The sequence below is a fragment of the Methylobacter marinus A45 genome (assembly GCF_000383855.1).
In the GTDB taxonomy this organism is placed as follows: domain Bacteria; phylum Pseudomonadota; class Gammaproteobacteria; order Methylococcales; family Methylomonadaceae; genus Methylobacter; species Methylobacter marinus.
Genome location: NZ_KB912877.1, coordinates 1,751,285 through 2,212,657, shown reverse-complemented (window position 1 = coordinate 2,212,657; position 461,373 = coordinate 1,751,285). Strand labels below are relative to the sequence as shown.

At 53.5% G+C, this 461,373-nt stretch carries 424 protein-coding genes, 1 tRNA gene and 2 pseudogenes; 174 read left to right on the top strand and 253 right to left on the bottom strand.

Annotation, left to right across the window (positions count from 1 at the left end; translation table 11 throughout):
- Positions 1–362 precede the first annotated feature (362 nt).
- The 4 genes from rfaD to msbA form a co-directional block, all read right to left on the bottom strand.
- A complete protein-coding gene (gene rfaD / locus METMA_RS0110220; protein WP_020158999.1) occupies positions 363–1,337 on the bottom strand; it encodes an ADP-glyceromanno-heptose 6-epimerase in 975 nt (324 codons plus the stop codon).
- Entirely contained in the window at positions 1,334–2,758 is a 1,425-nt protein-coding gene (gene hldE, locus METMA_RS0110215; RefSeq protein ID WP_020158998.1) for a bifunctional D-glycero-beta-D-manno-heptose-7-phosphate kinase/D-glycero-beta-D-manno-heptose 1-phosphate adenylyltransferase HldE, read from the bottom strand. Before hldE ends, rfaD begins: the two co-directional genes overlap by 4 nt.
- A complete protein-coding gene (locus tag METMA_RS0110210; protein ID WP_027147212.1) occupies positions 2,739–3,314 on the bottom strand; it encodes a D-sedoheptulose-7-phosphate isomerase in 576 nt (191 codons plus the stop codon). Before METMA_RS0110210 ends, hldE begins: the two co-directional genes overlap by 20 nt.
- 75 nt (positions 3,315–3,389) lie before the next feature.
- Positions 3,390–5,150 carry a lipid A export permease/ATP-binding protein MsbA gene (msbA, locus tag METMA_RS0110205; RefSeq protein WP_020158996.1) on the bottom strand — a complete coding sequence of 587 codons (1,761 nt, stop codon included), beginning with the start codon at positions 5,148–5,150 and terminating at the stop codon, positions 3,390–3,392.
- Between the two features lie 211 nt (positions 5,151–5,361).
- On the opposite strand from msbA, the gene rfaQ reads away from it, so the two are divergent.
- Genes rfaQ through METMA_RS0110185 form a run of 4 tightly spaced genes read left to right on the top strand, consistent with a single transcriptional unit; the run spans position 5,362 to position 9,232 of the window.
- On the top strand, positions 5,362–6,444 hold the full coding sequence (gene rfaQ, locus METMA_RS0110200) for a putative lipopolysaccharide heptosyltransferase III (RefSeq protein ID WP_027147211.1): 1,083 nt from the start codon (positions 5,362–5,364) through the stop codon (positions 6,442–6,444).
- A 27-nt stretch (positions 6,445–6,471) separates the two neighbouring features.
- Positions 6,472–7,680, top strand: coding sequence for an O-antigen ligase family protein (locus METMA_RS0110195; RefSeq protein WP_020158994.1), 1,209 nt, complete (start codon positions 6,472–6,474; stop codon positions 7,678–7,680).
- Positions 7,668–8,420, top strand: coding sequence for a glycosyltransferase family 2 protein (locus METMA_RS0110190; protein WP_036295834.1), 753 nt, complete (start codon positions 7,668–7,670; stop codon positions 8,418–8,420). Before METMA_RS0110195 ends, METMA_RS0110190 begins: the two co-directional genes overlap by 13 nt.
- Positions 8,417–9,232 (top strand): glycosyltransferase family 2 protein, encoded by an 816-nt coding sequence (locus tag METMA_RS0110185; protein WP_020158992.1) that lies wholly within the window; start codon positions 8,417–8,419, stop codon positions 9,230–9,232. Before METMA_RS0110190 ends, METMA_RS0110185 begins: the two co-directional genes overlap by 4 nt.
- A 43-nt stretch (positions 9,233–9,275) precedes the next feature.
- On the opposite strand, the gene METMA_RS0110180 is transcribed toward METMA_RS0110185, so the two are convergent.
- From METMA_RS0110180 to METMA_RS0110165, 4 genes are all read right to left on the bottom strand, one after another.
- Positions 9,276–10,061 (bottom strand): hypothetical protein, encoded by a 786-nt coding sequence (locus METMA_RS0110180; RefSeq protein WP_027147210.1) that lies wholly within the window; start codon positions 10,059–10,061, stop codon positions 9,276–9,278.
- A gap of 55 nt (positions 10,062–10,116) precedes the next feature.
- Entirely contained in the window at positions 10,117–10,542 is a 426-nt protein-coding gene (locus METMA_RS0110175) for a YqaA family protein (RefSeq protein ID WP_020158990.1), read from the bottom strand.
- 64 nt (positions 10,543–10,606) lie between these two features.
- On the bottom strand, positions 10,607–11,509 hold the full coding sequence (locus METMA_RS0110170; protein WP_020158989.1) for a cupredoxin domain-containing protein: 903 nt from the start codon (positions 11,507–11,509) through the stop codon (positions 10,607–10,609).
- 371 nt (positions 11,510–11,880) lie between these two features.
- The gene (locus tag METMA_RS0110165; protein ID WP_027147209.1) at positions 11,881–12,471 is read right to left on the bottom strand and encodes a hypothetical protein; all 591 of its coding nucleotides are present in this window, start codon (positions 12,469–12,471) and stop codon (positions 11,881–11,883) included.
- A gap of 285 nt (positions 12,472–12,756) precedes the next feature.
- Here METMA_RS0110165 and pgi point away from each other — a divergent pair, with 285 nt between their 5' ends.
- Positions 12,757–14,388 (top strand): glucose-6-phosphate isomerase, encoded by a 1,632-nt coding sequence (gene pgi, locus METMA_RS0110160; protein WP_020158987.1) that lies wholly within the window; start codon positions 12,757–12,759, stop codon positions 14,386–14,388.
- Between the two features lie 132 nt (positions 14,389–14,520).
- Positions 14,521–15,963 carry a membrane-bound lytic murein transglycosylase MltF gene (gene mltF, locus METMA_RS0110155; RefSeq protein WP_020158986.1) on the top strand — a complete coding sequence of 481 codons (1,443 nt, stop codon included), beginning with the start codon at positions 14,521–14,523 and terminating at the stop codon, positions 15,961–15,963.
- 170 nt (positions 15,964–16,133) lie between these two features.
- Here mltF and tadA read toward each other — a convergent pair whose 3' ends face one another.
- The 4 genes from tadA to METMA_RS0110130 form a co-directional block, all read right to left on the bottom strand.
- Entirely contained in the window at positions 16,134–16,592 is a 459-nt protein-coding gene (tadA, locus tag METMA_RS0110150; protein ID WP_020158985.1) for a tRNA adenosine(34) deaminase TadA, read from the bottom strand.
- Positions 16,583–18,172 (bottom strand): glutamine-hydrolyzing GMP synthase, encoded by a 1,590-nt coding sequence (gene guaA / locus METMA_RS0110145; RefSeq protein WP_020158984.1) that lies wholly within the window; start codon positions 18,170–18,172, stop codon positions 16,583–16,585. The genes tadA and guaA overlap by 10 nt, the downstream gene beginning before the upstream one ends.
- An 83-nt stretch (positions 18,173–18,255) precedes the next feature.
- A complete protein-coding gene (gene guaB, locus METMA_RS0110140; RefSeq protein WP_020158983.1) occupies positions 18,256–19,722 on the bottom strand; it encodes an IMP dehydrogenase in 1,467 nt (488 codons plus the stop codon).
- A gap of 358 nt (positions 19,723–20,080) precedes the next feature.
- Entirely contained in the window at positions 20,081–20,866 is a 786-nt protein-coding gene (locus tag METMA_RS0110130) for a sulfite exporter TauE/SafE family protein (protein WP_020158981.1), read from the bottom strand.
- Between the two features lie 90 nt (positions 20,867–20,956).
- Between METMA_RS0110130 and METMA_RS0110125 the strand changes: the two genes are divergently transcribed.
- Positions 20,957–22,183 carry a multifunctional CCA addition/repair protein gene (locus METMA_RS0110125; RefSeq protein ID WP_020158980.1) on the top strand — a complete coding sequence of 409 codons (1,227 nt, stop codon included), beginning with the start codon at positions 20,957–20,959 and terminating at the stop codon, positions 22,181–22,183.
- Between the two features lie 47 nt (positions 22,184–22,230).
- Positions 22,231–22,713 carry a YajQ family cyclic di-GMP-binding protein gene (locus METMA_RS0110120; protein WP_020158979.1) on the top strand — a complete coding sequence of 161 codons (483 nt, stop codon included), beginning with the start codon at positions 22,231–22,233 and terminating at the stop codon, positions 22,711–22,713.
- 11 nt (positions 22,714–22,724) lie between these two features.
- On the opposite strand, the gene METMA_RS0110115 is transcribed toward METMA_RS0110120, so the two are convergent.
- The 11 genes from METMA_RS0110115 to rpsU all read right to left on the bottom strand — a co-directional run bounded on the left by METMA_RS0110115 (position 22,725) and on the right by rpsU (position 33,682).
- A complete protein-coding gene (locus METMA_RS0110115) occupies positions 22,725–23,627 on the bottom strand; it encodes a CPBP family intramembrane glutamic endopeptidase (protein WP_020158978.1) in 903 nt (300 codons plus the stop codon).
- On the bottom strand, positions 23,624–24,361 hold the full coding sequence (locus tag METMA_RS0110110) for a 16S rRNA (uracil(1498)-N(3))-methyltransferase (protein ID WP_020158977.1): 738 nt from the start codon (positions 24,359–24,361) through the stop codon (positions 23,624–23,626). Before METMA_RS0110110 ends, METMA_RS0110115 begins: the two co-directional genes overlap by 4 nt.
- A gap of 2 nt (positions 24,362–24,363) precedes the next feature.
- Positions 24,364–25,713 (bottom strand): adenosylmethionine--8-amino-7-oxononanoate transaminase, encoded by a 1,350-nt coding sequence (locus METMA_RS0110105; protein WP_020158976.1) that lies wholly within the window; start codon positions 25,711–25,713, stop codon positions 24,364–24,366.
- Between the two features lie 21 nt (positions 25,714–25,734).
- Complete coding sequence (gene metF, locus METMA_RS0110100) at positions 25,735–26,595, bottom strand: methylenetetrahydrofolate reductase [NAD(P)H] (RefSeq protein WP_020158975.1); 861 nt, start codon at positions 26,593–26,595, stop codon at positions 25,735–25,737.
- Positions 26,596–26,694: 99 nt separating this feature from the next.
- Positions 26,695–27,987: an adenosylhomocysteinase gene (gene ahcY, locus METMA_RS0110095; protein ID WP_020158974.1), complete on the bottom strand. Its 1,293-nt coding sequence runs from the start codon at positions 27,985–27,987 to the stop codon at positions 26,695–26,697.
- Positions 27,988–28,011: 24 nt separating this feature from the next.
- On the bottom strand, positions 28,012–29,172 hold the full coding sequence (metK, locus tag METMA_RS0110090; protein ID WP_020158973.1) for a methionine adenosyltransferase: 1,161 nt from the start codon (positions 29,170–29,172) through the stop codon (positions 28,012–28,014).
- Positions 29,173–29,240: 68 nt separating this feature from the next.
- A tRNA-Ile gene (locus METMA_RS0110085) sits at positions 29,241–29,317 on the bottom strand.
- Between the two features lie 12 nt (positions 29,318–29,329).
- Positions 29,330–31,135, bottom strand: coding sequence for an RNA polymerase sigma factor RpoD (gene rpoD / locus METMA_RS0110080; protein ID WP_020158972.1), 1,806 nt, complete (start codon positions 31,133–31,135; stop codon positions 29,330–29,332).
- A gap of 89 nt (positions 31,136–31,224) precedes the next feature.
- Positions 31,225–32,952, bottom strand: coding sequence for a DNA primase (gene dnaG, locus METMA_RS0110075; RefSeq protein ID WP_020158971.1), 1,728 nt, complete (start codon positions 32,950–32,952; stop codon positions 31,225–31,227).
- Positions 32,953–32,983: 31 nt separating this feature from the next.
- Positions 32,984–33,433 carry a GatB/YqeY domain-containing protein gene (locus tag METMA_RS0110070; RefSeq protein ID WP_020158970.1) on the bottom strand — a complete coding sequence of 150 codons (450 nt, stop codon included), beginning with the start codon at positions 33,431–33,433 and terminating at the stop codon, positions 32,984–32,986.
- 15 nt (positions 33,434–33,448) lie between these two features.
- Positions 33,449–33,682, bottom strand: a complete 234-nt coding sequence (gene rpsU, locus METMA_RS0110065; protein WP_027147207.1) for a 30S ribosomal protein S21 — start codon at positions 33,680–33,682, stop codon at positions 33,449–33,451.
- Positions 33,683–33,788: 106 nt separating this feature from the next.
- Here rpsU and tsaD point away from each other — a divergent pair, with 106 nt between their 5' ends.
- Positions 33,789–34,799, top strand: coding sequence for a tRNA (adenosine(37)-N6)-threonylcarbamoyltransferase complex transferase subunit TsaD (gene tsaD, locus METMA_RS0110060; RefSeq protein WP_020158968.1), 1,011 nt, complete (start codon positions 33,789–33,791; stop codon positions 34,797–34,799).
- Here tsaD and plsY read toward each other — a convergent pair.
- On the bottom strand, positions 34,788–35,372 hold the full coding sequence (plsY, locus tag METMA_RS0110055; RefSeq protein WP_020158967.1) for a glycerol-3-phosphate 1-O-acyltransferase PlsY: 585 nt from the start codon (positions 35,370–35,372) through the stop codon (positions 34,788–34,790). The genes tsaD and plsY overlap by 12 nt on opposite strands.
- Before the next feature lie 92 nt (positions 35,373–35,464).
- On the opposite strand from plsY, the gene folB reads away from it, so the two are divergent.
- Complete coding sequence (folB, locus tag METMA_RS0110050; protein ID WP_020158966.1) at positions 35,465–35,818, top strand: dihydroneopterin aldolase; 354 nt, start codon at positions 35,465–35,467, stop codon at positions 35,816–35,818.
- Between the two features lie 3 nt (positions 35,819–35,821).
- On the top strand, positions 35,822–36,322 hold the full coding sequence (folK, locus tag METMA_RS0110045) for a 2-amino-4-hydroxy-6-hydroxymethyldihydropteridine diphosphokinase (RefSeq protein ID WP_020158965.1): 501 nt from the start codon (positions 35,822–35,824) through the stop codon (positions 36,320–36,322).
- Here the strand turns inward: folK and METMA_RS0110040 are convergent.
- On the bottom strand, positions 36,311–37,042 hold the full coding sequence (locus tag METMA_RS0110040; RefSeq protein ID WP_020158964.1) for a pteridine reductase: 732 nt from the start codon (positions 37,040–37,042) through the stop codon (positions 36,311–36,313). The two genes, folK and METMA_RS0110040, sit on opposite strands and share 12 nt — an antisense overlap.
- 21 nt (positions 37,043–37,063) lie before the next feature.
- On the opposite strand from METMA_RS0110040, the gene METMA_RS0110035 reads away from it, so the two are divergent.
- A complete protein-coding gene (locus tag METMA_RS0110035) occupies positions 37,064–37,669 on the top strand; it encodes a GDSL-type esterase/lipase family protein (RefSeq protein WP_020158963.1) in 606 nt (201 codons plus the stop codon).
- 18 nt (positions 37,670–37,687) lie between these two features.
- Here the strand turns inward: METMA_RS0110035 and tatC are convergent, their stop codons facing one another.
- The 46 genes from tatC to METMA_RS0109810 all read right to left on the bottom strand — a co-directional run bounded on the left by tatC (position 37,688) and on the right by METMA_RS0109810 (position 90,527).
- Positions 37,688–38,506, bottom strand: a complete 819-nt coding sequence (tatC, locus tag METMA_RS0110030) for a twin-arginine translocase subunit TatC (protein WP_020158962.1) — start codon at positions 38,504–38,506, stop codon at positions 37,688–37,690.
- A complete protein-coding gene (gene tatB / locus METMA_RS0110025; RefSeq protein ID WP_027147205.1) occupies positions 38,493–38,819 on the bottom strand; it encodes a Sec-independent protein translocase protein TatB in 327 nt (108 codons plus the stop codon). The genes tatC and tatB overlap by 14 nt, the downstream gene beginning before the upstream one ends.
- Before the next feature lie 7 nt (positions 38,820–38,826).
- Entirely contained in the window at positions 38,827–39,042 is a 216-nt protein-coding gene (tatA, locus tag METMA_RS0110020; RefSeq protein WP_020158960.1) for a twin-arginine translocase TatA/TatE family subunit, read from the bottom strand.
- A 46-nt stretch (positions 39,043–39,088) separates the two neighbouring features.
- Positions 39,089–39,406 carry a phosphoribosyl-ATP diphosphatase gene (locus tag METMA_RS0110015; protein WP_020158959.1) on the bottom strand — a complete coding sequence of 106 codons (318 nt, stop codon included), beginning with the start codon at positions 39,404–39,406 and terminating at the stop codon, positions 39,089–39,091.
- Positions 39,403–39,795 (bottom strand): phosphoribosyl-AMP cyclohydrolase, encoded by a 393-nt coding sequence (gene hisI, locus METMA_RS0110010; protein WP_020158958.1) that lies wholly within the window; start codon positions 39,793–39,795, stop codon positions 39,403–39,405. Before hisI ends, METMA_RS0110015 begins: the two co-directional genes overlap by 4 nt.
- Positions 39,792–40,568 (bottom strand): imidazole glycerol phosphate synthase subunit HisF, encoded by a 777-nt coding sequence (hisF, locus tag METMA_RS0110005; RefSeq protein ID WP_020158957.1) that lies wholly within the window; start codon positions 40,566–40,568, stop codon positions 39,792–39,794. Before hisF ends, hisI begins: the two co-directional genes overlap by 4 nt.
- Before the next feature lie 8 nt (positions 40,569–40,576).
- The gene (gene hisA / locus METMA_RS0110000) at positions 40,577–41,308 is read right to left on the bottom strand and encodes a 1-(5-phosphoribosyl)-5-[(5-phosphoribosylamino)methylideneamino]imidazole-4-carboxamide isomerase (protein ID WP_027147204.1); all 732 of its coding nucleotides are present in this window, start codon (positions 41,306–41,308) and stop codon (positions 40,577–40,579) included.
- A 24-nt stretch (positions 41,309–41,332) separates the two neighbouring features.
- Complete coding sequence (hisH, locus tag METMA_RS0109995) at positions 41,333–41,974, bottom strand: imidazole glycerol phosphate synthase subunit HisH (RefSeq protein WP_027147203.1); 642 nt, start codon at positions 41,972–41,974, stop codon at positions 41,333–41,335.
- 36 nt (positions 41,975–42,010) lie between these two features.
- On the bottom strand, positions 42,011–42,604 hold the full coding sequence (gene hisB, locus METMA_RS0109990) for an imidazoleglycerol-phosphate dehydratase HisB (RefSeq protein WP_020158954.1): 594 nt from the start codon (positions 42,602–42,604) through the stop codon (positions 42,011–42,013).
- Positions 42,605–42,883: 279 nt separating this feature from the next.
- Entirely contained in the window at positions 42,884–43,027 is a 144-nt protein-coding gene (locus METMA_RS26950) for a hypothetical protein (protein WP_020158953.1), read from the bottom strand.
- 6 nt (positions 43,028–43,033) lie between these two features.
- Positions 43,034–44,845 (bottom strand): translational GTPase TypA, encoded by a 1,812-nt coding sequence (gene typA / locus METMA_RS0109980; protein ID WP_020158952.1) that lies wholly within the window; start codon positions 44,843–44,845, stop codon positions 43,034–43,036.
- Positions 44,846–45,008: 163 nt separating this feature from the next.
- A complete protein-coding gene (locus METMA_RS0109975; protein WP_020158951.1) occupies positions 45,009–45,401 on the bottom strand; it encodes a rhodanese-like domain-containing protein in 393 nt (130 codons plus the stop codon).
- 15 nt (positions 45,402–45,416) lie between these two features.
- Complete coding sequence (locus METMA_RS0109970) at positions 45,417–45,995, bottom strand: class I SAM-dependent methyltransferase (RefSeq protein ID WP_020158950.1); 579 nt, start codon at positions 45,993–45,995, stop codon at positions 45,417–45,419.
- The gene (locus METMA_RS0109965; protein ID WP_020158949.1) at positions 45,995–46,903 is read right to left on the bottom strand and encodes a LysR family transcriptional regulator; all 909 of its coding nucleotides are present in this window, start codon (positions 46,901–46,903) and stop codon (positions 45,995–45,997) included. Before METMA_RS0109965 ends, METMA_RS0109970 begins: the two co-directional genes overlap by 1 nt.
- A gap of 896 nt (positions 46,904–47,799) precedes the next feature.
- A complete protein-coding gene (locus METMA_RS24430) occupies positions 47,800–49,692 on the bottom strand; it encodes a polysaccharide biosynthesis protein (protein ID WP_020158948.1) in 1,893 nt (630 codons plus the stop codon).
- 68 nt (positions 49,693–49,760) lie between these two features.
- On the bottom strand, positions 49,761–50,759 hold the full coding sequence (locus tag METMA_RS0109955; protein WP_020158947.1) for an MraY family glycosyltransferase: 999 nt from the start codon (positions 50,757–50,759) through the stop codon (positions 49,761–49,763).
- Positions 50,760–50,768: 9 nt separating this feature from the next.
- Positions 50,769–51,719 carry a UDP-glucose 4-epimerase family protein gene (locus METMA_RS0109950; protein ID WP_020158946.1) on the bottom strand — a complete coding sequence of 317 codons (951 nt, stop codon included), beginning with the start codon at positions 51,717–51,719 and terminating at the stop codon, positions 50,769–50,771.
- Positions 51,716–52,867, bottom strand: coding sequence for a glycosyltransferase family 4 protein (locus METMA_RS0109945; RefSeq protein ID WP_027147201.1), 1,152 nt, complete (start codon positions 52,865–52,867; stop codon positions 51,716–51,718). The genes METMA_RS0109950 and METMA_RS0109945 overlap by 4 nt, the downstream gene beginning before the upstream one ends.
- Before the next feature lie 91 nt (positions 52,868–52,958).
- Positions 52,959–53,873, bottom strand: coding sequence for a glycosyltransferase family 2 protein (locus METMA_RS24425; protein ID WP_020158944.1), 915 nt, complete (start codon positions 53,871–53,873; stop codon positions 52,959–52,961).
- A gap of 33 nt (positions 53,874–53,906) precedes the next feature.
- Entirely contained in the window at positions 53,907–55,448 is a 1,542-nt protein-coding gene (locus METMA_RS27495; protein WP_020158943.1) for a glycosyltransferase, read from the bottom strand.
- 118 nt (positions 55,449–55,566) lie between these two features.
- Entirely contained in the window at positions 55,567–56,832 is a 1,266-nt protein-coding gene (locus METMA_RS0109925) for a lipid II flippase MurJ (protein ID WP_020158942.1), read from the bottom strand.
- 217 nt (positions 56,833–57,049) lie between these two features.
- Positions 57,050–58,201: a glycosyltransferase gene (locus tag METMA_RS0109920; protein WP_027147200.1), complete on the bottom strand. Its 1,152-nt coding sequence runs from the start codon at positions 58,199–58,201 to the stop codon at positions 57,050–57,052.
- Between the two features lie 542 nt (positions 58,202–58,743).
- On the bottom strand, positions 58,744–59,907 hold the full coding sequence (locus METMA_RS27810; protein WP_027147199.1) for a glycosyltransferase family 4 protein: 1,164 nt from the start codon (positions 59,905–59,907) through the stop codon (positions 58,744–58,746).
- Positions 59,907–60,755 (bottom strand): GDP-mannose 4,6-dehydratase, encoded by an 849-nt coding sequence (locus METMA_RS0109910; RefSeq protein WP_020158938.1) that lies wholly within the window; start codon positions 60,753–60,755, stop codon positions 59,907–59,909. The genes METMA_RS27810 and METMA_RS0109910 overlap by 1 nt, the downstream gene beginning before the upstream one ends.
- Entirely contained in the window at positions 60,752–61,831 is a 1,080-nt protein-coding gene (gene gmd / locus METMA_RS0109905) for a GDP-mannose 4,6-dehydratase (protein WP_020158937.1), read from the bottom strand. The genes METMA_RS0109910 and gmd overlap by 4 nt, the downstream gene beginning before the upstream one ends.
- A gap of 139 nt (positions 61,832–61,970) precedes the next feature.
- A complete protein-coding gene (locus METMA_RS28200; protein WP_408605831.1) occupies positions 61,971–62,096 on the bottom strand; it encodes a hypothetical protein in 126 nt (41 codons plus the stop codon).
- 249 nt (positions 62,097–62,345) lie between these two features.
- A complete protein-coding gene (locus METMA_RS0109900) occupies positions 62,346–64,055 on the bottom strand; it encodes a Wzt carbohydrate-binding domain-containing protein (protein WP_040590498.1) in 1,710 nt (569 codons plus the stop codon).
- A gap of 586 nt (positions 64,056–64,641) precedes the next feature.
- A complete protein-coding gene (locus METMA_RS24410) occupies positions 64,642–66,300 on the bottom strand; it encodes a glycosyltransferase (protein ID WP_020158935.1) in 1,659 nt (552 codons plus the stop codon).
- Positions 66,301–66,507: 207 nt separating this feature from the next.
- Complete coding sequence (locus tag METMA_RS0109890) at positions 66,508–68,157, bottom strand: alginate O-acetyltransferase AlgX-related protein (protein WP_020158934.1); 1,650 nt, start codon at positions 68,155–68,157, stop codon at positions 66,508–66,510.
- Between the two features lie 13 nt (positions 68,158–68,170).
- Positions 68,171–69,589 carry an MBOAT family O-acyltransferase gene (locus METMA_RS0109885; protein WP_020158933.1) on the bottom strand — a complete coding sequence of 473 codons (1,419 nt, stop codon included), beginning with the start codon at positions 69,587–69,589 and terminating at the stop codon, positions 68,171–68,173.
- Positions 69,590–69,965: 376 nt separating this feature from the next.
- Complete coding sequence (locus tag METMA_RS0109880; RefSeq protein ID WP_027147198.1) at positions 69,966–73,040, bottom strand: glycosyltransferase; 3,075 nt, start codon at positions 73,038–73,040, stop codon at positions 69,966–69,968.
- 428 nt (positions 73,041–73,468) lie between these two features.
- Complete coding sequence (locus tag METMA_RS26405; RefSeq protein ID WP_036251846.1) at positions 73,469–73,714, bottom strand: hypothetical protein; 246 nt, start codon at positions 73,712–73,714, stop codon at positions 73,469–73,471.
- A complete protein-coding gene (locus tag METMA_RS0109875; RefSeq protein WP_040591051.1) occupies positions 73,671–74,819 on the bottom strand; it encodes an IS701 family transposase in 1,149 nt (382 codons plus the stop codon). The genes METMA_RS26405 and METMA_RS0109875 overlap by 44 nt, the downstream gene beginning before the upstream one ends.
- A 184-nt stretch (positions 74,820–75,003) precedes the next feature.
- Positions 75,004–76,782 carry a methyltransferase domain-containing protein gene (locus tag METMA_RS25770; protein ID WP_020158931.1) on the bottom strand — a complete coding sequence of 593 codons (1,779 nt, stop codon included), beginning with the start codon at positions 76,780–76,782 and terminating at the stop codon, positions 75,004–75,006.
- Positions 76,779–78,014: an ABC transporter ATP-binding protein gene (locus tag METMA_RS0109865; RefSeq protein WP_020158930.1), complete on the bottom strand. Its 1,236-nt coding sequence runs from the start codon at positions 78,012–78,014 to the stop codon at positions 76,779–76,781. The genes METMA_RS25770 and METMA_RS0109865 overlap by 4 nt, the downstream gene beginning before the upstream one ends.
- Positions 78,011–78,805 (bottom strand): ABC transporter permease, encoded by a 795-nt coding sequence (locus tag METMA_RS0109860; RefSeq protein WP_020158929.1) that lies wholly within the window; start codon positions 78,803–78,805, stop codon positions 78,011–78,013. The genes METMA_RS0109865 and METMA_RS0109860 overlap by 4 nt, the downstream gene beginning before the upstream one ends.
- Complete coding sequence (locus tag METMA_RS0109855; RefSeq protein ID WP_020158928.1) at positions 78,805–80,172, bottom strand: phosphohexomutase domain-containing protein; 1,368 nt, start codon at positions 80,170–80,172, stop codon at positions 78,805–78,807. The genes METMA_RS0109860 and METMA_RS0109855 overlap by 1 nt, the downstream gene beginning before the upstream one ends.
- Complete coding sequence (locus METMA_RS0109850; protein WP_020158927.1) at positions 80,169–81,605, bottom strand: mannose-1-phosphate guanylyltransferase/mannose-6-phosphate isomerase; 1,437 nt, start codon at positions 81,603–81,605, stop codon at positions 80,169–80,171. The genes METMA_RS0109855 and METMA_RS0109850 overlap by 4 nt, the downstream gene beginning before the upstream one ends.
- 527 nt (positions 81,606–82,132) lie before the next feature.
- Positions 82,133–82,999, bottom strand: coding sequence for a glucose-1-phosphate thymidylyltransferase RfbA (gene rfbA, locus METMA_RS0109845; protein ID WP_020158926.1), 867 nt, complete (start codon positions 82,997–82,999; stop codon positions 82,133–82,135).
- A 51-nt stretch (positions 83,000–83,050) separates the two neighbouring features.
- The gene (rfbB, locus tag METMA_RS0109840; protein WP_020158925.1) at positions 83,051–84,115 is read right to left on the bottom strand and encodes a dTDP-glucose 4,6-dehydratase; all 1,065 of its coding nucleotides are present in this window, start codon (positions 84,113–84,115) and stop codon (positions 83,051–83,053) included.
- A 321-nt stretch (positions 84,116–84,436) separates the two neighbouring features.
- Positions 84,437–85,324 carry a dTDP-4-dehydrorhamnose reductase gene (rfbD, locus tag METMA_RS0109835; protein WP_020158924.1) on the bottom strand — a complete coding sequence of 296 codons (888 nt, stop codon included), beginning with the start codon at positions 85,322–85,324 and terminating at the stop codon, positions 84,437–84,439.
- Positions 85,321–85,866 (bottom strand): dTDP-4-dehydrorhamnose 3,5-epimerase, encoded by a 546-nt coding sequence (gene rfbC, locus METMA_RS0109830; RefSeq protein WP_020158923.1) that lies wholly within the window; start codon positions 85,864–85,866, stop codon positions 85,321–85,323. Before rfbC ends, rfbD begins: the two co-directional genes overlap by 4 nt.
- A 361-nt stretch (positions 85,867–86,227) precedes the next feature.
- On the bottom strand, positions 86,228–87,190 hold the full coding sequence (locus METMA_RS0109825) for a DHH family phosphoesterase (protein WP_020158922.1): 963 nt from the start codon (positions 87,188–87,190) through the stop codon (positions 86,228–86,230).
- A complete protein-coding gene (cysC, locus tag METMA_RS0109820) occupies positions 87,187–87,783 on the bottom strand; it encodes an adenylyl-sulfate kinase (protein WP_020158921.1) in 597 nt (198 codons plus the stop codon). The genes METMA_RS0109825 and cysC overlap by 4 nt, the downstream gene beginning before the upstream one ends.
- Before the next feature lie 988 nt (positions 87,784–88,771).
- Positions 88,772–89,077: a ComEA family DNA-binding protein gene (locus tag METMA_RS0109815; RefSeq protein WP_020158920.1), complete on the bottom strand. Its 306-nt coding sequence runs from the start codon at positions 89,075–89,077 to the stop codon at positions 88,772–88,774.
- Positions 89,078–89,207: 130 nt separating this feature from the next.
- Complete coding sequence (locus METMA_RS0109810; protein ID WP_020158919.1) at positions 89,208–90,527, bottom strand: UDP-glucose dehydrogenase family protein; 1,320 nt, start codon at positions 90,525–90,527, stop codon at positions 89,208–89,210.
- Positions 90,528–90,890: 363 nt separating this feature from the next.
- Here METMA_RS0109810 and METMA_RS0109805 point away from each other — a divergent pair, with 363 nt between their 5' ends.
- The 4 genes from METMA_RS0109805 (at position 90,891) to METMA_RS0109790 (ending at position 98,697) form a co-directional block, all read left to right on the top strand.
- Complete coding sequence (locus tag METMA_RS0109805; RefSeq protein WP_020158918.1) at positions 90,891–92,999, top strand: RelA/SpoT family protein; 2,109 nt, start codon at positions 90,891–90,893, stop codon at positions 92,997–92,999.
- A gap of 65 nt (positions 93,000–93,064) precedes the next feature.
- Entirely contained in the window at positions 93,065–95,776 is a 2,712-nt protein-coding gene (gene polA, locus METMA_RS0109800) for a DNA polymerase I (protein ID WP_020158917.1), read from the top strand.
- Positions 95,777–96,957: 1,181 nt separating this feature from the next.
- Positions 96,958–97,806 (top strand): HDOD domain-containing protein, encoded by an 849-nt coding sequence (locus tag METMA_RS0109795; RefSeq protein ID WP_020158916.1) that lies wholly within the window; start codon positions 96,958–96,960, stop codon positions 97,804–97,806.
- Positions 97,807–97,815: 9 nt separating this feature from the next.
- Positions 97,816–98,697 carry an MBL fold metallo-hydrolase gene (locus METMA_RS0109790; RefSeq protein ID WP_020158915.1) on the top strand — a complete coding sequence of 294 codons (882 nt, stop codon included), beginning with the start codon at positions 97,816–97,818 and terminating at the stop codon, positions 98,695–98,697.
- Here the strand turns inward: METMA_RS0109790 and yihA are convergent.
- Positions 98,670–99,302 (bottom strand): ribosome biogenesis GTP-binding protein YihA/YsxC, encoded by a 633-nt coding sequence (gene yihA, locus METMA_RS0109785; RefSeq protein WP_020158914.1) that lies wholly within the window; start codon positions 99,300–99,302, stop codon positions 98,670–98,672. The genes METMA_RS0109790 and yihA overlap by 28 nt on opposite strands.
- A gap of 109 nt (positions 99,303–99,411) precedes the next feature.
- On the opposite strand from yihA, the gene METMA_RS0109780 reads away from it, so the two are divergent.
- From METMA_RS0109780 to METMA_RS0109745, 7 genes are all read left to right on the top strand, one after another.
- A complete protein-coding gene (locus tag METMA_RS0109780) occupies positions 99,412–100,092 on the top strand; it encodes a c-type cytochrome (protein ID WP_020158913.1) in 681 nt (226 codons plus the stop codon).
- 223 nt (positions 100,093–100,315) lie between these two features.
- Entirely contained in the window at positions 100,316–102,289 is a 1,974-nt protein-coding gene (locus METMA_RS0109775; protein WP_027147194.1) for a cytochrome c biogenesis protein ResB, read from the top strand.
- Positions 102,290–102,330: 41 nt separating this feature from the next.
- Positions 102,331–103,500 (top strand): c-type cytochrome biogenesis protein CcsB, encoded by a 1,170-nt coding sequence (ccsB, locus tag METMA_RS0109770; protein WP_020158911.1) that lies wholly within the window; start codon positions 102,331–102,333, stop codon positions 103,498–103,500.
- 3 nt (positions 103,501–103,503) lie between these two features.
- Positions 103,504–104,130 carry a thiol:disulfide interchange protein DsbA/DsbL gene (locus tag METMA_RS0109765; protein WP_020158910.1) on the top strand — a complete coding sequence of 209 codons (627 nt, stop codon included), beginning with the start codon at positions 103,504–103,506 and terminating at the stop codon, positions 104,128–104,130.
- Between the two features lie 614 nt (positions 104,131–104,744).
- Positions 104,745–105,116, top strand: a complete 372-nt coding sequence (locus tag METMA_RS0109755; RefSeq protein ID WP_020158908.1) for a cupin domain-containing protein — start codon at positions 104,745–104,747, stop codon at positions 105,114–105,116.
- Positions 105,117–105,200: 84 nt separating this feature from the next.
- Complete coding sequence (locus METMA_RS24400; RefSeq protein ID WP_020158907.1) at positions 105,201–105,905, top strand: YdcF family protein; 705 nt, start codon at positions 105,201–105,203, stop codon at positions 105,903–105,905.
- Between the two features lie 536 nt (positions 105,906–106,441).
- Entirely contained in the window at positions 106,442–107,401 is a 960-nt protein-coding gene (locus METMA_RS0109745; protein ID WP_020158906.1) for an IS110 family RNA-guided transposase, read from the top strand.
- A gap of 141 nt (positions 107,402–107,542) precedes the next feature.
- Here METMA_RS0109745 and METMA_RS0109740 read toward each other — a convergent pair whose 3' ends face one another.
- On the bottom strand, positions 107,543–109,477 hold the full coding sequence (locus tag METMA_RS0109740) for a sulfatase-like hydrolase/transferase (protein ID WP_156830482.1): 1,935 nt from the start codon (positions 109,475–109,477) through the stop codon (positions 107,543–107,545).
- Positions 109,478–110,415: 938 nt separating this feature from the next.
- On the opposite strand from METMA_RS0109740, the gene METMA_RS0109735 reads away from it, so the two are divergent.
- From METMA_RS0109735 to creC, 4 genes are all read left to right on the top strand, one after another.
- Positions 110,416–111,594 carry a M20 metallopeptidase family protein gene (locus tag METMA_RS0109735; RefSeq protein ID WP_020158904.1) on the top strand — a complete coding sequence of 393 codons (1,179 nt, stop codon included), beginning with the start codon at positions 110,416–110,418 and terminating at the stop codon, positions 111,592–111,594.
- On the top strand, positions 111,575–112,732 hold the full coding sequence (locus tag METMA_RS0109730; protein WP_020158903.1) for a carboxylate-amine ligase: 1,158 nt from the start codon (positions 111,575–111,577) through the stop codon (positions 112,730–112,732). Before METMA_RS0109735 ends, METMA_RS0109730 begins: the two co-directional genes overlap by 20 nt.
- 218 nt (positions 112,733–112,950) lie before the next feature.
- Entirely contained in the window at positions 112,951–113,643 is a 693-nt protein-coding gene (gene creB / locus METMA_RS0109725) for a two-component system response regulator CreB (RefSeq protein ID WP_020158902.1), read from the top strand.
- Positions 113,640–115,085 carry a two-component system sensor histidine kinase CreC gene (gene creC, locus METMA_RS0109720; protein ID WP_020158901.1) on the top strand — a complete coding sequence of 482 codons (1,446 nt, stop codon included), beginning with the start codon at positions 113,640–113,642 and terminating at the stop codon, positions 115,083–115,085. Before creB ends, creC begins: the two co-directional genes overlap by 4 nt.
- Before the next feature lie 488 nt (positions 115,086–115,573).
- On the opposite strand, the gene METMA_RS0109715 is transcribed toward creC, so the two are convergent.
- From METMA_RS0109715 to METMA_RS26945, 6 genes are all read right to left on the bottom strand, one after another.
- Entirely contained in the window at positions 115,574–116,665 is a 1,092-nt protein-coding gene (locus METMA_RS0109715; protein WP_020158900.1) for a Gfo/Idh/MocA family protein, read from the bottom strand.
- Positions 116,666–116,857: 192 nt separating this feature from the next.
- Positions 116,858–117,514: a nitroreductase family protein gene (locus METMA_RS0109710; RefSeq protein WP_027147192.1), complete on the bottom strand. Its 657-nt coding sequence runs from the start codon at positions 117,512–117,514 to the stop codon at positions 116,858–116,860.
- Between the two features lie 360 nt (positions 117,515–117,874).
- Complete coding sequence (locus METMA_RS0109705; protein ID WP_020158898.1) at positions 117,875–118,597, bottom strand: hypothetical protein; 723 nt, start codon at positions 118,595–118,597, stop codon at positions 117,875–117,877.
- 216 nt (positions 118,598–118,813) lie between these two features.
- Complete coding sequence (locus tag METMA_RS0109700; protein WP_020158897.1) at positions 118,814–119,875, bottom strand: WD40 repeat domain-containing protein; 1,062 nt, start codon at positions 119,873–119,875, stop codon at positions 118,814–118,816.
- A gap of 10 nt (positions 119,876–119,885) precedes the next feature.
- Positions 119,886–120,716, bottom strand: a complete 831-nt coding sequence (locus tag METMA_RS25765; protein WP_020158896.1) for a hypothetical protein — start codon at positions 120,714–120,716, stop codon at positions 119,886–119,888.
- Between the two features lie 8 nt (positions 120,717–120,724).
- The gene (locus METMA_RS26945) at positions 120,725–121,039 is read right to left on the bottom strand and encodes a hypothetical protein (protein ID WP_156830481.1); all 315 of its coding nucleotides are present in this window, start codon (positions 121,037–121,039) and stop codon (positions 120,725–120,727) included.
- A 780-nt stretch (positions 121,040–121,819) separates the two neighbouring features.
- On the opposite strand from METMA_RS26945, the gene METMA_RS0109685 reads away from it, so the two are divergent.
- The 3 genes from METMA_RS0109685 to ahr are packed head-to-tail and all read left to right on the top strand — an operon-like array spanning position 121,820 to position 125,697.
- Positions 121,820–123,811 carry a VIT domain-containing protein gene (locus tag METMA_RS0109685; RefSeq protein WP_020158894.1) on the top strand — a complete coding sequence of 664 codons (1,992 nt, stop codon included), beginning with the start codon at positions 121,820–121,822 and terminating at the stop codon, positions 123,809–123,811.
- Positions 123,804–124,664, top strand: coding sequence for an exosortase K (xrtK, locus tag METMA_RS0109680; RefSeq protein ID WP_020158893.1), 861 nt, complete (start codon positions 123,804–123,806; stop codon positions 124,662–124,664). The genes METMA_RS0109685 and xrtK overlap by 8 nt, the downstream gene beginning before the upstream one ends.
- A 16-nt stretch (positions 124,665–124,680) precedes the next feature.
- Entirely contained in the window at positions 124,681–125,697 is a 1,017-nt protein-coding gene (gene ahr / locus METMA_RS0109675; protein WP_020158892.1) for an NADPH-dependent aldehyde reductase Ahr, read from the top strand.
- 91 nt (positions 125,698–125,788) lie between these two features.
- Here the strand turns inward: ahr and METMA_RS0109670 are convergent, their stop codons facing one another.
- Positions 125,789–127,036 (bottom strand): lipase/acyltransferase domain-containing protein, encoded by a 1,248-nt coding sequence (locus METMA_RS0109670; protein ID WP_040590488.1) that lies wholly within the window; start codon positions 127,034–127,036, stop codon positions 125,789–125,791.
- A 325-nt stretch (positions 127,037–127,361) separates the two neighbouring features.
- On the bottom strand, positions 127,362–127,877 hold the full coding sequence (locus METMA_RS24390) for a GNAT family N-acetyltransferase (RefSeq protein WP_269634177.1): 516 nt from the start codon (positions 127,875–127,877) through the stop codon (positions 127,362–127,364).
- A gap of 350 nt (positions 127,878–128,227) precedes the next feature.
- On the opposite strand from METMA_RS24390, the gene METMA_RS0109655 reads away from it, so the two are divergent.
- Positions 128,228–128,701: a VOC family protein gene (locus METMA_RS0109655; protein ID WP_020158888.1), complete on the top strand. Its 474-nt coding sequence runs from the start codon at positions 128,228–128,230 to the stop codon at positions 128,699–128,701.
- A gap of 275 nt (positions 128,702–128,976) precedes the next feature.
- A complete protein-coding gene (locus METMA_RS0109650; protein WP_051114338.1) occupies positions 128,977–130,434 on the top strand; it encodes an HDOD domain-containing protein in 1,458 nt (485 codons plus the stop codon).
- Between the two features lie 146 nt (positions 130,435–130,580).
- Here METMA_RS0109650 and METMA_RS26400 read toward each other — a convergent pair.
- The 3 genes and pseudogenes from METMA_RS26400 to METMA_RS0109630 form a co-directional block, all read right to left on the bottom strand.
- Positions 130,581–131,031, bottom strand: a pseudogene (locus METMA_RS26400) (Tn3 family transposase); the annotation flags it as partial.
- Between the two features lie 538 nt (positions 131,032–131,569).
- Positions 131,570–132,064, bottom strand: a complete 495-nt coding sequence (locus METMA_RS26395) for a MerR family transcriptional regulator (protein ID WP_084254112.1) — start codon at positions 132,062–132,064, stop codon at positions 131,570–131,572.
- Between the two features lie 310 nt (positions 132,065–132,374).
- A complete protein-coding gene (locus METMA_RS0109630; protein ID WP_020158883.1) occupies positions 132,375–133,232 on the bottom strand; it encodes a 3-methyl-2-oxobutanoate hydroxymethyltransferase in 858 nt (285 codons plus the stop codon).
- 192 nt (positions 133,233–133,424) lie between these two features.
- Between METMA_RS0109630 and METMA_RS0109625 the strand changes: the two genes are divergently transcribed.
- The 3 genes from METMA_RS0109625 (at position 133,425) to METMA_RS0109615 (ending at position 135,806) form a co-directional block, all read left to right on the top strand.
- The gene (locus tag METMA_RS0109625; protein ID WP_020158882.1) at positions 133,425–134,345 is read left to right on the top strand and encodes a methylenetetrahydrofolate reductase; all 921 of its coding nucleotides are present in this window, start codon (positions 133,425–133,427) and stop codon (positions 134,343–134,345) included.
- A gap of 139 nt (positions 134,346–134,484) precedes the next feature.
- Positions 134,485–134,730, top strand: coding sequence for a nitrate/nitrite transporter NrtS (nrtS, locus tag METMA_RS28195; protein WP_020158881.1), 246 nt, complete (start codon positions 134,485–134,487; stop codon positions 134,728–134,730).
- A gap of 5 nt (positions 134,731–134,735) precedes the next feature.
- Positions 134,736–135,806, top strand: a complete 1,071-nt coding sequence (locus METMA_RS0109615) for a cobalamin-independent methionine synthase II family protein (RefSeq protein ID WP_020158880.1) — start codon at positions 134,736–134,738, stop codon at positions 135,804–135,806.
- Between the two features lie 263 nt (positions 135,807–136,069).
- Here the strand turns inward: METMA_RS0109615 and METMA_RS0109610 are convergent, their stop codons facing one another.
- Positions 136,070–136,885 carry a class I SAM-dependent methyltransferase gene (locus METMA_RS0109610; protein WP_020158879.1) on the bottom strand — a complete coding sequence of 272 codons (816 nt, stop codon included), beginning with the start codon at positions 136,883–136,885 and terminating at the stop codon, positions 136,070–136,072.
- 611 nt (positions 136,886–137,496) lie between these two features.
- Here METMA_RS0109610 and METMA_RS0109605 point away from each other — a divergent pair.
- The 4 genes from METMA_RS0109605 (at position 137,497) to METMA_RS0109590 (ending at position 141,764) form a co-directional block, all read left to right on the top strand.
- Positions 137,497–138,093 carry a hypothetical protein gene (locus tag METMA_RS0109605; protein WP_020158878.1) on the top strand — a complete coding sequence of 199 codons (597 nt, stop codon included), beginning with the start codon at positions 137,497–137,499 and terminating at the stop codon, positions 138,091–138,093.
- Positions 138,094–138,473: 380 nt separating this feature from the next.
- The gene (locus METMA_RS0109600; protein WP_020158877.1) at positions 138,474–140,141 is read left to right on the top strand and encodes a multiheme c-type cytochrome; all 1,668 of its coding nucleotides are present in this window, start codon (positions 138,474–138,476) and stop codon (positions 140,139–140,141) included.
- A complete protein-coding gene (gene haoB, locus METMA_RS0109595; RefSeq protein ID WP_020158876.1) occupies positions 140,141–141,133 on the top strand; it encodes a hydroxylamine oxidation protein HaoB in 993 nt (330 codons plus the stop codon). Before METMA_RS0109600 ends, haoB begins: the two co-directional genes overlap by 1 nt.
- 274 nt (positions 141,134–141,407) lie before the next feature.
- Entirely contained in the window at positions 141,408–141,764 is a 357-nt protein-coding gene (locus METMA_RS0109590) for a hypothetical protein (protein ID WP_020158875.1), read from the top strand.
- A gap of 197 nt (positions 141,765–141,961) precedes the next feature.
- On the opposite strand, the gene METMA_RS0109585 is transcribed toward METMA_RS0109590, so the two are convergent.
- The 4 genes from METMA_RS0109585 to METMA_RS24370 form a co-directional block, all read right to left on the bottom strand.
- A complete protein-coding gene (locus tag METMA_RS0109585) occupies positions 141,962–142,408 on the bottom strand; it encodes a hypothetical protein (RefSeq protein ID WP_156830480.1) in 447 nt (148 codons plus the stop codon).
- A gap of 53 nt (positions 142,409–142,461) precedes the next feature.
- Positions 142,462–144,747, bottom strand: coding sequence for an RHS repeat domain-containing protein (locus tag METMA_RS24380; protein ID WP_020158873.1), 2,286 nt, complete (start codon positions 144,745–144,747; stop codon positions 142,462–142,464).
- A gap of 12 nt (positions 144,748–144,759) precedes the next feature.
- Positions 144,760–145,572: an RHS repeat protein gene (locus tag METMA_RS24375; protein WP_020158872.1), complete on the bottom strand. Its 813-nt coding sequence runs from the start codon at positions 145,570–145,572 to the stop codon at positions 144,760–144,762.
- 317 nt (positions 145,573–145,889) lie between these two features.
- The gene (locus METMA_RS24370; protein WP_040590486.1) at positions 145,890–146,753 is read right to left on the bottom strand and encodes an IS5 family transposase; all 864 of its coding nucleotides are present in this window, start codon (positions 146,751–146,753) and stop codon (positions 145,890–145,892) included.
- A gap of 482 nt (positions 146,754–147,235) precedes the next feature.
- Between METMA_RS24370 and METMA_RS0109565 the strand changes: the two genes are divergently transcribed.
- The gene (locus METMA_RS0109565; RefSeq protein WP_020158869.1) at positions 147,236–148,213 is read left to right on the top strand and encodes a DUF2156 domain-containing protein; all 978 of its coding nucleotides are present in this window, start codon (positions 147,236–147,238) and stop codon (positions 148,211–148,213) included.
- Here the strand turns inward: METMA_RS0109565 and METMA_RS0109560 are convergent.
- From METMA_RS0109560 to sodC, 4 genes are all read right to left on the bottom strand, one after another.
- Positions 148,170–149,135 (bottom strand): alpha/beta hydrolase, encoded by a 966-nt coding sequence (locus tag METMA_RS0109560; protein ID WP_020158868.1) that lies wholly within the window; start codon positions 149,133–149,135, stop codon positions 148,170–148,172. The genes METMA_RS0109565 and METMA_RS0109560 overlap by 44 nt on opposite strands.
- 236 nt (positions 149,136–149,371) lie before the next feature.
- Complete coding sequence (locus tag METMA_RS0109555; RefSeq protein ID WP_020158867.1) at positions 149,372–150,190, bottom strand: class I SAM-dependent methyltransferase; 819 nt, start codon at positions 150,188–150,190, stop codon at positions 149,372–149,374.
- 120 nt (positions 150,191–150,310) lie between these two features.
- The gene (locus METMA_RS0109550; RefSeq protein ID WP_198014490.1) at positions 150,311–151,480 is read right to left on the bottom strand and encodes an acyl-CoA dehydrogenase family protein; all 1,170 of its coding nucleotides are present in this window, start codon (positions 151,478–151,480) and stop codon (positions 150,311–150,313) included.
- A 478-nt stretch (positions 151,481–151,958) separates the two neighbouring features.
- A complete protein-coding gene (gene sodC / locus METMA_RS0109545) occupies positions 151,959–152,483 on the bottom strand; it encodes a superoxide dismutase family protein (RefSeq protein ID WP_020158865.1) in 525 nt (174 codons plus the stop codon).
- A gap of 207 nt (positions 152,484–152,690) precedes the next feature.
- Between sodC and METMA_RS0109540 the strand changes: the two genes are divergently transcribed.
- Positions 152,691–153,392, top strand: a complete 702-nt coding sequence (locus tag METMA_RS0109540) for a class I SAM-dependent methyltransferase (RefSeq protein WP_040590484.1) — start codon at positions 152,691–152,693, stop codon at positions 153,390–153,392.
- Positions 153,393–153,419: 27 nt separating this feature from the next.
- Here METMA_RS0109540 and METMA_RS0109535 read toward each other — a convergent pair whose 3' ends face one another.
- From METMA_RS0109535 to METMA_RS0109500, 8 genes are all read right to left on the bottom strand, one after another.
- Complete coding sequence (locus METMA_RS0109535; RefSeq protein WP_027147189.1) at positions 153,420–153,782, bottom strand: hypothetical protein; 363 nt, start codon at positions 153,780–153,782, stop codon at positions 153,420–153,422.
- Between the two features lie 5 nt (positions 153,783–153,787).
- On the bottom strand, positions 153,788–155,020 hold the full coding sequence (locus tag METMA_RS0109530) for a beta-ketoacyl-ACP synthase (RefSeq protein WP_020158861.1): 1,233 nt from the start codon (positions 155,018–155,020) through the stop codon (positions 153,788–153,790).
- A complete protein-coding gene (gene fabG, locus METMA_RS0109525; RefSeq protein WP_020158860.1) occupies positions 155,020–155,745 on the bottom strand; it encodes a 3-oxoacyl-ACP reductase FabG in 726 nt (241 codons plus the stop codon). The genes METMA_RS0109530 and fabG overlap by 1 nt, the downstream gene beginning before the upstream one ends.
- A 58-nt stretch (positions 155,746–155,803) precedes the next feature.
- Positions 155,804–156,175: a GxxExxY protein gene (locus METMA_RS0109520; protein WP_020158859.1), complete on the bottom strand. Its 372-nt coding sequence runs from the start codon at positions 156,173–156,175 to the stop codon at positions 155,804–155,806.
- A 64-nt stretch (positions 156,176–156,239) separates the two neighbouring features.
- Positions 156,240–156,671, bottom strand: coding sequence for an ApeP family dehydratase (locus METMA_RS0109515; protein ID WP_020158858.1), 432 nt, complete (start codon positions 156,669–156,671; stop codon positions 156,240–156,242).
- A gap of 199 nt (positions 156,672–156,870) precedes the next feature.
- Positions 156,871–158,049: a beta-ketoacyl-[acyl-carrier-protein] synthase family protein gene (locus METMA_RS0109510; RefSeq protein ID WP_020158857.1), complete on the bottom strand. Its 1,179-nt coding sequence runs from the start codon at positions 158,047–158,049 to the stop codon at positions 156,871–156,873.
- The gene (locus METMA_RS0109505; protein ID WP_020158856.1) at positions 158,030–158,623 is read right to left on the bottom strand and encodes a DUF3261 domain-containing protein; all 594 of its coding nucleotides are present in this window, start codon (positions 158,621–158,623) and stop codon (positions 158,030–158,032) included. The genes METMA_RS0109510 and METMA_RS0109505 overlap by 20 nt, the downstream gene beginning before the upstream one ends.
- Positions 158,620–159,909, bottom strand: coding sequence for an NAD(P)/FAD-dependent oxidoreductase (locus METMA_RS0109500; RefSeq protein ID WP_156830479.1), 1,290 nt, complete (start codon positions 159,907–159,909; stop codon positions 158,620–158,622). Before METMA_RS0109500 ends, METMA_RS0109505 begins: the two co-directional genes overlap by 4 nt.
- Before the next feature lie 68 nt (positions 159,910–159,977).
- Between METMA_RS0109500 and rlmA the strand changes: the two genes are divergently transcribed.
- Positions 159,978–160,838, top strand: a complete 861-nt coding sequence (rlmA, locus tag METMA_RS0109495) for a 23S rRNA (guanine(745)-N(1))-methyltransferase (protein ID WP_232216340.1) — start codon at positions 159,978–159,980, stop codon at positions 160,836–160,838.
- 87 nt (positions 160,839–160,925) lie between these two features.
- A complete protein-coding gene (locus METMA_RS0109490) occupies positions 160,926–161,723 on the top strand; it encodes a sulfite exporter TauE/SafE family protein (RefSeq protein WP_020158853.1) in 798 nt (265 codons plus the stop codon).
- A gap of 516 nt (positions 161,724–162,239) precedes the next feature.
- Here the strand turns inward: METMA_RS0109490 and METMA_RS0109485 are convergent.
- From METMA_RS0109485 to METMA_RS0109455, 7 genes are all read right to left on the bottom strand, one after another.
- Positions 162,240–162,518 (bottom strand): cupin domain-containing protein, encoded by a 279-nt coding sequence (locus METMA_RS0109485; RefSeq protein ID WP_020158852.1) that lies wholly within the window; start codon positions 162,516–162,518, stop codon positions 162,240–162,242.
- Positions 162,519–162,655: 137 nt separating this feature from the next.
- Positions 162,656–164,989, bottom strand: a complete 2,334-nt coding sequence (locus METMA_RS0109480) for an MMPL family transporter (protein ID WP_020158851.1) — start codon at positions 164,987–164,989, stop codon at positions 162,656–162,658.
- On the bottom strand, positions 164,955–165,539 hold the full coding sequence (locus tag METMA_RS0109475) for a LolA family protein (protein ID WP_020158850.1): 585 nt from the start codon (positions 165,537–165,539) through the stop codon (positions 164,955–164,957). Before METMA_RS0109475 ends, METMA_RS0109480 begins: the two co-directional genes overlap by 35 nt.
- Positions 165,536–165,958, bottom strand: coding sequence for an acyl-CoA thioesterase (locus METMA_RS0109470; RefSeq protein WP_020158849.1), 423 nt, complete (start codon positions 165,956–165,958; stop codon positions 165,536–165,538). The genes METMA_RS0109475 and METMA_RS0109470 overlap by 4 nt, the downstream gene beginning before the upstream one ends.
- 236 nt (positions 165,959–166,194) lie before the next feature.
- Positions 166,195–166,473 (bottom strand): hypothetical protein, encoded by a 279-nt coding sequence (locus METMA_RS0109465; RefSeq protein ID WP_020158848.1) that lies wholly within the window; start codon positions 166,471–166,473, stop codon positions 166,195–166,197.
- 86 nt (positions 166,474–166,559) lie between these two features.
- Positions 166,560–167,567, bottom strand: coding sequence for a hypothetical protein (locus METMA_RS0109460; protein ID WP_020158847.1), 1,008 nt, complete (start codon positions 167,565–167,567; stop codon positions 166,560–166,562).
- 3 nt (positions 167,568–167,570) lie between these two features.
- Positions 167,571–169,127, bottom strand: a complete 1,557-nt coding sequence (locus METMA_RS0109455; RefSeq protein ID WP_020158846.1) for an MBOAT family O-acyltransferase — start codon at positions 169,125–169,127, stop codon at positions 167,571–167,573.
- Here METMA_RS0109455 and METMA_RS27480 point away from each other — a divergent pair.
- The 5 genes from METMA_RS27480 (at position 169,096) to METMA_RS0109425 (ending at position 174,891) form a co-directional block, all read left to right on the top strand.
- A complete protein-coding gene (locus METMA_RS27480; RefSeq protein WP_198014732.1) occupies positions 169,096–169,242 on the top strand; it encodes a hypothetical protein in 147 nt (48 codons plus the stop codon). The two genes, METMA_RS0109455 and METMA_RS27480, sit on opposite strands and share 32 nt — an antisense overlap.
- Positions 169,243–169,420: 178 nt before the next feature.
- Entirely contained in the window at positions 169,421–171,961 is a 2,541-nt protein-coding gene (locus METMA_RS0109445; RefSeq protein ID WP_020158844.1) for a PAS domain S-box protein, read from the top strand.
- Positions 171,962–172,304: 343 nt separating this feature from the next.
- Complete coding sequence (locus tag METMA_RS0109440; RefSeq protein ID WP_020158843.1) at positions 172,305–173,066, top strand: hypothetical protein; 762 nt, start codon at positions 172,305–172,307, stop codon at positions 173,064–173,066.
- 835 nt (positions 173,067–173,901) lie between these two features.
- Entirely contained in the window at positions 173,902–174,132 is a 231-nt protein-coding gene (locus METMA_RS0109430) for a hypothetical protein (protein WP_036253230.1), read from the top strand.
- A gap of 228 nt (positions 174,133–174,360) precedes the next feature.
- Positions 174,361–174,891, top strand: a complete 531-nt coding sequence (locus tag METMA_RS0109425; RefSeq protein WP_020158840.1) for a hypothetical protein — start codon at positions 174,361–174,363, stop codon at positions 174,889–174,891.
- Between the two features lie 58 nt (positions 174,892–174,949).
- Here METMA_RS0109425 and METMA_RS0109420 read toward each other — a convergent pair whose 3' ends face one another.
- On the bottom strand, positions 174,950–176,356 hold the full coding sequence (locus tag METMA_RS0109420; protein WP_020158839.1) for an aminotransferase-like domain-containing protein: 1,407 nt from the start codon (positions 176,354–176,356) through the stop codon (positions 174,950–174,952).
- Positions 176,357–176,358: 2 nt separating this feature from the next.
- Between METMA_RS0109420 and METMA_RS0109415 the strand changes: the two genes are divergently transcribed.
- From METMA_RS0109415 to METMA_RS0109405, 3 genes are read left to right on the top strand one after another with little or no spacing between them, the layout of a single operon-like run.
- Positions 176,359–176,628 carry a hypothetical protein gene (locus METMA_RS0109415; RefSeq protein WP_156830478.1) on the top strand — a complete coding sequence of 90 codons (270 nt, stop codon included), beginning with the start codon at positions 176,359–176,361 and terminating at the stop codon, positions 176,626–176,628.
- Between the two features lie 50 nt (positions 176,629–176,678).
- Positions 176,679–177,560, top strand: a complete 882-nt coding sequence (ilvE, locus tag METMA_RS0109410) for a branched-chain-amino-acid transaminase (RefSeq protein ID WP_040590483.1) — start codon at positions 176,679–176,681, stop codon at positions 177,558–177,560.
- Entirely contained in the window at positions 177,557–177,781 is a 225-nt protein-coding gene (locus METMA_RS0109405) for a DinB family protein (protein WP_020158836.1), read from the top strand. The genes ilvE and METMA_RS0109405 overlap by 4 nt, the downstream gene beginning before the upstream one ends.
- 101 nt (positions 177,782–177,882) lie before the next feature.
- On the opposite strand, the gene METMA_RS0109400 is transcribed toward METMA_RS0109405, so the two are convergent.
- The 18 genes from METMA_RS0109400 to METMA_RS24355 all read right to left on the bottom strand — a co-directional run bounded on the left by METMA_RS0109400 (position 177,883) and on the right by METMA_RS24355 (position 191,321).
- Positions 177,883–178,122: a CCDC90 family protein gene (locus METMA_RS0109400; protein WP_020158835.1), complete on the bottom strand. Its 240-nt coding sequence runs from the start codon at positions 178,120–178,122 to the stop codon at positions 177,883–177,885.
- A gap of 191 nt (positions 178,123–178,313) precedes the next feature.
- Positions 178,314–179,858, bottom strand: coding sequence for an HAL/PAL/TAL family ammonia-lyase (locus tag METMA_RS0109395; RefSeq protein WP_020158834.1), 1,545 nt, complete (start codon positions 179,856–179,858; stop codon positions 178,314–178,316).
- 127 nt (positions 179,859–179,985) lie between these two features.
- Positions 179,986–180,897, bottom strand: a complete 912-nt coding sequence (locus METMA_RS0109390; RefSeq protein WP_020158833.1) for an LpxL/LpxP family acyltransferase — start codon at positions 180,895–180,897, stop codon at positions 179,986–179,988.
- Positions 180,894–181,628 (bottom strand): glycosyltransferase family 2 protein, encoded by a 735-nt coding sequence (locus tag METMA_RS0109385; protein ID WP_020158832.1) that lies wholly within the window; start codon positions 181,626–181,628, stop codon positions 180,894–180,896. The genes METMA_RS0109390 and METMA_RS0109385 overlap by 4 nt, the downstream gene beginning before the upstream one ends.
- A 77-nt stretch (positions 181,629–181,705) precedes the next feature.
- Entirely contained in the window at positions 181,706–182,098 is a 393-nt protein-coding gene (locus METMA_RS0109380) for a PIN domain-containing protein (protein WP_020158831.1), read from the bottom strand.
- A complete protein-coding gene (locus METMA_RS0109375; protein WP_020158830.1) occupies positions 182,076–182,294 on the bottom strand; it encodes a DUF2281 domain-containing protein in 219 nt (72 codons plus the stop codon). Before METMA_RS0109375 ends, METMA_RS0109380 begins: the two co-directional genes overlap by 23 nt.
- Before the next feature lie 52 nt (positions 182,295–182,346).
- Positions 182,347–183,414, bottom strand: coding sequence for an ApeI family dehydratase (locus tag METMA_RS27805; RefSeq protein WP_020158829.1), 1,068 nt, complete (start codon positions 183,412–183,414; stop codon positions 182,347–182,349).
- Positions 183,357–184,043 carry an AMP-binding protein gene (locus METMA_RS27800; protein ID WP_020158828.1) on the bottom strand — a complete coding sequence of 229 codons (687 nt, stop codon included), beginning with the start codon at positions 184,041–184,043 and terminating at the stop codon, positions 183,357–183,359. The genes METMA_RS27805 and METMA_RS27800 overlap by 58 nt, the downstream gene beginning before the upstream one ends.
- Positions 184,033–184,581: a COG4648 family protein gene (locus tag METMA_RS0109365; RefSeq protein WP_020158827.1), complete on the bottom strand. Its 549-nt coding sequence runs from the start codon at positions 184,579–184,581 to the stop codon at positions 184,033–184,035. Before METMA_RS0109365 ends, METMA_RS27800 begins: the two co-directional genes overlap by 11 nt.
- Positions 184,581–184,829 (bottom strand): acyl carrier protein, encoded by a 249-nt coding sequence (locus METMA_RS0109360; protein ID WP_020158826.1) that lies wholly within the window; start codon positions 184,827–184,829, stop codon positions 184,581–184,583. Before METMA_RS0109360 ends, METMA_RS0109365 begins: the two co-directional genes overlap by 1 nt.
- A 7-nt stretch (positions 184,830–184,836) precedes the next feature.
- Positions 184,837–185,085 (bottom strand): phosphopantetheine-binding protein, encoded by a 249-nt coding sequence (locus METMA_RS0109355; RefSeq protein WP_020158825.1) that lies wholly within the window; start codon positions 185,083–185,085, stop codon positions 184,837–184,839.
- A complete protein-coding gene (locus METMA_RS0109350) occupies positions 185,075–185,857 on the bottom strand; it encodes a lysophospholipid acyltransferase family protein (protein WP_020158824.1) in 783 nt (260 codons plus the stop codon). Before METMA_RS0109350 ends, METMA_RS0109355 begins: the two co-directional genes overlap by 11 nt.
- Positions 185,854–186,585, bottom strand: coding sequence for a beta-ketoacyl synthase chain length factor (locus METMA_RS24360; protein ID WP_020158823.1), 732 nt, complete (start codon positions 186,583–186,585; stop codon positions 185,854–185,856). The genes METMA_RS0109350 and METMA_RS24360 overlap by 4 nt, the downstream gene beginning before the upstream one ends.
- Before the next feature lie 114 nt (positions 186,586–186,699).
- The gene (trpC, locus tag METMA_RS0109340; RefSeq protein WP_027147188.1) at positions 186,700–187,500 is read right to left on the bottom strand and encodes an indole-3-glycerol phosphate synthase TrpC; all 801 of its coding nucleotides are present in this window, start codon (positions 187,498–187,500) and stop codon (positions 186,700–186,702) included.
- Between the two features lie 5 nt (positions 187,501–187,505).
- Positions 187,506–188,528 carry an anthranilate phosphoribosyltransferase gene (trpD, locus tag METMA_RS0109335; RefSeq protein ID WP_020158821.1) on the bottom strand — a complete coding sequence of 341 codons (1,023 nt, stop codon included), beginning with the start codon at positions 188,526–188,528 and terminating at the stop codon, positions 187,506–187,508.
- A 20-nt stretch (positions 188,529–188,548) separates the two neighbouring features.
- Positions 188,549–189,139 (bottom strand): anthranilate synthase component II, encoded by a 591-nt coding sequence (locus METMA_RS0109330; RefSeq protein WP_020158820.1) that lies wholly within the window; start codon positions 189,137–189,139, stop codon positions 188,549–188,551.
- On the bottom strand, positions 189,136–190,623 hold the full coding sequence (gene trpE / locus METMA_RS0109325) for an anthranilate synthase component I (protein ID WP_027147187.1): 1,488 nt from the start codon (positions 190,621–190,623) through the stop codon (positions 189,136–189,138). The genes METMA_RS0109330 and trpE overlap by 4 nt, the downstream gene beginning before the upstream one ends.
- An 11-nt stretch (positions 190,624–190,634) precedes the next feature.
- Positions 190,635–191,321 (bottom strand): phosphoglycolate phosphatase, encoded by a 687-nt coding sequence (locus METMA_RS24355; protein WP_040591109.1) that lies wholly within the window; start codon positions 191,319–191,321, stop codon positions 190,635–190,637.
- Between the two features lie 149 nt (positions 191,322–191,470).
- Here METMA_RS24355 and METMA_RS0109315 point away from each other — a divergent pair, with 149 nt between their 5' ends.
- Complete coding sequence (locus METMA_RS0109315) at positions 191,471–192,343, top strand: fumarylacetoacetate hydrolase family protein (RefSeq protein WP_020158817.1); 873 nt, start codon at positions 191,471–191,473, stop codon at positions 192,341–192,343.
- Between the two features lie 43 nt (positions 192,344–192,386).
- Here the strand turns inward: METMA_RS0109315 and METMA_RS24350 are convergent, their stop codons facing one another.
- The gene (locus METMA_RS24350) at positions 192,387–193,826 is read right to left on the bottom strand and encodes an ATP-binding protein (RefSeq protein WP_020158816.1); all 1,440 of its coding nucleotides are present in this window, start codon (positions 193,824–193,826) and stop codon (positions 192,387–192,389) included.
- Entirely contained in the window at positions 193,826–194,491 is a 666-nt protein-coding gene (locus METMA_RS0109305; protein ID WP_020158815.1) for a response regulator, read from the bottom strand. Before METMA_RS0109305 ends, METMA_RS24350 begins: the two co-directional genes overlap by 1 nt.
- A 357-nt stretch (positions 194,492–194,848) precedes the next feature.
- Between METMA_RS0109305 and hemW the strand changes: the two genes are divergently transcribed.
- The 3 genes from hemW (at position 194,849) to METMA_RS0109290 (ending at position 198,983) form a co-directional block, all read left to right on the top strand.
- Positions 194,849–195,991 (top strand): radical SAM family heme chaperone HemW, encoded by a 1,143-nt coding sequence (gene hemW / locus METMA_RS0109300; protein WP_156830477.1) that lies wholly within the window; start codon positions 194,849–194,851, stop codon positions 195,989–195,991.
- 248 nt (positions 195,992–196,239) lie between these two features.
- Positions 196,240–196,875 carry an orotate phosphoribosyltransferase gene (pyrE, locus tag METMA_RS0109295; RefSeq protein WP_020158813.1) on the top strand — a complete coding sequence of 212 codons (636 nt, stop codon included), beginning with the start codon at positions 196,240–196,242 and terminating at the stop codon, positions 196,873–196,875.
- Positions 196,876–197,036: 161 nt separating this feature from the next.
- Positions 197,037–198,983 (top strand): dynamin family protein, encoded by a 1,947-nt coding sequence (locus METMA_RS0109290; RefSeq protein WP_020158812.1) that lies wholly within the window; start codon positions 197,037–197,039, stop codon positions 198,981–198,983.
- Positions 198,984–199,052: 69 nt separating this feature from the next.
- Here METMA_RS0109290 and trmB read toward each other — a convergent pair whose 3' ends face one another.
- Genes trmB through aroG form a run of 3 tightly spaced genes read right to left on the bottom strand, consistent with a single transcriptional unit; the run spans position 199,053 to position 201,858 of the window.
- Positions 199,053–199,742 carry a tRNA (guanosine(46)-N7)-methyltransferase TrmB gene (trmB, locus tag METMA_RS0109285; protein WP_020158811.1) on the bottom strand — a complete coding sequence of 230 codons (690 nt, stop codon included), beginning with the start codon at positions 199,740–199,742 and terminating at the stop codon, positions 199,053–199,055.
- 51 nt (positions 199,743–199,793) lie between these two features.
- Entirely contained in the window at positions 199,794–200,771 is a 978-nt protein-coding gene (gene thiS, locus METMA_RS0109280; protein WP_020158810.1) for a sulfur carrier protein ThiS, read from the bottom strand.
- A 16-nt stretch (positions 200,772–200,787) separates the two neighbouring features.
- Positions 200,788–201,858: a 3-deoxy-7-phosphoheptulonate synthase AroG gene (gene aroG, locus METMA_RS0109275; RefSeq protein ID WP_020158809.1), complete on the bottom strand. Its 1,071-nt coding sequence runs from the start codon at positions 201,856–201,858 to the stop codon at positions 200,788–200,790.
- Between the two features lie 400 nt (positions 201,859–202,258).
- Between aroG and METMA_RS0109270 the strand changes: the two genes are divergently transcribed.
- The 5 genes from METMA_RS0109270 to METMA_RS0109250 are packed head-to-tail and all read left to right on the top strand — an operon-like array spanning position 202,259 to position 205,969.
- On the top strand, positions 202,259–203,005 hold the full coding sequence (locus METMA_RS0109270; RefSeq protein WP_036296125.1) for a DUF3450 domain-containing protein: 747 nt from the start codon (positions 202,259–202,261) through the stop codon (positions 203,003–203,005).
- A complete protein-coding gene (locus tag METMA_RS0109265) occupies positions 203,002–204,327 on the top strand; it encodes a MotA/TolQ/ExbB proton channel family protein (protein ID WP_020158807.1) in 1,326 nt (441 codons plus the stop codon). Before METMA_RS0109270 ends, METMA_RS0109265 begins: the two co-directional genes overlap by 4 nt.
- Positions 204,327–204,851 (top strand): MotA/TolQ/ExbB proton channel family protein, encoded by a 525-nt coding sequence (locus tag METMA_RS0109260; protein WP_020158806.1) that lies wholly within the window; start codon positions 204,327–204,329, stop codon positions 204,849–204,851. The genes METMA_RS0109265 and METMA_RS0109260 overlap by 1 nt, the downstream gene beginning before the upstream one ends.
- Before the next feature lie 9 nt (positions 204,852–204,860).
- Positions 204,861–205,268 carry an ExbD/TolR family protein gene (locus METMA_RS0109255; RefSeq protein ID WP_020158805.1) on the top strand — a complete coding sequence of 136 codons (408 nt, stop codon included), beginning with the start codon at positions 204,861–204,863 and terminating at the stop codon, positions 205,266–205,268.
- A gap of 2 nt (positions 205,269–205,270) precedes the next feature.
- On the top strand, positions 205,271–205,969 hold the full coding sequence (locus tag METMA_RS0109250) for an energy transducer TonB (protein WP_020158804.1): 699 nt from the start codon (positions 205,271–205,273) through the stop codon (positions 205,967–205,969).
- A 140-nt stretch (positions 205,970–206,109) separates the two neighbouring features.
- Here the strand turns inward: METMA_RS0109250 and METMA_RS0109245 are convergent, their stop codons facing one another.
- On the bottom strand, positions 206,110–206,622 hold the full coding sequence (locus METMA_RS0109245; RefSeq protein WP_027147185.1) for a hypothetical protein: 513 nt from the start codon (positions 206,620–206,622) through the stop codon (positions 206,110–206,112).
- 273 nt (positions 206,623–206,895) lie between these two features.
- On the opposite strand from METMA_RS0109245, the gene METMA_RS0109240 reads away from it, so the two are divergent.
- The gene (locus METMA_RS0109240; protein WP_027147184.1) at positions 206,896–207,498 is read left to right on the top strand and encodes a peroxiredoxin; all 603 of its coding nucleotides are present in this window, start codon (positions 206,896–206,898) and stop codon (positions 207,496–207,498) included.
- A gap of 64 nt (positions 207,499–207,562) precedes the next feature.
- On the opposite strand, the gene METMA_RS0109235 is transcribed toward METMA_RS0109240, so the two are convergent.
- Positions 207,563–207,853: a hypothetical protein gene (locus METMA_RS0109235; RefSeq protein WP_020158801.1), complete on the bottom strand. Its 291-nt coding sequence runs from the start codon at positions 207,851–207,853 to the stop codon at positions 207,563–207,565.
- Between the two features lie 142 nt (positions 207,854–207,995).
- Between METMA_RS0109235 and METMA_RS0109230 the strand changes: the two genes are divergently transcribed.
- Genes METMA_RS0109230 through METMA_RS0109220 form a run of 3 tightly spaced genes read left to right on the top strand, consistent with a single transcriptional unit; the run spans position 207,996 to position 211,429 of the window.
- Positions 207,996–210,104, top strand: coding sequence for an AsmA family protein (locus METMA_RS0109230; protein WP_020158800.1), 2,109 nt, complete (start codon positions 207,996–207,998; stop codon positions 210,102–210,104).
- A gap of 1 nt (position 210,105) precedes the next feature.
- Complete coding sequence (mutY, locus tag METMA_RS0109225) at positions 210,106–211,164, top strand: A/G-specific adenine glycosylase (RefSeq protein WP_020158799.1); 1,059 nt, start codon at positions 210,106–210,108, stop codon at positions 211,162–211,164.
- Positions 211,157–211,429 carry an oxidative damage protection protein gene (locus METMA_RS0109220; protein WP_027147183.1) on the top strand — a complete coding sequence of 91 codons (273 nt, stop codon included), beginning with the start codon at positions 211,157–211,159 and terminating at the stop codon, positions 211,427–211,429. Before mutY ends, METMA_RS0109220 begins: the two co-directional genes overlap by 8 nt.
- Before the next feature lie 71 nt (positions 211,430–211,500).
- On the opposite strand, the gene rho is transcribed toward METMA_RS0109220, so the two are convergent.
- Together rho and trxA are read right to left on the bottom strand one after the other, a co-directional pair.
- Positions 211,501–212,757: a transcription termination factor Rho gene (rho, locus tag METMA_RS0109215; protein ID WP_020158797.1), complete on the bottom strand. Its 1,257-nt coding sequence runs from the start codon at positions 212,755–212,757 to the stop codon at positions 211,501–211,503.
- A 184-nt stretch (positions 212,758–212,941) separates the two neighbouring features.
- On the bottom strand, positions 212,942–213,268 hold the full coding sequence (gene trxA / locus METMA_RS0109210; RefSeq protein ID WP_027147182.1) for a thioredoxin TrxA: 327 nt from the start codon (positions 213,266–213,268) through the stop codon (positions 212,942–212,944).
- Between the two features lie 99 nt (positions 213,269–213,367).
- On the opposite strand from trxA, the gene rhlB reads away from it, so the two are divergent.
- On the top strand, positions 213,368–214,651 hold the full coding sequence (gene rhlB, locus METMA_RS0109205; protein ID WP_020158795.1) for an ATP-dependent RNA helicase RhlB: 1,284 nt from the start codon (positions 213,368–213,370) through the stop codon (positions 214,649–214,651).
- Here the strand turns inward: rhlB and yrfG are convergent.
- A complete protein-coding gene (gene yrfG, locus METMA_RS0109200; RefSeq protein ID WP_020158794.1) occupies positions 214,614–215,270 on the bottom strand; it encodes a GMP/IMP nucleotidase in 657 nt (218 codons plus the stop codon). The genes rhlB and yrfG overlap by 38 nt on opposite strands.
- 48 nt (positions 215,271–215,318) lie before the next feature.
- Here yrfG and nudE point away from each other — a divergent pair, with 48 nt between their 5' ends.
- On the top strand, positions 215,319–215,867 hold the full coding sequence (gene nudE / locus METMA_RS0109195; RefSeq protein WP_020158793.1) for an ADP compounds hydrolase NudE: 549 nt from the start codon (positions 215,319–215,321) through the stop codon (positions 215,865–215,867).
- On the opposite strand, the gene METMA_RS0109190 is transcribed toward nudE, so the two are convergent.
- The 6 genes from METMA_RS0109190 to METMA_RS0109165 form a co-directional block, all read right to left on the bottom strand.
- Entirely contained in the window at positions 215,868–217,526 is a 1,659-nt protein-coding gene (locus METMA_RS0109190; RefSeq protein WP_020158792.1) for a BatD family protein, read from the bottom strand.
- 94 nt (positions 217,527–217,620) lie between these two features.
- Complete coding sequence (locus tag METMA_RS24345) at positions 217,621–219,435, bottom strand: vWA domain-containing protein (RefSeq protein ID WP_020158791.1); 1,815 nt, start codon at positions 219,433–219,435, stop codon at positions 217,621–217,623.
- Positions 219,432–220,412: a vWA domain-containing protein gene (locus METMA_RS0109180; protein WP_020158790.1), complete on the bottom strand. Its 981-nt coding sequence runs from the start codon at positions 220,410–220,412 to the stop codon at positions 219,432–219,434. The genes METMA_RS24345 and METMA_RS0109180 overlap by 4 nt, the downstream gene beginning before the upstream one ends.
- Positions 220,399–220,878, bottom strand: a complete 480-nt coding sequence (locus METMA_RS0109175) for a DUF4381 domain-containing protein (RefSeq protein WP_027147180.1) — start codon at positions 220,876–220,878, stop codon at positions 220,399–220,401. Before METMA_RS0109175 ends, METMA_RS0109180 begins: the two co-directional genes overlap by 14 nt.
- Positions 220,878–221,804: a DUF58 domain-containing protein gene (locus METMA_RS0109170; RefSeq protein ID WP_020158788.1), complete on the bottom strand. Its 927-nt coding sequence runs from the start codon at positions 221,802–221,804 to the stop codon at positions 220,878–220,880. The genes METMA_RS0109175 and METMA_RS0109170 overlap by 1 nt, the downstream gene beginning before the upstream one ends.
- Positions 221,804–222,796 carry an AAA family ATPase gene (locus tag METMA_RS0109165; protein WP_027147179.1) on the bottom strand — a complete coding sequence of 331 codons (993 nt, stop codon included), beginning with the start codon at positions 222,794–222,796 and terminating at the stop codon, positions 221,804–221,806. The genes METMA_RS0109170 and METMA_RS0109165 overlap by 1 nt, the downstream gene beginning before the upstream one ends.
- A 396-nt stretch (positions 222,797–223,192) precedes the next feature.
- Between METMA_RS0109165 and METMA_RS0109160 the strand changes: the two genes are divergently transcribed.
- From METMA_RS0109160 to METMA_RS0109135, 6 genes are all read left to right on the top strand, one after another.
- Entirely contained in the window at positions 223,193–224,533 is a 1,341-nt protein-coding gene (locus METMA_RS0109160; protein WP_020158786.1) for a POT family MFS transporter, read from the top strand.
- 53 nt (positions 224,534–224,586) lie between these two features.
- On the top strand, positions 224,587–225,162 hold the full coding sequence (locus tag METMA_RS0109155; protein WP_020158785.1) for a DUF4124 domain-containing protein: 576 nt from the start codon (positions 224,587–224,589) through the stop codon (positions 225,160–225,162).
- Between the two features lie 7 nt (positions 225,163–225,169).
- On the top strand, positions 225,170–226,000 hold the full coding sequence (locus METMA_RS0109150; RefSeq protein ID WP_020158784.1) for an SDR family oxidoreductase: 831 nt from the start codon (positions 225,170–225,172) through the stop codon (positions 225,998–226,000).
- Between the two features lie 3 nt (positions 226,001–226,003).
- On the top strand, positions 226,004–226,195 hold the full coding sequence (locus METMA_RS0109145) for a CPXCG motif-containing cysteine-rich protein (RefSeq protein ID WP_020158783.1): 192 nt from the start codon (positions 226,004–226,006) through the stop codon (positions 226,193–226,195).
- 154 nt (positions 226,196–226,349) lie between these two features.
- Positions 226,350–226,733 carry a hypothetical protein gene (locus METMA_RS0109140; RefSeq protein ID WP_020158782.1) on the top strand — a complete coding sequence of 128 codons (384 nt, stop codon included), beginning with the start codon at positions 226,350–226,352 and terminating at the stop codon, positions 226,731–226,733.
- Positions 226,734–226,974: 241 nt separating this feature from the next.
- The gene (locus METMA_RS0109135) at positions 226,975–227,358 is read left to right on the top strand and encodes a hypothetical protein (protein ID WP_020158781.1); all 384 of its coding nucleotides are present in this window, start codon (positions 226,975–226,977) and stop codon (positions 227,356–227,358) included.
- A gap of 483 nt (positions 227,359–227,841) precedes the next feature.
- Here METMA_RS0109135 and METMA_RS24340 read toward each other — a convergent pair whose 3' ends face one another.
- The 9 genes from METMA_RS24340 to rpmH all read right to left on the bottom strand — a co-directional run bounded on the left by METMA_RS24340 (position 227,842) and on the right by rpmH (position 234,668).
- Positions 227,842–229,254, bottom strand: a complete 1,413-nt coding sequence (locus METMA_RS24340; RefSeq protein WP_198014488.1) for an ATP-binding protein — start codon at positions 229,252–229,254, stop codon at positions 227,842–227,844.
- A gap of 247 nt (positions 229,255–229,501) precedes the next feature.
- Positions 229,502–229,687, bottom strand: a complete 186-nt coding sequence (locus METMA_RS27475) for an AlbA family DNA-binding domain-containing protein (RefSeq protein WP_020158778.1) — start codon at positions 229,685–229,687, stop codon at positions 229,502–229,504.
- Complete coding sequence (locus METMA_RS24335; RefSeq protein WP_020158777.1) at positions 229,684–230,193, bottom strand: restriction endonuclease subunit S; 510 nt, start codon at positions 230,191–230,193, stop codon at positions 229,684–229,686. The genes METMA_RS27475 and METMA_RS24335 overlap by 4 nt, the downstream gene beginning before the upstream one ends.
- 152 nt (positions 230,194–230,345) lie before the next feature.
- The gene (locus METMA_RS0109115) at positions 230,346–230,516 is read right to left on the bottom strand and encodes a hypothetical protein (protein WP_156830476.1); all 171 of its coding nucleotides are present in this window, start codon (positions 230,514–230,516) and stop codon (positions 230,346–230,348) included.
- Between the two features lie 367 nt (positions 230,517–230,883).
- A complete protein-coding gene (gene mnmE, locus METMA_RS0109105; protein ID WP_027147178.1) occupies positions 230,884–232,233 on the bottom strand; it encodes a tRNA uridine-5-carboxymethylaminomethyl(34) synthesis GTPase MnmE in 1,350 nt (449 codons plus the stop codon).
- Between the two features lie 9 nt (positions 232,234–232,242).
- Positions 232,243–233,943 (bottom strand): membrane protein insertase YidC, encoded by a 1,701-nt coding sequence (gene yidC / locus METMA_RS0109100; RefSeq protein ID WP_027147177.1) that lies wholly within the window; start codon positions 233,941–233,943, stop codon positions 232,243–232,245.
- On the bottom strand, positions 233,936–234,172 hold the full coding sequence (yidD, locus tag METMA_RS26380; RefSeq protein ID WP_084254106.1) for a membrane protein insertion efficiency factor YidD: 237 nt from the start codon (positions 234,170–234,172) through the stop codon (positions 233,936–233,938). Before yidD ends, yidC begins: the two co-directional genes overlap by 8 nt.
- Positions 234,154–234,522, bottom strand: a complete 369-nt coding sequence (rnpA, locus tag METMA_RS26375) for a ribonuclease P protein component (RefSeq protein ID WP_020158772.1) — start codon at positions 234,520–234,522, stop codon at positions 234,154–234,156. Before rnpA ends, yidD begins: the two co-directional genes overlap by 19 nt.
- Before the next feature lie 11 nt (positions 234,523–234,533).
- Positions 234,534–234,668, bottom strand: a complete 135-nt coding sequence (gene rpmH / locus METMA_RS26370) for a 50S ribosomal protein L34 (RefSeq protein ID WP_081917941.1) — start codon at positions 234,666–234,668, stop codon at positions 234,534–234,536.
- Between the two features lie 171 nt (positions 234,669–234,839).
- Between rpmH and dnaA the strand changes: the two genes are divergently transcribed.
- The 7 genes from dnaA (at position 234,840) to METMA_RS28035 (ending at position 243,076) form a co-directional block, all read left to right on the top strand.
- Entirely contained in the window at positions 234,840–236,156 is a 1,317-nt protein-coding gene (gene dnaA, locus METMA_RS0109090; RefSeq protein WP_020158771.1) for a chromosomal replication initiator protein DnaA, read from the top strand.
- Between the two features lie 183 nt (positions 236,157–236,339).
- Positions 236,340–237,458 (top strand): DNA polymerase III subunit beta, encoded by a 1,119-nt coding sequence (dnaN, locus tag METMA_RS0109085; protein ID WP_027147176.1) that lies wholly within the window; start codon positions 236,340–236,342, stop codon positions 237,456–237,458.
- A gap of 8 nt (positions 237,459–237,466) precedes the next feature.
- Complete coding sequence (gene recF, locus METMA_RS0109080) at positions 237,467–238,543, top strand: DNA replication/repair protein RecF (RefSeq protein ID WP_020158769.1); 1,077 nt, start codon at positions 237,467–237,469, stop codon at positions 238,541–238,543.
- Between the two features lie 46 nt (positions 238,544–238,589).
- Entirely contained in the window at positions 238,590–241,004 is a 2,415-nt protein-coding gene (gene gyrB, locus METMA_RS0109075) for a DNA topoisomerase (ATP-hydrolyzing) subunit B (RefSeq protein WP_020158768.1), read from the top strand.
- 2 nt (positions 241,005–241,006) lie between these two features.
- The gene (gene lgt / locus METMA_RS0109070; protein WP_020158767.1) at positions 241,007–241,789 is read left to right on the top strand and encodes a prolipoprotein diacylglyceryl transferase; all 783 of its coding nucleotides are present in this window, start codon (positions 241,007–241,009) and stop codon (positions 241,787–241,789) included.
- Positions 241,786–242,619, top strand: coding sequence for a thymidylate synthase (thyA, locus tag METMA_RS0109065; RefSeq protein WP_020158766.1), 834 nt, complete (start codon positions 241,786–241,788; stop codon positions 242,617–242,619). Before lgt ends, thyA begins: the two co-directional genes overlap by 4 nt.
- 328 nt (positions 242,620–242,947) lie before the next feature.
- Positions 242,948–243,076, top strand: a complete 129-nt coding sequence (locus METMA_RS28035; RefSeq protein ID WP_020158765.1) for a hypothetical protein — start codon at positions 242,948–242,950, stop codon at positions 243,074–243,076.
- A 200-nt stretch (positions 243,077–243,276) separates the two neighbouring features.
- On the opposite strand, the gene METMA_RS0109055 is transcribed toward METMA_RS28035, so the two are convergent.
- Positions 243,277–244,293 (bottom strand): asparaginase, encoded by a 1,017-nt coding sequence (locus tag METMA_RS0109055; protein ID WP_020158764.1) that lies wholly within the window; start codon positions 244,291–244,293, stop codon positions 243,277–243,279.
- Positions 244,294–244,355: 62 nt separating this feature from the next.
- Here METMA_RS0109055 and METMA_RS0109050 point away from each other — a divergent pair, with 62 nt between their 5' ends.
- Together METMA_RS0109050 and METMA_RS0109045 are read left to right on the top strand one after the other, a co-directional pair.
- The gene (locus METMA_RS0109050; protein ID WP_020158763.1) at positions 244,356–244,847 is read left to right on the top strand and encodes a dihydrofolate reductase; all 492 of its coding nucleotides are present in this window, start codon (positions 244,356–244,358) and stop codon (positions 244,845–244,847) included.
- A 93-nt stretch (positions 244,848–244,940) separates the two neighbouring features.
- A complete protein-coding gene (locus METMA_RS0109045) occupies positions 244,941–246,638 on the top strand; it encodes a multicopper oxidase family protein (RefSeq protein WP_020158762.1) in 1,698 nt (565 codons plus the stop codon).
- A 95-nt stretch (positions 246,639–246,733) separates the two neighbouring features.
- Here METMA_RS0109045 and METMA_RS24330 read toward each other — a convergent pair whose 3' ends face one another.
- Both METMA_RS24330 and apaG read right to left on the bottom strand, forming a co-directional pair.
- Positions 246,734–247,573 carry a symmetrical bis(5'-nucleosyl)-tetraphosphatase gene (locus METMA_RS24330; protein WP_040590477.1) on the bottom strand — a complete coding sequence of 280 codons (840 nt, stop codon included), beginning with the start codon at positions 247,571–247,573 and terminating at the stop codon, positions 246,734–246,736.
- Positions 247,574–247,577: 4 nt separating this feature from the next.
- Positions 247,578–247,955 carry a Co2+/Mg2+ efflux protein ApaG gene (apaG, locus tag METMA_RS0109025; protein ID WP_020158758.1) on the bottom strand — a complete coding sequence of 126 codons (378 nt, stop codon included), beginning with the start codon at positions 247,953–247,955 and terminating at the stop codon, positions 247,578–247,580.
- Positions 247,956–248,027: 72 nt separating this feature from the next.
- Here apaG and METMA_RS0109020 point away from each other — a divergent pair, with 72 nt between their 5' ends.
- The 8 genes from METMA_RS0109020 to METMA_RS0108980 all read left to right on the top strand — a co-directional run bounded on the left by METMA_RS0109020 (position 248,028) and on the right by METMA_RS0108980 (position 257,247).
- The gene (locus tag METMA_RS0109020) at positions 248,028–248,540 is read left to right on the top strand and encodes an ankyrin repeat domain-containing protein (protein ID WP_020158757.1); all 513 of its coding nucleotides are present in this window, start codon (positions 248,028–248,030) and stop codon (positions 248,538–248,540) included.
- Positions 248,541–248,570: 30 nt separating this feature from the next.
- A complete protein-coding gene (gene mpl, locus METMA_RS0109015) occupies positions 248,571–249,923 on the top strand; it encodes a UDP-N-acetylmuramate:L-alanyl-gamma-D-glutamyl-meso-diaminopimelate ligase (protein WP_027147175.1) in 1,353 nt (450 codons plus the stop codon).
- Between the two features lie 95 nt (positions 249,924–250,018).
- Entirely contained in the window at positions 250,019–254,038 is a 4,020-nt protein-coding gene (locus tag METMA_RS0109010) for a hypothetical protein (protein ID WP_040590474.1), read from the top strand.
- 157 nt (positions 254,039–254,195) lie between these two features.
- Complete coding sequence (locus METMA_RS0109005) at positions 254,196–254,723, top strand: REP-associated tyrosine transposase (protein ID WP_020158754.1); 528 nt, start codon at positions 254,196–254,198, stop codon at positions 254,721–254,723.
- Between the two features lie 64 nt (positions 254,724–254,787).
- Positions 254,788–255,291, top strand: a complete 504-nt coding sequence (locus tag METMA_RS0109000; protein ID WP_156830475.1) for a hypothetical protein — start codon at positions 254,788–254,790, stop codon at positions 255,289–255,291.
- A complete protein-coding gene (locus tag METMA_RS28190) occupies positions 255,219–255,569 on the top strand; it encodes an autotransporter outer membrane beta-barrel domain-containing protein (protein ID WP_084254187.1) in 351 nt (116 codons plus the stop codon). Before METMA_RS0109000 ends, METMA_RS28190 begins: the two co-directional genes overlap by 73 nt.
- Positions 255,457–255,951 (top strand): autotransporter outer membrane beta-barrel domain-containing protein, encoded by a 495-nt coding sequence (locus tag METMA_RS26360; protein WP_156830474.1) that lies wholly within the window; start codon positions 255,457–255,459, stop codon positions 255,949–255,951. Before METMA_RS28190 ends, METMA_RS26360 begins: the two co-directional genes overlap by 113 nt.
- A gap of 573 nt (positions 255,952–256,524) precedes the next feature.
- Positions 256,525–257,247, top strand: coding sequence for a tRNA1(Val) (adenine(37)-N6)-methyltransferase (locus METMA_RS0108980; protein WP_020158749.1), 723 nt, complete (start codon positions 256,525–256,527; stop codon positions 257,245–257,247).
- Between the two features lie 60 nt (positions 257,248–257,307).
- On the opposite strand, the gene METMA_RS0108975 is transcribed toward METMA_RS0108980, so the two are convergent.
- The 3 genes from METMA_RS0108975 to METMA_RS0108965 all read right to left on the bottom strand — a co-directional run bounded on the left by METMA_RS0108975 (position 257,308) and on the right by METMA_RS0108965 (position 260,994).
- Positions 257,308–257,733 carry a hypothetical protein gene (locus tag METMA_RS0108975; protein ID WP_020158748.1) on the bottom strand — a complete coding sequence of 142 codons (426 nt, stop codon included), beginning with the start codon at positions 257,731–257,733 and terminating at the stop codon, positions 257,308–257,310.
- Between the two features lie 91 nt (positions 257,734–257,824).
- Complete coding sequence (locus METMA_RS0108970) at positions 257,825–260,308, bottom strand: ABC transporter permease (protein ID WP_020158747.1); 2,484 nt, start codon at positions 260,306–260,308, stop codon at positions 257,825–257,827.
- The gene (locus METMA_RS0108965; RefSeq protein WP_027147173.1) at positions 260,305–260,994 is read right to left on the bottom strand and encodes an ABC transporter ATP-binding protein; all 690 of its coding nucleotides are present in this window, start codon (positions 260,992–260,994) and stop codon (positions 260,305–260,307) included. Before METMA_RS0108965 ends, METMA_RS0108970 begins: the two co-directional genes overlap by 4 nt.
- 52 nt (positions 260,995–261,046) lie before the next feature.
- Here METMA_RS0108965 and METMA_RS0108960 point away from each other — a divergent pair, with 52 nt between their 5' ends.
- Together METMA_RS0108960 and METMA_RS0108955 are read left to right on the top strand one after the other, a co-directional pair.
- Positions 261,047–261,598: an arylesterase gene (locus tag METMA_RS0108960; RefSeq protein ID WP_020158745.1), complete on the top strand. Its 552-nt coding sequence runs from the start codon at positions 261,047–261,049 to the stop codon at positions 261,596–261,598.
- Positions 261,599–261,794: 196 nt separating this feature from the next.
- Complete coding sequence (locus METMA_RS0108955; protein ID WP_020158744.1) at positions 261,795–262,220, top strand: GlcG/HbpS family heme-binding protein; 426 nt, start codon at positions 261,795–261,797, stop codon at positions 262,218–262,220.
- Between the two features lie 138 nt (positions 262,221–262,358).
- Here the strand turns inward: METMA_RS0108955 and METMA_RS0108950 are convergent, their stop codons facing one another.
- Positions 262,359–262,565 (bottom strand): hypothetical protein, encoded by a 207-nt coding sequence (locus METMA_RS0108950; protein ID WP_232216338.1) that lies wholly within the window; start codon positions 262,563–262,565, stop codon positions 262,359–262,361.
- Positions 262,566–262,886: 321 nt separating this feature from the next.
- On the opposite strand from METMA_RS0108950, the gene METMA_RS0108945 reads away from it, so the two are divergent.
- Together METMA_RS0108945 and METMA_RS0108940 are read left to right on the top strand one after the other, a co-directional pair.
- Positions 262,887–263,807 (top strand): SPFH domain-containing protein, encoded by a 921-nt coding sequence (locus tag METMA_RS0108945; protein ID WP_020158742.1) that lies wholly within the window; start codon positions 262,887–262,889, stop codon positions 263,805–263,807.
- A 10-nt stretch (positions 263,808–263,817) separates the two neighbouring features.
- Positions 263,818–264,261, top strand: coding sequence for an NfeD family protein (locus METMA_RS0108940; protein WP_020158741.1), 444 nt, complete (start codon positions 263,818–263,820; stop codon positions 264,259–264,261).
- A gap of 560 nt (positions 264,262–264,821) precedes the next feature.
- Here the strand turns inward: METMA_RS0108940 and METMA_RS0108935 are convergent.
- Genes METMA_RS0108935 through METMA_RS0108925 form a run of 3 tightly spaced genes read right to left on the bottom strand, consistent with a single transcriptional unit; the run spans position 264,822 to position 268,629 of the window.
- Positions 264,822–266,810, bottom strand: coding sequence for a transglutaminase TgpA family protein (locus METMA_RS0108935; RefSeq protein ID WP_027147171.1), 1,989 nt, complete (start codon positions 266,808–266,810; stop codon positions 264,822–264,824).
- Positions 266,783–267,727, bottom strand: a complete 945-nt coding sequence (locus METMA_RS0108930) for a DUF58 domain-containing protein (RefSeq protein WP_020158739.1) — start codon at positions 267,725–267,727, stop codon at positions 266,783–266,785. Before METMA_RS0108930 ends, METMA_RS0108935 begins: the two co-directional genes overlap by 28 nt.
- Positions 267,724–268,629 (bottom strand): AAA family ATPase, encoded by a 906-nt coding sequence (locus METMA_RS0108925; RefSeq protein ID WP_020158738.1) that lies wholly within the window; start codon positions 268,627–268,629, stop codon positions 267,724–267,726. The genes METMA_RS0108930 and METMA_RS0108925 overlap by 4 nt, the downstream gene beginning before the upstream one ends.
- A gap of 128 nt (positions 268,630–268,757) precedes the next feature.
- On the opposite strand from METMA_RS0108925, the gene METMA_RS0108920 reads away from it, so the two are divergent.
- The gene (locus METMA_RS0108920) at positions 268,758–269,096 is read left to right on the top strand and encodes a TraR/DksA family transcriptional regulator (RefSeq protein WP_020158737.1); all 339 of its coding nucleotides are present in this window, start codon (positions 268,758–268,760) and stop codon (positions 269,094–269,096) included.
- A 14-nt stretch (positions 269,097–269,110) separates the two neighbouring features.
- Here the strand turns inward: METMA_RS0108920 and METMA_RS0108915 are convergent, their stop codons facing one another.
- A complete protein-coding gene (locus METMA_RS0108915) occupies positions 269,111–269,320 on the bottom strand; it encodes a DUF7230 family protein (RefSeq protein ID WP_020158736.1) in 210 nt (69 codons plus the stop codon).
- A gap of 82 nt (positions 269,321–269,402) precedes the next feature.
- Here METMA_RS0108915 and mnmG point away from each other — a divergent pair, with 82 nt between their 5' ends.
- The 23 genes from mnmG to METMA_RS0108805 all read left to right on the top strand — a co-directional run bounded on the left by mnmG (position 269,403) and on the right by METMA_RS0108805 (position 303,839).
- Positions 269,403–271,274: a tRNA uridine-5-carboxymethylaminomethyl(34) synthesis enzyme MnmG gene (gene mnmG, locus METMA_RS0108910; RefSeq protein WP_020158735.1), complete on the top strand. Its 1,872-nt coding sequence runs from the start codon at positions 269,403–269,405 to the stop codon at positions 271,272–271,274.
- Positions 271,274–271,909, top strand: a complete 636-nt coding sequence (gene rsmG / locus METMA_RS0108905) for a 16S rRNA (guanine(527)-N(7))-methyltransferase RsmG (RefSeq protein WP_020158734.1) — start codon at positions 271,274–271,276, stop codon at positions 271,907–271,909. The genes mnmG and rsmG overlap by 1 nt, the downstream gene beginning before the upstream one ends.
- A 2-nt stretch (positions 271,910–271,911) precedes the next feature.
- On the top strand, positions 271,912–272,685 hold the full coding sequence (locus tag METMA_RS0108900) for a ParA family protein (RefSeq protein ID WP_020158733.1): 774 nt from the start codon (positions 271,912–271,914) through the stop codon (positions 272,683–272,685).
- Complete coding sequence (locus METMA_RS0108895) at positions 272,682–273,071, top strand: hypothetical protein (RefSeq protein ID WP_020158732.1); 390 nt, start codon at positions 272,682–272,684, stop codon at positions 273,069–273,071. Before METMA_RS0108900 ends, METMA_RS0108895 begins: the two co-directional genes overlap by 4 nt.
- Positions 273,072–273,298: 227 nt before the next feature.
- The gene (locus tag METMA_RS0108890; protein WP_020158731.1) at positions 273,299–274,144 is read left to right on the top strand and encodes a ParB/RepB/Spo0J family partition protein; all 846 of its coding nucleotides are present in this window, start codon (positions 273,299–273,301) and stop codon (positions 274,142–274,144) included.
- Between the two features lie 119 nt (positions 274,145–274,263).
- Positions 274,264–274,623, top strand: a complete 360-nt coding sequence (locus METMA_RS0108885) for an ATP synthase subunit I (RefSeq protein ID WP_020158730.1) — start codon at positions 274,264–274,266, stop codon at positions 274,621–274,623.
- A gap of 34 nt (positions 274,624–274,657) precedes the next feature.
- Positions 274,658–275,434: a F0F1 ATP synthase subunit A gene (atpB, locus tag METMA_RS0108880; protein ID WP_020158729.1), complete on the top strand. Its 777-nt coding sequence runs from the start codon at positions 274,658–274,660 to the stop codon at positions 275,432–275,434.
- Positions 275,435–275,476: 42 nt separating this feature from the next.
- The gene (gene atpE / locus METMA_RS0108875) at positions 275,477–275,764 is read left to right on the top strand and encodes a F0F1 ATP synthase subunit C (RefSeq protein WP_020158728.1); all 288 of its coding nucleotides are present in this window, start codon (positions 275,477–275,479) and stop codon (positions 275,762–275,764) included.
- Positions 275,765–275,805: 41 nt separating this feature from the next.
- Positions 275,806–276,279, top strand: coding sequence for a F0F1 ATP synthase subunit B (locus METMA_RS0108870; protein ID WP_020158727.1), 474 nt, complete (start codon positions 275,806–275,808; stop codon positions 276,277–276,279).
- A gap of 5 nt (positions 276,280–276,284) precedes the next feature.
- Complete coding sequence (locus METMA_RS0108865) at positions 276,285–276,815, top strand: F0F1 ATP synthase subunit delta (protein ID WP_020158726.1); 531 nt, start codon at positions 276,285–276,287, stop codon at positions 276,813–276,815.
- Between the two features lie 21 nt (positions 276,816–276,836).
- The gene (gene atpA, locus METMA_RS0108860; RefSeq protein ID WP_027147170.1) at positions 276,837–278,378 is read left to right on the top strand and encodes a F0F1 ATP synthase subunit alpha; all 1,542 of its coding nucleotides are present in this window, start codon (positions 276,837–276,839) and stop codon (positions 278,376–278,378) included.
- A 12-nt stretch (positions 278,379–278,390) separates the two neighbouring features.
- Positions 278,391–279,254, top strand: a complete 864-nt coding sequence (gene atpG / locus METMA_RS0108855) for a F0F1 ATP synthase subunit gamma (protein WP_027147169.1) — start codon at positions 278,391–278,393, stop codon at positions 279,252–279,254.
- A 48-nt stretch (positions 279,255–279,302) separates the two neighbouring features.
- Positions 279,303–280,682 carry a F0F1 ATP synthase subunit beta gene (atpD, locus tag METMA_RS0108850; protein ID WP_020158723.1) on the top strand — a complete coding sequence of 460 codons (1,380 nt, stop codon included), beginning with the start codon at positions 279,303–279,305 and terminating at the stop codon, positions 280,680–280,682.
- A 74-nt stretch (positions 280,683–280,756) separates the two neighbouring features.
- The gene (locus METMA_RS0108845) at positions 280,757–281,179 is read left to right on the top strand and encodes a F0F1 ATP synthase subunit epsilon (RefSeq protein ID WP_020158722.1); all 423 of its coding nucleotides are present in this window, start codon (positions 280,757–280,759) and stop codon (positions 281,177–281,179) included.
- 1,196 nt (positions 281,180–282,375) lie between these two features.
- Entirely contained in the window at positions 282,376–283,842 is a 1,467-nt protein-coding gene (glmU, locus tag METMA_RS0108840) for a bifunctional UDP-N-acetylglucosamine diphosphorylase/glucosamine-1-phosphate N-acetyltransferase GlmU (RefSeq protein ID WP_084254186.1), read from the top strand.
- A 1-nt stretch (position 283,843) separates the two neighbouring features.
- Positions 283,844–285,673: a glutamine--fructose-6-phosphate transaminase (isomerizing) gene (glmS, locus tag METMA_RS0108835; protein WP_027147168.1), complete on the top strand. Its 1,830-nt coding sequence runs from the start codon at positions 283,844–283,846 to the stop codon at positions 285,671–285,673.
- 268 nt (positions 285,674–285,941) lie between these two features.
- Complete coding sequence (locus METMA_RS24325) at positions 285,942–286,679, top strand: HIRAN domain-containing protein (RefSeq protein WP_040590469.1); 738 nt, start codon at positions 285,942–285,944, stop codon at positions 286,677–286,679.
- 767 nt (positions 286,680–287,446) lie between these two features.
- Positions 287,447–289,213 carry a hypothetical protein gene (locus METMA_RS0108830; RefSeq protein ID WP_020158719.1) on the top strand — a complete coding sequence of 589 codons (1,767 nt, stop codon included), beginning with the start codon at positions 287,447–287,449 and terminating at the stop codon, positions 289,211–289,213.
- Positions 289,210–290,742, top strand: a complete 1,533-nt coding sequence (locus METMA_RS0108825; RefSeq protein ID WP_020158718.1) for a hypothetical protein — start codon at positions 289,210–289,212, stop codon at positions 290,740–290,742. Before METMA_RS0108830 ends, METMA_RS0108825 begins: the two co-directional genes overlap by 4 nt.
- Positions 290,739–296,105, top strand: a complete 5,367-nt coding sequence (locus tag METMA_RS0108820) for an FtsK/SpoIIIE domain-containing protein (RefSeq protein ID WP_020158717.1) — start codon at positions 290,739–290,741, stop codon at positions 296,103–296,105. The genes METMA_RS0108825 and METMA_RS0108820 overlap by 4 nt, the downstream gene beginning before the upstream one ends.
- A 306-nt stretch (positions 296,106–296,411) precedes the next feature.
- Complete coding sequence (locus METMA_RS0108815) at positions 296,412–298,772, top strand: sensor histidine kinase (protein ID WP_020158716.1); 2,361 nt, start codon at positions 296,412–296,414, stop codon at positions 298,770–298,772.
- Positions 298,769–300,805, top strand: a complete 2,037-nt coding sequence (locus METMA_RS0108810; protein ID WP_020158715.1) for a hypothetical protein — start codon at positions 298,769–298,771, stop codon at positions 300,803–300,805. Before METMA_RS0108815 ends, METMA_RS0108810 begins: the two co-directional genes overlap by 4 nt.
- Before the next feature lie 106 nt (positions 300,806–300,911).
- Positions 300,912–303,839, top strand: a complete 2,928-nt coding sequence (locus METMA_RS0108805) for an AAA family ATPase (RefSeq protein WP_020158714.1) — start codon at positions 300,912–300,914, stop codon at positions 303,837–303,839.
- A gap of 56 nt (positions 303,840–303,895) precedes the next feature.
- Here METMA_RS0108805 and METMA_RS0108800 read toward each other — a convergent pair whose 3' ends face one another.
- From METMA_RS0108800 to METMA_RS0108790, 3 genes are read right to left on the bottom strand one after another with little or no spacing between them, the layout of a single operon-like run.
- Positions 303,896–304,732, bottom strand: a complete 837-nt coding sequence (locus METMA_RS0108800) for a phosphoadenosine phosphosulfate reductase family protein (protein WP_020158713.1) — start codon at positions 304,730–304,732, stop codon at positions 303,896–303,898.
- A gap of 3 nt (positions 304,733–304,735) precedes the next feature.
- Positions 304,736–308,131, bottom strand: coding sequence for a hypothetical protein (locus METMA_RS0108795; RefSeq protein WP_020158712.1), 3,396 nt, complete (start codon positions 308,129–308,131; stop codon positions 304,736–304,738).
- Entirely contained in the window at positions 308,131–309,081 is a 951-nt protein-coding gene (locus METMA_RS0108790; RefSeq protein ID WP_020158711.1) for a DUF4007 family protein, read from the bottom strand. The genes METMA_RS0108795 and METMA_RS0108790 overlap by 1 nt, the downstream gene beginning before the upstream one ends.
- Before the next feature lie 149 nt (positions 309,082–309,230).
- Here METMA_RS0108790 and METMA_RS0108785 point away from each other — a divergent pair, with 149 nt between their 5' ends.
- The 4 genes from METMA_RS0108785 to METMA_RS0108770 all read left to right on the top strand — a co-directional run bounded on the left by METMA_RS0108785 (position 309,231) and on the right by METMA_RS0108770 (position 312,900).
- Positions 309,231–310,412, top strand: a complete 1,182-nt coding sequence (locus METMA_RS0108785; protein ID WP_027147165.1) for a cysteine desulfurase family protein — start codon at positions 309,231–309,233, stop codon at positions 310,410–310,412.
- A gap of 991 nt (positions 310,413–311,403) precedes the next feature.
- A complete protein-coding gene (locus tag METMA_RS0108775) occupies positions 311,404–311,991 on the top strand; it encodes a Uma2 family endonuclease (RefSeq protein WP_020158708.1) in 588 nt (195 codons plus the stop codon).
- Positions 311,992–312,448: 457 nt separating this feature from the next.
- The gene (locus tag METMA_RS26355; protein ID WP_081918031.1) at positions 312,449–312,661 is read left to right on the top strand and encodes a hypothetical protein; all 213 of its coding nucleotides are present in this window, start codon (positions 312,449–312,451) and stop codon (positions 312,659–312,661) included.
- A 5-nt stretch (positions 312,662–312,666) separates the two neighbouring features.
- The gene (locus METMA_RS0108770; RefSeq protein WP_084254104.1) at positions 312,667–312,900 is read left to right on the top strand and encodes a hypothetical protein; all 234 of its coding nucleotides are present in this window, start codon (positions 312,667–312,669) and stop codon (positions 312,898–312,900) included.
- A gap of 604 nt (positions 312,901–313,504) precedes the next feature.
- On the opposite strand, the gene METMA_RS27470 is transcribed toward METMA_RS0108770, so the two are convergent.
- From METMA_RS27470 to METMA_RS0108735, 6 genes are all read right to left on the bottom strand, one after another.
- Positions 313,505–313,681 (bottom strand): hypothetical protein, encoded by a 177-nt coding sequence (locus METMA_RS27470; protein ID WP_020158706.1) that lies wholly within the window; start codon positions 313,679–313,681, stop codon positions 313,505–313,507.
- Positions 313,678–314,859 (bottom strand): PepSY-associated TM helix domain-containing protein, encoded by a 1,182-nt coding sequence (locus METMA_RS0108760; protein ID WP_020158705.1) that lies wholly within the window; start codon positions 314,857–314,859, stop codon positions 313,678–313,680. Before METMA_RS0108760 ends, METMA_RS27470 begins: the two co-directional genes overlap by 4 nt.
- Before the next feature lie 90 nt (positions 314,860–314,949).
- On the bottom strand, positions 314,950–317,364 hold the full coding sequence (locus METMA_RS0108750; protein WP_020158704.1) for a GNAT family N-acetyltransferase: 2,415 nt from the start codon (positions 317,362–317,364) through the stop codon (positions 314,950–314,952).
- Between the two features lie 45 nt (positions 317,365–317,409).
- Entirely contained in the window at positions 317,410–318,573 is a 1,164-nt protein-coding gene (locus tag METMA_RS0108745) for an MFS transporter (RefSeq protein WP_198014486.1), read from the bottom strand.
- Between the two features lie 14 nt (positions 318,574–318,587).
- Positions 318,588–319,913: a lysine N(6)-hydroxylase/L-ornithine N(5)-oxygenase family protein gene (locus METMA_RS0108740; protein ID WP_020158702.1), complete on the bottom strand. Its 1,326-nt coding sequence runs from the start codon at positions 319,911–319,913 to the stop codon at positions 318,588–318,590.
- Complete coding sequence (locus METMA_RS0108735; protein ID WP_020158701.1) at positions 319,906–321,513, bottom strand: pyridoxal phosphate-dependent decarboxylase family protein; 1,608 nt, start codon at positions 321,511–321,513, stop codon at positions 319,906–319,908. The genes METMA_RS0108740 and METMA_RS0108735 overlap by 8 nt, the downstream gene beginning before the upstream one ends.
- Positions 321,514–321,545: 32 nt before the next feature.
- On the opposite strand from METMA_RS0108735, the gene METMA_RS28030 reads away from it, so the two are divergent.
- Positions 321,546–321,674 carry a hypothetical protein gene (locus METMA_RS28030; protein WP_020158700.1) on the top strand — a complete coding sequence of 43 codons (129 nt, stop codon included), beginning with the start codon at positions 321,546–321,548 and terminating at the stop codon, positions 321,672–321,674.
- Between the two features lie 125 nt (positions 321,675–321,799).
- On the opposite strand, the gene METMA_RS0108725 is transcribed toward METMA_RS28030, so the two are convergent.
- The 14 genes from METMA_RS0108725 to amrS form a co-directional block, all read right to left on the bottom strand.
- Positions 321,800–323,983, bottom strand: coding sequence for a TonB-dependent siderophore receptor (locus METMA_RS0108725; RefSeq protein WP_020158699.1), 2,184 nt, complete (start codon positions 323,981–323,983; stop codon positions 321,800–321,802).
- Positions 323,984–324,121: 138 nt separating this feature from the next.
- Complete coding sequence (locus tag METMA_RS0108720; RefSeq protein WP_020158698.1) at positions 324,122–324,550, bottom strand: ExbD/TolR family protein; 429 nt, start codon at positions 324,548–324,550, stop codon at positions 324,122–324,124.
- A complete protein-coding gene (locus METMA_RS0108715) occupies positions 324,550–325,284 on the bottom strand; it encodes a MotA/TolQ/ExbB proton channel family protein (RefSeq protein WP_020158697.1) in 735 nt (244 codons plus the stop codon). The genes METMA_RS0108720 and METMA_RS0108715 overlap by 1 nt, the downstream gene beginning before the upstream one ends.
- A gap of 4 nt (positions 325,285–325,288) precedes the next feature.
- A complete protein-coding gene (locus METMA_RS0108710) occupies positions 325,289–326,164 on the bottom strand; it encodes an energy transducer TonB (protein ID WP_020158696.1) in 876 nt (291 codons plus the stop codon).
- 90 nt (positions 326,165–326,254) lie between these two features.
- Positions 326,255–326,446 carry a hemin uptake protein HemP gene (gene hemP, locus METMA_RS0108705; RefSeq protein WP_020158695.1) on the bottom strand — a complete coding sequence of 64 codons (192 nt, stop codon included), beginning with the start codon at positions 326,444–326,446 and terminating at the stop codon, positions 326,255–326,257.
- A 14-nt stretch (positions 326,447–326,460) separates the two neighbouring features.
- Positions 326,461–326,727, bottom strand: coding sequence for a hypothetical protein (locus tag METMA_RS0108700; protein ID WP_020158694.1), 267 nt, complete (start codon positions 326,725–326,727; stop codon positions 326,461–326,463).
- A gap of 1,632 nt (positions 326,728–328,359) precedes the next feature.
- Complete coding sequence (locus METMA_RS0108695) at positions 328,360–329,610, bottom strand: tetratricopeptide repeat protein (RefSeq protein ID WP_020158693.1); 1,251 nt, start codon at positions 329,608–329,610, stop codon at positions 328,360–328,362.
- On the bottom strand, positions 329,607–330,329 hold the full coding sequence (locus METMA_RS0108690) for an energy transducer TonB (RefSeq protein WP_020158692.1): 723 nt from the start codon (positions 330,327–330,329) through the stop codon (positions 329,607–329,609). Before METMA_RS0108690 ends, METMA_RS0108695 begins: the two co-directional genes overlap by 4 nt.
- Positions 330,326–330,733 carry an ExbD/TolR family protein gene (locus METMA_RS0108685; protein WP_020158691.1) on the bottom strand — a complete coding sequence of 136 codons (408 nt, stop codon included), beginning with the start codon at positions 330,731–330,733 and terminating at the stop codon, positions 330,326–330,328. Before METMA_RS0108685 ends, METMA_RS0108690 begins: the two co-directional genes overlap by 4 nt.
- A gap of 10 nt (positions 330,734–330,743) precedes the next feature.
- On the bottom strand, positions 330,744–331,250 hold the full coding sequence (locus METMA_RS0108680) for a MotA/TolQ/ExbB proton channel family protein (RefSeq protein ID WP_020158690.1): 507 nt from the start codon (positions 331,248–331,250) through the stop codon (positions 330,744–330,746).
- A gap of 2 nt (positions 331,251–331,252) precedes the next feature.
- Positions 331,253–332,593 carry a MotA/TolQ/ExbB proton channel family protein gene (locus METMA_RS0108675; protein WP_020158689.1) on the bottom strand — a complete coding sequence of 447 codons (1,341 nt, stop codon included), beginning with the start codon at positions 332,591–332,593 and terminating at the stop codon, positions 331,253–331,255.
- A complete protein-coding gene (locus METMA_RS0108670; RefSeq protein ID WP_232216337.1) occupies positions 332,590–333,369 on the bottom strand; it encodes a DUF3450 domain-containing protein in 780 nt (259 codons plus the stop codon). The genes METMA_RS0108675 and METMA_RS0108670 overlap by 4 nt, the downstream gene beginning before the upstream one ends.
- A 6-nt stretch (positions 333,370–333,375) precedes the next feature.
- Positions 333,376–335,448: a TonB-dependent receptor plug domain-containing protein gene (locus METMA_RS0108665; RefSeq protein ID WP_020158687.1), complete on the bottom strand. Its 2,073-nt coding sequence runs from the start codon at positions 335,446–335,448 to the stop codon at positions 333,376–333,378.
- Positions 335,449–336,760: 1,312 nt separating this feature from the next.
- Entirely contained in the window at positions 336,761–337,852 is a 1,092-nt protein-coding gene (gene amrS, locus METMA_RS0108655) for an AmmeMemoRadiSam system radical SAM enzyme (protein WP_020158685.1), read from the bottom strand.
- Between the two features lie 166 nt (positions 337,853–338,018).
- Between amrS and amrB the strand changes: the two genes are divergently transcribed.
- Positions 338,019–338,798, top strand: coding sequence for an AmmeMemoRadiSam system protein B (amrB, locus tag METMA_RS0108650; RefSeq protein WP_020158684.1), 780 nt, complete (start codon positions 338,019–338,021; stop codon positions 338,796–338,798).
- Positions 338,785–339,342, top strand: a complete 558-nt coding sequence (gene amrA / locus METMA_RS0108645; RefSeq protein ID WP_020158683.1) for an AmmeMemoRadiSam system protein A — start codon at positions 338,785–338,787, stop codon at positions 339,340–339,342. Before amrB ends, amrA begins: the two co-directional genes overlap by 14 nt.
- A gap of 1 nt (position 339,343) precedes the next feature.
- Here amrA and METMA_RS0108640 read toward each other — a convergent pair whose 3' ends face one another.
- The 6 genes from METMA_RS0108640 to METMA_RS0108610 form a co-directional block, all read right to left on the bottom strand.
- Entirely contained in the window at positions 339,344–340,258 is a 915-nt protein-coding gene (locus tag METMA_RS0108640; protein ID WP_020158682.1) for a DMT family transporter, read from the bottom strand.
- Entirely contained in the window at positions 340,255–341,346 is a 1,092-nt protein-coding gene (locus METMA_RS0108635; protein ID WP_020158681.1) for a phosphotransferase enzyme family protein, read from the bottom strand. Before METMA_RS0108635 ends, METMA_RS0108640 begins: the two co-directional genes overlap by 4 nt.
- A 73-nt stretch (positions 341,347–341,419) precedes the next feature.
- A complete protein-coding gene (locus METMA_RS0108630; protein ID WP_020158680.1) occupies positions 341,420–342,025 on the bottom strand; it encodes a hypothetical protein in 606 nt (201 codons plus the stop codon).
- A 276-nt stretch (positions 342,026–342,301) separates the two neighbouring features.
- The gene (gene rdgB, locus METMA_RS0108620) at positions 342,302–342,913 is read right to left on the bottom strand and encodes an RdgB/HAM1 family non-canonical purine NTP pyrophosphatase (RefSeq protein WP_020158678.1); all 612 of its coding nucleotides are present in this window, start codon (positions 342,911–342,913) and stop codon (positions 342,302–342,304) included.
- The gene (gene rph / locus METMA_RS0108615; protein WP_020158677.1) at positions 342,910–343,632 is read right to left on the bottom strand and encodes a ribonuclease PH; all 723 of its coding nucleotides are present in this window, start codon (positions 343,630–343,632) and stop codon (positions 342,910–342,912) included. Before rph ends, rdgB begins: the two co-directional genes overlap by 4 nt.
- An 84-nt stretch (positions 343,633–343,716) precedes the next feature.
- Positions 343,717–344,619, bottom strand: coding sequence for a serine/threonine protein kinase (locus METMA_RS0108610; RefSeq protein WP_020158676.1), 903 nt, complete (start codon positions 344,617–344,619; stop codon positions 343,717–343,719).
- 47 nt (positions 344,620–344,666) lie between these two features.
- Here METMA_RS0108610 and METMA_RS0108605 point away from each other — a divergent pair, with 47 nt between their 5' ends.
- From METMA_RS0108605 to METMA_RS28025, 6 genes are all read left to right on the top strand, one after another.
- On the top strand, positions 344,667–345,533 hold the full coding sequence (locus METMA_RS0108605) for a YicC/YloC family endoribonuclease (RefSeq protein ID WP_020158675.1): 867 nt from the start codon (positions 344,667–344,669) through the stop codon (positions 345,531–345,533).
- A gap of 62 nt (positions 345,534–345,595) precedes the next feature.
- Positions 345,596–346,213, top strand: coding sequence for a guanylate kinase (gene gmk, locus METMA_RS0108600; protein ID WP_020158674.1), 618 nt, complete (start codon positions 345,596–345,598; stop codon positions 346,211–346,213).
- A gap of 414 nt (positions 346,214–346,627) precedes the next feature.
- Positions 346,628–347,632: a dihydroxyacetone kinase subunit DhaK gene (locus METMA_RS0108595; protein WP_027147159.1), complete on the top strand. Its 1,005-nt coding sequence runs from the start codon at positions 346,628–346,630 to the stop codon at positions 347,630–347,632.
- 4 nt (positions 347,633–347,636) lie between these two features.
- A complete protein-coding gene (gene dhaL / locus METMA_RS0108590; RefSeq protein WP_020158672.1) occupies positions 347,637–348,287 on the top strand; it encodes a dihydroxyacetone kinase subunit DhaL in 651 nt (216 codons plus the stop codon).
- A 567-nt stretch (positions 348,288–348,854) separates the two neighbouring features.
- Positions 348,855–349,166 carry a transporter substrate-binding domain-containing protein gene (locus tag METMA_RS28185; protein ID WP_027147157.1) on the top strand — a complete coding sequence of 104 codons (312 nt, stop codon included), beginning with the start codon at positions 348,855–348,857 and terminating at the stop codon, positions 349,164–349,166.
- A gap of 347 nt (positions 349,167–349,513) precedes the next feature.
- Positions 349,514–350,668 carry a sensor histidine kinase gene (locus METMA_RS28025; RefSeq protein WP_269634174.1) on the top strand — a complete coding sequence of 385 codons (1,155 nt, stop codon included), beginning with the start codon at positions 349,514–349,516 and terminating at the stop codon, positions 350,666–350,668.
- Between the two features lie 513 nt (positions 350,669–351,181).
- On the opposite strand, the gene METMA_RS0108570 is transcribed toward METMA_RS28025, so the two are convergent.
- From METMA_RS0108570 to METMA_RS0108535, 8 genes are all read right to left on the bottom strand, one after another.
- Complete coding sequence (locus METMA_RS0108570) at positions 351,182–352,399, bottom strand: cytochrome-c peroxidase (RefSeq protein WP_020158670.1); 1,218 nt, start codon at positions 352,397–352,399, stop codon at positions 351,182–351,184.
- Positions 352,400–352,708: 309 nt separating this feature from the next.
- A complete protein-coding gene (locus METMA_RS24305) occupies positions 352,709–352,993 on the bottom strand; it encodes a hypothetical protein (protein ID WP_020158669.1) in 285 nt (94 codons plus the stop codon).
- Between the two features lie 691 nt (positions 352,994–353,684).
- Positions 353,685–354,104, bottom strand: coding sequence for an RNA recognition motif domain-containing protein (locus METMA_RS0108560; protein WP_020158668.1), 420 nt, complete (start codon positions 354,102–354,104; stop codon positions 353,685–353,687).
- 191 nt (positions 354,105–354,295) lie between these two features.
- Positions 354,296–354,604 carry a DUF3240 family protein gene (locus METMA_RS0108555; RefSeq protein ID WP_020158667.1) on the bottom strand — a complete coding sequence of 103 codons (309 nt, stop codon included), beginning with the start codon at positions 354,602–354,604 and terminating at the stop codon, positions 354,296–354,298.
- Positions 354,601–357,696 carry an efflux RND transporter permease subunit gene (locus METMA_RS0108550; protein WP_020158666.1) on the bottom strand — a complete coding sequence of 1,032 codons (3,096 nt, stop codon included), beginning with the start codon at positions 357,694–357,696 and terminating at the stop codon, positions 354,601–354,603. The genes METMA_RS0108555 and METMA_RS0108550 overlap by 4 nt, the downstream gene beginning before the upstream one ends.
- Positions 357,696–358,787 carry an efflux RND transporter periplasmic adaptor subunit gene (locus METMA_RS0108545; RefSeq protein ID WP_020158665.1) on the bottom strand — a complete coding sequence of 364 codons (1,092 nt, stop codon included), beginning with the start codon at positions 358,785–358,787 and terminating at the stop codon, positions 357,696–357,698. The genes METMA_RS0108550 and METMA_RS0108545 overlap by 1 nt, the downstream gene beginning before the upstream one ends.
- Positions 358,784–360,031 carry a TolC family protein gene (locus METMA_RS0108540; protein ID WP_020158664.1) on the bottom strand — a complete coding sequence of 416 codons (1,248 nt, stop codon included), beginning with the start codon at positions 360,029–360,031 and terminating at the stop codon, positions 358,784–358,786. The genes METMA_RS0108545 and METMA_RS0108540 overlap by 4 nt, the downstream gene beginning before the upstream one ends.
- A gap of 89 nt (positions 360,032–360,120) precedes the next feature.
- Positions 360,121–360,519, bottom strand: a complete 399-nt coding sequence (locus METMA_RS0108535) for a hypothetical protein (RefSeq protein ID WP_020158663.1) — start codon at positions 360,517–360,519, stop codon at positions 360,121–360,123.
- 99 nt (positions 360,520–360,618) lie between these two features.
- Between METMA_RS0108535 and METMA_RS0108530 the strand changes: the two genes are divergently transcribed.
- Positions 360,619–361,557, top strand: coding sequence for a Tim44 domain-containing protein (locus METMA_RS0108530; RefSeq protein WP_027147155.1), 939 nt, complete (start codon positions 360,619–360,621; stop codon positions 361,555–361,557).
- 174 nt (positions 361,558–361,731) lie between these two features.
- Here METMA_RS0108530 and METMA_RS0108525 read toward each other — a convergent pair whose 3' ends face one another.
- From METMA_RS0108525 to METMA_RS0108495, 6 genes are all read right to left on the bottom strand, one after another.
- Positions 361,732–362,268 carry an REP-associated tyrosine transposase gene (locus tag METMA_RS0108525; protein ID WP_027147154.1) on the bottom strand — a complete coding sequence of 179 codons (537 nt, stop codon included), beginning with the start codon at positions 362,266–362,268 and terminating at the stop codon, positions 361,732–361,734.
- A gap of 610 nt (positions 362,269–362,878) precedes the next feature.
- A complete protein-coding gene (locus METMA_RS0108520; RefSeq protein WP_036247658.1) occupies positions 362,879–363,346 on the bottom strand; it encodes an SRPBCC family protein in 468 nt (155 codons plus the stop codon).
- A gap of 474 nt (positions 363,347–363,820) precedes the next feature.
- Positions 363,821–364,387, bottom strand: coding sequence for a histidine phosphatase family protein (locus METMA_RS24300; RefSeq protein ID WP_020158658.1), 567 nt, complete (start codon positions 364,385–364,387; stop codon positions 363,821–363,823).
- Positions 364,388–364,462: 75 nt separating this feature from the next.
- Positions 364,463–364,777 carry a hypothetical protein gene (locus tag METMA_RS0108505; RefSeq protein ID WP_020158657.1) on the bottom strand — a complete coding sequence of 105 codons (315 nt, stop codon included), beginning with the start codon at positions 364,775–364,777 and terminating at the stop codon, positions 364,463–364,465.
- A 63-nt stretch (positions 364,778–364,840) separates the two neighbouring features.
- The gene (locus METMA_RS26345; RefSeq protein WP_084254103.1) at positions 364,841–365,206 is read right to left on the bottom strand and encodes a hypothetical protein; all 366 of its coding nucleotides are present in this window, start codon (positions 365,204–365,206) and stop codon (positions 364,841–364,843) included.
- Between the two features lie 92 nt (positions 365,207–365,298).
- Positions 365,299–365,664 (bottom strand): hypothetical protein, encoded by a 366-nt coding sequence (locus METMA_RS0108495; protein ID WP_020158655.1) that lies wholly within the window; start codon positions 365,662–365,664, stop codon positions 365,299–365,301.
- Between the two features lie 189 nt (positions 365,665–365,853).
- On the opposite strand from METMA_RS0108495, the gene METMA_RS0108490 reads away from it, so the two are divergent.
- The 3 genes and pseudogenes from METMA_RS0108490 to METMA_RS24295 form a co-directional block, all read left to right on the top strand.
- The gene (locus tag METMA_RS0108490) at positions 365,854–366,594 is read left to right on the top strand and encodes a tyrosine-type recombinase/integrase (RefSeq protein ID WP_020158654.1); all 741 of its coding nucleotides are present in this window, start codon (positions 365,854–365,856) and stop codon (positions 366,592–366,594) included.
- 9 nt (positions 366,595–366,603) lie between these two features.
- Positions 366,604–366,783, top strand: coding sequence for a hypothetical protein (locus tag METMA_RS0108485; RefSeq protein WP_020158653.1), 180 nt, complete (start codon positions 366,604–366,606; stop codon positions 366,781–366,783).
- Positions 366,780–367,809: pseudogene (locus METMA_RS24295) on the top strand (IS91 family transposase); the annotation flags it as partial. The gene METMA_RS0108485 and the pseudogene METMA_RS24295, both read left to right, overlap by 4 nt.
- 429 nt (positions 367,810–368,238) lie before the next feature.
- Here METMA_RS24295 and METMA_RS27465 read toward each other — a convergent pair.
- The 7 genes from METMA_RS27465 to METMA_RS0108440 all read right to left on the bottom strand — a co-directional run bounded on the left by METMA_RS27465 (position 368,239) and on the right by METMA_RS0108440 (position 376,511).
- The gene (locus METMA_RS27465; protein ID WP_198014484.1) at positions 368,239–368,412 is read right to left on the bottom strand and encodes a hypothetical protein; all 174 of its coding nucleotides are present in this window, start codon (positions 368,410–368,412) and stop codon (positions 368,239–368,241) included.
- Between the two features lie 125 nt (positions 368,413–368,537).
- Positions 368,538–369,473, bottom strand: a complete 936-nt coding sequence (locus tag METMA_RS0108465) for a TIGR03899 family protein (RefSeq protein WP_020158649.1) — start codon at positions 369,471–369,473, stop codon at positions 368,538–368,540.
- Between the two features lie 1,059 nt (positions 369,474–370,532).
- Positions 370,533–370,757, bottom strand: a complete 225-nt coding sequence (locus METMA_RS0108460) for a formate dehydrogenase subunit delta (RefSeq protein ID WP_036247570.1) — start codon at positions 370,755–370,757, stop codon at positions 370,533–370,535.
- Between the two features lie 2 nt (positions 370,758–370,759).
- Positions 370,760–371,611 (bottom strand): formate dehydrogenase accessory sulfurtransferase FdhD, encoded by an 852-nt coding sequence (fdhD, locus tag METMA_RS0108455; RefSeq protein WP_020158647.1) that lies wholly within the window; start codon positions 371,609–371,611, stop codon positions 370,760–370,762.
- Between the two features lie 13 nt (positions 371,612–371,624).
- Positions 371,625–374,465 carry a formate dehydrogenase subunit alpha gene (gene fdhF, locus METMA_RS0108450; protein ID WP_020158646.1) on the bottom strand — a complete coding sequence of 947 codons (2,841 nt, stop codon included), beginning with the start codon at positions 374,463–374,465 and terminating at the stop codon, positions 371,625–371,627.
- A gap of 19 nt (positions 374,466–374,484) precedes the next feature.
- On the bottom strand, positions 374,485–376,038 hold the full coding sequence (locus tag METMA_RS0108445; RefSeq protein WP_020158645.1) for a formate dehydrogenase beta subunit: 1,554 nt from the start codon (positions 376,036–376,038) through the stop codon (positions 374,485–374,487).
- Positions 376,035–376,511 (bottom strand): formate dehydrogenase subunit gamma, encoded by a 477-nt coding sequence (locus METMA_RS0108440; RefSeq protein ID WP_027147152.1) that lies wholly within the window; start codon positions 376,509–376,511, stop codon positions 376,035–376,037. Before METMA_RS0108440 ends, METMA_RS0108445 begins: the two co-directional genes overlap by 4 nt.
- Before the next feature lie 620 nt (positions 376,512–377,131).
- On the opposite strand from METMA_RS0108440, the gene METMA_RS0108435 reads away from it, so the two are divergent.
- From METMA_RS0108435 to METMA_RS26340, 3 genes are all read left to right on the top strand, one after another.
- Complete coding sequence (locus METMA_RS0108435) at positions 377,132–378,007, top strand: helix-turn-helix transcriptional regulator (protein ID WP_036247652.1); 876 nt, start codon at positions 377,132–377,134, stop codon at positions 378,005–378,007.
- Between the two features lie 85 nt (positions 378,008–378,092).
- Positions 378,093–378,641 carry a DUF2058 domain-containing protein gene (locus METMA_RS0108430; RefSeq protein WP_020158642.1) on the top strand — a complete coding sequence of 183 codons (549 nt, stop codon included), beginning with the start codon at positions 378,093–378,095 and terminating at the stop codon, positions 378,639–378,641.
- 95 nt (positions 378,642–378,736) lie between these two features.
- Positions 378,737–378,877 (top strand): helix-turn-helix domain-containing protein, encoded by a 141-nt coding sequence (locus METMA_RS26340; RefSeq protein ID WP_020158641.1) that lies wholly within the window; start codon positions 378,737–378,739, stop codon positions 378,875–378,877.
- 29 nt (positions 378,878–378,906) lie between these two features.
- On the opposite strand, the gene norR is transcribed toward METMA_RS26340, so the two are convergent.
- Positions 378,907–380,457 carry a nitric oxide reductase transcriptional regulator NorR gene (gene norR, locus METMA_RS0108420; RefSeq protein ID WP_020158640.1) on the bottom strand — a complete coding sequence of 517 codons (1,551 nt, stop codon included), beginning with the start codon at positions 380,455–380,457 and terminating at the stop codon, positions 378,907–378,909.
- 167 nt (positions 380,458–380,624) lie between these two features.
- Here norR and hcp point away from each other — a divergent pair, with 167 nt between their 5' ends.
- Both hcp and mmoC read left to right on the top strand, forming a co-directional pair.
- Complete coding sequence (gene hcp / locus METMA_RS0108415) at positions 380,625–382,295, top strand: hydroxylamine reductase (protein WP_020158639.1); 1,671 nt, start codon at positions 380,625–380,627, stop codon at positions 382,293–382,295.
- Positions 382,296–382,361: 66 nt separating this feature from the next.
- The gene (gene mmoC / locus METMA_RS0108410) at positions 382,362–383,396 is read left to right on the top strand and encodes an aromatic/alkene monooxygenase hydroxylase FAD-binding subunit MmoC (protein ID WP_020158638.1); all 1,035 of its coding nucleotides are present in this window, start codon (positions 382,362–382,364) and stop codon (positions 383,394–383,396) included.
- 403 nt (positions 383,397–383,799) lie between these two features.
- On the opposite strand, the gene METMA_RS24290 is transcribed toward mmoC, so the two are convergent.
- The 6 genes from METMA_RS24290 to METMA_RS0108375 all read right to left on the bottom strand — a co-directional run bounded on the left by METMA_RS24290 (position 383,800) and on the right by METMA_RS0108375 (position 387,923).
- Positions 383,800–384,771 (bottom strand): alpha/beta hydrolase, encoded by a 972-nt coding sequence (locus METMA_RS24290; protein ID WP_020158637.1) that lies wholly within the window; start codon positions 384,769–384,771, stop codon positions 383,800–383,802.
- 68 nt (positions 384,772–384,839) lie between these two features.
- Positions 384,840–385,262: a GNAT family N-acetyltransferase gene (locus tag METMA_RS0108400; RefSeq protein WP_020158636.1), complete on the bottom strand. Its 423-nt coding sequence runs from the start codon at positions 385,260–385,262 to the stop codon at positions 384,840–384,842.
- A gap of 3 nt (positions 385,263–385,265) precedes the next feature.
- Positions 385,266–385,823 (bottom strand): GNAT family N-acetyltransferase, encoded by a 558-nt coding sequence (locus METMA_RS0108395; RefSeq protein WP_020158635.1) that lies wholly within the window; start codon positions 385,821–385,823, stop codon positions 385,266–385,268.
- Positions 385,824–386,024: 201 nt separating this feature from the next.
- A complete protein-coding gene (locus METMA_RS26940) occupies positions 386,025–386,192 on the bottom strand; it encodes a hypothetical protein (protein ID WP_020158634.1) in 168 nt (55 codons plus the stop codon).
- Positions 386,173–386,853, bottom strand: coding sequence for a hypothetical protein (locus METMA_RS0108385; protein ID WP_020158633.1), 681 nt, complete (start codon positions 386,851–386,853; stop codon positions 386,173–386,175). Before METMA_RS0108385 ends, METMA_RS26940 begins: the two co-directional genes overlap by 20 nt.
- Before the next feature lie 221 nt (positions 386,854–387,074).
- Complete coding sequence (locus METMA_RS0108375; RefSeq protein WP_027147150.1) at positions 387,075–387,923, bottom strand: LysR family transcriptional regulator; 849 nt, start codon at positions 387,921–387,923, stop codon at positions 387,075–387,077.
- 276 nt (positions 387,924–388,199) lie between these two features.
- Here METMA_RS0108375 and METMA_RS0108370 point away from each other — a divergent pair, with 276 nt between their 5' ends.
- From METMA_RS0108370 to METMA_RS24285, 4 genes are all read left to right on the top strand, one after another.
- A complete protein-coding gene (locus METMA_RS0108370) occupies positions 388,200–389,795 on the top strand; it encodes an MFS transporter (RefSeq protein WP_027147149.1) in 1,596 nt (531 codons plus the stop codon).
- Positions 389,792–391,336 (top strand): efflux transporter outer membrane subunit, encoded by a 1,545-nt coding sequence (locus tag METMA_RS0108365; protein ID WP_020158629.1) that lies wholly within the window; start codon positions 389,792–389,794, stop codon positions 391,334–391,336. Before METMA_RS0108370 ends, METMA_RS0108365 begins: the two co-directional genes overlap by 4 nt.
- Before the next feature lie 123 nt (positions 391,337–391,459).
- Positions 391,460–392,686, top strand: a complete 1,227-nt coding sequence (locus METMA_RS0108360) for an HlyD family secretion protein (RefSeq protein ID WP_027147148.1) — start codon at positions 391,460–391,462, stop codon at positions 392,684–392,686.
- A gap of 78 nt (positions 392,687–392,764) precedes the next feature.
- Positions 392,765–393,184: a hypothetical protein gene (locus tag METMA_RS24285; protein WP_020158627.1), complete on the top strand. Its 420-nt coding sequence runs from the start codon at positions 392,765–392,767 to the stop codon at positions 393,182–393,184.
- Positions 393,185–393,253: 69 nt separating this feature from the next.
- Here the strand turns inward: METMA_RS24285 and METMA_RS0108350 are convergent, their stop codons facing one another.
- Positions 393,254–393,709: an Rrf2 family transcriptional regulator gene (locus METMA_RS0108350; RefSeq protein WP_020158626.1), complete on the bottom strand. Its 456-nt coding sequence runs from the start codon at positions 393,707–393,709 to the stop codon at positions 393,254–393,256.
- Between the two features lie 197 nt (positions 393,710–393,906).
- Between METMA_RS0108350 and METMA_RS0108345 the strand changes: the two genes are divergently transcribed.
- From METMA_RS0108345 to METMA_RS0108335, 3 genes are all read left to right on the top strand, one after another.
- Positions 393,907–394,281: a group I truncated hemoglobin gene (locus tag METMA_RS0108345; RefSeq protein ID WP_020158625.1), complete on the top strand. Its 375-nt coding sequence runs from the start codon at positions 393,907–393,909 to the stop codon at positions 394,279–394,281.
- A 29-nt stretch (positions 394,282–394,310) separates the two neighbouring features.
- Positions 394,311–395,291: a 2Fe-2S iron-sulfur cluster-binding protein gene (locus METMA_RS0108340; RefSeq protein ID WP_020158624.1), complete on the top strand. Its 981-nt coding sequence runs from the start codon at positions 394,311–394,313 to the stop codon at positions 395,289–395,291.
- A gap of 97 nt (positions 395,292–395,388) precedes the next feature.
- Positions 395,389–396,180 carry an MOSC domain-containing protein gene (locus METMA_RS0108335; RefSeq protein WP_020158623.1) on the top strand — a complete coding sequence of 264 codons (792 nt, stop codon included), beginning with the start codon at positions 395,389–395,391 and terminating at the stop codon, positions 396,178–396,180.
- Positions 396,181–396,490: 310 nt separating this feature from the next.
- Here the strand turns inward: METMA_RS0108335 and METMA_RS0108325 are convergent, their stop codons facing one another.
- Complete coding sequence (locus tag METMA_RS0108325; RefSeq protein ID WP_020158621.1) at positions 396,491–396,958, bottom strand: MarR family winged helix-turn-helix transcriptional regulator; 468 nt, start codon at positions 396,956–396,958, stop codon at positions 396,491–396,493.
- A gap of 438 nt (positions 396,959–397,396) precedes the next feature.
- Here METMA_RS0108325 and METMA_RS0108315 point away from each other — a divergent pair, with 438 nt between their 5' ends.
- Positions 397,397–397,786, top strand: a complete 390-nt coding sequence (locus METMA_RS0108315; RefSeq protein WP_020158619.1) for a hypothetical protein — start codon at positions 397,397–397,399, stop codon at positions 397,784–397,786.
- 67 nt (positions 397,787–397,853) lie between these two features.
- Here the strand turns inward: METMA_RS0108315 and METMA_RS0108310 are convergent, their stop codons facing one another.
- Positions 397,854–398,096 carry a DUF6868 family protein gene (locus METMA_RS0108310; RefSeq protein ID WP_020158618.1) on the bottom strand — a complete coding sequence of 81 codons (243 nt, stop codon included), beginning with the start codon at positions 398,094–398,096 and terminating at the stop codon, positions 397,854–397,856.
- A gap of 1,065 nt (positions 398,097–399,161) precedes the next feature.
- On the opposite strand from METMA_RS0108310, the gene METMA_RS0108300 reads away from it, so the two are divergent.
- The 5 genes from METMA_RS0108300 (at position 399,162) to METMA_RS0108280 (ending at position 403,357) form a co-directional block, all read left to right on the top strand.
- Positions 399,162–400,118, top strand: a complete 957-nt coding sequence (locus tag METMA_RS0108300; RefSeq protein WP_020158616.1) for a hypothetical protein — start codon at positions 399,162–399,164, stop codon at positions 400,116–400,118.
- A 5-nt stretch (positions 400,119–400,123) separates the two neighbouring features.
- A complete protein-coding gene (locus tag METMA_RS0108295; protein ID WP_027147147.1) occupies positions 400,124–401,218 on the top strand; it encodes a flavin monoamine oxidase family protein in 1,095 nt (364 codons plus the stop codon).
- Between the two features lie 13 nt (positions 401,219–401,231).
- Positions 401,232–401,696, top strand: a complete 465-nt coding sequence (locus METMA_RS0108290; protein WP_232216336.1) for an amine oxidase — start codon at positions 401,232–401,234, stop codon at positions 401,694–401,696.
- A gap of 347 nt (positions 401,697–402,043) precedes the next feature.
- Positions 402,044–402,598 carry a flavodoxin gene (locus METMA_RS0108285; protein ID WP_020158615.1) on the top strand — a complete coding sequence of 185 codons (555 nt, stop codon included), beginning with the start codon at positions 402,044–402,046 and terminating at the stop codon, positions 402,596–402,598.
- Positions 402,599–403,357, top strand: a complete 759-nt coding sequence (locus METMA_RS0108280; protein WP_020158614.1) for a 4Fe4S-binding leucine-rich repeat protein — start codon at positions 402,599–402,601, stop codon at positions 403,355–403,357.
- A gap of 87 nt (positions 403,358–403,444) precedes the next feature.
- Here METMA_RS0108280 and METMA_RS0108275 read toward each other — a convergent pair whose 3' ends face one another.
- Positions 403,445–404,302, bottom strand: coding sequence for an NAD(P)-dependent oxidoreductase (locus tag METMA_RS0108275; RefSeq protein ID WP_020158613.1), 858 nt, complete (start codon positions 404,300–404,302; stop codon positions 403,445–403,447).
- An 844-nt stretch (positions 404,303–405,146) separates the two neighbouring features.
- Here METMA_RS0108275 and METMA_RS0108265 point away from each other — a divergent pair.
- Positions 405,147–405,785 (top strand): MlaC/ttg2D family ABC transporter substrate-binding protein, encoded by a 639-nt coding sequence (locus tag METMA_RS0108265; protein WP_020158611.1) that lies wholly within the window; start codon positions 405,147–405,149, stop codon positions 405,783–405,785.
- Positions 405,786–405,835: 50 nt separating this feature from the next.
- Here the strand turns inward: METMA_RS0108265 and METMA_RS0108260 are convergent, their stop codons facing one another.
- From METMA_RS0108260 to METMA_RS0108185, 16 genes are all read right to left on the bottom strand, one after another.
- Positions 405,836–407,035 carry an ABC transporter permease gene (locus tag METMA_RS0108260; RefSeq protein ID WP_020158610.1) on the bottom strand — a complete coding sequence of 400 codons (1,200 nt, stop codon included), beginning with the start codon at positions 407,033–407,035 and terminating at the stop codon, positions 405,836–405,838.
- 2 nt (positions 407,036–407,037) lie between these two features.
- On the bottom strand, positions 407,038–408,243 hold the full coding sequence (locus METMA_RS0108255; protein WP_020158609.1) for an ABC transporter permease: 1,206 nt from the start codon (positions 408,241–408,243) through the stop codon (positions 407,038–407,040).
- A gap of 149 nt (positions 408,244–408,392) precedes the next feature.
- Complete coding sequence (locus METMA_RS0108250) at positions 408,393–409,499, bottom strand: lytic murein transglycosylase (protein ID WP_020158608.1); 1,107 nt, start codon at positions 409,497–409,499, stop codon at positions 408,393–408,395.
- A 123-nt stretch (positions 409,500–409,622) separates the two neighbouring features.
- Positions 409,623–410,120, bottom strand: coding sequence for a bifunctional adenosylcobinamide kinase/adenosylcobinamide-phosphate guanylyltransferase (locus METMA_RS0108245; protein ID WP_020158607.1), 498 nt, complete (start codon positions 410,118–410,120; stop codon positions 409,623–409,625).
- Entirely contained in the window at positions 410,117–411,013 is an 897-nt protein-coding gene (gene cbiB / locus METMA_RS0108240; RefSeq protein ID WP_020158606.1) for an adenosylcobinamide-phosphate synthase CbiB, read from the bottom strand. Before cbiB ends, METMA_RS0108245 begins: the two co-directional genes overlap by 4 nt.
- A 66-nt stretch (positions 411,014–411,079) precedes the next feature.
- Positions 411,080–412,477 (bottom strand): cobyric acid synthase, encoded by a 1,398-nt coding sequence (locus METMA_RS0108235; protein ID WP_027147144.1) that lies wholly within the window; start codon positions 412,475–412,477, stop codon positions 411,080–411,082.
- A 96-nt stretch (positions 412,478–412,573) separates the two neighbouring features.
- The gene (locus METMA_RS0108230) at positions 412,574–413,728 is read right to left on the bottom strand and encodes an aminotransferase class I/II-fold pyridoxal phosphate-dependent enzyme (protein WP_020158604.1); all 1,155 of its coding nucleotides are present in this window, start codon (positions 413,726–413,728) and stop codon (positions 412,574–412,576) included.
- 268 nt (positions 413,729–413,996) lie between these two features.
- On the bottom strand, positions 413,997–414,560 hold the full coding sequence (gene cobC, locus METMA_RS0108225; RefSeq protein ID WP_020158603.1) for an alpha-ribazole phosphatase: 564 nt from the start codon (positions 414,558–414,560) through the stop codon (positions 413,997–413,999).
- Positions 414,545–415,291, bottom strand: a complete 747-nt coding sequence (gene cobS, locus METMA_RS0108220; protein WP_020158602.1) for an adenosylcobinamide-GDP ribazoletransferase — start codon at positions 415,289–415,291, stop codon at positions 414,545–414,547. Before cobS ends, cobC begins: the two co-directional genes overlap by 16 nt.
- Positions 415,292–415,300: 9 nt before the next feature.
- A complete protein-coding gene (locus tag METMA_RS0108215; protein ID WP_020158601.1) occupies positions 415,301–415,747 on the bottom strand; it encodes a type II toxin-antitoxin system VapC family toxin in 447 nt (148 codons plus the stop codon).
- Complete coding sequence (locus METMA_RS0108210) at positions 415,744–415,983, bottom strand: hypothetical protein (RefSeq protein ID WP_020158600.1); 240 nt, start codon at positions 415,981–415,983, stop codon at positions 415,744–415,746. The genes METMA_RS0108215 and METMA_RS0108210 overlap by 4 nt, the downstream gene beginning before the upstream one ends.
- Positions 415,984–416,111: 128 nt before the next feature.
- Positions 416,112–417,146 (bottom strand): nicotinate-nucleotide--dimethylbenzimidazole phosphoribosyltransferase, encoded by a 1,035-nt coding sequence (gene cobT / locus METMA_RS0108205; protein WP_020158599.1) that lies wholly within the window; start codon positions 417,144–417,146, stop codon positions 416,112–416,114.
- Complete coding sequence (gene bluB / locus METMA_RS0108200) at positions 417,137–417,790, bottom strand: 5,6-dimethylbenzimidazole synthase (RefSeq protein WP_020158598.1); 654 nt, start codon at positions 417,788–417,790, stop codon at positions 417,137–417,139. Before bluB ends, cobT begins: the two co-directional genes overlap by 10 nt.
- A 133-nt stretch (positions 417,791–417,923) precedes the next feature.
- A complete protein-coding gene (locus tag METMA_RS0108195) occupies positions 417,924–418,937 on the bottom strand; it encodes an NAD(P)/FAD-dependent oxidoreductase (protein ID WP_020158597.1) in 1,014 nt (337 codons plus the stop codon).
- Between the two features lie 23 nt (positions 418,938–418,960).
- On the bottom strand, positions 418,961–419,131 hold the full coding sequence (locus METMA_RS0108190; protein ID WP_020158596.1) for a rubredoxin: 171 nt from the start codon (positions 419,129–419,131) through the stop codon (positions 418,961–418,963).
- Positions 419,132–419,198: 67 nt separating this feature from the next.
- Positions 419,199–420,332 (bottom strand): GNAT family N-acetyltransferase, encoded by a 1,134-nt coding sequence (locus tag METMA_RS0108185; RefSeq protein WP_020158595.1) that lies wholly within the window; start codon positions 420,330–420,332, stop codon positions 419,199–419,201.
- Between the two features lie 149 nt (positions 420,333–420,481).
- Between METMA_RS0108185 and METMA_RS0108180 the strand changes: the two genes are divergently transcribed.
- Positions 420,482–421,090 carry a DUF938 domain-containing protein gene (locus METMA_RS0108180; protein ID WP_027147143.1) on the top strand — a complete coding sequence of 203 codons (609 nt, stop codon included), beginning with the start codon at positions 420,482–420,484 and terminating at the stop codon, positions 421,088–421,090.
- Positions 421,091–421,094: 4 nt separating this feature from the next.
- On the opposite strand, the gene METMA_RS0108175 is transcribed toward METMA_RS0108180, so the two are convergent.
- Together METMA_RS0108175 and METMA_RS0108170 are read right to left on the bottom strand one after the other, a co-directional pair.
- A complete protein-coding gene (locus tag METMA_RS0108175) occupies positions 421,095–422,318 on the bottom strand; it encodes an HD domain-containing phosphohydrolase (protein ID WP_027147142.1) in 1,224 nt (407 codons plus the stop codon).
- Positions 422,319–422,408: 90 nt separating this feature from the next.
- Entirely contained in the window at positions 422,409–423,284 is an 876-nt protein-coding gene (locus METMA_RS0108170) for a DMT family transporter (protein ID WP_020158592.1), read from the bottom strand.
- A 52-nt stretch (positions 423,285–423,336) separates the two neighbouring features.
- Here METMA_RS0108170 and METMA_RS0108165 point away from each other — a divergent pair, with 52 nt between their 5' ends.
- Positions 423,337–423,567: a hypothetical protein gene (locus tag METMA_RS0108165; RefSeq protein WP_020158591.1), complete on the top strand. Its 231-nt coding sequence runs from the start codon at positions 423,337–423,339 to the stop codon at positions 423,565–423,567.
- A 3-nt stretch (positions 423,568–423,570) separates the two neighbouring features.
- Entirely contained in the window at positions 423,571–424,212 is a 642-nt protein-coding gene (locus METMA_RS0108160) for a class I SAM-dependent methyltransferase (protein ID WP_020158590.1), read from the top strand.
- Between the two features lie 365 nt (positions 424,213–424,577).
- Here METMA_RS0108160 and METMA_RS0108155 read toward each other — a convergent pair whose 3' ends face one another.
- The 7 genes from METMA_RS0108155 to METMA_RS0108125 all read right to left on the bottom strand — a co-directional run bounded on the left by METMA_RS0108155 (position 424,578) and on the right by METMA_RS0108125 (position 433,393).
- A complete protein-coding gene (locus METMA_RS0108155; RefSeq protein ID WP_020158589.1) occupies positions 424,578–425,447 on the bottom strand; it encodes a universal stress protein in 870 nt (289 codons plus the stop codon).
- Entirely contained in the window at positions 425,447–426,940 is a 1,494-nt protein-coding gene (locus METMA_RS0108150; RefSeq protein ID WP_020158588.1) for a SulP family inorganic anion transporter, read from the bottom strand. The genes METMA_RS0108155 and METMA_RS0108150 overlap by 1 nt, the downstream gene beginning before the upstream one ends.
- Positions 426,941–427,083: 143 nt before the next feature.
- Positions 427,084–427,626 (bottom strand): hypothetical protein, encoded by a 543-nt coding sequence (locus tag METMA_RS0108145; RefSeq protein WP_156830473.1) that lies wholly within the window; start codon positions 427,624–427,626, stop codon positions 427,084–427,086.
- A gap of 477 nt (positions 427,627–428,103) precedes the next feature.
- A complete protein-coding gene (locus METMA_RS0108140; RefSeq protein WP_020158586.1) occupies positions 428,104–430,719 on the bottom strand; it encodes an MMPL family transporter in 2,616 nt (871 codons plus the stop codon).
- 5 nt (positions 430,720–430,724) lie between these two features.
- Entirely contained in the window at positions 430,725–431,162 is a 438-nt protein-coding gene (locus tag METMA_RS0108135; RefSeq protein ID WP_020158585.1) for a MarR family winged helix-turn-helix transcriptional regulator, read from the bottom strand.
- Between the two features lie 205 nt (positions 431,163–431,367).
- Positions 431,368–432,735 (bottom strand): TrkH family potassium uptake protein, encoded by a 1,368-nt coding sequence (locus METMA_RS0108130; RefSeq protein ID WP_020158584.1) that lies wholly within the window; start codon positions 432,733–432,735, stop codon positions 431,368–431,370.
- Positions 432,736–432,739: 4 nt separating this feature from the next.
- Positions 432,740–433,393 carry a potassium channel family protein gene (locus METMA_RS0108125; protein ID WP_020158583.1) on the bottom strand — a complete coding sequence of 218 codons (654 nt, stop codon included), beginning with the start codon at positions 433,391–433,393 and terminating at the stop codon, positions 432,740–432,742.
- Positions 433,394–433,590: 197 nt separating this feature from the next.
- Between METMA_RS0108125 and METMA_RS0108120 the strand changes: the two genes are divergently transcribed.
- The 6 genes from METMA_RS0108120 to METMA_RS0108095 all read left to right on the top strand — a co-directional run bounded on the left by METMA_RS0108120 (position 433,591) and on the right by METMA_RS0108095 (position 439,725).
- Positions 433,591–433,770, top strand: coding sequence for a YezD family protein (locus METMA_RS0108120; RefSeq protein ID WP_020158582.1), 180 nt, complete (start codon positions 433,591–433,593; stop codon positions 433,768–433,770).
- Between the two features lie 101 nt (positions 433,771–433,871).
- Positions 433,872–435,344: an alginate export family protein gene (locus METMA_RS0108115; protein ID WP_020158581.1), complete on the top strand. Its 1,473-nt coding sequence runs from the start codon at positions 433,872–433,874 to the stop codon at positions 435,342–435,344.
- 190 nt (positions 435,345–435,534) lie between these two features.
- On the top strand, positions 435,535–436,539 hold the full coding sequence (locus METMA_RS0108110) for a sulfate ABC transporter substrate-binding protein (protein ID WP_020158580.1): 1,005 nt from the start codon (positions 435,535–435,537) through the stop codon (positions 436,537–436,539).
- Between the two features lie 360 nt (positions 436,540–436,899).
- The gene (cysT, locus tag METMA_RS0108105; RefSeq protein WP_027147140.1) at positions 436,900–437,727 is read left to right on the top strand and encodes a sulfate ABC transporter permease subunit CysT; all 828 of its coding nucleotides are present in this window, start codon (positions 436,900–436,902) and stop codon (positions 437,725–437,727) included.
- A 12-nt stretch (positions 437,728–437,739) separates the two neighbouring features.
- The gene (cysW, locus tag METMA_RS0108100; RefSeq protein ID WP_020158578.1) at positions 437,740–438,603 is read left to right on the top strand and encodes a sulfate ABC transporter permease subunit CysW; all 864 of its coding nucleotides are present in this window, start codon (positions 437,740–437,742) and stop codon (positions 438,601–438,603) included.
- Positions 438,604–438,708: 105 nt separating this feature from the next.
- The gene (locus METMA_RS0108095) at positions 438,709–439,725 is read left to right on the top strand and encodes a sulfate/molybdate ABC transporter ATP-binding protein (protein WP_020158577.1); all 1,017 of its coding nucleotides are present in this window, start codon (positions 438,709–438,711) and stop codon (positions 439,723–439,725) included.
- A gap of 228 nt (positions 439,726–439,953) precedes the next feature.
- Here the strand turns inward: METMA_RS0108095 and METMA_RS0108090 are convergent, their stop codons facing one another.
- The gene (locus METMA_RS0108090) at positions 439,954–440,388 is read right to left on the bottom strand and encodes a hypothetical protein (protein ID WP_020158576.1); all 435 of its coding nucleotides are present in this window, start codon (positions 440,386–440,388) and stop codon (positions 439,954–439,956) included.
- Between the two features lie 424 nt (positions 440,389–440,812).
- Between METMA_RS0108090 and METMA_RS0108085 the strand changes: the two genes are divergently transcribed.
- From METMA_RS0108085 to METMA_RS0108045, 9 genes are all read left to right on the top strand, one after another.
- Complete coding sequence (locus METMA_RS0108085; RefSeq protein WP_020158575.1) at positions 440,813–441,151, top strand: DUF2956 domain-containing protein; 339 nt, start codon at positions 440,813–440,815, stop codon at positions 441,149–441,151.
- Between the two features lie 125 nt (positions 441,152–441,276).
- Positions 441,277–441,726, top strand: a complete 450-nt coding sequence (locus METMA_RS0108080) for an SRPBCC domain-containing protein (RefSeq protein WP_020158574.1) — start codon at positions 441,277–441,279, stop codon at positions 441,724–441,726.
- Positions 441,727–442,263: 537 nt separating this feature from the next.
- Positions 442,264–442,731, top strand: a complete 468-nt coding sequence (locus tag METMA_RS0108075) for a YsnF/AvaK domain-containing protein (protein WP_020158573.1) — start codon at positions 442,264–442,266, stop codon at positions 442,729–442,731.
- 39 nt (positions 442,732–442,770) lie between these two features.
- On the top strand, positions 442,771–443,601 hold the full coding sequence (locus METMA_RS0108070) for a YsnF/AvaK domain-containing protein (RefSeq protein WP_020158572.1): 831 nt from the start codon (positions 442,771–442,773) through the stop codon (positions 443,599–443,601).
- 177 nt (positions 443,602–443,778) lie between these two features.
- Positions 443,779–445,467 carry a hypothetical protein gene (locus METMA_RS0108065; RefSeq protein WP_020158571.1) on the top strand — a complete coding sequence of 563 codons (1,689 nt, stop codon included), beginning with the start codon at positions 443,779–443,781 and terminating at the stop codon, positions 445,465–445,467.
- 307 nt (positions 445,468–445,774) lie between these two features.
- Entirely contained in the window at positions 445,775–446,548 is a 774-nt protein-coding gene (locus METMA_RS0108060) for a symmetrical bis(5'-nucleosyl)-tetraphosphatase (protein WP_020158570.1), read from the top strand.
- Between the two features lie 632 nt (positions 446,549–447,180).
- The gene (locus tag METMA_RS0108055) at positions 447,181–450,378 is read left to right on the top strand and encodes an efflux RND transporter permease subunit (RefSeq protein ID WP_020158569.1); all 3,198 of its coding nucleotides are present in this window, start codon (positions 447,181–447,183) and stop codon (positions 450,376–450,378) included.
- The gene (locus tag METMA_RS0108050; protein ID WP_020158568.1) at positions 450,375–451,466 is read left to right on the top strand and encodes an efflux RND transporter periplasmic adaptor subunit; all 1,092 of its coding nucleotides are present in this window, start codon (positions 450,375–450,377) and stop codon (positions 451,464–451,466) included. Before METMA_RS0108055 ends, METMA_RS0108050 begins: the two co-directional genes overlap by 4 nt.
- Positions 451,467–451,630: 164 nt before the next feature.
- The gene (locus METMA_RS0108045; protein WP_020158567.1) at positions 451,631–452,194 is read left to right on the top strand and encodes a transposase; all 564 of its coding nucleotides are present in this window, start codon (positions 451,631–451,633) and stop codon (positions 452,192–452,194) included.
- 134 nt (positions 452,195–452,328) lie between these two features.
- On the opposite strand, the gene METMA_RS0108040 is transcribed toward METMA_RS0108045, so the two are convergent.
- Positions 452,329–455,028 (bottom strand): cation-transporting P-type ATPase, encoded by a 2,700-nt coding sequence (locus METMA_RS0108040; RefSeq protein ID WP_020158566.1) that lies wholly within the window; start codon positions 455,026–455,028, stop codon positions 452,329–452,331.
- A 332-nt stretch (positions 455,029–455,360) separates the two neighbouring features.
- Here METMA_RS0108040 and METMA_RS0108030 point away from each other — a divergent pair, with 332 nt between their 5' ends.
- Positions 455,361–456,839 (top strand): efflux transporter outer membrane subunit, encoded by a 1,479-nt coding sequence (locus METMA_RS0108030; protein ID WP_020158564.1) that lies wholly within the window; start codon positions 455,361–455,363, stop codon positions 456,837–456,839.
- Positions 456,840–457,077: 238 nt separating this feature from the next.
- Entirely contained in the window at positions 457,078–457,617 is a 540-nt protein-coding gene (locus METMA_RS0108025; RefSeq protein WP_020158563.1) for a hypothetical protein, read from the top strand.
- 324 nt (positions 457,618–457,941) lie between these two features.
- Here the strand turns inward: METMA_RS0108025 and METMA_RS0108020 are convergent, their stop codons facing one another.
- Both METMA_RS0108020 and METMA_RS0108015 read right to left on the bottom strand, forming a co-directional pair.
- Entirely contained in the window at positions 457,942–458,724 is a 783-nt protein-coding gene (locus METMA_RS0108020) for a class II glutamine amidotransferase (protein WP_020158562.1), read from the bottom strand.
- 102 nt (positions 458,725–458,826) lie between these two features.
- The gene (locus tag METMA_RS0108015; RefSeq protein ID WP_040591086.1) at positions 458,827–459,717 is read right to left on the bottom strand and encodes an EAL domain-containing protein; all 891 of its coding nucleotides are present in this window, start codon (positions 459,715–459,717) and stop codon (positions 458,827–458,829) included.
- Between the two features lie 266 nt (positions 459,718–459,983).
- Between METMA_RS0108015 and METMA_RS0108010 the strand changes: the two genes are divergently transcribed.
- Complete coding sequence (locus METMA_RS0108010) at positions 459,984–460,883, top strand: LysR substrate-binding domain-containing protein (protein ID WP_020158560.1); 900 nt, start codon at positions 459,984–459,986, stop codon at positions 460,881–460,883.
- Positions 460,884–461,373: the final 490 nt, after the last annotated feature.

The following is a 461,373-nucleotide window of genomic DNA, read 5'->3' as shown; positions in this document are numbered from 1 at the left end:
TTAACGTAAATATTGAATCGACGTGTTTGTTCTTGCTCGATTATTTATTACAACTAAAATAATCATCACAAGCACCCACACAAATTATTTTGATCTGACTTTTAAAGAGCGTGGAGCTTAAAGCCCCGCTGAGTCCGACTATTATACAGAGTCAAAACCCGTTGTCAACCCCTTGTTGCTTTTATTTTTCATCCCGAAAAACCGGAGCCAATCGCTCAACCCCGAAGAGCCGACCATTATAACCGATCCGCTCTGCTTGTCAACCTCAGTGTCAACTTTTTTTCTGTCCCTGAACCCCTTCCGGACAACCTGCCGCCGAAAGAAGGGCATATTCTACCGATCTTTTTTTAATCGTCAAGCAATTATTTTTGTTCCGGCCAATATTTATTAGCTGCTGAATTTAACCAGTTCAAATATCGGGTAACGCCTTCCTTAACCCCCATAAACGCCTTGCTATATCCAGCCTGTCTTAAACCGGAAATATCCGCCTGCGTATAACTCTGATAAGCGCCTTTTAAATGCTCGGGAAAAGGAATGTATTCGATGCTCCCCTCCTTATGCCATTCGATGACCGATCGCGCGACGGTATTAAATGTCTCCGCTTGCCCGGTCCCGACATTATAAATGCCGTGCCGGTCCGGATGATCCAGGAACCACAAATTAACATCGACCACATCATCAACATGAACAAAGTCTCGCTTTTGCTCGCCATCTGCCAGACCGTTACAACCTGAAAACAGCTTAGCCCGCTTTTGCTCTATAACCTGGCGGTTAAAGTGAAATGCGGTGCTGCTCATTGAGCCTTTGTGTTGCTCTCTCGGACCATAGACGTTGAAATAGCGAAACCCGACAATCGGGCTCTTCGTATTGGGCAGTAACTGCCGAACATATTGGTCGAATTGAAATTTTGAATAGGCATACATATTGATCGGATGCTCGCATTTACGATCGACACGAAAACCATGTTCGCCATTACCGTAAACCGAGGCCGATGATGCATACATAAAAGCCGCATTTTTGGCGATGCACCAGTGCAACAGGCGTTTTGAATAATCGTAATTATTCATCATGACGAACTGACCATTCCACTCCGTGGTCGCGGAACAAGCCCCCTGATGAAAAACCGCCTTAATGTCGTTTAAAAAAGTTGGCGACTCTATTTTTTCTATGAATTGCGCCTTGTCCATGTAATCGGCAATATCCAGATCAGCAATGTTATGCATTTTTCGGCCGTTAACCAGATGATCGACCAGCAATATATTGCTCTCTCCGCGTTCGTTTAACGCACGAACAATATTACTGCCAATAAACCCCGCGCCACCGGTAACAACAATCATTCCTCCCCCCTCGCTTTCTTAATCATGGCCGTTGTCGATTGACCGTCAACAAATTGTAAAATCCTCACTTCGCCTCCCGCTTTTATAACGCAATCCCCTCCGGCAACCTCTTCGGGACGATAATCTCCACCTTTAACGATGACATCAGGTAATAGTTTGCAATACAAGCGCTCTGGCGTTTCCTCTTCGAACGACACGACCCAGTCCACGCAGGCCAAGGCCGCAAGAACCATCATGCGCTCTTGCAAACGATTAATCGGACGCGTATCGCCTTTAAGCTGCCTGACCGACGCATCCGAATTAACCGCGACAATCAATCGATCACCCAAAGCCTTGGCCTGCTCCAAATAAGTAACGTGACCGGCATGCAGTAGATCAAAACAGCCGTTAGTCATAATGATCCGTTCATCATTGGCTTTTGCTCTGGCAATAATCCGAGCTAATTCCTCTTCCGAAACAACACCGTATTGCGAATCGCGTTCGCCATGCATGGCCCGCATTAATTCCAATAGGGAGACAGTCGAGGTTCCCAGCTTGCCAACGACAATACCACCAGCCAGATTGGCCAGATACATTGCATCATGCAGCGTTTTACCAATCGCCACGGCCAAAGCCATCACCGCAATGACCGTATCGCCCGCCCCGGTTACGTCGAACACGTCCTTGGCTTGAGCCGGAAGGGAATGTACATGCGCATCCTGTATCAGCGTCATGCCGGCCTCGCCGCGCGTCAACAACAGCGTGCCGATTTGATGTCGTTTCAACAACGACCGGCCACTTTCAATCAAGCCGTTCTCGTCGGCGCATACGCCGACTACGGCCTGCAATTCGGACAGATTTGGCGTTATGACATCGGCTTGTGCATAGCGCTCATAATCAACGCCTTTAGGATCGACCAGAACCTTGACGCCTGCCTGCCTGGCTTGTGCTATGTATTCCGGCACATGCGTCAAGGTGCCTTTGCCGTAATCGGAGAAAACAACCGCATCGCTTCCGGGCAGATGCCGCGCGAGCCGTGTTAATAAAGCTTCTTTATTAACATTCAAAGGCGTTTCTTCGAAATCCAGCCGAATCAGTTGTTGATGCTGCGCCATGATCCGCAGTTTACAGATACTGCGAATGCTAGGCTCGACCACAAAATCACAGGCGACGCTTTCCGCTTCCAGCAATTTACGCAGAATCCCGCCCTCGACATCATCGCCAATGACGCCCAGCAATGTAACTCGGCCGCCTAACCTGGCGATATTCAGTGCGACATTACCCGCCCCGCCAATACGATCTTCGATATTTTTTACCCGAACCACCGGCACGGGCGCTTCAGGCGAAATCCGGCTCGCCTGTCCCGACCAATAGCGGTCCAGCATGACATCGCCCATGACAATAATATGAGCCTGACCGAATTCAGGCGCTGCTGCCAACATTTACTGCCTCCTCAATCACACCGCACCACCAGTGGCCTATCAATATATGCGCCTCCTGAATTCTTGCCGTCACAGTCGAGGGTACCCTAATCGAGAGCGTAGCCTGCCTGCACAATTCGCCGCCTTCGCCGCCCGTTAAACCAATAACCGCCATGCCTTTGGATTCAGCAACTTCAACCGCTTTCAGAATATTTTTGCTGCGCCCCGATGTGGAAATGGCCACCAAGCAGTCTTTTTCGCTAGCGAGGGCTTCCACCTGACGTGAAAAAACCGTTTCGAACTCAAAATCATTGGCATGCGCTGTTAAAATGGAAGTGTCCGTCGTTAAAGCAATAGCCGCCAGCGCCCGTCGTTTTTTTTCGTATCTGACCACCAGTTCCGCCGCAATATGCTGGCAATCAGCGGCGCTGCCGCCATTACCGCATAATAAAACCTTTCCGCCTTTCTTTAGCGTATTGATCAACAGCGCTCCAGCCTCCTCTATCTCCTTGGAACAATCGGCTAAACGCGTCATCATTTCTCTGTGCTCTTCAAGCTCAGAAATAAATGCTTTCAAAATAATTTCCTCATAGCCTTAAAAGGCTTTTCCGCATCACTAAAAATAGTGTTTTTACTTAAAAATTCAGCATGATCAATCGGCAATCGCTTTATCCCGGATATTCCTGTGCTGCATTTGATGCAGCCGGGCATAAGCGCCGTTTTTCTCGATGAGTTCTCTATGAGTCCCCTTTTCCACAATCCGGCCATGATCGATAACCAAAATCAGATCAGCGCTTTCTATCGTTGATAGTCTGTGAGCGATCACCAGCGTTGTCCTGTTGCTCATGACTTTTTGCAAGGCCGCCTGTATATAGCGCTCCGATTCGGTATCCAATGCCGAAGTAGCCTCATCCAATATCAGAACTGGCGCATCTTTCAATAGCGCCCTTGCCAAGGCTAATCGTTGCCTTTGCCCACCCGACAATTTAACGCCGTTTTCGCCTATCTCGGTATCAAGGCCCGACTCCAGTTTACTGACGAACTCCATCGCGTAAGCATCGGTTGCAGCGGCAATAATATCGTTTCTATCGGTATCTGCCAGCGTGCCGTAGGCGATATTATTGGCTATCGTATCATTGAATAAAGTGACTTGCTGGTTAACGAGCGCCAGCTGTTTTCTTAAATTCGTTAATTCATAAGTATTAATTTCAACGCCATCGAGCAATATATCGCCTGTTTTATGCATATAAAAACGGGAAATCAGATTAGCCAATGTGCTTTTGCCGCCGCCGGAAGCTCCAACCAATGCGATAGTCTGTCCCGGTTCGGCCTTGAAGCTGATGTTCCTTAATGCCAACTCGTTGGCGCCAGGATATTGAAAAGATACGTTTTTGAATTCCAACAAGCCCTTGCATCGATCGATTTGATAAGTGCCGTCATTTTGCTCTGCCGGCTCATCCAAAACCTCGAACAAGGATTCGGCCGCCGCAATACCTTTTTGGATGTCGCCGTTGATCTCGGTTAACTGCCTGACGGGTCGAGGCAATAAAAATGCCGCCGTCAAATAGCCTACAAACTCCCCCGTACTCGATTGCTTCATGAAAAACAATGCCATATACATTAAAAGCGATAAGGCTATGGCAATAATGAATTGTATGATCGGATTGTGCACTGCTTGCGTCGTGGCGAGCTTTAACGATTGCCGCCGATTATTCAAGCTGCTTTCCCGGAACCGCCGGCGCTCATAGTCCTCGCCGCCATAGCTGCGCACGATTCGATGGCCGCCTACCAGTTCCGAAGTAATATGGGTTATATCGCCTATCGATTGCTGAATTTTCTTGCTGATGGTACGCAACCGCCTGCTGACATAACTGACTAGCAAGGCAATAACCGGTGTTATGGCGACAAAAACCATCGATAACATCCAGTTTGAGTAGAACAAATAGCCCAGCAGACCAACTGCGGTTAAGCCTTCTCTAACAAAGGTACGTATTGCATCGGTAGTGGCCTTGGTAACCTCGCCCACATTATTGGTGACCCTTGCAATCATATAACCGCTATTATTTGCGTCAAAATAAGCGGTAGGCAGGCATACGTAATGGTCAAAGATTTCGCACCTCAACGCGTGCACGACATTACAGGAGACTTTAGCCAGAAAATAATTGCCTAAATAAGCGCCCACTCCTCGCACGATGATCAAACCGCTGAAGAATAACGGCAAGTAATACATTCCCTCGCGCGCTTCAGTTTGCAACGTATCGATAATATGTTTGATCAATGCCGCAAATAACGGCTGAGTAGCTGAATAAATCAGAAAACCTAGAATACTGATGAAAAAAAGGCCTCGATGTGGTTTTACATAGCTTAATAACCGCTTATATATTTGAATGCTTGCTTCAGATTCTTTTTTCATACCCTGTTAAAATTCATATATTCATATGCCGCGACAGTACTTAATGACGTCTAAATGAGCGAAATATTACCATCCTTATTAAAAAGACCGTAATGACCTTTTATCTGATGACCTTATCAACCCGGTTTCATCTGGCGCCAACGCTATACACATTCCGTGACAAGACTGTAAAATATAGTGGAATTACCAAAAGGTTCAAATCCACCGCCGAATGAAAAAAAAACCACCGTTAGCACCTCCCGCCAGAATATTGGTCATTGCCCTACGTCATTTGGGTGATGTTTTACTGACCACGCCATTGATCCACTCGCTACGGGAGGCATACCCCCAGGCTCAAATTGATGTATTGGTTTACAGTAATACGGCCGCCATGATGGAGGGCAATCCGGATATCGCTCGAATAATAACCACACCTTTACGTCCGTCACGCGCAGATTACCGAAGCCTGATTTCGATACTATTCAGAAAATATAACCTGGCCGTCATTACGCAAACAGGAGACCGTCCATTTATCTATGGTTTTCTAGCCGCCCCCGTGCGTGTTGCAGTAGTGCCGAAAAAAGATCAAAAAGGTGGATGGAAACGCAATTTTATTCAATATTGGACTGAATTCGATGATGAAAATACCCACACCGTGCTGCAATTATTGAAACTGGCAGATCTCTTAGGCATCCCCAGAGCTCATGCGTTGGTCCCTCCGTGCCCGGCCGATAATCAAATACCGCTCTTGCCAGCCAATCATTCAGCCTATGCCGTCATTCATGCCTATCCAATGTGGCATTATAAACGCTGGACCATCGATGGCTGGGTTGAAATAGCACAATTTCTCCAGGAGACAGGCTTAAAGGTTATTTTGTCGGGCGGCCCGGCGCCGGAAGAAATTGACTATGTAGAGCGCATCTACCAACGATTATCGGTAGAGGTCACAAATCTGGCAGGCAAAACCACGGTTTCTCAACTTTCCTACATTATCAGCAAGGCAAAATTATACATCGGCCCCGACACGGGCATAACCCATTTGGCCGCCGCTACGGCAACGCCTGTGATCGCGCTTTATGGGCCTACGAATCCGGTTAAATGGGCACCCTGGCCCATCAATTACAGCAATGACGCAAATCCTTTTCAGAAACTGGGCAACCAACAGGTGAATAATGTCTATTTAATTCAGGGCGTGGCAGATTGCGTGCCTTGCCATCAGGAAGGTTGTGACCGAAATCGACAAAGCCGTAGCGCTTGTCTGGAAAATATCAGTCCTGAAACTGTTAAGAAAGACATTCTGAAGGTCTTAAATTAGAGCCATTCCAACTTTAACAAGCGACTCATGCCCTTTAAAAAACTGTTTTTTAAATCCCAGCCTTTAATCATTGATATCGGTGGCTATCTTGCCATTTTATTGATATTGACCCTGCCTTTTTCTACCGCTTTAACGGTTGTGCTTTCAATTGCATTAGCCTTTTTATGGGTAAGCTCGGCGCAATTTATGACTCTACCGATGTTCATAAAGCAGAATCCGGTAATCTTATTTGCTGTATTACTATTTCTTTATCTGGCTTTAGGCGTTATCTACAGCACGGCCGCCCCCGTAAATGCCTTTTCCACACTCAGCAAATATCGTGAACTCTTGCTACTGGCCATCTTGCCGCCATTTTTTCAATCTGAATTTATCAGACATTGGGCATGGAATGCCTTCATTATTGCCTCTATTGTGACGCTGCTGGGCTCTTATGCTATTCATTTCGGCATGATCGATTATATGCAGCCGGAAGACCCCTCTATCAAGAACCGAATCACTCACAGCCTTTTAATCGCTTTTTTTGCTTTTTTCTGCATGCATAAGTCTTTGCAAGAGGGCAAATACGGCAAGCTCTATATCGCTTTATTGGTTCTATGCATTCACAATTTGTTCTTCCTCGTGTCCGGCCGCACCGGTCAATTGATCTTTCTGCTATTAATGCTGCTTTTTTATATCCAGCGGTTCAGCGCAAAAAAGGCGGTATTGCTTATTACCGCTACGTTTGCACTACTTTTCCTGTTTATCACCTGTTCCGATAGAGCAAACCGCATCAATGAAGGCTTTTCGCAAACCCAAAACTATTTGCATTCCGAAACCGGTGAAACGAACACATCCATGGGGCAAAGATTGACTTTCTGGAAACACTCACTGGCGCTCATCGCCGAAAAACCCTGGCTGGGCCATGGAACCGGCAGTTATCCGGTCGAATATAGCAGAGTGGCTGCAAAGGCCGACATTGCATCCAACAATCCTCACAATGAATATTTGATGATTACCGTACAAATCGGCATACTCGGCCTGTTATTATTTTTAGCTTTTTTGTTCAGCCAATACCAATGCTCGCTAAAACTGCTCAATGAATACCAGTGGTTCGCTCAGGGCGTATTGGTTGCGCTTGCCATCAACAGTCTTTTTAACTCCACAATTCTCGACTTCACCGAAGGGCACTGGTTTAGCGCCATTATAGCCTTATGCTTTTCAACGCTGCCATTCAAGACAAAACCATGCTCAGCGTAGTTATTATCACTAAAAATGAATCCGCGCATATTGCCCGTTGCCTAGAGTCTGTCGCGTGGGCGGATGAAATTATTGTTCTGGATTCAGGCAGTGAAGACAACACGGTCGCCATCTGCCGCCGCTATACCGATAAGGTTTTTGAAACCGACTGGCCCGGATTCGGCATACAAAAACAGCGCGCCGTCGATAAAGCAACTCAACCATGGATTTTATCCATAGACGCCGACGAGCAAGTAACGCCTGAACTGAGAAAAAAGCTTGAACAAGCCATGAGCCACACCCACATAGCCGGCTTTGAGATACCCCGCCTTTCGAGCTATTGCGGCAGACAGATCAGGCACGGCGGATGGTGGCCTGATCATGTCCTGCGCCTATTTCAACGCGAGCGCGGACGTTTTACCGAAGACCTGGTCCACGAGCGCATCATTGTCGACGGCACTGTTCAGCGCTTAACAACGCCTCTGCTTCATGAAGCTTTTGTCGATCCGAATGAAGTTCTGCATAAAATCAACAGTTATTCATCACTGGGTGCTGAAAAATTGTACTTGGCCGGAAAAAGAACCACTCTACTACAAGCAATAGTTAAAGGATTCTGGACATTTTTTCGCACTTACTGTTTGAAAGCCGCTTTTCTGGATGGAGAGCAAGGGCTCATGCTCGCGATATCCAATGCCGAAGGGACTTATTATAAATATCTGAAACTGCTGGATATGCACCGGGGCAAGGAGCCGAAGGCATGAGTCTGATTTCCGTCATTATCACAACCTATAACTGGCCAGAAGCACTGGCGGCCAGTTTACAAAGCCTTTTAAGCCAGGAAGACAGAAATTTCGAAATTCTTGTCGCGGACGATGGGTCAACTGATGCGACTGCGAAATTAATAACAAATCGTTACGCCGGCAGTTCAATACCGATACAACACATCCGTCATGACGACCAGGGCTTTAGAGCCGGCACAATCCGGAATAAAGCAGTGGCTCGCAGTCAAGGCGATTACCTGATTTTTATCGACGGGGATTGCATAGTTTTCCCGGACTTTATCAAGACTCATCGCCGTCTGGCCGCTAAAGACCACTTTGTCCCTGGAAACCGCATACTCTTGACTGAAAGCTTTACCCGGGAAGTCCTGAATGAGAATATTTCTCTATATAATCAATCAATAACTTATTTTATTTCGCAGTGGCTCACAAACAAGATAAATAGAATCACTCCACTGATACGCTTGCCCTTGGGACGGCTACGGCTAACTCAGCCAAGCCGCTGGCAAAAAGCGATGACTTGTAACCTGGCCATCTGGAAAAATGACTTTGTCGAGGTTAACGGCTTCGATGAACTTTTTGAAGGTTGGGGCTATGAAGATTCTGATTTGGTGATTCGTCTGATACATAACGGCATTAAGCGTAAGGAAGGCCGCTTTGCCATACCTGTTTTGCACCTATGGCACCGACAAAACGACCAAAGCCGGCATGATCAAAACTTCCAACGACTGATGGGACGCTTGCATGAACAGAATTTTATTCGGGCAAGGAAAGGGTTGGATCAATATCTTTGATCCAGCCCTCTTTTATTGCTGCTTCGCTATCAAATTACCCGAACTACTCATTACCAGCGCCTTGATAGGCATTATCACGCGATTTATCGGATTTGATGCGTAATTTGACATTTTTTAAAACTCTTAACAGCGGTGCCGCGCCTCCCATCGCCACCGCATCCACAAGGCAATACCAGGCGGCAACGCCGCTAGGTGGATTGCCTTGCGGCAGATTCAATACCGGATCGATAGCCGCCCAGGTCCAAGTTCCGACTGCCGTACCTATAAGTTCAAGCCAAGTGGTAATAAAGAAGGCAGAAAGGTAAACCATGGGCGAGCGGCCCTTAAAAAGATAGATCAGAAAAACGCAAAATAGCAAAGCGCCTACATAATCACCTTGCTCCGCATAACCGCTGATTCCCCAGGCAGACCAAGCACCGCACACAAGCACTACAAATAGGGCGATTTTTCGGGCATATCTTAAAAACAGTCCTGAACGCCCCAATGCCACGGCCGTTAAATAAACCATGCCATGACCGGGCGGCACATAAGCCGGCACATTTTCAAAACGATAGGTATAGCCTCCCATAAAAGGGGAAGCAAAATGTTCCCCTATCGTGGCAAAAATGATGGCAATAATTACCTGCGTTCTGACTTCTTTATTTTCTCCGAGCAATAAGCCGGTTAAAAAAACCCAGCCACAGACACCCAGCGCATTTTGTTTCTCCAACGTGGCATCCGCATCAGTCATCAAACAGACCGCCACGCAAAAAAAAGTAAAAGCCGCTATAAAATAATCCCGCTTTCTGTGCACATAAGGCCCCTCAACGGGGGGGAAATGACGTAACATCGTTTACCTCATCGAATATGAAATCTGACCTCATCATAGATTTTCTGGCATAGCCTTATATAAACATCCAGGCAATTACGGCGTACCTGGCAAATTTACCTGATAAAATGATTAAACAAGCTGGCAATACGGGAAGCTTCAACCAACCGCCAGCAAAACATAACGCATCGCCCACTAGTGGCAGCCATGAAAAAAACAAGGCCCAGACGCCTTTTCTTTTCACTAACTCAAGCGCTTTTTGCTTCTTCTCCGGCAGCAATGCCGCAATAGGAAATTTATTAGCGGCCAAGACACCTAAACCCCACGTTGTCATGGCTCCCAGCGTATTGCCTATAGTAGCAATAATTAACAATTGCTCAACCTGATAATCGCCGGCCGTTACCATATAAGCCAGAAGAGCTTCAGACCCGCCTGGAGCAATTGTCGATGATATAAAGGCACTGATAAACAATCCCCATATTCCAACCAACGCCTCTTCCACTTATTTTTCTCCCAAAAAAAAACCCCTGTAGCAAAAAGCACAGGGGTTTTTATAATGCCGGAATTTAGCTTCCGGGCAGTGTCTTGTTCTTGCTGGAAACGACCAGCTTAACCACATCAGACAGCAATTTTACAACTAGCTCGATAATCGATCTTAGTAAATCAAAGATATAAGTTACTATTTCCGATGCACTCATACCTTTAAACTTGCGAGCCAGAAACGGCGCCAGAAGCAAGCCGATTGCCAAACCGATCACGGTCATTCCCGAAATCATCGATCCGTCTTCTTGTTCCTGTGCGGCTGCAGGCGCACCACTCGGCAGCGCTGCCGGAGCCTGAACATTCGTATTACCCGCAACAGCAGCGGTTGTCACCGGCGGAATGCCTGAATAATCATCTTGTATGACGTAATCCGTCACACCGGGAATACTAGGTAGATCCCCATCACCCTTACCCACCTTCAACTGCGCTTTCATGCCTTTTTCCATATGCTGGGCAATGTCACAATGCACCAGATAGGTTTTATCGCCGGGCGGAAGAATCAATGTACCGGAAATTTTAGCGGGCCCCGTTACTTCCAGATGAAACATACCTTTATTATACAAATACTTAGGCAAGCCATGCATCATCCATTGGTGACGAATATTATCATCATTGACAAAATGAACTGTCAATTTCGTGCAGGGTTTAAAATTAAATTCCTGAGTATCAAACGCGAACATTCTTCCCGGGAACTTCTCGGCATATTTATGGCCGGCATGAACAGTAATTTCCCGGGTCTCGGATATCTTATCGCAACCACCAGGCAACGTATCGGCATTTTGCCCCATCACCATGCCGCCGCCCATATCCATTAAATGGCCATCACCGTGACTCATGAGCGAATTATGCTCTTCATATTCTTCCGCAGCCATAACGGGTACGGAAAAAAGAAAGCTTATCATCGCAACTGATAACAACTTCATCATTAGTAAGTTTCCTCTTTTATTTGGAACAATCAACGATTATGTTTCCTATGGAAAAAACCATAAAAAACTGATCAGAAATTTTTTGAATGCAACTCCCTTGCCCAAAAACTTCCAGATACTATTTCTAGGATAGCCTCGATTTAGATTCAACATAAACTGTTGTATCTATATCCAATTAAGACTTAAGCGGCACATCAAAATCTTGCCGAGTTGGCATTTTTGCATTCAAAAAACTGATCCGCACATTAACTTTGTTGATTCCGTCTTTGGCTAAATTCACTATCACTATGCATAAATAACATCAACATTGTAATGAGATTACCAGGACGTCAAGGAAGTTCCAGTACTGTAAGACTTAATGCTATCGATAATTAGCTTTTGATTTTAGCAACTAACCCATCGATTGTACGCTTGAAGCCCGCGTTTGACAGATACAAAACATATAAACCAGCAAATGCAAAAAATGCATATAAAAGTATACTGCTGCTGCTCACTTGTTGGCCTTTGCCAGCCACGAAGCCCATATGCGCATCCAATCTTTCGCCTTGGTCCGGCACCAGCGTAATATGAATCAGATACTTGCCTACTTCCGGCACACCATTAGGTAAAGTTAAAACCACTGTGCCTGATTTATGTTTTTTAGCTTCCTCAAAGAATACCCGAGTACCTTCAGGTTCTTTGGTCACTTCGAATTCAACCGCCATGCTTCTGTATCTGACGTCCTGATAATCGAATACAAGCTGGGTTAATGTATCGGTATTTGGAATGTTGCCGCAGAAATCCTCAGCCGGAAACGCCTTAGGTTGATAAGCGGTATAGTGAAGCCAGTGGCCCGGCTCCAGTTCAAATTTACATTGGTCGGTATCAGTACCGGCCGCGCCACCGTGCGCCCACAGCGAAGCAGAAAAAAACAACCCCAGGAGCCCTAGGAAAATCTTCTTTAATATTAGTGCTCTATTCATATTACCTTCCAGTTTTGATAAATAAATAATTTATTATTATTAGGAAAAATGTAATCGCCCCTATTTACATAGCTTGAGCCCATAAAACCTGTATTTGCTCTATACTTGGCTCATAGCAACTTGCAACTCTAGCATATCGCCCTAGACAAATAAAGGAATTGATGGAAAGTCAGACTCTATAAAAGTATAATACAAACAATTGATAACACCCTTAAGTGCTATTGTCATCATTAGGGTCCTTTTCTTAAAATTTATACTAATTTTATTCAGCCGGAACTCATCAAAATGTCATCTCTGACCACATCAGACGCCTGGAAAGCCATACAAAATCATTATCATCAGATCCACAAGCATTCAATGCGCGACAGCTTTGAAGGTGACAGCAATCGTTTCAACAAGTTCTCCCTGACATTTAACGATATCCTTTTTGATTATTCCAAAAACAGGATAAACGATCAGACCCTGCCTTTACTTATAGAGCTTGCCAGACATGCAGGGCTCGAATCAAAAATCCAGTCCATGTTTTCAGGGGCTATCATCAATAACACCGAGCATAGAGCCGTTTTGCATACCGCCTTGCGTAACCGAAGCAATCAACCGGTTTATGTGGACGGACAAGACGTAATGCCTCAAATCAACAAGGTTCTCGCTAAAATGCGCACCTTCTGCGACAGCGTTCGCTCAGGCAAATGGCAAGGTTATACCGGCAAGGCTATCACTGATATCGTCAACATTGGCATCGGAGGCTCTGATTTAGGCCCGAAAATGGCTTCAACAGCACTGACGCCTTATGCTACAGATGCCTTAAAAGTGCACTTTGTTTCCAACGTGGACCAGGCTGACCTTATTGAAACATTAAAGTCCTTATCCCCTGAAACAACCTTGTTCCTGGTCGCGTCAAAGAAATTCAATACGCATGAAACCATGACCAATGCGAAATCCGCGAGAAACTGGTTGCTGGCCAGCGCTAAAGATCAAAAAGCGATTGCCAAGCACTTTGTCGCCATTTCAACCGATGTCGACAGGATTGCCGAGTTCGGGATAGATGCCAACAATATGTTCGAATTCTGGGACTGGGTCGGCGGACGTTATTCACTCTGGTCAAGCATAGGCCTATCCATTGCATTATATGTAGGCATGGATAATTTCGAGCAATTGCTGCAAGGCGCTTATGAGGTTGACCAACACTTCCGCAATACGCCTTTTGAAAAAAACATCCCGGTCATCATGGGCTTGCTGGGCATTTGGTATAACAACTTCTTTAATGCCGAATCGCATGCTATTTTGCCTTACGATCAGTCCATGCGCTATTTAGCCGATTACTTTCAGCAAGGCGATATGGAAAGTAACGGCAAAAGCATCGATATGAACGGTGAAAAAGTTGATTACAGCACGGGACAGATTATTTGGGGCCAACCTGGTACCAATGGCCAGCATGCTTTTTATCAGCTTATACATCAGGGCACCAAACTCATCCCGTGCGACTTTCTGGCACCTGCGCAAAGTCACTATCACCTGCCTGAACATCATGATATTTTGATTTCAAATTTCCTGGCGCAACCGGAAGCATTGATGAAAGGCAAATCAGCCGAGGAAGTCAAACGAGAACTGACGCCTACCGAACGGATCGATCCGGTACTAGTCGCTTCAAAAGTATTCGATGGCAATAAGCCGTCCAACGCGTTTTTATTCAAGAAACTGACGCCCAAAACATTAGGCTCACTGATTGCCTTGTATGAACACAAAATTTTCGTTCAAGGCGTGATCTGGAACATCAATTCATTTGACCAGATGGGCGTTGAGCTCGGAAAAGTACTGGCTCAAGCCATACTTCCCGAGCTTCAGAATGATGAAACCATCACAAGCCACGATTGCTCCACCAATGCACTGATCAATGCTTACAAACAATTGCGATAACATGACTCTTCCCAGTTCCGGGCGACAACAAGCGTTCGAATAGTTTTTTTTCCAATGCAATTTGTTAGTAATTCCTTTTTTAGTGATAGAGATGCAATTTCGATTATGTGAAATCAAGAAAATGCCTGAGTTTTGATTCAAATAACCCGACTAATTATTGGTTTCATTTTTGCGGTTTTGCTGACCACTTGCGATACCCGTTTTCTGACGCAAACCAAACTGGAACGAATCAAACGTAACGGAACCCTTCATGTTCTGACCCGGATTGATCCAACGACTTATTATCAAAGCCCTGAAGGTTTTACCGGACTGGAATATGACTTGGTGACGCTGTTCGCCAATCATCTTGGCGTTAAAGCTGAATTCAATGTTCCCGCGACCTTCAACGATATTTTGACCCGGATTTCCAAAGGTGAAGCTGACATTGCCGCCGCCGGGCTTACCATTACAAAACAGCGCCAACAAAAAATGCGCTTTGCGCCAGCCTATCATGAAGTCACTGAACAATTGATTTACCGGTCCGGCAATCGTCGGCCACATGACATCAACAGCTTGACCCGCGGCATTCTCGAAGTCGTTAAGGGCACCAGTCACGTTGACACCCTCATCTCACTGCAACAGGAAAACCCAGACCTGACCTGGAATATCAATGACGAATTGAATACCGGCAGCTTACTGTATCTGGTCAATGAAGGCCTCATCGACTACACCCTTGCCGACTCAAATCAAGCGCTTCTGATCCGCCGCTTTTACCCTAAACTCAACATTGCCTTCGATGTTAGCGAACCTCGCCAGCTTGCATGGGCCTTAAACTCATCGAATGACACCAGCCTATACGACGAAGTAGTTCGTTTTTTCAACCGCATCAAAGAAGATAAAACACTGGACCAACTGATTGAAAAGCATTATGGCCACACCAGTCGCTTAAGCTACGTGGGAAACTGCAAATTCCGCGAACATAAAAAAAGCAGGCTGCCAACCTATCTGCACCATTTTCATGCTGCCGCGGAAACATACAATATAGACTGGCGATTACTGGCCGCCATTGGTTATCAGGAATCGCACTGGCTGAGCCAGGCTGTCTCACCTACCGGCGTCCAGGGCATCATGATGCTAACGCATGATACAGCAGCGCAACTAGGGGTTAGCGATCGCACGGATCCAGCCCAAAGCATTGACGGCGGCGCACGTTATTTTCAGCAAAGACTCCGGATAATATCGGACCGGATTCCTGAACCGGATCGCACATGGTTTGCTTTGGCATCGTACAATGTTGGCATTGGCCATCTTGAGGACGCCAGGCTATTAACTAAAAAACAGGGAGGCAATCCTGACAAATGGATGGACGTAAAACAGCGACTACCTTTACTCGCGCAAAAAAAATGGCATAAACAAACCAAATATGGCTATGCCCGAGGCAAGGAACCGGTTCAATATGTGGAAAATATTCGCAGTTACTACGATTTATTGGTCTGGCTGACAGAAGAAAATCAGATAAAGAAGAATGCCATGGCTATAAAGGTGACCACCCCATTCAAAAACGCGGCGTTGGATATTGACGCGCCAGCCCTTTAGGAACGGGAATGAAACAAGATCCGCGTGAGGCAGGATTTCTGTTCCTATTCAACGACTGCATGGACAGGAAATGATCCCGGCATTTCTCTGCATTCACCCCATCCATGGGGCTCATGCATAAGAGGGACGGAAAGACAACTCAGTTGCGAGGCTTATAAAATTCACGTCCCTTAGCGTCTAACGCGAAAAAAATCCTTTAGCAGCGACCCGCACTCTTCCGCCAGTACGCCACCCTCCCAATCAACCCTATGATTCAAAAAGTCTGCATCGGCCAGACTCAAGGCATTGCAGACCGCCCCCCGCTTGGGATCGAATGCGCCAAAAACCAGACGCTTGATGCGTGCATAACTGATCGCCCCCATACACATCACGCAAGGCTCCAACGTTACGTATAACGTAGCATCACAAAGCCGATAATTTTCCAGCGCGATACCAGCCTTGCGCATGGCCACGATCTCGGCATGCCCCGTTGGATCATGAGTGGCGATCGGCATATTCCAGCCTTCGGCAATACACCGATCACCCTGAACGATGACAGCACCGATCGGCACTTCACCCTGTTGCTCGGCGCGCTGGGCCAGCCTGACGGCATAGCGCATCCACGCCTCATCCGCTGCCGCTATTCCCATTCAATGGTTGCGGGTGGCTTGCCGGATATGTCATAAGCCACACGCGAGATACCCGGCACTTCATTAATGATGCGGCGCGAAATCAGGTCGAGAAATTCATAAGGCAAATGCGCCCAGCGCGCCGTCATGAAATCAATCGTTTCAACGGCGCGCAAAGCAATGACGTAATCATAACGGCGGCCATCCCCCATAACGCCTACCGATTTGACCGGCAGGAATACGGCAAAGGCCTGACTGACTTTGTCATAGAGATCATGGCGGTACAGTTCTTCAATGAAAATTGCATCGGCCTGACGCAGCAAATCGGCATACTGTTTTTTAACTTCGCCTAAAATCCTGACGCCCAAACCGGGCCCCGGGAACGGATGACGGAATACCATTTCCGAAGGCAGCCCCAACTCCAGCCCCAGCTTTCTGACCTCATCCTTGAACAGTTCCCGCAATGGCTCAACCAGCTTCAAGGTCATATTCTCAGGCAATCCGCCGACATTGTGATGGGATTTTATCAAGTGCGCTTTACCGCTTTTCGATCCCGCCGACTCGATCACATCCGGATAAATCGTGCCTTGCGCCAACCATTTTGCATCGGTCAACTTCGCCGCTTCTTCATCGAAGATTTCAATGAACAAATTACCGATGATCTTGCGTTTCTGCTCAGGGTCACTAACACCGTTCAAGGCATCCAGATAGCGTTGCTCCGCATTGACCCGGATGACTTTAACGCCCATGTGCTCGGCAAATGTTGCCATGACCTGATCACCTTCATGCAAACGCAGCAATCCGGTATCGACAAAAACGCAGGTTAACTGATCGCCTATGGCTTTATGCAGCAACGCCGCCACGACAGAAGAATCAACGCCGCCGGACAATCCTAGAATGACTTGATCGCTACCGACCGTTGCACGCACGGACTGAATACCGTCTCCTATAATATTGCTGGCTGTCCATAGTGCCTCGCAACCGCAAATATCCAAGACAAAACGGGACAGAATGCGCCCCCCTTGCTTCGTGTGAGTGACTTCCGGATGGAACTGCAGACCGTAAAACGCCTTTTCTTCATTGGCAATACCGGCAATGGGTGCGCCGTCCGAACTGGCAATCAGAACGAATCCGTCCGGCAAGGCAACAACACGGTCGCCATGACTCATCCAGACATCCAGCAGCCCGTAGCCTTCTTCGGAAAGGTGATCTTCTATGCCGGCCAGCAACTTGGAATGACCTCGCGCCCTGATTTGCGCATAGCCGAATTCCCTGTGATCCGAAGACTCGACCCTGCCGCCCAACTGCTCAGTCATCGTCTGCAAACCATAACAAATTCCCAGTACCGGAATGCCCAGTTCAAACACGACTTGCGGCGCTCTTGGCGTATCGCCGCTGGTCACGGTTTCAGGGCCGCCTGATAAAATAATGCCATTCGGCCCGAACCGCTTAACATCTTCCGCACTGCATTCACAGGAATAAATTTCACAGTAAACGCCGATTTCGCGAATTCGCCGCGCGATTAACTGGGTATATTGCGACCCGAAATCTAAAATAAGGATTTTGTGCGAATGGATATTCGCGGACTGTTGCTGATTCACGCTAAAACTCGATGGTTATGTTCTTTTTAAAAAACAAGGGGCTCCTGAGAGCCCCACCAGTGTATTATTTATTTTGCCAATATTTAATCAAGGCGGTAATTGGGCGCTTCCTTGGTAATTGTCACGTCATGCACATGACTTTCCCGCATGCCGGCACTGGTCACACGCACAAACTGCGCCCTTTCATGCATGATGGCGATAGTTTGGCTACCCGTGTAGCCCATGCTGGCCCGCACGCCGCCCAATAGTTGGTGAATAACAGCAAGCATGCTGCCTTTATACGGCACCCGGCCTTCAATGCCTTCCGGCACCAGTTTTTCAACCAGTTCGGTTTCTTCCTGAAAATAGCGATCACTCGATCCTTGCTGTTGCGACATCGCCCCCAGAGAGCCCATGCCACGATAGGATTTATAAGATCGCCCCTGAAATAACTCAATCTCTCCCGGCGCTTCTTCGGTGCCGGCAAATAAGCCGCCCAGCATCACCGCATGCGCACCTGCCGCCAGCGCTTTAGCGACATCACCGGAGTAACGGATACCGCCATCGGCAATCAAAGGCACACCAGTGCCTTTCAAGGCATCGGCCACATTACTGACGGCTGTAATTTGTGGTACCCCGACACCGGCAATAATGCGGGTAGTACAAATAGAACCCGGCCCAATACCGACCTTGACACCATCGGCGCCGGCTTCAACCAAGGCGCGAGCCGCTTCCGCCGTGGCGATATTACCGCCGATCACCTGAACACCGGGATAATTTTGTTTGACCCAGCGAACCCTGTCCAAAACGCCTTGTGAATGACCATGCGCCGTATCGACAATAATGACATCGACGCCAGCCGCCACCAGCGCAGCCACTCGCTCTTCCGTACCATGCCCGGTACCGACCGCGGCACCGACTCGCAATCTCTCCTGTTCGTCTTTGCAGGCTTGCGGATAATCCTTGGCTTTCTGAATATCTTTTACCGTAATCATGCCGCGCAAATGAAACAAATCATTCACGACCAGCACTTTTTCAATGCGGTATTCATGCAGCAACGCAATGGCCTCTTTACGGTCGGCGTTTTCATTGACCGTGATCAAGCGTTCTTTAGGCGTCATGACTTTAGCGACGGGCTCATCAAAACGCGTTTCAAAGCGCAAATCACGACTCGTTACAATACCGACCAATTCATCGCCATTGACTACCGGCACACCGGAAATATTTTTAGCCCGTGTTAACTTAATTACATCCCGAATACTGGTGTCAGGCGAAACGGTAATCGGATTTTTGATGACCCCGCTCTCGTACTTTTTAACGCTACTCACTTCCTGCGCTTGCTGCTCGGCCGTCATATTCTTATGAATGATGCCTATGCCGCCTTCCTGTGCGATGGCAATCGCAAGCCGCGCCTCTGTCACGGTATCCATAGCCGCTGCAACCAGAGGAATATTCAGCGCAATGCCGCGTGTCAATTGCGTTTTCATTTCTACATCTCGTGGCAGCACAGTCGAGTGCGCGGGCACTAATAAAACGTCATCAAACGTGAGCGCTTCCTGAATAATTTGCATAAACCACACCTAAAAGCCTTAAATTAACACGCCACTATAGCACTAACTGACACTAATCGCCATATTTTAATTTAATTTCTTGACATATACCGGTAAAAGTGTAGGTTCGATCCGGGTTTATTTTATTCACTGCGGTCAAGAAACTCAGGGGGCATCAACCCGCTCCGGTTTTCTGATTTATGTCGCGCAATCCCATGGTCTCTACTTCCCGCCGACATGGAATTCTTCTGCTTCAGCAATGATTTATTGCGCACCAACTCTATATGCATCCGGTTCGCGGCATAAGCGTAAACAAAGACGGGAAACACCATGGAGATGAATAGAGCGGGCAGGCTCTCCATTCTGATACTATAAACATTCAATACCAAATTAACTTGGCCGCCATTAAAAAAATCAAAATCGAAAAGTAGCGCCTTAATTTCTGGGCTGGCAACTGATGAGTCAGCTTGGCGCCAAGCGGGGCCGTAAAAAAACTGCCCAGACTGATGCCCAAAAAAGCCGGCAAATAAACATAGCCCAAGCTCCATTCCGGCAACTGCGATTGATCCCAACCCAATACCGCATAACTGACTGTACCCGCCACCGCTATCGGCAAACCACAGGCACTTGAAATTGCAACCGCATTACGCATCGCGTACCGACAACGCACCAAATATGGCACGGTAAGCGTCCCTCCACCGATTCCCACTATGGCTGACATCAATCCAATCAGGCTTGCCACACTTAAATCCAGCGCTTTAGATTCCTTGACCGCTCCAGGCGCGGGCTTGATCTGAAAAGCCATTTGTACGCCGACATACAGTAAGAACAGAATAAAGATAAAGCGCAACATATCGGCATCCATATGATCGGCGACTATAGCGCCGAAGGCCGCCCCTATCATAATTCCGGGCACCAGCCTGAACACTTTTCCCCACACCACGGACCCTAGACGATGATGCGCCAGTACAGAAGCTGTTGAAGTCACGATGATCGTCGCCAATGAAGTTGCCACCGACATAATCATAATCAGCTCAGCAGGGATACCCTGTGCCGTAAATAACAAAACCAGGACCGGCACAATAACCAGCCCGCCGCCGATACCGAAAAGCCCGGCCAAGACCCCCGAGACCATACCCAAAATCACGCTCAACAAAAAAAACATCATTTTCCTCTGTAAATAACCGCCGACCGCACTGTGACTATTGATTATGCTATTCTAAGTCCAACATTAATAGAGCGCTTGTGTAACTTAATGAAAACGTTTCTGGTAGGCGGTGCTGTACGCGATAAATTACTCAATTATCCTGTCAAGGAAAAGGATTGGGTCGTCATCGGCGAAACGCCTGATTCAATGATAAAGAAAGGGTTTCGTCCGGTAGGCAAGGATTTTCCGGTATTTCTGCATCCGCAAAGCGGTGAAGAATACGCACTGGCCAGAACCGAAAGAAAAACCGCGCCCGGTTATAAAGGCTTTGCCGTGCATGCTTCTCCCGACGTCAGTCTGGAACAGGACTTGATGCGTCGCGACCTGACTATCAATGCGATCGCCATGACACCACAAGGCGAAATCATCGACCCCTATGGCGGCAAAAATGATATTGAGAACAGGATATTCCGCCACGTCTCTCCAGCCTTCGCCGAAGACCCTGTCCGCATACTGCGCGTAGCCCGCTTTGCGGCTCGATACAGTCATCTCGGATTCACGCTGGCTATGGAAACCCGAACGCTGATGCAGCACATGGTAGCCGCCGGCGAAGTCGACCATCTCGTGCCTGAACGCGTATGGGCAGAATTATTCAAGGCTCTTAACGAAAAGTCGCCGTCCGCATTTTTTTATACGCTGAAAGACTGCTCCGCACTGGAAAAGATTTTTCCCGAAATCAACGACCTGTTCGGTGTTCCGCAGCCTGAGAAGTATCACCCTGAAATCGACACCGGCGTGCATGTGATGCTCTGCCTGGAACAGGCCGCGGCATTATCGTCGAGCCCTGAAGTCAGATTTGCGGCCTTAATGCATGACCTCGGCAAAGCCCTGTCGCCCAAGGAACATTGGCCACACCATTATGGTCATGAAAAAAACGGCTTACCGATTCTGGAACGGCTATGCTCCCGATTGCGCGTACCCAACGCTTTCAAATCATTGGCCATGCTGGTGATGCGCCATCACACGCACTGCCATCGGGCTTTTGAGTTACGCGCCTCGACCCTGACGGACATGCTGACGGCATTGGGCGCTTTTAAACCGTCCAATAATACGCTGGATTATTTTTTGCTTGCTTGCGCAGCCGATGCCAAGGGCAGAATCAATCATGAGAATAACCCTTACCCTCAGGCGGACTATATAAAAGGAGCCGCCAAGGCAGCGGCATCGGTGGACACTTCGGCAATTTTGAAGAGCGATCTCCAAGGCGCACAAATCGGCGAGGCCATCCGGCGCCTGAGGATTAAAGCGGTCGCCGAATTTATGGCGGTTGAATAATGAACTCAATCGAATTATAGTAAAAACTTTTTCGACTTAAGATAACCATGCCTTCCTTTGACATCGTTTCCGAATTTGATAAACACGAAGTTAGAAATGCCGTTGATCAGGCCAACAAAGAAATCGCTACCCGCTTTGACTTCAAAGGCACTGATTCAAGCTTCGAATTGAATGATGACAAACTGACCATGCTTTCTGAATCCACGTTTCAGTTACAGCAAATGTTCAGTATCGTCTGTTCCAGGCTGACCAGACGCGGCATCGACATTGCCTGCATGGACGTTGCCGATCCCAAACCCAGCGGCAAGGGCATGCGCCAGGAGATCACCCTAAAACAGGGGCTGGACACGGTATTAGCGAAGAAGATCGTTAAGCTGATCAAGGACAAAAAACTGAAGGTGCAGGCGGCCATCCAGGGCGATCAGGTCCGGGTAACCGGCAAGAAAAGGGATGACCTGCAGGACGTGATCAAGATGATCAAGGATGAGAAAATCGATATGCCGCTACAGTTCATCAACTTCAGGGATTAGGAACGTGAATTTTATAATTCCCGTTCCTTAATGAATGCGGGTTTGTTAATTCGCCGATAAAGAATAAATCCAATGATCGCCAAACTGAGCCAACCGGTCACTAAAGGCCCGATCACGCCGTCATAACTGCTGACCAGATAAAGATAGTCCGAGCTGAAATTGGTATTGAACACGCTCTTGCTCATCTTTATCTGCCAGACCCAGCAGGTATGACAACCAATACACAGACCCAGGCTGGCTTTGATCCGTGTTCTAAGGATACCCAAAAAAATACCCACCATGATCAGAGCCCAGAACGCTGGCAGAATCTCCGGATTCAACAGATTGGCGAACGCCTCGCCAAGCAGTTCAAAACCGCTCAATATGGTCAGCTCCTGGTACGGAATATTGGTGCTGGCATCTAGAAAATGTAGCACCGCATAATATGTCGCACTGATGATAATGGCAGCGGTGACAGACAGTTTACGCTGCAGTCCCGTCAACAGTATGCCGCGAAACAAAGGCTCTTCAATCCAGGAAATAATCAGCGCCAGCAACAATGTCAGCGTCATTTTTTTTGCCAGCAGCGCGGCTGTCCATACTTGACTCTGATCGACCACATTGACATCGAGCACATAAAGCACAATGAAAACCGGCAATAAAGTAATAAAACCAAGACCGAAGCCCTGCAGCAATTGCTTAAAAAAAACAGCTTTTCCTGCAAAACCGATATCTTCTTTTTTTAATTTGAGGTAGGTCATGAGCGGAAAAATGCTCAGCACCAGAAAGAACTGTGTCGATTTGCTGATTATTTTTCTTAACGGAAACTGATCGCCAATACCCAGCATGATGAAATAACCAGCGAGGCAGGCTATAAAAATAGCTCCCAGCAAGACCAGCAGAGGCACGAGAGCGTAATAAACAGATTTGATCATTTGAAACTACCGAAATCGCCCCACAGCATCTGCACGGCTGACAATGCGGCCAAGGAAGCCGTTTCCGTTCGTAATATCCTGCCGCCTAACCGAACCGGGGTAAAGCCCGCCGCTTTTGCCTGCTCCCGTTCCTGGTCAGAAAATCCGCCTTCGGGACCGGACAGTAACGTGACTTTCATACCTTCCGGCTTTAGATCGGCTAAAGACGCTTCGGCATACGGGTCCAGAAAAACTTTCAAGCCATCCTGCCTGTCAAGCCAATCCGAAAACGGCTCGATCTCGGCCAGTACAGGCAATAGCGTCCTGCCGCTTTGCTCGGCCGCATGCTGGACTATTTTTCGCCAGTGTTGCAGGCGTTGCTGTTTTTTGTCGCCTTTAAATTGCACGACACAGCGCTCGGTCACCAGCGGCGTCATGGCATTAACGCCGAGCTCAACGGCCTTCTGTACCGACAGATCCATTCTGTCGCCGCGCGAAATGCCTAAACCGAGCGTTACCGTCAACAGCGACTCGGCATTGCGGTCCAGCCATTGCTGCACGTCGACCCGCACCTGTTTGCGGCTGACCTCGGCCAGCGAACACAGATAGTCGCCACCGCTGCCGTCAAACAAAATGATTTGCAAATCTTTCTTAAGCCGCAATACCGTTCTGACATAATGCGCACTGTCCTCATCGAGCAGGATTTGCCGGCCTTCAGCCAGACTGACTGGCACATATAACCGTGAAATACGCATGCTTAATCCCGCACAGCCTGTTGCATGCCGGCCCAGGCCACATCAGCAATCAACGACAGTTCGGCCTCGGTAACCACATACGGCGGCATAAAATAAATGACATTGCCCAGCGGCCTTAACAGGACGCCTTTAGACAGCGCATACTGATAAATCCGCAAACCCCGACGCTCCTGCCAGGGATACGGCTCCCGCGTCTGCTTGTTTTTGACCAGCTCAATAGCCAATATCATGCCGGTCTGCCTGACTTCCGCCACATGCGGATGCTCGCTAAAGCGCGCCGCCACCCTGGCCATCGCCTCGGCCAGTTTTTTATTCTTCTCTATGATGTTTTGCCGCTGGAAAATTTCTATGGTTGCCAGGCCGGCCCTGCAGGCCAAGGCATTGCCCGTATAACTGTGCGAATGCAGAAAGGCGGTCAATTTTTGATAATCATCATAAAAAGCCTGATAGACCTGATGGGTCGTCAACACGGCCGATAAAGGCAGATAGCCACCGGTCAAGCCCTTGGACAAACAGATAAAATCAGGCGTGATTGCGGCCTGTTCACAGGCGAACAGCGAACCCGTCCGGCCAAAGCCGACCGCTATTTCATCGGCAATCAAATGTACATTATATTTATCGCAGGCCTCGCGCAGCAGTTTCAGATAGACGGCATCGTACATACGCATATTGCCGGCGCACTGCACCAAAGGCTCGACAATGACGGCACAGGCGGTATCGGCATGCTGTTCCAGCGCCGCTTCCATAACGGCAAACCGGCGTGTGCAATAATCAGCCCAGGACTCCCCCATTTCCCGATAATAGCAATCAGGCCCCGGCACTGTAACGACGTCCATCAGCAACGGCCCGTACGTGTCCTTATAGAGGGCCACATTGCCGACCGCCAAAGCGCCCAGGGTTTCGCCGTGATAGCTGTTTTCCAGCGTGATGAATTTCGTTTTTTGAGTCTGACCGATGTTGCGCCAATAGTGGAAGCTCATTTTAAGCGCGACCTCTATGGCTGAGGAGCCGTTGTCGGCATAGAAACAGCGGCTGAGCCCCTGTGGCGTGATTTCGACCAGTTTCTCCGCCAGGCTGACGGCGGCTTCATGCGTGAAGCCAGCAAGGATCACATGTTCCAGCGTATCAAGCTGCTCTTTTATCGCGGCATTGATGACAGGGTTGGCATGCCCGAATAAATTGACCCACCAGGAACTGATCGCATCCAGATACCGGTTGCCGTCAAAATCCTCCAGCCAGACGCCGCTGCCTTTCTTTATCGGGACAACCGGAAACGCTTCATGATCCTTCATTTGTGTGCACGGATGCCACAAAACCGATAAATCACGATCGGAAAATGCCCGGTTAGTCATAGAGCTGCACAAGTAAAGGCTTTATTTGGCCTGAGGTCCGATATGCAAATTGTCGCAAATGGCCAATGTCGGCGTCGACTGGTTCATGGTATAAAAATGCAATCCCGGCGCGCCGCTATCAAGCAAGCGCTGGCAAAGCCCTGTCACCACGTCAATGCCGAAAGCCTGTATGGCCTTGCGATCATCGCCAAAACATTCCAGCCGCTTTCTCATCCAGCGAGGAATGTCGGCGCCGCACATTTCTGAAAACCTGAACAGTTGCGAATAATTGGTAATCGGCATGATGCCGGGTACGATAGGAATATCGATACCGTTTTTCTCGCACCGGTCAATGAAATAAAAATACGCTTCGGCATTATAAAAATACTGCGTAATAGCCGCGTTCGCGCCGGCCTCGACCTTACGCTTGAAATTGTTGAAATCCTGATCGCTGTTCACAGCCTGCGGATGCACTTCCGGATAGGCGGCGACATGAATCTGAAAGTGATCGCCGGTTTCCTGGCGGATAAATTCCACTAATTCATTGGCATACCGGAATTCACCGACCGACATCATGCCGGAAGGCAGATCGCCTCTTAAAGCTACGATTTTCGATACGCCATGAGCCTGATATTTTCTCAGAATCTCGCGGATATTGTCTTTAGTCGATGCCACACAGGATAAGTGCGGCGCCGCGGCAATCCCTTTGGCCTGAATTTCTATGACTGATTCGAAGGTTTTTTCGCGCGTCGAGCCACCGGCGCCGAAGGTGACCGAAAAGAAGTCTGGATTGAGTTTGGCCAGTTTGCTATGCACCACTTGTAGATTGGCGGCGCCTTCTTCCGATTTTGGCGGGTAGAACTCGAAACTGAACAGTTGCGGATATTTTTTCTGTGATTGCATTTTTATTGGCATGAGGGAAATGTAAAAACCTGCTTCGGATGTTTCGGCACTCGCGATAGCCGAACGGGTTTATCAAGGCTGACAAACCCGTTCATTCAATCAGTAACGGTAATGATCGGCTTTATAAGGGCCATCAACCGGAACGCTGATATATCGAGCCTGCTCATCGGTCAAACGGGTCAGTTTAACACCCAGTTGTTTCAGGTGCGCTGCCGCCACTTTCTCATCGAGCTTCTTGGGCAAAATATAGACCTTATTCTCATACTGGTCTGAATTTTTCCACAGTTCGATTTGTGCCAGCACCTGATTACAGAAAGAATTGGACATAACAAAGCTCGGATGGCCCGTTCCACAGCCCAGGTTTACCAGTCGCCCTTCCGCCAGCACAATCAGGCGTTTTCCGTCAGGGAAAATGACATGATCAACCTGTGGTTTAATGTTTTCCCACGTATACTGGCGTAACGATGCAATGTCAATCTCGGAGTCGAAATGGCCGATATTGCATACGATAGCCTGATTCTTCATCGCAGCCATGTGACTATGGGTAATCACATTGACGTTACCGGTTGCGGTCACAAAAATGCTGGCAACAGGCGCCGCCTCTTCCATAGTGACGACGCGGTAGCCTTCCATTGCGGCCTGCAAGGCACAAATCGGATCAATTTCAGTCACCCAGACCGTCGCGCCCAAGCCGCGCAGCGATTGCGCGCAACCTTTGCCGACATCACCGTAACCGCAAACTACGGCAATCTTGCCAGCCACCATGACATCGGTAGCGCGCTTAATGCCATCGACCAATGATTCACGGCAACCGTACAGGTTGTCGAATTTTGATTTAGTCACTGAGTCATTGACATTGAACGCCGGCACTCTTAACGTACCCTTGGCCACCATTTCATAAAGCCGCAATACACCGGTTGTCGTCTCTTCCGAAATGCCTTTAACACCCGACATTAATTCCGGATATTTCTCATGCATCATGAGGGTCAAATCGCCGCCATCATCCAAAATCATATTCGGACGCCAGCCGTCAGGGCCTTCGATAGTCTGGGCAATACACCATTCAGCCTCGGCTTCCGTTTCCCCTTTCCAGGCGAAAACAGGGATGCCCGACACAGCCATTGCCGCTGCCGCGTGATCCTGGGTGGAAAAAATATTGCATGAAGACCAGCGCACCTCCGCGCCTAATGTCGTCAAGGTTTCGATCAATACCGCCGTTTGAATGGTCATATGCAGACAACCGGCAATACGCGCGCCTTTTAGCGGTTGCTCCAGACCATATTCCTCCCGTAATGCCATCAATCCCGGCATTTCCGTTTCAGCGATGCTAATCTCTTTACGCCCCCATTCTGCCAAAGCGATATCGGCAACCTTATAATCCGGTGAACTCATTGTTTTCTACCTATATTTAAAGAGTTAAAGGCCGGACGCTGCTTTCAATGCGTCCACTTTATCGGTTTTTTCCCAGGTAAAATTATCTTCCTTGCGCCCGAAATGCCCATAAGTTGCGGTCTGTTGATAAATAGGCCGCATCAAATCAAGTTGTGCAATCAAACCTTTAGGTCTCAGATCGAAATTATCGCGGATAATCTGCACCAGCCTGTCTTCGCTGATTTTACCGGTACCGAATGTTTCAACACTGATAGAGGTCGGCTCGGCAACGCCAATCGCATAAGACACCTGAATTTCACAACGCTCGGCCAATTCAGCCGCGACGATGTTTTTTGCCACATACCGGCACATATAAGCCGCGGAACGGTCAACTTTCGAAGGATCCTTGCCCGAGAACGCACCTCCGCCGTGTCTTGCCATGCCGCCATAGGTATCGACGATAATTTTGCGTCCTGTCAGTCCGCAATCACCGACGGGGCCGCCGATGATGAACTGCCCGGTTGGATTGATAAAATATTTTGTGCCTTTATGCAGCCATTCGTTGGGCAAGGTAGGCAGGATGATTTCATCCATCACGGCCTCATGCAGCTGCTTGGCGCCGATTTCCGGCGAATGCTGAGTCGACAGTACAACCGCCTCTATCGCAACCGGCTTATTATTTTCATAACGAAATGTAACCTGGCTTTTTGCATCAGGACGCAGCCAAGGCAAGGTTTTATTTTTACGGATTTCGGCCTGACGCTTGACCAGCAGATGCGCATAGGTGATCGGCGCCGGCATCAGCACATCGGTTTCATTGCTGGCATAACCGAACATCAAGCCCTGATCGCCCGCACCCTGCTCATGATCTTCGGCCTCATCAACGCCCATCGCGATATCGGGTGATTGTTTGCCGATCGCATTCAGTACCGCGCAACTTTGACCGTCAAAGCCGATATCGCCGTGATCATAGCCGATTTCACAAACCACTTTACGCACCAACTCTTCAGTATCGACCCAGGCATTCGTGGTAATTTCACCGGCCAGAATGACCATGCCGGTTTTTACCAATGTTTCACAAGCGACCCGCGATTTAGGATCCTGTGCTAATAATGCATCCAATACCGCATCCGAAATTTGATCCGCAACCTTATCCGGATGACCTTCTGAAACTGATTCTGATGTAAAAATGAAGTTATTGCTCACGATTGCTGCCTTCTAAAAATATAATACCCAGATATACAAAAGGCTGCCGAAGCAGCCTTTTTTATTTGTGGTGGGCCCTGTAGGACTTGAACCTACGACCTGCCGATTATGAGTCGGACGCTCTAACCAACTGAGCTAAGGGCCCTCTAACTGTTACCTATTCGCCATCCAGAAAACATCTTAATTGCTCTGATCTTGACGGATGCCTGAGCTTTCTCAATGCTTTGGCTTCAATTTGACGAATTCTTTCACGCGTCACATCAAACTGCTTACCGACTTCTTCCAGCGTATGATCGGTATTCATATTAATACCAAACCGCATGCGCAGAACCTTGGCTTCTCTTGCGGTCAATCCCGCCAGCACATTTTGTGTCGATTCACGCAAGCCCGCAATCGTAGCTGACTCAACCGGGGACAATACTTTAGCATCTTCTATGAAATCCCCCAAATGAGAATCTTCATCATCCCCTATCGGCGTTTCCATGGAAATAGGCTCTTTCGCTATTTTCAATACCTTACGAACTTTGTCTTCGGGCATTTCCATGCGTTCGGCCAACTCTTCCGGCGTCGCTTCGCGCCCCATTTCCTGCAGAATCTGTCTGGAAATACGATTTAATTTGTTGATCGTTTCGATCATGTGCACCGGAATACGGATCGTTCTGGCCTGGTCCGCAATGGAACGGGTAATTGCCTGCCTGATCCACCAGGTTGCATACGTTGAAAACTTGTAACCGCGACGGTATTCAAATTTATCAACCGCTTTCATTAAGCCGATATTCCCTTCCTGAATCAGATCCAGGAACTGCAAACCGCGATTAGTATATTTTTTAGCAATCGAAATAACCAGCCTTAAATTCGCTTCGATCATTTCTTTTTTCGCGCGTCTGGCTTTGGCCTCGCCGATAGACATGCGTCGGTTAATATCCTTCAGTCCATTAATGGTCAGCCCGTATTCGGACTCAATATCCGATAATACCTTTTGTGCCTTCCTTAAATCCTTTTCATGTTCTTTCAGAGCCGCCGCATACTTGTTATCGTCGCTCAATAACCGGTCAAACCACTCCGGATTCACTTCACTCTCGGTAAATAAGGAGATGAATTCCTTGCGCGGCATCTTTGCATGCCTGACACAAATCTCCATAATCACCTTTTCCTGTTCGCGGACAGTTGCAACGCCGCCAGGAATAATCGCCGTCAATTTTTTCAAATATTGCGGCGTCCACTTGAATTCCATGAATAAATCAGCCAAAGCCTCAAAGGCCTTTTCTGTTTTATCGCTTGAATAGCCATATTTTTTGATTGCCGCCGAAGCTGTTTTCAGTTGTTTCCGAAGCTCTTCTACTTTTTCCCTGACTTCTTCATAATCAAGCCCTTTCGCTTCGTCTTCAACCGCCGTTTCATCATCATCATTTGCGGATGCCGTACTGACTAAAGGTTCAGGTTCGCTTAAGTCAACAAAACCCGAGATCAAATCAGCCAACCTGACCCCGCCTTCTTCACCGGAAATGGCATCGAATGACTGCAAAAAATGCTCAACAACGACGCAGGACCTGGCAATAGCCTTGACGACCTGCTGCTGCCCATCCTCAATCCGCTTGGCGATTTTCAATTCATCGTCACGCGTCAATAGTTCAACCGAACCCATCTCGCGCATATACATGCGCACAGGATCCGTTGTTCTGCCAAACTCACTGTCGACAGACGCTAAAGCCGCGACTTCCTCCGCATCCTCATCGTCGGTAGTAACCGCCGCGGAATCGGTAATCAGGGAATCTTCATCCGGCGCAACTTCGTAAACCTGAATCCCCATATCATTGATCATGCCGATGATATCTTCAATCTGTTCCGGATCAACAATATCGCTAGGCAGGTGATCATTAACCTCGGCATACGTCAGATATCCCTGCGTTTTGCCTTTGGCTATCAATTGTTTAAGTTGGGATTGCTGCTGTTCTTGATTCATATTTACTCACTGAATGCTCGGTTCAGCACGACTTCGCTGAACCGGAAATTGTACTATAAACTTTGCTGTTTTGCAGCAAATTCATCAAATTATTTATTTGCCAACATTTTCCGCAACATCTCTTTTTCCTGCGAATCCAATCCCTTAGTTTTCTCTTTAGCCAGCAACCTTTCCAGGCCTGCCGACCGGGCCTGATCAAGCAATCGATCCAACGCATCACAAAACTCCGCCTCCACCCCTTCATCAGGAACCAGCAGATCCAAAAAGGCCAATGCCTTGACCGGCTTTTCTTCGGCAGCGCCTCGATAAGACTCCACCAAAACAGCGGTATTCGCCGGTTTTTTATCAAGAATCACGCTCAGTACATTCTTAAATAAATCAATCCCGGGGAACTCCAGTCCGCGCCAATCGATCTCCCTCTGCTCAATTACTTCAGCCAATCCCGGATTCTGAATCAGTAAAGCGATTGCCATACGAGCCGACGACAGCCGACCGCGATCCTGACGCTTATTACCCTCCCGCTTCGGTCTAAGTGTAGTCGCATTCGTCAAAACATCCAGCGTCGCCAAGCCCGACAACTGCTTAAGCCGCGCGAACATCATTTCCCGAAACACCCCCTCCGGCAGCTTCTCCAGATACGGTTTAGCCTTGCCGACCAATTGTGCCCGCCCCTCCATTTCGGATAAATTCGACTCTTCGGTTAAATGCCCGAAAAAATAATCCGATAAAGTCGCGGACGACTGTACACGCTCTGAAAACTTATCAACCCCTTCCATACGGACCAGCGAATCCGGATCCTGGTTCTGCGGCAACAACATAATGCGTATCAACCGCCCATCCCTTAAACAGGCAAAAGCCGGCTCCATAGCCCGCCAGGCCGCCTGCCGCCCCGCCTTATCGCCATCGAAACAAAATATCAGCTCCGAAGAGAATCGAAACAGCAAATCAAGATGCGCTTGCGATGTCGCCGTCCCCAGTGTAGCCACGGCATAATTAATCCCGAACTGAGCCAAGGCGATTACATCCATATAACCCTCGACAATCAAAATCTTCTGTGGTTTCGGATTCTTTTGCAGAAGTTCATACAGACCGTAAACCTCCCTGCCTTTATGAAATAGGGATGTTTCAGGAGAATTCAAGTACTTGGGCAAAGAATCGTCAAGCACCCGCCCACCAAATCCGATAATACGGGCACGCCTGTCCCGAATGGGAAACATAACCCGACCGCGAAATCGATCATAAACCTTCCCGGCTTCATTACTGACCGACAGCCCCGCTTCCAACAGCAGCTTCTGACTAAATCGACCACCCAGGGCCTGCCATTCATCAGGCGCATAACCGAGCATAAAATCATGGGCGACCTGACCGCTAACCCCTCTTGCCCTCAAATAATCAACCGCCTTTTTTCCGTCGGCATTAACCCGCAACTGATCGACATAAAAAGCAGCCACCTGCTCCATAAGCTGATACAGCCCGCTCAAATCATCTTTCTTTTGCCCGGACGGATAAACGACAGACTCCCGAGGCACATCGACACCGGCAAAGGTTGCCAAGTCCTCAACTGCTTCGACAAAATTAAGATGATTAAAATCCATCAAAAAACTGATGGCATTTCCGCTGGCTCCGCAACCGAAGCAATAAAAGAATTGCTTATTTTGGTTTACGGAAAAACTGGGGGTTTTTTCAGTGTGAAAGGGACAGCGGGCGACATAATTGCTACCCGTTTTTTTTAGAGGAACGTGCGAATCGATTAAATCGACAATATCAACCCGCACTAGAAGTTCATCAATAAACTCGCGAGGAATTCTACCGGACATAATTTACCCGGACAAAATTGCCACAAGAAAACTATCCTGCCAAGACAGCTTTGATTTTTGCGCCGACGATCGCCATATCAGCACGACCTTGCATTTTTGCCTTAAGTAAACCCATGACCTTGCCCATGTCTTTAATTGATGCCGCGCCAGATTCAGCCACCGCATCTTTAATCATGGCGTCAATTTCGGCCTCGCTAAGGGGCTGAGGCAGAAAATCCTGAATCACCAAAATTTCAGCCTCTTCAATCTCGACCAGATCATTTCGACCCGCATCAGCATACTGCCGGATAGATTCACGGCGCTGCTTCAACATCTTATCGAGAACCTGGATAACACGATCATTATCCAGCTCAATCCGCTCATCGACCTCAACCTGCTTGATTGCGGCCAGTATCAAACGAATCACTGCCAATCTAGCTTTGTTGCCGCCTTTCATGGAGGCTTTCATATCATCCTTGATACGATCTAATATCAAATCCATCTCATCAACCCTGCTTTACAACTGAGGACGTCCGCGACGCAGGTTTTTCAACGCATACCGTTCACGCGCCAGTTTTTTCAGGTGACGCTTAACGGCAGCAGCGCCTTTACGTTTACGCTCCGCGGTTGGTTTTTCATAAAACTCGCGACGACGCACTTCTGACAAGACGCCCGCTTTTTCACAAGCACGCTTGAAGCGACGAATCGCGATATCGAAAGGTTCGTTTTCTTTAACTTTAACTGACGGCATATAATGATCCAAATATGATAGTATCTAAAAATTGAAGGCCTTACGACCCACCAAATAAACAGAACCCTAAATTATACCTTTACTTTAAATTATTTTCAAAAACTCAATGTACGTTTTAGGCATAGAAACATCATGCGACGAGACCGGCGTCGCCATTTATCACGCCGAACACGGGCTGTGCACTGATTTATTGTACAGCCAGATCGAGATGCACAGCGAGTATGGCGGCGTCGTCCCGGAACTGGCTTCGCGCGATCACATACGCAAATTAGTCCCGCTCATCAAGCAAGCCCTGCAAGAAAGCGGATTAACCCGCAAGGATATCAATGGCATCGCCTACACCGCGGGCCCGGGACTTATGGGCGCCCTGCTGGTCGGTGCCGCGACAGCCCGCAGCCTGGCCTGGTCGTGGCGGATTCCCGCCATTGCCGTTCATCACATGGAAGGACACCTGCTCGCCCCGATGCTGGAAGAAAAGCCGCCGGCATTTCCTTTTGTAGCCTTATTGATTTCCGGCGGGCACACACTACTGGTGCAAGTCGAGGGCATCGGCCATTACCGATTACTGGGCGAATCACTCGACGACGCGGCCGGCGAGGCGTTTGATAAAACAGCAAAGATGCTGGGCCTCGGCTACCCGGGCGGCCCCAAACTGTCCAAACTTGCCGAACGCGGCCGCCCCGTCCTTCATTTCCCGCGCCCGATGACCGACAGACCGGGATTGGACTTCAGTTTCAGCGGCCTGAAGACCTACACCATGAATGCATTCAATGCTTCGTCACAAACCGACCAGGCCAAAGCCGATATCGCCATGGCCTTTCAATCTGCCGTTGCCGACACACTCAGCATCAAATGCAAGCGCGCATTGCAGCAAACCGGACTGAAAAGACTGGTCGTCGCTGGCGGCGTCAGCGCCAACAAGCACATCCGAGCCAGCCTGACCGAAATGACCGCCCGCGAAAATGCGGAGATCTATTTCCCCAGGCCGGCATTCTGCACCGACAATGGCGCCATGATCGCTTACGCCGGCTGTCAGCGCCTAATGGCCGGCCAGCAGCAGGCGCTTGAAATTTTTGCCCGCCCTCGCTGGCCAATCAGCGAGTTATCAGGTCTTTAATTTGCCTTCTTCACCAGATAACAAGCGTTGAATATTGCTTTCATGCCGCCATAACAAAAACACCGTCATGACCGCCGAAGCGATGACTATCTTTACATCCCCGACAATAAACCAGGCAAAAACCGGGGACAAAATCGAGGCTATCAAGGCCGATAAAGAAGATATTTTGCCCAACTTGTAAATCAGAATCCATGTACCCATGAATGAGAAACCCAGCGCCCAGGAAAATCCCAGCAATACACCGACGGATGTGGCAACCCCCTTACCGCCTTTAAACCCGAAAAAAGCCGGATAAAGGTGTCCCAAAAACGCGGCCAGCCCGACAACTGCCAGCAATTCCGAGGGCAATTCAAATGATTTCGCTATATACACCGGGATCAAGCCCTTTAGTAAATCACCTAGCAATGTAATACCCGCCGCTTTTTTTCCACCGATGCGCATGACGTTAGTGGCGCCCGGATTGCCCGAACCTTGTTCACGGGGGTCCGGTAACCCCATCAAGCGACAAATAATAATTGCACTGGAAATCGAACCTATCAAATAGGCAGCCGGAATAAACAACCATTCAAACATTCTATACCTTTCATCATTCAGAACTTGTAAGCCAGGGCTAATTCCCCGATACTTAGCCAATTTTAAAGCGCACATCATAACCGGAAATCATCATGGACATCATATTTTTAGGCGGCCTCGAAATTCAGACTATCATTGGCATTTATGATTGGGAAAGAGAAATCAAACAAACCGTGGTTCTTAACATTGAAATGGCTTATGACATTAAAAAAGCCGCCGAAACCGATGACATCCAATACACGCTTGATTACAAAACAGTTTCCAAACGCATTATTTCTTTCGTTGAAGAAAGCCGGTTTTTTTTGGTCGAAAAACTGATTGAAGAAATTGCCGCCATCATTCGCAACGAATTCAATGTGCCCTGGGTGAAAATCACGCTGAACAAGAAAGGCGCCATCAGCGGTGCCAGTGATGTAGGCATCATAATCGAACGAGGAGAGAAATAAACCATGCCGCGCGGCTATATCAGTATCGGCAGTAACATAGACAGGGATAAAAACATTCCTGCCAGCCTACGGGTGCTTGAACAATGCTTTGGCGAACTGACCGTCTCGAGCATTTATGAAACCGAGCCAGTCGGATTTTCAGGCGACCCTTTCTACAATCTGGTCGTGGGTTTTGATTCTGACCTGGATGCGAAAGAGGTTGCCCGGCAGCTCAGACAAATCGAACTCGACCATGGACGCGCCCGAAACTGCCAAAAATTTACCGCCCGGACCCTGGACCTGGACCTGATCCTCTACGGCGATCTCGTTTGCTGCGATGAACAGCTACAGATACCGCGCGATGAAATTGAGCGCTATGCCTTTGTCCTTGAGCCCCTAGCGGAAATTGCACCGACCCTGAAGCACCCCGTCAGCCATATAAGCTATGCCGAACTATGGGATAAATTTGACAAAACAAACCTCAAGCAAAAACGCGTCACGCCGTCCTGGACGCTAGCAAAATAAGGTTCGCCCCCCGTCCACGGTAAGGATTTGTCCGGTCATATAATCGGCATCCTTAATCAAAAACAGCACTGCCTTGGCAATATCGAGCGCTTCGCCATGACGCTTTAAAGCCACGCGCTGCACAATCTCGGCTTTGGCCTGTTCGGACAACCCGTGCTCGGGCCATAATATGGCACCTGGAGACACCGCGTTCACTCTGACGTCCGGACCCAATTCCTTGGCCAAAACACGGGTCATGGCGGCCAGCCCGGCCTTGGCAATGCTATAGACGGGATAGCCTTTCAGGCCGCGTTCTGCGTGAATGTCGACAATATTGACAATGCAGCCGTTATGATCGGCTAACGTGTCGGACAATAGTTTTGCCAGAAAAAAAGGCGCTTTTAAATTACTGCCCAACAACTCATCCCACTGTTGCTCGGTGACTTCACCGACTGCGGCAGGATAAAATGCTGACGCATTATTGACCAACACATCGATGCCCCCCCAGGCCTGAGCCGCCTCTCTGGCAACCATTTCCAATGCCTGCATGTTCAATAAGTCGGCCTGAATCATTGTTACCGAACCAGGGCGTTTTTGGTTTAGCTCATTGCAAAGCTGCAGCGCAGCTTCTTGCGATGATCTATAATGTAAAACAATATTATTGCCTTTGCTGTGCAGCAATCTGGCACAGGTGGCACCTATGCGTTTAGCCGCGCCGGTAATCAAAATATTTTTTTGCATCTTCACTATCCATCCTGCTTTATGAGAAAACAGTTATTATCTTTAATCTTCCTCGCGCTTACAGCCTGCAGCGAGCCATCCAGAACCCTGACCAAGTTGCCCGATGACGCCGTCATCCTGGCTTTTGGGGATAGCCTGACCTACGGCACAGGCGCATCCAGGCTCAGCGACTATCCCAATATTCTTGCCGAACTGACCTCGCTTGAAGTGATCAATGAAGGCATACCGGGGGAAATTAGCGAAGAGGGACTGGAGAGACTGCCCGCCCTGCTTGATGAATACCAGCCGAAGCTGCTGATCCTGATACATGGCGGCAATGACTTGTTACGAAAAATTCCGTCCGAACAAATCGCCGCCAATCTGAATAAAATGATTGAAGAGGCTGCCAGCCGCCATATAGAAGTCGTTATGCTGGGCGTCCCGCAGCCTAACCTTCTAACATTGACCAGTGCGGACTTATACCAGCGTATTGCAGAAGACCGGAATATCCCTGTCGACCTCAATACCCTGCCCGATATTCTGGGCGACAATAGCCTGAAATCCGATATGGTTCATCCCAATGACGCAGGCTATCAGCTTATGGCCGGCAATATCTTTAAATTATTGCAGGAAACCGGAGCGCTATAAAATCGTCCAAGCGGGTTCTTACTCGTCTTCCTGCTTTTCGATCGCATCCAGCCTGGCTTCGATTTCCGCATCATCCAGGTACTCGTAAGCCGCCTCATCCAGTTTGGGCACGAATAAGCGTGAAAACAGCAGACCCAGCTCAAACAACATCCACATCGGCACGGCCAGCAAGGTTTGCGAAATCGCATCAGGGGGCGTTAACAGCATGCCGATGATAAATGCACCAACAACGACATAAGGTCGTTTTTCAGCCAGACTTTTCGGTGTGGTCAGTCCGGTCCAGACCATGACGATAGTAAATATCGGCACTTCAAAACAAACACCGAACGCAAAGAAAATGGTTAAAACGAAATCCAGATACTTGGTAATGTCAGTCATAACCGCGACGCCGGCTGGCGCTGCCGCAGTCAGGAATTGAAACATTAAAGGGAAAACGACGAAATAAGCAAAGGCTACGCCCAGGTAAAACAGAAACGTGCTGGCAATCAGCAACGGCAAAATCATGCGCCGTTCGCGCTTATATAACCCTGGCGCAACAAAGGCCCAGAACTGATAAAGTATAAAAGGGACGGAAATAAACACCGCCAGGATGAGCGCCAGCTTGAACGGCGTAAAGAAGGGCGAGGCGACATCAATAGCAACCATCGAGCTATTGGCCGGCATATACCGCATCAAAGGACCGGCCAGAAGAGTATAAAGCTCATTGGCATAGAAAGCCAAGCCCCCGAAAACGACCAGCACAAACAAAACCACACGCAACAGGCGACTGCGCAATTCAATCAAATGACTGATAAAAGGCTGCTCTACCGCATCTTCTTTGAAATCATTCTGACTCATGCGGCCGTTTAACCTGTTTTGCGTTTACTTGTTGCGCTTGTTCAAGCGAGGACTTTACCGAATTGGCCGCATCGGACGCATCGTCAAGCATCCGCTGAATTTCTTTGAGCTCTGCCTGCTCTTTAAATACTTGGCGTATTTCCTCGGCTTGCAGTTCTTCTTTGATCTCTGCCTTAACGGAAGCAATCATATGCCGTGTCTTACCGATCCAAAAGCCCGCAATCCGCGCGGCCTTTGGCAAGCGTTCCGGCCCAATCACCAGCAAGGCGACCAGCCCCACCATGCAAAGCTCCGAAAACCCGATATCAAACATGGTCTAATCAGACTTTTTCGTTTTTCTTGTTAATGACTTCACCGTCAATGGTTTTGCCATCCTCGTCGGCGGTATTTTTTTCGTCCTCGCCTTCTTTTACCGCGGAACGAAAGCTCTTGATGGCGCCGCCCAGATCAGATCCCAGATTGCGCAGACGCTTGGTGCCAAAAACAATAATGACGATGACCAATACGATTAACAGTTGCGTGACGCTTATGCCCATTTCTAACTCCAAATGGCCGAATCAAGGTCGGCTCTATATGATTTGCTTATTTATTGCGCCGGGCTTTTTCTTCAAGGCCGGACAAGCCAAAGCGCCGCTGCAGCTCCTGCAACACATCATCCGGTCCCAGTCCTTGATCAGCCAATAAGACCATGCAATGAAACCAAAGATCGGCCGTTTCATAAACAATCTGCTTCTTATCGCCGTCTTTGGCCGCAATAACTGTTTCCGTGGCTTCTTCGCCGATTTTCTTCAATATCGTGTCCAGCCCTTTCGCGTAAAGACTGGCCACATAAGATTTGTCAGCCGACTCCAGCTTGCGCTGCTCCAGAATTTGCGCCAATTGTTGTAATACGTCGCTCATTGCTTCCCATAAATAGCTTCAGGATCTTTTAACACCGGCTCAACAGGCTGCCATTGCCCATTAACCAGACTCCGGTAAAAACAGCTTTCGCGGCCGGTATGACAAGCAATACCGCCTTCCTGTTCAATTTTGATCAGGATAACATCCTCATCACAATCAAGAAACAGGCCGGTCACTCTCTGTCTGTGCCCGGATTCTTCACCCTTGCGCCACAGCTTATTGCGCGATCTCGACCAGTAAACGGCATAGCCTTCCCGGACCGTCAAAGCCAGCGATTCGCGGTTCATCCAGGCGAACATCAAGATTTTTCCCGTATCCGCCTGCTGCGCAATCACCGGCACTAAACCCTCTTCGGTCCAGCGTATCTCGTCAAGCCAGGAAGCACTCATGTTAAACGCACCTCTATGCCGCGTGCCGCCATATGCTCTTTCGCCTGCTGGATACTGTATTCGGCGAAATGAAAGATGCTGGCCGCTAAAACCGCATCGGCTTTGCCTTCAATAACGCCGTCGGCCAGATGGTCGAGATTGCCTACGCCGCCCGAAGCGATAACCGGCACGGGCACCGCCTCACTGATTGCGCGGGTTAACAATAAATCAAAACCTTCCCTTGTGCCGTCACGATCCATGCTGGTTAGCAGAATCTCGCCCGCGCCGTAGGCCACCATTTTTTTCGCCCATTCAACGGCATCAATGCCGGTCGCCTTACGCCCGCCATGGGTAAAGATTTCCCAGCGATTGTCTTCGCCGGCTTGACTGACTTTCTTCGCGTCAATGGCGACCACGATGCATTGGGATCCGAAGCGTTCCGCGGCTTCGCGCACAAACTCGGGGTTAAAAACCGCCGCACTGTTAATACCCACTTTATCGGCGCCGGCATTGAGCATGCGCCGGATATCGTCCAGGGTTCTGATGCCGCCGCCCACGGTCAACGGAATGAAGACTTCGCTGGCGACCTGCTCAACCACGTGCACAATGGTGTCGCGATCATGATGAGTCGCGGTAATATCCAGAAAGGTGATTTCGTCAGCACCTTCACGGTCATAGCGCCTTGCGATTTCAACCGGATCGCCGGCATCGCGGATATCGACAAATTTTACACCTTTAACGACGCGGCCATTGTCGACATCGAGACAGGGAATAATACGTTTAGCTAAACTCATGATTTTCTTTAAAATGACTCGGCCAGCTTTTCCGCTTCGGCAAAATCCAATGTCCCTTCGTAAATGGCCCGCCCGGTAATGGCGCCCATAATGCCATCGCTGGCCACAGCACCCAGGGCCCGGATATCATCCATATTGGTGATGCCTCCGGAAGCGATGACCGGAATACGAACCGCGCGCGCCAGTCTCGCCGTGGCCTCGACATTGACGCCGGACATCATGCCATCCCTGGAAATATCGGTATAAATGATCGCTTCGACCCCGTCTTCCTCGAAATGCTGCGCCAGATCGATCACATCATGCCGCGACAGTTTGGACCAGCCATCCACGGCAACCTTGCCGTCCTTGGCATCCAGTCCGACAATGATATGGCCGGGAAATTCAATCGCCACATCCCTGACGAAGTGCGGTTCACTGACAGCCTTGGTGCCGATAATAACGTATTGAACCCCGGCATCGAGATAACCCTGTATCGTCTCTTCATCACGGATACCGCCGCCAATCTGCACGGGTACATCCGGATAAGCGGCGGCAATGGCGTGGATGACGTCGGCATTTTTGGGCTTACCCGCAAAGGCGCCGTCCAGATCGACCAAATGAATTCTTTTGGCGCCGGCGGCTACCCACTTGCCGGCAACGGCTACCGGATCATCCGAAAATACCGTGTCGTCTTCCATGCGTCCCTGTCGCAACCGAACACATTTCCCTTCTTTTAAATCAATAGCTGGTATTAGCAACATACACGTAAAACCTCAATGATAAATTTAAACCTGTCCATTCCACTGCAAAAAGTTTCTCAGCAGTTGCAAACCAGCCATTTGACTTTTTTCAGGGTGAAATTGTACGGCAAAGACATTATCCCGCGCCAAGGCGCAAGCAAACGGATCGGGATATTCCGCAGTCGCCGCAATGACGGATGCATCATCGGGGCGCGCGTAATAACTGTGCACAAAATAAAACCGGCTGTCCTGGACAATACCCTGCCATAACGGATGAGGCGTGAAATGAACCCGGTTCCAGCCCATGTGAGGAATTTTCAGGCTATTGCCCGCTTTATCTTTTAACGATTCGGGAAAGTGCACGACATGGCCCGGAAATACATTCAGGCATTGGGTATTGCCGTTTTCCTCGCTGTCAGTCAATAAAGCCTGCATGCCCAGGCAAATGCCCAATAAAGGCCTGGTTTCGGCAACGCTTTTTATAACAGAGGACAAACCTGATCGGTTCAGCGCCTGCATGCAATCGCGTATGGCGCCGACACCGGGAAAAACCACCCGATCAGCGCGCAAGATCGCATCGGCATCGGACACTATCCGCACATCCACTTGCGGTGCAGCATGCTGCAGGGCTTTTGCAATCGAATGCAGATTGCCCATTCCATAATCAATAACGGCAACAGAAGACATAAAACACAAGAGTAAAGGTTAAGAGCGGGTTCGAAACTAAAGACTGCCTTTGGTTGAAGGCATCATACCGGCCATTCTCGGATCGGCGGTAATAGCCATGCGTATCGCCCGCCCCATGGCTTTGAAGATCGTCTCCGCAATATGATGGGAATTAGCGCCTTTCAAATTATCAATGTGGAGCGTGACGCCCGCATGGTTGACAAATCCCTGAAAAAACTCGCGGAACAAATCCACATCAAAACTGCCGATCATCGCCTTCGGAAATTTTACTTCATAAAATAAACCGGGACGCCCGGAAAAATCAATCACTACCCTGGATAATGCCTCATCCAGAGGCACATAGGCATGCCCATAACGGTAAATCCCTGTCTTGTCCCCCATTGCTTCGGCAAAGGCCTGCCCTAAGGTAATCCCGATATCCTCCACCGTATGGTGATCATCAATTTCCAAGTCACCCTTGGCATCGATCTCCATATCAATCAAACCATGCCTGGCGATTTGATCCAGCATATGCTCAAGAAAGGGAACGCCCGTTACAAACGAGGCTTTCCCCGAACCATCCAGGTTAATTGCAATATTAATTTGAGTTTCAAGCGTATTCCGCTCTACTTCGGCAATGCGTTGATTCATGTTTTCAAGGTCTGAATTGATGTCTTGGCATTTTACTATGAATTAACGGATTTCGCAGTGATTGTTAACTCATGTCCGTACAGATCAAATTTCCTGTTTTTTTTTAAGATACAAGACTGAAGCCGCCTTTTATCAGGCAATATTGCCTTGTAATCCTTTACCTACATCAATTTCCGCTTCAGCCGGCTTTTTTTCTTGGAACTTTTTGAGAGAATAGACACATCGCCAAACAGGAAACGGATTTCAAGGATTATTCAACAGGACGTTGCCATGGACGGATCAAGCCAACCAAGCTGGCGATTTTAGCCCCAGCGCACTTTGTGCCCTGGGGTTTTTTATGCAAAATTCAAAGCCATGCGGATCCGCAATTTTTAAATAGCGGCCAGCCAATACAAGCGGCCGGGCAGCCGCTTGTATTTCCATTATTACTTAGCCTTTTGAAGCGCGTTTACGCTCATTTTCAGTCAAGAGCTTTTTGCGCAAGCGGATCGATTTCGGCGTAACCTCTACCAGTTCATCCTCGCCAATAAACTCCAGCGCCTGCTCTAGCGTCATCTTCTGAATGGCTGTTAATACCAGGTTTTCGTCCGTACCGGCAGCGCGAATATTCGTCAATTGCTTGGCCTTGGTCGGGTTGACAACCAGATCATTGGCGCGCGAGTGTATGCCCACCAACATGCCTTCATAGACTTCATCGGCATGAACTAAAAACAATTCACCACGCTCCTGCAAGGCAAATAAAGCATAGGCCAATGCCTTGCCCTGCACCATGGAAACCATCACGCCCCGTTTGCGTGTACCCAACTCGCCTTTTTTCACCGGGCCGTAATGATCGAACACATGATACAACAGGCCGGAACCTGATGTGGCGGTCATAAATTCGGTTTGAAAACCGATCAGTCCGCGCGATGGGATCATATACTCCAGGCGAATCCGACCTTTGCCGTCAGGCACCATATTCAGCAAGTCGCCTTTGCGCTCGCCCATTTTTTCCATGATCGCGCCTTGATGGGTTTCCTCCACCTCGATCGTGACCATCTCGAAAGGCTCGCATTTTTCGCCATCGATTTCCTTAATGATCACTTCCGGCCGGGAAACACCCAATTCAAAGCCTTCGCGACGCATATTTTCAATCAGAACCGATAAATGCAACTCGCCGCGACCGGATACCTTGAATTTATCAGGATCGGGCGTATCTTCGACCCTCAGCGCCACATTGTGCTGCAGTTCCTTTTCCAGGCGGTCGCGAATCTGCCGCGAGGTCACGAACTTGCCTTCCTTGCCGGCGAAAGGTGAATTATTGACCTGAAAAGTCATGGTCACTGTCGGTTCATCGACCGTTAACGGCGGCAATATTTCCACCGCGTCCGGATGACAGATCGTGTCGGATATCTCCAGTTTTTCAATACCGGTAAAGGCGATAATGTCGCCGGCACGCGCTTCAGGCACTTCAACACGGTCCAGGCCGTGAAAACCGAAAACCTGCAGCATTCGCCCCCTGCGCTCAACGCCTTCCCGGTTAATGATCACCAGCGGCGTATTCGGCTTAATTGTGCCGCGTTGAATACGGCCGATACCGATCACGCCGACATAGGTGTTGTAATCGAGCGTAGTCACCTGCATCTGGAACGGCCCGTCCAGATCAACGGCCGGCGGACTGACTTGTTCAACAATTGTCTCGAACAACGGCGTCATATCGCCGCCTGTAACCGATGTATCAAGACCGGCATAACCGTTTAATGCCGATGCGTAAACGATAGGAAAATCCAGCTGCTCATCGGTCGCGCCAAGGCGATCGAACAGATCGAACGTCTGGTCAACCACCCAATCAGGGCGCGCACCCGGCCGGTCGATCTTGTTGATGACCACAATCGGCTTCAGGCCCAAGGCGAAAGCTTTTTGCGTAACGAACCGTGTCTGCGGCATCGGCCCGTCTACGGCATCAACCAATAACAAGACCGAATCGACCATCGACAGAACTCGCTCGACTTCACCGCCAAAATCGGCATGGCCCGGCGTATCGACGATATTGATGTGATAGCCGTTCCAGTCCAGCGCGGTATTCTTGGCCAGAATCGTGATACCCCGCTCTTTTTCAAGATCATTAGAGTCCATAATCCGCTCTGAAACCTTGGCATGCGCGGCAAAGGTGCCTGATTGTTGTAGCAGCTTGTCAACCAGGGTCGTTTTACCGTGGTCTACGTGAGCAATGATGGCAATGTTTCTTAATTTCTGGATCACTTTTAAATATACTCTAATGTTTAAATGAACGGACGCGCGGAATCGAGCGTGCTCCGGTTAAAAAATCGGGCAAGGAAAAAGATGGCTGTCACCATCATAACGAAAAGTTTATGGGGATGTTGGACACGCCCGTCTTGGTCCAACCTAAATAAGGAAATGGAGATTAACTTTGCTCCCAGGGCAAGCCATGAAAGCGCCAACCGCCCAGGTTACCGCGATGCTTGTTTTCATCCAAAGCGCCTTCGAAACCGTCAACAATATTGACTAAATGCTGATAGCCCGCCTCTTCCAATGCTTTCGCCGCGTCCAGCGACCGTTGCCCGCTGCGGCAAAGCAATAAAACCGGCGCCTGCTTGTCAGGCACGGCCTGTTCAACCTCGGCAACGAATTGCGGGTTGACTTGCCAGTCCGGCGCTTCTTTCCAAGGGATATGAACCGCGCCCGGCGGATGGCCGACAAAGCCGTGCTCGATTTTTGTTCTTACATCCACTAATACCGAGCGGGTATTTTGCTGCAGCAAATCCCAACACTGTCTAGGATCCAAATTTTCTATCATCGTAATTAACCAAATCTATGCGTATTTCTGGCCGATAAACTGCGCCTCGCCCCTTAAACCCATCATCTTGTTGCCGATCAGGCCATTGTCCCTGTAAAACACCGGGCGCAATGGCGAGAATAACGCCAACAATTCGCTTTCAGCCAGCAGATAATCGGGATTATTGGGACCATGCCGGCCTGCTTTTTCTCGCGTATACGTCTGATAAAAAAGCAATCCAGCGGGATTAAGTGCGCCTATTATCGCATCACTTAGGTTACGGTCAAGAAATCGGCTCACGACAATAACATCAAATCTCAATTCCATCAAACTGTGACGATCGATTTTTTGCTGGCTGGCGTTGATATCAAGCCCCTGTAAAGCCGCATGAGCCGTTAATTTTTCAATCGCGACCGAAGAAATATCAATCGCGGTCACAGCCAGGCCCTGGCGCGCCAAAAAAATCGCATTGCCGCCCAGTCCGCAGGCCAAATCCAAGGCCGTTCCATTTTCAGGCAATAAAAATGCATTCTCGGCCAGCACCTGAGCCGGGGGACACGCTTCATTCCCGGCTTGACTATAAATAGCATCCCATTTGTTGACTAACGGATCCATTATTCGGTTCCCGGCATACTGACCCGATGTTCCAGCCACTCCTGCAAAAAATCCATAAAGCTTCTGACCTTAGCGGACAGATATTTTCTATGCGGATAGACTGCATGGATATCCAGGGGCGGCAAGGTGTAATTTTCCAATACCAATTTCAGCTTGCCTTTTTCTATATCGCTGCCCACGATATAGGTCGGCAGCATAACCAATCCCAGGCCATTGATTGCGGCGATCCGGATGGGATGCGCCGCATTGGCCTGCATCCGGCCGGATACATTCATCACCGTATAGCCGGTTTCGCCTTTAAATTGCCATTTATCCCGGGGGGGAATGGCCCAATTGACCAGACAACTATGCCTAACCAGATCTTCCGGCGTTTGCGGGATGCCGTACTGTTCCAGATACTCGGGCGATCCGCAGACGACCAGCGAGGAACTGGCCAGTTTACGAGCCACCATACTGGTATCTTCCAAAGCCCCTAAATGAATGGCGAGGTCGATGCCCTCGTCGATCAAATCGCCGGGACTCCCTTGCAGAATCATATCGACGGTTAAATCCGGATGTATTTTAAGAAATTCAGCCAACGCGCGGGAAATATGGGTGGCACCGATTACCGGCGGCGCGCTGATCTTTAAAACGCCTCGCGGCTCAGTCTGCAAATGCGTCACGGCCGCTTCCATCTCTTCAACATCGCCGAGCACCTGCTGGCAACGTTCCAGATATTGCGATCCCACCTCTGTCAGGCTCAAACTGCGCGTGGTCCGATTGAATAACCGCGTTCCCAGATTACTCTCGAGCTGCATGATATGCTTGGTCGCCATTGCCCGCGAAATCCCCAGATCGCGCGCGCCACCAGCAAAACTCCCGGCCTTTGCCACACGAACAAAAACATTCATGCTGGTTAATTTATCCACTGCATCCTCTCTTAATCTTGAAAATAATAATTATTGAGTTCCGATTTAAACATCTGACAGGTCATTTTGGGGAATCTTGAGCGGAATAAACTCTGTGTCATACATTCCCATTACAAAAATAGAATGCAACCAGTACCACGACTTTATCTCGTTCCCACGCTCCTGAGACTGTGAAAGTATTCAATTTAAAAGATTTAACCACGAAGGACACGAAGCACACGAAGTTTTAAGTTATTGATTAATTTTATTTTTTCTTCGTGTCCTTCGTGATCTTCGTGGTGAATAAGGCTTTTTATGACGCTTTTCACTAATTCTTTCACAGTCTGTCCTGCGTGGGAATGCAGACCGGGCCTGATTAAACACCGGTATGGGTTCCCACGGAGGACCGCGGGAACCAGAACAAAATGCTTAACTTAATGGCAGTGAGCACCCATAGTGCGCATGAATTCGCACCTACAATTTACCCGTCACAATTAAATCGACTGACTACCAGTACCACGACTTCAAAAATACAAATAGATTAACAAAAATACGATATCGCAACTGTTTACAAAAAAGAAACAATCAATTTAATATTTATCATATTGTATCCAATAAATATCTCTGTATAGTAACCATCAACTGGCAGACAAGTAGACCAAGCAATAGCTTGAAAGAATTATAGTTTTTGACAAGAACACTTGCGCTATAACCTTAATTTCCGGTCAGGTTGTTTTCCAATCACTTTTTCGTGACCATTGCAACACGTAAAACATTGCAATATAAGTCAAACTAATCCGCCAAGCCCGGCGGAATTGACTGCACTCCCAGTTGTCGTACCTACAAGCAGATCCTCCTCATAACACTCTGCTTGATTTTTTGCCTCCCTCTGCTTAACAGAGGGAGGTCTTTTTTATCTATAGGTTAGCCAGATTAGCCGGCATTAAATCAGGCGCCAATACTTCTTCCTTAGTTTGATACTCAGGGACATCAGCCCGATATTCAGGGACGAGATTCTGTAAAATTCTCAAAATCTCAGTGTCATTATCCTGGCGACAGGCTTGAACCAGCTTCTCAATCTGCGTTTTCCATTGTATTTCGTCATACAATCGCGCATTCGCCAACAACAATTTTTCATAGCCTGTAGACCTAAGCTGCTCGTGCTCATGAAACAGTTCTTCATGCAGCTTTTCACCGGGTCTTAACCCTACATATTTAATCTCGATATCATCACCGACCCGCTTGCCGCTCAAGCGAATCATCTGTTCGGCCAGATAGGCGATTTTGATAGGCTCCCCCATATCCAGGACAAAGACTTCACCGCCTTTGCCGGCCACTTCGGCCTGCATGATCAACTGGCAGGCTTCCGGAATCGTCATAAAATAGCGCGTTATATCGGGATGGGTTACCGTGACCGGCCCGCCGGCCTTAATCTGGGCCCGGAACAAAGGCACGACACTGCCAGCGGAATCCAGCACGTTACCAAAGCGCACGGTCATAAAACGGGTACCATCGCGGCTGTTCAAATTCTGACAAAGTATTTCGGCCGCTCTTTTGGTCGCCCCCATGACATTGGTCGGATTGACGGCCTTGTCGGTGGAAATCAGCACAAACCGCTCAATACCCGCCATCATCGCCTCTTCGGCAACCGTTTTTGTACCTATGACATTATTATGCACGGCTTCGCGAATCTGATTCTCCAGCAACGGCACATGCTTATAAGCCGCCGCATGAAAAATTACATCGGGTTTTAATTCCTGAATCGCGCGGCGCACCGATAATCTGTCGGCGACATCCCCTAAGACAGCCTTGAGCTTTACTTCAGGATGCAGCGCTTTTAATTCAGCGTCTATTTTGTATAAATTAAACTCCGACTGATCGAAAATAACCAGCCTGGCCGGATTGACGCGGGTCAACTGCTTGCAAAGCTCCGAACCGATAGACCCGCCGCCGGTCACCATGATGCTTTTGCCATTCAGGTTTTCAGCAATCAGACGCCAGTCCAGATGGATAGGCTCACGCCCCAGAATGTCCTCGATGGAAACATCGCGCAGATTTCCGCGCGAAATACGGCCTGACAACACGTCCTTAACCGATGGCAAAGTTTGGAAAGGCACCTCGCACAGCTCGCAAATCTCGATGATGCGCCGCATTTGGCTATCTGTCGCCGAAGGGATGGCGATCAACACCACCTCGATATCCAGCTTCTTTACGAATGCCGGCAACCGCTCGATTTCGCCGACGACCCGAATGCCTCTAACTTCCCTTTTCCGCTTATGACGATCATCATCGACAAAGGCGACAGGCACATAACCGGAATTGACTTCGCCCAATAAATCCCTGGCCAGCATTTCCCCTGCCGAGCCGGCCCCGATAATCAAGGCTCTTTTACCCGCTCGTTCCATCAGGATATTTTCTTTCCAGTATCGATAGAAAAACCGAGGCACGCTCAACAGCAGCAACAATAAGAACCCATAGAGCGGTAATACAGCGCGCGGCACGCCATCCAGACGGTTGTACAAAAAGAAACTCAGTGCAATCAAGCCTATGCCCAGTAAGACAGCCTTAGTGATACGGATTAAATCCGGCATTGAAGAAAAACGCCAAACCCCGCGATACAAGCCTAACAACCAAAAGACGATGCCCTGGATAGCAACTACATAAAGAATATCCTTCTCTATATCCTGCTGGAACCTATCGGGAATCACATCCAGGTTAAAACGCAGCCAATATGCGCCGAACCAGGCCACGGCCACCATGGCCAGATCATGGATGAAAATAGTCGTGCGGGAGCGGAATTTAAATCTCACGAATGGGAATGCCTGTCACGAAAGGAGAACGTCATGTAAGCGTTGCAGTATACCAAAATACCATCGGTTTACGGGCAGCTACCTGCTTCAAGCCTAACAGCAATATAAATCAGTGGCAAATAAGCTGTGATTAACCCCGGCAACGCATAAGCCGGATATTTGAATACCATCGCCGCAAGCGGCAATAGCCAGCACAGATTGACGGCCCCCACGGCCAGAACCACTGCTAAATGGCCATGGCGTTTTGCCGCATGCTGATAAGCATGAGAACAGTGCGCTTCGTACCATTTCTGCCCGCTCATATAGCGGCGCACCAAAGTGACAGTGGCATCCGTTATGAAAACCGCGAACAGAATCAAACCGATATAAACATAAACGGGATCATGATGGCCAGCCATTAAAATCAGCAGCCCCAATACAAAACCCAAAAATCCGCTGCCGACATCGCCCATGAAGATTTTGGCCCGCGGCCAGTTCCATACCAAAAAGCCCAATGATGCAAAGCATAGTGCAACCGCGACATACGCCAGTTCATAATCGCTGTAAGCCAAAAAACCGGCCAGCGCCGCGGATATGAAGACGGCCTCGGAAGCGGCGATCCCGTCAATGCCATCCATAAAATTAAACAGGTTAAGCAGCCAGACCAGATAAGCCGCACCCAGCGCATAGCCCAAAAGACCCAAATCAATGCGCCAATCGCCCATGATCAATACGGGAAATCCTTGCATCAACCACAGAGCGATTAACGCCGCGGCCATATGCACCAAAAAGCGCCAGCGGGCCGGTATGTGCCGGTGATCATCCCAGAAGCCGATGCCGGCCACCAACAGGCTCGCCGTTAAAACTAGAAATCCGCTCAGCCCGAGCCAGCCGCCAAGCACCAGCACCGAGGCCGTTCCCGTAAAGCCCAGCACGATGCCCAGACCGCCGCCTCTAGGCGTCGGCATCCGATGAGAACTGCGCTGGTTAGGAATATCCAAAAGATTTTTCAGCGCGTAAGCCTTGATGAAATAAACGCTCAACCACGACAGCAATAAGGCGCCAATTGCCAGTAATATAATAAGCATGTATTTCTGTTACCGCTTTTGCGCTATAAACCAGGCCACCGTTTTGCTCACTGCTTCATCCACTGAATACGGCGGCAGCCACTCCAGGGTATCGCAGGTTGGCCGAATATCTACTTGCAATGAACTGCACAGTCTCTCTACTTCAGGCTTTTTACCCGTCATTCCAGCCAATCCGTACAACCAGCCTAGCGGCAGCGAGAGTAATCGTATCGACCGCTGCATATGATCGGCTATCATCTCGACCAAATCCCGCGTGGACAGATCATGGCCGTCGGATACCAGAAAAACCCGGCCATTTGCACGGGGATGGTCAATACAGGTTTTTATCAAGTCACACAGATTATCGACGCTGACCATGCTGCGTTTGTTATTGACTTTGCCCAGAGGCAGGGGCCAGCCTGAATTGACCAACTTCAACAAACGCAAAAAATTGCCTTTAACGCCAGGTCCATAAGCCAAAGGCGAACGAATAATAACGATCTCCATTCCGGTCTCGGCACTGATTTTTCTTAATGCCTGCTCGGCTTCCCATTTGGACAGGGCATAAGCATCCTGGGGAATCACATCATCGTCGGCGGAAAACGCCCTTTCAGTCTGCTCGCCGTTCACCTTGATCGAACTCAGAAAAATAAACCGCCTGACACCATGCGCCGCGGCCTGTCGGGCAAGATTCTCAGTCCCCACTACGTTGACTTCGCGAAAAGCGCTCAATGAATCGGCCACGGTTTCTTTCATGACATGCACGCGCGCGGCCAGATGCGCCACGACATCGACATCCTGAAGCGCGTCCTGCCAGAGTGTCCTGGCATTGATATCGCCTACGATAATGTCGGCTGACTGCTCGGCGCGGGATGCAGCCGATCGGACCGCGCCTTTCACATCAAAGCCCGCGGCGATAAGCTCGGCAGACAAGGCTTTGCCTATGAAGCCATTAGCTCCCGTAACTAACACTTTGTTCATGACAATAGTTCTTTATATAAAGACAGTGTTTCAGAAATCACTTGCTGCTCGGAAAAATCACGCTCGACAATCCTCCTGCCCTGTTTGCCCATTTTTTTCCTGAGCCCCGGATTTTGTATCAACTGCGCGAGCGCCTCCGCCAACGCGTCTATATTACGGGCCGGCACCAATAATCCGTTAATACCGTGCCTGACTATTTCACGGCATCCGGGCATATCAGTCGCAACTATCGCTCTTTCGCAGGAAGCGGCTTCGATCAGAATGCGCGGCACGCCTTCGCCGTAAAAAGTCGGCAGCGCCACGATATTGGCTTGCGCAATCAAGCTGGGCATATTTTTTTCAGTGCCCAGCCACTGTATCGCACCTTCCCGGCTCCAGTCTTCCAGCACCCGTTCATCGATGGCATTGATGCTTGAATGATCAATAATGCCCGCCACTTGTATCGAAAACTTCAAACCCTGACTGCGCAAATATCTGGCGGCTTCAACCAAATCACCCAGACCTTTATCCCATAATAACCGGGCGGCAAACAAGATAATGGGGGCATCGGTTTCCTGTTCGGCGACCGGCTCATAAAGGTCAGGGTTCACGCCGGCCCCAAGAATCGTCACCGCCTCGTGACTGTCGCAGAGGCCGGTGTTAATGAAATAAGCCCTGTCTTCCCTGTTTTCAAACACGATCCTGCGATTGACATCCTTTCTTTTTGACGCTTTATAAAGCAGCCTGATAACCGGCCTTATCAGTTTAGTCGACAGCGATTTGCCCGAAAAAATAATGCCGGTACCGGTAATACTTAACAGGTAAGGCACTCTTAACAAATAGAAAATCAGTCCGACATAAATATTAGGCTTGATGGTGATGGCGTGAATCACATCCGGAGAAATGGATTTAAGCAGCTGATAAAGCTCCATCAACCCATGCAGATTAAATATAGGATTCAATGACTTGCGATCAATATTCCATTGATGGCAAATAAATCCGTATCGGCTGAAACTGTCAATCAGCCGCGGGTCAGTCATACCCATTACCAAATGCACCTCGGCACCGGCATTCAAGGTCGCAAGCGCCCGCTGCAGCCAGTGCAGCTCAAAATACCAGTCTACATTGATGACGTAGACGAAGACGGGAGGCCTCTTAAGATTATGCAAAACAGCTCTCATTTATCGGCATCTGCCCGTTGAAACAGCAGGTTTGGAGAGTCATACATCTTGGCGGCCGCGGATAAAATCAATAACATGATCATTTTCCTGTCATCAGCAACAGACGGATATAAAAAGAATCCCTTGAACACTGCCTGTAAATCGAGCCGTCCAGGAACAGGATTTTAATCTTCGACATTAAGGAACTGCCGTTATCGAAAACATGGGTTATCAGCTTTTTGGTCGTATCATTCAATAAATCGTCATAGGTCTTGAGAAAGCATAATGCCTGATTTTTTAGTTTCCGCCGACTATTCCCGAACAACAGGCGCTGCAACCGGGCTTTCCAGCGCGCCAGGCCATTCTGAAATCCGATACTGTTACTGCCATGTTGTCGATACAAAATCAATGCCTCACTATCGAAAACGACTTTACCCAAGGCACTGACAACAAGATACAGCCACCAGTCATGCATCACGATATTTTCCGGCGCGGGCAGCCGGTCGAGTAATAAATTGCGTGCGTATCGATTAATGACGACAGTACATCCCGTGGCGATATTCTCAACCAGCGCATTGCCGAGTTGGGCGGGACGGGTCGGCATATCAGACCGGCACCGGACATTCAGCGCCTTATCGGTAATCAGCTGACGCCCGCAATACATCAACGGCTGGCCGGCCGTTTCATTAGCCAAAAGAGCAACAGCGCGGCTGATTTTACCGGGCAGCCAGACATCATCCTGATCGCAAAAAGCATAAAAATCGGCGTCGGGATCAGCATTCCTTACCAACTCGAAAAAGCTCCCGCAAGGCCCCAGATTGGCACCCTGTATGACTCGCAGCGTCAACCTGTCATTAAATGCTGAAATAATCTCCAGCGTATTATCCGTCGAGCCATCGTCCCGGATCGTCACCTTAAGATTCGGATAATCCTGCCGCGCTAGACTGATGAGCAGTTCTTCCAGGTAGGCGCCGCCGTTATAGGTGGACAGAAGAATTTCAACCACTGCGGTCATATGGCACCCATGACGACAGGCCGTTTGTGATAATCAACCATAAAGATGCAGCACATTATCAATTTTACGCCATAGCGCCGCAATACGTGTTTTGAGCAGAAAATGCCGGACCAGCGCCTTAAGCCAGGCCTTTTTATTTTGCCAGGGCGCGGCCCCATGACGATGTATGGCGGTGAAAGGGGCACGGTAATTGCGGTCCATTTGACGGGCGGCTTTCGGCAGCAACAAGCCATCTTCAAGGCCATGATCCAGCTGATATAACAAAGACGGCCTGATATAACCCTTGTCACTATGCTCTTTTATATAGTCATAGCTGATAAAACCGTTTGCCACGGCTTCCATCAGATCCCTGACCCACAGATAGCCCAGCGGATTGGTTGAACAAACCCAAGGCTGTGTCGTCATGTCGGTATAATGCACCAGCGCCGTTTCTCCGTCCTGGTAACGCTCCAGGGAATTCCAGATCGGATCGATGTCCGCCGATATCGTCTCGGCAACGGACATATCATACATCAGCGCCTCATAATCCAGTTCTCCCTTATCCAGCGCGGAGACGATATCGCCGATGCGCCACTTAAGTGCCTCGCAGTCCAGCAACATGACACTGAACTGAGGCCGTCTGCCTGAACTTCCGGGCTCTTTGACCGCCAGCAGCTGGGCGCCGTTGAACGGCAAGGTCCACAAGTCCTTGATGTCCTTGAACACCTGCATATCCGAATCCAGGTAAATGGCCCGCCCCTGATAGCCGGCCATTTCGGGAATCAAAAAGCGCTGGAACGAAAAAGGCGTACGCGGGTGATTCTTTTCATCCTTGGGCAAAGGCGTTGCTATTTCGGTACGGTGTATCGGAATCACCTCGACGGACATGCTGGCATGCTTGCGTATAGAATATTCCAGCACTTTAACGGCAAGCATTTGCTCTTCCTGGGTCGCCACATAAACCTTAATCGGCGACGGCATATCGGCAGGAGCCAGATCCAGATCGTTTTCCATAATGATTTTCGCGAATTCTTTAAATTGTTTATTAAATGAACTGAGCCCGTTAGCCAACAAGGTCTTGTTTTCCAGGTCCTTGAAATCAGCGCTGTAAGTATTGCCGCCATCAATTCCCAATGTCCTGATTGTCCCGACGCCGGCCATGGCCAATAGCCGAATCGCCGCTTCAGCGCTGAAAAAACGCGCAAAAACAACCGGCGAGTCGCCCTGCCGTTCACGCCCCGAATGCAGATTGTAATAAAACAAGCGCTGCTGGCGATCAAGCGCCTGGAGGATTGGATTGACAGCGGTAATCTGCTGAAGACTTTGCCGCCCGGCGCGATTTTTTATATGCGGAATCCAGGGCATCACCACAATCCCGCACTGCTCCATCAACACCTCGCCCAGTTGATCGACGACATCCAGGTCAATAATATGAGCCACATCCACAAACTGGTCCCGCGCCACATGATTGAGTCCCAGCAGCTTGTAATCATGGACGAACTGATCTTTTTTACTAAAACTCGGGCCTTTTCCCAGGACCAGCCAGGGCTGATCCATAACCTGGTTTTCAGTCGCCCACTCAAAAAAAGATCTCATCCCCCGACACCTTGTGACATGCAAAAAAACTAATTTTACCGCTTCCCCGCCAAGTTCTGAAAAAATATTCCATTATCATAAACTCAGACAAGCTGTCAGAATGCCCGTCAAGCACCTGTTAATTGACCGGTTGCTTTAATTCCCGCATCAGCACGACATGCAAACAAACCGCATTCAATACCTGGTAAGCCACTATTCCGAGCGCAATGCCGACAATGCCCATAGCATTGAACGCCAGTACTTTGATAACCACACAAATGAAGAAATTGACCATGGCCAGCCTGACCACCACCTTCGTCCTGCCCAGCGCGTAAAGACAACTGCTCGCCATCTGACCCGCCACGCCGGCGACCAGCATGCCGCCCATCACCGTCATAAGCGTCCACAGCATATCGATTTGCCCGGCACCGAATTTGCCGTAACCGACCAGCAAATCCAGTCCCCATTTCCCGCATAGGGCGAACACAGCCCATACGGCCAGCGCCATCGAGCCGGTCAGCAGCAGTTTCCGCCGGTAATTCCGCCAAAGCAGGGACATATCGCCTGACTTCATATTCTTTGCCGCGAACGACAATAAAGGCACGGCGAAAACCTTATCCGTAAGCGCCAGGAACACCCCGTACAGCTGATTGCCGAAAGTCAGCAAACTGATGCTGCCTACGGGGCCGAGCGAGGCCAGATAACGGTCGATCACCGGACCGGTTTTGTAGACAGAGGCGCCAAATAACAGAACGCGCGTGCGTTGCCGAACGGCTTTGGCCATCGGCCGATCATACAAGGAAGGTGCGCGCCAATCGATCCATTTACACAGCATCACGGTCCACAATGCCCAGCGGATGACAGCGCCCCAGGCAACCGATTCGATGCCATAGACAGGCATGGCATAGATCACACCGATCAGCACGACCATGCTGGCGATCAATTGCGACAGTTCCGGATAAATGAAACGCTGCTCGGCATGATAAGCCGATTTCAGCACCGTCGTCAGCCCGCCGAAAACCAGCGCAGCCGACATTACCTCAGCCATGTCAATGGTCAACCCGAGCGCCTGACCGGATAGTCCCGGCGATAACAGCGGAACCCACAGATGAGCCGAATACCCCAGCATGGCGGCTATAACAGTAAAGACCGCAAAGGACTGCAACAGCAAGGCTTTTACGGTCCCGGACATATACTCGCTGGCTAAATCCGTGAATAAAGGCACCAACACCCTGATCAGGATATCGCTCAAGATCGTCAGCGGAATCAAGGTCAGCACCTGCGCCGAAAAATAGGCATCGGTATCGGCGCCAGGGCCTATATAAACCAATACCAGCCACTGGATGGCCATGGCAATAACCAGATTCAGAGCGGCCAACCCACCCAGTGAAAAAATAAATTTCATGCTACTTACAGCTTTATGCCAAGCCGAAATAGTTCGGACCGGGTTGAGAAGGACACAAATGCATACCCTATATAGCTAAGTAATGAGCATGGAATAAATCAGGGAATTGTAGGTGCGAATTCATTTATGCCCTATGGGTACTTGTGCCCATCAGGGTATTCGCACCTACACCGGAAATTCATCCGCGCACTTGAAGAAGTCATTTTATGCGCGTTCCTTAGATTATTTTAGATTGCGCATCCGGTTTAGCGTAAACCGCCTCAGCGAGCAATTTTTTATAGAGTTGCGCATATTGTTCCCCCATTCTTTTTCCGGTAAACAATTTCTCATATCTTTCCCTCGCCGCTTGCCCCATGCGTTTAGCCAATTGCTCATCCTTATCCAGTTTTTCCATCGCCTCGCGTAAGCGTCTTGAATCGGATGGCGGCACTACAAATCCCGTTTCCTTATTACTATTGACATAACTGGTTCCTGTGCCGATTTCCGCGGAAATCAAAGGCTTGCCGAACATGGCCCCCTCCAGCAAGGTCACCCCAAAAGCTTCCGAACGCAGATAAGAAGGAAAAACAATCGCTCTTGATAATTGGATCAACGCCACTTTTTCCTCATCGCTAACATAACCCAGAAACTGAACATTTTTTAAACCCAGCTCATAAGCTTGCTTTTGTAATTCATTCTCTATTGGCCCCGAACCGACAATAACAACACGTAATTCAGTATTTTTAATCGCCTCCAGTAGAATACGTAACCCTTTATAGTAGCGAAGCACGCCTATGAATAAAAAGAAGCCTTCTCCACATTGCGCCCGGACAGACTCCAGCTGTTGAATGCCCACAGCCGGATAGCTTGAGTCATCCAATCCGATAGGAATAATTTCAACTTTTTCCGAAAACTCGCCTAATACATCACTTGTGGCAAAATAATTAGGCGACGTAGAAACAATGCAATCGACATGGGTAAGAAAATATTGTTTTAAAGGGCGATATATTGCTAACAATCCCTTCTGCCTGACAATATCGGAGTGATAGGTCACGATCGATGGTTTTTGGACTCGGCCCAATAAATGCAGCAAGTCGGCAAAGGGCCAAGGGAAATGGTAATGCACAATATCAGCCCATTCCACTAATTGCTTGAAGCCTGCCAACGCATTGATAGAAATACTACATGAGGCAATTTCAAAAGTCCGGTTAAAACGGTAAACATCGGCCTCTTTTCTCGATACTACCGATTGACCTGGATGAGGACTTAACGTAAAGACCCTGCTTTCAACATTGTAGCACTTCGTATTTCGGCAAATTTGTCGAATAGTCTCTTCCAGACCACCCTGTGTATCCGGAAAGTAAGTCCTATAAACATGAAGAACTTTCATTTAAATGCCTGTTGCAATCGATTAAATAGCAAAAAATATAAACCTCTTTCTAAATTGATTACAGCTACTTATATTCCACAGGATGCATCATTACAACTTTGAAAAGACGATCACGAACCTCACATTTTCTGTTTGAAGGCTCCAGGTTGATAAACCCGCCTACCGTTAGTAGATTAGGTTTATCTGCAGGTGATCGTGTAACCCAGTTATTTAAAGCATGATCGGATTACATTGTCTAATCCGATCTATATTGATTTCTTACCAGTTATTCTTGTTTAAAATCCATACAAACACACAATGAAAATTTCTGAACATTCCCTACAACGCAGAAAGCCGCTCTATAACATCGCCAATTTTCTCATGATGGATATAACTGTATTGAACACCAGACTTTTTACAACCGCTTATTGCCATATACCATGACACAAGCATGTAATGGTGCAATACCATTAGCGGTATAGCCTATCACATGCTTGTGTTGGGTTTATATATTGTATTGCTATATCTCAGGAAACGATATCTCATAAAAGAAAAAAAACTGATCAAGATCTGCCGCTGATTGCTTCACGGTAAACCGCAACGGTTTCTTTTGCGCATCGATCCCAACTGAACTGAGCGGCTCTGGCCAGCCCTTTTTCAATCGCACGGTTGCGCCAGGTTTCGTCTTCTAACCCTCTTGCGATCAATTCAGACAGACTATCCACATCCGTTGCCTCGCACACACCCGCAGCATCACCCGCGACCTCAGGTAAAGAAGAAGAATTTGAACAAACCACCGGCACGCCGGAAGCCATCGCCTCCAGCACCGGCAAGCCAAACCCCTCATACAACGAAGGAAATACAAACAGACGGGCACCCGCATAAAGCAGAGGCAAATCCTCGGCAGGAACGTAGCCTAAATAACGCACCCAGCCTTCACGATTGGCCGCCTTGATACGTTCATGCAGCTTTTCACTTCGCCAGCCTTGATAACCGGTCATGACCAATGGCCATCGCTGCCGCAAACTCAGCGGTAATAACATGTATGCATCGAGCAGCACATCCAAGTTCTTACGGGGTTCTATTGTGCCGGCAAAAAGTGCATACCCGCCCATAGTTAAACTATAGCGGATACCGGCTGACGACCACTCGGCCTGATTACGGGGATAGAACTCGGCACTACTTGCCAACGATACGCTACGAATTCTGTCGAGCGGCCAAGAGAAATGCTGTGCGACTTCCTGCCGGGTAAACTCGGAATCCGTAATCAACATGTCAGCCCGTCGCAACGAAAGCACAATTTGCTTTTGCATGAATCGTACACGCTCCGGCGGATGACAGTGAGCCCAACTATATACCGACAAATCGTGAAAAGTGCTGATACTAACGCCGGCAAACTCGGGCAGATAGTAATTAGGACCATGAAAAACAAAATCCTCAAGCCCAAGCAAAGTACGCTGCTTCTTCCAGTTCTTAAATCCATTCGCCAAATCCACCACCGTGTGACTTTTCAGCAAATGTTTTTTTAATTGCCTGGTTAGCGATGCCCTCCTGTCATCAACGCACTCCTTCGCCTCTGGCAGGGATGACACAAAATGTGACCCTGACAATAACTTCAGATCACAGATATCGTCCAGCTTATTAAGGTGACGCGCTAATTCAAAAGTATAACGTCCAATACCTGTCAGCGGGAAGTGTACCGGATCAATCGATACAATCGCTTTCATTAATTTTCAGCCAGCATCCAGCGCAATGTATCGACCAAGCCCGGCGACGAAATCTCGCCTACCGTATCGATAAGCTTTACCGGACTACCGCATAAACGATGAATCTCATTGCTGCGCACAAAAGCCGGGTTTACATTGACCTGCAACTGATGGCCCGTGATCTGGTCCAGCAATTCAATCACGGATTTGAGCGTTACCGGCTTGCCGGAGCATATGTTATAAACTTCGCCGGGTATGGCCTTCTGCAACAATCGCAAATAGGCTTCACAGACAAAGCGCACGTCATTAAATTCGCGCTCCACATCAAGATTGCCCAGTTCGACTGTCACCGCCCGCTGCGCAAAATGAGTGACCAATTTGGGAATTACGAACGACTTAGCCTGCCATGGCCCGGTATAGTTAAAAGGGCGCACGAAAAACAACGGCAGCCTGTCCAGATAAGTTCTGGCCATATATTCCATGGCCAGCTTGCTCATCGCATAATGATTGACCGGCGCTGGCGGCTGTTCTTCCGTAATGGGAGATTGCTCGCAGTTGCCATAAACATTGGCGCTGCTAGCAATCAAGATACTGCGCGGCTGCTGCGCAAGGGCGGCCAAGGCGTCCAGCAGATTCAGCGTGCCAATTACATTAACGTTATAAAATGCACTGGCATCGGCATGCCCTACAAAACTAATGGCCGCCAGGTGAACTACGGCTTCCGGTGCCGCTTCACATACTTGCTGATGCACCACCTCTCGATCTTTAAGATCGGCCTGCAATGTAGTGACGTCATGTCCATGGTCACGGGCCGCCTTGACAAAGTGGCGTCCGGTAAAGCCATGTCCCCCAGTAACCAGCAGTTTCAAAATGAGAACCCCTGTGCATTGCGACGCAGGTCAGCCTCCACCATCATCTGACATAACTGCTCCAGTGTGGTTTTAGGCGCCCAGTCCAGTTTTGCCTTGGCCTTGGCCGGATTGCCGATCAGCAGATCCACTTCGGCAGGACGGTAGAATTTGGGATTAACGCGCATCACCGTTTGCCCCACTTTTAACGCTTTCTCCTCTTGGGTTTGGGTTGAGTTAATAGCCGCAATCACAGCATATTCCTCATCGCCCTGCCCTTTAAATTCTAGCTCTACACCAACCGCCTTAAACGCCATACGCACAAAATCACGCACGGTTTCCGTACGATTGGTCGCCAGCACAAAGGTATCGGGCTCATCCGCCTGCAGCATACGCCACATGCCTTCCACATATTCCTTTGCAAAGCCCCAATCGCGCTTGGCATCCATATTGCCGAGTTCCAGAACATCCAACTTGCCCAAACTGATCTTGGCTACCGAATCGGTAATCTTGCGCGTAACGAACTCACGCCCACGTAAAGGACTTTCATGATTGAACAGAATACCGCTGGAGCCAAAAATGCCATAACTTTCACGGTAATTGACCGTTATCCAGTGTGCGTATAGCTTGGCTACGCCATACGGACTGCGAGGGTAAAACGGGGTATCTTCCATCTGAGGAATAGCCTGCACCTTACCGAACATCTCGGACGTGGATGCCTGGTAAAAGCGGATTTTCGGATCAACCAAACGTATGGCTTCCAGCAAATTTAACGCGCCAATGCCGGTAATCTGGGCCGTGGCGCTGGGTTGTTCAAAGCTCACGCCGACAAAGCTTTGCGCCGCCAGGTTGTAAATTTCATCCGGTTGCACTTTCTGGACTAGCGCAATGCTGGAACCCAAATCCGTTAGGTCGTATTCGACCAGATGCAGATTGGGATGATTCTGGATACCCAACTCTTCTATGCGCCAGAAATTGACGGAACTAGTGCGACGATAGGTGCCATACACAATGTAGTCTTTGCCGAGCAGGACCTCGGACAGATATGCACCGTCTTGCCCTGTAATGCCACTAACAATGGCAACTTTCCTCTTCATACTCACTCCTAAACGTAAGTCTCAAATGTCCTGTAATTGCTTAGCAAAAATTATTTACGAGGACAATAATAATGAAATTCAATTGCAAGGTGAAATACCATCAATGCAACTAAATTGAATTTTGTTTTCAAGCTTCTAATTAATCTGCCAGCTTCAACTCCAGAGATACAATATCCAGGAGGATAAGCATAACAACATCACCAGTTGACGCATCAATGCCAGTTGTCAATGCTCCTTCTTTTCCGAAATTTCTGGATAGTTCAATGACGTGAAAAGAGAGTCTTTCTCCGCAACTAAAACCAATTTATTCAATATATCTTGATGTAAACCAGCTCGAAATCTAGCTCTGAAATCAGGCTGAATATAGAACAAAGCTCGTTATAAAAGTAACCAACTCTTCGCTCTCATTATAAATAAAGTATGATGATTGAAATTAATTTGCATTGTTATGTTCACTCAGGGATTCGTTCTTACCCAGACACTGCTGATATTTCATCATAGTTGGATTTAAAGGTCACCTCACACAAATATGAACTGTTTGAGCCGCACACCCCATCTGGTCAAACCAAGCTACATTCTCTTGAACAAGGGTTAAAGCCAAGACGTAATTACCCGGAATGGATGGTGCCTTTACGGTTGCCCATAACCGCATCCTTTCGTTGGATTGAACACTATGCGACAACTGGGTACGTTCACCATCGAAAACTAATATCTGACCAAAATTGTCAAGCCAGTGATATGAAACACGAACTGCACGCAAGCCAGTTGCTCCCCAAGTTTGGGTGCTGTTATTGCAAACTTCCACCTCTAGTGCGAGGATCTCGTTTGGCTCCATTTGTTCAATCTTGCCGAGTAAGTGGATAGTAGCACTGAAATCAGTCAAGGGCTGCGTATGTATGGCAAGACTTTGTGTACGCGGCCAGTTTTCGCTCGCATCGAGTAGGGACAAACTTTGCCTGGACAAGGCAACAAGGGAGCCACACTGCAATGTAGGGTAGAGATTAGCCACTCCCTCCCAGAAATAACCCATATTGCCTTCTACGCTGAAATAAGTAATCTCATCACGCCAGTGGTACATCTTTCCAGTAAGATCATCAGCAGGATGCAGTGCCGCGGCAACCCGGTATCGGCCATATCCCACATCACAACGGAAGCGAAACTCACCATAATAATCCCCAATCTCGCTAATTTGGATAATTTTCCCAAGCGCCTTGGAATTTGTGCCAAAAATTTTGCGTCCGTCATGATCACTGATTACGATGCCGAGAGCCACATTTTCTGCAGGTTGGTGCACCCGAAAATCCACGCGCAAACAAACCATTTCTCCAGAGAGCACCTCAGCCCCGAGTGAAATTTCGCCCCTCAAGTTTGCTTGGAGCAACTCAACCTGACGATTGCCATAATCTGCCGGTTTGGGTTTGGTAACGCAAGGGCTCGGCGAATAATGTGGAAGTTCGTTTCTCGTGTGCGCAATTTCATTAAACGTCCGGTCAGACAAAGTCACTCCACATCGCATCAGAACTTCACTGCGTTTGCTTTGAAACAACCCTAACGCATGCTCATAAAGGGCAATATCTAACTGGTTCAACTCCTCCAAGTGCCTCAAAATGTTACTATCCACATCAACTAAGCGAGGACGCTTACTAGTAACGTTAACACGAGGAATTTGTTCAAGCGGCAGCCAACCCGCTTCAATCGCCAGAACAATAAGAAAATCCTCAAATTCCTCAAAAACTCCGACCAGGTCGTAGCGATGTAACGCCTGTTTTGCCAACTCAAATTGCTCGTCCTGCGAGAGATCTTTCGAGCCATCCCAAACTAAAGGAAAATAATGCCTGACTTGGAAATTCTCTAGGTGGTTTCTAATTTCAGGAACATCATTGTGAACATATTCTTCAAAAGAAAGTGATTTGGCAAGTTCTACTGAAACATCACCGCCGCGCAGCCCTACATCCCTTTTCGCGAAATAATAGTGCGAGACAATACGGTCGACAGGATGGCGTAACATCGTTAGTGCGTACCGCTCGGGATCGAACCACTGGTTGGGTGAAAAACTAAAATGGCCGGTAACAAGAATTTTATCGGCATACCGCATTAGAGCATCGGTAGCTGGTTCCACCAGTCCGGGAGACATTTGCGCCTCACCCAGCCATTCAAGGAACGCACGTTCTATGCTGGATCCCCCTGCCTTGTATATATGATCAAAAAAAAATTTTTTCTTCATTTGCTTTTCATTTCTTAGTTTCATGAGTGCTGAACAATATCTTCACGTTGTGCACATTTTGCCTTCCACCCTAAAGTGGCTTTTACTTTGTACAATACGAGCCTGCCGCAAACATGCTGGATCGTCCTCTCGCCTAGCAGCCATGTGTAAGAAAATTACCCTACTTGTTACTTTCTTCGCCCATTCAATGACTTTACGAATAGAATAATCGGTACTATTGCCTAAATTAAAACGTTGGGGTTCCACCAGCACGTCAAAGATATTCAATTTAATATTAGAAAGAGTCTCATAACACGCCCGATTGCGCCATAGATTCGCCTCCAGCACTACGTCAAGATGATCGCTTAAAAGGTTGTCTAACCACAACCAGCTCACCAGCAGCAACTACTAAAATATTATTTTCCATCATAGCTACTCACCACATATATACAGTATTTTCATTTATAACAAGCGCAATACACAATAATATGTTTACTATCTGGTTTTTCGAAAATTGATATAAAAATTATTAAAATATTGTGGAATCGCAACCCATTTAAATTTATAACAAACTGTTTTTTGTTGATTAAATACTTAATAACGGAGCCTAAGCAGTAAATTGCCATAAATTTAAAATTGATGATCGAGCATTTTTTGCTAATGCAGCACGATCACCTGCATGAGTAAGCAAATAAGCAATACATGCAGCAGCCTCATCAGCGTCGCAATAATAAAGTCCGCAATTATTTTTTACGCATTTTACCATGAGTTTAGTGTTCTCCTGATGCACTAAAAGAGCCAACTCACGATTGAAAAGCTTGACCATATCAGATGATGTAAGAGTATTATCAATTACCCACGCAATACTGGCTTGTCGCAACTGAGTTTCTGTAAGCCATTCAGCGATCACAAAACGTGGTTGTTTTAAATCAACATAACTTTTGACAAGTTGCATCGCATCATTACATACAGTATCAACATGCTTGCCAACACAGATAATTAAAGGAGGCTCTTCACGAAGAGTAGCAGTGCTGTGACATCCTGCATCTCGATAAATCGTCAAAAGTTTGTCGACCTGCTTAACAAAGGAATTCTCACGTATCCGTGCCTGGCCATTTTTCCCGAGAGATGTAGTCAATGAAGCGTCTGCAATCAAGCGATTCATTTTTTCTGCCAGATCAGCCGAGTTACCCGCTTCAAAAATATACCCATTAAGGCCATCCTCAACCAACTCAGGCATGCCTCCCATGTTGGAAGCGATAACAGGTATTCCACAAGCCATTGCCTCAGTGATTGAAACTGGCTGGTTTTCATGCCAGATAGATGGCAGCACAAGTACATCGGTTTCGGCATAAGCGTAACCTACTTGGCTGTTTTCAATCTTTCCCCAAAATTTAACAAGATCAGTGCACCCATTATCGCGCAACTGCTGTTCATACGCGGCCCGCTGATCACCATCGCCTATCAAATTGATCTGTACACCTGCGGGGGAGTTCAACAATGGTAATGCTTCCAGAAGTGTATGTATTCCTTTATGCCGCCCAAAATAGCCAAAAAAGGAAAACCTCAGTGAGCCACGCGACGGCTTGCGGTTTATGGAGGCAAACTTGTCGACATCTATTCCATTCCAAACAATATGCATTTTATCCGGCGGGAAACCAGCCTTGATATAGGTGTCAGCCAAGTATTGACTAGGTGACACAAATGCATCCACTGCCCCCATTGCTAGCGTCATATAATCTTGACGCATCTTTATCGGTATATGACGATTTTCACCATCCTCGATGAATGGTTGGCACTCGTAACAACGCGAATAATCCGTACATATAACCCCATTTTCTTTCATGATGGTATTCTTGAAACAGAATCCCCAGTGATCATGTAACGTAAGAATCACTTTAGCGCCAAATTCTTTGGCAATATGTAAAATTGAAACAGAAAGACCGATGATATTGTGGCAATGTACAACATCTGGTCGAAAAGCAGCCAACAAGCGTGAGAAATGCTGCTCAACGCGCGGATGGGAGAAATTCACAAAAGTAGGCTGGTAATCTTCAAAACTAAGATTAATACGGTGAACAGTAAGGCCATCATAGTTCTCAGATCGCAAATCGTACCGTCGCCCCTTTTGGGGCTGGTGATTTCCTGTGAACACTTGCACCTCGTGCCCAGCACCAATCAAATGCTTACCCTGGTAATGGGCAATAAGCTCGGCTCCTCCAATGAAATTAGGAGGATAAACATTGGTGCAAATTAGAATACGCATCTAACTTTTTTTCCTTTAAAATATAATGTCTTAGACGTCCAGCCAAAAATACGACCATCGTCACTAATGCCAAGGTCGACAGGCGAAAAAGGCGAATTAAAGAACCAACCGTAACAGTTAATATTTGTTAGCGGTTTTAACAAGTTCCATATTGAGCAGTTCCGGGGTTTTTGCCATATATTCCACTGGCATGTGATAGAGAATAGTTTAAAAGCCGCTTATCAATTCAATACCGGTTAACCCATATTTGATTTCTCGGGCGTCATTGCTCTGGCCTAGCGCATGGGGAAAAACTGGATTCAAGTGTTCAAGCTCAATGCGTATATACTCATCGTATAAATCGCTGCTATTTATACGAATAATTTGATCAGTAAGAACAAAATTCCCGACGAATTTGCCATTAACTCTTACTCTTGTTTTTTCGTCTCCGTTATAATATTGTCCTTTCAATCTGATGCCGATAAATGACTTATCCGGTTTTGAAAAAATGAAAACTGATCTTTTTCCAAGAGACCAAATTCCCCAATTCTCCTGCATGCTCCAACCTTTTGAGAAAACTATATATTTTGTTAATTGTTTTTTTTCTACTGGCAAATCTACCCTAATTTTTCCCACGAAGGAAAGGTTACTAAATTCAACTTTCTCTAGGTAATCATTAAGATTTCTTTTCATCTTGCGAGAGACATCCTCAGCCTGATCACCAACTGTCATGGGCTTGGTCTTCAGCGCATCCAACATTTTGTCTATATCTATATTTAAATAAGCAGAGCTTCTTTCCACAACTTCAAGAATAATAATATCAGCCGCAAGCAGGTCTTTTTTCTCATTAAAAGAATTAGTAGGTACATTAAATTTGTTGTCTTCTATCGGCCATGCTGCATCAAGTTCTTTAAAGGAACTTTTTAGAATCTTAAATGGCTCTACCATGTAAGAGTCCCTATATATAAAGGTTCTGGGGAATATTTTTCCTTCTTTTCTGTTATTTTCGGTATATCTTACATACGGATAACCGTTATTGAGATAATTGGTTTTTTCTTCTTTTATATAGAGATCATCTTTAACCTTAATTTTCCTAGTAACTTCCTCTTCCCCTTGAATATTCCATCCGAACATCCCCAGGAGGTCTCCTTTGTACTTAGCCTCAACCAAGTCAAATTTTGGGAGGTATTGATCCCATGAAACTGGATCGAGTTTTTTAAACAATGCATTGATAGCTATCAGCGCCCCTTCGTCAGTCCAATGCGAATCGGTTTTGTAATAAACTAAAACATCTTCCTTTGCTTCATTTAGTAAGTGATCAATTTTAACAAAATTATCGATATTATACCCTTCCAAAGCCTCAACAAGCAGATCGTAGTGGCTTTTGCCGCATCTAGATGGATTTATGTCAAGCCCGACATATTCCGGATAAACTGTCGCTTTGTTCGGTATTATCGTGAAAATAAATCTGCGCCCAGAAGCTTCTATCACCGTTTTGAGTTCACCAAGACGTTGCGCAATTAAACGCATTTTTTCCCTGGCCGTGCAGCTATCATCAAGATAATCGCCGAGAGTCGTTTTGTAATACATCCACCCTTCTTTTCCTATAAAGACCGCAGGAGCTGGGGAAATATTAAAAATACGATAATCTATCCAATTTTTAAACTTTATTGCATAACCTCTTGAAGCAGAATGATCATTAAGAAAATTATCCACCTGTGAATAAAAATTCTTTTGATAAAGATTGTTCAATGAGAACTCCGGCATTTGCGCCAGTGCTCGTTTTTCCGCGACGTCGCTTTTAAATCCGATCAATTGAAAGATTAGCGGCACAAAAATTAAAAGAATAAAAAAGCCCGTAATCAATTTATGTCGCATGCAATTCAAATCCTCAGAACTGAAAATAAATAAATGGGTTATAGGAACCGCTTAAGCCAAGGGATATTGAATAAAGAACTCCAATTACAAGCACAAAGCCCTGAATCAATGCAATGGCGGCACCTCTTTCCTCAAGCAGTATCCTGTAACCGCGCAAACCTTGCGGCATAAAAACAACTAAGGAAGCAAGAAATAAGAAAAAGATGTTATGACTATTGATGGTCGTAGCAATTTGCAATGGAATATAATTAATATTAATTGGCACAAACATGACTTGGAGGAAGCTCATGGCCTGCTCGAGGTTTGTGGAGCGAAATAGCACCCAACCGATAATGATCAAGATAAAAGTAACCACTCTACGCAATACTACTTTAAGCGTTCCTTCCGGCTTACTGAGCAGCGCAAGCCGTTCGACCATAAGAAGGCTGCCATGGTAGACCCCCCACATGAGAAATGTCCAATTTGCTCCGTGCCATAATCCGCAAAGAATGAATACTGTTATAAGATTAAAAAGAGTCCGCACAGTGCCTTTACGATTACCCCCAAGAGGTATATAAAGATAATCACGAAAGAAATTCGAAAGGCTTATATGCCAGCGCCGCCAAAAATCAGTTATGCTGGTTGCGGAATATGGACGATTGAAGTTTTCCGGCAACTTGAATCCAAACATATGTCCAAGCCCGACCGCCATGTCTGTGTAGCCAGAGAAGTCGAAATATATTTGTAAAGCATACGCAAACGCGCCCATCCATGCGAATTTTGTATCCAATGTCCCTGAAGGTAGGGCAAAAATCGTGTCAGCTATCTCTGCACAACTATTCGCTAGGACCATTTTTTTCATCAAACCCCAGCAAAATCGAATGACCCCATAATAAAAGCTTTCTAAAGTCTCCTTCCTGCTTCTTAACTGGTCGGATATTTCGTGGAATCTAACTATCGGCCCGGCTATAAGCTGAGGAAAAAAAGCGATATACAAAGCAATATCTATGAAATTTCTGAATGCGCGCTTGGTGCCACGGTAAACATCAACAACATAAGTGATGTTATGGAATACAAAAAATGAAATACCGATGGGAAGCAAAACATCTGTCCATTTGATGGGAGAGAGCCCAAAATTTGTTATAACATTGTTCACGTTTGACACGAAGAAATTGGCGTATTTGAAATATGCCAAGATACTCAGGTTGAATGCGATAGCAAAAAAAACCCACCATTTTTTTTTGCTCAAGCTCCGGTCTATTAAAAGGCCGAACGCATAATTTACAATGGTGGTTAATATCAGTATTAGAATAAATTTGCCGCTGTCCCAAGTATAAAATATCCAGCTAAAACAAAGTAACACCCAGTTTCGATACTTTGAAGGCGTAAGATAATACAAAGCTAGGACTATTGGTAAAAAAGCAAAAAGGAATGTCTGAGATACAAATAACATATGGATACTTTATGGTTTCTAAGTGGCATACTGCGGCCTAAAGTCTGCAGTTTTTTAAATACTTAAAATTAATTTCCTTTAGTTGCGCAACAAGCGTTCATTCATCCCCACTGTATCTTTCCACTTAAATAATGGCTCGAAGCAAATGGACCTATGAGAATGACTAAAAAACGCTCTTAAGTTACCACGACATCAGCACGGCATTTGCGATCGATCATGACATCCAAAATTATGATGTAGATTGGCATAAAGGTCATATAGAAAAGGCAACTGCCCCCCTACCATTGCCAACGGAAACGATGAGGCAGCAGGAAATACACTATCGTCACAGTCGGAAAAAACAGCAGGAATTGCAAAGAATTGAAGAGCATGATGATCAGTCGTAGTGACGTTCTTTCATTTCAGCATACATTCTGAGCGCCGTCGCGCCTATGTCGATTTTTCCTCTCCTCTTGTTTGGTGAGAAGTACGCCATGGCCAACCCTCCCTGCATTGCATCATTGTTACCATGCTCAATCACGCGGCCAGGTATAAAGTCAAGATCGATGTATTGAACATAAAGTGATTTCTGCCAGTCGGCCTCCAACATTCCCCGGCGGCATTCAGGATTAAATCCATTGTATATCATGACGATTAGTGGTTTCTTTGGAATATAATTCAACATTATATTAATATCTTGTTTGACGCCCGCCGCAGAGTGATCACCATCAATCAAAACAAACTCAACTGGCATTTGAGCATTGTCCAGTTCCTGCAGCAGCATCGGCATAATCACATGGCTGGACCCAGTAAAAAAGCTAACATTGTCAAACTGGTTGAATTTTTCTGGGATGCTTGGATCGATGTCAATCGAAAAGACGTTATCTACGTATTGAGAGATGAGAGAGAGGCTACCGCCCCGATAAGTGCCAATTTCTATTGCACAATTAGGATTTAGGCGCTGTAACACCGCCGCCAATCCAAGGCGTTCAGAATCGTTCATCTGCCACTCTTGAGTTAAGCAGCTTTGATAAAGAACATCCAGCCATGTCGGTGCTGATACTGTTTGGTTCTTTTCTATAAATTGTCCTTCAATATTGCATATGCTTACAGTGTCATCTTGCAGGATAGAATGGTTAATCAATTCGTTCCAAAATTGGTGCGCATATTCCTCCCACGTTTTAATGGGACGCGTTATTGCTTCCTGAGTCAGCTGTTCGTAAAGTGATTGTTTTGTCGCTAACTCACCAATGGCAGCAGCCATTTTTTCAATATTCATTACGTCGACCATTAAGCAGCCACCACCAGCCGCTAATTCAGACATAACACCCATCTCATGACAAATACAAGGCTTACCATGCCAGATGCTTTCGAGTATCGGCATACCAAAGCCCTCAATTTCCGAGGCATAAATTGTGAAGGTGCATTCTGTGTAAGCCTGGTGCAGGCGTATATCATCAACGATGCCCAGCCATCTGATGCGGGAATTATCGCGGCATGCCTCCTCAACGAATTCAGCAATATCGTTGCCGCCGGCGTAGCGATTGCCGATCAACGTCAAACTCCAGTCAACTTCAGGATGTTGATGAGCAAATAATTTAATGGCCTCGATCAGTTTGCGGTGATTTTTTCGTGGCTCCAAAGTGGATACGCACAGTAAGTCGATTTTTTTTGGAAAAGCTCTATTCTCAGCGTCTGTCACTCTCGCCGCCCCGCCAAATTCACCGGGTAGCAAATTTGGTTTGATCTCACATCCCGTTAATCCCTCTGCTGCCCAAAATGTACGAAGAGACTGTGCAGAGAATTGCGAGATGGGAATAACCAAGTCGCAATGCGCCAAGCCTTTCATATAATGGGCGTGGTTGTTACGAGTGATTGCGTCCATCACAAGTTCGGGGCGGATAATTGGGATGGCGTCATAGAAAATAGCACCGATCCAGATCCCTGACCGCTTGGCATAGTTTCGAATATGTTGGCCATTGACTTCCTGAATCGTCTCAGTTAGTAGCAACCAAGTGGATGCGCCCGAATTGAGTACTCCCGCATCAGTCAGCGATAGTCGCGCACCATCTGGCGAACAAGGTGCTTGTGTGCCGATATTCGGTCCATTGAACTGCGAAAGTTGGCGATACTCGGCGCGCGTTAGAAAAACGTAGCCTTGATCCTCTCCTCCCCAGGCAACAAACAGAGGCTGACAGAACTGTTGCAATTCCCGACAGAGCCGCCGTGTCACTCGGATTACACCTGAGTTTGCCGGGTCACGACTGGCATTAGTTACATCGACGAGAACAGTAATTGCCTGAAAGCGCTCACCCATAACAACTCGTTTGAGCATGGCATTGTATCGTTTCACGACTGCCTGCCACCGAAAATCTGCATGAAAGCGCTCTCTTACATAATCGAGCGTTTCGCGGTCAGGCCCGCCCCCCTCCTCCAGCAACTCTATGGCTTTAATTCCCATTTCTGCCATTTCCTGGCACAGGAACCACGGATGAATAACAACTTCGGCATGCGCTCCAATGTTAAAGGCCAACACAGGTTTATCAAGCCACTGCATTTCCGCCAGCGGCAGATTGAACCCCTCCCATAACGATACTGATACACCAAGGTCGACCTGTGCCATAATAGCTTGCAATTCGGCATCGTCTGGAAAACCAATAGGGATAACTTTGTCACGATAGTACTCTGGTATTTTTGTCAGTTTCTGGTCAGCGAGAATCAGGATAGAAATTTGTGAATGATGTGGCACAATTTCATCCACAAATTTGAAAATAGCCTCAGAGTTTTTATAACAACCGGGTTCCCAGCGACCAAGATTCAGTATCGTTTTTCCACCTTTCTTTCGGTTTTTTTCAATAATTTGATTTGCGATACTCATCCCAAGTTGATTCGCTAGCTTAATACTATCTAAACGCCAAAGAGCCTTCGACATGTGATCCGCACCCAAAAGAATCGGCTCAATTGAAACCGACCCTGCATCGGCACTGCTTTGTGAATTAGCAATAAAGTGGCTAATCGGTGCAATTAACGATAGTTGTGGCATATATTCTTTACGCAAATTTCTCAATTTTTCCTGCGTAATTTTTCCGCCCTCATCAAAACCTTCTATTGGAACAGCGCCACAATCTATAAAAACGGTGCGGCAACCGTGACGTTCAAACACTGGAATAGCAGCAAAAAAAGGCCAGCCCCCAATCACTGCAACATCCGGATGCCTATCTTCATCAAAGAGCATAGCCCAGTTAGCATCCAACCACTGAGCTGTAAATTCGTTGAGATTGAGATAACTATCTCCTCCTTCAGGAACAGAGATTATTTCTTCACTAAATTCCTCGACAATTGGCTGATCAAATTTATTAGCCATGACCGAAATGCGATGACCACTATCTCTCAAACCTTGTCCAAGCAATATCAGCAATCGGTCAACACCGAAGCGAAACAGAAATCTTTCGTTACAAAGGAGAATATTCATATATCAGATCATTGGTTATGGAGAGATTAATCTACAATTTTAAATGCTATTAAGCTTAGCCCCTGCTTCCGGCTGTCGGCATTTGAGGAATAGTTGTTCTCGGGATAATAAATTCTATTGTGTCAATCGGCGCGTCCAACTTGAAATTGATACGATGCTTGTCGATTCTTTAATAAAGCCTTCGGCGGTGAATATGACTCTTTTCCACTACCAGCTTTGGCCTTATAACTAGTTGATCAATATTCGAACCACACGCCCTCTAATTAATACTCACTAAAATTCAGCAGGCAATGACCGTTTGCATTTGATGGTAACCAATTTGCTTTCAGTTCACTTTCCCTACGGTATGCTTACACCGATGCCATTAATATCAGCCACAAATTAGATCCAAGCATTTTGAAATCTATGCCTGTCATAGCCGACTAGTACTACAGTTGTAGATTATTTTTCTCCCTGCGTCGTCGGTAATGGCAGGCACGGGCAACGGCTTGATGGCGTCTTCGCCATAGCGACCAGTTGACGATATGCATGATTCTCGGCGGATGCCGCCACAGCCATTGCCACAACAGCTTGCGCACTTCCGGTACCGTCAACGGGATCAGAGCTGCCGCTGCTTCCAGGCTTGCTTGCTCAGCAGTTTCCGGTTTTTTTTGCCGATGACGCGTCTTTTTCATGGCGGCACAACACCGCCAAATACGCCAACGCGGCCATTGCCAGGGTCATGTGTCGGTACCAGCCGTGCCAACTGCGCACTTCATAGTGATCCAGCCCGATTTCGCCCTTGGCCGCCGCAAAGCACTCTTCCACCGTCCAGCGCGTGCCTGCTACCCGCACCATTGTCTGCAGGTCCGTGCCAGGCGGTACATAGCATACGTAATAAGCCAGCTCCCCATCAGTCAACCGGCGCCGTAGCAGCAGCCAGCGTTCCCCCGGCATCTGCCAGGACAGCAAAGGTAGCCTCAGCCAGTCATACCAACGCGGCCCCTTGGCGCCATCGCCCGCCGACAGCCTGGTCCAGTCTTGCGGCTGGACCGTGGCCGCCAGCTGGGCCACGGTCTTTTGGCCGGTCGAGTCCGGCCACACGTATTGGTTGCTCGCCACCGCCAGCACGAAGTGCAGGTCCTGCTGTTCCAGCCATGCGCGCAGGCTGCGGTTGTCACCATACACGGCATCGCCAGTGACCCAGGCAAACGGTACCTGCGCGGCAACGGCTCGCTCGATCATGCGCTGCGCCAACTGCGGCTTGGTGGCAAAGTCGACTGCTTCAGGCACTTTCGCGGCAGCCCGTCGGACCATGTCGTCAGCCCACTCCTTGGGCAAATACAGTTCGCGGTCCATCAACGCACGCCCCCGCGTACTGGCATAGGCCAGAAACACGCCAATCTGGCAGTTCTCAATGCGCCCGGCCGTGCCACTGTACTGGCGCTGCACGCCGACCGAATGTCGGCCTTTCTTGATAAAGCCGGTTTCGTCGACCGCCAGCACGGCATCGGGCTCGCCCAGATGCTCAATCATATACGTCCGCACGTCATCACGCACCGCATCGACATCCCAGCGTGCCCGGTCCAGCAAATGCTGCAGGCTATAGGGCGTCTGTCGTTTGACCGCTTCCGACAATTGCCAGCTGGTTTTGCGCTCAACCGGGCTGAGCAAGCCCGTCACGTAATCCAGTGCCCGTTGCCGCATGGCCTGCCGGCCAAAGTGCCGGCCTATTCTGACAAACCAGGTCTGCAGCTCCGATTGCCAGTTCGCCGCCTGGGTCACGAACTGCTTTGCCATCGCATTCATCATTCACCTCGCCAATGCTTACGATCAAAAACACATTAGACTGTGCGGGCAACATCAATATCCCTGAAATTACAACTGTAGTACTAGTGAGTGTTACTGCAATTGTGGTAACAAAAATTTATGCCCATCCGAATATTCTTAATATAACTTTATAACTTTGTTTTTATAAATAAAATTAAGACTTATAAGCCACAATAGCGTAATCAGGTGCACAAAAGAAACTATCTTGAGCTATTTGAATAATGGGGTTGATCTTCTCTGCACAGCTTTCATCCGCATTCAAAGTAACAAGCGATCTATGATTGCGGTTAGTACTTAGGCGCTTGATCCCGACTCTAACAAATCCTCTTGCCTCGGCTAAAAACTGGACCATTAGCGGTGGCAATGGATTTAAATGTGTTGGATCGAAATAAAAATTACAGGCACCTACGATTATGTTTTCAGGGTTTGGGGTTTCAAAAATGACTACACCGCCTGGCTTGAGAACTCGTAACACTTCATCGAACAGTACAACTAATCGCCTAAAAGGGATGTGCTCGATAATGTGAATTCCAGTTACAGCTCCAAGTGAATTGGATTTAAGACTACGGAGATAAGTGATTGCTTCAGCTTCTGATACGTCAAGATTTAGTTCCTGGCACTGGGCAACCATGATGCGGTTGAGATCAATGCCTTTAGCCACTAGGCCATTTTCGCCAAGCACTTCCAACCATTCACCACGTCCGCAACCGATATCAAGAATTGATGCAACCTTTGTTCCAGCCTGAGCTTCACGCACTATAGGCACATAGATTTCAGAGCGTTTTTTGATATCCTCTCTCGTACCACGGAAATTATCCTCGAATGAGACGTACAAGGCATCAAGCAGATGATCTTCCTCAGCCACTATAGCTTCAATCTGATTTTGGGTGATCGGTGCTGGTAGACGTTTGCGTGCTTCTTCCAAAAGCAATGCTAAGCGGCGCTGCTGGTCTAAAATATTGAGTTTGTTGCCAAGAATTTCTTGCCTGATCTCAGAAAGCTCACCGAGTATTTGTGTACCGTCTGTCTTCTGCGCCAAATCCTCAGCGAGTTGGGCCGCCAACTCTGTGAGCTGCGTACCGTCTGCCTTCTGCGCCAAACCTTCAGCGAGTTGGGCCGCCAACTCTGTGAGCTGCGTACCGTCTGCCTTCTGCGCCAAACTTTCAGCGAGTTGGGCTGATAACGCTCTGAACTCGACAACATCCGTTTTTTTCGAAACGAGTCGACGAATATCATCTACGCCGGCATTTGCCTTTACTAAATTATCATCTATTGCCCTGAACCTCTCAGCGCTACGTTGTTGCACAATTTGAAACGAATCCTCGATCTGTGTAATTACCCGATTCATTTGTGCTCGTTGATCTCGTTCCTGCTGATTAACGAACGCTTCAAAGCGCTGCCAGTTGTTTATAAACACTGGCAAACGAATAAAAAAATTGGCCAATGACAAGATATAGCCCAAAACTGGAATTCGATATGCGGTTTTTATAGCAAACCTAGAAAGCAACCCGCTAATATGGACATTATATATCCTACCTTCGCGTGAATATCGCAAACGGCCAAGTATTTCCAGTTTGGATAACGAACCATTACGCAGTGAAGTCAGGTAATGCATTAAGCCGCCTGCATCCGCGTCACGCCTAAGAATGCCGTGAAAGGCGTTGCGGACGAAATCTTCGTCGTGAAAGTTTAGAAAATCGGTAACCGTATATCGTTCTTTTTGCTTCAGTCTGACGGCAGTTTCTGGCAGCTTTGATAACGTGATACGTTCAATGATATTATTCACATTTATGTCGGTCGGTATCGCTGTTTTTGTAATCTTCGGCGTATCTAAGGTAACAGACTGGCTCCGCGCTTTGCGCAGGGCCACCTCGGCACGGATGCGCTGCATAAGAACTTCGACATCGATTTCTGGATTTGTGTTTTCAATCATTGCGGATGAACCTCTGTCCGAATTTCTGCTTCAATAAAATTACAACCAATAAACGTGGGTCTATCAGCGTTAATCACATCAAAGACCAATGCGTTGTCGGACCATTCGTAATTGTTTACTAAATGTGTATCTGTACTGGATAACGAAAAGGTAAAGGCATAAGTCCCAATGCCTAATGAGCATATGAAGTTCAACTCATACCGTACTCGTTGACCTTCGCGTATATCTTGCAAGCATTGTTTAGTGTGCCAAGTATTCGTGCCCCACACCACATGCCCTTGCCGATCTCGCAGCATGTATCCAAGCACCAAGGATGGAATAGGGCTACGAATTTCTACATCAATCACCAGTTTCAGTTTTTGGCCTACACGACAGACTTGTATTGGACTAAGAGCTTCTGCATCCTGCAACTCTTGCCGGACAATGCTGCAATCACCCGTACCGGATTTGGTAAATAACCAACCATCCTGCCGCCGCTGCTCAACAGAAAGTTTAGTGTTTTCTTTTTCTGCGATAAGGGCATTGTAATAATCGACAACTTCATCAGGCAATCCATCTTTGAGGACTCGCCCTTTGTCCAACAAAATGACACGGTCACACAATGTGCGGACATCCCCCATGCCATGAGTGACGAGCATGATAGAAACCCCTTCATCCCTGAATTGACGTATACGATTAAAACTTTTATGCTGAAAATAGCTATCTCCCACTGAGAGAGCTTCATCTACAATGAGCAAGTCGGGTTTAAAAGCTGTTGCTACGCTAAATGCCACACGCATTTGCATACCGCTGGAGTAGGTTCTCACTGGTTGATCAAAGTACTCCCCTACTTCAGCAAAATCCTCAATTTCGGGCATCATTTTTTCGATATCAGCTTGGCTGTAACCCATAAGCCCGGCGGAATGATAAGCATTTTGCCGGCCTGTCAAGTCAGGGCTGAAGCCCATGCCCAATTCCAGAATTGCCGCCACGCGACCGCGTAACTGCACTTGGCCTTGCGTGGGACTGGTAGTGCCAGTAATGAGCTTGAGCAAAGTGCTTTTGCCGGCACCGTTTTGACCAATGATACCGACCGCTTCGCCAGGGCCTATGGAAAAACTCACATCTTGGAGCACCCAGTGCTCCTCATGTGGCAAAAGGGATGGCAAAAACCACGAAACCACCCGCCGCCATTCGCTGCCCCATTGACGGTAAGATTTCCCCAGGTTATGTACGTGCAATTCGCCACTCATAATTGATCCACCATTTCAGGACTGGCTTTGCGAAACAGCATCAAGGCAAAAGCAAGCAAAGCGATTGAAACAAGAGCAATTGTGCCCAAGCTGGTCCAATCAGGTGCATGGTTGTATAACAAAACGTTTTGGTAACCCGTGACGATGGGAATCAGTGGATTAAGTTCAAGCCAGCTCCGGTATTGATCTGGGATAATGTTAGCCATATAAACAATAGGCGTGAACCAAAATAGAAATTGCATAATGACAGGCATAATTTGCCCAATATCGCGCATAAAGACGTTGAGCACGCCCAGAGCCAGGCCCAACCCAAGTGCCAAAGCAATATTGACGGCCATGAGCACGGGCAGCCAAAAAACCTCAGCACCGGGTATATGCCCCAGCACACCAAAAATCGCAAGAATGGCAACAAAAAGCAGGCTATTGTTAATTAAAGCGCTGCCGGTAACAATGAGTGGCAAGGCAATCCTTGGGAATACCAATTTCTTGAGGATATTGCCATTGTCGACAAACAGCGTCAGGCAGCGGTTAACAATTTCGGCAAATAAAGACCAGCCTAGAGTACCTGACATTAGATAAATAGCATAGGCATACTGATTATCGATGCCAGGCAGTTTGGCTGATAATACGGCTGACAACACAAAGGCAAAAATCAGCACTTGTGACAGCGGATGCAGAATCATCCAAAGACCACCTAACTTACTACGCACAAATTTAGTTCGTAGCTCGGTTTTAATGGATGAAAATATGAAAAAGCGATAGCGCCATGCGGCAAACAACATTCCGAACATCAAGCGTTTTCCAGTATAAGTGATTCGACTTCGGCCAGTCTTTTTTGTACGATTGACTGATTGGATCGGGTTTCAATATTCAAGCGCAGCAGCGGTTCGGTATTTGAACTGCGCAAGTTGAGTCGCCAATCCGCAAATTCCAGACTGAGACCGTCAGTCGTGTCCACGAGTGCTTGCGAATCCGCATAGTGATCGCGCACTGTCTGCAAAGCCGCATTGGCATTAGTGACTGTGTAGTTGATTTCGCCACTGCATGGGTAGGCCTGAATGCGTTCATTCACCAATTGCGATAACGGTTTGCCGCTATGACAAATCAACTCGGCCACCAGCAGCCAGGGAATCATGCCGCTATCGCAGTAGGCAAAATCGCGAAAATAGTGGTGGGCACTCATTTCACCGCCGTAAATGGCGTTTTCAGCCCGCATGCGTTCCTTAATAAAGGCGTGACCGGTTTTGGACTGGACAGGAATGCCTCCTTTAAGCGTCACAACATCAATCGTGTTCCAGGTCAGGCGCGGGTCATGGATGATTTTTTCGCCGGGGTGTTTAGCCAGGAAAGCGGCTGCCAATAGGCCGACGATGTAATAACCTTCAATAAAATCGCCGTTTTCATCAAACAAAAAGCAGCGGTCGAAGTCGCCGTCCCAGGCTATGCCCATGTCGGCTTGATGTGTTTTGACGGCCTGCGCCGTCGCGGCACGGTTTTCGGGCAACAAGGGATTGGGAATGCCGTTCGGGAAAGTGCCGTCGGGCTCATGGTTGACTTTGATAAAAGTGACCGGGATGCCTTGCTGCTTAAATACTACCTCTATCGCATCAATGACATGGCCGGCCGCGCCATTGCCGGCATTGACGACCAGTTTAAGCGGTTTCAATTCGGTGGCATCGATATAGGTCAGCAGATGCTCCACATAGGGGGCGAGAATGGATTGCCGGGTCAGCGTGCCTCGTGCGGCTGCCGGTTCGAACTGATTAGCTACGGCCAGTGCCTGAATAGCCTTCAGCCCCGTATCGCCGCTGATAGGCTGAGCATCGCGGCGCACCAGCTTCATGCCGTTATAGTCCATGGGATTATGGCTGGCGGTCACTTCGATGCCGCCGTCTACTTCCAGATGGAATGCGGCAAAGTACACTTCTTCAGTGCCGGTCATGCCAATATCGATCACATCGGCACCGCCATCCATCAAGCCATTGGCCAGAGCCTGCTTGAGAGGCTCGCTGGTGAGACGGATATCGCCTCCGACGACGACACGCTTGGCGCTTAGATGCTGCGCATAGGCGCGGCCAATGCGGTAGGCAATCTCTTCATTGAGCTCATCACCCAAACGCCCGCGAATATCATAGGCTTTGAAACAGGATAGTTTCATGATGCAACCCGACCGTATTTGTCATCGAAGCGGACGATATCGTCCTCGCCCAGATACTCGCCGCTCTGCACTTCAATCATGACCAAATCAACCACACCCGGATTTTCCAGCCGGTGTTTGTGGCCGGCCGGAATGCAAGTCGATTCGTTGGTATTGACGAATATTTCATGCTCACTATTCACCACTTTCGCCATGCCACTGACCACAATCCAGTGTTCGCTGCGGTGGTGATGCATTTGCAGACTGAGACTGGCGCCCGGCTTGACTTCAATGCGCTTGATTTTAAAGCGCGGCCCCTCTTCCAAGACGGTGTAAGTACCCCAAGGACGATTTACTGTACGATGAAGTTTGTGGGCTTCGTGCCCCTGAGCCTTGAGGCTGGCGTATAGGTATTTGACATCCTGGGCACGATCGCGGTCCGCGACCAACAGCGCATCCGGCGTATCGATAACGATCAGATTGTTGACTCCAACAGCACCGACAATGCGCTCATTGCTCTGAATATAACAGTTGCTGACATCATGTAGCAGGGCTTCGCCTTCGATGCGATTGCCTTGTGCATCGGGTTCGGACAGATCGCCCAGCGCGCTCCAGGAACCGATATCGCTCCAGCCGATGCTGCAAGGCACAACGGCGACATTGCTGGATTTTTCCATCACGGCATAATCAATGGAGTCGTCGGGCACTGGGTCAAAGGCTTCCGGATTAAGTTCGACCTGAATAAAGCCCTTACCCTCGGCCCTACGGGATTGCTCCATACAAGCGCGAACAGCAGACAGTATTGCCGGGCAATGTTGTTCCATTTCGCGTATCAGAGCACCGGCAGCAAAGCAAAACATGCCTGAGTTCCAGAAATAACGACCAGATGCGACATATTCTTTCGCCTTTTCTAGACTGGGTTTTTCCACAAATCGCAGAACGGCATTGCCTTCGGCTTCGATATAGCCGTAACCGGTTTCCGGCGCTTCGGGCTGAATACCGAAAGTAACAAGCTTGCCCTGCCGGGCAAGTTGCTGGGCCTGCGCCACGGCTTGAGCAAAGGCCGGCTGATCGACAATGAGGTGATCGGCAGCCAGTACCAGCAAAAGAGCATCCTGGCCATGAGTTGCCGCCACTTGTAGCGCGGCTGCGGCGATCGCAGGGGCCGTATTGCGGCCAAAAGGCTCGAGAATGAAGCTATTGCCAAGGTTTTTATAATCGCTGCCCGCCACCTGACGATACTCGTCCTCGGTTTTGAAGAAAAGATCGCGATTGGTGACCGTGAGCATTTCGGCCACTCCCGGCAACGCTGCGCCGCGCAGCCAGGCTTTTTGCAGCAGACTTTGCCCATCGGCCAGACGGATGAAGGGCTTGGGATGTGATTCACGGGAAACCGGCCAAAGGCGCGAACCTGCGCCGCCGCATAGTATTGTTGGTATTATTTTTAAACCCATAACTTCCAAAAGTTTTTTAGATGGCTCTGCAATGTCTTGTATCCTATGGCACTTAGAACATGGCACTTTATTTAATACTTAATCTGATCATTCCAGCCTGATTATAGTCGGTAAATAGAACAGATATTTGTCACTAGACAATAAATTGAACAGTAGAACTCCACTAAAAATAATGCACTAGGAAGCCGCAGCAAATGAAACCGTGTATTATACCTTTAGCCGAAGAAAGTGAGCAATACTCTTGATGTTGCGGACGAGCTCTCAAAATATTTAAAAAATATAGCTCACTATAGAAAATAATATTTTGTATTTAAAAGACTAAAGTCTGTGAGTCTTTCTGTAAGGACATTTGTACCATTAGTTGTAATTTGAAGAATATTTGTACAACCAAATGCATTCTGTTCCTACCTATCTGACTGATCAATATCAACGCAATAGCTTGGCTTTTTTGGCGCTGTTACTGCGAAAAATATTGAATTGGTTCTTAGCACAATGCCAATCACGCTTTTAAACACTAATCAACAAACTCACGTCTCCAGAAGTCTCATGAGATAATTGCCGTATTCGCTTTTCAGCAAAGGCTTCGTTAACTGACTCAGCTTATCATCGGTAATCCAGCCGTTGCGCCAGGCAATTTCTTCAAGACACGCTATTTTCAGCCCCTGCCTTTTTTCGATGGTCTGTATAAACTGCGAGGCATCCAGCAAGGACTCATGCGTTCCGGTATCCAGCCAGGCCATGCCGCGCCCCATCAACTCAACCGACAGCGTGTTTTGCTCCAGATAGCATCTGTTGACATCGGTGATTTCCAGCTCTCCGCGTGCCGAAGGCTTTATCGATTTGGCAATCTCGACGACCTGGTTGTCATAAAAATACAGACCCGTAACGGCATGGCGGGATTTGGGCTTGCTCGGTTTTTCTTCCAGCGAGATGGCGGTTCCTTCGCTATCAAATTCAACCACGCCATAACGCTCGGGATCATGCACGGGATAGGCAAAAACGGTGGCGCCTTCTGTTTTTTGCACCGAGCGCTTCAGCAGTTTCTCCAGATCATGCCCGTAGAACAGGTTGTCTCCGAGTATTAACGCGCACGGATCATTCGCAATAAACTCCTCACCAATGATAAATGCCTGGGCCAACCCGTCCGGCGATGGCTGAACGGCATATTCAAGCTGCATGCCCCATTGATTGCCGTCGCCCAATAGCTGTTCAAACCGGCCGATATCCTGGGGTGTCGAAATGATCAGCACTTCCTTTATGCCCGCCAGCATGAGAATACTCAGCGGGTAGTAAATCATGGGCTTGTCGTAAACAGGTAAAAGCTGCTTTGAAATCCCCAAGGTAACGGGATGCAAGCGTGTTCCCGAGCCACCGGCCAGTATTATGCCTTTCATTTTCTATATTCCTGTCGATAATGATTCAGAGTTTTATATAGGCGCGGGATATTATTTTGTACCCAAGCCTAACCGTTCGCGCCGATAACTGCCATCCAGCACGTTCTGCCACCAGGCTTGATTATCGATATACCATTGCACGGTTTTCCTGATCCCGGTCTCAAAGGTTTCTTGCGGTGTCCAATCAAGCGCTTTGTTGATTTTACCCGCATCGATGGCATAGCGCTTATCATGCCCCGGGCGATCCGTTACGTGAGTAATCAATTCCTCATAGCGTGTTATGTTTCCAGGATGATTGGGCTTCAACTCATCCAGAATGCGGCAAATGGTCTTGACCACCTCAAGATTGGTTTTTTCGTTGTGGCCGCCGATGTTGTAGGTCTGCCCTACGCTTCCTTCGGTCACCACTTTATAAAGCGCCCGCGCATGATCCTCGACATACAGCCAATCGCGTATCTGATCGCCCTTGCCGTAGACGGGCAGCGGCTTACCCTCAATCGCGTTCAGAATCACCAGCGGTATTAATTTTTCGGGAAAATGGAAAGGCCCGTAATTGTTAGAGCAGTTCGTGACGATCACCGGCAAGCCGTAGGTCCGGTGCCAGGCTCTGACTAAATGGTCCGATGACGCTTTGCTGGCTGAGTAGGGCGAACTTGGATCATAAGCCGTCTGTTCCGTGAAAAGCCCCGCCTCGCCCAGGGCGCCGTAGACTTCATCGGTCGAGATATGATGAAAGCGAAAAGCCTGTTTTTTAGTATCCGTCAACGCCTGCCAATGTTTGCGCGCGGCTTCCAGCAGCGTATAAGTGCCGATAATGTTGGCCTGTATGAAAGCGGCGGGGCCATCGATGGATCGGTCCACATGAGATTCGGCCGCCAGGTGCATGATTGCATCGGGCTGATAGTGTTGGAATAGCTGCTCGATGTTAGCGGCATCGCAAATATCGACCTGCTCAAAGCGGTAGCGCGGATTGGCTTCTATCGATTTGAGCGATTCGAGATTGCCGGCATAGGTCAGCTTGTCGACATTGATAACGCTGTGTTCGGTCTCGTTGATCAGGTAACGGACCAGAGCCGAGCCTATAAACCCGGCGCCCCCGGTGATTAATATTTTCATATGTTATGTTTCATTGCTGTGTTTCAAGGTCAACTCTCGGTAAATCTCTCACGCTGAACTTACCGGGATCTTAATTTTTCTACTTAACTGATGTTACGCACGGGGCCTGTTTTTCTCGTTTTGCCGCGCTAGTACTCAGCCAGTCTTGTTCTGACGAGTAAAATTTGTAGTGCGAATAGTGCGAATACCCTGAAGGGCACAAGTGAATTCGCACCTACAATTTACCCGTCATGATTAAATTGACTGAGTATTAAACTATCGCGGTAAAAATAGCCTCGTCTCGGGCCGAATGAATTCGACCCGACTACTGACAATCTGCTTTCAAACTATCTCTGCCATACAAAGCCTCAGTGCGCTATCCCAGGAAGGCATTTTCAAGCCGAAGTGCTGTTCCAGGCGCTCGGTTGACAAGCGCGAGTTGAGGGGGCGTTTAGCGGGCACTGGATAAGCTGTCGTCGGTATCGGATTGATGACGCGGTTTTTTAATGGCTGCATCCCCTGCTCGTGGGCAATCTCAACAATGGCCTGGGCAAAACCGTGCCATGAAGTTTCGCCAGTCGAAGTCAGATTGTAAATGCCGGAATTAAAAACGTCTTGCTGTCTTTCCAGCAGTATCTGTCTGAGAATATGCGCCGTGGTCTCGGCGATCAGGCGCGCCCAGGTGGGCGAGCCGATCTGATCGGCAACGATATTCAGTTCTTCGCGTTCCGCCGCAAGACGCAAAATGGTTTTAAGGAAATTTTGCCCTCTGGCCGCATAGACCCAGGAGGTGCGGAGTATCAGATGATCAGCGCCGGTTGCCTGGATCGCCTGTTCACCGGCCAGTTTACTCTGGCCATAGATATTGACGGGATGCGTGACATGGTCTTCCGTATAAGGCGTGTTCTTTGTGCCGTCGAAAACATAGTCGGTGGAATAGTGAATCAGCAGCGCTGATTTTTTCGCGGCCTCTTCGGCTAGCACGCGTGGGGCTTCGGCATTGATCAGGAAAGCCAGATCCCGGTCTGTTTCCGATTTATCCACCGCCGTGTAAGCGGCCGGATTGACAATAACGTCCGGATTAAGCTTCTGAACAGTGCGGCGCAAACCGTCAGGATCGGACAGATCAGCCTCGGAACGGTTAACGGCAATGACATCCCCTAGAGGCAACAAGGTTCTGGCCAGTTCCCAGCCGACCTGACCGCTACAGCCTGTCAGCAGGATTTTCATGCGAACACCTCGGCCTCATGGAACGAGACGCCTTGCTGATCCTTGGCGGAAAGGCATGGGGTACAGTTTTCCGGCCAGATAATGCCGATGTCGGGATCATCCCAGCGTATGCAGCGTTCGTATTCCGGCGCATAGTAATCGGTGGTTTTATACAGGAAATCCGCCTGCTCCGAAAGCACCAGAAAGCCATGGGCAAAGCCCGCCGGCACCCAGAATTGCCGATGATTTTCCTCGCTTAATTCGACGCCTGCCCATTGGCCGAATGTCGGCGATGATTTTCTCAGATCAACCGCCACGTCGAATACGCGGCCCCGCACTACCCGCACCAGTTTATCCTGCGGCTGCCTGACCTGATAATGCAGCCCTCTTAAGACATTTATACCCGAGCGGGAATGGTTATCCTGCACAAAGGTCGCTTTTATGCCGGTAACATCCTGAAAGGTTCGCTGATTGTAGCTTTCGAGAAAAAAGCCGCGTTGGTCGCCGAATACTTTGGGCTCAAGGATCAATAAATCAGGAATTTTTGTCGGGATCAGTTTCATTTTTTAGTTTTTAAGGTAGAAGTTCGCTGCAGACAGGCGGCCTGTTGATCGTTCAATGCTCATTTTAACCTCATCAACGCTGCATTGCACCGTTCCAAGCTTTACAAATTTTTCCGGCTACGCCTTGTGGTGGCGTAGCGCTTCCATCGGCACGATCTCATTTAGGAACGCGCATCAAATAACTTCCTCAAGTACGCGGATAAATTTCCGGTGTAGGTGCGGATTCACCTAGGGTGCCTACTGTTGGTATCCGCACAGTGCGAATGAATTCGCACCTACAATTCCCTGATTTATTCCATGCCCATTACTTAGTGAATCGGAGCGCTATTTTTAACCGAATCCTGAGCAAACGGCAAGTATCTCAAACCGGGCCATATTTCTGGCTCAGTTTTTTTATGAAATCAGGCAATTGCTCTACCGGCAAATGATTAATCCCGGCCGCGCCTTTGCGGCCGCCGCCAGTGGGAAATTCGCTGCACAGCTCATCCGCCCCGGTTTTATTGACCAGTGGCGCACGAACACTGACCTGGTAACCGCCCTGATTATTATGCGTCACGATGGCGTGCGCCTTGGCCGGAGCCTTGTTAGCCAACTCATTGCCGTAAACGCCATTGATGCGCCTGGCCCAGATTGTATCCGGCAATACAATCACCACGACATGACCATTATCATATTCAGGCTTGGTTTGGTTTGCCCGCATTAGATCCTCATAATAACCGGCCTGAAGCTTTTTGTAGACTGAATGTTCGTCGCTGATGAAATCAAAAGGCGATTTATAGGCCAACAGACACTTGTACAGCTGATCCGGCGGATAATGCAGATCCTCCACGCAGCTGCCATAACTGTTGTAGTTGATGCAAACGCCCAGTTCTTTTAGCTGATCCAGCTGAGCAGCCGATAGATTCAGCCCGCTGGCCGCCAGCTCCGCGCTTTGATTCAGGTTGTCGCCGAAGGCGGCAACCACCGCCCAACCGCGGTATTGCCCTTGCAGGTAACGGTCAACCAGGAGGCTGGTGCACATATTCGCATCGGTATCAATGAGCGTTGTAAGCGCGGCATGTTCGGGTATCTCGCCGGCCAGATGGTGATCGACATAAAAAACGCGGGCGCCCTGCTCCAGTAGCCGCTGCACATGAGGGCGGTTCTTGTGCAGGGAAATGTCCAGCACGGTCACGTCATCGCCCGGTTTCGCGTTGACCCGGTCCAACAACTCGATATCGCGCTTGATGCCCGTCACCAATACAGAAGACTTAGGCTCGACCAGTCGGAGTTGCAACAAAGCGCATATGCCGTCTGCATCGCCATTGAACACGTCGTAATTCATTTGTTTAACACTCCTCGCTCCATCAGGTAAGTCACTATTTGCGCCATACTTTTTTCGAACGGCTGCCGATGTGTTTCTATGACTAATTCGGGATTCTCCGGTTGTTCATAGACTGAATCAATGCCGGTAAAGTTTTTAATCTCGCCTCGCCGGGCTTTTTTATACAGCCCTTTCGGATCGCGTTGCTCACAGACTGCCAGCGGCGTATTGACATGAATTTCAATAAACTCCTGGTCATCGACCAATTGCCGCACTATCTGCCGGTCTTGCCTGAAAGGCGAAATAAAGGCGGCCAAGACAATCATGCCGGCATCGACCATCAGTTTTGAAACCTCTCCGATGCGGCGGATGTTTTCAACCCGGTCTTGATCGCTGAAGCCTAAATCCTTACAAAGACCGTGCCTGACATTATCCCCATCGAGCAGATAAACGTGGTAGCCCATCGAAAACAGCTTTTCTTCCAAGGCGCCCGCCAAAGTGGATTTGCCTGAACCGCTGAGGCCAGTAAACCATAAAACACAGGGCGATTGCTGAAGTTGTTCGATGCGATTTTTTTTGGTGATTTTATGGTGATGCCAGACGATATTGCTCATATTGATTAAGGTGGTTTCTGTGCGTATGTTGCCGAAATTTTAATAAAGGCGCTGCTGAGTCTGTCATTCTGATTATGGCAGATATACTGCAGGTGCGAATTCATTTATGCCCTATGGGTACTTGTGCCCTTCAGGGCATTCGCACTATTCGAATCCTTCGAGGACATACGTAAAGTCGCTCCACACTATAGTTTCTCGTCAAAATAAAACTGCCCGAGTACTCTTAGTACTCAGTCAGCTTTGTTCTGTCGAGCGAATAGTGCGAATGAATTCGCACCTACAATTTACCCGCCATGATTAAATTGACTGACTACTAGCCAATGGTTTGAAATTTCGGCTCGCCTTCATTATCGCAACGCCCGTGGCATGAGGTAAAAGCATTTGGGCTTCTAATGCCTGAAAAGCTTGAAACTCTGCACCGCTGCTTTATGCTTGTCAAGCATCTATCATATCGAGCCATCAATACTGATGTTTCGCAGACGATTGACTCAGGCACCGGTAAGGCCGTTTCCGTGGGAGTGATGCCCTCATCGCGACTTGCCGGGCGATTTTAAATCGCGATGTAGGCATCGCTCCCACCACCGCTTTCCGCATTTAAAACCCGGCCAGGGTGAACAACGCCCATGCCCGGCACAGCAGACGGCATAACCATCTGTCTCTGCGTAAACATCAGACATTGATTAGTAATGAGCATGGAATAAATCAGAAAATTGTAGGTGCGAATTTATTCGCACTGCGCGGATAAATCCGCGCTTACACCGGAAAATCCTCCGACTCCTTGAGGAAGTTATTTTATGCCCATTCCTTAGGTTGCGCGCAAAAAAAACAGCAGGAATGAGTGTTGCTTTAGAGGAAGGAAACTTTAACTTCGGGTTGCCGCAGCTAAAGTTTCCCTAAGGTTAAGAATGTTTGCTGGAAGTGGCCATTAATTCAATAATGCATAAGACAATGCCGTCTTAATCCTTACATATTATTAACAGCCTCAAATTTACTGCTTCTTATCAGCTTTTGCCGTCTTCTTTGGCGCTGCCGCTTCAGAATCGCTTAACAGAATGTCGCTTTTGATTCTTTGAACGGTCTTCTCACCGATACCGGCAACATTGGCCAAGTCTTCCACCGTTTTGAACGGACCTGTCTCAGTCCTGTATTTGACGATCGCTTCGGCTTTTTTCTGGCCGATGCCTGAAAGGGATTCCGAGATGGTGGTGGCATCGGCGCTGTTGATATTGACCGGAACGGCACTGACATTGGTTGCGCAAAGGGTGGCAAATAAAGCTATCAATAATTTTTTCATGTTCTGTCCTTAAATAATTGAAGAAATTTGAATAGTCCTAACTTATCGCCAACCAGAATAATCTCAACTATTCTAGAATGAGTTTAGACGTTAGTTTCAAAAATACCAGTCTTCAAGGACAGTCATGACTTTATCGACCGATTGCGTAATATTGCAATCCGCTGCGCTTGACCAGCTGCGGCTCATACATATTACGTCCGTCAAAAATAACTTTATCCTGCAGTTGCTGGCTCAATTCTTCAAAATCCGGGCTACGGAATTGCTTCCATTCGGTGACAATAACCAAGGCATCGGCCTGACTCAGGACATCCTTGGGCGAATCGCAATAGCTCAGCCCCTGCCTGTCGCCATAGATCCGCCGTGCTTCGTCCATCGCCTCGGGGTCATAAGCCTGGACGGACGCGCCGGCCTCAAGCAGGGACTCCAATACGACCCGGCTTGGCGCGTCGCGCATGTCATCGGTGTTGGGCTTGAACGACAGGCCCCACAGGGCGAATGTCTTGCCGCTTAAAGCGCCCTGATAGTGCTGGCTGATCTTGTCGAACAACCGGTGCTTCTGACGGTTATTGACATTCTCCACGGCATTGAGCAGTTCCGCGTGATAGCCGCACTCTTTCGCCGTTCTTTCCAACGCCTTGACGTCTTTCGGGAAACAGGAGCCGCCGTAGCCGCAGCCGGGATAAATAAAGCTGTAGCCTATGCGGGTGTCGGAGCCTATTCCCTGCCTTACGTGTTCGATATCGGCGCCCAACTGTTCCGCCAGATTGGCCAGTTCATTCATGAAACTGATTTTTGTCGCCAGCATGGCATTGGCGGCATATTTGGTTAATTCCGCCGAGCGGATATCCATGTTGATGACGCGTTCATAACTGCGGTTGAATGGCGCATACAATGCCTTAAGCAGTTCCGCGGTCCTGGGATTATCGGTTCCGATGACGATCCGGTCGGGTTTCATGAAGTCGGCCAGCGCCGCGCCTTCTTTCAGAAATTCCGGATTTGAAACCACATCGAATTCCAGATCCACGCCGCGGTTGTCCAATATTTTCTCTATCGTGGACCGGACCTTATCCGCCGTGCCGACCGGCACGGTCGATTTATCGACGATGACCCGGTAGCCGTCCATGTGCTCGGCAATGCTGCGCGCTACCGCCAGCACGTATTGCAGATCGGCCGATCCGTCTTCATCGGGCGGCGTTCCGACGGCGATGAATTGGAACAGACCGTGATCCACGGCTTCCTTGACATCAGCGGTAAATCTCAGCCGTCCCTCGGCCTGATTCTCCCTGACCATCGCTTCCAGTCCCGGTTCATAGATCGGAATGATGCCCTGTTTGAGTTTATCTATTTTTGTTACATCTACATCCATACAGACAACGTCATTGCCGACTTCCGCCAGACACGTTCCTGTCACCAATCCCACATAACCGCTGCCGAATATAGTAATTTTCATGGTTTTTTTGTCCTTGCTTATTAAAAACTGATTTACCTGCCGACTTAGAGTCAAGGAATTATTTCCTGACTGCAGACTCAAAATCAATGAGTACTATTACCAATATGAACACGATAGTTTAATGATTTTATGGTTTAATCGTTATTCATAGCGTCACAAATTTTCAATTCAGTCCCAAATAACTTACATTGCCCGTCTTGGCCTAGTAGTCAGTCAATTTAATTATGACGGGTAAATTGTAGGTGCGAATTCATTCGCACTAATCGCACGCTATGAATACTCTGCAAATTTTACTCGTCAGAACAAGACTGACTAAGTACTAGTCATAATTGCCAAGTCCTGCTAATCGTTTACAATCATCAGATGCAAAAACACAACGATTCCAACAAACCGCTGTTTACCGGTTTTTCCGCTCCGGACAGGGCACGGATTGACCAGGCGCTGGCCATCGTCGCGCAAATTCCTGATGATCCTCACTATTACCGCCCCAAGGGCGTCGATGTCGCCGGTATTTTGATGTCGTTTAATATCGACCTGAAAACCATCCTGGCGGCGATACTCAGCGATCCCCGCCTGACGAATCTAAATCCCCGGCCCAACATTACCGAACAGTTCGGCGACACAGTGGGGGCACTGGTCAAGGATGTCAACTGGCTCAATACCCTGACCGTTTACACGCCGGAAATGGCCCGTCAGCCGAACCAGGCCGAAACCCTGCGCCGCATGCTCTTGTCCATGACCCAGGACGTGCGCGCCGTGTTGATCAAGCTGGCTTACCGCGTCCAGCGTTTGCGCAACCTGTCTCGGGAATCCTATGAAGTCCGGCATTTTATTTCCCGGGAGACGCTGGATATTTATGCGCCGCTAGCCAACCGCCTCGGCATTCACCAGTTAAAGTGGGAACTCGAAGACATGGCGTTCCGCTATCTGGAGCCGCAGATCTATCGCCGCATCGCCACCTCCCTGGCCAGCAAGCGCGTGCATCGGGAAACCTGCATCAACAGCTTTATCGCCCAGCTGCAAAAATCACTGGCCGATGCCGGTATTTACGCTGACATCTACGGCCGCCCCAAGCATATTTACAGCATCTGGAAAAAGATGCAGCGCAAGCAACTGGACATAGAAGAACTTTACGACCTGCTGGCGGTGCGCGTGATCGTCGACAATCTGTCCAATTGCTATACCGTTCTGGGCCTTGTGCACAGCCATTGGCAGACGATCCCGAAGGAGTTCGACGATTACATCACCAACCCCAAGGAAAACGGCTACCAATCCCTGCACACGGTCATTCTCGATACGAACGGCAATCGCATCGAAGTCCAGATCCGCACGCGCGAAATGCATAACTTTGCCGAACTCGGGGTCGCCGCGCACTGGTCCTACAAAGAAGGCGGCGGACACGATGCCGCCATTGAAAAAAGCATCGCCTCCCTGCGTAAGCTGCTGGAAGAAAAAGACAACGACGAGGCCCTGGTCGAAAACTTCCGCAACGACCTGTTCGGCGATCGCGTCTACGTGCTGACGCCGGCCGGCAAATTGATCGATCTGGTCAAAGGCGCCACGCCGCTGGATTTTGCCTATGCGATCCACAGCGAAATAGGTCATCGCTGCCGCGGCGCGAAAGTCAACGGCCGCATCGTGCCGCTGACCTATACGCTGAAATCGGGCGAACAGGTGGAAATCCTGACCGCCAAGGAAGGCGGCCCCAATCCCAACTGGATAGACCATAACCTGGGCTATTTGAAATCATCGCGCGCCATCAGCCGGGTTAAAAGCTGGTTTAAAAGCCAGCAGCAGGCGCAGAACATCGCCACCGGCAAAGCCATTCTGGACAAAAAATACCAGCAGCTGGGGCTGAAAATGGCCAATCTGGAAGAACTGGCCAGGCATTTCAAGCAGCCCGACACCGACAAGTTGCTCGAGGCGATCGGCCGCAGCGATATCAACCCGCGCCAACTGGCGGCATTTTTCAAGATCCCGGAACTGGAAGCGCCGCCCGCCAAGGCCAGGCAACAGAAATCGCCGGCCAAATCCGCCGTTTCCGTGGCCGGTATCGATAACGTGCAGACCACGTTCGCGCAATGCTGCCAGCCGGTTCACGGCGACGATATTATCGGTTATATCTCGCACAACAAAGGCATCACCGTGCATCGCAAAAATTGCGAGAATATCGAGCATTTAAGTCCGGAGAAACGGTCCCAGCTGATCGAAGTGAGCTGGAGCTCCCAAAAATCCAGTCATGCCGTGCCGATTGTTATCCATGCCTTTAGCGCGCAGAATCTGTTAAACGACGTGTCGCAGGTGCTGGCCCAGGCCAAAATTCATATTTCCAATGCGCTATTGAACACCCACCCGGATTTCTCGGCGGATCTCAACCTGACCATTCAAATTGAAAACACCGATCAATTAAGCCAGGTGCTGACTAAAATCAATCAATTGCCTAACATAGTCGATGTGAAGCGTAAAACCTAATGTAGCCGCGCGGGCGAACAACCGCCCCGCGCGGCATTGTATTCTTAAACTTAATACCTGCACCTATGCCCCAAGACACACAAAAACGCCTGATCCTCGTCGACGGCTCCTCGTTCCTGTTCCGCGCCTATCACGCCATCCCGCCGCTGACCAATCCGAAAGGCGAGCCGACCAATGCCATCCTCGGCGTTTCGAACATGCTGCGCAAGCTGATCGCCGATTATCAAAGCGATTACATCACCGTCATTTTCGATGCGCCCGGCAAGACCTTCCGCAATGACCTCTATGACCAATACAAGGCGCACAGGCCGGCCATGCCCGATGACCTGCGCGTGCAGATCGAGCCGCTGCATCATCTGATCCGGGCCATGGGCCTGCCGTTGATCATCGAAAACGGCGTGGAAGCCGACGACATCATGGGCTGCCTTGCGCAACTGGCCGAGCGACAGGGATTTCACGTGGTGATTTCGACCGGCGACAAGGATATGGCCCAGCTGGTCACCGAACACATCACACTGGACAACACCATGTCCAATGTAAAGCTTGACATTCAGGGCGTCATCGACAAATTCGGCGTAAGGCCCGAACAGATCGTCGATTATCTGGCCCTGATCGGAGACACCGTCGACAACATTCCCGGCGTGCCCAAGGTCGGCCCCAAGACGGCGGCCAAATGGCTGGAGCAATATGAAACGCTGGAAAACCTGATCGCCTGCGCCGACCAGATCAAAGGCAAGATCGGCGACAATCTGCGCGCCAGCCTGGTCCAGCTGCCGTTATCGAAGCAGCTGACGACCATCAAATGCGACCTGGACCTGCCTTATGGTCTGGAAGACCTGAAACGCCGGCCCGTGGACGCAGCCGAGCTCAAAACGCTGCTGACCGAGCTGGGCTTTTTATCGTGGCTGAAACTGCTCGACAGCCAGACCGAAACCCCCGCCGTTCCGGAGGAGCAACCGGCCGCCCCAGACGCGGTTTATGAAACCGTTCTTACCGAGGACCGGTTCAAGCACTGGCTGGAACAGATCGAACAGGCGCCGCTGTTCGCCTTCGACACGGAAACCACCGACCTGAACTACAGCAAAGCCCGGATCGTCGGCGTCTCCTTTGCCGTCACGCCAGGCCAGGCCGCTTACGTGCCGCTGGCGCACGACTATCCCGGCGCTCCCGATCAGCTGGACAGAACCGCCATCCTGGAACGCCTGCGCCCGCTGCTGGAGAACCGGGATAAAGCCAAACTGGGCCAGAACCTGAAGTATGACGCGCATGTGCTGGCCAATCACGGTATCGCGCTGCGCGGCATCGCCCACGACACGATGCTGGAATCATACGTGCTGAACAGCACGGCCACGAAGCACAACATGGACGACCTGGCCAAGGAATATCTGGGCATTGACACGATTCATTACGAGGATGTGGCCGGCAAGGGCGCGAAACAGATCCCGTTTCAGGAAGTGCTGCTGGAACAGGCCGCGCCTTATGCGGCCGAGGATGCCGACATCACGCTGAAGCTGCATCAGGTGCTCATGGCGAAGCTGGCCCCGCATCAGGCCCTGATGAAGCTGTACTCGGAAGTCGAAATCCCGCTGATCAGCGTGCTGGCGCGCATCGAACGCAACGGCGTGCTGATCGATACCGCCATGCTGGCGCAGCACAGCCTGGAACTGGCCGGCCACATGGCCGCGTTGGAGCAGCGCGCCCATGACCTGGCCGGACATGCGTTCAATCTCGGCTCGCCGCAGCAGATCCAGAACATCCTCTATGACCAGCAGAAACTGCCGGTACTGAAGAAAACGCCGAAAGGCCAGCCGTCCACCGAAGAATCGGTGCTGCAGGAACTGGCCCTGACCTATCCGCTGCCCCAGCTGATTCTCGAATATCGCAGCCTGAGCAAACTCAAGTCGACCTATACCGACAAACTGCCGCAACAGGTCGACGACCAGACCGGCCGCGTCCATACATCCTATCATCAGGCCGTGACCGCGACTGGCCGCCTGTCGTCGACGGACCCTAACCTGCAGAACATCCCGATCCGCAGCGAGGAAGGCCGCAAGATCCGCCAGGCATTTATCGCGCCCGCAGGCTATAAAATCGTCGCGGCCGATTACTCCCAGATCGAACTGCGCATCATGGCGCACCTGTCCAATGACGCCGGCCTGCTGAAAGCCTTCAGCGCCGGCGAGGACGTGCATCGCGCGACGGCCGCCGAAGTGTTCGGCGTGGCGCCCGACCAGGTCACCCCCGACCTGCGTCGCTCGGCCAAAGCGATCAATTTCGGACTCATTTACGGCATGTCCTCGTTCGGTCTGGCGCAGCAGCTCGGCTTGTCGCGCAACCAGGCGCAGTCCTATATCGACCTGTATTTTGCCCGCTATCCGGGCGTCAAGGATTACATGGACAACACCCGCGCCCTGGCGCGCGAGCAGGGCTACGTGGAAACCCTGTTCGGCCGGCGCCTGTATCTGCCCGAGATCAAATCGCGCAACGCCGCGCGCCGCCAGTATGCCGAACGCACGGCCATCAACGCGCCGATGCAGGGCACGGCCGCCGACATCATCAAACGCGCGATGATCTTTACCGACCGCTGGCTGCAACAAAAACAACCCGACGCCAAAATGGTCATGCAGGTGCACGACGAACTGGTATTTGAAATCGCCGAAGACCAGCTGGACAGCTGCACGGCCGAGATCAGAAAACAGATGTGCTCGGCCGCTGATCTGAACGTGCCACTGGTCGTCGATATCGGGACCGGCAATAACTGGGATGAGGCGCATTAAAGATGCTTTGACGGCTAAATTGATCGGCTCCAGGTGACGGGATTACGCCCGTCACCCCTGCCACACCACCGGACATGCGGTTTTCCGCATCCGGCGGTTGGAATCAACGGCTAAGCCGCCCAAGGTTTTGCTCCTTGTCGATAAATCTTACGTTGTAAACGCCCTGTTACTGCACTCGCCACCTCCGGCTTCGCCTACTGCTTGGAATCCACCAAGCCCAGCAAAACATGGCAGTTGGGTAGCTTGCCGCTCGCGGCTGCTCCGTCCTGTTTCAGATGACTACTCGTGTTTTCACAGAAGTCCTTTCGTCGTATCTCGATTCCTTCGGCCCTTCGCTCCAGCTTGTTTCCAAGCCTTCCTCACTACTACGGCCTCTGCTGACTTCTCCCAAACTCTCATTTGGGAGATCTCCCCGGGTAAGGTGCTAAAACTTTCCGCCCGTGCCGCCAAGCTCTACCTGATGCGTCTTTCGGTAACGGTTGGATTTCGTGTTCCCTAGCACACTCATCGCCCGCACCCGGCCTCTCTGCTTGTTCGTGTTCCTACGGTCGTGCGTTTGCTACACGCTTCTTTCAGGCTGGCCTCGCGGCTTCCCCCTTGCGCTTCGCTACGGTTGTCGTTACTACTTCCGGTTATCTCCTTTCAGATAACAAGTTTTAGCCCATGCCGGGCACACTAGGTGCGAATTCATTCGCACTTTCGCACTTCCTGAAATTAGCATCTTGCATAGGATGTGCTGAGCGCATCGCTCGCGAACGATGCGCCTCCTGGCGTCGGCACATCCTATTACTCAGTCAATTTAATTATGACGGGTAAACTGTAGGTGCGAATTTACTTGTGCCCTTCAGGGTATTCGCACTATCCGCATCGGCCATTGCCTCGCGTCAGACCAGGAATTCAAATGTCGCGGCTGACGGTAAACATGGTAAAAAACCGCCCGCGCGCAATATCATTAATTAATTAAAATTTGGCCGGAACTTTTTAAATTGATCTGCGTCATATGGACGTACGCCTTAAAACGGCGTCAAGTCAGTCAATTCCCCCCTTAATTTATTGGCTGATTTTCTTTTCAAGCCCCGATATATTCACATGTATTCGGGGCTTTCTTTTTACCGCTATTCCACAATCGATTTTCTCTGTTATGCTATTTCAATATTAAATATTGTTTAGCGTATCTTTTAATGGCACAACCGGAAAACGATAAACTCATTGCTTTCGTTGAAAAAATGCCCGCTTTTCCTAAAAGCGTACAGAGAGTGCTTCAACTCACTTCCGATCTCAATGCACCGGCCAAGGAAATCGTGCGCGTCATCGAATGCGACCCGATCATGACGATTAAAATCCTGAAGGCCATCAATTCATCCTTCTACGGTCTGCCGAAAAAAATCAGTTCGATACAACGCGCGGTCGTGCATCTCGGCCTGAATACGATAAAGAACCTGGCGCTGGGCGTCGCCGCGATGGGCATGCTCAATAACAAGAACCAAGCTGGCTTCAATACCGATGACTTCCTGCTGCACTCGCTGACGACCGCGGCCGTCAGCCGCATGCTGGCGGCGCGCCTGGGTCTGCCGCTGTCCGAATGCAGCGACTGTTTCGTGGCCGGGCTGCTGCATGATTTCGGCAAAGTCGTATTGGCCGAATTTATGCCGGCCGAATTCAGAGCCGTCCTGGAAAAAAGCAAGCAGCGGAATATGCCGCTGAACCTGGCCGAACTGGAATTCATCGGTTTCGATCATGCCCAGGCGGGCAAAATACTGGCGGAAAAATGGGAGCTTTCCGCGCTGCTGGTCGATGCCATCGCCAACCACCATGACACAGGCGACAGCGACAATCCGATGCGGGACTGCCTTTTCGCCGCCAATCAAATCAGCAAACACATGCAGTCGGGCGATGGCGGCAATGCCGTAATCGAACCTTTCCCCGACTTCATCGACACGCGTTTCGGGATGCCGTTCACTGCGCTGATTGATGCCTTAGGGGATCTGGAACTGATAAGAACAGAAGCCCGCTCCTTGATCGCCCTTTAAAAAACAGCCATGAAATTTAAATTCTGGGGCGTCAGAGGATCCATACCGACACCGGGGCCCGATACGGTCAAATACGGCGGCAACACGACCTGCATAGAGATCAGAACCGATGACAATGATTTGATCATCCTCGACGCCGGCACCGGCATCCACGCGCTGGCCCAGGCGCTGCACCGGGAAATGCCCATTACCGCGCATATCTTTATCACCCATACGCATTGGGACCACATCCAGGGCCTGCCGTTCTTCACGCCCATGTTCATCAAGAACAACCAGATCAACATCTACGGCGGACTGGACCCGGTCACCAATGAGAGCATTCACCGCGCCCTTTCCGTGCAGTTGCAATACAGTTTCTTTCCGATTCGCGAAGCCCAGCTGAATGCCGGCATTGAATACTTCACGATCAAGCCCGGCGAGCCGACTTGCATCGGCCGCGCCAAGATCACCCCGATTGTGCTCAACCATCCCGTATTGAATTTCGGCTATCGGGTTGACTGCGACGGGCAATCGCTGTTTTTCACCGGCGATTACGAGCCGCAAGTCAATATTTACAGCGCATGCGATGAAGAATATCCGGAATTCCAGTCGTTTATTGAAGCCAAGCGCGAGGAAGTCACGCTCGCCATGCGGGATGTGGACGCGCTGATCGTCGATTCGTCGTACACCGGCGAAGAATACGCGACCAAGCAAGGCTGGGGACATGGCACTTATGATTCGGCCATCAAACTGGCCGCCGATGCCCAGGTGAAAAAACTGTTTCTTACGCATCATGAACCGACCCGCAGCGATGCCGAGCTCGATGCTATTTATGAAGCCCTGCTGAAAAAATATCCGGCACTCGACTTCGAGTTACTGTTGGCTCAGGAAGGGATCGAAATCCCGCTTTGATCGGATTCGGCGCGGCTGAACAAATTATCCAATGCCTCATGCACTTCATCGATACCGGTTTTCTTCAATGACGAAAAAAGCTGGATCGTCAGCGGACAGCCGACATCGTTCAGTTCTCTCCTGACCTGCAACAGCGTATTTTTGGCGGCCCCGTAAGTCAGCTTGTCGGCTTTGGTCAGCAGGATATGCAGCGGCAGGCCGGCATGCTCGCACCAGGCGATCATCTGAAGGTCGAACTCGGTCAAGGGATGGCGCACGTCCATGACCAGAATGATGCCGCACAGCGACTTGCGGTGCGTCAGATAATGCTCCATCAGCTCATGCCACTTTTTCTTCACTTCCACCGGCACTTTGGCATACCCGTAACCGGGCAAATCGACGAAACGCAGCCCGGCGTTGATTTCAAAAAAATTGAGCATCTGCGTCCTGCCCGGCGTTTTACTGATCCTTGCCAGCGCGTTTTGCCGCGTCAGGGTATTGATCGCACTCGATTTCCCCGCGTTGGAGCGCCCCGCAAAGGCGACTTCCAGGCCCTGGTCGGCCGGCGCATTGCGCATGTGCGGCGAACTATTGATAAATTTTGCCTGGTGATAGATGGGATTCATCGTTGCCTCGCTTAAGCTTGTTAATTAGAGTAGAATTCGACTGTTAAGTAGCCGACCAATAACTATAAAGGCTACCATAAATGATGACTTTATTTCGAAGGGGAACCTGATGAAGAAAAAATTGCTGGCACTCTCAATGGCTCTGGCGTTTACGGGTGGCGCCACACATATCGCACATGCCCAAGGCTCTATCAAGGCAGGACAGGAAAAAGCGGCTGCCTGTGCCGGCTGCCATGGAGAGGACGGCAACAGCATGGTATCAACATTCCCCAAGCTTGCCCAGCAACATGCCTCTTATCTGGAAAGACAGCTGAAGGACTTCAGGGACGGCACGCGCAATGACCCGGTCATGTCGCCGATGGCGCTGCCCCTGAGCGATGAAGACATCGCCGACATTGCCGCCTATTATGCCTCCAAACGCGTTTCGGCCAACCAACTGCCGGTTCTGGACGATGACGATGAAGAGGAGCAACCGGCCTCGGAAACCGAAAACAAGGAAGACCCCGTGCAAACCCTGATCGCCCAGGGCAGCGATCTTTACCGCAACGGCGACCTGAAACGGAAAGTATCGGCCTGTATCGCCTGCCACGGCCCTTTCGGCGAAGGCAACAAGCCGGCGGCCTTTCCGGCCTTGAAGGCCCAGCATGCCGATTACCTGATCAAGGCGCTGAAAGATTTTAAAGCCGGCGCCCGCAGCAATAATCCGGAAAACATGATGCACATGATCGCCAAGAAAATGACCGATGATGAAATCAAAGCCGTTTCCTATCGCATTTCGATGATGAAATAGCCGATATTACGCAGTCAACTCTCATATTCATCAAATCATCGCAGCCGGGTCGAATTCATTTATGCCCTATGGGTACTTGTGCCCTTTAGGGTATTCGACCCGAAACGGCCGCCGGGCTTTATCGAAGCAGCAGGCCAGCAATGAATACCCTGTAATGCTTGAATCTTTCAGTATTTACCCGACATCCCTCAGAACGGGATAGTCATAGTTAACCTATAAATCAATGTCTTCCGTTAACGCGTCCCTGCCCCGTACTCTTTTCCGCTTTCTCGGCTCCATGAACCTGGCCATCACGCTGCTGGTTGCCGTGGCCATCGCCGCCGTGATCGGCACGGTCCTGAAGCAGAACCAGCCCTACGTCGATTATGTGCTGAAATTCGGCCCGTTCTGGTTCGAGATCTTCAAGGCCCTGGATCTGTATGATGTCTACTCGTCCAGCTGGTTTTTAACGATTCTGACGTTTCTGGTGATTTCGACCAGCGTCTGCGTGTACCGCAACACCCCGCACATGCTCAGGGACATGCGCAATTTCCATGAGCATGCGCACCGGACCGCCCTGCAGCGCCTGGCCCATCATGCCCAATGGCAAAGCGCCCAGCCGCTCCGGTCCAGCAGCGATTATGTCGGCGCCCTGCTCAAACACAAACACTATAAGATCAAGCAGCTCGACACCCAGGACGGCCAGCTGATCGCGGCCAAAAAAGGCGCCGGCAGCCGTCTCGGCTATATTTTCACGCATGTCGCGATCGTCATCATCTGCATCGGCGGGCTCCTGGACGGCAACGTGCCGTTGAAAATCGCCCAGATGCGCGGCGATATCGCTGTCGAGACGCGCCGGATTCCGGCCAGCGAAGTGCCTGAGCAAAGTACGCTGCCGGCCGACAACCTGTCCTTCCGCGCCAATATCGACATTACCGAGGGCAAGGCCGCCAATATCGCCTTCATCGACTTCAAGGACGGCTACCTGGTGCAAAAACTGCCGTTTACCATCCGGGTCGACGATTTCCGCATCGAGCATTATGAAAGCGGCCAGCCCAAATCGTTCGAGAGCGACCTGGTCATTATCGATGAGGACTCAGGCGCGCCGGTCAGACAAACCATTTCGGTCAACCATCCGCTCAGCTACAAGGGCTACACGATTTACCAGAACAGCTTCGGCGACGGCGGCTCGCAGCTGAAGCTGGCCCTGCACCCGCTGACCGGCACGGGCGGCCAGGCGCAGGAAATCGAGGCGACGGTCAAGCAAGCGCATCCGATCAAAACCGCGTCCGGCGAGCTGTCGCTGGAAATCGTCGACTTCCGCCCGTTCAACGTCAACCCGGACCCGACCGGCGTCAAGAAATTCCGCAATATCGGGCCCAGCTTCCAGTTCAAGCTGCGCAAGGCCGACGGCACGGCGCGTGAATACATCAACTACATGCAACCCGTGCAACAGGACGGCGAATCCTTCTACCTCAGCGGCATGCGCCGCTCGCCGGCCGAGCCGTTTCAATACTGGTTCATTCCGGCCGATGAGGAACAGCGCCCGGACCGGTTCCTGAATTTTCTGGCGGCGCTGCACAATCCGGACCGGCTCAACCAGGTGGCCCTGGCCACGGCCCGGGCCACCGAAAACAGCCAAAGCCTGCCGGCCGCCGAACAGCAAAAAGTCGCCGACTTCATGATCACGCTCAGCCGGCAGTTCATCGACGGCGGCAACGAGCGCATCTCGGCCCAGATTGAAAAATCGGTGCCGGAAGACCAGCGCCGACAGGTTGCCGAACTGTATGCCACGGTCCTGCACCAGTTCCTGAGAAATATGTATCTGACGATACTGGAACAGGAGGGCGTCGATATCGACCAGCCGGTCAGCGATTTCGACATGCGCTTCTTTGAGAATGCCGTCAATGCCCTCAATGTCAGCCATCAGTACGGCTCGCCGTTTCTGGTGTCGCTGAACAGCTTCAAGCACATCGAGGCGACCGGCCTGCAAGTCACGCGCTCGCCGGGCCAGTGGCTGGTATTCCCGGGCTGTCTGCTGCTGGCCGTCGGCGTGTTTTTCATGTTCTACCTGCCGCAGCGCCGGCTCTGGGTGATCATCAGGCCGGACGGCGAAAAATCGTCGCTGACCCTGGCCGGCAGCGCCCTGCGCAACCGTTACGACTTCGACAGGGAATTTGAACTGATCAGGCAAGACCTGACCCAAAAGCTAACCTGATCCCGCCGGATCTCATCTGTAACCAATCTCTGCATACCGCTATGGAAAATCTTTTAGATCAAGACTTCAAATCAGACGGCTTTTTAACACAGCGCTCGCGCTTCGACTGGGCCTGGGCGCTGCTGGTCATGGCCGGCACCGTGTTCGCCTTCAGCCAGTACCGGCATCTGATGGACGGATTCGAAATCGCCATCCTGCTCGGCAGCGGCCTGTTGACGGTCTGGCTGGGCTGGTTCTGGCCGTCATTGAGAACCTTTACTTTGGCCATCGCCGGCCTCAGCCTGTTCGCCATTGCGCTTTACGGAGCGGACCTGTCGGCGGCCGACAGCAATTTCTTCCTCAAATACCTGCTGGCCAGCCAGTCGGCCATCATGTGGATGAGCGCGCTGTACGTGATGGCAACCGTCACCTATTTCGGCCATTTGTTTTCCGGCAACGCATTCACCGGCAAGGTGGCGGGCTGCTTGACCTGGTCGGCCACGGCGATGGGCATGGCCGGCCTGATGGTGCGCTGGCGCGAATCGTACCTGATGGGCGCCGATATCGGCCATATCCCGGTCAGCAACCTGTATGAAGTGTTCATCCTGTTCTCGCTGATCACGGCGCTGCTGTACCTGTATTACGAGCAGCGCTACAAAACGCGTTCCCTGGGCGGCTTCGTGCTGCTGGTCATCAGCGCAGCGGTGGGCTTTCTGCTGTGGTACACCTTCGACAAGCAGGCCCATGAAATCCAGCCGCTGGTGCCGGCGCTGAACAGCTACTGGATGAAAATCCACGTGCCCGCCAATTTCATCGGCTACGGCTCGTTCTCGCTGGCCGCCATGATCGGCGTCGTGTTCATCCTGAAAGCCGGGGCCGAAACCCGAAACCCGAACGGCCTGGCGGCCACGCGCCTGCCGGCGCTGCCGTTGTTGGAAGACGTCATGTACAAAGCCATCGCCCTCGGCTTTGCTTTTTTCACGCTGGCCACTATACTCGGAGCCCTATGGGCGGCGGAGGCCTGGGGCGGCTACTGGTCATGGGACCCCAAGGAAACCTGGGCCCTGATCGTCTGGCTGAACTACGCGGCCTGGCTGCACATGCGCCTGACCAAAGGCTGGAATGGCAAACCGATGGCCTGGTGGGCTATCATCGGCTTTTTCGTCACGTTGTTCGCGTTCCTTGGCGTCAATATGTTTTTGTCCGGATTACATTCTTATGGAGAACTCTAAATCATGTTAAAAAAAATCATCCAAACCGGTCTTTTGATCCTGTTGTTTTCATGGTCCATGCTGCTGAAAGCCGAGCCAGTCGGTTATGAAACCCTGTCGCAGGCCCAACCGACCAACAATCCCGCCAAAGTCGAAGTTATCGAGTTCTTCTGGTACGGCTGTCCGCATTGCTATGACTTTGAGCCGCTGCTGAGAAAATGGGAACAAAACCTGCCCGACTATGTTGAATTCATCCGTCAGCCGGCCGTGTTCAGCAGCCTCTGGGGCAAACACGCCAAGGCCTATTTCACGGCCGAGGCGCTAGGCGTGGTCGACAAGGTGCATGCCGATTTTTTTGACGCCATTCAGGTCAAAAAACAGAAACTTGAAGACGAAGACCAACTGGCCAAATTCTTTGCCGAGCACGGCGTCGACGAAGAACAGTTCCGCGCCGCCTACAATTCCTTCCTGGTCGACACGAAAATGCGCCAGGCCGGCGCGATAGCGGCCCGATACGGCGTCACCGGCGTGCCAGCCGTCATCATCAACGGCAAATACAAAACCAATGGCCCTTTGGCCGGTTCTCATGAAAAGATGATCGAAATCATGAACCAGCTGATCGAACAGGAACGCGCTAACCTAAGCAAATAGCTCAGCCTAATCTGGCAATTACTACGGATTGATGGCCTGATGCCGAAAAATGAACAGACATGTAGGGGCGAACCTGTGTGTTCGCCCTTGTCCAATGGTTCGCCTTTGGTCTGTGGTTCCCCGATAGCCTGTTGTGCACCCGAAACAGGGCGGACACGTAGGTCCGCCCCTACAATGCATCCGCACGATACAGACTCCCTTTGCCCTGGTTCCCACGGTCCTCCGTGGGAACCCATACTGAAGGGCATAAAGGCATCGCTCCCACAGTGGCGCCTGAGTCAATTATCCGCGTAACATCAGTTAGCAAAATGGAGGTAGTTAGCTGCATCGGATTCTGCTATGTTATTCGCCCGAGCCACCATTTGATTAAGGAGCGGGTGATGAAACGATCAACACTGATGCTTTTTATACTGGTAATACTTTGGGGCTGTGAAAATACCAAAGGACAAAATCGGCATGACCCCAATCATCATGACAACGTTATGCAGAATAATCGCGAATAGCCCGACAGGGGCCTTGTTTATCCTATCGGTTGAATCGGGTTTCAAACGCCACGGCAATGCCTGAATATCAAAGGCAAGGCCTGTTTTTTTATTGAATGCAAGGAGTTGACCATGGAAACGGTATGGCGCTTCAAGCCCGAAACCGAATTCTATACCGACGAGAAATGTTTCATTGTCGAGATGCTCAATACACCCGATGATGAAGCCTGCTCAATTGCCCGGGCCCGCGTCGAGCCCGGCATTACGACCTGCCTGCATGCCGTCCTCGGTACGGTCGAACGCTATGTCATCCTTGAAGGCGAGGGAGAAGTGGAAATAGATGGCGCGCCGTGCGTGCCGGTTGGCCCCGCTGATGTCGTGTCTATTCCCGCAGGCCGCTCTCAACGGATCAAAAACACCGGCACTACCAGTCTCGTCTTTCTTGCGATCTGCACGCCGCGATTCAGGCCGGAATCCTACGTGGATTTGGAGACTTCCGCCTGATGCGCCAAAACCGCGCCCAAAGGTCGCCGGCAAAGGACAGAGCAACAGCACGTTTGAACGGATCGCTACAGTCCTGATAAACCCATGCCCTTAATTTCCTTCCATTTATTTCATCTCAGAATGATCCCGGTTCCCACTGTTGCCGGGATACTGTTTTTTACTTTAATCGGCTGCGGAAGCCTGTCGGCCGTTGTTTACGCACTGCCCAATTTTTTAGCTGTCAATAGTCCTGTCCGGCATGGTTTACTGGTTGTCGAGGGCTGGGTTTCACTGCCGTCTTTACGCATGGCGGCGGACACTTTTCAACAGGGCGGCTATGAAGCCATTGTCGTCAGCGGCGGGCCGATTGAGGGCAACTTCTGCCGGTCCGGATTTAGCACTTACGCTGAACGCGCCGCTTATGAATTGAAGCAATTAGGCATTGCCGACGCGCAGATCATTGTCGCGCCCGCGCCGGCATCGGCTCAGGACCGGACTTATCGAAGCAGCGTTTCTGTCAGGCAGCTGCTTGAGTCTCAGGGACGCAAAGTTACCGCTTTCGACCTGTTCAGCAGCGGCCCCCATACCCGGCGCTCACGCAATCTCTATCAATTGGCGTTCGGGAAGCATGTGGAAGTCGGCACAATTGCGGCGCCGCCATCGACCTATGATTTTTCGCATTGGTGGAGAAGCAGCGCCGGTGTTAAAGAGGTGCTTGCCGAGGGCATTGCCTATGCCTGGACGCTCTGTTGTTTTGAGCCAGGGAAGCAGGGGTCCTGGGAGGAAGCGTGGGGGAATGGGCGAAAATAGCCTTAACCCGGAAATTTCATACGACCTCGAAGGACATGAACGACTTGTATGATTAACAACACCAAGCAACTTAACCCGTTTTATTAGAATAGAATTCCATAGCGTTTATTTATTAGCCGGAAACACCATCTTCAGGCATGGGTCGCCATGAACACAAGCCATTCACTGACCGACAGGGCGCCAAAGATTTTCATAAACCCGGTAGGGTACGCAGTGCGTACCTTTTCCAGCGGTTCCGGTGAATGCCATCCCAAAAGGTACGCACTGCGTACCCTTATGTTTCGATTTTATCCAAATCCCAAGGTAAAATCCCCGGCTGATCACCGGGCGGGAAGCGGAGAAGCCGAGCGTACCCTGAGGCATCGAGCCTGTTTTGTAGATAACGCTCTCCGCTACCCACATCCGCCTTCTAAGTTCGTACGGTATGCGTAGGCCCTTGCTTCGTCGAGAGAGCCCGAATAAACCTAAGGCTGAACCAGGCGTATGCCTCACAATGATCATAACTTATTGTTTACTATTATTTAACGTACTCTCAGATGTCTAAAGTTACCATTGGCGTAGATATTGCCAAGCATAAATTCGATGTGGCTCGCCTGGAAAATGGAAAATACAAACATAAAAAATTTGACAATAACGAGCAAGGTTTTGTCGACCTGCTCGACTGGTTAACCACCTTCGGCGACGTAAAGCCTGCCATTTGCATGGAGGCGACCGGCGCCTACAGCATTCCTCTTGCCGAATTCTTGGCGCACTCAGACTACCTGGTTTCGGTCGTCAATCCAGCTAAAATCAAAGGTTTTGCCAAGAGCGAGCTCAGCCGAGTTAAAACCGACAAGGCCGATGCTAAGCTCATTGCCCGTTATGCGATGGAAAAGAAACCACCGCAGTGGACGCCACCGCCTGCCAATATCCGCGAGCTGCAAGCCTTGTTGCGCCGCATTGAAGACCTACTGGAAATGCAGCAGATGGAGAAAAACCGTCTGGACACGGCGGATGCCACGATTATCGACTCTATCAACACCTTGTTAACTCTCCTGGAGACCGAACTTGATGCCACGCGCGCACGCGTCCAACTCCTGATCAATCACGATCCCGATCTCAAGCAGCGTCGGGATTTGCTGGAATCAATTCCGGGTATCGGCGAGTCCTCTTCCGCTCATTTGTTGGTTGCCTTGAGCGCCCACTATGGCTTCACTAGCGCCAAACAAGCGGTCGCTTTCGCTGGCCTCAATCCGGCACTTAACGAATCCGGTACATGGAAAGGCCGATCCCGTATTTCCAAAATGGGCGACCCCTTGCTACGCGCTAAACTCTATATGCCCGCCGTCGTTGCCGGCAACCACAATCCGGTCATCCGCCAGTTCCGACAACGCCTTGAACATAATGGTAAACACGGCATGGCGATCGTTTGCGCCTCAATGCGTAAACTCATTCATATCGCCTTTGCCATCTTAAAATCGAACAAACCTTTCGACCCTCATTTCGCGCTTGCATAATGAGCGATAAGACGGTATCTACTGTATTTTTCAGGCAGGCCTGTCAATAACAAAACTCAATTTTCACAACAGCCGTTGCTTTCAAGTAACGGCTGATTGCTCTAGTGGCGCCTTTGGCCTTCGTGGTGAAATATATTCTGGTCAGCACGCCGGTTGACTCGGTACGGTGCCATTGCTGGTATTGGGTATCAGCCGTTTTTGCTCACACTGCTGAACCAGTAATGCCGCCAGCTCTTGCTGTTGGGCTTGATAGCTGAAGTTCCCATAGAGATTGGTCTGCTCCAGGGGATCATCCGTCAAATTGTACATCTCGAACTCATCAGGCGCCGGAGTCTCCTTTACGGTCACGGTATATTCGAATGTGTAAGTGCCTTCGGCGGCAGGCAACGGCTCTTTGGGCGGAATCACGACCGTATCGCTGGGGGGTGTCTCCGGATCGCTCCAGAATTGGGGATTATCGAAATAACGCGAGTATTTCCAGAGTTTCCCATCCGAAAGCCGCGCGATCACGGTCTCGATATGGTTGGGCTGGATGACTGAGTTATAGGGAATTCCGGTCCAGTTGTCCTGATCGAGGCCCCGGCTGGGATCGTCATCGGTCATGAAATAAACCGGCGCCTCTTCCATGGCATCAGAACTCACCTCACTGAGCACCAGCGGCGACAGGTCGCGGCCCACCAAGGGTTGGGCGTCGGTATGGTTCCGGGCGAGTTGCTCGCGAAGCGTCTCCTGGTCGAGACCGGCCAATCCCAGCAGCGTAGGCAACAAATCGACATGACTGGTCAGGGTATCCACCGATTGCGGCCGCGGAAACAAGTAGGGATTGGAAATGATCAGCGGGACATGGACGACTTCTTCATAGGCGGTATACCATTTCTGGTGCAAGCCGCCGTGCGAACCGAGGAGATCGCCGTGATCGGAGGTGAAGATGACGATGGTGTCGCGGCTAAAGCGGGAGTTGAGCAGGGATTGGTAGACCCTCATCATTTGTTCGTCGACGTTTTTATGCAGCTGGTAATAGAACCGGACATATTCCTCTTCGAAAAGGATAGGCTGAAAAACACTGTGATAGGCGTCTTTGTAACTGGATTGACAACCGGGCTTGTTGTTCCCGGCCAGATTCTCCGCTTGGGTCGGCCCCGAGGGCGCGGGCTGCAGCAGAAACTCCGGTACGATATCTTCAATCGTGAAATCGAAGCTTCCGGAAAGCTCTGCCGCCAATCCCCAAAGCGTAATATCGTGGGGATTGAGAAAAGAACTGACGATGAGCCACGGTTGTTGGCTGTGGCTGTGATGAAGCTGCTGAATGAGTTGTTCCGCCTGATTGGCAAATCCGATATCCCGGCCCTGGGCGTCTTTAGCCGAGGATGCACTGTTGAGCGGTGCTCTTCCATGAGGCTCGGGGCCGATCCAGCCCGAAAAACCGAACGACTCAAGCCGGTCCGCTTCAAGGTAAAGCGCCTCCTGGGCCGGCACGGGCTGGCCGCTTGAATCATAACTGGCGATCGGATCGTTAGTACCGGGGAGAATTAAATCGGCATCGGAGGCATGCCACTTGCCTTTCCAGTAAGTCTGGTAGCCGCCGGCCCGGAAGTAATCGCCAATCGTGGGAACGCTATTGGGGTCCAGCCAGAATACGTCCGGATCGGGCGCTTCCTTGGCCGCCCCGGTGGTCTGGGTGACGCCATGCAGGGATGGATAATGGCCGGTATACAGGGAAGCCCGGCTGGGGACACAGGCGACCGAGGCGGCATAATGCCGATGGAATTCCATGCCCTGCATCCTCAGCGCATTCTGTGTTTTCAGGTAGGTTTGCCGAAACTCCTTGGCAAATTCGGTTTCATAAGGCGGCGGATAGCGCATCTCGTCGCACATGAGAATCAGGAAATTCGGCCGGCGGCCCTTCAGCCAGCGGGGGCCTTTTGACTTTCTCCCCGACGCGGCTTGAAGTTCCGGTCCGCCGCTGGCCGGGTCCGATAAGCCCAAGGCTCCCAGTGTTGCCGCGGCGGCGCTCGTGGCCAAAAAGTCGCGACGGGTTATCCCGTTTCGGGTTTTCTCATTTTTGTGATCGGACATGATGCGACCTCCAGGGAAGTGTTTGTATCTGATATAAGGACCAATGCGTTGTCCTGAATCCTGTTCCGCGTTAACCGCTTCATTGCGAACCTCGCGGCAGGACTGGCTTTCGCACGGGCGGCCGGGCAAGCGTCTGTTACTGATTGACGAAGCCGTTAATTCTGAAGCTGCGCTCAGCAAAGGGTATAGGAAAAGCCCAGCAAAAAAACTCGTGTCAAACACCTATAACTGAGACTCGGTACTTGCTACTCTTTTTGATAGCCAGATGGCTTTCTTTGCGGGTCAGGGGCAAGCCAGATATCGGGAGTTATTCAAGCGGCATATCGAAGGAGAATTATTGGAAGAGATTCGACGGATGCTGAACGAGGGGCTAGTACTTAGGAATGCGCATAAAATAACTTCCTCAAGTGCGCGGATGAATTTCCGGTGTAGGTGCGAATTCATTCGCACTAAACCGCGTAACCGACGAAATAGCGAGCGTTCCTGTTTCCAATGGTCCTCCATGGAAACCAATACCGGGTTTTGGGCGTGAATAATTGGGGTCAGAGTGAAAGCCTATTCCGCGGATCATACAGCCTCCTTGAATTAGAGCAATCAGCCGTTACATGAAAGCAACGGCTGTTGTGAAAATTGAGTTTTGTTATTGACAAGCCTGCCTGAAAGATACAGTAGGGTACGCAGTGCGTACCTTTTCCAGCGGTCCCGGTGAATGCCATCCCAAAAGGTACGCACTGCGTACCCTACCGGGTTTATGGTCACCTCTGGCGCCCTGTCGGTCAGTGAGCGGTCTGCACATTGACCGACAGGGCATTCACCCCGGCCGCAACCTTATCTCCACAATTGACCAACCTCATAAACATTAGCGGAATCTTACGCGGCAAATCGAATCAGATGTCATAACAACTTCGTTTTCGAGCAGAAAAGCAGTGGGAGAGGTTATGAGCGTGCAAGCATTGACTGAATGGATATTTCCCCGGATGGTGGAACTGCGCAGAACCTTCCACCGCTATCCGGAACTGGCGTTTGAGGAAGAGCAGACCGCGTTGGTCATCATGGAGGAATTGCAACGATTGGATATTCCTTTCGAATACGGCGGCGTAGGCGGCGGCGTTGTCGGCAGGATCAGCGGCCTGGACGATGGCCCGACGATCGCGTTGCGGGCCGATATGGACGGCCTTCCCGGCGACGAGACGACCGGACTGCCTTTCGCCTCTGTCAATCCGGGCAAAATGCACGCCTGCGGCCACGATGGCCACATGGCCATGCTTCTGGGAGCGGCCGCCATGCTCAAGGAAAATCCGCCGCCCGGCAATGTGGTGCTGATTTTCCAGCCGGCCGAAGAGCGCGGTGCCGGCGCCCGAGTGATCATCCAGTCCGGAGCCCTGAACCGCGTCAAGGCGATCTTCGGCGGCCATGTGATGCGTCAGTTCCGAGTGGGGGAAATCATGGTCGCCCCAGGCGTCATCACCGCCCAGTCCGATAAGTTTGTCATCCGGGTACGGGGGCGCGGAGGGCACGGCGCACGGCCCCATGAGGCTGTCGATGCCGTGGTCGTCGCCGGCCTGCTGATCATGGCGGTACAGACCCTGGTATCGCGGGAAATCAACCCGTTTCATCCGTCGGTGGTGACCATCGGCCAGGTACAGGCCGGCACGGCGCCTAACGTCATTGCCGAGCATGCCGTGCTGCAGGGCACCATTCGCACCACCGAACGCCCGGTGAGAAAACACATCATCGAAGGTCTCAAACGCATGGCGAAAGCGACCGGGGTCTTGCATAACGCCGTCGTCGACGTGGAAGTCACGGAAGGCTATCCGCCCGTGGTCAATACCAAACAGGAGGCGGAGATCGCCAGAGCCGCGGCGCTAAAAGTGGTCGGCCAGCAGGGACTGGTCCCCCTCGATTATCCCAGCATGGGCGCCGAGGATTTCGCCTATTATCTCGAACGGATACCGGGCTGTTATGTCCGGTTCGGCGCCCGGCGCGAAGGCTGGGAGAATATTCCCCTGCACAGCCCGGCCTTCGATTTTGCTGAAGAGGCCTTGAAAGTCGGAGCGGCCTTCTTCAACGAGGTCGCAAGAGAAGCGATCAACACCTATGCTGCCCAGGAAGCCTGAGCCCGAGGCTCATCCCTATATCGAATTCAAGGCATGCCCGGAAACCACGCTGGGCATCGAAATCGAGTTTCAGCTACTGGATCCCGTTACCCTGGATTTGACCGATGGCATATCGCCCCTGCTGGACAATTATCCCGAAACGCCGGAAATCAAGCCGGAATTGACCCAATGTTCCGTTGAGATCAACTCGAAGGTCTGCGCAAACATCCGTGAACTGGAAGCGGATGTGATCTCGCTGGTCAAGACGCTGAAGGGCCGTTGCGAATCTTCAGGTATTATCCTTTGTACCGCCGGCGCCCATCCTTTCTGCCAGCATCCGGCCGGCATCACCCCGCTGCCGCGCTACCTCGCCATCGAGCAAAAAATGGCCTATCTGGCGCGCCGGCTGAAAACCTTCGCCCTGCATGTCCATGTCGGCATGCCTTCCGGGGATGCGGCGCTGGCCGTTATGACGTTGCTCAAGCCCTATTTGCCCATCCTGCTGGCATTATCGGCCAGTTCGCCTTTTTGGGAGGGGGAGGACACCAACTTTGCCTCCTTTCGTCAGCGGTTCTTGGCGATTTTCAGGGATTACGGCGTGCCGCCCAGTTTCAGTGCCTGGCACGATTTTGCCGAATTCTTCAAAAACACACGCACGGCCGGGCTGAGCGCCATATGCCGCGATCTGCACTGGGATTTACGCCCTTCCCCCGGTTTCGGCACCCTTGAAGTCAGGGTGATGGATGCATTGCCCACCGTCCGCGAGAATATCCTGATGGCGGCGCTGACCTACACCCTGATCGTCTATCTCCTCCGCTGTCACGAGCAGAAAGCAGGCGATCATCTGCAACCCCGCCCCTGGTGGATGGAAAAAATGAATAGTTTCAACGCCTCCTACCAAGGGCTGGAGGCCGACTATATCTTCGATGACCTGGGCCGCAACCGCCCTATCAAGGCCGTGATTCAGGAAACGCTGCAAAAATTGGCCCCAACCGCGCGTGAACTGGGAACCGCGGAGCATTTACAGCAGCTGGACAGCCATCTTGTCAGACACCCCAGCTATCTTCGTCAGCGACGGCTTTTTCTGGAGACCGGCTCCTTAAGGTCCCTGGTCGCCACGCTGGTCAAGGATCTGGAGCAGGAACTGGCGTCTTATTGAATCAAGGGACAGGGAGACTCAGAGAAATCGCCCGGATGAAACCTGCGGAATCCAGGGCTTCGCAGGTTTCATCCGGGTTACGCGCTTTATATGGTTTTGCAAGCTCACTCCCTTTTTCTAAGACCATGCCAAGCCGGCGCCGTAGCGAATGGGAAATTCATCATTAAATTTGGTTATAATCGACCTTCTCCAGCTTTCGCCCCTACTGGCCCGATACTATGTCCGCGGTACTGATCATTGAAAACGAACCCGCCATCGCGGAAACGATTTGTTATGCGTTGAATACCGATGGCTTTAAAACGCATTGGAGCGCCACCGGCGCCGACGGCCTGGAGCAGGCGTTAGCATTGCGGCCGCAGTTGATCATCCTGGACATCGGCCTGCCGGACATGAACGGCTTCGATGTCCTGAGATCGTTGCAAGCCCGGCTGGCCGCACCGCCGCCGGTGATTTTCCTGACCGCGCGCACCGAGGAGATCGACCGCGTCGTCGGCCTGGAACTGGGCGCCGACGACTATATCGGCAAGCCGTTCAGCCCGCGCGAACTCAATGCCAGGGTCAGGGCCGTATTGCGCCGCAGCCAGCCGAAACCGGAGGCGCCGCAACCGATTGCCGCCCCCGAGCGTTTCCGGATTTTTCCCGAACAGTATGAAATCCGTTATTACGGCCTGCCCCTCGACCTGACGCTGCAGGAATACCGGTTGCTGCACACGTTCATCAGCCAGCCGCAGCGGGTCTTTACCCGGGAAGAGTTGCTCGCGCAGTGCTGGGACGCGCCGGAGCACCGCCTGGACCGCGCCATCGACACGCATATCAAGACCTTGCGCGCCAAACTGCACGCCGTCCGTCCTCAGGAAGACGCCATCCGCACCTTGCGCGGCATCGGTTATGCCTTGAATCCGCCGGCATGACGGTCAGGACCCGCATCCTGCTGATATTCCTGGTCACGCTGGGCAGCGGTTTTTTCGTGCTGGAGCGCTGGCTCAGTCTGGAACTGCGGCCGCGCTATTATCAATCGTTCGAAGAGCCGCTGGTGGATATGGCCAACATTCTGGCCGAAATCGCCAGCCAGGAATTCGACCAGGCCCCGCCGCGCTTTGACAGGCTGCAAGAAGCCCTGACCCGTGTTTATGCGCGACAGGTCAACGCCGACATTTACGGCCTGATAAAAAACGCCGTCGATATCCGCGTCTACATTACCGACCGGGCCGGCAAGGTGCTGTTCGATTCCTACCAGCTCGACGTCGGTAAGGATTTTGCCGTTTGGCGCGATGTGTCCAGAACCTTGCAAGGCCAATACGGCGCCCGCTCGTCGCCGAACGACCGGCGCATGCGCGGAATCGAACAGCGCGAGAGCAATTCCATCGCTTATATCGCCGCACCGGTTTACCGCGGCAATGACCTCGTCGGCGTGCTCAGCGTCGGCAAGCCCAAGGTCACCGTCTCGCATTTCATTATGGCCGCCCGCCAGGATCTGCTGTGGACGGTCCTGGGCGTCACCGTGCTGGTGATCGTCATCGCCACCATGCTTTATCTCTGGGTCAGCCGGCCGCTTTACCAGGCGGCCCGGTTCGCCGAACGCATCGCCGCGGGCGAACCGGTCGGCGCGCCCGATCTGGGCCGCAATGAAATCGGCACGGTCGTCAACGCCATCGACGCCATGCGCAAGGCTCTCGACGGCAAAAACTACATCGAAAAGTACACGCAGACCCTGGCGCATGAACTGAAAAGCCCGCTGACCTCCATCAGGGCGTCGGCGGAGTTGCTGCTGGAGGAGATGCCCGTCGCCCAGCGCCAGCGGTTCATTCAAAACATCCAGTCCGAAAACGACCGGGCGCTCAATCTCATACAGCGCCTGCTGGAACTGGCGGCGCTGGAAAACCGGCAAGGCTCGATCGAGACGCAAACGGTTGCGCTCGCCGAACTGCTCGCTGAAATCGGCGCTTCCCTGCAGGGCACGCTGGAGCAGCGCGCGATCGACCTGAGCATCGAGCATCCTATAGCGTTCAGCGTGCCGGGCGAGCGCTTTTTGATCCGTCAGGCCTTGTTCAATGTCATCGACAACGCCATCGATTTCTCGCCCGATGCCGGGCACATCCGTATCAGCGGCTACGCCGACGAGGACTGGCTGGTGGTGTCCATTCGCGACCATGGCGCCGGCATACCGGACTATGCCAGGGAACGCATTTTCGAGCGTTTTTATTCCCTGCCTCGGCCTGGCAATCGCGGGCGCAGTTCAGGGCTGGGTTTGAACTTCGTAAAGGAAGTAATGGAACTGCATCAGGGCCGGGTGGAGATGGTGTCGCATGCCAACGGCACGGAAGCGCGGCTCAGGTTTCCGCACAGAGGATGAGGCGCGGCCGTTAAATAACATTGTGGGGGCGACTTCAGTCGCCCTTACAGGATTGCCGAAACAACCGCAAGGTCCATTTCCAATTCCGGGATGAACCGTAGGGGCGGACCTGCGTGTCCGCCCTGTGCCCGGTGCACGACAGGTTACCGGGAAACCATTGGCCGAGGGGGAACCGTCGGGCAAGGGCGAACACATAGGTTCGCCCCTACAAAAATGGATCAGGGCTTGACCGCCGCCCTTGCCAGAGCCTTGAAACCGTAAGGTCCCGCTATATTAATGATCTACCTGCGGCTGGACGGGGCATATTGCCCCGTCCATAAAGTTTGACGTTGGTTAAGCATAGCTTCTGAGCTCAAACATTGCAGAAACATTAGGGACGGGGACCACAATCCCCGTCCCGCTTCAAAACAGTTTTCTCCGCATGTTCGTCAAGTCAGCTTGTCTACTGTGGCTGGCGTGTCGATAGGTTTCTGATATTCCATCGCTTTTTAGATCACTATTCTCCGACCGGTTTTCGCCGATGAGAATATCGCCTCCACGACCCGAATATCGCGCAGTCCTTCCTCGCCAGGCACCAGCAGAGGTTGGCCATGTAAAATAGCGAAGGCATCGTCATCCATTTGTCTGGCTTGCTGGCTGTCCAGGAAGGCGTCCAATGTTTTGCCATCGCTGGTTGATCCACGGATACCGCTGTACTTCTGGAAGGGCTCCAGCTGATACCAGCCTTTTTCGCAGTCCACGTGCAGGGAATTCATACTCGTAGCGAAGCTGGTCTTGCAATGCGCCTTGATGCCGCTTGGAAACTCGAGATCGAAGGTCATCGTTTCGTCCACATCCTTGAAAACTTCCGGGCGGTTCGTCGACTGTCGGGCGGTCACCGCGATCGGCTCTTTACCGCTGCAATAGCGCGCGGCCTGCAGCGAATAAACGCCCATGTCATACATAGCGCCGCCACCCATGCTCTTTTTCTGCCGCCAGTGGTCGGTTCGATTGTAGTAGAATCCGGCGGCGGCCGATATCGATTTTACCGGTCCATAGGCTCGCTCTTTGCCGAAGCGGATCACGGCCTGGGTATTGGGCTCATGCTGCATGCGATAGCCGATCGCCAGCTTGACCTTGTTATCCCGGCAGGCCTTGAGCATCGCTTCGCACTCCTTGACTGTCATGGCCATGGGCTTTTCACACCAGACATGCTTTCCGGCGTTGGCGGCGCGGATGACGTACTCCGCATGCATGGCATTGGGCAGCACGATATAGACGACATCGATATCCGGGTTGTCGGCGATCTTATCCATCGATTGATAGTCATAAATATTCCGGTCAGGAATGCCATAGCGCCGTTTCCACTGCTCGGCTTTGGCCGGTGTCCCGGTGACAATGCCGGCAAGATAACAGTACTTCGTGCGCTGCAGGGCCGGGGCCAGAAGGTGGGTGCTGTAGTGGCCCAGTCCCACCAGGGCGACGCCCAGGCGCTCCCTGGCAGGCCGGGCAAGGACATTGAGTGGTGGAAGCGCCAAAGCACTGGCGCCCAAAATCACTTGCTTGATGAATCTTCGACGGGCAGGCGTTTGTTGGTTCATAGAGTATCCTCAAAAAATAAAGCGGCACATACATACCTGTAGATTTTTCCTAAGGAACTACGAATAACGATTGAAAGGGAGTCACTCCGCTCCCGCCAGAAGCATAAATAGCCTTTTTGACTGAATGAAAGTATGAAAAAACTGGAAGCTTGTCAATTTTGCGGCAGAACCGCAAATATAACTTGCTACGCTTTAATCCCTGGCGCCACGCTTGGGAAAACCGACTGTCTGCGACAACAACACTTGTTGATCATGGGACAATTCCAGCGCGTCGGCAATGGCCGCACGGTCGATCCAGGCGCGAATGACCGTAGACAGGCCGCTGCTCGCGGAAAATAAATAGACATTCTGTGCAATGGCGCCCGCCGCCGCGGAAGCGTAGGATTCACGTTGCGTGACCGGTACCATCGCCATGCGCCTGTGATCGGCCACATAAACCAAATCCAACGGCGCTTCATCGACAAAGTCCTGATAACCCGTTATTCGTCTCAGATCCTGTTTCACCATAAGGTCGAGCGCTTGCCTGTGAGCGTCATACCAATAAGCGCCCTCAGGAAGTGCCACATAAACATCTATCTCTTGCGCATTCAAGGCCGAAGGCGCGGTACGCCCGCCATCGGGTCTGTTAACGCCATAAGCCGCCCAAAGCAAGTCGGAAAGTAGCTGCAATGGCAAAGCATCAGGCGCAAATTCGCGCGACGAGCAGCGATTGAGCAGCGCCTCCATCAGCGGAAGTCCTCCCGTTTTCTGAGGCGGGGGCAGCGCGATCGATTCTGTCGATTTCCCCCGAACGGGACCGGGGCGCAATTGTCCCATCATGCCCAAGACCAATTTAGTCAATGTTTTCACGGTCGATTCTCCGGACTTGTTGAAGTAAGAAGCGCAGGAGCGGTTATGCTTTTTTGAGCGCAATGAGCCTGAAAAATTGCATCAACGCCTGGATTTTTGCTCAATGAGAGGCTATTGAATTTAATCGTTTTATCAAATTCTTCAGCCGCGACTGCGGTTTCTTGACTGCCTGTCAATGGCAAATGAAGGTCTGAAAACTGCCGCTAGGCATCCATGTTTAAGCGCCGCCGCGCTCATTCATTCTGAAGTAAATATATATTAGGACCGTAGGTGCGATTAGCGCAGCGTAATCGCACCTACGGTCCTGCTAGCGTAGCGATATGCAGGACTTGAACAGAACACCGCGGAAAATTGTCCGAGTTAATTGCTTTTGTTAAGCGAATTCAGCGTCGCCATTTGCTCTTTAGCCAGCGCGTATAACTTACTACCGACTGCGTTTAAAGCTTTTATTCGAGCTTCTTTCTCGCCAACACGGTACTCGTCATACATATATGGCCTAAGGACCTTGTGCTCACCACCTCCTTCAACCACAGCATAAAGATATCCATTATCTATATCAAAAAGTGACGCTTCATAGATGGAATATGAGTCTCTATGATGTGCTGGAACAATCCACATACCAACTATTGTGAGATTTAAAATACTTAGTGGATTCATATATGTATCAGTTACTGTGCTGTCATTTAGGAACAAAATTGCATCGGCGCCTAAACGAGCCCCCGCCGTTCTAGAACCCTGAAGGAAACAGTTACTATCATCTTGATATCCGCAAGTTGGCTCAAGTGATTTTGGAACGATTTCGAGGCTTTTAACAAAACCTAGCTTCTTTAAATCATCGCTCCATTTTTCGATTACATCCCGTTCTTCTTGAGAAAGCGCCCCCCACCTGTTCGATGGCATTACTGCAATTTTTAATGGTATTCGCGCTTGTGGTTTAAGAGCTCTTATTTCTTCTATCGTTTTTGCATCGGAAAATTGGGTGGTAGGAATTCCTCCCTTTCCTCGCGCTAAACGTGCTGTCATATCAGTAGCGGCACATGCACTTAACAACCAGATACCCAGCAAAATACTTATAAACTTCATGACTACCTCTTACTTATTATTCGCATAACTATAACGTTAACCCGGATATTTCATGAAACCACAGAGTTCACGAAGAAAAACAGGGGTTACCATTTTTCTCCTTACAACGTCATGATTTTATTGAAAAACCGCGTAAACAACTGAATTTAAAAAACTTCATGTATTCCGTGTCGCCTAGAGGCGCCTACTTTTGGTCTTCGTGATGAAATATTCAGTTTAAGGAGTCCCCCCATGGCTTTCCACATTCGCCTTCAACAATAATAATTTGCCTTTATAAGTGCCGGCGACTAATTTGGATGTCTTGGGATCGATGGCCAAACCGTAAATGGGCTCATTTTCAACGCTGTACGTTCCAATCAGCGCTTTCTTGTTAATATCCCACATCTGAATGGTTCCGTTGTCTTCTCCGAGGGCAATGATGCCATTCTCTGAGAGACTGAGGGACCGTATCAAGTCGCTTGCTTCTATATCAAGCAATCTTTTAAAGGGTCTGAGCGAGTAGACGGTTACGCTGTCTTCCCGGCTTATTGCAAATATGGGCTCACGAGGGTGTGTAGCTATGAATCTAACACTATCCCAACCCGTTATTGTATGCACAGGTTTGTCTCCCGATATAGTCCAAACATAACAGTCACCATCGTGAGTGCATGCCACTATAAAATTATCGATGGCAGCCGCTGCGGTTATCCTGTCATCGGTTCTCCAAACCGTGCGGGTATCGTCGGTCAGATTTCTCATGATCACGGATTGCTCCCAATACCCTGCAGACAACACATGGTCGTTACCGTGGAATTGCAGTGCGCTCTGATCAACATGGGCAATCGGCTCTCCCAAGAGCTTATTGGCCGATGTGTCATATAAATAACCGCCATACGCTATGTATTTCGAATCTTGGCTGACGCTAGCCCGCTTTCCTCTCTCTGGAAACCTGTAACTGAAACGTTTCTTTAGATTTGAATCCCATAACTGCACGAAACTATCCCGATCGGCTACGAATATTTCATTACTATTGGGAATAAATCCTGCCTGCGCCAAGATTCCCTCGATCTCCAAGGATGTCACAGAGAAATCTTCGCTGTCGACGACATAAACCGCATCAGAATAAGGTGTGGCCAGTATGGATTTTCCGTCTCTGGAAAATTCTACCTTGACAAACGAGGTACTCGGAAACGCCTTGGAAAAAACAACATCGAGCAATTTTGGCTTCGCGTCTGATGCCGACCTGAGCGTGCACGCAACCATGAAACTCAATAAAATCAGAACAACCAGTCTTTTCATAAACCCGTCCTTAGCTGAGCCTTGCCGAGACATAACCATAAAAATAGTCCAGGAACTCGCCCACGGTGGCGTCTTTCCTGTTCTTGTTGACTGGGTAATCGGCTTGACCCCAGGTATACACTTTGAAATCGATTTTTTTGTCATACACAGTCTCGTCATCATCCACTTTGGCGCCTAGTGGCAGCCAACTGATTGCGGGGCAGCCATCGATCTGAATATCAGAGTTGAGTACGACCCAATGGTCGGCGGGCACATTGCCTTTAGGATAGCCCGAAAGTAAGTTGGCGCCGATCAATAGACAAATGACGTATCCGCTTTGCCGTTTCTGGTGCGCTTGAAGAAGTGTATACAGGTTCTTGTCGAAGATTAAATTGGTTCTGTTATAGACCTGTGTGTACCCGCTCTGTATGAACCATTCCTGTAAATGGTCGGGTAAAGTTATCCCGGCGAATTGGTCATCCACTGTTTGATAGTCGAAAACGGAATTTGTCGAGTCTCTGAGGCTCGCAAGCCCTATCCAGTCTATTTCTTCTATGTACTCTACTTTGTAGTTTTTGCAATCAGCGCCTGGCTTTACTCTTAAGTTGCCGATGGCGGCTTCTCCTTGTTCGTATAAATCAATGATGTATTTCACATAAACGTGCGGCTTATCCGATGCAATAACATACAGAAATGAAGCCGGACCACATAAACTGCTCTTTCCTTGATATATTTGGGATGGCTCTGTTACACGAACACGCAATTGGTCCACGACTTGTTTTCGTTCGCAACGAGAAAATGCGCCCACACCCTTACGGGCGGCGAATTCATTGATCATTTGATATGCAATACTATTGGCCATGGAAGTCCTTATTTGGTTGGCATTGTTAGAATAATATTTGAGTTGGACGCAGTCGGCTTGCCCACTGCAATTAGCTGGTTGTAGTCAGGTGTAATCTCCTTGCATTCGCGATAAAAAAGTTCGTAGTCCGTTACTGAAATTGTATAAGTGCTGGATGACACAATGTCACCGATGAAAAAGGGGATGCTACCCATTTTCCTTATCTTGGCCGCCCTATTTGCTGATATTGCAATAGCCTTTCCCGCAGGACAGACCTTTTTCCATGTTCCGCCGCCGCACGTCCAAGTGCCTGTAGCACAACAGGCGGTCGCCTGCCAGACCATAGCCTGGACATCTCATAAAACCACAGAGAGCACAGAGGACACGGAGAAAATCAAGGTACAGGACTCATGCAAGCCTGTGGGGGCGACTTCAGTCGCCCATTCAAATAAAAGGCGACTGAAGTCGCCCCCACAGGTTTTAACACCGCTTGTTCCGGCGGTTGAACAGGAGTCCTGAGGTATTGTATTTTTTCCGTCACGTCATGAATACATCTCAAAGCATAGATAAGCATTTGAACTTCAAAGACTATGTTTCATCGATTTCTGTTCCAGACGCAATTCTACCGCCTTTATCCTTGGAGGCGTTCGTGTTCTTCGTGGTGAAATCTTCAGGCTAATGCAGCCCTCGACCATCGATAAGCTTCCGCCTTCGATACCGTTCGGTTCACTCTGAGTATGAGTCAAGTGTAGTTGACAACTCGCTAAAAGAGAAGCACCTCCCTTTATCGAAGGAATATGACCTGGCCTTCTGCCGCATCGATAGCCCAGCCCGGTCCCTGCTCGTAGAATCGTCTCTAGCGGCTCAAGTCAGCAACACCGAACGTCACCGCACTCATTCGCTGTTCCATGATTTCATCGTATGCGCCCGGCAGCATTTGTAGAGGCGACTTTAGTCGCCTTGGGCGAATACCCTAAAAGGCACAAGTGAATTCGCCCCTACATCGAGCACGGTATTAACCCCCACACACATTCCCCTTCAAAACCACATGTTCATCGCATAAAAGCCCCGCATTCGGTTTTTATACTCGTTTCATCTTAAACCACAGATGACGAGGAAAGACCATGTTCAAACACTTATCAATTATCATCCTGCTGTTCTGCATCGCCGCCGGCAGCCATGCACAGCCCGCTTGCGACGACTGCGCCGAAAGCCTGGCTCCCAGACTATGGATACCGGACGGTGACCCCGCTACCGATGTGCTGCCGTTAAAGGCCAGCCATGCCGATATCCGCATCAATGGCCCGATTGCCGAGGTGACCGTCAGCCAGCATTACCGCAATGACGGCCAGCGCGCGATCAATGCCCGCTACGTGTTTCCGGGTTCCACGCATGCCGCCGTGCATGGCCTGACCATGAAAATCGGCGAACGTATCGTCAAGGCCAAAATCGAGGAAAAACAGCAGGCCAAACAGTTGTTCGCCCAGGCGCGGCAGGAGGGCAAGCGCGCCGCGCTGATGACCCAACAGCGCCCGAACGTGTTCATGATGGATGTCGCCAACATCATGCCGGGCGACGACGTGGAACTGACGCTCACCTACAGCGAGCTGCTGGTTCCCGAACAAGGCGTTTACGAGCTGGTGTATCCGACCGTGGTCGGGCCGCGCTATGGCAGCGACCCGTTGCAGACGGCGCGCGATGCCGCCTGGATCGCCAACCCTTACGCCAAGGATGCCAATGGCCGTAACCCGGCGGCGACCGAAACCCGCATCAATCTGGCCATCGACAGCCCGATCGCCATCAAGGATCTGCAATCGGTTCAGCATAAAATCGAAACCCGCTGGCAAAGCGACAAGTCGGCGACGGTCAGTCTGGCCGGTTCCGAAACACAGCCTGGCAACCGGGATTTCATTTTGCGCTTTCGCCTGCAGGACGAGCAGATCGTCTCCGGCCTGATGACCTACAGCCAGGGCGCGGACAACTATTTTCTGATGATGGCCGAACCGCCCGCCCGCGTGCAATCCGAACAGATCATGAACCGTGAATACCTGTTCGTGGTGGACGTGTCCGGGTCGATGTTCGGTTTTCCGCTCGATACCGCCAAACAGCTGATGACCAAACTGCTGAGCGCGCTGAAGCCGACCGAATCCTTCAATATCCTGTTTTTTGCCGGCGATGCCAGCGTCTTGTCGCCGGAGCCTTTAACGGCAACCCCCGAACATATCCGGCAGGCGCTCGCCATGATGTCGGGCTATAACGGCGGAGGCGGCACGGAATTGATCAACGCCCTGACCCAGGCTTATGCCATGCCGCGCAAAGCCGATGTGGCGCGCAGTCTGGTGATAGTCACGGACGGCTATGTGAACGCCGAGCGCGAGGCTTACACGCTGATCGCCGACCATCTCAACAACAGCAACCTGTTTGCTTTCGGCATCGGCAGTTCGGTGAACCGGCATCTGATCGAATCCATGGCCAAAGCCGGCGCCGGCGAGCCGTTCATCGTCACCGGCGAACAGGAAGTGGACGCGGTCAGCACACGCTTTCGCCGCATTATCGAAGCGCCGTTGCTGAGCAACATCGCCGTGACCGGCAAGGATGTCGAGCTTTATGACCTGGAACCCAAGCACATCCCGCTGATGCTGGCCGAGCGGCCCATCGTGATTTTCGGCAAATACCGCGCAACAAGCGATCAGGCCGCCATTGAATTGCAGGGCCAAAGCGCGAACGGCACCTATCACGTCGTGATGCCGCTGGCGGAGGCAAGCCGTGACAGCCGCGCCAGGCTGCTGCCCGTTCTGTGGGCGAGAAACCGGCTGACGCGCCTGGCGGATAGGGCGGGCAACGATATGGCATTGAATCGCGACGAAATCATCAAGCTGGGCCTGGATTATTCTTTGCTGACGCCCTACACCGCTTTCATTGCCGTGGATGAAGTGGTCGCCAATGCGGCCAGACAGGCCGAAGACGTGCATCAGCCTTTGCCGCTGCCGCAAGGCGTTTCCGAATACGCGCTGGCCGCGCGGCCCATGCCGGAACCGGAATTCTACTGGCTGATGGCCATGCTCATGGCGTTAATCGCCGCCAAGCGCCTGCGCAAGGGCCAAGATCATGTTTAACGGCCAGTTGAAAATATCCAACCGTGCGGCGGTCAATGGAGGATTGACCGCCCTGATGGTCATCGGCATAAAACACTATTACAGCGTGGCCAACGCCGATGAACTGCAATGGCTGTTATATCCCCTGGTCCTGTTGCTGGAACTGCTCAGCCCGCTGTCCTTTGAACCTTTGGCTAACGGCGAATGGCTGGACAGGGAGCATCATATCCGCATCGTCAAGGCGTGTGCGGGAGGCAATTTTTTCATTATCTCGCTGCTCGGTTGCTTATGGTTGCTGCCGGACCGGCTCCACCCGCTGGGCCGCATCGTTTCGGCGCTTTTGGCGGCCTGGCTGACCACCTTGTGCGCCAACAGCCTGCGGATTGTGTTCAGCGTTTATGCCGGTGACGCGCTGTCCGATGCGCTCAGTCTGTCGGCGGAAGACAGCCATCGCCTTATCGGCATTCTGAGTTATTTTTTAAGTATCTGCCTGCAGCTGAGCCTGGACCGGCACCGCGATTGGTACGCATCCATGGTTATTGCGGCATTGCTGTATCTGACCGTCACGCTGCTGATGCCGCTGCTGCGCGGCTGGGTTGACGGCCGCAATACCCTGAATCTGTCCTACCTGATCTGGATAACCGGCATTCCTTTGGGCTTGCTGGCATTGGCTTATGGCGTGAAAAGCGGCGGACTTGCCGTTCGGGCGGCGGGTTTATTTCGGAAACATTTCCTGTCTGTCTCCGTCATAGTTACACCTGAGAACTCGGGAGCAAGACTCATGGACGCGCCCGAATCCGCCTCGAAGCATGTAAAAACGCGCCGGCCGGCCGGAAAAGGCCCGAAACCAACCGGTATTGGCTGTTATCACTGACCCGGAGGAATATCTCATGACTGAAATCCACGGCTGGGCCACGCACGGTCCCAGGCAGAAACTCGAACCATTCAGCTATGAACCGGGGCCGCTCGGTCCGGAAGAGGTGGAAATCGCCGTCGAATATTGCGGCCTCTGCCATTCCGACCTGTCGATCATCAATGACGAATGGGGCATGTCCCAGTATCCGGTCATTCCGGGGCATGAGGTGGCCGGGAAAGTCGTGGCCCTGGGCGATCACGCCAAGGGCCTGCATATCGGACAGCGGGTCGGGGTCGGCTGGAACGCCGGCAGCTGCATGCATTGCCATGAATGCATGACCGGCAACCACAATCTGTGTGCCGAGGCCATGCCGACCATCGTCGGGCACCAGGGCGGTTTTGCCGACCGGGTCCGGGCGCACTGGGCCTGGACCATTCCGCTGCCGGATACGCTCGATTTGTCATCCGCCGGACCGCTGCTGTGCGGCGGCATCACGGTGTTCTCGCCGCTGTTGACCTTCGGCGTCAAGCCCACCGACCGCGTCGGCGTTATCGGCATCGGCGGTCTGGGCCATATGGGCCTCGGATTTGCCAATGCCTGGGGCTGCGAAGTGACGGCATTCACGTCGCACGCATCCAAGGCCGAGGAGGCGCGCGGTTTCGGCGCTCATCACGTGGTCTCGAGCCGCGACAGCGAGGCCATGCGGAACATCGCGGGGTCGCTGGATATGCTGATCGTGACCGTCAATGCGCCGCTGGACTGGGCGGCGCTGTTGAAAACGCTGAAGCCTAACGGTCGTCTGCATATCGTGGGCGCCGTGCTCGAACCGATGCCGATTCCGGCCATCGATCTGATTTTCGGGCAAAAAAGCGTCTCAGGCTCGCCGAACGGCGACCCCATGAAAATAGCGACGATGCTGGAGTTTGCCGCGCGCCATGGCATCGCTCCGCAGGTCGAGCATTTTCCGATGAGCCAGGTCAACGAGGCGCTTGAGCATCTGGCGGCAGGCAAGGCGCGTTACCGTATCGTGCTGGATCCGGATTTCGCCTGACAGAATGGTTATTGAGCGCGCGTCTACACATGATGTTAAGCGGCCTGGCCGCTCTCGACCAGGCCGCGAGCCTGATAAGACCGGAGGCGGTTTAAGACGCTGGACAAACCGACTTCGGCTGCTGGAGATGAGTCAGCAAGCGGTTCAGAACAGCCGCGTCACTGGCCAGCGCAAAATGATCCACGCCCGCATTGTCATTCAGCTCAAAATGGTAGCAGGGCATGTTCTGCCAGACTTGGATCGCATCATTGGTAAGGTCTTCCTGATTGCCGTCCCCGTCACGAATGAACAGGGGCGCGGTATCGAAATCAACCACCTGCCCGACCGACAGGTCCGGGAGCCCCAGCCCCACCAGCGTATCGAGTCCGGAACCTTTTTCGGCATAGACATCGACGTTCGGGAAGTTCTGCGGCTCATTGAACTTGACCAAGCCGATGTAGGCGGCGGCCAGGTCTTGCGACAAGGGCAGATTGGCATCCTCGAACAGTTGCTGGTGATCCTCAGGCGTGTACGATATATCCCCGATCTGCAACACGGTTTCCTGATCACCGAATACCGCCGGATCGGCGGAACTCATATAACTGGACGGATGGGTCTGGTACATGGCGGCGCTGCTGGCCGCATTCGCGGCGTCCGTGGGGAAGGTGAAGTCAATGATGTTCAGGCCGGTAAAATACACGGAATACAGGAGCCCCTGTCCGGGCCAGTTGCCGGCCAGCGGCGTGAAGCCGTGGATGAACCGGTTCTTCCATTCCTGGGTCGTGTGCGTGAGCAGGTACTGTATGTACAGGGGGCCGTTGGAGTGCCCGACCAGGTGCACGGGCGTGTTGTGGTTCTGATGGTAGGTTTCCTCGATCAGTTCCTTGGTTTTCTCCAGGAAACTGCCGATATCCGGCGTCAGCCTGGAATCATAGCCGGCCACGCGAATATTGTGGTTGCGCACATAGCCGTGCGATTCCAGAAACGCGTACAGAGGCTCGTAGAAAGGCGCGCTCTCGGTATCGCCGTAGTGTTTTATCTTGACCTTGACGCCCGGCTGGTTGGAGAAGCGCGACACCATCGGCAAACTCTTGTCCGGATCGACCACCAGCGTCAGCAGTCTGTCCCGGCAGACCTGACTGAATTCGGTGCCGGGGTTGGGGTTGGGGAACCAGTCTTCGAAACTGCCGGATGCCGGACAGTCGGGGACTGCCGTCTGCTTATGGACTTTCACTTCGAGCGTGGTCAGGTGGAAGGCGGGGAACACGACGACCGGCGTGCGCACATCGACCGGGGCCGACACCGATGCCGCGGACATGAGCATACCTGCGACAAAGAAGGGTACAGATGTTTTTTTCATAAAGCGTTCCTTGTGTGTATGTGAAATGATCCGATCGGAAAATTCAACTAAGGCCGATGAATCTTGCGGTTATACGCCGAAGCACACCGGAGTCTCTTGCCGATGAAGCTGCAGCCCATTGAAATCCAGCATTTTCCGGGGTACGGATCTTTTCCAGGCGGAGGTTTTGCAGTGGCGCGGCTGAATAGGCAGGATTCGAACCTTGGCGCTGACCGTTTTATAAATTTTTTTGCCAGCTGTCATTCCCGATCGGCGCAACTTATACGCTAGTTTTTTGCAGTTGGCAATAAGCTCAAACTCTGCCTTTAAATGCCGTTTGACAGCCTCAATATGAGCTGTCCGGAAGCGTAAATATTTTGCTCGGCATCCCCATGAGAACCGCCCGGTGGGAGAATCTGAAGCCGATTTTTTCCAACACCCGAACTGATGCGACATTGTCGGGGTGCGTGAAAGCCATCAAGTCTGTTAAGCCAAGCTCATGAACGCCATGTTGCAGCCAGGCTGATGCCGCTTCGGTGGCCAGTCCCTTGTTCCAGTAATCCGGCAACAGCCGGTATCCCGGTTCAAAGCGCCGGCACTCGGAACAATACATGAGGCCTGAATCGCCGATGGGCTTGCCGGTGCCGCGCTCAAGAATCATCCATTTCGCAAAGCCGTATTGCGCCTGATGCTCAAGATAGCGCCGTATTCTGTCAAGGGTGGCGGTAACTGATTCATCAGGCCCGAAAGGCGTGAATTTCATTACCTCAGGGTCGCCGAACCAGGCAAAGGTCTCCATTGCATGGCCTGCCGAAAAAGGCCTGAGGATAGTTCGAGGTGTTTGAAGCTCGGTTATTTGCATGCAATTACCTTTTATAAACCCGTGTAGAACAACCCTGTATTCCCGCTGGACGGCCCTGATATCAGTGACGATACGAATAGCAATCATGCCGGGAAAGTGAATAATGTAGCCGCTGTAAATAGTCTGACATATGTGTAGTTCCCAGGTTTGAAAGCGCCCGTTGTCAGCCGACCTTGTTCAAGGCGCCGAGCAGGCGCCATGCCGCGCGGAGCCCGCCAAGCGCTTTGGCGTTAATGATTTTTTATTGAACCGCTAGCCCGGCCGGAGCGCGCTGTTGATCTTAAGCGCCGGCTTGTTAAAAACAAGACGGGAAAGAATCGGCACCACTGTCATGTTAGGAGTAAAACACGATGCAAAAAATCACTCCATTCTTGTGGTTCAATGGCGAAGCCGAAGAGGCGATGAATTTTTATACCTCTATTTTCAAACATTCAAAAGTCGGCAGCATTACCCGTTATGTCGAAGAAGGGAGTGAACAGAACGGCATGGTACTGTCCGCGATATTCCAGCTTGAGGGCCAGGAATTTATTGCCTTGAACAGCGATCCGCAACTGGCCTTGCCGCCGGCCCTGTCGTTCTTTGTAAATTGCGAGACCCAGGAAGAAGTGGATGAATTATGGGAGAAACTCTCGGAGGGGGGAGAAAAACAAAAATGCGGCTGGCTTATAGACAAATACGGCGTATCGTGGCAAATCATCCCCTCGATTCTAAGAGAAATGCTGCATGACAGCGATACTGTAAAATCGAAAAGAGTCATAAAGGCAATGCTGCAGATGGATAAAATCGACATAGAGGATCTAAAGCAGGCCTACGACCCGTATTGAATTCGGTTGCGAAAGAAGCGCTGGCCGGACAGAAAATCCATTAAACCGGCAACCCTGCGCTTGGCTAGGCCGCTTCGCCACTTCTCCGGGCGCGTCCCAATGGTCTTAATCCTCGCTCGGCAACCGTCGCGACTTATTTTTTCTCCGATTAAAAAAATCGGCTTCAACCGTATCCGTTCGAAGTCGGAGCCGACCGAACCGTCCCGCTAAAATTAAAGCTTGCCCAAGCGCAGGCTTGCCTTAATAATTCTGTGAATTTGGTCACACAATTAAGTATGAACATGCCAGTCACCGAAATCAAACCAGAACCCCGATCGCTTGAAGAGTGGACGGCCATGCTGCGTGATCGGGACATGCCGATCTTTTCGAATACCGTGCGGAGCGTCAACAATATTATCGGCGACGATAAAAAAGGCGTGATGGAACTGGCGTCGGTGATATTGCAGGACCCGAACCTCACCACTCAATTGCTAAAGTTAAGCAACAGCATTTATTACAATGCCTCCCGGCAGAAAATGGCTACCGTTTCGCGGGCCATCGTGCTGCTCGGCACCGAAGTGCTGCGCGAACTCACCCTGGCTTGCTCCTTTCTTGAAGCCATTCTGTCGCCGACCAACCAACGCCGGGCCAACGAGGAAATCGCCCAGGCCATCCACGCGGCCGTGCATGCCAAAGCCCTCGCGATCGCCACGCATGACCGGTCGCCGGAAGAAGTGTTCGTTGCCGCCTTGCTGCACAATATCGGCAACATATCCTTTTGGTGTTTTTGCGGCGCCAAAGGCGACCTGATCCAGGCACTGGTCAAAGACGGCTCCAGCCAACAGGCGGCGGAGAAGCAGGTGTTGGGTTTCACGTTGGCGGATCTGGGCGGTTCGCTGAGCAAAGCCTGGAACCTGGGAGGCCTGATCGAAGAGTCGATCAGGAAAAACCAGGGCGCGGTCAATCCGCACGTGGGCCTGGTCCACCTGGGCTATGAAGTGGTCGAGGCGTTACGGGAAGGCCCCGACACGAAGCAATACGGCGCGTGCCTGGAAAAAATCGCCGCCGTCACCAAGCAGCCGAAACAAGCCGTCAGGGAAGCCCTGCAAAAAAACACCGAAGCCGCAGCCGGCATTGCCCGCCATTTCGGTGCCCATGAAGCCTCGGACCTGATCCGCAAGGAAGCCGGACAGCCATCCGAACCCGAAACGGCCGAGGCAGCACCCATGACCGACAGGAAACAATTGCAATTCCAGATTCTGCAGGATATCACCTCGATACTCAGCGGCCGGATCGACATCAACCTGTTGCTGGAAACCGTGCTGGAAGGCATCCAGCGCGGCATCGGCATGGACCGGACCCTCTTCGCGCTGCTGACCACGGACAAACTGGCGCTGCGCGAGAAAGTGTCGCTGGGATGGCGCAAGGACAGCTATACGCAAAAGCTGGTGTTCAATCTCGCCAAGATACCGCCCAACCTGTTTTTCCAGGCCCTTTCCAATCACGACGGCTGCTGGCTGAACCCGGAACAGGACGCTGCCTTGTTTACCGCCGGCGACACCAAACTGGTCGGCAAGAACCCGTGCTTCTTGATGCCGGTCTGCGCCGGCGACAAGCCGATCGGCCTGATATACTGCGACCGCGCCTACAATCATCAGGCCCTGAGCGAAGACGATTTCAGAGCCTTCAGGCATTTCGTGCAGCAGGCCAATATCGGGCTGTCGCTTTATCGATTGCAGGGGCGGGAAGGATAAACAAACGCTCAAGCATGGTAGGGTACGAGAGTGTGAAAGTATTTAGCCACGAACGCCTCTAAGGACAGGAAATGATCCCGTCATTTCTCTGCATTCACCCCATCCATGGGGATTATGGTGGCGGTAGAATTGCCTCTGGACTAACGGTCAACCGCCTGCCAATGCGAGGCCAGCTTGCTTGCCGGTTTTACGCTCATGCGCTGACCCGTGTCCTGAAGCGTGTCTTTCGGCATGATTTTGTACGCGCGTTGCCGAATGGCATGGCGTCGCTCCACCGTCTCATCGACATAAAGCAGCAACAGGCGTCCGACCTGCTGGGTTTACTGACGGCATTGCACCTGCTCGGCAGCATAAAACTGCTTCGCGCCGGAGCAGCTTTCGTCCTCTAACTGTTTCATGTGGAAAGCCATCGCATCGACCGGATTATCCGTAAACTGCCGGTAGCGTTGCCAGGCTTAACATAACAAGTAAAGATGGGGCTGTTCAGGCCTTAAGCTACGCAAGTCGTGGACAGTATAGAAATTCGCCAAGCTTGCATAGTAAAAGCGAGTTCTGCTGCGAGACGTCCAACTTGGGCAGCAACGCCTTGGTAATCCTAGTACTCAGTCAATTTAATTATGACGGTTAAATTGTAGGTGCGAATTCATTCGCACTATTCACACGCTATGGATACTCCGCAAATTTTACTCGTCAGAACAAGGCTGACTGAGTACTAGTTGCAAAACGCAATAAACCTGGGCATGAAATCCGGCAGGCCGTACAATGCATACAGTTCGGCCTCCGACAAAACTGTCAATCTCTCACTTTTGGCGATCATCGCGTATATTTTTGGATTGAGAATGTATTCCGATGAAATACGCCACCTATTCCGAATTGAAGACCGCTTACCGGTTTACTGATCACTTTATGATGATGTTAAGGAACGTGAATTTTATAACTCCCGCAACTGACTTGTCTTTCTGTCCCTCTTCGGCGTTGCGCAAACAGTTACATAGCTTGCTATGCGCCTGTTTGCGCGCCTTGAATATGAACAGAAATCCTGCCTCAATTGCGGGTCTTAATTCATTCCCGTTCCTAAGAATCGTTATGGAGGTAAGATGCTTTGAATTTTTGTGTAGCCGGCAGTTGTCCGTTTTTAAGATGCATCAGGATCCCAAATCAGGCGGACAATATCGGTCAGATCAACATTCTTATCGACCGGACAATGAGGACAGTCCTTACGATTTGGGCGATTCGGACAATCACTGCATTGCCGGATCAGCATGTCGGCCCGCTCCAAATCCCGTTCCAGTTGTTCCAGATCTTCCAGCAGGCCGTGAATCCGGTGACGCAAGTCGTCCAGCAACGGTTGCATGGCTGCTGAGGCCGCTTTCCCCGAGCTGCATTCCTGGCGGGTGCACGCAAGCCGCTTTAGGAACTCCAGATCGATTCCGCACCGCCCCAGGCGTAGCGCGATAGCCATACGCTTCTTGTCTTTAGGGCCATAGAGACGCGTACCGCCTGGCGTACGGTCAGGAACAATGACGCCTAATTCTTCATACAAGCGTATGGTCCTAGGGGTTGTTCCTAGTTCATCAGCCAATTCACCGATTTTAAGGAAATCACGCTGTTCTTTCGGAGGTAGACGCATTACAAAATATGACCATTAGGAAAAATAAGAGTATCGAAAAGAGGTAGATTTAGTCGGGAAAATTTATGTTTTCTTAATAAAATTATTTCACAAAATATGCCCTATGAGTCAATATTTTCAATTAAATTCCTGTTCGGGCACAGGGGGACAAAACAGGGAGCAAACTTTGGGGCGCAACGCCATTTCAGCAATGCCTCGCTTTTTGAAGAGGCCGCAGATTTGGCCATGTTTACTTGATATTTGACCAAACGATCACGTTCCAATTCTGCGGCACGGTGACTTGCTGACTGAATAGGGCTTGTATAGAAAACTAAGACTTGGCGACCAAATCCAGAAACTTTTCAAACTCGCCTTCCCGCATATGATGGGAATCTTCAGGATTCGGATACGAGCCTGAGCGGGCCGCTTCATAATACTTGCTGTAGGCATCTTTCATGTTTTGCCAGACATTTCCGAAGGGGTTGCGCTTGGGCGGCGTAGGAAAAGCCGAGCAGCCGATAATATCGGAGGAAACGTGAAAAATGCCGTGCGCATAGGGGCCGGAACCCAGGCTTGCGACCGGCACCGGCAGATTTTCGTAACACCACTTGGCCAACTCTTCTGACGCGTGCTCCAGCAATACCGTGCTGATACCGGCATCAATGCAACTCTTGATGAGCTTGACAATGTCAGCGGCATCTTCCGCCGTGCGTCCCCTCGGTAAATAACTGCCTACCTGAGACCAACGTTCGCCTTGAACGCCGAAATGCCCGATGACCGGTATGCCCGCCCCGACGATAGCTTCAACCATCTTGACGGTTTTGTGATGAGGCTCGATATGCACCCCATCCGCACCGCGTCGTTGAATTTCCGAGGCATTGCGCACGGCATCCGCTTCGGATACGCAAGCGGTTGTATTGGGCATATTGCAACAAATAAAGGGAGTTGATGCGCCTCGCAGCACCGCCTCCAGAAAGTAGAGCTGTTCCTGAAAGTCCACAGTATTCATGCTCTTATGCCCAAACAGCGCCATGGGGCCGGGACTGCCCACGCACAAAAGATCCATGCCAAGTTCTTCCGCCATGATGGCGCTGGGCGTTTCATGGCATTCCATGCCGACAATCTTCTCGCCTCTTGCGATCTTATCGCCCAAGGTTTTGATGGTGACCTTTTTTCGTTGTGTGTTCATGTTAATGCTCCTCCGTTGTGTTGATATTGGAATCACGTCTTGGACGCGCTAACATAATATTACGTCAACGTTATATTATGAAATAAAAAAATAGTATATTATGGATATTTAAAAAACTAAAAACTTACATTAACGTAAAATAATGGTAGAGAAATATTTATCCCTAACCTACAAAATCACGATGCGAACGACTTGGAAGCGCCCAACGACACTGAAGTAGCCACAAGGCTCAGATCGATACTTTCGGGGTTCAGTATCGAAATAACGACACGGGAAGCGTCAAAGATCGACGATTTTCGCCATTACCTGGGAGCAGGGACGGAGGTCTACATCGTGTCTACGCCAAGCACGCAACCTGAAGAAGTTGTGGCCCTGGCAAAGCGCTTAAGAGACGAAGATATGGTGCCAGTCCCGCATATCGCGGCACGTGCGATACCCCGTGAAGATAAATTGAATCGTTGGTTAGAAAATTTAAATCGGCAAGCAGAGATCAGAGCGGCGCTGGTGATTGCCGGGGGAAACTACGATCCGCCGTTGGGACCTTACAGTTCCTCTATGAGTTTGGTTAAGAGTGGAATTTTGCAACGCCATGGGATCTTCGATCTGCGCTTTGCCGGTCATCCGGAAGGACACCCGATAGTCGGCAGTACCGATCTCATGAATGCATTACTGGAAAAACAGGAGTACGGGGAGAGCAGGCAACTGTCTGTGTCTTTGGTTACCCAGTTTTTCTTCGACTTTGCGCCGGTAGCCGAATGGGCTCAACAGCTGAGTCGATCAGGCATCCGCCTTCCGATCAAGGTTGGCTTGCACGGTATATCGACCCTATCCGGTTTGATCAAGCAAGCCCGCTTCTGCGGGGTCGGTGCCTCCATAGACACGCTGGCAAGACATCCGGCTAAAATGTTTAGACTTGCCGCCGTAGCCGCTCCTGACAACCTTGTTATAGCCATGGTTAAGCATTCTATGACTGCAGAACAAACCCATTTTTCCGGTTGCCATCTTTTTTCCTTGGGCAACTTCGAAAAATCCGCGCGATGGGCTTCGGCTATTGCCGGTGGCAGCTTTGAGCTTGACGGCAAAGGAACCATAAAACTTCACGCAGACCTATGATCAGGCAATACAGGCGTGTTTAATTTTTTCAGAGGGCATATTGGCTGTGACTATCTCCAGAAATCAATGGTCGAATTGGCTGAATCTTCACCGGTTAAGCCGGCAAAATGGCACTTATGGCCGCTCATTCCGCGTCGCAATGATTGTAGGGACCGTCCTAAACCTGATCAACCAACCGGATGCCATGGTAAGTCTGGTTTTTCTCGATTTTCATAGCATCCAACGAACCCATGTGGTAAAGGCAGTATTGACTTACATAGTCCCATTTCTGGTGGCGACTTATGGCGCAATGACGGCACTTGCTTGCAATCGGAACATGACAATCCGTCCCTATAAAAAGACTGCAGTAAATCATCTTCAATTAACAATAACACTTAAAAGGTAAAACACATGTTAATTCCTACCGAATCCATAGGCAGCATACCCCGTCCACCTCAATTGTTAGATGCACTCCGTGAATTTCGGGAGGGACGGCTTTCGCGCGAGCGCCTGGACACCTATTACGACGCAGCATTACGGGACACTATCGAGCGTTTCGAGCAGACCGGATCGCCTGTAGTTTCCGATGGCGAACAGACCAAACCCAGTTTTGCCACGTATCCGTTGCACGGTCTAAGCAATATTGCTCATGATGGTATGGTAATAACTTTCGCCGATGGCCATACGCGGCAATTGCCAAAGCTTACCTCCGGACCATTCCGTTACGGCGTTCATGCAGGCGATTACGTCCGTGCCGCCAAACGCTACACAAAGTTGCCGGTAAAACAGGCCGTCATTTCGGCTTCGGCGCTTAGCCTCCTCTACCCGCCAGAGGGCTTGGCCGGCTACTCGCAGGAGGCTTTCATAGATGACTTAATCAAGGAAACCGTGGCGGATATTCGCAGTTGTCTGACTCAGGGCGCACACCATGTTCAGATTGACTTCACCGAAGGCCGCTTGTCGGTCAAGATCGACCCGTCCAAACAGTTGCTCCGGCAATTTATCGATTTGAACAATCGGGTATTAGAACATTTCACTTTAGAAGAACGCCAGTTGATCGGCGTACATACTTGTCCAGGCGGCGACCACGACTCTACCCATAGCGCCGACGTTGATTATGCCGATCTTTTGCCCGATCTGTTTCAGCTCAAGGCCGGTAATTTTTACATGCAATTGGCCAGTGAAAAGAACCCGGATCGGGTATTGGCAGTTGTCCGAGACAATATTCGCCCCAATCAGAGAGTGTATGTCGGCGTTATTGACGTGCTTAATCCGGAGGTGGAAGAGCCGGAACTGGTGCGTGATAGTATTTTGCAAGCCGCCGAATACATCCCGATAAATCAACTTGGCAGTACCGATGACTGCGGATTTTCCCCTTTTGAAGATGACCGATCTACGGGGCGAGATACAGCGTTTGCGAAAATCGAAGCAAGAGTCATCGGCACGAAACTGGCCGCATCGGCGCTCAAATTCGGATCGTAATGATAATGGCGAATCCGTCGAAAAAACGATTCAGGCTAACATCGGGTACAGCCGACATACAAGTAAAAAAATGGGCATGGAATAAATCAGGAAATTGTAGGTGCTATGCCCTATGGGTACTTGTGTCCTTCAGGGTATTCGCACCTACACCGGAAATCCATCCGCGCACTTGAGGAAGTTATTTTATACGCGTTCCTAACAGATCATCCTGCATTGAGTCCCCTCTGCGCCTTGGTTATACAAAGATCAATTCCGATGACTATTTATCGCCTGAGAGCCGATTCAAATACAAATATCGAATAGCCATGCACCAGGGTTTTCATGAACAGTTTCAACAGCAGCATCGGCGCTTTTACCGATCCGTATTCCACAGCCTTAGCGACGATGGAATGCTTTTGAGTGACCTGATAGCCGCAGCGGCAGAATAACTCGGCGGGATTGGGCAAGGTAAACCTGAAATCGGCGCCCAATCTGCCCAGTTTTTGCTGCAGGGTGAGGCTGTATTTGTTGAAAAACTTTTCCGTCATGAGGTCGCAGATCAGTTTATGCGCCGGAAACAGCCGATGTAAGGTTTGCAGGGTTTGCCTGACGGCATCCTCGTGCAGATAGATAAAAACACCTTCTATGACGACGATGACGGGCTCATCGGTGGAAAACGCCTGCAGTCTCGCTTCCAGCGATTCGGTTTCAAAATCGATCGCGATGCGTTGCAGCCGATTCTTGCATGCTTCAACCGGCAGTCGCTCGTTTTTATAGGCGATGATTTGCGGCTCATCCAGTTCGAGCCATACACCGCCGTCTAGCCGATAGGCACGACTGTCAAAGCCGGCGCCGATCAGCACAATCCTCAAATCGGGATTATCAACCAGCGCCTGCCGTATGCAGTCGTCGATAATCCGATGCCGCGCCACATTGCCGGCGTTGGGATTGGTTTCCTCCTGGAAATCGGAAAAAATCCTCATCCCGGCCTCATCCATAAAAACTTTGGCATACGTGTCTTGGCAAACCGGGTTCGCCGTTTCGGCATCTTGCATGCGAACGCCGCAGCAATAAAAAGCGGTATTGGATATCGGTTTCATAACGTCCTTTTTGAGATAGAGAGAAAATGCCTGGTCGATTTTTGCTGATCCACAGCCAGCGGCATACTTGTGGACAGTACGCCGGATAGCGGGTGCCAAAGCGCTTGCGCGGCAAGGGAGGTTATAAGGCCAGGGACATAAAACGCCCCGACTGCCTGAAAAAAAATGGCAGCCGTTGCCGCTCATCATCCGCGCTAGATTAAAGTTTAAGCACTTTCTGAATCGGGATCAATCCGGCATTCGCCCTTGGAAATATTCGCTAAATCCGCCCATCGGGCGCTTTTCGCGCAATATTGCGTGAAATCACCCAGTTTGGTGCGTGAAATACCATAGTTTAAGTGCCACACTCAGGATGAAAGCCGCGTCGGCGCTGGTTTTCCGCAGGCAAAACCATTAATACGCTGCAGGTTGCATGCCAATTGTAGAGACATTTTGCCGCGCGTCATCATGTCGCATTTTCAACGGGTTGCGGGATAAATACACTAACCGCGACTCTTGTATGCGCTCTTTATGAGAATCAGAGTTACTCTATCCTTCCTCTCAAATGCGGACGAAATGTCCGCATTCTTTTTCGGCTCAATTGAGTCCGGGCTGAATTATTAAGGAGTGTTATGACTTTTTCCGATAATCCGAATTTTCTATTTCCTAAAGACCTTGATCTGGAGAACAAGCTGTTTTTGCCCACATCGAGACTCTTTTCGCAATTGAACCTGCAATTGCAGGCGCTCTATCAGGATATCCGCGCGGCCTTGATCGATTTCCATGCATCGATGGCGTCATCGGCCAGACAATTGTACGACCAGCCGGGCCCGACGCTGACGACCTGGTACGATCAGGCGGCCAAGCGCTCCGATGAACTTTACGCACGGATGACCGAAGAGCTGTTGCCGCAAGCCGAGGCGTCCTACCAACAGCTTGTGGCCGATGTGAGCGATGCGGGACGGGAAACTCAGCTTTATCTGCAAAATTTCCTGGAAAACCCCGAAGCGGTTGCGGCGGAAGCCATCGCGCCTGTCATGGCATATCTCGATGCGGCGACCGAAGCCACCGAACAGGCCTTGCTAAACAGTTTTTATGCCCTGAGCGACCTGTTCAACCTATTTATGGAACAGCCTACCGAAACCCTGGAATCCACGTATTATTACCTGATGTCGGAACTGCTGGACCTTTATTCTCAGGCCGTCTATTCATTACTGATGCAAATATAGCGGCCTGCGTGTTCAGCCTCGCGTATTTTTAGCGCAACCCCCGCGAAGTTCACGATCCCAACCAAGCGTCAGACCTTACGCCAACTGCGGGGGCGACTGCCGGCAGCAGGTGCTTGACGTGAAGTCGTCCCCCGCAGGTGATAAAATCGCCTCCCCTTGCCGGACTTTCTCCCTTCCCCTGCCGGCGTCAAAAGACCAATGAGCCAAATCGAAGGTTGATCTTCGGGTTATTGATCATGCGCAATCAATGCAATTAAACAGATTGCAACCGATGAAAGCCGCTAGTCCCCCTTACAATATTTGTTTTATTATGGATCGTATTGCGCTAGACTTTAGTTTCGAATCGATACAATAATTAAAAACGGCCATAGGGGTGTAGTATGAAACATAAGACGCTTAGCTTGCTGAGCCTGTTGTTATTCAGCTTGATAGGGTTCAGCTGTATCGGGTTTGCCAGCACGGAAACGCCCGATTTTAAACAACTCAAGAAAAACTATTATGACGCGCACCCGGGCAAGGGGTCGCACGCCGATTACTGGGAACCGATTCCCATCCAGAAGTACTGGAACCCCAAGGACTTTTACAAGCCGCCCACAACCATTAAGGGCGAATTCGGCCGCAACGACTGTGTCAGTTGTCACGAAGCCGCCACGCCGGGCGCCTTTCATGCCTGGAAAAACAGCGTCCACAGTGATCTGGCCGCGATTCGAAACCTGTCGGACAGCGATGTGCGCGCCTACAAGAAAGAAAAGCTGGCGCAAGTCGAAGCCAACCTGGTCAAACAGGGCTTGCTTGAAGAAGGCCAGCAACTCGATCAGGTCGGCTGTATCGATTGCCACGGCGGCGTCGGCAAGGAATCCATCAACCACGCCGAGAACCTGGTGATGCCCGACCGCGCCGCCTGCGGCTCTTGCCATTTGAATGAATTCGCCGAAGCGGAATCGGAAAGAGACCAGGAATGGCCGCAACAACAGTGGGGCAAAGGCCATCCTTCCCATGCGGTCGACTGGGAAGCGAACGTCGAAAACACCGTCTGGGCGGCCATGCCCCAGCGGGAAGTGGCGCAAGGCTGTGATATGTGTCATTACCAGCAAAACAAATGCGACGGCTGCCATACCCGCCACAGTTTCTCCGTCGCCGAGGCCCGGCAGCCGGAAGCCTGCTCCACCTGTCACAATGGCGTGGACCACAACGAGTTTGAAAACTTCATGATGTCCAAGCACGGCACCCAGTACCAGACGCAGGGTAAAGCAAAATGGAACTTCGAAGTCCCGCTGAAAGACGCCATCACCAAGGGCGGCTACACGGCGCCGACCTGCCAGGTCTGCCACTTCGAATACAAGGGCGAATATTCCCACAATCTGGTGCGCAAAGTCCGTTGGGCATTCAACCCGACGCCCGCTATCGCCGACAACCTCGGCCATCCCTGGTTTGAAGACCGAAAAAAGGCCTGGATCGACACCTGCAGCCTGTGCCATTCGGCCAGCTTCGCCAAGGCTTACCTGGACGCTGCCGACAAAGGCACTATTCAGGGACTGGCCGTGGAGCAGGAAGCCAAGAAAGTGGTCAACAAGCTTTATGATGACGGTCTCTTGGTCGGCCAGAAAACCAACCGCCCCAACCCGCCGGCCCCGGAAAAAGACGCACCGGGCGGTTTCTTCCAGTTGTTCTGGGCCAAGGGCAACAACCCCAGCCACGTGGAACGCATCCATGCCGACATGTGGGAACATGACCTGATCAAGCACTATAAAGGCATTTTCCACGCCAATCCCGGCGGCTTCACCTACACCGAAGGCTGGTCGGAACTGCTGAAGGACTATACCGAAATCATGGACGAAGACACGCGCCTGCGTGAAGCGGCAGGTCAAACGGCCGCGGCAGCCTCGCCCGCCTCAGCCAGCAAAAAAGACGAAGGCGGCAACAGCCTGTTCATCAGCGGCGTGGTGCTGATCGTGTTCGGTCTGGGCGTGGCTTATCTGGTTCTGAAACCCGGCCGGATTAAAAAACCGGAGGATAAGGTCGACGAACAGGACAGTGAACAAGCGTGATGTCGCGGAAAATAAGGAACGGGCTGCTGCTGTCGCTCAGTGTCGTGCTGCTGGCAACGGGCAGCGCGATACTGTACCGGCAACTGGCATCCTCGACGGATGGAGGCGGCGGCGATCAGCTCAGCGTCCGCCATGCGCCGGAAACGCCAGCCGATGTGCAAGGCCGTTTCCCTGCACAGTCGATCGACCGCTATACCTTCAGCCAGGACGGCAAGGACCTGTTCAACCTGCTGCTTGCCCGGTATCAAGACGATGAAGGCCGCCAGCAGGGCGCGGTGCTGTTCCCGAAGGACGCGCAGGCGATTGCTTCCAGTCCGACCGGGTTGCGGCACGATATCTGGCAGTCCGCCGCCGACATCATTGCTCGCAAGGCGCCGCGGGATGCCCTGTTCCTGAGTTGGTGGGACGACGGCCAGCGCATTCATTACCTGAGCGGCAAGGAGGCCTGGCTGCGCGAGCCGTCCGACCAGACCTTTGCCCATAATCCGGTGTGGAAAGCATTGCAGGACAGGTTGCCCGCGGCCTCGGACGGGGGGCGCACGCGCCTGGCGCAAATGGCGCGCTGGCTGACCATGGACAGCGACAAAGCCCTGGCCGAGATCGGCGCGCATTTTGGCGCGTCGCGGCCTGTCTATCTGCTGGTCAACAATGATCTGCTGCTGTATCTGGCCGAGTTCACCGCTTACGGCGGCACGCCCTTATCGCTGAACTCAAAAAATATCCCGGCGGGCAACGACCTGCACGGAGACATCAGACAGGTCAAGCGTTGGGCTTATGAAACCGGCGGGGGCAATTATCTGGCGCAGAAAGAAGGCAGTTATTACCGTGTCTGGTCCACGCCCGATGCGCAAGCCAAAAATACCTTGCTGGTCAGGCTGCTGCCGTTCGTCGATTCGCTGAAGCAGTTGCCGGAAGGTGTCAGTCTGGTCTACCAGAGCCATTGGGGCGGGTTTTTGTCCGTGTATAAAATCGATACCCCGCCAGCACGTTAAAATGCAAAACGCGGGCGGAGCTGACCGCTTTCAAGCATTTCGTGACGGCGCGGTTGAGAGTTTAAAACTGTCGCCTTAGCGAAATCGTTTTGCTTGGGAACGTGAATAAAATAACTTCCTCAAGTGTGCGGATGAATTTCTGGTGTAGGTGCGGATTTATTTATGCCCTATGGGTACTTGTGAATTCGCACCTACAATTCCCTGATTTATTCCATGCCCATTACTAAGGCAAATCCACACTACGTCTCATCCGCCATACAGCCATGATCCGATTTTGATTCTGCAAACGATCAATGAACGGTTGATGCAGGACAGCGCGGCCGCTCAGCAAGAAATTCTGGATCGCTTCAAGGAAGAGATGGAAGCCATCGCCCATCGCTGGGGCGATGACGCCAAAAACAAGGCTGAAAGGACGCTCAACGCAGCTCTGACAGCCAGCCGTGAAGCAATGATGACAACCATGCATGACTGTGCAATAGCGGCGCCAGAGTCGTTGCGCTGCGAAGTGGAATCAACTACAACCTGGCTCGCTTCCTCGATCCGTGAATCGCGGCGTGTCGCTACCATGAACTTGATAGCTGCCAGCATGACGATTTTTGCAGCAGGACTTGTTCTTTGGGTCTTGGGGTAAGGTGACCATGAATCCACAAATTATCGTAGATAATCCGGTAAATGGCACCGCCTTTGATCATATAGTCAGATAGCAGCAAACCGCCATTTCAAGCAGCCAATTAATATTGCGGAGCATTGCGGTTCTAAGACTCCGTTTGTGGTGGATTGCCAAGGCAAATCCATCATACGATTCATCCGCCATATGGCCATTACAAGTTATGGGTTAAGCCAATTTTTAAGCCATTGATTATTTTCTAAATGTGGGGCAATAGAATAGGTAATATTCAAAAAGCTTTCCAGAAATTCAGACAACATATTTTTTAATTCCAAAGCATTTATTGTTTCATTGCTTGGATCAGGTTGCCAATTGGTCTGGCTAATGCAAGTTAATTTGTAGAAATCGCCATTCGGCTCTAATAAAAGCCTTCTCTCAATACCTTGTTCATAGAACTCAATTTCAGTTAAATTGCCAAGGGAAATTTGTTTTATTACGTTCGGCAATTGTTCTAAAAATACAGGCAAATCTGCATAGACTGTAACCGGCCAATATTCTTGACCGAACCCTGAAATTAAAAATTTGCACTTGTTTTCAATAAAATTACATATATCATTTAATATCGAACGAACATCGTCTAGCTCTGGGCTGTAAGATTTCGCTAGCATACGTTCATTCTTATTTAAATTATTCAGCGTTAGTTCTAGTAACATTTCTTATATTAGGGGATTGGATAAGCTGTACGTATTCCATCGGGTCCAGGAACTATAGTGGCTCGCGTTGCATTTACAATCGAACCATCCGGCATAACAACTTGCCCTAGCCCTTCCGGTATTTGGACAGATGCAGGGCCATCAACTCCAGTTTTAGTATCATTTAAAAACTCGGCTGCTTTTTCATTATCTTTCCATTGCCCTTGTGGATTACCTGTTCCTCTTGCTCTGTCAGCGAGTCTATCTGTGTTTTTTGCACCTGCCCCATGTGTATTAAAAGTATGTCCAAATTGCTTTACACTTTTCCAATTTACAGACTTGACGACTTTAGTAATTCCAGCCGTTATAGCCGCAATACCTTTAATTTGTGGTAGTGGGCAATTCTCCAAAAAATCTTCTGCTGCATTACCAGGCAAGTAATCAGCTTCCGATTCTGGTACACACTTGCCGCGCTGCCCTTTAGATTTCCAGGCTTGACCTTCAGGACATAACCCATCCGGATCGATTAAATTAAGCGGGTTATTCGCAACATAAATGTAAGTATTCAACCCACCCGCCAGCCCAATGGGGTCGCTCTGGCTATACCGCCCGGTCCGCGGATCATAATCGCGAAAGACATTGTAATGCAATCCGGTCTCGGCATCGTAATACTGGCCTGGAAAGCGCAGATTGAACACGAACGTGCCCAAGCCGAACGGGTTCTGGTCCGGCAGGCTGGCGCCGAACGCTTCCGATTCCCAGGTCCATACCACCTTGTTGTCGCTGGACCGGCTGATCTGCCGTGGTGTGCCCAGCGGATCAGCATGGATATAGTAAACGTCAACGGTAGCGCTGGCTGGCACGGTCGGTCTCAACACCGCCAGCGGCAAGTCGCCCAGCCAGACGATCTCCTGGAGCAGCTGGCCCGAGGCGTTGTATTCGCCGGCCAGATGGCCCTGTTCGTCATAAAAGTAGCGCGTGAAGGGGCCGCCGATGACATTCTTTTTGACCCGCTGGCCGAGCGCATTATAGCCGTAGCTGACGACCCCGATGACGCTGGTGCGCCGCCCTTCCGGGTTATAGCTGTAACTGTGAGTGCCATCGCTGACCAGCAGGCCCATCTTGTCGTAGCTGTAACTGACGGCCTGGGCACCGCTCTGGCTTTGCAGCCGGTTGTTGCTAGCGCTGATGTTGTAGTTGTAAGTTGTGGCGTTGTCCAGGATTTTGCTGGTGCGGTTGCCGTTCAGATCGTAGCTGTAGTCGATGCGGCTCTGGGCCGGTTCGCCCCGCTCGCTGCCGGTCAGGCGGTCCAGCCCGTCATAGTCGTGCTGCTGGTTCAGGCCGGGATTGCTGTCATCGGTCATTTGGATGAGCCGTCCGGCCGCATCGTAACCATAGTGGCGGCTGTTAGGCAGCTGGGCGGCATTGAATCCCAGGCTGGCGAGCACAGGGCGCCCGACCAGGTCGTAGAAGCGCTCGTGCTGCTGGCCATTGCCCCAGGTCCAGCCGTTAATCTGACCATCCGGTTCGTACCCGATCTGGCTGATCAGCGTCTGGCCGTTGACCGTGATCGCGTCGATCTTGCCGTTCAGCCAGACGTAGCCGATGGTCTGGCCGCTCGGCGTGACCGTCTGTTCCCATTGGCCCTGTGTATTGTAGCTGTAGCTGGCAGTCAGCGTATTCATGCTGACCGATTGAGTCTTGCTGGTAATGCGGCCATGACTGTCGTAGCTGTAGCTGACAGTGTCGTAGTTGTTGGCCAGGCTGCACAGCCGGCCGATGCCGTTGAGGCAGTTGTCCCAGCTGTAGGTGACGGTCTGGGAGTCATAAACAGCCTGGGTGATGCGGTTGAGGCTGTCGTAACTGTAGACGGCGGTCTTGTTGCGGGCATTGGTGCGGGTTTTGACGTTGCCGGCGGCGTCATAGGTAAAACTGGTGGTGCCGGTATCGGGGCTGATCTGGCTGGTCAGATTACCGAGGCTGTCGCCCTGATATTGGGTAGTGAGATTGCGCGGATCGGTGACGCTGGTGAGCTGGCCCAAGCTGTCATAGCCGATATCGATCTGTCCCTGGGTGCTACCGACGACGGTCGGATGCGGCTCCAGCTGGCGCACCGGCTGATCCAGGGGGTCATGCTGGTACTGGCGGATGCGTCCGAGCGGATCGGTGGACTTGATCAGGTTGCCGTTGGGATCGTATTCATACGTATTGACCGCCGGCGCCGCGTTCGCGGCGCTGATGAACTGCACCGGCAGCGGTAGGCTGGTCAGGATCGAGGCCAGTGTTAAAAAGAAAATTCTTGCCGTTAAGTTCATTAGGGAAACTCCTTATTCCGGTAATACCAGGTTTTGCAGACGCGACAAGGCGTCGTAGACACGGCTTTGGCTGCGGGCCAGCTGGCCTGTGGGATCACGCACGTCCTCCTGGACCCGGTTGCCCATGGCGTCAAGAGTATAAGTAACAGTATTACCCAGCTGGTCTTTAACCTCGGTCAGGCGGTGGGCGTCGTCATAGCTGTAAGCCAGATAGGCGCCATCAGGGCCAGTGACTCGAGTGATCAGACTGGCCGGATCATAGCTGTAAGTGGTCGTTTCATCGCCGACCGTCAGGGATGTGAGGCGCTGGCGGGCGTCGTAAACCAGGGTCGTGACCAGACCGTTCGGGTCGGTCAGTTCTTCCGGCTGACCGTGGGCATTGTAGCGGCCGATCTGCGTGACATAGCCCAGGGCATCGGTGATTTGTTTGAGCTGGCCGCGGCAGCCGAAGTGGCCGCCCGCACAGGCGGCATCGTCCGGGTAATAGTCATAGGTCGTGACATCGGACACGTCCGTGCGCGGGCCGTCTTCGACTTTGCTCAGCAGGTTGCCGGCGGCCGCATAGGTATAGGTGGTCGCCCAGCTGCGCGTCTGCAGGCTATTCAGGTCCTTGAAACTTTTCAGCGTGACTTGGCCTTTGTCGTCGTAGTTGTAGCGGGTCTCCAGGCCCGGTTCGGTGAGCTTGACCGGCAGGCGGAAAGTCGGATGCCAGTCGATACTGGTTTTACGTTCGCTGCTATTGGCCGCAGGCGTGTAAGCCGCCAGATCGGCCGGACAGCTTGAACCGGGCGCCAGGCCTTCGACCCGGACGGTTTCCAGTTGCACTTTATTGCTGGTTCCACCATTGATTGGGTTTGTGCCATTGCACGTGGCTGGAGAAGGGCCTTGGTTTTTCTTGGTTGCTGCAGGAGTGGGATCATAAAAGATCACCCGCGTATCAGAAGCACTGCATCCTGCTACGCTACCTGTCACTACTAAGGAACGGGCATAAAATAACTTCCTCAAGTGTGCGGATGAATTTCTGGTGTAGGTGCGGATTTATTTATGCCCTATGGGTACTTGTGCCCTTCAGGGTATCCGCACAGTGCGAATAAATTCGCACCTACAATTCCCTGATTTATGCCATGCCCATTACTTAGTGCTTATCCGTAAATAATATTCGGTTGGTTTTGTAGTTTGATCTTACGAAAAACGATGACAGCGGCAGCCAGCATCAACAGCCCTAGATAACTCCGATCCATTTTCTCATAGCGGACCAATATTTTCCGGAACCGATTGAACCAGGAGTGACAGACTTCAACCACCCAACGTTTCGGCTTGAACTCAGGGTTCTTGGCTTTTTCTTCAATCTCTTCACCTCGAGGCCGAATATGGGGAATATAGTTTCTATCCCGCACATCCTGTTTTGCCTGTTCACCGATATAAGCCGCATCCAGGCAAAGATGTTGTTTTTTACTGTCTTCGCCATCCGGACGATCGATGATAATGCCATCCAAGGTTGCCGCCAGCAGTTTGACATCATGGGTATTGGCGCCGCTGATAACGATAGAGAGCGGCACACCTTTCTGATCCGTCAGAAGACTGCGCTTGCTGCCTTTTTTCCCCCGATCCGTCAGGTTTCTGCCAACAGATTCCAATGCCAAAGGCGCTTTCACCATCGCCCCATCAAGGCTCTGCCATTCCCAGGCAATGTCTTCCATTTCATCGTATTCCAGCAGACCCTTTTGCCATAACTGCTCAAATAAACCGGCGGCCTCCCAGTCAAGAAAATACTGATGAACCGAACTGCTGCTCCCGAATTCACTTTTCGGCAGGGCTTTCCATTGACAACCCGTTCGTAACACATACAAGATCCCTTCAAAAACTTTCCTGGGTGCCTGCGACTTTCTTCCGCCTCCGGCTTTGCGCTGATAGGTTTTGCTGGGATCTCGCTGCGGCTTGGGTATCAACGGCTCTACACGTGCACAGAAATCATCGGAAACTTTCCAACTGGCTAATCTTTTCAAACTATTACGATTTTTTACGCGTTAAAAAATCGTAATTCTTCCATACACAAATTCCTTTTAGCAATTTATTTACGGATAAGTTCTTAGGATACGGTGAACGAGGTGAACCGCGTCATTCGCGATTGATGCGTCAACTATCCTGACACAGGGGTACCCGAAACAGGGCGGACACACAGGTCCGCCCCTACAATGCATCCGTACGATACAGGCGCCCCTTTTGACCTGTATGAGCCATTGTTGCGCGCGAACCGCCAGGGCATTGCCCTGCGGGCCCGCGACGAAACTCTCAAGCTAAAAACAGGTCATGACATCATTGCCTGGAGAGTCGGATGTACAGAATCGGTTTTGCCGCCGTCAGAATCAGGATGAGTGTGAAACTTTTCAGCCGCGGGACCACAAAACCACGGACGATTGCGCATGCCTCATTGCGCCTTACCCCGATGCCATGCCCACCATGCCACTCCACTATTTAATCTCACCCTATGACGAAACCGCCTTCAACCACCGTGGATCTGGTCCGGCAATACGGCGGCCCTGTGTCGCACGCCGCCCTGGATCCTTCACGCAGCCTCTTTCGCACGCCTGCCGTCGACGGGCTGATCAACTATTTGCCCGTGTGGCGGTGCGCTGTCGTACAGGGCGATCCGGTCTGCGCGCCGGAGCACAAAATCCGCCTGGCAGACGCCTTTGCCGATTATTGCGCCGGCAAGGGCTGGTCGATCGTGTACGTCGCGGCAACGGCCGATTTGCAACCCTATGCCCGTGAGCACGGATATGCCTCGATGGAGTTTGCCAGCTTACTGATAACCGATCCCCGGAACGATCCCGAGGCCGGCCCGCGGGCCCGCCATCTGCGCCAGCACCTCAACCATGCGCGGCGGACGGGCCTGGCTGTGCGCGAGTATCAGGGAGAACCTGATGCGCAACTGGAAGCACGGGTGCGGACGATGTGCGAGGCATGGCGGAATGACCGTTATGGGCCGCAGATGCATCTTGGCCGACCCCGGCTATTCGATGACAGAGAGGGCAGGCGCTGGTTCATTGCCGAGCGGGAAGGCAAGGCGGCTGGCTTTCTCTCCATGCAACAGATCGGTTATGCCGAGTGCCGACACCTGATCAATCTGGTGTTTTCCGCGCCTGACGCCCCGCTCTATACCAACGAACTTATGATCGTCACAGCCCTGCGGGCGTTGCGCGAAGAAGGCATCGCTTCGGTCTGCCTGGGAATTGGGCCGCTGGAGGCGCTGGGGCGCATCAAGGGTTGCCCGCCCCACACCGAATGGCTGTCGCGCAAGTTTTACCGCTTGTTTGCCATCAAGCTCATGCACCAGCACGGCAAGACTTTGTTTTGGGAAAAATTCCGGATAACGCGAAGAGAACCTTTATACCTGCTGTTCCAATCGCCCCGTATCGGATTCAGGGCACTTTACGCCCTATCCCGGTCCCTTCATTTTCCGTGAACGGATCAGCCTGCGCCACGCGAATAGTGTCCTGGCCGGGCTTCAGCATCGGCGGGACAGGCCAGCCCTGAAGATGCTGGAGGAAAAACCCGACCGTCGCGCGCCTTGCCGTGACGCGTACCTGGCGCGAATCCGCCGTACCGCTACGGCAAATGCCGTAGCCGAAGCGGTCTGGCTCATCCAGCATCTGCACATGGTCGGCATCCCGCAGGGTCAGTTCGACGGTTCCGGCCGGCGCCCGCTCGAAGAAACGCAGATAATTCGTCGCCCGCGGTGCGCAAACGCTCGATGCGCGCCAGGCCAGTTCCGCGCCGATCAGCAGTAACGGGGACTTCAAGCGGGCCAGCGGGCCGTGCACCACCGAGACGTTGCCGTTGTCGTCGGGATCGATGGCCACTACGCCGGCAAAACCGCCGTATTGCGCGGCAGCAAGCACGGCATCCTTGCCGCCCATGGAATGGCCGGCGATGCCGATTTTGCCCGGATCAACCCCCTGGGTCCGGACCAGCCAATCGGCGATTACCTTCGCATCATGAGCCAGTTCGAGATCGCTTCTGAAAAGCGAATACCAACTGCGCACGGCCACGACAAAGCCACGGGAGGCGAGCGCGCGGGCATAACTTTCATACTGGTCGTCGGTCGCCATGCGGCCGGGCAGGAAGACAACAGCAGGCGCCGGCGTCTGCACACGATAGGATTTGTACAACACGACCTCCAGTCTTTCGCCCCGATGCTGCACTTCGACCTGTGTAGAGCCAACCTGTTGCCGGCCGGGACCCGCCAAATCGCCTTCCGGCATGCCTGCCGCATCGGTCGCAAGCGTATCGAGTGGGAGTTGCGTCCAGAAGTCATTGCAGCTGATGGTCAACAAAAGCAGGCTGGCGGCGAGCAGCAAGTGGAAAAATAAGCGATATTGGCGCATTGTGAGTGAGTCTTTACAAATAGCTGACCGGGAACATGCTGCGCGGATTGGACTGATGCTGTCAACCCCGCATTTCAAACCATGTTGAGCGGGCTATAGCGCCCGCTTTTGGCGGAAACGGCCGCAGGGTATGGCGCGAAACCTGCCGGCGCCGCGCCATCGTGAATTTTTGAAAAGGTATGCGGTGCATACCCTACGGCTTCGTGTGCTTCGGAGTTAATCAATAAATCCGCTGATCAAACCCGCGCCAAATCCGCATTATGCTCGACGACGTACATGAACCGCACCAGCGTCTCGCGCTCGGCGTGATCCTTGAACCAGCCGTTCTCGGCCATGCGCGCCTCGCACAGGAAAGCGTTGCCTTCGACGGCAAACTCGGGCTGGAGCGTCCGTGAGAATTCGTAATTTTTCAGCCAGTGATTGCGGATGTTCGCCGTGAAATCATGCTGTACATAACGGAACGACAGCGACTGCAACGCTTCATCCATGCGCGTATGACCGGGCAGCAGGATAGTATCGGGATCATCCTCTTCCCTGGCCTGAAACGCCGCGATGATCATGCGCCCGCCGGGTTTCAGCCTGGCGTTGAGCTTAGCCAGCGTCTTGCCGTAATCGCCCATGAAGTAAATCGAATCGATGGCCAGGATGACGTCGTAATCGCCGCCGGGCAACTCGTCCTGGATCAGATCCACGCAGCGGAAATTCAGCGTCGCGGCTTTATCCCGGGTTCTGGCCTGCGCCTGGGCGATGGCAGCGTCCGCATAATCGAGGCCCAGAATGCGGCAGCCCGACTTGTCGTGCAGGTGCTCGGTGATGTGGCCGTTCGAGCAGCCGACTTCCAGCACGTTCTCGCCGGACTTGAGCAGCGAGGCCAGAAAATCCATCTCCTCGACATCCATCATGCCGTGCTGGCACAGATCCCTGCCATACACGGCCTCGCAGAAGCGCGCATGCGCCGGGCTTTCCGCCGCGCGCCGGAAATATTCGTTATACCAGGCCTTGGAGAACATCTCCGCCTGCCCCATGTCGGCCGTGTGGTTCATCAATTCGTTCATACTCTGTTCCATACTTGCCTTGTACCTCTATCAGTTTTAAAAAATTACTCTTTTCTAATATTTAAAATAAACGTCGTCCCGTATCCGGCCAAGCTCAGAATGCGGGCCTTGTCCCAAGCTTTAGAATTGGAAAAACGGCCATTCGGGATCGAGCCCGAGCAGGATCTGCCCGACCGACTCCAGCTTGCTCGCGTTCGTAAAACCGTGCTGGGTGATGACGTGAACGTCGCGGAAATGCCGCTCAAAGGCATATTCCTCGCGGATGCCCGAAGCGCCGGCGATCTCATGGACCAGGCTTACGGCCTGAGCGCATTCGAGCGTGGCATGGGTCATGGCCAACTGCAGTTTGCCTTTGAGTTTAACAGTGATGGGCCGGCCGGCGACGGCTTCCTGCCAGGCTTCCTCAAAGGCCTCGAAGAAATACGCGCGGCTGGCGCCCAGCTTGGCTTCGGCCTGAGCGAGCCGCGTTTGCACGACGCCGTAATCCTTGAGGGTTTTGGTGCCGAAGGCCGGCGTCTTGTTGATGATGAGCGCTACTGCTTCATCGATGGCCGCGCGCGCGATGCCGAGCGCCGGCGCCACCAGGGCCGCGATCGCCGGCCAGACCGTCAGCCGGTAAAGCGGTCCTTCATAAGCGCTGCCGGGCTTCTCCAACGGTCCCCACGGCGCGGCCCAATGCTCGGGGATGAACGCGTCCCGCATCTCGACATCATGGCTGCCGCTGCCGCGCATGCCCATGGTGTTCCAGTTGTCGACAATCTCGGCCTCGGAAGCGGGCACCGCGATCAGCCGCATCTCGGGCACGCCGTTGGCATCCACGCGCAGCCTGTCGCCGTCATGGATCTGGGCGAAGCCGATAAAGGCCGTGGCGTGATGCGCGCCGCTCACGAATGACGTGCGCCCCGAGATCCGATAACCGCCCGCGACCGGAACGGCCTTGCGCGCGGGATTGAAGGCGCCGACCGGAACCGCGTCGGCATGGAAAATCTCCTGTGCGGCCCGGTCGCCGAACCAGGGCGCGAACATGTCGTGGGCGACGGCGATCTGCAGGTTCCAGCCCGCGGCGCTGTCGATGCGCGAGACTTCCTCGATAATGCGGAGGCCTGAGATCGGATCGAGCTCGAAGCCGCCGAGCACCTTCGGCCGCCACAACCGGTAAAGCCCCGCCTGGTGCATCGCCCTGGCTACGGGCGTGGCCAGTTTTCGCTCTCGTTCGGCTTCCGGGGCGTGCTGCCGGATAATCGGCTCGATTTCTCGGACGGCTCTAAGAAGGGTATCGGATGTGGACATGAAAGTCTCCTGTAACATCATTATCGAATTCAGGCGCCTGAATATGCCGCCTGTCGAAGCCGGATTATAATATAAAAACCATAATCAATTTATGGAATTCTTATATGCTTCGCATAACAATGCACTGACAGACCCAGTCGGAATATCAGGATTTGGCCGTCAATCATGTCCCTGTTTAAGCATAGGATGTATCGACGACAGGAGGCGCACTTGTGCCCTTTAGGGTATCGTTCACCAGCGATGCGCTTCACGTTCGCTCAGCACATCCTATGCAAAATGCCAATTTCAGGAAGTCATTTTCAGCCAAATCATGAGTGACCCGCTGAGGTCACGCACAAGCGGTTTTTATCCCGCTCGCCGCTATTGCGGATATTCGGAGGACAGGCATGTCTGCCTTGCCGGCGCGAATGAATTCGCGAACCCGATCCGGATAGATATCCCTCGCCCAGCCGCCCCGGTTGCTGACTATAAGCGGCAGTCAGTTCTTGATGACGCCGCAAGCTATTCTCGCGCCGCCACCGCCGAGCGGCTCGGGAATATCGGAATAATTGTCGCTGCCGGCATGAATGATCAGCGCGCGGTTTTTAACGTCTTTCAGCTTGAGACGAGGCGCCAATACGGGATACGTTGACTTACCGTCAGGGTCGACGACCAGAACCGGAAGATCGCCGAGATGACCGTCTCCCCAAGGGGTGTCATGGCGCTTGCTGCCTTCGGGATCGTAATGTCCGCCGGCGGCAAGCCCGGCCACGGGTTTGCCGTCTTTATCCTCCGGCAGGCAGCTTGGATGCTCGTGCACGTGGAAGCCATGGGCTCCGGCCGGCAGATTTTCCAGCGTCGGTGTAAATACCAAGCCATAAGGGCTATCGGCAATACTGACGGCACCGATGCGTTTGCCAATGCCGCGCTCGCTGATCAAGTCCATGGGTACGACAAGTTCCACGGCGGATACCGAACCCGCCACGAGGCAGCTCAACAGAAAATACCTGGATGAATGGCGCATGTTGTACTCCTGATGATGGTTAGGATTACAGGTTTGAAGCGGGCGGCTATTATTTAGTTTCACATAATTTACACGCCGGCCTTTTATTTCGGACCATGCTGAGGCCCGGCCGCCCGTTTCACGGCAGCGCCTGCATCCTGAATGACTGTTGCGGCCCCGTGCCTTACAATGCCCGCTCCAAAACAATCTTCAGGACGGATTCAAACAATGACATCTCCGGCAACACACTGGGTAAAAGAAAGCCCATTCGGGATCTGGTTTCTTAATACGGACATGTGGCAGCAACGCGTGCTGAAACGCGCGCTCGATGAGCTGGACAGCTTATTGCCAGCCGACCGGCCCGGCTATGCCGCCATACTGGATATCGGCTGCGGACGCGGCCATGCGTTCAGGATGCTCGACCAGCGCTTCCATCCGGCCGGTATCTGCGCCATTGAGATCGATGAGGCGCTGATCGGCGATGCCGTCCGACAGGCTGAACACTGCAGCAGTCCGGTTACCGTCACGGTCGGCAATGCCGAAGCCCTGCCTTATCCCGACCAGGCATTCGACATGGTCTTCTGCCATCAAAGTTTTCACCATATCGTGCAACATGAGAAAGCTATCGCCGAGTTCTACCGCGTGCTCAAACCCGGTGGCACGTTGTTGTTCGCCGAATCGTGCCGGAAGTTCATTCATTCCTTTTTGATACGCCTGCTGTTTAGGCATCCGATGCACGTGCAGAAAACGTCCGATGAATACATCGCGCTGATCCGGCAGGCCGGCTTCAAGGTCGACCGGAACGCGATATCGACGCCGTATCTGTGGTGGAGCCGACCCGATGTCGGCGCGCTGGAGTGGTTCGGCTTCGGCGTGCCCGAAAACCGCGAGGAAACCTTGTTGAATCTGGTGGCGGTAAAGGGGCTTTAGCGCTGGCTAAAGCCCCTGATCCGGCGCTTATTCCTGCGTGTCGTTGATCAGATCGTAAGTGATATTCGGATTGAAGCCCATGGGCCAGTAGATGGCGGCCGCCGGCGGCCAGAAGATGGAGACGGTGCGGAACTTGGTTCTCAGCTTGCCTTCCTTGATGGTCTTGCCGTCCTGTTCCAGGCGGTAAGGAATGCCGCCGCCGGGCGGCATGCCCGCCGCGGTCCAGAAGAACGGCTTGGTCGTGGCTTCGCCGTTGGCATTGATTTTCAAAGGCTCCGGCCGTTTGTAAACATACAGCTCGGATCCTTCCGGCACCTTGAAATGCCCCGTTGTCGTACAGCCCGTCATGGCCGCCGCCAACGCCAAAACCCCACACACTTTTCTTATCATTGTTATTACTCCCTCTTTGTTACACGTTTAAAAATCAGAGACGTATTTATACCACCAAAAGCGAAATTGTTGCTCATGACGTAATCGCACTCCAGGCGCCGGATAGCGCCCGTTATGTAATCCAGCTCCGCGCATTGGGGATCGATATTGTCCAGATTGGCCGTCGGATGAAACCAGCCCTCGTTCATCATCTGGATGGCCGCCCAGGCTTCCAGCGCGCCGCAGGCGCCCAGCGTATGGCCGGTAAAGCTTTTCATCGAACTGATCGGCGTTTTGCTCCCGAACACGGCCGCCGTGGCGTGGCTCTCGGCGATGTCGCCGTGGTCGGTCGCCGTGCCGTGCGCGCTGATGTAGCCGATGTCGGCAGGTTTCAGCCCGGCATCGCGCAGCGCCAGGCGCATGGCGACCTGCATGCTGTCGCTGTTGGGCTGCGTGACGTGCAGGCCGTCCGAATTGGTGCCGAAGCCGGCCAGTTCGGCATAAATGCGCGCGCCGCGCATGAGCGCATGCTCGTATTCCTCCAGAATCAGCGTGCCGGCGCCCTCGCCGATGACCAGCCCGTCGCGGTCGCGGTCGAAGGGCCTCGGGCTCTTGTCCGGCTTGTCGTTGCTGAGGCTGGTCGCGAACAGCGTGTCGAACACGGCCGCTTCCGAGGCCGACAACTCCTCGGCGCCGCCGGCCACCATCACGGTCTGGTAGCCGTGCCTGATCGCCTCGTAGGCATAGCCGATGCCCTGGCTACCCGAGGTGCAGGCACTGGAGGTCGTATAGACGCGGCCGTTGATGCCGAAGAACAGGCCGATATTGACCGGCGCCGTATGCGCCATCATGCGGATATAGGAGGTGGCGTTGAGGCCGTCGACGGCATGGTTGATCAGCATGTTGCCGAATTCGGCCACCGCCTCGAGGCTGCCGGCCGAGCTGCCGTAGGCGATGCCGGTCTGGCCGCTGCTCAGGCACGGGTCGCCCAAAAGCCCCGCATCGGCCAGCGCCAGCTCGGTCGCGTAAATGGCCAGCAGGGCGATGCGGCCCATGCTGCGCGTCTGCTTCCTCGTATAATGCGCCGGCTTCGTGAATTCGACCGGCGCGCCGAGCCGCGTATTCAAGCCCCGGTATTTTTCCCAGTCGGCCATATGGCGGATGCCCGTGGATTGAGCCTTCAGCCGCGCCGCCACCTGCGACCAGTCATTGCCTATCGGCGAGAGGCCGGCCATGCCGGTCACGACGACCCGCCGCATCAGCACAGACCTCCGTTGACGGCGATGACCTGGCGCGTGACGTAGCCGGCATCGTCCGACATAAGGAATGCCACGGCCGCGGCCACTTCGCGCGGATTGCCGACGCGCCGCGCCGGAATCATTTTCTTGATCTCGTCCAGCGGCAGCTCGCTGACCATTTCCGTATCGATCAGGCCCGGCGCCACGCAGTTGACGGTGATGTCGCGCTTGGCCAGTTCCAGCGCCAGCGCCTTCGTGGCGCCGATGATGCCGGCCTTGGCCGCGCTGTAGTTGACCTGGCCGCGGTTGCCGATCAGCCCCGACACCGACGACAGCGTCACGATGCGGCCCGGCTTGCGCCGTCTGACCATGGGCATGATCACGGGCTGCAGGACATTATAGAAGCCGTCCAGATTGGTATGCACGACGCTGTCCCACTGCTCGCCGGTCAGCGACGGAAAGGCGTTGTCGGCCGTGATGCCGGCATTGCAGACCACGCCGTAATAAGCGCCGAAGGCCTCGATATCGGCATTGATCCGCTCGGCGCACTGCGCCCGGTCGGCGATATCGAACTGCAGAATGCGGGCGGTCCGGCCCAGCCGTTCGATGTCGTTTGCTACGGCCTCGGCCTCGGCGCGCCGGCTGCGGCAATGCAGCACCAGATCGAAGCCGCGCTCGGCCAGATATAAGGCGATGGCTTTGCCGATGCCGCGGCTGGAGCCTGTGACTAGAATCGTTTTATTCATTGATATTACGTAAGAGCTAGGAAATTTTTACCACGAAGGTCACGAAGAACACGAAGGTTTAAAGGACAAAACGTTTAATGCCGTTTTTTAGCAAGACTTCATTAAAATTGATCAATAGGCCGACATTTAAACGAGTCAAACGCATATATGTCAGAATTTGTGCATCATGAATTTTTTGCAGTTTATCAATACTTTTCAGCTCAACAATAAGCTTGTCTTCAATCATAAAATCCAACCGATATCCACAATCCAGATCAACGCCTTTGTAGTGTACAGGTAAAGGTTTTTGCCTGACAAAAGAAAGTCCCGCCGTATTTAATTCATGCGCCAAACATTGCTCATAAGCCGATTCCAGCAGGCCTGGACCTAATGTTTTATGTACTTCAATAGCACAACCAATAACCCGATTCGATAGTCCATCAAATTTCATTTCTTCACGTCCTTCGTGTACTTCGTGACCTTCGTGGTTAAATACTCAGGTCAGTTATTCATAATCATAACTGTATGTCATCAAGCGGTGGTTGGTAAACATTCAGATTGGCGGTCATCTCGATGCCTTCGCCCGCAATCCGGCACTCGAAAGCGCCTAGTTTTTCGTCCTGCATGATCTTGTCGACACGCACGGTCAGCAATGTGCCGACCCTGAATTCGGCGACGTTGCCGCTGTAGCGCCGCGTGCCCAGCAGGAAGCCGAGCCGGATCGGCTCGCCGGCGAGCCTGGCTTTCATGCCGGCATAGGCGCCGATGGTCTGCGCCATGTATTCGATGCCGACCCAGGCCGGCACGGTTTTGCCGTCGCCGAACAGGCCGGCGCGCACGACCAGTTCGGCCGACAGGCTGTTATCGTCGAAAGCGGTCACGCGGTCCAGCAGGATCATCGGGCCCGTGTGCGGGATCAGTTCGGCAATAGCGGGGAATACATTCATGAGGCGTTTAAAGTTGTAGGGTACGCAGTGCGTACCTTCTCAGAGTCATGGTGAATCGGCAAATTTCGAAAAAGGTATGCGATGCATACCCTACAAAGCGCATTGTCCAGCGGTGTGGGGGCGACTTCGCCTGGAGCGCCTACTTTTGGCAGTCGCCCAGGGCGATTAAAATCGCCCCCACAAATGTTTTCATGACCGATCATGCCCTGCCCACCACTATCGATAAGTTATTGCCGCCGAACGCGAACGAGTTGCTCTGGCAGGTCTCGATGCGCCGACCCAGGCGTTCGCCTTTTTTTACCAGATGCAGCGGCGCCAGTTCGGGATCGGGCTCGTCGTCGCTGACGTTCGGGATCAGGGCGCCTTCGCTACCGGCGGTCAGCAGCAGCCAGCAGAAGCCCAGTTCCAGCGAGGCGGCCGCGCCCAGCGTGTGGCCGGTCATGCCCTTGTTGGAACTGACCGCCAGCTCCGGCCCGAATACGGCGTTCACGGCCGCGCTTTCCATGGCGTCGTTCAGTACCGTGGCGGTTCCGTGCAGGTTCAGGTAATCGATGTCATCGGGCGTTCTGCCGGCATCGGCCAGGGCCAGCCGCATGGCTTTGATCACGGCCGTGCCGGCCGGGTCCGGCGCCGAAAAGTGGTAGGCGTCGCTGGTCGCGCCGATGCCCAGCAGGGCTACGGGGCCGGGCTGCCGGCTCAGCACGAACAGGCTGGCCGCCTCGCCGATGTTGATGCCGTCGCGATGCCGGCCGAACGGCTTGCAGTAGCCGGTGCTGATCGATTCCAGCGCGGCGAAGCCGTTGACGGTCAGGCCGCACAGGGTATCCGCGCCGCCGACGATGACCGCGTCGCAAAGGTTCAGATTGAGCAGGCGGCGCGCCGAGGCGAAGGCCTTGCCGCTGGATGAGCAGGCCGTGGAGATCGTGTAGGCCGGTCCGGTCAGGTTCAGGTAAAACGCCAGAAAGTCGGCGCCGGCGCCCATCTGCTGCTGCTTGTAATGGAACCCGTCAGGCAGGGCGCCGGTTTGCGCTACCGAAGCCAGCGCCTGCTCGGTGCTTAAAACGCCCGACGTGCTGGTGCCGACGACGACGCCGATGCGATCACGCCCAAATGAAGCAATCATCGCCTCGACGGTCGGCCGGATCTGTTCCAGAGCCGCCAGCAGCAGCTGGTTGTTGCGGCAGCGGTAAACGCTGTATTCAGGCGCGATCCCGGGCAATTCGCTGTCGATGCGGCCGACGATGGCCGCGCGCCCGGGGCTGAACTGGTCGGTCATCACCAGTCCCGAGCGGTCGCCCTCGATGAGCCGCCTGCCGACCTCGGCTTTGGAACTGCCGAGCGCGCACAAGAGGCCTAAATCATTCAGGTAATACGTCATAACTGAGAGTCTTGATGTGCAAGCGATAACGGTATTGATGGTGGGTCAGCTCGACGTCCCGGGGCCATGGGATATCGGGCGACAAATAGCGGATTTCAACTTTCTTATCATCTTGACGGTACAACATACGATGGCCCGGACCGGTTTCCAGTCGCCAGCCGGCCGGCAGTATTTTTTTCAGTTCGGCCAGAGGCCAGTATACCAGCTGCAGATCGGCCATGATAAATTCCGGCGCCACGGCAGCGGGCAGCAGCGGGCTTTTGTCGGCTGTCAGGGTACGGCCGTCATAGCTTAAACTGAACAGACTCAAGCCTTCATGCGTCAAGCCGGCCATGGCGATATGGCGAGCGTCCAGCTCCAGCACGCAGAGCAAAGTTTCCTGCCGGTCCGCCCAAGTGGCCGTCAACTGCTGCACAATATGCCGCGCCGGTCCCATTGGCGGCGCGAGCGGCAGAACGGCCGGCTGTCCGGCCGTGTCTTGATGCTGTGTTACCGCGCACCCGGCCAGCAAGGCCAGCATCATGAACACGGCCGCAAAAACGGACGGCCTGCGGGCCAGGGTCAATCCGGTCATTCCCTGTCGCCGCGACAAAATGCCGCCAGCGTATCGAGCCTTGAACGGGCGTTTTTGACGTAAGGGTTGTTTTCGTCCCAGGCGTAACCGGCCAGTATCGAGCAAATCATCGCCTTGACTTCGGGCCGCTGTTTGTCGTGGAAGATCACGTCCTGAAACCGGCTGTCGTACCAGGCGTCGACGAACACGCGGAAGGTGTCGACGCCGCGCTGCAGGGGTCTGGCGTAATCGGCCTGCCAGTCGACCGCCTCGCCTTTGAACTGGCGGTCCAGCACCGCGGCGGCCAGGCTGGCCGACTTCATGGCGATCGTGACGCCGGACGAGAATACCGGGTCCAGGAATTCGCCGGCATTGCCCAGCAGGGCGTAACCCTTGCCGTACAGGCTTCTGACGTTGGCCGAATAGCCGGTGATGGTGTTCACGGGGCTGTCGAATTCGGCCTTGCTTAACAGTTCGGTCAGGCTTGGGTCCTGACTCACGATCTGCCGCAGCGCGGTCTTGTTGTCGCCGGGCAGCGAATCGAAAAATGCCTGCCGGGCCACGACCCCCAGACTGCTGCGGCCGTTGCTGAACGGTATCAGCCAGTACCAGACATCCTCATGCTCGGGATGCACGGTAATGCGGATCTTGTTGCGGTCGAAGCGGGCGCCGGCCCCGATGCGGTCTTCGACATGCGTGAACAGCGCCTGCCGGACCGGAAAGCCCGAAGGCGACTCCAGATCCAGCAGCTTCGGCAGGATGCGTCCGAAGCCGCTGGCATCGAGCACGAAATCGGCTTCGCAGATCAGCGATTCGCCCGCCGCATCGCGCACGGCCAATTTCGGCCTGTCCGCCGAGAAATCGGCCGCCAGCACTTCCTGCTGCCAGCGTATCTCGACGCCCATGCGTTCGGCTTCCTGCGCCAGCAGCCCGTCGAAGGCCCCGCGCTGCACCTGGAAGGTGGTGCCGATGCCGGCGGTGAACTTGTTCTCGAAGGAAAAATCGGTGTATTTGCGGCCGCGCACGAACGAGGCGCCGTCCTTGTACTGGAAGCCGGCATTGACGACGGCGTCCAGCATGCCGGCCTCCTTGATGAATTCCATGCATTGCGGCAGCAGGCTTTCGCCGATGCTGAAGCGCGGGAACAGGCTGCGCTCCAGAATCGTGACCCGGTAGCCCTTGTTCGTCAGCAGGGCGCCGGCAATACTGCCCGAAGGACCGGCGCCGATAATGATGACGTGATGACAGCTATTGTTGTTTTTTATGCCGGGATCTTTTTGCTGATCCAAGGGCGCCGCTAACGACATGAATGAATGACCGCAAGATAATAAAGGCGCCAATAATAACATGAATAAGCGCTTCGGAATGAAGGGTATTGGCTATAGAATACGCCCTCCACAAGCCCGAACCGTTACCTTTCATGTCCTGTTATATCTGTCCAGTCTGCGGCGAACCGCTGGAGGCGTCCGCCACGCGCAAAAGCTATCAATGCCCGAAACGGCACAGCTTCGATTTGGCCCGCGAAGGCTACCTGAATCTTTTGCCGGTCCAGCACAAGCACTCGAGCGAGCCCGGCGACAGCAAGGCGATGATGCAGGCCAGGCGGGCATTCCTGGAAGCCGGCTTTTACCAGCCCCTGGCCCGGGCCGTCGCGGCCATGATCGCCGCCGGCAAGCCGGAACGCGTTTTGGATTTAGGCTGCGGCGAAGGCTATTACAGCCGGTTTATCGAAGCCCATTGCCTTGATGTTGCCGTGCACGGCCTCGACATCGCCAAAACCGCCGTCGCCATGGCGGCCAAAAAACAGCCCGGCGCCCGCTTTATCGTCGCCAGCTCGCAGCGCCTGCCTTATGCCGATCACTATTTCGATCTGTTGTTGAGAGTTTTCGCGCCCTCGAATGATGAGGAACTGAAGCGGGTACTGAAGCCTGACGGCCTGTTGCTGACGGTGACGCCGGGTCCGCGCCACCTGTGGCAGCTGAAGGAATTCATCTACAGCGAGGTCAGGGCGCACGCCGCTTCCGGCGAGTTGCCGCCCGGCTTCGAGTGTCTGACGACGGAGCGGCTCCATTACAAGATCACGCCGGATGGCGAACAACGCATCGCGTTGCTGCAGATGACGCCTTTTGCCTGGCGGGCGCCGGACCCTGTCCGGCAGGCTATCAAGGAGGCGCCCGAACTCGAAATAGAAGCCGATTTTGTGCTGACCCTGGCGAAAAAAACGGCCATTGCCTGATTACCTGCATTAATCGCTTCTTAACCCGGCAATAATTATATAATGCCCGGCTACTGTTATTATCTTGAGAATTAAGGCTCTTTATTTATGGACATAGGGTATATCGCTTCAGGCTTGCTGGTTGGCACATTAGTCGGTTTAACCGGCGTCGGAGGCGGCTCGCTGATGACGCCGCTGCTGGTGTTCCTGTTTAATTTTGCTCCGCAGACGGCGATCGGCACGGATTTGTTGTTCGCGGCCATTACCAAGACCGGCGGCGTACTGGTGCACCATAACAAGCATCAGTCGGTCGAGTGGAAAATCGTCGGATTGCTGGCGCTGGGCAGCCTGCCTGCCGCCTTGACGGTGATTTATCTGCTGACCTATGTGGTCGAAAAGGATAACGGTGTTACGCAGCTGATGACCACGACGCTGGGCGTGGCACTGATTTTAACGGCGATCTCGCTGATTTTCCGCAGCGTCTTTACCCGCAAAAGCCAGGAACACGAAATAGCCCTGCAGCGCAAGACCCATCATGAGCGCTTCGGCCGCTGGCAGAATCCGTTAACGGTCCTGACCGGCCTGATCCTGGGCGCGCTGGTCACGCTGACCTCGGTCGGCGCCGGCGCCCTGGGCACGGTGACCCTGCTGTTCCTGTACCCGCGCCTGGCGACCGTGCGCATTGTCGGCACCGATCTGGCGCACGCGATTCCGCTGACGGCCGTCGCCGGGCTCGGGCATATGCATATGGGCAATGTCGATCTGGTATTGCTCGGCAGCCTGCTGGTCGGCTCCCTGCCCGGCATTTACGTCGGCAGCTATTTCAGCGCCAAGATTCCGGAAAGGGTGCTAAGGCCGGTACTGGCGAGTCTTTTGATCCTAATCGGCATGAAGTTTGTTTTGTAGTGATATAGGGCAGTTTAAGTCGCCTTTGGACGGATCAGCCGTAGGATACGCACTCCGTACGAGGCTGTAAAAGTATTCAGCCTATAGGATGCGCTTAAATAAACCACGAAGAACACAGAGAACACGAAGAATAAAACGGATAAAACTTCGTGCTCTTCGTGTCCTTCGTGGTTAAATCCTTTAAATTGAATACTTTCACAGCCCTGTAGGGTACGAGACTGTGAAAGAATTAGTGAAAAACGTCATAAAAAGCCTTATTCACCACGAAGATCACGAAGGACACGAAGGACACGAAGAAAAAAATCAAGTTAATCGAAAACTTAAAACTTCGTGCTCTTCGTGTCCTTCGTGGTTAAATCTTTTAAATTGAATACTTTCACAGTCTCGTGCGCACCGCGTACCATTTTCAAAATTCTTGGCGAGTCAGACTTTCAAGAAGGTACGCAGTGCGTACCCTACAATTGAATGGGGGCTTGTATTCGATCAGGGGCGACTGAAGTCGCCCCCACCCTTCAATCAATCATAAGAATAGTGCTTCTTGAGCGCTTTCCTGACTTCCCAGGTGCAGGACAGGCCGGCCGGGAAAACCACCAGATCGCCGGCGCCGAAGTGCACCGGCTCGCCGCCGTCGTCGGGCGTGATCACGCACTCGCCTTCGAGAATGTAGGCCGTTTCCTGGTCATCGAAATCAAACGGGAATACCGGCACTTCTTTCGACCAGGTCGGCCAGCTCGAAACACCCAGTTCTTCCAGGCGGGCCGCATCGGGGTTATGTTCAATAACAACTTTACTCATGTTTTTAATCCTTGGTTGCACAGCGCGTGCGCGGTTGGAAAAAGGATCAGCCAGCGTTTGGGCTTTCTGTCCGGAGGCGGCATGGTAAACGGTTTGGGCGCGGGCGGCCAGCGCTTTGTCTTGGCATCGGCCGCTCGCTATTGTCGCGTGCGCTTGAGACCTACCAGCGGCGCCAGCAGCAAGGCCGTCAGAATGCCCGCCGCGACGGTAAAGCCGAAGGCATGGACGATGGCCGTGGAGCTGACCGCCAGCAGGCCGAAGGACAATAAGGTCGTGATGGCCGACAGGGTGACGGCCAGCGCGGTGCTGGAGCGCTTATCCCCGGCCAGAAAGAAGAAGATGCCGTAGTCCACGCCGATGCCCAGCACCAGCAGCAGCGCGAACAGATTGAACAGGCTGAACAGCTGGTCGAACCAGCCCAGCATGGCCAGAGAGACGGCCGTGGCCAGCACCGGCACGGCCATGATCGTCAGCGCGTTGCGCCAGCCGAACTTGCATCCCAGCCCTATCAGCACGATGCCGTAAGCGGCGACCAGCAGGATGCTGGCACTGGCCCGGTAGCGTTCGAACAGCGACGAAAGCTGGCTGGCCTGGTCCACCCAGCGCACGCCCGGCAAGCCGTCTAGCTGCGACAGGGCATCCAGATCCTTGATGCCGCTCAGCGATACCGTGCTCACGCAGCGGCCGGCATCGCAGCCCAGCCAATGCATTTTGCGCGCCTCGTCGGCGCCGTCCAGCCATTCGGCCAGGCCGATGCTGTTATTTTCGGCGATTTTAAACCGCTGCTGTTCCTCGGCAATGGCATGCCGGTCAAATCCCAGTTCCGCCATGTAGCGTTGCAGCAGGCCGGTCTCATGGAACGTCCGCTTCAGCAGGCGGTAATTGGCAAACTGCGTGTCCGGTGCGGGCCAGTAGCGGCTGAGCCCGTCGAACGATGCCAGCGTCCGCTGTTGTTTCTGGGCTTCGAGGCGCTGCAGCAGGGCCTGCTCGTTCCGGTGCCAGTCCTGAGGATCTGTTCCGGCCACCAGGAAAAACTGGCTGTCGGCTCTGACGGGCAGCAGTTGCCGGATTTTATGGTCGGCCGCCAAGCGTTCGGCGGAGGCCGACTGCAGCAGGCGCACGTCGTCGCGCGGCGTCAGCTGCCAGAGCCCGCCCGCGATCGCCACGATCGCAACCGGCGCGAGCCAGGCACGGTTTCTCAGCAGCCAGGCCGGCCAGTGCTGTTGCCAGTAGCTGGTCAACCGCAGCATGGCCGGCTTGTGGGCGGGCTTGAAGCCCGTCAGCAGCAGCGGGAACAGCAGGACCACGGTGGCCCAGGCGCCGATCAGGCCGATGACCGAGAAAAACGCGATCTCGCGCAGGAGCGGAAACGGCGGCACGCCCAGGCTGGCATAACTGATCAGGCTGGTCGCCAGATCCAGCGTGATGCCCAGCAGGATGAAGTTCAGGCCTTTCGCGGGCGTCCAGTCCGCCGAACTGAAGCTGTTGCAGAAGTAATGCAGCGCATAGTCGATGCCGACGCCGATCAGGCTGGCGCCGAACACCAGCGTCAGGATATGGATCTTGCCGAACACCAGGATGCTGATGACCAGCGCCGCAAATGTGCTGGCCGCTATCCCGACGCAGGACAGCAGCAGCGGCCGGACGCCGCGGAAAGTCAGCAGCAACAGCAGGATGCCGAGCGTGGAACCGATGCTGACGATGGCGATCTCGCGCTGGGCGCTATGCGAGCCCTCGGCCGTGAACAGCGGCATGCCGGTCGAGAGCAGTTCGCCGCCGGCCGCCTCGATCGGGTCTTTGGCCTCGTTCACAAGTTGCCGCAGCACCTCCAGGTTGTCCAGAGGCAGCCTGTTGTCGGCCATATCGGCGATCAGCAGCGCCCAGAAGCGCTCGCCGTCCCGCACGACCGCCACACCCTGCACCAGCGTGAACCGGCCCGGATTCTGGGCGTTGAAATAGCGGCTGAACAACAGCAGCGGGTCGCGTTCGAGATTCGCCGCCTCCAGCTGTCCGACCGGGCTGTAAAGGATTTCCAGATTGCGGCCGATCAATGCCTCGGGCTGATCCTGCAAAATACGGCGCGTCTGCGCATCGAGCAGCTGGTAACGGTAGGCGAACAGTTGCCGGTAGCGTTCGGCAAACGCCTGCTGATCCACCTGCAGCCGGACAGCCTTGAACAGGCCGCTTCGCTCGAACCGCTCCTTAAGCTGATTGGCATGGGCGACAGCCTGCGGCGCCGAGTCCGCGCCGGTCAGGCAGATGATCTTGCCGTTGATGAGCTCGTTGTGCTGGCGCACGGCCCGGGCGATTTCGGGTTGCTGCTCGGTGGCCGGCAACAGCGCCAGAAAGCCCGTTTCCAGCCAGTCCGCCGTTAGCACGCGGCTGCCGGCAACGCCCAGCGCCAGCAAACCCAGCAGCCAGGCGAACGCGGCAACTCTAGGGTGATAAATGCGCAAAATCGGCTTCTTCACCCACGGCTAGCCGGTCGGGATGGCTGATGTTCTGAAAGCGCAGCGTGCTGCTGTTGCCGTTGGTTTCGAAGATTTCCAGCAGGCGCAGTTCATGGTCGCCGGACAGCTGCATGCGGCTGATGACTTTTTTCAGCATCTCGTCCCTGGGCACAAGACTGACCTGCCAGCTCGTTTTTCTGACCGCTCCGGTGATCTCGAAGGCCGCGGCCAGTTGCGCCAGATCCGCGCCCAGCATGGCCTGGAACACCTTGCCGAACGCCGCCGGCACAGGCTGCTCGCCCTGCGCCGTCCACAGGCGCGTATCGCTGATCAGCAGCAGCGACGGCACGGGCGACAGGGTTTTCCAGGCGATGCCGCGGCTTTTGTCATAGATAAACGTGCCGTTCGAAACGAGCGGCTTGCGCAGCACTTTCAGCTGCTTGGTCTGCTCGAAAGCGCCGCGCGTGATCGCGGACCTGGTCAGGCGGGCCTGGATCTGGTCGAGCAGTTCATCGGCCATGCCGACGCTGGCCGTTAACAGAAATAGCACTAAGGCCTTCAAATAAATCACGAAACCTCCACGCCCAGCTTCTCAAGCAGAATGCCCGGCGATTCAAGACACAACTCGTCCCTAGTCAGATTGACGGCTACCTGGACACTGTAGCCCTTGGTCAGCCTGTCGCCGGTTTCCTTGTCGGCGATCAGATAATTAATTTTCAGCCGGTTCTCCCACTCGACGATCTCCGCGTGCACGGTGATGACTTGCTCGAAAGCGGCCGGCTTGATATAGCGCATGCGCAGATCGATCACCGGCCACACATAGCCCGAATCGCGCATCTGCCGGTAGTTGTAGCCGATCTTGTCCAGCAGGGCGCAGCGCGCGATCTCGAAATACCGGACGTAATGGCCGTGCCAGACGATTTCCATCATGTCGACGTCGTGGAAGGGGATTTTCAGGTCGATCGAGGTTTGGTGGCGGGGAATGGTCATGCCAGCCTGTCCAGTAACCCGGCCAAATCCGGCAATTCATAGTTGATCATTTAGTGTTCTTCATTTTCACTTGTTCTGTCAGAGCGGGCAATGTAACCGTCATCTAACGGCAACATCAATATTCCTCGCTCTGGTTTGATAATTCAGTCTCTAAAAATGAGCAGATTATAAAGCTATTTGCCTGTTCTATACGGCTTTATTACATCGTTCTCACACTTCGGCGTGGGAACGATAGCTCAGGAGTTGGCCTGCTTGAAATGCATGTGCTTGACCCAGGCGGCGCTGGCGGCGCCCACCACGATATAGGCGTAATTGACGAACAGGCCGGACAATGTGCCGGGGTTGTGTTCGAGCGCATCGCGCAGGCCCGGCGTTACGGCGACAGTCCAGACAACGCAGGGAATCAGGAAAGACAGGAAACCCAATACGGCCGAGGACAAGGGATTTTTGCCGGTCGCTTCGGCGCTTTTGTAAAACCAGTAGGTGATGAGTAAAGCGGTAACGGTGCCTGCCATAATGAAATTCCGTAAGTTGACGTTGCTAATAGCGCCACAGTATCAAATTGCCCTCTTCCGCTCAAGCGTGATGCCTTCATCCGGCCTTACCGTTGCAATCGTTCCGCCACTATATCGCCGAGGTACAGAAAGCCGTTGACGCTCAAATGCGTGTCGTTAGGCTTGTAGAAATCCTTGATCAGTTTGCTTTGCCGTATGAATAACTCGCTTAAATTCGGGGCTGATAATTCCGGATACTGGGCTAAGGTATTCCAGATGGTTATCGATGGATTTTCATTTAAATAAACCGTGGATTTATCCGGCACGATAAGCCAGAGAGGCTGAATGCCCACTTTAAGCAGGCTGCTGTTGATAGTCAGGACATTGTTTATTGAATCGAACAGTGGTTTCTTGAAATCATCATTGAAGAACAATCCATAATTGCATAGCTTATTGGTAAATAAGCGGCAACCGTCCATGGCAACGACCCGCGCATCATCGAAGATGAAAAAATCGTCAGACTGGCGTAAATAAGCGAGTTTGATTTTGTTGATCAGCGCCTTGAGCATCCACTCGCCGCCGATGGGATTTTTAATCGATGACATCAGCGAATGCGTACGAGTAACTGGCGGAGAAGGTAGGGTATATATTTTTACCTCGATATCGTCATGCTTTTTGCAAAGGGAACGCATACGCTCCTGGAAAGCACGCTCGATGCTTTCAATTACCACATAGCGGCCTTTGAATCCGGCATGGCGCAAGGCATCGCCAATGTTCTCGCAGGGTTTAAGCTGATCCCAATGGATGTCGCTATGTTTTAAATTCATTGAGCGTAACCGGCTTTGCCAAAGCATATTTCCAGAAAACGAATCGCCGATCACGAACACGTCCGCATCAGTCAAGGCATCGCTTTTTAGCCGGGCTTCGGGGACAAGCGGTTGAGGCTGATTCCAGCCAAAATCCTTTTCCGGCAAATGCCCTATTCTGGTCAGATCGCCCTCCAGCGGTTCGAAATACCATTCCGCAATCCATAACATCAATATGATGAGGCTGAGAGGTATGATCAGGATCAGGCTGTATTTCCTAAAGTTAAACGTCTGCGCGAGAGGATTCATTGCTTAAAACTGGAAGTATAAAAAAGGCGACTGTTTCGATAAGTTAATCAGCGTAAAAAAGCCCAGAATCAAAATCGATAAGGCGTGTAATAACGACGGCTGCCAATGGATGGAATCCGGTTTTCTGATTGCCACATTGGGCGCGGTTAAAACCACCTGATGACTAGCCATGATTTGCGCTATATTGGGCAGCTTGAAGACAATGAACATGGTGAAAATCAATGTCTCAATGGCTTTTTCCGTTTTAAGGCCGGTCAATGTCATAACGCCATCAAAATGGAAGCCGAAATTTTCCAGCTCATGGCTGAATTCAAATCGGCCCAATTTATTGGACAAGGAACAGCCGTTTAACCCCATCATGCCATTGATCATCTGCATGGCCGTTTCAACGCTGTCGGCACGAAAGAATACCCAGCCGACAACGACGGCCAGAAAAGTGCCTATTCCGGATGCAAGACGGGCTTTTTTGCCGCCACCATGCCAGCCGTTATAGGCCTTCAGCTCACGCCAGGCATGATTGATCAGCAGGTACAAACCGTGCAACCCGCCCCAGATAACAAACGTCCAGCCCGCTCCATGCCACAGCCCGCCGAGCAGCATGGTAATCATCAAATTCAGATAACGCTGGGCATGGCCATGGCGATTGCCGCCCAATGGAATATAGAGGTAATCGCGTAAAAAGCGCGACAGCGTGATATGCCAGCAGCGCCAGAATTCAATAATGCTGGTGGCCTTGTAGGGGGAATTGAAATTGATCGGCAGACGCACGTTGAACAGCAGCGACAAGCCGATCGCCATGTCCGAATACGCCGAGAAATCAAAATACAATTGCAGCGAATAAGATAACGCGCCTATCCACGCTTCAAAGAACAACGGCTGACCGCCTTCCTGGACAGCTGCAAAAACAGGTGTGGCAAAATCGGCCAGCGAGTCGGCCATGAATATTTTCTTTGCGAGCCCCAGCAGAAAAACAGTGAGGCCCGTTGCGATATTTTCCCAGTTGATCCGGCAGATATCGGGCCTGGCAAATTGCGGCATCATTTCCTTATGATGCAATACGGGGCCGGCGATTAAATGCGGGAAATAAGTCACGAACAGTATATAGCGAATGAAATTATATTCTTTCGCCTTGCCCTGATAAGCATCCACCAGGAAAGCAATTTGCGTGAAGGTAAAAAATGAAATACCCAGCGGTAATAAAATATCATCGATTAATAGCGGGGTATTGATCAGGCTATTTATATTTTCAATAAAGAAGTTGGCATACTTGAAATAGCCCAACAATATTAAATTGCTAATAATGCCGCCGGTTAATATCAATTTTGATTGGCCGGGTGCTAGGAAATACTTATCTCTAATTAAATAACCGGCACTGTAATTAAAGGCGATGGAGCACAGCAGCAGCCCAACAAAACGCACATCCCACCAACCGTAAAAAAACAGTGAGGCCACAGCAAGCCATGACAGGGCTAAATTGTGGCTGTGTTTGCCGATGTAATAAAAACCGCAAACGGCAATGGGAAGGAATATGAAAATAAAAAAGTATGAGTTAAATAACATGAATAAAGCTGCAATCTATATTGGTGAGAATGCAGCCCGCCTGCATGACCCACTGCCAGTATTTAAGCAGTATATTCTAACTCATACTGGGCCGCAGGGTGACTTGAAGGCATAAACCGCCACGCCTCCAACCTTCATCCGGCTATTTTGCGCGCATCGTGACTCTGGAGCGTGGGAATGCTAATCTCAGGCGGTAAAGCCCGGACTTAATTTTTCAGCCATAAAAGTTTTCCGGGAACTCGGATCGCCAGCCAACGGACAGAAGTAGTGTTTCTCTTTACCAAACCTAATTGATGAAAAAGGGTGCCACCGTGCACGATACTAATCCCCAAGACCTGCCGGACTGGATCATGAAAGCGCTGGACTCCGCCAGCTGCGGCATCACCGTGGCCGACGCAAGACAGGCCGATACGCCCTTGATCTACGTGAACCGGGCGTTTGAAGTCATGACCGGCTACTCGAGGGACGAGATTCTGGAGCGGAACTGCCGGTTCCTTCGGGGCGAGGACCATGACCAGTCCGATCTGGACATCCTGCGCCAAGCGATGGACGAGGGCCGGGAAACGACGGTCGTGCTCAGGAATTACCGCAAGGACGGCACGTTCTTCTGGAACGAACTGCGCCTGGCCCCGGTTTTCGACGACCAGGGCCGGCTCACCCATTACATAGGCATCCAGACCGATGTGACGGCGCAAAAGGAAGCCCAGGCCGAAGTGCAAAGGCAAGCCCGGCAGTTCCACAAATTCCTCGAAGCCATCCCTTCCGGTATCGTGGTTCTGGATGCGCAGAGCCGGATCTTCTTTGCCAACCGGGCGGCCAGCGCCATTACCGGAAAAACACTCGAGCCGGGCAGCGTAATTGAAAATCTGGTGGATTATTTCCAGGTGACCCTGGCCGGCACCGACAGGCCTTATCCGCTTGAAGCCTTGCCGACCACGCGGGCGCTGGCGGGGGAAACGGTGGCCGTGAGCGACATAGAGATCCGGCGCGACGGCCGCCACATCCCCCTCCATGTCAGCGCCTCTCCGATACATAACCAGCAAGGCGACATCAGCCACGCGGTTGCGGTTTTCGCCGATATTTCCGAGATCCGGGAAAAGGAAAACCGGCTGAAAGATGAAGAAGCCCGCCATCGCGCCCTTCTGGATAGCTCGCTCGACGCCATCATCACCATTAATGCCTCCGGCATCATTCAATCCATCAACCCCGCGACGGAGCATATCTTCGGCTACCGTCCGGAAGAACTGCTGGGCCATAACGTCAGATTGCTGATGCCGGAGCCGCATCGCAGCCTGCATGACCGCTACCTTGAAAACTACCTGAAAACCGGCCGGGCCAAAATGATCGGGGAGGCGCGGGAAATCTCGGCGCTAAGGAAAGACGGCACCGTATTCCCTATCGATCTCACCGTCACCGAGGTGAAACTCCCCCAGGGCAGCCTGTTCAAGGGCATCGTGCGCGACATCTCCAAGCGCAAGGAAGCCGAGGCGCTGGCTGCGCGTACGCTGGCCAAACTCAAGAAAAGCCAGGAAAACCTGCTGACTCTGCTCAACCAGTTCCGGGTCGGCACCGTGATGCTGGACGCCGATCATCGCGTGGAGTTTGTCAGCGAATCCTGCGGGCAATTCGCCGGCATCGACCGCGGCACGGCCGTCGGCCGCCCCTGGGATCAGGTGCTGCCTTTCGGGATGCCGTCGAAAATACAACTGCAGCGGCTGCTGGACCTCCCGCCCGCCGAGCGCTACCGCATCACCCTGCACTGGCAGTGCGCGGACCGGAAAGCCTGCTGGGTGGAATGCGACGTGCGCGACGACCCGCAGGCGCCCGACCGCCACATTCTGCTGCTCTACGACGTTACCGAAATCCATCAGCTGCGGCAGACCATCGACGAGAGCCGCTACGGCCGGATGCTCGGCAACAGCGACTCCATGCGGGAGCTGTACCAGCTCATCGAGGATGTGGCGCGCGGCGACTGGACGGTATTGATCGAGGGCGAAACCGGGGTCGGCAAGGAACTGGTCGCCCACAGCATCCATGCCGCCAGCCCGCGCAAGGACGGGCCGTTCATCGCCGTCAACTCGGCAGGGCTGAGCGAATCGCTGCTGGCCAGCCAGCTTTTCGGCCACCGCAAGGGCGCGTTTACGGGCGCGGTCGCGGACCAGGAGGGTTTTTTCGAGGCCGCGCACGGCGGCACCCTGTTTCTGGACGAGATCGGCGATCTGCCCCTGAGCATGCAGGCCAGCCTGTTGCGCGTGCTGCAGGAAAAGGAAATCACCCGTCTCGGTGAAACCCGGATACGCAAGGTCGATGTGCGGATACTGGCGGCGACGCACAAGAATCTGGCCGAAGAGGCCCGCGCAGGCCGCTTCCGCGAGGACCTGCTCTATCGCCTGCGCGTGGCGCGGCTTTATGTGCCGGCCCTGCGCGAGCGCAAGGCCGACATCCCGCTGCTGGTCGAGTCCTTCCTCTGCCAGAGCTATCACTTTTCCAGCCGGGCCCAGCCCCGGTTCGGCGCCGAAGCTTTGCAATGCCTGATGAATTACGACTGGCCGGGCAATGTGCGCGAGCTGAAAGCCTGCGTGGATTATGCGGTCATCCACAGCAAAGGCGAATGCATCAACCCTCAGGATCTGCCGCCCGAATTCAGCCGGACCACCGCGTCCGCCGTTGCAGAACCCGAGCCGATGATCGTCGGGGAAGACGAGCGGGGGCGCATCCTGGCCGCTTTGGAAAAAACTCGCGGCAACCGTATGCAAGCCGCAAAAATGCTCGGCATCAGTCGGGCCACGTTCTACCGGCGTCTGACAGAACTGGACATTTCTCCGGATCGATAAGCCAGCCCCGGCCATGCCGGGTGATTTCCAGCCATTATCCGGCACGGTCCGGCGCGCAGATTCGGTCATCTTCCGCTATTGTCTCAATACTGTCTCACAGGCAGCTCATGAAACATCGGAGAGACAGTCGACCTGTATCACCCGTTTGACAAAGCTGTCCCCAAATCTTTTCTCATGCACACCCATCCCATTGTTATTTATATTGTTTTGATAATTTTTCCTCAATTGGCCCGGCAGTTGCTCTATAGCTCCTGGAGACCTGGAGAATCATCGGCCTATAACCGGCCTCATCGACCGGCAATCAAATCAATCAGATAAATTTTTAGCTTTTGAGGCAACGAGAATGAAAAAACAACTTGCAATCGTATCGATAGCATCAGCTCTGGCTATGGGCATCAGTGGTCTTGCGATGGCTACGGGCCCTGATTACTATACAAACACTCAGATCCCTACCGGCAATGCCGCTTCCGAGTGCTCCGCGCTCGGCTCGTTGATCGGCAAAGAATTCACGTATTCGTTGAAATGGAATGAGGGAGCGGGCGAAGGCGCACCGAGTCAGACTGAAACCGCCAATTTCCCGGAGCACAGCAATACTATCACCGTCTCAAACTCCATCCTGGAAGAGGACGAATACAAAGCGTTCGACTGGAGTTCCGATCCGAACGGTATCGGCGCCGTGCTGGTCAAGGCCAGCCAGGGTTACAACGTCTATACCTATGACCCGCAGGCCAGGGGCGACAGCGGTCTTTATGCGCCCGATAACAAGGGCATCAGCCATGTAACCTTCTGCTGGAACAAGGAAGAGACCGGGTTCAGCGAGTGGTGCTCGCCCGGCTACTGGCGGCAAGAACAGCATCTGGATGCCTGGGAAGCGACCGGCATCACGCCTGAAGACAATTTCTTCAGCAAACTGGGCTACTACCCCAAACTGAGCAACCAGGGCGTGAAAGCCGGCGCCACTTCGGACCCGACGCTGTGGCAGGTGTTGCAGTCTCCGCAATACTATGGCGGCGACGCTTTCAATGCCGTGGGCGACTTGCTGAGCAAAGCGCATCCGGACGTGAGCTTCACCGGCGAGCGCGTCGAGGACAGCTGCCCGCTTTAATCCATCATCGGTCGGCAAACGGGTCGGACAATCCGATCCGGTTGAATTGAAGCCCGCCCGGCGTCAACGTCGGGCGGGCTTTTTTTTCAACTGTTGGGCATGGCATCAATCAGGCGAGGATTAGGAATGGGCATAAAATAACTTCCTCAAGTAGTCGAAGGATTTTCCGGTGTAAGCGCTGAATTATTTATGCCCTATGGGGTATTGTGCCCTTCAGGGTATCCGCGCAGTGCGAATACCCTGAAGGGCACAAGTGAATTCGCACCTACAATTTTCTGATTTATTCCATGCTCATTACTTAGGATTTGGCCGTAAATAATGTCCCTGTTTAAACATAGGATGCGCCGACGACAGGAGGCGCATCGTTCGCGAGCGATGCGCTTCACTGCGCCGCCTGGAGCGCCTACTTTTGGTCAGCACATCCTATGCAAGATTCCAGTTTCAGGAAGTCATCTTTAGCCAAATCCTTAGTCTTTGGCTTTCATCCGGCTTTTGCACCGTTCATAACCCGCCTGCCGCAACATGCCGATCTCCAGGCCCCATTGCTGAAAATCCGCGATTCGAATGCTTGGCATTAAAAATACCCGAACTGTCTCGCGACTGTCTCATGAGACAGTCGCGAGACAGTCATTTTGTCTTATTTGCCCGTTAAAATTCTGCCCTATCTTTGTCCGGAAAAACGTATCTTTTTGTTATTACAGCTATTTTTTATTTTTGTTAAATTGGCACGGGAGTTGCTTTATTTAGTCAGGCAAAAAAAGATCCTGAGAGGCCTCGACCAGAAACAGCCTTAACGGATCATTATTCATCAACGGGAAAGATAGAGAAAACCAAAATGAATACAAAGCAATTTGCAATCATAGCATCGACAATGTCGAGCCTGGTGCTGGGCATCACCGCGCTTGCAATGGCTGCGGACCCGGCCTACCCCTACGGCAACGGGCAAATCAATACCGGCAATGCCGCTTACGAATGCCCTCGGACCGCCGGATTGATCGAACAACCAACCCAGCCGACCGTTATAGCCGCCGGTCGGCCTGCCGAAGACAGCTGCCCACTGAGTTAGGCGCGGCAAGCCAGGCTGTATCAGGCTCATGGGAGCGCAAAAGCCCTACCTTGGTGCGCGTCTTTGCCATAGTTTGCATGTTAGGCGCGCAACCTTATTATCTACCTCATCTTTATCCAATTTTTTTTGTACGTTGTAACTCGCCTGCAATATCTCACGTTTATTGTTTAACTTTCGTACACTTTAAATAGTTAATTTTCTGAGCCAAGCATCAGAGAGGAGCTTTTTATGTGCAAGACTTTTAACGCCATTGCCCTGACAAATTCCCATCCCGCCCAAGATCGTCCATCCGCCGGCGCGGAAGATATGTCCCCCAGAAGCCATACGGAGCGCGGCGGAGAAAAGACTGAGTTTGCCTTCAGCGAGCACTGGCTGATCCGCTATTATCAGCAAACGCTTTGGCAACAGCACCCGCTGCTGCTACTGTTGCTGATGCATTATGCCCGGCAACAGCGCTGGTCGGAGCAACAGTGGCTACAGTGTCGCCGGCAATCGCTGCAGGATCTGCTGTCCGCGATCGAACTGCCGGCCACCGAGGCCAATTGCCGCGCGTTAATGCACTCAAGCGAAGAGGATGAGGTTGATGAACTGTTAGATCATGACCTGTCAGCGCTCGCGGCGCTGTACCAATTCTTTAAAAGCGGCAGTGCAAGCTTGTTGTCGGCGGCCGCGCTCCCTCAGGCAATCATGCGCTTGCTTCAGCGCGCTTTCATGACCGAAGCGTCTGGCGCCTATCCGCGGCTGGCGGCGGCGAGCTGATAGACTCGTGTCCACGCTCCGGCTATAGGCAACGCGGGAACGTGGACACGATCAGCCGCTAACCAATAAGCCTTCCCAGGGTCGCCAGTGCCCGTTCGACCCGTTCATCCCATTCGCAGGCGCAGTTCAGGCGAATGAAATTCCGGTACTTCTGCGTCGCTGAAAAAATCGGCCCGGGCGCGATGCTGATGCCTGCCGCCAGCGCCTGCCCAGCCAGTTCGACGGCATTGATCTCATCGGGCAGTTCCACCCACAGCACGAAGCCGCCCGCCGGCTGGGTCACACGGGTCTGTCTGGGAAAATGCCGGCCGATGGCTTCGGTCATGCGCCCGATGGCGCGGGCATACCGGCTTCTGACCTGGCGCAGATAGCGGTCGTGTCCGCCGCCTTCCAGCATTTGCGCCGCGGTCAGTTGGGCCAGGGTCGGAGCGGCCAGGTTGGTCACGTATTTCAGATATTCCACTTTGTCGAAATACTGTCCCGGCACGATCCAGCCGATGCGCAAGCCGGGTGACAGCGATTTGGAAAACGACGAGCAATGCAGGACCCGGCCCTCGATGTCCCAGGCTTTCGCGACCGAAGGCCGCTGCAAACCAAAGCCGAGATCGCCGTAGACGTCGTCCTCGATCAGCGCGATGCGGTAGCGGTTCATGAGAGCGACCAGATCGCGCTTGCGCCCGTCGCTCATGCAATAACCCAGCGGGTTGCTGTAGTTGGGCACGACAATGCAGGCCTTGATCGGCCACTGTTCGCAGGCCAGCTGCAGGGCATCCAGCGCCACGCCGTCGCGCGGGTGCGTCGGAATCTCGATGGCCTTCAGGGCCAGCGATTCAATAACCTGCAGCAAGCCGTAAAAGGTCGGCGATTCTATCGCAACGATATCGCCGGGCCGGGTGACGGCGCGCAAGGCCAGCGTGATCGCTTCCTGACAGCCGTTGGTGACGATGATGTCGTCGGGGCGGACCTGACAGCCGGCCTCGGACATGCGCCGGGCGATCTGCCGCCTCAGCTCCGGACTGCCGGGCGGAAATTCGTAACCGGCGACGCGGTTGCGATAGCGGCCTGAGCAACGGGCCAGGGTCCGCTCCACGCGCTGCGTGGGCAGAAACGACGGCGCCGGCACCGCCGCGCCCAGCTGCACCATGGACGGGTCGTTGGCCGCCTGGGCCAGGCGCAAGACCATGTCCTGGCCGGTCACGGGCGTCGGCCTGCTTGACGGTCTGGACACGGCCGGCTCCTGAAGCCTGGCGCCGGGCCGGGCGCGTACGTAATAGCCGGAACGCTCGCGGGCCTCGATACAGCCCTGGTCCTCCAGCTGACGCAGCGCCGCGACAGCCGTGGCCGCACTGATGTTATGCTGTTCGCGCAACTTGCGGACACTGGGCAGGCGCTCGCCCTGGCGGTAAACGCCCTGGTCGATGGCTGTCAATAGATGATCCGCGATGATTTCATAGAGTAGCGCCATGATTGTACCGTTACAGAAAAGGCGTCCGGGCATCGGTACAGTTGGCTATGGCGGCCATCTGTACCGGTTTAATTAACTGTTTTTGCATCTGTATCAGCCCAAGCATGGTGAGCTACGATTACGGCGTCAACAACAAGGAGTTTATCATGACCAAATCCCTCTATATCATCGAACAGCCGTTCAGCGGGAAAGCCGGCGTCAGGCTGGCCGGCGACCGCGTGCATTTGCTCGGCCGGGCCAGGACTTTCGCAAGAGGGGAGGTGAACGCCTAAAACTTCTGAAGATCTGAACCACCATATTATATTAACCAATGGGGATTGATATGTCTGAACAGGCTCTGTGCTGGGTGAACGGCCAGTTGTTACCGCTGGGGGAGGCGTCCATTCCCGTCAACGATCACGGCTTGCTATACGGCGATGGCGTTTTCGAAGGGATTCGCATCTACCATAAACGCGCGTTCCGCCTTCAGCGGCATCTTGAGCGCCTGGCGCTGTCGGCCAGGGCGATTGCGCTCGACATCCCTTACAGCCTTGCCGAGCTGACGGCAGCCGTCGAGGAAATCGTGGCGGTTTTCGGCTGCGAGTCGGGCTATATCCGGCTGATGGTGACGCGCGGGCCGGGTCCGCTGGGTCTGAATCCTGCCGGCTGCCACCGGCCCAACGTGATCATCATTGCCGACCAAATAATGCTTGTGGATAGCCAGAGCCGCGAGCAGGGCGCCCGCCTGATCATCGCGGCCACGCGGCGGCTGCCGTTTGACGGCCTGGACCCGAGGATCAAAAGCCTCAACTATCTGAACCATATACTGGCCAAAATCGAAGCCAATCACGCCGGCGTCGATGAAGCCGTTTTATTGAACAGCCAGGGGCGGGTTACCGAGGGCACGGCCGACAACCTTTTTATCGTGCGGGATGGAACGCTGGCCACGCCGCCGTGCACGGAAGGCGCGCTGGAAGGCATTACCCGCGAGCTGATCCTGGAACTGGCCACCGAGGCCGGCATCCCTGTGCAGATTGCGCCGCTGGCGCCTTATGATCTTTATACGGCGGATGAATGCTTTCTGACCGGCACCGGCGCGGAGATGATTCCGGTCAGGGACATCGACGGGCGCCGGTTGACGGCATGCCTAGGGCCGGTTTTCAAACAGCTGAACCGGCTGTTTTTCGAGTGCATCGAATCGGAATCCGCGGAGGCACGCTCATGACCATGGTCGATTATTTCCAGTTGCAGAACCTCGCAAGCCTCATCCGGTATCGCAGCGTGTTAGGGGATCAGGACAAAATCCTGCCCGTGCAACATATGCTGACCACGCTGTTTCTGCATAAAACTCATCACCGGGGGCAAGTCACCGCCTTGATCTGCCAGTGCGGCCACAATTACGGTACGACAGATTTTATTGCGCTGCCGGAACCGGCGGATTTGTAAGAACGCAGGGCGAGTTTGACGCGCAAAACGCTGCGTCTTGCCATTTATCCGTTCCACATTGCGTGACGCTGCAGCGCCCAAGGCCGCAAACTATTTCAAAATTAAAAAAACGCCTTCAATACCAGCGATAACACGCCGGCGAGCAATACCCCCATCATCCATTTGATGACGGCCAGATCGGTTTTGACAGGCAATAGGGTTATTTCAAGGTCGTCTTTGGTGACAAGGCGGGCCTGCGCTTCAGCAATCACGCGCACTACGGCTTCTGCCTGCTCTTGCGGGATGCCTGCCGATTTGAGCTTATCTACCAGCTCCAGGGTATCAAAGGTAATAGTTGTCATTGCTGCTGTGTCCTGTCATTGTTAGAGGCAACTGTCATTACTTGCCTTGCGCTTTTCCCAGGCGCAAGTCGGTGTTTCAATTCTAACGCATCCCTGCATTAAACAGGCTCATAATTACTCCGGGTTATTGTGACAGAAACAGATAGCGTCACTGCCATTAGACATTAAGTTGAGTGCCCGTTCGATGTAGTTCAGTTATAAAGCGCCCAGTGCCGGTTTCGGATCAGCTCGATGCACAGCCGCAGTTCCGGTTCCAGGGCCCGGTCCGTGCTTAGAAACGCCACCCGCTCGCGCACCTGCGCGCAGGTGTCTTGCAGCGCAGGACTTAGCGCCTCGCTGCCGCCGCGCAGTTCCACGCCCTGAACGGTGGCCAGCAGCAGGGCCGCGGCAACCTGTTCGGTGAGTTCCAGCACCCGCAGGCAGTCGCGCGCCGCGATCGTACCCATGCTGACCTTGTCCTGGTTGTGGCATTCGGTCGAGCGCGAGAACACGCTGGCCGGCATGGTCAGCTTCAAGGCTTCGGCGGTCCAGGCCGAGACGCCTATCTGCACGGCCTTGAAGCCGTGGTTGATCATGGCCTGGCTGGCTTCGGCGCCGGACAGGTTGGCGGGCAGGCCCTGATTGAATTTGGGGTCCATCAGCTGCGCCATCTGCCGGTCCATCAGGTCGGCCAGGTTGGCGACGGCCGTCTTCAGCGCGTCCATGGCGAAGGCGATATGGCCGCCGTAAAAGTGGCCGCCGTGCAGCACGCGCTCGCCTTCGGCGTCGATGATCGGGTTGTCGTTGGCGCTGTTCAATTCGTTTTCGATGAACTGGCGCAGCCAGGGCAGCGAGTCTTCCAGCACGCCGATCACATGCGGTGCGCAGCGCAGCGAGTAGCGGTCTTGCAGGCGCGTGTCGTGCCGGGGTGCAGCTACCGACAATTGCAGGTCCGCGCGCAGGCGCCCGGCCACGCGGTTCTGCCCCGGATGCGGCTTGACCGAGAACAGTTGTTCATCGAAGTGGTAGGCGTTGCCTTTCAGGGCGACTGAAGCCAGGGCAGTGATGCGCGTCGCCAGTTGCGACAGGTATTCAGCGCGCCGGTAAGCCAGACAGGCGAGCCCGGTCATGGCGGCCGTGCCGTTCATGATGGCGAGGCCTTCCTTCGGCTTCAGGGTCAGAGGCTCGATATCGAGCCGGGCCAGAACGGCCTGCGCGGGCTGATGCTGGCCTTGATACATGACTTCCCGCTCGCCGGCCAGCACGGCCGCGACATAGGACAGCGGCGTCAGGTCGCCGCTGGCGCCGACCGAGCCTTCCTGAGGGATCAACGGCAGGATGTCGTGTTGCAGCAGCGCGGCCAACTGCTGCAGCAACCGGTAGCGCACGCCCGAAAAGCCCTGCGCGAGGCTGTTCAGGCGCGCGGCCAGGATGGCGCGCGTCTGTTCGGCGTCGAAATGGCTGCCCAGGCCGCAGCCGTGGAAGGTGTAAAGATGCCGGGGCAGCGCCTCGACCAGATGCAGCGGTACGGACACGGTGCAGGAATCGCCGTAGCCGGTCGTGACGCCGTAGACGAAGCCCTCTTCCTTCAGCAGGGTATCGACAAATTGCGCGCCTTTGTCGATGCGCCGCATGAAACCGGCATCCCGGCTTAATTCGCAGGCTGCCTGTTGGCGAGCCAACAGACACACGTCCTCGATAGTCAACGGCTGGCCGTCGAAAATGACTTTATCTTTTAGAAAGTGCTTATTTTTCATGCGATCTTTGAGTGATTTGCGCTGTAGGGTCGAATTCACTTGTGCCCTTTAGGGTATTCGACCCGAACCATTATTGTGCGAATGAATTCGCACCTACTTTTTTTATTCATATCAACCATTCACGCAATCAGCCGTGCCAGAAATCGAAGAAATTGAACCATTGCAGAGGCTCTTTCAGGCAATAATCCTGCAGGCGCCCGGCGTAGCGCTGGATCTCTTTCCGCATGGCCTGCTCGCGCGTGTTGCGCGGAAATTTAAGCCCGTCGCTGAAATGGTCGAAATAAATCACGTGCCTGCCCCGCTGCTTCAGGCAGAACAGCGTATAGACCGGGCACTTGAGCAGCGCCGCCAGGATGAACGGGCCCTGCGGGAACGGCGCCTCTTCGCCCAGAAACCGGGCCTTGAGGACGCGCGGCAGCTCGCTGACCGGCGTTCGGTCGGCGGTGATGATGACCAGTTCGCCGTTGTCGATCTTGTCGTTCAGCAGCATCGACGTGGCCGCCGTGATTTCGGTGACCTGTATCAGGTTCATGCGGCTGGCTTCGTTGTACTGGCTGAGCAGCTGGTTGAATTTCTCGGCGTGCTTGGTGTGCACGAGCACATTGATGCGGATATCTTTATCCAGATAGGCGAGCACGCGGCAGACGTCCAGGTTGCCCAGGTGCGATCCCAGCAGCACCGCGCCGCGCCCGCCGGCGGTCCGGGCCATCAGGGCATCGCGGCCGCGGTACTCGACATCGGCGCGCGACAGGGCGCCGGACCAGGCCGCCAGTTTGTCGATCAAGGCATTGGCGAAACTAATGAAATGCCGGTAACTGCCGCCCGGCTTCACGGACGGCGAAAAGCCGGTCACGCGGTCCAGATAGGCCCGACTGGCCTGCCGGCCCGGCTTGTTGACCAGCCAGTAATAACTGACCACCGGATACAGGAATACCTGCAGGATACGGCGGCCACACAGCAGGTAGATTCTCAACAGCAGGCGCATGCCCCAGACGATGCCGCTTTCCTGCATCTCGGCCCAATGCCGGGTCTGCTTCATCGCCAACGCCTGATCAGCAAGTGCGGGAAACGCATCAGCATGCCTAAAAAAAGCCGGGCATGGATCATCGAGATCATGGCATTGTCGCGCCACAGCTTGAAGTGCGAGACGCCATCGTAGGGATAACGCACGCGCGTGGACACATTGACCGCATCCGTGCCCTGCCAGTATAGGCGCACGGCGATGTCGATGTCGAAATCCATGCGCCGGCCGATGCGCGCGGTTTCAAGCAAGCGCTGCACGGCTGCCAGAGGGTACAGGCGGAAACCGCACATGCCGTCGGCGATCGCCAGCGACAGCGTGTTGATCGCTATCCACAGATTCGTGAATTGCCTTCCGTAAAGCCGCGATTTAGGCGCGGAATCGTCGAACACAGGCCGGCCCAGGATCATGGCGTCCGGCTGCCGCCGGCCCGCCGCCAGGAATTCGGGAATAGCGTCGATGTCGTGCTGGCCGTCGGCGTCGATCTGCAGGGCATGGGTAAAGCCCCGCCTGATGGCCTCGTTAAATCCGTCGACCATGGCCGCGCCCTTGCCGCCGTTTTCCGGCCGGTTGATCAGGGCCAGCCAGCCGGCTTCCCGTTCGGCGATCGCGCCCAGCGCTTTCGAACAGGCTTCCGAGCTGCCGTCGTTGACCAGCAGGCAGAACAGGCCCTGCTCCTTCAGGCGCGCCACGACTTCGGGGATGGCCTGCTCATGGTTGTAAACGGGTACGATGACGCAGGCTTTCATGGCGTGAATCGGGCTGTGCCGGCATGATGCCGGATTGTCTGATGTGTGGAATAATGCACGTGAATTTTTTTCAGGGGCTAAACGGAGAAGAAAGGGTTGATCACGACCAGCTGCCCATGCTGCATATCCTCGGAATAAAGCGTGTCGCAGCCGGCCAGCAACGCGGATGCAACAATCAAAGCATCCCAATGGGAGAGCGAATAGTGCGTGGCAAGATGCATGGCTGCGCGTATGGTTTCTGTATCGACGGGCAGGACCTCGCAGAGATCCAACAGACTTTGCGCAACTTCATATGCGTCCTCCCTGGAAAATTTCTGTTTGCCCAGGAGTACGCTCACTGTTTCATTGATAACCTGGGCGCTGACCAGAACGCCCTCTGCAAGCAACTTTATTGCGGTCTCGCGGCGATCGGTATCCACGCCCAGCGCATAGACGACTACATTGGTATCAACGAAGGCCGGCGCGGTCATGAAGCTCTTCGCGGTTGAATTTGGTACCGTCGTAACGGCCTTTGAATTTTTCCAGAACGGCCAGCGCATGGACTCGCCGTTCTTCATGATCCCGCTTCCTTTTCGCTTTCAGAAACTCGACAAAATCCAGAATTTCACGCGCATCGGTCTCGGGCAAAGTTCTAACTTGCTCAAAAATCTTCTCTGCTATAGTCATGATATTTCCTCCGCAATGTAATCAACGCACCGGGATCCTATAATGCAGGTTTTCATGGCGTTTTTCCATAGACCAGACGGCCGGAACTGTGCGGCCCCTGCTCCGAGCTCATCGTGAAATACAGTCTGCCGGCCCGGGCGTTCCATTCCAGCGACAAGCTCAGCGCACTGCCGGGTTCGATGAGCCTGACGAATTTGATGGCCTCCAACTGCGAGAACGGCTGATCGATATCAAAGAACAGCTTGCCGTAGTGTTCGGCCCAGGCGATCTGCACGACGCCCGGCAGGATCGGGAAATTCCGGAAGTGATCCTTAAAATAAATCAGCTCGTGCGGGATCTGCAGTTGCAGTTCGACGCGATCAGGGGCCCAATCCAGTCCCAGCACCTGAGGCAGTTTGTGGCCGCTTGGCGCCAGCAATTCATTCAGCAGGCGCGTGTCGGTTTTGCCCTGGGCGGTCAGGGGAATGCTGTCCAGAGTCAGCCATTTCCTCGGCAGGACGACGGCCTCGAACCAGTGATGGAGCGCCTCGCGCAGCTGCCTGATCAGGCCCGGCCTGCCCTGCTCCGCCAGCAGCTGTTTGCCGTCCCGGTTCAGCACGATGCCTGCACCGACGGTATCGCGGCTTTTCGCGATCATCAAGGCGGCAGCTTCCGATATCCACGGGAGTTCTGCCAGACGCTGCTCCATTTCGCTCAGGGACAAGCGTTTTTCCTCGATCTTGACGATGCGGTCCAGGCGTCCCGCCAGCAGGAAGCGGCCGTCATCGAGCCGTTCGATCCGGTCGGCCAGTTCCAGCCGTTCGCCGTTCAGCAGATAAGGCGACTGCAGCCGCCAGCGGCCCTGCTCATGAGTCAACATCATGCCGTCGAACAACGTCCAGGGCGTCGCAGGCTCAAGACCCTGCCGGCGCCAGGCGATGCCGCCGCTTTCTGTGCTGCCGAAGATTTCGATCGCGGGCCGCCCGCAGCAGGCGGAAACCTGCAAGGCCGCCTCGTGCGACAGCGGGCCGCCGGAGCTGAACACAGCAGCCAGATCCGCCGCCAGCGGCTGGTCCAGGCGTTTCAGGTGCGCCGGGCTGGCAACCCAGTAGGCAGGCCGGTCCTGGCTCTGATGAGCCACGGCTTCGGCATTGAAATAAAGGCGGCTGGAAAACAGCGGCCCGCCGACAACGGCCACAGGATGCGGAACAGCAAGCCGTAAATATGCTGGTGGCTGACCGTCGCGAGAGCGGCCGCATCGGCCAGCTGTCCGCCCCACTGCTTTTCCAGCGTTTCGACTTCGCGCTGGAGCTGTATCAGGCGTTTGGGGACCGGCTTGGCCTCGCCCGTGGTGCCCGAGGTGAACATGACCAGCCGCGCGGCCGACGGATCGAGCGGCGCCAATTGCCGCTCGGGGCATGGCGCGGCATCCAGCCGATAGTCCTCGATGGCCGCCTCAGGCCAGTCGCCGATCAGCCGACAGTCCTGCGCCTTCAGCTGCCCTGCCGTGCCGGGGCGGTTATTGCCGGGTATCCAGACTTCCTTGCCGGCATACAGCAGCGCGAACAGCAACACGGCGAACGGATAGGCGTCCTCCGTATATAAAGCATAGCGCGGTTCCGGCTGCGCCTGCAGTTTATCCAGCCACAGGCAGACGGCCGCGTGAAACTCGGCAGCGCGATAATGACGCCCGTCATGGCAGGAAACCGGCGTATCGGCCGGCCTTCTTGCCGTCAGGCACTCGGACAGCGCGATGAATCTATCGGACATGTTTCTGGGTCCGCAGCCTGACGATATACTCGCCGCCCAGCAAGGCGCCGGTCAGCAGATAGGAAATCAGGCCGTTGTACAGGCTCCACTGCTCGAAACTGCCCCACAGGGCCGTCGCCAGCGCGATCAGGCCGTTCACGGCGAAGAACACGCACCAGATTTGCGTGACGCGGCGCGTATAGATAACGCCTTCGGGCGGCAGGTCGGGATGCTGCAGGCGCGCCAGGCGTTCGATCAGAGACTGCGGCGACCACAGGCTCCAGGCAAAAATCAGCAGCATGCAGGCGCTGACCAGCACCGGATAAAAGCGCAAGGTGATGAGATTGTTGGCCCAGATCGCGAAGCCGCAGTAGAGCATGCCGGCCAGCAGCAGAGGCCGCAGCCAGTGTCCGCCGGTACTGCCGGCCAGGCGCAGGGCCAGCAGGGCCAGCAGCAGGCCGGCGATGATTCTCGGTTCGACATAGTGAATGCCGAAATAAACAGCCAACGGATAGGCCAGCGTCAGCAGGCCGATCAGGCTGTTCAGAGCGACCCGCATCAATCCTGCACCAGGCTATGGACGGCCTCGACCACATCGCCGATCGTGCGGGCCGACTTGAAGTCTTCCGGCTTGACGGCTTTGCCGGTCATCTCCTTGAGCTTGACGATCATGTCGACGGCATCGATGCTGTCGAAATCGAGGTCCTCGTATAATCGGGCTTCCAGGGTGATGCTGTCTTCGTCGATTTCAAACAGCTCGACCATGATCGATTTGATGGCCGCTAAAATTTCTTCACGTGAATTCATACCAACCTCAACGGCGTACCGATTCAATATAGGCTGCCAGCGACGAAACCGAAGCGAAAATCTTCGCGACATCGTCTTTTTCGGCATCGATTTTCACATCATACTTCTTTCGGATCGCCAGACCCAGTTCCAGGGCGTCGATTGAATCCAGACCCAGACCGGTGTTGAACAGCGGCTCATGACTGTCGATGTCATCGACGCTGATATCCTCCAGATCCAGCGCATCGATGATCAACTGTTTTAATTCATTTTCCATAGTACTTATAAACTTCTCTCTGTTGGGTAAAATAGTCCTGCAAATGGCGGTTCAACCGGCGCACGGCGACCGATTTCAAACCCGCCTCGGCAAATGCGTCCAGCGCGATATCATCGCCGACATGCAGGGCCAGATGAAAGCGCCGCTCAGGAATCCGGTACCAGGGCTCGGCCTTGGTCAGCGTGCTGGGGTAGCACGAAATCGTCACCGGCGTGACGATCCTGCCGGCCTGCAGCGCGATAGCGGCCGCGCCGCGCTGGAACCGGTACGGCTTGCCCGGCACCGAGCGCGTGCCTTCCGGAAAAATGATCATCGATCCGCCCGCTTTCAGCCATGCGGCGCACTCGGCGATCATTTTCTCCGGATCGCTGTTGCTGATATAGCCGGCATTGACGATGGGCCCGCGCATGAACGGGTTGCGCCACAGCGAGCCCTTGACGATGCAGCTGGCCTCCTTGATGCGGCTGACCAGGAATACGATATCGACCAGGGTCGGATGGTTGGCGATGATCAATTGCCCCGGCCGGTTCAGTTTTTCCAGGCCGACGATTTCGTAGGTCATGATCCCCAAACGGTGCATCAGGCCGATGAAGGCGTAAAAACTGTAATGCACCACGCGCTGCCCGCGGCTGACTTTCTGCCGCCGCGAACCCGGCAGCGCCGACAGCGCCGGAAACACCAGCAGCCATAACAACAGGCCGCCCAGGCCGAAACTGAAAAAGCTGAAGCCCGTGGCGAAAAGACGCCAGCCGTACCTGATTTTTGTCGTCATCGTTTATGCCAGCTCCAGCTGTGACCCGGGTTTCCCAGGATCAGCGATTCGTCGCTGGAAACCAGAAACCTTGCCAGCGCCAGCAACTGGACCGGCTGTTCGCCATCGTCGCGCGCTTCGGGCGACCGGCAAAACCGCAGCGCCAGGCCCGGCCCCGCCGCCGCAATTTTCAGCGCCAGCGCGCAGGGCGCGTCCGCGTTCAGCCTGAACGGCGCGAACGGGAAAAAATCGGGCAGCGCTTCATCGTACAGCACCAGCAATACCTCGTCCCTGCCTTCGCTCAGCATGCCGGCCGCCTCGATAAAGGCCGCGGCCATGCCTTCCCTGCCCGGCGCCAGAACCGTGATTTCCTGCCGGTTGCCGTAGACGATCGAAAACAGGCCCGAAATGGCGTTATGGACACCCAGGCTGAAGGCCGTCGGCGACAGTTCCTCGCCCGCCCCTATGGTCTTGAGCATCTGAAACGACTTGCCGATTTCGCCGTGCGTGGAGCTGAATACCGTCGGCACCTGCTCGCCAGCCTTGATGCAGCGGTCGGCGGCATGAAACACCGCTTTCGCCAGCAGGCTCAGCCGGCGCTGCAGCATTTTCGGCACCGAGGCCGGCGCGACGGGCGGCTCCGTTGTCATTGATTTCTGTCCCGCACTCCATGCTCGCCAGTCATCGGGGCTGCTCAGACCCGGCGCCCAGGCGCCCCAGTCGCGCAAAACAAAATCGGAAACGATCAACTTAAACCTGCATGCAATAATTCAATTGAAAGAGCGGGACGGTGCCAAGACCGCCCCAGACTCTGATTGACACAAACCACGATAAGATCCGGCGCCGAAGCGCGGCTTCAGGACTTACAGGGAAAACAGCTCGCGCATTTTCTGTCCGGGACTTTCAGCGCGCATAAACGCTTCGCCGACCAGAAAGGCGTAAATCTCGTTATCGAGCATCAGGCGCACATCGTCCGGCGTATGGATGCCGCTCTCGGTGATGATCATGCGGTCCGCCGGCACCTGCGCTTTCAAGTCCAGGGTCGTCTGCAGGGTCGTCTCGAACGTGCGCAGGTTGCGGTTGTTGATGCCGATCAATTTGGTATCGAGCGTCAACGCGCGTTCCGTTTCGGCCGCGTCATGCACCTCGACCAGCACGTCCATGCCCAGTTTCACGGCCGTATCGGACAACTCCCGCATCTGGCTGTCGGCCAGTGCCGCGACAATCAGCAGGATGCAGTCCGCACCCAGGGCGCGCGCTTCGTAAATCTGATACGGATCGATCATGAAGTCTTTTCTCAGCACCGGCAGCGGGCAGCGCTCCCTGACCATCTGCAGGTACACTTCCGAGCCCTGGAAGAACTCCTTATCGGTCAGCACCGACAGGCAGGCCGCGCCGTTCATGGCGTAGTCCTGGCCGATCGCGACCGGCTGGAAGTCCTCGCGGATCACACCCTTGCTGGGCGAGGCTTTCTTGATCTCGGCGATAATGGCGGGCTTTTTGGCCAGAACCCGGCTCTGCAGGGCATTGTAGAATCCGCGCGGTCTTTCCATGTCGCGGCCGATGTCTTCGAGGTCGGCAACGGACATGCGCAGTTTGCGCCGGGCGACTTCTTCCTGCTTCTTATCGAGAATTTTTTTCAGTATATCGGGCGTATCGGTCATGATCTTCAATCAGTTAAAGTTTTTGAATAGGTAATCAGCGCATCCCATTTCGCGCGCGCCGCGCCGCTGGCAATGACCTGCCGGGCTTTTTCCACGCCGGCTGCCAGCGAGTCGGCGAGGTCGGCCGCATAGATCGCCGCGCCGGCATTCAGCGCCACGATGTCGCGGGCAGGTCCTGGCCGGTTGTCCAGCACCGACTTCACCATAGCCAGGCTGGACGCCGTGCCGTCGACGGCCAGCTCGGCGATATCGGCGCGCTGCAAGCCGAACTGCTCCGGCGTCACCGCATAGGTCGTGACCTGGCCGTCTTTCAGTTCGGCAACGCTGGTCGCGCAGGCGATGCTGATTTCGTCGAGCCCGTCATCGGCGTTGACCACCAGCACATGCCGACTGCCGAGCTTTTTCAGGACCTGCGCCAGAGGCTCCAGCCAGTCCTTGGCGAAGACGCCGATGAGCTGATTCGGCGCGCCGGCTGGGTTCGACAGCGGGCCCAACAGGTTGAACAGCGTCCGGACGCCCATTTCCCGGCGCGGGCCGATCGCATATTTCATGGCGCCGTGATGTTTTGGCGCGAACAGGAAACCGACTCCGAGCTCATTGACGCAGCTTGCGACCTGCTCGGCCGTCAGATCGAGATTGACGCCGGCTGCTTCCAGCACGTCGGCGCTGCCGCAGCTGCTTGAAACGGAACGGTTGCCGTGCTTGGCCACCCGCCCGCCCGCCGCGGCGACGACAAATGCACAGGTTGTGGATATGTTAAACGTGTTCGCGCCGTCGCCACCCGTGCCGCAGGTGTCGATGATATGTTCGCCCCTGACAGGGACTTTGCCGGCCAATTCGCGCATGACTTCCGCCGCGGCCGCGATTTCATCGACGCTTTCGCCTTTGCAGCGCAGGGCGATCAGGAAACCGCCGATCTGCGCATCGGTCGCGCCGCCGCTCATGATCAGGCGCATGACCGCGCGCATCTGGTCGGCGCTCAGGTTTTGTTTATCGAGCAGTATCTGCAGGGCTTTCTGGATTTGCATGATCTAAAGGCGTTTCGAGTTTAGCGTTCCAGGAAATTCCTGAGCATATCATGCCCATGCTCGGTCAGGATCGACTCGGGATGGAACTGCACGCCCTCGATATCGAACTGCTTGTGCCGAACGCCCATGATTTCATCGATGTTGCCGGCTTCGTCCCGGGTCCAGGCCGTGATTTCCAGGCAGTCGGGCAGGGTTGCCTGCTCGATCACCAGAGAGTGATAGCGCGTCGCCGTGAAAGGGTTGCTGAGCCCCTTGAAGACGCCGACATCATTGTGATAAATCGGTGAAGTCTTGCCGTGCATGATGCTCTTGGCATGGATGATGTTGCCGCCGAACGCATAGCCGATGCTCTGGTGGCCCAGGCAGACGCCCAGGATCGGGTATTTGCCGGCCAGCTTCAGGATGGCCTCGACCGAGACGCCAGCTTCCTTGGGCGTGCACGGCCCCGGCGAGATCACGATCTTGTCGGGCGCCAGTTTTTCGATGTCGGCCACGGTCACCTGGTCGTTGCGCACGACCGTGACATCGGCGCCGAGTTCGCCGAAATACTGCACCAGGTTATAGGTGAACGAGTCGTAGTTATCGACCATGACCACTTTTACGGCGCTCATGACTGCTCTCCTTCCAGGCCGGCTTCGGCCATGCTGACGGCGCGGAAGACGGCGCGGCCTTTGTTCATGGTTTCATCCCACTCGTTGCGGGGTATGGAGTCGTAAACGATGCCGGCGCCGGCTTGTATATGTAAGGTTTGATCTTTTATCACAGCGGTTCTGATTGCAATTGCGGTGTCGAGATTACCGGACCAGGCGATATAGCCGACGGCGCCCGAATAAACGCCGCGCTTGACCGGCTCCAGCTCATCGATGATTTCCATGGCGCGGATTTTCGGCGCGCCGCTGACGGTGCCGGCCGGGAAGGTCGCCGCCAGCACGTCGAAGGCGTTCTTGCCGGCTTGCAGCTGTCCGGTCACGTTGGAGACGATATGCATGACATGCGAGTAGCGTTCGACGATCATTTTGTCGGTCAGCCTGACGCTGCCGATTTCGGCGATGCGGCCGGTGTCGTTGCGGCCCAGATCGATCAGCATCAAATGTTCGGCCAGTTCCTTCGGATCGGCCAGCAGATCCTGTTCCAGCGCCAGATCCTGTTCCGGCGTCGCACCGCGCCGGCGCGTGCCGGCGATCGGGCGCACGGTCACGGTGTCGTCTTCGAGCCGCACCAGGATTTCCGGCGACGAGCCGACGATATGGAAATCGCCCAGGTTCAGGTAATACATGTAGGGCGAAGGGTTCAGGCAGCGCAATGCCCGGTACAGGTTCAGCGGCGATGCCGTGTAGGGAATGGACAGGCGCTGCGACAGCACGACCTGCATGATGTCGCCGTTGGTGATGTATTCCTTGGCTTTCAGTACGGCGTCTTCGAAGCCCTGCTGCGTGAAGCCGGAAACAAAGTCCGACTCGTCGACTTTTCGGGGCGCTTTATGGTTTTCCGGCCTGGCTTTCAGCTCGCGCAGCTTGACGGCCAGATCGTTCAGGCGTGTGACGGCGCGCTCGTAAGCGTCGTGCTCCTCGGGATTGGCATGCGTCAGCAGCAGCAGCTTGCCGGACAGGTTGTCGAACACGAGCATTTCTTCCGACACCATCAGCAGAATATCGGGAGTGCCCAGCGGGTCGCTTTTGGCCGGCCTGCGCAGGCGCGGCTCGATGTAGCCGATGGTTTCGTAGCCGAAATAGCCGACCAGGCCGCCGTTGAAGCGCGGCAGGTCGTCCAGGTCGGGCACTTTGTAGCGGCCCTTGAACTGCTCTATCCAGACCAGCGGGTTTTCGTGCGTCAGGGTTTCCAGCAGCTCGCCGTTGCTCTCCAGCGTGATGCGGTTGCCGGTGACTTTGACGATGGTTTTGCAGGGCATTCCGATGATCGAGTAACGACCCCACTGTTCGCCGCCGTGTACGGATTCGAAGAGATAGGAGTAAGGGCCATCGGCTAATTTCAGATAGGCACTCAAGGGTGTATCCAAGTCAGCCAGAACCTCCCGGCTAACGGGAATACGGTTATAACCCTGCCGCGTGTAGTGATTGAATTGTTCTGGAGTCATTTTTGGTCTGTTTAACTGCGCCCTGCGCATTCGCTATAAAATAAATCGACAAGCTCGACAAGGGTCCGGATCTGATAATCGGCATTCAGATCCTCGACGCTGTATTTTCCCGCATAGCCGTATGCCACTGCGGCGGTCCTGAAACCCGCCGACCGTCCTGCCCGCACGTCGTTGATCGAATCGCCGACCATAAGGGCCTTCGCCGGTTCAATGTCAAAGTGTTCCGCCGTCTTCAACAGCGGCAGCGGGTCCGGTTTCATTCTTGCGAACGAATCGCCGCAAGCGATGAAATCAAAATACCCGGCCATGCCGGTTTTCACCATCAACGGCTGCGTGAAACGCTTAATTTTATTAGTAATGCAGGCCAGTTTGAAACCTTTTTCTTTCAATTGCTGCAAGCCTTCCATGACGCCCGGATAAATGACGCTGCGCTCATAAACATGGGCTTCATAAAAATCGCCGAACAAGGCCAGCGCCTCGGCCAGGTTTTCGGGATCGGCCGCGGGCGCCATCTGTCCCGTCAGGGCTCTTTTGATCAGCATGACCACGCCGTTGCCGACCCATTGCTCGACGGCGGCCTGCGGGTGCTGCCGCAGGCCCAGTTCCGCCAGCATTTGGTTGATCGCATCGGACAAATCGGGCGCGGAATTTATCAACGTGCCATCGAGATCCAGCGCTATCAGTCGAATCGGTGTCATTGGCAATCTTTTTTGGCCTGTCCGGCCGGTCCGTTCGGAGTCATGTTCTGGAAACAATATATTAAAATGATTAATTATATCTTTTTTTTGCCGCCAACTCTTCGTTATACAATAGCCGGCCCCCAAAATCATACAGGAAAGCAATACCGATGAAACTGGTGACCTTCACGCACAATAATAAAACCCGGGTTGGCGCGGTCGTTGATGAGGCCGTCGTCGACAGCCGGGCCGACAGCACCCTGCCGGCAACCATGATTGAATTTCTGGCGTCAGGCGCGGCAGGCCTCGCGGCCATGCGGCAGCTGATAGCCGGTAGCAGTCATCGCATCCCATTGAGTGAAGTCAAGCTGCAGGCACCGGTGCCGCGGCCCGGAAAATACCTGGCGATCAGCCTGAACTATGCCGATCATATCGAGGAAACCGGCTTCGAGAAACCCGAATTCCCGACGTTTTTCACCAAGCAAAGCAGCTGCGTGATCGCCCATAACGACGCCATCTATCGGCCCAAAGTCTCCGACAAACTTGATTATGAAGGCGAATTGGCTCTGGTTATCGGCAAGCGCTGCCGTCATGTGCCCGTCGACAAGGCTAATCAGGTCATCGCGGGGTTCACCATCGCCAATGATGTCTCGGTGCGCGACTGGCAGATCCGTTCGCCGACCTGGACCCTGGGCAAGTCGTTCGACACGGCAGGTCCCCTGGGCCCGTGGATTGTCACCGCCGATGAAATCGGCGATCCGCACAATCTGAATCTTAAAACCTGGATCGACGACGAACTGCGGCAGGATTCCAATACCCGGCACATGATTTTCAACTGCTACGAAATGATCGCTTACCTGTCGCAGGCCATGACCCTGGAGCCCGGCGATGTCATTGCCACGGGCACGCCCAGCGGCGTCGGCGTGAAAATGAAGCCACGAGGCTATATGAAGCCGGGACAGACCGCTAGAATCGAAATCGAAGGGATCGGGACTTTAATCAATCCGGTGCTTGAAGAGCCCGATGAGCTGCCCGTGTATTAAAACCCGGGCATTGGGTAGTCGATTGACTGCCCAATGCCTGACCTTAACCGATGCTTTTTCTGCTATTAAAAAAACCTAATTTTCTGGCCCGCCTTTTTTCATTCGGCTTCGGCGGCAGAGGGAACAGCACGGTGACTTTAAGACCGCCAAATTGAGATTCGCCCAGGGAAAGTTCAGCGCCGTGAATCAGGGCGATGCGCTGGGCAATGGAAAAGCCCAGGCCGCTGCCTTTTGCGCTGTTGGCCGTCTCGATGCAGCGGTGAAACCGTTTTAACGCGACTTCATACTGCTCAGGCGCAATCCCGGGGCCTGAATCCTCGACACACAACATTAAATGCTTTTCCTGCCCCGATACGCTGATCCTGATCAAGCCATTGGTCGGCGTATATTTAATGGCATTATCGATCAGATTCCTGACCAGGATATTGATCAACTGGGCATTGCCGATAATCGGCACGGCGTTGTCCTCGATAAATTCCATGTGGATGCGTTTTTTATGCGCTTCCGGCTCCAGACTGGCGACAATTTGCACGACCTCCTGGCCGAGGACGGTCGTTTCCTTGGACAGGAATTCCGTGCCGGATTCAATGCGTGAGAATATCAACAATTGCTGCACCATATCGGTCATGCGGTTGACGCCTTGCTCTATGCGTCCCAGCGCCTGACGGCGCGTCAGCTCATCATCGGTCTTCAAGGCCACCTGCGCCTGGGTCAGCAAGCCGGCCAGGGGCGTTCTTAATTCATGGGAGGCATCGGCCGTGAACCGACGCTCATGCTCAAAAGCACGTTCAAGCTGGATAAACAGATTGTTCAGTTCGTTAACCACCGGCACGATTTCTATGGGCAGTTTCTTAATCGATATGGGCTTTAAATAACTGGCTTCGCGTTTGGCCAGCTGCTGTGTCAGCTGGCCAAACGGCTTTAACGCCCGCCCGACAATCAGCCAGATGGCCAGACCTAAAAACGGCAAACCGATGAGAAACGGTTTGATCAAATGCCTGGAGATATCATCCATCAACTCCTTGCGGATATCGTCCCGCTGGCCGACATGGATGATGTATTCATTGTCTTCCTCGGAAATGCTATATACATGCCACAGGTGATTGTTAATCACGGTCTTGCTATAACCATTAAGCGAGATGGATAAAGGCAGGGGCGGCGCGCTTTCGGAACGCAGAATCAGCCCTTCCTGCTTGTAGATCAGCTGAAAAGCCAATTTCCGTTCATAGCGGTGATTGAACACTTTGGTCGGCTCGAACATTTCCGATTTATCCAGATCCCACAGTTCATACAGGGAACCGGCATACAACAGATGGCCGACAAATGAATTCAGGGCGCGCGCGGATTGCGCCAGATCCGCATCAAAAAGCTCCGCGACTTCATTGCGAATCTGCTTGTAGCCTTTGTAGGCGGCGATACCCCAAATCAATAACAATGCGGAAAGCAGCGTAAACAATAACAGTTTTCGAAGCGAATAAGTCATCAATCTTCATCAATGTCAATAATATAGCCGACACCTCTGACAGTACGGATAATCGATGGCCCGAGTTTTTTTCTCAGGTAATGAATATGCACCTCGACGGTATTGCTTTCTATATCGGAATCCCAGGAGTACAGGCTTTCCTCCAGCCTGGACCGGGACACGACCTTGCCTATATTGCCCATCAAAAAACTCAGTATCTCGAATTCCTTTTGCGACAGATCCACCTTTTCGTCATTAAAAGTGACCTGATGCGAGGCCGGATCCAGCACGATGCCCCGGTGTTCAATCTTGGGCGCCCCCCGGCCTTCATTACGCCGGGCCAGCGCTCTCAAGCGCGCGCAGACTTCGTTTAAATCAAACGGCTTGATCACGAAATCATCGGCCCCGCTGTCGAGGCCCAATATTCTGTCAGGAATCGTATCCTTTGCCGTCAGAACCAGCACCGGTGTCTCGTCTTTACGGCTTCTCAAAGCCCGCAAAATTTCCAGCCCATTCATATCCGGCAAATTCAGATCCAACACGATCAATTCATAGGTGTTGACTTTCAAAGCCTCATCGGCAAGCTTGCCGTTAGTCAGCCAATCGACGGCATAACCTTCCATTTTTAAACCGGCTGTCAAGCCATCGCCCAATATTTCATCATCTTCAACTAATAAAAGCCGCATATACTCTCAATTCTAGATATAGTTAATAATCTTCCGAAACCCCGTGCGGGAGAAAACCGCCAAGCTTATGATCGATACTACAACCCTGTATAAATCCGGTTATTTGACTCACAATCCCTGCAATTGCTCCAACGTGCAAAAAATTTAACTGCACGGTTAATCAAGGCGCGGTCGAGCATGAAAAAATAAGGCCGGGAAAAACGGTAAAAGTTCCCTTGATGAGCCTTCCCGACACGGTGAAAACTAGCAGATGCGTGAAAATAGCCATTCTCTGCATTGCTTCGTAAAATCCGCATCATCCATCGCTCTCGTATTAATGTTAAACTGCCTGTTTTTCACGCTGAATTAACGATTACTTTGCCACCTCTGAGCTTATACATCCACATTCCCTGGTGTATTAAAAAATGCCCTTATTGCGATTTTAATTCACATGCGGTTAAAGCCGATACGCCCGAAGTCGAATATATCGATGCGCTGCTGGATGATCTGACCATCGATATACAGCAGTATGCCGTTAACCGTCCCATCGGCAGTATTTTTATCGGCGGCGGCACCCCGAGCCTTTTTTCACCGGAATCCTTCCATCGCTTGTTGACAGGCATCGGGCAACAAGTTGCGCTGGCCGATAACCTTGAAATCACCCTGGAAGCCAATCCCGGCACCTTCGAAATCAACAAATTCGCCGAATTCCGGTCGCTGGGCATCAACCGCCTGTCGATTGGCGTTCAAAGCTTCAACGACACGCTGCTACAAAAACTGGGACGGGTGCATTCGGGCAAGGAAGCCCTGCGGGCGGCGGAATGCGCCCATCAGGCCGGATTCGATAATTTTAATCTGGACTTGATGTTCGGCTTGCCGGACGCCGGCCCCGATAGCAGCAGAACCGATATTGAAACCGCAATAAACCAGAATCCCACGCATATTTCCTTTTACCAGTTAACGCTGGAACCGAATACTTATTTCCATAAATTTCCGCCCAAACTGCCTGACGATGACGCTATCTTTAGCGCGCAAAAAGTCTGCCAGGCACTATTGGCCGATCGCGGCTATCAACAATATGAAGTGTCAGCCTACAGCCGGCCGGGTTTTCAATGCCGGCACAATCTGAACTACTGGCGGTTTGGCGATTATCTGGGCATTGGCGCCGGCGCCCACGGCAAACTATCGTTGGCATTGCCGGACCGGATCATACGCACGTTCAAGCCGAAAAGTCCGGAGCAGTACCTGCGCGATACCCATAAAAACGGCGGTTCCGACCCGATTGCCAGAAGGGATTTGCCTTTGGAATTCATCATGAACCATCTGCGCCTTAAACAAGGTTTTACCGCGGCCGGCTATCAATCAACCACTGGCCTTGCCGTTGACACGCTTGAGCCTGCCCTATCGGCCTGCCTGAAGCAGCATTTGCTTATCTGTCGGGATGATCACTATTATTGTTCGGAACAAGGCTGGAATTTTCTGGATAGCGTTCTGGAAAAATTCTGCTCTGCGCCGACCTGACAATCCAGCGACACATGTCGTCCGGCAGGCGGATTAAGCGCATGCCGGGACAGATTCAGTTTTCCAGTTGCCTACCGATTGAGGAAAGCACTTAAATTTGTTTTATAATCTATCAATAAAACCGCTCACTGTTCCCTGTGGAGAAACAGTTTATCGCCTGACTTATGCTTAACAACTATAACGGCTCAATATTATATCTTCCTTAACCGAGCTTGCTATAAACCGCAACCCCTTCATTCCATAAACATATGCTTGATTATCAAAAAGACTTTATTTCCTACGCGCTGGATTGCGGCGTTTTAAAATTCGGCGAATTTCAATTGAAATCAGGCCGCATCAGCCCCTATTTTTTCAATACCGGCTTGTTCAATACCGGCGCCCAACTGGGCAAACTGGGCCATTTTTACGCGCAGGCCTTGCTGCAGTCAGGCCTTAAACCGGACATTCTGTATGGCCCCGCCTATAAAGGCATCCCTTTGGTCAGCGCCACCTCTATCGCTTATGCCGCATTAACCGACAGCGATATTCCTTTCGCTTTCAACCGCAAGGAGGCAAAGGATCATGGCGAAGGCGGCACGCTGGTCGGGGCACCACTGCAAGGCCGGGTGCTCATTCTGGATGATGTGATTACCGCCGGCACTTCGGTCAGGGAATCCGTGGAAATTATCAGGCAGGCCCGGGCAATACCGGCAGGCGTATTGATCGCGCTGGACCGACAGGAAAAAGGGCAAAATGACATATCCGCCATCCAGGAAGTCAGCGAACAATTCAATATGCCCGTTATTTCAATCATAACGCTGGATAATATTATTGAATATTTAACCGCTAATGCCGGCGAACAACTGGATGCGATAAAAGAATATCAGCGCCTTTATGGTATTTAACTCATAAACCTTTATGGTACTTAACGCATAAAACATTAGTTATAGAAAAAAGATATCGGAACCTAACAGTTCCCCGGATATCGACTACACTTATTCAGAACCTATTTTCAATCTGATGTTTTAATAACAAAAAGAATTACGTTAGTAACAAAAGGCTTGCCATGAGTAATCTGGAATTTAAAGAGCAAATGCACGAATATTCGCAATGGCGTGCAAAACTGATACAGGCTATCGAGATGTATCATCAATGGCGTAATCGCTATGGCATGAACGATGCCCATAGTACGGATACTATTTTAAATATCCTGACCGGTCTGGAATCGGACCGCATTACCCTGGCTTTTGTTGCCGAATTTTCACGCGGCAAAACCGAACTGATCAATTCGCTGTTTTTTGCCGAGACCGGACTCAGACTGCTGCCCTCTTCACCGGGCCGCACCACTATGTCGCCAACCGAGATTTTTCATGATGAAAAAGGCGGCAGCTATATTCGTTTATTGAATATTGAAAGCCGGCTTGAAGATATTTCCCTGGCCGAGTTTAAGCACAAACCCGATCGCTGGCACCATATTGAGCTGGACTGCAACTCGCCGACCCAAATGCAGGAAGCCTTTAAAGAACTGGTCGCCACTAAAATGGTGGACCGCGAACTGGCGGACAAACTCGGCTTATGGAACGAACGCGAAGCGGCGGAACAAGGCATCATAAATCCGGAAAAAGTGGAAATTCCCTGCTGGCGCCATGCCTTGATCAGCTTTCCTCATCCCTTGCTGAAAGAGGGCTTGGCGATTCTTGACACGCCGGGTTTAAACGCCTTGGGAACAGAGCCGGAATTAACCCTGAGCATGCTGCCCGGCGCGCAGGCCATTGTCTTCGTGATCGCGGCCGATACCGGCGTCACAAAAAGCGACCTGGAAATGTGGCGCAGCCATGTCTGCAGTACGCGCGGCTCCAGTAAACAGGGGCTGGCCGTAGTCATGAACAAAATCGACGCCATGTGGGATGACCTGGCCGGAGAAAATGGCTATGAAGCCTCCATTCAATCGCAGATCAAAACCTCGGCGTCAGTTTTAAAAATTAACGAAGATGCCATTTTCCCGATTTCCGCCAAACAAGCCCTGTTGGCTAAGGTTAAAAATGATGAAGCCTTATTCGACAGAAGCCGTTTGAGTGTCCTGGAAGGCTTTCTTGCCAATGATATTTTGAGGCAGCGGCGTAATATCCTGATGGATACCATCATTCGCGACATGGGTTTTCTGATCAGTGAATCGTCTAATTTAACAAGTTCGTCATTGGCTAATGCCATCAGTCAACTTGAGGAATTCAAGAAAATTGACTTTCACAATCAGGATATGACGGGCAAGTTAATGGCCGAAACCCGGGACAGACAAAATGTTTATCTGGCCAATATCGAAAATTTCCAGGCCAGCCGCCGGGTTTTCAGCGTTCAGGCCAAGATGCTGGTTGATTCATTCGCCAAGGAAAAGATTGATGCGATCATTAAAAGGACCAAGCATGACATGTCCAAGAGCCTGACTACGTATGGCATGAAACAAAACATCCGCAAGCTGTTCGATGAGTTGCGCGATCTGCTGCAGGATTCTGTCGATATCACCAATGAAACGCGCCGTTTAGTGAAGGCCATTCATAAAAAATTCAAGGACGAATACGGCTTTAAAGAGATCGAGCCGCAGCTATTTTCTATCAAGCAGTATCAGTTTGAACTGGAACAGATTTTTGAAGAAGGCGAGGCATTCCGCACCAGCACCAAAACGACCATGACCGAGCAGAGCATTGTCATCAACAAGCTTTATAACACGCTCATTTCCAGGGCCAGAAATATTTTAAATCAAGCCCATACGGATGCAATGATCTGGAGCAACAGTGTTTTGACCCCCTTGATGCATCAGATTAAGGACCATAAAAAGCAGATTGAAAGCCGCCTGCAAATGCTCAGAAAAATTAACGAGTCAAAAGGCAATGTGGCTGAAAGTATTGCCAACCTTGAAGCAGAGTTGGCGCCGCTGAAACGGCAACGTGATGAACTGGCGACCATCATCAAAGCCATGCAACTCGATGCGCATACCTTGGCAAAAGCTGACCGCTGAAGGTTTGTGTTTTTAAACGGGCCGGTCCGCCGCCGCTTCCGGCGTCGACGGACCAAATCAAGCCGTCCCTTAAACCCGCCTGAAAATCAGGTCCCAGACGCCGTGCCCCAAGCGCAGGCCACGCTGCTCGAATTTGGTTAACGGGCGATAGTCGGGGCGCTCGCAATAATCCGCCCCATTGCCGGCATTGATTAACCGGCTCTCCGCCGTCAAGACTTCCAGCATATGCTCGGCATAGTTCTGCCAATCCGTTGCCGCATGAAAATAGCCGCCGGACTTTAGTTTCTTGACCAGCAAATTGACAAAGCTGGGCCTGACGATGCGTCTTTTGTGATGCTTCTTTTTCGGCCAGGGATCGGGAAAAAACAAGTGCACCCCGGCCAGACTGTGATCGGCTATCTTATTCTCCATGATCTCTATGGCATCATGGCAATAAATCCTGACATTGTTAATCCCTTGGTGAGCCAGCTGCAGCATCAAATGCCCGACACCGGGCCGATGCACTTCGATGCCGATATAATTAATCTCGGGATTGGCGGCAGCCATCTTGGCCAGACTCTCGCCATTACCAAAACCGATCTCGACACAAAGGGGCGCATCACGTCCGAAAACTTCGGCAAAGTCGTAATCAGTTTGCGGGTCCAGTCCGTAAATGGCCCAGTAATTATCCAGCGCGAGCTGTTGCCCAGGCGTGATGCGGCCTTGCCTGCGAATAAAGCTGCGGATGCGTTGCGGGAAGTTTTGTTCAGGAGCAATCATGTCAACATCAATGCGGGTACCGCCCGGGCCGGACTTTGCCGCTCCGGCGAATCAGAAAAACAAACCATCAATAGGTGATGAGGCGGAAGCAAACCGCTTCCTGGGCATGCGTCCGGCCAGGAAGGCTTCACGGCCGGCCTCGATGCCTTTCTTCATGGCCGAAGCCATCAGTACCGGATTTTTTGCCGCCGCGATAGCCGTATTCATCAAGACGCCGTCACAGCCCAACTCCATGGCAATCGCCGCGTCAGAGGCCGTACCGACGCCGGCATCGACCAGAATAGGCACATTGGCGTTTTCGACAATGGTCAAAATATTGTAAGGGTTGCGCACGCCCAGGCCAGAACCAATAGGTGCCGCCAGCGGCATGACCGCCACGCAGCCGATCTCTTCAAGCCGCTTGGCGGCAATCGGGTCGTCATTGGTATAAACCATGACATCAAAGCCGTCCTTAACCAATAATTCAGCAGCGATATAAGTCTCGGCCACATCAGGAAACAAGGTTTTCTGATCGGCCAGCACCTCCAGCTTAACCAGCTTGTGACCGCCCAGCAGTTCCCGACCCAGGCGACAGGTTCTTACCGCTTCTTCGGCCGTATAACAACCGGCCGTATTGGGCAGGATCGTGTATTTATCCGGGGAAATGACATCGAGCAAATTCGGCTCGCCCGGATTCTGACCGATATTGGTGCGGCGGATGGCGACGGTCACAATTTGCGCGCCGCTGGCTTCAATAGCCATTCTGGTTTCTTCAAGATCCTTATACTTGCCGGTACCGACCAGCAACCTGGACTGATAAGCCTTGCCCGCGACAACGAAAGAATCTTCCTGGCCACCGCCAATGGCATGGACGATTTCCAGGCGATCATCAGCCTGCAGCGCCTGTGTGCCGTATTGATCAAACGGCAAAATTTCTTTATTCAATTCAACGGCGATTCTTCTACCCGCTAGCCCCATGTCAGCAATCACATCGGCTACATGCGTGTTTTCGGCAATCTCACGGGATTCGCCATTTACATAAACGATCATGTGTTCAAACTCCGGCTTAATTCTCTATAGTTCTGCGTTCCTGTACCGCAACGGCAAGATCTTTCAGCAGCTGCACCGTATCTTCCCAACCCAGACAGGCATCGGTGATACTTTGTCCGTAGGTCAATTTTTGTCCCTTAACCACATCCTGCCGACCTGCTTTAAGATGGCTTTCAATCATGACGCCCATGATTCTGCGATCGCCGTTCGCTATTTGCCCGGCCACATCCTCGCCTACAATCAATTGGCGCTGACATTGCCTTAAACTGTTGGCATGACTGAAATCGATCATGATATTCGGCCTGAGATTGGCTTTTTGCAATCCTGCCGCCACCTTCTCGACACTGACGGCGTCGTAATTAGGACTGTCATTGCCGCCTCTGAGAATGATATGTACATCTTCATTGCCCGTGGTTGAAAAAATAGCCGAATGACCTGCCTTGGTCAGCGATAAAAAGTGATGCGGGCTCATGGCCGCGCCGATCGCATCAATGGCGATCTTGATCGTGCCGTCGGTCGCATTCTTGAATCCGACCGGACAGGACAGACCGGAAGCCAGCTCACGGTGTACCTGACTTTCCGTGGTTCGGGCGCCGATAGCGCCCCAGGCAATCAAGTCCGAAATATACTGTGGGGTAATCAAGTCCAGATATTCCGTGGCTGCCGGTATGCCCGTAGCATTCAAATCAAGCAATAATTGCCTGGCAACGCGCAGGCCCTTGTTGATGTTAAAACTGGAATCAAGATCCGGATCGTTAATCAGGCCTTTCCAGCCAACAGTTGTGCGAGGCTTCTCAAAATAAACCCGCATCACGATCGACAAATCATTTTTTAATTCATCTTTAATAGCTTTCAGATGTCTTGCATATTCCTTTGCGGCATCCGTGTCATGAATGGAGCATGGCCCTACCACGACCAACAATCTGTCATCCTGGCCGGTCAGTATCTTGTGAATCTCTTCCCTTGCCCGCAGAGTGGTATGTGCCGCCGCTTCGCTGATCGGCATTTCATCATGCACCTGAACAGGCGCGATGACTTCTTGAGTGGCACAAATTCTCAAGTCGTCAGTGTTGTATTTTGTTTGCATGGGAGCTGTAACCAGGGTTTTTTAACCGGATTAAATCTTGTAACTTTTTATTTTAACTGTTTTTATCATCATTTTCTTAGTTTTTGCTAGCCGCTGTATTGACATGCGTTATTTTCAACCTTTTTATCTTAATTTAACTTGTCTAAAAATCTCTGCTCTATAATGCAAAGCGCTCTTGGATATACATCCAAAATCCGAATTCCCTATCTCTGAATCTGATGAATAGACGACGTTTTTGCCGGTTTTATCCCTTTGATAAACTGCCCAATATCAGCCCAATTGAATTTGCATGGGCTAAAAATACAGACAACTTGATGCTGATTTAACCACTTGATTTGATGTAAAATATTTCCAAGGTCACCATGTGGCCTTTATTTTAATACCATCATTTGGACTATCTATGCTTATTTCTTGCCGACCCCCTTCCTGCCTGGCCGCGGCTATGCTGGCGCTATGCGCGCTGGCCGCGCCCGGCCAGGCCGTCAGCGCAGCGGGCGCCGCGAGCACCGCACCCCAGGCCGAGGCGCCCGGCGCCCCGGACCACCCGTTGCTGGCCCAATACCGCGCCGTGTCCCGGCAAACGGCGGCCTTGACGATTTACAACCGGCATCTGCAGGACCTGCTCGCCTCGCAAGCGCAGGAAAAAACCTCGCTGGAACAACAACTGAAGGACATCGAGGTGACCAAGCAGGAGATTGTGCCGCTGATCCTGCACATGCTCGACAGTCTGGAGCAGTTCGTGCGCATGGACCTGCCTTTCCTGCCCGAAGAGCGCCAGCAGCGCCTGGCGCAGCTGAAAGCGCTGGTGGTCAGGCCCGATAGCACCGAGGCGGAAAAATTCCGCCGCCTCATGGAAGCGTTTCAGGTGGAAAACGAATACGGCAACACCATCGAGGCGTACAAGGGCAATATCGTCCTGAACGGCACCACCAGCTCGGTCAATTTCCTGCGCCTGGGCCGGGTCGCGCTGTATTACCAGCGCCTGGACGGCAGCGAGACCGGCTTCTGGAACAAGGAGGAAAAACGCTGGCAGACCTTGCCGGCCGATTACCGCAACGCCATCCGCGACGGCCTGCGCATCGCCCGCAAGGAAACCGCGCCCGACCTGTTAACCCTGCCCGTTCCCGCGCCCGAGGCCGCCCGATGAAAAAAGCCATGATTATGTTCGCCGCGCTGCTGGCCTGCAGCAGCGCCTTTGCCGACCACCTGGACCTGGACAAGCTGCTGCGCGACATCCAGCAGACGCAAGGCGCCGCCGGCAAAATCGACGCCGATCAGGAAGCCCGGTTTCTGGCCGCCGCCGACCAGGCGCAAGCCCTGGAAGCGGCACGCGCCGAGCTCCGTCAACAGGAGCAGCTGAGCCAGCAATTAAGCGCGCGGCTGAACGCCGGCAAGGCGCAGCTCAGCCAACTGGCCGGCGAGCTCGATAACCGCAGCGGCACCTTGACCGACCTGTTCGATGTCGCCCGGCAGGTGGCCGGCGATTTAAAAGCCGACCTGAACGCGTCCCTGATTTCGGCGGAATTCCCGGACCGAAGCCGGCAACTGGCCGCCATCGCCGACGCCAAAGCCCTGCCCACGATCGACCAGCTGGAGCGGCTGTGGTTTAGCCTGCAGCAGGAAATGACCGAATCCGGCAAAGTCGTCTATTACGACCAGGAAGTGCTGTCGGCCGCGGGCGAACCGCGTCAGGCCAAGGTCATCCGGATCGGCGCCTTTAACGCCCTGGCCGATGGCAAGTACCTGCGCTACCTGCCCGAAACCGGCAAGCTCGCCGACCTGCCGCGGCAGCCGGAGAGCGAGTTTACCGACCTGGCCGAAGCCATCAGCGCCGCCCAGACCGGCCCCGTGGCGATCGGCATCGACCCGACCCGCGGCGCCATCCTCGGCATGCTCATTCAAACCCCCGACACGCTCGAGCGCCTGGCGCAGGGCGGCGCCATCGGCTATATCATCATGGCCCTCGGGGTCATCGGCTTTCTCTACGGCGTGGTCCGGCTGGTGGTCCTGACCCGGATCGGCCAGAAAATGACCCGGCAGATGAACCGCCCCGAGATCAGCGAGGACAATCCGCTGGGCCGCGTGCTCGCGGTCGCCGAACACAGCGCCGCGCAAGAGACCGATAATCTCGAACTGCTGCTGGATGAGGCCATCACCCGCGAAGTGCCGGCCCTGGAACGGGGCATCGCCATGATCAAACTGCTGGCGGCCGTGGCGCCCCTGCTGGGCCTTTTGGGCACCATCACCGGCATGATCCTGACCTTCCAGTCCATCAGCCTGTTCGGCACCGGCGATCCCAAGCTGATGGCCGGCGGCATCTCCCAGGCGCTGGTGACCACGATGCAGGGACTGTGCGTGGCGATCCCGCTGCTGTTCCTGCACAGCCTGGTGGTCGCGCGCAGCCACATCCTGATCCAGATTCTGGACGAACAGACGGCCGGCCTGATCAGCCGCCGCGCGGGCCAGTAATGACGGCGCTGTTGACCCTGCTGGACGCGATCCAGGACTTTTTGAACGCCGGCGGCCCGGTGCTGCGGGTGATCCTGCTGACCTCCATTGCCCTGTGGACCCTGGTGGCCGAATGGTTTCTGTTTTTCAACCTGACCTATCCGCAACGCAAGGCCGACTGGGTGGCGCAATGGGAGCGCCGACGCGACAAAGCCTCGCGGCCGGCGCTCGGCATCCGCGAATGCCTTATTTCCGAAGCCAGGATCAACATGACCCGCACCCTGCCGATCATCAAAATGCTGATCAGCCTATGCCCGCTGCTGGGGCTGCTGGGCACCGTGACCGGCATGATCCAGGTCTTCGACGTCATGGCCGTGACCGGCACCAGCAACACCAAAGCCATGGCCTCGGGCGTCTCGCACGCCACCATCCCGACCATGGCCGGCATGGTGATCGCCATCGCCGGCCTGTATTTCAACAAACTGATCGAAGCCCGCGTCAGCCGTGAAACCCATCACCTGACCGACTTGTTAACCTATCACTAGGATTTGCCCATGCGCCGCAGAAATGGCCGCTCAAGCGCCGACCAGAACTCTGAAATCGACATGACGCCGATGCTGGACATCGTGTTCATCATGCTGATTTTCTTTATCGTCACCGCCTCGTCCGTCAAGGAATCGGGCATCGACGTCAACCGCCCGAGCGCGCAAACCGCGGAAAAAAACGAACAGGGCCATATTATTGTCGCCATCAAACCCAACGGGGAAGTGTGGATCGACAAGCAGGCCGTCGACATCCGCGCGGTCCGGGCCACCGTCACCCGGCTGCATGCGGAAAATCCGCTCGGCTCGGTCATTATCGCCGCCGACCGGGAGGCTAAAACCCATGCCCTGATCCAGGTGATGGACCAGATACGGCTGGCCGGCATCGCCAATGCCGCCATTGCCACCGAATCGGAATAGCCGTGAAATCGCTTGTCACCGCGTTATTGACGGGGCTGCTGGCCTCGCTGCTGTTATTCTGGCTGATGCAGGCGATGATCATGCCGGACGCGCAGGGGGTCAGGAAAACCGAGCCGCTGCATCAGGTGGAATTCGTCCGGCTCAAGCGCGAGCCGCCTCCGCCGAAGCCCAAGCCGAAACCGCCGGAAAAACCGAAGCCGCCCGAACCGGTCAAGGCCACCCCCAAACCGCCAAAACCGAAACAAGCGCCGAAGCCGAAACAAGCGCCCAAGCCAGCACCGGTCAAAGCGCCGGCGCCCAAACCGGTGCCGGATCTGCCCGCGCTGGATCTGGCGCCGGCCAAGGTGGACGCGCCCGCGCCCTCCCTGGCACCGGCCAGTTCGTCGCGCGAGCAGACACCGGCGCCCGCCGAGGCCAGCACCGGCGTCAGCGCCAATGTGGTGGCGCTGGTCCGGGTTCCGCCCAAATACCCGCGGCGCGCGGCCAACCGGCGGATTCAGGGCTGGGTGAAAATAGAGTTCACCATTACCCGCACGGGCACGGTCAAGGATGCGGTCGTGGTTGAGGCCAAGCCGAACGGCATCTTCGACAAGGTGGCGCTGGAGGCCATCAATAAATGGAAATTCAAGGAAAAGCGGGTTAACGGTGCCCCGGTCGAGCAACGCGCGGTTCAGGTGCTGCAGTTTAAACTGGCGAAATAAGAACTGGCTGAGAATTGAAACTCAAACAGCCGGAATCAGGCTCAATGGTTGATATTTATTAGAACTCGAAGTGAATGTGAGTGGACTAAAAAAACAACCGTTCACTCGCATTCACTCTAATATATTCACTCTGGAACCATTTATATAACGGCACTCAGATTCTCGTCATCATACAAGCGTGTTTTTTTCCAGCCATTGAATTTACTGTCATAAAACGTCAGGTCGTTATCGATCGCATACTCATAACAGCTTCTGAACAACCGCGCCGTACGAAATGCATGCAATTCATCGTCGGCCGTCACTTTTTCCACGTTACCAACCTGAAAAGTCTTATTTCTGGATTTGCCGTTACTGACCCAAAAGACGGTATAGCAAAGATAACTTTTATCTTTTCTATGATCATATTTGATGGTTCTGGATACACCGGTGACACCGGTCGTGGTTTTATTTTTCGGGGGCTTGAGAAAGCGCGTCTTACTGCCTTTTAATACTACCAGCATCTGGTCGCGCCAAGTGATGGCAGCCTTTAAAGACTTGCCTTTGTTCCCCCACAATTTATGCGAAAAATAACGGCTGCTCTCTTTTCCGCGCCTTACAATACGTACCTGAAAACCAAATACATCTGGCTCAGTTATATGTTTATGTTTTGCCATGGATATAAACCCGTCAAACGAATTGCTAATCAAATTTAACAGCAAAGCTAGGCCGCCAAATTTTCTGTCTCTCTGAAACTTTCAGCTTTGTATTATTTTTGTGTAAGCTGATGATTACAAATTATCGCTAAAGTTCAAATAAAAGCAAGTAAAAATCACAACAATTTAGACAATTCCCGAGTAATTTAGTGTAGAATAACTTAATCCCACTTTTTCAGTGGTTAATTACAAGTTTATAACCCTTTGTTTTTTCAAATTTTTTGGAGATAATCGATGAGCGTACTGGTAGGTAAACAAGCACCCGATTTTACAGTTCCCGCTGTTTTAGGTGATGGCCAAATAGTTGATTCATTCAGCTTTTCTGAAGCCACTAAAGGTAAATATGCTGTAATAGTGTTCTACCCCTTGGATTTCACCTTTGTTTGTCCGAGCGAGCTGATTGCTTTAGATCACCGTCTTGATGAGTTTAAAAGCCGTGGCGTAGAAGTAATCACCGTTTCCATTGATTCTCATTTTACCCATAATGCCTGGCGTAATACGCCGGTCAATCAAGGCGGCATCGGTCCTGTCCGTTACACCATGGCGGCAGACTTATCTCACTCTATCGTCAAGGATTATGACGTGGAAGCCGATGGTGGAGTGGCTTTCCGCGGAAGTTTCCTGATAGACCGTAACGGTATCGTTCGTCATCAGGTGGTAAATGATCTGCCCTTGGGCCGTAACATGGATGAACTGTTGCGTATGGTAGATGCTCTTCAATTCCACGAAGAACATGGCGAGGTTTGCCCGGCAGGCTGGAACAAAGGTGATGCAGGTATGAACGCAAACCCGGCCGGCGTTGCGGAATACCTGGGTAAAAATGCTGAAAAACTGTAAGAATAACAGTTAATTAGTTTGTAAAGGCGCATTGTATTGGCACAATGCGCCTTTTTTTCGCTTGTTAATTTTTTTCAGTTGCAGCAGCATCGGACAGCAATTTTTTTCTGATAAAATATGCGGCACAGACACCTACAACAGCCGGAATTTGTGTCAGTAAAAACGTACCGATCGCGCTTTTGGCGACTAAACCCGCCAGTAGGTTAACGACAGATAATTTCACAGCCCACCAGGTAATCCAATATCCCATCAGACCTATGACCGCCCATTTCACAGGCTGCTCGCCATGTTCTCTGGCGGTTAAAAAAAACCATACAAGTACCGCAATTCCGGCTAGTTTAGCTAATAACAACATCTTCCCTCCTCATTTTAGTTATTATGGAGTAACACAATCATATCTGCCACGGCTAAAATTGAACCAGCCACAGCACGTAAGAGTTGACAATCATATTCTATAAAAGGTCATCATTACATCTTTTTAACATCAGGAGAGACTTGTGGGAAAACCGCTTAAAATCATTCTTTCGATATTTGCAACGCTGACTTTATTAGTCATAGTCGTCGTCTGCGCCTTATTCATTTTTATTGATCCCAATGATTTCAAACCAGAAATACAAGCGGCGGTTAAAGACAAGATCGGCCGGGAGTTAACCCTGGAAGGCGAGCTGAAGTTATCAGTTTTCCCATGGCTGGGCATTTCATCGGGCAAAATGGTGCTGAGCAATGCGGAAGGTTTCCAAAGCAAGCCTTTTGCCGAAATTGAAGAAAGCAATATCAATGTGAAATTGCTGCCGCTGTTATCGAAAGAAATTGAAGTCGACCGCATCGTCTTAAAGGGACTGACTGTCAATCTCGCCAAGAACAAACAGGGCATCAATAACTGGCATGATCTTGTCGAAACACAACCCGAGATACCCGCCCCTGACAGCGGCAAACAAGACGTCCAACCAAGCGCCAAAGCCCAGACCATATTATCTATCGGCGGTATAACCATTAAAAATGCCCGTATTGACTGGGACAACCAAAAAAACGGCAAACATCTGGAATTCAAAGACGTCAATCTGAACACGGATAAGATTGTTTTTGATCAACCTTTCGCCGTTGACTTGGCTCTAGTCGTTTCAGATACCCAGGCCAAGCTGACCGAGACGATCAAACTGGCCATGGATTTAACCGTTAATGAAAAGCTCGACGTCTTCCACTTAGCTGACGTCAATCTACAGACCACGACGGCCGGCGAAAAAATTCCGGGCCAATCCCTGAAATCGACGTTAACGGCGGCTGATGTGGCGCTGGATATGGCCAAGCAAGACCTTAAGATCTCAACATTACGGCTTGAATCCGGTGACCTGAAAATTGCCGCTGATATTACCGGCACCCAAATTAAAGACCAGCCTTCATTCCAGGGGCCTGTCACGGTCGCCGAGTTCAATCCGGTGCAGGTAATGAAACAACTGGCAATGACGCCGCCCGCCACACGCGATGCCAGTGCCCTGACCCGCCTGGCCATGAATTTCAACCTGCTGGCCACTGACAAGTCGGCCGACCTTCAGAACCTGGTCGTTAAACTGGATGATACCGCCATCAATGGCTCGGCCGGCATCAAAAACTTCAGTGAACCGGCGATTACTTTCAATCTGACTGCCGATGCCATTGATGTCGATCGTTATCTGGCGCCCGAAAAGGCAGCCGATAAAAAATCAAAACCCATAGCCAGCCCGGCCACCACTACAGCGGCGGCGGCTTCGGCGTTGCCTGTTGATACCCTAAGAAAGCTGAACGCCAACGGCCAGCTGACACTGCAAAAACTTAAGGCCAGCAATCTGACCTTGCAGGATATCCATGTGAAACTCAATGCCAAAAACGGCATCGTGACAACGCAACAAAGCGTGAAACAGTTCTATCAGGGCAGCTATTCCGGCAATCTGAACATGGACGTACGCGGCAATCAGCCTAAGCTCGCGGTCAACGAAACACTCAATCATGTTCAGGTTGCCCCTTTGTTAAAGGATTACAAAGGCGAAGCCCGCATGAGCGGCGCCGTCAATGCATCCGCCCAGCTGCAGGCGCAAGGCCATACTGCCAATGAACTTAAATCCTCGCTCAATGGCCGATTGAGCTTCCTGTTCAGGGATAGCGTTATTCTGGGGTTTAATCTGCAGAAAATCATCGACAGCAGCAAAGCCTTGGTTAAGGGCGCGCCATTGCCGACTGACAACAAAAAAGATCAAACGTTATTTTCGGAGATCACCGGTACGGCAACCGTCAACAACGGCATTCTGCATAATAATGACCTGATTGCCCACTCCTCCAAATTACGCGTTAACGGTAAAGGCAGCGCCAATCTTAATACCGAGAAACTGGACTATAAAATCAATGCCACACTGCTGAAGTCGGCCGACGCCAGCGGACAACAAGCCGAGAAAATGACGGTTGCCATCAATGTGGGCGGTACGTTCAACGAGCCTGCTTACACGGTGGACCCCACCTCTTTGCTGACTGAAGAACATAAAGCCAAAATCGAGGAGAAAAAACAGAAATTACTGGACAAACTCGACAAAAAAATCGGTCCTGGCACCAGTGATCTGTTAAAGCGTCTTTTCTGATATGAAACCCGCCGTTTTTCAACAAGGCATTCTCGACTGGTTTGACCGGTATGGCCGGAAAGACCTGCCCTGGCAGAAAGACAGGACGCCTTATCGCGTCTGGCTGTCTGAAACAATGCTGCAACAAACCCAGGTTGCGACGGTGATCGCCTATTTCAACGCCTTTACCGAAAAATTCCCTGACATAGAAAGCCTGGCGCAATCGCCGATTGATGACGTACTGCACCTGTGGTCCGGATTGGGTTATTACGCCCGTGCCCGCAACCTGCATAAAACCGCGCGATTGATTGTTGAGAAAGGTCGCTTTCCCGATACGCTGGATGAACTTGTCGCCTTGCCGGGCATAGGCTTATCGACGGCCGGAGCCATACTGAGCATTGCTTTCAAAAAAAGCCACCCTATTCTCGACGGCAATGTCAAAAGAGTACTGGCACGGTTTAAAGCCGTGCCCGGCTGGCCCGGAAGCAGCCAGGTCAGTAAGGAACTGTGGCTGCTCAGCGCCCACTACACGCCCGTGGATCGGGTCGCCGATTACACGCAGGCCATGATGGACCTTGGCGCCACGATCTGTACGCGCACCAAGCCCGCCTGTCATGCCTGCCCGCTCAAGGACAGCTGCCTGGCTCGAATAACCGATAATATCGCCGCCTTTCCGGCACCTAAACCCGCCAAGTGCCTGCCGGTTAGGCAGCAGGTATTTTTATTGCTGCGCAACCGCTTCAATCAGATACTGCTGGAAAAAAGACCGCCGGCCGGCATCTGGGGCGGTTTATGGAGTCTGCCTGAATTTGACAGTATCGAAGCGGCCACCGACTGGTGTATGGCCAGGAACATGCCCATCCTTGATCAAAAGCCAATGGCAGCGCGGCGCCACACCTTTTCTCATTATCATCTGGATTTCACGCCGCTGCTCATTCAGACCGACAATCCTTCCAATATTGTGATGGATGCCAGGCAAACTGTCTGGTATAAAGCGGAACAAATTCATAACCTGGGAATAGCAGCGCCGATCAAACTGCTATTGCAACAACAATCCACTATCGAGGACAACGATGACTAGAATGGTTAAGTGCGTTAAATTGGGAATAGAAGCCGAGGGCTTGGATGCGCCGCCCTTTCCTGGGCCCAAAGGTCAGGAAATATTCGAGAAAGTATCGAAGCAGGCTTGGCAGCAATGGCTAAGCAAACAGACCATGCTGATCAATGAATATAAGCTGGCCAGCTTTGATCCAAAAGCCAAAGCATTTTTGGAAGAGGAAAGAAGAAAGTTTCTGTTTGAAGGCAATACCGACATGCCTGAAGGGTATGTACCGCCCCAATCCTGAGACCTGCGCCACATTATCAAATGTGCGGCATGGCTCACGCCGCACATTTGATATAGCAACTCCCGCCGGAATCAACGTTTCATCGATTCAAAAAACTCGGCGTTAGTCTTGAAATCCTTCAGCTTGCCCACCAGGAATTCCGAAGCGGCCGTTTCGTCCATCGGTTGCAGGATTTTGCGCAGGATCCAGGTTTTTTGCAACGTATCAGGATCGACCAGGTATTCTTCCCGACGCGTGCCGGAACGATTGATATTGATCGCGGGGTAAATACGTTTTTCCGCAATCTTGCGATCCAGATGCAGTTCCATGTTGCCGGTGCCTTTAAACTCCTCATAGATCACTTCGTCCATTCGGGAACCGGTATCAACCAGCGCCGTGGCGATAATCGTCAGGCTGCCGCCTTCCTCGATATTACGCGCCGCGCCGAAAAAGCGTTTCGGTTTTTCCAGTGCGTTGGCGTCCACACCACCGGTCAAGATCTTTCCCGAAGAAGGAACGACCGTATTGTAAGCTCTTGCCAGCCTAGTGATCGAGTCTAACAAAATAACTACATCGTGTTTATGCTCGACCAGACGGCGTGCTTTCTCAATCACCATCTCCGCGACCTGAACGTGGCGGGTTGCCGGTTCATCAAAAGTACTGGAGATGACTTCACCGCGCACGCAGCGCTCCATTTCCGTAACCTCTTCGGGACGTTCATCGATCAACAAAACAATCAGATAACATTCGGGATTCTTTTCGGCGATGGATTGTGCCAGACTTTGCAGGATCATCGTTTTACCGGCTTTCGGCGGCGATACGATCAAGCCGCGCTGGCCTTTGCCGATAGGCGCGATTAAATCGATGATGCGTCCGGTTAAATCTTCACTGGTGCCATTGCCTTTTTCCAGAACGAATCGCTGATTGGCAAAGAGAGGAGTCAGGTTAGAGAAGTGAATTTTATTTTTGGTATTTTCAGGAGGTTCGAAATTGATCTGTTCGACTTTGAGCATTGCAAAATAACGCTCATTGTCTTTAGGCGGCCTGATCTTGCCGCTGACCGTATCCCCTGTTTTTAAGGCAAATCGCCTGATTTGGCTGGGCGAGACATAAATATCGTCAGGTCCCGCTAAATAAGAACATCCCGGAGTACGTAAAAAACCAAAACCATCCTGTAGAATTTCCAGAACGCCATCGCCATAGATATCTTCACCGCCTTTCGCCTGTTTCTTAAGGATAGCAAAGATTAAGTCCTGTTTACGGGTTCTGGCGACACTTTCGAGTCCTAGCGACTCTGCTATTTCAATAACTTCACTGATTTGTTTTAGTTTTAACTCGGTTAGATTCATAAAAATGACTCGAAGAAAAGGGTATACGGTCTGGACCGTAACTTAAGCAAGATAGGATTTAGACTTTAGGGATGTAGTTTATCGGGCGATATGCTTTTGAGTGCGCCTGATGCGGCACTCGACAAGTATAACTTAAATACCCAAACCCGTCCAAGCTTTTTGTGACGGGCTGAGCAGGATTTATTTATATATTACTGTCAATAAAGGTGGCAAGCTGTGATTTTGTCAATGCCCCTACCTTTGTGGCTTCCACTTCGCCGTTCTTAAACAGCATCAAAGTTGGAATACCGCGTACGCCATAGTGTTGTGGTGTTTGTGGGTTTTCGTCGATGTTTAATTTAACAACGGTTAACTTGCCTTTGTATTCTGTGGCAATTTCATCCAGAACCGGTGCAATCATTTTGCAAGGTCCACACCATTCAGCCCAATAATCTACCAGCACAGGACCGTCCGCTTTAATAACAGTTTCGTTAAATTCACTATCATTTACATGAAGGACTAAGTCGCTCACACTATTTCTCCAAAATTTAAAAGCTAAGACTATAGGAGGGATAACGTTAATTTGTCAATCAATTTCAGCTGATAGGTTTTTTACGTTATGCTATTGTCTATGAACAAGACACATTTAACAAATACTCGCTTCAGCAACCTGGAATTGTCTGACATCATCCTGCAAGGCCTGCAAGAGGCCGGCTTCCACCATTGCACGCCGATACAGGACAAAGCCCTGCCTTTATTGCTTCGGGATAAGGATATCGCAGGCCAGGCGCAAACCGGAACCGGAAAAACCGCCACATTTCTGCTGGCCACTTTCCAACATTTGATCAATGATGTCAGTGATCCCGTCAAAAATCCCCGGGCCATCATTCTGGCACCGACACGCGAACTGGCCATTCAGATCCATAAAGATGCCCGGTCGCTGGGCGCGCATCTTAACCTTAAATTTGCTCTCATTTATGGTGGCACCGATTATCAGAAGCAGCTCGACAGCCTGAAATCGAATATCGATATAATTATCGGTACGCCCGGCCGTATCATTGATTTTTACCGGCAGAATGCCTTTACGCTGGACAACGTGCAAGTCACCGTAATGGACGAAGCCGACCGCATGTTCGATTTGGGTTTCATTAAAGACATACGCTATTTGTTGAGACGCATGCCAGCACCGGAAAAACGTCTGAACATGCTGTTTTCGGCGACTTTATCGTACAAAGTAACCGAACTGGCTTACGAACACATGAACAATCCGGTTCTGATACGCATAGAGACCGAGGAAGTCACGTCCAAGGCCATACAGCAAAGTGCGTTTTGCCCCTCTAACGAACAAAAGATTCCGTTGTTGCTGGGCATTTTGAACCAATATAAGCCGCAACGCAGCATTATTTTCGTCAATACCAAACGCTGCGCCGAGCAGCTGAACGATTACCTCAATGCTAATGGCTATGAAACCGCGGCGTTAAGCGGCGATGTGCCTCAGGATAAACGCCAGCGCCTGCTCAATGATTTTCAGGAAAACAGAATCCGGCTGTTGATCGCGACTGATGTCGCGGCCCGGGGCCTGCATATCGCCGATGTTTCGCACGTTTTCAATTACGATCTGCCGCAGGATGTCGAGGATTATGTGCATAGAATAGGACGAACCGCGCGCTTTGGCGCCAGCGGCGAGGCGATCAGCTTTATTTGCGAGGAATATGCGTATTCCATGCCCGATATCGAAACTTATATTGGGCAGAAAGTGCCGATCAAGCCGATTACCGCCGATTTGCTCGCGGACGATGTTGTCAAGCCCAAAAGAAAGAGCAGCGCACCGGCTCAGGAAAAACGTGCCCCGCAGAAAAGGCCGCGCCCGCGCAAGCCTAAAGCCCGGGCATCAGTTCCCGAAAATCCTCAATAGCGGGAAAACCGGTTATTTCCTTTTTGGGCAGCTGCGTATCGGGCCTGCTGACCGAAATCAGATGGGCTATGCCGAACAGCCTGGCGGCATTCAAAACCGCCAGGCTGTCATCGATCAGCAATGTATTGTGTTTTTCAAACGGTTTTTGCTGCTGCAACAGGCGCCAGAAATCAGCATGTTCCTTAGGAAACCCCAGCGTATGAGAGCTGACGATGTCGTCGAAAAACCGGTGCAGACAGGTTTTTTCCATTTTCAAGCCGAGACTGTCCTGATGCGCATTAGTCACCAATAAAACCTTGCGTGGAGACTGATGAATTTTTTCCAGAAACTCGACGACATGCGGCAATACCGAAATCAATCCCGCTATTTCAGCCTTCAATCCGGCGATATTGAGTTGCAGCGCCTCACTCCAGTAATCGAGGCAGTACCATTCCAACCGACCTTCCATGTTTTTGAAACGCGGCTCCAACAGCTGTTTGGCTTCCGCTAGCGCTATACCCTGTTTCTCGGCGAATTTCAGCGGCACGAATTCCTTCCAGAAATGATTATCGAAATTCAAATCCAGAAGCGTGCCGTCCATGTCCAGCAATACCGTATCAATTTTGTTCCAATCGATCATAAGAGTGCGTTATATTTACCGAAGATCATTTAATTTAAAACTCTAGAAATGGCTAAAAAACCCCTCATCCTTAATAAGACTGTCGTTGCGAAAAGTCGTTTATTCCGTATCGAATCACTGGATCTGCAATTCAGTAACGGCGTGCAGCGCAATTATGAGCGCCTGGCGCGGGGCAATCCCGGCGGTGCCGTGCTTATCGTGCCCATGCTCGATGTCGACACCGTGTTACTGATACGGGAATACCTTGCCGGTATCGATCGTTATGAACTGGGTCTGCCGAAAGGCAAAACCGATGCCGGCGAATCGTTTCTCGATGCCGCCAACCGGGAGCTTAAAGAGGAAGTCGGCTTCGGTGCCAGAAACCTGCATCATTTAAGCTCTTTTTCCATCGCGCCGTCATATCTGGAACACATGACCGAGATCATCATCGCGCAGGATCTGTACGCCGAAAAACTGCCCGGAGACGAACCCGAAGAGCTAGAAGTCATCCCGTGGAAATTAAGCGACATCAATGCCCTGCTGGCCACGGGCGAATGCACTGAAGCCCGCTCGATCGCCGCCTTGTTCATGACCCTGGAATATTTCAAGACGAGATAATCACAAGCGGTATAACGGTTCCAGACTGGAATCCGCCGTTTGCCCGATTCTTTCCCGTGCTTTGTGTTCACTGAACGCCTGAAACAGTTTTTTTCCTTGCCACTGTCCGACAGCCCTACCATACAGGGTTCGGTTCAACAGCAGGATCTCATCCCTTAAACGGGCCTCGCAAAAAGACGCGATGGCACCGAGATTCGTAGCATTGAATTTTTGCCGGCCCCATTCCAGCAGGGCATCCTTGGCGGCTATGGCGTCATTATCGCTACAGGCCTGTTTCAGTTTTTTGATACTGTCGTTTAAATTCGCCTCAGGCATAGTAGCTTGCGGTGCGGATTTATTGGCGGACCGTCTAAACAGAAAATAAACCAGCGTCATCAGCCAGCCCGCGCCCAAGAATACCGAAATCGCCAACCAGATATTGGTTTCCCGGGGCTGTATGAGCGGCGCCTGCTTGACCTTTTCTGGCTTTACCGCTATTTCAACCGGCGCTTTAGGCTGCGCGGGAGCGGCGGCTGCGGCGACGGCATGGATGGTGGTTTCCGGAATCGTGGCCACTTCCATCTGCTGGGTTTTGATATTAAACCAGGGTAATTCTATGGCCGGCAATGTATAACTGCCCGCCTTCGATGGAATCAAGGCTATTTTTTCTTCCCTGAAGGCAATCACGCCGTCGTTTTTCTTCTGCTCCTGCAGTGCCGGTTGGTCAGGGTAGCTTTTTAACTGCTCAGGCGTTTTGGCAGCATTTAATTCCGGCAACTGACTGACCATGGTGCCTTTTGCCAACACCGTCAGTGTCCGCGTCAACGGTTCCCCCACTTTCATGTGCTCGATATCGCCCGACCATTCCTGTTTTAAATGCAGCTGTTCGGCAGGCAGCCAGTGCTGTCCTGTAAAAGATGCCGCCGCCGGTTGTACGTCCAGTGTTATTGACCGGGATGCCACGCGCTGGGTTTTGGTCATCTGGGGATTGAAGAAACCGCCGAAACTGGGACGAGTCGAGGTCACGACCTGAGCCGTCAATTCCAAAGGCTTGATGGTCATGCGGCCGCTTTTTTGCGGGAAAATGGCGTACTTTCGTTCGGTGACCCAATAATTGACGCCATTGATCTGCGTGCTGTAATTGCTGTCGTCGCCAAGTTTTTCAATGACCGCATCGGCCAGTTCCGGCTCATTCAAACCGGCCTGGGAAATTTCGACCCTGCGATATAAGCGCATGGTATAGAGAACCTGGGATTGTACATAAGGACTTTCAGGCGTCGCCTCAACCTCTAGAAACAAATCCCCGTCGACCAACTGGTCCTTATCCGCCGCGCCTTCGGTTACCCGCACAGCCGCCTGCTTGCTCGCATCGTCGCCAAATTGTATGGATGGTATCGTCAGGCTGCCGGTGTGTTTGGCCATGACTTGCAACACCCACTGAACGGTTTTGCTGGATGTGCCGTTAATCCACGACAAATGGCTACTCTGGCTCTGGCCCAATACTTCAAAATCCTGTTCCAGCGGTGTGAAATCAGGATCGTCGTCGGGCGAGTCGGTCGCCGTGAACGTGATCTGAAAGGATTCATTAAGATTGACCGGACTGCGGTCTACCGCGACATTAATTTCAGCCGCCGATAGCCCCGAGGCATGCACCAACAAAAACAGAAGAAGCAGTGTCACTCGATAGGGTCCGACTAGTATTAATTTCAATAATCTCATGTTCATCTTCATAAATTTGAATGATGCGGCGTTACAATTGCTTCAGTTATGCTGTTTACCAGGCAGCTTCTGAGTTCGACCGTTTCTTACGGTCCGGCTGCCGCTCCTGTTGTCCGTATTGGTATAAAAACTTGCGTTTCAGCAGGCCTGCCGGATCGTCGGGAATTCTGTTAAGCCATTGTTCGCTGGCCTGCGTCGCTTCGTCCTTGGTTTCCACAGGCGACTCGTCGGGCTTTTGCGCGGCTTGTTGCTGCGCTTCTCCCTTGTCCTGTTGGCCGGGCTGCCGGCTTTTTTCGGCGTCCTGCTTTTCCTGCTCGGGCTTGTTTGGCGGTTGCTGATCTTTCGGCGGCGGCTTGTCGGACGGTTGCCGGTCGGATTCATCGTCCGGTTTTTGCTGATCACCGGACTGATCCGCTTGATCGCTGTCTTTTTGCTGCGAGTCATCCTTGGACTGCTGCTGTTTATCATCCTGGTTTTGCTGTTTTTGCTGATTCTGTTGCTGTTTTTGCTTTTCCAAAGCTTTTTTCACAATTTCCTTATTAGCCTTGGCGTCTTCAGCAAGCTTTTTATCAGGTGATCTTTTTAAGGCTTCATCATAAGCGGATAGAGCCTCTTCATATCGTCCGGATTTAGCCAACACATTGCCTTGATTATAAAAACCGGTCGCTGTTTTGGGCGTTTTCATCGTCCCGAATTCCTCTTGACCCGCTTTATACTGAGCCGCCGCCTTCCAATCCGGATTTTCAAACAGCTGCGCGGCTGTGCCATAGTCGCCCTGTCGAAATGCCTGCTGGGCCTGCTGGTCTTTGGTGCGCCACAAATCCGGCCAGTCCAGGGCATAGCTGTTTTTCGGCAGCGGCAACAGCAGCAACATGGCCCAGCACAACAGGCCTTTTCTGAACGTCAGCGCCGCCAGCGGCAAAACCAGCAACAGAATCCACGGCCCCTTATCCTGCCACTGATCCAGCAGACCGTCCTTTTTCTCGGCACCCTGCTCCTTTATGGGTTGATCCAGTGCGGCCAGCAAGGTATCGATATCGCTGTCGTCGGCGGTTATCGATTGATAGATGCCATGCCCTGCCTGCGCCAGTTTCGTCAATTCATCGACATTCAGTCTGGTGACTACGATATCACCCTGCTCGTCTTTTAAAAAGCCGCCGGCCGGCAACGCGATCGGCGCGCCTTCGGCAGTTCCGACGCCCAATATCGATAGCTGGTAGCTGCCCAGCGATTTTACCGCCGGCAGGGTTTCATCGACATCGACGCCGTCGGTCACAAGCAATAATTGCCCTTTCTGAAGACCGGCCTGTCTGAACAGTTCCTGTGCTTTTTCCAGAACCACGGCCGTATTGCTGCCCTGAGTGGGCATGATATTGGTGTTTAACGCCTCCAGCTGGCTGGCTATGGTTTCGGTATCGTCAGTCAGCGGCGTGACCGTAAAGGCATCGCCGGCATAGACCAGCAACGCGGTCTGACCGTCTTTCCGCTGTCTCAGAATATCGGCAATCTTATAGCGGGCGCGAATCAGGCGGCTCGGTTTGATATCGGCGGCATCCATGGAGCGGGAAAGATCCAGAGCGATGACCAGGGCCGAATCATTGCGGAAAACCGGCGCCGGCAGCCGTTCCCAGGCAGGTCCGGCCAGCGCGATGATCGCCAGGAAAGCGGCGACAGCACCGGCAGTCAATGGCCAGCGACTTTGCCTGACCGCCTTCTCCTGCAACAGATAAGGCAAAAGGGCCGCATCACAGACCGCCGACCAATTACCCTGCCTGAGTTTGCTCCTCAGCATTAAAACCAGCAGCACGCCATACGGTATCAGGGCCAGCAGCCAGTAGGGCCTGATGAAATGAAAATCGGCCAGATTCATAACAACCTCACTCGGGACGATGCAATCACGGCCGCCAGCAGCAGCGCGCCGGCCAGCGGCCAATAGTACAGTTCGCTCCGGGGCCTGAAGTATTGTTTGTCTTTTTCCACTGGCTCCAGCTGATCCAGCAATTGATAGATCCTGCTGAGCTCATCGGTATTTCTGGCCCGGAAATAAACGCCGCCGGTTTTTTCGGCAATGGCCGTCAAGGTTTCTTCATCCAGATCCTGGGACGGGTTGACTTTATGAGCACCGAAAAAAGTGCGTACAAGCATTTCATCGGCGCCAATGCCGATCGTGTAAATTTTCAACTGGTTTTCGGCGGCCAGTTCGGCCGCTTTCAATGGCGAGACTTCGCCGGCGGTATTGGCGCCGTCCGTCAACAGTATCAGCACCCGGCTGTTGAATTGTTGATTCTTGAGCCGTTTGACGGCCAGGCCGATTGCATCACCGATTGCGGTATTGTCGCCGGCCAGCCCGATGGCCGACTCATCCAGCAAGGTCATGACGGTTTTTCTGTCGAAAGTCAAAGGCGTTTGCAGATAGGCCTGCGTACCGAACAGGATCAATCCCAGCCGGTCTCCGGCGCGCCGATTGATAAAGTCGCCGGCCACCCATTTGGTCGCTGTCAGTCTATCCACGGTTTGCTTGTTGATAACAAAGTCCTGCACCTCCATGCTGCCCGATAAATCCACGGCCAGCATCAGATCCCGGCCGCTGACGGCCTGCTCGATCGGGTCACCCAGCCACTGCGGGCGGGTACAGGCGGCAACCAGCAAAATCCAGGCGATGCTGGCCATCAGAAACGGCCATTGCCTCGTTTGCGAAACGGCGCGGGTCTCGACTTCGGAAAAATCATCAAGAAAAGGCACTTTCAAGGCAGCCTGCTCGACCGGATTACAGGCCGGCAGCAGCCAGCGGATTAACAAAGGCAGGGGTAACAGGCTGAGCAGCCAGGGCCATTCAAAATGAATCATTTTTCGCTTGGGCTTTGAGCCAGTCTTCGCACAGACTGATTAAATGTGAAATTTCCGCATCGGCCAGTTGCGTTTTTCGATACGGTGCATCGCTCAAACAGCAGCCGATGCCTTCGCTGAAAGGCGAGCCTTTGACCGAGCCGTCCAGATAGGCCAGCCATGCCCGGCCTGTCAAACCGGCGGCTTGGGTCCTGGGCGTTACACTGATCGCTACGCGCCGGATCAATACGGAAAGCTCGACCACTTTGCTATGGTTATCGAGCGTTGGATCCTGTTTGATTTGCGCCAGCATTTTTTTAGCGGTTTTGACGGCGGTCTTGCGGGTCAGACGCTTGTATAGCCAGACCAGCAAGAATATCAGCAAGGGCAGCGATACGGCGACCAGCCACCAGCCAGTAGCCGGCGGCCACCAGCCGATCGCTTCCGGCATGTGTATATCTCTCAAAGGAAGTTGAGCCGGTTCCATTATCTATGTCCCAATAAATATCTCAAACGTTGTACCGGGTCCTCGTCGGTACCGCATTGCATGAAAGCCAGACCCCGGCTTTGCGCCAGCTGGCCCAGGCGCTGCTGGCGCTGGGCAAAGCGTTGCTGGTATTGCACAGCGGCGCTGGAATCGGCATCGACAACCACATCGCGTTCCTCATCGGTAAACCGGTACCGGCCCTTTACAGGCAGCGCGCTTTCCAACGGATCGTAAACCATGATCAGGACGACGTCGCAGTGCTGCGATAATTTTAGCAGGTGCTTTTCGGCTTTTTCATTGAGGCCGCGAAAGTCGCTGATGATGTAAACACGACTGCCGGGGCGGGCATGCTGCGCCAAGCGCGCCAGCACGTGCTCCAGCGTCAGGGTATCGGCCGTTCGGTCGGCCGGCTGCACCAAGGCGTTGAGAAACCGCAATACCGCATGCTTGCCGTTCTGCGGTTTTAGCTCGCGGCAGGCCGTATCGGAAAAGATCTGGCCGCCGATCCGGTCTCCGTGATGCTGCGCCGTCCAGGCCAGCAAACCGGCCAGCTTGGCCGCCAGGACCGACTTGAAGACGCCGCGCGTCGCGAAATGCATGGCGGCCCGGTTATCGACGGAGATGAATATCGGCCGCTCGCGCTCCTCGCGGAACAGTTTGGTATGGGGTTTGCCGGTGCGGGCCGTCACGCGCCAGTCGATGCTGCGGATATCATCGCCGGGCTGATAAAGCCGCGCCTCGTCAAATTCCATGCCCCGGCCCTTAAAGCGCGAGACATAGCCGCCGCTTTGTGTCGAGCGTATCAAGGCATGCTGCAAGTTCAGACTGGCCGCTGGCCTGGCAAGATCAACCAAGGTTTTGAGCGACACTGAAACCAGTTCGCTGTCTGACTGTCTGGCATCGCCCGCCTGTTTACTGAAAAACATCAAGGTACGGCAACTCTGGCAATGAGCTCTCTGATGAAATGATCGGTCGTGATGCCTTCGGCCTCCGCTTCGTAAGACAATATCAGCCGGTGGCGCAGGACATCGTACGCCATGTCCTGAATGTCCTCGGGACTGACAAAATCGCGTTGCGCCAGCCAGGCCTTGGCCCTGGAACAACGGTCCAAGGCAATGCTGGCTCTGGGGCTCGCACCGTATTGCAGCCAGCCGGCCAGGTCTTTACCGTAAACGCCGGGGTTGCGCGTCGCCAGCACGAGCTGCAGCAGATAGTCTTCAAGGCTATCGGCCATGTAGAGATCCAGCACTTCATTGCGGGCCTCGAACAAAGTCTTTTGATCGATTGGCTCAAATTTGGCATTGTTTTTTACCGACTCCAGTCTGGCCTCGTTCCGGGCCAGGTGCAGAATGCTTTTTTCATGCTCCGCTTGCGGGTAATCGATTTTCACATGCAGTAAAAAACGGTCCAGTTGCGCTTCAGGCAATGGGTACGTGCCTTCCTGTTCGATAGGGTTTTGCGTCGCCATGACCATGAACAGCTGCGGCAGCGGGTAGGTGGCCTGACCGACCGTAATCTGGCGCTCGGCCATGGCTTCCAGCAGCGCGGCCTGCACTTTGGCCGGTGAACGGTTGATTTCATCGGCCAGGATCAGGTTATGAAACAGAGGCCCTTTTTGAAACTCGAAGCTGCCCTGTTGGGGGCGATAAATTTCAGTACCGGTTAAATCAGCCGGCAACAGATCCGGCGTGAACTGTACGCGGTGAAAGTCCCCCTGAATGCCTTTGCTCAAGATATTGATCGCTCTTGTCTTAGCCAGGCCCGGAGCGCCTTCAACCAGAATATGGCCATCGGCCAATAAGCCGATCAGCATTCGTTCAACAAGCACATTCTGACCGATAATTTCTTGATTAATATAGGTTTTTAACCTCATTAACGATGATTGACTGGTACTTATATTGCTGTTTTGTTCTGACATAGTCCAATTGTAGGTTTTAAATCCATAGCTTGGGGGCCTAAAGCCGCACCAACAAAAATTAATAACCGGAGCCGAGGTTATCCCTTGTAAACAATCTTATCGTAATAAAGTTCCATATTTTATACGGATATTCCAGCTGACGACATAGAGTAACTTCTGTATGTATCCGTGAGTAACCTGTGGATTACTGGGGACATACTCGCAGCCGGTAAGTTATCCACAAGCTGTGCACAGAATGTGGATAACCTTAACCGCAAATTATAGATTGTTTTAAGTTGATGATATTAGAAAATAAATTTTACTTATCCACAGATTTTGTCAAGCTAGTAATAACAATAGGTTTTTAAATATCTTATTTTGTTATGATTAAAGCCGGAAAAATAAACGGTCATCGTCATGGAATTGTATAAAACCAAACCTGATTCATCCGACACCTTGCCCACCGGCATCCCTTATATCGTCGGCAATGAAGCGGCCGAGCGCTTCAGTTATTACGGGATGCGCGCCATACTGGTGATTTTTATGACACAGTATCTGGTGGACTCAACGGGTCGGCCCGATGTCATGTCTGAAAATGAAGCCCAGGGCTATTTTCATTTATTTGTCTCGGCCGTGTATTTCATGCCGTTATTCGGCGCCTTACTGGCTGACGGCCTGCTGGGCAAATACCGCACGATTATTTTTTTATCGCTGATTTACTGCCTGGGGCATTTTGCATTGGCGGTTGACGATACCCGCATCGGTTTGCTGATCGGACAGGGGCTGATCGCAATCGGCGCGGGCGGCATAAAGCCGTGTGTTTCCGCGCATGTCGGCGATCAGTTTGGCATGGCTAACCGGCATTTAATCGGCCAAGTCTTCAGCTGGTTTTATTTTTCCATCAATCTCGGCGCTTTTGCCGCGATGCTGACTATTCCCTGGCTGCTGCATCATTACGGTTCTTCGGCAGCCTTTGCCGTTCCCGGTTTTTTAATGCTGCTGGCCACCTTCACCTTTTGGACGGGGCGGTATCGCTATGTACATATACCGCCAGCCGGCACGGTCTTTATCAAGGACATGTTCGGCGCTGTCGGTTTGACAACTTTAAAAAAGCTGGCCTCCATTTATGCTTTTATTGCCATATTCTGGGCTTTATTTGAACAAATCGGCTCATCCTGGATATTGCAGGCGCAAAAAATGGACCGTATGATCCTGGGGTTCGAACTGCTGCCATCACAGATTCAGGCGGCCAACCCGTTGCTGATCATGCTGCTGACGCCACTGTTTTCCTATCGGATTTATCCGTTTTTAAACCGGTTTATTGAACTGACGGCATTAAGGAAAATGACCATCGGCTTGTTCCTGACCACGCTGGCTTTCACCCTTGCCGGTTTCATTCAAACCGATATCGATAACGGCTTGACGCCGTCGATTATCTGGCAGTTGCCGGCTTATTTGTTGCTGACATCAGCCGAAGTCATGGTTTCAGTGACCTGTCTTGAATTTTCCTATACGCAGGCGCCGAAAACCATGAAATCGTTTATCATGGCGTTTTATTTCCTGTCGGTGGCGGTCGGCAATCTGTTTACCAGCACCGTCAATTTTCTTATTCAAAATGCCGACGGCTCCAGCAAACTGGCCGGTGCCGATTATTTCTGGTTTTTTACCGGCTTAATGTTGATTACCGCCGTGCTGTTTTGGCTTTCGAACCGTTACTATACCGAGCAGTCCTATTGGCAGGATGAGCAAAATCCCTGATGTTGCCTATAATTTTTTAATTTGACTTTCACGTAACATCACTGGGGAGTACGATGCGATTCATACTGGTTTTTTTGGGAATTCTTTTTTCCGCCCATGCGGCTGCCGGCGTTTATAAATGTACGGGGAGCGACGGCAAAACAGCTTATCAATCGACCCCATGCCTGGCCGGGCAGAGCAATGTCGAATTGAATGTTAAAACCGGCAGCGCTACCGATCTGGATGAACAACGAAAACAACAGGAAGAACAGCGTAAAAAACTTGATCAAGACAAACTTGAACGGGAGAAACTTAAGCAGCAACAGGCCCAATTACACAAGGCGGCCGCCGATGAAAGCGCCAAAAATCAATTGCTTATCAAAAATAATCCGGAAAAGTTTTCCGCTTATGCAATTCCTCCTTATCTGCCCGGCCAATTGCCGGATGTGGCCCAAAATTACCAGGACCGCTTGCCGGATATCGAGCGCTTGAGAAGACAGGCGGCGGAACAGGCTCTGGCCACCGGGCAATGCGGCCGCGTTGAAGCATCGGAACTGAATGCAAAAAGCAGCCGGGATGCGCTGGTCTTTTTAATCAATTGCAGCAGCGGTAAAAGTGTTTATTTAACAGAACAGGAATTAACTCAGTAACTATTCTATGAATTCTCCAAAAACCATATTAATTACGGGCTGCTCCAGCGGCATTGGATATGTCACGGCTGTCGAATTAAAAAAACGCGGCCATAATGTTATCGCTTCGGCAAGAAAGCCTGAAAGTGTCGCCCGGTTGAGCCGGGAAGGTTTCACTGCCGTCCAGCTGGATCTGGCAGACAGCGACAGTATCCGCCAGGCGGTCAGGCAAGTCATAGCCTTAACGGACGGAAGAATAGATGCGCTGTTCAATAACGGGGCTTTTGGACAGCCTGGCGCGGTGGAGGATTTAAGCCGCGATGCCTTGCGCAGTCAATTTGAAACCAACCTGTTCGGCACTCATGAGCTGACTAACCTGCTTATTCCCGTGATGCGCCAGCAGGGCCATGGGCGCATTATCTATAACAGCTCGATATTGGGGCTGGTCGCCATGACTTATCGTGGGGCTTACAATGCCAGCAAATTCGCGCTGGAAGGTTTGGCCGACACATTACGACTCGAGCTGCACGGCAGCAATATCCATATCTCGCTGATAGAGCCAGGTCCGATCCTGAGCGATTTCAGAAAAAACGCGTTTGAACTGTATAAGAAAAATATAGATCCGACGCATAGTTTCCATAAGGAAACGTATAAAGCCATGGAGGCACGCCTGCAGAAAGAAGGCCCGGCCGCGCCATTCACGCTGCCCGCCGAAGCCGTCTCTGAAAAAGTCATTCATGCCTTGGAAGCCAAGCGGCCTAAGCTGCGTTATTACGTGACAACCCCGACCTATGCCTTTGCTTTTCTTAAGCGCATATTGCCCATTTCCTGGATGGACGGGCTGCTGCGAAAGGTATGACGCGTGCATGACCTGAAAGAAGTCGATGTTGTCTGCCCCTATTGCGGCGAACTTATTGATATTCTTGTGGATACTTCTTCCGGCCCGCAGGAATATTATGAAGATTGTTCGGTTTGCTGTGCCCCGATCTTATTTATATTAGCCGTCGACGAGGCCGGAGAAATTTACCTTACTATTAAAAGGGATAATGAATAATATTCATTATCATTCAGTTTTAATTTTTTTCTGTGCTAGAATGCCGCGCTCTGCGTAGCCATTAATTAATTTGAATTCTTGCTTTCCCGCATAAACTCTCATTTTAATCGTTATGTCTGAACCCCATAAATAAATATCTGAGGTTTATAGCCCAATGAAAGCATTAAAAAAAATAGCAGTCTCTTTATTTGTAACCATTTCCCTGGCTTCGGCTTCCACAGCTTTTGCTAAAAATCCAACAGGCGAAGAAGTAAAAGTTGCTATCGATGATACTGTCGCTAAAGTGGAAGAATCCATTGCCGCCATTGAAAATGGTGCCGATAACGAAGCCGTTATGTCTTTGATTAATGACGCGCGCCAAATGCAAAAAAATATCTCTAATAATGAGCTTGATTTAAAACGCAATAAAGCCAGTTCAAAATTGAAAGCGGCACGTATTGAAGCTCGTAATAATGATATGAAAGCCTCAGAACAGCAGTTAAAAGAAGCTTTAGCCGGTTTTCAAGAGATAAAAGAAATATACGCTAAAACTCATTAATACCTGAATAATGTCGGATTTGATTGTTCTTATGATCGAATCCGACTCTTTTGAAATCCCGCCACCGGCTTTAATTTAAGTCGCTAAAATCCGCCTATTCTGCTTTTTCAATCCTCTTGGTCATTGAAAATGCTCAAAATGTGTTAGAATTACCGCCGGTAGATAACTCTTGACCATGAAAATAGATAGTTATACTGCCAATATAACTTGAAATAACTACAACTTGTGGGATTAGTGCAAAATGAAAATCTTAAAAAAAGTCTTACTGTCTTTATTGATCGCAACATCAATGGGAGCTGTTTCATCTTCTGCGTTTGCTGAAGATCCAGGCAGAATCGTATACGCGCCAGCTGATGCGATCGATATGACTGTAGGCAAAATCAAGGCAGCGATAGACGCTATCAATAGCGGAGCAGAAGGCGCTGCTGTTGCTGATTTGATTAAAGAAGCGTCAGATACAAGTAAAGAAATCAATGCTAATGACAAAGTAGACGTAGCACGCTCAAGAGCGAACGGCAAACTGAAAAGTGCACGCTCACATGCTAAAAAGAACTCTTTACAAGAAGCAGAACAAGAATTGCAAGATGCTTCAAAAGCTTTCAGTGATCTGAAAGGATTATTGTAAGAACGCCAAGCTATATCAGGACAGCTTCCAGTTGCCTGATATAGCTGCTACTCTCCTTCCTTGGCTACCTCCTGAAGCATTTTTCAATAACCCCTGATTTTATTTTCAATCCGGAAAGTAAAATCCCAGTCCTATCAATTATCCATTAATCGCAGTTGCAGCGATTTAAGCTGACATTGTTTGCTACTTGATTAACCAAAGTGAATTTGGGGAACAGCAGGAATTTAAGATTTAAGAATTTAAATTGTCGGATGAGACAAGTTTTCAACGCTCTTTGACACACCGTCTCTGGCTTTCAATTTTTGCCAGTTGTAGTTTTCCGGTATCAGCCTGGCCTGGTTATAAGGCGGCTTGGTACGCTCATCGGCCATTTTAGAAACATCAAATCAGTCAGTTGCTCGACATGATCACCATAGCTCATGCCATCATCACGTAGCACGTCGCAGTAATTCCAGAGTTTTTGTACGATGTTGGCGGGACTCATTAATGTTCTATCCTGGTTTTATAAGCTTGTTGAGGATGATTATGTTGTATTGGATAGCGAGCTTCTAACAAACCCGCTTTAAGCATAGGCTTGATATAGTGGTTTCTGACGCTATCTGGTGCCCGATTTAATAATTCGGCTAATGTTCGGAGCGATAAAAATTCATCAGCACACAATTGTATAATGACAGATTTCACCTGCTCCGGGGCCGTGCGCTGCTTATTTCTTATTGGCTCTGCAAGACTTAACAAATGTGCATAATGTTCGGAGTTGCTGCCATTATGTTCGAAGCTAGTCTCCTTATGTTCGGACTTCCTTTGATAATGCTCGGAGTTAATGTCCATTTCAGAGAACAAATCCGGCACTATTTTGCCTTGTAAAGAATAACGCGTTCCCCGCCCATTTCCTGATTGCTTGAGGCATCCTTGCTGTACTAAATTTTTTAAATGATCACCAATTTCGCGAGGATGTTCAGGGCGATGAAGCTTGATATCGGCATTACCTATTTTTCCAAAGCGATGCGCCAAAACCAGGATAAATCGGTCAAGCTCGGACAAATAACTGTAAGCATCACCGACAATATCTTTAATCTCCTGATCGATTTCTTCAGGTATCAGACTGATGACCGGCAGGGTCATCTGGGTCATATCTAAATCCAGCTTCTCACTGACCAAAGGCTTCAGCCACGATTGTTCGCGCCATGCGCGCAGGATTTTCGGCATGCCCGATCCCGATTTCTCGCCCAAGCCCAATAACTGAAACATTTTCAGCATGGCCGGATTACGCGGATCACTAAGACCACCTTCATAGAGTTGATCCAGCGAAATCCGCAAACGGCCGGGATTTAAAAACTCTATTCGGTCGCGCCGTTTGACTATTTTAATCGGGCGTGTGGAACGATGATCGGCATGTACCAGACAGTTGATCAGTGCTTCGCGCAACGCTTCATGAACATGCGTTTCACCTTGCCTGATGCCCTGGGTGTCCAGCTTGAACGGCACATCCAGATCGTCGGTTAAACGCCGATAAACCCGCGCATAGAAATTAAAAATGTTGCTTTCCCAGCGGCCATCCAGGGTCAGGCGATAAGTCCAGCGCACTTCAGGATCATCGGACAGATGCTCCTGGTAATCCAGCTGATAATGCGGAAAAGCCTCAAGAATGCTTTGTTCCTTGCCGAACATAAACAGACCGGCCAGAGTCAGCCCTTCTTGCCCCGTCTTGCGGTTGCGTCGCCAACCATTCAGTTTCTCCAACAAGCCTTGATTGTCCAGCGCCAAGAATGGATGATCCGGCTCTCTGGACACGAACCGATTGCGATAAGCCTTGAGGGTGTCGGAATCCAGATCCTCTATCGTAAAGTTTTCAATAATACCGTAATCCTGCGGCTCGTCACTGGCATCACGCAACATTTGCCGCACTTCTGTTTCGGTGCAGCGGTAATCGCCTTCATAGTTGCGTTTGTAGGTACCTATTAATGGATTGCCATTGATATAGACCGGGCGCTGCATGCGAGAAGCTTGAGGTACGCGTATCAATAACAGCGATTTGCCCTGTACTGTTAAGATTTTTATATCGTCTTCATGACACAGTGGCGTGCTGAGTTTTCTGGCGTCATTATGGCCGTCCCAAAAGGCTTTACGTTGCGCTTCCGGATTTTTAATGCCCAATATCCAGCTTGCCTTTTTTCTCCTGCACGCCTAAAACCAGATAACCGCCCTCGCTATTGGCGAATGAAGAGAGGGTTTCCCATAGGGATTTCGGCAGCCCGCCGTCGGCCGACTTGAATTCGATTTCCTGGTCTTCTCCGAGATCGAGCTGATTCAACAGTTCCGCTTCGGTCATGCGCTCTGCCCTTGCTTTATTTTTTCCAGTAATACGCCAGCGGGTTCATCATCAGGGTCTTGCGGAACCAGTCTGCCACTAAAGGCTTTTTTCAGGATTGACTGGCGCATGCGCTCGGCGCGCTTCAGGTTGGTATTGATTTGCTGCTCGATCTCGTCGGCGATCGAGAGGCGACGTTCTATTTCTGAAATGATTTGAAGTTGCTCGGCTAGAGGGGGTATAGATAAAGTAAGTGTTGAGAAAGATTCTCTCATGAAATGTTTAATCGTACTACCTGTAAACCAATATTCGAGTTTTCCAGTCTTTGCTAAATATTCTAAAGAAAAAACCAGTGATTTAGGATTATAACCACTGAAGAAATGGACTCTGTGTAAAGCCTTTTGGTATTTCATTTCCGGATCTGGACTCTTCCAAACAGCCGTCCTTCCTGGCTCTCCACCTTCACAAACTAGAACATCACCCTGTCTAAGCTCATGGTCTGATTTAAATTTTTGCCTATCAAGCATTTTACTAACTGAATATCACCTATTTGATCAACAGTTGCCCATAAGGTGGTGCCCGCCTTGCCGTCGATATAAAGCAGATAGTCGGCGACGCCGTATCCTGGTTTTAAGGGAAATCCCGAATGGCGACACCGCGACTGGCATGAATGTTGACTTTAGATAACCCAGCCGGCGGCTGTTAATAGCTGATCAATGATTTTCCTTGCCTCGGGTTCTAATGCCATGAAACTATCCGTTTTATAGAATTTGTATAACAAGCTTTCTGCATTTTCCCCAAAGTACGCTGCTTCATGCGGAGAAATAGCAAAAAATTGATTCTTATACATAAGAACCTCATTGCAGGGCTCTTGCATAAGAAATCCTGGCAGGGCAAGCGCATATAAATTGATTTAAAAATCAGCGATACTAAAACTATTTTTCAATAGAACCATGTCATTAAGTTTACAGGAAACTTTTTCATCGCTCGCATGATTGTATGGCGCGTGTGATGGCAAGACTATTGATCAACTTGCTAAAAAGGAACCTTACTAAAATGAGTATGAAGAAAAGCGTTTTGAAGCTGCTTTTAAGCGATTCGTATAGAGAAAAAATTATCTTCTCAGCCTGAAAATTATATGCGCTTGCCTTGTTAAAATTACCAGTTATTGTAATTTAATGAGTTATGAAATGACCTGAAATGACGTGATACAACAATCACTTTCCGATACAGAAACTGGAAAATATTTTCCCCAACAAATCATCGGATGTAAATTTTCCGGTAATTTCCCCCAGACTGTTCTGAGCCTGCCTTAAATCTTCCGCGACCAGTTCGCCGGCCTGGCTGCCCTGCAATTGATGCAACGCACTCAGGACAAAGTCATAGCCTTTTCCTAGAGCTTCAATATGGCGTCTTCGGGCTATAAACACATTATCGGTCTGTTCCTGGTAGCCCATGCACTGTTTCAGATGCTGTCTGAGCAGTTCCATGCCGGCACCTGTTTTAACGGACAGGTGAATTTCACAACCTGCCGTTGTCTGCCTTATCTCAGGTTCCCTGGCGGTTAAATCTATTTTGTTATAAATCCGGGTGAGGCTGACATTTTCCGGCAAATAGGGCAGCAGTTGCTGTTCATCTTCGCTGTCTCGGCTGTCCAGCAGCAACAGAATTCTGTCAGCCTGCTTGATTTCTTCCTGTGCCCGGCGTATGCCTTCTTTTTCCACGGCATTGTCGCTTTCTCTCAAACCGGCCGTATCGATCACATGCAAAGGCATGCCATCAAGCTGAATCCGCTCTCTTAGCACATCCCGGGTCGTGCCGGCGATATCGGTGACGATGGCCGCGTCATGTCCGGCCAGGGCATTGAGCAGGCTGGATTTGCCGGCATTGGGTTTGCCCGCCAGCACGACGGTCATGCCATCGCGTAACAGGCGGCCTTGCCGGGCCGTAGCCTGGATCTGTTCGATGCGCTCCAATAAACGGATGATGCGGTTTTCCACGACCCCATCGCTTAGAAAGTCGATTTCTTCATCGACAAAATCGATGGCGGCTTCGACATAGGTGCGCAGTTCCGTCAGCTCGGCGACCAGCGCATTGATCTGCTCCGAAAAAACGCCCTGCATGGATTTTTGCGCGGAGCGCACGGATTGCTCGGTGCTGCTTTCTATTAAATCGGCGACGGCCTCGGCCTGTGCCAGATCAAGTTTGTTATTCAGGAAGGCGCGCTCGGTAAATTCACCGGGATTGGCTAATCGAATGCCCAGCGACAGAACCCGCCGCAGCAGCATATCCAATACCACGGAACCACCGTGCCCTTGAAGTTCAAGGACATCTTCACCGGTGTAGGAAGCAGGGGCGGGAAAATAAATCGCGATGCCGGAATCGATCGCCGAACCGTTTTCATCGAGAAAAGCCGAAAACAGCGCCAATCTAGGCTGTAGGGGTTTGGTGATCAGCTGTTTGGCTATGGCCGTAACATCAGGGCCTGAAATGCGGATAATACCGACACCGCCATTCCCTGGCGGTGTTGCAATTGCTGCAATGGTATCGAAAGAGTCGAAGTTCACTAATACAAATTATGCTTCTTCATTGATCTGGCGGGTAATATACGATTGCTGAATGATAGACAATGTATTGTTAACAACCCAATATAAAACCAGACCGGCCGGAAAGAACAGGAAGAAAATAGTGAACACGATAGGGAACATTTTCATGATCTTGGCCTGAATCGGGTCAATCGGCGCCGGATTCAGACTTTGCTGGATTTTCATGGTGATACCCATCAGCACAGGCAAGACATAAAAAGGATCCATGGCCGACAAATCCTGTATCCACAACATGAAAGGCGCCTGGCGGAGTTCCACCGTTTCAACCAGTACCCAGTACAGGGAAATAAACACCGGGATCTGGATCAAAATAGGCAGACAGCCGCCTAAGGGGTTGACCTTTTCGCGTTTGTACATGTCCATCATTTCTTTATTGAAACGAGGCCTGTCATCGGCAAAGCGTTCCTGCATTTCTTTAAGACGCGGCTGAATTTTGCGCATCTTTGCCATTGACCGGAAACTGGCTTGCGACAGTTTGAAGAACAGCAGCTTAATGCATAAGGTCACGCCGATAATGGACCAGCCCCAGTTGCCCACCACGTCATATATCTGGTTCAGCAGCCAGTAAATAGGCTTGCCGATAAAAGTCAGCCAGCCGTAATCAACCGTCAGTTCCAAGCCTTTGGCGATGTCTTCCATCATCGGCTGAATTTTAGGACCGGCAAATAATTGCGAGGTAAACCGGACATCGGCATTGCTGGCGACAGTCATAGGCTCTGAATAAGCGCCAATCACATAGCGCCAGTCTTTCAGCTCCTTCGTGTAAAAATGGTTTTCCTGATCGGCCGGCGGAATCCATACAGCCGCGAAATAATGCTGAATCATGCCTGTCCAGCCGCCTGTAGTCTTGACGCTCAGATTCTCCTCGGCCATATCATCGAAGTCCACTTTCTGATATTTTTCTTCCTCGGTATAAAAGACGCCGCCTGTATAGGTTCTGATAAAAGTATTGCCTTTCTCATCCTGATAAGGCACGCGCATCAGCTGGCTGTATTGTCTGCCGGTCCAGGGTTGGGCGGAATTGTTCTGTACTTTCTGTTCCAGGCCGATTTGATAACTGCCGCGTTTAAATGTAAACATTTTAGTTACCGCCAGACCACTGCTGTCGGTCCAGGTCAATGGCACCGTCAACGTGTCCTGGCCAGGTTCCAGTACGTAACTGTCTTTTTCGCTATTGAAAACGGTATGGTGAGTAGCCGCGACTGTTGAACCGCTATCGGCAATCAAGCCGCTTTGCGCCAAAAATAATTTGTCCGGGTTGCTGTCGAATAACCGCGTTGGCGCAAGATTTTTTTCCGAAACCGACAGGCCAAGCATGTCGCGCAGGCGGTTGACGATGGTATTTTCTTTTTCCACCGGATATTCCAACAGATCCAGATTACGCAGCGTGCCGCCCAAGGTATCTATTTCCAAGTCCAGGACATCGGTTTTTACTTTGATGATTTTAGCCGAAGGCACGGCGACGGACGGTACCGCCGAGGATTCCTGTTTCGCGGTTTCCGTCGGCGCAACGCCGCCGGTAGCGGTTGGCAGATCTTCTTTCGTGTTCGTAGTATTGGGATCTGTTACTGCAACGGGCGGTTTGGGGCCGTAGTCCACCTGCCACGCCTGCCACAGCATAAAAACGAGCATTGCAAAAGTAACGATTAATACAAATCTAATATTATCCATTCTTATTATTACCAAATTTTTCTGGAACAGGATCAATGCCACCTTCATGAAAAGGGTGGCATTTTGATAATCTTCTGAGCGTGAGATAGGTGCCGGTTACGGCGCCATGGAGCTGAAGCGCTTCCAAGGCATAAGCGGAACAACTGGGATAGAAGCGACAATTATTGCCAAGTAAGGGGCTAATAAAGTACTTGTAAAACTTTATGAATGTTATGAGTATGAATCGCATCGGGTTACCAATTTAAGCCAATGCCTTTCCAAAGACTTTCTTAGCAAGTCCGGCGGAGCATCTGCTGCATCCCTGCGAGCCAAGACAACAATGTCTATATTTCCTATGCTTTGTTGCTTTAATCGATAGCTTTCCCGGACAATACGTTTAATTACATTCCGTTGTATTGCCTTTTTTATATTTTTTTTGGCAATTGCTAAGCCTAGCCTCGGATGATCAAGATCATTCCTGATGGCTAACAGCGTGAAATACTGATCGCTTGATTTTACAGGCTTAGCAAAAACCTTTTTATATTCAGCCGGTTTCTTTAACCGTAACTGTGGGGGAAAACCGAAAACTTTCTCAGCCACATACCGGTTAGTTAAACCGTTAATTTGGCGCGACCTTTTGCTCTGCGAGCGTTGATCACTCTTCGTCCGCCGACTGTCGCCATTCTGGCGCGGAAACCGTGAGTTCTGGCGCGTTTGATTTTACTGGGTTGGTATGTTCTTTTCATTGATTCAGGACCTGATCAGATTAGGGTTAACAAAAACGGATAAAAAAGACGTTGGATGATAAAATAAAGAACATAGCCCTGTCAATTCTGTAGTGCATTGTTTTATTGCTGTATAGTGGCAGCCAAGCAAAATTCCTTCACTAATTAAAAATCAATATCTTATATACTTCAATGAGCTCAATTTGGAATAACTGCCTTTCTAAACTTGAAAATGAAATCTCCAGTTCGGATTTCAGTACATGGATACGGCCGCTTCAGGCCATAGAAAGCGACGGACAAATCAAACTGCTGGCGCCAAATCGCTTTGTACTGGACTGGGTCAAGCAACATCATTTTGCCAAAATTGAAGAAACCATTCATGAATTTTCCAATGGTGAATTAGGTCTGATTCTTGAGATCGGCTCTAAAAAATCCACCGTATCCACCGCCGCAACGATCGCCAAACCGGCCGAAACCAAAAAAGCCAGCCCCAACTTTCTTAATAAGGCTTTTACTTTCGACAATTTTGTCGAAGGCAAATCCAATCAGTTGGCCAAGGCCGCATCGATCCAGGTTTCCGAAAACATCGGCAAGGCTTATAACCCGTTGCTGATTTACGGCAGTTCAGGATTGGGCAAGACCCATATGATGCATGCGATAGGCAATGCCGTTCTGCAAAAAAATCCGTCGGCCACGATTGTTTACCTGCATTCGGAAAAATTCGTCCAGGATATGGTCAAAGCGTTGCAGCAAAACTCCATCAATACCTTTAAGGAATATTATCGCGGCGTGGACGTGCTGCTGATCGACGACATTCAATTCTTCGCTGGCAAGGAACGCTCGCAGGAAGAGTTTTTCCATACCTTCAATACCTTGCTGGAAAAAAAACATCAGGTGGTTTTAACCTGCGATAAATACCCGAAGGAAATCATCGGACTTGAAGACCGCTTGAAATCGCGATTCGGTTGGGGGCTTCCTGTTTCCATCGAACCGCCGGACATGGAAACCCGGGCCGCGATCTTGATGAAAAAAGCGCATCTGGCGAATGTGGATTTGCCTCAGGAAGTCGCGTTTTTTATCGCGAAAAGAATTCCGTCCAATGTCCGCGACCTGGAAGGCGCGTTAAGGCGCGTGATTGCCAATGCGCAATTCACGGGGCGCGAAATCACGACCGAGTTTACCAAGGAAGCGCTGCATGATCTGATCTCCCTGCAGGACAAACTGGTCAACATAGACAACATTCAAAAGACCGTGGCCGAGTATTTCAAAATCCGCGTGGCCGATCTGTCCTCCAAAAACAGACGGCAATCCATTACCCGGCCGCGGCAAATGGCCATGTCGCTGGCCAGGGAACTGACTTCGCACAGTTTTCCGGAAATCGGCGAGGCTTTCGGCGGCCGTGATCACACGACGGTCATGAATGCCTGCAAGCGCATCAGTGAACTCAAGGAAGCCGATAGTAAGGTGGCCGAAGACTATTCCAATCTGTTGAGAACTTTATCGCATTAATCGTGCACAAGCTGTGGATAAACCGGTGCCTTACTAACAGCCCGTTTTTAACTACAGCCGGAACACAAGCAGTTACAACTTTAAACACATTATTTATAACAGGCTAGCTGATTGATTATTAAGGTATAATTAGAGTTATCAACAGTTTCATGCAAGCTAGTAATAACAGAAAAATATTCTTTTATGAACTTTATTATTAATAGAGAAGAGCTTTTAACGCCCCTACAGCAAATAGTCAGCGTCATAGAAAAAAGGCAGACCATGCCGATTCTCTCCAATGTGCTGATGGTAATCGAAGACAATCGGCTGATTTTGACCGGTACGGATCTGGAGATTCAGATCGTGGCCAAAATCGACATCGGCACCGCGACATCCGGATCGATCACGGTTCCGGCGAGAAAATTCCTGGATATCTGCCGGTTATTGCCCAGCGGTGCCGAAATCAAATTTGAACAGGAAGATGATGTCGCCAGGGATGGTGCGAAAGTCAAAATCCTGTCCAACCGCAGCCGCTTTTCCTTAAGCTGCCTGCCGGCGGACAATTATCCGGAATTTGCCGAATCGGAATTCGAGCATCAATTCTTTATCAATGCCGGCAAATTTAAAAGGGCGCTGGAGAAAACCATATTCTGTATGGCCAATCAGGATGTCCGTTATTATCTGAACGGCCTGTTGCTGCATATTTCCAACAGCAAATTGAAGCTGGTGGCCTCGGACGGACATCGCTTGTCGATTTATGAAGACCAGTTGGATCAGGCGACCGGCTATGAAGCGCGAATCATCCTGCCCAGGAAAGGCGTTCTGGAACTGAGCCGTTTACTCGATGATCCGGACGCCGAGTTGAGAGTCGAGTTTTCCGGCAACAACATCCGGATCTTTATCAAGAATCTGGTGTTTTCGGCCAAACTGGTCGATTCAAAGTATCCCGATTTCAGCAAGGTGTTCCAGCAGGCGTTTTTCAATCAGATCCATATTCAAAAACAGCAACTGAAGGAAGCTTTAACCCGCGTTGCGATCCTGTCCAACGAAAAATTCAAGGGCGTCACGCTGGACATTTCGTCCGGCAGTTTAAGAATCAGCACGCACAATCCCGAGCATGACGAAGCCGAGGAAGAGCTTTTTATCGAATACGCCGGCGAGCCTTTATCGATCGCCTTCAATGCGCAGTATTTGCTGGATGCCGTCTCCAACCTGGATTCGGAGTTGGCGGTATTGACTATTGCCAGTAATGCCAGCACTTGCTTCATCGATGAACCCAATGATTCTTCCTACAAATTTATTGTCATGCCGATGAGGCTGTAATATTACGGATGAGTTTGTTGAAACTGGATATTTACCATGTCAGGAATATCCATCAAGAATCCATCAGACCTTCTCCAACAATCAATTTCGTTGTTGGAGAAAATGCCAGCGGCAAAAGCTCGCTGATAGAAGCTATTTTCATTCTCGGTCGGGCCCGATCTTTCCGTTCCACATCCATCAAGCCGGTTATCAGTTTCGATCAATCGCATTTAATCGTTTCCGCGCAAGCGCTGCAACCGGATGGCAGCCATTGCCATTTGGGCATTCAACTGGATGGCAAGGATTTTGAAATTCGTATCAACCAGCAATCCAGACAGAAAAAGTCGGATTTAGCCTATGCGCTGCCTATGCAATTGATACATCCGAAAAGTTATGAATTGCTCGACGCCGGCCCGCAGATCAGGCGCGAATTTATAGACTGGGGCGTCTTTAACGACCAGGCGAATTTTTTGCCGGTCTGGCGCAGATTCAAAAAAGCATTATTGCAGCGTAATTCCTTATTAAAAACCAAGCAGCTTGAACAAATCAATGTTTGGGATAAAGAACTGGTTTATTACGGTACAATAGTCGATAACTACCGCCAGCAGTACCTGCAAAAGTTAAAGCCTGTTTTTATTGAGATTATCAAGCGGTTTCTCGACATCGGCTGCATAGACATCCTGTTGACTGCGGGATGGGATGGCTCAAAGCCCTTTCAGCAGGTTTTGACCGAAGACATGGATAAGGATCTGCGATATGGATTTACCCACAGTGGACCGCATCGTGCAGACTTTCAATTATTGGTTAATGCCAGACTGGCAAAAGATTTTGTTTCACGCGGCCAGCTGAAACTGCTGGTATTGAGCCTGAAACTTGCACAGGTTCAACTGCTGGCTAACGAGCGCGGCAATATCGGCTGTATTCTGGTGGATGATTTTGCGGCCGAGTTGGACGTGACGAACCGGGCCAAGCTACTTGCTTATCTTGCTGAGTTACAATGTCAGGTTTTCATCACGGCAACCGAACAGGCTGATCTTGGCGATTTAAGCCGGTTAAAAGAATATAAAATGTTCCACGTGGAACATGGACATATAAAACCCATGTAATGTTTCACGTGGAACATTACGGCAACAACAGAAAGCGGACAACTACATGAGTAATCACAACGATCAATACGACAGTTCCAACATTCAAGTTTTAAAAGGGCTGGATGCAGTAAGAAAACGGCCGGGCATGTATATTGGCGATACCGATGACGGCTCCGGTTTGCATCATATGGTTTTTGAAGTCGTGGATAATTCCATAGACGAAGCCTTGGCCGGTTACTGCAAGGAAGTCAGAGTGATTATTCATAGTAACGGCTCGGTTTCAGTAACCGATGACGGGCGCGGCATTCCGGTCGATATTCACGAGGAGGAGGGGCGTTCGGCGGCGGAAGTGATTATGACCGTGCTGCATGCCGGCGGCAAGTTCGATGACAATGCCTATAAGGTATCAGGCGGCTTGCATGGCGTCGGTGTCTCGGTCGTGAATGCCTTGTCGGAAGAATTGAATCTGGAAATACGCAAGAACGGCCAGTTGCATAAACAAAAATACATCATGGGCGAGCCGGTCGCGCCTTTACAGGTTGTCGGGCCCGCCGAAGGCAGCGGCACCTTGATCAACTTCAAGCCCAGCTCCCAGACGTTCAGCGATGTGGAATTCCACTACGATATTCTGGCGAAGAGGCTCAGGGAGCTGTCATTCCTGAATTCGGGCGTGCGCATCATCCTCGAGGACGAGCGCAACGACAAGAGCGATGTGTTCGAGTTTGAAGGCGGCATCAGCGCCTTTGTCGAGCACCTGAACAAGAACAAGACGCCGCTGTTCCCGGAGGTATTCCATTTTGTCGCCGAAAAAGAAGGCGTCACCGTCGAAGTGGCGATGCAATGGAACGATTCCTACCAGGAAAACGTATTCTGCTACACCAACAACATCCCGCAGCGCGACGGCGGCACGCATCTGGCCGGTTTCAGAAGCGCGCTGACACGCACGATCAATCAATACATCGAAACCAGTGGCCTGGCGAAAAAGGAAAAGGTTGCCACTACCGGCGATGACGCCCGGGAGGGCCTGACCGCCGTGCTGTCGGTCAAGGTGCCGGATCCGAAGTTTTCCTCGCAAACCAAGGACAAACTGGTTTCATCGGAAGTCAAACCGCTGGTCGAATCGACCATGAATGAGAAATTGCAGGAGTTTTTGCTGGAACGGCCGCAGATCGCCAAAGCTATCACCGGCAAAATCGTCGACGCGGCCCGGGCCAGGGAAGCCGCGCGCCGCGCCCGTGAAATGACGCGGCGCAAAACCACGCTGGATATTGCCGGCCTGCCGGGAAAGCTGGCCGACTGCCAGGAAAAAGACCCTGCTCTATCCGAACTGTTTATCGTGGAAGGGGACTCGGCCGGCGGCTCGGCCAAACAGGGCAGGGACCGCAGAACCCAGGCCATTCTGCCGCTGAAAGGCAAGATTCTGAATGTCGAGAAAGCGCGTTTCGATAAAATGATCTCATCCGAAGAAGTCGGCACATTAATCACGGCCTTAGGCTGCGGCATCGGCAAGGATGAATACAACCTGGACAAACTGCGTTACCACCGCATCATCATCATGACCGATGCCGACGTCGACGGTTCGCACATTCGCACCTTGCTGTTGACGTTCTTTTACCGCCAGCTGCCTGAAATCGTCGAGAAAGGCTATATCTATATCGCCCAGCCGCCGCTATACAAAGTCAAGAAAGGCAAGCAGGAGCATTACGTCAAAGACGATATGCAATTAAATGAATACCTGATTCAACTGGCGCTCGACAAGGCGCAGTTGTTTACCGATGCCTCGGCCCCGCCGATCCAGGGTCAGGGCCTGGAAAAACTGGCCCGGGAATACACCGGCGTTGTCGCTACCATCAATCGGTTATTCAGACGCTACGATGAAAGCTTCCTGGAGCAATTGGCTGTTATGGGTGTGCTGGATGATGAGATTAAACAGGACCGGGAAAAGCTTGCTGACTGGCTAAGCGAGCTGGAACGGCAGCTGAATCAGAAAACCGGCGAAGCGGTGTTTGCAATAGAACTCGATTATAAGGCCGGCAATGATTTCTCTGTCGTCGTCAACAAACGCCTGCATGGCATCACAAAAACCTTTGTCCTGACGGCGGCGTTTTTTGCCGGCAAGGACTACAAGCAAATCGCGCAGTATGCGCAGGATACCACCGGTATGTTCAGCGAGCACTCCTTCATTCAGATGGGTGAACGCCAGCAGCAGGTCGGCAGCTTCAAGCAAGCGTTTGAATGGATGATGCGGGAAGTCAAAAAAGGCCAGCACATCCAGCGTTACAAAGGTCTGGGCGAAATGAATCCGGAACAGCTGTGGGAAACCACGCTCGATGCCAACAACCGTCGGCTGCTGCAAGTCAGAATCGAGGATGTGATTGCGGCTGATGAAATTTTTACCACGCTGATGGGCGATGTGGTCGAGCCGCGCAGGGACTTCATCGTTAAAAATGCCTTGGATGTGACTAATCTGGACGTGTAATTATGCTGAGTTATCCGAATATCGACCCGATTGCCATTAGTATCGGCCCTTTGAAAATTCACTGGTACGGCCTGATGTACCTGATCGGCTTTGCCGCCGTCTGGGTGCTGGGCAAAAAAAGAGCCGAACAGCCCTGGTCGCCCATCAAGCCCGAGGCGATTGAAGACCTGGTGACCTACGGCGCCCTGGGCGTGATTCTGGGCGGCAGAATCGGCTATATCCTGTTCTACGGCTTCGGCGAATTTCTGAATGATCCGCTGGTCCTGTTCAAGATCTGGCAGGGCGGCATGTCGTTCCATGGCGGCATGCTGGGCGTATTTGTCGCGATGTGGCTGTTCGCCAGGAAACAACAGTGCACGATGATGCAGCTGACCGACATCATCGCGCCGCTGGCGCCTATCGGCCTGGGCGCAGGCCGCATCGGTAATTTCATCAACTCGGAACTGTGGGGCCGCACCACCGATGTGCCCTGGGGCATGGTATTTCCGAACGGCGGACCGCTGCCGCGGCACCCCTCACAACTGTACGAGGCGTTTCTGGAAGGCATCGTGTTATTCACGATTCTCTGGATTTATAGCCGCAAGCCCAGGCCGACCATGGCGACGACCGGCCTTGCGGTCATGCTGTACGGCTGCTTCCGGTTTTTCGTCGAATTCTTCAGAATGCCCGATGCGCATTTGGGATATCTGGCGCTGGACTGGGTGACCATGGGCCAGATCCTGTCCACGCCCATGATCATCATCGGCGCCCTGATGTTTTATTTTGCCCACAGAAAAAGCGCATGAAACCGTATCTTGATCTGCTCGATAAAATCTTTAAGGATGGCCACCTGAAAGGCGACAGGACAGGCAGCGGCACGCTGTCGATTTTCGGCCATCAGATGCGCTTCGCCCTGGACCAGGGCTTTCCGCTGATCACGACCAAAAAAGTCCATCTGAAATCGATCATTCATGAATTGCTGTGGTTTCTGAAAGGCGATACGAATCTGGCTTATCTGCATCAGCATCAGGTCAGCATCTGGGATGAATGGGCTGATGAACAGGGGAACCTTGGGCCGGTGTATGGGCGGCAATGGCGCTCGTGGCCGACGCCTGACGGTCGGCACATAGACCAGATCCAACAGGTTGTCGAACAACTGAAAGAGACGCCGAACAGCCGGCGCATTATTGTCTCGGCCTGGAATGTGGCTGACCTGCCCGATGAGCGCATCAGCCCGCAGCAGAATGTCTCCCAGGGCAAAATGGCGCTGGCGCCCTGCCATGCGTTTTTTCAATTCTATGTGGCCGACGGCAAGCTATCCTGTCAGCTCTACCAACGCAGCTGTGATACGTTTCTGGGAGTGCCGTTCAATATCGCCAGTTATGCGTTATTGACCCATATGGTGGCTCAGCAGAGCGATCTGGCAGTCGGCGATTTCATCTGGACCGGCGGTGATGTGCACCTCTACCTGAACCATCAGGAACAGGCCAAACTACAATTGACGCGTCAGCCTTACGCGCTGCCGACGCTGAAAATAAAACGCAGGCCGGCATCAATTTTCGATTATCAGTATGACGATTTCGAGATTGCCGATTATCAGACGCATGAGGCTATTAGAGCGCCAATTTCCATTTAATTGACGAGGGAATGATTGTTGGAATGGGTGAAGCTTAGTAATTAATGGATTTGAGTATAATCTTTGGCGACCATAAATAGGAAATTGGCATGTCAAGTGTTGATTTCAAAATTAATAATATTAAACTGCTTTAATATTATTAATTTTCAATGTGACTGATAACTATTGATAATATCAAATGATCCTTTGTTTATTTTTATGAATAAATAAGGTCTAGAAAAAAGTCGGTTACTCGCAATAACCGACTTTTATTAAAGGGTCCGTCAAGTTGAAATTGATGACGGTTTATTAACCAGCATTATTAACCTGTAAAAAAGGAGATTCCTTAATGCTAGATATTTTGAAGAAAATACTGATTGCTAATCCAAGCGATAAAATGGCCATCATCGCGATGATGGGACTGTTAGTCGCAATTTTGGCTTTAGTTCTCAGTTTAAAAATTAGCAAATTTTTATAACACTTTGTTTCCCTGTGTGAGTAGCACAGGGAGGCTTTTTTTGAAGTGTACCTTACAATATCAAAAAATATTTTAGGAACAAACAAATGCATGAAAATACACTAAAGTAGTTTTTTTTTCAATAGATTTTTCTGCACATGTTAAATCCCAGCATTTTCGAAGCCCCTGATGCCGGGTTTCCGCTAAAGCTCCAACCCGGCCTACACATGCTCGCAGGCCACATCCCGATCGATAAAGTCCATGATCTGCCGTTCGTCGCTGAAATTGCCGTAGGCCAGCAGCAGCTTCACGTAAGCCGTCTCCAGCGACAGGTTCCAGAGCATTTGCGCGCCCGCTTCCAGTAACTCGCGCGTGCTTTCGTAGGCGTTGTCGGATTTCACCGCCGGCGCCAGATAGACTTTGATGCCGCGTTCCCGGCATTGCCTGATGAAGACCAGCAGCGAAAACTGATCGCCCCATTGCGCCGAGGAACAGGCCGTGCCGGAATGGTATAAGTCGTGCAGCACCACATCGACCGCATCCAGATTGATATAGCGATAATCCAGCCCCGGATACGGCTTGACCAGCAGCACGCGCTTGGAAAAATCGGCCTTCAGCGGCACGGGCTGGCGCTGTTTATGGGTGTCGGTAAAGCCGTTTTGCGTGAAAGCGCCATTGACGAACCGGCAATGGCTTTTGCCCTGCACGCTCATGAAATCGCCGCCCAGTTGCAGCGACGACGCCAGGCGCGTGCCCCGGTGCAGCTGCGTGGTCTGGTTGCGGTTGGTGTAGGGGACAAACACGCCCGGCTCGTGCCGCTGCAGGATATATTCAACGGCGCAGATAAAATTGGGCAGGCCGTTGGCTTCGGGATGATCCAGCGGCCGATCACTGGAAACCAGCAGTATCGGGATATTTAGCGTATTGAAGTACAAATCCAGCGCCGCCGCGGTAAACGCCAGCGTGTCGGTGCCGTGGGTGATGATGATGCCGTCGTAGCGGCCGATATCTTGCGCCTCGATGACGGCAATAAGCTTTTCCCAGACCACTGGCGCGAGATTTTCGCTCAGGATCTGAATGGGCTGGATGCTGTGGAAACTGATCTGTTCACGGCTGGCGTGGTGCTGCTGAAACAACTGGATCAATTTGTACGGTGCCGCATCGGAGGTGCTGATGGTGCCGCCGATTGCCGTGGAGCCGATTGTTCCTCCGGTGAATACAACCAGAATATTTTTCATAGTATGATGCAGTAGTTTGTTAATAATACCTTAAAGAATATCAAAGCATTTGTGCATTAAAAATGAAAATATCACTTATCGTCGCGATGGCTAGCAATCGGGTTATCGGCATCAATAATCAGCTGCCGTGGCATTTATCGGCCGACCTTAAACGCTTCAGACAGATCACCATGGGATCGCCCATTGTCATGGGCCGGAAGACCTATGAATCGATAGGCAGGCCCTTGCCCGGCCGCACAAACGTGATCATCAGCAGGGACCCGGCCTATCGGCAGGAAGGCTGCCTGGTTTTTAACGATATTGAAACAGCGATGGAAAGTTGCTGTCGAAAGTTCCAGGAAGTTTTTGTAATTGGCGGTTCGGAGCTTTATCAATCGATGCTGCCGTTGGCCGATACGCTTTATGTGACCTTGATCCATAAGGCATTTTCAGGCGATGCTTTTTTCCCGGAAATCGATACCCGGCATTGGGCCGAGGTGTCGCGCGAGGATGTTGACAGCGATCCTGACGCCGGATTCGGCTACAGTTTTATAAAATATGAAAAAATAAAATAAACCAATGGCTTAAGTTAGATTTGATGCCGGGAAGGGATTGAAGGAATAGGCCGGTCTGTTAACCCATACTATCGAGCATAAGGAAGGGTAAAAATGATTCATTCAATCGATTACGGCAGACGTCAGTTTTTACAGTATTCCGCTTTCGGTGCGGCGGCCGCGATGATTCCCGAACTGCTGCTGGCCAACCCCAAGTCGGCAAGCAGCGTTCCGACGCCGGGTTTCAAACCCGATGTGGAAATCGAATTCTCGGCGCGCGAAGTGCTCGTGCCTATCCTGAACAACGGCGCCGAAACCAGGGTGCAGAAATACTTCGCAAAATTGTTGAAAGGCCCTGAAAACACGGTGCAGTCGTTTGAAGACAGCTATTTGGGGCCGGCGCTCAGTTTCGTGAAAGGCCAGAAAGTCAGAATCTACTTCTACAATAATCTGTACGAGCCTTCGATCGTACACTGGCATGGCATGCATGTGCCGCAGAAAAGCGACGGTCACCCCATGTATTCGATCGAACCCGGTGAACGCTTTGTCTATGAATTTGAAGTCCTGAACAACGCCGGTTCCAGTTTCTACCACTCGCACGCGCATAATCTGACAGGACCGCAGGTTTACTTCGGACTTGCCGGCCTGCTCAAGGTCACCGATGAAAACGAAAAAGCGCTGGGTCTGCCGGATGGCGAATACGACCGGCCGCTGGTCATCCAGGACAAGCAATTCAATCGTAACGGCCAGCTGCAGTACGTGCGCGGCATGCGCGACCGCATGATAGGCTTTCTGGGCGATACGATCCTGGTCAACGGCAAGCCCAATGCCGAATTCTCCGTCAAAACGCGCGCCTACCGGTTCCGGGTGTTGAATGGTTCCAACTCGCGCATCTACAAGCTGGGCTGGGATGACGGTACGCCGCTGACGGCGATCGGGTCCGCCGTCAGTCTGCTGGAAAAGCCCGAGACCAGGCCCTATATCATGTTGGGACCGAGCGAACGGTACGATTTATGGCTGGATTTCAGCGGCCGTCCGGTCGGCTCGAAGCTGGTCCTGTACAGCCTGCCTTTCAGCGGCACCATGCCGCCGATGTTTGAGCGTATGCAGCGCATGCGCGGAGGCGGCATGGGGATGATGGGCGGCGGACTGGCTCAGGGCGAGAAATTCCCGATCGCGATATTCAACATCACCGAGAAAGTCGGCGATTCCCCCGAATTGCCGGCGCGGCTGGCGTCCTTGAAAAAGCTGAGCGAAAGCGATGTCGATAATGCCGATAACCCGCTGCCGATTGCGATTACCGAGAGACACATGAGGCCTTTGGTGAACGGGCGGCCTTTTTCGCTGGACGAGGTCATGGAGATCGAAAAGGTCAAGCTGGGCTCGATCAAGAAAATCAAGATCTTCCATCCGCATGAAGCCCATCAGGAACAGGGGGCTTCAGAGCAAAGCCATGACATGGAAGGCATGGGCCACGGCGGCGGACGGGGAGGCATGGGGATGAGGGGGGATAGAGGCGGGGGCATGGGCATGATGGGAGGCATGATGATGGCGATGGCGCATCCGATCCATCTGCACGGCCAGCAATTCCAGGTGCTGTCGCGCAAAGAGGGGCATGTCGACAGGCAAGACTATGAGACCGTCAGACACGGCTTTATCGATGTCGGCTGGAAAGACACGGTGCTGGTCATGCCCGGGGAAGAGATCGAAATCATCAAGCCGTTCCAGGACTTTAAGGGCTTGTTCCTTTATCACTGCCATAACCTGGAACATGAGGATCTGGGCATGATGCGGAATTTTTATGTGCACTGACGGCCATGGTGGGAGCGATGCCCTCATCGCGACTTGCCGGGCGGGGGCGGAAAAGGCCTTAACTTGGCGACATCGAATGTTATTTTAGCCGAATCCTAACAGACCGAGTAAACCTTGTCGGGCTTTTTGGCGCCGGGGCAATCGATACTGAAACGCTGCACGGGCTCGCCCAGCTTCAAGGCGGTCAGCTGACCTCCCCAAAGACAGCCTGTATCGATGGCGTAGCAATTTTGGCCCTCATAATAGCCCAAAGTGGACCAGTGGCCGAAGATGATGCGCATGCCGGCGTTTTTGCGGTTAGGCACCTGAAACCAGGGTATCAGTTTTTCAGGTTGGGAGCCGACAGGCCCGCTATGGATGAAATCCAGGCGACCGTAGGCATCGCAATAGCGCATGCGCGTGAAGCAATTGATGATAAACCGCAGTTTGGCCAGGCCGGTCAGCGTCGGCGACCAGATATCGGGCTTGTTGCCATACATGTGCGTTAACAGGCGCTGATAGTCTGGGCCTCTTAAGGCTTTCTCGGCAAATACGGCCATCTTCCGGGTCTTGTTGAAATCCCATTGCGGCGGCAGGCCGGCATGTAGCAGACAGAATTTGTCGTTGTAATGGAACAGCGGGCGGTGCCTGAGCCAGTCTAGCAATTCATCGCGGTCCGGCGCGTCCAGCACCTGAGCCAGCGTATCGTGCTTGCCGGGCGGTCTTGGCGAGCAGGCCGCGGCCAGCAAATGCAGATCGTGGTTGCCGAGCACGGTCACGGCGGCGTCGCCGAGCCCCTTGACGAAGCGCAATGTTTCCAGCGACTTCGGCCCGCGGTTGACCAGATCGCCCGCGAACCACAACTGGTCCGTGTTTTCATTGAAAGCGATGGCGTCCAGCAGTCTTAACAGCTCATCAAAACAACCCTGAATATCGCCGATGGCATAGATGGACATTTAACTAGTGCAGGGTTCTGGGGATGGATAGCGTGAACCGGGGAATGGCGGCATCGAAATCATAACCCTCATCGGAATGCATCGTGTAATTGCCCTGCATCGTGCCGACCGGCGTCTCTATCATGGCGCCGCTGGTGTAGCGGAAGGTTTCACCGGGCTTGATATAAGGCTGCTCGCCGATCACCCCTTCGCCCCTGACTTCCTGAACCTTGCCGTTGGCATCGGTGATCAGCCAGTGGCGCGTCAGCAGCTTGGCCGGAATTTCGCCGATATTAGTAATCGTAATCGTATAGGCGAAAACATAGCGGTTCTCATCAGGAGAAGACTGCGCTTCGATGAAATGCGGCTTGGCTTCAACTAATATTTTATTTTTTTCGCTCATTATTAGATGATATAGATTAATAACGTAGCTATTTGATCGTAACTTACCACTAAACGCAAGCACCTATTCCGCATGAAATACAAAGCCGTCTGTTTTATCCTGGGGTTCGCATTGTCCGATATGGCTTACGCGGAGGATATCAACGACTTGTTCGCGGCGGCGATGACGGGCAAGGTTGAAAGAGTGGAGTCCCTGCTGGCGCAGGGCATCGATGTCAACGGCAGAACGGCCAGCCAGCGCACGGCTTTGATGGCCGCGAGTTTCAGCGGCAACCGGCGCATCGTCAAAACCCTGCTCGGATACGGCGCCAACGTCAATCTGGCCGACAACGCCGGCAACACGGCATTGATGGATGCGCTGGTATTCGGTCATGAAGCCATCGTCAGCTTATTAATTGCCGCCGGCGCCGATGTCAACGCGGCCGACAAGCAAAACGTCACGGTCATGGTGAAAGCCCAAAAAACCAGCGGCGAAGCCATCATCAAGCTGCTCGAAAAAGCCGGCGCCAGGGAAGAGGGCGACAGGCCGATTGAAGATACCCCGTCGAAAACCCCAAATGCCGGGAAACCGGAGCAGAAAAAATAATTCGTTACCAACACCGATCAGGATAAGACATTGCATATTCACATTTTAGGTATTTGCGGGACATTCATGGGCGGGCTTGCGCTGATCGCAAGGCAGCTGGGCTATCAGGTCAGCGGTTCGGACCAGAATGTGTACCCGCCCATGAGCACCCAGCTCGAACAACAAGGCATCCAGCTGATGGAAGGCTACCGCGCCGAAAATCTCGATGGCAAGCCCGATCTGGTCATCATTGGCAATGCCCTGTCGCGCGGTAATCCGGAAGTGGAAGCGGTGCTGAACAAGGGACTGAAATACGTATCGGGGCCGCAATGGCTGTCCGAGCACGTGTTGCAGGACAAGTGGGTACTGGGCGTGGCCGGCACGCACGGCAAGACCACGACCACCAGCATGCTGAGCTGGATACTCGAGCACCAGGGCTTCAAGCCCGGCTTTCTGATCGGCGGCATCCCCTTGAATTTCGGCATTTCGGCCAGGCTCGGCGAATCCTCGTTTTTTGTCATCGAGGCCGATGAATACGACAGTGCCTTTTTCGACAAGCGTTCCAAATTCGTCCACTACCGCCCGCGCACGGCCATACTGAATAATCTGGAATACGATCATGCCGATATCTTCCCCGATCTCGATGCCATCAAGCGCCAGTTCCACCATCTAGTGCGTACCGTGCCCGGCGAAGGCCAGATCATCAGCCCCAAGAACGACGCCAATCTCCAGGACGTCCTGGCCATGGGCTGCTGGACGCCGGTCACTCACACCTCGATCGACGCCGACGCGCCGTGGAACGCCGAATTGCTTCAAGCCGACGGCAGCCGGTTCAATGTATGGCAGGACGGCAGGGTGCAGGGTACGGTCGACTGGACCCTGACCGGCCGGCATAACGTTTACAACGCCCTGTCGGCGATCGCGGCGGCCCGGCATGTCGGCATCCTGCCCGCCGATGCCATAGCGGCGCTGGCGAAGTTCCAGAACGTCAAGCGGCGCATGGAAGTCATCGCCCGCATCAACGACGTCACGATTTATGATGATTTTGCCCACCACCCTACCGCGATCGCGACGACGCTGGACGGCCTGCGCAAACAGGTCGGGGCCGAGCGCATCATCGCCATCGTGGAGCCAAGGTCCAATACCATGCGCATGGGCGTGCACACACAAACCCTGGCGCAATCCCTGAGCGGCGCCGATCAGGCTCTGATCTACCAGCCGCCGGGCCTGGGCTGGGATTTGAGCGCGCTGAAAAAATATGCCGGCAATATTGAAATCTGCCAGTCGCTGGATGAAATCATCGCTAAACTTAAACGGGAAGCCCGTTATGGGGGGCATTTCGTGCTGATGAGCAACGGCGGTTTCGGCGGTATCTATCAGCGCCTGCGGGATGAATTAAGTTGAAGACTGAATAACCACGAAGAACACGAACGCCCTGTCTCCGGGGGGCGTTCGTGTCCTTCATGGCGAATAATAATAAAGGATACTTGGAGCGCATCATGAGTCGCATCGTCTGGCTGTTAGCAGTAATGTTGTTTTTTCCCCCGCTCGCTCCGGCCGAGCCGCTGGCGCCGGAACAGGTGCCGGCGCCGCTCAAACCCTGGATCGACTGGGTGCTGCAGCATGACCAGGACCGCGTCTGTCCCTTTATCTATAACAGCTACGAGCAAAAGCGCTGCAGCTGGCCGACCCGGTTAAGCCTCGACATCACGCCTGAAAAAGGCACCTTCGCCATTAGCTGGAAAGTCTATCAGGAAAGCTGGGTCAGCTTGCCGGGCGATCATCGCTACTGGCCGCTCAATGTCACAGCCAATAACCAACCGGCGCTGGTCACGGATAAAAACGGCAGGCCGGCTGTCCAGCTGGAGGCCGGGGTGTACGAGATCAAAGGTCAATTTCTATGGGAGTCGCTGCCGGACATCCTGACCATCCCCGGAGACACCGGTCTGATCAGTCTGCATGTCAACGGCAAGCCTGTACAAACTCCCTCCATCAAGAACGGGCAACTGTGGCTGAAAGACAGCGACAGCGGCCGGCGAAAGTCCGAAGACCAGCGGAACAGCCTCGATATCCAGGTGTTCCGTAAAATCATCGATGACGTGCCGTTACGGGTTTTGACGCGCATGGACCTGGAAGTCTCCGGCACGCAACGCGAAATCAAACTCGCACTGCCGTTGCTGGAAGGTTTTATTCCGCTGCAGTTACAAAGTCCATTGCCGGCCCGCCTGGAGCCTGACGGGCAGTTGCTGGTCCAGGTGCGGCCCGGGCGCTGGCAAATCGAACTGCAGGCCAGAAGCACGGGCGAACTGACCGCGATACCGCTTGCGGCAAGCAAAGACTGGCCAAACGAGGAAATCTGGGCTTTCAATGCGCTGCCCGACCTGCGCGTGGTCGAGGTTGAAAGCTTAAACGCGGTCGACCCGAGCCAGACCAACCTGCCCGAGGATTGGAAAAATCTGCCCGCCTATCGCATCAATCAGGGGCAGGCCATGAAATTCAAGCTGATACGCCGCGGCGATCCGGAACCCGAACCTAACCGGCTCAACCTGACGCGCAAACTGTGGCTGGATTTTGACGGCGCCGGCTATACCATCAATGACCTGATCAGCGGCCGCATGACCCGCGGCTGGCGGCTTAATGCCCAGCCCCGGACACAGTTGGGCCAGGTCATGCTGGACGGCCAGAGCCAGCTCATCACCCGCGATGCCGACAGGCAGGGCGTGGAAGTCAGGCAGGGCCGCATCACCCTGGACGCCGACAGTCGCATAGTGGGCGGCATCGGTACCCTCAGCGCGGTCGGTTGGGAGCAGGATTTTCATAACGTCAGCGCCGAACTGAACCTGCCGCCGGGCTGGCGCCTGCTGGCGGCGGGCGGCGTCGACAATGTGCCGGACAGCTGGATTGCCCGCTGGACACTGCTGGATTTGTTTCTGGTATTGATCGCGGCGCTGGCGATCGGGCGCCTGTGGCATCCGGCCTGGGGGGCGTTCGCCTTGCTGACGCTGGCGATCATCTGGCACGAGCCCGGCGCGCCTCATTTTGTCTGGCTCAATATCCTGGCCGCGACGGCGCTGATTAAAGTCCTGCCGCAAGGCAAATTCCTTAAATTCATGACCTGGTACCGCAACGCTTTCTGGCTGGTGCTGATCGTGATCGCGATTCCGTTCATGGTCGATCAGATACGCATGGGGCTTTATCCGCAGCTGGAAAAGCCCTGGCAAACGCTCATGCCGCCGGAATATCCAGCCACGGCCGCGATGGCTCCGCAGCCTGAGGCGATGATTATGCAGGAACAAATGATGAGGAAATCGATGCCGGATCAGGTCAGGGCAGGCGCCGCCTTTGACAAAGACCAGGCGGTCAGCTTCGAGCGCATCGACCCCAACGCCAAAGTGCAGACCGGCCCGGGCCTGCCGCAATGGCAATGGACCAAGGTCCATCTGTCATGGAACGGTACCGTGGACAGCAGCCAGGAGCTGAGTTTGTGGTATCTGTCGCCGGTCATGACCATGCTGCTCAATTTCCTGCGCGTGGCCTTGATTACCGTGCTGGCCCTGTTGATGTTCGGCCTGGTCGAAAAATCCCGATTCAAGCTGAAAACCGCGACGCCGTTGCTGCTGTGGATTTTACTGCTGCCGGCAATATCGATGCCGCCGCAACCGGCCTATGCCGATATGCCCGATCAGGCCATGCTCGACGAGCTGCGCGACAGGCTGCTGGCAGCGCCCGACTGTCTGCCGGGCTGCGCGCAGATTCCGCAAATGCATATAGCCGTCGCAGACCAGGCCTTGACGCTGACTTTGCGGATTCATGCCCGGCAGTCCGTGGCCGTGCCTTTGCCCGCCGAATACGAGCAATGGTTTCCGGGTCAGGTCTCGGTTGACGGCGAAGCCGCCCAGGGCCTTTACCGCAGCGGCAACGGTTTATGGATCAACCTGAGCGAAGGCGACCATCAGGTGGTGCTGAGCGCCGCGCCCTTGTTGAACCGGTTCACGCTGCCGCTGCCGCTGAAGCCGCGTCATGTCACCATCGAAGCGAGCGGCTGGCAGGTCAGCGGCACGCAGGAAGACGGACGCGTCGATGACCAGCTGCAATTCAGCCGCGTCAGCCAGACCCAGGATACTGCCAGGACAACGCTGGAACCGGGCGTTCTGCCGCCGTTTGTCAGCGTCAAGCGCACCTTGCAGCTGGGCCTGGACTGGCGCGTTATCACGCAGATCAACAGGATTTCGCCAGCCGATTCGGCCGTAGTCATCGCCGTGCCGCTGCTGCCGGGCGAATCGGTCACGACGGCGGGCGTGCGCGTCAAGGACGGTAAAGTCGAGGTCAATATGCCGCCGCAGCAGACCTTCATGGAATGGCAATCGGTACTGAAAAAATCCGAGCGGATCGAACTGACGGCGACGCCGACGGATCGCTGGCGGGAAATCTGGACAGCCGATGTCAGCCCCATCTGGCATATCGAAACCTCGGGCCTTGCCACGATCCATCAAAACCATGATGGACACTGGCTGCCGACATGGCGTCCGTGGCCCGGTGAAAAAGTGACGCTGGAAATCACGCGGCCGCAGCCGGTGGCAGGCCAAACGCTGACGATCGATAACAGCCGCCTCAGCATCAGGCCCAGCAAGCGCATACAGGAGGCCGAGCTGAAAATCAGCCTGCGCAGTTCCCAGGGCACTCAGCATACCCTGACGTTGCCCGAACATGCCGTGCTGCAATCGGTTAGCATCGATGGCGCGATTCAGCCCTTGCGGCTAAAAGGCCGTACGCTGACCGTGCCGATTCATCCCGGCAGGCAGGATATTGCACTGAGCTGGCAGCAGGCGCTGGAAATAGCGCCGATCATCAGCACGCCATCCGTGGATCTGGGCCAGGACAGCGTCAATGCCAGCCTGAATATGGGCCTGGGTCAGGATCGCTGGGTCTTGTTTACCCTGGGCCCCAAATTCGGCCCGGCCGTCTTGTTCTGGGGCGTACTGATCGTGATCGTGATCTTATCGCTGGGCCTGGGCAAAATCCGCCTGACGCCGTTAAAAAGCGGGCACTGGTTTTTATTATTGGTCGGGCTCAGCCAGATACCGGTTTCATCGGCCGTGATCGTGGTCGCCTGGCTGATGCTCCTGGGCTGGCGCTCCAGCAAGCCGATCGCCCAGGCCGATTATTTCAATCTGCTGCAGGTTGCTATCGGCCTGTTGACGCTGGTGTCGCTGGGCCTGCTGTTCGCGGCCGTCGAACAGGGCCTGCTGGGATCGCCCGATATGCAGATCACCGGCAATCAATCCTCGGCTTTCAATCTGAACTGGTATCAGGATAGAAGCGCATCGACGTTGCCGACCGCGATGCTGATATCGGTGCCGCTAATCGTGTACCGCTTGCTGATGCTGGCCTGGTCGTTATGGCTGGCCGCATCGCTGCTGAACTGGCTCAAATGGGGCTGGGGGTGTTACTCGCAGGGCGGTTTCTGGAAGAAAAAACCGGCCAAGCCTAAAGAGGCAGCGGTTGAGCCGGAAAAATAATCTAGAATCGTAGGGTGGATTTGCCTTGGCAATCCACCAACAAGCGGAGCCTTGAAACCGTCATGTTCCGCGATATTACTGGCCTGTTTGAAATGGCGGTTTGCTGCGCGAAACCGCCCTACGCTTTTCCATATTGATTTGATGACAGGGAGGTTTTATGCCGAATTATCGGCGGGTTTTTGTGCCGGGCGGTTGTTATTTCTTTACGGTCAATTTGCTGGAACGCAAACGGACCCTGTTGACCGACCATATCGATCTGTTACGCGATTCCGTCCGCACGGTGCGCCGGTTGCATCCCTTTCATATTGATGCCTGGGTGGTTTTGCCGGATCACATGCACTGCGTCTTGACGCTGCCGCCTGATACCGATGATTACCCGCTTCGTTGGCGCTTGATAAAACTGCTGTTTTCCAAAGGTCTGCCAGCGACCGAACGCTTATCGGCAGTCCGGAAACGACGCGGCGAGCGGGGCATTTGGCAGAGACGCTATTGGGAGCATATGATCCGTGACGAACGGGATTATGCCCAGCATATCGATTACATCCATGTCAATCCGTTGAAACACGGTTATGTGAAACAGGTTGTCGATTGGCCGTATTCGACGTTCCACCGTTATGTTGCGGATGGGCTATTATTTATAGATTGGTGCGGCATCCCTGATGATTTGCCGACAGCGGCGGAATGATAGGGCGTAAGAGAGATGAATCGTAGGGTGGATTCGCCTTGGCAATCCACCGACAAGCGGAGCCTTGAAACCATCATGTGCCGCAATATTACTGGCCTGTTTGAAATGGCGGTTTGCTGCGCGAAACCACCCTACGCTGCTCTTTAATAACCTCAATATTCTGACTGTCGATGGCGCCAATCAGGCCTATGATTCGCTCAGTGGCGTTCAGCATACCTACAGCAATATCATTGCCCTGCATTCGATCAACCAGTTCAATGGATTATTGTTCGACCGCATCCAGGGCAATAACCAGTTCCTAGCCCACGATGGCAAGCTTATGCTTGCCTATAATGAAGCCGACACCATGACCGATGCGGGCGTCTCGCTCCTTGACGGCAATCTGCCTTCCCAACGCGGATGGTGGCTGCGTGGTGCTGGCAATTATGGGGATATTGAGGGCACGCGCAATGCGAGCGGCGCTCATTACAAGGCAGGCGGCATGGCTCTGCCGGTATCGACTTCGATCTTGACGAAAAGCTCACTCTCGGCGGCGCCTTCGGCTACACCCGTACCGATGCGGATGTAGCCGAAGGCGACCTTGATGTCGATACTTACCAGGGAGCGATTTACGGCAGGCGGCTACTCAGTCATGACTACTATGTCAGCGGCGCCGCCGGTCTTGGCTACCATGACATCAATGCCAACCGCCGTGTCACGGTCGGCCTCTCGACCAGCACCGCCAGGGCTGACTATGATGCCTGGACAAGCAACATCGCCGTCGAAGGTGGGCGCGAATTCATCATCGACACCGCCACCCGCATCACCCCCCCTTGCCGGACTCGAATATGCGCACATTCACCGTGAAGGCTTTACCGAGGAAGGAGCCGGTGCGGCCGATCTGAGTGTCAGTCGTGACCAGCAGGACTCGCTGCGCTCAACTACCGGTGCCCGTATCGCCCACAGCTGGACTACTGGTAACGGCTATCGCATTCAACCTTCCGCCGAACTGGCCTGGGTACATGAGTTCATGGAAACCGAAGCTGGTATCCGTGCTGGCTTTGCCACCGCCTCCAAAGTTGCCTTCGGTGTAGATGGTCCCAAACTCGATCGCGACCGTGCCAAATTGGGGCTTGGCCTCAATGTGCAGCTCACTGAGACGGCCTATCTGAACCTGGGCTATCAGGGTGAATTCGCTGGCACCGATAATCGTCATGATATCTCTGCTACATTGAAGATGGCGTGGTAAAACCGCGCCCGCCGAATACTTGGTCTGGGTGGCACAGATGCAGACAATTACACATTGGCCGACTCCGCTCCGGGAAACGGTGTATAAAGACCACGGGCGCGTCTAAATCCGTCGTTGCTGTTTAAGCGCACACAAATAACTGGTGTCAGAGTAAAACTAAATCTTATAGAGACACCTAAATTCTTTTTAGAATACACGTTTGAATATCGGATAAAGGGTGCTTTCTGGGTAAAGACGACAGTAACAGGCAACCTCAAGATGCCCGGCATTTAACCGATCATGCCGGTTTTAGAGGCATTAGGCACAATTATCATGAAGAAATGGATAAAGATCATGGTTGCCTGGAGATTCGCCGGTATTGGATTGCCGATGGATTATGCACGTTGCTGAAAACCGAACGCTGGAGGGCTCTGGACAGTCCTGGTATGGTTGAGCGCGAATGTCGGCAAGGTGAGGCTCGCGTCAATCATGCCCAAATCTTATTCGGAAGGCTTACATTCCCAGGCAACCGGCTGTGGTTTTATATGATATTGCTTAATACCAGTTATTTAAGACAGCGATGAATGATTAAGCATGACGACTTTCAATTTTCAACAGTTCTCGGTTCGGCAGAAGCAATCGGCCATGAAAGTATGCACCGACAGTATTCTGTTCGGCGCCATGGCGCCTGTTAACGGCGGTGATCGGGTGTTGGATGTCGGCGCGGGTACGGGGGTGTTGTCATTGATGGCCGCGCAACTGGGCGCCGCGCACGTGACGGCTGTGGAACTGACTGACGAAGCCTATCAGGAATGCCGCATCAATTTCGGAGCGAGTCCATGGGCAGATCGCCTCACGTCCGTTCATCAGGATATTCAGAATTTCGCCCTTAAGGCAGCCGGGCAATCATACGATCTGATCATCAGCAATCCGCCGTTTTTTGACAATCATTTCAAGTCTGGCGATCCGCTCAGGCATATCGCCAGGCACACTGACCGGCTTAGCTATGCCGATTTGATCGGGATTGCCGATCGTTTAATCGCGCCGGAGGGACTGCTGTATCTGTTGATGCCGCTCCATGCCGTAGCGAAGTTTGCCGCTGCCGCGGCAGCATCCGGTTTTTACCTGGTCAGGCAGACCGATTACCGGGCTTATACGCACAGCGAGGCTAAGGTTGCCGCGCTGACGTTCAGCCGCACGGCCGCTGTTTTGGTCAAGGATAATCTGATTGTTTATGAATCCGCAGGCGTGTATACGCAAGTCAGCGAACAGTACTTATCGGCTTTTCTGCTGCGGTTTTTGAGGACGGGAAAGTAGGAAGTCTGGATCGTGGCAGATACACATCCCTGTGCATCCGATGCTTGGAATCGTTAAAGATTAGTTGATGACGCGGTGTCCGCGGTTTCTGAGACAGTTGGAATAGGCTCTCTTGTAGGCATCTCTCGCCTGATAGCCTTGCAGCGCGCCCCCGGCAACGCCTAGGGCCGATGCGCCTATCGCCGCGCCTTTTCCGGCATTGCCGCCAGTGGCTGCGCCTATCGCCGCGCCGCCCGCGCCGCCGATCAGACCGCCGACCGCCGCGCCTTTAGCGGTCTCTGTCAGCGTGCCGCCAGCGCTTTGCTCGGCGATTTGCTGACACTCCGCCATGTCCTGGTTGATTCGATAAGCGTAAGGATCATTGTATGGATCCACGGTCGGGGTCCAGCCAAATCCTAAAGTATTTCCAAAGCCCCCCTGATTGGCGCAAGCAGTGATCAGCGTGCTGGCCATGAAAACGATACCGACGGTTGTTAATTTTTTCATTGTAGTACCTTGTATTGAGTTATTACTTGCTTGCAGTTTAGATAATAATTTATGAATAGTATATGAACCGGCTTAATTTAATCCAATGTCATTAGAGTTCCCTTAAAACCAGCAGCGGTGATTTATTAACCACGCCCCGCACGCCCCAATAGCCAGCCAGTCCCACGAATAATGCGCCTATCAGTGGCATGATTCCCCATAAATAGATATTGGGCACATAATCCATATGCATGACCTGCGTATATAAAGTATAGAGGATAATTTCCGAAATCAGGACGGCCAGCAGGCCCGATATCAATCCCAGTAAGGTAAACTCAATCAGGTGGGTTTTCCTCAGGAACGCACGGTTCGCGCCCAGCGTGCGCATTAAAGCGCCATCGTAAATCCGGTCGTCCAGCGTCGAATAGACGGCCGCGAACAACACCGTGAAACCAGCCAGCAAGGCAAAGTACAGCAGATAATTGATGGCTGCCGTCAACTGGGTCAGGATGGTTTTGAATTGCTGCAGAATCAAATCGACTTCCAGTATGGTTGTGCTGGGAAATTTTTTGATCAGATCATTCAACAAGTTTTTCCGGTCTTCGGGCAGGTAAAAACTGGTGATGAAGGTGCTCGGATAACCGTCCAGCGTGCCGGGCGAGAAAATCATGTAAAAGTTCGGTTTCATCGTATCCCACTGCAGATCGCGCAGGCTGGACACCGTCGCTTCAAACTGCTCGCTGCCGACGGTAAAAGTCAACCGGTCGCCCACTTTGATTTTCAGGCTCTTGGCCAGCTTTTGCTCGACGGAAACCAGCCCGGCCCGCTCCGATTGCCACCAGCGGCCGGCCGTGATCTTATTGTCCTCGGGCAACTCTTTTGACCAGGTCAGGCTCAATTCCCGGTGTGTGGCGTTTTCGCCCTGCGTGTCCTTGCTGACTACCTGCTGCACCGGCGTCTGGTTGATCTCGACCAGTCTTCCCCTGACCACAGGATAGAACCGGCTGCCGGCGATTTGCTGCTGCTCGAGCTCCTGCTGAAAGGCCGGTTGCTGGTCCGGGAAAATATTCAGCGCGAAATGATTGGGTGCCTGCTCTGGCAGTTGCTTGTGCCAGTTGTCGAGCAAATCGGTGCGCACGGTAAAACTGAGCAGCATGGCCACCAGCGTCAGGCTGAAAGCCAGTATCTGGCTGACGCTGGCCCGGCTGTTCCTGAACAGGCCCTGCAGGCCGAAGCGCCAGATCAGGCTCATATGCGGCAGCAATCGGCGGGACATTGTCAGCACGGAGTAAACCAGCAGCCCCAACAACAGTAATACTATCAAGCCGACACCGATAATCGTCGCGGTCATTTTGACATCATCGGTATAGCGCCAAATTAATACCGACACCAGGCCGATGGACAGCCCATAGATCAGCCATGCGCTGCTCGGCAAGGGTTCCAGGTCGCGGCGCAACACGCGCAGCGGTGAAACTTGTTTCAGGCGCAGGATGGGTGGCAAGGCGAAGCCCAGTAAAATGACCATACCGGTGATAAAGCCGAAAAAAACCGCCAGCAGGCCGGGGTTGGCGACTTGCGCGGGCAGCAGCCCCCTTAACAGATGGAACAGTGCTTCCTGGGCGAACCAGCCCAACAGGCAACCGGCGGCGCTGGCCAGCATGCCCAGCACGACAAACTGGCAGCTATACAGCCACAGGACTTCACGCTGCTTACAGCCCAGACAGCGCAGTATAGCCGTGGTATTGAAGTGCCGCTCCGTGTAACGGCGCGTGGCCATGGCGATGGCCACGCCGGCGATCAGAATCACGACGATGCTGGACAGGCCGAGATAACGTTCGGCGCGGCTCAATGCCGAGCCCAGTTCCGGGCGGTCCTCGTGAATATCCATCAGCCGTTGCGACGGATTCAGCCGCGGTTTGATCCAGCGGTTGAATTGGGATAGCGCTTTGCTGTCGCCGCTGAACTGGAAGAAATAATGCACATGGCTGCCGGGCTGTATGACGCCGGTGGCCTTGAGATCCTGCTGGCTGATCATGACGCGCGGCGAAAAGCTGTAAAAATCGCCGCGCTTGTCGGGCTCGTAGGTAATGATGCGGCTGACGGTCAGTTTTTTCTCGCCGACGGTCAGGGCATCGCCCAGGTTGAGTTTAAGGGCGGACAGAATGCGTTTATCGACCCAGGCCGTGCCGGGTTCAGGCCCTTTATCGACGCTCGTTTCGGCCAGATAGTCCGAAGTCGTGGTTTTCAGATAGCCGCGCAGCGGGTACAAGTCGCTGACGGACTTGACGCCGGCCAGCAGCAGTTCGTCGTTTTCCATCAGCACGCTGGAGAACTCGACCGTTTGTGCCTGGGCCAGATTGAGCTGGTCGGCCTTGGCGAGCCAGGTTTCGGGAATCAGGGTCGGGCTTGCGATGACCAGATCCGCCGCCAGAAATTCGGCCGCTTGCGTGGTCATCGTGCGCTGCAGACGGTCGGCGAACAGTGAAATGGCTGTGGAACTGGTGACCGCTATGATCAGCGCCAACACCAGGATGGTCAGTTCGCCGGAACGGCTGTCACGCCATAATAATCGAAGTGCCAGGTTAAAACGGGTCATACGATATGTCCTGCTTCCAGTTTAATAACGCGCTGGCAGCGTGCGGCCAGGGCCGGGTCATGCGTGACCAGGATTAATGTCGTGCGGTTTTCCTGGTTCAGCTCGAATAATAATTCAATGATGTACTCGCCGGTTTTGCTGTCCAGATTGCCGGTCGGCTCGTCGGCGAACAGAATGGCCGGTTCGGTGACAAAGGCGCGGGCCAGTGCCACGCGTTGCTGTTCGCCGCCGGACAGCTGCTTGGGGGTATGCGACAGCCGGTGCGACAGGCCGACCCTGTCCAACAGGGCAGTGGCCGAGGCTTGGGCGTTTCTGTCGCCGGCCAGTTCCAGCGGCAGCATGACGTTTTCCAGCGCCGTCAGGCCGGGCAGCAATTGAAATGACTGGAAGACAAAACCGACCAATTCGTTGCGTACGGCGGCCCGGCCGTCTTCGTTCATGACCGTGATGATTTTGCCGTCCAGGGTAATTGAACCCGTGCTGGGCGTATCCAATCCGGCCAGCAAGCTGATCAATGTGGATTTGCCTGAACCGGACTCGCCGATAATGGCGATGCTTTCGCCGGCGTTAATGCTTAAATCGATAGCCGACAGGATTTCTAATGTGCCGTCGGAAGTTTGGACCGATTTGCCGAGATTTTCCGTTACTATAAGAGGTTTGAATGTTTTATCAGCTTGAGGATACATGATGGTTAGATTTTTAGTTGCCTTGATAGTTTCGCTAATGTCCATGACAGCCATGGCTAAATCGATTGTCGTACTCGGGGATAGTATCAGTGCCGGCTATGGAATTGAAGTCCAGCAGGGTTGGGTGGCTTTGTTGCGGCACAAGCTGGCCGAGGAAAATGCTTCTTATGAAATCATTAATGCCAGTATCAGCGGCGATACGACGGCCGGCGGCCTGGCACGCATAGACAAGATCCTGGCAACGCATCAGCCGGAAATTGTACTGGTGGAGCTGGGGGCCAATGACGGCCTGCGCGGCCTGTCACCCAAACTGATGAAGGATAACCTGGCCGAAATCACGCGGCGCGCCCAAAAAGCCGGCGCTAAGGTCCTGCTGTTGAGCATGCGCATTCCGCCGAATTACGGCAAGCGCTATACCGAGATGGTGTATGGCGTCTATCCACAATTGTCGGAAGAACTGGGCGTGCCGTATATGCCGTTTATTCTGGAAGATGTCGCGTTGGTGAAGGAACTGATGCAGCCGGACGGCCTGCACCCTAATGCCAAGGCGCAGCCGATGATTGCCGATAAGGTTTGGCTGCATCTGCAGCCGCTGCTGAAGTAGCCCAAACCGCGGCCCCTCCTTTGCGGCAGCGCGTGATAATAAGCTGCACCCCGATGGCTGATTCCAATCATTGGCCGAGGCGGAATAATAGCGTTATAGTATCCAATCCGCTCTGCCGATAGCACATGCAAAACGCAATCGGCGGCAAGGTATTTTTCATATCGCTATAAGCAGGTATTCAATGAGAGAGTTACCCATGAAATTGACACTGGATAAAGCCAACCAAATCATACAAGCAGCTACTCGCAAAGCCCGGCAATTAAAGCTGGCACCGCTGACCGTGGTCGTTCTGGATAAAGCCGGCCATTTAAAGGCCATGCAAAGAGAAGACGGCGCCACCATGATCAGGCAACAAATTGCGACAGCCAAAGCCTGGGGCGCGGTCAATATGGGAATCTCATCGCGAAGTCTGGAAGCCGTGGCGGAACAGCGGCCGGAATTTATGAATGCCTTGGTGGGCATGGCGGATGGCAAAATAATGCCGGTTCCGGGCGGCGTTCTGATCCGCGACGAGGGCAATAACCTGATAGGCGCTGTCGGTATCAGCGGCGATGTTTCGGATCAGGATGAGCGTTGCGCGATTGCCGGTATAGAGGCAGCCGGATTTATTGCCGGCGTTTAAGCTGTCAAGGTCGTGTTGCCGGAGAGGGCATCGCGCGGCCGGGCTCTTCTTTGCCTATCCCTGCAAGGGCATAAAGTTGCTGCAAAGAACACAGAGCGGAACTCTGTGTTCTTAGAGATTGGCAAGCACCGCTCTATTTTATTGAGCCGGTTTGGCCGGTGCCGTTTCAGGTACCGGCACCGCATCCTGGGGCTGGGAGTATTTTGAGGGTTGTTCCAATTCTGCTCGCCGATTGCCTTCGCCAAACAAGGTCGCTGCGACCATGAACAATATGGTCGAGATTATAAGAACCCAGAAACGGTCCGGCTTCTTCATAAAGAATAAAGGCCATTGCGGCTTGATCATGCCGACGATGAAAAAAATTAATGTCAGGATTCCGATGTTAAAAGCGGCGTGTATCATTCTATTACCCGTTAAACTTACATTTGGATGAATTTACATTATTATTATCTGGGTGGTTGTTTTACCACGGCGGACTATTTTAAAGGTTTCATTGATTTAGTTCCGAAAATTTAATGGTGATTCTTTCAGAGTCATAGACTGCATGCTGAAATTCCGCTGTCCGGTTCCCCATCAAGAGCACGTTTTTACGGAATGGCACGAAGATGCCAGGTGAAGCGCCGGCTAAACGGATTTCCTCATGAATAATAACAATAAGGGGGATGTATGACTGAGTTTGTTTTAGCGTTACTGGTTTTTGCCGTGGTGCTGGTGTTTATGAGTGTTAAATCCGTGCCTCAGGGCATGGAATACACGGTCGAGCGGTTCGGCAGATATACCAACACGCTGACGCCGGGGCTGAATATTATCATGCCGGTCATAGACCGCATCGGCAACAAGATGGTCATGATGGAACAGGTCATGGATGTGCCTTCGCAGGAAATCATCACGAAAGATAATGCCATGGTCACGGTCGACGGCGTGGTTTTCTATCAGGTCATGGACGCGGCAAGAGCCGCCTATGAAGTCAGCAAGCTGGACTGGGCTATCTTGAACCTGGTCATGACCAATATCCGTACCGTTATGGGATCGATGGACCTGGATGAATTATTGTCGCGCCGTGATGATATCAATGCCCGGCTGTTGGCTGTGGTCGATGACGCTACGGCGCCCTGGGGCATCAAAGTCACGCGTATCGAAATCAAGGACATTGCGCCGCCCAAGGATCTGGTTGAAGCGATGGCCCGGCAGATGAAGGCCGAGCGCTTGAAACGTGCGTCCATCCTCGAGGCGGAAGGCGCGCGGCAGTCCGAGATCCTGCGTGCCGAAGGCGAGAAGCAGGCCGTTATTCTGGAAGCCGAGGGCCGCAAGGAAGCCTCCTATCGCGATGCCGAAGCCCGGGAGCGTCTGGCTCAGGCGGAAGCGAAAGCGACCTTGATGGTGTCCGAAGCCATCAGCAAAGGCGATATCCAAGCCGTTAACTATTTTGTCGCGCAGAAATATATCGAGTCCTTGCAAAATATCGCCGCGGCCGATAACAGTAAGCTGATCTTCATGCCGCTGGAAGCATCGGGTGTCATCGGCGCCATCGGCGGGATTTCGGAGCTGGCGAAAGAAGCGATGGCGAAAGCCAATCCTCCGGCCTAGAGGTTGAACCATGGCGGAACTGGAATTTGTTTTTTGGCATTGGTGGGTGTTAGCGCTGTTTCTGCTGGTTGTGGAAATATTAGTGCCGGGCTTTTTCTTTGTGTGGCTGGCGATTGCCGGATTTATCACAGGTTGCCTGTTATGGCTGCTGCCATCGATCAGCATGGACGTCCAGCTGGCGGTTTTCTCGGTATTGTCGGTGCTGGCCATCGTCGCCTGGCGATTCTATGCCAGAAAACATCCGATAGTCTCGGACCAACCCTTGCTGAACAGACGCGGCGCCCAGTATATCGGCAGGGTATTCAATCTGTATGAGCCGATTGTGAACGGCCAGGGCAAAATAAAAGTCGATGACTCGATCTGGAAAGTGCACGGCGAGGACTGCGATATCAATACCAAGGTGAAAGTCACGGCCATTCGCGGCACGGTCTTCGATGTTGAAAAAGTTGAATAGCCGCTGTAAAGACAACAATTATGGCAGGCGTCAGGGAGCGCGGGTCAATGGGTTCGAAAATTGCCAAGTACTCAGTCAGCCTTGTTCTGACGAGTAAAATTTTCAGAGTATTGACTGATGTTACGAAACTGTAGGGTCGAATTCACTTGTGCCCTTTAGGGTATTCGACCTGTGACACTCGCGATATACAGGCAGTGCGAATACCCATGGGGCACAAGTGCCTGCTCCGCGGCAAAATTTGACCTAATCATAATTATTTCAGTACCGATTGTTAACCGGCCTGTTCATTTTCCTTGATTCCCAAGCGTTTTAATCTGGCAATTCCTACGGATTGATATCCTGATGCCGTAAAATGAACAGACACGTAGGGGCGAACCTGTGTGTTCGCCCTTGCTCAGCGGTTCGTCTTTGGCCTGTGGTTCTCCGATAACCCATTGCGCACCCGAAACATAAATTATCAGGCGATTTCCATGTGAAATAGTATTCTTGTAGTGGCTGAATTAGCTGCGGAATGTCGGCAAGTGGATTCGCGCCTGCTTTAAAGCCCGGTTAGCAGGGGCTCAGGCTTTAAACAGCGACACCAGCTGATGCAGCCTCTTCAAATCTTCCGGATTTGAACCCCGGCCGTAGCGCAGCTTGATGAATACGGCGGTGATCTGATCGATCTGTTCGGATTGCTCGGGCAACTGGGTTTTCACGCGTTCGGCAAAATCCTTTGCTCCTTCGTTGTCGTTTTTTATGATCCCTTTGTGAACAAGTTTTTTACAGAAGCGGTTGTACAGTCGTAAAACCCGATCGGTCGCTTTCTGTTTCCGATATAACAGGAACCAGGACAGTACCGCGGTTATCAAACCGATCAGGCCGATCATCCAGTACAGCATGACCTTAATGTTCTGTATGCCCCAGGATGCCAGAAGCTGGAGTTGACTCAGGCTGTTATAGTTGATAATCCAGCGCTGCCAATTGTAATCGGCGCTGGTCCAAAGCTGGCGGACCCCTTTCAGCCAATTGAATGCCGCCAGGGTTTTGGTGTCGGGACTCACGAAAGTGACGACACCGCTGGCGATTTGCCGATCGACATTGATATCCTGCTCAATTCTTTCCGGCGCAATGGCTTCCGTCGGATCGAACCGAACCCAGCCTTTGTCCTGTAGCCAGACTTCGGTCCAGGCATGGGCATGAGCTTGTCTTATTTCCAGAAAATTGCCGACTTTGTTCAGTTCACCGCCTTGATAACCGGTGACAATGCGTGAAGGGATCCCGGCGACACGCATTAAATAGACGAAAGCCGCGGCATAATGGCTGCAAAATCCATAACGGGTATCAAATAAAAAAGTTTCAATCGGATTATCCTCCATTAGCGGCGGCGTTAATGTGTAATAGAAGTTCTCCTTCCTGAAATACCCTAATAACTGCTGAATATAGGTTTCGGGCGGGCTGTCGAAACCGTGCAGTTGCCGGACCAGTTGGTTGATTTTGCCCGATGGTTTGCCGGGCAGTTGCGTGGCTTCCTGATATTCGGTCTTGGTGATATAACCGGTGTTGTATTGCGGATACGACGTCACTTGATACTCGGCGCGTTTTTCGGGCATTTCCGAGCTGATGAGCTGATAATTGGCGTTCAGGCTTAATGACGATGAGTATTTTGCCGGCATATCCAGGGCAAAAACCCAGGGTTTATCTTGTGGTTCCATCAGCAAGGTGTACTGATAGGGGGTACCGGTAAATTCAGGCTGGTCGAGAAATCTATTAAAATGCCGGTTTGCCGATTGTGTCCACTGCCGCCCGTCCGTAAGCGTCATGACCGGGCCGCGCCAGTAACGTTGAGCCTGCGGCGGAATGGCGCCTTTGAATTTGACCCGGAAAACCAGTTCGTCCGACAAGCCGAGGCTACTGATCGAGCCCGGTTCCATACTGTCGCTTAAACCGGACCTGGTTTGAGGCTCTTCGGTAAACAGCATCCACCGTGGCGCTTCAACGCGCGGAAACAGAAGGAATAGAACGCCCGCAATCGGCATGGCTTGAGCGATAACAATGGCCGCCGTTTTTAAGGCCGGCAGCGTTTGCGGGCGCAGACTGTTAATGCACACCAGCACCGCCAGAAGCACACAGCAGACGGCCATAATATAAGCGCCCATGAGGATGCTCTGCTCATACAAAAACTGCGAGGCGGCGACGATAAACGCCAGATAGATGATCAGATAGATGTCGCGCTCGGTCTTGATCTCCAGTAATTTCAGCGCCAGTCCGATAACGAACAGGCTGGTTCCCGGATCGCGTCCGAACACGCTTCGATGCTGGCTGTACAGCAGCGCAATGCCGAGAACGGTCAGTAGCAGAACAAACCAGTTGGAGGGCAGCCAGCCAGGTTTCCAGATGCCGATAAAGCGCCAGCCCAGGAGCAGGAAAAAAAAGCCGAGGATAGCAACCGGCAGGTGATAAACGTGAGGAAAAACGATCAGTCCGATAGACGACAGTAAAAAGATCAGGGTGCTTTTGTTAAATTCGGCGGACATGATTTTTAAAACAGAGCCAGTGTTTCCAAACATTCTTGCGCATGCAGGGCGCCGTGGTTGGGCGCTATCTTATAACCGGGCAGCGATAAACCGTAATGAATGCCGGCTTTGTCGGCATCGATCACCCAGCGGCATAATTGGCTTAAGCGCTCTTCCGTATGGTGTCCCGAGGTAGCATTGTAATCGAGCCAGATTTCGGCCGCCCCTTCTCCGCCATACTGCTTGCTGAACAGTCCCTGGCCTTTGGCAAACGCTTTCCAGTGTATCTGTTTGATCGGATCGCCGGCCTGGTATTGCTGGACGCCGTAAAAGTCATCCGTCCCTTTTTTGCTGATCCCTTGCCCGGACTGAACCGATGGCGATTCCGGCAGAGGACTGTCGGCGCTCGCGGGCTTGGGATAAACCAGCAACTTAAGGCCCAGCCGTACTGGCGACCAGGCGCGAAACAGGCCGAATGGATACGTGCTGGCAATCGTGACCGCGCCGGCTTCATGCCAGCCTCTTTTTCGGGTTGGGGAATAAAGCGTAATCAAACGTTTGCTGTATGCCGGGAGGTCCAGGCTCTCGGTTTTCCGCAGCGCGAGTTGTAAACTGTAGCGTTCGATCGAAGTGGGATTATTGATGGAAATGCCAAATTCCGCGGCTTCTTCCGCAAACACGGCCTTGCAATGGCCTTTATGCAACACCAGGCCGGAGAGTGATTTAAAGCTATGCAAAATTGTGACAAGAAAGATGCCGGTCAATAAAAAAGTCAGCAAATAGGCCAGGTTGTTGTTATAAATAAAGGCGATCAGCAATAACAGTATATTCAAGACGATGAAGCCCAGGCCGCGTTGGGTCGGCATGATATAGATGCGCCGATGCGTTAATGTCACCGGTCCATCGGTGGCTTTTTCGGCTGAGGCAAAACGGCTTCGGCGCCAGCGTTTATTCAGTGCAAACGTGTTCAATGGACGGCTACTTTTTCCAGTAACGGCGCGACGATAGCGTCTGAATGGCTGTGGCCGGATCTCAGCCGGTGTCCGGCCACGGCGGCCAGTACGGCCTGGATATCTTCCGGAATAACCGCGTCACGGCGGTCCATGAAAGCCCAGGCCTTGGCGGCGGTAAGCAGCGCCAGGCCGGCGCGCGGAGACAGGCCGCAGTGATAGTCCGGTGATTCACGCGTATAAGCGATAATAGCCTGTAAATAGTCCAGCAGGGCAGGGGAAGCGTAAACCTGCGCGACAGCCTGCTGCATCCGCATCAGGTGCTCCGACGGCAATTGAACGGGCAGCGATTCAATCAGATTGTGGCGGCTTTGGCCGGTCAGCAGGGCTCTTTCGGCATCGTGATCGGGATAGCCTAGCTCCAGGCGCATCAGAAAGCGGTCCAATTGCGATTCCGGCAATGGAAACGTGCCTATTTGATGCGACGGGTTTTGGGTGGCAATCACGAAAAAGGGTTGCGGCAGTTCATAGGTATTGCCTTCAATCGTTACCTGGCGCTCTTCCATCGCTTCCAGCAGCGCGCTTTGCGCTTTCGGCGTTGAACGGTTGATTTCATCGGCCAAAATCATTTGATTGAAGATCGGGCCGGCATGAAACTTAAACACATGGTTTTGGGCATCAAAAACGGAAGCGCCGAGAATATCAGCCGGTAATATATCGCTGGTAAACTGTATGCGCTGATAGTTTAAACCGAGCAGCTTCGCCAGCGTGTGCGCCAGCGTGGTCTTGCCGACGCCGGGCATGTCTTCTATCAGCAGATGGCCGCGAGACAGCAGGCAGCACAATGCAAGGCGAAGTTGGCGCGGCTTGCCGAGAATGATCTGGTTGGCCGAATCTAATAGCTGATTAATTGCATTTTGCATAAGTGGTGATAGCATGCTAGGTTGAATGAGGGCGTATGGAAATACGGGTAAAGTAAAGCCTGTTTTTTAGTATAGAGCAAGCTTCTGAATTAAGTTAAGATTCAAGGCACGGAAACAACAGGACTTATATGAAAGAATATGAAGAAATACGTCGCAGCCTCATAGAAATGCTCGAAGAGCTGGATGAGCGGCTGACTAAAATTACCGAGGACGTCAAACACTCGGACGAGCCTTTGGAAAAGGATTTTGCAGAACAGGTGACGCAAACGGAAAATGATGAAGTGCTGGACTATTTAGGCAATACGACCCGCATGGAGATAGAGAAAATCAAGCAGGCTATTACCCGCATAGACAGCGGTGAATACGGTATCTGCTCGGTTTGCGGCGAGCCGATCAATAAGGAACGATTGAAAGCGGTGCCTTATTCCAATATGTGCATCAAATGCGCCAGCCAGTCAGAACGCTAATCGGCCTGATTGACTTAAATCCGGCTGAGTAAAACAGGAGGTTTTTCCAATGACACCGGATAAAGAGTCATTGGAAAAACCTCCTGTTTTGCATGCTTGGCTTTACGGCTGTACTTGCTTTTATCGCGAAAAGTTTGCGCCTTGTTAAACTGATGCGCGAACTTCGCGACAGGATTTTGCAACGGAACCGTCTCAAGTTCGCGCTGATTTTTACGTTTTTTCATGATTTTCCCCTTATAATAGAGCCGAGTTTGTATAACACTATACAACGCATTAATATAGCATTTTTTAGAGTAAATAACGCTTGTGAAATTCAAAAAAGATTTTGATGTCATTGTTGTCGGCGGTGGTCATGCGGGTACGGAAGCGGCGTTGGCGGCTGCCCGGTGCGGCGTGAAAACACTGTTGTTGACGCAAAATATCGACACCCTGGGACAAATGAGCTGCAACCCGGCCATCGGCGGCATCGGCAAGGGCCATCTGGTCAAGGAAGTGGATGCGTTAGGCGGGATCATGGCGCGGGCCATTGACCTTGGCGGCATCCAGTTCCGCACCCTGAACGCCAGCAAAGGCCCGGCGGTCAGGGCCACACGCGCCCAGGCTGACCGCAAATTATATAAGCAGGCGGTTAGAAGCGCGCTGGAAAACCAGCCCAACCTGTCCATATTCCAGCAAACCGTATCCGATCTGATGGTCGAAGGCGATAAAGTCGTCGGCGTCAAGACTCAGATGGGCTTGAACTTTTCGGCACGAGCCGTGGTGTTAACGACCGGTACGTTCCTGGGCGGTAAAATCCATATCGGCCTGGAAAACTACAGCGGCGGCCGCGCCGGCGACGCCGCCTCGATTGCCCTGGCCGAGCGCCTGCGCGAACTGCCCTTCCGTATCGATCGCTTAAAAACCGGCACCCCGCCGCGTATCGATGGCCGCACGATCGATTTCAGCAAGCTGGCTGTGCAGCACGGCGACGATCCGGTGCCGGTCTTTTCCTTTCTTGGCAAGCGCGAACAGCATCCGCGGCAAATACCGTGCTACATCACGCGCACTAACGGCGAAACTCATGACATCATCCGCTCCGGCCTGGATCGCTCGCCGCTGTATTCGGGGATCATAGAAGGCATCGGTCCACGTTATTGCCCTTCCATCGAAGATAAAATCATGCGCTTTGCCGACAGGGATTCGCATCAGATTTTTGTCGAGCCTGAAGGACTGGATACCCATGAAATCTACCCGAATGGCATTTCCACCAGCCTGCCTTTCGATGTGCAGTATGAATTCGTGCGTTCGATGCTGGGTTTTGAGAATGCCGAAATCGTGCGTCCCGGCTATGCCATCGAATATGATTTTTTTGACCCGCGGGATCTGAAATTCTCGTTGGAAACCAAGCACATGCAGGCGCTGTTCTTCGCCGGGCAAATCAATGGCACGACCGGGTACGAAGAAGCGGCCGCGCAAGGCCTGATCGCCGGCCTGAATGCCGCGTGTCTGGTGCAGGGGCTGGAAAGCTGGTGCCCGGGACGCGACGAGGCTTATATCGGCGTCATGATCGACGATCTGATCACGCGCGGTACGCAAGAGCCGTATCGCATGTTTACCAGCCGTGCTGAATACCGGTTATTGCTGAGGGAAGACAACGCCGATCTGCGCTTGACGGAAAAGGGGCGCGAACTGGGCCTGGTCGATGATGAGCGCTGGCAGGCGTTTGAATCCAAGCGCGAAGCCATTGCCCGCTTGCAGGGCGATCTGAAAAAAAGATGGATCAGGTCTGAAACCGAGGAAGCAGCGCTGGCTGCCGAGTACTGGGGCAAGCCTTTAATGCGCGAAAGCAATTTGATGGACTTGCTGCGCAGGCCGGAAGTCGACATCAACCGATTGCTGTTGTTTTTAGACGCTGATGCGCCTGTTTCGGAGCAGGTTGCCGAGCAGGTTGAAATCCAGGCCAAATATGCCGGTTATATAGACAGGCAGCAATCGGAGATAGACAAGGCCTTGCGCTATGATCATCTGCGGCTGCCCGACACCATCGACTATAAAGGCGTTCCAGGCCTTTCCAACGAAGTCAGCGAAAAACTTAAAAATCAGCGGCCCGAGACTTTGGGCCAGGCATCGCGTATTCCGGGCATTACCCCGGCCGCTATTTCGTTGCTGCTGGTATATCTGAAAAAGAAAACCGCCTGATGGATGCCTGTCGTAAAATCCTGGTTGCCGGGCTGGAGGCCTTGCATCTGTCCGTTGATGAAGACCAGGTCGAGCGTCTGCTGAACTTTATAAAGCTGATTGAAAAATGGAATAAAGCCTATAACCTGACCGCGATTCGCGACAGGGATGAAATGGTGCGGCTGCATTTGCTCGACAGTCTGGCCGTGCTCCGCTTTGTTGAAGGCCCGCGCGTGATCGACATAGGGACCGGTGCCGGATTGCCCGGCATTCCATTAGCCATCTGCCTGCCTGAAACCGAGTTCGTCTTGCTCGATGGCAATGCCAAAAAAACCAGGTTCGTACAGCAGGCGGTGCTGGAATTAAAGCTCAAAAACGTAGCCGTCAGTCATAGCCGCGTGGAACAGTATCATCCGGAGCATACCTTCAATACCGTGATCACGCGCGCTTTCGCCAGTTTGCCAACGATTGTTGAATTAACGGAGCATCTGCTCGGCAAGGGCGGTGTGGTATTGGCAATGAAAGGCCAACGCCCGGATGAGGAGCTGGAGCGCATGCCGCAGAAAGTGGCGGTAATACCGATCCATGTGCCGGGAATAGCAGCTGAAAGATGTCTGGTTCGAATAGAATCTCTTGAAGAGACCGAGGTAAAGTAGTAGTGGCAAAAGTAATAGCCGTAACCAATCAAAAAGGCGGTGTAGGCAAAACGACCAGCAGCGTCAATCTGGCTGCATCACTGGCGGCTTCCAAACGCCGCGTGTTGCTGGTCGATCTTGATCCCCAAGGCAACGCGGCCATGGGCTGCGGCATCGACAAGCTGGAAATTCAATATTCCAGTTATGATTTATTGATGGAAGACGTACCGGTGGCGGAAACGGTTGTGCATCTGCCGGAAATCGGTTTTTCGGTCATTCCCGGCAACTCCGATCTGACAGCCGCCGAGGTGCAGTTGATGAAGGCCGAGCGCAAGGAACTGCGTCTTGCCGATGCGTTAATGCAAATTAAAGGACAATATGATTATATCTTGATCGATTGCCCGCCTTCCCTGAATATGCTGACTTTGAATGCCATGGTGGCGGCAAACAGTTTATTGATTCCGATGCAGTGCGAATATTATGCCCTGGAAGGTTTGTCCGCCTTGATGAGCACGCTGAGAAACATTCAGGAGACCGTCAATCCGGAACTGCACCTGGAAGGTATTCTGCGCACGATGTTTGATGACAGGAACCGCTTGACCAAGGATGTTTCGGAGCAATTGATCCGGTATTTCGGCGATCAAGTGTTCAGGACCTGCATACCCAGGAATATTCGCCTGGCCGAAGCGCCAAGCCATGGCGTGCCCGTGCTGATTTATGATAAAACATCGCGGGGCGCCAAGTCTTATATGGCATTGGCAAATGAAATGATCAAAAAAGAAAAAAATAAGTCATGACTTTAAAAAAACGTGGACTAGGCCGCGGTTTGGAAGCGTTACTGGTGGATGTGCCTGCTAAAGATCGCAAGGATACCGCAAAGACAGATGCAAAACCGGTAGAGCAGCGCCGGGAACAGTCGCCGTCGATTACCAGCAAGCCGGAAATATACCCTCTGGAGCGTAAGGAGCAATTGCCGGGAAAAAGCCAGGGGTCTGTTGCCGCGGAAAAACAGCCGAAGCCGGCGCCTGCCACTGTTGAAAAAGTTAATGAGCAGGCGACGATAGCGGCGGCTTTGATCAAAAATGTTCAACGGGAAAACCATAATCTTTTAGAGGAAGCTGAGTCTTTAATAAGTTTGCTGGATGAGTTCGAGTTGATGGTCCGTCGTTTCGAAATCGATTGACTGGAAAAGCCAAAATTATCATCCGACTGGCGGCAGTCAGCTAGTACTCAGTCAATTTAATTATGACGAGAACATTGTAGGTGCGAATTCATTCGCACTATTTGAATACTCTGCAAATTTCACTCGTCGGAACAAGGCTGACTAAGCACCAGTTTAAAGATCAACCATTGTGAGTAGACGGGCCAGGTATTGCGCCGGCGACCAAAACGATTAACAAAGAAGAACGCATGACTTTAAAAAAACGTGGGTTAGGCCGAGGGCTGGATGCCTTGTTAGGCGATGTTTCCGCTAAAGAGGAAAAACATCAGATTCAGACTCTGCCGATAGAATATATGCAGCGCGGCAAGTATCAGCCGCGAAAAGACATTAATCCGGAAAAATTGCAGGAGCTGGCCGATTCCATTAAGGCGCAAGGCATCATACAGCCTGTCGTTGTGCGGAAAATTGCCCAGGAAAAGTACGAAATCATTGCCGGAGAGCGTCGCTGGCGTGCGGCGCAGCTGGCCGGCTTGCAACAGGTGCCGGTGGTGATCAAGGAAATAGATGACCGGGCGGCCATGGCGATCGCGCTGATTGAGAACATTCAAAGAGAAGATCTGAATCCTCTGGAGGAGGCGGATGCTTTAAAAAGACTGCTGGAGGAATTTGCCATGACGCATCAGCAGATTGCCGATGCGGTCGGTAAATCACGGACGACGATTACCAATCTATTGAGGCTGATGGAACTGCACCCCGAGGTGAAAAAACTGTTGGTCAACGGCCAATTGGAAATGGGGCATGCAAGAGCGTTGCTGTCACTCGATGCCGTCAAGCAAGTCGCCGCCGCCCATAAAATCGTCAGGGAAGGTCTGACGGTAAGAGCGGCGGAGCGGCTGGTTAAGGATAGCCAGGCTGAGCCGAAAGCACAGAAAGCCAAAATCATCGATAAAGATACCTTGCGTTTACAGGAAGACCTGACGGCAAAACTGGGCGCGAAAGTCTTGATCAATCATAAGGAAAATGGCACCGGCAAGCTGGTCATAGCCTATTCCAGTCTCGAGGAACTGGATGGGATTCTTGAACAAATCAAATAGCCGGCTCGGCAACAGATGGGAATAACCTACAAAATTTATAAGGATATTTTTCTTGCTTTCTTGCTTTAATGAAAGCTGATGGCTATAATTCATGCCGCTATTGTATATGGAGCTTGAGCATGACAGCTGCAAATGAAGTGACTGTCGGTAAAATCTTAAGTTACCAACTACTGATAATAATAATAACAACAGCCGGGTTTGCAATTTTAGGGGGATGGCCTAAAGCCCTATCGCCTGCCTTGGGCGGAGCAGCAGCTTTTATTCCTAACCTTTATTTTGCGTTGCGCGTACGAAGAGCCGCAGGGCAGGAGCCTAAAAAGATCGTCAGGTCTTTTTATGCTGGAGAATCGGGAAAGTTATTGTTAACAGCTGCGCTGTTCATTTTGATTTTTCAAATCCCAAATATAGAAATATTACCGCTGCTGGCTGGCTATGTGTCGGCTTTATCAGCTTTTTGGTTTGTGCTCATTATGCGCTGACGCAATCATTTTTTTTAATATTTAGAGAGGAACGATGGCTACCGAAGCTCATGCCGCCGAAGGTGCAACCGGATATATCATTCACCATTTGACTCCGCTAAGTGTAGGCGAGGGTTTTTGGACATTGCATCTTGATACCTTATTTTTCTCTGCAGTATTAGGTGGTCTGTTTGTCTGGTTTTTCAAAATGGCCGCCGAAAAAGCGACAGCCGGTGTTCCGGGCCTGGTGCAAAATTTTGCTGAAATGCTGATTGAATTTGTAGACAGCCAGGTTAAAGACAGCTTCCACGGTCACAGCAAGTTAATCGCGCCGCTGGCATTAACGATATTCTGTTGGGTCTTCCTGTGGAATTTCATGGACTTGTTCCCCGTTGACATTCTGCCGTTGATCGGATCGATGATGGGCATTGAGTATCTGCGCGTCGTTCCCAGTACGGATCTGAATGCGACATTCGCCATGTCGATATCGGTTTTCTGCCTGATTATTTTCTACAGTATCAAAATAAAAGGCCCATGGGGCTTTGCCAAGGAATTGATGTTTCAACCTTTCGGGCCATGGATGCTGCCGTTCAACCTGCTATTGAAAGTCGTCGAAGAAATAGCAAAACCCATCTCACTGGCACTTCGTTTGTTCGGCAACCTGTATGCCGGCGAACTGATCTTTATTTTGATTGCCCTGCTGCCTTGGTTTATTCAACCGGTGTTGAGTTTCCCATGGGCGGTGTTCCACATTCTGATTATCACGCTTCAAGCATTCATATTCATGGTATTGACAATCGTTTACCTGAGCATGGCGCACGAAGACCACTAATTTTTACAACTTTTTTATATCAATACTACGTTTGGAGGTATCATGGAAATTGCATCTTTAATTGCTGATGTACAAGGTATGACTGCTGTTGCAGTTGGTCTGGTTTTAGGCCTGGGTGCTTTGGGAACAGCTATCGGTTTCGGTCTGCTGGGTGGAAAATTCCTGGAAGGCGCGGCTCGTCAGCCGGAAATGGTTCCTATGTTGCAAGTTAAAATGTTCATCGTTGCAGGTCTGTTGGACGCGGTAACAATGATCGGTGTTGGTTTGGCGCTGTTCTTCACATTCGCAAACCCATTCCTGTCTGCTGTACAAGCCGCCGCAGCTGGTTAATTTAAAGCTGTTTAACTTAATCGCAACAAGAGGAACGCATCGTGAGTATCAATGCTACTCTGATTGGGCAAATGATTACATTTGCACTTCTGGTATGGTTTACCATGAAGTACATATGGCCACCTTTATTTGACTCTTTAGAAGAACGTAAAAAGAAAATCGCTGACGGTTTGGCTGCGGCTGAAAAAGGTCAGGAAGAAATGCAACTGGCCGAGAAAAAGGCCAAGAGCGTTTTAAAGGAAGCTAAAGAACAATCATCCGAGATTGTTAATCTCGCTCAGAAGCGTGCCAATGAAATTGTCGAAGAATCGAAAGAAATCGCTAAACAAGAAGGCGACCGCATGATTCTGGCGGCACAGGCACAGATCGAGCAAGAAATGCAGCAGGCTAAAGAAGGTTTGCGTCAAGAAGTGGCTGCTCTGGCTGTAAATGTAGCGGAACAGATTCTGAGTGCGGAAATCGACAAGGCCAAACACCAAGACATCGTAAGCAAAGTCTCTAATCAACTAGGTTAAGCATAATGAGCGAACTGGCAACATTGGCAAGGCCTTACGCAGCGGCTGTATTTAAAAGGGCCAAAGAAACCGGCACGACTGCAAAGTGGTCGCAAAGTTTGGCATTTATGTCGGCTGTCCTGAGTGATGAAGAAATTTCTGTTGTAGTGGATAACCCCAAAGTTAGCAAAGAAAGGTTATCGGCGCTGATGCTTGATATCTGCCAGGGGCAAGTTGATGAAGAGAATGCGAATTTTCTGAAATTGCTTGTTCAAAACAACCGATTGACCTTACTGCCTTATATCACGGAAATATTCGAAACATATAAAGCGGACGATGAAGGTTATATCGATGTTGAAGTAACGACTGCCTATGCATTCTCCAAAGAAGAAAAGCAGACGTTCGCTTCAAAACTGGAAAAGACACTGAGCAAAAAAGTTCATATGAACGTGACCGTGGATAAGTCCTTAATCGGCGGCGTTCTGGTTCGAGCAGGCGACAGAGTAATTGACGGATCTATCAAAGGCCAGCTTCAACAATTAGCAAAAAGGCTCTAACTCTAGAGTGAGAAAAAGAACATGCAATTAAACCCATCTGAAATAAGTGATCTGATTAAAAAGAAGATCGAAAACTTCGACCTTAGCGCCGAAGCCCATACAGAAGGTACTGTAGTTAGCGTGACTGACGGTATTGTAAGAATACATGGTCTTTCCGAAGCTATGCAGGGCGAGATGCTGGAATTCCCCGGCAATACCTACGGGATGGCGCTTAACCTTGAAAGGGATTCTGTCGGTGCGGTGGTATTAGGTTCATACCAGCACATCACTGAAGGCGATACCGTTAAATGTACCGGTAGAATTCTGGAAGTGCCGGTTGGCGAAGCATTGCTGGGCCGTGTTGTTGATGCGCTCGGTAATCCTATCGACGGCAAAGGCGCCATTGAAACCAACGAAACCTCCCCTATCGAAAAAATCGCTCCAGGCGTTATCGCCCGTCAATCGGTTGATCAACCCGTTCAAATAGGCTTGAAATCAATTGATTCGATGATTCCCGTCGGCCGCGGCCAGCGTGAGTTGATCATCGGCGATAGACAGACCGGTAAAACGGCCATCGCGGTTGATGCGATCATCAATCAAAAAGGCACCGGCATTAAATGTATTTATGTCGCTATCGGCCAAAAACGTTCGTCCATTGCCAATGTAGTGCGCAAACTGGAAGAACATGGCGCGATGGAACATACCATTATCGTTGCCGCTTCCGCTTCAGAATCAGCTGCATTGCAATTCATTGCACCCTACACCGGCTGTTCCATGGGCGAGTACTTCAGAGACCGTGGCGAAGATGCGCTGATTATTTATGACGACTTGACCAAACAGGCCTGGGCCTATCGTCAGGTGTCCTTGTTGCTGCGTCGCCCGCCCGGCCGTGAAGCTTATCCTGGTGACGTGTTCTACCTGCACTCCCGTTTGCTGGAAAGAGCGGCGCGTATCAATGCGGCTGAAGTTGAAAAACTGACTGGCGGCAAAGTGAAAGGTAAAACCGGTTCATTAACCGCATTGCCAATCATCGAAACGCAAGGCGGCGACGTATCGGCTTTCGTACCGACCAACGTAATCTCCATTACCGACGGTCAGATCTTCCTCGAAACCGATTTGTTCAACTCCGGTATCCGTCCTGCGGTAAACGCCGGTTTATCGGTATCGCGTGTTGGCGGTGCGGCTCAAACCAAAATCATCAAAAAATTAGGTGGCGGCACGCGTCTTGACTTGGCTCAATACCGTGAGTTGGCGGCCTTCGCCCAGTTCGCATCGGATCTGGATGAAAGCACGCGTAAACAGATCGAGCGCGGCCAGCGTGTGACTGAATTGATGAAGCAAAATCAATATTCACCTATGTCGGTCGCACAAATGGCGGTTTCGCTGTTTGCCGCCAACGAAGGTTTCCTTGATGACGTGGAAGTTAACAAAGTCCTTGATTTTGAAGCTGCTTTACAGTCGTACATGAAGTCAGAACATGCTGAATTAATGAACAACATTAATGCAACTGGCGATTTTAGCGATGAAATTAGGCAGGGTATGCTGACTGCTATTCAAACTTTCATCAAAACTCATAGTTGGTAAAAGGGTCTTCAAATGGCTGTTGGTAAAGAAATACGCACAAAGATCGGGAGTATCAAAAATACTCAAAAGATCACTCGGGCAATGGAGATGGTTGCCGCGAGTAAAATGCGTAAAACAAAAGACAGAATGCAGGCAACACGTCCATACTCCAAAAAAATCGGCCAGATCATCAAACATCTGGCCCATGCCAATCCGGAGTATAAACACTCTTTTCTCGTTAAGCGTGAGGTTAAACGGGTCGGGATCATTGTTATAAGCTCCGACAGGGGACTGTGCGGCGGTCTGAATGCGAATTTGTTCAGAAAAACGCTGACGCAACTAGCACAATGGGACAAAGCCAATATCGATGTAGACGTTTGTACCATCGGTACAAAGGCCGCCGGTTTTTTCAGTAATCTGAAAACGAATATGGTAGGTCAGGTATCCAAACTGGGTGACACTCCGCACCTTGAGGATATCGTCGGCATCATTAAAATCATGTTGGATGCTTATGAGCAAGGCACTATTGACGAATTGTATGTAATAAACAATGAATTCGTGAATACCATGACTCAAAGGCCTGTTATTGAAAAGCTGCTTCCTGTCGTCGCGGAAGAGATCGAAGAAGGCCTGGGCGGCCATTGGGATTATATCTACGAGCCCGATGCCAAGGAAGTTCTGGATCATCTGTTGACCCGTTATATCGAATCGATCGTCTACCAAGGCCTGGTTGAAAACAATGCCTGTGAACAGGCAGCCAGAATGGTCGCCATGAAGAGCGCTTCGGATAACGCCGGAAATCTGATCGGTGAGTTGCAGTTGGTCTACAACAAAGCCAGACAGGCCGCTATCACGCAGGAAATTTCAGAAATCGTTGCCGGTGCCGCAGCTGTTTAAACCTTTAAGCCCAAGCAAAATCGACACAAATTAAAAGAGGACAACTCAATGAGTTCGGGTAAAATCGTTCAGATTATTGGCGCGGTTGTTGACGTGGAATTTCCACGTGAAGCACTGCCCAAAGTATATGATGCATTAAACGTAGAAGGCAAAGGCCTGGTACTGGAAGTTCAGCAGCAATTAGGTGACGGCGTAGTCAGATCAATTGCCATGGGTAGTACCGATGGCTTAAGCAGAGGCTTGACCGTTAGCAATACTAACGCGCCTATTTCTGTACCGGTCGGGCAGGAAACCCTGGGTCGTATTATGAACGTCCTGGGCGAGCCTATCGATGAAAAAGGCCCTATCGGCGAAAAACAAAAATGGGGCATTCACCGCGAAGCACCCTCCTACGACGAACAAGCGGCCGCCAACGAATTGCTGGAAACCGGCATCAAGGTTATCGACCTGGTCTGCCCTTTCACCAAAGGCGGTAAAGTCGGATTGTTCGGCGGCGCCGGTGTAGGCAAGACCGTTAACATGATGGAACTGATCCGTAACATTGCGATCGAGCACAGCGGCTATTCCGTATTCGCCGGCGTTGGTGAGCGTACTCGTGAAGGTAACGACTTCTATCACGAAATGACCGATTCAAACGTTATCGACAAAGTATCGCTGGTATACGGTCAGATGAACGAGCCGCCCGGCAACAGACTGCGCGTGGCATTGACCGGTTTGACCATGGCGGAGTTCTTCCGTGATGAAGGCCGCGACGTGCTGTTCTTCGTCGACAACATTTACCGTTATACCCTGGCGGGTACCGAAGTATCGGCATTGCTGGGCCGTATGCCTTCCGCGGTAGGTTATCAGCCGACATTGGCGGAAGAAATGGGCGTATTGCAGGAGCGTATTACTTCAACCAAAACCGGTTCGATTACGTCTATCCAGGCCGTTTACGTACCTGCGGACGACTTGACCGACCCATCGCCTGCCACCACCTTCGCTCACTTGGACGCGACCGTCGTATTGTCCCGTCAAATCGCCGAGCTGGGGATTTATCCTGCGATCGATCCACTGGACTCAACCAGCCGTCAGCTCGATCCTTTAGTCATCGGGCAAGAGCACTATGATGTGGCGCGTAAAGTTCAAGGCACCCTGCAACGCTATAAGGAATTGAGAGATATTATCGCGATTCTGGGTATGGACGAGTTGTCGGAAGAAGACAAGCTGATCGTGGCTAGAGCGCGTAAAATGCAGCGTTTCCTGTCACAGCCTTTCTTCGTCGCCGAGGTATTTACCGGTTCACCAGGCAAGTATGTTTCACTGAAAGATACAATCGCCGGCTTCAAAGGCATCATTGATGGTGAATACGACAATATCCCTGAACAAGCCTTCTACATGGTCGGCACCATTGACGAAGCGCTTGAGAAAGCAAAAGGCATGAAGTAAGCCGCCATACTTTTAGATGTATCTTCCCTCCCGGTTTAACCGCCGGGAGAAGATTGAAACAGGTATAACCGATAATGACCATGACCATACATGTAGACATCGTAAGTGCAGAACAGGAGATATTTTCCGGATTAGCGGAAATGGTATTTGCTCCGGCTGAACTTGGCGAAGTAGGTATTTCCCCACGTCATGCTCCATTCATATCAAGACTGAATCCCGGCGAAGTGCGGGTGAAAGTGAACGATAAGGAAAGTTATCCGTTCTATGTATCAGGCGGCATTCTGGAAGTGCAGCCTCATGTGGTCACCATCCTGGCTGATACGGCTATTAGAGCGAAAGATATTGATGAAGCAGCCGCCCTGGAAGCTAAGCATAGAGCCGAAGAAGCTCTGGCGGACAAGTCCAGCAAGATTGATTATGCGACAGCCCAGGCCCAATTGCTTGAAGCTATGATGCAATTGAGGACATTGGACAGGCTGAGAAAGCGCGGCGGATAAGAATATATGGGCTTAAAGCCTGTAAAAACCCGTTAACGTGTTCACGTTATCGGGTTTTTTTTTATTTCAAAAAAAATTTGCGATTATAATGCCGCAAACGACAGCTCAGGCGCGATCGCTTCAAGCTGCGATGCAATAAAAAACATTGGACTGGCTTGGATAACGCACCGGATAAAAGCCTGCAGGCCTGGAACAGACAGAAGCACCCTGTAGCGCGGCAATTGTCCGGTTGATTGATTTACAGGGCGGTTGTTACATACGGGCCGTCACTTGAAAGCAACGGCTGCTGTGAAATTGAGTATGGTCATCGAATATGCCTGAAAAATACAGTAGGGTACGCATCGCGTACCTTTCCCCGGTTCCCACGCTCCTCCTTGGGAACCGATACCGAGCTTTGAGAGCGGCACGTCGTATGGCCCGGTATGCGTTTCCTCATTCCCACGCGGGAGAGACTGTGAAAGTATTCAATTTAAAGGATTTAACCACGAAGGACACGAAGAGCACGAAGTTTTAAGCTTTTGATTAACTTAATTTTTACTTCGTGTCCTTCGTGATCTTCGTGGTGAATTAGGCTTTTTTATGACGTTTTTCACTAATTCATTCACAGCCTCGGGAGCGTGGGAATGCAGACCGCAGCTGAACTGAGCACCGGTATGGGTTCCCACGCAGGAGCATGGGAACCAGGGAGCGAGGAATTAATGCCCTTCAGGGTACGCGAGAGCGCGGGAACGAGGAAAAATACAGTAGGGTACGCATCGCGTACCTTTTCCAGCGATTCCGGTGAATGCCATCCCAAAAGGCACGCAGTACCCAAAGGGCATAAATGCGTACCCTATCGGGTTTATGAAAACCCCGGGCGCCCTACCGGTCAGCGAATGACTTGTCTTTCATGGCGCACATGCCTGAAATTAATGTTTCCGGCTAATAAATAAATGCTCTTGAACTTACTAGCAGTACATTCAATTTAATTATGACGGTTAAATTGTAGGTGCGAATTTATTTATGCCCTATGGGTACTTGTGCCCTTCAGGGGGGTATTCGCACTATTCGCACGCCATGAATACGCTGCAAATTTTACTCGTCAGAACAAGGCCGACTAAATACTAATGACAAGATTTCAACAACTGTCGCGCTTGTGATAATTTATCAGGGCACTCCTCACTCAACCTATGCGTAACATCAGCCAAGAAAAAAACATGAACATTAAAACCATCATTCTGGCGGCCGGCAAAGGGACGCGCATGCGTTCAGAGCGGCCCAAAATACTGCATGAGATTGCCGACAAACCTTTGCTGAAACATGTTTACGACATGAGCCGGCAACTGGAAAACAACAGTATCAAAATTGTTTATGGCCATGGCGCGGAACTGGTAAGAGATACACTGAGCGATCTGGACGCGGTCTGGATAGAGCAAAAACAACAGTTGGGCACGGGCCACGCCGTGCAACAGGTGGCGGATCATATTTCAGACACCGATAACGTGCTGATACTCTACGGCGATGTGCCGCTGCTGAAACTGTCATCGGTGAAGCAACTGATCTCCAATGTCAATGAGCGCTCGCTGGCCTTGCTGACCGTCAATCTTGAAAACCCGGCCGGTTACGGCAGGATCGTCAGAAAAGCGGATGAACAGGTCATCAGGATTGTCGAGGAAAAAGACGCCAATGATCAGGAAAAGCTGATCAAAGAAGTTAATACCGGCATCATGGCGATACCCGGCGATAAGCTGAAAAAATGGCTGAGCCAGCTAAACAACAGCAATGCGCAGGGCGAATATTATCTGACGGACGTCATTGAAATGGCCGTCGCCGACGGCGTGACGATTGTCACGAGCCAGCCGGACACAGCCGATGAAGTGCTGGGCGTCAATAACCGCATGCAGCTCAGCCATCTGGAGCGGGTCTATCAACAACAGCAAGCGGCCATGCTCATGGAGCAAGGCGTCACCTTAAGAGACCCGGCGCGCTTCGACCTGCGCGGAGAGATCGAAAGGCTGGGCCAGGATATCGAAATTGACATCAACGTCATTCTGGAAGGCAAAAACAGCATCGGCAGCAATGTCAAAATAGGTGCTAATACGCATATCAAAAACTCTACCATTGGCGATAATGTAGAGATTCTTGATTTATGCATTATCGAAAACGCCGTCATAGGCAATGGCAGCCGAATCGGCCCCTACGCCAGATTGAGGCCGGAAAGCGTCCTGGCCGAGGATGTACACATCGGTAATTTCGTGGAAATCAAAAAATCATCGGTAGCCACGGGCAGTAAAATCAACCATTTAAGCTATATCGGCGATACGACCGTCGGCAGCAAGGTCAATATCGGCGCCGGAACCATTACCTGCAATTATGACGGCGTGAACAAATTCAGAACGGTCATCGGCGACGGCGCTTTTATCGGCTCCGATACCCAACTGATCGCCCCGGTAACGATCGGCAAAAACGCCACCATTGGCGCCGGCTCCACGATCACTAAAGACAGCCCTGATAATCAACTGACCTTGAGTAGGGCAAGACAAACAACTGTAGATGGATGGCAACGCCCCATTAAACACGATTGCAAGAATGCGAAAGTTCGCGCAGTGTCTGGAAAATCTGCCGACAACTGCAGGGATGCGGAAGCTAGAACAATGTCAGGAACAACTGTCGAGGAAAAATAATATGTGTGGAATTGTAGGTGGTATAGCGCAGCGAAATGTAGTCCCCATCTTATTGGAGGGACTGAAGCGATTGGAATATCGCGGTTACGATTCGGCAGGAATGGCGGTCATAAACGAACGGGAAATATACCGCAAGCGGGAACTGGGCAAGGTGAAAGGCCTGGAAGACTTGCTGCAGGCCGATCCCATCAGCGGCACTATCGGCATCGCCCATACCCGATGGGCGACTCATGGCAAGCCCAGTACGGCTAACGCGCACCCGCATATCTGCAGAAACAAAGTGGCCGTGGTTCATAACGGCATTATCGAAAACCATGAGCAATTACGCGGGATTCAGAAAGAGAACGGCTACAAGTTCACATCGGAAACCGATACCGAAGTCATCGTGCATGAAATTTACCATGCCATGGAAACCTCGAACTCTCTGCTAACCGCCGTGCAGAAAACCGTGAAAAAATTCGAAGGCGCTTACGCCTTGGGCATCATGAGCGTCGAGTATCCCGATACGCTGATCGCCTGCAGAAAAGGCAGCCCCCTGGTAATCGGCGTCGGCATTGGCGAATATTTCATCGCCTCGGATGTCGCGGCCTTGTTGCCGGTCACGCAACGGTTCATTTTCCTTGAAGACGGCGACATCGCGGCGATAACCATAGACGAAGTCGTCATTTACGATGCCAATGACACGATCGTCAATCGGCCCATCAAAACCAGCCAGGTCAAAATCGACGCCGTTGACAAAGGCGAATACCGCCATTACATGCTCAAGGAGATTTATGAACAGCCTTGGGCCATCTCGGAAACCCTGGAAGGCCGGTTCATAAACAATCGCTTGCAGGAGAGTTCCATCGGGCACAATGCCGCGGAGATTTTCGACAAGATAAAATCCGTGCAGATCCTGGCCTGCGGAACCAGTTACCATGCAGGGCTAGTGGCACGCTACTGGTTTGAAAAACTGGCCCGCGTGCCTTGCAATATCGAAGTCGCCAGCGAATTTCGCTACAGAAATCCGGTACTATCGGAAGACACCCTGATCGTCACCATCTCGCAATCCGGCGAAACGGCCGATACCCTGGCCGCCTTGCAGGAAGCGAAAAAACTGGGTGCCAAATATTCACTGGCCATTTGCAATGTGCCGGAGAGCTCGCTGATCAGAGAGTCTGACCTGGTATTAATGACACGGGCCGGCCCTGAAATCGGCGTGGCATCGACCAAAGCCTTCACAACGCAGCTGGCAACACTGATGCTGCTGGTCATTGCCGTCGGCAGACGCTTCCAGCTGACCGAGCAAATGGAGCAAAAAATAACCTCGGAATTATTCAACCTGCCGGAGAAAATCGAACAGGCGCTGCGATTGAATGATGAAATCAAACAATTGTCGGAACAGTTCGCTGAAAAACAGCATGCGCTTTTCCTCGGCCGGGGCACGCATTTTCCGATAGCCATGGAAGGTTCATTAAAGCTCAAGGAAATTTCCTACATCCATGCCGAGGCCTATCCGGCCGGCGAACTGAAACACGGCCCACTGGCACTGATAGACGCGGAAATGCCGGTCATTACCGTAGCGCCGAACAACAGCCTGCTGGAAAAACTGAAATCCAACATGCAGGAAGTCAGCGCCCGCGGCGGCCAGCTGATTGTTTTCATGGATGAAACACTGGCCTCGGAAAGCAGCGAAAATGTACAGATTGTAAAAGTGCCGCAAGTCGAAAATGAAACGGCGCCCATCGTCTACGCCATACCGCTGCAGCTTCTGGCCTACCATGTCGCCGTCTTAAAAGGCACCGACGTCGACCAACCCAGAAACCTGGCGAAATCGGTGACTGTGGAATAGGTTTTGTATCCAATTATTCGGATTCCTGATAATGCGCCGGAACTACCCGAGCAACAAGGAACTAAAACAAAATACTGGCTCCACATGGACAGCATTAAAAAAACGGAATCCGTAAAACTATGGTTACAATGAGATTAGGCGGTATCTCGCATGAACAGTGCCACAGCATATTTATCAAGATACCGCCTTCGGAAATCAGTGAGACGGCAATTCAATATGTCATGAAATTATGAGAATCAAATAGGAAAAGATTATCAGAGATTAAGCTATGAAAGCCCTTTATACCGCTTGGCAAGATCCAGAGACGCGTCTTTGGCATACTGTCGGGCAATTAAGTCGGCAAAACGGGTTATATCGATTCACTTATACTCAAGGAGCATTAGCGTCACCACGCTTTAAATATTTGGGTAGAATGCGGGACTTACATAAAAATTACTACTCGCATGAGCTGTTCCCTTTATTCGCCAATCGGGTATTAAACAGTTCACGCCCGGAATACCCCGATTATGTGCGTTGGTTGGCCCTGGATCCAGCTATAGAAAGCGATCCAATGCAAATACTAGGTCGATCCGGTGGCAAACGGGCAACTGATGAATTATGTGTTTACCCTTATCCTGAAATCAATGAGCAAGGGGAAATGGAATTGTTTTTTCTTAGTCACGGCTTACGCCATCTTGATCAAGTGAGCTTACAACGTATCGACCGATTGCAAAGTGGTGATCCTTTAGCATTAAGGCGGGAAGACAGTAATAATCATGATCATTTTGCCCTGGTACTGGAAACTGAAGAGTCTACCAAAGTTGGGTATTGCCCACGTTATTTGAACCGCGATTTGTGCAGGATTGTGGAAAAAACCACTATAAATTTAACAGTAGAGCGTTTGAACCATGATGCACCTATTCAATTTCGTTTGTTGTGCAAGGCTGTTTTTGCACTGCCATCGAGGTTTAATTTATTTGCGGATGATGAATATTTACTTTTAGATAAGAAAGTAGTTGCGGCATGATCAATAAATATAAAAAACAAAAATCGATGCAATGGAATGAGATAAGCTCAATGATACAGTCTGATAAACTGTAAGGTCGACTAGCCGGCCAACCATTATGCTGCAGCAATATTAATATAGATGGACAAAAAGCTTCTATCGATCCTTTGATGTCCACACATGGCTATTAGTTCGGGAGAGCGTCACTCAGACGCATTCGGACCCAGAATATTTTCAGTGCTATTCGGGTCATGTCATACTTTACATTTTACACGTCGCTATTAGCCTATGCAGCGAAAAAATATCAGGCGAATGTAAATCTGTAAAGCCTAAACCCTTTTGCACTATCCAATTTATCAGAAAGGCGCGGCTACAGCTAGGCTGAACCTTAGACCACCGCGTCACATCTCGACTCTACAATAGCTCCATGAAGGTGCCTATGAGGTGATTCAAAAATCGGATGAATATCTCCTTTGATATCGTATCTAGAAGCCTGAATGTGTTAATCTCCGTTGAATATTTACCAGTGGTAAACTAGAAATATAGAAAAATCAATACAAAAACAAATATTTAACCATTTGCTTGGAAAATTTGGACACCCATCTCTTTATAAACTGAGTAAAAAGGGCGACTCTTAAAATTAAAGTCTCACCTATTACAAGTTACAATGCTTCTCTTACAATACGCAAAAAGCGGGAACACAGAGAGGAAGTATCAAACAAATGAGTCAATCGAATGGACTAGTCACCTTTTTACGCCATTATGGTCCTATCCCAGCAGGGGATAACATGTACGACGAGCTTATCCAAACCGAGATCGATCGACATGTCATAGACCCTGTAATTCATATCAATCCGTCCAGATTGCAAGAAATTCAGGACAATTTCAGCTTACCCACACCTCGTAATGTAATACTTACGGGCACGGCCGGAGATGGAAAGACATATCATTGTCGACGCATTTGGACAGATTTTGGGGGCGATCCTGAACAGTGGAAAGCGGGTGAAAAGATTGTCTCTATATCACTTCCTGCCTCGGGGAAGCACTTAACAATTGTTAAAGACCTAAGCGAGTTGACACAAAAGGAGAAAAGCAACTTACTCGCAGAATTGGCGAATGCGGTATCGCGAAAAAACGACAAAAGTGTTTATCTTGTGGCAGCCAATGATGGACAGCTTCTCGCAAGCTGGCGTGATTGGTCTGATACACAAGGAGAAGGCGCACATAAAGTATTTAGAATCGTGGAAGACATGCTTGTCGAGGATCGGACGACTGACGATGCACTCAATTTGAATCTTTACAATCTCAGCCGCTTGGATGCATCTGAACATTTTCAGGAACTCGTCGAACAAATCGTCGAACATCCTCAGTGGTCACAGTGCGATAGCTGTGAACTGCTCAATCAAGATGGCTCAACAGTCTGCCCCATTCGAATCAATCGTGAACGACTTCGTAATGGAGCTAACGGATCGGTATTTCGCAAACGTCTCGGTGAGTTAATGAAGCTTGCACGAGCCAATCGCATGCATCTGCCTATCCGCGATCTTCTCCTTCTAAGCGTAAACATACTTCTCGGAGACCAGCAAGGACGGAAGATTTTATTAACCTGCCGGACGGCAAAGAACCGAGCAGAAAAACAGGATTATCGACTAACAAATCCTTATTCCAACGTATTTGGGATGAACCTGCCCGAGCGACAACGACAACAATATCAGGTTTTCAGTAATCTTGAGGCCTTTGGGATTGGTCGCGAGACAGATAACAAGTTCGACAATTTGCTTATTTATGGAATGTACGGTGACTCGGAACTCTACAAAGAACTTATGTCGATGGATACTTATTATGGAGCACCTGCCTACGAACCGTATTTGCGCGACTATCTGGAGGGGGCACGGGATAATATAGAAGAGTTTATTCTAACACTCTCTCGGCAAAGGCAACGCCTGTTCTTTTCACTGCCAACTAGTAGTTTGCTCGATCCTTGGCGATTAACTGTTTACCAAGCGTCAGGTCGATTCCTGTCGTTTGTAGACGGACTTGCGAATGGTGGCGATGTGTCGAGAACAATTGAACTAATCGTGCGTGGGCTTAACAGGACGTTTTGCGGTATGATGATTGATGACGGTACAGAGCTGTATTTGGCCTCTTCTGGAGGTGACGGACGCGGTCGAATCGCCTCTTTGCTGAACTATAATATTCCAACAACAAGACATCGCCGAACCCCTTATCTTAATTTTTCGATTGGCGCTGATGGAGTGACACCACGCTTGCAAATTATTGATCCCGCAGGTGGAGGAGATGGCGTGGTTGATAGCCTTACACTCCAATTAACGCATTTTGAGTATCTTGTTCGCGTCGCAAGCGGCAGCCTGCCGGCAAGTTTCTCTCGTCAATGCAACGAAGATTTCCTTGATTTCAAATTACGTCTGATTAAGCGACTTGATGATTTAATCGGTGAACCACCTTCGGGAGATGAGATCAATCTACAGGCGCTGACCGTTGACGAGTGTGGTCGGGCACATCCTGACAATATCCGTATAAGGGCAGGCGCATGAATACACGTCTTGAAGCACCTGCGAAATACCGGAGTGATGTTAATGTCTGGGTTGATGAAGCGATCTGGGGGCATCGCTTTTATAATGACCAAACACCATGGTTGGTATTTCTCGAATTTCTTTCGATTTTCCAGTCGAGACATGCTGAAGGCAAAGCTCTGAATGAAGTTCGGAGAGACGGAGCACATGAATCCTTTACCTATCACATTCCTAGACTGATTCCATTAAGAGAGTTGGTTTTCAACAATCCTCATATTCGCTACATAGAAGAGACCGAGCAGTCTGACCCCGAGAGATGGCGAGCTTGGCTAAAGACTTTTGCGGCTGACGATGACTTCGGTTATCTGCAGAATCGTTTTGGCTCATTCGCGCGTCTAGCCCGAGTTGTAGAGTTTTTCCAGACTACTGCAATTGAACCGCATCGCCAGCGCCGATGGAGCTCCAAGTTCTTATACCCTTACGGTCCTAATTGCCTTTACGCAGATTTACCGGCGAATATAAATGGAAGTCCGGACCGTCGATTCTTCGCACGGAGTGGCGAATTGCTATACCTCATGCTGAACAGGAGTGGCAAGGGAGAAGAAATTGCGGAGAAGATTTCGAAGAAATTATTACGACAAGATGAAACCTGGAATCGAATAGTCCTCGCATTGTTGCCTGATGGTTATCGAGTCGACTCCAATACTGTATCTAGCACCATTGGCTACCTACCTTTTGCAGAGCGATCCGAGTACCGAGAATTAGCAGACACATGGATACGACTGTTGAAGCTGGACCTGTCTGGAGAAGCCCTACTCGATCCTTTGATGCGTCTTTCAGCTTTGCATATGCTGCTTTATATGCTGCGGCGTGCTAGTGAAGAAGTTGGAAATGCAAGCGATCCCAAATTTGTCTTGGAGATTGCCTCGCCGCGAAGAACGACACTTTTTGAACTCTCTAAGGAGAATTTCGGAGCAAATCGAATGCTTTCTACTCGTGCAGTCCGCGCATATGTAGATGCTGCCAGAAAGGATGAGCGATGGCGAGCCGCACTTCAAGCAAGAGCACCTGCTGATGCAATACGAGAATACCTCACACAGCGCTATGAATGGCAACCTGATGATGGTCTACCGTCTGGCGATCCCGAGACGATTTTTGAAACATTCAGAGGATATGCTGAGAAACGCCACCAGCAACACGTCGCAAAGGTGCATATGGAATGGGCACGACAGGTTGGATTGGCCGTATCGCATCGAGGTGCGGGAACATGGTATTCACCAGATGACGCTCTACTCAAAGCCCTTGTAATATGTACGGTTAACGAACGTCGAGAAGAATACCACCGATTCCTCGCCAAACTATATGATCGGTTCCAATTAGTAATTGGAGCTAGCGAGGCGGAGCGTGCTTTCGGAACTTTGCCAACCGACCAGAATGCCTTTATGCAGAACACACAACGCCTTGAACAGCGACTTAAAGCGCTGGGGTTGCTACGCCGCCTTTCTGATGACTGTGCCTATGTCGAAAACCCGTTCAGGAGCGATTCATGACGAGAAACAAACTCATCGCGGCAGTGGCGCTTGACTATATCAAGGCTCACCTTGATCAGGAGCCAGAAGGGACTCTGCGCTTTTGTATGCTTGGCTTGGAGTCTTCTCTCGTACGTTCGATTGCGCAAGCAGTATTGGCCGATTCAGAAACAGGCAAAACGGTCTCAGTTAAAATCTCGGCTATATTCGACCTTGAAGGCATTCTGCCCTCAAAAGCAAGAAGCGATCAATCTATTACACACTGGCGACATTGTAGGCTGGAAGACGAAACGCGCGCGGTACTCTTTGCCGCCTCACAGGAAGAACTCCAACGCAATGACAAGAGTGTTGAAAAGATCACAAAGATAGAAACCGACACACTAAGGACACGCTATGACTCGTGGATTGAAAGAGCCGGTCTAACATCCACTCATCTTGACGAGAGCAAGCGGGAACATCTCTTCACAGCTCTTCAATCGGCAAATCTTACCCATGCAGCACGGACTATCGAGACATTTGCCGATTTTGTACTGGAAATCTCAAAAGGAATCATTACCAAAGGTCTCCCGCTACAAAAAGCTATAGACAATGCTTTACCTAGTCTAAGACTCCCGCGTTACTCCGGTTATTTCGATCGCATCCCTGAGAAAAAACGCGCAAAAATTTCTGAATGGAACAAAATTTTCCGAGATCTACACAGTCGTATCCGACCACTACTTGTACGGGAAACTGAGCGGGGGGAACCAATACTCATCGAACAACTCCGAGCAAATTTTGAAGATATCGCTGATCGCCTTGATGATACGGCATGCAAAGCTATTCAGGATTTTCTAGAGGCTGATTTGCGACTTGATGATTGGTCCGATGCACAAAAAGGTTTGGTTGATCTGGACTGGCGTTCTGTATCCGAATTATTCGAAGGCATTACAAAGAGTGCGTCTGTACCTTTGGGAGAACAGTCAATCAAGTTTTTTGACGATGAGTTCGATGATCTGCTTGAAGATGAAGAACGCGAATTACTCTCAAGTGATTTCCCTAAGGAACCGTCAGACGATCTTGTAGAGTTTTTCGAGTCTCACCGAGAACATCTGGCCCGCGACAAAAAGCTTTCTAGTTCATGGGAACGATATATCTATCGCAATCCACAAACATATAAGGACTTCCTTGTTGGCTTGTTGGCAACGCTGGACAGTCTGCGTCGACGGGTGAGCGATGAAGAGCTGATAGATAGGAAACTAGTCGTACGTATTCCTAACGCAAGGGAGAAGAGTTTCTGGCGTGGCAAAAATGCAAAGATCGCTCGTTATTTTGCATTTCGATATAGAGGGCTAGAAACCCTTTTCTATGGTAAGGTCGAATTCGATTTTGGCAAGCTTTCGGAATTTTACTTTCCGCAAGCCGACAATGATTTGGCAAAAGTTGCATCCGGATCAAAGGACGCGCGTTCGATCAAATTTGAGGTTGTGCTCGATCCTGAAGGTGCAAAAGCCAAGCTTATTTTTCATTGGGAAATGCCAGTTGATGCAATCGCTACAGCGTTACCGGATGACCTGCTGAGCGTTGCAAACCTGGATGATGATCAGGCATTACTGCCAACGGCAGATATTGCACGACAATCTGTCAGTGCTAAGGGAAGCATTCAAAGGATCGTACTTGATGATGTTAATACAATAAGAGACGTAACCAACTCAAACGGTGGCAAACTGGTCGCCCCTAATAAAGACAATGGTGATAGAGGAAGAGCGTTTTTATCCGCTCTAGATGAAATAGCCAACATATTGGGGTCTCAGAATACCACGACCATACGTGAAGCATTTGATTCTTTTCTATATGCGTATACAAAGACCATTCGGGAATGGGTAACAACATCTGGTCCAGGAATTGCGTCAGACGCATTTGTCGAACAAGCTAATGCCTATAATCGACTTCTAAAAAGCCTTCTAGAATACGCTAACAACGATCTCGCAAGAGAGAAGCTTTGGCACGAGACTTTACGCTTCGGTGTCGCGAATGTCGGAGCTGGTGCTCCCGCAGCGATTGTTACACCTTGGCATCCAATGCGACTCGCTGAAATTTACGCCAAGGCCAACCAAGTGGCCAATCTCATAACTGACGTACTCCAGGCCAACGAGGATGATATCTTCCGGGCTGACCTCTTGTTTGGTCAGGTGCAGCTTGAACTTACCTCGAATTATTACCCTGAAGTTTGCATTGGCTTTGATCAGGATCAGCCAATACTGCTTTCAGCAGCCGACACCTCTTATGATTACACTCTTGCTGAACCACCATTGCGCAGGCCTCGTCCAGATGGGGATGATACACTTGATATCGGACCTGATATAGCAGCGAAAGCATTTGCTAATGTCGGCGAGCAGTATCTCAAGCTTCTGCCCCACGAACGGAGCAATTTTTCAGTGGTACTGTTCAATGCTGAGTCAAAGGCTCTACCGAGCGCGCTTGCCTCCGAGCTATCAAGTAAGGTGGAACAAGAGAACGAGCTGCAATGTGATCTACTACTGACGCATTCAGAGCCTAAGCGTATCAGGCGAATCTACGAGCAACAAAACGTCACTGTAAGTGAAGAGTCTGGCTCAATCATGGCAAGTGAAGCAGCACGCAACTTTCTCTCACGACTTCGTGTTGGTTTCCTTGACACAGCAGACCTTCCTGATGATGATGAAAATCGGGCTACAGACCTTGTAGCTCTTCAGGATGTTGTCGCGCGCAATGCAAAACTTGTTTGGAAACGATCACCGGGCGAGCGGCACCCAGAGCTACTAAATCATGTTCCGGCACGCTGGTCTAGACGCCGCCCAATAGGGTTGGCCGACTCGGCAACTTCTGTCTATCTTGCGTGTCCCGCTCAGCCCGTTGCTGGCCAACAATATCTCAACCTGGTGCAGGGATTTCTCGAAGGAGACAATGCACTACCGGGCAACGTTATTCCAGCACGCGAGATCAATTTTCGCGATGGCGATATTGGAGATGTGTTTCGTCAGACCCACAGGATTGGCGAATGGGTTATTAATTTCGATGAACTGGTTGACCGGCGGCTTCTGAGCAATAACGGGGTTCGCGTTATACGTCATATTCACGATCGACATGTTGATCGTAATATTGTCGTCTCGACGACTTCTAAACCTAGGTTATTGCGGGTACTTCTGAAAGAGCGGCTAGAGCGACTTGATCCGAAGATCGTAGGTGGCGATGAAAATTTTATCGACCGTCTGATTGAGCAAGCCAATGCTCTTTCTGGTCAGGTTGTCATGCGAGCTGCGCGCTATGGCCACTATGCAAACGAATTGCTTGGTATCGTATTGTCAATGGAAAAGATCCGTGCAGAGCTCGGGGGAACAGACTTACCTCTAGGCTGGTATTTCCTTGATGATTTTGCGTCTTGGTTCGGACAGCACGAAGAGCAGATTGCAGACATTATGGCCATTGCTCCGCGCATCGAGAATGGCGCTCCAGTTTTAAAGGTTGCAATCTCAGAAGCGAAATTCGTTAGTTCTCGTGGATATAGAACGCACGCAAAGAAATCCGCAAAACAACTGGAGGAAACCGTTGCTCGTATTGGAAGAGCGCTTGATCCTCAGCACAAACGAATTGACCGTGAAATCTGGCTACACCGTTTAGGCGATTTTATGATCGAAGGAATAGAGCCATTTGATCCAGATTTAATGAACGACTGGGATCTCTATAAATGGTCAGATGAAATTCGTCAGGACAATGTCCCGATCCAACTTGCGGGTTTCTCCCATGTATTCATTCACGATAGTGAAGAAAATGTAGATGCAGGAGATCCAACTCCGCTCAAAGCCATGCCTCATTGCACTCAACAGGTTTTTGATAAATCTAGTGTTGCTGGGTTTTTCAGGTCATTCGCCAAGCATGTCTTCGCGAATGATGGGAAAGACTTTCTTGACAGTAAAGAGCGGGGCGCTGCCCTTGTCTCCTCGAAATCTACGTCTGGCAGTTCTGAGGAGCATACCCAGCCTATCGTTGCGCAAAGTTCTCAATCTAAAGAATCATCAGCTGTATCGAACGATGATACCGACACACCCAATCCCATGGGAAAACCTCAGCAAACTGATCCATTATCACTCGATGAAGGCCCAATATCTCAGTTTGAAGCTCAGCTTGAGCCGGAATTAAAAGCGGAAGAGGATGACAATACAGTCTCTGATGAAGTATTGGCGAAATGGTCATCACAAGAGCTCGCGTACTGGGTAAATGCCGGGACTGTTTCGGATGAAGATGATGAAAATACCAAAGCGTGGCTTGAAGCAACAGTCAAATCATTGCAGAGAGCATTGCGCGGTTACGATATGACGGCAGAGCTTATAGGAGCTCGTTTGACGCCTAATGCAGTCCTTGTTCGTTTTCGAGGGTCAGACGATCTCACTGTACCGAAAGTTGAAAAGAAACGGCAAGAATTACTTACCTCTCACGCCATTGATGTCATTAATGTGCTGGCTGCTCCCATGGAAATTATTATCATGGTGAAAAGGCCGCATAGAGCAATCTTACGTTTGCGTGACCTTTGGCGAAGGCGCGAGCTTCCTGAAACTGCGCCTGATTCAAATACGAGCCTACTAATTGGTGCAAAAGAATCAGATGGCGAGCTATTGTATCTTAATGTCGGCAATGAATTTGGAGGCCACCAGCCTCATGGGCCACATACATTAATCGCCGGTGAGACGGGGAGCGGTAAAGGTGTGTTAGTGCAATCTCTTTTACTGGATATCTGCGCTACAAATTCTCCGGAAAGAGCGCGCATACGCATGATAGACCCTAAGGCTGGAATCGACTTCCCATGGCTGCGCAATATGCCGCACCTTGATGGCGACCTGATTACTGAACAGGACAAGGCCATTCATGCTTTAGAAGAATTGGTTGCGGAAATGGAGCGAAGAAACCGCCTTCTAGCTGATGCTGGTGTTACTAAGCTTGATAACTATAATCGCAAGGTTGCTCCTTCCGAACGTCTTCCGCGTATCTGGCTGTTTCACGATGAATTGGCGGACTGGATGATGATCAATGAATATCGGGACGCCGTGGACCTGAACGCTAGTCGTCTTGGCGTAAAAGCGAGAGCAGCCGGAATTAACCTCGTCCTTATTACGCAGCGACCGGACAAGGATGCCCTGCCGATGCAGCTTCGTGCAAACCTTACAAACCGCTTGGTATTGAAAGTTGCAGATAAAAAGAATTCGATGCTTGTTCTTGACGAGCCTGGCGCAGAACGATTACTCGGTCGCGGTCATCTGGCGGCTAAGCTGTCAGGAGAGGGTAGAGTTATCCTCGTCCAGGTGCCATTTGCTTCGGAAGAAGAAATATCTGAACTTGCCCGATTGATTGCAGTTGCACGTAACTATAGTTAGTAATGCATAACAATCAATTCAAACTAGTGAACCAGAATTTATCGAGAGCCGAGTGTTTTTGCTAGATTATGCCGGTTCTGGTGTGGCAATGCCTGAATTGAAGTCTGGTATTGAGCTTACTGAACCTAATAAGACTGGAGAATCTTGGAGTTCATTAGCCGAACTTCTGAAGATTGCCTCTGTTAAATTACGGTTAGATTACGTGCTGGGACTGGTCAGCTCATCTTACATGAGAGCTTTTCTAACACCCAGTACTCATGAGGCTACGTTCTGCGTAGCGATACGATAAATTAGAGGAGTTTTTGTTTGTTCCGAATTACTGCGAGAACCGTTCTAGAACTTGGCTCTGAGTTGATCAGCTCTGACATAATCGCGTTCTACGAACTCATTAAGAATGGCTTCGACGCTCGGACCAAGGCAGGTGTCGATGTTCGATTTGATATCGTGCTCTCTCAGCGAACTTATTTGCGGCTTCAGAAAACCATTGCTTCCAGAGAGGACTTAGAGATATTAAAGGCGCAGATCAAGTCGGAGTTGCTCTCAACGGCTAGTGAAGGAGCGCGCGAGAAGTTTGCTGCGGCTATCGATAAAGCGAAATCTATCAGCTCTTTGTCTCGTGAATTCGAGAGAGCACAGAAACGTTATAACACGATTACCGTATCTGATAGTGGTGTTGGAATGTCGTTAGCTGATCTTGAACGTAATTTTCTGGTAATTGGTACGCCGTCACGAAGGAAAGAAGTAGAGGCAGCGCTCAAGCGTGGCGACGAGCAGACACCGTACCTTGGCGAGAAAGGTATTGGCCGGCTTTCTGCCATGCGACTTGGAGAGCACCTTAAAGTTAAGACAGCGAAAGCAACCGATACAAATTTCAATATTCTTGAAATCGACTGGTCAGCATTTGGTGATGTCGATGCCATGCTTGACCAGATACCGATTGCGCCAATTATCGGTGATCCAAAACCAAACACTGATTGGTCAGGTACCTCAATCATAATCAGTGATCTCACAGAAAATTGGACTGAGCCCCGTGTTCGCGAAATGGCTGAGTACGATTATGCTCGCCTGACAGATCCATTCTCTGATGCCGGGTCTCGTCCCCGTATCGCGATCTATTGGAATGGAGAACGTATGGCAATTCCAATTATGTCGAATGCTCTTCTCAACGCAGCACATGCGTGCGTGAATGGGACTTATGAAATTATTGATGATTCACCGGTCCTTACCTGCAATTTTGAAGCGCGTAGTCTAGGCTTTGACCATCCGGTCGAACGGCAAACACTGAAGCTCTCAGAAGAAGATCTTCAAGCGGCGATAATTGGCAAAGATGGCCTAGTAGAGGATTCGGCGCTTACGTCTATTGGACCATTCAGCTTCGAAGCGCACTGGTACAACCGACGTAGACTCTCTGCCATCGATACTATTGGTGAACAGCGCGCAGTGCGGGAGTTGCAGGAGAAATGGTCCGGAATTCTTTTGTTTCGTGATCGATTCCGGGTTTTCCCTTATGGCGAAGATGAGGATGACTGGTTGGAGCTTGACCGAAAAGCACTTCGAAGATCGGGATATACGCTCAATAAGACGCAGTTTATCGGTCGCGTAAACATATCACGAACTCGCAATCCAATGTTGGTCGATCAAACCAATCGTGAAGGCTTGCGTGAGACCTCGGAACAATATGTGCTTCTTCAAGTGTTGCGATATGCTGTTCAGGATCGACTAGGCGCGTTCATGCATGACGTCGAACGGCAATACAAGCACAACAAGGTCGATTTTTCTGATGCGCAAGCAAAAGTTACTAAGCTTGAGGATCGAGCACGGACTGCCATCCGAAAGTTAAAAAAACTCACTCCTACTGAAGGCAATGAGGCGATTGAGGATCTTCAGCAGACTTTGTTTGAGTTTTCTGAGTTTGCTGCGCAGGCTCGGAGACGAATTGAGGAGGTAGAACAAGAAAGTCGTCAGATGGTTGAGATGGCTGGTGTTGGCCTGATGGTAGAGGTTGTGGCTCACGAACTGGCGCGGGCTTCAGAGAATGCACTTAGAGCACTTACCAAGCTTAAAGATAATGATGTGCCCGATCGGCTACGAAGCTATTTCAACACGCTTCAGGCTGAAATGAAAAGCATTGGGACACGCGTTCGTGTTTTGGATCCAATGAGTGTCTCTGGTCGCCAACGGTCTGAGGTTTTTGCTCTGGACGAATTAATTCGTGATGCAGTTGGGGCGCATGAGGCACAATTCAAACGGCATAAAATAACCGTTGTACTAGACCTCCCAGGTCGTCCTCTAAATTTGCGTGCAGTAAAGGGTATGATTGTACAAATAATAGAAAACCTCATTTCAAATTCAGTCTATTGGTTAGATATGCGAGCAGAACGCGAACCGTCGTTTAAAGCCGAGATCAGGATCGGCTTGTCGAGTGCGCCGCCAACAATGACATTTGAAGACAACGGCCGTGGAATAGCGCCAGAAAACCACGAACAGGTATTCAAGATGTTTTTCTCGCTCAAAGACAACCGACGGCGGCGAGGGCTTGGTCTTTACATCGCCCGTGATGCAGCCCAATATCATGGCGGCACATTAGCGCTTGACGCAGAACGCAACCTAGAAACTGGTCGTCTGCATCGCTTTGTTCTCGAATTACCAGCAGGAGCCGAAGTATGAATCTTAAAGACCTGCTGGTGGAAAAGGGAATTAGACGAGCACTCGTCGTAGACGATGTCTGCGATGCCATACCAACTGCAAATGATATTGATCCATCAAATGAAGCTTGGTCGATGTTCAACGATGATTTAACCTTAGAGCACCGGCTTAAGCTTGTAGAGGCTTACCCTCCGGCCGCAGAACGGCGCTTCGATGAGCTTATAGCCGATGACCAATATGTTGAAGCTGTTTGGAATCTCCGCAGCGAACTCGGCACAATATGTGAGCCGGTGTTTGCTACATACATCGATGATCAAGATTCTGACCATCGCTATATAGATCTAGCTGTGGAGAAACTCCAAGCTCTTGGTCTCTCATGCGAAACTTTCGGACGAAACTTTTCGGATGCCGCCCAACAAGCTGATCTGATATTGATCGATTTGTTTTTCGGTAAAACTCAAGATGATGGGTCACTAAAGGAATCAATGGCCAAGCTGAAGCAGGCTCTAACGAACCGACTCGATAATCCCCCGTTAGTTATCCTCATGTCACGTAGCACCCGCCTAGAAGCAAAGCGTGATGAATTCCGAGACCATGTTGGTTTATTAGATTCTGCATTCCGCATCATCAAGAAGGCTGATTTAGAGGATACTGACCATCTTGAACGCCAGGTTGAGCGCCTTGCTGAAAACGCTGTGGACTCTCGTAAATTGGCTGCATTCTTCTGCGCGCTTGAAAAAGGTATGGAGAATGCGACCAAGAGGACGCTAGAACTATTCCGAAAATTGCGTCTTTCCGACATTGGGCAAATTCAGCAACTTCTGTTAAGCGACGAAGAGGCACCTACCGGAAGCTATCTTGTCGATGTATTTGATCGTGTTCTTCAGCATGAGATCGAACGAGAAGCTGGCATCATTGATGCCGCACTTGTTCTTAACGAGTTTTCTGCTGCGAGCTATCCGCCGCCTTACGTCGCTGGTTCACCAGATTTACAAGAACTAGTTGAGCGTCTATTGACTCAGAATGCAGAAAGATTGCGTTTACCAGGGGCGCTCGAAGCTCGTGTGGCTTTCGGTGACATTCTCAAAATGACCGACACCGCGAATGCCGATCGCCTCAAATCAGTGCTGCTTGTTGACACGAGCCCAGATAAAGTCCTGTTAGTTTTGACCCCGGCATGCGACCTACAACGTAGTGGAGCCCCTCGGATTCTATTATTAGTGGGGACACTCCAACCGCTAGAGGTGAGCGCTTGGTCGTACAAAGATGATGCGCGAACACCAGTGATCCGTATTGGCAACGAGTTGAAATGGATCACTTGGAACTTGAAACACATTGATACGGTTTCGCATGAACAGCTCGAAAAGGTTTTCGAATCTGGCGATCTCGACGTCGTTGCTCGTCTTCGCGAAGCCCATGTGCTCGAGTTGCAGCAGAAGGTATTGTCAGGGCTTGGGCGAGTAGGAATGGTGGCAAAGCTGCCTGCAACCTTTCCGGTAGATGTCGAAGTTTATTATGCCAATGCTGAGAGAGTTCCAGTGAGGCTTACGGTGCCAGCCCTTTCTGAAGGTGCAGTGTGTTATGTTGGACGTGACGATAAGAGTAATCCGGTTTTGCGCCTCGTCATGACAGATCACAGCTGCGATGGTGTGATAGATGCTGTTGTGGATCTCAAAGAAGATCAAGTTGCCGAAAGGGCGCGAAAAGCATTCAAGCATGTGCGCACATCGCATGATTTGCGGCAGATGTTGACGAATGGTCTTAGCCTCAAAGGAGTGAAAGATAACGGATGGTTTTACATCTCTTCCTTAACCGATACGGGGCGAATTCCAAAGTTGGGTCTAATTGCTTGGAATTATTCGATCAGCGCAACTCCACTTAACGGAAGTGATCTTACAAAAGCTGGCATCATCCTTTTGGTAAAAGATAGGGTGCAGGCTGAAGCGCTAGGTTTTGATGCAGCAGTGCGGAGCGGGCTTGTCCATCCCAATCTGGAGGAGCCTGATTCCGAACAATCAACTGAGTTATGTATGCCCGAGGAATCGACAAGCTAGTTAATTAACCCCAGTATTGCATAAATTACCGAACTAGACGCTCGAATCATCGACTCAGGAAGTTTAAATGTTTAGACGAACCAATTGGGCTAACTGGATTTAAGATATGGCAGATGGTGACAACGTACTGCTAACGCCGCTAGAGGCTGCCCTCCGACTTGGAATTACAGCAGAACTACTTTTTCAATTTACAAAACTTAATTTCGCTAAAGCCAGCGGCCTGCGCTCTCTGCGCGCTGTGGAGCGCGATGGGAAAACCCATTTTAATGCATACGAACTAGATGAATTTGATAAATTGCTCTCCGGATATTGGTGCGGTCCTACCGAAGCCCGTCCTAATATTCCGAAGGCGATTCTAGATCATCTTAGGGCTGAAAGCCAAAATCAATGCGCGCGTTGTGGCTCAGGCATTGGTGTAGATACAGCACACATTGTTCCTTGGGCAGTCGGTAGATCTCACCACCCTCATAATTTGATTCGCATCTGTGCATCATGTCACCGAGAGCATGATGCACAGCAAAGCTTATCAACCGAAGAGTTGCAAAAAATAAAGCAAACTTTAATTGATCGTACACGTGCAAGATTAAAGAACCGAGATCAACCTCCGGCATCCCGTCTTCGCCCTCCAAGGCATTCTAAGCAATTCTTTGGTAGAGAAAGTGAGTTGAAGACACTTACAAATGCGTTGCAACTAGGCGAGTCCGTGATTATTAGCGGGGTCGGTGGCATCGGAAAATCTGAATTGCTCTTACAGGCATTGAGCCGAATTGAATTGGGACGAACAGTGCTTTGGTGCAACATTGAGCAGTATCGAAGCGTGACAGACTTCGTCATGGCGTTACGCACTGCGCTTACAGACGATGATATAGCATGTAGTGAAGCAGAGCTCCCGTCTCGCCTAGACAATGTTCAAGCATGTGTTGTATTTGACGGTATAGAGCAGAGTAGTCTAAATAACTTAGATGAATTCGAAGATGCAATAACACGATTGCTGCACGAAACATATTTCACGCAGTTCGTTTTGACAAGCCAAGTCATGCTGTACCGATTCCCTGCAGATGCTCGTCTTCAACTTAAAGGGTTAAATGAATCTGCCAGCCGATTGCTATTTCATGAATCTTATGCTGGGCACAGCGCGGACACTAACGACCACTCTGACTTAGAATTACTGCGGTTCTGCGATGGACATGCTTTGGCAATTCGGTTTGCCGGAGCATTGACAGAATATTATGGAGGCGCTGTTAGTGCTATGGCAGCGATTAAGAGAAATGGAACACAGTCTTTTCGTTTGCCTGGCCGAAAGACTCATAGCCGCCAAACCTCTTTAGATCTATGTCTTCAGACCGCGTATACAACCCTCTCCGAGGATAGTCGAAAATTACTCTGGGCTCTGGCACTAGCGCCAGCAGGGTTTTTTACGCAATATATAGAAGGAAATTGCATCGATATAGAAAATACTTCTGAGGCACTGGCTTCTCTTCGGCGATGGCACTTTGTTGATGTTATTCTCATAAACGATAAACTAAGTCGTAGCCGACTACTGGCGCCAATTCGCCAATTTGTGATAGATCGAGCACGAACCGACGAGCTGGAATTGTATGAACACGTAATTCGTTGCACGGTTCGAGACCTTGGTGTGATGGTGGCAGTACTCGAACTCAATTACGACACTCCAGAAGGCACGCCTCACGTTATGCAACGGTATGAGGTAGAGCTACCTAATTTCTTGAATGTCCTAGAGCTCGCTCGGACAAGAGAGAAAGATCGGGAGCTGGTAAAAACTGCAATATCCATCGCTCGTTCTTTAATTCGCTATTTCTTCGTTTCGCGAATACCGGAACAGGGCACCCAAGTCATGTTAGAAGCAACCGAACTCGCACTTCGTTCCATAAATTTGGTCGATGCATCGAAATTGGCGATGTCATTTATGTCGTTAGCATCTCGCAGTTTCGATGACTCGCTAATTACCAAGGGGCTCAATTTAGTTGATCGAATAGAGAATATTATTGACTCAGCAGAGGGTTTGCCAGATTTAGCTATTTCCCGAGCAATTGCCGCACAAAATTTTGGGGATTTTTCATCAGCAGAGCAGCATGCTCGAAAAGCCTTTGAAGGCTATCGTGCTCGACTCCACTCTGTTAAGGAAAACAGTCAACCAGATGGCAATCAGGGTCTACACAACGATATATCTTGCGCACTCGGAATTCTAGGTTATTCGCTTCTCTCTCAAAGTAGATATAAGGAAGCGATAAAAGCGTATCGTCATTCTCTCAATCATGAAAGGGGGGGCTCAATTGGCGTAAATCGTGGACAAACTCTGCATCAGATTGGAAATTGTGAGGCCTACCAAGGTAACTACAAAGCTGCAGCAGAACTCTATTTTGAAGCTGCCAAAATCTTTCACTTCGTTAGGATGGAAGAATATTTAAGCAACGCTTCTGGGGAGCTAGGATACACTCTGTTAGATATAGACTGGCCCGAAATTCTTGATCAGTTGAGTGAAGAACTAGTTGATTGTGTACTCGTAGATCTAAGTAACGATACTAAACGCGTCTTCAACCCTACGAGGCCGCTCGATCACCAACAATGCATTCGGATAATCAGAAAACTGTTTGGGACCATGATCCTTGTTAGTCTTGCGGAATATGGAGGCAAACTAAAAGAATTTTGCGTTAATTTGGCTAATGCAACGATTGTAGCGCTCGGGGAACAAGTTAATAACGGGGCGCGAGATAAGGATGAAGTTTTCCCTATTGTAACAGTCGATTTGATACTGCACATTGGACTGTTGATTGCACAAGGCGAGATTGATCTTAAAGAGGAAGGCGATATAACGAATGAGACTACTAAGGAGCTCTTGCAGATTGTATGCGGGGCTCATGACTGGGCTTATGACGTCATGCGCCTAGCCGATTGGCTTTCAGTCTATTTTACACGACGATGGGACTTTAAAGAGGTTAAAGCTAGTCGTTTACGTGAGTTTGCTTTGAATTATCGATATGATATCGAAGATCATATTGAATTGGAGCGTTAGTTAATCAAGCCTGAAAACAAAAACTAGAGCTTCACTTCTCTGAATCTGTCGCGTCACTACTTGTGGCATGCGAGACATACCTTAGTCTTACCATAAAGGTCATCTATATCCAAAGGCTCACTATCAGTGCGCAATGGATTAGGTTGCGTTTTGCTCTTTAATCTGATCAGGCGCTGCGCGTGGTCTTCTTTAATTTGCTGTATGCGCTCCGGCTTGGAAAGTTCTTCCAGGGATTCTCCTTGATTCCATGTAAAAGGTGAACCATGGTCAACGGAATTTTTTTCATAGGTTTTTGCTTCTTCAAAAGCTTCGGGGTGCCTTTCCATCAACCGCACCCATTCAATTTTTTGCTGGTAGAAACAGAATGTGCAGCCACTACGAGTTCTCCAGGAATAATACTTGGGCAGGCCCAAACCTGCTCCATCTAAAATCTCCAAAACGCCTGCTTTGTCTATGCCAGCCTCTTTAAAAGGTAGCTTTACTATAAGGTTTTCATGTTTTGAAGAATACCCTTCGCGGTATTCTTCATCTCCGCGAATAGCGACATAACTATAGATTTTTATTCCGTCCTCCAGCATAGGACGTACCCAGTTCTCAAAAGGACGCAACTTTAATTGCCGAGTACACCAACGAGTTTGCGCAGACGGAAGAAAGTCGTTGTATTGTTTCAGCCAGAAATCGAAATCACGATCAGGATTGAGCATTCGTATAGGTTGACCAAGGAAACCTTCAAGCCTTCCCAAATACTCATAAACTTCGGGAAGTTCCTTCCCTGTGTCCGTAAAGAAATATTCGACCTCAATATCTGGGTGATGCTGACGCATATAGACGGCTAGCGCAGCGCTGTCTCGACCTCCAGACAATCCCAGAACGTGCTTTTCCTTTATAGACATATTTTATGCTACCTTTCCGTTTCCGGCTTTTCGCTTGTCAGTTTCGGGAACCTGCATATAACGGGCACTGAGTTCTGCTAGTGCCGCCAGGATAATGCTTCGGCTTGTCGTATTTACAGACTCCAGTGTTTTCGAAACTCGGTCAATTAGGTCGTTGATGGCTTCTCTGTCAGAGTCAATTACATCGAATTCTTCCAAAAGAGGAGTTGGTCTGCCTTCCATCCCAACTAACACAGCCATAGCCTGTCTTTTTTCTGGGCGGCCTTTAATGCGTGTGAATGTCTCTACCCTGAGAAACTTCTGCGCCATATCGGCCAATTCTATTGAGGCACGATCCATATCTGGATCAACCCAATCTCTTGGTGGCTTATTAGCGGCCAGACTAGCTACGCCTTCGAATTTCAGATCATCCCCATCGAACTGAGCGATACGGCCAACAAACGCATCCAAGCGGAAGTCGCCCGCTAGTTCTCTCACATTTTCCGCACGCTCACGGAGCTCGAATAGAGCTTGTTTCGATAAATTTGGAACTTGTAATTCTGCAAGTAACATATCCCGTAGCCGGTGCAGCATTAACGGATATGCTTGCACAAGTTCTTGCAATCCCTCTTTTACAATGGAAACAATTTTCTGAATATCTTCTTCACTTGAAATATCGGCTTTCTTTGTATCAAGTAGAGCAGGAATATCATCAAACAGGAACTTGTTCGGATCACGAGCACGTTTAAATATATCCCGAACCTGGACCGCTCTAGCAGAGAGTCGCACGGTGCGCTTTGTCCAATTCGGTAATTGCTCGTAAATTGCAACTAAACCCCTTGCGACATCAATAGGCTCAAGATGGATTAGCTGATTTTTGGTATCAAGGTCGCGTACCACATCGGCCATATCATAAAGTAATCGGCGGGATATATCGTTCAGGTCCATCCAGCGTAACTGGATTGTTTGCGCGTCTTTAGCCATATACTCAACATCAACATCATCAAAACGCGCGCGAAATAGACCTTCCCGATATATGGCAAGATTCTCCCGTTGAGTAAGAATAAAAGCAACAGATAAAACGGGCATTAAACCCTCTTTGATCCCAAAAGGTTGTTTTGACCAAAGATCGTAGAGTTCCGAGACAGCAACAGAGCGATGTTTGTTTTCTTTGATAAATTGAACCGCCGAGTTCCAAGCGGGAAACAACCTACATGAATCAGTTTCATCATCCGAAGGAGACACAAACTGCCATCCGCATTTTGTCTCTACATAGAGTCTTGTGGCTTCAAGAAGTGATGAGAAAAGTCCACCTTCCGCCGGGTAGCCATCTATGCCTAAACGTGCTGTACCTTCTTGAGTGATCATATGTCTCAAGAGAGCGTTCTGCCCCGCAATTGCACTACTAGACGGTTTTTGACGATTTAGGAGCTCATTATGCAGCTTCGGACACTGGTTGTAACGTCGATCCGCAAGTTCGGAAGCAAGACTATTTAAATCAGACTGTTTGTACCACTTTCGTGAATGATGTTTTCGATACCATTCGGCCTTGTCAAATGATTTGCTTAATTCTGTTTCCAATTGAGCCTGCAAATCTGCAAGTCGTGCCATAACCTCCCGTCGTGCCACGTGGTCCCCAGCAAGCTCAGGATGATCATTACTGACCTTATCAAGAGCTAGCAACTCACGGGCCAACATAACAACAGACCAAGCTCTTGGTGAATAACCCGCAACAATATCCCAGTCGTCACTAAAGTCGGCCGCTTCTTGGCAAAGGTTTTTGACGAGTTCTTCATCCTCGCCTTCAGTGGGAACTACAAGCAGAAACTGCCGAATCAGGTCATTTTTGGGTCGAAAACGCGATAACACAGTCATCACATCTTTAGCAGGAGTGATATTCACATCAAACCAGCGCATAGCCCCGGTTTTATGGTAATGTCGCTTGGCGAGAATGGGCTGAAGTCCCGCCAGAGACTTCAAGGCAGCAAAGTCAAGTTCATTTATATCTTCTAATGCTACACTGACGGCTTGATCGATATTAAAGTCACTTCCAGCAAAAATCGCATAGGCGTTCTGGAATTTCTTGAAGATGGTCAATGACCATTTATCGAGGGTATCAAGCGCTTCTTTCAAAGACTTTTCAGAGACATCCGGGAAGCAGGTCTTGAGAAGATCAAAGCTTGCGACCAATCCAGAGCGTTCTTTGAAAAGGTCAATGACGGCTATTGTTTTCAAAAGATCAACAAGGAAGACATCTCCACCCAAAGCCTCACATCGTTCCATTGCTTCTGTTGCTAAGGCCCAACGGTGACCATCAGGGGAAGCCAGGATAGAAGGTTCAAGGTTGGCCCGAAGATAATCCCACAGTTTGGAAGGCGTATAGAGATCTGTTTCGTTCGCTGAACGCAGGTAATCTTGAAAACCATGCAGTTCGGAAGAGTTCAGAAAACCAAATATGCTTCGTTGGTTTTGCCCAAACCGGCGACGCGAGATCGGACCAAGAAGGCACACCACGACGGGATGTAAAGGCCAACATTTTTCCAGCATGGCAGCCAATCGTTCTGCATCCTGTAAACGCTGCTTGCCCACCAATTGTGCTACAGATTTGGATTGTCCTGTTGCTTGAGGTTGAGCTTGGTTGCATTCTATCGCCCGAGAAATCAGGTCAATCTGTTCCTCGCCAATCGTATTAACAGGTAAATCAACAAATCGCCCTTGAATCTTGGCCCATTCATCGCGCATTTGATGTGAGAGCCGATGAGCGTATTCATCAAAAGCTTGATGCAAGACGCCTATAAACAAAAAACGACCGTTACTTCGAGACGCCGCTTCTGCTAACTGCTGAAATATATAAACATCCGTTCCATCATGAGCAGCAGCCTCTAGGAACTTGCCCATTTCGTCAACGAACAATATCAGACCGCCATGCGTACTTGGATCGCTTGCAGCTATTTCTATCAAGCTGTTTATAACATGTTCTTCTGACCAGCCTCCACTAGGGAGGCGGGTAACATAGCCAGCTTCTTTTATAGCCTCTCCGATTACATCGACAGGGTTATCCCGTTTTCCAACGACCGGAAGAACACGCCATCCTTTTGATCCAGTTGGAAGCGACTTCCACATCGTATTGGTAAGTTTTCTGCCAAAAACTTTTACTGCCTCTTTTTGAAGATCTGCATTACCATTGAGAAGCGCACTTAACGCAATAGCCAAACTTGACTTGCCGCTTCCGTAAGGCCCAGTCCATGTGAACGCACATTGACCCGTTTCAGAAACATGCCGGGCCATAGAAAGCAGTACATCTGCTGACGATTGCGGACAGATGAAGCCATCCAGAGCGCTTTTTTCACCTAAATCCGTATCAATTCTTATTGATTTTTGGAAACGCCGAGCAATGCGGACTTGATTAACTAATGCCATTATGCGATCTCCCTTTCATCTGATCGCCCATAATCCTTTCGAACAAACTCAAGCGCACTGCTGAAATCAAAATCAGATCCTCGTACCAACTGTTTCAATCCTGCTGTTTCTGACCACCGAAGTGCATTATTAGTAATGCTATCTATATGAGAAAGCCGGTCTGCAACGTCGTTTTCATCAAGCAGGAAAACGCGGCCCGGAGATCCCGGCTCATGTACAATTGCTTCAAATGACAGTGTTGATACCTTAGGAGAAAATTGTGACCAAAATTCAAGCAGGGCATAGATAAAAGCTCCATCTCCTAAGGTAGTTTTCTGACCACGAACGAAGCGGAATTCATCACGCTTGGAAACAGGCTTGATTAGACCTAGCTCGGTTAACGGAGATTCTAAAGAATCATCTCTTTCTGCTTTTGGGGATGAAGGTTGTGCTGCGTAAGTTCGGATAAAACAAGCCACGTCATTCTTTACCGTCGTACGGGCGGCATTTGGCCAATCCCGCCCAAGCCTTTTAATGAGATGATCTCGTTCAAAAGTAACCGCCGGGTAATAGCTAAACGCCCAATACCATGTGGTCTTTCTCTTCCATTCTGTTGCTAATTTCCAATGAATCAACCATAACGAAGTTGGGTTCTCAAGGTAAGGATCAACGCCTTGCTCACCAAAAAGCATTTGTCCGAGCGGTGTGGTTTCTGCTTGATTGGATCCCGATGGCTCTCTGATAATACCTGCAACCACAGCCCAATGGCGCATAGATGATACCATATTCTTACCCACACCGAACCGCGCAATGGCATCATCTCCCCAACATAGAGCTTTATTATTAGGCTCTTGCTCAGTTTCAGATACGCGGTCATAGCACTTCTTTAGCCATCCATAACGTAAGGGAAAGGTCTCGTGACCTGAGAATTGTGGTTTATAGCCCTGTTGGTAAAGTGGCCCGCGTGCCATTTTGATTTTCTCCTGGATGATACATCCAGGCGACTTTAATACAGAGAGTATGCTATAGTCAATGTCAATCTGGAGGTATCCTCCAGAAGGCGAAGGAAAGCCTCGAGGGGTATGAAGTTATGAAAAATGAAATAACCTGTTGATTAAAAATGATAAATAGAGATTTTTTGTATTTTGACTATCAGGCCACAACACCTGTGGCAGAACAAGTTTTGCTCAAAATGCATCCGTACTTCAGAGAATCATTTGCCAATCCTCATTCCTCGGATCATGCACTTGGTTGGAAATCTTCTGCTGCAATAGATAACGCGACAAAGCAAATAGCCCGTCTCATAGGTGCAGACAGTGACGAAATTATCTTCACTTCCGGGGCAACAGAGTCAAACAATCTAGCGTTGCTTGGTCTAGCAAGACGTGCGATGTTAAAAGGATCACGACGAAAAAGGATTCTCCTTAGCGCGATAGAACACAAAAGTGTACTGTCAGTCGGACGTGTACTGGAATATCAGTATGGTTTCAAAGTAGAAAGAATCGCTGTAGATAAGCATGGTCATATTTTGTTGTCCGATCTAGAGCAGCAACTTGACGATGATGTGCTTATTGTTTCTATCATGGCCGTAAACAACGAAATTGGTTCTATGCAGAATATCGCCGGATTATCTAAGGCTATTAAGGCATGTGGCGCTGTTTTTCACTGCGATGCAGCACAAGGTCCAATCGCGATGAGTATGCAAGAGTTCGCGCAAAATGTAGATTTGCTTAGCCTATCTGGGCACAAGATGTACGGTCCCAAAGGCATCGGTGCTCTTTATATTCACCGTAATCTCCAAGACGAGATAGAGCCTCTAATCTATGGTGGCGGTCAGCAAAATGGATTGCGGTCGGGCACCTTGCCTACTCCATTATGTGTTGGCATGGGAGCAGCCGCCGAATATATGTGCTCAGACAATATGGGCAGTATGCGCGATGAATTACATATGCGTCGGGATAGGTTTATTGGCATGCTCTCGGCGCTCCCATGGCCAAGCAAGCTGTATGGCCCCGAGGCGGATAAACGTCATCCCGGCAATATTTCTATCGGATTTTTAGGATTCAGTGCGCAAGATATTCTTGGTGCAGTACAGCCGCATTTGGCAGCATCTACTGGATCGGCTTGTACCTCTGGTATTCCTGAACCATCCCATGTTCTTAAAGCCATTGGTTTGACAGGAGAAGAAGCGGATTCGGCAATACGATTCAGCCTTGGCTTTGAAACCACAGACAGCGATTTAGAAGGAGCAGTCAAACAAATCAGTACAGCATTAAGCAGGCTGTTTGTAATAGGGCTGTGATGTTTTATCACTTTTCGAGGCAAAACGACGTCCAATTTTTTCCAATCAGAGAGACTCAAGTAATTGCTCTAAAATGCATTCAGCAAATTCTCTGTGCGCGGGGCGGTAGAAAAGAGGTGGTCTCTAAAATTGGACACTGACTTAAATGATAAACTGATTCTAATGTAAACACTATTTCATGGAAATAGTATGTAAAGCGGATTATTCAGTCAGATGATTTTGTTTTGTAAAACACTACATCTAAGATTTTGATATAACTATTTGATTTACTATGGTAAACAAAAATATTATGAGACTTTATTCTTAATTTTCAAGGGTAATGAAGTAAAATAGTCAAAAAGTATGATACTTTACGGCAGCATTAGCAACCAGATTGTCGTAACAGAAAGACAGGATGGGTCAGGGGATGATCAGTATTTATTGAGATACGTTCGAAAATTGGGGCCAGGCAATTATGAATTAATCGCGAATAATCCGGAATATCAGCCCATGCCGGCAATGGAAGATATGCGTACTTTTGCGCGACTTAAAGGGATCATTGATTTAAATGACTTGGAAATTAATGACTAAGTAATGAGCATGGAATAAATCAGGGAATTGTAGGTGCGAATTCATTTATGCCCTATGGGTACTTGTGCCCTAGAGGGTATTCGCACTGTGCGGATACCAACAGTAGGCGCCCTAGGCGAATCCGCACCTACACCGGAAATCCTCCGCGCACTTGAGGAAGTTATTTTATGCGCGTTCCTAAGCCGATATCGGCCAGTTGGCTGAATCAAACCGGAATGTGTTTCGGCATAACCAAAAGGCTCAACCGTTCAAATGGCGCCGTCCATTAGAGGAAATAATGGTTTAGCCTGGGATAAGGCATTTGTTGACAGAAGAGCCGAGCGCATTTGTAGTTTATTGTTTGATAAGATGAATGCTTGGTTGAGTCAATATAATTCGTTTCATTCGTTAATGATTGCGTTGCAATCAGGAAAAACAATCCATGTTAAAACCGAACAATCCAGATTTGGTGAGCGAACAAGACTATTTACAAGGCGAATTAATCAGCGACGTAAAGCATGAGCTTATCAATGGCCATGTTTATGCCATGGCTGGAGCAAGTGCTAACCATGAGCGAATTGCCGGTAATATTTATAGAAAATTCGGTAATCATTTAGACGGCTCAGCTTGTGAACCTTTTGGTTCGGACATGAAGGTTAAGGTTGGTTCAAATTTCTTTTATCCCGATGTGAGCGTCGATTGTCATTTCGATGAGTCCCAGCCTTACTACACGGAATCCCCAATAATCATTGTCGAGGTTTTATCGAAGGCAACGCGCAAAACCGACGAAACCGTTAAATTGCTGTCTTATATCAACATACCCAGTTTGCAAGAGTATGTGTTAATCGAGCAGGATTATGCCGATATTCAGGTAATACGGAGGCGTGAAGCCTGGCTGCCGAGACATTACTTTCTTGGCGATGAAATCACGTTTGAATCAATCGATCTGACGTTGCCGGTGGAGGAAATCTATTATCGTGTGCATAACGCGGATATGGATGAGTTCCTAAGCAGCAAAATGGCGCAATAAAATATTGCGCGCTTTTAAAAGTTTAGTTACCGACCTCAAGGCTAGCGGAAACGAGGCGGCGCGCCAGAACCTGGAAGCAGTTCCCGATTGACGACTGCCAGTTCACGATCGCATCGATGGGAAATTGCCTGGGAAACAACCCGGCGGCGCCTTCATTCGGGCAATAGCTTCCTGTGAATCGCAATGCAAAGCGGCCTTAACGTTTCAGCCACAGGCAGCACTGCGAACCTATATCCTCGTAGGGTCGAATTTACTTGTGCCCTTTAGGGTATTCGACCCGAAACACTGAGCTCGCACTGGAAGCCCGCCGGACGTTCCGGGTCCAAATACTCATGAGCACAAGCCAACTCAACCCTGCCGGTGCGTAATATCAGTAAGAAAAAAACGGCAAAAAAACACTTTACATATAAATGAGAACGATTATCATTTGAAGAAACTTAAATGATTTGGCTTTTATATGAAAAAATTATTTTCCATGTTCCGCCCTTCTCCATTTGTAAACCTGGCGATAGCACCGGACGTACTGGCGTCCCTTGTTGAAAGAGGACAAATCCATGCAACGGATTTTAGGTGTTTGGACTTCGGGTCAAAGCGGATCGTCTGGAAAATATTTTTGTCGCTGGCCAAATCAAAAATCAACACTACGCCAAACCGGCGCGATCGGGAGTAATCGATATGACAGATAATCAAAGCTACGGGTTGTTAATCAGCGCAATCAAACATTTAAAAATCCAATACGCATCCCGGCCGTCTTCGTGCATTGCCCTGGCCATCTCGCGGCAATACCGGTGGCTTGCCGAAATCTGCGAAGAAAGCAGTCATCAAATCGACTACTTCAACCAGTCAAGCTTATGGTTTAACAGCTACCGGCAAACTAAGGACAAGCTGTCTGGTAGTCAGTCAATTTAATTATGATGGTTAAATTGTAGGTGCGAATTCATTTATGCCCTATGGATACTTGTGCCCTTCAGGGTATTCGCACTGTTCACACTCTATGAATACTCTGCAAATTTTACTCGTCAGAGACATAGGATGTGCCGACGCCAGGAGGCGCATCGTTAGCGATTTCAGGAAGTCATTTTTAGAGCAATCAGCCGTTACTTGAAAGCAACGACTGTTGTGCAAATTGAGTTTTGTTATCGGCAAGCCTGCCTGAAAAATAAAGTAGGGTACGCATTGCGTACCTTTTTCAGCGGTTCCGGTGAATGCCATCCCAACTCGTCAGAGACATAGGATATGCCGGCGCCAGGAGGCGCATCGTTCGCGATTTCAGAAAGTCATTTTTAGAGCAATCAGCCGTTACTTGAAAGCAACGACTGTTGTGAAAACCGAGTTTTGTTATTGACAAGCCTGCCTGAAAAAATCCGGTGGGGTACGCATCGCGTACCTTTTCCAGCGGTTCCGGTGAATGCCATCCCAAAAGGTACGCACTACCCTAAAGGGCATAAATGCGTACCCTACCGGATTTATGAATTCCTCTGGCACCTATCGGCCAGTGAATAGCTTGCCTGGATCAGGCTCGCCGGCCAGCGTGCCAAAGCACGGCCACGACCGGCACGGCAAGGGCAATCCAGGACGCCATATCGCCGATACCGTCATGAAGCAGGGCGGCAATAAGGCCGATCGCGCTGATCATGGCCAGCAGGATCGGCGCTCCCCAAATTTGCAGCCCGGTTAACGGCTTTTTCATTGGCCATCCGCCTGTTTCGGGGCGCTGATCGGCAATGCCGCCTCCGGCTTTTCGTTCATCGGCATGCCCAGCCGCGTTTCGAACGGGACCTTGTGCTTTTTCAGCCACAGGTACAAGCCGCTTATCAGCACCACAATGCTGAGAATATCCAACACTGCCCAGAGGATCTTGAGCGGCAGGCCGCCGTAATCACCAAAATGCAGCGGCTGCGAAACCAGCAGGGCGCTGACATAGCCCGGCAGATCGCGTTGCGCGATTACTTTTCCGGTTTGCGCGTCGATGAGTACCGGTTTGAGCATTTTGGAAGTCAGGGGCGTCGCGCCCTGCATGAAGGCGACGAAATGATGCGGACTGGCGAAGTCATTGCCCGGAAAAGCCATGAAACCGAGCGTCATGCCGGGTGCCGCATTACCGGCGGCATCAAGCGCCCGTTGCGCCGAGACGATACCGGCAAGCGGCGGCCGGCCGCGGAAAGGCGCCGTCATTTCCGCCAGCTCCGTGGACTGCCAGCGGTCGAATATCGGAACCGACAGCGTATTGATCACGCCGGTAACGCTCACGACCAGCAGCCAGACCAGCGTCACGATGCCGAGCAGGTTATGCAGGTCCAGCCATTTTACCTGTGCGGACCGGCTTCGGCGGATACTGCCAAAACGGATTTTGCGCATGTAGTAACCGTACAGCACCGTGCCCGATATCAGCGAAATGACCAGCAGCAACCCCATGAAGCCCAGAAACAGCATGCCCGGCAAACCGACAAACAAATCGACATGCAGCCTGAGCAATACATTCATGAAGCCTTGCCGCAGCGGGTATTCGTGCAGGAATTCGCCGGTGCGCGCGTCGTAGCTGTAGAAGGCCGATGGCTCCGGCGCGTCGGCGGTGACCCCCAGCCGTACAGACCACAAATCCGGCTCGTCGGGATCGCAGACCAGGAATTGCACGGCATGACCGGGCTTGCGCGTCTTGGCATCCGCGATGATATCGTCCAGATTCGCGCGTTGCCCGGTCTCAGGCAGGGCCGGCGGCTCAACCTGAAACCCCAGCGCGTGATCGATCTCGTGCGCGAAGATTAACGGCAGTCCCGTCAGACACAACAGCAGCGCGAACAGGGTACAAATCAGGCTCGTCCATTTATGGACCTGATACCAGGGCTTTATTGAATCTCGATTCGACATGGGACGGCTACCGCGCGAACCGGTGCATGATCATCGCGGCCATGGCTGCCCGCGGCATCTTAATGGCGGTCAATGCGCAGTGCTCAGCCATCAGCACTCCTCCGGCAATTCAGGTTTGCTTTTATGGGGCTTGAAGGCCGCGATAGGATTTTTCAGCGTGCCGGCGAATTTCAGGTTTTTGGCCGGATCGGCGAGATCGATCATTTGCCGGTTGTTTCCCAGTTGCAGCCGGTTCAGGCAGGAGCGTAGGAATTCAGGCGCGAACAGGTCGTGGCGCGCGAATTTATCCGCCAGTTCCGGATGCGCGCGTTGATAGTCCAGGATGCAGTCCGCGACCTGCCGCCAAAACCGGTGTTCCGCGTAATCGCCCTGTTCAACCAGAATGTGGGAGAGATAGCGAAAAATGCAATCGAAAAAGTCGGTGAAGATCGACAGAATCTTCAACTCTTCCGGCACCGATACCGATAAACGCCGCACTTTCTCGGATAGCACGATGTCCTGGTTCATGATCGCGGCTTCTTCGGCAATGTCTTTCATGATCGTGCTGACCGGGACATCGTTCTCCAATACCAGGATCAGGTTCTCGCCGTGCGGCATGAAAACCAGGTCGTAGGCGTAGAAACAGTGCAGCAGGGGGCTCAGGTAGCCGTCTAGATACTGCCGTAGCCAGGCCGTGGTATCGAGGCCGGATGACTTGATCAGGGCCGGCAATAACGCCGTGCCCCGGGCATCGACATGCAGCAGCGCGGCCATGGTCATCAAGCGTTGCCCCGGCTTTAACCGGGGCAACGGGCTTTCCCGCCACAACGCCGCCAGCATTTTTTTATAGGGGCTGTCGCAGGTCATGGCCGTCTCATAATAAGCATTGCGATAACCGATGGCGGCCACTTCGCGCAGGATGCGAAAGCCTTTTTCCGCCAGATAGGGGTCCTGTTCAATCAAGCGGTTGATGCAGTCGTTAATGGCGGGCGTGGCGCTCATGTAATAAGGCGAAAGCCCGCGCATGAAGCCCATGTTGAGAATTGACAGCGCGGTTTTCACATAGCGTTTGCCGGGATGGCTGATATTGAAGAAGGTGCGGATCGACTGCTGGGCCAGATACGTGTCCTCGCTGTAGCCCAGGCAGACCAAGTACCGGGCCGCGATATCGGCGGCGAAGATCACGGCCAGTTTGTTGTACCACTGCCAGGGATGGGCGGGCATAAACCAATACTGATCCGCGGCCAGACCTTGCCGTTCCAGGCAATGGCTAAATTTCTCCAGGTTCGCCGCCCCCAGTTCCTGGTCCATTAATGCCTGATAGGACAAATCATCGGCGCAGGAAAATTCCGCTTTGCTTTTATGCACCGCCAGCCAGACCAGCTTGACCGGCGCGGCGGCCTCGGGCGCGTAAACGCGGTAGTCGACGGCATCGAAGCCGATCCGGCCGTTATTGGCCAGAAACACAGGATGGCCTTCCATCATGGCGGTTTCGAGCGTTTGAAAATCAGCCTGGATAAGGTCAGCGACTTCGACGCCCTGTTTGCCGTGCTTGTAAGCGGCGCTATACAGTGTGCTGGTAATCTCTTCCATGTAAGCGGGCAGCATGGCCGGATCAATAGCCAGCGTCCGGCTTATTTCCATGATGAAGCTTAGCGAATCCGCAGGCATCTTGTCGCCGCCGACCCGTTTTTCCAGGGAATCCTTGTCGATGCGCCAATGTTCCAGGCTCATCACCTGCGCCCGAAAGCGGTATTCGATGTCAGGCTGGTCGGTCTTCAGCCGATAGTGCCCCCAGCCGTCTTCCGAGAACCGCAGTTCGGGATGGATCAGCCGTTCGTGCGCGAACTCGCTGATGGCCTTGCAAACATGCAGGAGGTTCACTTTGGCCCAGCCTTCTGCCTGCAAATGGCTGACCGCCTGCTGGGGCGATGCGGCGATGGCCGTGCGCAGGGCATGGTGTTCCCGGTTCAGCGCGGCTTGGTACTGCTCTCGGGTGCAAAAGGCGAGGCAGGCGGTTTTGTCGGATAAGCTGATGGTCTTTTGATAGTCGAATCCCGCCCGTTTATTCAACACATGGATTTTGTCGTTGCGGATATCCGGCTCCACTACGATGCGCTTTGCCTCGGGATCGCTGAAGATAAAGTCCATGATGACGGTAAACACCGACCAGGTGAAACCGGCTATCGGGCGCTCGGCCGGGGCAACCAGTACATGCATGCCCCGGTCGCCTTGCTGCCGGGCATAATGCTTGCCCACTTCGGCGTGTCCGGGATCGTAGCATTCCAGCAGAAAAGCGGGCCGGTCATTGCAATAGCCCATGAACACCTCCGCCTGCGCGGTTATTTTTCTGTATTCCGCTTCAACCTGCGCCACAGACTGGCCCTGCAATCCCCAGTAACGGGCATACTCGCGATTGACCCAATCCTGTATCCGGTCGATATCCTGAGGAATTTGCAAGGGGCGCAAGCGGAAAGTGCCGATCGCCGGCACATGTTTTTTGAAGTTGAAAGTATCGTTATCCATGTATTGTGGCTCGTTATTAGTTGGTGTAATGGGGCGTGATTCGCTTCATGAGGTTTTCATCACGGCAGCGGCCGATTTCGACCCGGCTTTAAACAGCAGGCTGTATAGCAGGACGGTCAATAACCATCCCGATGCGCCCGCGATTAAAGGCATTTGCAGGTCGCAGGAAGCGACCAGCGGACCGATGCTGAAGAAGGCGAGCAGCGCGCCCAGGCTTTGAAAGAAATAGATTTTGCTAAAGTCCGCCGCGTAGGAGGCGGGCGTACTGATGGCGAATAACAGCGAATCCAGGCGCACCGTGGCATGAAACAGGGCCCAGCCGTACAGGCAGCGGCCGGCCAGCACGACCGCTTCCTGTTGCGAGGCTTGCAGCAGCAGCCCGCAAATGCCTGAAAAGACCGCCGGCACAAGGCCGGTCTTGCCGATCGCGCGGTTCTTGAGGCAGAGCGCCAGAAAGGCCATTACGCCCGGTATGGCGAATACCAGGCCGGAGACAATCTCGCCGTCCCAGGCGGAAATGGACTGCCAGTAGCGCGAGAAGAAAGGCCGTACCAGCCAGATGCTGAAATAAAACAGCAGCATGATCAGGCCCAGCTTATAAACCCGGCCTGAAGCCGGCCGGCCGGTTGCCGGTGCCGGTTGTTCCCGAGGCTCGGCCCGGGCGGTCGGTTCAGCTTTTCCCAGCAGGAAAACGCACATAAACATCTGCGCGAAGTCGCCGGCCGCCATCAGCAGAAAGACTTGGCGCGGCTCGAACCACTGCAGCACGAAACCGCCGGCGCCGGCGCCGACTATGGCGCCTAAATGCACGATGACCGACAGCAGCCCGATCGTGCCGCTGTGCTTTTCCTGTTGTTCAAAGCGCATGATATGCGGGTAAATCAGCAGATAGCTGGCTTTGAATACCAGCATCAGCAGCGAAACCAGCCAGAAGTCCCGCAACGTTTCGGCTTCATGGCACAGAATGCTCAATACCCCGGCGGCGAACTGGGTATAAATCAGCAGCCTGATGACCGGTACGGATCTGGCGATCCGTGCCCACAGCGGAAACGCCAGCATCACCACAAAGCAGGTCGCCCCCAGGTAAAAGCCGACCTGCCGCGGTTCGGTAACGGAAAACACGGCCTCGAAGAACTGCGGGTAAAACGGCAGCAACATGGCATCGCTCACCACCGAGACCGCAATCATGGCCACGAGAGAAAATTTCACTGTCGAAGTCATGTTTAACCCGCTTCCGATCCGGAAAGTACGATTTTTTCCGCCGGCGCCGAAAACCGCTGAAACGCGATGCTTTGTTCGATGGGGTAGTGTTCCTGGCCGGTGACGGCTTTGATAATGCAGGCATTGCGGTAACAGACCATGCCCAAATCCGGCGTGACGAAGCCGTGCGTATGCAGTCCGACATTCTGTACAAAGATGTCCGTGCCGTCCCGGTCTATGCTGTAATTTCGGTTGACCGCGAACCGGCCCTGTTCGTCCCATCGCAGGCGCGGGGCGATGCCGGCCACAAACGCCGGTAACTGGTAACTGTAGCCTGTCGCCAGCACCAGTCCCTGCGTGCGATGGCCGTAGCGGACTTCTTGCTCGTTTTGATGCACTGTCAGTTCAAAATGCTGATCATCCGGATTGAAGGCGGCGGCCTGCAATTCCGTATTCGTGAACAGGTTGACCCGGATGTCATGGCTGAGGCGCTTGACGTACATCAGATCGTAAATATCGTTAATCAGGGCGCCGTTAATGCCTTTGTACAGGTTTTTTTGCTCACGGATCAAACGCGCTCTGGTGTCCGCCGGCAGCTGGAAAAAATAATCGACGTATTCCGGCGAGGTCATTTCCAGCGTCAGTTTGTTGTACTCCAGAGGAAAAAACCGGGGCGAACGCGTAATCCAGCTCAATTCATAACCATACACATCAATGTCTTGCAGCAGGTCGTAATAAATTTCAGCGGCGCTTTGCCCGCTGCCCAGAACCGTAATCGACTGGTTGCCTTGCAGCGCTTTCTTGTTCGGCAGATAGGCCGATGAATGGATCGCCCGGTCGGCTATTTCCCGGCAGCAACCCGGCATGTACGGGACGGTTCCGGTGCCCAGAACCAGCTTTTTCGCATGGTAAATTTTGCTTTGGCCGGTGTCCGTGCATCGCGCCCGGATGACATAACAGCCCAGGCTGGCGCAAAATTCGATGTGTTCGACCCGGGTATTGAAGGCAATATTGCCCAGCCGGCTCGCGGCCCATTGGCAATACTGGTTGTATTCGCTACGCATCAGAAAGAAGTTTTCCCTGATATAAAACGCGTATATCCGGCCCTGTTCCTTGATGTAATTCAAGAAGCTGAACGGACTGGTCGGATCGGCCAGCGTGACCAGATCGGACAGGAACGGCGTTTGCAGGTGCGCATTTTGCAGCAAGATCCCCGAATGCCAGTTAAATCCCGCGTTTTTCTCCAAAAACAGGCTGTTCAAGCCTCTAATCGGTTCCATCAGGCAGGCCAGGCTCAAATTAAACGGGCCTACGCCGATCCCGATCACATCGTAAGTTGTCTCACGCATCGCAGCTCTCCTTGATGATGGCCTGTCCGACGGCCTGGCAGGCCGGCTGGCCGGCGCTGTCGGCGCCTGAATTGAAGTGGTTTTGCCCATGGTATTTGATTAATTTAAGCACGGCCTGCATGTCCTGAATGGTCGTCAACGGGTTCAGCAAGGTGAATTTAAGATACTGTTTTCCCTGGACTTTGGTGCTGGCGATGAGCGCCTCGCCGGATCTTGACAGGGCTTTGCGGATAGCGGCATTGAGCGCATCGAGGTCTGCTTCCTGATATTGCCCGGACGGGCGATAGCGAAACACCAGCGTGCTGAGCTGCGGCTGATGGAGCACCTCGAGGCAAGGCTCCGACAGCAACAGCAAATACGTCTGTTTCGCCAGGTGAATGACCTGGTCGAACGCGGCGCCGATCTGGTCAGCCCCCATCATGCGCAGTGTCAGCCAGAGTTTCAGCGCATCGAAGCGCCTGGTGGTTTGCAGGCTTTTATCGACCAGGTTCGGCGTGCCCTCACGGACCTGGCTGAGCGGGTTCAGGTATTCGGCATGGCACGTGACAACGGCCAGATGCCGCCGGTCTTTTACCAGAAACGCGCTGCAGCTGACCGGTTGCAGGAATGACTTGTGATAATCCACCGTGACCGAATCCGCGGACTCGATGCCGGCCAGCCAATGCCGGAATTTCGGCGACACCAGCAGGCCGCAGCCGTAAGCGGCATCGACATGCAGCCACAAGCCGTGGGCGCGGCATATTCCGGCGATTGCCGGCAAGGGATCGATACTGCCGAAATCGGTGGTCCCGGCGGTCGCGACCACGGCCATCGGGATCAAGCCCTGCGCCAGACAGTCCTTGATCGCCTGGGCCAGCGCCCGGACATCCATTTTGAAATAGCGGTCGCAAGCAACCGGCACCACCGCGTCATAACCCAGGCCCAGTATCGCGGCCGCTTTTTGGATGCTGAAATGGCTGAGCTCCGAACTGAAAATGCGCAATTTATGGCAATCTTCCGGCAAGCCCTGCGTTTTATTGTCGTGATGCCGCCATGTCTTCGAGCAGATGTGGTCGCGCGCCAATAGCATCGCCATCAGGTTGGATTGCGTGCCGCCACTGGTAAAAATGCCATCCGCCCGCGCGCCCAGGCCGATTTTTTCCGCCGTCCAGTCGATCAGCTTCTGTTCGATGAAAGTGCCGCCCGCACTTTGGTCCCAGGTATCGACCGAGGAATTGATCGAAGTCAGCAGCAGTTCGGCCAAAATAGCCGGCAGCACAATCGGGCAGTTGAGGTGGGCGACATAGCGGGGATGATGAAAATAAACGGCATGCGCCAGGTACAGTTCCTCAACTTCCGCCAGGGCCTCGTCAAACCGGGCGCAGGCGTGATCCAGGTCGACCGAGTTAAATTGAGCCGCCAGTTCGCGCGGCAGAATGCCGCTGAACGGTTTGTCGACGGCTGACAGGCTTTTTTGTATCAACTCAATGCCCTGCAACAGGGCGTTCTTATAGCGGTGTAAATTCTTCTCATGGAAAATAAAGCTGGCGAGCCGGGATTTATCCTGCCCAGGTTCGCTGGGCGTGTTTACCGGTTGCAGCTTTAAAGTGTCGGCGTTCATAGGCTTACCTCTGGTTGAAAGTGGATTGCTTAATGGTTAAACAAAGGTCGGCTGGCCGGATCATCGCGCCGGTTGCGGAACTGCCCTTGGTGAAGCCGGGCAAATCCGTGGTCAAGCCATCGCGCGGTGATCTTGATGCTGGCGGTTTAGGATTTGGCTGAAAATAACTTCCTGAAATTAGCTCGCGAACGATGCGCCTCCTGCCGTCGGCGCATCCTATGTTTAAACAGGGAAATTAGTTACGACCGGATCCTTAGCGGTAAAGCGGGCCTTACCGCGTAGCGGTTCAGAAACTGTATTGAATGGAACCGGTTACCATGCGTCTTGCTCCGTAGGTGGTGAAGTCGTCGAATGAGGTCGTGACATGCTCCTTGTCGAGGACATTCTGCATGTTGAAAACCAGCTTGATCTGGTTCCATTGGTAATGCATGGTCGCGTCGAACAGCACGTAGCCCGGTATTTCCGTGGTGTTTCTGTCGTAATACGTGTTGCCGAACGAGGTGCCGATATAGCGCACGCCGCCGCCTATGCCCCAGCCCTTGGCCATGCCGGACGGCACGGTGTAATCGGCCCACAAGGTGGCTTTGTGCTTGGGGACATACTCCAACGGCTCGCCTACTTCACTGGCAAAGGAGCTCTTGGTGACTTTCGCATTCAGATAGCTATAACTGGCCGTCAGATTCAGGCCGTTGTCAAAGCTGGCGAGGCCTTCCAGTTCGACGCCGTTGGAATGCGCTTCGCCCCGTTGGACGCTCTGGAATGAAACGGGATCGAGAGTCAGGAAGTTTTCCCGGGTGAGATCGAAATAGGCCAGGGAAATGAAACTGTTCTGGTTTTTCGGCTGGTATTTAATGCCGAACTCGTATTGTTCCCCGGTCTCGGGCTTAAACGGCGTTCCCGTGACCAGATCGGTGCCCAGCGCCGGCAGAAACGACTGCGCATAGCTGAAATAAGGCGCCAAGCCGTTATCGGCGACATACACCAGGCCGGCGCGGCCGGTCAGTTCCTTGTCGTCCTGGCGGGTCCGCGTGCCGCCGAGCCGGTCTTCGGTCTCGCTTTCCGCCATGTCGTAGCGCCCGCCCAACGACACGCGCCAGTGCTCGCCCAGTTTGATTTGGTCTTGAAGATAAAGCCCGATTTGATTCTGCGTGATCGCCTCGTCTGTGCTGGGGAACGGAGCCGGGACGCCGGCCCCGTAAGCCGGGTTATAAATATCCAGGTCCGGAGCAACGCCGAATGGCAATACGTTGGTGGCGTCCGTGTGTTGAAAATCCAGGCCCGCCAGTACCGTATGGTCCACGAAACCGGTTGCGAATTTGATCTGCGCCTGATTGTCGAGGCTGAAGCCGCGTGCCTCGCCGTCTATCTCGTAATAATAACGGCCGATGGTGCGCTGGTCCGGCTGCAGGAAAGCGGCATAGACACTGCGGACATCGATTTCAGTGTTGTAATAGCGGGTGTTTTGCCGAAGCGTCAGGTGATCGTTGAAACGGTGTTCAAACAAATAGCCGACGGCAAACTGTTCCCGGTCATAGCGGTCGACATCCGGTTCGCCGGTGAAGGTGCTGGTCGGGATTTTACCGTTGGGATTGCCGTATAAAGTGCCCTGGATGGGTAACCGTTGCGAGGACTGGGTTTCATCCTTCTGATAGTGGCTTAAAAAAGTCAGCGTGGTATCGGCGCTGGGTTTCCAGGTTAGCGACGGCGCGATGTAAATGCGGTTGTCCTTGACGTAATCAACCTGGGTATCACTGTCCCGGCCCAGCACGGTGAGCCGATAGGCGAGGGTTTTGTCTTGATCGAGCGCGCCGCCGACATCGAGTTCGCCCTGGTAATGATCGTACGAACCCGCTTCAAACTTGATGCTGCCGAACGGGTCGAACGAGGGCCGTTTGGACACATAATTGACCAGGCCGCCGGCGCTGGCTTGGCCATACAGCACGGACGCGGGGCCGCGCGGTACTTCAACGCGTTCCGCGCCAAACGGTTCGAGGTTATAGCTGACGGCAAATCCGGGATTGACCAGTTTCAGGCCATCCAGGTAAAGACCGGTTTCCGTGGCATCGAAACCGCGCATCTTGATCTGGGTATAACGGGGCTCAAACCCGAAAGGCTCGCTCTGAACGCCCGGCGTGTAACGCAAGGTCTCGGCCAGTGAACTGACGTTCTGCGCTTCCATCTGATCATCGGTAATCACCGAGATCGACTGCGGCGTCTCGATGAGCGGGGTGTCCGTTTTGGTGCCCGCGCTCGAGGTATCGGCCACGTAGCTGCCGGCTTCCTCGCCGCGCGCGGCTTTGACCTTGACGGCCGGCAGCGTGATTTCCTGTTCGTCGGTTGCGGGGACGGCAACGGGCTGCTCGGCGGCCATCGCCAGGCCATTCAGCGCCGCCCCCAGCGGCAGCAGCGGACTCAGGCGCCATTTGCAGCCAATCGTTGCCGCTTTTAAAGACAAATTTTTTTTCGACATGCGTTTTCCCTTGGTATCGCTTTTTAAATGAAGTAAAAAGCTGCCTGGCAGGAGACGCTGGGTGGCTGGTTTATCAGTTATAGCCTCACCCCTCGCCCGAAGGCGAAAGGGGTGGCGAAGTCATGTTGTGATTGTTCCTTAGTGTGCGCCGGATTGCTCCGGCTCGGACACGAAACCGATACGCGTGACGCCGGCCTTGGCCGCATCGGCCAGGGCTTCGGCGACAAACCGGTACGGCACGGCCTGGTCGGCGCGCACATGCAGCTCCGGTTGCGGCGACTGCTGCGCGATCTGCCGCAGGCGCTCGTTGAGCTGTTCGCGCGTGACGCCGGCTTCATCCCAGAATAACTGTCCTTCGCCGTTGATGGACAGCGCGATATGTTCGGTTTCGGTCGCCTGCGGTGTGCTCGACGCTTGCGGCAGGTCGATTTTGACGGCATGCGTCATCAGCGGCGCGGTGATCATGAAAATAATCAGCAGCACCAGCATCACGTCGATCAACGGCACCATGTTGATTTCCGAAACCGGGTGCTGGCTTTTGCTTTGGTCGAAGTTGCCGAAGGCCATCACGCACCTCCTGAAACAACGGCCGCCGTTGGCCGGGCGGCGGATGACGGCACGCCCATGGGCGTGCCGGTGGTCAGAAAGGCAAACAGGTCATGCGCGTAGGCATCCAGCCTGGCCAGCACCAGGCGATTGGCGCGCGCGCAATCGTTGTAGGCCAATACCGCCGGAATCGCCACGGCCAGGCCCAGGCCGGTCATGATCAGCGCCTCGCCCACCGGGCCGGCAATCTGGTCCAGGGTCGCGGCTCCGCCTTGGCCGATGCCGAGCAGGGCATGATAGACGCCCCAGACCGTACCGAACAGGCCGACGAAAGGCGCGGTGCTGGCGATCGAGGCCAGGGCCGTCAAGCCCCATTCCAGGCGCGCGGTTTCCTCGTCGATCGCCCGGCGCATCGAACGGGTCAGAAACTCCGTGGCGGAGCCAGCCTCGTGCAGACGCTGCGCGCCATGAGCGGCGTGATGCCGGGCCGCGGTCATGGCATGCCGGGTTAAATAGGCAAACGGTTCTTTCGGCGCATGGTCTTCCAGATAACGGGCGACTTCATCCAGCGAGGCCGCGTCCCAGAAAATTTGCAGAAACCGCGCCGAATGCCGGCGCATCAAGGCGCCTTGCCAGGCTTTGACGACGATGAAATACCAGCTGGCGACCGACATGGTGACCAGCAGGCCAAAAAGGGTCTGGCCGACGCCATCGCTTTGGGCCAGAAAATGAGTGAGGTTGTCTTTGAAATCCATGAGCTTATCCTTTAAGTGAAAATGAAACAGGAACGACGACCCAGGCCGGTACGACCCGTCCGTCCTGGCGCGCGGGCACGAAGCGCCAGTTCTTGACCGTCTTCAGCGCCGCCTGGTCCAGGCGATCGAAGCCGCTGGTCTGGCGCACGGACAGTTGGGCGACGGTGCCGTCGGTATTAACCTTGACGCGCAGCAGCACTTTGCCTTGTTCGCCCAGCCTGCGCGAAATCCTGGGATAGGCGGGGGGCGGGTTATCGAGATAATTGGCATTCAGGTGCGGCAGGGTTACCGGTGCCGCTTCCGCCGGCGCGCCCCGGGTGGCCGTCGATGTTGTCGGTGACGTTGTGGTCGCGGCGGGAGCCGGTGGCGGGCTGGACTCAACCGGTGTTTGAGCGGCTTGCGTCTTTTCCGCGGCATTGATAGCCGCTGTGCTGTTCGATGAGGAAAGCAGTGGTTTCGGCTTGGCCTGCGCCGGCTTGTGCGGTTTGGCCTTGGGCTTGGGTTTTGGCTTGACCACCGGTTTCGGCTTTTGCTGGGGTTTTGGCGGTGCGGGCTTTGCCGGTTCTGCGCGCGGCTGCGGGGATGAAATCAGGGAGACCTGGATAGGGGTTGGCGGTGTTATCGGCTCCGGCGCTTCGGATGTCGGCGCTGCGGCAAGCCAGGCCAGATGAAATACCAGCGCGACGCACAAACCGATCAAGCCTTCGCTCCATCGGCAGGCCGGCAATGTGCTCAGGCGCCGGTTGAATGACTTAGCCGCGGGTAAAGGATGATTGCCGGCGCAGAGTGATCCGTAATGCGGCGCCTCGGCGCAAACCGATAGCGCTGCTCTGGCCGCGGACTCCGGAAAATTGATAATTTTTTTAGCCTGTACGGACATGGCGTACCTCGCGGTTTATAAAAAAATTGCTGGCTTCCTGGCCCGATGGGGCTGGGGCGCTGGCTATGCCGCTGGGGGAAGCGGATAAAATTATTTGGTCAAAATCAGTTTGCCGTTGCTGGTGATGCGCAGGCGGTATTCGTCGTCATGGTGATCGATCAGGATTTCGTTTTGTGCCCCGAACAGTTCGCTGCTGCTGACCCGGCGCCGCTCAGGAACGGATTCCTGTTCGACAATCACGATGCTTTGACGGTGGATGTTCCTATTGTTCTTGTTATTCATAAAAGGTCGGATTGTCAGTGATAAACAGGCCGCGGCTCGCGTTGTTCCCGTAATTGCGCGGCGACTTTTTGCCAATGTTCCAGCAATTGCCGGTACAACTCACGGCTGTCCGAGACCTGCGCCAGCTGCGGATGCGCCAGCAACAGGCCTAGTTGATGCACGATCGAATGAGCCAGTTTCGGGCAATGGCGGCCGTTGATGAACTGCGTCATCGACAGACAGGTCGTCGCGTGCAATTGGGTCAGTTCGATGCGCGCGGCAGTCGATTGATCTTCAAGCATGGTGCGCTGCTCCTCGTGATGGTCGATTGAAAAAAGTGTTTAACGCACGCTGTTCGGTGAGACAGGTGCGTTAAACGAAAACAGCGAGAGGTCAAATCATCGCCTTATGTAAATGATAATGATTATCATTTGTTACGGCAAGCATTTTTTTTATGCTTTTTTTACACGGGCACGTGGGAACGAGTTGACGAGGATGCATGGTCGCGTAGGTGCGAATTCATTCGTGCGTAACTGATGAAGTGGCGAACGTTCCTGGCTACCATGGTTCTTTGGGAGCGGATATTCTTTCCTCGGCTTCGGTATGCATTCTTACGCGGGAGCGCTCATCGTTATACATAAGTCAAAAATTACTGTTTTGCAATCTTAGCTAATGAGGCTTCGATACCATTTTTTGTCGCCCAACGTTCCCGACTTCGAAATCGCGATCTGGGGATCGCTCCCACAGCCTTGTGGGAGCGACGCCTTCGTCGCGATTTCGAAGCCACTGATGTTCAATATCCGCAGATTTATCAAACAGCACCGTTTCCAGGTATACGACGAACTCTGTTTAGCAAGTTTACCGATACTTGTGTATAACGGCGAGCGCGGGAGCGTGGGAACGAGGATGAGCAACGAGGTGTTTCTGGTTCCCATGCTCCTGCGTGGGAACCCATACCGGTGCTCAGTTCAGCGGCGGTCTTCATTCCCACGCGGGAGAGAGTGGGAAAGTATTATCTCTGTCAGTTGGGATGACTTTCACCGGAACCACTGGAAAAGGTACGCAATGCATACCCTACTTTATTTTTCAGGTAACGGCTGATTACTCTAATTCGCACTCCATTGCATAACTGATGAAGTGGCGAACGTTCCTGGCTACCATGGTTCTTTGGGAGCGGATATTCTTTCCTCGGCTTCGGTATGCATTCTTACGCGGGAGCGCTCATCGTTATACATAAGTCAAAAATTACTGTTTTGCAATCTTAGCTAATGAGGCTTCGATACCATTTTTTGTCGCCCAACGTTCCCGACTTCGAAATCGCGATCTGGGGATCGCTCCCACAGCCTTGTGGGAGCGACGCCTTCGTCGCGATTTCGAAGCCACTGATGTTCAATATCCGCAGATTTATCAAACAGCACCGTTTCCAGGTATACGACGAACTCTGTTTAGCAAGTTTACCGATACTTGTGTATAACGGCGAGCGCGGGAGCGTGGGAACGAGGATGAGCAACGAGGTGTTTCTGGTTCCCATGCTCCTGCGTGGGAACCCATACCGGTGCTCAGTTCAGCGGCGGTCTTCATTCCCACGCGGGAGAGAGTGGGAAAGTATTATCTCTGTCAGTTGGGATGACTTTCACCGGAACCACTGGAAAAGGTACGCAATGCATACCCTACTTTATTTTTCAGGTAACGGCTGATTACTCTAATTCGCACTCCATTGCATAACTGATGAAGTGGCGAGCATTTTTGGCTGTCCTTCGGGGGGGCGGATATTCTTATTCAGCAGCGTAGGGCGGTTTCGCGCAGCAAACCGCCATTTCAAGCAGGTGCGGAATAGCACGGTTTCGAGGCTTCGTTTGTCGGTGGATTGCCAAGGCAAATCCACCATACGATTGATCCGCCATACGGCCATCATGCGGATACGCTGGCCGGCGCTAACTGCTGGGGTGATCGGGCTGGTGCGGAGGGTTGTGGGACGGTTTCGCTTTTTCTATACGCTCCAGCCAGAAGGCCGCTTCCTGCTTGACGTTCGCTATGCCCAGCAAGGGTTCCAGCGATTGCCGGGCCAATGATTCATCCTCCGATTTGAAAGCGGCCACGCCCAGCCACAGCCGGGCAAATTCCTCGCGTTTCAAACCGCCTTTGCGCAGGCTTTTCTGAAATTCCTTTTTGGCCGCCGTCCAGTCGCCGCGCTGCATGGCCAGGCGGCCCGAGAGCATGAAATCCTCGCCGTTTGGCGCCAATGCGGCCGCTTCGGTCAGAATCCTGCTGGCCTGTTTATGCTCGCGCGCTAATTGCCAGCAACTGAACAATAATTTCAGATTTTTGTAATTGCGGGGAATCCGCTTGCTCTCCAGTTCGGCCTCCAGCATTCGGGCCGCTTTGACCGGATAACCCTGCTGCGCATGGAGTTTGACCAGTTGCAGGACATCCTCTTGCCGGACCTCGCCGAGGTAATAGGCCATCATCATTGTCGACAGCGCCCGGTCGTAGCGGTCTTGCTGGGCATAAAGACTGCTCAGGTAACGCCACCATTCGCGTTTGTCGGGCGAACTCGCAATCAGTCGCTTCACGATGGGCTCGGCTTTCGCATAATCCTTCCGGTCGATGTAAAGCGACAGCAATAATTGAATCCATTCGGACGGCGGCGTTTTTTGCAGCGCCACGGCTTTTTCCAGATGGCGGATGGCCGATTGCGTCAATTTCGCCTGGTAAGCGGCATAACCGGTCATGTAATGGATGTCGGCATCGGCTTTCGGCTCGCTTTGCAGCCATTGCTCCAGATGGGAGACGCTGTCCCGGTAGGCTTCCAGCTGAAAAGCGGCCTGTCCGGCAAGATAATGAAGCCCGTGTTCGGCGTCGGCGTCCAACTGCTTGCTGTCCAGCGCGGCCTTGGCGGCTTGCCGGGCGGCGCGGAAATCGTTGGCGCCAGCGTGGGCGTAAGCCAGATATTGCTGGACGACGGCCTGATCGAACGGTTTGTCCCGGGTTTGGGGCTGCAATGCCCGCAGTTGGCGCAAGGCTTGGGAGGCTTGGCCCTGGCGTAAGAAGTCGTCGGCCTCTTTCAGGACCTTGTAGGTGTCTTCGCTGACGGCTTTTTCAGCGGGCCGGCCCGGCCCACTGAAGACGATCAGGAACAGGACGCCGAGATAACGCAAAAACAGGCGGGAGAGAGAATAAGTCATCGGTCTAGGGTAAAGCTGAAAATCTGCCGCGCGCGAACCGGTATCGGATTGCCCTGGGCATCGCGGTGCGGCTTGAAACGCCAACGGCGAACCGCCTGCAAGGCGCTCCGGTCGAAGCTGCCGGCAGGCTTGCTGCTGATGATGGTCGGGTCGGACACGGTGCCTTCCGGAGTCACGGTGAACTCCACGACCACTTCGCCTTCTATTCTGCGAAAGCGCAATTTTTCGGGGTACAGCGGCTGAACGCGCGAAATGGCGGTCAGTCTGTCCGCCATGATAAAGGCCGGCGCGGCCGGTCCGCTGCCGCTGCCGGCGCCGGGCAGCCGGCCCAGCGCGCCGGTTTTGCTTCGGCCGCCGCCGCTGATCACGGGCGGCAGGCTGGGGCCGGTGCCGATATTCATCCGGGCGCTGGCCGGTATTTCCACTTTTAACGCCGGCGCCGGCAGCGGCAAGGCACGCAAGTTTTCGGCCGATGGCGCTTGCCGCGCCATCGGCTCGGAAAAAGTTTCGGGCGCTTGCGGCTCCGGTTTCGGCGGTGTTTTTCTCTGCGAACGGGCAAGCGTCTCCGGCTTCGGCCGTTGCCGGACAAAGTCGAAATACCGCGCATCGGTGGTTCTGACCCACTGCTTGCCGTGTTCGGCGGTCACCATCTGGATCATGAACCAGAACAGCAACAGATTGATCACCGATGCGGCGGAAAAAATCAGCGCCAGTCTCATAGTTCTTCAGTCGCCGCGACCGCAACATTGGCAATGCCGGCTAATCTGGCCTGATCCAGAACCTGCATGACGATGCCGGTTTCCGAATGCTTGTCGGCCAGGATCAACGCCGACGCTTCCGGCGCCTCGGCATGCAGCCGTTCAACATGGCCGCGTACCGCGCGCACGTCGACCTGCTGCTGCTCGATCCAGATCTCGCCGTTTTGGGTCACGGAAATCAGGATGCCGGCCTGGTCCTGGCGCTCGGCGCTCTGCGCGGTGGGCCGGTCGACCTCGACGCCGGTTTCCTTGACGAAGGACGAATTGACCGCAAAAAAGATCAGCAGGATGAACACCATGTCGATCAGCGGTGTGACGTTGAGTCCGGCGCCGAAGCTGGGCGGGCGGGTGTGTTGACGTTGCATGATCGCTATCTCATTGATCGGTTAATTGAGCGGTGAACCGTTCGCGCGCATGTCGGGCGCGGGATTCGAGACTGGCGGCGAAAAACAGGCCGGACAACGCGGTAATCAGTCCCGCCATGGTGGTGATCAGGGCCTCGGAAATGCCGGCCGCCATGCCCCGGGCATTGCCCGCGCCGAAGGCATTGATGACCTCGAAAACCTTGATCATGCCGGAAACGGTGCCGAGCAGGCCCAGCAGCGGCAGAATCTGGGTCAAGATGTCGACCGTTTTCAATCCGCGAAACACTTGCTTGAAATACTGCGAGGTCAGGCTGTCCTTTAAACGCTGCTCGTTAAAATGCGGGATCGACGGGGAACGGTTCCGCCAGTATTCCAGCAGTTCGGCTTTCAACCGGGGCAGCTGAAAATAAAAAAACCAGTACCGTTCCAGAATCAGCATCCACATCAGCACGGAAACCGCCAGAATCGCCCAGAGCAGGCCGCCGCCTTGATCGAAGAAATTCAGTACCTTTTCCATGCTCAGGGTTCCAGCGTCTGATCGTGCTGCTCAAACAAACGGTTGCTTTGTTGATCGAGGATTTCGACGATGCGGTTGGCCTGGGCATGCAGGAAGCTTTGCAGCAGCAATAGCGGGATGGCGACCGCCAGGCCCAGCTGGGTCGTCACCAGGGCGTAGGAAATGCCGCCCGCCATCAATTTCGGATCGCCGGTGCCGAACAGGGAAATGGACTGAAAGGTCTCGATCATGCCGATCACGGTGCCCAGCAATCCCATCAGCGGCGTCACGGCGGCGAAGACCGTCAATGAGGTCAGGCCGAAAAACAGGCGGCTGCTTTCCTGGCTGACCGATTCATCGAGGCGCGCGGCCAGGATTTCGCTGCTTCTGGCCGGGACCGTGGCAACGCTGTTCCTGAGCCGGCCCAGCGGATTGTTGTCGAGATTCTCTTGCTCAAGCAATTGGCTTTTGATGCGCCGCCAGGCCGTGGTCAAAACCGCGCCGCGCCACAAGACGATCAGCAAGCCGGCGACGCCGATGGCCAGAATCAGGTAACCGATGGCGCCGCTTTGGTTGATCCGTTCGATGAGGTCGGGGGACTGCACCAATAGCGCCAGAATCGCGCCTTTGGACGGGTCCACGGCCATCGTGCGCCAGCCGTCCTCGGCTTGTTCCAGTTCCCGGGCCATGCGCTGATGGCGTGGCGCCGGCTGCCGGGCGAGCTCGACCAGTTTATGGCTGTCGGGCAAAAAGCGCAGGAACTTGCCGTCGGCGACGGCGTTGAAAGCCCCGATGCGCGTCACGGTCTGCATTTTTTCCTCGCCCTCCAGCGTGATCACGGGGCCTGTAAAGCGCGCGACCTTGCCGGTTTCATGCATTTCATCGATCAGGACCAGCCATAGATTCTGCAGCGTCTCCATCGAAACCGCGGATTCGCGTTGAATGACTTTGTCGAGAAACGCGCCGCGCTCCGGGTCTTGCGCGGAAATCAGCGAGCGGTCCAGCAGCGAGCCGACTTCGGCGGCGTTCTGCTGTACCATCGCGAACAAGTCGTTCAGCTCGCCCGCTTGAGCGGCAATTTGCCCGTCCAGCTTGGCGAGTCTGGTCTCGTTTTCCTGGTAGGCGGCACGAAAGGCATCGGCACGTTTATCGGCTTCCGCCAGTTCGGCGCGCAGGCTGTTAAGCCGGGCTTGCTGCTGGTTTCGTTCCTTGATGAAACGGCGTTCGCGCTCCTCATCGTAGCGGAGATCCTTTCCGGCTTCCTGGCGCACCCGGGACACCAGTTCGTCCAGCGTCGCGGCGGCCTGTGCGGCATGGCTTAAAGAGACCAGTAAAAAGATGCAAAGCAGTTTGAACAGCTTCATGGCTTAGCCTCCGGGGCCATGATCGGCAAAATGAGAAGATCGGGCGGCGTTTGTTTTTTCGCGACGCGGATGGCTTTTTCAAGCGATTCGCGCAAGGACGCGTCCAACGGCACCCATTGCTTGCTCGAACGCAGCCAGTAACCGCCTTCATCGCCTTTGAGCGTCAGGTAATACAGGCCGACCCGGCCCAGCCGCAAAAACTCGACCGAACGCGGCTCGCCGTCGCCGTTCAGCGTACCCTGGTAGGCTTCGAGGGTATGGCCGTATTCGGCCTCGACCCGATACGCCTCCATGATCCGCCGGTATTTTTCGGTGACCGAGACGTCAGACCGGTGCATCATCTGTGTCAGCTGCTGCAGTCGCTGTTGCCGCTCGTCGGGCAGAAACGGCGTGTCCAGGGCCACGAATTCGGCCAATACATCGATCATCCGCTGCAAAAAAGGCGCGATTTGCCGTTCCATTTCGACAATATCGCGCATCTGGATTTCTTTTTTGCTCATCTCGGCTTTCTGGTCGTCGATCAGGCGTTCCATTTGGGTGTTGTAAGCCGACAGATCCTCAAGCCTCAGGGTGCCGCTGCGATACTCTTCCAGCATCGCCTGAGTCTGATCGTCTAATTTATCGACGCGTTTTTGCGTTTGAGTGCCTTGCTTCTGGGCTGATAACTGTTCCTGCAGGGCTTTGTCGACGGCTTGTTGCGCCGCGGCCGATGCTGCAAACAACAGGCAAAGCCCGAGCAAACCCGGTTTTAATCGAAACCTACGTTTTGTTTTCACTAACAACTACCACTCATAATTCAAGGTGACATAAACATTTTGACCTACTCCGGGCAGCCGTTCCCCGATAGCGGTTCCGTTTTCGATGTTGTCGATGGCACGGTTCAGGCCGTTCAGGTGGACACGGTATTCCTTATCGAGCAGGTTTTCAACACCGACGCCGAGTTGCAGGCCTTTATAGAGCTCGGCCTGGCCGCGGATGTTCCACAATGCGTAACCGGACGTTTTAACTTCCTGATTAAACTTGGAAACATCGCCCTGCCGCCAGTAACCGACAACCTCGGTGCCCAGTTTCCATTTCACGTCTTCGTAAAACAGCGAAATCAAGCCGTTCAGGGGCGCGATACGGTACAGGTTGTCGTCGGCATCGGCCCGGTCGCCCTTGACGTAGCTGATCATGCCGTCGACCCGCCAGTTTTCCATGAACCTGAAGCCGGCTTCCACATCCGTGCCGTACAGGATGGCGTCGATGTTGGCGTATTGCAGCAGGGGTTTGGGGTTTTGTCCGGCCGCGAGTGCCTTGGCATCGCCATCCGGCGCGGCAACGCCTTGAATATAATCGTCGACGTAGCGGTAAAACGCCCGCGGGGCAAAATACAGCGAGCCTTTACGCCAGGTAAAGCCCAGTTCGCCTTGATAGGATTTTTCCGGCTGCAGATTCAGGTCGCCGATGTACAGATAACCGTCGGCCAGGCCGCCGGTCGCTTCGAACGGCGCCCATAAATAACGTTCCTGATAACTCGGCGAACGGGTTTTGCGGGCAAATCCCACTTCCACTTCCAGTTCGCTGGTCAGATTATGGCGAATCACGCCGGTCAGATCGTAATTGAAATCGGTTTTGGCACGGTTTTGAGTGTTAAAGTTATCCGCGATTCTTTGCCATCTCTGGCGCGCGGCTGCCGGCAAGGCTAAATTTGACGTCTGGCTGGTGGACACCGTCCGGCTGTCCATTTCGATATGGTTGACCCTCGCGCCCAGTTCCACGGTCCAATCCTGAACCGGCGATACGACCCATTCCGAGAAAAAACCGTAACGGTCGCGTTCCGCGCCGTTAAAATTCTGAATGAAAAAAGCCGAATTGCTTGGGTTGGTCACCAGGGCATCATGATTGGCATTATCGCCGTCGGCGCCGACGGTCATGGTGCCGGACAGCAGCGGAAAATCGATCGCCAGCCTGTAACCGAAGCCGTCGGAGTAATTGGTGGAAAGGCGCCGGTTCTGGTTGCGCTGCATGGGGGTTGCGCCCGCGACTTGCCGCAGACTGAAGTTATCCATGGTATGACGGATATCCTGATAGTTATAGGAGGCCTTGATGTTGATGTCATCGCTGATTTTGCCTTCATAGGAGCCGGTCAGGATGCCGCCTTCGGACAGGACAATATCCATCGGCAGTGCCGGGGTCCCGGTCGGGCGGGTATGGTTATAGTTAAAATCGAGATCGAAAACATGCTCCCGATAACGAAAGCCGTAACCGACTTCGGCCGCTTCGCGGTCATGCCGGGTCGGCGTGTTTTCGCCGCCGGGATACCTGAAATCGTTGCCGAATTCCTTGCTGCCGTAGGCATGCAGACGGTGATTCTCGGTCGTCAGGCCGTTGTATAACGCGCCGTACCAGCCGTCGTTGGCGCTATTGAAACCGGCGGAGAACTTGCCGGTCCAGTCCAGCAGCGTGCCGTCTTCATTAAACTCCGGACGCTTGGTTTCCTGGACGATAGCGCCGCCGATGGTTTCGATGCCGCTGCTGACCGGCGCGATGCCGCGATAGACTTTTAACAGACTGGTCATGGCCGCCGGCACATGGCTCAATGGCGCGTCCATTTGATTGGTACAGGCCGGTTTGTAGTTCATGCCTTTGAAATCGACATTCACCCGGTCGCCGTACAACCCGCGGTACTGGGCAATGCCGGATAACGGCCCGAGTCCGTTGACATTGCCGCCCGGCACCCTTTGCAGCAAATGCGCCGCGTCGTTGATGCCGCCCTGCTCAGGCAGCACGCCGGTCATGTTGGGGCGAATGATTTCCCCCCGGATTTCCATGCGTTCAAGCTCGACGGTCTCTTCTTCGTTCTCTTCGGCCATTAAAGATGGCGCATGTAAAACAAAAGGAATAGCTATCAAATGCGACGAAATAGATTTTGTTAATTTCATAGTTGAATTTTATAGCTGAAGAAAGGGGTAAACCCGGGAAAAACCGGCTTGGCCGATCCGTTAGTATATTAGTGGATTGTAGCATCCGGAAATGACAGCTAATTGAACTTAATTCGGGTAAATAAGCCGGTTAAAAATACTCAAATAGCGTGCCAATATTTAAGCGGACAAGCGTAAACCTTTTGCCTGTTTGCCATGCTTGTATTAATTGATTGATTTTTATAGGGTTTTTATGCGTGGCTCTTGCCAATGTCTCATTCAGGCAATCAACGCCGGAGCAGGGAAAAATCGAAACGTTAGTTAACTATGTTAAATAACATTGTTTAATAGGTTGTTTCACATGATCAAAACATCTAAATCCGGCCTGCCGGCGGCAATCCTTGCTTGTTTTCAACCTGGAATTCACCGCGAATCAAGCACCGCCGACCAACCTGGCGCCGTCGCTTTTCTTTATTCATGGCCAACATGACCAGTAGTGTAGGGCGGTTTCGCGCAGCAAACTGCCATTTCAAACAAGTCAGCAATATAGCGGAACATGACGATTTCAAGACTCCGTTTGTTGGTGTATTACCTACGGCCTTTGGTGGATTCCAAGAAGTAGGCGAAGCCGGATGTGGCGAGTGCAGTAACAGGGCGTTTACAACGTAAGATGTATCGACAAGAAGCAAAACCTTGAGCGGCTTAGCCGTTGATTCCAACCGCTGGATGCGGAAAACCGCACGTGCGGTGGTGTGGCAGAGGTAACGGGCGCAATCCCGTTACCTCCACCCGATCGAGCAGGGGTATATGAGTTTTAAGCCCAAAAAACCGTAGGTCGGGTTAGCCCTTGGCGTAACCCGACAGGTCGAAGCCAAGTCGGCGCATTGGGGCGCGAAAGTGTCGGGTTACGCTGCGCTTTTATGCCCTTTAGGGTAAACCCGACCTACGAGCAGGGGCATATGAGTTTTAAGGCCAAAAAACCGTAGGTCGGGTTAGCCCTTGGCGTAACCCGACAGGTCGAAGTCAAGTGGGCGCATTGGGGCGCGAAAGCGTCGGGTTACGCTGCGCTTTTATGCCCTTTAGGGTAAACCCGACCTACGAGCAGGGGCATATGAGTTTTAAGGCCAAAAAACCGTAGGTCGGGTTAGCCCTTGGCGTAACCCGACAGGTCGAAGTCAAGTCGGCGCATTGGGGCGCGAAAGTGTCGGGTTACGCTGCGCTAACCCGACCTACGGAGCTTTAACCGGATCCTGTTGGCCTGGTCTTACGTCGCCCGGTTCATGGTGACCGCCCGGCGCTTGCCGCCCCAATCGCCGGGGTGTTGGTCGAAAACGCCGGCGCAGCGTTCGCCGCAGAAACGGCAGGCTGAGTTATCCAGGTTCCATTCGTCCAGGTCGTACCAGTCGCGGCCTATTAATAAGGAGCCGCAATTATGGCAATAAGTGCTGCTGGCCGATTTGTCGTGTACATTGCCGACATAGGCGTAACGCACGCCGTTTTTCAGCGCGATGTCCCGCGCCAGCAGTAACGATTTTGCCGGCGTATGGGGTTTATCGCGCATTTTCCAGTCGGGATGGAAAGCCGAGAAATGCATCGGCACATCCGGCCCCAGATTTTCGACGACCCATTGCGTCATCGCTTCCAGTTCGGCTTCCGAATCATTCTCTCCGGGAATAATCAAGGTCGTCAGCTCCAGCCAGACCGAGGTTTCGTGTTTGATGTATTTAAGCGTTTCCAGCACCGGTTCCAGATGGCCGCCGGTAATCTGGTGGTAGAAGCGCTCGGTAAAGGCTTTCAGGTCGATGTTGGCGGCATCCATCCATTGATAAAACTCGGCGCGGGGCTCGGCGCAGACATAGCCGGCCGATACCGCCACCGATTTGATGCCCAGGTCGCGGCAGGCCTGGGCGGTGTCTATCGCGTATTCGTGGAAAATCACCGGATCATTATAGGTATAAGCGACGCTGGCGCAGCCCCGGTCGAGCGCCGCCCGCGCAATCGCGTCGGGCGAGGCCTGGCTCATCAGCCTGTCCATTTCGCGCGATTTGCTGATGTCCCAGTTCTGGCAGAACTTGCAGGCCAGATTACAGCCGGCCGTGCCGAAGGACAGGACCGGGGTGCCGGGCAGAAAGTGGTTCAGCGGTTTTTTTTCGATCGGGTCGATGGCAAAACCGCTGGAGCGGCCGTAACTGGTCATGACGATCTCATCGTCCAGATTTTGTCTGACAAAGCAAAGGCCGCGCTGACCGGCATGCAATTTACAAAATCGCGGACAGATATCGCACTGGATACGGCCATCGTCCAGGCGGTGCCAATGCCGCGTTTTGACTATGTCGGGGGCCACAAAAACAGTCATTAATTTCTCCCGGAACCATCAACAGGTCACATGGTCACATTTCGGTAATAATCGGTTTATAACATTGGGACTAGTGGGGATATTTTATTTCCAGCACAATAGTTCAACTAACTTCAACGGTTTGCGCCAACGCCAGTTTTCTCCAGCAACATAACAGGAACGCTCAATGAATAGACAACCCGCTGTGGCAGGAACTTTCTATCCCGCCAATCCCCAACAGCTGCATCAAATGCTTAATCGGTATTTAAATGATGCCCAATCCGACGCGAAAGTTCCCAAAGCGATTATCGCGCCGCATGCGGGCTACATCTATTCTGGCCCGGTTGCCGCGAGCGCGTATGCGCGCCTGAAAGGCGCCAGGCATCTGATCAACAGAGTGGTGTTGATCGGTCCGTCCCATCGCGTCGCGTTCAGGGGGCTGGCCGTGAGCCGGGCGCAAACGTTCAGCACGCCTTTGGGCAATATCGAGGTCGATGAGGAGGCGGTCAAGACGCTGGTGAAGCTGCCTTTTGTCGAATACATTGAGCAGGCGCACACGTATGAACACAGCCTGGAAGTGCATCTGCCTTTTCTGCAGGAGATGCTCGATGGCTTCAAGCTGATCCCCATCGTCGCGGGCGATGCCACGCCGGAGCAGGTCAGCCAGGTGATCGAGCTGATGTGGGGCCATGATGAGACGCTGATCGTGGTCAGTTCCGATCTGAGCCATTATCATGATTACATGACCGCGCAACAGCTGGATCGCTCGACCAGCGAAGCGATAGAACATCTGCAGTATGAGCAGCTGGTGTTCGAGTCCGCCTGCGGCAAGGTGCCGGTCAGCGGGCTGCTGAAGCTGGCGCGGGACAAGTCTCTCTCGGTTAGAACCATTGATTTGCGCAACTCCGGCGATACCGGGGGAGATAAAGCAAGAGTGGTGGGTTATGGGGCTTATGTCATTGAATAAAGAACACCAGCACCGGTTGAAGGCGCTGGCAAGCTATTCCATTCAGCATGGCCTGCAGACAGGCAAGCCGCTGGTCATCGATTTAACCGAGTATCCGGCGGAACTGTCGGAACAGCGTGCCACGTTCGTCACGCTGCAGAAGCAGCATCAGCTGCGCGGCTGCATCGGCACGCTGGATGCCATCAGGCCGTTGGCCGAGGATATCGCCAAAAACGCTTTTTCCGCGGCTTTTATGGACCCCCGGTTTCAGCCGGTGGAGGCGCATGAACTGAGCGATCTGGAGATTCATCTTTCCATTCTGACGCCGCCTGAGCCGCTTTCGTTTAGCTCGGAACAGGATTTGCTGCAACAGTTGCAGGCCGGCGTCGATGGCTTGATTCTGGCCGAGGGGCGCCGGCGCGGCACGTTCCTGCCGTCGGTGTGGGAATCGCTGCCTGACCCCGAACAGTTTCTGAGGCATCTGAAACAGAAAGCGGGGCTCGCTCCCGGCTACTGGTCCGATACCATCAGGGTTTACCGTTACCGCGCCGAAGTGATCGCCTGAATCAGGACTTGGCGCGGCTGACCACATAAACGCCGGCCAGCACAAAAAACGTGCCGGCCAGCTGCGGCAGGGTAACGGCCTCGCCCAGAAACAGGAAAGCCAGGGCCAGGGTCGCGATCGGACCGATCATGCTGATAATGGAGGCCGGGCCCGCGCCGATCCGCCTGATGCCGGCATTCATGAAAAACGCCGGCAATACCGTGGAAAAAACCGCCATCAGCATGGCCTGTTTATAAACCTCGGCGGAGAAACCGGTCAACGCTGTGCCGTGATTGACGGCAAAATGCACGAGGGTAGCGATGCTGGCAATGGTCATGGTGTAAGCGGTAAAGCGCGCGGAGCCGATGCGCCGGCCCATGACGCCGCTGCCCATGGTGAAAAAGGCAAAGATCACGGCGCCAGCCAGCACCAGGGACGATCCCAGCCAGATGCCCGAAGACTCTGTCGACAGCTGTTCGATGAAGACCAGCAGCATGCCCGCATAACTCAGGCCCAGCGCGGCTATTTCACGTAGCGAAATCCACTTTCTGTACAACAGCGCCGAAAACAGCACGACGAAGGTCGGATACAAAAACAGGATGATCCGCTCCAGTCCGGCCGAGATGTACAGCAGGCCGATAAAATCCAGATAGCTGGCGATGTAATAACCCATCAGGCCCAGTACGGTCAGCGCGGCCCACTGCTTTTTAGTCAGCGCCGCGGCCGGCGATTGCCTGTTATGCCAGAGCGCAACCGCCAGGAACAAGGGCAGCGAAAACAGCATGCGCAAGGCCATCAGGCTGATCGCGTCTATTTGGCCTTCGGCCGCGTAAGCCAGCTTGATGAAGATGGCCTTGGCGGAAAAACCCAGGGCGCCGAGCAGCACCAGGGGGCAACCGATGAGCAGATGGCGCTGCCCGGACGGGACGGCGCTCACCGGCAAGATTCCAGCGTTTGTTTTTTCAGCCGCGCTATGATGTGCCTGATGGCCGGTTCCTGCCTGCCGATAGCCTCGCAGAGCTGGAACTGTTCGGCCGCGCGCCGCAGGTTTTGCCCCGGCTCCGTCACCTTGAAATAGCGGTCGCTTTCCAGATGGTCGGTCAAAAACCGGATGCCCAGTTCAAAAGGAATCAGGCGGATGGCCGGGTACAAATACGCATAATCGGATTCGGTAAAGAATGCGCCGGCCTCGGCCAGATAGCTTGCCAGGATAATGGCGCAGCGATCCGTATCGAAGCCGACGGGGGCCGTTGTCTGGCAGCAGGAGCGCAGGCAATCGCCGATATCGTAATGCACCAGTCCCGGCTTGACGGTATCCAGGTCGACCACGCCGACAATGGTTCCGGTATGCCTGTCGAACAAAAAATTATTGAGCTTGGGATCGCCGTGTATCACGCGAGGGGTCAGCAGGCCCTGTTGCCTGGCGGTTTCCAGATCGCCGGCGATGTGCCGGTGCCGGTCTATGAAATCGGCGCAATAACGGCTGTCGGCCGATGAAGCCGGCAGCTTCGCCGCTACCTGGTCATAGCGGTTCAGATAATTCGGCGTGATATGAAAGCCGGGCAGGGTATCGTGCAGGATGCCGGGATCAAGATCGCTGAGCAGGCGATGGAAATGGCCCAGCGCAAACCCTGCCTGTGCCGCATCATGCGTGCTCCCGATGACTTCCAGGCTCTCCGTATGATCGATATAGCGCAAGGCCCGCCAGTAATCGCCCTTTTGTTCGTAGTAATACTCGCCGCCGACCGCCGGTAAGATGTCCGGTATCCGCAATTTAACCGAGCCGGCGGGTTTCGTCTGAAGGTGTTTGTTTAAGGCCTGCAGGTTTTCCATGATCCGCGCCGGCCGCGGGAAAACCGCCGTGTTGATGCGTTGCAAGACAAACGGCGCGGCGTCGGTCATGACCAGAAACGTGTCATTGATCAGGCCGTTGCCCAAAGGTTGTATGTCGGTGATGGCCTGAGTGCTGGCGAACCGGCGGGCAATAGGCAAGCGTGCGTTTAAAGTACGGTCAAAGGCTGGCATGGGTTTTTATATATACAAAAAAACGTCTCGTGGCCGGAGGGCTGTCATCAAATCAGCCACGAGTCTAAATGGGTTATGGACAGATTGTGCTTCCTTCAAAACATAAATAGCTGACTTCGGGAATGAACTGTAAATCATTTTGCAGAGTACATTGATTTACTGTGACATTAGCCAGTATTTTGCTTCTTCGCAGATTGCTGTAAATGCCGATGCCCTTAATCGGATTAATCTGTTCCACGCCCGAAATAGTCACAAGGCCGGGAGGGCCGCAGGGGACGATTTTCGGCGGCGAAACCAGGGTATCGTTTTCCGTGTATACCGCGCCGGTGCGATCGTCGTTGCCCAGAGCATGATCAAACAAGGGATTCTGACCGATGTACTGCACGAGTTCGCCGCGAAAAACGCCGCTGATGGTCAATACTCTCCTGATTCTCTTTTTTTCCGCTGGCGGCAGCAGGGGCCAGTCTCGCCTGTCCAAAGTGACCCTATAACGGCCTATTTGCTCGACAGGCTCACCGGGATTGGGCGATGCCCCAATTTCCTGTGATTCCGCCCAGCCCCGCCTGAGATTGTAAATGCCATCCAATTCACCGGTGTTTTGATCAGCGGAAACATCGGCAGCGATGGAAAGATTGAAAATGATGATTGCCGTGGAGCGGAATTTCCTGTTGACGTTCATAAACCCTCCTTACTACAAGTAATAGCAAATTAAAGGCGGGCAGGATAAGCGATACGTTAAAAAGATGAAGACGGATCCTATATAAGTAATGGATTTTTTACTTATGGATCCGGCCGCTTGTTTCCGTAAATCGAATTCCTGCACCGGTCGGTTTGAATTTGTTTTTATTTCAGCTATGTCCCGCGAAGCCGCGGATCGGATTGAATGCAGCAGTACGGAACCCCGGCAAAACAGATGCTTTAATGCCGGGTTTCTTGCTTAGTGAGTATGGCAGGGCTAAAAAGTTTCTTTAGCTGATATTAAGGCGGTCAAATTCTTCAGTGCCTTGCCTCTGTGGCTCAGCGAATTTTTCACGGCTGCCGGCAGTTCGGCCGAGGCGCGGTTTTGTTCCGGCACCCAGAATACCGGGTCATAACCGAAGCCGTTTTCGCCGGCGCTATGCGTCAGTATGCGGCCTTCCCAGATGCCCTGGGCGATCACCGGGCAGGGATCGTCGGCATGTTCCATGAACACCATGACGCAGATAAAGCGCGCGCTGCGTTGCGACTCGGGTACGCCGTCCAGTGCCCGCAGCAGTTTGTCGATATTGTCCTGATCGCTGGCGCCGGCGCCGGCATACCGGGCCGAGAATACGCCGGGTGCGCCGCCCAGGGCATCGACAACCAGCCCCGAGTCATCGGCAATGGCGGGCAGATGGCTCTGCCGGGCCGCGTTCCGGGCTTTCAGGATGGCATTTTCCACAAAAGTGAGGCCCGTTTCCTCGCAGTCGGCGACATTGAACGCGGACTGCGGAACGATCGTGTGGCCGGCAAGCAGGGCCTGTATCTCCCTGATCTTGCCGGCATTGCCGCTGGCCAGTACGATAGGTTGCGACTTGGCCGGGCTCATTTGAAGTTTTCCAGCGCTTCGTGCTGTTTTTCCAGCAGTTGCTTGATGCCGTGCCCGGCGAGATCCAGCATCGCGTCCAGTTCCGCCTTTCTGAAGGCATGGCCTTCGGCCGTGCCCTGCACTTCGATAAAAGCGGCCGCATCGTTCATGACCACATTCATGTCGGTTTCGGCATTGCTGTCCTCGGCATAATCCAGGTCCAGTACCGGCACGCCGTTGTAGATGCCGACCGATACGGAGGCGACCTGTCCGTGCAGCGGGTTGGTCTTGATTTGCCTGCGTTTGAGCATTTTCTGCACGGCCAGCGACAAGGCGACGAAGCCGCCCGTGATCGAGGCCGTGCGCGTGCCGCCGTCCGCCTGCAGCACATCGCAGTCTATGGTGATGGTATTTTCGCCCAGCGCCTTTAAATCCACCGCGGCGCGCAGCGAGCGACCGATTAGGCGCTGGATTTCCAGGGTGCGCCCGCCTTGCCGGCCGCTGCTGGCCTCCCGGCCCATGCGGCTGTGCGTCGAGCGCGGCAGCATGCCGTATTCGGCGGTAATCCAGCCTTCGCCCTTGCCTTTCAGAAAACGCGGCACATGGTTGTCAACGCTGGCCGTGCAAAGCACGCGCGTATCGCCAAATTCAACCAGAACAGATCCTTCCGCATGTTTTGTAAAGCCGCAGGTAAATTTGATGTCTCGTAGTTGATTCGGGTTGCGTCCGCTAGGTCTCATTATCTGTTCCGCTAAAATAAAACCGCACAGTATACCTGATCCGGGGATGAGGCGGGCTCGATTTTAAGGCATCGGAAACGGTTGTTAATTGCTGTCGGCAAGCGCCTGCTGCAACTCGGCGACCGATTGCGGGCGCTTTTCCGGGCGCAGTTCCATGGCCCAGTCTATGGCTTTCAGCAAAAATTGCGGAAATTTGCGTTTGAAGGCTTTAACGGCGGGCACGAGCGTATCCTGCCGCATCCGGTCGGGCGCCGGAATCAGCGGTTTATATTCAAGGCAGGCGCGCATGCTGGCACCTATGGCATAAATATCGGTCCATGGACCTAAAGGTGCGCTCAAATCATGCTGCTCTATAGGCGAGAAGCCTTTGGTCAATATCTTGCCTTGCTTGTTCAAGCGCCCATGCGGAAAGCTCTGGATGGCGCCGAAATCGAGCAGTAGCGCATCATGGCCGGGGCGCACGAGAATATTGGCGGGTTTGATGTCCATGTGGATAAGATGATGCGCATGAATATGGCTGACGCCGTCCAGCAGCGAATTGAAGACGGCCAGCAGGAATTCATCGGTAACCGGCAGGAGCTTGTTTTTGAGAATTTTATTGAGCGTGACGCCATAGTCATAAGTCATAACCATGTAAACCGTGGCGTTGGCCTGGAAAAAATTGATCACCTCGACGATATTGGGGTGTTTCAGTTTCGCCAGAACCTTGGCCTCCTCGAAAAACAAGGCCCGGCCGTGCCGGAACAGGGACTGGGTTTCATCGCTGTTGGCGACAACCATGTTGTTCCAGGTCCGGTGCGCCAGCTTGCGGGGCAAGTATTCCTTGATCGCAACCTGAACCTGATCCGCTGTCTGCCGGGCCAGATAGACCGAGCTGAATCCGCCATGCGCCAATTCCCGCTCGATCATATACTGGTCTATAATAGTGCCGGTTTGAAGGTAGTTCCACTGCTTCGGATAGGTGTCGGGATCGTAGTATTCGGCCATTGAAAAAAATTCTGTCGAGCTAAGACTCTACAAAGTATAGGTGAAAAATGATTAAAAGTATGACCGCTTTTGCCGGTAATGAAGCAGAAATCGGTAAGCTGACCCTCAGTTGCGAATTGCGTTCGGTCAATCACCGTTACTGCGATATCACCTTCAAGCTGCCGGATCGGTTGCGTTTTATCGAGTCCGATCTGCGCGCCATCATTGGAGCCAAGATTAAACGCGGCAAAGTGGAATGCATCATAAACAGCAAGAAACAGGCTAAAGACGGCCAGGAGTTACTCATTAACCGCGATGCCGTCGCGGCCCTGCTGGCGGCCGCCAGTGAAATCGAGCAACAGATGCTGGCCCCGCTGTCATTCTCGGCGCTGGATGTCCTGGCCTTCCCCGGCATACAGCAGGAGCCCGACAATGACAGGGAAGCGCTGAAGCGCGGCATCACGGCACTGGTCGACCAAACGCTGGACCAATTGCTTGAGGTCAGGGAGCGGGAGGGCGCCCAGTTGGGCGAACTGATCACGGAACGCTGCCTGAAAATGCAAGGCTTTGTGGCCTCGGCCGACAAACGCATGCCGGAAGTCCTGTTGAATCTGCGGAATAAGCTGAAAGACAGAATCACCGAGCTGTCCGCCGAGCCCGACTTCGACCGCCTGGAGCAGGAACTGGTGTTTCTGGCGCAAAAACTGGATATCTCTGAAGAACTGGACCGGCTGCAAACCCATATCGCCGAAGTGTTAAGAGTGCTCCTGCAAAAAGATCCGATCGGCAGGCGGCTGGATTTTCTGATGCAGGAATTGAATCGCGAGGCCAATACCCTGGGCTCCAAATCGGCCGATAAGGAAATGACCCAGATCGCCATCGAACTGAAAGTGCTGATCGAGCAGATGCGCGAACAGGTACAGAATATCGAGTAAAGCACCGCCGCTCCCAGACCTATTACCAACCGGCCCATCATCCTTAATTAAGACAAGACCTTATGAACCACGGCAAACTTTACATCATTGCTGCACCGTCCGGGGCCGGCAAAACCAGTCTGGTGAAACAGCTGGTCGCCGATCTCGACAGCCTGACCGTATCGATCTCTCATACGACGCGCCCGATGCGCCCCGGCGAAGCGCATGGCCGGGATTATTATTTTGTCTCTATCGCCGATTTCCAGGCCATGCTGGAACAGCAGGCCTTTCTTGAACATGCCCGGGTTTTCGATAATTTTTACGGCACCGCCAGGCAAACCGTGCAGGAAAACCTGAGCCAGGGCCTGGATGTGATCCTGGAAATCGACTGGCAGGGCGCCCAGCAGATCAAACAACTTCTGCCGGACAGCCAGTCCATTTTCATTCTGCCGCCTTCGACCGCCGTATTGCAGCAGCGCCTTAGAAACCGCGGCCAGGATGATGAGCAGATCATCGCCCGCCGCATGCGCGATGCCGTGGCCGAAATGAGCCATTATCACGAGTTTGATTATCTGGTGGTCAATGATGACTTTGAACAGGCGCTGGCGGCATTAAAAAGCATCCTGATCGCCAACCGCTTAACGAGGCAGCGGCAGCAGCATAAGCTGGCGCCGCTGTTAAAAGCGCTGCTTTCCCGATGAACCTGAAGGCAGGGTAGGTGCAGAGCTTGCAGATAATTGCAGGCCCTGCAGACGTCGCACAGGGCTCGCTTTAGTTGCAAATATGAAAAAACAGACTATTCCAATGAAAGCAGCGATTGGAAATTAGTAAATTTACGGTTAGATGACCTGCCGTAGTCGGCCAGAAGCGGATAGTGAGAGGTCGGTCATCTTTATGCTTGTTTGCGTGTGTAGAGAAGTGAATGGGCATTGGAATTTCATATCCGCCTATCTTTCGAGTCAGTACATATGGGTATTCGTACATATTGTGTACTTGAATCGAGATATGTACGGTTAATGGATATCGTGGATCAACGCCTATATTGCCTTGGCATGGAAATGCTGATTGGATGTGCAATAGAGTCGGTCTCCCAGGACACAAAGAAAGGCGCCTGCATGAACAAGACCAAGAAAATTCTCAACGATCCGAAGAACGTGGTTCCGGAACTCCTCGAAGGATTAGTTGACGCATACCATGGGCAGGTCAGAAAGTTGGACGGTGTGAATGCCGTTGTGAAGTCGAAGCTACCCAAGGACAAGGTCGGCCTATTGGTCGGCGGCGGCAGCGGACATGAACCCCTCTTCGCAGGTTTTATCGGCAGGAACATGGCCGACGGTGCCGCTTGCGGCAATGTGTTCGCGGCCCCGTCGCCGGACATCATTCTCAGCGCCACTAAAGCGCTGAACCAGGGGAAGGGGGTACTCTACCTCTACGGCAATTACGCTGGCGACAATATGAATTTCGACATGGCTGCTGAACTGGCTGCCGAGGAAGGCATTGCGACCCAAACCGTTCGGGTCTGGGACGATGTGGCCTCTGCTCCACTGGAGCGAATGGAAGACCGCCGAGGAATTGCCGGCGACCTGTTTGTCATCAAGATCGCAGGTGCCGTTTCGGCACAGGAAAACGACCTGCACGAGGTATCCCGCATTGCCAGCAAGGCTCGCGACAACACCCGATCCATGGGTATTGCCTTATCCGCCGGGTCGCTGCCGGAGACCGGCGAACCCACATTTGAACTTCCCGATGATGAAATCGAGATCGGTATGGGACTCCACGGTGAAGCAGGCGTGTCGCGGGAAAAGATGCTTACCGCCGATGCGCTGGTCGAGAAGATGATGCACAGGATTCTGTCCGACCTCCCGTTCGAAAGCGGCTATGAGGTCTGCCTGCTGATCAACAACCTGGGCGCGTCGACGATGATGGAGCTCTTGCTAGCGAATCGCAAGGCACAGCAGATTCTGAGGGACAAAGGGATCAGTGTTCACGACACGCTCATTGGTAGCTACTGCACGTCGCAAGAGATGGCGGGGTTCTCCATCACACTGATGAGACTGGACAATGAGCTCAAGTCCTACTACGACATGCCCGCGCAATCGCTTGCATTGGTGAAGGCTTGATCCCATGGCAATCTTGGAACTGAGCGCACAGGATGTCCGGAAGATGTTCCTGTATGTATCTCAGAGGATGGTGGAGAGCAAAGACCTTCTCACCCAAGCCGACAAGGCCATAGGCGACGGCGACCATGGGGTGGGCATGGCCAGGGGCTTCGGGGCGGTAGCGGAAAAACTGGAAGGACAATCTTTCAATACCGTAGGCGAATTGCTCAAGACCATTGGCACGACATTGCTCATGTCAGTGGGCGGCGCAGCGGGGGCGGTCTTCGGCACCTTTTTCAGCGGTGGAGCCAAGAACCTTGGAGACGCCCCATCGCTGGATTCCCGCGTCCTGTCGCACATGCTGCTTGATGGCCTGGAGGCGGTCAAGCAGCGTGGCGGGGCTAAGGTCGGCGACAAGACAATGGTGGATGCGCTCCAGTCTGCTGCAATGAAATCCGAAGACATGAGCTCAGCGCCGCTCTCCGAAAGCCTGTCGGCCGTTGCCGGTGCGGCGGAACAAGGCATGGAGAAAACCAAGGAGATGACGGCCTCTATCGGCAAGGCCAAAACGCTCGGCGAACGATCGCTGGGCCATGCCGACCCGGGCGCCATCTCGACATACTTGATTCTAAAATTCATGACGGAGTTCGTAACAGAAAGGGATGCCCCTCGATAAGCATACTCAGCAAAACCGTTCGACTTGGCCGATGGCGCACACCGTTTTGGAAAAGATGCTCACAGTGGTCTTCGACCCTACCCCGAGCTATGGCGTGCCGGCCGGGTTCGAACACATCCTGGGCCGAATTCGGTCTTTCGCGAATGACAAAGTTCGGCCAATATCGGATATTCATCATCCCGATTCCTTTGGTCAAGCACAACATCTATTGCCTCCCTCAAGACCATGCAATCAGTCATAGCCCAACAAGCACGATTAATCGACTAGAGAAAACCTCTGCCAGAATTTTAATATCTATGTAATTTTACTGATAGTCAGCATAGTGAAACTGGTGTCATGATCGCTACTGTCAGCAGACAATTACCCAAGCATGGGCAGACTTCTGATCCCATATGGCGGTTACTGTGACTTTGGATATATTTTTTAGACGACCTGTTACTTTTGAGCCGAGCATGGGACATTGATTTTGAAAACATTACCCTGTCTTGCGACAGATGCATCTGTTACTACTCCTCTATTTTCTCATCCACCGTATAGCCTATTAGCCCTTCAGCCTGACAGGCAAGTGTGTCCCCCTGTGAAGCGCTGGATCAGGCGATTGGCACTGCTGCTGGCCTGGGTGGTTATCTTAAGTCTTCCCGGTCTCATGAGCGCCGAATAGCAGCAACCGTACGTGTCGGTTCGAGGACCGACTTTTCGCCTTATGCCGATGTCGATGCGCAGGGCCGATCCGCCGGTTTCGCTGTTGAGCTGTTCGCTGCCGTTGCCGCAGTGATGGACATTCCGGTCACCTTTTATTCCGGCCGCCTGGATACCCTCTGGCAAAGCCTGAAGTCAGGTGAGATTGATGTCCTGCCGCTGGTGACACGCATGCCGTAACGCGAAGGCCAGGTGGCGTTTACTGAACCGCATACCATCGGCTACGATACCTTCTTCGTCCGCAAAGAAAGTGATCCTATCAAGTTTATCGAGCAGGCCCGCGCTCTGAACATCATCGTGGTGCGCTCAGATGCTGCCCATGAAGTGCTGGCCAGCCGCGGCTTTAATCAGCAACTGGTATTAGTCGATAACTTGGCGGACGGCTTTCGCCTGCTGGCCTCGGGGCAGCATGACGCCGTGCTGGCTCCGAAGCTACAAGGCAACGCGCTGATCCATAAGATCGGTCTGGATAAACTCGTCAACCCTGGCCCCTGCTCAAGGAATACCGGCGGGAGTTCTGCTTTGCCGTGCGCAAGAGCGACCCTGATCTCCGCGACCGCCTCGATCAGGGGCTGGCCATCGTCAAGGCCACTGGCGAGTACGATCGGCTCTACCGGAAATGGCTCGGTCTCTACGAAACGTCGACCTTTCCGGTTCGCTATGTGGCCTGGGGCGCATTAGCTGCTACCAGTCTGTTGGCACTGCTGGGCCTGTGGACCTGGCAGTTGCGCCGGCAAGTGGCGCTACACACCGCCGAAATGGCCCAAGCCTATACCGCCGTGCAGGCCTCCTACCTCGAGGATGGCCCGCGCTGGTTTCACGGAACGTACTCGCCGGACTTTGACGACGAAGGTCAAGTGCGTGGATTCGTGGGCCATGTGCTCGATATTACCGGCCAAAAGCGAGCCGAAGAGGCGCTGAAGGAGAACGACCGCCGCAAAGATGAATTCCTGGCCATGCTGGCCCACGAGCTGCGCAATCCGCTGGCGCCGATCGGCAATGCCGTGCACATCATGAAACGCTCGAGCCTGGACGAGACACGGCTGGCCTGGTGCAGCAACGTCATCGAGCGCCAAGTCGGGCGTCTGGTGCGACTGATCGACGACCTGCTCAATGTCTCGCGCATCAGCCGAGGCAAGATCGAGCTCAAGCAGGAGGCGCTTGACATCTCGACGATTGTGCAGCGGGCGGTCGAAACCAGCCAGCCGCTGATCGAGGCTCATCGACATGACTTCACGGTGCAGCTGCCGCCTGAATCGCGCTATGTGGAGGGCGATCTGGTGCGGCTATCGCAAGTCATCTCGAACCTGCTCAACAATGCCGCCAAGTATACTGATGCCGGTGGTTGTATCAGTCTGACTGTTGAGCCGGCGGACCATGAGTTTTTGATCCGGGTTCGTGACAACGGCCACGGCATTGAGCCTTCGGCACTGTCCAGTCTGTTTGAGCTGTTCTATCAAGTGGACCGCACGATCGACCGCTCGGAAGGCGGGCTGGGCATTGGTCTGGCGCTGGTTAAAATCCTGGTAGCCATGCACGGCGGTGAGGTTTGGGCCACCAGCGCAGGCCGTGGCCAGGCCAGCGCATTTATCATTCGCTTGCCTTGCTTGCTCCAATCAGCGCTCGACTCAGCTCCTCATCCAACAGATTTGAAGGCAAATGAGGCAGTGGCAGCAGCATAAGCTGGCGCCGCTGTTAAAAGCGCTGCTTTCCCGATGAACCGGGAGACAGGGTAGGTGCAGAGCCCTGCAGATATAAATTGCAGGCCCTGCAGACGTCGCCCAGGACTCGCTTTAGTTGCAAATGCCCTGGTTCCCACGGTCCTCCGTGTGAACCCATACGGAAGCTGGGAACTCCCCATAAAGGGTCAGTTTTTGTCCTTTTCCATCAGTCAGACAAAGACGCCGCAACTGGCCGCGGGAAGTCCATTGGCGGCTGCCCGCTAGGTTGCAAGCACCCAGCGGCGGGTCTTGCCTTCCCGTTCGAAGCCAACGGAGGCGTATACCTTGGAATGCCCCCAATGCCGTGCACCAGCGGAAACCGGGGCAGCCCGGGTTTCCTGTTCGAGGCGCTGTCCATACGTATATCGTCCCAAGGGCGATATGCGGCAATCAGGCATTGAGGCTGTTAACCGAACCAGCCTCTTTCCCGCCGGTTATGAAAAGAACCGCTCTGACCCGACACCCATTGCCGCGTTAGGGTTGATAACCATCGGACAGTGTTTTCAGAAATGTCACAATCGCATCTTCCTGGTCTTCTGTGAGATGCAGGTTACCCAATTCCCTTATATTCACGTTCTCGGGCACCTCAGATGCCGGCCAGCAGTTCTGAGCCAGCGCATCCGCTTCTGTAGTGAACGGATCGGCACAGACAGGCTTGACGTCCCGCGTGTTGTAGAAATGGACAATCCCCTTCAAGCTCTTGAAATAACCATTATGCCCATAGGCCTTGACAAACCCTTCATGCGGCCGCTTGTCGACGTTACGCAGCGTGGGCACCTTCTGTTTGCCATCGTTCGCTGCTGCAAATTGCTGGTAATCTTCCCGGCTCGCCAGGAATCCTCCTAAACCGAGGTCGATCCAGCTGTCCCCCAAGGGGTTGAAATCCGTCTGGGTGTAGAAGGGGTTCTCGGGATTCCGGGGCACGCCCAGATTTTCATAGGTAAAGTCGGTGAATAAAGGCGGCTCACCGTTGGGCCCCCGATCCAGAACATGGCAGTTCGCACACCTACCTTTAGTTTTGAACAGGATCAGGCCTTTCCTCTCCTCCCTGGTTAGTCTGGCCAGACCCTTAAGGTAATAATCGTATTTCGAGGTAAAGGCATTGGATTCGGGCGATGCCTCGAAGGCAGCGATGGAGCGCGCGATGTTGTCAAAGGCGGCAGCCACCTTGTCCGGGTCGCAGACATCCGGTCCCCACACTTGCTGAAAGAGGTCGGCATAAGAACTGCCACAAACCTCTGAAACGACATCGGCTGACGCGGACAAAGCCTGTTCCAAAGGGTTTAGGAATGGACCTTGTGCCTGGTCGGCGGCGGGGTTTCCCAGTTTTTCGCCAGTGGCGCGACCGTCCCAGAAGTTGCCGCCGATGAAGAGCGCTTCCCTCCTTTCCATCATATAATGCAGGGTCGGGCTGAATGTCGCATAAGCCGAGCTAGGCGGTTTACGGTTGCCGAAGCGCCCTGGTATGGACCCTTCATACACTCCCCCCGTTGCGTTAATAGCCGCGTCAGGTCCGGTCCAGCCAACCTCGGGCGAGTGGCACGCGGCACACGCTTGATTGGCGTTGAAGGACAGGTTCGGATCAAAAAAGATGTCTTTGCCCAACTGCTCGATTGGTGTCAACGCCTGCGCTGCCCCTGTTGCGGTGGTCAGACAAAGGGCTGTCGCATAAATGATGGCCGTCTTACGCATGGCACATTTCTCCTGTATTGAGATTGATAGATAGTTGAGAGTACTTGAGGTTACGGGAACAATGTTCCGAGCGTAACCGTGATTCACGTGGCGAAAGCCAAAAGCACTTTGTGACAAATGCCTAAATCATAGTCGATGCATGATGCCTCCTTTAGTCAATCTAACATTCAAAATAAGCGGCAGTGAAAAGCGACATGACGAAGGCGCCGCTTTTCACTGACCGAGTTGATGGCATAGCTAGCTCTTGTTAAGTTACAGACACGTTTTGCACTAAGATTTTCCCATTGATGCTGATGAAACGAAGAAACGCTATGTGCTCTTGGGCTTTGTATACTTTTGTTTCCAGAAGACGGCAGCAACCGTTTCTTTTCTATACACTGCAACGAACTCTCTTTCCGAAAAGTTACCAAGTTTGGCTTGGTATTCCTTGCGCTGAGCTGCTAGATTCTCTTTTGTGACAATTGCCTTTAATTGCTCGGTAAAATCCCTAACGTGCCGTTCGTGGTCGATGTCGGTCGAGGCTTGCATAAGGTTGTCCATTATGGGATTGGCAATTGCCAAGATTTCCGCTTCCGACCTCTCAAGCCAGTTCATGACGTGTCCTTTTGATAGCTAACGTCTTAAATCAGTCGACTCCAAAAGCGGCGTACCGGGCGCGAAAAAGACCACTGAACCCGCGCCGCTTTCGCGGGTCGCCTGGAGCCGATGGTTAGCCCGGATATTTCATGAAACCACAGAGAACACGAAGAACACGAAGAAAATCATGGTGTTATCATTTATCACCGATAACTTCATAAGCTCATCATGAAATATTTCTAAGTATTTGAATTGAAAAGCCTTCGTGTACTTCGTGTCCTTCGTGGTGAAATATTCAGGTTAGCCATCATTTTCGCCCCGGTATTATTTTAGGACAGTGATTGGCGAAAATCGGGCGGCCCAGAGTGCCAATCGGTAATGGTCATTTCCTTCAAGCCCATCCCCGCTGAGCTCGCCTAGTAGTCAGTCCATTTAATTATGGCGGTTAAATTGTAGGTGCGAATTTATTTATGCCCTTCAGGGTATTCGCACTATGAATACTCTGCAAACTTTAATCGTCAGAACAAGAATGACTGAGTACTAGCCGAAAATCCAAAAGTGACTGTATCTTCCATGATAACCAGATTTTAGGCAATAAACTCAGGAATATTTCATCGGTTTCTATCCGCCTCTCTTATGATGGTCTGCAATGCGACACTAACCGGGCAACCAAGAAGCGGCACGAAAAGGCCGGTAAGGCCGGTAAGGCTTATTCATGCTTCCGGTGAAAACTTTTTTTGCTGCTGAACCTTTCTGAAACATCCTCAATCACTTCCAGATGAGCGCGCCTGCGGTCCGCGAGGCGTCTGTCACTGGCCGGCTGTCGCGTGTCGGTTCTGCGGTCGTTGCGCCAGTTTCGATATTGAAATTCATTGACGGCGGTATGCTTGCCCTTGAATAGCTTCCGGTTGAGTTTTTTTACGACTTTCATTGCCACGGCATCCGGCACGACTCGTACCAGGGCATGGAATTCAAGGGTATTGAACCGGGTATCTCTTTGTCCCTTAATCCGAATGGATTCTATTCTGCCGCTTCTGCTGAAAAAACCGCCTTTGATAATCGGCCGGATAAAATCTTCTATTTCCTTCTTTCTGGTATTGGCCGGTATGTTTTTTAAAATAATGATCATTACCTGAATTTCTTATTATTGGGTAGATACTGTCTGGCATCCGGTATGTGTCGCAATTACCGATATCTGCACGTGCGGGCCGGGTTGATAAAACCGGCCCGCACGCAACTTTTAACAGCAGATAATAACGTTCAGTTTGTTCAATCACAAGATGCCGATAGCCAGGCTTGTCGGTTTGCCTGTACTACTGCCTAGATAGTGCCGCTATCGATGACCGGCGTCACCCGGTAATGGATACCCGAGCCGGAAAACTCCTGCCTTAACTGTTCCAGCAAGACCGGCAGTCCCTGCGCGGGCATATACAGTTGAAAGCGGATTTTTTTCTGCCGGCCCGTGACCTGCTCAAGCAGCGACAGGCCCTCGTTTTTATGGTCATGCGAGTTGACAATGTAACTGCTGAAGCCGTGTTCCGACTCCAGTACCAGCAAGTTATCGACAACCGCCTCTTCCAGGCCGGGCGGCACATTCAGGGTCACCAGGTATTCTTTATCGTTGCTCATGGTTTGACTCCATCGGCCATTGGCTCTGTCTCAGCGCGCGGCTCAGGCGACTGACCGAACAATTTAAACAAAATAGGCAGCAGAAACAGCGTCAGGAACGTGGACGAGACCAGTCCGCCGATCACGACGATGGCCAGCGGACGCTGAATCTCGGAGCCCGGGCCGGTCGCGAACAGCAGCGGAATCAGGCCGAAGGCCGCGATGCTGGCCGTCATCAGCACGGGCCGCAAGCGCCGCATGGAGCCGACGACCACGACCTGCGCCATGGCCATGCCGGTCGTGCGCAGCTGGTTGAAATAGCTGACCATGACCACGCCGTTCAGCACCGCGATGCCAAGCAGGGCGATAAAGCCGACCGAGGCCGGCACCGACAGGTATTCGCCCGACAGCCACAGCGCGAACACGCCGCCGATCATGGCCAGCGGAATGTTCGACAGGACCAGCGTGGCCTGGCGCACCGAGCCGAAGGTCGAAAACAGCAGCAGAAAGATCAGGCCCAGCGACACCGGGATCACGAGGGACAGCGTCGCGGCCGCGCGCTGCTGATTCTCGAACTGGCCGCCGAATTCGACGAAATAGCCGGTCGGCAGATCGACCTTGTCCCTGACGGTCTGACGCGCTTCGTCGACAAAACCGACCAGGTCACGGTCCAGCACGTTGCTGCTGATCACGACGAAACGCTGGCCGTGCTCGCGTTCCACCGACACCACGCCCTCGACTTTCTCCAGGCGCGCGACGGTCGTGATCGGCACATGGCCGCCGTCGGGCAACGTTATCTGCAGGTTTTCAAAGCTGGCCGTATCGCTGCCGCCGCGGACAATCAGCGGCGTGCGCCTGATGCCTTCCTGCACGATGCCCAGTTTCAGTCCCTCGATCTGCGCGCGCAATAGTCTCTCGATGCCGTCGCTGTCCAGGCCCAGGCGGCCGGCCGCCGTTTTGTCGATCGTCAGCTGCAGAAACTGCATGCCCTCGTTCTGCTTCGTGAACACATCGCTGGCGCCTTTGATGTTTCTCAGGACGCCGGCGATCTGCGCCGCTTTCTCGTTCAGCACATCCAGATCTGTGCCGAACAGCTTGACCGCGACATCGCCGCGCGTGCCGGTCAGCATTTCCGATACGCGCATCTCGATCGGCTGCGTGAACTTGAAGGCGATGCCCGGCGTGGTGCCCATGACCTGCCGGATTTCCTCGATCAGTTGCTCCTTGCTGTCCATGCGCCATTCATCCTTGGGCTTCAGGATCAGGAAGGTATCGGTATCGTTCAGGCTCATCGGGTCCAGGCCCAGCTCATCGGTGCCGACGCGCGAGACCGCATCGGTGATTTCCGGAATGTTCCGAAGCAGATTTTTCTGCACCTGCAGGTCCAGCGCCACCGATTGCTCCAGCGTGATCGACGGCAGTTTTTCCAGCTGTACGATAATGTCGCCTTCATCCATGGTCGGCATGAAGGTGCTGCCGATCTGCGTGAAGGCCGCCGCCGTGGCGATCAGCAAGACGCCGGCACCGATAAAGACTTTTTTACTGTTCGAAAAGCCCCACAGCAAGGCCGGCTGATACAGCTTCAGCAACTGCCGGGGCAGCCAGGGTTCCTCGTGGGACACTTGCTTCAGCAGATAGGAAGCCAGCACCGGAATCACCGACAGGGACAGCAGCAATGAGCCGCCGAGCGCGAACACGATGGTCAGCGCCACCGGCGTGAACAGCTTGCCTTCCAGCCCCTGCAGGGTCAGCAGCGGCAGGAATACGATGATGATGATCAGGATGCCCGAGGTCACGGGCACGGCCACTTCGCGTGTGGCGCGGTAGATTACGTGCAGGCGCGGCAGGCGCCGGGCTTTTTCCGCGTGCGCCATGTGCGTGATGATGTTTTCGACCACGACCACGGCCGCATCGACGAGCATGCCGATGGCGATGGCCAATCCGCCGAGGCTCATCAGGTTGGCCGACATGCCCATCTGCTGCATCAGGATGAAGGTCACGAGCGCCGCCAGCGGCAGGATCAGGGCGACGGTCAGCGCGGCGCGCAGGTTGCCCAGAAACAGGATCAGCAGAATCACGACCAGCACGATCGCTTCCTGCAAGGCATGCTGAACCGTGTCGACGGCCTTGTCGACCAGATTGCCGCGGTTATAGAACACCTTGGCCTCGACGCCGGGCGGAAAACCGGCTTTCAGTTCGTCCATTTTTGCCTGTATGCCCTCGATGGTCTGGCGCGCATTGGCGCCGCGCAGGCTCAGCACCAGGCCGGTGACGGCTTCACCCTTGCCGTTCTTGCTGACCGCGCCGTAGCGGGTCAGGGCGCCGATCCTGATGTCGGCGACATCGCTGACCTTGATCGGCGCGCCGTCCTTGTTATCGACGACGATGGCCGCGACGTCGTCCAGGGTTTTGATGCGGCCTTCGGCGCGCACGATCAGCGCTTCCTCGCCCTCGGTCAGGCGCCCCGCGCCGTCGTTGCGGTTATTGCTTTGCAGCGACTCCACCAGCTGGTCGATAGTGATGCCGCGCGCGGCCAGGCGCATATTGTCCGGCACCACCTCAAAGCTTCTGACCAGCCCGCCCAGCGAATTGACATCGGCCACGCCGGGCACGGTGCGCACGGCCGGGCGAATGACCCAGTCCAGCAGCGTGCGCCGCTCCGTCAGGCTGAGGTCGCCGCCTTCGATCGTAAACATGAACATTTCGCCGAGCGGCGTCGTCATCGGCGCAATGCCGCCTTCCACGCCCTCGGGCAGGTCGCCCCACATCGTGTTCAGGCGCTCGGCGATCTGCTGGCGCGCCCAGTAAATGTCGGTGCCCTCCTCGAAATCGATGGTGATATCGGTCAGCGCGTACTTGGCGATCGAGCGCAGCATGGTCTGGTGCGGAATGCCCAACAGTTCGACTTCGATCGGCGCGGTAATGCGCGCTTCGACCTCTTCCGGCGTCATGCCGGCTGCTTTCACGATGACCTTGACCTGAGTCGGCGAGACTTCCGGAAAGGCATCGATCGGAATGTTTTTAAACGCGTAATAGCCGCCGCCCGCCAGCAGCGCTATGACCAACAGCATCAGTATGCGCTGGCTCAGCGCAAAACGAATCAGACCGCCCATTATTCATCGCCCCCGAGTTCCAGCCAATTGGCTTTCAGCGCGGCCGCGCCCGTGACGGCGATGGCCTCGGCGCCGGTCAACTCGCCGGTAATGATGGAATCGGTAGCCTGTCTGCCCATGACTTTGACCGGTTTGACCATAAAACCCTGGTCCGTGCGGATAAAGATATAAGCATGGCCTTCGTGTTGGGCGACAGCCGAGTTCGGGACCTTGAATGCCTTCTTGTCGCTGCCCTGGATAATCCGCGTGTTGACTTTCTGTCCGGCGCGCACGGCGGCCGGCATGCTTTTGATGACGGCCCGGGCCAGCACCGTCTGGTTCTGTGGATTGACGCTCTGGCCGAGCAGGCTGATGGGCGCCGTGACATCGGTATTGTCGATCACCACCTGATCGCCGATATTGATATCCCCCAGGCGCTCCTGCGGGATGTTGATTTCCAGCCAGAGTTCGCTCAAGTCGGCGATGCGGTACAGCGGCGCCAGATTGTCTATGCGCTGGCCGGCCGCGGCCATGCGCTCGAGCACGACGCCCGACATCGGCGCGCGCACCGTCAGCCGGCTGCTCAGGCGCTGGGTCTTGGCCAGGCGCTCGATTTCCGCAGCCGACAGGCCGGCTATTTCCAGCAACTGCCGGGCTTCGTGCGCTTCGTTCAGGTAAATATTGTATTGGCTGCGCGTCTCCTGCGAACGCCGGCCGGAAATCACGCCTTCTTCCAGCAGTTTTTTGTCGCGGTTATAAACCGCCCGGCCCAGCTCCAGCTCATTGACGGCCTTGAGATATTGCTGCTGCAGGGCCAGCAGGTCCGGGCTGTTGATCTCGGCCAATACCTGGCCTTTCTCGACCTTATCGCCGACGGCCGCATGCAGTTTCGTGATCAGGCCGGCCTGGGCGGTGCTGACGACATGCTCGTGCGTCGGCGGGATCGCGACTTTCGCAGGCGCATGCAGGACCGGCACCTGGCTGGCGGGCTCGGGCTTGCCCAGTTTCACGCCCAGATTGTCGATGTATTCCGGGGTTATCTGAATGACATGGTCAGCCGCCTGGACGCCGGCGCAGGCGATGCTCAGCAGTAATAATAAAATGATGTTCATGGGGTGACTCCGACGGCTTGGTTGTACAGCGCCTTATCGCGCTCCAGTATGACTGATCGCTCTTTGGCATTCAGAAGGGCCTGCTGGGTTCTGGACTGGATTTTCAGTAAATCGATCAGGTTGATTTCACCCAGCGAAAAGCTCAGTTCGGTCATTTTTAAATGCTCCTCGGCCGCCTGCTTCAATTGCTCGGCGATGGCCAGCTCGGCCCGGTTGACTTCCAGGTTGTGTTCGGCTTCGTGGTGGGCCCGCTCGAGATCCCTGATGAGTTGCTCGCGTTCGGCAATCAGTTTGTTCAGCGCGACGTTGGCGGCGGCTATCTGCGGCGCCAGATGCGCGCTGCCGCCGAATGGCACGGACACGGCGATGTTGAAGCTTTCGGTCTTATTACTGCGTTCGTCACCGTGATCGGTGTTGATGCCGACCGAAACATCGGACTGGCCCGAGCCTACGGCCTTGATGGCAGTGACTTCGGCCTGCTTGCGCGCGATCTGGCTGTTAACCGCGGCCAGGGCAGGATGGTTCTGCTGGACTTCCGTTACGTCCGCCAGGGTTTCGCGGTAATTGCCCGGCACTTTCGTCATCTGGGTGATGCTGGCATAGCGTTTGCGCGCATGCATGACTTCGGCCTCGGCCTGGGTCAGTCGCGAGCGCTGTTGCAGCAGCTCGGTTTGCGCCAGCAGCAGATCGGCGCGCGGCAGATCGCCCAGCTCGACGCGGCGCTCAACCTTGGCCAGCAGTTGTTCGGACAGATTGACCTGGGCCTGAGCCTGGTCGTAGCGGATTTGCTGCAGTTCCATATCCCACAGGGCGGCCCTGACCAGGCCCGCCACGCGTAATTTAACCGCGGCCGACTGCATCCGCGCGCTGCTTTCGGCCTGTTTCGCGACGGCCTGCTCGGCATCGCGCTGGCCGAAGTTCCACAGCGGCGCGGTAATACTGGCATCGCCATAATGCAGGGTGCCGCTGGTGGCTTCCTGGAAGAACAGGCCGATGCTGGGCGCGCCGGCCAGCCAGCTGTCACCACGCTGTCCGAGTGCGGCGGATTCTTCTTCCAGCGCTTTTAGCCAGGCGTTGTCAGGGTATTGTTCCAGCGTTAACTCGATGGTCTGGCTCAGACTCAAACCGGCATCGACTTCGATCGGATCGAAATGGGCGACAACAGGAATGGCATCCGCAAAGCTCAGCGAGGTGGCCAGCGCATAAGCCGGCAGACACCTTCTGATAAGGCGAAGGGCAAACATAGTAAAGCTCCGGTGCGGTTTAATACCGCTTATCAGTTTTTAGAAAATAAGGAACAAGTTCCGTGGTGGAACTTAAAAAACAACGGAGATTAACGGGCAGGTGGCGCGCGGGGCGAGAGCGAGGGAATGAGCAGCCGGCAGACAAACGGCTGGGTTTGCGGGGAAAAATTCGTATCGAACGGGGAGATCGGCGCATTGAACAGGCCTATCTCGTGATGCAAGTAAGGACTTTGGTCGGCATCCGTATCGGCATGCGTCGGGTTGAGCCTGATGCCGGTATCGACACTGAACAGCATCACCTCGGCACCGGCGGTATAGGAGACCGCCTCTAGCCCCAGACCGGCGTTTTTGGCGCCATACGCTTCCAGGCCGGGGACATGCAGGCCCAGGTCGGGGATTTTCTCGCCGGCATGCGCATGCACCAACGGTGCAATCAATTGCAACATCGCCAGGAAGACAACAATATGGAAGCGTAGGGCCGACAACATCCGGTAATGCTATGCCATTAAAAAAAAATTAACAACTTGTAATTTGCCCATTCACCCTCATATCCATAAAACCTCTATTGACATCCCTCCTAAAAACTCATGAATAGATACACCGGCGTAATAGCCACTTTATTGATCGGCCTGTCCTTGTCGCTAGGCGGCATTTCCGATGCCGAGGCCAAACGCTTCGGCGGCGGCAGTTCCTTCGGCGGCCGGTCCTCGTTCAGCCAGCCTTACAAGCGCGCTGTCGCGCCGCCGGCCCGCTCGTCCAATCAGCAGCAACAGCAGCAAGCCGCGCAGCAAAACCAGACCGCCCGCCCGGGCACGGCTAACCGCGGCGGCCTGATGGGCATGCTGGGCGGTCTGGCGCTGGGCGGTTTGCTGGGCTCATTGCTGGCCGGCGGCGCTTTCCAGGGCATCAACCTTATCGATATTCTGGTGCTTGGCGGCCTGGTGTTCCTGCTTTACAAACTGTTTGCGGCCAGGAAGACAGGCACCCGGCCGCAATCACCCAATGGCTATGACGACAGCGCGGCAGCCTATACGCCGCAGTCCGGTTCATCGAACCCGGCCGGATTCGATACCGATATTCTGTTTAATAAAGACAAGCCAGGCGCTGAAACGGCTTCGCAAGATGCCTACTTCGGCCAGGACATCGCCGTTCCGGCCGGTTTCGACACCCCGGCGTTCCTGGCCGGCGCCAAAACCGCCTTCAAGGCGCTGCAAAAAGCCTGGGATGAGCGTGACCTGGCCGAAATCAGAGGCCTGACAACCGACAAGGTATTCGCCGAAATACAGGACCAGCTTAAAGCCTCCCGCGAGGAAAACCGCACCGACGTCCTGAAACTGGAAGCGGAACTGTTGGAAGTGCGTGAAATCGGCACCGAACTGCAGGCGGTCGTCCTGTTCGATGCCATCATGCGAGAAAACGATAATGTCCATGCCGATCAGGTCCGCGAAGTCTGGCATTTCGTCAAGCCCAAAAACAGCATACAGCCTACCTGGTATCTGGACGGCATTCAGCAATTGGAAGATTGATTGCTGGGGTCGGCCAAGTCGTTGATAGCGCTCTGGCGGGGTTGCTGAACCCGGCATTTCAAGGCCGACCAAGCTCCGTAGGTCGGGTTTACCCTAAAGGGCATAAAAGCGCAGCGTAACCCGACACTTTCGCTAACCCGACCTACGATTACGGTTTCGTTGTGCTGGTGCTGTTTATTCATGACCTACACCTTCGAGATCAATGCCATCTCGCCCCCAATCGGGCGGATATATGCCTGCTTCAACATAACGGCGAAAACTGGAATACGGCCAATCGATTGGCGATGACGCCAATCGATGTTTGACCGGATTGTAATGGATGTAATCGACATGGCGCTGAAAATCGGTTTCGTCACGTATCACATGCTCCCAATAACGGTGTTGCCAAACCGCCTGTTCGCCTCGCGATTGGCGAGAGGCGTTGCGGTATTGCCGCAACGCCGGATCGCAATGTTTGGTAAACCCGGTTTTGATCAATCTCCAACGGGTAGCGTAATCGCTGTCGCCGGACGGCAATGTCCAAAGGCAATGTAAATGATCCGGCATTACTACCATCGCGTCGATCTCGAACGGGCGGGATTTGCGTACATTGCGAAATGCGTCGCGCAGGACTTCGACCATTGCTGCATTGTTAAACACCGGCCTGCGTTTTTCCGTGACTACGGTAAAGAAATAACTCCCTCCTGGGATGAATACGCGTCGGTATTGCATGATTATTGTCCGGTTACACTATCGCTAAAATTATTCATTGCAAATCAGCTCCGTAGGTCGGGTTAGCGCAGCGTAACCCGACACTTTCGTGCCCCGATGCGTCTACTTGGCTCCGACCTGTCGGGTTACGCCAAAGGCTAACCCGACCTACAGTCTTTGGCTCAGAATTCATAACCCAGTCCTCCCATCTTCGATTGGATCGAGGTGACGGGATTGCGCCCGTCACCTCTGCCACACCACCGGACATACGGTTTTCCGCATCCGGCGGTTGGAATCAACGGCTAAGCCGCTCAAGGTTTTGCTCCTTGTCGATACATCTTACGTTGTAAACGCCCTGTTATTGCACTCGCCACACCCTGCCTCTCTGCTTGTTCGTGTCCTACGGTCGTGCTTTTGCTACACGCTTCTTTCAGGCTGGCCTCGCGACTTCCCCCTTGCGCTTCACCACGGTTGTCGTTATTACTTCCGGTTATCTCTTTTCAGATAACAAGTTTTAGCCCATGCCGGGCACACTATTCGCACGCCATGAATACTCTGCAAATTTACTCGTCAGAACAAGGCCGATTAAGTGCTGGATTCTGGTATATAAGGTTGGCATGTAAAGCAAAAATCATTGCGCTTGTATGCCCCATTTTGTTTCAAGATAGTCATGCCGCGTATCGAAGATGCGTTTCAATTTATCGCCGATCAATAGGGCATGTAGCAATTCGCCCAGCCAGCCATAGGGCATGGCGTAAAAGACAATATCTTCCACGACAATGCCGTCAGGGCATTCGTTTAAACACACTTCATGGCTCCAGAATTCAAATGGCCCAATGCGTTGCTGATAAATGAAACGCAACGGCTTCTGGCAATGGCTGATTTCCGACAACCAGGACATTCGAATGCCCCATACTGCTTTCATTTGATAGCTGATCATCAAGCCGGCATAAATTTCGTCGGGCACTGGCGAAGTAATGTCGACATGAAAAAAATCGGGTGTGATGTCGTTGAGAAAATGCGGCGAAGAAAAGAATTCCCAGGCTTGCTTGCGGGTCATGCCTAGCGTTTGTCTACGGTAGAGTTGATAAATTTTCACAGTGTTATTGAGGATGAATGTGATGTCGCAATCTACCATAATTGCGCAAGGTTTTTACGCTTCGCTTCTGCCTTTTATTGGCCATTGACACTCAAGGCTCTGCTAAGAACGGAGTGCACTTGTTCGCTCGTGGCGACAGTGCATCCTATGGCTCTGTCCGAGACGTCGAGTAGCACGGGTGTAGATCTATATCGTCTTGGGCTGAACCTCTTTGGACCCAAGATGTTTAAGATGGATTTGATAATTGTGCTTGAAATCGGGTTCGGATGATGCTGTCATTATGGCGTAACCTTATGATTCGTCGCGGAATGCTCCCTCGCAGTGAAGGCTTGAGGTTACATTTTATAAACAATCGGGCGATAAGATTTTTTCTCCGCGTAGCGGCTTCGTCCAGTCAAATCCGTGATCACCGGGCTTGTTCAACAACCGGTTCAGATTGTGGTTCGCTTTGCTCACACAATCTAACCTTATTCGTTATGTTGCCGGCATGTAAAAGACGCTGTGTTCCCAGTATTTCTTGGGTAGCTTGTCAGCGGACAGCCACCCCATGCGCTTGAGATACCTTGCGATAAACCAGTTTAGCGAGCCGTGCCCAACGAACAATACAGTGCCGTGAGTTGAAGCCAAATTGGCGAGTTGCTCGGCGCAGTTGTGTGCTCTTGCCTTGGCCGATTTGAACGACTCTGCGTTGGCTGAATATCCGAGCGCCCAGGCAAGCCGAAAAAACACCAACCACGCCTGCAACGAGAGGGTTGGGAAACGCCACGCAGCGTGAGGCATATCCATTTCTCGGAACATGTGGGAATAGGCTCCTATACGCTCAACCCCAAGGGCATTAGCAGATTCCAAAGAGCGTGGAAGGTTACTGCACACAGTAAAAGCACATCGGCTGGCTTGCGCAACAGCTTCTTGCGTGGGCAGGCACTCGGTATCGATACCGGCAGCGTTGTATTGTTCAACCCAAACGCCAAACTCTGCCGCATTCAATCGGTGGCGTGTGTCGATCTTGGGTTTGCCATGTCGCATCAGGACGATTTGCAACGGAGGTCTCCTGAAACATAACGCAAAGCTAAAGGGCGCGCAGTGAAGCGGAGCGTCCCTTTGAGCGACGTGTTATCAGGGAAGTTCTTGAAATTCATAACTAGACGCCTCAATGCTTAATATATCGCCTGTTTGCATTTCAATTCGAAAATTATTTTCTTCAAACCGAACTGCGTTAATACAGGATGACTCCCCCCATGGAGCATAATGAGAGATTTCGATATTTGTAACGCCGTAAAAAATAAGCTCGCACGGTTTGGCCTTTAATTTCGGATTTAAGAATACATCTAACGTTAATACTACCTGCTTTTGATTCCAACAAATCCGAATCTCTTGCACGATTGCGTCGTGAAGTGGAAGTGTACCTATATCACTCGTTACGCTGTTCATTTCGCCTTATAACGCAAAGCTAAAGGGCGCGCAGCGAAGCGGAGCGTCCATTTGAGCGCCGGGTTATGCAATTGGTTGCGGAGGACTTGAATAGCCAGCAGAGTCATATCCATCATTAATTTCATTAATGATATGTTGAATAGTCCATTCCAACTCATCTTGATTGCACCAATATTCATTAATTTCACCATAATGAGTAAATTTTGATTTATTGAACCCATGTTCAATATCGTTATACCAAACAACAGAATTGCCAATTAAACCAACGACCCAAAATCCATTGCCTTCGTTACCCCAAGGATTTTGTTTCCATTTTTCAGGAATAATGCGAATGACTTCCCATAGTCGCTTTTGGGGAAGTGACATTCTTTTCCAAGCTGAATTTATTTCATCCCATATTTCAGCCTCTGTCATTGGTTGCCATTCCATTATTCTATGCTGCGTAACGTAAAGCTAACCGGGCGCGGCACGGAAAGCTGGAACAAAACCGCATTATGACCGCGCTCCGGTTGAGCGCCATGTTAGAGCTTAAAGTAAAGTTCATCATCATTTTTTCCTTCTGGACGAAAAATGGCAACATGCCCGGATAGGCCAAGAATTAGCCAACCTCCATACGACGAAGCTTGTTCATAAGCTTCTTTGAGACTATTAAACGTCGTACCAAAGGTTCCATTGCTCGAATAAAGAACCGCTGCGGTACGCCATTCTTTTCCATCGAGAGACTTTGTGGTTTTTGATAAATCAATTTCAGAACCAAGCTTGTGATCTAAAGCCTCCAAGAATTTCTTTCTATTCTTGCTGCTTCCGACGAAGCCTGTATAGCGCGCCTGTTTCTCCTTAACAACAACGCGTTGTATAAATACATTTACGAGTTCTGCGGCATCCATTTTTAAGCTCTAACGCAAACGTAATGGGCTGGTTTGGAGCGTCAGCGGAAAACCAGTCCCAATTGACGCGTTTGTTGGACGAAGCCGCTAACGCGGAGAAGAACCCTGACGCCTGATTGTTTATAAAATGTAACCTCAAGCCCTCACTGCGAGGGAGCATTCCACGACGAATCATGAGGTTACGCCATAATGACAGCATCATCTGAAGCCAATTTCAAGCACAATTATCAAAGCCATCTTAAACACCTTAAGCTCAAAGGGCTCCAGCCCAAGACGATCGAGGCCTACGCCCGTGCCATTCGGCGTATCGGCCAGTATTTCGATGAGCAAATTACTGAGCTGTCCGAACCGCAATTGACCGACTATTTCTCCGATTTGCTGGAATCGCATTCCTGGAGTTCCGTCAAGCTGGACCTCTACGGTCTTAAATTCTTCTACGCCCATGTGCTGCATAAGCCCTGGGTCAATATCGGTCTGATCAAACCGCCACGGGCCCAACGCTTGCCGGATATCGTCACGGTAGAGGAAGCCCAGCGTTTGTTCCTGGCCACCCACACCCTCAGTTACCGGGTTTTCTATTTCACCGTCTACAGCCTTGGGCTGCGTCTGGGCGAAGGTTTGCGCTTGGAGGTGGACGATATCGACGCCGAACACCAGCGCGTGCACATCCGCGATGCCAAAGGCAATAAAGACCGGTTGGTGCCGTTGCCGGAGGCAACGTTGTCCCTGTTACGCCGCTTCTGGCAGGTCCATCGTAACCCGGTGTTGTTGTTTCCTAATCGTCAAGGTGGGCTCAAGGGCGCATGCCGGGCAACGACACCGCTGGATCGCGGCGGCGTGCAAGCAACGCTGCGCAAGGTGGCGCAAGACTGTGGTCTAAAAAAAAGATTACGCCACACAGTTTACGTCACAGCTATGCCACGCATCTGATCGAAGCCGGTGTCGCCTAAAGCGCCTACTGTTGGCGATCTGCTGGAAGTGCAGAAGATCCTCGGTCACCATTCGATTCTTACCACCGCCCGCTATACCCACCTGACCTCCGGTACGAACCAGAACGCCAACCAGACGATCAATGCTCTGATGAATGGTTTTGCCATTGACTGGAGGACGGTCAAATGATCCTGCTCTCATCGATCATCGCAACCTTTGAAGCCGAATTTCTCGCGCGCTATCAAGACAGACTATTGCCCAGCCAGCGCCAGGCACTGGCCGCTATGGAACAGTGCCACACTTCGCTAAGTCCTGTGATGTTGGCGCAATGCGACGACTGCTCCCAGCAAGTCTACGTCCCGCATTCCTGCGGCCATCGCAACTGTCCCCACTGCCAGTCTCATGAATCGCAACAATGGCTGGAAAGGCAATTGCAAAAGCAAGTACCCGCCGAGTATTTTTTGTTAACCTTCACCTTGCCCGAAGAATTCAGAACGCTGGCCTGGCAACAGCAGCGCACGCTGTATGACTTGATGATCCGCTGTAGCTGGGAGACCGTCAAAACCTTCACACAAAACGACCCGAAGCTCCAGGGAAACGCCGGCGCCATCACGGTACTGCACACCCATTCACGCCGTCTCGATTATCACCCGCATGTGCATCTGGTGATGCCGGCGGCCGCCATCGATAGGGACAAACGGCTCTGGCGGACCAAAAAAGGCAAACACAACCACAAAACCTATCTCTTCAGTCATAAAGCACTGGCCAAAGTCTTTCGCGCTAAAATGCTCGAGGCGATTACACAAGCAGGACTGGCTCTGCCCGACCGTTACGACCCACAGGGAGGTGGGGAGTGCAGAAACCGCAGGGAGCGGGTTTCTGTCCCCGGAAAAATGGGGCGTCGACGTCAAGTCCGTCGGTCGTGGCGACAAAGCCCTGGTCTATCTCGGCCGCTATCTGTATAAAGGCGTCATCCAGGAAAAGAATATTATCGCCTGCCGGGACGGCCAAGTGACTTTCCGTTACCGGGACAGCAAAACCCAGCGATGGCAGACCCGCACCTTACCGGGTGTCGAATTCCTAGGGCTGATTCTCCGCCATGTCCTGCCCAAGGGCTTCAGGCGCACTCGCAACTTCGGTTTTTTGCACCCCAACAGCAAACGGCTAATCGGCTTATTGCAATACTTGCTCGGCCTTAATCCAAATCAGGCCATCGTTCGCATTGGAAACGCCGATGCCAACCGGCTCATGAAAAACCGGACACGACAAGTTATGTAAGCTCAGCATTCACCCCCGGCCAAGCCTGAAGTGGTCTTTTTGCGCCGAGGGTTTCGCTCGTCCTAAATCCGGGGCATAATGCGTCTACAAGCATCCAATTCCGGAGGATGGGCCGCAGGCGACCCTTCCAGCTTATCTTTGAGCCTTAGCGCGTTAAACAAGCCTCCACCACCCTCAAACTCCGAAAAGATATTTTCTTATATAAAGTCAGCTCTGCGACCACCGGGCTTGTCCAACAAACGGTTCAGATGGTGGCTTCGCGCGCGGCGCTCGCACCATCTAACCTTATTCGTTAGGCAGGATGCGTGATTGCAAGACCCCGCGTTTCTTGAAAACGGGGCAAGCTTCAGCTTGCCCCGCATAGTATTAGTCTTTTTTTCTTTTTTCATCACCAGATTTTTGTGAAGGCGTGCGATCATCACCTTTATTGGTTCGGTGATCGTGACCACCAGAGTTTTTGTTATTTCCGTACTCTATGACGCCGGACTTGCCATCAGATGACTTTGATCCACCACCAAACAGGCCATCGAAAATCCCCATGTTTCTCTCCTCATTTAATGTTCCGTGCTCACAATTAAAAGACTAAGCGCCTGAGCACGTTGACGCCTAACGTTCAAAATCACCGGCCTGCGCGGCTTTTCGCGCAGGTCCGGTGCATTGTAGGGTTAGCCATTTTCGTTATGGACGTGAAAGAACTTTGCCAGCGAAGTACTCAGGGCTGCAATGTAGGCTGAATCCTCTTCTGAAGCGACAAGCGCGGAGAGTTCCAATCCGATAGGAGTCAAGGCGTAGTTGTGGAGTTTCACGCCGCCGCGCTTCGCCCGAAGGTTTAATTGCGTAGAGTCAAAATAGAAAGACAATTCTTGCTCTCGCGGGAACTCTCCCAAAACTAATTCATCTTCATACATAAGCCCTATTCGTGCCAAATTCATGCGGTCAAGAAATGGTAAACCGAACTTATTGATCTCGATCTTTGGGGTTTCAGAAAGACTGAGCCAACTGTGGCGGAAAGCCCCATGGAGAATGGTTTTTCGACCTTCCTCTGGCGTAAAAGAGCACGCCAGTTTGCAGGCGGCCTGAAATGAGTTCGCCTCTCGGCGAGTCATTTTTCGCAACACCTCTAGCGCTCTCGGCGAAAACGTTCCGGGTATTCCAACTTCCAATGCCAGAACCCTCGACCATAGAGCTTGCATCTCAGCTCCGGAAACGCTTTGTGCATGCTCAAAGAAATTGCTAAGCCAGTCCTGGTCGACTTCCTCGGTAGTTGGCGCTGGTTGAGGCTGGGCTAATGCCCCTTCAATGATTCTCTCGATATTTAGTTGTTGTTGGAGGGCTCTATGTTGTAGTCGGGCTTCCAATCGAGCCTCTAGTGCTTGTTTCCCCTCTGCGTGAATCATGTTCGCTTCTGACTTCGCCCTTGCAAGCTCCAGGGTGTTTCGAGTCTTCGCATCAGTTTTGGCGGCTTCGAGCATAGTCAGGCGGTAAGCCTCAGCGTCTGCGTCGCGTCGTATTCCATAAGGGCGGTAAACCGCCCCCAATGCACGCTCGACAGCGGCAATCAGTTTATCTGTACCTTTTCCGAGACCTAGTAAGTCATCCATAGTAACTGCGCAAGAAATGTGATTAGGAAATAGCTAACGTTTCGAGCTAAGCACCGCTTCTCTGTGAGCTTTAAAGTATCAACAGTTCTTTTGGTCATCTTAACTCTTTAAAAAATAATCAAGCTCTGATGAAGCGTGTGCTTGAGCGAGCTTTAGGCCGAAATAGCCCCTTAACGTCGAATGGCACAGAAGCGAGTGGCGCAGTCGAAAAACTTCTATTGCGAAGCGGCGGTTGCCAGTGCATAACTTTAGTTATGCACTGGCAACCGCCGCTTCGCTATGTAACATGTTTTTGAGACTTTGTCACCGTGCACTGTTGACCTTCTATCCTAAGGAAGGTGCCTATTTTGGCTTAATTATTAAGTAGACACCTTTTCAGGTGTATATAAAATTTAAATTGCAGGTGTATAACGCCACTCTCGCAATCCGTTAGGTATGATTTTATAGTCATCGCTCTATTGATAGCAACCTTATTTATGCAAACTGGAAAGACACCGCCAAAACTCCTTGATCAAGTCTGCGAACCTATACGCGTTAAGTACTTTACCTTTACTGGATAATGTCGTGCGTGTTAAGCAGCCGCAACGTTTACAAAATGTGTTGATGCGCGCAGAGGAGGAGGTCTTGTTGGTACGGTGAGCGGCTCCATGGTTTGATGGCAAATCTCATGTACAGCATGGGCATGCGTTTAATGGAGTGTATGCGTCAAGAAGATTGGGGATTGTAACCCCGGTTTCAAGATCTCTTCAGCGCCTGAGCTAATTGGCTATAAAAACATTGCGGACGACAGCATGGACCTCCCGCAGTATTTTCGCTTGCATGGAATAATGATAACGACATTATCAAACGTTCGGGCCGGTTTACAAATCTTATCCGCGTGAGGCAGGTTTCCACCGGTTCAGCGCTTGGTGTTGTCTTTATATCCCGATGTGCCGGTGATGGATTTGCTGTGGCTGGACTGATTGGAAAGTATCACTGGGAATCAACCACGAAGAATACAAAAAACTTCATGCTCTCTGAGTTCTTCGTGGTGTATTAATCGATCTGCTGAACGCCGCCTCAGCCCTGTTCCAGTTCAAGGCGCTTGACCGCCTGTCTTACCAATTCGCTCAGCTCACTGCCGCCTTCGCGGTAGTACTGGATGATTTCCTTGCGCATGCGCGGATCCCAGAATTTGCGCAGGTGATCGAAAACGCCGTCCACGGCGGCTTCCTTGTCGGGATCGGAATTGAAGAAGTGGCCAATGTCATTGGCCATTTTTATCAGTCTGGCTGTGTGATGCATGGTTATTTCAATAAGGTAGGGTAAGTCGTATGGGTTAAGCGTTCGGCATGGCTGTAGACGACATGCTGGTCGTCGCGTGAAAAGCCGACCAGCGTCAGGCCGGTGTCTTCGGCCAGGCGGATCGCGAGGCCGGTCGGAGCGGAGATGGCAGCCAGCAGCGTGATGCCGACGGTCGCGGCCTTCTGGACCAGTTCATAGCTGGCGCGGCTGGTCATGATCAGAAAGCCGTCGGCCGGGTTCTTGCCGGCACGCAGCAGCAGTCCGATCAGTTTGTCCAGCGCGTTATGGCGGCCGACATCCTCGCGCACGTGCTGTATGCCCTGGCCCGGCACGACCCAGGCGGCGGCATGGACTGCACCCGTGAGCTGGTTCAATGTCTGCCAATCGCGAAGCTGGGCCAGTGCATTGCAAAGCTCCGTTGCCGGCACGGTCAGGCTGCCGTGCACGGGGCCGGTAGGGCGTATGGCCTGATCGAGATTGCTGGCGCCGCATAGGCCGCAGCCGGTGCGGCCGGTCAGGTTGCGGCCCTTGTCGGCCAGGCAGCGGAAGCGCTGTTCGGTGATCCGGATGCGCACTTCGATGCCGTTGGAACGCTGGTACACGCGCGTGGCCAGCACTTCATCCGCCCGCTGCACGATGCCCTCGGTGATGCTGAAACCGAGGGCAAAGTCTTCCAGATTGGTCGGCGTCGCCAGCATCACGACATGCGGCAGGCCGTTGTAGACCAGCGACACCGGGGCTTCCTCGGCAACGTAATCCAGCTGTCGCGAATAACTATTGCCCTGCCAGCGTTCAACGGTATTTTGTTGATAACTGGGCCATCCCAGTTCCAGGTTTAAAGGCAATGTCTGCATGGTCTTGTTCCCGTTACGAGTGCAGGCTGGCCTGATCCAGCAGGTGCAGCTGTTCTTCCGTAAAGTCATGGTAGCGGCGCTGCCATTCCGAAGACTGGCTGACTTTGGCGACCTGTACCGCCGTGACCTTGTACTCGGGGCAGTTGGTTGCCCAGTCCGAATTGTCGGTGGTGATGACGTTGGCGCCCGATTCCGGGAAGTGGAAGGTCGTATAGACGACGCCCGGCTGGACGCGGTCCGTGATCAGAGCCCGCAGTACCGTCTCGCCGGCACGGCTTTTGATGCCGACCCAGTCGCCGTCTTTAATGCCGCGGTCTTCGGCGTCATGCGGATGGATTTCCAGGCGGTCTTCGGCATGCCAGGCGACGTTGTCGGTGCGACGCGTCTGCGCGCCGACATTGTATTGCGACAGGATGCGTCCGGTGGTCAGAATCAGCGGGAACTGCCGGTTCGTGCGTTCCTGGGTCTGCACGTATTCGGTCACCATGAACCGCCCCTTGCCGCGCAGGAATTCCTGCTCGTGCATGGTTGGAGTGCCTTCCGGCGCTTCGTCGTTGCACGGCCATTGCACGCTGCCTACTTGGTCGATTTTCTCGTAACTGACGCCGGCGAAGCTGGGCGTGAGCCTTGCGATTTCGTCCATGATTTCGGACGGATGGCTGTAGTTCATCGGATAGCCCATGGCATTGGCCAGCAGCTGCGTGACCTGCCAGTCCTGATAGCCGCCCAGCGGCGCCATGACCTGACGCACGGGCGAGATCCGGCGTTCGGCATTGGTGAATGTGCCGCTCTTTTCCAGGAAGGACGAGCCGGGCAAGAACACGTGCGCGAACTTGGCCGTTTCGTTCAGGAACAGATCCTGCACGATCACGCATTCCATCGCGCGCAGGGCCGCGTGCACGTGCTGAATGTCCGGGTCCGATTGCGCGATGTCCTCGCCTTCGACGTACAAGCCCTTGAAGCTGCCGTCCAGCGCCGCATCGAACATGTTCGGAATACGCAGGCCCGGTTCGGATTCCAGCGCAACGCCCCAGTTTTGTTCAAACAGCTGCCGCGTGGCCGCGTCGGAGACATGGCGGTAGCCGGGAAATTCATGCGGGAATGAACCCATATCGCACGAGCCCTGGACGTTGTTCTGGCCGCGCAGCGGGTTGACGCCGACGCCGATGCGTCCCAGATTGCCCGTCGCCATGGCCAGGTTGGCGATGCCGATAACCATGGTCGAGCCCTGGCTGTGTTCGGTGACGCCCAGGCCGTAATAGATCGCGCCGTTGCGGGCTTTGGCATACAGTCTGGCCGCAGCCCGGACCTCGGCGGCCGGTACGCCGGTAATGGCTTCGGACGCTTCGGGCGAATTGCGCTCTTCGGCGGCAAAACTTTTCCATTTGCCGAAGGAGACGACGTCGCAACGTTCCTGCACAAACGCTTCATCAACCAGACCTTCAGTAACAACGACATGGCCCAAGGCGTTGATCAGCGCCACGTTGGTGCTGGGGCGCAGTTTCAGGTGGTGGCTGGCCTTGACATGCGGAGTCTTGACCAGATCGATCTCGCGCGGGTCGGCCACGATCAGTCTGGCGCCCTGGCGCAGGCGTTTTTTCATCTGCGAGCCGAACACGGGATGGCCGTCGGTCGGATTGGCGCCGATGACCATGATGACGTCGGCGTGCATGACCGAATCGAAGTTCTGCGTGCCGGACGATTCGCCGAAGGTTTGCTTCAGGCCGTAACCGGTCGGGGAATGGCACACGCGCGCGCAGGTATCGACGTTGTTGTTGCCGAAGCCGGCACGTATCAGTTTTTGTACCAGATAGGTCTCTTCATTCGTGCAGCGTGATGAGGTAATGCCGCCGACTGAGTCCTTGCCATAGCTGCCCTGTATGCGTTTCAGTTCGGAGGCGGCGTAGTCGATCGCCTCTTCCCAGCTGACTTCCTGCCAGGGGTCCTTGATGCTCTTGCGGATCATGGGTTTGGTAATGCGGTCCTTGTGGGTCGCATAACCGAACGCGAAGCGGCCCTTGACGCAGGAATGGCCGTGGTTGGCCTTGCCGTCCTTGTCGGGGACCATGCGGATGACCTGGTCGCCCCGCATCTCGGCCCGGAACGAGCAGCCGACGCCGCAGTAAGCGCAGGTCGTGACCACGGCGTGTTCGGGCTGGCCGTGCTCGATGACCGATTTTTCCATCAGCGTCGCGGTCGGGCAGGCCTGTACGCAGGCGCCGCAGGAGACGCATTCGGAATCCATGAAGGCCTGATTCTGGCTCGGCGAGACTTTGCTGTCGAAGCCGCGGCCGTCCAGGGTCAAGGCGAAAGTACCTTGGGTTTCCTCGCAAGCCCTGACGCAGCGCGAGCAGACGATACATTTGCTGGGATCGAAGCTGAAGTAAGGATTGCTGTCGTCCTTTTCGGCATTCAGGTGCGTCTTGACCGGCTCGTAGCGCACTTCGCGCAGGCCCACGGCCCCGGCCATGTCCTGCAGTTCGCAGTCGCCGTTCGAGGAACAGGTCAGGCAGTCCAGCGGGTGATCGGAGATATACAGCTCCATGATGCCGCGGCGCACTTCGGCCAGTTTGGCGTTCTGCGTGGTGATTTTCATGCCGTCGGCACAGGGCGTCGTGCACGAGGCCGGATAGCCGCGGCCGCCTTCCACCTGGACCAGGCACAGACGGCAGGAACCGAACGGCTCCAGGCTGTCGGTCGCGCACAGCTTGGGAATTTCAATACCGATAGAGGCGGCGGCATGCATGACCGAGGTGCCGGCCGGCACAGTGGCCTTGAAACCGTCGATTTCCAGCGTGACCAGCTGGTCTGACGGGCTGGCTGGCGTGCCAAAATCTTTTTCGAATTTAGACATAGTCGTCTCCTTAAATGGGTTAGGCCGCGTTCGCTTTATCTTGAGCCCCGAAATCCTCGGGGAAATGATTCAGCGCGCTCAGTACCGGATAAGGTGTCATTCCTCCCAACGCGCAGAGAGAGCCGTTCAGCAGCGTATCGCACAGATCGCGCAGCAGCGGAATATTCTTGTTGAGGTTGTCACCCTTGATGATGGCGTCCATGACCTCCGTGCCGCGTGTGGAACCGATGCGGCACGGCGTGCATTTGCCGCAGGATTCGATCGCGCAGAACTCCATGCTGTAGCGGGCCATTTCAGCTATGTTGACCGTATCGTCAAACGCGACGATGCCGCCGTGGCCCAGGACGGCCCAGATGGCCGAGAACGCTTCGTAATCGAGCGGTGTATCGAATTGTGATTCAGGCATGTAGGAGCCTAAAGGCCCGCCGACCTGCACGGCCCGGATCGGGCGTCCCGACGCCGAGCCGCCGCCGAAGTCGTACAGCAGTTCGCGCAGGGTCAGGCCGAAGGCGCTTTCGACGAGTCCCGGGCGCTTGATGTTGCCCGACAGCTGGATCGGCAGCGTGCCGCGCGAGCGGCCCATGCCGAAGTCGCGGTAATAGTCGCCGCCCTTGTCCAGGATGATGGGCACGGAAGCCAGCGAGATGACATTGTTCACGACAGTCGGCTTGCCGAACAGGCCGCTGATGGCCGGCAGTGGCGGCTTGAAGCGCACCAGACCGCGTTTGCCCTCCAGGCTTTCCATCAAGGACGTTTCCTCGCCGCAGACATAGGCGCCCGCGCCTATGCGCACTTCCAGATGGAAGGCGTGGCCGCTGCCCAGAATGTTGTCGCCGAGGTAGCCGGCTTCATAGGCGGCCGCGATGGCCGCGTTCAGCATTTTTTCCGCGTGCGGGTATTCGACGCGCAGATAGATGTAGCCTTGCGTCGCGCCGACGCCGAGACCGGCGATCGTCATGCCTTCGACCAGCACGAACGGGTCGCCTTCCATGATCATGCGGTCAGAGAAAGTGCCTGAGTCGCCCTCGTCGGCATTGCAGATGATGTATTTCTGGTCGGCCGGCGTATTCAGCACCGTGTTCCATTTGATGCCGGTCGGGAATGCCGCGCCGCCGCGGCCGCGCAGGCCGGAATCGGTGACGTGCTTGACGATGTCGGCGCTGTTCATGGCCAGCGCGTTCTTCAGGCCGCGGTAGCCGTCGTGTTTGATATAGTCGTCCAGGCTGATCGGGTCGGTGATGCCGACGCGCGCGAAAGTCAGGCGCTGTTGGCGCTTGAAATAGTCCATTTCTTCCGTGAGGCCGAGATGCAGCGCATGCGCGCCGCCGTTCAGGAAATCGGCTTCAAAAAGTCCTTCGACGTCGTTTTTCTGAACCGGGCCGTAAGCAACGCGGCCTGCTGGCGTTGCGACTTCAATCATCGGTTCCAGCCAGTATAGGCCACGCGAGCCGTTGCGCACGATATCGATTTCGAGCCCCCGGTTTCGGGCTTGTTCTGAAATGGCGGCAGCGACCTGGTCGGCACCCATGGCAACGGCGCAGGAATCATTCGGAACGTAGACAGTGATGCTCATAAGGAAGCCTCCAGTTCGTTGACGATGGCGTCGAAACGCTCTTCAGTGACACGGCCGTAAACGGCGTCATCGATTTGCAGGGACGGCGAACGGGCGCACAGGCCGAGACAATACACGGGTTCCAGGGAAAACTTCCCATCGGCCGTGGTTTCATGATAGTCGATGCCGAGCCTGTTTTTGATATGGCTCTCCAGTTGCTTGCTGCCCATGGCCTGACAGGATTCGGCGCGGCAGACGTGCAGCGTGTGTTTGCCGGGCGGCGTGTCGCGGAAGTAATGATAAAAGCTGATGACGCCATGCACTTCGGCGCGGGAAAGATTCAAGGCCCTGGCAATGTCCGGAATGCTGTCGGCGGGAATGTAACCAATCGTGTCCTGCACGCTGTGCAGAATCGGTAAAAGCGCTCCGGGCTTGTCTTTTAAAGAGGCGATAGCGTTCCGTACCGCTTCTTGTCTACCGTTAAGGTCTGTCATGTTGGTCTCGCTGTGTTGCTCTTTCGTCTCGGAATAAGGATGGCGAAGAATAGCATATTTTAAATAGGCATGTAAAAAACACATAAATATAACAAATTATGCAAAATTATTGTGGTTTTATGGCTTGTGTGTCCTGCGGGGAATCAGGGGGATACTCCAGCGTCCGGATCATGGCGTTTGTAGGGTGCGCATCGCGTACCTTCCTAGAAACTCAGTACGTATGGAGATTATGACAGGTACGCAATGCGTACCAGACTGTGAAAGAATTAGTGAAAAGCGTCATAAAAAGCCTTATTCACCACGAAGATCACGAAGGACACGAAGAAAAAATAAAATTAATCAATAACTTAAAACTTCGTGTGCTTCGTGTCCTTCGTGGTTAAATCTTTTAAATTGAATACTTTCACAGTCTCGTACCCTACGGTTCTTGCGATGGCGTAAAAACCGGCTTCTGGCTAGGGATATGGAAGGAATGCCGATAGATTATGAAAATAAAACATAATTATGCATAATTATTTGATTTTCAGCCCTTATCAGCTGAATTGCACGGTGCCGGCAACCTCGTTATATTGTTTCATCAATTTGTAACAAACAACCTGGAGGATAAACGCTTGCCTGAAATGATGACGGTGCATGAAGTCGCGGAGTATTTAAGAATCAAGGAGCGCAAGATTTACGATTTGGTTGCGCAAAAGCAGATACCGTGCACGCGGGTCATGGGAAAATGGCTGTTCCCCAGGCATTTGATCGATTTGTGGTTGATGCAGAACAGCGAATCGACCTTGAATGCGCATTATGTCCAACAGGTGCCGGAAGTCGTGGTCGGCAGCCATGATCCCTTGCTGGAATGGGCCTTGCGCGAAAGCCGCCATCCATTGGCCGTGCAGGCCACCGGCAGCCTGGAAGGCTTGAGCCGCTTTGGCCTGGGCGAAGCGATCCTGTGCGGCATGCATGTGCTGGATGTGGACAGCGGCCAATACAATGTGCCGCTGATCAAGTCGACGTTAAAGAGTCAGGATATCGTCGTGATCGAATGGGCATGGCGGCAGCAGGGATTGGTGGTCGCGCCGGGCAATCCGTTGGCTGTAGGTTCTCTGGCCGACCTGGCCGGCAAGAAGGCGCGGCTGATAGACCGCCAGGAAGGCGCCGGCAGCCGGGTGCTGCTGGATTATCTGCTGGCCGGCGGAAAGATTGATCGATCGGATCTTAACATTGTCAACAAGCTAGCCCGGACCGAGCTCGATGTCGGGCTTACCATTGCCGGCGGCAAGGCCGATGCAGGTATTGCCGTGGCTTCGGTCGCCAGGCAATTGCATCTGGACTTTATTCCGCTGGCGACCGAGCGTTTCGATCTGGTCATGCGTCGGCGAGATTATTTCGAGCCGCCGATCCAGGCGCTGTTTACGTTGAGCCGCTCCGCCGCTTTTATCGAGAAGGCCGAGGAATTGGGCGGTTACGATATCCAGGGTCTGGGCAACATCATTTTCAACAGGTGATGCATTCAAATTTATAGGGCATGAAGTCGCGTATAGCGAACGGTTTTCGCCCGTCTGGAATTTAACAAGTTATTAGGACCGAACCATGAGCCAAAGAAAATTATCGTTACAGGAGCAGCTGTTAAAATCGGGCCTGACGACCGACGCGAAGGCTAAACAGATTCGCTCGGATAAACGCAAACAGCAGCGGCAAAATAACGCCGAAGGCGACAATGAGGCCAGACGCCTGGCGCAGAAAGCCAGGGAAGAGCAGGCCGCCCGCGACCGCGAACTCAGCCAGCTGAAGAAAGAACAGGCGGAGCAAAAAGAGATCGCCGCCCAGATCAGGCAGCTGATCGACCAGAACCGACGGGAGCAGGCCGATGTCGACGACGGCATTGCTTACAAATTCAGCGACGACAACAAGGTCAAGACCGTGTATGTTTCGGAAGCCATGCGCGACCAGATCAGCAGCGGCCGCCTGGCGATCGTGAAATGCGAGCAGCGGTACGAGATCGTGCCGACCGATGTCGCGCTGAAAATAAAGGCGCGTGATGAGCGCTGCGTGCTGTTGCTGAATGATCAGCAACAGGCTGAAGAGAAAATCGATGACGCCTATGCGGCTTACCAGGTGCCTGATGATTTGATCTGGTAACGCGCGGTTTAAAAGGCATAGACCAACCGCCAGGTGCCGGACCAGTCGGGCCACGCAAAAAGCCGCTAATTAAAATCGGGTAAGACAAACTGTCGTTGGAAATTCAGCCGAAGCTGCTGCAGGACGTGGAGCGCGCTTATATCCGCCATGTACTGGAGGCAACCGGCGGCAATAAGATCCAGACCGCCAGACTGTTGGGCGTGGATCGCAGCACCCTGTACCGAAAGCTGGGGTAGCGGCGCAGGCTTATCCGCGGGGCCTGGGCTCAGAGCATCGCCAGGCGTTTCAGCAAGCGATGAAAATTGCCGCGATCCAGCCCAAGCGACCGCGCGGCGGCGGCCCTGTTGCCCTGGTGCCGGGCGATCTGCTGCCGGATAAGCTGGCGCTGGAACTCATCAACGGCGTCTTTGAAATCCAGGGGGATTGAAACAGTCGCCGCGGCATCCGATGCCGCGCCGTCCTGTACGGCGCCCGGCTCGGCCTGCGCATGCGGGGCTATGTCCAGATAGGCGGCGGAAATCGTGACGATGCCCGATTGGCGATTGCCCCGGGTCGAGGCCTTGAGGGCGGCGCGGCTCAGCAAATGCTCCAGTTCGCGGACGTTGCCGGGCCAGTGGTACTCCTGCAGGGCTTTTTTAGCGCCCGAGTCCAGGCGCAGCTTCTTAACGTCCAGGTGTTGCTGGTTTTTTTCCAGGAAGGCGCCGGCCAGCAATAAAACGTCTTTTTCCCTGTCCCGCAGGGGCGGAACATGCATGGGGTAAACGGCCAGGCGGTGGTAAAGATCGGAGCGGAACTGGCCGCTGGCGACTTCCTGCCGCAAGTTGCGGTTGGTCGCGGCGATGATCCGGACATCGACCTTGATCTGCCGATCGCTGCCGACGCGCTGTATGTCGCCGTTTTGCAGGGTGCGCAGCAGTTTCGCCTGGATTGAAAGCGGCAGTTCGCCGATCTCGTCGAGAAAAATCGTGCCGCCGTCGGCCAGCTCGAACTTGCCGGCCCGGTCGCTGACGGCGCCGGAAAACGCGCCCTTGCTGTGGCCGAACAGTTCACTCTCGGCAATGCTCTCGGGCAGCGCCGCGCAGTTGACGTACACCATGACCTGGTCGGCGCGCGCCGATTCGAGATGAATGCGCTGGGCCACCAGCTCCTTGCCCACTCCGGTCTCGCCCAGAATCAGCACCGCCAGTTCCGAGGGTGCGACGGTGGAGATTTCATTGCGCAAGGCCTGCATGCATTCGCTCTCGCCGATCAGGCCGTGATCGGCGTTTTTCTTGATCAGGGTCCGGGTGGCATAGCTGACCCGCTGCTCCAGGGACGAGATCAGGCCGGCGGCCTTGACCGATGCGGCGGTCAGGCTGATGAAGGCGCTGAATTGCAGCGGGTCGATGCCGTCGAACGTGCCCGCGCCCAGCGCATCCAAGGTCAGGACGCCCCAGGGTTCGCCGTCGATAAACAACGTTACCCCCATGCAGTCATGTACCAGCAGCCGGGCATCCTCCGCCTCGATCAGCCCGTCGTAGGGGTCGGGCAGATCGGAATCGGCGGCAAAGCGCACGGCTCGGTCGGATGCCAGAATGCGCGCCAGCCGCGGATGCTCGTCAATGGCGAAACGCCGTCCCAGCGTGTCTTCCGATAATCCGCTGACCGCCAGAGGCACCAGCTGGCGGCCTTCCAGTCTGAGCAATGCCGAGGCATCGCACGGAAAAGTCTGGCGCAAATGCTGCAGCAGGCGCCGGTAACGCTGCTCCGATGGCATGTGGGAGGAAAGGTCCGCGACTACTGAAATCAGCGAGGTAAAAAAGTTAGGGGTCGTCATAATGATAACCTGGTTGTTAAGTAGACAACTTTAACGCGATGTTAACAGGACAACTATACCTCGAAATGGGCTACAAAGTGTAAGGTTTTAAAGCGCTGGCGCAGCTTGGCATGGTCCGTGCAAAACCCGGTTCGAACCTTTTTCAAACAACCCAAGGAGAACGTCCGATGTTTTGTTACCAATGCGAACAGACCTACCGCTCTGAAACCGGAAGCGGCTGTGCTTCCACCAAAGGCATGTGCGGCAAGGATGCCACTACCTCCGACCTGCAGGATTTGCTGATTTACGGCGTCAAGGGCATCGCCCAGTACGCCAAGCGCGCCCGCGCCCTGAACGCGCCCGATAACGAAGCCGGCGGCTTCATGCTGTACGCGTTGTTCACGACGCTGACCAACGTCAATTTCAATGCTACCCGCTTCTCGGTTCTGTTGCAGCAGACCGCCTCGATCCGCGATCGGGTCAAGGCGCGCTATGAAGCGGCTGCGCTGGCGGCGGGCAAACTGCCTGAAAGCCTCGCCGGCCCCGCCGCCTGGCAGCCCGCGGCCGACACGGAGGGACTGCTCAAACAGGCCGCCGGCGTGGGCATCAATGCCGGGATCGAGCAGGTCGGCGCCGACATCATCGGCCTGCGTTCGCTGGTGCTTTATGGCCTGAAAGGCGTCTGCGCCTATGCGCACCATGCCCACGTGCTGGGCAAGGAAAGCGAGGACGTGTACGCCGGGGTCGAGGATGCCTTGGATTTCCTCAGCTCGGACCCTGACGACATGGACGCCTTGCTCAATCAATGTCTGGCCCTGGGCTTTCTTAACCTGTCCGTGATGGAATTGCTGGATGCGGCCAACACCGGCGCTTTCGGCGCGCAGCAGCCGACCGACGTGCGCGTGACCCCGGTCCCGGGCAAGGCCATTCTGGTGTCCGGCCACGACCTGGGCGATCTGGCGGCGCTGCTGGAGCAGACCCGGGATACCGGCATCAACATCTACACGCACGGCGAAATGCTGCCCGCGCATGCCTACCCCAAACTCAAGGCCTATCCGCATCTGGCGGGCAATTACGGCGGCGCCTGGCAGGACCAGCAGAAAGACTTCGCCAATTTCCCCGGCCCCATCCTGATGACGTCTAACTGCATCATCGAGCCGCAGCCCCAGTACCGCCAGCGCATCTTCACCGCCGGCCCGGTCGGCTGGCCCGGCGTGCGCCATATCAGCGACGGGAACTTCGCGCCCGTGATCCAGGCGGCCAGGGCGCTGCCCGGCTTCAAAGACGAAGCCGGGGCCGAGAAAACCATCACCATCGGTTTCGGCCGCGATGCCGTGCTGGGCGTCGCGGACCAGGTCATCGACGCGGTGAAGTCCGGCGCCATCCGCCATTTCTTCCTGATCGGAGGCTGCGACGGCGCGGCGCCCGGCCGCAACTACTACACCGAGTTCGCCGAAAAGGCACCCTCCGATACCGTCCTGCTGACGCTGGGTTGCAATAAATACCGGTTCAACCAGCACGACTTCGGCGACATAGGCGGCATCCCGCGCCTGCTCGACATGGGGCAGTGCAACGACAGCTATTCCGCCATCAAGGTGGCCGCCGCATTGGCCGATGCCTTCGGCTGCGAGGTGAACGACCTGCCATTGTCGCTGATCGTCTCCTGGTTCGAACAAAAGGCCGCCGCCGTGCTGTTGACCCTGCTGGCGCTGGGCATCCGCAACATTCGCCTCGGCCCCACCTTGCCGGCGTTCCTGACCCCGAACCTGGTGCAGGCGCTGGTGGACAAGTACGGGCTCCAGCCCATCACCACAGCCCAGGCCGATATCGACGCCGCGCTGGCGCCGAAAGCCGCCTGAATGCGCATGCGGGCCGGGGGCTTTGCGCTCCCGGCCTTATCAGCCTCACATGGAGCCTAACAAAATATGAGCACTCACACTATTGAACTCACGACCCGGGACGGAGAGCAGCTGCGTTTCGAATGCGGCGCCGAGCAGAGCCTGCTGGACGCGGCCGCCGGCGCGCACATCGTGCTGCCTTCCCAGTGCCGTCAGGGCAATTGCGGCGCCTGCTACGCCGACGCCACGCGCGGCGATTACATTCTGGGCGAGCACAATCCCGCCGCGCTGCCGGCCGGCGAGGCGGAAAAAGGCGGCATCCTGCTGTGCCGCACCTTTCCGCTCAGCGACCTGAGCGTCTCCCTGCCTTTCGACCATGACCGCATCCTGCTCGGCGACATCCGGCGCCGAAACGCGGCTATCGTCATCATCGATTCAGTCGGTGAAAACACCGTGCGCCTGGAACTCAGCCTGGAGCCTGACGAAGACGGCGGCAACGCGGCCGAATTCGAGCCCGGCCAGTTCGTGGAACTGGAAGTGCCGGAGCAGGGGATCAAGCGCGCCTACTCGCTTTCCAACACGGGCAATTGGGAGGGGCGGCTGGAATTTTTGATCCGCCTCCAGCCCGGCGGACTTTTTTCCACCTGGCTGCGGGAGCAGGCCCAGGCCGGCCAGACGTTGCTCGTGCACGGCCCTCAGGGCGCCTTCGGCCTGTGCGAAAACGGTCTCAGGCCGCGCTGGTTCGTGGCCGGCGGCACCGGGCTGGCGCCCATGCTGTCCATGCTCAGGCGTATGGCCGAGTTTCAGGAACCGCACCCGGCCCGGCTTTATTTCGGCGTCAACCGGACCGAGGAACTGTTCTGTCTGACGGAACTGGAAGCGCTGAAGGCCGAATTGCCCCAGCTCCAGGTGATTGTATGCGTGTGGAAGCCGGATCAGGACTGGCAAGGCTTTTGCGGCACGCCCGTCGATGCGCTGGCCCGGGATCTGGCCGACTTGCAGGTGCAGCCTGACATTTACCTGTGCGGGCCGCCGGCCCTGATCGACGCCGCCGAAGCGGCGGCCCGCTCTCAAGGCGTGCCGATCGAGCAGGTGTACAGCGAAAGGTTTCTGCCGGCTTAGGTATTGACAAGCCTGCCTGAAAGTACAGTAGATCCGTAGGGCGGGTTAGACGCGCAAACCGCTATATATCAGCCTTCACCGGCCTTTCCGCGCGTCGTAACCCGCCATCTGATCTGACGATACACACAGACAGATTGAGTAATGGCATTGTTTCCAATTCGGGTAACCTCGGCGGGAGCGATGCTTGCGTAGCAACTTAAAATCGCCGGACAAGTCGCGATGTAGGCATCGCTCCCACGGATACGACCTATATTTTGCCGAATCCTTAGGTGCGGATCACTTGCGCCCATGCCCATAGGTTTCGCGTTCGAGATCCGTAGGGCGGGTTAGACGCGCAAACCGCTATATATCAGCCTTCACCGATCTTTCCGCGCGTCGTAACCCGCCGTCTGATCTTAAGCGGTTAATCGGCTTCCGGCTTATTCAAGGTCCCGGTCGGGATCTCTACGTCGTTGCCGAGCAGGATTTTTGAGAAGAAGTCTCGCACCCTGTCAATCGCCTCATCCGGGAAGCCGCCATGGCGCGCCCCGGTGACGGAAATAAAATAGCTTGGCACGCCCGCCTGGGTCAGCGCTCTGTCCAGGCGGACGGCCTGGTTATAGGGAACGATGTTATCCGCCGTGCCGTGGAGCGTCAGTACTGGCGCATCGTTCGGGGTCACGTAGGTCATCGGCGAAGCCGCCCTGGCCGCATCAGCGTTGCCGGGCAGGGCGCGGCCTATCAGCCGGGCTTCGGGCGCCAGCGGGTCGGCGCGGTCGATGTCGCTGGGCTGGCCGATGAGCGCCGGAATGTCCGTCACGCCGAAGAAGTTCACCACGCCTGATACAGCGCTGGTCATATCCGTATGACGGCCGAGATCGCCTTCGAGCTCCGGCACGTCGCTGGAGACGCCGAGCATCAGCGCGAGATGGGCGCCGGCGCTGCGGCCCCAGACGGCGATCCGCCGGGAGTCCAGGCCATACTTATCGGCATTGGCCCGAATCCAGCGGATCGCCGCCTTGCTGTCGTGGATCTGCGCCGGCCAGATGGCTTCATTCGACAGCCGGTAGCCTGCCGAGACGCCGGCATACTCGCCGCTCCGGACGAACGGCATCAGATAGGCCGCGCCGCTGGCCTTGTCGCCGTAGCGCCAGCCTCCGCCGTGCAGGAACACGATTACCGGCAGTCTGTTGGATCCGGGCTTATTGGGCAGATACAGATCGAGTCGCTGACGCGGATTGTCGGTCGCGGCGTAAGGGATATCGAGCTGCGGGCGGACAGGTTCCCGGCGCAGCGCATCCAGCGGCATCACGCCCTGCTGCCGGGCGCTGCCGGGTTGGGAATATCCCGCCATGGCGCCGGTGAGCATGACGACGATTAGCATAGTGCGGTTCATGGATTTTCTCTCCGTCAGGAATTGACAAGATTACCCGGCGCTGGAGGTTTAACGCCTCCGGCACCGCCTTATCGGGCCGTTTTTTCCATTTTAACGGTCATGCCCTTGCTCTCCAAAACGACAAATCCTAAGCGTTCGTACAGCCTCTTGGCCGGATTGTCTTCAAAAGTCGTCAGGCGGATGCTGATCCCTGAATGCTCGGCGAGCAGGCGCTTCAGCAGCGCCGTGCCAATCCCCCGGCCCTGCCAGGCGGGCGATAGCTGGATATTGTCGATGTAGAGGGCAGTTGGTTCTTTCACTACGCTGAGGAAGCCCGCCGGTTTGCCGGCAATGATCACCATGGAAATATTCTCGGCCGCGAAGCCTTTGCGGAACTCGGCGGCAATCCAGCCGCCCCAGTGCCTGCGGAACAACTCGCCCATGTTCCTTTGGGTGAGGCGGTAACAGTAGCTGTAATCGGCATCCGTAGCGGGTCTGAGCCGGTAATCCATGGTTTACCGCCGGTGCCACTGTTCATGTGAAAGCCGATACAGACAGTGCTGGCGGAGCGGATTGCCGACGGGCACGGCGGGATGGTCGAACAGGATGGGCGCCTCATGCATGCCGATACGCTGCATCAGCGCCCGCGACCGGGAATTGTGAACGGCGGTGAATGACACGATTTCAGACAGGTTGAGGCACTTGAAGCCGATACGCAGCGTCTCGGTTGCCGCTTCCGTCGCAAGCCCCTTTCCCCAGTACGAACATGCCAGTCGCCAGCCGATTTCCACGCAGGGGGAAAACGGCAGCTCGGCGGCCGGGATATGTAAGCCCACGAAGCCGATGAATTGCCCCGCCGGCTTCATTGCAACGGCCCAGAATCCCCAGCCCCGCTCGGCAATCAGGGACTCGCAGCGATCCGCCATGGCATCGCTTGCAGCGCGATCGAGTAGGCAGGGAAAGAACGCCATTACTGTAGGGTCCGCATTAAGCGCGGCGAAAGGTTCGCGGTCGCCTGGCAGCCACTGCCGCAAACGGAGCCGTTTGGTCTCGAATTCGATCAGATAGGACATTTTCTTATGTTGGGCCGTAATGTTTATATTAACCGGTTTGCGTTGCTTTATTGCACTTTAGAACAGCGAAATCCCGGTTTGTCCCTGATGGTTTTCGATATTCAAAAAAGGCGGGTTACGACGCGCGGAAAGACTGGTGCAGGCTGATAATGCAGCGGCTTGCGCGTCTAACCCGCCCTACGGCATTCGGTAGCCATGCGGTTAAATGTTTTTTAATCCTTCATTTTTGATCTCGAAGTCATCTGTTCCATACACGGGGTCCGCATTATCGAAATAACGTTCCGGCGTTCCTGTCGTGGACGGTTGTTCCGGCTTCTCGACTTGAGGTTGTTCCTCGGATGGTGTTTTTTCAGGTTCTTCGTTGCTCACAAATGCACCTCATGTAGTTTTCAATATTACTGGTCAATACGCTGCAAATACTATTTTGAGTTTCACTGATAATAAAAAGCCCTATACAGATTAATGCGAATACGAATGAGCTGATTAACAGCCAGGAAGTGATTCTGAAGAGCTTTCCCCGGGCCGTATTAGTTTTAATATTGATAATATTCGCCGCTTCGGTTTTGGTTATTAAATCCGATAAAAAATTACAGTAGGCATTGGCTTCTTTTTTTTCCAGCCTGCGATGAGCCGATAATGAAAAGTCGACCCAATTATTCTGGTATACGGATTTGTAGCCTTTTCTGGCCGGCATGGCGTATAAGCAAATGCCAAAAGCGAGGATAACCGAAATATAACTTATTATAAATACAACGCCGGTTACGCTGATAAGGTCGACCTTTTGATAATACAGGGAGTAAAGCGTGGACAAGGCGCCGATAAGCGCGGCCGCAACCCATAAGTTATTACGGCCGACAACGACTTGATGTCTGTTGATATCCACATAGTGTATCCAGTATTCCTTCTGCGTCTGCTCCAGAATCTTTTCCAATGATTTTTCATAAGAAGAATAGTCAAATTTTTCAGCATCACTTTTTTCAATTTCCACGCTATATGACTTGTTATTGACTGTAACCTTATATTTATCCATCACTATTTACCTGATAGTGTTGATTGGTTTTTGGTCAGCATAACTGATGTTACGCGGACAATCGACTCAGGCACCTGTAGAGGCGGGTGCGACTGAAAAATAATATCCGACCTTTCAGGTTAAGGCCGTTTCCGTGGCAGCGATGCCGTTATGCCCTTTAGGGTACTCATCGCGATTCAGGCGGCGCGGCCATTTAAATGCCGGCGAAACCGGCTCAATCCTCATGTCTTCTGCTGCCGGCCCAGCAAACGCAGGCTGTCCAACACCTGTTGCAGAACGGGGGAATCGCTATCGCGCGGGAAAACCATGTAGGTCGGCAATCTGAACCGTGGACTGCCGGGCACGTGAAACAGTTTTCCGGCCTGGATCAAGGGCTCGGCCATGCGCATGGGCAGAAAACATGAGCCGCCGTTGCTGATGATCAGCTGCACGCCCAGCCAGCCGATATTCACCACCTGCGCGGGGCTTTCCAGGTCGGGATAATGGCTGTTGTGCAGCGCGTAAAAGGCCGGTCCCCAGTCCACGTAAATATAGTCGTCATTCGGCCAGGGCTTGTCGGGGTCGGTGGTCAGCAGCGCCAGCGTTTCATCGAACAGGTGCTCGATCTGAAGGCCGGGGCTGTGGTGCGGCGTGTACATGATGGCGACATCCATCCGGCCTTCGATCATCGCCCGCATCAAGTCTTCTTCAAAACCGATCTGGCTGCGGATGGATATGTCCGGCGCCTGCCGGCGCATGTCCCCGACCCAGCGGGGCAGCAGTTCTTCCCATAAGGCGATCCGGGTGCCCACGGTAATGCTGGCGCGAAAGCGGCTGGGCAGCCCGATGTCGTGCCGGGCCTGCTCCAGCGTCAGCAGCAGGGACTTGGCATGACGCAAAAAGCGCTGCCCCGGCAGCGTTAGCGCGGCGCCGGAGCGATTGCGCACGAACAGGGTGACGCCGAGATAAGATTCCAGCCGCTGTATGCGCGTGCTCACGGTCGATTGGGTAACGTACAGCCGGTTGGCCGCTTCCAGAAAGCTGCCATTGGCGACGACGCTTAAAAAGGTTCTGATCTGTTCTATGTCCATCCGCTTAATATCGGATATATCGATATTAATGTCCAATAAAAATCGTTTGTCTTATATAAAGAGAAGTTTTTATAGTAACCGCATGAACACGAACCGATCGTCCGCCTCCCCGTTTTCAGCGCCAGTGGGCCTGGAAACCAAATGCACAGCCCCGTTGAAAAAAGGGCTGCCGGCAGTCGGTGGGGTTCGCGTCAATGCGGCCGGACGCCCGCCGAGCCCTCGAGCGCGGCGGACGTCCGGCCGGCGCATTCCCTCAACAACCGGCAGGTTAAGCCCATGACCCTCATCTACGCTAAACGTCTGCGCGGCTGGCGCTTCATTCTGTTCAATGTTGTGCTCAGCTTGGGGCATATGATCGTGCTGTTCAATGTCGGCGCCTATATCGCGTTGCTGCCGCATGTCGCCGGTGATCTGGGCGGGGTGTTGCCGAGCTTTGCCACCTGGGGCCAGACCTATTTCATCATTGCCCTGGCGCTGGCCTTTCCCGGCGCGCGATGGCTGTCGGGCCGGTACGGCGATTATCGCCTGTTCAGCACGGCATTTGTCGTGTATGCCCTGGCTTCTTATCTGTGCGCCATCAGCCAGAGCTTATGGCTGTTCGTGCCGGCGCGCATCCTGCTCGGCTTTTCGGGAGGGATTACGCTTTATCTCGGGCAGTCCCTGATGTTGAAGGAGTACCCCGAGCATTTGAAAATGCTGGGTCTGGGCGTATGGGGCCTGGTCACGCTGATGCCTTTTACCATCAGCTTTCCGATAGGCGGCCTGATCGCCGACGAACTGAGCTGGCGCGCGCTGTTCTATCTGAATGCCGCCTGCGCCGTGGCTATCGCCGGCATCAGTGCTTCCCTGCTGGCCGGCCGGGGATTCGAGCGCAACGTCGCCCGTTTCGATGATATCGGTTTTGTACTCATGGCCTTGATTCTTGGCAGCCTGCAGACCATTCTGAATCAGGGCAACGATTTCGACTGGCTGGAATCGCCCTTCTTGTGCAGCATGCTGCTGGTGCTGGCCGTGTCCTTGCCCTGCTTTATCATCTGGGAGTCCGAGGAAACCCATCCGGTCTTCAACCTGCGGCTTTTCGCGCATCGCAATTTCACCATAGGCGTGATCTGCCTGGCCGTGGGTTTTCTGTTGATCCAGGGCTTGCTGTCGGTGTTCATCGTCCAGCTTCAGGTATTGCTGGGCTATTCTTCCTTTCTGGCCGGCATGGTTTACCTGCCGATGATCCTGCTCGCGGTGCCGGTGACCGTGGCGATGCATAAACTGCCCCGGCGACTGGACGCTCGCCTGCCGGCCTGTATCAACCTGCTGGGCTTTTCCTTTACCTTTTACTGGCTGGGCCTGTTCGACGATCCCGGCTCGTTCGATCAGATTTTCTGGCCCATGCTGCTGCTCGGCTTTTTTCTGGGCTCGTTTTTTACCCCGCTGACCAAGCTGACTCTGCACGGCCTGCGGGGCGGCCAGGAACTGCGCGCGGCCGAAGAGGCGGGGTTTCTGCGGATTGTCGCCGGGGCCATCGGCATCACTTTACAGGGCGTCGTGCTGTTTCGGCGCATCCCCTTTCATCAGCTGCATTTTGCCGAGCACTTCGGCGGGCGGCGCTTCGCCGCCATCGATGTGCTGCAGGGGTTTGCCTCGAAATTGCAGGCTTCCGGCCTGGATGCCGCCATGGTCAAGGCCCGGCTCCTGGTCGTGATCAGGCAGCAGGCCACCCTGCTGGCGTTAAACGACGCCTTTCTGCTGGCGAGTTACCTGTTTCTGGGACTGGCCGGACTGGTATGGCTGGCCCATCCCACCTGTCAGCCGCTGCATCCGACCCTGCTGCAAGAGCTGGGAGATCTTCGGGCGGAAGAACTCATGGAGGAGCCATGAGCGGCCGATTGATGAGCAGGGGACTGTTGGGGATCCATACCGGGCTGATGCTTTTGGCAACCGGTTGCGCCTGGATTCCTCAAGGCGACAGGCCGGCCGAGTTCTTGAAGACGCCGTCGTTGGAGCACGCGCTGTCGCAGGCGGCGGACGACGAACTCCCCGTGCCTGCCGTCCGCTGGCCGCAAGCGCGCTGGTGGGAGCAATTCGGCAGCCCGGAACTCGACAATCTGATGACTATCGCCTTGAAAGAGAATATTGGCCTCAAGTTGGCGGCCGCGCGCTTGCGCCAGGCGCATGCCATGGTACGCGTGGAGGGCGCCAGGCTGCTGCCGTTCCTGGATGCCGAGGCGGAGTTCGCGAACGAGCGCATTTCAGAGAATGGCGTTTTCGCCGCGCTCAACCATGAAGAAGCGGCGGGCGCGAATATCGTGTTCGGCAAGATTACGCCCTTGAGTTTCCGCTACGAGTTCGATTTCTGGGGAAAAAACCGCGCCGCGCTGGAAGCGGCGCTGGGCGAGGAAGCGGCCGAGGAAGCGGAGCATGCCGAAATCCTGCTGCAACTGACTGCCTCGATTGCTCGTGCCTATATGCATGGGCTGGCGCTGCGGCGCCAGCTCGATCTGGTGCATGCCATGATCGGGTTGCGGCGCGACCTGCTCGAGATGGATGAAACCCGGTGGCGGCTGGGCCTGGATGCCGCCGATCCGGTGCAGCAATCGACTATTGAACTGGAGCGGCTGAACAAGCGCGAAGCTGGCATCCGGGATTTGCTGGATCTGCAGCGGAACCTGCTGGCCCGGTTGATCGGCGGCGGGCCCGACGCGACGCGGCACTTGTTCGACGATGCGAGGATCAGCCGGGAAGGGCCGCGCTTGCCGAAGCAGCTGCCGCTGGAACTGCTCAGCCAGCGTCCCGATCTTGCCGCTGCGCTGCACCGGGCCGAGGCGGCCGCGCAACGGGTCAAGGTCAGCAAGGCCAGTTTTCTGCCCACCATCGATCTGACCGCCTTCGTCGGCGTCAATGCCCTCAGGCTGACGAAGGGGGCGAGTTCCCTGGCCAATCTGCTGTTCTCCGGCTCCAGTTTTTCCTACGGCGTCGCGCCGGGACTGCGGCTGCCCTGGTTCGAGGGCGGGCGCCTGCGCGGGGAGTTATCGGCGCAGCGGGCGGAATACGATGGCGCCGTGGAACTTTACAATGACACCTTGCTGCATGCCGTGCAAGAGGTGGCCGACAGCCTGAGCAGCTGGCGGGAGGCGCGCGCCAGACTCGACGCGCAAGGCCGCCTGCTGTCCGCGCAGCATGAAAAACTGGAGCTCGTACAGGAGCGTTTCCGCAGCGGCCTGGATGACCGCCGGGCGTTGCTGGCGCGCGAGACGGCCGTGCTGGATCAGCAATATGTCCTGAAGGCGCTGGAAGCCGACCAGCGGGTCGCCATGGTGGATTTGGTGGAAGCGCTGGGCGGCGGGTACGCGAACGATTTCAAGATTAACCCGCGGTCGCCGGAGCGGGAGTGGGTTTGGTGGTTGCCATGGCGGCTCTGAGGACGGCCCGGGGGCGGAGATGGCGACGGGCCTCGCGCTATCCAAGCCAGGCCAGGGCGCAAGCGGAAAAACTTATATATTTGTTTTATAAAATAAAATTTGGTGTTGCCGATATAAAAACCTATGAGAACTCATCCCAAGATCATTCGAACCCGACGCAACCGCTATCTATTGTCGGTTGCGCTAGTGCTGGCTGTAGGCGCTTTGGCTTATGCCGGCTATTGGTGGCATTACTGTCGCTTCTGGGTAATAAGCCGTAATGCCTTCGTTACCGGCAATCTTATTCCGGTGGAGGCGGATGCAACGGGCATCGTCACGCAGGTATTGGTCGAGGAGAGCCAGTACGTGAACAAGGGCGATTTACTGGTTCGTCTGGATGAGCACCGGGCTCGGACCGCTTTAAGCCGGAGCCGGGGCGAGTTGGGCCAGACCGTGCGCGAAATCGGCGCCGTTTTTGCCACGCGCCGGCAGATGTGCCAGAAACTGATAGCCCGTACGGCCCGCCTGGCCCGGGTGCGTCACGATGTGGCGCGCTTGCGTCAGGCGCTGCCCAATGGCTCGGTATCCGAGCAGGCTCTGCAAAATGCCGAGGATCAGATGGCGGCGCTCGAAGCCGATATGCGGGAGGCCGAGGCGGAGCTCGAATCCGTGGACGCTAAAGTGGGCGGCACCAGCCGAACGCTGCATCCGGATGTGGAAGCGGCCAAGCACAGATTCATCGCCGCCTATCTTGAATACGCGCGGCAGCATATCCATGCGCCCGTTTCAGGCTATGTGTCCATGCGCAAGGTACAGGTAGGGAACCGGGTTCAGCCCGGCGATCAGCTGATGACGCTCGTGCCCCTGGAGCATCTGTGGGTAGAGGCGAACCTGCGGGAGACCGAGATGGCGCGGGTACGGCCCGGCCAATTGGCGGAGATTACCGTCGACCTCTACGGCGAGAGCCGCATCTATCATGGCACGGTGGAAGGCTTGGTGCCGGGCACGGGCAGCGTCTTTGCCTTGCTGCCGCCGGAAAACGCGTCCGGAAATTTCATTCATATCGTGGAACGTGTTCCCGTGCGTATCGGACTGCGGCAAGAGGAAGTGCTGAACAACCCCATCCGTCCGGGACTTTCCACCAGGACCGCAATATACGTCAAGGACTCGGATCAGTCCCAGGGCGTGTCACTGGCAGGCGTCTCCACGCAGGAGTATGAGACAGACATCTTTATTGATGAACTTGCCGATGCGGAAGCCGAGGCCCGGAAAATCATCAGGGCGAATTTGATTCAGGAAAACGATGCGTTGGCGCCGGAGTGCCGGCCTCTTCATGCAGCCGCCGCTGACAATGCCGGCATTTACCGATGAGGTTGTGCCGGTCGGCGCCCGTGCCCGCTCTGAAGCGGTCGGGCGCGGGCCAACGAAGCGATTATTCGGAGGTTTATCATGATCTTATCCCATCATCAAAAAACCGTTTTCAGCGTCATTCTGACCATCATTATCACCGTCATCGCAATGTACGACACGGTGTTCCATCTGTTGCTTGAACTGATGCACGTTTCGTTCGAGCTGGTTGAACAGTCGCTGGACCTGTTGGTCGAGCATATTTTTCACACTGACCGCCGCGAGACGCAGATCATCGTCTTCTACATCATGGCGGCGATCGCCTGTTATGGCGTGTACAGGCTGTTGCGGGTCATACCGCGTTGTTGCCGCAAATGCAGGGAGTGCCTTGCAATCGGCTGGCTGCGGCTGAAGCTGGATAGTCTGGCGTACTGGCAGGCTTTATCGCCCGCGGGAAAAGCCAAATGGTGGCTGGGCGGGATAACGGGCGTGAGCGGCATGATCCTTTGGCTTTTTATGTGACGGCGGGCATAAACGTCCGAACGGCTTGACCTTATCGCGCCGAATGCACGTAGCAAACCTCTTGCCCGCTCAGGTCGGCGGCCGCTGGTCGCCCGGCAGGACCGACAGGTCGGGCTTGAAGCCGAAACGGGCCGCATCGGCCAGCGAGTATTTGTCCAGCACCGCCATGAATGCGCGCTGCGCCTCGTACAGCATGCCTTTCAGGAAGCAGTCGCGGGTCAGGCGGCACTGATTGGACGGCACATCGAAGCACTCCACCAGGTTCATGTTGACTTCGGTCAGCCGTATCACTTCGCCGACGCCTATGGTATACGCGGGCCGGGCCAGCTGGATGCCGCCGCCCTTGCCCCGGGTGGTCATGATGAGCCCCTGGTTGGCCAGGCTGTTCGCCACCTTGACCAGATGGTTGCGGGAAACCTGGTAGTACTCGGCAATCTCTGAAATGGTCGCCATGCCCGGTTCCGGCAAACGGGCGAGATAGATCAGCAGGCGCAGTGAATAATCAGTGAATTGCGTAAGCTGCATGGGTGATACTCCTTAAAAATCAGCCCGCGATTCAGGCAGGGCTTAAAAAAATGAAAGATAGGACTTGACGATTTTACTACTCGGCCATAAGATGCATGTCAAATACATCTTATGGTCGCGCCTTATATATGCCCCTCGTGAGGTTAGGCTTTTAAGATGTATTTTAAACACCTTTTTAAATTGAGTTGGAGAAAAATATGTCGCAACAAGCATCCTTGTACGAGCAATTAGGTGGGGAGGCTGCCGTCAATGCCGCCGTGGATATTTTTTACCGTAAGGTATTGAGCGATGGCCGCATCAGCGCCTTCTTCGAGGACGTGGACATGGAAAAACAGGCCGCGAAGCAAAAGGCCTTCCTGACCATGGCTTTCGGCGGCCCGCATAACTACAGCGGCCTCGATATGCGCACCGGCCATGCCCATCTGGTCGAGCGCGGCCTGAATGATTCACATGTCGATGCGGTGATCGAAAATCTTGCGGCGACGCTGCGCGAGCTGGGCGTGGACGACGCCTTGATCAATCAGGTTGCCGCCATCGCCGAAAGTACGCGAGACGACGTGCTGGGCCGATAATCCTTGATCCTAGAAACAGGTACGCCGCCATGGTGACTATTCATTACGCAAAAGACAACTTTGAACTGGGCGAAGATCAATCCGTTCTGGATTGCCTGACCGATCGCGGTGTGCCCGTTCCTTTTTCCTGCCGCAGCGGAGCCTGCCAGACCTGCCTGATGCGTGCCACCGGCGGCAAGCCGCCAGAGGCCTCGCAGCAGGGCTTGAAGGATAGCCTGAAGCTGCAGAACTATTTTCTGGCCTGCGTTTGCCATCCCACCGAGGATCTTGAAGTCGCGCTGCCGGATGACGATGATATCCAGGCGGCGATTCCCGCTACGGTCAAAAGCCTGACATTGCTGAATCCGGAAATCATGCATGTGGCGCTCGAATGTCATGCGCCCATCGAATACCGGGCCGGGCAATTCATCAATCTGTTTCAAGACCCGACACTGGGCCGCAGCTACTCGCTCGCCAGCGTGCCCTATGAGGATGACCATCTGCACCTGCATGTCCGCCGCCTGCCGCAAGGCCGGGTCAGCGGCTGGATCCACGAGGAATTGCGCCCCGGCCAGACGGTCGAGGTTCGCGGCCCCGCCGGCGATTGTTTTTACACGTCCGGCAATAACGAGCAGGGCCTGGTCCTGATCGGCACGGGCTCCGGACTCGCGCCGCTCTACGGCATCGTCCGCGACGCCCTGGGCCAGGGCCATACCGGCCCTATCCATTTGTTTCACGGCAGTCGCGACCTGGACGGCCTGTATCTGACCGGGGAACTGCACGATCTGGTCAGGCAATATACGAATTTCAATTACGTGCCCTGCCTGTCCGGCGGCGATGTGCCGCACGGCTTTGCCTCGGGACGCGCCCATGACGTGGCCTTTCAGCAAATCCCCGACCTCAAGAACTGGCGCCTGTTTCTGTGCGGGCATCCGGAAATGGTCAAGGCCGCCAGAATGAAAGCTTTTCTGGCGGGCGCCTCCATGAAGGATATCTATGCCGACGCCTTCAATGTCAGCCAGTCTTCCTGATGATGCCGGGGTAAAATTCCCGCGCTTGGGCTGCGGCCTGAGCGCTGGTAGTATTGTCAGCCTGTCGTAGCCGGTCTTTACCGAGGGAGATTGCCTGATGCCCCGCGTCGTCGCCTTATACCGTTATCCGGTCAAGGGCTTTACGCCCGAAGCCTGTGATGTTGTCGAGGTGCTCGATCAAGGCCGCATCGCCGGTGATCGGGTCCTCGGCTTTCGTTTCGCCAACTCAGGCGCGCCGGAAGCGGCCTGGAGCAAAAAGCACGAGTTCGTCGCGCTGGTGAACACGCCCGGTCTCGCGCGCCTTCGCCTTCGGTTCGACCACAGGGCGCTCCGATTGCGCATCTGCCTGGAGGATGCGGTTCTGGTCGAGGCGGCGCTGGACGGGCAGGGCCGTCAGCTTATTGCCGCCGCGCTCGAAAGCTATGTGCTGACGCTGGATGAGAATCCACTGGCCTCGCATCCGGAACGGCTGCCGTTGCGGTTGGTCGGGGACGGCGTTACGCCGCGCTATCAGGACAACGAGGCCGGCCAGATAACCCTGCACAGCCGCGCAAGCCTGGCGGCCGTCGGCCATGCGCTCGGCGGCGACGGCCTCAGTGAGCTTCGCTTCCGCTCGAACATCGCCATCGACGGCCTGGATGCCTGGGAAGAGCAAAGCTGGATAGGGCGCCGGATTCGCATAGGCCGGGTTGACTTCGAGGCCGTGGCGCCGAAGACCCGTTGCCTCGCCACGCATGCGAATCCCGACACCGGCGAACGGGATCTGCCGATCCTTAAGACGCTGACCGGCGCCTTCGGCCAGAAAAAGCCGACGTTTGCCATCGCCATGCTCCCGAGCGCCGCCGGCGGGCGGATTCAGGTGGGCGATAAAGTCAGCCTGCTTGATTGAAACGCTCTGTCGGATGTTTGCATCAAGCGCATGAATGCCGCGTCCGGCGCCTGTTTTTTCCTGAAACAGCGCTCAGGATTAATGACTTCCTGAAATTAGCATCCCGCATAGGATGTGCCGGCCAGAAGCAGGCGCTCCAGGCGGCGCAATGAAGTGCATCGCTTACGAACGATGCGCCTCCTGTCGTCGGCGCATCCTATGTTTAAACAGGGACATTATTGACGACCCAGGCCTTAGGAACGTGGATAAAATAACTTCCTCAAATGTGCGAATGAATTCGCACCGTCCATTCCCTGATTCATTCCATGCGCTAATCGGCTGCTGATTCCTCACCCTTGCCGCCACGCGCCGCGGTGACGGCCTCGCGCAGCCGCACCAGCGCGGCTTCCAGCGTCGCGATGTCTTCCGGGGAATAATCACTGAATATCCGATAAATAAATTCCAGATGTTCGGGATAAGCGCGCTTGAACAGGGCCGCGCCGGCCTCCGTCAGCCGCACGATCTGGCTGCGCCCGTCCGTTTTCGAGGCCATGCGCTGGACCAGCCCCTTGTCTTCCAGGCGGTTGATGACGCCGGTCAGGGTACCTTTGGTGATAATGGTCTTCTCGCCCAGCTGCTTGAAGGACATGCCGGCGGTATTGCCCAGGGTCAGGATGATATCGAACTGGGGCAGGGTCAGATCCAGCGTGTGCACATGGGTGGCCGCATAGGCCAGAAAAACCTGGTGCGTCCGCGCCAGCTCGCGCAGTACGCTGGGAAAGGTGGATGGAGAATTCATAACGTCAATTTGATAGTTTTAATTAGAACTAAATAGTAGGCTTAATGCCCAATTTCCTCAAGTTTTTTAATGGAATTAGGCCTCATTGCGTTCATTATGACGGCCCTTTTGTGCTTATGGAAGCAACAGTCGGCCGGTTTCCGGCAAGACCTGCCGACCTTGCGGCATAAACCGAACGGCGCCGGTCAAGTGAAGCGAAATGTTGGAAAGACATATAAGCAATTGATAATATTGGTTAATCAATTTAATTTCCAGGCGCGTCCAGGCCGTAAAAACCACGGTCTCCAGAAAAATAGTCCGTATTAGAACAAATTTAGTTCTAATTAGAACAGAATCTGATAGTATTTAACCATGCCTCGCGAGCTGCATCGGTCTGACTTTTAGGCCTTTGTTAATCGTCAGGCAAACAATACCCTTTATCCACTTCGAGGTTTACTCATGAACGCACTCAACAAATTTCTGGTTTCTTCTGTTATGGCCGTATCGCTGGCAGCCCCATCATTCACCGCTTCCGCCGTCGCGAATCCATCGTATGAGGATGTTAAAGCGGCTATCGAAAACACGCTGGCGAAAGTCGAGGAGACGATTGCGGCTCTAGATAACGGCACGGACAACGAGGTGCTGATCGATATGGTCAGCGATGCCCGGCAATTGCAGAAAGATATCGCCAATAATGTGCTGGACTTGAAACGCAATCAGGCCAGCGGTGTTTTGAAGAAAGCCCGTACCGAGCTCAAGAACAACGAACTGGCCTCGGCTAAGGAAACATTGACGGATGCCGCCAACCGCTACAAGGAAATTCAGCAGCTGTACGCATCCTCGCATTAAGCCCGAGCCGGCGGCGCCATTCATGGACGGGGCGGGCTTGTAAAGCCGTCCCGCTTGAGCCGCGGGCTTATCCGGCGATATGCAATGCAATATAGGGAACGAGATTGAAAACCAGGATGACGATTTTGTAAACCGCCATGCCTGCGTAATGGATGGCGTCAAACCGCTCAACCGGCAGACGAAACCAGCGGCCGTGCAGTTGATGCATCCACTCGTGAGCGGCGGTGAACAATAAAGCCCAGACAAGCAGCACACCGTAGTTTATAACGGTGCACCATAACAGAAGGTCACGGATTGATTCGATATTCATGGATGAGTTTCCCTGGTAACTGATACGACAAAACAAAGCTCCCGGATTTTGACACACAGCCTTTATAGAGGCCAATTTACTAGCCTGAATATTTCACCACGAACGACTGCATGGGCAGATATTTGCTCCTGCAATATCTGCATTTACCCCATCCCTGGGGCTCATGCAGGAGGTAGGTCGAAAACTGCTCCTCGGTAATTGCTCCTGCATTACTCTACTACACGCCATCCATGGCGTTATGCGTTTTCGACATTCGCCACATCCCTGTGGCTTAGCACCAATAGTAGGCGCTTTAGGCGCAGCTTCCGCTCCTGCTCACGCTAAGGAACGGGAATGAAATAAGACCCGCAATTGAGGCAGGATTTCTGTTCCTATTCAAGGCGCGCAAACAGGCGCATAGCAACAAGCTATGTAACTGTTTGCGCAAAGCTTCCGCTCCTGCTCACGCTCCTTACCTACATCCCTGTAGGCAACGCCGAAGAGGGACAGAAAGACAAGTCAGTTGCGGGAGTTATAAAATTCACGTTCCTAAGTACCTACATCCTTGTAGGCAATGCAGGAGCAGCGTAGCGGTGTGCCGAGGACACGAACGCCTCCATGGACAGGAAATGATCCCGTCATTTCTCTGCATTCACCCCATCCATGGGGATTAGGGAGGCGGTAGAATTGCGTCTGGAACAGCAATCGAGCACACGAAGAAAATCAAGTTGTTGCCATTTTCTTCCCGTGACTTCATGAATTACTATGGAAACATAGGCAAATATTTGAATTTGAAAGCCTTCGTGTCTTTCGCGGTTAAATCCTTTAAATTGAATACTTTCACACTCTCAACCGCGATCAGCTGCCTGAGTGTTACAAAACCCGGTAATTTGTCGGCTTTATGACATCGTTCGGGACCGTTTTTTGCATTCCGCCGCCACTGAGGCGCCGCCGCAGAGTCGCTGGCGCTTCGCTTGGAGCGGGCGAAGGCGCATCGAAAGGGGGGGCGTTGCCGGATTGGCCCCATTCTTGAATGTCGTATGCCGTAACGCTAACCGAATCAGGGACACAGACCGCCTCCGCGCCATGAATAACATTGTCACGCTTCATTTTCCCGTTCGTTCCAGCCCGGTTCCCGGTCAGGTTCAGGCGGCTATTCATCCGGGTTGCCGTTATGACCTGGTGCTGCCGGAGCCGGTTGTGGCGGACTATTTGAATCATGTTACGGATGATGGCGACCATGAGCAGCTGACCGGCCTGGTCGGCACTTACCGGCTCAGTGTGGATGCGGCGCAAATAGAACCCATTGATCTAAGCGCCCAGCCGCCGCGGGGCTTTATTTGGGATATGGATCTGCTCGGTCCGGGCATCCGTCGTTGTTTGTGCACCGATGCGGACCCGCCGCGCTCGCCGCGGAACAACCGGCTGACCTTGATGGATGCGAGCCTGGACGCGCCCGAGGTGTGTTTATTGGATAACCAGCCGGTCCTGACCATCTCGCCCCGGTTCGAGCTGGAATGGATGACCGACGCTTTCGCCAGCCAGCTGGGCCTGGTGCAGTTGGTGGAAGCGTCGCGTACGGTACAGTTTGCCGATGGCGAGTCCCTGGTTTTGCTCGACACCGAATCGGCAGGCCGCGATCCGGTTTTATACCTGAACGACCCGGACGATAACGCCGTCGTCAAGCCGGTTTGCGCTTTTCAGGCGCTGGGCGGCAAGCAGCGTTTCGATTTCAGCCGCGCGGTCAGTCAAGCGATTCCGGCCGAATTCAACAATAAACCGGTCGTTTCCGTCAGTGTTCTGGAGAAATATACCTGGTATTTCATGCAAAACGCCGCCCCCAGCGATCCCGACCGGCATATCTGGGTGCCGGTGCATTTGCCGATAGTCTGGGGCTGGAGCATTCGTGTCCAGCAGCGGTTCGGCGGGGTCTGGGATATTTTCCGCAAAAAACTGATCATGCCGACGCCGTCAACCGAGGCGCCGGCCTTGCCGCGCTGGCAAAGCAATTCGCTGCGCTGCCGGACGGCACGGGAAGGTTAAGGCGTATGCTGGACATCGCGATTATCGGCGCCGGGCTCTCGGGATTGTCCCTGGCGGACCGCCTGCTCGAACACGGCCGTCCTATCGCGGTGTTCGAGGCGCGCAGCCGTTACGGCGGCAGAATCCTGTCCCGATCGGTCACGGCAGGACCCGCGGCGTCATCGTTCGCGGTCGACCTCGGGCCAACCTGGGTATGGCCCGATCATCAACCGCGCATCGCGGCGTTGGCCAAACGTCTGGGATTGGCGTTTTTTCGCCAGTGGGACAGCGGCCATAGCCTGTATCAGATCGACGCCCAATCGGCCCCGACCCGGTATATCGACACCCAGACACACGATAGCGCGCGGCGCATCAGAGGCGGTTGCCATCAGTTGATAGCCGGCTTATTGCAGCGCCTGCCGGCGTCGATCCTGCATCCGCAACACCGCCTGTTGCAATTGGCCGACCGGGGGAACCGCATCGATCTGGTCTTTGAAACCGGCAATGGCCAGGTCTCCTATCGGGCGAAACAGGTGATACTGGCGCTGCCGCCCCGCTTAGCGGCGGAAACGATTACCTTCGAACCGCCGCTGGCGCCGAAACTGATCCAGGCCATGCAGGACATCCCCACCTGGATGGCGGGACATGCCAAAGCCATGCTGGTGTATCCCGAAGCGTTCTGGCGCCGCCAGGGTTATTCCGGCAATGCCTTGCAGCCCTACCCGGGAGCGGTGCTGGCTGAAATTTACGATGCCTGTTCGGAACAGGACGAGTCGGCCGCCTTGTTCGGCTTTTTCGGCTTGCCGGCTTTTACCCGAGCCCTGTACCGCGACAAGCTTGAAGCCTTGATCGTGCAGCAGATGGTGCGATTGTTCGGTGCGGCCGCGGCGCATCCGCTTCAGGTTCTGGTTCAGGACTGGAGCGCGGAACCGTTTACCGCCGCCGAGCAGGATCGCGCGCCGCCGGCGGAACATCCTCGCTACGGACATCCCTGGCTGCAACTGGATCACTGGCGGGACAAGCTTTATTTCTGCGGGACCGAAACCGCCGAAGCCGAGGGAGGCTATCTGGAAGGCGCGCTGGCAGCGAGCGACCGGGTTTTTACCGCACTGACACTTTAAGACAAGGACATCCATGATGACGAACACACAGAAAAACGCCGCCTGTCTCGCCCGGTTCAGGCACTATATCGACGAGCAGAAGGCCGGGTTGAAAAAACGCTACGAGCAATCGCTCGCCCGGGATCTTTCCCGGCAGCAATGGGACGGCTGCTTTCAGCGCAATGTGCTGGCCGTTCTGGAGCAGGCGTATGCCGACGCCCTGGCGCAATTGCAGACGCTGCCGTTCGATAACAGCGAGACGCCGGTCCATCAGGGATTATCGGATTTGACCCGGCAAGCGCTGGCGGCTTTCGACGGCTTCGTCGACGATTTTTTACAGTTTGTCGTCGATAAACACCGGACCTCCTGCGCCTTATCCAATTTTCCCGACGAACACAAGCCGGACAAAGCTTACGTTATCGAGGTGAAACGGGGCATCGCCGGGCTCTGGCAGAACTTTGCCCTGAGCGCCAATGCTTATTTTCTGGAAACTCGGTAGCGCCGCGCGCATACCCCTCCGTGGTACAAGTGCGAATGAATTCGCACCTACAACAAGCGTAGGCAGGTTTTCAATCCCAGCATCGAAGCCATCCAGGCCGGGCTTCCGCTAAAGCGCCAACCCGGCCTGCCTATTAAACCTGTGCTCCGCGCCAATGTCGCAAATCCCACAGTGGCTGCCGTGATTGTCGCAGTGTCTGCACCCGGCTGTAGCGGGCTCTCTGTAAGGGCAGGCTATCTCATTGATATTCAACATAAGAATCGATTGTCGAAAGCTGGAGCGGAATTTGCTTGTACCGCATTAACGGCCATGCCGTCTTGTCCCGCAATCTTCAATACAGGTAATTTATGAGCAAAATCGGCATTTTTTTCGGAACCGATACCGGCAGCACCCGCCTGGTGGCTAAAAAGATTTTTAGCTTATTGGGCGAGGAGCTGGCCGACAAACCCAAAAACATCAACCGTACCAGTCCGGCCGAGTTATTGCAGTACGACGCCCTGATACTCGGCACGCCGAGTTATGGCGTTGGCGATTTGCCGGGGCTGGCGGTCGGTTGCCAGGAGCCCAATTGGCAGGAGTTCGTGCCGCACCTGGATGATGTCGACCTGTCCGGCAAACGCGTGGCCTTGTTCGGACTGGGGAATCAGGAACGCTACGCCTCGCGCTTCGCCAGTTCCCTGATCCAGCTTTACCGGGTGTTTTACGGCTACGGCGCCGACATCATCGGCCCCTGGAGCACCGAGGGCTATCAGTTCGAGCATTCCGATTCGATCATCGATAACCAGTTTGTCGGCCTGGTGCTGGATCAGCGCACGCAGCCTTTCCTGACCGAGGAGCGGATCAAGGCCTGGCTGGCGCAAATCACGCCGCAGTTGCTGCCGGCGCTGGCGGAGGCGAGCTAAATGCGGCAAACCGGGCCCGAGACCGATCTGACCCCGTTGGCCGACTGCAGCTCATGCAAATATCGCGATACGCTGCTGGTGGCCGGCACTTGCAAGCCCGGCGATTGCTGCGTGGCGGCGGAAAGCGGCCGGCAAATCGACCGGTTTTTCCGTGCCAATCCAGCCTGTGCCGCCGATTACAGTCAGGACCGCTTTTGGGAACGGCGCGCGATCGCCGCGCGTTATCTGCCGGTCCAGGATTTGCGGCCTTTGCTGACCGATCCTGACGAAGCGGTACGGCGCGTATTGGCTTATCGGGTGCCGCTGGAATGGTTGCCGGAATTGCGCAACGACACGGACAGGGAAGTCAGGATAACCGTGGCCGACCGATTGCCGGAGCAACAGCTGGAGCTGATGGCCGAGGACCAGGATTATCTGGTGCGCGTCTATGTCGCCAGGCGCTTGCCGGAAGGCCGCTTGTTCCGCCTGGCGGCCGATCCTGATAATGAGGTGCGGCGTACGGTGGCAGGGCGCCTCCCTTGCGTCAGCCTGGGGCTGATGGCCTATGACCCGGAAGTCGACATCCGCCGCATCGTCGCCCAGCGCATGGATGTTGACGATTTGGCGATGATGAGCAAGGACGATGACTGGATGGTGCGGTACGAAGTGGCGCTGCGGGCAAAGCCGGAACTGCTGCAACAAATGCTCGACGATAGCGAGGAGGACGTCCGCCTCGCCGCCCGGCAGCGCTGGGAGGCTTTATCAGCACTGCCGGGATAGCCGAAGAACCGCTTGAAAAGATGCGAGAGCGGGTAGGCTGGGTTGGAGCTTTGCGGAAACCCGGCATAAAGAGCTGTCAGCTTCGGCTCAACAACGCCCCGTCACCGCATCGTACACGCAGGAATAATCCTCTCGTCCATGACCGGCCTGGGCGCGTCTGTACAATTGGAGCAGCACGTCGAGCATCTGGGTATCAAGGCCGCGGGCTTCGCGCTTGAACAAGTCGATGTCCTTGATCAGATGCTCGGTGGGGAAATTGGGATTGCGGTAGTCGTGTTCCTGCATTTTCGCCAGCTTTTTGTCGAAGGTCGGCGCATAAAGGGCGCTTTGGCGCAGGATTTCCATGAAACTGTCGACGTCGACGCCGTTTTCCTCGACGAATCCCAGGCTGGTGGAGAAGGCCACGGTCAGCGATGCGATCAGCTGATTCAGCGCCAGTTTCAGCGCGGAAGCCTGGCCCACGGAGCCTATCAAGCGCGGCTCCGGCCCCAGGCAGGTCAACATCGGCCTGACTTCGGCGAACGCGGCTTCGGGGCCACCCGCCATGATGATCAATTTGCCCGAGCGCGCTTCCGGGATGCTGCCGAGTACCGGCGCTTCCAGATAAACGCCGCCGGCATCGTTGACCTGGCCGGCCAGGCGCCGGTTCTCGCCGGGGCCAATGGTCGACATCTGTACCAGCGTCTTGCCCGACAATGCGACATCCCCCAGGGCGGTTTCGACGGCTTGGGCGTCGCTGAGCATGGTAAAAACGATATCGCTGCCGGTTACGGCATCGGCCGGGGTGTCGGCAATCGCCGCGCCCTGGCTTGAAAGCGTTTCCGCCTTGGCGCGGGTGCGGTTCCAGACCCGGACCGGATAGCCTTCATCCAGCAGCCGGCCGGCCATCGGATTTCCCATCAGCCCGGCGCCGAGCCAGGCAATTGCAGGTTTTGTCGTCACCATGATTGTCTCCTTATGAATAATCCAAATACCGGAATATAACGTTTTTATCGGTTTTTATCATTAATAAGGACTTGCGCAAAAAATGTAAGGGAACCTTCGGACCGACATTCCGCAGCCAATTCAGCCACTACCGGAATAAAATGCGGCTCATACAGATCAAAGGGGGCGCCTGTATCGTGCGGATGCATTATAGGGGCGGACCTACCTGTCCGCCCTGTTTCGAGTGCACAACAAATTATCGGAGAACCGCTGGCCAAAGGTGAACCGTTGGGCAAGGGCGAACACACAGGTTCGCCCCTACGTGTCTGATCATTTCATACAAATCAAAGGGGTCGCCTGTATCGTGCGGATGCATTGTAGGGGCGGACCTACGTGTCCGCCCTGTTTCGGGTGCACAACAGGCTATCGGAGAACCGCTGGCCAAAGGTGAACCGTTAGCAAGGGCGAACACACGTGTCCGTTCATTTTACGGTATCAGGGCAAACGCCGGATTTCGGCACTAACATGCAGTGCGAATACCCTATGGCCCACAAGTACCCATAGGGCATAAATGAACTCAAACCGGCAACCGTGCGACATCAGTTATCCGGCCGCATGGATAGAATCAGGCCGGTTTCTACTCTATTAGTCATTCAGATGTGTATCCTGGTGGTATAAAGTAGAAGATAAGCCGGGGTTGTCCACCGACATGAGATTGGCGCCGGTTGACCCAGGCAAACGTTCTGGCTTTAAACCCAACCTTTTACAGGCACAATCCGGCCCGTCCGCCGGTTAGGCCAAGTCCGGAATCTGGCCATGAAACAAGGCATTTTAATCAGCATTACTATCTTTTCTGGAGTTTTCTATGTTTCACAGGCAATCGTTGTCGCTACTGATACTCTTCTTCAGTTTTTTCGCCTTGCCCCCGGCTGCGCCCGCCGCCGAGGATGCCACACAGGCCCGGCGGGTTATCGAGAACAGCTCGGAACAAATCAAACAGACATTAAAACAGCCGGCCTATCAAAAGGATTTCGACAAATCGGTCCGGTTTGTCGACGGGATCGTGAGCGAATTCGCCGACATGCCCCGAGTGGCGATGCTGGTCTTGGGTAAAAATATCCGCCAGGCCACGCCCGAGCAAAGACAGCGCTTCATAGAGGAATTCAAGACTTTATTGGTGCGCACCTACACCCGGGCCTTTCTGGATTACAAGGATTGGAGCCTGACTTTCAGTCCTTATGCCGATGACAGGGACGATGGCAGGACCATTGTAAAAACGGTGGTCCGTCAGCCCGGGCAGCAGCCTGTTGACGTCAACTATCGCATGCTGTTGAACAAGCAAGGCGAGTGGAAGGTTTACGACATCATCATCGGCGGCGTCAGCCTGGTGACTAACTATCGCACCTCTTTTAACCAGGAGATTGCGCAAACGGGCTCGATTGACAGCGTCATACAAAAGCTGGTCGACAAAAACAGCAAGCCCGTCACCGACGATAAAGGCTGAGCCCACCTGAAAATACCCGCCGGAACGGGGCCGGGTCGGGCCTGTTGCAGTCACTCGGCGCGCAACGCTTCCAAAGGTTCCAGCCGGGCCGCCTTCATGGCCGGAGCCACGCCGGCGGCGATGCCGATCAGCAAGGACACCAGAAAGGCCGCCGCGATATAGCTCCAGGCCAGTTGCACCGGCAGCGCCGGCAGGGCCGCCGCGATCAGCCGCACGGTGGCGATGCCGGTCAGCACGCCGACCAGGCCGCCGGTCGCGCTCAGGGCCAGCGCCTCCGATAAAAACAGCTGAAAGATCGTGCGCCGTTCCGCGCCGATGGCGCGCAGCAGGCCGATTTCCGAGATTCGCTCCGATACCGCGATGGTCATGATGGTCAGGATGCCGACCGAACCGACCAGCAATGAAATGCTGCCCAGCGCCGCCACGGCCAGGGTCAGGATGCTTAAAATCGAATCCATCTTTTCCAGCATCTGGTTCTGCGTGATGATCGTGAAATCCTCGCTGCCGTGCCGGGCGATCAGGTGCTTCCTGATGGCCTGTTCCAGGCGCGCGACCGGCGCATCGCTTTCATAGAGCAGATCGATCTCCATCAGGCTTTCGCGATTGAACATCTCCAGCGCCTTGGCGGCCGGGATGTAAAGCGTATCGTCCATGTCGAAGCCCAGCAGCTGGCCTTTGCTTTCCATGACGCCGATCACGCGATAGCGGTCGCTGCCGACGCGGATGCGCTGGCCCAGCGGGCTGGCCGTGCCGAACAGTTCCAGTGCCAGCGTATGGCCCAGGACGGCCAGGGCGCGCGGATTGGATTCCTCGCCGGCGGGCAGAAATCGGCCCGAGGCGACGTTGATCTTCCAGATCTCCGGCACGGCCGAGCCGACGCCCAGGACATTGGTGCGCCGCTGCCTGCCGCCTGCTTTGACTTCGGCGTTGCCCTGCACGGTCGGCATGGCGGCAATCACATGGTCCAGCCGGCCCAGGCTTTCGGCATCGGCTATCGATAAAGGCCGCACGGTGCTGATCGTGGAGCCCGAGATGCCGAAGGTCGTGGTTTTGCCGGGCACGACCGCGATCAGGCTGGTGCCGAACTGGGTAAACTCGGTCAGCACAAAGGCATGGATGCCGCGGCCGATCGAGGTCAGTATCACGACCGCGGCGATGCCGATGATGAGGCCTAGGGCGGTCAGGCCCGAACGCAGCTTGTGGCTGATAACGGTACGGTAGGACAAGGCGATCAGGTCAGCGGCGCGCATGGCTACCTCTTCGCCAGGGCGGTCACGGGGTCGAGGCGCGCGGCTTTCCTGGCCGGCAGCACGCCGAACACCAGCCCCGTCAGCAAGGACACAGCCAGCGCCGCAAACAGCGCCCAGCCCGGCAGGATGAACGGGAAATCGGGATAGGCGGTCTGCAGCCCCCACAGCGCGACTTGCCCCAGCACGACGCCCACTACCGCGCCGGCCAGCGACAGCATCGCCGCTTCGGCCAGAAACAGCCCGTGCAGCTGACGCCGGGTTGCGCCCAAGGCTTTCAGCAGGCCGATTTCGGCGGTGCGCTGCGTCACGCTCACCAGCATGACATTCATGACCAGCACGCCGGCCACGGCCAGACTGATGCCGGCAATGCTGGTCACGGTCAAAGTCAGCGCGGTCAGTATCTTGTCGAAAGTGCTGACGACGCTGTCCTGGGTAATCAGCGTGATATCGTCCTCGCCTTCGTGGCGGGCCTTGATGATGTTGGTGATGTCTTCCATGGCCTGAGGCATGACCTGTTTGGACTTGGCTTCCACCAGCACCCGAAACAGCGAGTAGGTGTCGAACAGCGCCTGCGCGGAGGCGACCGGGATGATGACGATTTCGTCGAAGTCGGTGCCGATGGACTGGCCTTTCGAGGACAGTATTCCGATGACGCGGAACCGGCGGTCATTGATGCGCAGCCACTGCCCGAGCGCGGGCTTGCCGGGGAACAGCTGTTCGCGGATAGTCTGGCCGATCACGCAGACCGGCATGGCTTTATCGGGATCGGCTTCCGGCAGGAAGCGTCCCTGGGCCAGGGTCAGATGGCGGACGGACAGCAATTCATGCGTCGAGCCGAGGATATTGGTTTCGCGCTCCAGGCCTTCCGTTGAAACCGGCGCCGAACCGACCGCTACCGGGGCGATGGCGGCCACATAGTGGCTCCTGAGCAGGGCATAGGCATCGCCCAGGGTCAGATCCCGGGGCGTTTCGCCGAACAGCGGCGGCGCGCCGCCGACCGTTTCGGTACGCCCGGGCAGGATGATGATCAGATGCGTGCCCAGCGCTTCAAACTCCCGCACGATAAACAGGCGGGCGCTTTCGCCCAGGGCCGTCAGCACGGTCACGGAAGCCACGCCGATGCTCATGGCCAGGATAATCAGCGCGGCGCGCAGGCGCTGGGTACTGATCGCGCCGAAAGCTTGGGTTAAGGTATCTTTGAAAAACATGGGCCGGCTCCGGAGGCGGCCGTTCATGCGCAAACAGGAACGGCCAATCGGAAGCTAGCCTAACCGAACCGCGATCGATTAAAAAGCGATTTTGCGGTAAACGCCCGCGTAACGCTTGCCGGCCGCGGCCGGCAAGCGCAGGATACGCATTACCTGCCGCCCTGACCCATCACCAGCGCCGGACCTTGCTTGGCCGCGTAACTCTGCTTGATGGCCTGGGCCAGCTGGTGCACGGCCATGGCGTAGTTGTTGCTGTTGTTATAACGCTTGATTACCTTGAAATTGGGGTAAACCTGCCAGTGCTCATTGCCCTGGTAAGTGCTCAGGGCAATCGTCGATTTGGCATTGCCGCCCTTGGCCTGCCTGGCAACCGGTTTGCTGCGCTGCCAGCCGCTGTGCGAGAAATAATTCGCGACGCTGCCGATCGCATCTTTCTGGTTCCATAGATCACGCACGCCGTCGTGGTCGAAATCGACGGCCAGGCTGCGGAAGCTGCTGGGCATGAATTGCCCGAGCCCCATGGCGCCGGCCCATGAGCCGACCGGCTCAAGCGGATCGAAGCCTTCCTCGCGCGTCATGAGCAGGAAATTCTCCAGTTCCGAGGTGAAGAATCTGGTGCGTCTTGGAGTATCGAAAGCCAATGTCGCCAGGGCATTGAAGGTGCCGGTCTTGCCGACGTTGCGGCCGAAATAGGTCTCGACGCCGATGATCGCGACAATATATTCGGGATCGACGCCATAGGTGGCGCTGGCTTTCTGGATGATATCGGCGTTATCGATCCAGAATTGCACGCCGTGGCTGATATGCTGATCGGTCAGAAACTTGCTGCGATAGCGCGTCCAGACGCCCGGTTTGGCCGGACCGTGGCCTCGCGGCGCGGTTTCGAGCCGGATAACGGAATCCAGGCGCGTGGCCTGCGAGAACAGGCCGTTCAGATAGGTTTCCGAGAAGCCGTGCTTTTGCACCATGTGCCGGATAAAGTCATGCACAGGCTGCGAGCGGGCGTAAATGCCGGTCAGTGTGCGGGCCGAGTAGGCCGGGGCGGGCACGGAGACAGGCTGGCTGAATGATTGAGCCGGCGGCAGCGAGACCGCGGCTTTGACGACCGGTTTCGGCGCGGATGGAACTTTGTTTTGCGGCATCACGGCGGCCAGCGTATCGGAGCGGCGGTTCTCCGTATCCGTGGCGCAGCCGGCAAGCAGCAGGGTTAAAGCTAATTGAAACACCCGTTTATAAGTTATATTTGTTACCAACATATTTTTTATCTTCTTATTAATTAGCGGCCCCCCAAAAAGAGCACCAGGACATCCGGGCGGCATACGGATAACCGTTCCGCGCGGGCGGCGAGATTTCTTATTATTGTTGGCTTCTATTATTGGTTATTTCATCGGTATTGTTAAGCCCGCGCTGCAAAAAAACACCCGGTCGCAATGCTGCCCGATTAATTGCGAGGCCTTGCCGGACAGGTCTACAAAGCGTCTGGCCAGCGGATTGTCGGGAATGATACCTAGCCCGACTTCATTGTGAACCAGGACCATATCGCAGGGAATTTGCAGCACTGCCTGCAGCTCGTCCAGGATGGCGGTTTCGGAATGGCCGTGGTACAGCATGTTGTTGAGCCACATCGATACGCACTCGACCAGCACGGGCCGGCGGCAGTCCTTCAGCGCCTCGAACAGCCTGACGGGCTCTTCCAGGGTATCGAAAAAATCCTGGCGGCGCTGCTTGTGGACGGCGATGCGCGCCTGCATCTCGTCGTCGAAAAACTCGGTGGTGGCCAGATAGTAGGGCTTGAGGTCCCCGGCCTGCTCCAGTATGTAGGTTTCGGCCAGCCGGGACTTGCCGCTTTTGATGCCGCCAATGAACAGCGTTTTCATGTCAGCAAGGCTCCTGCGATCAGGAGGGTCAGCACGATAAGATTAATGCCCGTTTTCATGTTCAATGCTTGTTCCAATGTCGTTTGATTGATCGGATGGATTGACCAGCCCAGTACCGGCTTGTGCTTGATGCGGCCGTGGTAGCGGGCGTCGCCGCCCAGCGCCACGCCCAATGCGCCGGCCATGGCCGCGATCGGGAAGCCGGCGTTGGGGCTTTCGAGCTTGCCGCCGTCGCGCAGGCAGCATTGCCAGGCCCGCCGTCTGTCGTCGGCCAGCGCAATGATCAGCAGCGCCGTCAGCCGGGCCGGCAGGTAATTGGCGATATCGTCCAGCCGGGCCGCGACCTTGCCGAAATAAAAATAGCGTCCGGTCTTGTAGCCGATCATCGAGTCCATCGTATTGACGGCTTTATAGACGGCGATGCCCGGCAGCCCGAACAGGACCAGATAAAACAGCGGCGCGATGACGCCGTCGCTGAGGTTTTCGGCCCAGGTTTCCAGCGCGCCCTTGTAGACCTCCGTTTCGGTCATGGCCCCGGTGTCGCGGCTGACCAGATAGCTCAACGCCTGCCTGGGATTTTCGGCCGTCAGCAGGCCGGCGACGCTGGCGTGCAGCATGTGCATGGCCAGGCCGGTCGAGGCCGCCATGGCTAGAACGGGCAAGGAGAGCCAGGCCGGCAGCAGGCCGGCCAGATAAACCAGTGCGGCGGCTATCGACAGCGTCAGCGCCAGCAGGCCGGTCACGAGTAGCGCGCCGGTCAGGATGCGGCCTTGGTAAAAACGCCGTTCGAAGGCCGAGATAAAGTCGCCCATCCACATCACGGGATGCTTGCCGGGCAGCTCGCCGATCGTCAAATCGATCAGATAGGCCAGTAATGCCAGTTCAAAATACATCGGCCGGCCTTTTATAAATGTAGGGTACGCACTGCGTACCCTACACAACGGATTTTTATATCCATATCAATCCTGCAGCGCCTCCAGAATCGCCGCGATATCCAGCTGCTGCGCGACCATGTCGGCAAAGCCCTGGATTTCGGCCTCGCGGTAGGCCGTATAGTCATAGCCCTGATAGGCCGGATTGATGGCTTTGAAATAAGCGGTGCGAAAGTCGTCATTGTCGAAAATGCCGTGCACATGCGTGCCGGCGACGTGCTCGTGCCGATGCGCCAAAGGATACTTGGCCATGCGGCCGCAATGGATTTCATAGCCTGTGACGGCCGGGCAGGAAAACAGCTCGTACTGCCCGCGCTTGAGGATTTTCGGGATTTTATAGACTACCGTATCGTCGAACAATCCCAGCCCCGTTTCGCTGCCGGCGGTGTCATGCTCGAGCGCATCGGGGTCGTGCAATTTGGTGCAGAACATCTGATAGCCGCCGCAGATGCCGAACACCGGTTTTTCTAGCTGCCGGATCTCGTCGAACAGGCCCAGCGCTTTCAGCCATTGCAGATCGCGGATCACGGTCTTGCTGCCCGGCAGCAGCACCATGTCGAACTGGCCCAGCGGCCGGTAGGCGTCGATCAGTTCTACCTGCACCTCGGCATCGGCCATCAGCGCATCGAGGTCGTTGTAATTGGCCAGGCCCGGGTAGGCGATCACGGCGGCGCGGATTTTGACATCGCCCAGGCGCTGCCGGTAATTCTGCAGCGACTGCGAGTCTTCCATGTCGATATTCAAGGGCTGAAAGGGGAGCACGCCCAGCACGGGCACGCCGAAACGCTCGCGGATGATCTTCTCGCCCTCGTCGAAAAAGCGCCGGTCGCCGCGGAATTTGTTGATCACGACGCCGATCAGGTTGGCGCGCATGACCGGGTCCATCAACTCCAGGGTGCCGTAAATCGATGCGAAGACGCCGCCGCGCTCGATGTCCGCGACCAGGATGTTTTTGGTATGGAAGGTTTTGGCGATGAAGGTGTTCGACAGGTCCTTGTGCAGCAGATTCAGCTCCACGGGCGAGCCCGCGCCTTCGGCGACGATCAGGTCATAGGACTGCTGCAGGGTCGAGAAGGCCTGCCGGACCTGCTGTTTCAGAGTGCCGATCTCGTCGTAATAAGCGGCGATCGATTCGTTTTTGTAAACCTGGCCGTTGACGACGACCTGCACGCAGCCGTTGCCGTGCGACTTGAGCAGTACCGGATTGAACAGCACGCTGGGCTCGACGCGCGCGGCCTCGGCCTGCAGGCACTGGGCGCGCGAAATCTCGCCGCCTTCCTGCGTGACGGCCGAATTGTTCGAGACGTTCTGCGCCTTGAACGGCGCGACGCGCAGGCCGCGGTCGGCAAAGATGCGGCACAGGGCCGTGACCAGCGTGGTCTTGCCGGCATCCGAACTGGTGCCGAAAACTGCTAAGGGTTTCATTTCAATCATCGCCTAATGTTGTATTAACCACGAAGACCACGAAGGACACGAAGAAAAATATAAACTTCGTGTTCTCTGTGTTCTTCGTGGTTAATATTAAAGTTCAGAGGTTATCGTATTCAGGCATCGCGCCAGCTCGGCAATCGCCTGTTCGTCCTTGACGGCAAAGCGCACATGACGGCGGGTCAGCCCGGCAAAATTATCGCAGACGCGGATCAGAATGCGCGACGGCGCGAGCTTTTCCTGCAATTGATAGCCATCCATGCCGGCCAGTTCCGCCAGCAGGAAATTGGCCTGTCCGTCATAAATGCGCCGGAACAGGCCGCAGTCCGACAGGGCTCGATGCAACTGCCCGCGCAGTTCGCTTGTCTGCCGGCGGGTCTGTCCGATAAAAGCCGTATTTGCCAGCGCCTGCTGCATGTAAGCCATGTCGAGGCTGGACAGTTTCCAGGCCGGCTCCAGGCGTTTCAGCGCTTCGATCGCCGGACTGGCCGCCATGACAAAGCCGATGCGGATGCCGGCGCAGCCGTAAAACTTGCTCAACGATTTGATCAGATACAGTTTGTCGTAGTGTCCGATGTGGCCGGCGACCGATTTATTTTCACAAAGCTTCCGCTCCTCAGCAATCGCTCCCGGCATTGCCCCTTGTGCCCCAGAGGGTATACCTCCTGCATTCATGCAGTCATGCTCACGCCCCTTGCCTACGTCCTGTAGGCAAAAGTCCAGAAACGACTCGTCGATGATGATCGTGCAGTCGGCGGCCCGCCATTTGTCCAGCCAGTCCTTCAGGTCGTAAAGCCGGCCGTCCGGCGTCGATGGATTGACGAAAATGACCGTGCTGCCTCGGGGAACATCGGCCGCAGGATCGACAAATCGGTCGATGGTATGCAGCCGGCAGCCGAGCTCGCCGGCGATATGCGCATATTCGCCATAGAGCGGCGCGTACAAGACCAGATCGTCGGGCTGCAGAAAGCGCAGCAGGGCAAAAATGGCCGCGCTGGCGCCGTTGAAGACTTCGATATCGGCGCCGGGCGGGCCGGGGTAGCGTTCCTGCAGCGCCTGTTTCAACAAGCCGTAATGCGGATCGGCATAAGGGCCGAGCTGCACCTGCTGCAGACAGTCCAGCGTTGCCGCCTGCCGCGGGTTGATATTGGCCGAGAAATCCAGCACCTGCCGGGGCAGGCAGCCCAGGTTTTGAGCGAACCGGTAGATATTGCCGCCGTGCTTCATGAATAAACTGATGTCATGCAAGGGTTAAATATTTTTACCATGAAGCGTAGGGTACGCATCGCGTACCATTTTTGATGACCTAACACCCCAAAAGGTACGAGACTGTGAAAGTATTCAATTTAAAGGGTTTAACCACGAAGGACACGAAGAGCACGAAGTTTTAAGCCTTTGATTAACTTAATTTTTTCTTCGTGTCCTTCGTGATCTTCGTGGTGAATAAGGCTTTTTATGACGTTTTTCACTAATTCTTTCACAGCCTCGTACGCGATGCGTACCCTACAAACTTCATTTACAAGTTGATGTAATCCACGTAAGTGAAATCGACGCTGTGCCGCAGCTTATGCACGGAGCCGGCGTCGATGCGCAATTGGAACGAATTGGCCAAGGGCATGTTCAGGGCGCGCGCCAGCAGGGCGCGGATCACGCCCGCATGGGTGATGACCAGCACCTGCTCAGCCTTGACCGTCGCCAGATCCTGCCAGAAGCCGCCCGCGCGCAGGTACAGATCCTCGAAATTCTCGCCGTTCGGCGGCGCGGCCTTGACGAAATCATTGGTCCAGTTTTGCACGGCATCGGCATCGATATCGTCGAAGCGCAGCCCTTCCCAATCGCCGAAATGCAGCTCCTTCAGGCGCTCATCGGTGGTCACGGCTTCCGAAAAGGTTTTGGCCAGCTCCAGGCAGCGCGTCAGCGGGCTGCTGAACACCTTGCAGCCGGCATCGAACTCGGGCAGTTTGTCATGCAGATCCTGGGCCTCGTCGGCAAAACTGTCGGCCAGACCGATGTCGCTGTGGCCGTAGCAAAGCCCCGGTTCCGCGGCCGTGTTGGTATGGCGAATCAGATAAATGTCCATAAAATACTCACACTCAAATAAAAAACGGTTTCGGCGATCTGCTGGCTGGCGCCGAGGCAATCGCCGGTATAGCCGCCGATACGGCGGTAAAAATAACGGCCCAGCAGCCGGTTGACGGCCAGCACGGGCAGGATCGCCAGCCAGCAGAGGGCCGGCAGCAGGAGCAAGGGCAATAAAGCCAGGCTTGCCGCAAACAGCAGACCGGCGATGCCGGGCCTGAAAACGGCGGCGCCGGCCTTGCTGTGGTCGATGCGCGCATAAGCGTAACGGTGCATGATCAGCAAGGGCGGCAGCCGGCTGAAGCTGTGCCCTGCAAGCAACAACAACGGCACGGCGGCCGCCGGCAGCGAGCCGAGCACGCTGATCTTCAGCGCCAGCAGCAGCACCAGGCCGAGCACGCCATAGCTGCCGGTCCTCGGGTCCTTCATGATCTCCAGGATGCGCGGCTTGTCGAAGCCGCCGCCGAAGCCGTCGCAGACATCGGCGAAGCCGTCTTCATGGAAGGCGCCGGTAATAAAAATGCCTGCGGCAAGCGCTACGATGACGGCTGTCTGCTGCGGCCACAGGCCATCGGCCAGATAAAAACCCAATGCCGACAGCCCGCCGACCAGCCAGCCGACCAGCGGCAGGTAAACCGCGGCTTCGGGCAGTTGCCGGTAATCCAGCTTTTGGGGCACGGGCAGGCGCGTGTAGAAACCGAGCGCCAGCAGGAACAGTCTTGGATGGGGCATGACTGTTTTTCAGACTGTCCAGTCTTCGGTACTTAAATCTGCAAAAACAGTTTGGATATCGGTAAAAATTTTGTCGGCGCTGACCAGCATGCAATTTTCCGTGATTGCGGTCGAGATCATCATCAAGTCTATATTGTGTTTTTTAAGATTCTCTTGATTGAGGTTACGCAAATCCTTGATGGATTTTTTTAACAAACCGAAAAGCTCGGCTCCTTGGGGAGTCAAGGGTAAACAGCAAAAATCTTTTTGCATTTGAATGATTTTTTGCCGAATACGGAGTTTTTTACTTTCCGGCGCATTGGCGAAACCGTATTCAAATTCATAGAGCGACAGTACCGAAAAACAGACTTTGTCGGTATCAGTGAGCATTGACAGGCGCTGCAGAATTTTAGGGTGCGCTGGGGCCGATGCGTTATAAAGGTCTGACAGTGTATTGGAGTCGAGTAAATAATTCATTCGGATTTAAAGGCAAAATCTTGCTTGAATTCTTTCATATCCTGCTTGAATTGCTCGGTATGCTCTTCCAGATCAATAGGATTTTCGGCAATGCGCTCGGCAAGCTGCGCCCATTTTGACGGTTTTTGCCGTGCTTCCAGCGCGCGACGGATGGCGTCATAGATGAATTGATCAGGATTCGGTAAATGGTTGATCTGCTCTACCATTTCATGGGGTAAATTGATAATGTGCTGCATGGTTTTATGCTCCGGTTACGCAGTTGTATAGTCAATGGTCAATAGGATGCGAAACTCAGGAAGGAATTCACTGCCAGATTAACCGATTGATGGGACTTATTAAAGTTTCAGTTGCGCGCCGAGGACTTTTAATGATCAATCCCGGCCTCATCGAACGACGCCATCTCATTCAGCATCAGCACGGCCGACTGCAGCAGCGGATAGGCCAGGGCGATGCCGGAGCCTTCGCCGAGCCGCAGGTCCAGATTGATAAGCGCACGTGCATTGAAGTGCTCAAGCAGCGCCTGATGCCCCTGTTCGCGCGAGACATGGCTGAACACGCAATAATCGAGCACCTGCGGATGCAGCCGGCTGGCCACGAGCAGGGCGCTGCCGGCGATGAAGCCGTCGACCGGGATCAGCATGCCCAGCTCGGCCGCCTTCAGATAGGCGCCGGTCATCATGGCGATCTCGAAGCCGCCGAACGTCGTCAGGGCCGCCAGGGGTTCGGTAATGGCCGGGTGCCGCTCCAGCGCCTGCCGCAATACCGCGACCTTGTTGCTCAGTTGTTCGTCGTTCAGGCCGGTGCCGCGGCCTACGCATTGTTCCAGCGGCAGTCCCGTCAGCACATGCATGAGCAGGGCGGCGGACGAGGTGTTGCCGATGCCCATTTCGCCGAAGCCGATGCAGTTGCAGCCCAGCTTGTGCTGGCTTGAGACAATTTCCGCGCCCGTTTGCAGGGCTTCCAGGCATTGCCGGTCGGTCATGGCCGGTTCCGTCAGGAAGTTGCGCGTGCCCTTGGCTATCTTGGCGCCGATCAGCGCCGGATGGCTGTCCAGATCGGCATTGACGCCGGCATCGACGACCAGCAGTTCCATGCCGTGCTGGCGCGCGAACACGCTGACCGCCGCGCCGCCGGCCAGAAAATTGGCGACCATTTGCGCGGTCACGGCCTGCGGATAGGCGCTGACGCCGGCTTCGGCCACGCCGTGATCGCCCGCGAAAACGATGAGGCAGGGCTTGTTCAGGCGGGGCGTCAGGGTGTTCTGGATCAGGCCGATCCGCAGCGCCAGTGTTTCGAGCAGGCCCAGCGCCCCCAAAGGCTTGGTCTTCTGGTCGATTTTTTGCTGCAGGGCGGGGCGAAGCGTTGACGAGAGCGGGGCGATGGAGAAATTCAGCGGCACGGTGTATCCCAGGTATTTTCAAATAATAAAGTGTCCAGATCCTTGCGCTCGGCCCATTGCGCCTGTTCCAGCATCGGCTTGTCGTAGAATTCGACGACATGGCCCAGGCACAGGATCGCTACGGGCTGGCTGTCTTCGGGCATCTTCAGCAGGGCTTTGACGTGTTCGGGCTCGAACAGGGACACCCAGCCCATCCCCAGGCCTTCCGCCCTGGCCGCCAGCCACAGGTTTTGTATCGCGCAGGCCAGGGAGGCCAGATCCATGTCCGGCAGCGTGCGCCGGCCGAAAATGTAGTGCTCGCGCCGTTCGCACAAGGCGGCCACCAGCACGACCGCGCATTCGCGTATGCCTTCCACCTTCAGCTTCATGAACTCGTCCTCGCGCTCGCCCAAAGCCCGGGCCGTATTGATGCGCTCCTGCTCGACCAGCGCATGCAGTGCATTGCGCAGACCGGGATCGCTGATGCGCACGAACCGCCACGGCTGCATGAAGCCGACGCTGGGTGCGTGATGCGCGGCCTGCAGCAGGCGCTTCAGGACTTCGGGATCAACCGGGTCGGGCAGGAAGTGGCGCATATCGCGGCGCTCGTAAATGGCGCGGTAGACGGCGGCGATTTCGTCGTCGGCGTAACGGTGTCGGGTCATGGTACTGATCAATATTAAACGGCCCGGTGGGGGCGACTTCAGTCGCCTATTATCGCCCAGAATGCAAGGATGAGTCTAAATAAGTCATAGATAGCCAACGTAGGGTATGCATTGCATACCCTACGCTACGATGTTAGAAAAGATAAGGATGGGTCGCTTCGAAACCGTGCACTTTGGCTTTCGGATTGAAAGCCGGCGGCTGCCAGTCTCCGCTTTCCTGGCCGGCCAGGAAGCCGGCCAGCCATAAGGCCTGGTTGCGGATCGGCAGAATAAACGCGTATAGCTTGCCGTTCGGCAGTTCGGCGACATCGCCGAGCGCGTAGATATGTTCGTCCGAGGTCTGCAGCCGCTGATTGACCTTGATGCCTCGGCCCGTTTCCAGGCCCGCCTGTTCGGCCAGCTCCGTGCGCGGCTTGAAGCCGGTGGCCACGATCACGGCATCAAAAGCGGCCGAGACGCCGGTATTGACGCTGACTTTATCGCCTTCCCGCGAAAAGCCCTGCACCGCCTGGTGCAACAAGACTTTCACGCCCGAGCCTTTGAGTACGTTCAGCAGGGATACCGAGTCCTCCGTGACCAGCTGGCGCTCCATGAGCCGGCCCGAGGCATGATACAGCGTTACCGGGTCGCCCGAAACGGCCAGGTCGGAGGCCACCTCGCAGCCGATCAGGCCGCCGCCGATGATGGCCCAGGCAGGCCGCCGGTTCCGGTCCAGAAAGCCTTGCCGGAACCGGCGCAGCTTTTTCAGATCGACCAGATTGTTCAAGCGGAAAAACAGCTCATCATAAGGCCTGAACGGCGGCGGGATGAAAGCGGAGGAACCCTGCGCCAGTATCAGCTTGTCGTACGACAGCAGGGTCTGTTGATCGGGGCCGTTGACGGCGACGGTCCGCTCGGCCGGATTGATGGCCGTGACTTCGGCGGCGCTGATGATGTCGATACTCTGCGCGCGCAGCTTGTCGAAGGGTTTCAGGATGATGGACTGTTCGATAGTGTCGGTGCTGAAGCCCCGCGACAGCAGCGGCCGCGAATAATAGCCGTCATTCTCGCGCGTGATCAGCGTAAGCCGCGCATCGGGGCACAATGCGCGGTATTTTTCCACGAAGCTGACGCCGCCCACGCCGGAGCCGATGATAACGATATGCATACGGTTCTCTTTAAGGTACGGGATTATTCCATCAACTCATAAGCGCTTTTCTCGGCGCCGCATTCAGGACAGCGCCAGTCGTCGGGTATGTCCTCAAAGCGCGTCCCCGGCTCTATGCCTGTATCGAAATCGCCTTCCGCTTCATCATAGATATGACCGCAAACGCTGCACCGGTATTTTTTAAAGTCGGACATAAACGCTCCTCTCGTGCTGGTTAAAAAACAATTATTTCTGACTGTAACAGATCTTTTTTAGTTTTAACTAGTCTTTTTTAAACGGCAGATAGGTCGCCGCATCCTGCTTATAAAGCGCCACGGCTTGTCGTTCTTCATGCAGAAAATGTTCCACGGCCCTGGCAAATTCGGCATCCTTGAGCCAATGCGCCGAACAGGTCGTGACCGGCTCGAATCCCCGAGCGATTTTATGTTCGCCCTGGGCGCCGGAGTCGAAGCGCTTCAGGCCGTGCGCGATGCAATATTCCAGCCCCTGATAGTAACAGGCTTCGAAATGCAGGTTGTTGTATTCTTCATAGCAGCCCCAATAGCGGCCGTAGAGCGTATCGGCGCCGATCACGCTCAATGCCGCGCCGACGTATTGATCGTCCTTGACCGCCAGCACCAGCAGCAACTTTTCGCCCATCGTCGCCGCCAGCTGCTCGAAAAAGGCCAGGTTCAGGTAGGGTGACATGCCGTTTTTCAGATAGGTCATCGTGTAGAACTGAAAGAACGCCTGCCACTGCGCCGGACTGACTTCACGGCCGCTGAGCCGGCGCAGCTCGATGCCTTGTTCGCAGACCCGCCGGCGCTCGCGCTTGATCATCTTGCGCTTGCTTGAACTGAAGGTTTGCAGGAAGTCATCGAAATCGCGGTAGCCCCGGTTGAGCCAGTGAAACTGCACGCTTTCGCGCAGGCTCAATCCCTGGTCGCGCAGCCATTGCGCCTGCTCTGGCTCGGGAAACAGGCAATGCCAGGAGGAGATGCCGTTCTGTTCGGATAACTGCTTGATGAAGGCAACCAGCAGGCGCGTGACTTCCTGCGCATCGGCCGATTCATCGACCATCATGCGCGGCCCCTGGCAGGGCGTGAACGGAATCGCGGTCAGCCATTTCGGGTAATAATTCAGGCCGCACTGCTGATAGGCGTGCGCCCACTGCTGGTCGAACACATATTCGCCGCGCGAGTGCGTCTTCAGGTACAGCGGCATGCAGGCCCGCGGCACATCATTCCGCAGCACCAGCAAATGATGCGGCGACCAGCCGGTTTCGGCCGCCGCGCAGCCGCTCTGCTCCAGTGCCAGCAAGAATTCGTGGCGCAGAAATGGATAGCCGTCCCCGGCCAGCCGGTTCCAGGTTCCGGCATCGACTTGCGCCATGCTGGTGATCGGTTTTACGTCCATTTTTAGCGATGAATCAGATGAATTAGTAGCAGGGTATCATTAAACAGCGGATTAAATTCTACAACTATCGGCTGAGTTTTATTGCTCCGGGTTCCATGAAGCGTCCAAAAAACTTATCATTGGCAGGTGAACAAATCCTTTGAATGGCCATGACCAACAGACCCTTTTCCCAAGCTTGCGAGAACAATAAAGACCCCATTCTTCGGGTGATCCGCCCTGTTTTCAGCCGGCCGCTTACGGTCTGGGAAATCGGCAGCGGCACGGGGCAGCACGCCTGCTATTTTGCCGGGCAGCTGCCGCATGTCAACTGGCAGCCGACCGACCGGCAGGAGAATATCGCCGGCATCGAACTGTGGCGGCAGGCGGCAGGGCTGGCGAATCTGAGGCCGCCGCTGATCCTCGACGTGACCGATGCCGCATGGCCGTGCACTCGTATCGAGGCGCTGTTCACGGCCAATACGCTGCACATCATGAGCTGGCGGCAGGTTCAGGTTTTCTTTGACCGCCTGGGCCAATACCTGGCCCCGGACGCGCCGGTATGCATTTACGGGCCTTTCAACTATCAAGGCCGTTACACCAGCGACAGCAACGCCCGGTTCGACCAGTGGCTGAAGAGCAGGGACCCGCTCAGCGGCATCCGGGATTTCGAAGCGGTCACGGCTTTGGCGGCCTCGATCGGGTTGCAGCTGGTGGACGATGTCGCGATGCCGGCCAACAACCGTCTGCTGGTGCTGAGCAGGCAGGCGGATTCCGGCTGAAGGCTCAAGCTGTCGCCAGCCGGTAGCATTCGTCGGCATGGTCGATCAGCGCGCCGACGACCTGCGCATCGAGCCGGCCTTGCGCGACGAGTGCCTGCAAATGCCCGATGATTTCATCCTTCGCCAGCCGGCCGCGGTAGGAGCGGTGCTGCGCGAACGCCTGAAAAATATCGGCGACGCTGACGATGCGCGCTTCCAGATGGATCTCTTTGGGCGCGCGCTTGAACGGATAGCCCAGGCCGAGCAGATTTTCATGGTGATAGCCGGCCCAGACCGGTATCGGCGTGTGGCCGAATACGCGCCGCAGAATCCGATAAGTGTCATAGCTGTGCCGGCGGATGCAGGCGTATTCCCGATCGGTCAGCGGCCCCGGCTTTTCGATAATGGCCTCGTCGACGCGCAGCTTGCCGATGTCGTGCAGCAGGCCCGCGATTTCGATCAGGTCCAGCACCGGTCCCGTCCTGCCCAGCTGTTCGGCCAGGTAGCGCGCGATCTTGGCGACGCGCTCGGAGTGTTCCTCGGTGTAGTGGCTTTTGGCGTCGACGATGCGCGAGAACAGCAGCGCCAGTGCGCGCAGTTCATCCATATTCAGCGTAATCTGAGTCTGATGGCTGCTGAACTCGGCCAGTTCCTCGTCCAGATATTCAGGGTCCATGGACAGCCAGAAGGCTTCCTCGTCGGCGGCATGGGCGAAGGCTTCGACCAGTTCGGGCGCGAACATGCGGCCGGCCTGCTTTCTGGCATAGTCGACGATGGCCGGGTACTCCAGCAGGATCTGTTCGCTGCCGATAAAAGGCAGTTGCAGCGTGTCGGCGCGGTCGGCAAGATAGATCAGGTTCGAGCGCAGGCGCGTGGTTTCATTCAGAGGCAAGCTCTGCAATTTCTCCCAGCGCGTATGATGGTAGCGGATGTCGACGGCCAGATGGGCCAGCGGCGCGCAGGCCCGTAAGTAGGCGTCGGCGCGGATACAATGCGCCTCCGCGCCGTCCCACTCCAGGGTTTCGGATATAAGGCGGTGCTCCTGCACCCGGGAGACGCCGCAGTCGTGCAGCATGCCGGCGTGCATCAGCGTCAGGCAGTCGGCCTTGCTCCAGCCCAGTTCCCGGGCCACGTTCTTGGCCATGATCGCGACGCGCTTGCCGTGCTTGACTTCGTCGATGCCGACCAGATCCAGTGAACTGCTCAAGGCCGTCACTGTGCTGTGTAGGTCAATTTTCAGTTGTTCCATGTTGATACCCGTTCTGGTTCGGTGCGTTAAACGATTTTTTGACACCTGAAAGCCGGAATCATTCACAGGCAGTTTTCAGGCCGGAGCAGGTCAATTGACCTGCAGCACCAGCAGGCTTCCCGCGATCATGACCAGGCTCGCCGCCAGTCTGCGCAGCAGATCCGGCTCGTTGAAGATCCGGTAGCCGAGGAAGACCTGCAGCAGCATGCCGAGCTGAAACAAGGCCAGCGTATAGGCAATCAGCATTTGCGACATCAGCACCAGCGTCAGGTATTGCATGACGAATACCGTCAGGCCGACGGCCGTGATCGGCAGGACATGCGGCTGCGAATTCCTGATGTTGTCCGCCAGCCGTTCCGTGGTCAGGAACCTGTTGGCCAAAAGGATCAGCGGCAATCCGAACAATGACCAGAAGATCAGCGTCTCCAACGGGCCGGAATGCTCGAGCGAGTCTTTCAGAAAAATCGTGCCGATCGAAAACAGCAAAATGGACAGGAACCGGGCCTGCACGCCGCGATCGCGCCATAGCCGGGCGAGCCGGTCCTGCGCCGTGCCGGCCGACGGCGGCAGCAGCAGAAAGCTGCCGGCGACGATAATCAGGATGCCGGCAAAGCCTTGCGCGGTCGGCACCTCGCCCAGAAAAACGAGCGCCAGCAGCATGGATATGATGACTTTGTAGGCATTGAGCGGACCGAACACCGACAGGTCGGTCCTGGACAGGGACATCACCAGAAACATCCAGCCGCCGACATCGAACAGGGACGCCAGCAGCACATTGATCCAGAACGGCGGAGTCAGATGGGAAAATCCGGCGCTGAAAAGGAATGGCAGAGAGAGAAGAGCCAGCACGGCATAGGTGGTGGCGACGATGTAAAAGGGATGCAGGCCGTGATGCGACAGCTGTTTCTGAAAGACGTTGGACACCGACGACAGCACCAGCCGGCCGAAAACGAAAAAAATTTCCAAAAGCGGTTTTCCTTATGCATGAATCTTGAATGACGCAAGGGGGCGCATTCTAATGGGCATTAGCGTGAAATGGAAGGGCATTGGACTTGCGCTTCGGCAGGATGAGCTGGCCCAAAGCAGGCGCTCCGGACGATACAGTGAAGCGCATCGCTCGCGCGTGAGTGATATGATCGACATCCAGAAACGGGTGGCGGACAAACAAGGGGGTATCCGCCCCAGCCTGAAGGACTGGTTGCGGAAAATGACGCATAATGCCGCCCCGAACCACTGTTTAGGAGCATAAACCATGCATTGTCCACTGTGCCGGCACGACTGCAGCGTTTTTTATCATCAGGATGCGCGCCGCGCCTATCACCAATGCAACCGCTGCCGGCTGGTTTTCGTGCCGCCGCAGTATCGCCTGTCGCCGGAGGCGGAGAAGGCGTACTACGATCTGCACAGGAACGATCCGCGCGACGCCGGCTACCGCCGCTTCCTGTCGCGGGTCTTCATCCCGATGCGCGAGCGGGTGCCGGCGCCGGCGCAAGGCCTTGACTTCGGCAGCGGCCCGGGGCCGACGCTGTCGCTGATGTTTAGCGAGGCGGGCTATGACATGGCGATCTTCGATCCCTACTATGCCGCCGACACAGCGTTACTGCGCCAGCGCTACGATTTCATTACCGCCAGCGAAGTGGCGGAGCATCTGTTCATGCCCGGCGAGACCCTGACCACACTGCTGGCGCTGCTGCGGCCGGGCGGCTGGCTGGGGTTGATGACGAAAATGGTCATCGACCAGGCGGCCTTCAGCCGCTGGCACTACAAACAGGATCCCACCCATGTGTGCTTTTTCTCGCGCGAGACCTTTATCTGGTGGGCGAGTCAGACAGGGTGTCAGGTCGATTTTGTTGGTAACGATGTGATTTTGTTGCAGAAATCTTGGTCGGGATGACGGAACATGGCTGTAATTCGCATCATTTCTTCAACCGCCAAACGACAGGGGCCTGACGGTTGTTTCGGTAACATTTTGCCCAACCCAACGGTTCACCCTCGGCCAATGGTTCGCCGATAACCCGTCGTGCACCGGACACAGGGCGGACACGCAGGTCCGCCCCTACGGTTCATTCCGGAATTGGAAATGGCCTGCCGGTCGCGTAGGGGCGAACCTATGTGTTCGCCCTTGCCCAACGGTTCACCCCCGGTCAATGGTTTCCCGATAACCCGTCGTGCACCGGACACAGGGCGGACACGCAGGTCCGGCCCTACGTTACCCGGAATTGGAAATGGACCTGCCGTACGAGAAATTGCCAGAGGATCTTACCTGAGCAACAACAGCGGCTTTTTGCTGTTCAGCAGCATCCTGGTCGTAAAACTGCCCAGCAGCAGGTCGTGGAGGCGGGTATGGCTGAACGCGCCCATGACCGTCATGTCGAGGTCATGGGTCTCCTGGTACTCGAACAGCACCTGATCGGGCTTGCCGGTCAGTTTCTTGGCGATGACTTCGATATCGCCGGCCTGCCTGAGCTTGTTGGCGACCAGATCGAGCAGTTGCCCCTTGCCGTTCTCGTCCTTGCTGACGTACACCAGATGGCAGACCATGCCTTTGTACAAGGGGCTGGTCGCGACCATGTCGACGGCTTTCTCGGCCGCCTTGCTCCCGTCATAGGCGAGCATGATGCGCTGCGGCGCCTTGAATGCCTGGTTGACGACCAGGATCGGCTTATGCAGCGAGCGGATGATGGATTCGAGCTTGGCGCCTATCTTGTCGGGCTGGTTCTCGTGTACTTTGCCGCGCAGGCCGATGACCAGCACGCGCATGCTGTCCTCGAGTTCGATCAGCGACTCGACCAGGCTGCCGTGGCGCTGATTGGTCAGGGGCTCGGCGATGCCGGCCCGCATGACACGCTCCCTGGCCGTCTGCAGCAACAGCTTGCCTTGTTGCAGCCGTAACTTGCTGCGCTGCTGCTCGAGGCTGATGATCTCCTCCAGCAGATGATCGCGGCTGTCCAGGCCGATGTTGCCGGACAGATCCGAGGTCGGCGCCGTCTCGGGATGATGATCGATCGTATGCAGCAGCTTCAGCGGCGCATCGACGCGCTGGGCGATCCAGGCCGCGTAATCGCAGACCGCCTCAGTGAGCGCCGAACCGTCGATGCATGCCAAAACCCTGTTGCTATCAGTATTCATTAATGACCTCCCATGATTTTTTCTATTTCTTCGGGTTTATCGTAGATGCCGAAGCGGTCGATGATTGTCGTGCTGGCTTCGTTCAGACCGATCATTTCCACATCCGCGCCTTCGCGCCGGAATTTAATGACCACCTTGTCCAGCGCCGAGACCGCAGAGATATCCCAAAAATGCGCGCGGTGCAAATCGATCACGACCTTGTCGACGGCTTCCTTGAAGTCGAATGCCGCGCAGAATTTGTCGGCCGAGTTAAAGAAAACCTGGCCGATCACATGGTAGGTGCGTGTATGGCTCTCTTCGTCCAGTTCCGAATCGACATACATGAAGTGGCTGATCTTGTTGGCGAAGAACAAGGACGCCAGCAGCACGCCGACGAACACGCCGGCCGCCAGGTTATGGGTCCAGACCACGACAATCACGGTCGCCACCATGACGATGTTGGTGGACAGAGGGTGTTGTTTCAGGTTGACGATGGAACGCCAGCTGAAGGTGCCGATCGAGACCATGATCATGACCGACACCAGCGCCGCCATCGGTATCAGCGATATCCAGGCATCCAGGAACACCACCATGATCAGCAGGAAGGTGCCCGCCGTCAGCGTCGACAAACGCCCGCGTCCGCCGGATTTGATATTGATCACGGACTGGCCGATCATCGCGCAGCCGGCCATGCCGCCCAAAAGCCCCGCGCCGATATTGGCCAGGCCCTGGCCCTTGCATTCGCGATTCTTGTCGCTGGGCGTGTCGGTCAGATCGTCGACGATGGTCGCGGTCATCAGCGACTCCAGCAGGCCGACCATGGCGAGTCCGGCCGAATAAGGGAAAACGATCTGCAGGGTTTCCAGCGTCAGCGGCACCTCGGGCCACAAAAACACCGGCAGGGCGTCAGGCAGCTGGCCCATGTCACCGACCGTGCGGATGTCCAGGTTCAGATAGATGGCGACACCGGTCAAAACGACAATGCAGACCAGCGGCGAAGGCACCGACTTGCCGATTACCGGCAGGTAGGGAAACAAATAAATGATCGCCAGGCCCGCCGCCGTCATGGCGTAGACGTGCCAGGTGACGTGGGTCAATTCCGGCAGCTGCGCCATAAAGATCAGGATCGCCAGGGCATTGACGAAACCGGTCACGACCGAGCGCGAGACAAAACTCATCAGGCTGCCGATTTTCAGATAGCCACCGATGATTTGCAGCACGCCGGTCAGCAGGGTTGCCGCCAGTAAGTATTGCAGGCCGTGCTCCTTGACCAGGGTCACCATCAGCAGCGCCATCGCGCCGGTCGCGGCCGAGATCATGCCGGGCCGGCCGCCGACGAAGGCGGTAATGACCGCGATGCAGAACGAGGCGTAGAGTCCGACCTTAGGGTCCACGCCGGCAATGATGGAAAAGGCGATGGCCTCGGGGATCAGCGCCAGTGCGACGACCGTGCCGGCCAGCAGATCGCCGCGGATGTTACCCAGCCAGTCCTGTTTTTTCGATAAAAAGAGCATAGTGTTCCTGTCTATACATAAAGGGTTGACGGCCCGTGCCGTCGTTTGATGAATGAGTGTAAGAGCAATAGTATGAAGACTAAGGCGGGTAGTGTTTATGGTTCATGATGGGGTTTGAAAGTGGTTGGGAAACAGGTTGGCAATTACAGCGTCAGCCAGAACACCAGCAAAGCGGTGCCGGCGGTATAAGCCGCGATCAGTTTTATTTTTTGGTTCCGGGGCCGTGCGCGCCAGTGGCGGGCCTTACGTCTTTTATAGCGCAGCCAGGCCGCCAGCCGGTTTCTTTTTGAGCGGCGATACAGGCGCGGCCAGGCGCGATAGAAGCGATACAGTCCATATATCATGACGACCAGCACCGTATTGACGATGATGGTTTCGCTGGCGTGGTGCCCGGTATTCAGAAGGAGCTCCAGAACTGACTCGACAAATTCTTCGATGGCCTCGATAAACAGATGCAGCAGTTCGAAAATAAAGTGCAGGACTTCAATAACGAACTCCAGTATCTCGTCGAGCAGCAAGATCACGATAAACAGCAGCGCAAACTGCCGCGCGATCCGGATCAGCATTTGCCGGTCGGTTTCATAATGCTGATCCGGTGGCCGGGTGATCGCTTGTTTACGGAACAAGCGGGCTGTCTTGTCAAGCAGGCTGGATAGTTTCAAGGGCGTAAAGACTGGTTTTTGCAATGCACGCCTGTTCAGGCGATGCCGGTTATCGAGCTTGTGATGACTAAGGTTTTAACAACCTGACGCGGGATGTAAATAACAAGCCATTAATATAGTAAGTGGCGGGTATTATATGACGATGACTGTTATTTTGTCACCCCGCGCAAGGGTCTTGGCAATCAACGGCAGCCGTCCAGCCGTAGGATACGCAGGGCCGTCCCTGTTTTCCACGGTTCGCCGCCCGATTTTATGCCGACTCTGAAAAACCTTTATAAATCAACGATGTCGCTGCATGGCAACAACATCGGTTTTATTGGTTTTTATGGCTTATGTAAACTGAGTAATAGGATGTGCCGACGCCAGGAGGCGCACTTGTGCCCTTTAGGGTATCGTTCGCGAGCGATGCGCTTCACTGCGCCGCATCTGCTTCTGATCGGCACATCCCGTGCGGGATTCCAATTTCAGGACGTCATTTTTAGCCAGATCCTATTCCCGCGCTTATTTTCTATAACTCAAGGCCGGCAATACCAGCAGGCTGCAAATAATCGTCAGGGCGATGCCGATGGACAGCAATAGCCCCATGCTCGCCGTTCCCAGATGGGAGTTAAAGGCCAGGCTGCTGAAGCTGCACAAAGTCGTCAAGGCGCTGAAAAACACGCCGCGCGCGGAACTCGATTGCAGCAGATCGACGGCATCGCTTTGCGGATGCTGCAGCCGGTGCACCATGTGGATGCCGCTGTCGACGCCCATGCCCAGCAGCAACGGCAGGACGATGATATTGGCGAAATTGAACGGATTGTTCAGCAGCACATTGCAGGCGGCGGTCAGCAGGGCCGCGAGCAGTAGCGGCGTAATGATCAGCAGCGTCGATTTCAGGCTGCGCGTCATCGCCAACAGCAGCAGGATGATCAGGGCCAGGGCGCTGGCAAAAGCCTGAATAAAGGCGTCCACAATCGCCTGGCCGGATGTCACGTCGCCGACCGGCAGGCCGAATATCGAGGGGTGGGTCGCCATGGTTTCATTGACGAAGGTTTTGAGATGCTGCGGATTGTTAAGATCCTGCTCCGGCATGACCAGTACACGGAACAAACCGTTGTCGCTGACCCACTGGGAGCGGACGGCATCCGGCAGGTCGTCCAGGCCGATGTCCGACGCCGTCAGGCCGTCGCGCAGCATAAGCATGGTGTGGGGCAGCAGTCTGAACAGGCTGTGTTCCAGCGCGGCATAAGCGGCGGCAGGATTATCCCGGCTGTCGGCGTGCTGGATGAAGGCCTGCACATTCTGATGCATTCCGGCGAGCAGTTCGGGCGAAACGCGCGGCGTCGGCTGGGCGGCGGCCTGCTGCAGTGCATGGTCCAGCTTGACCAGTGCGGCGCGCACGTCGGAGGGCTCCGGCGCGCGCTCGAACCGGTCGAGCTGACCTGGCATGATCAGGTTCAGATTATCGATAATCTCGAGCTTTTCATCCTGCTGTTCAGGCACCAGATTGCTCAGGGTGACCGCTTCGTGCACGCTCGGCAGCCGGGCAAATTCTGCGGCCAGGCGGTCGGCCTGCGTCAGGTTGTCGGTCAGCGCGGAGACGGCAAAAGGCGAGTCGGTTTTTGATTGCAGCAGTTTCTTGAAGGCGACCACGGACTGGGTGTTGGGATCGCGCAGGTTGATCGGATTGGTATCGAACGTCACTTGAGTGAGCGTGAAGCTGGCCAGGATGGCAACGACCAGGGCGCCGAGGCGGATGGCCCGGGCATGGCGGAACGGGAATCCATAGACCCAGCCCGGCAGCGTGGCGCCGTCTTTTGCCGGCCATGCCTTGATCGGCATGACTTTCAGTATTGCCGGCAGCAGGCTCAGCGAAACGGCCAGACCGATGAACATGCCGCCCCCGGCGATGACGCCCAGTTCCGATACGCCCTTGAAATCGGTGGGGATAAAAGCAAAAAAACCGATGGCCGTCGTCAAGGCGCACAGGAACAGCGATGGCCCCACCGTATGCATGCTTTCCAGGATGGCTTCATCGGCGGCCTGGCCCTGCCGGCGGCATTCCTGGTAATGCAGGCATAAATGCGTGGCGAAATCGACGCCCAGGCCGATATAAAGCACTGCAAAAGACACGGATATCAGATTGAGATGGCCGACCGTCAGGGTCGCGAAGCCGGCCGTCAGCACCAGGCCGCCGATCAATGCCACGAAGGTCGCGAACAACAGCCGGAAAGAACGCAGACCCAGCCAAAGCATGAGACAGACCAGCAGCAGCGAGATGGCGCCCGATACGATCATGCCCTGATTGACGCTTTCCATTTCCTCATGCTCCAGAGCGACCTCGCCGGTGAAGCTCAGGCTGACGCCCGGATAGTCATGGGCCATTTCGGCGGCCAGTCCCCGCAAGTAGTTCATCGGCTTTCCGGCCGGCAGCAGTTCGTCAAAATCCATATGCGGCTTGGCGATGATCAGGCGCCGGGTCTGATCGCGGCCAAAGTTTTCCTCGGTTAGCAGTCGCTGCCAGGAAACATAATGCGGCTGGCCCGCCTTGACCGCGACCAGCGCCCGGTCGATCGCGCCCAGCAGCGGATCGAGCGGCAGGGACTGCTCCTGCTGTTTGTCCTCCAGCGCCAGCGACAGGATGTCGGTCAGGCCGGCCACATGGTAATTCTTGGACAGATAGCCGATAAAAGGCTGGGCGTCGACGAGTTTGTCGGACAGTTTTTCCAGCGCATCGAGGTCCAGGTACAAAAAGCCCTGCCGTCGGAAAAAGGGATTGTCCTCCGGAATATAGGCCGACTGGAACAGCGCGGACTGGGTTTGCAGGCGCTTGTTCACAGCCTCGGCGGCCATGGCCGTCTGTTCCGGCGTGGTTGATTCGACGACCACGATAATGGACGCGGCATCCTGCGGAAACGCCTGCTCCAGTTTCATCCTGACCTGCACGAACGGCAAATCCGGCGCCAACAAGTCCGAGGTATTGGTATTAATGCTCAGGTTGCGGACCGTATAGGTGAGGCTGGCGCCGCTGAGAATGATGCACAGCAGCAGGATCAGCCAGGGAAAGCGCAGAGGCAGAGCGGCCAGAAATTGAAACGGCCGATTGTTTATCGATGGAGCGGTAGAGGAAACCATGAAATTTAATCCTTCTTATCGACCGGCTTGGTTGACAGCCCGGTCTTAATACGTTCAAGCAGTGCGGTCATCTGTTTTTGTTCTTGCCGGGTCAGCGTGCCAAGCACTTCCGCTTCCACGGCATCGGCGATTTTCCACAGTTTCTGCATAATGGGTTGTGCTTTGGGCATGAGTTCCAGGCGGTAGGCGCGCCGGTCTTCGTTGTCCTTGTTGCGACGGACCAGGCCCGAGTCCTCGAGCAGGTCGATCTGCCGGGCCAGGGTAATGGGCTTGATTTCCAGGGTTTCCGCCAGGTCGATTTGCCGGCAGTTTTCATTTTCGGACAAATGCACCAGGGCTCGCCATTGGGCGTGGGTGAAACCGATCGGTTCGGCGGCTTTGTTAAAACGTTGACGGATAACGTGACTGATTTCGTAACTCAGAAATCCAAATTTTGAATGCATAAATAGAAAGCTAAGAACAAACTTACCAGGCCAGATCCGAGACATAGAAAGCGGTAAGTATAATAAGGGGCGGGTACTATATCAAAACTCACGAGTTCCGGCAATCCATGTCATGGCATGCGCTATGAAATAGTTGATGCTACCCGGATCCTCGCTCCCGCCGCGGACAGGGTAAAGGCATACCGGCTTTGCCGGCCCTGACTTTTCAGCCCACCTGAATATCCACGCTCGGATAACGGACCCGCCGTTTTTGGGGCGTGGCGATCACATAGGTCACCGTCAACGGCCCCAGGCGTCCGAGAAACATCAAACTCATGACCAGCCACTGGCCGGCCGCCGACAGTTCGCCGGTCAGGCCCCGGGACAGGCCGACCGTGCTGAGCGCCGACACGACCTCGAACAGGATGTCGAGCAGCGGAGCACCCTCCAGCGCTGACAGCGTCAGCGTGCCGACAAACACCAGCATCAGCGAGATGACGCTGACCGAGAATGCTTTCATGACCACATTGCGCGGCACCGACCGGCGCAGCATCGTGACATCGTCGCTTCGGCCCAGAAAGGCGTAGGTGGTCATGAACATGACGATAAACGTGCCCAGCTTGATGCCGCCGGCCGTGCTCATCGAGCCGCCGCCGATGAACATCAGCAGGATCGTCAGCAGCGCCGTCGGATCGGTCAGTGACTCGACGGGCACGGTATTGAAGCCGGCCGTGCGCGGGGTGACGGCCTGAAACCAGGCCGCAGTCAATTGATCGGCCAGCGGCAGGTTTGCGATCGTGCCGGGATTATGGCGCTCGAAAAGCCAGATCAGCAGCCAGGCGGCCAGGTTGATGATCACCGTGGAGCCCAGTATCAGTTTCGTATACGGCTGCCATCGTTTCCAGCCGCGGCGGGTGTGCCACAGGTCCTGCAGCACGACGAACCCGAGTCCGCCGATGATAAACAGAAATGTGATGATCAGGTTGACCTGCAAATGCCCGGCGTAGGGCATTAAATTGTCGGCGGACAGCGCAAAGCCGGCGTTATTGAAAGCCGAAAGCGCATAGAAAAAGGCATGATAAGCGGCGCGCGCCCATCCCAGCTCGCCGCTCCAGATCAAGGTCAGCAGTACAATGGCGGTACTCTCGACCGTGAGCGCGAAATAAATCACGGCGCGCGCCACTTCGCGGATCTTGTCCAGGCTGGTCTGGTTGAACGCCTCCAGCGCCAGCAATTGATGCCTGACGCCGATTTTTTTGCCTATGCTCAGGATGGTCAGCACCGAAAAAGTCATGAAGCCCAGGCCGCCGGCCTGAATCAGCAGCGCGATGACGGTTTGTCCGAATACCGTATAACGCGTGCCGGTATCGACCACGACCAGGCCGGTCACCGTCACGGCCGAGGTGGATGTGAACAGCGCTTCCAGCCAGGTGACAGGTTCGGTCGAGGAGAACGGCAGTTTGAGCAGGCTTGCGCCGAGCACGATCAGCAACAGATAGCCGGACGTCAGAAGGGCCGGGGGGCTGACTTTCAGGACCCGGCTTTTGAACGAGGATTGGCCTTTTTCGAAGCGGCTGACGAGCTGGTCCACCATTGCGCTATACGAATCTGGCCGCGAGCTTCATCAGCGACGTTCTATTACCGGCCAGAACCACGGTGTCGTTCGCTTCGATCACGAACTGCGCGGCGGGACACGGAATCAACTGCTCGCGCCGTTTCACCAGTATGCCGAACACGTCGTCCTTGACGCTTTCCAGCAGCTCGGCCAGCGCAGTGCCGGCCAATCCGGCGGTCACCTTGACCTCGACGACATATTGCCTGTTGCCCAGCGCCATGTATTCGCGGATCATCGGATAAGCCAGCGCCTGGGCAGTGCGTGTGCCCATTTCCTCTTCCGGATGAATGATGCGGTTGACGCCCAGCCGGCTTAGGATCAGGTGATGCGCCTGGGTCGTCGCCTTGACCCAGATGTTCTCGATGCCCATGTTTTTCAGATGCACCACGCAGATCAGGCTCGCCTGCATGTTTTCGCCGATCGCCACGATAACGGCATCGTAATCGATCGGGTTCAGCTCCCTTAAGGCATGGTCATCCGTCACATCGGCAATGGCGGTGTAAGTCAGCGAATCCGACAGCATCTCGATGACGCGCCTGTCGCTGTCGATGCCGACGACATCATGCCCCATCTTTACCAACTGGAGCGCCAGGGTCGTGCCGAACCGCCCCAGGCCAATCACTGCGTATTGCGCCATAAATAACCCCGTTAGTTATTAAAGTCTATTTATCGCCGAGAGACGAAGGACGACCCGATCTATAGCTTTAAATTCTAAAAAACAGATATAGAAATCTAATCTTATCGTTTTTAAGAAACAAAGGCGTCTATTACTATTAACTCAGACACACCGTTCAATCATTCATTCAAACCGCAAACACCATAAGAGGCACGGACATGGCGGCCAACAGCGAGAACAGTAATCTGAAAAAACAGCGTGCGGCGGAAATCTCAAGCCGGATCAGGCACATGCTGGAGGACATCCGCTTCGGCTCGATCGAAATCGTCATTCACGACGGCAAGGTCGTGCAGATCGAGCGCCGGGAAAAACTCAGGCCCGGCGTGTTGGATAACTAGCCCGGCAACCGCTACCGGACCACCGGAGATCAATTAAAAAACAAAAAACAGCGAGGGACCGGACAACCGGAAATGGCTGTGTATTCAAGGGGGAACAAAATATGGCTATTTTCAGAAAAACCGCCTGGGCGCTCGCGGTCGGCGGTTGGTTGATCAGTCCGGCTCAGCATGCCGCCGAGAAGTCGGACCAGAAGGCTTCCAGTTATTACGTGGAACCCGGCAGCTACGGCACCAAGCGGGAAACCGATCCGCCTGAGTATGTGCGCAATTTGAGTAAAACCGGCATCAAGGGCACCGAAGACATGACCTGGCTGAATGTCGGCCTGGATTACCGGATGCGCTACGAGCGCCGCGACGACGACCTGCGCCGCCCGGTCAGCAGCGGCCTGGACGAGCCGGTTTTGCTGCGTACCCGCGCTTACCTGGGCGTCAAGGATATTCTGGACCCGCTCCGGTTCGTGGCCGAATTCGAGGATGCGCGCGTGTATAACAGCCGATTTCCTCGCTCAAACCGGGAAGTCAACGAATTCGAGCTGATCCAGGGCTATGGGGAACTCCATTTCAAAGACGCGCTGGGCTACGATGACCGGGGCAATGCCCGGCCTGCCTTTATCAGGGCCGGTCGGATGGCGTTCGAATTTCTGGATCGGCGTCTGATCGGGCTCAACCGCTGGCGCAACACCACCAACAATTTCCAGGGCTTTCGCGCCAGTATCGGACAGGACGCCAATGACTGGGCGGTCGATTTGCTGGCGCTGCAGCCTTTGACCCGGCTGATGACCGATTTCGACAAGCCGAACCAGGACCAATGGTTCTCGTCTATCATCGGCCACTGGCGCGGCTGGTCCGATATCGTCACGATCGAACCTTATTACATGGCGCTCAGGCAAGACGCTAGTGCCGCGAACAACAACCAGGCCCGCGATATTCACGGCACGGGTTTGCGCCTGTACGGCTGGGTCGGCGACACCGGCATCAATTACGACTTCAGCGGCATGTATCAATTCGGCCGCGACGGCGGCCGGCAGCATGACGCCTACATGGTGACCTCGGAAGTCGGCTATACCTTCAAGGCGCACCCCTGGAAACCCAGAATCAGCGCCTTTTATGGCCATGTCAGCGGCGACCGGGATCCCAACGACAACAAGAACAACCGGTTCGAACGTTTTTTCGGCTTCGCCAGACCCTGGTCATCGGATGATTACATGGTGCCGGAAAACCTGATCGCGCCTAAGATCAGAATCGAATTCGAACCGATCAAGGGGCTAAAGATAGACAGTGGTTACAGCGCCTTCTGGCTGGACAGCAAGACCGACCGTTTCAGGAATTTGTTGGACGGTTCAAGTTTCAACCGCGACCGGACTGGCCAAAGCGGCGACTTTTTAGGCCACGGCCTCGATATCCGCGCCCGCTGCCACCTGACGCGTTTTATCGCCGCCAACGTCGGCTACACCCATTACACGTTCGGCGATTTCACTCGCGCCCGGCAGGAAGCGGCCAACGGCAGCAGTTCGGATGATTCGGATTTTGTCTACGTCGAACTGAGCTTCAATGCCTTGGATATTTTTAAATGACACACGGGGCTAAGCACGATGAACCCGTCGAGATCGCCTCCCCGGCAGATTTATCTAAAAATTAGATAATAAATTCGAATTATATCGTTTCTATTATTAACCCGGCTTTCGTACCATTTGCGTCAATGGGCAAGTACCCCGAAAAGCCGTCTTCAAACCTTTTACAATCTCTTATACACAAGGACCTACCATGAGCACAAAAACAGGACTGAAAACCGGTTTGCTGGCGGCGAGCCTCCTGATCAGCGGCGCCGCCTTCGCCGACCGGACCCTGCTGAATGTTTCCTACGACCCGACCCGGGAACTCTACAAGGAATTCAATCAGGCATTTATCCAGCACTGGAAGGAAAAAACCGGCGAAGACGTGCATATCCAGCAATCCCACGGCGGCGCGGGCAAACAGGCGCGGGCCGTGATCGACGGCCTGGAAGCCGACGTGCTGACGCTGGCCATTACTTATGACATCGACAAGATCGCCGCGAACGCCAAACTGCTGACCAAGGACTGGCAAAAGCGTCTGCCCAATAACAGCATACCCTATACCTCGACCATGGTTTTCCTGGTGCGCAAAGGCAATCCGAAAGGCATCAGGAACTGGGATGACCTGGTGAAGGAAGGCGTCTCGGTCATCACGCCCAACCCCAAGACCTCCGGCGGCGCCCGTTATAACTATCTGGCGGCTTGGGCATTCGCCGAGAAAACCTACGGCGGGAAGGATGCCGCCAAGGATTTCGTCAGGAAACTGTATAAGAACGTGCCGGTGCTGGATTCCGGGGCTAGAGGCTCCACCACCACCTTTTTGCAGCGCGGCATCGGCGATGTGCTGCTGACCTGGGAAAACGAGGCCTACCTGGCGCTTAAGGAACTGGGCCAGGGCGAAGTGGAAATCGTCGTGCCGCCGGTCAGCATTCTGGCCGAAACGCCGGTTACGGTCGTCGACAAGGTCGTCGATAAAAACGGCACACGCGATCTGGCCGAAGCTTATTTGAATTTCCTTTACTCGCCGACCGGCCAGAAACTGGCGGCCAGGCATTTTTACCGTCCGATCGATCCGAAAGTCGTCGATGCCGCGGACCTGGCCAATTTTCCTGAACTGGAACGCGTGACCGTGGACCAGGCATTCGGCGGCTGGGCGAACGTACAAAAAGAGCATTTCGATGACAAGGCCATCTTCGATCAGATCTATGCGCCCTGAAGGCGTTGATTAATCACGAAGAACACGAACGACTGCATATTGTAGGGTACGCACCGCGTACCATTTCGAGCACATAAAAAGATTTAGAAAGGTACGCGGTGCGTACGAGACTGTGAAAGTATTCAATTTAAAGGGTTTAACCACGAAGGACACGAAGAGCACGAAGTTTTAAGCCTTTGATTAACTTAATTTTTTCTTCGTGTCCTTCGTGATCTTCGTGGTGAATAAGGCTTTTTATGACGTTTTTCACTAATTCTTTCACAGCCTCGTACCCTACAAGGCTTTGTGAACTTCGTGGTTAGTCATCATTTGGAACGATACCCGTGTTTATGCTCACCACCACTAAAGGCGTAAAAATCCATGAGCCAAAGTAACATAATGCCGGGCTTTCGCCCGACCCTAGCCTTCACCCTGCTGTATTTGGGGCTGGTCGTGTTGATCCCCCTAAGCACGCTGGTGTTCAAAAGTTTCCAGCTGAGCTGGGAGGACTATCTGTCCGTCATCACCAACGACCGCGTGGTCGCCTCCTTCCGCGTCAGCTTCGTGACCTCGCTGGCGGCCGCCGCCGTCGCCAGCCTGTTCGGCTTTATTATTGCCTGGGTCTTGGTGCGCTATCCGTTTCCGGGCAAGCGCCTGTTCGATGCGCTGATCGATTTGCCGTTCGCCTTGCCGACGGCGGTCGCGGGCATCGTGCTGGCGGCGATATACCAGCCCAATGGCTACATCGGCACATTATTGACGGATATGTTCGGCCTGCAGGTCGCCTATAAGCCCTTAGGCATCGTCGTGGCGCTGATCTTCATCAGCCTGCCGTTCTTCGTGCGCACGGTCGAACCGGTGCTGCAGGAATTCGACTCCACCATGGAAGAGGCGGCATCCAGTCTCGGCGCCACCCGGCGGCAAGTGTTTGTCCGGATTATCCTGCCCAATCTGCTGCCCGCTTCGCTGACCGGCTTTGCGCTGGCCTTCGCGCGCAGCGTCGGCGAATACGGCTCGGTTATTTTTATCGCCGGCAATCTGCCCTATGTCTCCGAAATCGTGCCGTTGATGATCATCACCAAACTGGAACAATACGAATATGCCGGCGCCACGGCGATCGCCCTGACCATGCTGGTCATCTCATTTCTGCTGTTGCTGGTGATCAACTTGCTGCAATTGTGGGTACGCAAGCGCTCCGGACAACTCTAGGAGAATAACGACATGAGTGCTATTGCTTACCCTATCAATGAAGCCAAAGCCGTTGAGCGACCGCAGGCGCTGCGTGATCCCGACTGGGTCAGATGGAGCCTGACCGCTGTGGCCGTCGGCTTTATCGTTCTGTTTTTATGCCTGCCTTTGGGCATCGTCATTATCGAGGCTTTCTCGAAAGGCTGGCAGACCTACTGGTCGGCGTTGACTCAGCCCGACGCCCAGGCTGCCATGCAACTGACGCTGTTGACGGCCCTGGTGACCGTGCCGCTCAACACCGTGTTCGGCGTGGCCGCGGCCTGGGCGATCACGCGCTTCGAGTTTCGCGGCAAAAGTCTGCTGACGACCTTGATCGACCTGCCGTTTTCGGTGTCGCCCGTGATCTCCGGCCTGATCTTCGTGCTGCTGTTCGGCGCCCAGGGCTGGTTCGGCGAGTGGCTGTCGGCGCATGACGTGAAAGTCTTGTTCGCGGTGCCGGGCATCCTGCTGGCCACGTTGTTCATCACCTTCCCGTTCGTGGCGCGCGAATTGATTCCCCTGATGCAGGAAATGGGCAGCGAGGAGGAAGAGGCGGCGCTGTCGCTGGGCGCGAGCGGCTGGCGGACCTTCTTTTGGGTGACCCTGCCGAACATCAAATGGGCGCTGCTGTACGGCGTATTGTTGTGCAATGCCCGCGCGATGGGCGAATTCGGCGCCGTGTCGGTCGTATCGGGCCACATCCGCGGCCTGACCAACACGCTGCCGCTGCACGTCGAAGTCAGCTACAACGAATACGACTTCGTCGGCGCCTTCGCCAGCGCCTCGATACTGGCAGGGCTGGCCATCGTGACGCTGATCCTGAAAAGTGCGCTGGAATGGCGACAAGCCAGACGATAAATCCGACGTTGGTAGGCTGGGTTGATAAACCCAGCAATCCGTGCCGCTGATGCTGGGTTTATCAACCCAGCCTACAACAGCTTCAATAAATTTTTGAGACGACTTATGAGTATTCTGCTTTCCAACATCAGCAAAAAATTCGGCCGGTTTTCGGCGCTGAACAACATCAACCTGGAAATTCCCGAAGGCGAGTTGGTCGCGCTGCTCGGGCCCTCGGGCTGCGGCAAGACCACGCTGCTGCGCATCATCGCGGGCCTCGAACGGCCCGATCAGGGCCGCGTATTGCTGAACGGTGAGGACAAGACCGAGCAACACGTCAGCCATCGCGGCATCGGCTTCGTGTTTCAGCATTACGCGCTGTTTAGGCATATGACGGTCTTCGACAACGTGGCCTTCGGCCTGCGGGTCAAGCCGCGCCGCGAGCGGCCGGGTGAACACGAGATCGTCAAGAAAGTCCATGCCCTGCTGGAACTGGTGCAATTGGACTGGCTGCACGACCGCTACCCGGATCAATTGTCCGGCGGCCAGCGCCAGCGTATCGCCCTGGCGCGCGCCCTGGCCGTGGAGCCGTCGGTGCTGCTGCTGGACGAGCCGTTCGGCGCGCTCGACGCCAGCGTGCGCAAGGATTTGCGCCAGTGGCTGCGCAATCTCCATCACGAGCTGAACGTCACCAGCATTTTCGTGACCCACGACCAGGAAGAAGCCATGGAAGTCGCCAGCCGCGTGGTTGTACTCAACCAGGGCCGCATCGAGCAGCAGGGCTCGCCCAGCGACATTTACGACCATCCGGCCAATGCCTTCGTCTCGCGCTTCATCGGCCAGACCAATGTGTTCACGCCGGAGCAGCAGGACGACGCCTGGCTGGCCACGTTCGGACTACAGCCGGGCAAAACCGCGCACGTGCGTCCCCATGACATCGATATCGAGAAATCGAGCGAGCAGGATGCGCAAGCCATCTTGAAAGACTGGCAGCATCTGGGCGCGCTGATCCGCGTTGAACTGGTCAAGAACGGCTCGAACGACCGGTTTTACGCCGAAATGCCCAACGAGCACTTCAAGCGCCTGCAGCTCGATAAAGGCGACAAGGTATCCCTGCGCATACGTCAGGCGCATTGGTTTTAGAACGATAGAACGCAAATGCCGCCCCGGCGTTACCGGAACAACCATTGACCCCGTTTTCCCGATTCCGGGTATCGTAGGGGCGGACCTGCGTGTCCGCCCTGTTTCCGGTGCACGACGGGTTACCGGAGAACCCTTGGCCAAGGGTGAATCGTTGGCCAAGGGACAAACACACAATTCCCCCCAATCGTATCCGCCCTGTCATGACGGCCATATTTACGGATGGCGGTTTTAGATATCCATGAACAGCATCGGAATGCCGTAAGTCAGGACAAAATAGCTGAGTGCTGTGACAACACTGATGCTTGTTCGGTACGAGAAAAATTGCCGGAGAATGTAACTGACGATGGCGATATACCAGCCGACCAGCAAGGTGGCCAAAATGCCCGAGACCTCTTCCCGGTATTCGTAATGCTGCATCACCATATAGAAATACAAGGCTTCGGTACCAATGGCCAGCGTCATGATGAAGTTTTCACAGATAAAAATAGCGGTGAACAACTGGCCGAAATGCTGCCATTTTCTCATGGCCAGCAATAACACGCTGATGGACGAAAAAGCCATAATGGTTCTCAGCAAGACTTCCAGCGTGCCATCGGCGGGATCGGCAATCAGGCTTTCAACAATAATGCCGGAGGCAAGGTAGAAGCCTATGGCTTTCCACATGAACGACTTGGAGGGATATAACTCGCTTGGATCGTTTCTGAACCAGCAAAGGGAAAGGTATTTGAGTAATAAATTCATGGTAAAAAAGAGTTAATTGATTCTGCAGCGCGAATGATAAATAAAAATTGCGGTTTTGGGTGCATTTTAGTGACATAAGGCGCGGTAAGAACCGATGAGCACCGTCCGAGCAACCCGCTGCACAGGCAAATGACCGGTTTTTAAAGTCCCAGTCGATTTGACGCGGCGGCATTTTTAGCGGTTAATGTTGCCGCTTATCGAACAATCATGATTTGAACAAACGGGTCCGTATCGGCAACAGCAACAGACTCACGCGGGTGGCGCGGTTAGTGGCAGGCCGTGCGCTTGCGCTGAGCCGGTCATCGGCCAAATGCGAATCCTAAAGAACTCAACAGGAACCTATCCCATGGCTAAAAATGTTTACCAGAAGCCGTCGCCGGAAATCCAGGCGGAAGCGGTTAAAATCGCCAAGGCAACGCAGCGCCCCGCGCAAACCAAGGAACAAACCAAGCTGATCGCCCAGGGTATTGAAAAAGGCATTGCTCTTTATAAGAAGCAGCAAAGGGAAAAAGCCAGGGAGTTGAACCGGAAACTCAAGCGTGTCGCAAGCCAGCCGCGGCCCACCGCCGAGCCGGAGGATCAGGAAGTCGTGGAGCGGATTGTTTACCGGCAACACTGGCTGCCCTGGTTGCTGCTGGCTTTAAGCTGGCTGGGATGGGGCGTTTATTTTGTCGTTTCCGGGTGACAATGAACAGCCATGGCCTGAACCCGTCGCATGGGAACGCGATCATGTGACGGACGCCCCGCCTACCCGCCGGTGCCTGAGTCAATTGTCTTCGTAATATCAGCTAACAATATATAAGGAAACCAATGAGCAGCCATCAGCTACAAACTGAAATTGAAATTGATGCGGCGCCCGACCGGGTCTGGGCCATTCTGACCGATTTCGCGTCCTATCCGGCGTGGAATCCTTTTATCAAATACGTTCATGGTATTCCGCGACCGGGCGCCCGGCTTGAAGTGCGTATTCAACCCAGCGGCGCCAGAGGCATGACTTTTCGGCCTTCGGTGCTGGCGGCTGAGCCCGGCCGCGAGCTCCGCTGGCTGGGCCACCTGCTGTTGCCCGGCGTGTTTGATGGCGAGCACCGCTTTGAGATCGAGCCCCTTGTCGCCGGGAACGTGCTGTTCCGGCAAAGCGAGCAATTCAGCGGCCTGCTCGTGCCGATATTTAGAAATAGTCTTGAGCGGGATACGAAGCGAGGCTTCGAAGAGCTGAACCGGGCGCTGAAGGCGCGCGCCGAGGCGCATGGGCCGGGCTGACGAACACGGCATGCGCGGCTGTCAATGCTGCCGGCGTATCCCTTCCACCATGACATCTCATTAACGCTTCGATGTTTAAACATAGGATGTGCCGACGCCAGGAGGCGCACTTGTGCCCTTTAGGGTATCATTCGCGAGCGATGCGCTTCACTGCGCCGCCTGGCGCGCCTGCTTTTGGCCGGCACATCCTATGCGGGATGCTAATTTCATAAATCCATTTTTAGCCAAACCCTGCACGCAACGCTTGCCTATCCTGCAACCAAGCCCAACCCGCGCCACTGCTGGGCGGACAATAATTCTTTGCGTCTGTGTAGTGGCGTACATACGTCTGCTGATTTTTTCTGTAACTTGAATTTTACCAAGAGGAAATAGCTTAAAACTGGGTTGGTTTCCGGAAGGAATCCGCTCATCGTTTAATTCAAACTATTGAGGAGAACAGCGTGACTCAACCAAAACAGGCCAGGATCAAGCCGATGCCGGCGGTGCTCGCTTCGGTGACTGCTTATCAAGCCGCGGCCTTTCAGGCGGTTAATAGCCATGAACCAAAACGATGACGCTGTACAACACGCAAAACACCAGTCGGGGAATCGGCGGGAGGTCAATCATGCGGCTGTAATCCCTGTTATCGAGGAACAGTTCCGCGTTGATAAAAAACGCGTGAAAACCGGCACGGTACGCATTTCAAAACGCGTTACAGAGCGTGAGGAAACGGTAAACGTGCCGCTGGTTCATGAGGATATACAGGTGGAACGGGTGGCTATCAACCAATTCATCGATGCACCGCCTCCCGCGATCCGATATGAAGGCGACACCATGATCATTCCGGTCATCCAGGAAGTGGCAGTGGTGGAAAAACGCCTGATGCTGGTTGAGGAACTGCATGTTATTAAACGCCAGAGCCCAAGGCAGGAAACCCAGACAGTGAATTTAAGGAAAGAGGAGGTGAGCGTTGAACAAACCAACGCCGGCCGCTCTGACCATGCCACTGAAGAAAATGGAAGCTGAGAATCTTTTTTTAACAATAAACGTTGATAGGTAACAATCATGAGCCAGACAATCGTAGGTATATTCGACGATCCTTCAGAAGCGCAAGAGGCCGTACAACAGCTTCTCATTGATGGTTTTTCACGCGCGGACATCGATCTTTCATTACCGGAGTCCGTACAAGGCGGAGACAAGTTCAGTAATTTTTTCAGCTCTTTGTTCGGCGCCAACGTGGGAAAATCCTATGCCGAAGTCGCGCGCCAAAGCGGCGCCATCGTCACTGTTCATGTTGACACGCAGGATGAAGCAATACGCGCCACGGAAATTCTTGATGAAGCGGGCGCCCTGGATATGGACGAGCGGGCCATCGAATATGGCGTCGAACCGCCCGGATATCAGGCCGAAACCACAGAGTTCCAGCCCGGCACGCCCGAATATCAGGCCGGAGCCACTGCGTTTCAGCCCGGCAGTCCCGAATACGAGGCCGGCGTCGCCGGTCAGGAAAGGCATGCGGCTGAAGCGGCCAGGGAAGAGACCGTCATTCCGGTGATCGAGGAACAGTTAAAGGTAGGGAAACGGGAAGTGGAAACCGGCCGGGCCAGGCTTCGCAGCCGGATCATTGAACGCCCCGTGGAAGAACACCTCAGGCTGCGCGAGGAGCATGTGCATGTTGAAAGACACGCCGTCAACCGGCCCGCGACCGAAGCCGATATGGAAAGCTTCAGGGACAGTGAAATAGAACTGACCGAGCACGCGGAAGTGCCTTTGGTGACCAAGGAAGCCCGCGTCGTCGAGGAAGTGGAGTTCGGCAAGGACATAGAAGAGCACGATGAAATCGTCAAGGATAAGATAAGAAAAACCCAAATCGATGTAGAGGAAAAAAGACCCTGATCATCGGCCTGATGCAATGAGCATTTTTGAGAACGGCTGAAAAGCGGCGGAGAGTGACTCGCCGCTTTTCATTATCCGGTAGCAGCCGGGGTTCATTCGTAGACACTGAACGTAAGGCGATGATTTAAAAGGCCCGCCTGCGGGTCTTGTTCGGCACTGTTCATCGCGAGGGACGTTATGCCATTGACCCGCTCCTTATACCGAACATTACTGTTGCTGATCGTGTTCGCGGTCGTGATGCTCGCCGTCAGCGCCCACGCCTGTCAGGAACGATCCGGGACCCGTCGGCTCGGCGAGATTCATTTCCCGACCTCGGCCCGGTCGGAAAAGGCGCAAGCCCACTTTTTGCGCGGCGTCGCCGCGTTGCATTCCTTCTCGTACGATCTGGCGCTCGAGGCGTTCCGCAAAGCCACGGAAATCGAACCCGATTTCATGATGGGCCATTGGGGCGAGGCGCTGGCCTACAATCAGCCGCTCTGGGGAAAACAGGACACGGAAGCCGCGCGGAAAGTGCTGGCTGAAATCAAGGGCGCTCCGAAGCTGAGTCCCAGGGAGCGGGCTTACCTGCAGGCGGTGAGGCTGTTATATGGCGAAGGCGACAAGGCCGCGCGCGATCAGGCCTACGCAACGGCCATGGAAAAAGTCCATCGGGACTATCCGGAGGATCTGGAAGCCGCGTCCTTTTATGCGCTGGCCCTGCTGGGAAGCGTCCGGCCCGACGATCCCGGCGGCTTGAGGACCCGGATCAGGGCGGGCGCCATTGCGCTGGATGTGACCCGAAAGGAACCCGATCATCCCGGCGCGACGCACTATATTCTCCATGCCTTTGATGACCCCGACCACGCCATCCTGGCGCTGCCGGCCGCGCGGCGCTATGCCGACATCGCGGCCGAGGCGCCTCATGCGCTGCACATGCCATCGCATATTTTCCTGCAACTGGGCATGTGGCCGGAAGCCGCCTCGACGCAGGAAGCGTTATGGGAGCAGCAGAAAAACAGTCCCATTGGCGAGCGCGACTACCATAATCTCTATTGGCTGTTTTACGTCTATCTGCAACAGGGCCGCTACCGCGCGGCGGAACACTTGCTTAGCCTGATGCGGAAAAGCCTGGCCGAGGGGCCTGAAGACGACAGAGACTTCCAGGGCTATGCTACCTTTGTGCTCTCCGGCATGACCGCGGCGTTCATTTTTGAAACCGAACGCTGGGATCTGGCGACACAGTTGATTGATCCGCTGCAGCGCAACGCCGGGCATTTCATCTCGGCCGTCGGGAACAGTCCCGGTCCGTATCAGGCACTGGCCCGGTATGTTCAGTCGCTCTGGACCTTCACGCAGGGCATGGCGGCGGCGCGGAAAAGCGCGCCCGTCCGAGACAGCATTGACGCGCTGCAGGCCATGGAACGGCCGGCCGTTTCGGAAGAACTGCCCGGCGTCGGATTGCCTCTGCCCAAGGTCTTGGCCATCCAGCGACTGGAGATCGCGGCCGTGGCGAGCGCGGCCAAAGGCGAACTGGACGAGGCCATTCAGAGCATGGAAAAAGCCACCGCCATGGAGGATTCGGTGCCGCCTTTGCCGGGGCCGCCACCGCTGATCAAGCCCACGCACGAATTGTTCGGTGAAATCCTCTTGCAGGCCGAGCGTCCGGCAGAGGCCGAAAAACAGTTCAGAACCGCGCTGCTGCGGCAAACAAGCCGGGCCCGTTCATTGCTGGGAGCCGCCCGCGCCGCGGCCCGGCAAGGCGATCGCGAGGATGCCGGGGACAAGTATGCCAGGTTACTGCGGCAATGGCGGCAGGCCGACAAAGACTTGCCGGAACTGCAAAAGGCACGGAACTACTTACAGCAGGACAGTGCATCCGTCTTATAAGGAACGCGAATTCAAGGAATGACGGGGTGATAACCCGGCCCGCCGCTGGTCGGATTGATAACAAAAAAGCCCAAAGCCGGCGGTTTTGTTACAAAGCCGCGCCGTCACGCGCGTGATACCTATTCAGTCAGGCACGGGCCGATCGCTGCCCCGCGCCTGATATGCCTTTAATTATCAATCACTTATTCAACAGGCAACTTGATTTTTGCCTCTATTGACGCTTTATCGGCCCATGCGCTCCGGCATGGCATCATAATTGATACGCCAGGGATAAGAGAACAGCACGGATAACGGAGACGCTTAAACCATGACGACTTACGCCATCGGCAGTGTAAAAGGCGATTATCAATCGCTACTGAAATTACTGGAAAAAATTCAGTTTGACCCGGACAACGACAACGTATGGTTTGCCGGCAATCTGGTGAATGAAGGGCCCGAGTCGCTGGCCGTACTGAGGTTTGTCAAAAGCCTGGGCAAAAAAGCCGTTACGGTGCTGGGCGATCAGGAACTGCGTTTGCTGGCCCTGGCGGAAGGGCTTGAACGGCCGACAGCCGACGATAGGCTGGATGACATCCTGAAGGCGCCGGACCGGGACAAACTGTTAAAGTGGCTGCGCCGCCGGCCCCTGGTTCATCACGATTCCAAACTCAACTTTACCCTGGTGCATGCCGGCATTCCCGCCGAATGGAGTTTCAGCCAGGCGCTGACTTTCGCCTACGAAGTCGAATCGGCGCTCAGCCAGGACAATTACGCGGCTTTGCTGGAAAACCGGGGGCAAGGCCAGTCGCGCTGGCATGCCAAGCTCAGAGGCTGGAAACGGCTGAATTTTATCGTTAATGCCTATACCCTGATGAAATATTGCGATGCGCAGGGGAAACTGGATTTCAACGCCAAAGGTTCGGTAGATGCGCAAGCCGAAGACCTGATGCCCTGGTATCGTCTGCCCGACCGCCTGACGGCCCACCTGAATATCCTTTTTGCCGATGATGCCTGTTTTGAAGACAGCGCCTTTCCCGGCATATACCCTTTATCCTCGCAAGACGGCCTGTCCGTATTGAAATTGACAGCAACGCCGAAATAACCGCCAGCCCATTGGGCGGACCTGCGTGTCCGCCCTGTTTCCGGTGCACGACAGATTATCGATGCACCATTGGCCGAGGGTGATCTGTTGGGCAAGGGCGAACACACCGCCCCGACCCGTATGCCCCACATACGAGACTGTGAAAGAATTCATTTTTTAGCCCAATTAATAACTAAGGATTCGATAATCAATAACTGTCTTATTTTGTGGGAGCGATGCCCTCATCGCGACTTGCGGTGTCTTTAGTCGCGATGAGGGCATCGCTCCCACGGGGGATCATTTCCTGTCCATGCGGTCGTCTGTGGTAAATCATTTTTAAACTGACAGGGATAATACTTTCACACTCTCATACCCGATCCCGCCGCACAATTTGACCAATATGCCGATTGACTGCGCAATATCAGTTACTATCATCTATAAAGGTATTAGCGTGCGCTGAATAATCATCTGCCGTTATAATCCGGACAAACTGTAGCTGGACAAGAACCGTCGCTTGCAACGTCAGACGGGCGGCGCCATTAAAAATCATAAAAAAACAACACTATATTTTTAATTTGACAAACTCTAGCCCAACTCGATCAAACCACCCGCTCGACCGCCTGGTCGCCTATGCCCTGAGAGGCGGCCTGCCGGTGCTGTTTTTTACCCTGGCCCTGGCTCTGGGCGTTATCGCGCTGCTGTTCACGCCGCGCGAGGAAGAGCCGCAGATCGTCGTGCCGATGGCGAACGTCATCGTCTCGGCGCCGGGCCTGCCGGCGCCGCAGATCGAGAAGCAGATCACCCTGCGCCTGGAAAAACTGCTGACCCAGATCACCGGCGTTGAACACGTCTATTCGCGCTCGTCCAACGGCCAGGCCATCGTCACACTGCGCTTTTTCGTCGGCGAAGACCGCGAGGATGCGCTGCTCAACACCTACAACAAGCTGTACTCGAACCAGGACCAGATTCCGGCCGGCGTCACGGCCTGGCAGGTCAAGCCGGCCGAGGTCGACGACGTGCCGATCGTGCTGGCGGCGCTGTGGAGCCGCGCGCCGGAGCTGTACAGCGATTTCGAGCTGCGCCGGTTCGCCGACGAAATCACCGAGCACCTGCAGCAGATCGCCGACACCAACCAGATCACCGTCGTCGGCGGCCGCCAGCGTACCGTCAACGTGCTGCTCAATCCGCAGAGCATGGCCGCGCGCAGGACCACGGCCCTGGACATCGCGCAAGCCGTGCGGAAAGCCAATCAGCTGCACAACGCCGGCATCGTCTCGGCCGACAACCGCTCGATCCGGCTGGAGGCCGGCGACTTCGTGCGCTCGGCCGAGCAGCTGCGGGCGCTGGTCGTCAATGTCGTGGACGGCATACCGGTCTATCTGCGCGATGTGGCCGACATCACTGACGGCCCCGAGGAGCCAGAAAACTACACCTGGCTCAATTTCGCCGAAGGGCACGCGCTGGCTGATAAATATAAGGGCGACTACCCGATGGTCACGATCGCGGTCGCGAAAAAACGCGGCTCGAATGCCGTCTCGGTGGCCGAGAACGTGCACGCGCGCCTGGCCCAGCTGCAGCGGGAACTGCTGCCGCCCGAAGTGCAGCTCGAAGTCCTGCGCGATTACGGCCAGACCGCCGACGACAAGGTCAACAACCTGACTACCAGCCTGGGGTTCGCGATCGTCACGGTGGTGCTGTTCATCGGCATCTTTCTGGGCTGGCGGCCGGCGCTGGTGGTCGGGCTGGCGATCCCGGTCTGTTACGGCGCCACCCTGGCGCTGGACATGTTTTTCGGCTACACGATCAACCGCGTTACGCTGTTCGCGCTGATTCTGGCGCTGGGCCTGCTGGTCGACGACCCGATCACCGGCATCGACAACATCGAGCGCTTCATGCGCACCGGCCAGGGCAGCCTGAACGAGCGCATCATCGCCGCCATGGCCGAAATCCGCACGGCCTTGCTGATGTCGACCGTCACCATCATCCTGGCCTTCATCCCGCTGGCCTTCATCACCGGCATGATGGGGCCGTACATGGCACCGATGGCGTTCAACGTGCCCGTGGCCGTGACCTTGTCGACGGTCACGGCCTTCATCGTGACACCCTGGATGTCGGGCAAGGCGCTGAAGCCGGCCGGCGAAAGCGCGACGGCCGCGCCCGACCAGAGCTTCTACGCGCGCATGATCGAGCCCTGCATCGCCAGCCGGAAAGCAGCCTGGCTGCTGATCATCGCGATGCTGGTGCTGTTCGTCCTGACCGCGATTCTGCCCGTGCTGCGCCTGGTGCCGCTGAAACTGCTGCCGTTCGACAACAAGAACGAGCTGCAGATTCTGGTCGACATGCCCGAGGGCAGCACCCTGGAGCAGACCGCGGCCGTGACCCGCTCGGCCGCGACGCTGGCGGCGCGCCTGCCCGAAGTCAACGCCATCGCGGCCTTCGTCGGCACGCCGTCGCCGATCGATTTCAACGGCCTGGTCCGGCAGTACGACTACCGCATCGCCCCGCACCTGGCCGACATCCGCCTGGCCCTGGCACCCAAGGAACGGCGCGAGCACCAGTCCCATGCCGTGCTGCTGCGGCTTCGGGCCCTGCTGGCGCCGCTCAACGCCGAGGGCGTGTCGGTCAAGGTGATCGAGGTGCCGCCGGGGCCGCCGGTCATCAGCACGCTGGTTACGGAAATCTACGGCGGCACGCTGACGCCTTATGAAAAGCAGCGTGAGGCGGCCCAGGCGGTCATGGCCCGGCTGGCGCTGGAGCCCTTCGTGGTCGATATCGACACCAGCGCCGAAGATCCGCAGCCGCGCTGGCGTTTCGAGGCCGACAAGGAAAAGGCCGCGCTGGCCGGCATCTCCACCGAGAACCTGGCACTGAACCTGGGCCTTGCCAACCAGGGCCAGGTGCCGGGCTTTCTGAATCTGGAACGCGAGATCTGGCCCGTGCCGATCAAGCTGCGCCTGCCGCAGCGCGCCCGCAGCAGCCAGCGCGATCTGGGCGTGCTGCCGGTCAAGCCGGACATGAATCCGGCCGCGCCGCCGCTGACGCTGGCCGAACTGGGAACATTCGTCGAATCCGAAACCGAGCTGCCGATTTTCCACAAGGACCTGAAGCCGGTCGTCTACGTCATGGCGGAACTGGAAGGCCGCACGCCGGCCGGGGTGATTGCCGACGTCAACGCCGACCTGAACAGCAGCGACGATTCGGCGCCGGCCTGGGATAACCGCACGTTCCTGAATTCGGGAGGCGGCCTGCCCTGGCATCTGCCCGACGACATCAGGCTGGAATGGGGCGGCGAAGGCGAATGGAAAATCACCGTCGACGTGTTCCGCGACATGGGCCTGGCGTTCGCGTTCGCGCTGGTCGGCATTTTCTTCGTGTTGCGCGTGCAGACCGCATCGACGACGCTGTCGCTGATCATCATGTCGGCTATCCCGCTGACCGTGATCGGCATCATGCCCGGCTTCTGGCTGCTGAACCAGTTCGGCGAGCGCGTCATCAACGGCAGCCCCGATCCGGTGCTGTTTACGGCCACGGCCATGATCGGCATGATCGCGCTGGCCGGCATCGTGGTCAGGAATTCGCTGATCCTGATCGAATTCATCACCCAGGCCAGAAAAGACGGGCTGGCGCTGAAAGACGCCCTGCGCCAGGCCGGCACGATCCGCATGCGTCCGGTCATGCTCACGGCCGGCACCACGCTGCTCGGCAACATCGTGATCGTGCTCGATCCGGTGTTCAGCGGTCTGGCCATCGCGATCATCTTCGGCATCCTGGCCTCGACGGTGTTCACGCTGTTCGTGATACCGGCCGTTTATTACCTGATCTACTCGAAAAGCGAGCTGTCCACCTCATGACCACATCCCATCTGAAAACGCTGGCGCTGTCCGCCTTGACCCTGCTGATCCTGCTGCTGATGATCCTGTGGATGGCCGGCGCCTTCCACAGCAAGATCGAGCCGGAAACCCTGCCGGAGCTTTCGGCTTACCAGAGCCCGACGCTGACCGTCGAGCGCGTGACGCTGCCGGCTTACGAAAAAGCCACTGGCACGCTGGAAGCGACGCAGGCCGGCGACATCAGCGCCCAGATCCAGGCGCGCATCAAGGCCATCCATGTCAAGGCCGGCGATACGGTCAAGCCCGGCGATCTGCTGGTCACGCTCGATGACGAGACCATCGCCGCGCGCACGGCCCAGGCGCGGGCCAACATCAACGCCCTGAACGCCCGCCTGGCCGGGGCCGAGGCGCATTATCGGCGTACGCAATACTTATACGCCAAGGAAAGCGCCACGCGCGCCGATCTCGACGCGGCCCGGAGCGAGTACGAAAGCCTGAAAGCGCAGAAAGCCGCGGCCCGGTCGCAACTGACCGAAGCCAGCTCTACGCAGGACTACGGCCGCATCCGCGCCACGTTTCCTGCCCGCGTCATCGACCGCCATGCCGAGCCGGGCGAGATCGCCTATCCGGGCAGGAAGCTACTGACCCTGTACGATCCGGCCGCGCTGCGCATCGAGGCCTATATCCGCGAATCGGTCGCGGTCGGCCTGCAGGCCGGACAGACGCTGGAAGCCGATGTCGAGGCGCTGAAGCTGACCGTGCCCGCGACCATCGAGGAGATCGTGCCGGCCGCCAACCCCGACGCGCGCACGTTCCTGATCAAGATGCGCATCGAGAACCGGCCGGGCCTGTATCCGGGCATGTTCATCCGCCTGCGGATTCCGCAGGGCGAGGAGCAGGTGCTGGCGATCCCGCAGAGCTACGTGCACAGGGTCGGCCAGCTCGATGTCGTCTGGGTGCTGCACAACGGCCAGATCGAGCGCCGTTTTGTCCGCACCGGCCGGCCGCTGCCCGACGGACGGATCAGGATCGTTTCGGGCCTGTCGGGCGGCGAGCAGCTGGTGCCGCCCGACAAGGCGCTGTCGGCGATGGGGCGTCAGCCGGATTAAAAGTGGCGTTTGATGCCGCCCTCCATCATCGCCGTTCCCTCCGCCTGAAAGGGTATGATTATTCCCGGGCGGGGGCTTATTTCGTCACCCTGTGTACACAAGACCGGGAATGCTTGTTTGGGGAGATCGCGGACGGGGAAATGGGATTGAATGAGGCAGGGCGGATGATGGAACACTGGTATCTGGAATTGCAGAACAAATATCCGGACATGCAATGCGATGCATGGGTCTGCATGCCGAATCATCTGCATTTTATCGTCGTCAACACGGGTGAACCGTTTGGCATGGATAAACGCACCGGAAACAGGGCGGACCTGCGTGTCCGCCCTGTTTCCGGTGCACGACGGGTTACCGGAGAACCATTGGCCGAGGGTGAACCGTTTGGCAGGGGCGAACACACAGGTTCGCCCCTACATGTCCCCCCTGTTTCGGGTGCACGATGGGTTACCGGAGAACCATTGGCCGAGGGTGAACCGTTTGGCAAAGGCGAACACACAGGTTCGCCCCTGCCGGCCGTGGTGCAATGGTTCAAAACCATGACGACCAATGCCTATATTCGCGGGGTCAAACACAACGGATGGACGCCGTTTGCCGGCAAATTATGGCAACGCAATTATTGGGAACGCGTCATCCGCAATGAAGAGGAATTGAACCTTATCCGTGAATATATTCACAACAACCCGGCGCAATGGGAATCGGATCGCCTGTACCGGGCGGATTCACCGTAGGGGCGGACCTGCGTGTCCGCCCTGTTTCGGGTGCACGATGGATTACCGGAGAACTGTTGGCCAAGGGTGAACCGTTGGGCAGGGCGAACACACAGGTTCGCCCCAACACGTCCGCCCCTACGTTTCCGTCCTGTTCAACCAAACAACCGCCTGACCCATTTTTCCAATTCCAGGATCAAAAACAACGCCAGGCTGACGCCGAATATCTCCAGCCCATGCACGAAATCGACCGGGCGCGTGTCGAAAAACCGCTCCATGAACGGCGCATAGGTGAAGATGGCCTGGAGCGTGATCACGACCAGGATCGCGATCCATATCGCCCGGGAGCTGAACAACCGCCTGAACGACAGCGACGACCCGCTCAGATAGCGCACGTTCAGCAGGTAGAACACTTCCAGCATGACCAGCGTGTTGACGGCATAGGTGCGCGCTTCCTCCAGCGTCGAGCCGTGCTGCTGGGTCCACAGGAACATGCCGTAGATGCCGATCAGGAAAAGCACGGACACGAACACGATGCGCCAGACCAGGAATACCGACAGCATGGCTTCATTCCGGCGCCGGGGCGGGCGGCGCATGACGTTGGGCTCGGCCGGCTCGAACGCCAGCGCCATGGCCAGCGCCACGGAACTGACCATGTTCACCCAGAGAATCTGCAGCGGCGTGATCGGCAGCGTCAGGCCGGCCAGCACCGTCGCGATGATGCTGAGCGATTCGCCGCCGTTGACCGGCAGCAGGAACAGAATGGCTTTTTTCAGGTTGTCGTAGACGTTCCGGCCTTCGCGCACTGCCTGCGCGATCGAGGCGAAATTGTCGTCGGCCAGCACCATTTCCGAGGCTTCCTTGGCGGCCTCGGTGCCGGTCCGGCCCATGGCGATGCCGACGTCGGCCCGCTTCAGCGCTGGCGCGTCGTTAACGCCGTCGCCGGTCATGGCCACGACGCTGCCGCCGGCCTGCAGTGCCGTCACCAGGCGCAGCTTGTGCTCCGGCGACGTGCGCGCGAAGACGTCGACGCGCGCGGCCACGTCGATCAAGGCCGTGTCGTCTATCTGGGTCAGTTCATGGCCGGTCATGACGTCCTCGGCGTTGGCCAGATGCAGCTGCGCGGCAATCGCGCGGGCCGTGGCCGCATGGTCGCCCGTGATCATCTTGACGCGGATGCCGGCTGCCCGGCAAGCCTTGACGGCTTCGATCGCTTCCTCGCGGGGCGGGTCGATCAGGCCGACCAGGCCCAGCAGGATCAGGCCGTCGTCGAGATCCGAGAAATTCAGCTCGATCTTGTCCGGGTCGACCGGTTTGTAGGCGATGCCTAGTACGCGCTGCCCCTGCGAGGCGATCTCCTCGATCGAGGCGGTCCAGTAGTTGGGATTGACCGGCACGTCCGCGTCGTTTTCGCGCTGCAATTGGCACAGTTCGATCAGGCGTTCGGGCGCGCCCTTGACGCTGATAAAGCCGTGACCTTCATGGTCATGATTCAGGGTCGCCATGAACCGGTGCTGGGCGTCGAACGGAATCACGTCGGTGCGCGGATAATGGCGCTGTGCTTCGACCGGATCGATATCGCCTTTGATCGCGGCCGCCAGCAGCGCGCTTTCCATCGGATCGCCGTCGGCCACCCACAGGCCGTTTTTCCGGCGCAATGCCGAGTCGTTGCACAAGGCGCCCGTTTGCAGGATCCTGGCGAGAATCGGACGCTGCGCCGGCGCAACGCGGTCGCCGCCCGACAGAAATTCGCCGGACGGGTCGTAGCCTACGCCGCTGGTCTCGTACAGCGCGGTCGAGGTCACGACCGAGCGCAACGTCATTTCGTTGCGGGTCAGCGTGCCGGTCTTGTCCGAGCAGATGATCGACACGGCGCCTAAGGTTTCGACGGCCGGCAGGCGGCGGATGATGGCGTTGCGCGCGGCCATGCGCTGCACGCCGATGGCCAGCGTGACGGTCAGGATGGCGGGCAGGCCTTCGGGAATGGCCGCGACCGCCAGGCCGACCACGGTCATGAACATCGCGGACGGGTCCTCGCCCTGGACCAGCAGGCCGAACGCGAAGACGCCGCCCGCGATCAGCAGGATCGCCAGCGTCAGCCAACGCGAAAACACCGCCATCTGTTTCAGCAGCGGCGTGGTCATCTCCTCGATACCTGACAGCATGCCGCTGATGCGGCCGATCTCGGTATCGGCGCCGGTTCCGACCACGACGGCCTTGCCGTGCCCGGCCGCGACCAGGGTGCCCGAATAGGCCATGGAAAAGCGGTCGCCGAGATCGGCTTCTTCCTGAACCGGATTCACCGATTTTTCCACCGCGACCGATTCGCCGGTCAGCACGGCCTCCTGTATCTGCAGGCCCTTGGCCGTGATCAGGCGCAGATCGGCCGGGACTTTGTCGCCCGGTTCGATCATCACGATATCGCCCGGCACCAGATCCTCGGCCGGAATGCCGCTGCGATGGCCGTTGCGGATGACCGTCGCGCGCGGCGCCAGCATGTGCCGGATCGCATCCAGCGCCTTTTCGGCCTTGCCTTCCTGCACGAAGCCGATGACGGCATTGAGCACGACCACGGCGGCGATGACATAGGCATCGACCCAGTGGTCCAGCAGCGCCGTGACGACGCCGGCCGCGATCAGCACATAAATCAGCAGGTTATGAAACTGGGCCAGAAAGCGCCTGAGAGGGCCGCGCGTTTTCGGCTGCGGCAGGCGATTGGCGCCGAACTTCAGCAGGCGCATTTGCGCTTCATGGTCGGACAGGCCGTCCTGAGCGGTTTCCAGCCGCTCGATAACCTGTTGAGCCGGCAGGCTGTGCCAGTTAATCCGTTCAACCGTTTTGGCGTTTTTACCCATATTGACCTCGTTGCTGTTGTGTCTTGTCTCGTGAAAAACCCCGAACGAGCCCCGGCTAAATATGGCAGAGGGCGCGGCAGGGTTGCTCCAGGTTGCTGATTCTACATGTACATTTTATGGATCATGAAAGCGATGACTTGCCGGGCATTGCGCTGGCGCTTGAATGCACGGCAGTCATAAGCGAGCGTTCGGTTATGGTTCAGTATTCAGTCATAGCCTGACCTTGTATACAATGATTGTCATTAACTTTATTCCATCCGGGACTTTTCCAGCAGGCGCGCGCAGGGCCGGGCGCGCGGCAGTCAGGTCCCCGAATATGCCGGGAGAAAATCATGCGGAACTGGCTGAAATGGCGGCTGTTGACTGTTAGCGTTGGCCTGCCGCTCGCGGCCTGTACGGTCGGGCCCGACTATAAACGCCCCGCCATGCCGGTGCCGGCCGAATTCAAGGAGCTGCAGGGCTGGACGCAGGCGCGGCCGCGCGACCATGAAATTGCCGGCGACTGGTGGCAAATCTTCGACGATCCTTACCTGAACGCCCTGGAGCGGCAAGTCGACGTTGCCAACCAGTCCATCGCCCAGGCCGAAGCCCAGTTCAGGCAGGCGCAATCGCTGGTGCAGGGCGCGAAATCCGCCTATTTTCCAGTCGTTTCGGGCACTCTGTCGGCCAATCGCTTTCGCGCGGCCAGCGGCCAGAACGTGGCCGTGTCCGGGGTCAGGAGCCTGTTCAACGGCGTCATCAGCCTCGCCTGGGAACCCGATATCTGGGGCAAGGTTCGCCGGCAGGTGGAAGCCGACGAGGCCAGCGCCCAGGCCAGCGCGGCCAGCCTGCAGGCCGTGCGGCTGCTGATGCAGGCCACGCTGGCGCAGAATTACTTCCAGCTGCGCGCGCTGGATGAGCAGGCCCGGCGCCTGAACGACACCGTCGACACCTATGCCCGGACGCTGACCATCACCCGGAACCGCTATGCCGCCGGCGTCGCCGCCAGATCCGACGTGATTCAGGCCGAAACCCAGCTGGAGTCGGCCAGGGCGCAGGCCATCGATGTCGGCGTGCTGAGGGCGCAGCTGGAGCACGCCATCGCTGTATTGATGGGCAAAACGCCGGCGGAACTGACCATTCCGGCGGCGGCTTTGGCGGCGAAAATCCCGGCCATTCCGGTCAATATCCCGTCGCAACTGCTGGAGCGCCGGCCCGATATCGCCGAGGCCGAGCGTCTGGCCGCGGCCGCCAATGCCCGGATCGGCGTGGCCAAGGCCGCGTATTTCCCCAGTCTCAATCTGGCCGCGACCAACGGCTACCAGGCCAGCACGTTTTCGAGCCTGCTTAGCAACGCCGCCCGCTATTGGGCACTGGGCCCCGCGGCGCTGGCCCTGCCGCTGTTCGACGGCGGCGCGCGCGGCGCCACCCTGGGCGAGACCATTCACAGCTATGACGCGAGCGTGGCGGCCTATCGCCAGACCGTGCTGCTCGGGTTTCAGGAGGTGGAGGACCAGCTGTCTTCGTTGCGCCTGCTCGAGCAGGAAATCAAGGTGCAGGAGAAAGCCGTCGCGGCCGCGCGCAAGGCCGTCGAGCTGACGACCAACCAATACCGGGCCGGCACCGTCAGCTACCTGGAGGTCATGACCGCCCAGACCGTCGCCCTCGACAATGAAATCACGGCGGTTGATCTGCAAAGCCAGCGCCTGATCGCCGCCGTGCTGCTGGTCAAGGCCCTGGGCGGCGGCTGGAGCACCGCGCGGCTGCCAAGCCGCGACGAGGCCGGCGGCGAGACGGAGTGGTCGCAGTTCTTGCCGGTGCCTGTGAATTGAGGGCTGCTGAAGCGCTGGCGAGCAATAGAAAACGACAGACTGTACCGGCCAGAGCGAGTGCTTTTGGCGGCGCGGTGAAGCGCATCAATCGCAAGCGATGCGCCCCGCGCCGCTGCGTATCTCATGGGGGCGGCGCTGTATACGCATTTTGCATTATTCCTCAGGCGCCAAATATGCACTATAAAGGTGGCGTTACGGTAAGCTATTGACACTCTATTTTTAGGCCGGAAGCAGCGCTATGCACGAATTGGACGGTTCCGAACTCTATCACGCACTTGAATACGCCAGAAGACTGGACGAGGAAGAGGCCGGCGAAATCATAAACCGGTTTCGGCTTGAGCAGCCGGCCCTGTGGCAGGCTGTGTTCAACATCTTTCCGGCCGTTATCGCCGGGCAGAATGAGGAGATGTCGGGCCTGTTCATGGTCTTGTGCTTTGATGTCCTGTGTGTCTTTCAGCAAGCTTTCGGTGCCATGCCTTCCAGGGAAGGCATGGACTTCGAGTGGCTGGAGAAGCAGGCCATACTGCTGGAGGCTGAATTGCAGGCTCTGGTGAAGGAGCGGGACATGAACGAGAAGATCAGGAGCCGCCTGCGGGAGCGTTTCCTGCAACGTTCGGCCCAGGGCAGTCCGCAGCCGGGCCTGGTCAGATTTCTCAATCAAGCCGTCGAGGACTTCGCGGCGGAAAGCCCCGACAGGGCACCGGCCATTCGGGTGACCCAGACCATGATCTTCATCGTGGTTCAGCTGTTCAGCAATCTTTACAGGCATGTGCCGTAAAGCTAAGGGCAGCGTTATGGAATACGCTGCCGGAGACAAGGTTAACCTGAATATTTCACTATTAAGGAATGGGCATAAAATAACTTCCTCAAGTAGTCGAAGGATTTTCCGGTGCAAGCGCGGATTTATCCGCGCAGTGCGAATACCCTGAAGGGCACAAGTACCCATAGGGCATAAATGAATTCGCACCTACAATTGCCTGATTTATTCCATGTTCATTACTTAGTGAAATCTTTATGTTCAATAAAACAATATTATTAGGTGAGCCTGCCTCATATTGTGATAAGGAAGATTGACCTCGGTATGGCCTGGCAATGGATTCAGCTAAATGTCCTGTTCGGCAATGCACTCGCCATAATGAAACAGCCGGTAATGGCGTGGGCTTATTGCGCGCCATTGTTCGTCGCGGGTTAACGGCAGTGTCGCGATCACGGTCACGATGTCATGCGGCGTGGTTTCCTGGTGGAAATCAATCACGACGTCCTCATCGATCAGCCGCGCCTTGCCGAATGGCGCGCGCCGCGTGATCCAGTGCAGGCTCGTGCTGCAATAGGCCAGCAGATAGCGCCCGTCCGACAGCAGCATATTGCAAATGCCGAAATCGTTTAACCGGCTGCAGAGTTCGCCGGCATACTGGAACATGGCTTTCATATTGGCCGGTTTGCGCGGGTATTTTTGGTCCAGTTCATTGAGCAGCCAGCAAAAGGCGGCTTCACTGTCCGTGTCGCCGACCGGCCGGTGCTTGCCCGGCATCAGCCGTTCTTCATAGCCCGACAACTGGCCGTTGTGGGCGAAGGTCCAAAAACTGCCCCACTGCTCGCGCGTGAACGGATGCGTATTTTCCAGCGCTACATGGCCGCGGTTGGCCTGCCGGATATGGCCGATGACGGCGCGGCTCTTGATCGGGACATCCTGCACCAGCCGCGCTATCGGCGATTGGTGGCAGGGCATGGGGTCCTTGAACGTGCGAAAGCCCCTGTCCTCGTAAAACGTGATGCCCCAGCCGTCGCGATGCGGGCCGGTGCGCCCGCCACGATGCATGAGGCCGGTGAAACTGAAGCAGATGTCGGTGGGGACATTCGCGCTCATACCCAATAATTCACACATGTCGACTTCTCATAAGATTACGATGGCCGCCGTTTTCAGGCCGTTGCCTTATATTGACAGGTGAACGGTTTTTCAAAAAGCCGCAGCCGGGAGGCATCTTTTTCAGTAGAGACGGTCATACGCCAGAGCCCTCCCGGCCGGACGGGTTATAGACAATTGTCCGTCCGGAGCCGCTTCATAAAAGTCGCCCTGAACCAGAGCAATCCCTGCCTGAGTGATCAGGTCAGCCTGCTTTTTCCGCTCGACCTGTTGCACGATGGCTTGACCGGCCACTGAATCGGCCAATGCTTTCAGGTTTTCCAGTGCCGGGAGCGCGTTGCCGTCAGTAACGGCGCGCTCCAGTTTCGGCGCGTTAACGCGCAGGTAATCCGGTGCCAGTCTGGCGACCAGGTCTCGCACATTGCGGGCGGCATGGAGCGAGGCGATGTTGAGCGCTATGCAATATCCGCGCTTGCGGTAATTGCTCAGGCCTTCAAGCAGCTGGGCGGGGTGCAGCGAATAGAAGTTGTTGACGGTCATTGAAATCACGATATTGCGCGTGGCCAGTCCGCATTTGACGATGACTTCCTCGAAATAGGCGCCGTGATCGCGCTTGATGCCGAAGATATGGCGCGGGTCCACTTCCAGCAACAGTACGCCGTCGAAATGTGCGGCGGGTAGATAGTTCAGCATGTGCACGGTGCGGCACAGTCGGTCGAGATTGATGATGGACTCGAAGTCAACCGGCTGTCTGACCGCATCGGTCAACAGATTTTCAATCTCGTAGGTGTGCCGGTGCCGGCTTTCATAGGTCGAGACGGAGAGCAGCGCCGCATGGCCGGCAATCCGTTCCGGGTGGTCCGCATGGCGTATCGGCGCGAAAAGACTGCCGATCCGGATCGGTCCGAAAAGACCGCTGACCTTGCCGTCCTCGAGAATAAAAGTCCGGACACGGGACTGATGCTCGTATTCGAACCGGTCATTGAAATATTCCACTAACTGTTGTAACGGCATAAATTTATCTCTAAATAAAGCAGTCCAAAAAAAAGGCGGGCCGCGGCCCGCCCAAATAACATCCATGGCAAGAGGAGGAGCGATTTTATGTTCCTTCATATCAAGTCATAAGCGCTTGGCATGCAGTAAACGGAAAAAACCGTTTGTCTGCTGTTGGAGGCTATCTTAATGCGGCGCTTATTTTTAATAAAACGATAAGATTAGATTAATTTATCTAATAAAGTGATAAACTGTTCCCTATTTTTGCTCTTACGGATTCAGAAGCCATGAATTTAAGTCAGATTGAATTGCTGCAGGTTTTGCAGGAAACCGATTTAAACCTGTCCAAGGCGGCGGAAAAGATGCATGTCGTGCAGTCGGCCGTCAGCCGGCAATTGCAGCTTTTCGAAAGCGAGCTGGGCTCGCCCCTGTTCGAACGCAGGGGCAAAAAACTGATCGGTCTGACGCCGCTCGGCCATCAGGTGATGCGGGAAGTCTTGACGATTCACCAGTCAAAACGGAACATCCGCGCGCTTGCGGCCGATTTCCTGGACAGCAACACCGGCACGTTGCGCATCGCCACCACGCACACGCAGGCGAAATATTTCCTGCCCAATCCGATCCGCCGGTTCCGTGAAAAATACCCCGGCGTCAGAATCTACATGATCCAGGCCTCGCCCGAACAGCTGATCGATCAGCTGCATGCGCATAAGGCCGATGTCGCGGTGTGCACGGAAAAAGTCGATGAAGACGCCGAACTGGTGCTGAAAAAATGCTACGAATGGCACCATGCCGTGGTCATGCCGCAAGACCATGCGCTGAGCGAGGGGGCGCTGACGCTGGAGCGGCTGGCGTCCTTTCCGATCCTGACCTACAGTTTCGGTTTCACGGGCCGCTCGAACATCGAGCACGCCTTCGCGGGCGAGGGACTGACGCTGGATATCATCCTGGCCGCGGCCGACACGGACGTGATCAAGACCTATGTGCGCCAGGGACTGGGCATAGGCCTGATAGCGGGCATGGCCTATGATGCGCAGGCGGACAAGGACCTCATGGCCCGGGATTTATCGCACCTGATCCCGCATTCGACGACCAAGATCGCCTATTTGAAGCAGAATTATCTGCCGGTTTATACGCAGCATTTCATTGCCGAGTTGTTGCAGGCGGCAGGGGAGGTAAGGCGTTAATGAGGTAGGGTCGAATTTATTCGACCCGGGACACTCGGGATATACAGGCAGTGCGAATGAATTTGCACCTACAGCGGCTTCAGCATTGTAGGGTACGAGGCTGTGAAAGAATTAGTAAAAAACGTCATAAAAAGCCTTATTCACCACGAAGATCACGAAGGACACGAAGAAAAAATTAACTTAATCAAAAACTTAAAACTTCGTGCTCTCGATTGCTGTTCCAGACGCAATTCTACCGCCTCCATCCTTGGAGGCGTTCGTGTCCTTCGTGGTTAAATCCTTTAAATTGAATACTTTCACAGTCTCGTACGCATCGCGTACCTTTTCGAAGCCACGATGAATCAACAGGCTTGAAAAGGTATGCAATGCATACCCTAGTGTGCCCAGCATGGGCCAAAACTAGTTACCTGAAAGGAGGTAACCGGAAGTAGTAACGACAACCGTAGCGAAACCGCAAGGGGGAAGCCGCGAGGCCAGCCTGAAAGAAGCG

Bases quoted from the DNA above. Each gene is read 5' to 3' on its own strand.
- rfaD (WP_020158999.1), bottom strand. From the start codon at position 1,337: ATGATTGTTGTTACCGGTGGCGCGGGGTTTATTGGCAGTAATATTGTT.
- hldE (WP_020158998.1), bottom strand. From the start codon at position 2,758: ATGTTGGCAGCAGCGCCTGAATTCGGTCAGGCTCATATTATTGTCATG.
- msbA (WP_020158996.1), bottom strand. From the start codon at position 5,150: ATGAAAAAAGAATCTGAAGCAAGCATTCAAATATATAAGCGGTTATTA.
- rfaQ (WP_027147211.1), top strand. From the start codon at position 5,362: ATGAAAAAAAAACCACCGTTAGCACCTCCCGCCAGAATATTGGTCATT.
- METMA_RS0110195 (WP_020158994.1), top strand. From the start codon at position 6,472: ATGCCCTTTAAAAAACTGTTTTTTAAATCCCAGCCTTTAATCATTGAT.
- METMA_RS0110190 (WP_036295834.1), top strand. From the start codon at position 7,668: ATGCTCAGCGTAGTTATTATCACTAAAAATGAATCCGCGCATATTGCC.
- METMA_RS0110185 (WP_020158992.1), top strand. From the start codon at position 8,417: ATGAGTCTGATTTCCGTCATTATCACAACCTATAACTGGCCAGAAGCA.
- METMA_RS0110180 (WP_027147210.1), bottom strand. From the start codon at position 10,061: ATGTTACGTCATTTCCCCCCCGTTGAGGGGCCTTATGTGCACAGAAAG.
- METMA_RS0110170 (WP_020158989.1), bottom strand. From the start codon at position 11,509: ATGATGAAGTTGTTATCAGTTGCGATGATAAGCTTTCTTTTTTCCGTA.
- METMA_RS0110165 (WP_027147209.1), bottom strand. From the start codon at position 12,471: ATGAATAGAGCACTAATATTAAAGAAGATTTTCCTAGGGCTCCTGGGG.
- pgi (WP_020158987.1), top strand. From the start codon at position 12,757: ATGTCATCTCTGACCACATCAGACGCCTGGAAAGCCATACAAAATCAT.
- tadA (WP_020158985.1), bottom strand. From the start codon at position 16,592: ATGGGAATAGCGGCAGCGGATGAGGCGTGGATGCGCTATGCCGTCAGG.
- guaB (WP_020158983.1), bottom strand. From the start codon at position 19,722: ATGCAAATTATTCAGGAAGCGCTCACGTTTGATGACGTTTTATTAGTG.
- METMA_RS0110130 (WP_020158981.1), bottom strand. From the start codon at position 20,866: ATGTTTTTTTTGTTGAGCGTGATTTTGGGTATGGTCTCGGGGGTCTTG.
- METMA_RS0110125 (WP_020158980.1), top strand. From the start codon at position 20,957: ATGAAAACGTTTCTGGTAGGCGGTGCTGTACGCGATAAATTACTCAAT.
- METMA_RS0110120 (WP_020158979.1), top strand. From the start codon at position 22,231: ATGCCTTCCTTTGACATCGTTTCCGAATTTGATAAACACGAAGTTAGA.
- METMA_RS0110115 (WP_020158978.1), bottom strand. From the start codon at position 23,627: ATGATCAAATCTGTTTATTACGCTCTCGTGCCTCTGCTGGTCTTGCTG.
- METMA_RS0110110 (WP_020158977.1), bottom strand. From the start codon at position 24,361: ATGCGTATTTCACGGTTATATGTGCCAGTCAGTCTGGCTGAAGGCCGG.
- METMA_RS0110105 (WP_020158976.1), bottom strand. From the start codon at position 25,713: ATGACTAACCGGGCATTTTCCGATCGTGATTTATCGGTTTTGTGGCAT.
- metF (WP_020158975.1), bottom strand. From the start codon at position 26,595: ATGCAATCACAGAAAAAATATCCGCAACTGTTCAGTTTCGAGTTCTAC.
- ahcY (WP_020158974.1), bottom strand. From the start codon at position 27,987: ATGAGTTCACCGGATTATAAGGTTGCCGATATCGCTTTGGCAGAATGG.
- rpoD (WP_020158972.1), bottom strand. From the start codon at position 31,135: ATGAATCAAGAACAGCAGCAATCCCAACTTAAACAATTGATAGCCAAA.
- dnaG (WP_020158971.1), bottom strand. From the start codon at position 32,952: ATGTCCGGTAGAATTCCTCGCGAGTTTATTGATGAACTTCTAGTGCGG.
- METMA_RS0110070 (WP_020158970.1), bottom strand. From the start codon at position 33,433: ATGGATTTGATATTAGATCGTATCAAGGATGATATGAAAGCCTCCATG.
- rpsU (WP_027147207.1), bottom strand. From the start codon at position 33,682: ATGCCGTCAGTTAAAGTTAAAGAAAACGAACCTTTCGATATCGCGATT.
- tsaD (WP_020158968.1), top strand. From the start codon at position 33,789: ATGTACGTTTTAGGCATAGAAACATCATGCGACGAGACCGGCGTCGCC.
- plsY (WP_020158967.1), bottom strand. From the start codon at position 35,372: ATGTTTGAATGGTTGTTTATTCCGGCTGCCTATTTGATAGGTTCGATT.
- folB (WP_020158966.1), top strand. From the start codon at position 35,465: ATGGACATCATATTTTTAGGCGGCCTCGAAATTCAGACTATCATTGGC.
- folK (WP_020158965.1), top strand. From the start codon at position 35,822: ATGCCGCGCGGCTATATCAGTATCGGCAGTAACATAGACAGGGATAAA.
- METMA_RS0110040 (WP_020158964.1), bottom strand. From the start codon at position 37,042: ATGCAAAAAAATATTTTGATTACCGGCGCGGCTAAACGCATAGGTGCC.
- METMA_RS0110035 (WP_020158963.1), top strand. From the start codon at position 37,064: ATGAGAAAACAGTTATTATCTTTAATCTTCCTCGCGCTTACAGCCTGC.
- tatC (WP_020158962.1), bottom strand. From the start codon at position 38,506: ATGAGTCAGAATGATTTCAAAGAAGATGCGGTAGAGCAGCCTTTTATC.
- tatB (WP_027147205.1), bottom strand. From the start codon at position 38,819: ATGTTTGATATCGGGTTTTCGGAGCTTTGCATGGTGGGGCTGGTCGCC.
- tatA (WP_020158960.1), bottom strand. From the start codon at position 39,042: ATGGGCATAAGCGTCACGCAACTGTTAATCGTATTGGTCATCGTCATT.
- METMA_RS0110015 (WP_020158959.1), bottom strand. From the start codon at position 39,406: ATGAGCGACGTATTACAACAATTGGCGCAAATTCTGGAGCAGCGCAAG.
- hisI (WP_020158958.1), bottom strand. From the start codon at position 39,795: ATGAGTGCTTCCTGGCTTGACGAGATACGCTGGACCGAAGAGGGTTTA.
- hisF (WP_020158957.1), bottom strand. From the start codon at position 40,568: ATGAGTTTAGCTAAACGTATTATTCCCTGTCTCGATGTCGACAATGGC.
- hisA (WP_027147204.1), bottom strand. From the start codon at position 41,308: ATGTTGCTAATACCAGCTATTGATTTAAAAGAAGGGAAATGTGTTCGG.
- hisH (WP_027147203.1), bottom strand. From the start codon at position 41,974: ATGTCTTCTGTTGCCGTTATTGATTATGGAATGGGCAATCTGCATTCG.
- hisB (WP_020158954.1), bottom strand. From the start codon at position 42,604: ATGAATCAACGCATTGCCGAAGTAGAGCGGAATACGCTTGAAACTCAA.
- METMA_RS26950 (WP_020158953.1), bottom strand. From the start codon at position 43,027: ATGGAAATACAAGCGGCTGCCCGGCCGCTTGTATTGGCTGGCCGCTAT.
- METMA_RS0109975 (WP_020158951.1), bottom strand. From the start codon at position 45,401: ATGATAGAAAATTTGGATCCTAGACAGTGTTGGGATTTGCTGCAGCAA.
- METMA_RS0109970 (WP_020158950.1), bottom strand. From the start codon at position 45,995: ATGGATCCGTTAGTCAACAAATGGGATGCTATTTATAGTCAAGCCGGG.
- METMA_RS0109955 (WP_020158947.1), bottom strand. From the start codon at position 50,759: ATGCTTATTATATTACTGGCAATTGGCGCCTTATTGCTGTCGTGGTTG.
- METMA_RS0109950 (WP_020158946.1), bottom strand. From the start codon at position 51,719: ATGAACAAAGTGTTAGTTACGGGAGCTAATGGCTTCATAGGCAAAGCC.
- METMA_RS24425 (WP_020158944.1), bottom strand. From the start codon at position 53,873: ATGACCGCAGTGGTTGAAATTCTTCTGTCCACCTATAACGGCGGCGCC.
- METMA_RS27495 (WP_020158943.1), bottom strand. From the start codon at position 55,448: ATGAGATCTTTTTTTGAGTGGGCGACTGAAAACCAGGTTATGGATCAG.
- METMA_RS0109925 (WP_020158942.1), bottom strand. From the start codon at position 56,832: ATGAAATTTATTTTTTCACTGGGTGGGTTGGCCGCTCTGAATCTGGTT.
- METMA_RS0109920 (WP_027147200.1), bottom strand. From the start codon at position 58,201: ATGAAAGTTCTTCATGTTTATAGGACTTACTTTCCGGATACACAGGGT.
- METMA_RS27810 (WP_027147199.1), bottom strand. From the start codon at position 59,907: ATGAAAGCGATTGTATCGATTGATCCGGTACACTTCCCGCTGACAGGT.
- gmd (WP_020158937.1), bottom strand. From the start codon at position 61,831: ATGAAGAGGAAAGTTGCCATTGTTAGTGGCATTACAGGGCAAGACGGT.
- METMA_RS0109900 (WP_040590498.1), bottom strand. From the start codon at position 64,055: ATGAAGAAAAAATTTTTTTTTGATCATATATACAAGGCAGGGGGATCC.
- METMA_RS24410 (WP_020158935.1), bottom strand. From the start codon at position 66,300: ATGCGTATTCTAATTTGCACCAATGTTTATCCTCCTAATTTCATTGGA.
- METMA_RS0109890 (WP_020158934.1), bottom strand. From the start codon at position 68,157: ATGCGACATAAATTGATTACGGGCTTTTTTATTCTTTTAATTTTTGTG.
- METMA_RS0109885 (WP_020158933.1), bottom strand. From the start codon at position 69,589: ATGTTATTTGTATCTCAGACATTCCTTTTTGCTTTTTTACCAATAGTC.
- METMA_RS0109880 (WP_027147198.1), bottom strand. From the start codon at position 73,040: ATGAATATTCTCCTTTGTAACGAAAGATTTCTGTTTCGCTTCGGTGTT.
- METMA_RS26405 (WP_036251846.1), bottom strand. From the start codon at position 73,714: ATGAAAAAGACGCGTCATCGGCAAAAAAAACCGGAAACTGCTGAGCAA.
- METMA_RS0109875 (WP_040591051.1), bottom strand. From the start codon at position 74,819: ATGGCAAAGCAGTTCGTGACCCAGGCGGCGAACTGGCAATCGGAGCTG.
- METMA_RS25770 (WP_020158931.1), bottom strand. From the start codon at position 76,782: ATGATTGAAAACACAAATCCAGAAATCGATGTCGAAGTTCTTATGCAG.
- METMA_RS0109865 (WP_020158930.1), bottom strand. From the start codon at position 78,014: ATGAGTGGCGAATTGCACGTACATAACCTGGGGAAATCTTACCGTCAA.
- METMA_RS0109860 (WP_020158929.1), bottom strand. From the start codon at position 78,805: ATGTTCGGAATGTTGTTTGCCGCATGGCGCTATCGCTTTTTCATATTT.
- METMA_RS0109855 (WP_020158928.1), bottom strand. From the start codon at position 80,172: ATGAAACTATCCTGTTTCAAAGCCTATGATATTCGCGGGCGTTTGGGT.
- METMA_RS0109850 (WP_020158927.1), bottom strand. From the start codon at position 81,605: ATGGGTTTAAAAATAATACCAACAATACTATGCGGCGGCGCAGGTTCG.
- rfbA (WP_020158926.1), bottom strand. From the start codon at position 82,999: ATGAAAGGCATAATACTGGCCGGTGGCTCGGGAACACGCTTGCATCCC.
- rfbB (WP_020158925.1), bottom strand. From the start codon at position 84,115: ATGAAAATATTAATCACCGGGGGCGCCGGGTTTATAGGCTCGGCTCTG.
- rfbD (WP_020158924.1), bottom strand. From the start codon at position 85,324: ATGAAAATCCTGCTGACAGGCTGTAGCGGTCAGGTCGGCTGGGAACTG.
- rfbC (WP_020158923.1), bottom strand. From the start codon at position 85,866: ATGAAACTGATCCCGACAAAAATTCCTGATTTATTGATCCTTGAGCCC.
- METMA_RS0109825 (WP_020158922.1), bottom strand. From the start codon at position 87,190: ATGAATTACGACGTGTTCAATGGCGATGCAGACGGCATATGCGCTTTG.
- cysC (WP_020158921.1), bottom strand. From the start codon at position 87,783: ATGAGCAATATCGTCTGGCATCACCATAAAATCACCAAAAAAAATCGC.
- METMA_RS0109815 (WP_020158920.1), bottom strand. From the start codon at position 89,077: ATGAAAAAATTATTGATAGCTTTATTTGCCACCCTTTGCGCAACCAAT.
- METMA_RS0109810 (WP_020158919.1), bottom strand. From the start codon at position 90,527: ATGAAAATTACTATATTCGGCAGCGGTTATGTGGGATTGGTGACAGGA.
- METMA_RS0109805 (WP_020158918.1), top strand. From the start codon at position 90,891: ATGCAAAAACACAACGATTCCAACAAACCGCTGTTTACCGGTTTTTCC.
- polA (WP_020158917.1), top strand. From the start codon at position 93,065: ATGCCCCAAGACACACAAAAACGCCTGATCCTCGTCGACGGCTCCTCG.
- METMA_RS0109795 (WP_020158916.1), top strand. From the start codon at position 96,958: ATGGCACAACCGGAAAACGATAAACTCATTGCTTTCGTTGAAAAAATG.
- METMA_RS0109790 (WP_020158915.1), top strand. From the start codon at position 97,816: ATGAAATTTAAATTCTGGGGCGTCAGAGGATCCATACCGACACCGGGG.
- yihA (WP_020158914.1), bottom strand. From the start codon at position 99,302: ATGAATCCCATCTATCACCAGGCAAAATTTATCAATAGTTCGCCGCAC.
- METMA_RS0109780 (WP_020158913.1), top strand. From the start codon at position 99,412: ATGAAGAAAAAATTGCTGGCACTCTCAATGGCTCTGGCGTTTACGGGT.
- METMA_RS0109775 (WP_027147194.1), top strand. From the start codon at position 100,316: ATGTCTTCCGTTAACGCGTCCCTGCCCCGTACTCTTTTCCGCTTTCTC.
- ccsB (WP_020158911.1), top strand. From the start codon at position 102,331: ATGGAAAATCTTTTAGATCAAGACTTCAAATCAGACGGCTTTTTAACA.
- METMA_RS0109765 (WP_020158910.1), top strand. From the start codon at position 103,504: ATGTTAAAAAAAATCATCCAAACCGGTCTTTTGATCCTGTTGTTTTCA.
- METMA_RS0109755 (WP_020158908.1), top strand. From the start codon at position 104,745: ATGGAAACGGTATGGCGCTTCAAGCCCGAAACCGAATTCTATACCGAC.
- METMA_RS24400 (WP_020158907.1), top strand. From the start codon at position 105,201: ATGCCCTTAATTTCCTTCCATTTATTTCATCTCAGAATGATCCCGGTT.
- METMA_RS0109745 (WP_020158906.1), top strand. From the start codon at position 106,442: ATGTCTAAAGTTACCATTGGCGTAGATATTGCCAAGCATAAATTCGAT.
- METMA_RS0109740 (WP_156830482.1), bottom strand. From the start codon at position 109,477: ATGTCCGATCACAAAAATGAGAAAACCCGAAACGGGATAACCCGTCGC.
- METMA_RS0109735 (WP_020158904.1), top strand. From the start codon at position 110,416: ATGAGCGTGCAAGCATTGACTGAATGGATATTTCCCCGGATGGTGGAA.
- METMA_RS0109730 (WP_020158903.1), top strand. From the start codon at position 111,575: ATGCTGCCCAGGAAGCCTGAGCCCGAGGCTCATCCCTATATCGAATTC.
- creB (WP_020158902.1), top strand. From the start codon at position 112,951: ATGTCCGCGGTACTGATCATTGAAAACGAACCCGCCATCGCGGAAACG.
- creC (WP_020158901.1), top strand. From the start codon at position 113,640: ATGACGGTCAGGACCCGCATCCTGCTGATATTCCTGGTCACGCTGGGC.
- METMA_RS0109715 (WP_020158900.1), bottom strand. From the start codon at position 116,665: ATGAACCAACAAACGCCTGCCCGTCGAAGATTCATCAAGCAAGTGATT.
- METMA_RS0109705 (WP_020158898.1), bottom strand. From the start codon at position 118,597: ATGAAGTTTATAAGTATTTTGCTGGGTATCTGGTTGTTAAGTGCATGT.
- METMA_RS0109700 (WP_020158897.1), bottom strand. From the start codon at position 119,875: ATGAAAAGACTGGTTGTTCTGATTTTATTGAGTTTCATGGTTGCGTGC.
- METMA_RS25765 (WP_020158896.1), bottom strand. From the start codon at position 120,716: ATGGCCAATAGTATTGCATATCAAATGATCAATGAATTCGCCGCCCGT.
- METMA_RS26945 (WP_156830481.1), bottom strand. From the start codon at position 121,039: ATGGTCTGGCAGGCGACCGCCTGTTGTGCTACAGGCACTTGGACGTGC.
- METMA_RS0109685 (WP_020158894.1), top strand. From the start codon at position 121,820: ATGTTCAAACACTTATCAATTATCATCCTGCTGTTCTGCATCGCCGCC.
- xrtK (WP_020158893.1), top strand. From the start codon at position 123,804: ATGTTTAACGGCCAGTTGAAAATATCCAACCGTGCGGCGGTCAATGGA.
- ahr (WP_020158892.1), top strand. From the start codon at position 124,681: ATGACTGAAATCCACGGCTGGGCCACGCACGGTCCCAGGCAGAAACTC.
- METMA_RS0109670 (WP_040590488.1), bottom strand. From the start codon at position 127,036: ATGAAAAAAACATCTGTACCCTTCTTTGTCGCAGGTATGCTCATGTCC.
- METMA_RS24390 (WP_269634177.1), bottom strand. From the start codon at position 127,877: ATGCAAATAACCGAGCTTCAAACACCTCGAACTATCCTCAGGCCTTTT.
- METMA_RS0109655 (WP_020158888.1), top strand. From the start codon at position 128,228: ATGCAAAAAATCACTCCATTCTTGTGGTTCAATGGCGAAGCCGAAGAG.
- METMA_RS0109650 (WP_051114338.1), top strand. From the start codon at position 128,977: ATGAACATGCCAGTCACCGAAATCAAACCAGAACCCCGATCGCTTGAA.
- METMA_RS26395 (WP_084254112.1), bottom strand. From the start codon at position 132,064: ATGCGTCTACCTCCGAAAGAACAGCGTGATTTCCTTAAAATCGGTGAA.
- METMA_RS0109630 (WP_020158883.1), bottom strand. From the start codon at position 133,232: ATGAACACACAACGAAAAAAGGTCACCATCAAAACCTTGGGCGATAAG.
- nrtS (WP_020158881.1), top strand. From the start codon at position 134,485: ATGATTGTAGGGACCGTCCTAAACCTGATCAACCAACCGGATGCCATG.
- METMA_RS0109615 (WP_020158880.1), top strand. From the start codon at position 134,736: ATGTTAATTCCTACCGAATCCATAGGCAGCATACCCCGTCCACCTCAA.
- METMA_RS0109610 (WP_020158879.1), bottom strand. From the start codon at position 136,885: ATGAAACCGATATCCAATACCGCTTTTTATTGCTGCGGCGTTCGCATG.
- METMA_RS0109605 (WP_020158878.1), top strand. From the start codon at position 137,497: ATGACTTTTTCCGATAATCCGAATTTTCTATTTCCTAAAGACCTTGAT.
- METMA_RS0109600 (WP_020158877.1), top strand. From the start codon at position 138,474: ATGAAACATAAGACGCTTAGCTTGCTGAGCCTGTTGTTATTCAGCTTG.
- haoB (WP_020158876.1), top strand. From the start codon at position 140,141: ATGTCGCGGAAAATAAGGAACGGGCTGCTGCTGTCGCTCAGTGTCGTG.
- METMA_RS0109585 (WP_156830480.1), bottom strand. From the start codon at position 142,408: ATGCTAGCGAAATCTTACAGCCCAGAGCTAGACGATGTTCGTTCGATA.
- METMA_RS24380 (WP_020158873.1), bottom strand. From the start codon at position 144,747: ATGAACTTAACGGCAAGAATTTTCTTTTTAACACTGGCCTCGATCCTG.
- METMA_RS0109565 (WP_020158869.1), top strand. From the start codon at position 147,236: ATGACGAAACCGCCTTCAACCACCGTGGATCTGGTCCGGCAATACGGC.
- METMA_RS0109560 (WP_020158868.1), bottom strand. From the start codon at position 149,135: ATGCGCCAATATCGCTTATTTTTCCACTTGCTGCTCGCCGCCAGCCTG.
- METMA_RS0109555 (WP_020158867.1), bottom strand. From the start codon at position 150,190: ATGAACGAATTGATGAACCACACGGCCGACATGGGGCAGGCGGAGATG.
- METMA_RS0109550 (WP_198014490.1), bottom strand. From the start codon at position 151,480: ATGTCCACATCCGATACCCTTCTTAGAGCCGTCCGAGAAATCGAGCCG.
- sodC (WP_020158865.1), bottom strand. From the start codon at position 152,483: ATGCGCCATTCATCCAGGTATTTTCTGTTGAGCTGCCTCGTGGCGGGT.
- METMA_RS0109540 (WP_040590484.1), top strand. From the start codon at position 152,691: ATGACATCTCCGGCAACACACTGGGTAAAAGAAAGCCCATTCGGGATC.
- METMA_RS0109535 (WP_027147189.1), bottom strand. From the start codon at position 153,782: ATGATAAGAAAAGTGTGTGGGGTTTTGGCGTTGGCGGCGGCCATGACG.
- METMA_RS0109530 (WP_020158861.1), bottom strand. From the start codon at position 155,020: ATGCGGCGGGTCGTCGTGACCGGCATGGCCGGCCTCTCGCCGATAGGC.
- fabG (WP_020158860.1), bottom strand. From the start codon at position 155,745: ATGAATAAAACGATTCTAGTCACAGGCTCCAGCCGCGGCATCGGCAAA.
- METMA_RS0109520 (WP_020158859.1), bottom strand. From the start codon at position 156,175: ATGAAATTTGATGGACTATCGAATCGGGTTATTGGTTGTGCTATTGAA.
- METMA_RS0109515 (WP_020158858.1), bottom strand. From the start codon at position 156,671: ATGAATGTATTCCCCGCTATTGCCGAACTGATCCCGCACACGGGCCCG.
- METMA_RS0109510 (WP_020158857.1), bottom strand. From the start codon at position 158,049: ATGACGTATTACCTGAATGATTTAGGCCTCTTGTGCGCGCTCGGCAGT.
- METMA_RS0109505 (WP_020158856.1), bottom strand. From the start codon at position 158,623: ATGACCGGATTGACCCTGGCCCGCAGGCCGTCCGTTTTTGCGGCCGTG.
- METMA_RS0109500 (WP_156830479.1), bottom strand. From the start codon at position 159,909: ATGTCGTTAGCGGCGCCCTTGGATCAGCAAAAAGATCCCGGCATAAAA.
- METMA_RS0109490 (WP_020158853.1), top strand. From the start codon at position 160,926: ATGGACATAGGGTATATCGCTTCAGGCTTGCTGGTTGGCACATTAGTC.
- METMA_RS0109485 (WP_020158852.1), bottom strand. From the start codon at position 162,518: ATGAGTAAAGTTGTTATTGAACATAACCCCGATGCGGCCCGCCTGGAA.
- METMA_RS0109470 (WP_020158849.1), bottom strand. From the start codon at position 165,958: ATGACCATTCCCCGCCACCAAACCTCGATCGACCTGAAAATCCCCTTC.
- METMA_RS0109465 (WP_020158848.1), bottom strand. From the start codon at position 166,473: ATGGCAGGCACCGTTACCGCTTTACTCATCACCTACTGGTTTTACAAA.
- METMA_RS0109460 (WP_020158847.1), bottom strand. From the start codon at position 167,567: ATGAATCCTCTCGCGCAGACGTTTAACTTTAGGAAATACAGCCTGATC.
- METMA_RS27480 (WP_198014732.1), top strand. From the start codon at position 169,096: ATGAAAATAAAAAAGTATGAGTTAAATAACATGAATAAAGCTGCAATC.
- METMA_RS0109455 (WP_020158846.1), bottom strand. From the start codon at position 169,127: ATGTTATTTAACTCATACTTTTTTATTTTCATATTCCTTCCCATTGCC.
- METMA_RS0109445 (WP_020158844.1), top strand. From the start codon at position 169,421: ATGAAAAAGGGTGCCACCGTGCACGATACTAATCCCCAAGACCTGCCG.
- METMA_RS0109440 (WP_020158843.1), top strand. From the start codon at position 172,305: ATGAAAAAACAACTTGCAATCGTATCGATAGCATCAGCTCTGGCTATG.
- METMA_RS0109430 (WP_036253230.1), top strand. From the start codon at position 173,902: ATGAATACAAAGCAATTTGCAATCATAGCATCGACAATGTCGAGCCTG.
- METMA_RS0109425 (WP_020158840.1), top strand. From the start codon at position 174,361: ATGTGCAAGACTTTTAACGCCATTGCCCTGACAAATTCCCATCCCGCC.
- METMA_RS0109420 (WP_020158839.1), bottom strand. From the start codon at position 176,356: ATGGCGCTACTCTATGAAATCATCGCGGATCATCTATTGACAGCCATC.
- ilvE (WP_040590483.1), top strand. From the start codon at position 176,679: ATGTCTGAACAGGCTCTGTGCTGGGTGAACGGCCAGTTGTTACCGCTG.
- METMA_RS0109405 (WP_020158836.1), top strand. From the start codon at position 177,557: ATGACCATGGTCGATTATTTCCAGTTGCAGAACCTCGCAAGCCTCATC.
- METMA_RS0109400 (WP_020158835.1), bottom strand. From the start codon at position 178,122: ATGACAACTATTACCTTTGATACCCTGGAGCTGGTAGATAAGCTCAAA.
- METMA_RS0109395 (WP_020158834.1), bottom strand. From the start codon at position 179,858: ATGAAAAATAAGCACTTTCTAAAAGATAAAGTCATTTTCGACGGCCAG.
- METMA_RS0109390 (WP_020158833.1), bottom strand. From the start codon at position 180,897: ATGAAGCAGACCCGGCATTGGGCCGAGATGCAGGAAAGCGGCATCGTC.
- METMA_RS0109385 (WP_020158832.1), bottom strand. From the start codon at position 181,628: ATGAAAGCCTGCGTCATCGTACCCGTTTACAACCATGAGCAGGCCATC.
- METMA_RS0109380 (WP_020158831.1), bottom strand. From the start codon at position 182,098: ATGACCGCGCCGGCCTTCGTTGATACCAATGTAGTCGTCTATGCGCTG.
- METMA_RS0109375 (WP_020158830.1), bottom strand. From the start codon at position 182,294: ATGACTATAGCAGAGAAGATTTTTGAGCAAGTTAGAACTTTGCCCGAG.
- METMA_RS27800 (WP_020158828.1), bottom strand. From the start codon at position 184,043: ATGTCCGATAGATTCATCGCGCTGTCCGAGTGCCTGACGGCAAGAAGG.
- METMA_RS0109365 (WP_020158827.1), bottom strand. From the start codon at position 184,581: ATGCGGGTCGCTCTGAACAGCCTGATCGGCCTGCTGACGCTGGCCTAT.
- METMA_RS0109360 (WP_020158826.1), bottom strand. From the start codon at position 184,829: ATGAATTCACGTGAAGAAATTTTAGCGGCCATCAAATCGATCATGGTC.
- METMA_RS0109355 (WP_020158825.1), bottom strand. From the start codon at position 185,085: ATGGAAAATGAATTAAAACAGTTGATCATCGATGCGCTGGATCTGGAG.
- METMA_RS0109350 (WP_020158824.1), bottom strand. From the start codon at position 185,857: ATGACGACAAAAATCAGGTACGGCTGGCGTCTTTTCGCCACGGGCTTC.
- trpC (WP_027147188.1), bottom strand. From the start codon at position 187,500: ATGACCGATACGCCCGATATACTGAAAAAAATTCTCGATAAGAAGCAG.
- trpD (WP_020158821.1), bottom strand. From the start codon at position 188,528: ATGCAAATCCAGAAAGCCCTGCAGATACTGCTCGATAAACAAAACCTG.
- METMA_RS0109330 (WP_020158820.1), bottom strand. From the start codon at position 189,139: ATGAGCGCCGTAAAAGTGGTCATGGTCGATAACTACGACTCGTTCACC.
- trpE (WP_027147187.1), bottom strand. From the start codon at position 190,623: ATGACTCCAGAACAATTCAATCACTACACGCGGCAGGGTTATAACCGT.
- METMA_RS24355 (WP_040591109.1), bottom strand. From the start codon at position 191,321: ATGACACCGATTCGACTGATAGCGCTGGATCTCGATGGCACGTTGATA.
- METMA_RS0109315 (WP_020158817.1), top strand. From the start codon at position 191,471: ATGAAACTGGTGACCTTCACGCACAATAATAAAACCCGGGTTGGCGCG.
- METMA_RS24350 (WP_020158816.1), bottom strand. From the start codon at position 193,826: ATGACTTATTCGCTTCGAAAACTGTTATTGTTTACGCTGCTTTCCGCA.
- METMA_RS0109305 (WP_020158815.1), bottom strand. From the start codon at position 194,491: ATGCGGCTTTTATTAGTTGAAGATGATGAAATATTGGGCGATGGCTTG.
- pyrE (WP_020158813.1), top strand. From the start codon at position 196,240: ATGCTTGATTATCAAAAAGACTTTATTTCCTACGCGCTGGATTGCGGC.
- METMA_RS0109290 (WP_020158812.1), top strand. From the start codon at position 197,037: ATGAGTAATCTGGAATTTAAAGAGCAAATGCACGAATATTCGCAATGG.
- trmB (WP_020158811.1), bottom strand. From the start codon at position 199,742: ATGATTGCTCCTGAACAAAACTTCCCGCAACGCATCCGCAGCTTTATT.
- thiS (WP_020158810.1), bottom strand. From the start codon at position 200,771: ATGATCGTTTATGTAAATGGCGAATCCCGTGAGATTGCCGAAAACACG.
- aroG (WP_020158809.1), bottom strand. From the start codon at position 201,858: ATGCAAACAAAATACAACACTGACGACTTGAGAATTTGTGCCACTCAA.
- METMA_RS0109270 (WP_036296125.1), top strand. From the start codon at position 202,259: ATGCTTATTTCTTGCCGACCCCCTTCCTGCCTGGCCGCGGCTATGCTG.
- METMA_RS0109265 (WP_020158807.1), top strand. From the start codon at position 203,002: ATGAAAAAAGCCATGATTATGTTCGCCGCGCTGCTGGCCTGCAGCAGC.
- METMA_RS0109260 (WP_020158806.1), top strand. From the start codon at position 204,327: ATGACGGCGCTGTTGACCCTGCTGGACGCGATCCAGGACTTTTTGAAC.
- METMA_RS0109255 (WP_020158805.1), top strand. From the start codon at position 204,861: ATGCGCCGCAGAAATGGCCGCTCAAGCGCCGACCAGAACTCTGAAATC.
- METMA_RS0109245 (WP_027147185.1), bottom strand. From the start codon at position 206,622: ATGGCAAAACATAAACATATAACTGAGCCAGATGTATTTGGTTTTCAG.
- METMA_RS0109240 (WP_027147184.1), top strand. From the start codon at position 206,896: ATGAGCGTACTGGTAGGTAAACAAGCACCCGATTTTACAGTTCCCGCT.
- METMA_RS0109235 (WP_020158801.1), bottom strand. From the start codon at position 207,853: ATGTTGTTATTAGCTAAACTAGCCGGAATTGCGGTACTTGTATGGTTT.
- mutY (WP_020158799.1), top strand. From the start codon at position 210,106: ATGAAACCCGCCGTTTTTCAACAAGGCATTCTCGACTGGTTTGACCGG.
- METMA_RS0109220 (WP_027147183.1), top strand. From the start codon at position 211,157: ATGACTAGAATGGTTAAGTGCGTTAAATTGGGAATAGAAGCCGAGGGC.
- rho (WP_020158797.1), bottom strand. From the start codon at position 212,757: ATGAATCTAACCGAGTTAAAACTAAAACAAATCAGTGAAGTTATTGAA.
- rhlB (WP_020158795.1), top strand. From the start codon at position 213,368: ATGAACAAGACACATTTAACAAATACTCGCTTCAGCAACCTGGAATTG.
- yrfG (WP_020158794.1), bottom strand. From the start codon at position 215,270: ATGATCGATTGGAACAAAATTGATACGGTATTGCTGGACATGGACGGC.
- nudE (WP_020158793.1), top strand. From the start codon at position 215,319: ATGGCTAAAAAACCCCTCATCCTTAATAAGACTGTCGTTGCGAAAAGT.
- METMA_RS24345 (WP_020158791.1), bottom strand. From the start codon at position 219,435: ATGAATCTGGCCGATTTTCATTTCATCAGGCCCTACTGGCTGCTGGCC.
- METMA_RS0109180 (WP_020158790.1), bottom strand. From the start codon at position 220,412: ATGATTCATTTTGAATGGCCCTGGCTGCTCAGCCTGTTACCCCTGCCT.
- METMA_RS0109175 (WP_027147180.1), bottom strand. From the start codon at position 220,878: ATGGAACCGGCTCAACTTCCTTTGAGAGATATACACATGCCGGAAGCG.
- METMA_RS0109170 (WP_020158788.1), bottom strand. From the start codon at position 221,804: ATGTTTTTCAGTAAACAGGCGGGCGATGCCAGACAGTCAGACAGCGAA.
- METMA_RS0109165 (WP_027147179.1), bottom strand. From the start codon at position 222,796: ATGTCAGAACAAAACAGCAATATAAGTACCAGTCAATCATCGTTAATG.
- METMA_RS0109160 (WP_020158786.1), top strand. From the start codon at position 223,193: ATGGAATTGTATAAAACCAAACCTGATTCATCCGACACCTTGCCCACC.
- METMA_RS0109155 (WP_020158785.1), top strand. From the start codon at position 224,587: ATGCGATTCATACTGGTTTTTTTGGGAATTCTTTTTTCCGCCCATGCG.
- METMA_RS0109150 (WP_020158784.1), top strand. From the start codon at position 225,170: ATGAATTCTCCAAAAACCATATTAATTACGGGCTGCTCCAGCGGCATT.
- METMA_RS0109140 (WP_020158782.1), top strand. From the start codon at position 226,350: ATGAAAGCATTAAAAAAAATAGCAGTCTCTTTATTTGTAACCATTTCC.
- METMA_RS0109135 (WP_020158781.1), top strand. From the start codon at position 226,975: ATGAAAATCTTAAAAAAAGTCTTACTGTCTTTATTGATCGCAACATCA.
- METMA_RS24340 (WP_198014488.1), bottom strand. From the start codon at position 229,254: ATGTTGCGTGATGCCAGTGACGAGCCGCAGGATTACGGTATTATTGAA.
- METMA_RS27475 (WP_020158778.1), bottom strand. From the start codon at position 229,687: ATGACCGAAGCGGAACTGTTGAATCAGCTCGATCTCGGAGAAGACCAG.
- METMA_RS24335 (WP_020158777.1), bottom strand. From the start codon at position 230,193: ATGCTTGATAGGCAAAAATTTAAATCAGACCATGAGCTTAGACAGGGT.
- METMA_RS0109115 (WP_156830476.1), bottom strand. From the start codon at position 230,516: ATGTATAAGAATCAATTTTTTGCTATTTCTCCGCATGAAGCAGCGTAC.
- yidC (WP_027147177.1), bottom strand. From the start codon at position 233,943: ATGGATAATATTAGATTTGTATTAATCGTTACTTTTGCAATGCTCGTT.
- yidD (WP_084254106.1), bottom strand. From the start codon at position 234,172: ATGCGATTCATACTCATAACATTCATAAAGTTTTACAAGTACTTTATT.
- rpmH (WP_081917941.1), bottom strand. From the start codon at position 234,668: ATGAAAAGAACATACCAACCCAGTAAAATCAAACGCGCCAGAACTCAC.
- dnaA (WP_020158771.1), top strand. From the start codon at position 234,840: ATGAGCTCAATTTGGAATAACTGCCTTTCTAAACTTGAAAATGAAATC.
- dnaN (WP_027147176.1), top strand. From the start codon at position 236,340: ATGAACTTTATTATTAATAGAGAAGAGCTTTTAACGCCCCTACAGCAA.
- recF (WP_020158769.1), top strand. From the start codon at position 237,467: ATGAGTTTGTTGAAACTGGATATTTACCATGTCAGGAATATCCATCAA.
- gyrB (WP_020158768.1), top strand. From the start codon at position 238,590: ATGAGTAATCACAACGATCAATACGACAGTTCCAACATTCAAGTTTTA.
- lgt (WP_020158767.1), top strand. From the start codon at position 241,007: ATGCTGAGTTATCCGAATATCGACCCGATTGCCATTAGTATCGGCCCT.
- thyA (WP_020158766.1), top strand. From the start codon at position 241,786: ATGAAACCGTATCTTGATCTGCTCGATAAAATCTTTAAGGATGGCCAC.
- METMA_RS28035 (WP_020158765.1), top strand. From the start codon at position 242,948: ATGCTAGATATTTTGAAGAAAATACTGATTGCTAATCCAAGCGATAAA.
- METMA_RS0109055 (WP_020158764.1), bottom strand. From the start codon at position 244,293: ATGAAAAATATTCTGGTTGTATTCACCGGAGGAACAATCGGCTCCACG.
- METMA_RS0109050 (WP_020158763.1), top strand. From the start codon at position 244,356: ATGAAAATATCACTTATCGTCGCGATGGCTAGCAATCGGGTTATCGGC.
- METMA_RS0109045 (WP_020158762.1), top strand. From the start codon at position 244,941: ATGATTCATTCAATCGATTACGGCAGACGTCAGTTTTTACAGTATTCC.
- METMA_RS24330 (WP_040590477.1), bottom strand. From the start codon at position 247,573: ATGTCCATCTATGCCATCGGCGATATTCAGGGTTGTTTTGATGAGCTG.
- apaG (WP_020158758.1), bottom strand. From the start codon at position 247,955: ATGAGCGAAAAAAATAAAATATTAGTTGAAGCCAAGCCGCATTTCATC.
- METMA_RS0109020 (WP_020158757.1), top strand. From the start codon at position 248,028: ATGAAATACAAAGCCGTCTGTTTTATCCTGGGGTTCGCATTGTCCGAT.
- METMA_RS0109010 (WP_040590474.1), top strand. From the start codon at position 250,019: ATGAGTCGCATCGTCTGGCTGTTAGCAGTAATGTTGTTTTTTCCCCCG.
- METMA_RS0109005 (WP_020158754.1), top strand. From the start codon at position 254,196: ATGCCGAATTATCGGCGGGTTTTTGTGCCGGGCGGTTGTTATTTCTTT.
- METMA_RS26360 (WP_156830474.1), top strand. From the start codon at position 255,457: ATGATGCCTGGACAAGCAACATCGCCGTCGAAGGTGGGCGCGAATTCA.
- METMA_RS0108980 (WP_020158749.1), top strand. From the start codon at position 256,525: ATGACGACTTTCAATTTTCAACAGTTCTCGGTTCGGCAGAAGCAATCG.
- METMA_RS0108975 (WP_020158748.1), bottom strand. From the start codon at position 257,733: ATGAAAAAATTAACAACCGTCGGTATCGTTTTCATGGCCAGCACGCTG.
- METMA_RS0108970 (WP_020158747.1), bottom strand. From the start codon at position 260,308: ATGACCCGTTTTAACCTGGCACTTCGATTATTATGGCGTGACAGCCGT.
- METMA_RS0108965 (WP_027147173.1), bottom strand. From the start codon at position 260,994: ATGTATCCTCAAGCTGATAAAACATTCAAACCTCTTATAGTAACGGAA.
- METMA_RS0108960 (WP_020158745.1), top strand. From the start codon at position 261,047: ATGGCTAAATCGATTGTCGTACTCGGGGATAGTATCAGTGCCGGCTAT.
- METMA_RS0108955 (WP_020158744.1), top strand. From the start codon at position 261,795: ATGAAATTGACACTGGATAAAGCCAACCAAATCATACAAGCAGCTACT.
- METMA_RS0108950 (WP_232216338.1), bottom strand. From the start codon at position 262,565: ATGATCAAGCCGCAATGGCCTTTATTCTTTATGAAGAAGCCGGACCGT.
- METMA_RS0108945 (WP_020158742.1), top strand. From the start codon at position 262,887: ATGACTGAGTTTGTTTTAGCGTTACTGGTTTTTGCCGTGGTGCTGGTG.
- METMA_RS0108940 (WP_020158741.1), top strand. From the start codon at position 263,818: ATGGCGGAACTGGAATTTGTTTTTTGGCATTGGTGGGTGTTAGCGCTG.
- METMA_RS0108935 (WP_027147171.1), bottom strand. From the start codon at position 266,810: ATGTTTGGAAACACTGGCTCTGTTTTAAAAATCATGTCCGCCGAATTT.
- METMA_RS0108925 (WP_020158738.1), bottom strand. From the start codon at position 268,629: ATGCAAAATGCAATTAATCAGCTATTAGATTCGGCCAACCAGATCATT.
- METMA_RS0108920 (WP_020158737.1), top strand. From the start codon at position 268,758: ATGAAAGAATATGAAGAAATACGTCGCAGCCTCATAGAAATGCTCGAA.
- METMA_RS0108915 (WP_020158736.1), bottom strand. From the start codon at position 269,320: ATGAAAAAACGTAAAAATCAGCGCGAACTTGAGACGGTTCCGTTGCAA.
- rsmG (WP_020158734.1), top strand. From the start codon at position 271,274: ATGGATGCCTGTCGTAAAATCCTGGTTGCCGGGCTGGAGGCCTTGCAT.
- METMA_RS0108895 (WP_020158732.1), top strand. From the start codon at position 272,682: ATGACTTTAAAAAAACGTGGACTAGGCCGCGGTTTGGAAGCGTTACTG.
- METMA_RS0108890 (WP_020158731.1), top strand. From the start codon at position 273,299: ATGACTTTAAAAAAACGTGGGTTAGGCCGAGGGCTGGATGCCTTGTTA.
- METMA_RS0108885 (WP_020158730.1), top strand. From the start codon at position 274,264: ATGACAGCTGCAAATGAAGTGACTGTCGGTAAAATCTTAAGTTACCAA.
- atpB (WP_020158729.1), top strand. From the start codon at position 274,658: ATGGCTACCGAAGCTCATGCCGCCGAAGGTGCAACCGGATATATCATT.
- atpE (WP_020158728.1), top strand. From the start codon at position 275,477: ATGGAAATTGCATCTTTAATTGCTGATGTACAAGGTATGACTGCTGTT.
- METMA_RS0108865 (WP_020158726.1), top strand. From the start codon at position 276,285: ATGAGCGAACTGGCAACATTGGCAAGGCCTTACGCAGCGGCTGTATTT.
- atpA (WP_027147170.1), top strand. From the start codon at position 276,837: ATGCAATTAAACCCATCTGAAATAAGTGATCTGATTAAAAAGAAGATC.
- atpG (WP_027147169.1), top strand. From the start codon at position 278,391: ATGGCTGTTGGTAAAGAAATACGCACAAAGATCGGGAGTATCAAAAAT.
- atpD (WP_020158723.1), top strand. From the start codon at position 279,303: ATGAGTTCGGGTAAAATCGTTCAGATTATTGGCGCGGTTGTTGACGTG.
- METMA_RS0108845 (WP_020158722.1), top strand. From the start codon at position 280,757: ATGACCATGACCATACATGTAGACATCGTAAGTGCAGAACAGGAGATA.
- glmU (WP_084254186.1), top strand. From the start codon at position 282,376: ATGAACATTAAAACCATCATTCTGGCGGCCGGCAAAGGGACGCGCATG.
- glmS (WP_027147168.1), top strand. From the start codon at position 283,844: ATGTGTGGAATTGTAGGTGGTATAGCGCAGCGAAATGTAGTCCCCATC.
- METMA_RS24325 (WP_040590469.1), top strand. From the start codon at position 285,942: ATGAAAGCCCTTTATACCGCTTGGCAAGATCCAGAGACGCGTCTTTGG.
- METMA_RS0108830 (WP_020158719.1), top strand. From the start codon at position 287,447: ATGTACGACGAGCTTATCCAAACCGAGATCGATCGACATGTCATAGAC.
- METMA_RS0108825 (WP_020158718.1), top strand. From the start codon at position 289,210: ATGAATACACGTCTTGAAGCACCTGCGAAATACCGGAGTGATGTTAAT.
- METMA_RS0108820 (WP_020158717.1), top strand. From the start codon at position 290,739: ATGACGAGAAACAAACTCATCGCGGCAGTGGCGCTTGACTATATCAAG.
- METMA_RS0108810 (WP_020158715.1), top strand. From the start codon at position 298,769: ATGAATCTTAAAGACCTGCTGGTGGAAAAGGGAATTAGACGAGCACTC.
- METMA_RS0108805 (WP_020158714.1), top strand. From the start codon at position 300,912: ATGGCAGATGGTGACAACGTACTGCTAACGCCGCTAGAGGCTGCCCTC.
- METMA_RS0108800 (WP_020158713.1), bottom strand. From the start codon at position 304,732: ATGTCTATAAAGGAAAAGCACGTTCTGGGATTGTCTGGAGGTCGAGAC.
- METMA_RS0108795 (WP_020158712.1), bottom strand. From the start codon at position 308,131: ATGGCATTAGTTAATCAAGTCCGCATTGCTCGGCGTTTCCAAAAATCA.
- METMA_RS0108790 (WP_020158711.1), bottom strand. From the start codon at position 309,081: ATGGCACGCGGGCCACTTTACCAACAGGGCTATAAACCACAATTCTCA.
- METMA_RS0108785 (WP_027147165.1), top strand. From the start codon at position 309,231: ATGATAAATAGAGATTTTTTGTATTTTGACTATCAGGCCACAACACCT.
- METMA_RS0108775 (WP_020158708.1), top strand. From the start codon at position 311,404: ATGTTAAAACCGAACAATCCAGATTTGGTGAGCGAACAAGACTATTTA.
- METMA_RS26355 (WP_081918031.1), top strand. From the start codon at position 312,449: ATGAAAAAATTATTTTCCATGTTCCGCCCTTCTCCATTTGTAAACCTG.
- METMA_RS0108770 (WP_084254104.1), top strand. From the start codon at position 312,667: ATGACAGATAATCAAAGCTACGGGTTGTTAATCAGCGCAATCAAACAT.
- METMA_RS27470 (WP_020158706.1), bottom strand. From the start codon at position 313,681: ATGAAAAAGCCGTTAACCGGGCTGCAAATTTGGGGAGCGCCGATCCTG.
- METMA_RS0108760 (WP_020158705.1), bottom strand. From the start codon at position 314,859: ATGTCGAATCGAGATTCAATAAAGCCCTGGTATCAGGTCCATAAATGG.
- METMA_RS0108750 (WP_020158704.1), bottom strand. From the start codon at position 317,364: ATGGATAACGATACTTTCAACTTCAAAAAACATGTGCCGGCGATCGGC.
- METMA_RS0108740 (WP_020158702.1), bottom strand. From the start codon at position 319,913: ATGCGTGAGACAACTTACGATGTGATCGGGATCGGCGTAGGCCCGTTT.
- METMA_RS0108735 (WP_020158701.1), bottom strand. From the start codon at position 321,513: ATGAACGCCGACACTTTAAAGCTGCAACCGGTAAACACGCCCAGCGAA.
- METMA_RS28030 (WP_020158700.1), top strand. From the start codon at position 321,546: ATGGTTAAACAAAGGTCGGCTGGCCGGATCATCGCGCCGGTTGCGGAA.
- METMA_RS0108725 (WP_020158699.1), bottom strand. From the start codon at position 323,983: ATGTCGAAAAAAAATTTGTCTTTAAAAGCGGCAACGATTGGCTGCAAA.
- METMA_RS0108720 (WP_020158698.1), bottom strand. From the start codon at position 324,550: ATGGCCTTCGGCAACTTCGACCAAAGCAAAAGCCAGCACCCGGTTTCG.
- METMA_RS0108715 (WP_020158697.1), bottom strand. From the start codon at position 325,284: ATGGATTTCAAAGACAACCTCACTCATTTTCTGGCCCAAAGCGATGGC.
- METMA_RS0108710 (WP_020158696.1), bottom strand. From the start codon at position 326,164: ATGTCCGTACAGGCTAAAAAAATTATCAATTTTCCGGAGTCCGCGGCC.
- hemP (WP_020158695.1), bottom strand. From the start codon at position 326,446: ATGAATAACAAGAACAATAGGAACATCCACCGTCAAAGCATCGTGATT.
- METMA_RS0108700 (WP_020158694.1), bottom strand. From the start codon at position 326,727: ATGCTTGAAGATCAATCGACTGCCGCGCGCATCGAACTGACCCAATTG.
- METMA_RS0108695 (WP_020158693.1), bottom strand. From the start codon at position 329,610: ATGACTTATTCTCTCTCCCGCCTGTTTTTGCGTTATCTCGGCGTCCTG.
- METMA_RS0108690 (WP_020158692.1), bottom strand. From the start codon at position 330,329: ATGAGACTGGCGCTGATTTTTTCCGCCGCATCGGTGATCAATCTGTTG.
- METMA_RS0108685 (WP_020158691.1), bottom strand. From the start codon at position 330,733: ATGCAACGTCAACACACCCGCCCGCCCAGCTTCGGCGCCGGACTCAAC.
- METMA_RS0108680 (WP_020158690.1), bottom strand. From the start codon at position 331,250: ATGGAAAAGGTACTGAATTTCTTCGATCAAGGCGGCGGCCTGCTCTGG.
- METMA_RS0108675 (WP_020158689.1), bottom strand. From the start codon at position 332,593: ATGAAGCTGTTCAAACTGCTTTGCATCTTTTTACTGGTCTCTTTAAGC.
- METMA_RS0108665 (WP_020158687.1), bottom strand. From the start codon at position 335,448: ATGGCCGAAGAGAACGAAGAAGAGACCGTCGAGCTTGAACGCATGGAA.
- amrS (WP_020158685.1), bottom strand. From the start codon at position 337,852: ATGACTGTTTTTGTGGCCCCCGACATAGTCAAAACGCGGCATTGGCAC.
- amrB (WP_020158684.1), top strand. From the start codon at position 338,019: ATGAATAGACAACCCGCTGTGGCAGGAACTTTCTATCCCGCCAATCCC.
- amrA (WP_020158683.1), top strand. From the start codon at position 338,785: ATGTCATTGAATAAAGAACACCAGCACCGGTTGAAGGCGCTGGCAAGC.
- METMA_RS0108635 (WP_020158681.1), bottom strand. From the start codon at position 341,346: ATGCCAGCCTTTGACCGTACTTTAAACGCACGCTTGCCTATTGCCCGC.
- METMA_RS0108630 (WP_020158680.1), bottom strand. From the start codon at position 342,025: ATGAACGTCAACAGGAAATTCCGCTCCACGGCAATCATCATTTTCAAT.
- rdgB (WP_020158678.1), bottom strand. From the start codon at position 342,913: ATGAGCCCGGCCAAGTCGCAACCTATCGTACTGGCCAGCGGCAATGCC.
- rph (WP_020158677.1), bottom strand. From the start codon at position 343,632: ATGAGACCTAGCGGACGCAACCCGAATCAACTACGAGACATCAAATTT.
- METMA_RS0108610 (WP_020158676.1), bottom strand. From the start codon at position 344,619: ATGGCCGAATACTACGATCCCGACACCTATCCGAAGCAGTGGAACTAC.
- METMA_RS0108605 (WP_020158675.1), top strand. From the start codon at position 344,667: ATGATTAAAAGTATGACCGCTTTTGCCGGTAATGAAGCAGAAATCGGT.
- gmk (WP_020158674.1), top strand. From the start codon at position 345,596: ATGAACCACGGCAAACTTTACATCATTGCTGCACCGTCCGGGGCCGGC.
- METMA_RS0108595 (WP_027147159.1), top strand. From the start codon at position 346,628: ATGAACAAGACCAAGAAAATTCTCAACGATCCGAAGAACGTGGTTCCG.
- dhaL (WP_020158672.1), top strand. From the start codon at position 347,637: ATGGCAATCTTGGAACTGAGCGCACAGGATGTCCGGAAGATGTTCCTG.
- METMA_RS0108570 (WP_020158670.1), bottom strand. From the start codon at position 352,399: ATGCGTAAGACGGCCATCATTTATGCGACAGCCCTTTGTCTGACCACC.
- METMA_RS24305 (WP_020158669.1), bottom strand. From the start codon at position 352,993: ATGAACTGGCTTGAGAGGTCGGAAGCGGAAATCTTGGCAATTGCCAAT.
- METMA_RS0108560 (WP_020158668.1), bottom strand. From the start codon at position 354,104: ATGATCATTATTTTAAAAAACATACCGGCCAATACCAGAAAGAAGGAA.
- METMA_RS0108555 (WP_020158667.1), bottom strand. From the start codon at position 354,604: ATGAGCAACGATAAAGAATACCTGGTGACCCTGAATGTGCCGCCCGGC.
- METMA_RS0108550 (WP_020158666.1), bottom strand. From the start codon at position 357,696: ATGGGCGGTCTGATTCGTTTTGCGCTGAGCCAGCGCATACTGATGCTG.
- METMA_RS0108545 (WP_020158665.1), bottom strand. From the start codon at position 358,787: ATGAACATCATTTTATTATTACTGCTGAGCATCGCCTGCGCCGGCGTC.
- METMA_RS0108540 (WP_020158664.1), bottom strand. From the start codon at position 360,031: ATGTTTGCCCTTCGCCTTATCAGAAGGTGTCTGCCGGCTTATGCGCTG.
- METMA_RS0108535 (WP_020158663.1), bottom strand. From the start codon at position 360,519: ATGTTGTCGGCCCTACGCTTCCATATTGTTGTCTTCCTGGCGATGTTG.
- METMA_RS0108530 (WP_027147155.1), top strand. From the start codon at position 360,619: ATGAATAGATACACCGGCGTAATAGCCACTTTATTGATCGGCCTGTCC.
- METMA_RS0108525 (WP_027147154.1), bottom strand. From the start codon at position 362,268: ATGCAATACCGACGCGTATTCATCCCAGGAGGGAGTTATTTCTTTACC.
- METMA_RS0108505 (WP_020158657.1), bottom strand. From the start codon at position 364,777: ATGAACAGCGTAACGAGTGATATAGGTACACTTCCACTTCACGACGCA.
- METMA_RS26345 (WP_084254103.1), bottom strand. From the start codon at position 365,206: ATGGAATGGCAACCAATGACAGAGGCTGAAATATGGGATGAAATAAAT.
- METMA_RS0108495 (WP_020158655.1), bottom strand. From the start codon at position 365,664: ATGGATGCCGCAGAACTCGTAAATGTATTTATACAACGCGTTGTTGTT.
- METMA_RS0108490 (WP_020158654.1), top strand. From the start codon at position 365,854: ATGACAGCATCATCTGAAGCCAATTTCAAGCACAATTATCAAAGCCAT.
- METMA_RS27465 (WP_198014484.1), bottom strand. From the start codon at position 368,412: ATGGGGATTTTCGATGGCCTGTTTGGTGGTGGATCAAAGTCATCTGAT.
- METMA_RS0108465 (WP_020158649.1), bottom strand. From the start codon at position 369,473: ATGGATGACTTACTAGGTCTCGGAAAAGGTACAGATAAACTGATTGCC.
- METMA_RS0108460 (WP_036247570.1), bottom strand. From the start codon at position 370,757: ATGCATCACACAGCCAGACTGATAAAAATGGCCAATGACATTGGCCAC.
- fdhD (WP_020158647.1), bottom strand. From the start codon at position 371,611: ATGCAGACATTGCCTTTAAACCTGGAACTGGGATGGCCCAGTTATCAA.
- fdhF (WP_020158646.1), bottom strand. From the start codon at position 374,465: ATGTCTAAATTCGAAAAAGATTTTGGCACGCCAGCCAGCCCGTCAGAC.
- METMA_RS0108445 (WP_020158645.1), bottom strand. From the start codon at position 376,038: ATGAGCATCACTGTCTACGTTCCGAATGATTCCTGCGCCGTTGCCATG.
- METMA_RS0108440 (WP_027147152.1), bottom strand. From the start codon at position 376,511: ATGACAGACCTTAACGGTAGACAAGAAGCGGTACGGAACGCTATCGCC.
- METMA_RS0108435 (WP_036247652.1), top strand. From the start codon at position 377,132: ATGATGACGGTGCATGAAGTCGCGGAGTATTTAAGAATCAAGGAGCGC.
- METMA_RS0108430 (WP_020158642.1), top strand. From the start codon at position 378,093: ATGAGCCAAAGAAAATTATCGTTACAGGAGCAGCTGTTAAAATCGGGC.
- norR (WP_020158640.1), bottom strand. From the start codon at position 380,457: ATGACGACCCCTAACTTTTTTACCTCGCTGATTTCAGTAGTCGCGGAC.
- hcp (WP_020158639.1), top strand. From the start codon at position 380,625: ATGTTTTGTTACCAATGCGAACAGACCTACCGCTCTGAAACCGGAAGC.
- mmoC (WP_020158638.1), top strand. From the start codon at position 382,362: ATGAGCACTCACACTATTGAACTCACGACCCGGGACGGAGAGCAGCTG.
- METMA_RS24290 (WP_020158637.1), bottom strand. From the start codon at position 384,771: ATGAACCGCACTATGCTAATCGTCGTCATGCTCACCGGCGCCATGGCG.
- METMA_RS0108400 (WP_020158636.1), bottom strand. From the start codon at position 385,262: ATGGATTACCGGCTCAGACCCGCTACGGATGCCGATTACAGCTACTGT.
- METMA_RS0108395 (WP_020158635.1), bottom strand. From the start codon at position 385,823: ATGTCCTATCTGATCGAATTCGAGACCAAACGGCTCCGTTTGCGGCAG.
- METMA_RS0108385 (WP_020158633.1), bottom strand. From the start codon at position 386,853: ATGGATAAATATAAGGTTACAGTCAATAACAAGTCATATAGCGTGGAA.
- METMA_RS0108375 (WP_027147150.1), bottom strand. From the start codon at position 387,923: ATGGACATAGAACAGATCAGAACCTTTTTAAGCGTCGTCGCCAATGGC.
- METMA_RS0108370 (WP_027147149.1), top strand. From the start codon at position 388,200: ATGACCCTCATCTACGCTAAACGTCTGCGCGGCTGGCGCTTCATTCTG.
- METMA_RS0108365 (WP_020158629.1), top strand. From the start codon at position 389,792: ATGAGCGGCCGATTGATGAGCAGGGGACTGTTGGGGATCCATACCGGG.
- METMA_RS0108360 (WP_027147148.1), top strand. From the start codon at position 391,460: ATGAGAACTCATCCCAAGATCATTCGAACCCGACGCAACCGCTATCTA.
- METMA_RS24285 (WP_020158627.1), top strand. From the start codon at position 392,765: ATGATCTTATCCCATCATCAAAAAACCGTTTTCAGCGTCATTCTGACC.
- METMA_RS0108350 (WP_020158626.1), bottom strand. From the start codon at position 393,709: ATGCAGCTTACGCAATTCACTGATTATTCACTGCGCCTGCTGATCTAT.
- METMA_RS0108345 (WP_020158625.1), top strand. From the start codon at position 393,907: ATGTCGCAACAAGCATCCTTGTACGAGCAATTAGGTGGGGAGGCTGCC.
- METMA_RS0108340 (WP_020158624.1), top strand. From the start codon at position 394,311: ATGGTGACTATTCATTACGCAAAAGACAACTTTGAACTGGGCGAAGAT.
- METMA_RS0108335 (WP_020158623.1), top strand. From the start codon at position 395,389: ATGCCCCGCGTCGTCGCCTTATACCGTTATCCGGTCAAGGGCTTTACG.
- METMA_RS0108325 (WP_020158621.1), bottom strand. From the start codon at position 396,958: ATGAATTCTCCATCCACCTTTCCCAGCGTACTGCGCGAGCTGGCGCGG.
- METMA_RS0108315 (WP_020158619.1), top strand. From the start codon at position 397,397: ATGAACGCACTCAACAAATTTCTGGTTTCTTCTGTTATGGCCGTATCG.
- METMA_RS0108310 (WP_020158618.1), bottom strand. From the start codon at position 398,096: ATGAATATCGAATCAATCCGTGACCTTCTGTTATGGTGCACCGTTATA.
- METMA_RS0108300 (WP_020158616.1), top strand. From the start codon at position 399,162: ATGAATAACATTGTCACGCTTCATTTTCCCGTTCGTTCCAGCCCGGTT.
- METMA_RS0108295 (WP_027147147.1), top strand. From the start codon at position 400,124: ATGCTGGACATCGCGATTATCGGCGCCGGGCTCTCGGGATTGTCCCTG.
- METMA_RS0108290 (WP_232216336.1), top strand. From the start codon at position 401,232: ATGATGACGAACACACAGAAAAACGCCGCCTGTCTCGCCCGGTTCAGG.
- METMA_RS0108285 (WP_020158615.1), top strand. From the start codon at position 402,044: ATGAGCAAAATCGGCATTTTTTTCGGAACCGATACCGGCAGCACCCGC.
- METMA_RS0108280 (WP_020158614.1), top strand. From the start codon at position 402,599: ATGCGGCAAACCGGGCCCGAGACCGATCTGACCCCGTTGGCCGACTGC.
- METMA_RS0108275 (WP_020158613.1), bottom strand. From the start codon at position 404,302: ATGGTGACGACAAAACCTGCAATTGCCTGGCTCGGCGCCGGGCTGATG.
- METMA_RS0108265 (WP_020158611.1), top strand. From the start codon at position 405,147: ATGTTTCACAGGCAATCGTTGTCGCTACTGATACTCTTCTTCAGTTTT.
- METMA_RS0108260 (WP_020158610.1), bottom strand. From the start codon at position 407,035: ATGCGCGCCGCTGACCTGATCGCCTTGTCCTACCGTACCGTTATCAGC.
- METMA_RS0108255 (WP_020158609.1), bottom strand. From the start codon at position 408,243: ATGTTTTTCAAAGATACCTTAACCCAAGCTTTCGGCGCGATCAGTACC.
- METMA_RS0108250 (WP_020158608.1), bottom strand. From the start codon at position 409,499: ATGTTGGTAACAAATATAACTTATAAACGGGTGTTTCAATTAGCTTTA.
- METMA_RS0108245 (WP_020158607.1), bottom strand. From the start codon at position 410,120: ATGAAAACGCTGTTCATTGGCGGCATCAAAAGCGGCAAGTCCCGGCTG.
- cbiB (WP_020158606.1), bottom strand. From the start codon at position 411,013: ATGTATTTTGAACTGGCATTACTGGCCTATCTGATCGATTTGACGATC.
- METMA_RS0108235 (WP_027147144.1), bottom strand. From the start codon at position 412,477: ATGAAACCCTTAGCAGTTTTCGGCACCAGTTCGGATGCCGGCAAGACC.
- cobC (WP_020158603.1), bottom strand. From the start codon at position 414,560: ATGGACATTTATCTGATTCGCCATACCAACACGGCCGCGGAACCGGGG.
- cobS (WP_020158602.1), bottom strand. From the start codon at position 415,291: ATGCCCCATCCAAGACTGTTCCTGCTGGCGCTCGGTTTCTACACGCGC.
- METMA_RS0108215 (WP_020158601.1), bottom strand. From the start codon at position 415,747: ATGAATTATTTACTCGACTCCAATACACTGTCAGACCTTTATAACGCA.
- METMA_RS0108210 (WP_020158600.1), bottom strand. From the start codon at position 415,983: ATGCAGCACATTATCAATTTACCCCATGAAATGGTAGAGCAGATCAAC.
- bluB (WP_020158598.1), bottom strand. From the start codon at position 417,790: ATGACCCGACACCGTTACGCCGACGACGAAATCGCCGCCGTCTACCGC.
- METMA_RS0108195 (WP_020158597.1), bottom strand. From the start codon at position 418,937: ATGCATATCGTTATCATCGGCTCCGGCGTGGGCGGCGTCAGCTTCGTG.
- METMA_RS0108190 (WP_020158596.1), bottom strand. From the start codon at position 419,131: ATGTCCGACTTTAAAAAATACCGGTGCAGCGTTTGCGGTCATATCTAT.
- METMA_RS0108185 (WP_020158595.1), bottom strand. From the start codon at position 420,332: ATGGACGTAAAACCGATCACCAGCATGGCGCAAGTCGATGCCGGAACC.
- METMA_RS0108180 (WP_027147143.1), top strand. From the start codon at position 420,482: ATGACCAACAGACCCTTTTCCCAAGCTTGCGAGAACAATAAAGACCCC.
- METMA_RS0108175 (WP_027147142.1), bottom strand. From the start codon at position 422,318: ATGGAACAACTGAAAATTGACCTACACAGCACAGTGACGGCCTTGAGC.
- METMA_RS0108165 (WP_020158591.1), top strand. From the start codon at position 423,337: ATGGGCATTAGCGTGAAATGGAAGGGCATTGGACTTGCGCTTCGGCAG.
- METMA_RS0108160 (WP_020158590.1), top strand. From the start codon at position 423,571: ATGCATTGTCCACTGTGCCGGCACGACTGCAGCGTTTTTTATCATCAG.
- METMA_RS0108155 (WP_020158589.1), bottom strand. From the start codon at position 425,447: ATGAATACTGATAGCAACAGGGTTTTGGCATGCATCGACGGTTCGGCG.
- METMA_RS0108150 (WP_020158588.1), bottom strand. From the start codon at position 426,940: ATGCTCTTTTTATCGAAAAAACAGGACTGGCTGGGTAACATCCGCGGC.
- METMA_RS0108140 (WP_020158586.1), bottom strand. From the start codon at position 430,719: ATGGTTTCCTCTACCGCTCCATCGATAAACAATCGGCCGTTTCAATTT.
- METMA_RS0108135 (WP_020158585.1), bottom strand. From the start codon at position 431,162: ATGCATTCAAAATTTGGATTTCTGAGTTACGAAATCAGTCACGTTATC.
- METMA_RS0108130 (WP_020158584.1), bottom strand. From the start codon at position 432,735: ATGGTGGACCAGCTCGTCAGCCGCTTCGAAAAAGGCCAATCCTCGTTC.
- METMA_RS0108125 (WP_020158583.1), bottom strand. From the start codon at position 433,393: ATGGCGCAATACGCAGTGATTGGCCTGGGGCGGTTCGGCACGACCCTG.
- METMA_RS0108120 (WP_020158582.1), top strand. From the start codon at position 433,591: ATGGCGGCCAACAGCGAGAACAGTAATCTGAAAAAACAGCGTGCGGCG.
- METMA_RS0108115 (WP_020158581.1), top strand. From the start codon at position 433,872: ATGGCTATTTTCAGAAAAACCGCCTGGGCGCTCGCGGTCGGCGGTTGG.
- METMA_RS0108110 (WP_020158580.1), top strand. From the start codon at position 435,535: ATGAGCACAAAAACAGGACTGAAAACCGGTTTGCTGGCGGCGAGCCTC.
- cysT (WP_027147140.1), top strand. From the start codon at position 436,900: ATGAGCCAAAGTAACATAATGCCGGGCTTTCGCCCGACCCTAGCCTTC.
- cysW (WP_020158578.1), top strand. From the start codon at position 437,740: ATGAGTGCTATTGCTTACCCTATCAATGAAGCCAAAGCCGTTGAGCGA.
- METMA_RS0108095 (WP_020158577.1), top strand. From the start codon at position 438,709: ATGAGTATTCTGCTTTCCAACATCAGCAAAAAATTCGGCCGGTTTTCG.
- METMA_RS0108090 (WP_020158576.1), bottom strand. From the start codon at position 440,388: ATGTGGAAAGCCATAGGCTTCTACCTTGCCTCCGGCATTATTGTTGAA.
- METMA_RS0108085 (WP_020158575.1), top strand. From the start codon at position 440,813: ATGGCTAAAAATGTTTACCAGAAGCCGTCGCCGGAAATCCAGGCGGAA.
- METMA_RS0108080 (WP_020158574.1), top strand. From the start codon at position 441,277: ATGAGCAGCCATCAGCTACAAACTGAAATTGAAATTGATGCGGCGCCC.
- METMA_RS0108075 (WP_020158573.1), top strand. From the start codon at position 442,264: ATGAACCAAAACGATGACGCTGTACAACACGCAAAACACCAGTCGGGG.
- METMA_RS0108070 (WP_020158572.1), top strand. From the start codon at position 442,771: ATGAGCCAGACAATCGTAGGTATATTCGACGATCCTTCAGAAGCGCAA.
- METMA_RS0108065 (WP_020158571.1), top strand. From the start codon at position 443,779: ATGCCATTGACCCGCTCCTTATACCGAACATTACTGTTGCTGATCGTG.
- METMA_RS0108060 (WP_020158570.1), top strand. From the start codon at position 445,775: ATGACGACTTACGCCATCGGCAGTGTAAAAGGCGATTATCAATCGCTA.
- METMA_RS0108050 (WP_020158568.1), top strand. From the start codon at position 450,375: ATGACCACATCCCATCTGAAAACGCTGGCGCTGTCCGCCTTGACCCTG.
- METMA_RS0108045 (WP_020158567.1), top strand. From the start codon at position 451,631: ATGATGGAACACTGGTATCTGGAATTGCAGAACAAATATCCGGACATG.
- METMA_RS0108040 (WP_020158566.1), bottom strand. From the start codon at position 455,028: ATGGGTAAAAACGCCAAAACGGTTGAACGGATTAACTGGCACAGCCTG.
- METMA_RS0108030 (WP_020158564.1), top strand. From the start codon at position 455,361: ATGCGGAACTGGCTGAAATGGCGGCTGTTGACTGTTAGCGTTGGCCTG.
- METMA_RS0108025 (WP_020158563.1), top strand. From the start codon at position 457,078: ATGCACGAATTGGACGGTTCCGAACTCTATCACGCACTTGAATACGCC.
- METMA_RS0108020 (WP_020158562.1), bottom strand. From the start codon at position 458,724: ATGTGTGAATTATTGGGTATGAGCGCGAATGTCCCCACCGACATCTGC.
- METMA_RS0108015 (WP_040591086.1), bottom strand. From the start codon at position 459,717: ATGCCGTTACAACAGTTAGTGGAATATTTCAATGACCGGTTCGAATAC.
- METMA_RS0108010 (WP_020158560.1), top strand. From the start codon at position 459,984: ATGAATTTAAGTCAGATTGAATTGCTGCAGGTTTTGCAGGAAACCGAT.